Below are 461,373 nucleotides of genomic sequence, written 5' to 3' on the forward strand. Positions count from 1 at the left end.
CGTCGGCTTGCGGGTGCCGGTGTCAGATGCCGAGGGGACGCGGGTCGAGAATCGTCTGGCCGGCGCCGACGCCAATCCCTATCTGGTGATGGCTGCCTCGCTGGCCTGCGGCTATCTGGGCATGATGGCGCAGATCGAGCCGCGTCCGCCGGCCGTGGGCTCTGCCTGGGAGGGGGGTAACAGCCTGCCGGACGATATCGGGCCGGCGCTGAATGCGCTGCACTCCTGCAAGCCGTTAGCGGATATTCTCGGCGAGCGCTTCGTGAAGAGCTATCTGGCCGTCAAGCGCGCCGAGCATCGTGAGTACTTCCAGGTCATCAGCTCGTGGGAGCGGGAGCACCTGCTGCTGCGTGTCTAGCCCTTCGGGACATGTCCTGTGTGTCTAGTACTGTATGTCTCACCCAGCGGGGCAAGCCCATGAGGGAGCCGAGAGGTCGTGACAGTCGTCACGGCCTCTCGGCGTTTCAGGTGGTGCACTCTGTGTTGGCAGGTTGCTGCTTGTGGTGATTATTGCATGTCAAAGTCGGCGTGATTGGCTCGATGATCCGTGATATAGTGCTTTCATGTTGATTAAAATAACCACAAGGAAGTTGTCATGAGTGCCTCTCTGCCCCTGGAACATGCTGCCTCCTGGTATGCCGCCTCAGCCAATGCCGCGCCCGAACGGCCCCCGCTAGCGGGAGATGTCAGCTGTGATGTCTGCGTCGTCGGGGCTGGCTTCACCGGCATCTCGGCGGCGCTGCACCTGGCCGAGCAGGGCCTCAAGGTGATGGTGCTGGAGGCCGCCCGCGTGGGTTACGGCGCATCCGGTCGCAATGGCGGGCAGATCGTCAACAGCTACAGCCGCGACATGGATGTGATCGAGGAGCGTTTCGGCGCCCAGACGGCACGTGCGCTGGGCGACATGGCCTTTGAAGGCAACCGCATCATTCGTGAGCGTATCGCCGGTTATGGCATCGATTGTGACCTGCGCGAAGGCAATCTGTTCGCGGCCTGCAATGCGCGTCAGCTCAAGGGGCTCAAGGAGCACAAGGCGCTGTGGGAGCGCTATGGCAACACCAGCCTCGAATTGCTGGAAGGCGATGCCTACAAGCGTGAAGTGAGTGCCGAAGGCTATACGGGCGCGCTGGTCGATCACTCCGGTGGCCATATTCATCCGCTCAATCTGGTGTTGGGCGAAGCCGCAGCCTTCGAGTCGCTGGGCGGCGTGATCTTCGAGCACAGCCCGCTGCTGAGTCTCGAGCATGGCAGCCCCGTCGTGCTCAAGACCGCGGGCGGTATCCTGCGGGCCGACCGCGTCGTGATGGCGGGCAACGCCTACCTCAATGGCGTGCTGCCGGAGCTTGAAGGCAAGTCGATGCCCTGTGGTACCCAGATCATCACCACCGAACCGCTGGCGGAGGATGTGGCGCGTAGTCTGCTGCCCAACAACATGGCGGTGGAAGACTGCAATTACCTGCTCGATTACTACCGCCTGACCCGTGACAACCGACTCATCTTCGGTGGCGGCGTCAACTATGGCGGCGAAGACCCCAGCAATATCGAAGCCTTGATTCGCCCCAAGATGCTCAAGGCCTTCCCGCAACTGGCCAACGTCAAGATCGACTACGCCTGGAGCGGTACCTTCCTGATGACGCTCAATCGTCTGCCTCAGTTCGGCGTGCTCAATGACAACGTTTACTACGCCCAGGGCTATTCCGGGCATGGCGTGACCTGCAGCCATCTGGCTGGGCGCTTGATCAGTGAGGTGATGACCGGCCGTGATGGCCGCTTTGATGCCTTCGCCGGCCTGCCGCACCTGCCGTTCCCCGGTGGCCGCATGCTGCGGGTGCCGCTGTCTGCCGTGGGTGCCTGGTACTACCAGACCCGCGACAAGCTCGGTATCTGATCAGCCTGTTCTCCAGAATGCCCCAAGCCGCCTTCCTTATCGGGAGGCGGCTTTTTCATGGGCTGGAAAGTACGCCTGACCTGGCCCGAAACGCACTGCGCCCCGCCTGTGAAGGCGGGGCGCAGTGCATGTCTTGCCGATTCATGGCGTGAGCGCTGGGTCAGCCGGCGATCCAGAACCCCATCAGCAGGAAGCCCAGCGTCGTGACCAGCGCACCGATCAAGGTGTAGGGCAGTTGCGTCAGCGCATGCTGCATCGGCTGGACCCCGCAACCCTGTGAGGACAGCACCGAAGAGTCCGAGAAGAAGCAGGCGTGGCTACCGAAGCTGGAGGCTGACAGCAGGGCACCGACGATCAGCGGCAACGAGGCATCCATGTGCAGCGCGATGGGAATCACGATCGGGATCGAGATCACGAACACGCCCCAGGAGGAGCCGGTCGCGAAGACCACGACGGCCATGCTGACGAACACGATGGCCGGCAGGATCGCCGGAGTCAGGTAGGGTGTCAGGCTCTCGATCATGAAGGTGGTCATGCCGAGCTGGTCATTGACCTCGCGCAGCACGAACCCGACCGCCACGATGGCCAGGGGCAGCATCATGGTGCGAAAGCCGTCCATCACCGCGTCCATCAGCGAGGAAAACGACACCAGACGCTGGGCGAGATACAGCAGGATGGTGAACAGCGTAGCGACGATCACGCCCTTGAGCAGGTCGATCTCGAACCAGGCGCTGGCGCCGATCAGCACGGCCATTGGCAGCACAAAGTTCATCAGACCGATCCAGGGGCTGGATTTCGGCGCTTGGGCTTCCGGCAGGGGCTCCGGGGCGCCGTCAGGAATCGGCTGGCCGGCCTTGGCGCGTCGCTCGGCGGCCTTCATCGGTCCGATGTCCGGCATCAGGCCAATGGCGACCAGCATGGCCAGCGCCATCGCGATCCAGCCATACAGCATGTAGGGAATCGCCTGGATATAGAGCGACATGCCGCTTTCGGTGGCACCGCCTTCCTCGAGCAGCTGGGAGAAGTACACCGCCCAGGTCGAGAGGGGCACCAGAATGCAGATGGGCGCGGCAGTCGAGTCGACGATATAGGCCAGCTTCTCACGCGAGACCCCGAAGCGGTCCGTCAGGCGTTTCATCGCCGCTGGCGTCGCCAGGGCATTCAGATAGTCATCGATGAAGATGAGGATGCCGAGGATCACGGTGCCGATCAGCGACTGACGGCGTGTCTTGAGCAGGCGACCGATCATGTTGCTGAAACTCAGCGTGCAGCCGGACTTCTCCATCATGGCGATGAAGCCGCCCATCAGCCCACAGACCAGAATCAGCCAGGCGATGGTCTCGTTCATCATCACGCCCAGCGAGATATCGGCCAGTTCTCCGATGTAGTCGTCAGGCTGCAGTATCAGCAGACCCGCGAGCGCGCCGATGGCCAGGGCTTCCAGGGTGCGATGGGTCGCGATGGCGACCACCAGCACGATCAGCGATGGCACGAGGCTGATCCAGCCGAACGGCGTGCCGGCCTCATGGGTAAAGGTGATGCCCAGCACCAGTGCCAGGATGACGCCGAACATGGCAATGCTGCGCCCCTTGCCACGGACGCTGACGGAGGGAGCGAAGGGGTGTGGGGACGCTGGGGGGACGGGAGAGACCTGATTCATGCCCGGGCCTCCCATGCAGCGAGGAAGTGCTCGGTACTGACTTGGTCGGTACTGACTTGCTCGGTACTGAGTTGGTCAGCGCAGCAGCGCTCTGCGGGGAGCCGGTCTGCAAAGCCGTGGCCATGCAGCGAGTGACCAACGAAGTCGCGGGCAGCGACGGTTTTTATGATTGTCATGTCCTGAGCCCTGGAGTTGGTGGAGAGGTCGGTGTGGATCAGATGTTGCGCAGGTACCAGTCGTATTCCAGACGGCTGATGATCTGCATGGCTGCTTCACGCTCCGCGCGACGGCCAGCAATGAAGACGTTCAGGAAGCGCTCGCTGAAGGCGTGGGCCAATGCTTCACTTTCCTCCAGCAGCGTCAGCGCCTCGGGCCAACTGTTGGTCAGGCTCGGCTCGAACTGGTCATAGGCATTGCCGGTGACCGGCTCGCCCGGCGAGACCTGATGCGTAATGCCGTGGATCACCGAGGCCAGCAAGGTGGCCAGCAGCAGGTAGGGATTGACGTCGGCCCCGGCGACGCGGTGCTCGAGACGACGTGCCTCGTTGGGGCCGGAGGGGATGCGGATGGCGACTGAGCGATTGTCGAAGCCCCAGGTCGGCGCCATCGGCACGTACAGGCCCTGCTGAAAGCGGCGATAGGAATTCAGGTTGGGCGCAAACAGCGCCATCGAGGCGGGCATCAGTTCCAGCAGGCCGCCGATGGCGTGACGCAGGGTCTCGGTGCCCAGCGGATTCTCGTCCTGCGCGGCGAAGACATTGTTGCCGTGCTGGTCCAACAGGCTCATGTGCGCATGCATGCCGTTGCCGGCCTCGTCGCCATACGGCTTGGCCATGAAGGTGGCATCGAAGCCGTGGCGCAGGGCGACGCCCTTGATCAGACGCTTGAGCAGGACAGCGCTGTCACAGGCCTTCATGACATCGTCGAGATGGATCAGGTTGATCTCGAACTGGCCCGGCGCACATTCCTTGAGCGCGGTATCCAGCGGCAGCTGTTGGATGCGCGCGGCAGTCTGGATCTCGTCGAGGAAGTCGGCGTACTCATCCAGCTCGCCGATGGAATAGAGCTGGCTTTCGCTGGCGCGCTCGCCTGTCAGCGGGGAGCACGGCGGCTGCACCATGCCCAGGTCATCGCGCTCGCGATCGACCAGATAGAACTCCAGTTCCAGCGCGACGACCGCCGTCAGGCCCATGTCGGCGAGAATATCGACCTGTTTCTGCAGCTGATTGCGCGGGTCGGCAAAGAAGGGGCCATCCTTGTCATCACGCATGTTCATCAGCAGTTGCCCCTGCTTGCCGTTGCGCAGCCAGGGGGCTGCCATCAGGGTGCCGGGGATGGGGCGGCAGACCTGATCACTGTCACCGCTGCTGAGCCCCAGCCCGGTTTCCTCGATGGTGTTGCCGGCGATATCCAGTGCGAAGACGGAGCCTGGCAGGTTGATGCCATTCTCATAGGCCTTTTCCAGATTCTCGCGCGGGATTCGCTTGCCGCGCTGGATGCCGCTGATGTCACTGATCAGCAGATCGATGTTCTCGATTTCCGGATGACGGTCCAGAAATTCTCTGGCCTCATCGACGGGGAGGCTGTACATGGATATCACCTGTGGGCATGGGATGTTGTGGTTTATATATCGCCATCATGGCCATTGTTGTCAAATATTTTACAACACTTGACGGTTTTCGTGGCTGGATGGCTTTGGTGTTATGGCGATAAATTCTTTTTAAACAGTGTGTTATATGGATTTTTGTGAAATCGTCGTTTCGTCGGGTTGGCAAGGAAAGGCGTTCAGTCTATGTTGATTAAAACATACCAATCATCCAAGGCCTGCTTGTTCGCCTCAAAGGAGATCCCATGCCACCTCGTCCCCTGGTGGGCGTCATTGCCTGCCGTCGCACCGTAGAAGGTCATCCGGCGCATATGGTGACCGACAAGTACGTCAGCGCCCTGCGTGAATTCGGACTGGATCCGGTGGTCATTCCGGTCTGGGAGGATGTCGAGCCCGGCGCCGCCAGCGCCCTGCTGGCACGCCTGGATGGTCTGCTGCTGACTGGCAGCTATTCCAACATGCACCCCTCACGCTACGGCGAGACCAGCGCGCCGGAGAACACCTATGAAGACCCGGCCCGCGACGCTGCGGTGCTCTGCTGGGTGCCGCTGGCGCTTGAGTTGCGACTGCCGCTGCTGGGGATCTGCCGCGGGTTTCAGGAGCTGAACGTTGCCTTCGGCGGCAGCTTGCACCAGGCGGTGCAGAAGGTGGCAGGCCTGATGGATCATCGTGAGCCCAAGGGCGATCTCGAGGCGCAGTTCGCGCCATCGCATGCCATCAGCATCTCGCCCGGCGGAGTGCTGGCAGGGCTTTACGCCGCGCCCGAGGCGCAGGTCAATTCCTTGCATCAGCAGGGGGTCGCCCGTCTTGGTGAGGGCCTGGATATCGAAGCGGTTGCCCCGGATGGGCTAATCGAGGCGGTCTCGGTCAGTGGTGCGGCGTCCTTCACGCTGGCGGTGCAGTGGCATCCGGAATGGAAGCCGCGTGAGCACGCCTTGTATCAGGCGATTCTGGAAGGCTTTGCCGCGGCCTGTCGTGACAAGACCGAGGGCGGCACCTTGCCGACCTGTCACCCGACTCGCGAGGAGGCGTGAAGATGGCAATGAATGACGCTGGCGAACGCCTGAAGGCGCTGGATGCGCGCCACCACCTGCACCCCTTCACCGACTTCAAGCAGCTGGGCGAGCAGGGCAGTCGTATCATCACCGGTGCCAGCGGCGTCTATATCCATGACGCCGATGGCCAGCGGATTCTCGATGGCATGGCGGGGCTGTGGTGCGTGAACCTCGGCTATGACCAGCCGGAACTGGTCGCGGCGGCCAGCCAGCAGATGACGCAGCTGCCGTACTACAACACCTTCTTCAAGACCGCCCACCCGCCGGCGATCGAGCTGGCGGCCGAGCTGTGTCGTCTCGCGCCGGAGCATATCAATCATGTCTTCTTCACCGGCTCCGGCTCTGAAGCCAACGACAGCATGCTGCGCATGGTTCGGCGGTTCTGGGCGCTCAAGGGCAAGCCGGAAAAGCAGTGGATCATCGCGCGCGAGAATGGCTATCACGGCTCGACCGTCGCGGGTATGAGCCTGGGCGGCATGGCACCGATGCATGCCCAGGGCGGCCCCTGTGTGCCCGGCATCACGCATATCCGCCAGCCTTACTGGTTCGCGGAAGGTCGTGGAAAGGGGAGTGAAAGCCCGGAATCTGAACCACACAGTCGAGACGATTTCGGGCGACTGTGTGCCGAGGCGCTGGATGCGCGCATTCAGGAACTGGGCCCGGACAATGTGGCCGCCTTCCTGGCGGAGCCCGTGCAGGGTGCCGGCGGTGCGATCATGCCGCCTGACAGCTACTGGCCTGCCATCAAGGCCGTGCTGGCGAAATATGACATCCTGCTGGTGGTGGATGAGGTCATCTGCGGCTTCGGTCGCCTCGGTGAATGGTTCGGCAGTCAGCATTACGACCTGAAGCCCGATCTGATGCCCATCGCCAAGGGGTTGTCCTCCGGTTACCTGCCGATCGGTGGTGTGCTGGTCGGCGATAGGGTCGCCGATACGCTGATCGAAGAGGGCGGCGAGTTCTTCCATGGCTTCACCTATTCCGGACACCCGGTGTGTGCCGCCGTGGCGCTCAAGACCCTCGAGATCATGCAGCGCGAGGATATCGTCACCCGGGTGCGTGACGACCTGGGGCCGTATCTCGCCAGTCGCTGGGCCACGCTTGCAGACCACCCGCTGGTCGGCGAGGCGCGTTCGCTTGGCCTGATGGGGGCGCTGGAGCTGGTGGCCGACAAGGCCAGTGGCGAGCGTTTCGATTCTTCCCGGGCCGTCGGCAACCTGTGTCGTGATATCTGTTTCGAGACGGGACTGGTGATGCGCTCGGTGGGCGACACCATGATCATCTCGCCGCCGCTGGTGATCACGCATGAGCAGATCGATGCGCTGGTCAGTCTGGCGCGCGCGGCACTGGATGAAACGGCGCGCCAGCTGGCGAGTCACGCCGCCACTTGCTCTTCCGCTGCGCTGAAGGCCACTTCGCCCTCGTCCTCGCTGCCTTCTTCACTCTTCTCTGCTCCATCCTCTGAACCTTCCTCTTCCCTGACCTCGGAATCCTGATCATGAGCCGTCCTCAGACATTGGCCGAATGGCAGGCGCTGGCCGCTCGCCTGACCCCGCAGTTGCAAGGCAATGCCTTCATCAATGACGAATTCGTGCCGGCGGTCAGCGGCGAGACCTTCGAGAGCCTCAACCCGGCCACCGGTGAGCGGCTGGCGATGGTCGCCAGCTGTGACAGCGTCGATGCCGAGATCGCCATTCGCCATGCGCGTGCCGCCTTCAAGAGCGGTGTCTGGTCGCGCATGGCCCCGACCCGGCGCAAACAGGTGTTGCTCAGACTCGCCGAGCTGATGGAAGCCCATCAGGATGAGCTGGCGTTGCTGGATAGCCTCGACATGGGCAAGCCGGTCACCAGCGCGCTGAACGACATGGCCGGGGCGATCGGCTCGATCCGCCACCAGGCCGAGTCCATCGACAAGCTTTACGGTGAGGTCGCCCCGACCGGTCAGCAGGCGCTGGGCATGGTGCTGCGCGAACCGCTGGGCGTGGTGGCCTCCATCGTGCCGTGGAACTTCCCGCTGATGATGACGGCGTGGAAGATCGCCCCGGCGCTGGCGGCGGGCAACAGCGTCATCCTCAAACCGTCGGAGAAGTCACCGCTGTCGGCGCTGCGTCTGGCGCAGCTGGCGCGTGAGGCTGGTATCCCGAGCGGCGTCTTCCAGGTGCTGCCGGGCTTCGGGCATACCGTCGGGCGTGCGCTGGCGCTGTCGATGGACGTCGAGTGCCTGGCCTTCACCGGCTCCACCGCCGTCGGCAAGCAATTGATGCAGTATGCCGGGCAGTCGAATCTGAAGCGGGTGTTCCTGGAGTGTGGCGGCAAGAGTCCCAACATCGTCTTCGCCGATTGCGCCAATCTGGATCGCGTCGCCGAAAGTGCCGCTGCCGCCATCTTCTACAACCAGGGTGAGGTCTGTATCGCGGGTTCCCGTCTGCTGGTGGAGAGCTCGATCCGCGATGCCTTCGTCGCCAAGGTAGTGGCGGCTGCCGAACGCATGCAGCCGGGCGACCCGCTGGACCCGGCAAGCTTCATGGGCGCGATGGTCGACAGCACCCAATATGAGCGCGTGATGGGCTATATCCGTCAGGGTGTCGAGGAGGGCGCGGCACTGCGCGCCGGCGGTGAGGAGGTCGAAGGGCCCGGACTCTTCATTCGTCCGGTGGTCTTCGATGGCGTCACGCCACAGATGGCGATTGGCTGCGAGGAAATCTTCGGCCCGGTGCTGTCCGTGTTCGGCTTCGAGACCGAAGACGAAGCGCTGGCGTTGGCCAATGACAGTGACTTCGGGTTGGCGGCAGGGGTGTGGAGTCAGGACATCGATCGCATCATGCGCGTGACGCATCGCCTCGAATCCGGTCAGGTCTTCGTCAACAACTGGGCGGGGGGCGATCAGACCATGCCCTTCGGTGGGGTGAAGCAGTCCGGCAACGGCCGTGACAAGTCACATCACTCGCTGGCGGAATACACCCAGCTCAAGAGTGTCTGGATCGAGCTGAGCTGAACCGGGATGAGCTGAACTGAAATGAAATGAGCTGTGTAGGTCCCCATGAACTCAGGGGCTTGCGAAGAACGAAGAGGCCACGCGATTGCGTGGCCTCTTTTTCTTGCCTTCGTCGCAAGGGCTAGAACATCCGCGCCGGCGTCGCGCAGCTGACCAGGCGACACTCGACATCACCGATGTTGCGGAAGCGATGCGGCACGTTGGTATCGAAGTAGTAGGCGTCGCCCGCCTTCAATACCCGCGTGTCGCCACCGATGGTGATCTCTATCTCGCCCTCGATGACCACGCCCGCTTCCTCACCCTGATGGGTGATCATCTCGCGGCCGGTGTCAGTGACGGGCGGGTAGGTCTCGATCATGAACGACAGGGCGCGGTCATGCCGCTTGGCGCCCACCAGCTTGAAGATGACATCGCCGCTGCCGACGTTGATCAGCTCCTCCTCGCTGTAGAACACCTTGGCGGTGTTCTCGAGCTCCATGGTGAAGAAGTCGCCGACACTCATGGGAATGGCGGCGAGAATCTTCGACAGTGAACTCACCGACGGGCTGACCTTGCCCTGTTCGATCAGTGACAGGCTCGAGTGTGTCACACCGCAGCGCTTGGCCAGCTCGCGTTGCGAGATGCCACGCAAGGTACGCAATGCCCGCAGGCGGGCACCGACATCATCTGCCATCAGAACATCCTTCATGTCGCGACGAGTTGAGGAGAGGGGCAAGCCCTTCCAGACCGACGACGGCCAGCCACGGAGCTCCGCAACTGGCCGTCGTTCACGTGCTGGTGGTCGAGATCAGGGGCATCGGCATCAGAGCCGGCGCTGTCCTGATCATCGACAACGCGATCAGCTGAGGCTATCCAGCTTGTCCTTCAGCACCTTGTTGACCTGTTGCGGATTGGCGGTGCCGCGCGAGGCCTTCATCACCTGGCCGACGAAGAAGCCGATCATCTTGCCACGCTTGTCCGGCTCGGCTTCCTGATACTGGGTCACCTGGGCCGGGTTGTCGGCGATGACCTGATCGACCACGGCTTCGATGGCACCGGTGTCGGTGACCTGCTTGAGGCCGCGTGACTCGATGATCTCGTCGGCGCTCTTGCCTTCGCCATCCCACAGCGCAGCGAACACCTGCTTGGCGGCCTTGCCGTTGATGGTCTCATCGACGATGCGCTTGATCAGGCCACCCAGCTGGGCCGCGGAGACCGGGCTGACGGTGATGTCGAGGTTTTCCTTGTTGAGACGACCGGCCAGCTCGCCTTGCACCCAGTTGGCGGCCTGCTTGGCGTCGCCGCAGACATCCTTCACTTCCTCGAAGAAGTCGGCCATCTCGCGGCTGGCGGACAGCACGCTAGCGTCATAGGCGGACAGACCCAGTTCGCTTTCGAAACGTGCGCGCTTCTCGGCCGGCAGTTCCGGCAGGGTCTGGCGCAGGTGTTCGATGTAGGCCTCGTCCACTTCCACCGGCAGCAGGTCCGGGCACGGGAAGTAGCGGTAATCGTTGGCTTCTTCCTTGGTGCGCATGCTGCGCGTCTCGTCGGCGTCCGGATCATACAGGCGGGTTTCCTGCACGACCTTGCCGCCGTCCTCGATCAGCTCGATCTGACGCTCCACCTCGAAGTGGATGGCGCGCTCGATGAAGCGGAAGGAGTTGACGTTCTTGATCTCCGCGCGGGTGCCGAAGGCTTCCTGACCCTTGGGACGCACCGAGACGTTGACGTCGCAACGCAGGGAGCCTTCGGCCATGTTGCCGTCGGAGATGCCCAGGTAGGTGACGATGGCGTGGATCGCCTTCACGTAGGCCACCGCTTCCTTGGCGGAACGCATGTCAGGCTCGGAGACGATTTCCAGCAGCGGCGTGCCGGCACGGTTGAGGTCGATGCCGGTCATGCCCTGGAAGTCTTCGTGCAGCGATTTGCCGGCATCTTCCTCGAGGTGGGCGTGGTGGATGCGGATCGACTTGCGCGTGCCATCTTCCAGAAGGATCTCGAGCACGCCAGGGCCGACGATGGGCTGATCCATCTGGCTGGTCTGGTAGCCCTTGGGCAGATCCGGGTAGAAGTAGTTCTTGCGTTCGAACACCGAACGGCCGGCAACGGCGGCATCGACGGCGAGGCCGAAGCGCACGGCCATGGCCACGGCCTGCTCGTTGAGCACCGGCAGGGTGCCCGGCAGACCGAGGTCCACGGCGCTGGCCTGGGTGTTGGGCTCGGCACCGTAGGTGGTGGAAGAGCCGGAGAAGATCTTTGACTGGGTGGCGAGCTGAGCGTGAACCTCAAGCCCGATTACGACTTCCCATTGCATCAGGCTTGCTCCTGTCCGAATTCCGGGCGCTGGCAGTGCCAGTCGGTGATTTGCTGGAACTGGTGCGCGACGCCCAGCAGGGTCTGCTCACCGAAGTGCGGGCCGAGGATCTGCAGTCCCACCGGGCGCTTGCCTGCCAGGCCGGCCGGCACGCTGATGCCCGGAATGCCTGCCAGGTTGATGGCGATGGTGTAGAGATCCTGCAGGTACATGGACAGCGGGTCCTTGTGCGCGCCGAGATCGAACGCCGGGGTCGGCGCCGCCGGGCCCATCAGCACATCGACCTGGTCGAAGGCATCGAGGAAGTCCTGGCGGATCAGGCGACGCACCTTCTGGGCCTTGATGTAGTAGGCATCGAAGAAGCCTTCGGACAGGGTGTGCGTGCCGATGATGATGCGGCGCTTCACCTCGTCGCCGAAGCCTTCCTCGCGGGTGCGCTTGTAGAGGTCTTCCAGGTCCTGCGGGTCCTTGCAGCGATGGCCGAAGCGCACGCCGTCATAACGCGACAGGTTGGAGGAGGCCTCGGCCGGTGCGATCACGTAATAGGTCGGGATGGCCAGGTGGGTATGCGGCAGCGAGATTTCCTGCACGCTGGCACCGGCATCCTCGAAGACCTTGATCGCGGCACGCACGGAAGCTTCGACTTCCTCGGACAGGCCTTCGCCGAAGTATTCCTTCGGCAGGCCGATCTTCAGGCCCTTGAGGTTGTAGTCCAGCCCTTCGACGTAATCCGGCACGCCACGTACCACGCTGGTGGAGTCGCGCGGGTCGGCGCCGGCGATCACGTTCATCAGGCGCGCGCAGTCCTCTGCGGAGCGGGCCATCGGGCCGCCCTGATCGAGGCTGGAGGCGTAGGCGATCATGCCGTAGCGCGAGACGCGACCGTAGGTCGGCTTGAGGCCGGTGATGCCACAGAAGGCGGCCGGCTGGCGGATGGAACCGCCGGTGTCGGTGCCCAGGGCGGCCGGCGCAAGGCCTGCGGCGACGGCGGCGGCACTGCCACCGGAGCTGCCACCCGGCACGGCGGACAGATCCCACGGGTTCTTGACGGCGCCGTAGTGGCTGTTCTCGTTCGAGGAGCCCATCGCGAACTCATCGAGGTTGGTCTTGCCGAGAATCACCACGCCTTCGGCCTTGAGCTTCTCGATCACGGTGGCGTCGTAGGGCGCGACGAAGTTGTCGAGCATCTTCGAGCCGCAGCTGGTGCGCACACCTTCGGTGCAGAAGATGTCCTTGATGGCCATCGGCACGCCGGTCAGCGCGGCGGCATTGCCAGCGGCACGGCGCGCATCGGCGGCATCCGCATCACGCAGCGCGTCTTCGCGGCACAGGGTGATGTAGCTGTTGAGCTCGCCGTCGAGGCGTTCGATACGGGCCAGGAAGGCTTCCGTTAGCTCGCGGCTGGTGTATTCGCCGGCCTCCAGGCCTTGCGCCAGCTCACTGAGCGTCTTGTCATGTAGTGCAATGGACGATGACATGTTCGATTCCATCAGTGCAGACGATGCGCCGGGCATCGTCCGCAGAAATTCCGGGGCGGACGAGGCGTGCCGCGTGACGTGGTATCCGATGGCAGTCGGTCACGATGCGTGAGCGACCTGCCAGGCGAGATCACTCGACGACGCGCGGAACCAGATACAGACCCTGCTCTGTGGCCGGGGCCACCTGCTGAAAACGCTCGCGCTGATTCGATTCGGTGACTTCGTCGGCGCGCAGGCGTTGCGTGGCTTCCAGCGGGTGTGCCAGCGGTGCGACGCCGTCGGTATCGACCTGTTGCAGCTGGTCGACCATGGCGAGAATCCGGTCGAGATCCTCGACGTAGGCTTCGGCATCCTGCGAGGCAAGACCCAGGCGTGCGAGGTGAGCGGCACGCAGCACATCTGAATGTTCAAGGGCCATTGAAGTTTCCCTGTCTTGGCTTCGAGAGGCTTGAGGTGACGGCAGGAGTCGGAGACGACCACGCGGAATTGGCTGGCGCGACGTGCGCGAAAAGCCGAATTCGAAAAATTGTGGTGTCCCGGCAAACCCGATGCCCGTTACCCTGTAAAACAGCGCGCTTTGCAGCGATGGAGCAATCTGTCGCCGAATGCGCCGTTACAGTGTGATTCGGCGTGAAATGTACCACATCTGCGTCGCTCTGGCAGGCGTGTCAGCTTGCCGCCATGGGGTGGCAATGGTACCGTTCGCGTCTGCACAGGGTTCCGGTCTGGACTAGGTGATCAACTTCCATGTTTAAACGTTTACGTGGGCTGTTCTCGAGCGATCTGTCGATCGATCTGGGTACTGCCAACACGCTTATTTATGTGCGCGGTCGCGGTATCGTGCTCGACGAGCCCTCAGTCGTGGCCATTCGCCAGTCCGGGAATGCCCGCAGTGTGGCGGCCGTCGGTGCCGATGCCAAGCGCATGCTGGGGCGTACCCCCGGCAATATCACGGCCATCCGTCCGATGAAGGACGGCGTCATCGCCGACTTCACCGTTACCGAACAGATGCTCCAGCATTTCATCCGCAAGGTGCATCAGAGCACCTTCCTGACACCCAGCCCTCGTGTGCTGGTGTGTGTGCCGTGCATGTCGACCCAGGTCGAGCGTCGCGCCATCAAGGAATCGGCCGAAGGGGCTGGCGCGCGTGAGGTCTACCTGATCGAGGAGCCGATGGCTGCCGCGATCGGTGCGGGCCTGCCGGTGGAAGAGGCGATGGGCTCCATGGTGGTCGATATCGGTGGTGGTACCACTGAAATCGCCATCATCTCGCTCAACGGCGTGGTCTATTCCGAATCCGTGCGTATCGGCGGTGACCGCTTCGACGAAGCCATCACCTCCTATGTGCGTCGCCATTACGGCAGCCTGATCGGTGAGGCGACGGCCGAGCGCATCAAGGAAGAGATCGGTTGTGCCTACCCGGGTGGCGAGCTGCGCGAGATCGACGTGCGCGGTCGCAACCTGGCCGAGGGCATTCCGCGTTCCTTCACGCTCAACTCCCACGAGATCCTCGATGCGCTGCAGGAACCGCTGGCGGCCATCGTCTCGGTGGTCAAGAGCGCGCTCGAGCAGTCTCCGCCGGAGCTGGCCTCCGACATCGCCGAGCGCGGCCTGGTGCTGACCGGTGGTGGTGCGCTGCTGCGTGACATCGACAAGCTGATCGCGGAAGAGACGGGCCTGCCGGTGATCATCGCCGAAGACCCGCTGACCTGCGTGGCGCGTGGCGGTGGCAAGGCGCTGGAAATGATCGATCAGCACACCTTCGAGCTGCTGTCGAGCGATTGACCTCGTCCGGGGCCGGGCATGCTGTGTGCTGTACGGCTGGTCCCGGCCTGTCGGAGGAAGTGCTATCAAACCCCTGTTCACGCGTGGCCCCGTGCCCGGCTACCGCATGCTGTTGTGCGCGGTGCTGTCACTCGCGCTGATGTTTGCCGAAGATCGCTTCAGCTGGATGGTCGATGTGCGCGCCAGCATGGCGACGCTGGTATCGCCCGTGCAGTGGGTCGTCAGCTTGCCGACAGAAGGCATCAGCTGGGGCGCGCTGGTGTTTGCCGACCAGCAGGAGCTGGCCGACGAGAATCGCGCGCTGCGCGAACAGCTGCTCAATCTGTCCAGCCGTGTGCAACGCATGGCGAGCCTGACCTCCGAGAATACGCGCCTGCGCGAATTGCTCAATGCCGGGCAGCGTAGCGATATCCCCTATATCACCTCCCAGTTGCTGACCCTCGATGCTGACCCGTTCTCCCACCGCATGGTGGTGGACCGCGGCGAGCAGGATGGCGTGCGCATCGGCTTGCCGGTACTCGATGCCTATGGCCTCGTCGGGCAGGTCATCTCCACCTCGGCCTACAACAGTCGCGTGCTGATGATCAGTGATGCCAGTCACGCCGTGCCGGTGGAGATCAATCGCAATGGCCTGCGCTTCATCGCCCAGGGCAGCGGCAAGATCGATCAGGTCGATGTGCTGCATGTGCCGGACACCGCCGACATTCGTGTCGGTGATCTGCTGGTGACTTCCGGACTGGCGCTGCGCTTTCCGCGCGGCTTGCCGGTGGCACGTGTTACCGAGGTCTATCATGATCCCGGCAAGCCGTTTGCCCGCGTGAGTGCCGAGCCCATCGCGCAGCTGGAGCGTTCGCGCAACTTCCTGATCCAGATGCCGCCGCCGGTGGATACCGACAACCTGTATGTCGATGACAGCCTCGATGAGTTGCCGCGTGACAACCTGGCGGCGCCCAGACCCGAGGGTGACGACGCCACACCAGGCTCCGCCGAGGATGCGGCAGACGCTCAGGCACCCACCGATGCTGCCGGGGAGAACAACTGATGGCCTTTCGTCCCCAGACCACCTTGCTGTGCTGGTTCTCGCTGCTGCTGGCGCTGTGCTTGCAGGTCATGCCATTGCCGGATGTATGGCTGATCTGGCGGCCCCAGTGGCTGGGTCTGATGCTGGTCTACTGGTGCATCGTCTCGCCGCAGAGTGTCGGAGTCTTCCACGGCTTCCTGTTCGGGCTGGCGCTGGATGTCCTGCAGGGCGCACCGCTGGGACACAACGCCCTAGTGCTGTCGTTGACGGCCTTCATGGGCGTGCTGCTCTATCAGCGCATTCGCGCCTACTCGCTGTTGCAGCAGGCGTTGCTGGTGATCGTGGTGCTGGGCATCGCGCAGTTGCTGGATCAATGGCTGCGCAGTCTGTTCGGTGCCGGCCCCGTCAGCCTGTCGTTCCTGCTCTCGGCGGTCATCGGTGGCGCACTGTGGCCGTGGCTCTATACCCTGCTGCAGATGCTGCGTCGGCGGGTCGCGGCCTGAGTGCCACTGGCACGTCGCTAGCGCTTCTTGTCAGCTTCCAAAAGCCGCCTACGGGCGGCTTTCTGGTACTTGTCAGCCATGTTTCTCTTCACGAGGTCTTCCATGTCATCCCGTTCAAGGTCATCCACTTCCAGGCCATCCACACCTGATACCGAAAGCCCCACTTCCTCACTCTTTGCGAACTCTGACGTCGCGGGGCAGCGCAAAGTGATGTCTCAGGGCATTGCTCAACAGGGCATTGCTCAACAGGGCGCTGCTCAAGCGGGGTTGATCCTGGCCTCGGGATCGCCGCGTCGACGCGATCTGCTGGCCAGTATCGGCATCCAATGTGAGGTGGCGCCGGTGGATATCGATGAGACGCCGCAGGCCAATGAGTCGCCGGAGCATTACGTGCTGCGTCTGGCGCGGGAGAAGGCGCAGGCCGGGTTCGCGGCCCTGGCGCAGCGGACGGCAGGCCAGACGGCGGGGCGGCGAGTGCTCGGCGCGGATACCGCGCTGGCACTGGATGGGCGCATTCTCGGCAAGCCGCGCGATGAGGCCGATGCGCGCGAGATGCTGCTCAGCCTGTCGGGGCGCAGCCATCAGGTGCTCAGTGGCGTGGCGCTGTGTCATGGCGACGCCGGGCGCGACATGCGCTGCGCGAGCGAGCTGGTCGAGAGCCGCGTGACTTTCCGCACCATCACCCCGGAGGAGGCTGCGCGCTACTGGGCGACCGGTGAGCCGGCTGACAAGGCGGGGGGCTACGCCATCCAGGGGCTCGGCGCCGTCTTTGTCAGTCATCTCGAGGGCAGTTACAGCGCCGTGGTCGGGCTGCCGCTGCATGAGACCGCAGAGCTTCTGAGCAAGGCGGGCGTTCAGCCGTGGCAACCGCTCTGACGGGCGATGTTCTGCACTGCGTCAGTCGGGTGTCGAGTCAGCGCTCCAGCGGCATCGTGAAGGACGAGGGCTTGCGTGCGTGGCACAAAATACCCGTTGCAGGAAATCCTTAGTCGATAGATCACAGCCGGGGGCTCCCTTGCTATGTCATAATTGCAAGCAACGACTTTACAAGGACTTGCGCTATGAGCGGCGAGGTATTGATCAACCTGACACCGATGGAGACCCGCGTGGCGGTGGTCGAGAACGGTGTCCTGCAGGAAGCCTTCATCGAACGCAGCGGGCGACGCGGCATCGTCGGCAACATCTACCGTGGCAAGGTGGTGAGAGTGTTGCCCGGCATGCAGGCGGCCTTCATCGACATCGGTCTCGAACGGGCCGCCTTCATCCATGCCCAGGAAGTCATGCCGGCGCACACGCCGCATGATGAGCAGCTCTCGATCCGCGAGCTGCTCAGCGAAGGCCAGCCACTGGTGGTGCAGGTCACCAAGGACCCCATCGGCACCAAGGGTGCCCGGCTGACCACGCATCTGTCGGTGCCGTCACGCTATCTGGTCTACATGCCGGACTCGCCGCATACCGGCGTGTCGCAGCGCATCGAGAGCGATGCCGAGCGTGACCGCCTCAAGGAGCTCACCGAGCAGTGCCTGACGGCGCTGGATCCGGAAGCGCCCGGCGGCTTCATTCTGCGCACGGCGGCCGAAGGTATCAGCGAGGCCGAGCTCAAGCAGGACATGCATTTCCTGCTGCGCCTGTGGCGCAAGGTCAGCGAGCGTCGCCTGACCGCCGCCGTGCCCAGCGTGATCTATGATGATCTGCCGCTGTTCATGCGCACGCTGCGCGACGTGATGCGTGACGAGATCGAGCGCGTGCGCATCGACTCGCGCGAGAACTTCATCCGGCTCAAGGAATTCGCCAGCGAGTTCATGCCGGACATGGAAGGGCGCATCGAGTATTACCCCGGCGAGCGACCGATCTTCGATCTGTTCAGTGTCGAGGATGAGCTGCACAAGGCGATGGGCCGCAAGGTGCAGCTCAAGAGTGGCGGCTATCTGGTGATCGACCAGACCGAGGCGATGACCACCATCGACGTCAACACCGGGGGTTTCGTCGGCCATCGCAACCTCGAAGAGACCATCTTCAAGACCAATCTCGAGGCGGCGACCGCCATCGCGCGCCAGCTGCGCCTGCGCAATCTCGGCGGCATCATCATCATCGACTTCATCGACATGGAAGAGACCGAGCATCAGCGCCAGGTGCTGCGCGTGCTCGAGAAGTCGCTGGAGCGTGATCATGCCAAGAACAAGATGACCGGCGTGACCGAGCTGGGCCTGGTGCAGCTGACGCGCAAGCGCACGCGCGAGAGTCTGGAGCAGGTGCTGTGCGAGGCCTGCCCGACCTGTCAGGGGCGCGGCACCCTCAAGACGCCGGAGACGGTCTGCTACGAGATCTTCCGCGAGATCATGCGCGAAGAGCGCGCCTACAGCCCGGATACCTACATGGTGCTGGCCTCGCAGAACGTGGTCGATCGCCTGCTGGACGAGGAATCCGCAGCTGTGGCGGACCTCGAGAGCTTCATCGGCAAGACCATCCGCTTCCAGGTCGAGGCGCATTACACCCAGGAGCAGTACGATATTGTGCTCATGTGATCTGTCAGCCGCCGCGCCTGCGATGATGCCGGGAGTCGCGTTATCCACATCGTGAGTCTGTCCTGTTCGGAGAACCACCAGTGACCCGTTCTACCTCACCAGAGGCGGCACGTTCTACCTCGCAAGAGGCGGCGCAGGAGGGCGTCGAAGACGCCCCGTCTTCGTCAGCTGCGACGCCAGCGCCACCCTCGCGTGGGCGGCGCTGGGCGCGCGGGCTGCTGATGGCGCTCGCGGTGCTGCTGGCGTTGCTGGCCATCCTGATCGGGGGCCTGCGCTGGTGGTTGACCACGCTGGATTCACGCACTGAGTCCATCAGTGACTTCATTGCCACCCAGACCCATTCCAATGTGGGGATGTCATCGCTTGAGGGCCGCATGGATCACCTCGATCCGGCCATCAAGCTGTCGGGGCTCAACCTCTTTCGACCCAACGAGATGCAGGCGGCGCCGCTGTTGAGTGTGTCCCATCTGGAAACCCGTCTCGATGTGCTCTCCTCCCTGCGCCATCTGGCGCCTGTCTTTGATCGCGCCACCGCCACCGGCGTCATCGTGCACCTGTACCAGCGCGAAGATGGCAGCTGGGGCTGGCCGGGCCCGCCGCGTCCTCCCGAAGCGCTCGAACCCGAAGGACAGATGAGCCTTGCGCAGACGGAGCAGGGACTGGCGCTTTTGGCGCGTCAGCGTGTGCGGCTCCAGGACGTGCGTCTGGTGCTGCATGGTCGCAACGATACCCTCAACCTGAATGCCGCCGAGCTGCTGCTGTCGGGAGAAGGCGATCGCGCGCATCTGGAAGGCCAGTTGCGGGTCGGGGAATCGCCTCAGGCCGGAGTCAGCGCCGTGCTGGAGGTACTGCCGGGAGACGACGGCCTCGCCGACTACTCGGCCCAGCTGCAGGTGGAGCTGGACGCCGGTGCGCTGGCGAGTGTCGGGCGTCTGATGGGCGAGCGCGACAGCCTGATGCTGCGCGACGCCGATGGCAACGCGACGCTGTGGGCGCGCTGGCGTGACGCGCGACTGGAAGATGCTCGCCTGCGTCTCGATCTCAATCGCCTGACGCTGGATCACCATGGCGCCCAGCTGGCGCTCAAGGACATTCATGCGCGTGGCCAGTGGCTGCGCGACCTGGCGGGCAGTGATCGCTGGCAGGCCTGGCTCAATCAGATCTCGGTCGGTGCCACGCAACTCGATGACGCCCCGGCGGCCGGCGCTTCGGCGCCCGGCGATCCGGTGGCAGATAGTGACGACCAGACGCCGCAAGCGGCGTCATCGCCAGAAGTCTCCGCGGCGCTTGCCAGCCTGCCCGAGCGTATTTCGCTGTCGGGGGATCTCGCCGATGGCAGCGTGTCGCTGGTCACCAGCAGTTTCGATCTGGAGAAGGTGGCACGTTGGCGCAATGTGCTGGCGCTCGGCGAGCTGGGCAATGTGCTCGAGTCTCTCGATCCGCGTGGCACGGCCACCGGCCTTTCCCTGTCGCTGGCCGGGATCGGCCTCGATACCCCGCTGACCATGAAGCTGGCGCTGGGTCTCACCGGCGCCGAGGTGGAACCCTGGCAGGGCGCTCCGGGGCTCGGGCCCCTGGCGGCCTGGGTCACCGCGCAGAGTCTTGATGAGGGTGGCATCGCGAGCCGGATCGCGTTTCGTGGCGACCAGGGCATGCGCTTCCACTTCCCCGAGGTCTTCGGCGACGGCTGGCAGCTCGAAGCTGCCGACGGAGTGGTCGAGGTCAAGGTCGATGACAGTGGCAGCAGCGTCTCGGGGCATGACCTGCATATCCAGCGCGCTGGCGCCGATGTGACGGGCGGCTTCGGCCTGCAGATTCCCGCACAGGACCATGACCGCTTCCAGCTGGATCTCGAGATGCGCGACGTGAACGCCCGCAGCATTCCGCTTGCCTCCTGGTTGCCGATGAAGGTGCTGGACCCGGCGCTGAGCGAGTGGTTGACACGCGATGTCGCGGGGCAGGTCCCCGAGGGCAGCCTGCATCTCACCCAGGTGTGGGATGACGACAATGGCGAGGATGGCTATGGCCCCGGCGATTCGATGGACCTTGAGCTTGCCATCGAGGATGGGCGACTTGGTTATGCCGAGGGCTGGCCTGCGCTGGAGGGCGTGAAGGGCAACCTCGCGCTGCACGACAATACGCTGAGTGCCACGGTCGCGGCGGCGCGCTCTCAGCCGGCCACGGCGCTGGGCAGTGCAGCGCCCCTGGCGGTGCGTCAGGCCGACGTCGACATGCAGGACAACACCTTGAAGATTCAGGGTGACGTGACCGGCAGCGTCGAGGCGCTGTTCGATCTGCTCTCGCATGCGCCGCTGGAAGATGCCGCAGCGCTGATCGCCGAATGGCAAGGCAAGGGCTCGGTGGATGCGACGATGGACATCCGCGTGCCGCTGGAGGACGCCGAGCAGACGCGCATCACGGCGGCGGGCAAGGTCGGGGAGCGCCAGGCGGCGACGCTGGCCTTCCCGGGGCCGGGCATCGAGGTTGACGGCATTCGCGGGCCGCTCGAGTTCGTGCATGACCCATCCCGCCCCGAGGGACGCCGTGAGCAGTTGACCGGCAATCTCTCCGGCAAGTTGTTCGGCGGTGCGGTCAAGGCGGCGCTCAACATCGGGCAGGCAGATTCAAACAGCAAGGGCGCGATCACCTTCGACGGCAAGGCGCCATTGGCACCGGTGCTGGGCTGGCTGGGCGCGCCCGAGCACCTGATCGGCGATGCCGCCGAGAACACCCGGGCCGCCTTGCAGGACGGCGAGAGCCCGCGCGCGCTGGGCGGCGAGTTCAACTACCAGGCGCGCCTGATGCTGCCGGATGACGGCGCCAGTCTGGCCCTCTCGAGTGACCTCAAGGGAGTCGCCATCAATCTGCCGGCACCCTTTGGCAAGACGCGAGAGGAGGCGGCACCGCTGGCGGTGGATATCGGGCTCGCGGAGGGTGGCGGCGATGTTCGCCTCGACAATCGCGCCCGTGCACGCTGGAAAGGCGGCAATACGCGTGACGATGGCAGCTCGGTGCCGATGACGGGACAGCTGTGGCTGGAGCGTTGGCCGAGTGACCCGCAGTGGCCCACCCAGACCGGCTGGGACATCGCCTGGCGCACACCGACCCTCGCCCCGGAGCTCTGGAAGCCGTGGGCGGGAGCGCTCTCCAGTGAAGGTGGCGCGAGTGGCGAGGGCAGCGACGCTGAGCAGAGCGACCCCCTGCGTGCCTTGTCACGCCTGCGCGTTGCCACCGATTGCCTGATGATCCAGTCCCGGTGTACGGGGCCGATGACGCTGGAGGCCGCGCCGCGCCAGAGCTCGCAGCAGCAAGGGCTGGGGCTGGCCGCGACGCTGGATGGTCAGCTCGCCAGTGGCGAGCTGGTGTGGCAGTCAGGCGCCGCGCGACCGCTGATTCTGGACCTGGACACCCTGAATCTCGATGCCCTGTGGCCCGCGGATGCCGAGCAGGAGACGCAGGCCGCCAGCGCGCCAGGCAACTTTACCGAGGCTATCGATGTCGGCATCGAGCCGACGCCGTATCCCGCTGAGCTTGCCGACCTGCCCGCGGGCAGTCTGCGTCTGGCACACCTCATCTGGCGCGATCAGCAGCTGGGGCCGATCAGTGCCGACTGGACCGCCGACAGCCAGCAGCTGGTGGTGTTGCCGCTCTCCATCACGCTGGGCAAGATCACCGCGGTGGGCAACATCACCTGGGAAGATGCCGGCGCCAACAGTCTGACGCGCGCTCGCCTGTCCGCTGATGGCAGTGACCTGGGCGGGCTGCTCGAGCGTCTCTCCCAACCGCGCGGCATCGAGGCGGACCGCGCCCGGGCCGAGGTCAAGCTGGCCTGGCCCGGCGCGCCGCAGGACTTTGCCCTGTCGCGCTCCAATGGTCGCGTCGAGATCAAGCTGGATGATGGACGCTTCCTGAATCTGGGCTCGACCTCTGCCCGCCTGCTGGGGCTGGTCAATGTGGATAACCTGCTGCGCCGCCTGTCGCTGGACTTCTCTGACGTCACCGACAAGGGGACGGCCTTCGACAAGGTACGTGGCGCAGCGACGCTCTTCGATGGGCGACTGGAAAGCGATGGCCCCTTGCGTATCGAGGCGCCGTCCACCACCGTGACACTCAACGGGCAGGTCGATCTGCTTCGCGGTACCCTTGATCAACGCATGGCCATCACGGTGCCGGTCAGCCAGAACCTTCCGCTGGCCGCCGTGCTGGCAGGCGCACCCGCCGTGGGCGGGGCGCTGTTCGTGGCCGACAAGATCTTCGGCCGCTTCATCGACAAGGTGACGCAAATTCACTATCGGGTATCAGGCCCCTGGGGCGACCCGAACATTACTCTGGAAAGTGCTGAATGACGCAAAATGCGAGTTCCGGTCGCGTGCTCGACGATGCCGCGGCCCTGTTGCTGACCCCGGGCGGGCTCAGCCTGGATGATCTGGATGCTGGCCTGGCACATGCCATGGGCCCGGGCACCGACTATGCCGACCTCTACTTCCAGCGTATCTGGCAGGAGAGCTGGGTGCTGGAAGACGGCGTCGTCAAGGACGCCAGCTACAACATCGATGGTGGCGTGGGCGTACGCTCATTAGCGGGGGAAAAGACCGGCTTCGCGTACTCCAATCAGATCGATGCCGCCGCGCTTGCCGACACTGGCCGGACTGCGGCGGGTATCTCACGCAGCGGCAGCAGCGGCACGGTCGCAAGCTCGATCATCACCGAGGCACCGTCCTTCTATGCGGGCATCGACCCGCTGAATGGCCTGAGCGCTGAGGACAAGGTCGCGATGCTCAAGGAAGCGGACCGCATCGCGCGCAGCCTCGACCCGTCCATCAGTCAGGTGTCGGCCTCGCTGTCGGCGCTTTACGAGGTGGTGATGGTGCGTGCCAGTGATGGCACCCTCGCCGCGGACCTGCGTCCGCTGGTGCGTTTCAACATCAGCGTGATCGCGGTGCGCAATGGCCGTCGTGAGCGTGGCAGTGCCGGTGGCGGTGGTCGTTTCCCGCTGACCCGTCTGCGCGATGAGAATGTCGCCGAGCGTTACGCGCGTGAAGCCGTGCGTCAGGCGCTGGTCAATCTCGAGGCCATCGATGCACCGGCCGGCCAGATGCCGGTGGTGCTGGGCAATGGCTGGCCGGGCGTGCTGCTGCACGAGGCGGTCGGTCATGGTCTGGAAGGTGACTTCAACCGCAAGGGCAGCTCTGCCTTCTCGGGTCGCATGGGTGAGCAGGTCGCGGCACGCGGCGTCACCGTGGTCGATGACGCGACCCTGGCCGATCGCCGTGGCTCGCTGTCCGTCGATGACGAAGGCATCCCGGGACAGTACACGCCGCTGATCGAGGATGGCATCCTCACCGGCTACATGCAGGACAAGCTCAATGCCCGCCTGATGGGCATGGCGCCGACGGGCAATGCGCGTCGTGAGTCCTTCGCGCACCTGCCGATGCCGCGCATGACCAATACCTACATGCTGGGTGGCGATCGCGATCCGCAGGAGATCATCAAGAGCGTCAAGCGTGGCATATACGCGGTCAGCTTCGGCGGTGGCCAGGTCGACATCACCTCCGGGCGTTTCGTGTTCTCCGCAAGCGAAGCCTATCTGATCGAAGACGGCAAGGTGACCACGCCGGTCAAGGGCGCCACCCTGATCGGCAACGGGCCGGAAGCCATGGGCCGCGTCTCGATGATCGGCAACGACCTGGAGCTGGATACCGGTGTCGGCGTGTGTGGCAAGGACGGCCAGTCCGTGCCCGTCGGCGTCGGTCAGCCGACGCTGAAGCTCGATGAGCTGACGGTCGGCGGCACGCAATCCTGAGCGGGTCGCGTTCACAATGAAGCGATGAATACGACGACACCGCCGTGGCAGGGCCATGGCGGTGTCGAGGAAGCGCTTGAGGATCAGCACGTCATGGGCAGTACGTCAGAGCAGCGCGTGAGCGGCAGACCCCGTGTCAGAGGTCGAGTTCGGCCCGCAGCAGCTTGAAGAGCTTCTTGGCGCTGTTGGGCTGTTTGCCGGCGTCACGTTCGGCACGCGCATTGCGGATCAGCTGACGCAGGGCCTGACGGTCCACGTGAGGATAATCCTCGACGAAGATCACGAAGGCTTCATCGTCGTCCAGCAGGCGATCGCGCCAGCGTTCGAGACGCTGGAAGGAAGCATCGCGACGCACGTTCTGCTGCTCCATGGCTTCGAAGACGGCACGCACGGCGTCCAGGTCTTCCTTGCGCATCAGCTTGCCGACGTACTGCATGTGGCGACGCAGGCCTTCGTGACTACGAATGCGATGGGTCTCCTCGATGGCGGCCAGCATGTCGTCAGAGAGCGGGAATTTGGCGCGCTGGCTTTCCGGCAGATCGATGATCTTCTTGCCCAGCGCCTGCAGCTCGATCATCTCGCGCTTCAACTGGGACTTGCTGGGGCGCTCGACGAGCTCCTCGGGTCTTTCTTTACGCATGCCAATTCCAATGAGTCGGGGAAATTTGCGGCAGTATAGCACTGCCGGGCCCCCGTCTCCTCAGAAGGAGAACAACATGAGCCAGGCCTTTGATGCCGTTGCTCAGCAACAACTGCTCGAGCGTCGCGTCAGCGAAGCTCTCGAGCTTGCCCGCAGCCTGGGTGCCGACGCCTGTGAGGTCGGTGCCAGCGTCGATCAGGGCGTCAGCATCTCGGTGCGTGACGGCGAAGTCGAGACGGTCGAACTGTCGCGTGACCAGGGCATCGGCGTGACCGTCTATCTCGGCAATCGCAAGGGCAGCGCAACATCTTCCGATGCCGGCAGCGACTCGATTCGTGCCGCGGTCGAGAAGGCGGTCTCCATCGCGCACTATACCGGCGAAGACAGTTTTGCCGGTCTGGCGCCGGCCGAGCTGATGGCCACCGACTTCCCTGATCTCAAGGCGCATCACCCTTGGGCGATCAGCGTCGATGAAGCGACTGACCTGGCGCTGGCCTGTGAGCGTGCCGGGCTGGAAGTGGAAGGCATCGCGCAGTCCGAAGGCGCCAGCTTCTCCAGTGGTGAAGGCGTTCAGGTCTATGGCAACAGCCATGGGTTCCTGGCCAGCCAGTGCGGCAGCCGCCACTCGATGTCATGCATGCTGATCGCCAAGGATGCACAGGGCATGCAGCGTGACTATGACTACACCAGCGTGCGCAATCCGGCGGACCTGCGCTCCCCCGAGTCGGTGGGGCGTGAAGCCGCGCGCCGTACGCTGGCGCGTCTGAATGCGCGCAAGGTGGCGACGGGTCGCATGCCGGTGCTGTTCGACCCGCAGATGTCGGCCGGGCTGGTCGGTCACTACCTGTCTGCCATCGCCGGCGGCTCGCTGTATCGTGAGTCCAGCTTCCTGTGCGATAGCCTGGGTCAGCCGCTGTTCCCCGACTGGTTCACGCTGGGCGAGAAGCCGCGGGAAGTCGGTGGCATGTCCAGCGCCGCCTTCGACAACGATGGCGTCGCGACGCGTGACAATGTCTACTTTGCCGACGGCAAGGTGCAGAGCTACATGCTGAGCGCCTACAGCGCCCGTCGCCTGAACATGCAGACCACCGGCAACGCCGGCGGCGCGCGCAACGTGCGCATCACCGCGCCGTTGACCTCGCTCGATGAGATGCTCAAGCAGATGGGCACCGGTGTGCTGGTGACCGAGCTGATGGGCCAGGGCGTCAATGGCGTCACCGGTGACTACTCTCGCGGCGCCTCCGGTTTCTGGGTCGAGAACGGCGAGATCCAGCATGCGGTCGAGGAATTCACCATTGCCGGCAACCTGCGCGACATGGCGGCCAATCTGCTGGCGGTCGGCGATGATGTCGATACGCGTGGCAGCATCCACAGCGGTAGCTGGCTGATCGATGGCATGACCGTCGCCGGCATGTCCGAAGGCGAAGACGAAGAGCTGGAAGGCTGATCGCTGACGCTTCTCTGATCGCGCGACAGGCGAGATGCAACACGGCCGCTCCCAAGGGAGCGGCCGTGTTGTTTCTAAAGCAGTCACTGGAACCCGTCGGGGGGGATTACAGGTAGAGCCAGGTCGCCAGCCCCAGGAAGGCCATGAAGCCGATCACGTCGGTCACGGTGGTCAATATCACGCTGCCGGAGAGGGCAGGGTCGATATTGAGCTTCTTGAGCAGCACCGGCAGCAGCGTGCCCGTCACGGCGGCGATCAACAGGTTGATCATGATCGCGGCGCCGATGATGGCCCCCAGCTGGACATCCCCGAACCACACGATGGCGATGCCTGCCACCACCACGGCCCATAACAGGCCGTTGAGCCCCGCGACGATGACCTCGCGCTTGAGTAGCCAGCGGACATTGCCACTCTTGACGTGGCCCAGCGCGATACCGCGAATCAGGACGGTGAGTGCCTGAGAGCCCGCGATGCCGCCCATGCTGGCGACGATGGGCATCAGTACGGCCAGCGCGGTGATCTTCTGGATGGTGCCTTCGAACATGCCGATCACGGCGGAGGCCATGAAGGCGGTCAGCAGGTTGATGCCGAGCCAGACGGCGCGGCGCCACGAGGTCCGCATCACGGGAGAGAAGGTGTCTTCGTCCTCATCCATCCCCGCCATCGACATCACCTGGTGCTCGGCGTCACCACGGATGACGTCGACCACGTCATCGATGGTGATGCGACCCAGCAGGTTGCCATCGCCGCCGACCACGGGTGCCGAGATCAGGTCGTGCTTCTCGAACAGCGAGGCGACTTCGGTTTCCGGCATCAGGGCCGGAATCACCACGCTGTCGGTGTCCATCACTTCGCGCACCGTGACGCCGGGGTCCGAGACCAGCAGGCGATTGATGGGCAGGGCACCGATGAATTCATCGCGACGCGAGACGACCAGCAGGGTATCGGTGGAGTCGGGCAGGCGCTCGTGGCGGCGAATGTAGCGCAGCACCACGTCCAGGGTGATGTCCGGACGAATGGTGATGGTGTCCGTGTTCATCAGGCCGCCGGCGGTGTCCTCCGGGAAGGACAGTACCGTTTCGACGCGCAGGCGCTCCTGCGCCTCCATGGAGTCGAGGACTTCGAGAATCACCGCATTCGGCAGGCGCTGCAGAATGTCGGCGACATCATCCGGTTCCAGGTTCTCGGTGGCGGCGAGAACGTCGACGGCGTCCATGTCCTTGAGGAAGTCGGTCTGGATGTCTTCGCCAAGGTACTGAAGGACATCGCCCTGCAGCTCGGCATCGACCAGCTCCCAGAGCAGATTACGCTCCTTGGGGGGCGAGGATTCCAGCAGGTGAGCCACATCCACCGGCGCGAGGCCGCGATTGAGCATGCGTCTAGCCTGTTCCAGCTCGCCGCTTTCCAGCGCCTGTGACAGGCGATCAAGTCTTGGCTTGAGTTTACGAGACGTCTTGCTCATCTGTCGGCTTCCCCTGTCGACATGAAGGACAGCGCTGATTCTACCATTGGCGTAGGGGGGCGCGTCGACAAAAGAAAACAGTGTTTCTTATCGAAAGGACAATCCGAGTCCCGCCACTGGCACAAAAGCAGCGTCGCATGGCTGCCAGGCGCAAGGATAGGTGCAGGGATAGAGGCAGGGCTAGGTATAAGGGTAGGCGCAAAGACAGGCGCGAAATCCCGCGCGAGCCGTGATGGAGCTGCCCAAGGGAGCTACCAGAGGGGCTGGCCGAAAAGGGATCTGACCGAAAGGAAGGCTGCGCGCAAAGGGCGAGAGGGGCAGGGAGGCGAGAGCCAGATGAACGGGCCGCGACGCACAGCCCTGATGCACAGCGCTGTCAGTGGCGGTTATTCGTCTTCCTCGAAACGCGCCTCGAACAGCGCCTCGATGGCCAGCATCGCCTCATCGGCCTGTTCGCCCTCGACATCGATCAGCAGCGTGGTGCCGCAGGGCGCGGCCAGCATCAGCAATGCCATCACATTGGCTGCATTGGCGCGTCGCTCGCCATGGCTGACCATCACCGTCGCGCAATAGGGCGCACAGCAATTGACCAGCTTGGTGGCTGCGCGGGCGTGCAGCCCGCGGCGGTTGGTCAGCGTCAGCTCACGAGAGGCCATCGCGATGCTCCTGCTGATGCTCTTGCTGATGCTCTTGCTGATGCTCTTGCTGATCATTCGTCTCACCCGCGTTGCTCAGCGCGGTATGAATGCCCAGCTCGCGGTGACGCAGGCGCACCTCAGGCAGGCGCTCGGCGAAGTAGCTCGCCAGCTGCTCGCACAGGTAGACGCTGCGATGCTGGCCGCCGGTGCAGCCCACGGACACCGTCAGGTAGCTGCGGTTGCTGTCCTGATAGGCGGGCAGCCAGCGTTCCAGCCAGCCGGCGATATCGTCATGCATCGCCTGGACGGTGGGGTAGCGCTGCAGGAATTCGGCCACGCTGTCGTCGCGCCCGGTATCGCCGCGCAGATTGATGTCCCAGTACGGGTTGGGCAGGCAGCGGGCATCGAACACCATGTCGGCGTCGGTCGGCACACCATGCTTGAAGCCGAAGGATTCAAAGGTCAGCGTCAGGTGGCGGGAGCTGTGCTGGGCGACTTGCTCGGTGATCCGCGAGCGCAGGTCGTGCACGCTCAGGTTGGTCGAGTCGATGACCAGATCGGCCTTCTGGCGAATGGGAGCGAGCGTCTTCTGCTCGATCTCGATGGCCTCGGCCAGGGTATGGTCGTTGTCGCGCGTCAGAGGGTGACGACGACGGGTCGCCGAGTAGCGTTCCAGCAGCACTCGCGAATCGGTGGTCAGGTAGACGACCTGCACGTCCATGCCGCTCTGGCGGACGTTGTCGAGCAATTCGGGGAAGCGGGTCAAGGCTTCCGGCAGGTTGCGGGCATCGATGGAGACCGCGATGCGCCGGCGCGCCGGGCTGTCCTTTTCGAGCTGATCGACCAGTGGCGCCAGCAGCATGCCGGGCAGATTGTCGATGGCGTAGTAGCCAATATCTTCCAGCGCCTGGAGAGCGATGGATTTCCCGGAGCCGGAGCGGCCGCTGATGATCACGATCTTCATGAAGTGCTCTCCAAGGGCGAGGTCAACGTCGAAAGAATGCAGGGGTGGGGCAGAAGGCTGCCCGCTATCAGTGCGCTGTACGTCGGCCGATGGAAGGCCAGCAAGACGAAAGCCCGGACAATGTCCGGGCCTGTCATTCAGCGCGCCGGTAATTCGGCGATGGCTTGGGTCAATGCCTCAAAGAGTGCACGCTGGCTGTCTGCCTGGCGCAGGGCCGAGCGATTGGTCGGGGAGTTGAGCAATTCCGCGACCTGCCCGAGCAGCGTCAGATGGGTCTCATCCGCTTCCTCAGGCACCAGCAGCACGAACAGCAGATCGATGGGTTCTCCGTCGATGGCATCGAAGTCGATGGGTTCACCGAGCTTCAGAAACGCAGCGATTGGCGTCTTGCAATGCGGGCTGCGTGCATGGGGCACGGCCACACCGTGGCCAATGCCGGTCGACCCCAGTCTCTCGCGCCCGATCAGGCGCGAGAAGACTTCCTGGCTATCCAGGCTGGGAATGTTCTGTGCGATGAAGGTGCTGAAGAATTCAAGCACCCGCTTCTTGCTCCCCCCGGGGACACCGTAAAGCGTGCGCTCGGGGGGAAGGATCTGATCAAGTGTCATGGCTGAAGGTCAACGGGTCCCGGTGCCCTGAGAGCGAGCCTGGGACTTTTCCTTGTGTTTGACCAGCTGGCGATCCAGCTTGTCGGCGAGCGCGTCGATGGCAGCGTACATGTTGGGGTCTTCTGCCAGGGCGTGGAGGTCAGCGCCTGCCGCGTGCAAGGTGCAGGCAGCCTGCTGGCGCTCCTTCTCGATCGACAGTGTCACCTGAACATTGGTGATGTTGTCGTAATGCCGTTCGAGGCGAGCGAGCTTCTCGTTGACGTAATCGCGGAGAGGATCGGTAAGTTCCACATGATGCCCGGTGATATTCACTTGCATGGACACGCTCCTTTATCCAGCGGGTTGCCATTCAATTGTAACCCTTTTTGACTACGAGCAAACCCTGATCGGACGCTCTGCAACAGGCTTGACGGCCACCGTCTGGCGATGTTTTCGCTCCCTTGCCAGTGGCGTCAGATGTCGTGAGCGTCTGTACCGACAATGCCCAAGCTTTGCGCAAAGATCAACGCTGCGCTGCATCGTGGCTCAGTGCTTGTCTTCAACTCAGTGAGGGGTATCGGAGTGGACTTCAAGGGCACGTCTGGTGGGTGGTGCGTGAAAGACGCGCAAGAAGGCGGGTTTTCGTCGCCAATCCCTGCATGTACGTCGCCTTTCAGGCGCTTCGATTGCGTCGAGCAAGCGGCGTTCCGGGAGGTTCTCCGGGTGTCATCCAGGTGCAATACGCGCAAAAGTGACTTTAAAAACATGCGATTGACGGTGAATGACGCTGCCGGAAAGGCGGTTTTTTACCGTCATCCTGCGCGCCGTCATGGCCCATGACGGGCAATTGATGAGCGGTTGACGGCATGACAGAGCGCACGACAGGCGTACCGCTACCCGCGAAGTCAGAGGCTGATGAGCGGAAAATCCAGCGCTTGAGGTTGGCGGCGGCTGCCATTGTGGAGGTGAAAGCAGGGCATGGCAGCCGCAGGTGACGCGTCAGGCCAGACGCTTGCGCTCGCTGGAGGAGGGGATGCCCATCGCTTCGCGATACTTGGCCACGGTACGGCGTGCGACCTCGATGCCATCGCTGGCGAGCAGATCGACCAGCCGTGAGTCGGAGAGAGGCTTGCGGGCCGGCTCTTCCGCGATCAGCTTGCGGATGCGGGCACGAATGGCGGTGCTTGAGTGGGCGTCGCCACTGCCGCTGCCACCGACCTGGCTCGAGAAGAAGAACTTGAGCTCGAAGACGCCGCGCGGGGTGTGGATGTACTTCTGGGTCGTGACCCGCGAGATGGTCGACTCATGCATCTCGACCACTTCGGCGATGTTGGCCAGAATCAGCGGCTTCATGCCTTCCTCGCCTTGCTCGAGGAAGTCGATCTGGCGCGCCATGATCTCGCGGCCGACCTTGAGCAGGGTGTCATTGCGCGATGACAGGCTCTTCATCAGCCAGCGGGCTTCCTGCAGGTTGTCCTTGAGGAAGGTATTGTCGGCGGACTTGTCGGCACGCTTGATCAGCGCGGCGTATTCCGGCTGGATGCGCAGCTTGGGCAGCGCTTCCGGGTTGAGCTCGACCTGCCAGCCGTGGCGGGTATGGCGTACCAGCAGGTCAGGGATCACGTAATCGCTGGCGGGCTCGCCCCAGGCGGATGCCGGACGCGGGTCGAGCGCGCGCACCAGGCGGATGACGTGATCCAGCTCGTCATCGTCGAGGCTCAGGCGGCGCTTGAGCAGCTTGCGGTCATCGTTGCCCAGTGCCTCGAGGAATTGACGTACCAGGCGGCGCGCCTGCGCCAGCAGCGGCAGATCATCCGGCAGCAGTGCCAGTTGCAGCAGCAGGCATTCGCGCAGATCACGGGCGAAGACGCCGGTCGGGTCGAACTGCTGCAGACGCAGCAATACCTGCTCGAGTTCGGAGGCCTTGAGGCCGGGCAGGCCCTGGCCGCGCAGGCCATCGACCAGTTCGTCGAGTGACAGGCTCAGATAGCCGGCACCGTCGACGGCATCGATCAGGCTCTCTGCCATCTGGCGTTCACGGCCATCGAGGTCGGTCATCGCCAGCTGCCAGCGCAGGTGGTCCTGCAGGCTCTCGACGCTGGTATTGCGATCGAAGTCCGGCCCTTCTTCACTCCCGCTGCCACTGCCGGAGCTGGTCAGGCTACCGGCGTGGTCCTGGTAGAGGTCCGACCAGTCACTGTCGAGGGGGTATTCCTCGGGAATCTCGCTCGAGGAGTCGGCAGTGGAGATCTCGCTCGAATCCTGTGTCTCGATGACATCCAGCGACTCGTAGTCCTCGTCGAGCTCCAACATGGGGTTGGACTCGAGGGCTTGCTGAATCTCCTGACGCAGGTCGAGCGTCGACAGCTGCAGCAGCTGGATCGCTTGCTGGAGCTGCGGCGTCATGGTCAGCGAGGTGCCGAGGCGGAGTTGCAGGGTGGGTTTCATGGAGTCAGTCAATTCACGGCAAAGGAACGTGCCTACTACGCTATACCGTGACTCGGGGCACTGACAAGTGGTTGTCATGAATATTCAAGCAACTTGCATGCCATGTTTCCACCAAGGTGGTATGGACGTCATGCATGCGTCTGATGTCAGACATGAAAAAGCCGCTACGCGATAAAATCACGCAGCGGCTTTTGAAGCTTTCGCCTCCGGTGGGCTCAGCGCATTCGCTGACCCTAGAGCGTGAACTCGTGGCCCAGGTAGACGTCGCGCACCTGCTGGTTGGCCAGGATGGAGTCCGCATCACCGTGGGCGATGATCTGGCCATCGCCGACGATATAGGCGGTGTCACAGATATCGAGCGTCTCGCGCACGTTGTGGTCGGTGATCAGCACGCCGATGCCACGATCGCGCAGTTGGCGCACGATGCTCTTGATCTCGCCCACCGAGATGGGGTCGACGCCGGCGAAGGGCTCATCGAGCAGCACGAAGTCCGGCTCGGTGGCAAGCGCCCGGGCGATCTCGACCCGACGACGCTCACCACCGGACAGGCTCATGCCGGCGCTGGCGCGGATGTGCGTGATGCTGAATTCCTCGAGCAACTCTTCAAGGCGTGCCTTGCGGCCATTGCGATCCAGGTCCTTGCGGGTCTCCAGGATCGCCATGATGTTGTCGGCCACCGACAGCTTGCGGAAGATCGACGCCTCCTGCGGCAGATAGCCGATGCCGGCGCGTGCGCGCTGATGCATGGCGGCAGCGGAGAGGTCCTTGTCATCGATGGAGACGTTGCCGGCATCGGCGCGCACCAGTCCGACGATCATGTAGAACGAGGTCGTCTTGCCGGCGCCATTGGGACCCAGCAGGCCGACGATGTCGCCCTGGCGGATCTCCAGCGAGATGTCCTTGACCACCTTGCGGCCCTTGTAGGCCTTGGCCAGATGGCGAGCGCTCAGCGTACGCGGAGTAGCAGCAGTCATGACTCAGTTTTCCTTGCTGGCATTGGCGCCGCGCGGCGTCAGAGTCATGTGCACGCGACCGCCTTCGGTCTGCTGTGCCGTCTTGTTGTTGTTGGCGTTCACCTGGCGCTTGTCGAGGAAGTACTCCACGTAGCCGCCTTCGAAGGTGTCATCGCCTTTTTCGAGACGCGCGTCGCCGACCAGCTCCACGCGGCGCTCCAGTGCATGGTAGCGGATGGTGTCGGCCCAGCCCTTGACCAGCTTCTCGTCGGGCGCGGGCTGCTGTTCCAGGTAGGCACGCTTGCCGGTGGCCTTGACCAGCGAGATCTCGCCGCTGCCGGCGCGGCTGATATCGACGCGGCTGGCATCGAGTTTCATGCTGCCCTGGCGCATTTCCACCTGGCCGGTGTAGGTGGCGGTACCGGCCTTGTCATCGAGCGACAGGGCGTCCGCGGCGATGTTGATCGGCTGGCTGGCATCGCTGTCCAGCGCCATGGCGGCCGGGGCGAAGCTGGACATGCCCAGTGCCAGGCAGAGCGCCATGACACCGCTGTTGAGGGTCTGGCGACAGGCCGTCAAGGGCTTGCGAGTCGTGGAAGTCATGGTGGCTCCTTGGCATGACGGGGTCGCCGCCCGAGCAATGATGCCATCGAGCGGCAGAGAGGAAGGTGTTGCGGCGCGGGTCATGGCGTGACGGCCAGCCCGGCGGGTTCATTCACCGCTGGCAGGCGCTGCCTCGAAGGTGCTGTTGACGCGCCCATCATCGGAGGTGGTGCTGTCGGCGCCCGAGTCGATGCGCTCGGCTTCCTTGCTGGCCTCGCTCTGGCCTGTACCGGGTTGCAGGACGCTGCGAACACGGCCCTGCAGCACGGCGGAGTCCTGGGAGAGGTCGGCGCTGAAGCTGTCGCTTTCGACATGCTGGCCATTCTGGGTGATCACGACCGGCACGTCACTCCAGGCGCGATTCTGATCACGGCTGTAGTGCAGGACATCGGTATCGAGGGTCCAGCGGTCATCGGGCTGGCGCAGTCTGGCATCACCCTCGAGGGTGAAGGTGTCGCCGCCGGCGCTCAACACGCCACTGTCCCCCGTGGCATACCAGCGGCGGTCTTCACTGTCGTTGGTGCGAATCTTCGGGGTCTGCGCCCGGGTCACGTCATCGCCTGGCGTGTGCTCGATATGCGGCGAGGTCATGGACTGGATCGCCACGCCGCGTGTATCGAAGCGTGTCATGTCTGCCCCGTCGAGATAGTAATCCGGCTCACTGCTGTCGACCTCGACATTGACGGTCGATTCCAGGCTGTTGCGCTGCTCGATCAGCGCCAGCACGCCACCGACGAGCAGCAACAGCAGCATCAGCCAGAGACGCGGAGAAGGGCGGGGCAGACGTAACATCAGGGACGCGACTCCTGCAGGTAGGTATCCAGCACCGAGGCCCAGTGGCCCTGTGCCTTGAGCAGCAGATCACAGAGCTCGCGCACGGCGCCATCGCCGCCCTGGCGTGAGGTGACCCAGTTGGCCTCGCTCATCACGTAGGCCATGGCGTTGGGCACGCTGACGCCGAGACCGACACGACGAATGGCCTCGCGGTCCGGCAGGTCATCGCCGCAATAGGCGACTTCTTCCAGCTCGATCCCGTGCTCGCGGCACAGGTCGGTCAGCGCGACCAGCTTGTCTTCACGGCCCTGGATGACATCCTGAATGCCCAGTTCCTTGGCGCGACGCTCGACCATCGGCGAGCTGCGGCCGGTGATCAGCGCAACGCGAACGCCACTGCGCAGCACCAGCTTGAGGCCATGGCCATCCTGGACGTGGAAGGACTTGGTCTCGACGCCATTGGCATCGTAGTGCAGACGGTTGTCGGTGAGCACGCCGTCGACATCCAGCGCCAGCAGACGCACGCGGCGTGCGCGGTCGATGATGTCCTGCGGATATTCTTCGCTCAGGGAATTCGTGTCGCTCATGGTCTTTCTCCTCGCACTCCGTGCATGCTTGACGCTGTCCTGTGAACGGCGCTGATGGGCGTTGAGCGGTGGCGTCTTGCCGGGACGATCTGCCGTCGAACAGAGACAGCGAACGCCCGCGGGAGTTCAGATCACGCCGCTGGCCAGCAGGCCGTGCATATGGATGGCTCCGATGGGGTGCTCATCCTCGTCACAGACTACCAGAACGCTGATGCGGTTTTCTTCCATGATGCGCACCGCTTCGGCGGCCAGCATGCTGGCGCGCACGGTCTTGCCGCCACGGGTCATGACATCATCGACCTTCAGCGCGCGCAGATCGCCGTGCTGGTCGAGGGTGCGGCGCAGGTCACCATCGGTATAGACGCCGACCAGGTGGTCGTCATCATCGATCACGCAGGTGAAGCCCATGCCCTGACGCGTGATCTCGAGCAGCGCATCGCGCAGCGGGCTGCCGAGTGCCACGCGCGGCAGGGCATCGCCGTGGTGCATCACGTCCTGAACCCGCAGCAGCAGGCGTCGACCCAGGCTGCCGCCCGGATGGGAAAGCGCGAATTCCTCGGCAGTGAAGCCGCGGGCCTCCAGCAGTGCCACCGCCAGGGCGTCGCCCATCACCAGCGCGGCGGTGGTCGAGGCGGTCGGTGCCAGATTCAGCGGGCAGGCTTCCTGGGTGACGCTGGTGTCCAGATGTGCCTCGGCGTCACGCGCCAGGGTCGAGCCGGGTTTGCCGGTCATCGAGACCAGCGGAGTGCCCATGCGCTTCAAGAGCGGCAGCAGCGCCGTGACCTCGGCGGTCTCTCCGGAGTTGGACAGCGCCAGCACCACATCGGCTGGCGTGATCATGCCCAGGTCGCCATGGCTGGCTTCACCGGGGTGGACGAAGAAGGCCGGCGTGCCGGTGCTGGCCAGGGTGGCGGCGATCTTGCTGGCGACATGGCCGGATTTGCCCATGCCGGTCACGATGACGCGGCCCTTGGTCGCCAGCATCAGCTGACAGGCGCGGTCGAAGTCGTCATCGAGATGGCTGTCGAGCGCGGCGATGGCCGCTTCCTCAATGGCGAAGGTGCGGCGGGCGCTGGCGCGAAAATCCGCCTGGCTGGCCGGAGTCTCATCGGCGACGGACTGGCTGGCGGCGGTCTGACTTGAAGCAGAGGTGCCAGGCGCGGTGGCGTGCGGGGTGCTGGAAGGCTCGGTCATGATCGAATTGTTGCCTGTGGTTGGCCAGGGCTCAAACCGCGCGGAAAGGGCGTGTCATCCCGCGCGGCGGCGTGGCAAACGATGATGAAGACGCTGCCGTCAGCGAGTCAGGCTGATGGCAAGCCAGGCCGTGTAGGCCAGATAGCAGGCGAGCAGGATAACACCTGGGCCGCGACCGATGCGCCCACGGCGCTGCCAGATGAGCAGCGCGGCCAGCAGCAGCGTCAGCCCCAGCATCACCGGATAGTCACGGCTGATGGCGCTGCCATCCACCGGACCCGGCGCCAGCAGGCCCGGCACGGGCAGCACGGCGAGGATGTTGAACAGGTTGGAGCCGATGACGTTGCCGATGGCGATGTCGTGATGGCGCTTGAGGGCGCTGGCCACGCTGGCGGCCAGTTCCGGCAGGCTGGTGCCGATGGCGATCACGGTCAGGCCGATGATCAATTCCGGCACGCCGAGTGCCTGGGCGATGTCGGTCGCCCCCCACACCAGCGCACGCGAGCTGGCGATCAGCACCGCCAGCCCGACCAGCAGCCAGAAGATGGCGCGTCCGGTGCTCATCTCGGGCACGTCATCCTGACTTTCCGCCTCGCTCGGCGAATCGACCTTGAACAGCCACACCAGCGTGAAGACCAGCAGGGCCAGCAGCAGGATGCCATCGAGACGCTCGAGCCCGCTGTTGGACAGCGCATAACCGCCCAGTGCCGTAGCCGCCAGCAGCAGCGGCAGCTCGCGACGCACCAGCCCGAAATGCACCGGAATCGGGGCGATCAGCGCCGTGACGCCGAGCACCAGGCCGATATTGGCGATGTTGGAGCCCAGCGCATTGCCGGTCGCGATATCCGGAGTGCCATCAAGAGAGGCCATGATGGAGACGACGATCTCGGGGGCAGAGGTGCCGACGGAGACGATCGTCATCCCGATCAGCAGCTTGCTCATCCCGGCGCGCCACGCAGTGGCCGCGGCTCCTTCGACGAAGCGATCAGCACTCCAGACAAGACCAATCAGGCCGATGACGACTGCAAGGATGGGATATAGCATCAGAACTCTCGGGGCAGGGGGCAGGGCGGTGGCGTATCGCCGGGAACCGCGCCATTAAACGCATCCCCCCAATCCTTTGCAAGACAGCGGCCATGTTCCCATTGTCGAGCGTGTTGCCGAGCGCTTTGTTGAGCGCGTCACCACCCGCGGCACGGCTCTGTTGCCTTGATGAGACTGGCGGCACAGGGGTGGGTTCGGATACGATGTTCGCTAACTAACTTGATCCTTGGATCCCATGACTCGGACATTCGACCTGTTCACGAGCCGACTGCGTGTGGCTCGTCACGGCGAAGGTCCCTCACAGCGGATGCTTCTATGACTGATTTGCCCGGTCAGACCGCAACCCGGACGGGTGCGGACGGCCAGGATGCGCAGGCTTCTTCACGCGGCGCGGCAGGCGAGATCAATCTCGATGACGCTTTGATTCGTGTCGAAGGCCTGCGGTTCACCCGTGGAGAACGCGAGATATTCTCCGGCATCGACCTCAAGATCCCGCGCGGCAAGATAACCGCCATCATGGGGCCTTCCGGTACCGGCAAGACGACACTGCTCAAGTTGATCGGCGGCCAGTTGACGCCCTCGGCGGGGCGCGTCGAGATCGCCGGCTTGCACGTGCATGGCCTGTCGCGGCGCGAGCTGTTTCGCATGCGCCGTCGCATGGGCATGCTGTTTCAGAGCGGTGCCCTGTTCTCCGATCTGAGCGTGTTCGAGAACGTCGCCTTCCCGCTGCGCGTCCACACCGATCTCCCCGATGCGATGATTCGTGACATCGTGCTGATCAAGCTCGAGTCCGTCGGGCTGCGCGGCGCGCGTGAATTGATGCCGGCCGAACTCTCCGGCGGCATGACGCGGCGTGTGGCACTGGCGCGAGCCATCGCACTGGACCCGGACCTCATCATGTACGACGAGCCCTTTGCCGGGCAGGACCCCATCTCGATGGGCGTGCTGGTCAATCTGATCCGTCGCCTCAATGATGCGCTGGGCATGACGGCGCTGGTGGTCTCGCACGACATCAAGGAAACGCTGACCATCGCCGATTACGTCTATGTGATCGCCGATGGCAAGGTGATGGCGCAGGGTACCCCCGAGGCGCTGAACGCCGAGTCGGACCCGCGCGTGGCCCAGTTCATCCACGGCAAGCCGGATGGCCCGGTGCCCTTCCATTATCCCGCCCCGGACTTCGCCGGCGACATTCTCGATGGTCGCGAATCGGCAACCCGCAGGAGAGAGTCATGAGTGGTCTGAATCGTGGCCCGCTCGGGGCCATCACGTCACTGGGCCGCAGCAGCATCGACGTGATCGCGGCCATCGGGCGTGCCGGCATGCTGCTGGTGCAGGCCGGTATCGGCATCCCGTCCCGTGAGGGCATCGGCCTGTGGGTGCGACAGATGCACTTCGTCGGTGTGCTGTCGCTGGCCATCGTGCTGGTCTCGGGGCTGTTCATCGGCATGGTGCTGGCGCTGCAGGGCTACACCATTCTGGTCGGTTTCGGTGCCGAGGAGGCGCTGGGGCAGATGGTGTCGTTGTCACTGCTGCGTGAGCTGGCACCTGTGGTCGCGGCCTTGCTGTTTGCCGGGCGTGCGGGGTCGGCGCTGACGGCGGAGATCGGCCTGATGAAGGCCACCGAGCAGTTGACCAGCATGGAGATGATCGGTGTCGATCCGCTCAAGCGTATCGTCGCGCCGCGTCTGTGGGCCGGGTTCGTCTCGCTGCCGCTGCTGACCATCGGCTTCAGTGTCGTCGGCATCTGGGGCGGCAAGCTGGTGGGGGTCGACTGGCTGGGCATCTACGAGGGCGCCTACTGGAGCAGCATGCAGTCGAACGTCGATTTCATCGGTGATGTCATGAACGGCGTCATCAAGTCACTGGTCTTCGGGCTGGTGGTCAGCTGGATCGCCGTCTTCCAGGGCTATGACCTGATCCCGACCTCGGAAGGCATTTCGCGCGCCACCACACGTACCGTGGTTTATTCATCTTTGGCGGTGCTGGGACTCGACTTTGTCCTCACGGCCGTCATGTTTGGAGAGATTTGATGAAACGTACCCGCATGCTCGAGTTCGGCGTGGGCCTGTTCATACTCGCTGGTTTCCTGGGAATGGTCTTCCTGGGACTGCGTGTCAGCGGCGTCACGTTCCAGCAGGCCGATGACACCTTCGTGCTCAATGCCAACTTCTCAGGGATCGGAAGCCTCAAGGCGCGGTCAAAGGTCACGATGGCAGGTGTTGCCGTCGGCAGCGTCGAGAAGATCGAGCTGGACCCGAAGTGGTTTGACGCCCGTGTCACGATGAAGCTGGACAGCAGCCTGCGTGGCAAGCTGAGCAAGGACACCACCGCCGCCATCCTGACGTCCGGCCTGCTGGGCGAGCAGTACATCGGCCTGAGCACCGGGGGAGACCCGGACGTGCTGGAGGACGGCGATACCATTCGCGATACCCAGTCTGCACTGGTGCTGGAAGAGTTGATCCAGCAGTTCGTGTCCAATTTTTCGAAGAGCTGATTCTCGAAGCGTTGATTCTCGATGCGCTGTTCATCGAAGTGCAGGCACCCGGTGCACGCGTGTGATGCACCGACAGACCTGACTCGGTGCCTGCGGTTTCACGTTCGAGCACGATGCACATTTTCAAGGAGCAACCCTGATGACCTCTAGCCTCAAGAAGCTGATTCGTCCGTTGAGCGTGCTGAGCCTGTCCGCCCTGATGGCGCTGAGCCCGCTGGCCATGGCCGCCCCGCAGGAGCCGGACGTGCTGCTGCGCGACACGGTCGAGGGCCTGACCACCAAGATCGATAGCCGCGAGAGCTACTACAAGGACAACGTCGACGAGCTGGAAACCCTGGTGGATTCCGCGCTGAAGCCGGTGGTGGATTATCGCTACATCGCCGCCAGCGTGATGGGCAAGTACTTCAAGGGCGCCTCTCCTGAGCAGCGCACCGAATTCTCCAAGGTCTTCCATGACACCCTGATCGGCACCTACGCCAAGGGTCTGGTGAGCTTCGATTACGCCAGGCTGGACGTGAAGGACAGCGAAGGCGAGCGTCGCTATGAAGACCAGGACACCGTCTACATGGACGTGGTCGATACCAAGGGCAAGGTCTACCCGGTGGCCTATTCCATGCGTCTGCGCAACGACGAGTGGAAGGTGGTCAACGTGATCGTCAATGGCGTCAACCTGGGCCTGACCTTCCGCAACCAGTTCGATCAGGCCATGCGTGACAACGGCCGCGACATCGATGCCGTCATCAAGGGCTGGCAGCCGGATGTCGACCTCGAGAAGGGTGAGGGGGATCAGGGCAACAGCTGAGCCCTGTCGTCGCCATGACCATGAAAACTCTCTTCGATCGCGAGGGCGTCACGCTGGAAGCCGGTGACGCACGGCTGAGCCTGAGTGGCCAGCCGGATTTCGACAATGCCGCAGAGCTGGCGGATTCCGGCAGGAAATGGCTGGGGCGCCGCGAGGATGGGGTTTCCATCGATCTGTGCGGCGTGGATAGCGCCAGTACCGCCACCCTGAGCGTACTGCTCGAGTGGCAGCGCCATCTGGCGGAGCATGGTGGGCATGTCGCTCACCTCGCGTTGTCTCCCGCATTGAGCCGACTGGCGGCAGTCTCCGGACTGGAAAACCTGCTGCCGGGGCTGAATGTCGCCGAGATCAGCGCAGAGCCCCCGCTGTCACTCGAGACGTCCTGAGCCAGCGGCGGCCTGATCGCCTGTCAGGCCGCACCGCTCTGCTGGAAGCTCGAGGCTTGTCCGTATCGCCATTCATGCGCGCGGCAACGTGGAGGCAGCGATTGACTGCCAATCGCGTTCCCGCGCGCTTTTGATTACCATGTGCGGTCATATCGCATCGATCGTCGCGCAAGGGTTCCCTGCCACGATCCCGACATGTACCGCGAAGGAGTCACCGCCCGTCATGCAACCGAATGATGTCAAGGCCCTGCTCGAGGCTCGTATCGAGAACGTCGATTTTCATATCCAGGGTGAGGGCTGCAATTTCCAGGTCGTCGCCGTGGGAGATGTCTTTGCCGAGCTGAGCCGCGTCAAGGCCCAGCAGCTGGTCTACTCCGCACTCAATGACGAGATCCGCTCTGGCGCGCTGCATGCCATCAGCATTCGTACTTATACCCCGGCGCAGTTCGAAGCTGCCGCCGGCAACGCTCAGGGTTGACCGGAACATTTCATGGATAAGCTGATCATCACTGGCAACGGGCCGGTCAACGGGGAAGTCTGGGCCAGTGGCGCCAAGAATTCGGCACTGCCCATTCTGGCAGCCACGCTGCTGTCGGAAGGTCCCGTGACCATCAGCAACCTGCCGCATCTGCAGGACATCACGACCAGCCTCGAGCTGCTCGGGCGCATGGGCGTCGAGCCGGTGATGGGCGACAACATGACCGTGCAGCTGGATGGCTCCAAGGTCGAGCATTGTCACGCGCCCTATGATCTGGTCAAGAAGATGCGTGCCTCGATTCTGGTGCTGGGCCCGCTGCTGGCGCACTTCGGCAGTGCCGAAGTCTCGCTGCCGGGTGGCTGCGCCATCGGCTCGCGTCCGGTGGATCTGCACATCCGTGGCCTGGAGGCGATGGGGGCCGAGATCACGGTCGAGAATGGCTATATCCGCGCCAAGGCGCCGGGTGGCCGCCTGAAGGGCGCGCGCATCGTCTTTGATGTCGTGACCGTCACCGGCACCGAGAACCTGCTGATGGCTGCGACCCTGGCCGATGGCCGCACCGTGCTGGAAAACGCCGCGCGTGAGCCGGAAGTCGTCGATCTGGCCGAGTGCCTGATCGCCATGGGCGCCAGGATCACGGGCCAGGGCTCCGACACCATCGTCATCGACGGTGTCGAGAAGCTGCACGGCTGTGAATACTCCGTCATGCCGGACCGTATCGAGACCGGCACCTTCCTGGTCGCGGCGGCTGCCTCGCGCGGCAAGGTGCGTGTCACGCGTACGCGTGCCGACACCCTGGACGCCGTACTGGCCAAGCTGGAAGAAGCCGGTGCCACCATCACCACTGGTGATGACTGGATTGAGCTTGACATGCACGGCAAGCGCCCGAAGGCGGTCAATATCCGCACGGCGCCGTACCCGGCATTCCCCACCGACATGCAGGCCCAGTTCGTGGCGATGAATGCGGTCGCGGAAGGCACCAGCACCGTGATCGAGACCATCTTCGAGAACCGCTTCATGCACGTGCAGGAGCTCAACCGCATGGGCGCCCACATCGCGCTCGAGGGCAACACCGCAGTCGTGACCGGCACCGAGCGCCTGTCCGGCGCGCCGGTGATGGCGACGGACCTGCGCGCCTCTGCCTCGCTGGTGATCGCGGCGATCGTCGCCGACGGCGAGACCATGGTCGACCGCATCTATCACATCGACCGCGGTTACGAGTGCATCGAAGAGAAGCTGTCCGGGCTGAACGTGATCATCCGTCGCTCCGCCGGCTGATCAGTGCCCCACCTCGCGCTGTCGGCCTTGATTGACCGGCAGCGCGTGCCGAATTCCTACGTACAAGCACGGGCGAATACCCCATGAGCAAGCAACTGGTCGTCGCCCTCTCCAAGGGGCGTATCCTCAAGGAAACCCTGCCGCTGCTGGCTGACGCTGGCATCGAGCCGCTGGAAGATCTCGACAAGAGCCGCAAGCTGCTCTTCGATACCAATCTGCCGGACGTCAAGCTGGTCATCATCCGTGCCACCGATGTGCCGACCTACGTGCAGCTGGGCGCCGCCGATCTCGGTATCGCCGGCAAGGACGTGCTGCTCGAGCATGGTGCCGAAGGCCTGTACGAGCCGCTGGACCTGGAAATCGCCAAGTGTCGCCTGATGACCGCCGGTGTCGTCGGTCAGCAGCAGCAGGGCGCTCGCCGCCGTGTCGCGACCAAGTTCGTCGATGTCGCGCGTCGCTATTACGCCGAGCAGGGTATCCAGGCCGAAGTCATCAAGCTCTACGGCGCGATGGAACTGGCCCCGCTGATGAATCTGGCCGACGAGATCGTCGATATCGTCGACACCGGCAACACCCTGCGCGCCAACGGCATGGAGCCGCGTGAGCTGATCACCGACATCAGCACGCGTCTGGTGGTCAACAAGGCCGCCATGACCATGAAGCACGATCGCCTCAAACCGCTGATCGATCGTCTGCGTCAGGCCGTGGAAGCCCGCCGCGAGGCGTGATGGCGGCGCGCTGTCGCATCGACCCGCTGGATACCCAAGGTCGCATAGATGACCGTGGCAGAAGATGACTCTCGAAACGCCAGCTGCCGCCCCTGCTCGTCACGATGCTCATCAAGAGTTCATCACGATGCTTATCAAGATGATGCGGGCAGGCGCTGGACAGAGCCCGTCCGGTTCAGCCTTCTCTGCCAAGCAATGAGAAAAGAGGTTCGCATGGATACCTTGATCAACCGGCTTGATAGCCGTGATACCGATTTTACTGCCCGCCTGGACCGTTTGCTGTCATGGGAGGGCGTGTCCGATGCCGAGGTACAGCATCGTGTCACCGACATCCTCGCGCGCGTCAAGCAGGAAGGCGATGCGGCGCTGGTGGAGTTCTCCAACCGCTTCGATCGCCTGAATGTCTCGAGCATGGCCGAGCTGGTCATCGGTGCCGAGCGTCTGGCCAAGGCCTATGCCGACCTGCCGGCGGATCAGCGCGAGGCGCTGGCCGTGGCTGCCGAGCGTGTGCGTGTCTATCACGAGCATCAGAAGCCGGAAAGCTGGTCCTTCAAGGACGAGCACGGCAGCCTGCTGGGCCAGAAGGTCACGCCGCTGGACCGCGCCGGGATCTACGTGCCGGGCGGCAAGGCGGCCTATCCGTCTTCCGTGCTGATGAACGCGATTCCGGCGCATGTCGCGGGCGTGCGCGAGATCATCATGGTCGTGCCGACGCCGGACGGCGTGGTCAATGAGCTGGTGCTGGCCGCGGCGCACCTGGCGGGCATCGATCGTGTCTTCACCATCGGCGGCGCCCAGGCCGTCGCGGCACTGGCCTATGGCACCGAGACCGTGCCGCGCGTCGACAAGATCGTCGGCCCCGGCAACATCTACGTGGCGACTGCCAAGCGTGCGGTGTTCGGTCAGGTCGGCATCGACATGATCGCCGGGCCGTCCGAGATTCTGGTGGTCAGCGATGGCGTGACCGACCCGGACTGGCTGGCGATGGACCTGTTCTCCCAGGCCGAGCACGACGAAGATGCCCAGGCGATCCTGATCGGGTGGGATGACGAGCACCTGGCCGCCGTCGAGGCCGCCATCGAGCGTCTGGCGCCGACCATGGAGCGTGCCGAGATCATCCTGACCTCGCTGCGTGAACGCGGTGCCCTGATTCGCGTCAGCGGGCCGGAGCAGGCGCTGGAGCTGACCAACCGCATCGCGCCGGAGCACCTGGAGCTCTCGGTGGCGAATCCCGAGGAGTGGGTCGAGGGCGTGCGTCACGCCGGCGCCATCTTCATGGGCTCGCACACCTCCGAGGCGTTGGGCGATTACTGCGCCGGGCCGAATCACGTGCTGCCGACCTCCGGCACCGCGCGCTTCTCCTCGCCGCTGGGCGTCTATGACTTCCAGAAGCGCTCCTCGCTGATCCAGTGCTCGCCGGAAGGTGCTTCGGTGCTCGGGCGTACTGCCTCGGTGCTGGCGCGTGGCGAGTCACTGACGGCGCATGCGCGCAGTGCCGAGAATCGCATTCTCGACTGAGCCTGAGACTGAGGCTGAGCCTTGTCTGGTCAGTAAAAAAGCCCCGCGACGGTCTCCGTCGCGGGGCTTTTTGTCATCATGGGGCAGATTTTCTGTTCAAGGCGTCGCGCCGATGCTCCGCCTCAGCCCTAGTCCTGCAGGGACGGATCGACGGCCGCCGGCGTGTTGTCGGGAATCGGGCGTTCGCCGACCTTGACGTCGATGTCCAGCGTCTTGCCGTCACGCAGCAGGCGCAACTCCAGCGCATTGCCGGGTTTGACGGCGGCGATGTCGGCCATGGCCAGGCGAGCATCCAGCAGGCGCTTGCCGCCGATGGCAGTCAGGATATCGCCCGGACGCAGGCCGGCACGCGCGGCAGGGCCGTCACGCAGCACGGCGGCCACCACCACACCTTGCGGGGCGCTCAGGCCGAAGGAGTGCGCCAGCGACGGCGTCAGCTCCTGCACTTCCAGGCCCAGCCAGCCTCGAATCACGCGCCCGTGGTCGACCAGTGACTCGAGGATGTCGCGCGCCAGGTTGGCGGGGATGGCGAAGCCGATGCCCTGCGAACCGCCGGAGCGCGAATAGATGGCGGTATTGATGCCGACCAGTGAGCCGTCGGTGTTGATCAGCGCGCCGCCGGAATTGCCGGGGTTGATCGCGGCATCGGTCTGGATGAAGTCTTCATAGGCGTTCAGACCAAGATGGTTACGTCCGGTGGCCGAGATGATGCCCATGGTGACCGTCTGGCCGACCCCGAAGGGGTTGCCGATCGCCAGCGAGACATCGCCGACGTGGACCTGGGTGGAATCGGCGATCGCCACGGTGGGCAGGTTGTCGAGGTCGATCTTGAGCGCTGCAAGGTCGGATTCCGGGTCCACACCCACGACCTTGGCGAATGTCTCGCGGCCATCGCGCAGGGCGACCTGAATCTGGTCGGCGCCCTGGATGACGTGGTTGTTGGTCAGGATATAGCCGTCACTGGAGAGAATGACGCCGGAGCCGAGGCTCGACAGCATGCGCTGGCTGCGCAGGGCGTCTTCCCCGTAGAACTGGTTGAAGAAGGGGTCGGACATCAGCGGATGCTTGCTGTCGTCCTTGATCTCGCGCGAGGAGTAGATGTTGACCACCGCCGGTGCGGCGGCGTCCACCGCGGCCTGATAGCTGGCCGGGCCGCTGTTGCGTTGCAGCGGCGGTGCTTCACGCAGTACCGGGTCTGCCGACTCCTCGCGCTGCGCCGCTGACAGCGTCAGGCTCGGAGGCGGCAGCACCTGCTGATTGGCGGCAGAGTTCTGAGATGGGCTCGGGTAGGGGGTGTTGCCTGCCTGCTCGTTCTGCTGCGGGGCGGGCTCGCCCAGACCCAGCGTCGGAAAGCGATCCAGCACGACGACGGCCAGCAGGACGCCGGTGACGACGGGCCACAGTAGCGGGAGCAGTGTGCTGCGAAGAGAACGGGGCATCGGATTACCTGATAAAAAGTCCGCGCACCGACGCGATGCTGCGGACATGAAGATGAATAGCCTGAAGATCCACGTGCCACGCGAAGGGATGGCCCCGGTCAAGGCGCGACACGCTTACATGGCGCCGATGCGCCGTTACAATGCTCGCCAGTGTAACACTCGATGACTCTGACTGCTGGAGGCCCAATGGCTGATCGTGACACGCTGATGAAGGCGCTGGATGGCTGTCTGGAGGCGCAGGCCTTCAAGGACTATACCGTCAATGGCTTGCAGGTGGAGGGGCGCCGTGAGGTGCGCCGCGTGATGACCGGCGTGACGGCCAGTCAGGCGCTGCTTGATGAGGCGCTCGCCTGGCAGGCGGACCTGGTGCTGGTGCATCACGGCTACTTCTGGAAGAACGAGCCGGCCCAGATCACCGGCATGAAGCGTCGGCGCCTCAAGACCTTGCTGGCCAATGACATCAATCTGGCGGCCTATCACCTGCCGTTGGATGCGCATCCGACCCTGGGCAACAATGCCCAGCTGGCCGAGCGTCTGGGACTGGTCAGTGAAGGCTGTCTGGATGGCGTGCCCGGGCGTGGCCTGGTGCATGTCGGGCGTTTGGCCGCCGAGGTGGAAGGGCTGGACAGCACCGCGCTGGGGGCCGAGTTCAGCCGCCGTCTCGGGCGTGAGGTGCTGGTCGTGGCCGGTCATGATCGCCCCATCAAGCGCATTGCCTGGTGCACCGGCGGCGCTCAGGACTATATCGGTCTGGCCATCGAGGCCGGTGTCGATGCCTTCCTTTCGGGCGAGATTTCCGAGCGCACCACCCATAGCGCCCGCGAAGAGGGGGTGACCTACTTCGCGGCGGGGCATCATGCGACCGAGCGTGACGGTGTGCGTGCCCTCGGCGAGTGGCTGGCAACCGAACATGGTGTGGAGCACCGCTTCGTGGATATCGACAATCCAGCGTGACATCTGATGCCGGAAACGACAACGGCCACCTCGAGAGGTGGCCGTTGTCGTTGTCGTTGTCGCTGTCGTTTTCAGATGCCGTGAGTGGTTCACGACAGCAGGGCGATCAGATACGCGGCGGGTTGGTGGCCGGTGTCTCGCCTTCACTCGGTTGCGGCTTGAGGCCGAAGTCCTCTGACAGGGTGCCACGGTTGTCGGCGTAATCACGCGGCAGGTCGACCTTGTCGGTCTCGCTGTCGTCCGGCGTGGTGTCAGTGTCCAGCAGGCGGCGCTTGAGCTGGCTGTCATCGCACAGCGCGGTGGCGCCAGTGGCCAGATGCTGGCGCAGCTCATTGCCGGCGCGCTGGATCTGGTCGGTCAGGTCGCTGGCCTTGGAAAAGTGGTCGTTGAGGGCATCGCGGAACTGGGTCAGCTCCAGTTCGCGCTCAGCCAGCTTCTGGCGGGTCTTCTGGTTGCGGGCCACGTTGGCATTCAGCAGGTGGTAGCACAAGGCGCCGATACCGATGCCAGCCAGAAAACAGGCAATGGCCAGGATCCAGTCAATGTTGCTCTCGTTCACGTCGCTCTCCTTGTGTCACGACTGCGGTGATCGTCACCGCTGGGGCATGGTAGCGCTGAGATACGATGCCGGTATTCAATGATGTTCCATCACGCCGATCTCGGGATCGGTCTGGTGTCCAGCAGATCAGCGCCGCTTGCCGCTGTCCTTCTTGCGTCAGTCTTGCGTGTCTCTTTCTTTGCTCTGTCTTTCGTGGCTCTGTCTTTCGTGGCTCTGTCTTTCGTGCCGCTTGCGTTTCAAAAGCGTCCACGCGCCATTATATCGGTGTGGTGCAGCGATGCGTCAATTCACGCGGCGCGCGACCTTGGTCGCCTGTCGGCGCAGCCGGCGGGGTGTGGGCGGATGCCAGCCAACGCCCTGCGAATGATGCGCGCGGCGAAAGCCACGTCGCGCAGCCGATTGCTGGTCGGTGAGTGGGTAAAGTGGCCATCAAGGCGTATAATGCCGCGCAATTTCGTCCTTGCCTGCCCGCCGTGTCGGGTCAGGCGTGATCTTGTTCCTTTCATGTCAGGCGTGCGCCAGTGCGTGACGCCTGACCTGCAGCGGGTTTCTCAATGCCAGCACCGACGCCTCTCGAGAAGTACCAGGCAGACCTCAAGCGTGATGACTTTGCCTACGATGCCGCCCAGGAAGATGCGGTCCGCCATCTGCAGCGTCTCTACGACGACCTCGTGCGCACGCCGCGCCAGATGCCCGACAAGGTGTCTGACGCGACGGGTGGCGGCGGGCTGGGCTCCAAGGTGCGTCGTCTGTTCGGCAAGCCGTCACGCACGGCGCCTGTCGATGAAGCGCCCGAGATCATGGGCCTCTACTTCTGGGGTGGCGTGGGGCGCGGCAAGACCTACCTCGTCGATACCTTCTACGAGAGCCTGCCGTTTGCCGACAAGATGCGCACGCATTTCCACCGCTTCATGCAGCGTGTCCACAATGAACTCGGCCACTACAAGGGCGAGAAGAACCCGCTGACTCTGGTGGCGGCCAAGTTCGCCGTCGAGGCGCGCGTGATCTGCTTTGACGAATTCTTCGTCAAGGACATCACCGATGCGATGATTCTCGCCACCCTGTTCGAAGAGCTGTTCAAGCAGGGCGTGGTGCTGGTCGCGACCTCCAATATCGTGCCGGATGACCTCTACAAGGACGGCCTGCAGCGGGCGCGCTTCCTGCCGGCGATCGACCTGGTCAAGCGTCACTGCACGGTGGTCAACGTCGATTCCGGCATCGATTACCGCCTGCGCGCGCTGGAGCACGCCGAGCTCTTCCATAGCCCGCTGGGCGACGACAGTGCCGCGCGGCTGGCGCGGGAATTCCGCTCCATCGCCGGTGCCGAAGGCCATGCCGATGAAGGTCTGAGCATCAATCATCGCGTGCTGCACGCCCTGCGTCGCCATGAAGACGTGGTGTGGTTCCACTTCGATGAGCTGTGTGATGGCCCGCGTAGCCAGAATGACTACATTGAGCTCGCGCGTGAATTCCACACCGTGCTGGTGTCCGAGGTGCCGCAGATGGGGCGCGACAGCGACGACCAGGTGCGTCGTTTCATCAACATGGTCGATGAGTTCTATGACCGTGGCGTCAAGCTGCTGATGAGCGCCGCGACGCCCGTCGAGGACCTCTATACCGGCGGCAACCTGGATTTCGAATTCCAGCGCACGCTGTCGCGTCTGCAGGAAATGCAATCGCGTGAGTATCTCGCGCTGCCGCACAAGCCGTGAAACCTGCTGCGAGGGCAAAATAGCCTTTGTGGTAGGCGGGCATGGCATGTACAATGTGCGCTCGCTCGAACTGTTGACCGGTTCTCGAGCCATCCTGAGTCATTCACTCCTGATGGGCGAGGGCAGTCTGGAGATGAGAGGTAAGTGACTGCGCAAGCAGCACGCCGCTCGCTGCCAGACGTCGGACAACCAAGAAAAATAGGGATTGGTCGCGCACACAAGTGCAAGACCCGACTATAGGTGATTCATCCATGAAGACGTTTACTGCTAAGCCGCAGTCCGTCCAGCGTGACTGGTTCGTCGTCGACGCAGCCGGCAAGACGCTGGGCCGTATGGCTACCGAAATTGCTCGTCGCCTGCGCGGCAAGCATAAAGCCGAGTACACTCCGCACGTTGATACTGGCGATTACATCGTCGTCATCAATGCCGAGAAAGTCGCTGTGACGGGTCGCAAGGCAGAAGCCAAGACCTATTACCGTCACACCGGTTACCCGGGCGGCCTGCGCTCCATGAACTTCAACCAGATGATCGAGCACAAGCCTGAGCGCGTGATCGAACTGGCTGTCAAGGGCATGCTGCCGAAGGGCCCGCTGGGTCGTGCCATGCAGTCCAAGCTGAAAGTCTATGCTGGCTCCGAGCATCCGCACGCTGCGCAGCAGCCGCAAGAACTGAACATCTGAGGGAAGCATCGCCATGACACAGCAGCACTACGGTACCGGGCGCCGCAAGACTTCTACCGCGCGCGTCTTCCTGAAGCCGGGCACCGGCAAAATCACCGTCAACCAGCGTGACCTGAACGACTACTTCGGTCGTGTGACAGGCCGCATGGTTGTCCGTCAGCCGCTCGAGCTGACCGAAACTACCGAACAGTTCGACGTCTACGTCACTGTTGCTGGTGGTGGTGGTTCTGCTCAAGCCGGCGCTATCCGTCACGGCATCACTCGTGCCCTGATGGCTTACAACGAAGACTTCCGTCCGGCCCTCCGCGCCGCCGGTTACGTCACTCGTGACGCCCGTGAAGTCGAGCGTAAGAAAGTCGGCCTGCGCAAGGCCCGTCGTCGTCCGCAGTTCTCCAAGCGTTAAGAGAACTCGCGTCGACCACAAGAACGTCCAGTGCCCGCAAGGGTGCTGGACGTTTTTTTTGCGGTCTCGCTGCACGATTGACGAAAGCGGCTTTGGTCAAGGTGGCTTTCTTGAGTTGTGAGCGCTCTGTTCTTGCCCTTTAATACAAGCAAGCATCAAGTGCTCGGCAAGTGGATGGCCCAGCATCAAGCGGTAGTGTTTGGGAGATAACAATAAAATGTCAGATCAAGCTGTGAACCGAGGGCGACGCCGCTTCCTCGTCAGCGCAACCACCGTGGTCGGGGCGGTAGGGGTGGTCGGTATCGCAACGCCCTTCCTGGCGTCCTGGCAGCCAAGTGCGCGTGCCCGTGCGGCAGGCGCACCTGTCACGGCGGATATCTCGCGGCTGGCACCCGGCCAGCAGATGACCATCGAATGGCGCGGCAAGCCGGTGTGGGTGGTGCGTCGCACCCCCGAGATGATCGCCGATATCCGTGCCATCCCCCCCGCAGAGCTGCAGGACCCCGAGTCACTGCGTCCCCAGCAGCCCCCTTATGTCGATGCCGTGCTGCGCTCCATCAAGCCGGAATATGTGGTGTTGGTGGGTATCTGCACGCACCTGGGCTGCTCGCCTGGCTATCGTCCCGAGATCGGCGCGGCGGATCTCGGCGCGGACTGGCCGGGCGGCTATCTGTGTGCCTGTCATGGGTCCAAGTTCGATCTCGCCGGGCGAGTCTTCACCGGGGTGCCGGCGCCTTCGAATCTGGAGGTGCCGCCGCATCGCTACGAGAGTGAGCAGGTGCTGGTGGTGGGTGTCGACGAGGAGGCTGCCTGATGGGGAATCCAAACCGTGCCAAGGCGCCACGCGGCATCATGCGCTGGATCGATGATCGCCTGCCGGCCACACAGTTTCTGCAGGACCATCTGACCGGCTACTACGCGCCGAAGAACTTCAATTTCTTCTACTTCTTCGGCTCGCTGGCCTTGCTGGTGCTGGTCAATCAGATATTGACCGGCATCTGGCTGACGATGAGCTATACGCCGAGTGCCGAGGAGGCCTTTGCCTCCATCGAGTACATCATGCGCGATGTGGAGTACGGCTGGCTGATCCGCTACATGCATTCCACCGGCGCCTCGGCCTTCTTTGTTGTCATCTATCTGCACATGTTCCGTGGCCTGCTGTATGGCTCCTACCGTGCGCCTCGCGAGCTGGTCTGGATCTTCGGCATGTGCATCTATCTGGCGCTGATGGCCGAGGCCTTCATGGGCTATCTGCTGCCCTGGGGGCAGATGTCCTACTGGGGTGCGCAGGTGATCATCTCGCTGTTCACGGCGATTCCGGTCATCGGGGCAGACCTGGCGCAGATGATACGTGGCGACTACCTGATCTCGGGGATCACCCTGAACCGCTTCTTTGCGCTGCATGTCATCGCCTTGCCGCTGGTGATCGTCGGGCTGGTGGTGCTGCATCTGGTGGCGCTGCACGAGGTGGGCTCGAACAATCCCGATGGCATCGAGATCAAGGACAGGAAGGATGGGGCGGGGCAGCCGCTGGATGGCATTCCGTTCCATCCCTATTACACGGTGAAGGACCTCGTCGGCGTCGGCGTCTTCCTGTTCGTGTTCTGTGCGGTGATCTTCTACTTCCCCGAAGGCGGCGGCTACTTCCTGGAGACGCCGAACTTCGAGCCGGCCAATTCCCTGAAGACGCCCGAGCACATCGCGCCGGTGTGGTACTTCACGCCGTTCTACGCCATGTTGCGCGCGGTCAATTACCCGCTGTTCGGCGTGGATGCCAAGTTCTGGGGCGTGGTGGTCATGGGGCTGGCGATCGCCATCCTGTTCGTGCTGCCGTGGCTGGATCGCTCGGCGGTGCGCTCGATCCGCTACAAGGGCTGGCTGTCGCGTATCGCCATCGTCATCTTCGTGGTGAGTTTCGTGACGCTGGGCGTGCTGGGGGTGATGCCGCCCACGCAGGAGCGCACGATCATCGCGCAGCTGGCGACCGTGGCATATTTCGCCTTCTTCATACTGATGCCGCTGTATACGCGCTTCGAGACGACGCGAGCGGTGCCTGACAGGGTGACGGGCCGATGAGCGCGCTGATGGGTGGGTCAAGGGAGTGGCTCAAACGCGGGCTGGCAGCAGGGTTGCTGGCCGTAGTGAGCCTGATGGGGTCGGGCATGGTGAGCGCGGCGAGCAGCGCGGTGCCGCTGGAGACGATGCAGCCGGATCTGCACGATCAGCCCTCGCTGCAGCGAGGCATGCAGCTTTACACCAACTACTGCCTCGGCTGTCATAGTCTGCAGTATCAGCGTTACTCGCGTGCCGCAGAGGACCTGGGGATGCCCGAGGACCTGGTCGAGCAATATCTGATTCTCTCGCCAGCGCTCAAGATCAATGACACCATGCGCACGGGCATGCAGAAAGAAGACGCGGCCGGCTGGTTCGGCACGCCGCCACCGGATCTGTCGCTCGAGGCGCGTCTGCGCGGCACTGACTGGATCTACACCTATCTGAAGAGCTTCTATCGCGATGCGTCACGTCCGTGGGGCGTGAACAATGCGGTCTTCCCCCAGGTCGGCATGCCGCATGTGCTGGAGTCGCTGCAGGGCGTGCAGGAAAAGGTCTGTGGGCAGAGTGACCTGGCGGTAGCGGGGGCGGAGATCGATCCCGACACGGGGCGTTATGCGTCCTGTGATATTCTAGAGATCACCCAGCCTGGCAGCATGACGGCAGGGGAGTTTGATCAAGCGATGTGGGATCTGACCAATTTTCTGGCCTATGTCGGCGAGCCTTCGCGACTCAAGGCTGAGAGCATGGCCCCCAAGGTGTTAATATTCATTCTGATCTTTACCTTGCTGGCGTATCTTCTCAAGAAGGAATACTGGCGCGACATTCATTGATGGCCCCCGGGGCGGGGTCTCAGTGATAATGGCGAGCCGGCAGTGACGGGCGCGCGGCTGATCAGTCGCGCGCCCGCTTGCGTCGCCTTGAGGTGGCGCAGGCTGACCCTCTGGCAGGGCCCGTTGTGACAAGGGCAGGCCAGAGGAAACTTATCCCCGTTTGTCAGGCCAAAAGCTGACACGGGCATGTCTCGAACAGATGCGAGGACAGTTTCATGGGTGTTGTGGCCAAGCGTTCATCGATGACCTTCTACTCCGGTGGTGACGACCACTTCAGCCACCGTGTACGGATCGTGCTGGCCGAGAAGGGTGTGGCAGTCGATATCATTGATGTGGATGATGACAGCCGTCCGGCCGAACTGGCCGACCTGAACCCGTACAACAGTGTGCCGACGCTGCTGGATCGCGACCTGGTGCTCTACGAGTCCAAGGTCATGATGGAATATCTGGACGAGCGTTTCCCGCATCCGCCGCTGTTGCCGGTGTATCCGGTGGCGCGCGCCCAGAGCCGTCTGTGGATGCATCGCATCGAGCGCGAATGGGTGCCGATGATGGAAACCATCCAGACAGGCACCAAGAAGGAAGCCGACAAGGCGCGCAAGGAATTGCGTGAAAGCCTGATCGGCATTTCCCCGATCTTCGACGACATGCCGTTCTTCATGAGCGACGAGTTCTCGCTGGTGGACACCTGCATTGCCCCGATCCTGTGGCGCTTGCCGACACTGGGAATCGAGCTGCCGGAGAAGCAGGTCAAGCCGCTGCTGACCTACATGGAGCGGTTGTTCGGGCGTGATGCCTTCAAGGCGTCGCTGTCCGAGGCCGAGCGCGAGATGCGCATCTGATCCGTGCGTGATCCTTCGGTCACTGATCGATCGGTCACGCATTCGGGCTTTCGCCCTCGCTCATCAGTCTGTGGATGATGGATGTGAGCGATGCGCGGGGCGTTGGCCCGTTGGCGGAATGGACTTCGGTCGTCGCTGACACTCATTGCAGTTCAAGAGGTTCTCCCATGCTTTCCAGTCGCCCTTATCTGGCACGCGCACTCTACGAGTGGCTGCTGGATAACGACAATACGCCGTACATCGTGGTGGACGCCGAGCAGGAAGGTGTCCAGGTTCCGCGTCAACACGTCCAGAACGGCCAGATCGTGCTCAATATCGCACCCGGCGCGGTGCGTGATCTGTTGATCGCCAATGAAGGGGTCAGCTTCAATGCCCGCTTCGGTGGTCAGCCGATGCACGTCAGCGTGCCGACGGCGGCCCTGGTCGCGCTGTATTCGCGTGAAAACGGTGTCGGTATGGTCTTCGGTCACGAGCCGGTGATGCCGGGTGCCGATGAGATGACATTCGGTGAAGCCGCGCCAGATGCCGAGCCGGCCGCCGCAGCGCGCCCGACGCTGGCCAGTGTCGGCAGTGCGCCCGTCGAGGAAGAGGTGCCTGCCTCGGGATCAGCGGATGCGTCCGTCGAGACAAGCTCAGGCGCTGATGCCGAAGCCGCCGATGAAGAGCAGGCGTCGGACTCGGCCAGCGACGAGCAGGGTGCTGATGACAATGATCAGCCCAAGCCGCCGCGCAAGGGGCGTCCTTCGCTGCGCGTGATCAAGTAATCACGTCGGCAGGTGGGAGCGATGGATGAGGGTTGGCCATTGTCCGCCTGATGTCGCTCCTGTCATGAAAAATGCCCCGCAGGCTTCGGCCTGCGGGGCATTTTTCATTCTTGATTCTTGGTGCTATTTATTCAGGGTACGTTTCGTTCAGGGCACTTTTCGTTCAGGGCACTTTGCATGTCAGGCATGCAAGGCGCACCACCTCGATCAGTCGAGGTACTCGAAGACCTTGGCGATACGCTGGATGCCGCCGACTTCAGAGACCTTGCTGACGATCTGGTCGGCTTCGGCGCGGGTCACGATACCCATCAGGTAGACGCTGGCATTCTCGGTGAGTACCAGGATGCGACCGGAGTCGATGTTGGCATCCGCCGCCAGCGTGGCCTTGACGCGCGTGGTCAGCCAAGTGTCCTGCACGCGCTGGCTGGCCGGGGCATTGGCGCTGATTTCCAGCGCATTGTGCACCTGACGCACGCGACGCACGTCCTTGGCGATGTCCGTGGCCTTCTGCTTCAGCTCGTCGCTGGCGACCTGGCCGGTCAGCAGCACCATGCCGTTGTAGGAGTTCACGTTGACGTGGGCATCATTGAAGCGGGCATCGGTCTTGCCGAGATTGACCTCGATCTTGGTCTCGATGCTCTCGTCTTCCACCTGGGCGCCCAGGGTGCGATCGCCATAGTCTTCGTCGATCGGGCCGCTGTTGGTCAGGTCGGCGACGGTGGTGCAGCCGGCTAGCGTCAGGAAGCCGGCGGTGGCCATGAGGGAAAGCAGGTTCTTGTGCGTCATGCCGTTTTCTCCTGGTGAATGCCGTGGGGCGCGCGGATTACTCGTTGCTGCCGAACAGCTGATGATCAATCAGGTCGCACAGGCAGTGGATGGCCAGCAGATGGACTTCCTGGATGCGTGCCGTAGAGGTGGCGGGAACACGAATCTCGCAGTCTTCGCTGCCCAGCAGTGACGCCATGTCGCCACCGTCGCGGCCGGTCAAGGCGACGACGCGCATATCACGGTCGTGAGCCGCCTGGATGGCCTGCACCACATTGGCGGAGTTGCCGCTGGTGGAGATGGCCAGCAGGATGTCGCCGGGCTGACCCAGGGCGCGGATCTGCTTGGAGAACACCTCGTTGTAGCTGTAGTCGTTGGCGATGGACGTCAGCGTGGAGGTGTCGGTGGTCAGTGCGATGGCCGGCAGGCTCGGGCGCTCACGCTCGAAGCGGTTGAGCAGCTCGGAGGAGAAATGCTGGCTGTCGCCGGCGCTGCCGCCGTTGCCGCAGGCCAGGATCTTGCCGTCATTGACCAGGCTCTGGACCATCATCTGGCTGGCCGCTTCGATGAAGGGCGGCAGCACTTCGCTGGCGTAGGTCTTGGTGTCAATGCTGGCGTTGAAGTGGCCGAGAATACGCGATTGGAAATCCATGATGGCTCTTGGTCGTTGGCTTCAGAACGCTTCGAAGGCGTGGCGAATCCAGTGAATGGAACGAGGGGAGGTCCCCTCCACGCCTACCACGTCGAAGCGGCAGGAACATGATAGCCCGTGCTGGGCCAGATAAAAACGCGCGGCAGTGATCAGCCGGCGTTGCTTGGTATGGGTCACGCTTTCCAGCGCGCTGCCGAAGCGGGAGTTGGCCCGGTAGCGCACCTCGATGAAGACCAGGGTCTCGGCGTCACGCATGATCAGGTCGATCTCGCCGCCCTTGGCATGCTGGTTGCGCGTGACGGGTGTCAGGCCACGCGCTGCCAGCCATTGTTCTACCTCCGCCTCGATGACGGCGCCGCGCGCTCGGGCGCGACGCTGGGGAGGCGGGTGCGCCTTGCCAGAGGGCGAGTCGGCGCGTGTCATGTCAGGGTGTGTAGGCTTCGACGGTGCGGCTGTTGGCGCCTTTCAGTGGCGGACGCGGTACGCCACCTCTGAATTCAGCCCAGGGCAGCGTGCGCTCGATGCGGCCATCGTGGCGCGGGAAGAGGCTGCCGGTGGCGCCGAAGAGTTCGCCGCCCGCACCGGCCAGCATCAGCGGTACGCGCTGGGCCAGACGATAGGCATCGACCCCCATGGCGTTGAGCTTGAGCATGCGCGGTGAAGCATCGGACAGAGCGCGGTAGGTGTCGACTTCCGGCAGGGACGCCTTGCCGCCGGAGGAGGCCTCCGGCACTTCCCAGGGGATGTCCACGAAGTCGACGCCATTGAGGTCGCCATCCTGATCGGGCTGCGGTGCGCCGTCATAGAGATGGGAGGTGCCGTAGATCGGCAGGTCGCCCGCGTAGTAGAAGTCCAGCATCGGCGGCACCTGACGCGCATAGCTCGGCAGCGCCAGCAGGAAGATCATGTCGATGTTGCCGGAGTGCGCGCGGCCGTATTTGCTGCCGGATTTCTTGGCGGACTTCATGCGCGCCTGATCCTGGCTCGAGACCGACAGCAGGTCCTTGACGGCTGAGCTGACGGCGCCCTTGGGGTTGTAGCGCTCGACGGAGACGATGTCGCCACCTTCCTGCTCGAAGCGGTCGCGGAAGGCGCTGTAGACGCGCTGGCCCCAGGCATTGTTGGGCACCAGCGCGGCGGCGCCACGATGGCCGTCGAGTGCGGCGCGCATGGCGACCTGGCGGGCTTCGTCCTCGGCGGACAGGCCGTACTGGAACAGGTTGTCGGCACGGTTGCTGTCATGGGTGCCGTAGTTGAGGGCCAGTGTCGGCAGCGGCAGGCTGTTCTGGGTCTCGAGTTGACTGACCAGCTTCTTGTCCAGCGGGCCGAGCACGACCTGGGCACCATCCATGGTGGCACGGGCATACAGGGTCTTGAGGTCCGCGCTCGAGGTGTCATAGAAGCTCAGCTGCGGGGTGGCCTCGGCATTGTCGATGGCGCTGCGATGGCGTGCCTCGATGCCTTCACGGATGGCCTGGGCGATCCGCTTGAGCGAGCCGGACTCGGGCAGGAAGACGGCAATCTTGCGCACTTCCTGGCCGGAGAGCTCGCGCAGGTCGAGAATGCCCTGCGGCATCTGGCGTGCGGCGGGATGCTGCGGGTTGGCGTCCGACCAGTCGTTGATGGCGGAGAACATCTGGTCGATGTTGCCACCGAAGCGACGCTGCAGGCGTAGCAGGTCCGTCCAGCCACTGGCGGTGGGGCTGGCACTGGCCAGCTCGTTGAGCTGACTGGGTGAGAGGCGCGTGAGCTGCTCCCACAGGGTGTCGTTGATGCTCAGGTCATCGCTGTCGGCCTGCAGGGCGATCAGGGTCTGGGCGCTGGCCAGGGGCTCGCCGACCATGCCGAGTGCCAGGCCGCGACGCTTGCGCAGTGTGCGCTGGTCATCGCCGGACATCTGGATGCCGTCCTCGAGCACCGAGGTGGCCAGGATCGTGTTCCAGCCGTCCTGCTGCTCAAGCGCGATGCGCGACAGCAGCAGGGCCCATTGCACGCGTTCCTGCGGCTCGAGGCTTGCCGGATCGATGTCGGATGCGATGGTGATCGCCTGCGCGTTGTCGCCGCTGCGTGCTAGGATGTCCGCAGCTTGCAGGCGCGTACTGGCCGCTTGCTGACCCTGTTGCTGCTCGGCCTGAGCAAGCAGGGCATCGGCCCCGGGGCCGCTGGAGAGCGGTGACTGTCCGGCACACCCTGCCAGCAGCAGGGCGGAGGCGGCGAGGCCCGCCAGCGTGCGCAGGCCGGAACGTGAACGGCGCGCGGCCTCCTGCCGGATGGCTGACGAAGTGCCCAGCGTATTGGCTGATGCACGATTCCATGTCTGGCGCATGTACGACGGTCCCTTGGCTGATGGGCGATGTGGTCAGGACTGCATCGCCGCCTACTGTGATGAAGGGTGAAAGGCATCATGGCACTCGGTCGATCAGGGCCACGCATGCAGCGTCCTTCGGATGAAATGTCCCAAGGCAATCTGCCTGTGTCTGACGACCATTTCTACCATTGAGTTCAACGAGTCGAAGCATTGAATGTCCGAGTCTTCTGAAGGCGTATTGTACGTGGTCGCCACGCCGATTGGTAACCTCGATGATCTCAGTCCCCGCGCCGCGCGGGTGCTGGGAGAAGTGGACCTGATCGCAGCCGAGGATACCCGCCACAGCGCGCGGTTGCTGCGTCACCTGGGCCTGGAAGTGCCCATGATGTCCCTGCACGATCACAATGAACGTGGTCGTGTCGACCAGCTGTGTCAGGCGCTGGAGGCAGGCCGACGCGTCGCGCTGGTCTCCGATGCCGGCACGCCGCTGATCTCCGACCCCGGCTTCATCGTCGTGCGCGCCCTGCGCGAGCGTGGCTTCAAGGTAGTGCCGCTGCCGGGGCCGTGCGCGTTGATCACCGCCCTCAGCGCGGCGGGCCTCCCGACGGATCGCTTCACCTTCGAAGGCTTTCTGGCCCACAAGGGCGGCCCGCGTCAGGCGCGCCTTGCCGCGCTGCGCGACGATAGCGCCACCCACGTGCTGTATGAATCTCCGCACCGTATCCAGGCGCTGCTCGGCGATATCCGCGAGGTGCTGGGCGAGCGCCGGGTCGTGCTGGCCCGTGAGCTGACCAAGACCTTCGAGACCTTCCTCGATGGCACGGCGGCCGAGCTGCTGGCGCAGATGGACGCTGACAGTGATCAGACCCGCGGCGAGTTCGTGGTCATGATCGAAGGAGCGCCGGCACGTGACGGCGATGAGGCGGCCAGTGTCGAAGGCGACGCCCTGTTGCAGGTGCTGTTCGAGGAGGGCGTCGGCGTCAAGCAGATGGCCGCCATCGCCACACGTCTGGTGGGCGGGCGCAAGAAAGCCTGGTATGCCAAGGCGCAAGCCATGAAGGACGCGGCAGAGGAATAAGCAAACCTCTGTCACGCCAGACTTTTTTGCCGCTGCCATTGTTCGGCCTGCGCGGGCTTCGTCTTGTGAAAGGCCCATGACACTGGTAGTCTTGCGCGCTTGGGAGACGGCCAGACAGTCGCCGCCAGCGCAAGCTGGGGGAGGAAAGTCCGGGCTCCATAGGGCAAGGTGCCAGATAACGTCTGGGCGGCGCGAGCCGACGGCAAGTGCAGCAGAGAGAAGACCGCCTACGTCAGCTTCGGCTGACCGGTAAGGGTGAAAGGGTGCGGTAAGAGCGCACCGCGCGGCTGGTAACAGTTCGCGGCGAGGTAAACCCCACCTGGAGCAAGACCAAATAGGCCCCCTATGCTGCTGCCCGCAGTGGGGGCGGGTTGGTTGCTTGAGCCCTGAAGTGATTCAGGGCCTAGATGAATGACTGTCCACGACAAGACCCGGCTTATCGGCCATCTCCCGCCTTATAACGTCAGTGTGCTGCCAGCCTTCGCGATGCGAGCGATGGCAGCACACCTTGAATTCGCATGACCGGCGCCGTCCGCTGCGTGTTTCGTGAATGACCATTGCAGTTGGATGGCAACGAACACGCTGCCGTGACAGGCGCCGGTTGTCGGTTATGGCACTTGAATTCGTGTTTCAGCCGCTTGCCTGCTGCACGCAGGCGCTGTTTCCGCTCTTATGCTGTCGGTGTCCTTTGCCACCGGCTTTCACTGCTCGCATCGCGTGCCAAGGTCCAGAGTTTCGTCATGTCCAAGCCCAGCGCTCCTTCCGTTACCGAGTCTGCCGATACCGAGTCCGTCGAAGTGGCTGATCGCTTCGCGCATGTCAGTGTCATGCTCGATGGCGCGGTCGATGGCCTGATTCAGGACACGGCCGGCGTCTACTTCGACGGCACCTTCGGTCGCGGTGGCCATTCGCGTCTGATCCTGTCGCGCCTGGCGCCCGAGGGGCGTCTGATCGCCTGTGATCGTGACCCCCAGGCGCTGGCGGAAGCCGCGACCATCGATGACGAACGTTTCAGTATCCATGCCGGTGAGTTCGCGCGTCTTGGCGAGTATGCCGAGCGTGAGGGCGTGCATGGCCAGCTGGATGGCATCCTGCTCGACATCGGCGTGTCATCCCCGCAGCTGGATGATGCCGAGCGTGGATTCAGCTTCATGAATGATGGCCCGCTGGACATGCGCATGGACCCCACCAGTGGCGAGAGCGCCGCCGAGTGGCTGTCGCGTGCCAGTGCCGAGGACATGGCCTGGGTCTTCAAGACCTATGGTGAGGAGCGTTATGCCAAGCGTCTGGCGCGCGCCGTGGTGGAGCGTCGCGCCGAGCGACCCATCACGCGCACCGGCGATTTCGCCAGCCTGATCAAGGATGCCCACCCCAACTGGGAGAAGCACAAGCACCCGGCGACGCGTGTCTTCCAGGCGATCCGCATTCATATCAATGGTGAGCTGGATGAGCTGACCCGCGCGCTGGATGCCGGTCTCGAGGCGCTCAAGCCCGGCGGTCGTCTGGTCGTGATCAGCTTCCACTCGCTGGAAGACCGCATCGTCAAGCGCTTCATGCGTGACAAGGCGCGGGGGGATCAGGCGCCGCGTGGCATGCCGATCCGTGAAGACCAGCTCAACAAGCGTCTCAAGCTGGTGGGCAAGGCGCAGAAGGCCTCGCAAAGCGAAGTCGATGCCAATGTCCGTTCGCGCAGTGCCGTGATGCGCATTGCCGAAAAGCTCAAATAGCGTCAGTGCTCCCTCTGGGGAATCGTGCCTCTTTCTGCGCCTGCCTACCGGCAGGCGCGCGCGCAAGTGGGCTGTGGTGAAAGGACGACACAAGTGTTGCCGTGCTGCAACTCTTAGCGGCTAACGCCACTTGCTGACATAATGCGCCGGGCGCTTCAAACAAGTGAGCGAACATCGCGCCTGCACGTTGGCAGTCTGCAAGGATATTCGTGATGCGGGGCATCACGTTCAGAGTGATTAGGGAGTCGGCATGGCGGGACGGAGACAGGATGGCTGGACGGGTAACTGGCCGATCAAGGTGCAGATGCGTTGGCGTCACCTGTGTTTCGCGGTGCTGATGCTCAGTCTGCTCGGCTCTGCCGCTGCTGTCGTGATCAGCTCCCACCTCTCGCGCGGCCAATATGCCCAGCTGCAGAAGCTGGAAGCGGCGCGCGATGATGCGCGTGCACGCTGGGGCCGCCTGTTGCTGGAAGAGAGCGCCTGGTCGGCGCCGGCGCGTATCGAAAGCATCAGCATCGAGCGACTCGAGATGCGCGTCCCGGATGTCCACGATGTCGAGGTCATTCGCTGATGGCCACGCGTCGCCCGCCTTCGTCTCGCCCGCGCAACCCGCGCAAAGCCGCCGGAGCTGAGACGCCCGCTCGTCCCAAGGCCGCAAGCGGTGCCCGCAAGAGCGCGCGCGCGGCCATGGGGCCAGCCCGCTATCGCATCATGCTCTTCATCGTGCTGGCCGGGCTTGTCGCTCTGGTCGGCCGCATCGGTTATCTCCAGCTCTTCGATCAGCAGTTCCTGCAGGATCAGGGCGACGCACGCACCCTGCGCGTCGACAGCATCAATGCTCACCGCGGCATGATCACCGACCGCACCGGTGAGCCGCTGGCGATCTCCACGCCGGTCATCACCCTGTGGGCCGACCCGCGCAAGGTGCCCGACGACCCCGTGCGGCTGTCATTGCTGGCGCGCGCGCTGGGTCAGAAGCCGGATGATCTGATCGCACGCGTCCGCCGCTATCGTGATGCCGGCAAGGGCTTCATGTACATCAAGCGCCAGATGACCCCGCCGCAGGCCCAGCCTGCCATTGACCTCGATATTCCGGGCGTCAGCCACAAGCAGGAATACAAGCGCTATTACCCCTCCGGAGAAGTCTCCGCCCAGTTGATCGGCGTAACCAACGTCGATGACAAGGGCCAGGAGGGGCTCGAGCTTGCCTACAATTCCTACCTTTCCGGTACGCCGGGCAAGCGACGTGTGCTCAAGGACCGCAAGGGGCGCCTGGTGCGTGACCTGCATCTGATCAGCGAAGCCAAGCCCGGTGGCGACCTGACACTCTCCATCGACCTGCGTCTGCAATACATGGCCTACCGCGAGCTCAAGGCGGCCGTGGCGGAGCACCGCGCCGATGGCGGCACCCTGGTGATGATGGATGCGCGCACCGGCGAAGTGCTGGCGATGGTCAATCAGAAGTCCTATAACCCGAACAACCGTGCCGGGCTTGATCCCGCCGGGCTGCGCAACCGCGCGATCACCGATGCCTTCGAGCCCGGCTCGGTCATGAAGCCGCTGTCGATGAGCGCCGGCCTTGCCTCCAGCAAGTATCAGCCGGACTCGGTGATTGATACCACGCCGGGTTACATGCGGGTCGATCAGTTCACCATTCGTGACTTCCGCAACTACGGCAAGCTCGACATGGCGGGCATTCTCTACCATTCCTCGAATATCGGCATGAGCCGCATGGCGCTGAGTCTCGAGGATGATGCGGTGTGGAATCGCTACTATGAGCTGGGCCTCGGCCAGGCGCCGGGCACCGGCTTCCCGGGCGAGACGACCGGCGTGCTGCCGCCGCCGACCAACTGGTCGCGCAGCAAGCGGGCCTCCATCTCCTACGGTTACGGTATCAGCGTCTCGGCGCTGCAGCTGGCCAGCGCCTACACCGCGCTCGCCAACGATGGCCGTCGTGTGCCGCCGTCGCTGCTCAAGGTCAAGACGCCGCCGGTGGGTGACCAGGTGATCTCATCGGACAACGCACACGCCTTGCTCGGCATGATGGAGAAGATCGTGCAGCCCAACGGGCCTGCCAAGCGGGCGGTGGTCGAAGGCTATCGCATCGCCGGCAAGACCGGCACCGTGCGCAAGGTGACGGCCGGTGGCTATCAGAAGACCGCGTATCGTTCGTTGTTCGCGGGTGTGGCACCGGTGTCTGATCCGCGTATCGTGACCGTGGTGATGATCGAGAACCCCAAAGGGGAAGAATATTACGGCGGTCTGGTGGCGGCGCCCGTGTTCGGGCGCGTGGTGGGCAAGGCATTGCGCCTGCTGGATGTGCCGCCGGACAGCAAGGTCGGTGAGTAACGCTTTTCATGTGGCACGGTCGCCGGCCTCGGGTGGGCGACTGCGTCTTTTTTCTCATGTAGTGAATACGTTCCGGGACATCGGGAACAAGGAAGGTCTTCCGACATGACTTCACCGCACGATTCCAGACGCCTGGGCGAGTTTCTGGCGCGCCCGCTGGCCACGGCGACAGACATGCTGGCAGCGTTGCTGGCGCTGTGGCCAGGCGGCCTCAATGACGATTGCCGTGCACGGCTTGTCGCGCGCGATGACTGGCACCTGACGATCGACAGTCGCAGTGCCGCGCAGGGCTCCCTCTTCATTGCCATCCCCGGCATCGCCAGCGATGGCCGCGACTATATCGCCGCGGCGCTTGAGGGCGGTGCCGAGCTGGTGCTGGCCGAAAGACCTGCGGGCGGGGATGCACGTCTCGCACTGCATTCAGACGATGCCAGAGTCGTCTGGCTCGAGAATCTGGGCGAGCAGCTCGGTGAGCTGGGCCGCCAGGCCTTCAGTGTGCCCGAGTCGCTGACGCTGGTCGGGGTCACGGGCACCAATGGCAAGTCTTCCGTCACCCATTACATCGCCGAGCTGGCCGAAGCGATGGGCACGCCCGCCGGCATGATCGGCACGCTCGGCATCGGGCGTCCCGGCGCGCTGGTCGCGGGCGAGCGCACCACGCCTGATGCCCTGGCCGTGCAGGCGGCGCTCAAGGGCCTGAGCCTGGTCGGTGCCGAGCTGATCGCGATGGAAGTCTCCTCGCATGCGCTGGATCAAGGGCGCGTCAATGGTTGCCGCTTCACCGTCGCAGGCTATACCAATCTTTCGCGAGACCACCTCGACTACCACGGCAGCATGGCGGCCTATGCGGCGGCCAAGGCGAAGCTGTTCAAGCGCCCCGAACTCAAGCTTGCGGTGCTCAATGCCGACGATGCGCTGGCGCGTCTAATGCTGGCCGGCATGCAGCGCGGCGTGCGCGTGCTGGCGATGGGGCGTGATGATGTCGCGACCCTGCGCGTGCTGGATGTCTTCCCCGAGCCGCTGGGCCAGGTTGCCGTGATCGCGACGCCGGATGGCGAGCGCGAGCTGGGCCTCAATCTGATGGGGCGCTTCAATCTCGACAACGCCTTGCTGGCAATGCTGATCCTGCATGGCCTCGACTATTCGTTCGAGGGGCTGTTTGCCGCCGCGCCGCGTCTGACGCCGGTACCGGGGCGCATGCAGCGCCTGAGTCGTGATGGCGCGCCGGTGGTGGTGGTCGACTACGCCCACACGCCGGAGGCCGTCGAGACGGCACTGACCGCGCTGCGCGCCCACCTGCCGGCGCGGGATGATGCGCGCCTGTGGTGTGTGCTCGGCTGTGGCGGCGATCGCGACAGCGGCAAGCGTCCGCTGATGGCCACGGCCGCCGAACAGGGTGCCGATCGTGTCGTGATCACCGATGACAATCCGCGCACCGAGGATGCCGCTGCCATCCGTCAGCAGATGATGACCGGCATCCATGCCCGCGAGCGCGTGCTGGATATCGCCGAGCGTGGCGAAGCCATTGCCCAGGTCATCCGCGATGCCGGCGAGCATGATGTCATCCTGATCGCCGGCAAGGGGCACGAGGATTATCAGGAAATCGACGGTCAGCGACTGCCGTTTTCGGATGTGGCCCATGCGGTCGCGGCGCTGGAGCGTCGTGAGCTCTCGATGCTGGAAGGTCAGGAGCGTGACGCATGAGTGCGCTTGAACAGCCCGTCGCTCTGGGCACCTTCGAGGAAGTGGCCGCGGTGCTCGGGGCGCAGTTGCCGCAGGCATTGCGCGGTCAGGCACTGGGCGACATCGAGACGGACACCCGCAAGCTTGGCGAGCAGGCCGCACCGCTGTTCGTGGCCCTGAAGGGTGAGCGCTTCGATGCCCATGACTTCCTCGCCCAGGCTCGCGCCAATGGTGCCGTCGCGGCGCTGGTCGAGCGGGCAGTGGATGATCCGCTGCCGCAGATCGTCGTCGCGGATACCCGGCTGGCCTTCGGGCTGCTGGCGGCGGCGCGTCGTCGTGCCTGGGGGAGGCCGCTGATCGCGGTGACCGGCAACAGCGGCAAGACCAGCGTCAAGGGCTTGGTGCATGCCATCCTTGTGCGGGATGCCGCGCGTTTCGAGGCCGAAAGCCTCGCCAATCACGGCAACCTCAACAACGATTTCGGCCTGCCGATGACGTTGCTGCGCTTGAGCAACGCCCACCAGCACGGTGTGGTCGAACTGGGCGCCAATCATCTCGGCGAGATCGCCTGGACGACGGCCCTGGCGCGCCCGCAAGTGGCGGTGATCACCAATGTCACCGGCGCCCATGTCGGCGAATTCGGCGGCATGGGGCAGATCGCCCAGGCCAAGGGCGAGATTCTGGCGGGCTTGAGCCCGTTGGGAGGGCGACGTCCGGTCGCGGTGCTCAACCGTGATGACGCCTACTTCTCGCTATGGCAGGCGCTGGCCGCAACCGGCCAGGCGGTCGATGTCATCGACTTCAGCGTTGCGGATGGCGTTGTGGATGGCAGCGTGGATAGCGTTGATCGCCCGGCACGCCTGCAGGCGCGTGAGCTAGGCGCGGATGAACTCGGGCGTTATGCTTTCGAACTGACGTTTGATGGCCGCTCGCTCGGTCGTGTCCAGCTGGCGTTGCTGGGGCGTCACAACGTGGCCAATGCGCTGGCGGCTGCCGCGGCGTGCCTGGCACTGGGCATCGACAGTGATCTGGTGATCGCCGGGCTCGAGAGCGCCGAGAGCGTGCCCGGCAGGCTGGGCGTCGTGGCAGGCATCAACGGTTCGCGTCTGCTGGATGACAGCTACAACGCCAACCCCGGTGCCATGCTGGCGGCGCTGGATCTGCTGGCGACACTGCCTGCGCCGCGCTGGTGCCTGATGGGCGCCATGGGCGAACTCGGAGCAGACGCCGAACGTCTGCATGCCGAGGTGGGCGATCACGCCCGCAAGCTGGGCATAGATTTCATTGCCACCTGCGGCGAGGGCGCTCAGGCGACTGCCGAGGCCTTCGGGGCCGGTGGCAAGCACTTTATCGAGCGGGCAGAGCTGGAAGCTTACGCCCGTAACCATCTACCCACCGGGGCCAGTGTTCTGGTCAAGGGGTCTCGCAGCGCTGGCATGGAGAATGTCGTTGCCGCGCTCAAGGTCGACGCATCAAGGTGAATGTGAGTCATGCTGCTGCTGCTTGCTGAGTTTCTGGCCCAATTCAATGGCGCCTTTACGGTTTTCAATTATCTGACCCTGCGCGTGGTATTGGCCACGTTGACGGCACTGTTGCTGTGTCTGTGGCTGGGTCCCTGGGTCATCCGCAAGCTCGTCGATGGCCAGATCGGCCAGGCCGTGCGCGACGATGGCCCCAAGTCTCACCTTTCCAAGGCCGGCACTCCGACCATGGGCGGAGTGATGATCCTGCTGTCGATGGCCGTCTCCACTCTGCTGTGGGGCGACCTGACCAACCTGTATGTCTGGGTGGTGCTGGCCGTCACGCTGGGCTTCGGTGCCGTCGGCTGGGTCGATGACTACCGCAAGGTGGTGGAGAAGAATCCGCGTGGCCTGCCGGCGCGCTGGAAGTACTTCTGGCAGTCGGTGGTGGGCATCGGCGCCGCCGTGGTGCTGTATCTGACGGCGAGCACGCCGGCCGAGACGGGCCTGCTGGTGCCGTTCTTCAAGGACGTCGTCATCCCGCTAGGCGTGTTCTACATGGTGCTGACCTACTTCGTGATCGTCGGCAGCTCCAATGCGGTCAATCTGACCGATGGCCTCGATGGTCTGGCGATCATGCCGACCGTGCTGGTCGCCATGGGCCTGGCCATCTTCGCCTACGCTTCGGGCAACCTGAAGTTCGCCGAGTATCTGCACATTCCGTTCATCGCCGGTTCCGGCGAGCTGGCCGTGTTCTGCGCCACCATCGCGGGTGCCGGCCTCGGTTTCCTGTGGTTCAACACCTATCCCGCCCAGGTCTTCATGGGCGATGTGGGCGCGCTGGCACTCGGCGCGGCGCTGGGTGTCGTGGCGGTCATCGTGCGTCAGGAAATCGTGCTGTTCATCATGGGCGGCGTCTTCGTGATGGAAACCGTCTCGGTGATCCTGCAGGTCGGCTCCTACAAGCTGACCGGGCGACGCATCTTCCGCATGGCGCCGCTGCATCACCATTTCGAGCTGAAAGGCTGGCCGGAGCCGCGCGTCATCGTGCGCTTCTGGATCATTACCGTCGTGCTGGTGCTGCTTGGCCTGGCCACACTCAAGGTTCGCTGAGGACGCATTCGCGATGACCCTCTCTGTCACCTCTCAAGCACCGGCCTCGCCGGTGCCTGCCAAAGGACCGACCCTGGTGGTCGGTCTTGGTGTCTCCGGACAGGCGATCGCTCGCCATCTGAGTGATCGCGGCATCGACTTTGCCGTCGCCGATACCCGTAGCGCACCGCCGGGCCTCGAGAGCCTGCGCGAGCATGCACCGCAGGCCGAGGTACATCTCGGCCCACTGGAAGCGCTGGATCTGTCACGCTTCGGCGAGGTGGTGCTCAGTCCAGGCATCGACCCGCGTCAGGCGGTGTTCGATGGGGTTCGCGAGCGACTGGTCGGCGAGATCGCACTTTTCGTGCGCGCGCTGGATGAGCGTCAGGCCCGCGACGCGCAGGGCAAGCGGCCCACGCTGGTCGCGATCACCGGCTCGAACGCCAAGTCCACCGTGACCACGCTGATCGCGCAGATGGCCGAGCGTGCCGGCCGTGACGTGGCGGTTGGCGGCAATCTGGGCACTGCCGCGCTGACATTGTTGCGTGAGCAGCCTGATGCCGAACTCTACGTGCTGGAGCTGTCTTCCTTCCAGCTCGAGACCACACCTGAGCTCAAGGCCGATGTCGCCTGCTTCCTGAATCTCTCCGAAGATCACCTTGATCGCCACGATGGCATGCGCGGCTATCAGGCCGCCAAGCGCGGCATCTTCCGCGGCGCAGGCCTTGCGGTCATCAATGCCGACGACGCCTGGAGCTGGCCGGCCGAGAATGATGCGGTGGTGCGAGTCAGCTTCAGCGTGCAGCTCGGTGAGTCGGCTGATGAGTCGTCCGATGAGGCTGCCAGGCAGGCGCAATGGCGCCTGGCGGAGCAGGGCGGCACGCTGTCGCTGTGTCATGTCGAGTCTGGCCAGTTGCGCGGCGTGATGCCTGCTGCGGAGGTGCGACTGGCCGGCCGCCACAACCAGGCCAATGCGCTGGCGGCACTCGCGATGGGCACCGCGATCGGTCTCGACGAGACGGCGATGGTCGCCGAGCTAGCAAGCTTCGCGGGCTTGCCGCATCGCGGCGAGCTGATCGCCGAGGTGGCGGGCGTGCGCTGGATCAATGATTCCAAGGGCACCAATGTCGGGGCGACGCTCGCGGCGATTGCCGGTCTCGGCCCGACGCTCGAGGGCAAGCTGATATTGCTGGCCGGTGGTCAGGGCAAGGGCGCGGATTTCACGCCGCTGGCGGCGCCACTGGCCCGTTACGCCCGTGAGGCGGTGGTGTTCGGACAGGATGCGCCGCTATTGACGCAAGCCCTGGCCGATGACGTTACCGTGACGCCAGTCATGACGCTGTTGGAGGCCATGCGTCATGCTCGACAGATCGCTCAGGCGGGGGACTGCGTACTGCTGTCACCGGCCTGCGCCAGTCTCGATCAGTTCCCCAATTACATGGCGCGCGGCGACGCGTTCCGTGACTGGATCACGCAGCACATCATGTCCGGTGCTGACTGCAATTCTGGCCCTGGCGGCAGCGACAAGGAAGCCTGCGATGCGTAACAAGGCTCGGCGAGTCCATGACACCTTGACGGCAGAGCGTCAGCCCGTCGACGGCTGGCTGCTGTTCTGCGCTTTGGCGATCCTGTGTATCGGCTGGGTGATGGTGACGTCTGCCTCCAGCGAGATCTCGAGCGAGCGCTTCGATGGCAATGCCTTCTACTACAGCATGCGCCACGGCATCTTCATCGTGATCGGCCTGGTGGCCGCGATCTGTACGCTGCGCGTGCCGATGTCCGCCTGGCAGCAGCGCAGCTTCGCGATGCTGATGCTGGGCTTCGTGCTGCTGGTGGTCGTGTTGGTGGTCGGGCGCGAGATCAACGGCGCCAAGCGCTGGATACCGCTGCCATTGGTCGGCGGGGTGCAGGCCTCCGAGATCGCCAAGCTGTGCCTGATGATCTGGCTGGCCGGCTATCTGGACCGCCGCCTCGACAAGGTGCGCGCCAGCGTCGTCAACGGCCTCATTCTGCCCTGCGTTCCCTTGTTACTGATGATCGTGCTGCTGGCGCTGGAGCCTGACTTTGGCTCCATCGTGGTGATGGGCGGTGCCGTGATGGGCATGCTGCTGATGGCGGGCGTCGCCTGGTGGGGCTTCATCGTCTTGCTGGGCCTGGCCGGCGGCGGTGGTTGGCTGTTGGCGATCGCCGAACCCTATCGCTGGGAGCGTCTGACCACCTATACCGACCCGTGGGCCAACATGTATGACAGTGGCTACCAGCTGACCCAGGCGTTGATCGCCTTCGGTCGTGGTCACCTGAGCGGCATGGGGCTGGGCAACAGCGTGCAGAAGCTGTTCTACCTGCCGGAAGCGCATACCGATTTCGTGTTTGCCGTGCTGGCCGAGGAGCTTGGCTTGATCGGGGCGACGGCCGTGGTGGCGCTGTTCGGACTGCTGATCTACCGCGCCTTCAAGATCGGTCGCCGCGCTGAACTCGCCGGCTTGCCGTTCAGCGCCTACCTCGGCTACGGTATCGCCCTCGTGCTGGGGGCGCAGGCCTTCATCAACATCGGTGTGGCCAGCGGACTGCTGCCCACCAAGGGGCTGACCCTGCCCTTGATGAGTTATGGCGGCTCCAGCCTGATCGTCAGTTGCGTGCAGATCGCGATACTGCTGCGTATCGATGCCGAGACCCGCAAGCTGACCCGCACACCGACAGGAAATGCCGCCGCGCCCCGGCGCAAGGCCAAGAAGCCGACCGAGACACCGCAAGGAGCACAGGCATGACGTCATCTTCTTCTACCATCGCTCCTGAGGGGGCGGTCGACTCGGTAGACACTGTCTCCAAAGGCGTCGTGCTGATGATGGCCGGCGGCACGGGAGGGCATGTGATCCCGGCGCTGTCGCTGGCGCGTGCCCTCGCGGCGGCCGGTCACGAGATCCATTGGCTGGGCAGCCCGCGTGGCATCGAGAATCGTCTGGTGCCTGACGCCGGCTACCCGCTGCATCGGGTCGAGGTCGCAGGCCTGCGTGGCAAGGGACTGGCGGGCTATGCGGCGATCCCGTTTCGTCTCGCGCGTGCCGTCCTGCAGGCGCGGCGCGTGATTCGTGAGCTCAAGCCGGTGCTGGTGGTAGGCCTCGGTGGCTTCGCCAGTGGTCCGGGCGGGCTCGCGGCGCGCCTTGAAGGCATTCCGCTGGTCATTCATGAGCAGAACGCCATCGCGGGCCTGACCAACAAGGTGCTGGCGCGGATGGCGACGCGTGTCTACGCCGCCTTCCCGGGCGCCTTCCCGCCCGCCCTCGGGGCTCAGGTGGTGGGCAATCCGGTGCGCGATGAGATCGCCGACGTTGGTGCCGCCGGGCATGCGTCCGAGTCTGCTGTCGAGACGGCAGGCGAGGCGCGTGCGTTGCATTTGCTGGTGATGGGCGGCTCGCTGGGGGCTCAGGCGCTCAACGAGACGCTCGCACCGGCGCTGGCCTTGCTGCCGGAAGCCTCGCGCCCCGTGGTGCGCCATCAGGCCGGACGTGACAAGCAGGCGGCGACCCTTGCCGCCTATCAGGCAGCCGGCGTCACGGCTGAGGTCAGCGAGTTCATCGGTGACATGGCCGAGGCCTACGCCTGGGCAGACCTCGTGGTCTGTCGCGCCGGCGCGCTGACCGTGGCCGAGCTGGCTGCGGCAGGTCGCCCTGCGGTGCTGGTGCCGTTCCCCCACGCCGTGGATGACCACCAGACCGTCAATGCCGCGGTATTGGTCAAGGCGGATGCCGCGCGCCTGATTCCCCAGAATACGTTGACTGCCGAGCGCCTCGCCGAGACGCTGGCAGAATTGCTTGACCCCAAGATACTCACTGGCATGGCCGCTCGCGCCCGCAATAGTGCGGAACTCGATGCGGTAGCGACCATGCTGGCAGGCTGCATGGAGACTCGCCTTGAACGCTAGCAATTCTGATCGCGGTGCAGGTATGCGCCGCATCCGTCGTATCCACTTCGTCGGCATCGGCGGTGTGGGCATGTGTGGTATCGCCGAAGTACTGGGCAACATGGGCTATGAGGTCAGCGGCAGTGACCTCAAGGAATCCGCCGTCACGGCGCATCTGCGTGAGTGCGGCGTGCGTGTCGCCATCGGTCATGCGGCCATCAATGCCGAAGGCGCGGATGTGGTCGTGGTCTCGACGGCAGTGGACACCACCAACCCGGAAGTGGCCTGGGCGCGGGAGCATCGCATTCCCGTCGTGCGTCGCGCCGAGATGCTCGCCGAGCTGATGCGCTTCCGCCAGGGCATCGCGATTGCCGGCACCCACGGCAAGACCACCACCACCAGCCTGACCGCGACCCTGCTCGCGGAAGGTGGCATGGACCCGACCTTCGTCATCGGCGGCAAGCTGACCAGCGCGGGCACCAACGCCCGTCTGGGCGAGGGCGAGTATCTGGTCGCCGAGGCGGACGAGTCCGATGCCTCCTTCCTGCATCTGCAGCCGTTGATTTCGGTGGTGACCAACGTCGATGCCGATCACATGGCTACCTATGAGGGCGACTTCAATCGCCTCAAGGACACCTTCATCGAATTCCTGCACAACCTGCCGTTCTACGGTCTGGCGGTGCTGTGTATCGATGATGCCAACGTGCGTGAGCTGCTGCCGCGTGTTCAGCGTCAGTTCGTGACCTACGGCTTCAGCGACGATGCCGATTACCGCATCAGCGATTTCCGCCAGGGTGGCGGTCAGCTCAGCTTCACGGCGCTGCGTCCGGAAGGCCATGCACCGCTCGAGATCACCCTGGCGATGCCGGGTGAGCACAATGCGCTCAACGCCCTGGCGGCGATCGCCATCGCCACCGATGTCGGTGTCAGCGACGAGGCCATCGCCCGCGCGCTGGCAAGCTTTGCCGGTGTCGGTCGTCGCTTCCAGGTGCACGGAGAATTCGCGGCACCCAATGGTGAGCAGAGCGTGATGCTGGTGGACGATTATGGCCACCACCCGCGCGAAGTGGAGATGGTGATTCGCGCCGTGCGCGCCGGTTGGCCGCAGCGCCGTCTGGTGATGGCCTACCAGCCGCACCGTTATTCGCGCACCCATGATCTCTATGAAGACTTCGTGCGTGTGCTGTCCGAAGTCGACACCCTGTTGCTGCTGGATGTCTACAGTGCCGGGGAAGCGATGATTCCGGGCGCCGATGGCCGCTCGCTGGCGGGCTCGATCCGTCAGCGCGGTCAGGTGGACCCGCTGTTCGTCGAGCACAAGCGTGCCTTGCCGGACCTGCTCAAGAACGTGCTGCGTCCGGGCGATATCCTGATTACCCAGGGGGCGGGCGATGTCGGTGGCATTGCGCTGGCACTGGCGGGGGTCGACCTCAAGCTTGACGAGGTGACGCTATGACCGTCTCTTCCTCCCCGTCCGGATCGACAGGCGTGAATCCTGAGCTGGCCACGCGCTATGGACGTGTCGTGGTGCTGTTCGGTGGCCTGAGCGCCGAGCGCGAGGTGTCGCTCAAGAGTGGTGCGGCGGTGCTGGCGGCCCTGCAGGGCGCAGGTGTCGATGTGCAGGGCTATGACATGGCGCATGGGCTGGTCGGTCTCGAGGCTTTGCGCCCCGACCGTGTCTTCATCGCCATGCATGGTCGCGGCGGCGAGGATGGCACCTTGCAGGGTGCGCTTGAATTGCTGGGCATCCCCTACACCGGCAGCGGCGTACTGGCCTCTGCACTGGGCATGGACAAGCTGCGTACCAAGAAGCTCTGGGATATCGAAGGCTTGCCGACGCCACGCTCCTGTCGCCTGGCGGCGGACACGGACTGGCAGTCGGTGCTCGAGACGCTCGGGACGCCGGTGGTGGTCAAGCCGGTGCATGAGGGGTCGACACTCGGCATCCATATCGTCGAGGACGCCCAGGCGCTCCAGGATGCCTGGACGGATGCCAGCCGCTTCGATGCGGTGGTGATGGCCGAGCGTTTCATCAAGGGCCCGGAATACACGGTGTCGGTGTTGGACGGCGAAGTCCTGCCGGCCATTCGCATCGAAGCCGATAGTGGTTTCTACGATTATGATGCCAAATACATCGCCAATACCACGCGCTATCTGCTGCCTTGTGGCCTGAGCGCTGCGCGCGAGGCGGAATTGGCCGAGATCTCGCTCAAGGCATTCAACGTGCTGGGCTGCGAGGGTTGGGGCCGTGTCGATGTGATGGAAGATGCGGACGGTGCCTTCTGGCTGCTGGAAGTCAACACCTCGCCGGGCATGACCGATCACAGCCTGGTGCCGCAGTCCGCGGCACATGTCGGGCTCGATTTCGCCACCCTGGTGCTGCGCATTCTCGACACGACTCTCGCCGAGCGGGACGCAAACGATGCGTCAGTCGCTCAGCAGAGTGGTCATTGATCGATGGCGGCGCGTAGCACTACCGGCGCAATCTTCGGCCTCGTTCTCGGTCTTGCGCTGCTGGTCGCGGGCGGACAGGCATTGTGGACCTGGCTTGACCGTCCCATTGAGCGAGTCACCATCAAGGGTGACTTCGATCATGTCAGTGCTGCCTACCTTCAGCGTCATATCGCGCCGTTGATTCGTGGCCAGAGCTGGCTCTCCGTCCCATTGGGCGAGGTTCGGCGTCGCGCGTTGGCGATCGATTGGCTGAGTGAGGTCAGCATCTCGCGTCGCTGGCCGGATACACTCGAATTCGAGCTGTTTGAACAGCAGCCGGTGGCCTATTGGAATGATGGCGAATTGCTCAATGTGCGCGGTGATGCCTTCCAGGCGGGCCCGGTCACGCAGCTGGGCAATCTGCCCAATCTGGCGGGGCCCAAGGGCAGTGGATCCGAAGTGCTGGCCGAGCTTGACACGCTGCAGAGCCAGTTGGGCGGGCTGGGGCTCAATGTCTCCCAGTTGCGATTGGAGCCACGCGGCGCCTGGCGCTTTCAGGTCAATGATTCGGTGTGGGTGATGCTGGGGCGCAATGATCGAGAGGCGCGTCTGGCGCGTTTCATGGCGGCCTGGCAACGGCGCTTGGGCGATGAGGCGTCGCAGATCCGCTACATTGATCTGCGTTACCCCAACGGAGTGGCAGTGGCGTGGCATGGGGAGACGACGGCACCCGAAGAAGGCAAGGACAGTTGAGGCAAATGGCGACACTCACTACATGCTTCATTTGCGTGTGAGTATTAGCAAAATGGCGATATCGCCAGTTTCATTTGTCGTCAATCCCGCCTATTCTAGCGGGGATTTGCGCCCCTCGGTATTTTAGGCTGGTATGCCCCAAGTGGCTGCTCCTATACTGGGAAGTCAAATCCCTCTGTACGGGTTAAACGGAACGTAAACCCGTTTTGGGTGGTGCGGCAGACATGTTGTCTGTCAAAGCGCGCAATTATTTTCATGATGAACCAGAATCAAGGAGCTGGCCCGACCTATGGCAGGACATTCCAAATCACAGGATATGGTGGTCGGGCTGGACATCGGAACCTCCAAGGTAGTCGCGATCGTGGGTCAGCCGACCGATGATGGCGGTATCGAAATTGCGGGAATTGGCTCCCACCCTTCACGTGGCATGAAGAAGGGTGTGGTGATCAACATCGAATCGACCGTACAGTCGATTCAGCGCGCAGTGGAGGAGGCTGAGCTGATGGCCGGCTGCGATATCCACTCGGTATATGTGGGCATCGCCGGCAGTCATATCAGTTCGATGAATTCCGATGGTGTCGTGGCGATCAAGGATCGCGAAGTGACGCCGTCTGATATCGAACGCGTGATCGACTCGGCGCGCGCTCGAGCGATTTCTGAAGGTCAGCGCATTCTTCACGTGCTGCCGCAGGAATATGCCATTGACCGTCAGGAAGGTATTCGCGAGCCGTTGGGCATGTCCGGGGTGCGTCTTGAGGCGCGCGTTCACCTGGTCACTGCCGCACTGAATGCCGTGCAGAATATCGAGAAGTGCGTGCGTCGCTGCGGGCTCGAAGTCGACGACATCATTCTCGAGCAGCTCGCCTCGAGTCATGCGGTTCTGACCGAGGATGAGCGTGAACTGGGTGTGTGCATGGTGGATATCGGCGGTGGTACCACGGATATCGCCGTCTTCACCGAAGGTGCCATTCGTCATACGGCTGTGATCCCCATCGCGGGTGATCAGGTCACGAATGACATCGCCATGGCGCTGCGCACACCGACGCAATATGCAGAAGAAATCAAGGTCAAGTATGCCTGTGCTCTGACCCAACTGGCCTCCAGCGACGAGACGATCAAGGTGCCGAGTGTCGGTGACCGACCGGCACGTGATCTGTCCCGTCAAGCGTTGGCCGAAGTGGTCGAGCCCAGGTATGAGGAACTGTTCACCCTGGTCCGCGATGAATTGCGTCGCAGTGGCTATGAAGATCTCGTGGCTGCGGGCGTGGTTCTGACGGGTGGAACGTCACGCATGGAAGGTGTCGTTGAGCTGGCGGAGGAGATCTTCCACATGCCGGTTCGCATCGCTTGCCCGCAAAATGTGCGTGGACTGGCGGATGTGGTCCGCAATCCGATTTATTCCACGGGTGTGGGTTTGCTACATTATGGGATGAAACAGGAGCGGCACACGCCATCGTCGACGACCGTCGCGGTGCGCAGAGAGGAATCTGCCGCGCGACGCGTTCACGGCCAAGAGCACGACACCTCCACGCTGGAGCGGATCAAGGGCTGGTTCAAGGGAAATTTCTGACAGGGATTACAGAAAGACTGTGATCCAGGAGACAGGGCATATGTTCGAACTGGTAGATAACGCACCCTCCAGCAGCGCGGTCATCAAGGTGATCGGTGTTGGCGGCGGCGGTGGTAACGCCGTCAATCACATGGTCGAGAGCAACATCGAAGGCGTCGAGTTCATCTGCGCCAACACCGATGCTCAGGCGCTCAAGCGCGTGGCCGCCAAGACTGTCCTGCAGCTGGGCAGTGAAATCACCAAGGGGCTTGGCGCTGGCGCCAACCCGGAAGTGGGCCGCCAGGCGGCGATGGAAGACCGCGAGCGTATCGTCGAGCTGCTGCAAGGCGCCGACATGGTCTTCATCACTGCTGGCATGGGGGGTGGTACCGGTACCGGCGGTGCTCCTGTCGTGGCGCAGGTCGCCAAGGAACTGGGTATCCTGACCGTGGCCGTCGTCACGCGTCCGTTCCCGTTCGAAGGGCCGCGTCGTCAGAAGGCGGCAGAGCAGGGCATGAAGGAGCTCTCCGAGCACGTCGACTCCCTGATCACCATCCCCAACGAGAAGCTGCTGTCTGTGCTGGGCAAGAGCGCCAGCCTGCTGAGCGCCTTCAGCGCCGCCAACGACGTGTTGCTGGGTGCCGTGCAGGGGATCGCGGAGCTGATCACCAGCCCGGGCATCATCAACGTCGATTTCGCCGACGTGCGCACTGTCATGTCCGAGATGGGCATGGCGATGATGGGGACCGGTGACGCCATCGGCGAGAACCGTGCTCGTGAAGCCGCCGAGAAGGCCATTCGCAGCCCGCTGCTCGAAGACATCGATCTGCACGGCGCGCGCGGTATCCTGGTCAACATCACGGCAGGCCCGGACCTCTCCATCGGTGAATTCAACGATGTGGGTGCCACCGTGCAGGAGTTCGCTTCTCCGGACGCCACCATCGTGGTCGGGACGTCCATCGACATGGACATGACCGACGAGCTGCGTGTCACTGTCGTAGCGGCGGGTCTCGACGGTCGCGTCGAGAAGCCGGCTGCGCGTGAAACGGCACCGGCCAAGCGTTCCGTCGAGAAGCCGGCGGATTACCGCAGCCTGCAGACGCCGACGGTCACCCGTCAGGCCAAGGAAGAGCAGGAAGCGGCAGCCAAGAAGTCGGAGCCGCGCAAGTCGCGTGATATGGATGACTATCTCGATATCCCGGCCTTCCTGCGTCGCCAGGCTGACTGATGCGCACTGACTGACACGTCATTGACGCTCATGCGCCAGTCGGCATGAGGCTGGGATGACACGGCTCATCATGAGTCTGACTTCACCCATCCGGGGCTTCCCGGGTGGGTGAAGTCGTTTTCGGGGCAGACAAAAGGGGCTTTCGCCGCCGCCGCGGGGCGCTGCCTGTGCGTCACGTGTGCATCCGCCAGTGCCGTGGGCGCGTAAGGAAGGGAGGACTTCAAGCTGTCTTGCACATTGATTATCGTTTTATGGCAGTGCGAGTGAGAACTGTTTGGTGATTGCGTGTTCATACTCAGCACGAGGCCAGCAGGCGCGCGGGTCAGCCTCAATGGTGCTCGAAAGGCAATGTTGAATTTCCCTAACAGCGGCAGGTGACAATTTGTTGAATTCCTGCATTGCTGTTATCATGAACACTGTTTCCAAATTCAGGCTGACTGGCTATCTCCCTATGATTCGACAAAAAACACTCCAGAATACGATCCGCGCCACAGGCGTTGGTCTGCACTCAGGTGACAAGGTTTACCTGACGCTGCGTCCCGCTCCGGTCAACACCGGCATCGTCTTCATCCGTACCGATCTCGAGCCGCAGGCTCATATCCGTGCCGATGCGATGAGCGTCCGTGACACCACCATGTGCACCGCCGTTTCCAACGGTGAAGCCAAGGTGACGACCGTCGAGCACCTGATGTCCGCCTTCGCAGGCCTGGGCATCGACAACTGCTTCGTCGAGCTGTCCGCGCCGGAAGTGCCGATCATGGACGGCAGCGCGGGTCCGTTCGTCTTCCTGATCCAGTCCGCTGGTATCCAGGAGCAGTCGTCGCTCAAGAAGTTCATCCGCATCAAGCGCGAGATCGAAGTGCGTGATGGTGACAAGGTCGCGACCTTCCTGCCGCACAACGGCTTCAAGGTGTCCTTCGCCATCGACTTCGATCACCCGGTGTTCGAACAGCAGAAGCAGACCACCACGGTCGACTTCTCTACCACCTCCTTCGTCAAGGAAGTGTCTCGCGCGCGTACCTTCGGTTTCATGCGTGATCTCGAATTCCTGCGCTCCCAGAACCTCGCGCTGGGTGGAAGCCTCGACAACGCCATCGTCGTCGATGACTATCGCATCCTCAACGATGAAGGCCTGCGTTACGACGATGAGTTCGTCAAGCACAAGGTGCTGGACGCCATCGGTGACCTCTATCAGCTGGGCCACAGCATCATCGGCGAGTTCCGTGGCTACAAGTCCGGCCATGGCCTCAACAACATGCTGTGCCGCGCGCTGCTGGAAAATGCCGACAGCTACGAGATCGTCACCTTCGAGAACTCCGATGCGATGCCGATTTCCTATGCCTCTCCGGCGCTTGCCGTCTGAGTCGAGGCCAATGACATCTGCGAAAGCTGCAAGACGAGGTATTTCAAAAGAAAAGCACTCAGAGAGACAGTACGAGCAGAACACTGTGACCTAGCCCGTCCAGCCTGACAGCACTGCTCCGGCCTTAGCCAGCCGGAGATGGAAACGACAACAGCCGCGCCGCCCTTCTGGGCGGCGCGGCTGTTTGCATGCCAGACAAGAAATGCTTGAGTTGGCTCAGGGCGTCTCGGCGTCGTCGCTCGAATCCGATGCGTGGGCCGCCAGTCGCTCCAGGGCGAGGCGCAGACGCTCGTCCCGGGTATGGGAGGCGCAATCCAGCAGGTGTTCCGCGGCAGCCTCTGGCAGGTGGCGTGGTTGGCGCGCGGGCACGAAGGCCGGACGAATCGGGCGGACCTTGAAGGCCAGGCGGGCGAGGGTGGCGAGTTCTGGCAGCTCGCGCAGCACACTGATCAGGCGACGCTGCTCATAGCGCAGCCAGGTCAGCCAGGAGGCGCGGCTGGTGATCAACGTCAAGGTGTCATCGTGATAGCCGCCGACGAAGACCTGTTCCTGCATGTCCTTGGGCAGTGCAGCACGCAGGTGTAGCTGGGCCTGCTCGAGCATGCGCGCCTGGCGCATGACGCTGCCAAGTTGCCCCTTGCCGTTCAACAGGCGCGCCGCGGGCTGGGCGCGGAAACGCTTAGCCTTTATACTCATGGGCTTGCATGCCGGTTCAGTGATTTCCGGCAATCTATCATGAGCGGGAGTCCGGCAACAGCATGAGCCCTGTCGATGCCACAGCACGCCCTCGTGCGTTACCGGATTCCGGTAGCGGCGCTTCGCGTCGCTGGTCGGTACGCACGGCGCCGCGCTGGCTGCTGGCAGGCCTGCTGCTCAGCTGTCTGTTCCCCGCTGGACTGAGCGCAGCGCAGGTCGAGCGCGTCAATCTGACGCTGGCCAGCATCCAGTTGCTGGCACCCGCGGTGATTCGTGCCGAGAGTCGCCGTCAGGGGCTGCGCTGCCTGCGCAAGCGGGTGCGTCGTGCGCCCCAGGCCAGTCCCAACCTCCCGCGCCAGCGCTCCTTCGTTTCCTGCACCCGCGTTCTGCTGCGTGGCCTCGTCAATGCCATCGCGCCGCGTGCGCCGCCCATTCTGTCCTGACACCCCGTTCATCGTCCGCGCCGCGGATGATGAGGTTCGTTTTCTCTTTCGAGCGTTATGCCTGATGGGCCCCGGGCCACATCGAGCTGCCCTGTCATCGCCTTTGGCGGCAGCGCTTGAGTGTCATGATATGTGAAGGCGTGACCCGACCCCCGGGTCACGTACAAGGACAGAATATGCTGGGTAAATTCCTGACCAAGGTAGTGGGTTCCAAGAATGATCGCGAAGTGAAGCGCCTGCGCAAGCGGGTCAACGCGATCAATGCGCTCGAGAGCGAGCTTGAACCGCTCTCCGATGAGGCGCTGACAGCCAAGACCGCGGAATTCCGCGAGCGTCTCGCGCAAGGGGAACATCTCGACAAGCTGCTGCCGGAAGCCTTCGCGACCGTGCGTGAGGCCAGCAAGCGCATCATGGGCATGCGTCACTTCGATACCCAGATGGTCGGCGGCATGGCGCTGCACGAAGGTCGCATCGCCGAGATGAAGACCGGTGAGGGCAAGACGCTGGTGGGGACGCTTGCGGTCTACCTGAATGCGCTGACCGGCGAAGGCGTCCACGTGGTGACGGTCAACGACTATCTGGCCACCCGTGATGCCAACTGGATGCGTCCGCTGTATGAATTCCTCGGTCTGAGTGTCGGTGTCATCTACTCCGGCCAGCCCAACGAAGACAAGCGCGCCGCCTATCAGGCCGATATCACCTACGGCACCAACAACGAATACGGTTTCGATTACCTGCGCGACAACATGGCCTTCTCGCTGGAAGACAAGGTCCAGCGCAAGCTGCACTTCGCCATCATCGATGAGGTCGACTCCATCCTGATCGATGAGGCGCGCACACCGCTGATCATCTCCGGCCCGGTGGAAGAGAATACCGACCTCTACAAGATCATCGATCGCATGGCGCGCGAGCTCGAGCAGTGCAGCGATGAGGAAGATCCGGAAAGCGGCGACTTCACCCTCGATGAGAAGCAGAAGCAGGTCGAGCTGACCGAGTTCGGCCACCAGAAGGTCGAGGCGCTGCTGCGTGCCCAGGAGCTGCTCGGGGAAGAGGATTCCCTGTATGCGGCCCAGAACCTGAGCCTGCTGCACCACGTGCACTCTGCGCTGCGTGCCCAGAACCTGTTCGTGCGTGACGTGGATTACATCGTCAACAACGGCGAAGTGGTCATCGTCGATGAGCACACCGGGCGTACCATGGTCGGTCGTCGCTGGTCTGAAGGCCTGCACCAGGCGGTCGAGGCCAAGGAAGGCGTTGCCATCCAGAAGGAAAGCCAGACGCTGGCATCCACGACCTTCCAGAATTACTTCCGTCTCTACGACAAGCTGTCCGGCATGACCGGTACGGCCGATACCGAGGCCTTCGAATTCCGTCAGATCTACAACCTCGACGTGATGGTCATCCCGACCAACAAGCCCATCGCGCGCAAGGACATGAATGATCTGGTCTATCTGACCGCGGAAGAGAAGTTCAACGCCATCATCGAGGACGCCCGCGAGAAGGTCGCGGAAGGTCGTCCGGTGCTGGTGGGTACCGCCTCGGTCGAGACCTCCGAGCTGCTGTCGCAGATGATGCACAAGGCGGGCGTCAAGCATCACGTCCTGAACGCCAAGCAGCACGTCAGCGAGGCCGCCATCATCGCCCAGGCGGGTCGTCCGGGCGCCGTGACCATCGCGACCAACATGGCCGGTCGTGGTACCGACATCATGCTGGGCGGCAACTGGGAAGCCGAGCTTGCCGAGCTGGAAGCGCCGACCGAAGAGCAGATCAACGAGATCAAGCATGGCTGGCAGGAGCGTCACGAAGCCGTGCTGGCCGCGGGCGGTCTGCACGTGATCGGCTCCGAGCGCCACGAATCACGTCGTATCGACAACCAGCTGCGCGGTCGTGCCGGTCGCCAGGGTGACCCGGGCTCCACGCGCTTCTTCCTGTCGCTGGAAGACAGTCTGATGCGCCTGTTCGGCTCTGACCGCGTGCAGCGTCTGATGGGCGCGCTGGGGCTCGAGAAGGGCGAAGCCATCGAGCACAAGATGGTCTCCAATGCCGTCGAGCGCGCGCAGAAGAAGGTCGAGGGTCGCAACTTTGACGTGCGCAAGCAGCTGCTCGAGTACGATGATGTCGCCAACGATCAGCGCAGCGTGATCTACGAGCAGCGCAACGACATCCTCGAAGCCGACGAGATCGCTGAGAACATCGCCGGCATCCGTCGCGAGGTGCTCGATGACGCCATCTCCCTGCGTGTGCCGCCGCAGAGCCTGCCGGAACAGTGGGACCTGCCGAGCCTCGAGAACGACCTCAAGACTGACTTCAACCTCGACCTGCCGCTGGTGCAGTGGGCGGAAGAGGACGAGCACTTCCATGAGGAAGCGCTGCGCGAACGTCTGCAGGCCGCCCATGAAGCGCTTTACGCCGACAAGGTCGAGGCCGTTGGCCCTGAGCTGATGCGCCGCTTCGAGAAGCAGGTCATGCTTCAGGTGCTGGACACGCGCTGGAAGGAGCACCTGCAGGCGATGGACAACCTGCGTCGCGGCATCCACTTGCGCGGCTATGCCCAGAAGAACCCGAAGCAGGAATACAAGCGCGAAGCGTTCGAGCAGTTCCAGACGCTGCTGGTCAACATCAAGTCCGACGTGGTGCGCATTCTCAGCCACGTGCAGGTGCGTCGCCAGGAAGAGGTCGACACGCTGGAAGAAGAGCGTCGTGCCAACCTCGAGCGCGAGCAGGCCAGCGCCGAAACGCGCCGTGTCGATGAAGATGCGGTCAGTGAAGACGGTGTCCAGGCGGCCGAAGAGGTCGTCGAGGCACAGTACGGTGCGCAGCCTCAGGCCCAGGGCGATGGCGAGCCGATGCGCCGCGATGTGCCCAAGGTCGGCCGCAACGACCCGTGCCCGTGCGGTTCCGGCAAGAAATACAAGCAGTGCCACGGCAAGCTGAGCTGACACTGCGCCAAACAGCCTCCCTGCGCGTCACGTCGATTCGGCTCGCAGGGGGCAGTTGTCACAGAACACCATGATTGGAGACGTGAACGATGGCGGTAGGGCCTTCCACTTTTCCCGCTGACATGCCGGCGATTGCCGGCTTTCAGATCGGGGTTGCTGAAGCCGGTATCAAGAAGCCGGGTCGTCGTGATCTGGTGATCATGGCCCTCGAGGCAGGGTCGCGTCTTGCAGGCACTTTTACCCGCAACGCCTTCTGTGCGGCACCGGTCCATGTCGCACGTGAGCACCTCACGGCAGGCGTCGAAGGGCCGCGTTATCTGGTGATCAACACCGGCAATGCCAATGCGGGGACTGGCGAGCAGGGCATGACCGATGCTCGCGCGACCTGCCAGGCCTTGGCGGAGATCGCCGGCTGTGATGCAAAGGCAGTATTGCCGTTCTCGACCGGCGTGATCGGTGAACCGCTGCCGATGGATCGCCTGACGGCGGCGTTGCCGACAGCCTTTGCCGACCTGGGCGAGGGCGACTGGTCTGCCGCGGCGCATGGCATCATGACCACCGATACGCGGCCCAAGGGCAGCTGGCGGACACTTGCGCTGAGCAATGGCGAGAGCGTGACGCTGGCGGGTGTCTCCAAGGGCTCCGGCATGATCTGCCCGAACATGGCGACCATGCTGGGCTTCGTGGCCACCGATGCTGATCTCGCCATCGATCAGGCGGCGCTCGATGCCATGCTGCGCCGGGTGGTGGTCAAGAGCTTCAACAGCATCACCGTCGATTCCGATACCTCCACCAATGACGCCTGCATGCTGGCTGTCACGGGGCAGGCCGGGCGCATCGAGGGTGAAGACCTGATCGCGTTTGAGGCCGCCCTGGCGGAGGTCATGCTCGAGCTGGCTCAGGCCATCATTCGTGATGGCGAGGGGGCGACCAAGTTCGTCACCATCGAGGTCAGCGAGGCGCGTTCACAGGAAGAGGCGCGTGCCGTCGGCTTTACCGTCGCGCACTCGCCGCTGGTCAAGACAGCGCTCTATGCCAGCGACGCCAACTGGGGGCGCATTCTGGCGGCCGTCGGACGTGCGCCGCTGGAAGAGCTGGACGTCACGGGTGTCGCGATCACGCTCAATGGCGTCACCATCGTCGAACAGGGCGGCCGTGCCGACAGCTACACCGAAGCCGCCGGCAGTGCCGCCATGGCCGAGGAAGAGCTGGTGATCGGCATCCGCCTGGGACGTGGACAGCAGGAAGCTCGCATCTGGACATCGGATCTGTCCCACGATTACGTCTCGATCAACGCTGATTATCGTAGCTGACGCCCCAGGGCGGAGGCTTGTGCTGAAACGGTAATGCAATATCTCCCGCAGGCTTCGCCTCTCGAGGCGGAGTCGGATGTACAACGCGAGTCAAAGGTACAGGCATCATGCCGAAGCGAAGGGTTCACGTGGCGGCTGCCGCCATCTTAAACGAACAGGGCCAGGTCCTGATTGCACGTCGTCCCTCGACGGTGGATCAGGGCGGCTTGTGGGAGTTTCCGGGTGGCAAGCTGGCGCCTTACGAAACCGGTCTGGAAGCGCTCAAGCGTGAGCTGTGCGAAGAGCTGGGCATCGAGATCATTCGTGCTCAGCCGCTGATCCGTATTCATCACGAATACCCGGACAAGCACATACTGCTGGATGTGTGGGAAACGCGTCAGTTCACTGGCGAGCCCTTTGGGCGTGAAGGGCAGGCAGTGCGCTGGGTCGAGATCGAGGATCTCTACAAGTACGCCTTCCCGGCGGCGAATCTGCCGATTCTGCGGGCGGTCTCGCTGCCGCGCGAGTATCTGATCACGCCGGAAGAGGCCGATGAGGACGTCTTCGAGACGCGTCTGACGCGTGCGCTGGATGAGGATGGCGTGCGTCTGGTCCAGCTGCGCGCCAAGGAGCTGGATGAGGCGGCCTATATCGCGCGTGCCGAGAAGGCGCTGGCGATCTGTCATGCGCGTGGGGCCCGCTTGCTGCTCAACGCCGAACCGTCCATGCTCGGCAAGGTCGATGCGGATGGTATCCACCTGACCAGCGTACGTCTGGCGGAGCTGGCGGAAAAGGGCGAGCGTCCGGTTGCCGCCAACAAGTGGTTGTCTGCCTCCACCCATGATCAGCAGCAGCTGGACCAGGCCGGCCGTGTGGCGTGTGACTTCGTGTCACTGTCGCCGCTGCGTGTGACGCCGTCGCATCCGGAGCGTCCTCCGCTGGGCTGGCATGACTTCCAGGGGCTGGTCGAGCAGGCGTGCATGCCGGTCTATGCGCTGGGCGGCATGTCCCGCTATGACAGCGATCATGCACGCGCCGTCGGTGCCCAGGGTATCGCATCGATCCGTGATTTCTGGAAGTGATGATCGCGTGTTGATGGCAGTTGCCTGAACGACAAAAGACCCTCGAGGCTAGCCTCGAGGGTCTTTTTTGTTGCCGAGCGTCTTGAGTGCCGAGCTTTTTATCGGCCTGAACCAGCAGGTCTCTCTCGAGCGCTACTGCTGATGCATGTCGCGCTCCATGCGCGCCACCATCTCGTCGATGCTGGTCTCATCCATGGCGGGCTCACCGGCGATGCTGTGGGATTCGTCAGCCCAGGCGCCAAGATCCAGCAGTTGGCAGCGCTTGCTGCAGAAGGGGCGAAACTCGCTGGCGGCACTCCATACCACGTCGGTACGGCATTGCGGGCAAGCGACGGTCAATGGTGTCTTGCCATTGTGGGAAGCGGTGGCATCAGACATGAGGGGTGTCCTGAAACGGTGTATGGGGGGCGCTCAGTGATCGATAGTAGGCATCCATGGCCGCTACCTGTTCACGAAGATGCGCCTGGCTTCCGTCATTGTCGATGACATCGTCGGCCTTGGCCAGTCGTGTCTCGCGTGGCAGCTGGGCGGCGAGGATGGCGCGTACCTGTGCTTCGCTGACACCATCGCGGCTCAGCGTGCGCACCAGCTGGATATCCTGGCTGACATCCACCACCAGGGTGCGTGAGACGAGGCTGTCCTGGCCGGATTCGAACAGCAGAGGAGAGACCAGCAGGCGATAGGGACTGGTCATGGCCGCCAGGTGCTGCACGATCCGCTCCCGGATACGCGGATGGGTGCAGCGCTCCAGCCACTGGCGCTCCTCGGGGGCAGCGAAGATCCGCTCGCGTAGCGCGGCGCGATCAAGCTCGCCCTGCGCCGTGACGATCGACTCGCCGAAGTGGGCGATGATCTCGGCCAGTGCGGTTTCGCCGGGACGCACGATTTCGCGCGAGACATCATCGGCATCCACCCATTGGATGCCCAGCTCGCCGAACAGCCGCGCGACGCTCGATTTGCCGCTGCCGATGCCGCCTGTGACACCGATGATGGGGCCTTGGGGTACAGAAGTCGTCGTCATGCGCCGATCACGCTCAGGTAGAGGCTCATCAAGGGCGTGCCAAACAGCAGGGCGATCCAGCCGGCAACCGCCAGGTAAGGTCCGAAGGGCATCGGGGCGCCGCGCAGACGCGGTACCAGCAGTTGCAGCAGGATGCCCAGAACGGCCCCGAGACCAGCGGACAGAATCAGCAGCAGCGGCAACCACTGCCAGCCGAGCCAGGCACCGAGAGCGGCAAGCAGCTTGAAGTCACCGTAGCCCATGCCTTCCTTGCCGGTGACCAGCTTGAATAGCCAGTAGAAGCTCCACAGCACCACATATCCCGCCATCGCGCCGATCACGGCACTGGGCAGCATCAGAGGCTGGAACAGCAACTGATAGGCGAGGCCTGCCCACAGCAGTGGCAGGGTGATGGCATCTGGCAGCAGCTGGGTGCGGAAGTCGATGACTGACAGTACCAGCAGGGTCAGACAGGCACCGAAGATCCACAGGCTCTGTGCCTCCAGGCCGTAGATCAACGCGATGGAAGCGCCGAGCGCGCCACCGGCAAGTTCCACCAGCGGGTACTGCGCGCTGATGCGCGTATTGCAGCTGGCGCAGCGGCCACGGCGTTTCAGCCAACCGAGGATGGGGAGGTTGTCGTGCCACTTGATCGGCGTGTCACAGCCCGGGCAGCGTGATGCAGGGACCAGCAGATTGAAGCGCGGTGTGTCTTCGGCTTCCAGCTCCAATGCCTCGCGGGCCTCGGCGCGCCATTGGCGCATCATCATCACGGGCAGGCGGGTGATGACGACATTCAGAAAGCTGCCGACCAGCAAACCGAATATACCGGCCAGGCAGGCTTGCAGTGTGGGGGAGAGTTGGGCGAGTGATTCCACGAGTCGTCCTTGTCAGTAAATGACACGGCCGCGTCCCTGAGGTGGCGCGGCCGCTTGGCATGAAAGCTTCTTTCGAGACAAAAGGCTGCGTGCTAGATCGCGTTGCCCAGCTCGAAGATGGGAAGATACATCGAGACCACAAGCCCGCCCACCAGGGTGCCTAGCACCACGATGATCAAGGGCTCAAGCAATGAGGTCAGCGCATCTACCTTGTTGTCGACGTCTTCTTCATAGAAGTCGGCGACCTTGTTGAGCATGGCATCCAGTGAGCCGGATTCCTCGCCAATCGCCACCATCTGTACCGCCAGTGTCGGAAACAATTGCGTATTGCGCATGGCGAAGTTCAGCTGCTGGCCGGTAGAGACATCTTCCTTGATCTGGGCAATGGCACGCTCATACACCTTGTTGCCTGAGGCGCCGGCGGCAGTATCAAGTGACTCTACCAATGGAACACCTGCCTGGAAGGTCGTAGCCAATGTGCGTGAGTAGCGAGCGACAGACGATTTATCCAGAATATCGCCGAGCACGGGTACCTTGAGCATGAAGCGGTGGCTGGCGTAGGCAAACTTTTCAGAGCGCTTGATTCCCTGCGCAATAAGTACGACGGTCAGGATTATCGCGCCTAATGCCACGTACCAATAATTCTGTGCATACTCGGATAAGGTGATCGTAAGCTGAGTAAATGCTGGCAGCTCTGCGCCGAAGCCCTGGAAAAGGCTTTCAAATTGCGGAACTACCTTGATCAACAGGATAGCTGTTACCCCGATCCCGACGCCGATCACGGCGATAGGGTAATAAAGGGCTTTCTTGACGCGCGCCTTGAGAGAATCAATCTTTTCTTTATAAGTCGCGACACGGTCAAGCATCTTGTCCAGGGCACCAGCTTGTTCGCCGGCTTCGACAAGATTGGCAAACAGGTTATCAAAATGCTGGGGGTGTTTGCGCAAGGCTTCCGAGAAGCTGGCACCTGCTCCCACCTGATTCATCATGTCTTCGACCAGATGACGCATGCCTGGACTCTTCATGCTTTCAGCCACGATGCCAAATGCCTGGAGTACCGGCACGCCAGCACGGATCATGGTCGCCATCTGACGCGCGAACATGGTGACATCTTTGCCACTGACTCTTTTACTGCCGCCAAACAGGGAGGACTTCTTGCGCAGGCGTTTGAGTACGATCCCTTGACTGACCAGCGTGTTCTTGACCTGATCGACATTGGCCGACATCAGCTCGCCCTTGACGTTTTCACCGCGCGAGTTCTTGCCTGACCATTGCCAAGTTTCAATGCCAGCTTTTTTCTTGTCTTTCTTGGCAGTTCTGGGAGTTGCCATGTCAGTTATCGTTCCCTGATAAATGGGGAGCAGGCATAGTAGGTCGAGCCATGATCATCAATGCCTGGGTCATCTTGTCTTCAATGTGCCTGATGACTGAGCAAAAGTCAGCTATCTGGCGTATTGATCGCTGTTAGCCAGCATGGACGACTATCACATGCTAGGTTTGCCATCAGCGACTCAGTCCTTGGTGATGCGATTGACTTCTTCCAGCGAGGTCATGCCCGACATCACCTTGCGCAAGCCGCTACGCCTCAGGTCTGAAAGCCCTTCCTTGCGCGCCTGGTCTGCCAGCTCGATGGCGGTGCCCTCACGCATGATCAAGCGGCTCATCTCATCCGAGATCGGCATGACTTCATAGATGCCGACGCGCCCCTTGTAACCCAGCGTGCACTGACTGCAACCGACAGGACGGAATATGGTCGCCGCCTCGAGTTCTGCTGCGCTGAAGCCATTGTCTTCACTGAAGCCCATCGAGGCCATCGCCTCAGGTGGAATCTCCGCTGGCTGGCGGCAGTGGGTACACAGGCGGCGAGCAAGGCGCTGAGCGATGATCAACGAGACGGAACTCGCGATGTTGAAGGGAGCGATACCCATGTTGCTCAGGCGTGTCAGCGTCTCGGGGGCAGAATTGGTGTGCAAGGTGGAAAGTACCAGGTGACCGGTCTGTGCCGCCTTGATGGCAATCTCGGCGGTTTCCTTGTCGCGAATTTCCCCCACCATCACCACATCGGGATCCTGGCGCAGGAAGGCGCGCAAGGCCGAGGCGAAGTCCAGGCCGATCTTGGGCAGCACATTGACCTGGTTGACGCCTTCTACCTTGAGCTCGACCGGGTCTTCCGCCGTCGAGATATTGCGCTCCGGTGTATTGAGGATATTCAGGCCTGTATAGAGCGTCACGGTCTTGCCGCTACCGGTCGGGCCTGTGACCAGAATCATGCCCTGTGGCTGATCCAGCGTTTTCTCGAACATGGCGCGCTGTTCAGGTTCGAAGCCCAGCGCCTCGATGCCCATCTTGGCCGAACTGGGGTCGAGGATACGCAGCACCAGCTTCTCGCCATACACGGTGGGCAGTGTATTGACGCGAAAGTCGATGGAGCGGGACTTGGACAGGCGCAGTTTGATCGCGCCATCCTGTGGCAATCGACGCTCGGAAATATCCATGCGCGACATGACTTTCAGGCGCGCCGAGATACGGTTGCGCATATTGAAGGGCGGACGGGTATTCTCGATCAACATGCCATCGATACGAAAACGAATGCGATAGGTGGATTCGTAGGGCTCGAAGTGGATATCCGAGGCGCCACGCTTGATGGCATCCAGCAGCACCTTGTGAACGAAGCGCACCACTGGTGCATCGTCACTGCTGGCCGTGATCGCCATGTCATGGTTGTTATCTTCTTCGCCCTCGAAATCCAGCCCATCGAGTGCTTCGCCATCTTCGCTCAGCATGTCCATGGCACTTTCTTCGCCGGCTTCCAGGTACTGTTCCAGAGCCGGCGTCAGCTGGTCGGCAGCGACCAGAACACTCTCGATCGACAAGCCGGTGGCAAACTGCAGCTCATCAAGATGCGTGAGCGTCGATGGGGAGGGCACGCCAACTGTCAAGCGATGTTCACGGCGATAGAGAGGCAATACCCCCAGCTTGCGCAGGACTTTTTCGGGCAGCTCATCAATGGAAGGCAGTGAGTCGACACGAAGGGCATCGAGATCCACATACGGCAGGCCATATTCCCAGGCGGCTGCCAATGTCGCCTCACGCGCCGGTACCAGGCCATGCGCGATAATGTGCAGCAACAGGCTTTCCCCGGCCTCATTGGCTTCCTGTTCAGCCAGCTGTGCTGCCTGTGGTTCGAGCAGGCCAGAGTCGACCAGTCGGGCGGCAAATCCTTTTAGCGGGTGTTCTGACTGGGGCATGACACTCTTCCTGTTGCAGTTGCCGATGGGGCTACTTTGACTGCTTGAAACGTGAAGCAGGCACTGATGCGCTGCGCGCGAAATCTGGTGCGGTAAGCCATCGTATTACAAGCATCGTCTTGCAGAAGAGTGTAGCTGGATTGCCCTGCGCTAGGAATGGCGCATTCGTGACATGGGAAGGGGATAGAGTGAGTGGAAGGAGCTAGCCAAACACTGATGGCTCGGGCGTAGCGTTGAAGAAAGTCTGAATCTCGATCACAAAGTTTTTGTGTTCGTTGCTTGCAATGTCACTGAGTGTAATCTATTGTAACAACCAAGCAGCCGTCAGCGCCGCCAGGCAAGCGTCTTGCGACATGGCAATGGCACCTGATCTGTGGCTGTGGTATCACTCGTCCCGTCCGGTCGACACCCCGTGATATCAAGATGTTATGCTGATGAAGAAGTTGTTGGGAATATTAGAATCAAACACCCATGCTGACATTCTTCTGTAACATCCTGCTGGTCAGGGAAGGTAACCGGGGTATCAGGACGTACGACCTGATCTCACTACGCAAATGCAAGGGAGTCACACCATGACACGCAAGCAACAAGCTGGTTTTACATTGATCGAGCTGATGATCGTTGTGGCGATTATCGGTATTCTGGCAGCCATCGCGATTCCGCGTTACCAGGATTACACTGCTCGCGCTCAGGCTACCGAGGCTCTTAACCTAGCTAGTGGGCTAAAAACCGAGGTTTCCGAGTATTATGCTAGTGAAGGAGAATTCCCTTCCATTACAGATCTAAATTACTCTGCAGCTACTGCTATTAATGGCACTTATGTTCTGAGCGTTGATGTCGACGGTGGGGATGGTACTACTGCTGGTTCTGGTTTGATCACTGCAACCATGAAAAGTTCTGGCGTTGCCGCGGATTTGCAAGGTAAAAAGATCTACCTTGAACCGACAGTTAATTCTGGTTCTATCAGCTGGGCTTGTGAAACTGATGCATCCAAGCTTGCTGTAGTCCCAACTAACTGCCGCACTACTCATTAGTGATTAAAAAAACCGCCCTTCGGGGCGGTTTTTTGTTGTATCTATAAAATTCTCAATAAAGTGCCTCTTCCTCTTCCACCACATCCTTCAGTAGCTCCAGGAACAGCTTGTCTGCATCGGAGTGCTCTGCTGGATCTTCCGGGATATGGATGCTGGTAGTGTCAGATATCTCGTTGGCGATGATAGCTAGCACTGCTTGCTCATTCTTTCCTTGTTCTGCCCCTTCCTTGAGGCGCGCTCGCGCCACGACCAGTGATTGCTCGAGAATCTTCGGGTCTTGCAGCAGCTTGCGGATGAAGCCTTTCAGCTCACTGATGATGCGTGTCTTGTGCATTTCGCCGGATGCGTTGCTCATGGCGTGCTCCTTGTCTGGTGGATGTCTGTCTTTGAGTTCGAGCGTGAATTCTGGTCTTGATGACGATGCCTGGAGCGCCTTTGAGCGCTTTTGAACGATGAGGGATCAACCCAAGCCTGCCTCTGAAGTTCAGGATGCCATGCCTACCTTTGCCTGCAGTGTAACCCACACGTCAGCGCTGGTGGATATGTGACATCACACCAATCTCCAGCTTGCCAAACCACTCAAGACCCGCTGCGAGGCGTTCCATCTCGTCGATTGATGCGTTGCGTGAGTCAGCGTCGTGGTTACATTGCTGAGCCGTTTCCGAGGCGGCTTGCGTAGCACAACCTGGCAGCTCCAGCAGGATATCCACATGCGGGGCCGACGAGTCGGTGTCAGCAGACGTGGTGGCATGGTTGACGTAATGCAGAGTGAGGCCGCTGCGCGCCTGCCAGAGGGGTGACTGCTGCCAGCATTTCTCGAGTGCGACGATGATGTCGCTGCGCAGGGGCAGGGGCAGGGGCTGCTGCAGCGTGGGCTGCGCCAGGCTAGCCTGGCCGAGATGCGAGTCGTCTTCAGGGTCGATGTGATAGAGCACATCACTGAGCTGGGGGAATTCGGCCTTGAGGCGAGCCACTGCATGATGACCGATGGCATGGCCTTCCGAGACGCTGATGCGTGGCGCGACCAGCAGGTGGACTTCCAGCACGATACGGCCGGCCAGCGTGCGGCTGCGCAAGTCATGGGCACCACGCACCTCCGGCAGTGACAGCAAGCACTCACGCATGGCGTGTTGCTGTTCGCGTGGCAGGGCGGTGTCGATCAGTTCGCGTGAGGCCTCCCAGGCCAAGGAGGCGCCGATCTTGCCCACCATCACGCCAACGACGACCGCCGCGATGCCATCCAGCCAGCTGGCTCCCAGCTGGGTACCGATCAGGCCTATCAGCACCGCCACGGTGGAGAGCGCATCGCTGCGCGAGTGCCAGGCATTGGCCTCCAGCAGCTTGGATTTCTGCTTGCGCGCGATCTTGAGCGTGGCGCGAAAGATACCTTCCTTGCCGAGCAGAGAGATGATCGCGATGCCGATGCCCAGCGCGCCGGGTAACGGAATGGTCAGTGAGCCGAACATCAGCTCCCAGCTGCGCAATATGCCTTCCCAGCCAATGGCGCCCGCCACGGCCAATAGCAGACTGCCGAGTACCAGAGTGCCGAGCGTCTCGATGCGCTCATGCCCCCACGGATGTGAGCGATCCGGCGCCTGGCGGCCGTAGTGAGTCGCCACCAACACGAAGGCGTCTGTCACGAGGTCTGACAGGGAATGGATGCCATCGGCGATCAGCGCCTGCGAGCCGACCAGCTTGCCGATGACGAGCTTCGCGACACCCAGCACGCCATCCAGCGCCGCGCCGATCAAGGTGATGCGCTGTGCTTCACGCTTGGCGCTTGCCGTGCTGGCGGCATCTGCGGGTGATGGTTGAGGCATGGGGAGGCTCGCTCAAAGGGGAGTCGGGGGCGTCATGAAGTCAGCGCCTACTTCTGCGCAGGCCGGGCAGGAGTCAGCGCACGCAGCTGTCTTCAGAGATCTCGCCGCTGGGGCGCAGGCGCCGCGCGAGGCTGTCAACGACGATATTGAGTATGGCGGTGAGCACCAGCAAGGCAAATGCCTGATCAAACATCAGGTATTCGAAGCTCGAGTCGATATGGAAGCCCAGCGTCACCACCCCCAGCATGCCGAGAATGGCCGTCTCGCGAATGATGGTCTCGGCGCGGTAGAGCAGCAATGCGAACATGCCGGGAGCGACACGCGGGTTGAGCTCATAGAGCCAGCATTCGAACTTGCCCTGCGGGCGGCTGGGAGGCAGCTGAATCTGGTTGGCATGACGAGCACACAGGAAGGCGATGATCGCGCCGTTGTGCAGCGCTAGCGCCAGCCAGGCGGGCAGCAGCGAGGGCCCCAGCAGCAACAGCAGGATGAAGGCTAGAATCAGCTCCGGCGTGGTACGCAGGAAGATAAGCAGGCCGTTGGTCGAGTGTTGCGAGAGGCGGTTGCCCACATGGCGGCTGGCCAGCGGCCACAGCAGCATGGCGATCAGCAGACTACCGGCGGTGCCCAGCAGGCCGAGCAGCAAGGTATTGCCGATGGCGGGCAGCAGGTCGGGCAGGTGGCCTGCCCACTGCAGCAGGCCTGTCGCGAGCTCACCCGAGACCAGCGATTCGAATGATGCATTGACCAGCGGCGCCGGCCAGATGTCATGGCTGATGAAGCGCCACAGCAGGGTCGGGCTGACATCGGGCCATGGCCCCAGCCACCAGAGGCTGGCGATGGCCAGTACCGGCAATACCCGACGGTGCCCCCACCATGGGAGCGTGGCGATCAGCAGATAGAAGATCCACAGCAGAGCGCCCGCCTCGGCGTAACGACCCTCGCGAAAGGCGCTTTCCAGATAGAAGCCCAGCGTGGGCAAGCCGACGAAACCGAGCAGGACACTGGCGCGCAGTCCGCATTCGAAGCGATAGCGGGTATAGCTGGCCATGCGCCGCCACGCCATCGGCAGTTCAGCATACACAAAGCGCATCGCGCGTGAGCTGGCCCAGGGCAGTGCCTTGAGCGGCGCCTGCGGCAGTTGTTCGAGAATCTCGGCATAGACCTTGGCGAAGGTCGCGGCATAGGGAATCGTGATCGCCGCCAATGCCGTGGCGGCCGACAGCCCGAATACCTGCAGCAACAGCAGCGCCCAGAACAGCTCATGTACCGCACGCAGCCCGGCACAGATGCCCCGCAGCAAGCGTGAGCGAGAGTAGACCAATGCCATTGGCAGCCCGATCAGCGCACCCAGCAGGGTGCCCCACAGCGCGAAGGCGATGGTCAGGATCAGAGCGTGCAGCGGGGATTCCAGCGCGCCGGGAGTCGGCGATGCCAGGCCCGCCAGCATGCGGCCCAGTTCCTGCCAAGGGTCGCGCGAGGTAATAGAGAGATCGGCGAAGGGCACCAGCACCAGCATCGCGATGACCAGACCACCACCGAGGCGCAACAGGCGCGCGCCGTCACTGCGTGTCTGCCACCAGCGAGGAGGATGGCGCAGCTCTGCCGTCATGGTGGAGGGGTCAGCTGACATCGGATGACTCGCGGGTCGCCGCAGCGGGGTACAGGAAATCCAGGTCGCCAGACGTAAGTCCGTCGGTCGCGACATCCAGCAGCACGCGCCCCTGGCCGTCAGCCTGCTTGCCAAGCCCGATAACGCGCGTGAAGTGAGTGAGTGCCAACTCACGCTGATGAAGCGCTACCACGCTGGTGGCGTGGCGGGCGTGAATCAGCTGGATCAACTGGCTGGCCTGATGCGGGTCTACGCTTGCGACGGGCTCGTCACCGAGGAACAGATCATGGCCCTGATAGAGCGCACGTGCGATGGCGACACGCTGGCGCTGACCGCCGGAAAGCGCCTCGACGGAGCGTTCCATCAGGCCGGCGATACCCAGCGGTTCGCACAGCGTGGCGACCGCCTGCCAATGAAACGGTTTCGGGCGCAGCAGATTGAGCAGGTTGGTCAGCCGTGAGTGCTGGTCCAACCGGCCCATGAAGATGTTGTGGTAGACCGACAATTGCGGCACCAGTCCCTGGCGTTGAGGGCACCAGGCGGCCGCTACGTCGCGCTGTTGCAGCGCGGCGCGCAGGGCTTCCAGCAGCGTGGACTTGCCTGCGCCACTGGCACCGAGCAGGGCGATGCGCTCGCCCGGCAGGAGGCGAATATCCAGGTCACGCAAGACCACCTCGGCGCCATGGCCGAGGTGGTCTTGCGAAAGGTGCAGCAGTGGAGAGGGTGTTTCCTGGGTCATGAGCTCAGCGCAGCAGACCGAGCTGTTCACCGACGGTCTTGATCGGCGCGTAGTCATCGTTGCTGGCCGGAATGAAGCCGGAGCGCGGGAAGCTCTCGAGCAGGTCCGGGTCCTTCATGTCCAGCAGGGCCGTGGTGACATGGGCGGTGAAGTCCGCGCCGAAGTGGCTGTCGGCATCGCCACGAATCGTCCACTGATAATCCGGGTAGGCTGGCGTCTGCCACAGCACCTGCACCTTGCTCGGGTCGACCTTGCCGTCCTTGACTGCCGCTTCCCACACCGCGAAGTTGACCGCGCCCACGTCATAGGTGCCGGCCGCGACCAGTGCGATGGTGCGTGAGTGGTCGCCGGAAAAACCGACGCGGCTGAACAGGGCGTCCGGCGCCTGCTGGAACTGCTCGCGCAGATAGTATTCCGGCATCAGGCGGCCTGAAGTGGAGGTCTTGGCGCCGAAGGTGAAGGAGTGGCCTTCGAGGGAGTCGGGCAAGGCGTCCAGCGGCTCGGCGGCATCGCCGGCCAGCTTGAGGTCGCGACGTGCGATGAAGTAGCTGCGGAAGGCGGCATCTTCCACGCCCTGGGCGATGGCGACGGAGCCCGGCACCATCTGACGTGCCTGAACGCCTGTCAGGCCGCCGAACCAGGCCATCTGGATCTGATCATTGCGGAAGGCGCTGACGGCGGCGCTGTAGGATTTGACCGGCACATACTCGACATCGACGCCCAGCTTCTCTTCCAGATAGTCGGCGACCTTGTCGAAACGCTCCACCAGGCGTGACTCGTCTTCATCCGGAATCGCCGTGAACTTGAAGGTGTCGGCCTGAGCCAGACTCATGGTCACGGGAAGGGCGGAAATCAGGGTCAGAGCAGCAGTGGCCAGCCAGCGCATGGGAAGCATCCTCAGCATTCACGACATGAGACATCATGCGGCGAGCACCGCATGTCAGGGGGTATGGCGCGTATTGTTGTGTCTTGATCACGCGGGTGCAAGCCCCGCGCCATGCCTGAAGGATCGTTCAAGTGGCGCTGAAGCGTCAGTAGCGCGTTGAATGGCTGCGCAGGAAGAGCTCATTTGCCTTGGCTGGGGCTGATGACTTGGTGGCGAGTGCTCAAGACTCCGGTGGGAAACGGGTGTCCTTCAAGCTGTCCTTGATCTTCTTGAGGTGCTGTTGGAAGTCTTCTCCACGGCGCAGCGTCACGCCGGTGGCCAGCACGTCGATCAGGGCCAGGTGGATCATGCGTGAGGTCATCGGCATATAGATATCGGTGTCTTCCGGGGCCATGACTTCCAGCACCTCGGTGCACTCGCGTGCCAGCGGAGAGTCCGGTGCGGTGATGCCCAGTACCGCGGCGCCATTGCTGCGTGCGAGCTTGGCGATATCGACCAGTTCGCGGGTGCGTCCGGTGTAGGAGATGATCACGATCACGTCGCCGGTATGGCAGGCGGCGGCCACCATGCGCTGCATGAGCACATCTTCATAGGCCATGACCGGCAGGTTGAAGCGGAAGAACTTGTGCTGGGCATCCGCCGCGACCGGGCCTGAGGCGCCAAGGCCGAAGAAGCAGATCTGCTTGGCCTGGCTCAGGTAATCGACGGCGCGTTCGATGCGTCTGGGGTCCAGTGCGCGACGGGCATCGTCGAGTGCGGCCACGGTGGCGCCGAGAATCTTGTCGCCATAGGCGGCGGCATCATCGTTCTGATCGACACTGCGTGACACATAGGGCGTGCCACCGGCCAGGCTCTGGGCCAGCTTGATCTTGAAGTCGGGGAAGCCCTTGGCATCGAAGTTGCGACAGAAGCGGTTGACGGTCGGCTCGCTGACCAGCGATGCCTGAGCGAGCGCCGCGATGCTCATGCCGGTGGCCGCAGCCGGATCCGCCAGAATGACGTCGGCGACCTTGCGCTCGGAGCGATTGAGCTCGTCGAGACGTTCACGGATGCGATTGATGAGGTCGTGTACTGCCATTCGCCTGTTACCCTGCCATTGTGTAGTGAAATAACTACGTAATCTGGGCATCCTAGCCTCACTCGTCTGGTAGGCCAAGCATCTCTTTGGGTCACTTGCTGATCCAGGGGCGCGAAGGACGAGGTGAAAGCGAAAGCGCCGCTGACTACCACTTTTAGGTAAGTTTACCTATTTGTGGGGCGAATTGTCTTGAGTGACAGCGGCGTTATCGCTACATTTGTTGTTAATATAACCAGCCATGTATCGCCAACGCCTTCCCGGTGCCGTGTGTCATTCGAGCCTCTCCTCGCCGCGCCAGCCTGCGCAGCCTTCCAGGAAGCGGGTTCGAAGTCGCCCACCTTGTCGGTCATTTCGGCATACAGGGCAGTTTCGACGGGAGAAATCGGCGGCATGAGTTCCGACATCATTCCGGGCGTGGATATTGCCCTGTTCGGCGCCTTGGGCGACCTCGCCAAGCGCAAGCTATATCCAGCCCTCTATCACCTCGACCGTGACGGTCTGCTCGAGAAGGCAACTCGCCTGATCGGTCTGGCACGTCAGGATGTCAGCCTCGAATCCTTCAAGGACACCGTGCAGGCGGCGCTCAAGGAGCGCGTCAAGCCGGAACACCTCGAGAAGGAATGCATCGAGCGCTTCCTCTCTCGCATCAGCTATGCGGCGCTGGACTTCAGCACCGTGGAAGGCTATTCCGCGATCGCCGATTGGCGTGTGGATGCCAAGGGCAAGCCGTCGCCGCGCCCGCTGATGATCTATCTGTCCGTACCGTCGCGTATCTACGGCGACATCAGTAGCAATCTGCAGGCGGCGGGCTGTCTCGACGAGCACTCGCGTGTCGTGGTCGAGAAGCCGATCGGCTCTGATCTGGAGAGCTCGCGCGTCGTCAACGACGCGATCGGCGCCGTCTTCCACGAATCCCAGATCTATCGTATCGATCACTATCTGGGCAAGGAAACCGTCCAGAACCTGATCGCGCTGCGCTTCGCCAACCCGATGTTCGGCAACCAGTGGAATCAGAACCAGATTTCCCACGTCGAGATCACCGTGGCGGAGAAGGTCGGCATCGAAGGGCGCTGGGGCTACTTCGATCAGGCCGGTCAGCTGCGTGACATGGTGCAGAACCACCTGCTGCAGCTGCTGTGTCTGATCGCGATGGACCCGCCGTCCAACCTGGATGCGGACGCCATTCGTGACGAGAAGGTCAAGGTGCTCAAGGCGTTGCGCCCGATCACCGGCGAGCGTCTCAACACGGATCTGGTACGTGGTCAGTACATCGCGGGTGCCGTCGACGGTCAGCACGTGCCGGGCTACCTCGAGGAAGAGGGTGCCAACACCGAATCCCAGACCGAGACCTTCGTGGCCTTCAAGACCGAAGTCTCCAACTGGCGCTGGGCCGGTGTGCCGTTCTACCTGCGGACCGGCAAGCGCATGCCGGAAAAGCTGTCACAGATCGTGATCCACTTCCGTCAGCAGCCGCACTACATCTTCGATCCGGACCAGCGCTCGCTGGCGGCCAACAAGCTGATCATCCGTCTTCAGCCGTCCGAAGGCATCTCCCTGCAGGTGCTGACCAAGGACTCCGGTCTCGACAAGGGCATGCGTCTGCGCCCGGGCCCGCTGGACCTCGACTTCAACAGCGCCTTCCCCAAGCGCCGTATTCCGGAAGCTTACGAACGTCTGCTGCTTGAGGTCATCAAGGGCCAGCAGTATCTGTTCGTGCGTCGTGACGAGATCGAACACGCCTGGCGCTGGGTCGATACCCTCATCGATGGCTGGGAATCCCGCGCTGCCACGCCGCGCCGTTATCCGGCCGGCTCCTGGGGCCCCGTCTCCTCGATCGCGATGATCACGCGCGACGGTCGCAGCTGGTATGAGGAGTATTGAGATGAGCGCCACCGTGACTGAGCAGGACCCGCGCGTACAGACCGCACACTCTCTCGCCGAGTATCTGGCCGCCGCCTTGCGTGCTGATCTCGACGTTGATCCGTCAGCGCGTGCGCTGCTGGTGGTTTCCGGCGGCTCCACGCCCAAGCCGCTGTTTGCCGCGCTGCGCGACAAGCCGCTGGATTGGTCGCGGGTCGATATCACTCTCGCCGATGAGCGTTGGGTGAGCGAAGACGCCGATGACAGCAATGCACGCTTCGTGCGTGAGCACCTGCTGAGCGGTGCGGCCAGTGCCGCCACCTTCCATCCGCTGACCAACGCCGAGGCAGAGCCGGAAGACGGTTGCGCAGAAGTGAGTGCTCGCATCGCGACGCTCCCTTGGCCGGCCTCCGCGCTGATTCTCGGCATGGGTGGCGATGGCCACACGGCCTCGCTGTTCCCGGATGGTGACCGTCTGCAGGAAGCGCTGACCAGTGCGGATTGCTGTGTGCCGATGCGTGCACCCAGCGTGCCGCAGGCGCGTATCACGCTGTCTCTCGAGCGTCTGCGCCAGACGCGTCGTACCGTGCTTCATCTCACGGGGACCGACAAGCAGGCCGTGCTGTCGCGCGCGCTGAGCGACGTCGAGGCGGTCAGTGAACTGCCGATTCGTGCCTTCCTGTCCGCGCCGCTGGCGCTTTACTGGGCCCCCTGATCACATCGGCCGCGGCCAGCCACAAGGGAGGCTGGCCGCGGCACAAGGAGAACGCCATGAGCTTTGAAAAACAGCTTCCGTCGACTCGCACCACCGAGATCGACAGCATCTGCCAGAAAGCCTCCGTGCTGCCGGTGATCGCCGTCGAGCGCATCGAGGACGCCGTACCGCTGGGCAAGGCCCTCTACGAAGGTGGCCTGACCGTACTGGAAGTCACGCTGCGTACCGACTGCGCGCTGGAAGCCATCCGCCTGATGCGTGAAGCGCTGCCCAACGCCAGCATCGGTGCCGGCACCGTGCTGACGCCGGAACAGTATCGCCAGGTGGAAGAGCTGGGTGTCGACTTCATCGTCACGCCGGGCACCACCGAAGCGCTGTACCAGTACGGCGTGACCAGCAGCGTGCCGATGCTGCCGGGTGTCGCGACCGTCTCGGAGCTGATGACGGGCTGGCAGTACGGTTACCGTCGCTTCAAGTTCTTCCCGGCGGAAGCCGCGGGCGGCGTCAATGCGATCAAGTCCTTCGGTGGCCCGATCAGCGAAGCTCGCTTCTGCCCGACCGGCGGCATTTCCCTGAGCAACGCCGCTGACTACCTCGCGCTCAAGAACGTGATGTGTGTCGGTGGTAGCTGGGTTGCGCCGCAGAAATTGATCGATGCGGGTGACTGGGATGGTATCCGCGAGCTGGCGCGTGAAGCCTCAGAGCGTTTCCACCGCTGAAGCCTGATATCTGGATGAGTGCTGACCACTGATCCAGCGGTTGCCTGCCAACGTCATGCACGCCGTCGTGCTTGAGGCTGACAGGCTGCCAGTACTGCTCTCTCTCGACAGCTTGGCTGTTGCTTGTGACCCGTCTCTCGCGAGGCGGGTCTTTTTTATGCGCGTCATCTTGGGAGAGAGGCGAGGCTAACTTGTCTGGCTGGAGTCGCTGGGCTGGTTGTGATGCCGGTCTCAGCGCTGCGGCGTGCTCAGCTGACAGTAGAGATCATTCAGCAAGGGCAGGGCCAGCCCATGTCGGGCAGTGGCAAGGCGCAGCGGGCCAAGGATCGCCTCGACCTCGGTAGGGCGATCGGCGAGCACATCCTGCAGCATCGAGGCGCGATTGTTGGCGGTCGCGCGGATGACCTGCTCGACCAGCGCCTGCCAGCCTTCCCCCGGGGCAGAGATGCCTTCGCTATCCAGCACCGCGCTGATCTCCTCGACCGCCTGACGCACCATCGGCGCAAATGGCCGGTCGCGCAGCTGGCCATTGCGAATGCGATAGCGTGCCACCAGGGGGTTGATCGCCGCATTGATCGCCAGCTTGTGCCACAGGCGAGTCTGGATGTCCGGTGTCTGTTCGCACGCAAACCCTGCAGCCTTGAGCCAGTCACCTTGCATGAGAGCGGCCTGATTGGACTGGCTGTCGGGATCTCCGTCACCGCCACTCTGCCATGCGCCCAGCCAGGTGTGGCCGCGCCCGGCGTGTTGCACGCCAAGGTGCTGGAGTTCATCCGCGGTTGAGTCAGTGTCAGGCGTCGCGATTGCACCAGGCTCGGGGGGCATCCAGGCGCCTTCGGTGGTGCTGGCGCATAGCAGGTTGGCGTGGCGTTCGGCCAGCCACGGCTGAGCGCTCAGTCCGTTCTGCCAGCAGGTCACGGGAGTCCCGGGCGTGATATGTGGGGCCAGTTGCTGCCAGACGGCGGGTACGCCGTGGGCCTTGGTCGTCAGCCAGATGGCGGAAGGCTTTCTAGATGATGAGCTTTGTAGTATGTCGATTGTTGAATAATTTATCTTTGCGCTAACAATAAGTGATTCCGGTGTGGTCATGTCGAGCATGACCGCTTGCCCCGCCATTGCCTGACGCCCCAGCAGCAGGACACGCGGTAGTGCGGATGCCCCCTGCTCACGCAGCTCTCGCTGGCGTGCCGCCATCAGTGATGCCGCCAGCAGACGCCCGATGGCGCCCGGACCGATGATCCACAGCCAGTTATCTTCCGGATCAGTCATTGTGTGCATATTTGTCATCTTGTCATGGAGAGCAGTGCGTGAGCGCGGGAAAGGCCGGTTGTACTTCACCCGACCCGCTGTCAGCTATCGGTCTTGCGCCGTGACGTAGTCGCTCGCTTGCGGGGACTTCTGGAAGAGGCACTTTTACGAGAAGCGCCGTCAGAAGTGCTGCCAGAAGCGGTCTTGCCTGAAGAGCTGCCAGAGGCGCGCTTCTTGTAGGACGTGGCCTTGCGACGCGAGCCGCCCTTGCCACCGCCCTTGCGCGGCGCGGGTGTCGCACCGCCGACGCTGGCCAGTGCCGTGTTCAAGCGGCTGGCGGAGCTATCGGCGAGCAGCGCACGCAGGTCCACGATCAGCTCGCTCAGGAAGGGCGCCGCCGGGTCGCCTTGCTCGTGGATCATGCTCAGGCGTTGCTCCCACTGTGCGGTGCGCTCCGGACGCGATACGGCAGGCGGCAGCGCATGAATCAGCGCGCGGCCGATACGCGTCGAGCGCATCGCCTGGCCTTCGCGCACCAGATAGCCGCGATTGATCAGCGTCTCGAGCATGCCGGCGCGTGTCGCCTCGGTGCCCAGCCCATCCACATCGCGCAGCGTGCGCCGCACCGCTTCATCCTCGACGTAGCGTGCGATGTTCATCATCGCCTGGATCAGGCTGGCGTCATTGAAAGGCTCCGGCGGGCGGGTCTCTTTCTCCTCGATACCGCAGTCGAGCACGCAGGCCGGTTCGCCTTCCGTCAGGGCGGGCAGCGGCGGCGGGGTCTTGTCATCGGCAGCTGCGTTCCTGTCAGAGGCCTTCTTGTCAGAGTCTTGCTTATCAGCTGTCTCCCCGGCCCCCGCAGCGCGCTGGAACAGCACCTTCCAGCCCTCGTCGATGACGCTGCGGCCACTGGCGCGGAAGGGCTCCTTGGCGAAGCGCAGCTCGACCTTGACCTCGCGATAGCGATAGGCCGGATAGAACTGGGCCAGCACGTTGCGTGTGATCATGCGGTAGAGGTTGGCTTCATCGCGCGACAGGCGCGCATAGTCCGGCTCGCGCCCGGTCGGCGCCAAGGCGTGGTGCGCGCTGACCTTGCTGTCATTGAAGGCGCGCGAGCGCAGGCTGAAATCGGCGCCGCCACTGTAGCGTTCAAGCTCGCGGTCACCCACGCAGGCGCTGATCATCAGATTGGCCATGCCGGCGTGATGTTCGCGCGGCAGGTAGCGGCAGTCGGAGCGCGGATAGGTGATCAGCTGATGACGCTCGTAAAGCGCCTGACAGGTGTCGAGGACCTTCTGGGCGGGCAGGCGAAAACGGCGCGCGGCATCGACCTGCAGCGCCGAGAGCGAATAGGGCAGCGGCGCGGGCTGTGACTTGTCGCTGGCCTCGACACTTTCGACATGGCCATCGCCGAGGGTGGTCAAGGTCGCGAGATGGCGGGCCAGGCGCTCGGCGGGACGGCTATCCAGCAGGCGTCCCTTGTCATCGAGTGGCAGCGGGGTGCCCTTGTCCGCCAGACGTTGCAGCCAGGGCGAGCTGGGCGCATGCCACCAGGCCTTGAAGCTGCCCGCCACCACGCCAGCCTCTATCCACAGCGGGAAGAAGGCGCGGGGCTCGAAGGCCTCGATTTCCTCGTCACGGCGCACGACCAGTCCCAGCAGCGGCGTCTGCACGCGTCCCACAGACAATACGCCGTCGTGGCCGGCCTGGCGCCCGGTCAATGTCCAGGCGCGAGTCAGATTCATGCCATACAGCCAGTCGGCGCGCTGGCGCGCCAGCGCGGCTTCATAGAGCGGCTGCCAGCGCTGATTGTCGTCCAGCTTGTTGAGGGCGCGGCTGACGGCGGGGCGGTTCATGTCACTGATCAGCAGGCGTTTGACCGGTCCGCGCCAGCGCATGTGCTCCAGCACTTCCTGCACCAGCAGCTGGCCTTCACGGTCGGGGTCGCCGGCATGCACGACCTCATCGGCCAGCTTGAGCTGCTCGCGGATGGTCTTGAGCTGACCGCGCGCCTGGCTGCGTGGCTTGAGCTTCCATTGCTCGGGGATGATCGGCAGGTGATCCAGCGACCAGCGCTTGAAGCGCTCGTCGTAGTCATCCGGCGGGGCCTGCTCCAGCAGGTGGCCGATGCACCAGGTGACACGGGTGTCACCGGCATCGATATAGCCGTCGCGCTTGCTTGAGCGTCCGGGCAGCGCCTCGGCAATGGCGCGGGCGAGGCTGGGCTTTTCGGCGATGATCAGGCGCATCGGGCATCCTGCGGTCAAAGGCTGTCGATATGATGATCCATACAGTATGCCGTTGGCCCGAGGCGGGGATCAATCGTCGTCGAGCGCGCGACGTGCCTGGACGAGGGCGCGATACCAGTCGCGGTTGGCGGTCTGGATCAGCGGGGGGCGATTGGAGAGATAGCTGACCGGGTGGTGGTCGGCGGGCTGATAGTTGCTGAGCATGTTGAGCGTCGCTTCACGGGCGCCGAAGGTATCGCGCAGGAACTCGATGGCCAGCGGCTCCAGCTCGACGCGATAGTGGCGCACCAGCGCGATGGCCAGTGATTCGGCGGTGCGTGACAGGTCATCGTCGATCTCGCGCACCATGGCGCTGCCCAGCGCCGCCTTGGCCGCTGCGGATTGATTGGGCTCCAGCTGGCCGAAATAGGCGGCATTGGAGCCATTGATGGCGCGCTGCACGGCCGGGCGTGACAGGTGTATGTGGGGCTCCAGCGCGAGAGCGATCTCGACCGCCATCGCCTTGGCCTTGTCGACACCGACCCGCAGCACCGTCTCGCGCGCCTGGTAGGCGATCTCGCTGTCGACGCGCTTGATGCGGCTCTCGTTCAAGTGATCGGCCAGATGCTTGCAGACCTCCGCCTTGGCTTCATCGTCCAGAGCGATGGTCTTTTCCTGGATGCGCAGACCACGACGGCCCGGGCCGACCCGCAGGCGGGTGGCGTCATCGGACATCTGCGAGGCGATGTTCTCCCAGCGCTTGGACATCTTGAGGAAGACGGCGTGGCTGCGCCCGACCTGCTCGTAGGCATTGGTCACCGTCTTGTAGAGGCGGATGGCGTTGGTGAGGATATCGGCCCGCGAGCGCAGCGCGGCGCGGTGTTCACGATCGCCCTCATTGACCGCGATCGCCAGATGCGTCACCTGCTCGGCAAGGGCGTCCATCGCCTGGGTGGAGCGCTCCAGCAGTACCTCGGCGCGCAGGCCGGAGGCGGCATCCTCCACCAGGGTGCCGGACTGCTCGGCCAGATAGACCGTCAGCGCCTTGAGGCGTGACAGGCCGGTGGCCTGACGAATGCGATAGCGCGAGCGGGCATGCTCGAGGTTGTCCAGCGCGCGCGCCAGCTTCCAGCGGCCACGGTATTCGAAGGTCAGCAGCGGAATCTTGCGCCCGCTGATCAGCTCGAAGGCCAGAATCAGCATCTCCTCCACGTCCTGTAGGGTCATCAGCAGGTCGTTGTCCTGCTCGATGGCCGCCAGCACACGCTCGATGAAGTTCTCGTCACGCGGCACGCCGCTGTGCAGGTCGGGCGCGCGCCCTTCGAAGCGCTCACGCAGCAGGCCGATGGCCTCGGGGGCCAGCTCGGCCAGCTCATTGAACTGGGGCTCGAGCCATTCGCGGTTGAGGCTGTTCATGTCGCGGATACGCGCATGCAGGCCCACGCGACGGTAGACGTCGATCTGGCTGATGATGCGCGCGGCATCACGGTCATCGAGCAGCTCCAGCGCCGCCAGCTCGACCCCCTCCGGCGCCAGGTCCTGCTTGCGCAGCAGCATGGCCGCCGCTTCACGCCGGCGGGCATCGCCTTCGAGGCTCTCGACGATCAGATTGCGCGTGGCGAGGATCAGCTCCGGCACGGTGTCGATGACGCGTTCGATCTTGGCTTCGGTGCGATCATAGCGCCGTGAGCTGGTCAGGTTGTGGGCGATATTGGCCACGATGCCCGCGACACCGGTGATGACGGTGTAGGAGATGAAGAAGATGTAGTTCTCGAAGGTCGGTTCCTTGCCGTAACCGAGCAGATAGCCGCCCCAGGCGCCGATCAGCGTCACCGGGCCTGCGGTCCACAGGATCTGCATCAGGCTCACCGACCAGGGCACACGCTCCACGGCCTGGGTAATGCGGCGAATCTCGTCGCGGCCCTCACGCTCCAGACGCACCTGGGGCGCGTCATTGGCAGTGTTGGCTCGGGGACGAAAGGGGCTCGGCAACAGCAAGGCAGGCTTCCTTGATTGAACGGGGTGGGGCTTCTGGCACGACATGGGCTGCCGAGAGGTTCGTGAGCACGAGCCTCGAGCGCAGCGCGGGGCAAAGGGTGTCGTCAACAGTAGCATTGGGCAGCCTTTTGGCTCCAGTGAGCAAGGGCCGCAAGCGGGTCGAGCGTGGTAGAATTTCGCCCGCCACTGACTGGCCAGCGGGTCTCGCCAGGACGTCAGGCTCACGCTAGGACATCAAAAAGCTCTGGAGGTTGTGTGGAACGAGACTTGGAAGCAGGAAAGGGTGCAGGTGATGGGGCTGAAGTCGTGTTGCTGGACGGCGGCATGGGCCAGGAACTGGTGCGTCGTAGCGGTCGTGAGCCGACGCCGCTGTGGTCGTCTCAGGTGATGCTGGACCAGCCTGAGCTGGTGCGTGACCTGCACCTGGATTTCATTCGTGCCGGCGCGCGCGTCATCACGCTCAATACCTACACGGCCACGCCGCAGCGTCTGGGCCTGGCGGGTGTCGGCGAGTCGATCGCGGCCATTCATGCGTCCGCCGGCAAGGCCGCGCGGGATGCCATCGCCCTGAGTGGCGAGGCGGATGTGCGCGTGGCAGGCTGCCTGCCGCCGCTGGTCGCCACCTATCGCCCTGATGTCGCGCCGAGTGCTGACGAATCCCTGGCCAGCTATCGCCGGCTGGTGGAATTGCAGGCACCGCTGGTCGATGTCCTGCTGTGTGAGGCGCTGTCTTCCTGCGTCGAGGCTCGCGCCGCCGCCACCGCCGCACTCGAGAGCGGCTTGCCGGTGTGGGTCTCGCTGACGGTGAAGGATGACCTGACCGCGACCCTGCGCAGTGGTGAGCCGCTGGCCGACGCGATCAGCATGCTGCAAGCGATGGGCGTGGACGCGATCCTGATCAATTGCAGCGCGCCGGAAGCCATTCAGGGTAGTCTGGAAAATCTGCTGGCCAGCCCGCTGCCGACCGGTGCCTATGCCAACGGCTTCACCTCCATCGCGGAGCTCAATCCCGGCGGCACCGTCAAGGACCTCAAGGCACGCGAAGACCTGGGGCCTAAGCAGTACGCGGCGCATGCGCTGGGGTGGGTCAATGCCGGCATTCGTATCGTCGGCGGTTGCTGCGAGGTGGGCCCGGCGCATATCGCCTGCCTGGCCGAACAGCTCAGGTCAGCAGGTTATCGCTGCGTCAGCCGCTTGAGTGAGTGAACGATGAGGGGCGAGGCTTCCTCGTGATAGACTTCGCCCCTTGATTCGCAGGTTCTGTCGGGCATCGCGCCTGAGGAAACGCCGAGGTGAACGCCGAGGCGACGATCGGGATGCGGTGTCTGCAGGACTGTGAAACGCTTTTTTAGGGAGATGCCATGCTTGCCGAGTGGGTCGAACGGCTCTTGAGTTACGCCAGTGGGGCACTTGATGCCATCCGCGCCGATGAATCCTTTCCTGCCTTCATGCAGTGGGCGCATTCGGAGGGCGTGAACTACAGCGGTGGCGACGAAGCGCTGGCGGTAGCGCTGGCGCCGGTGCTGTGGAGCCAGACTCCGCTGGTGCGGCTCGACTTCGCGCGCGAGTCGTTGGCACCGCCCGGACGCAACGAGCCTTGCTGGTGTGACTCGGGTCGCAAGTACAAGCAGTGCTGCGACAAGGTGCAGTTGCCGGCGATTCCGGATCACCTGATGTGGATGCTGTCGCTGCGCGAGTTCAAGGGTGAACAGCTCAAGGCGGCGCTGGCCTCTGGTCTCGCGCCGGCGCAGGCGCTGCTCGAAGCGGGGCTGATCAGCGCCGAGAGCGGCAATCGCGGTCGGGCTCAGCAGATCATGGAGGCGCTGTTCGATACCAGCGACTGGTCGCGTCTGCCCGAGCAGGCCGAGCCTGGCTTCGAGCTGCTGCTGGATCTCTATCAGGAGCGCGGCTTCACCCGCAAGAAGGCGCTGCTGCTCGATGAGGTGCTGGAGCGTGGCCCCGCCTTCCTGCGCGGCGTCGCCCTGGAGCATCAATGTCTGCTGCATCTGGACAGCGATGATCTGGGCTCGGCGCGCGCCGCCTTCATTCGTGCCCAGCAGACGCTGCCCGATTCGCCGACGCTGGCGTATATCGAAGCCATGCTGCTGCTGCACGAAGGCCAGCCGGAAGAGGCGCAGGATCGTGCGCGCTTCTGGTGGCGTCGTCTGTCCAAGCAGAAGGACATCGAGCCCGGTCAGCTGGAATTCCTGGCGGATCTGGCCGAAAACCCGCGTGCCACGCTCGCCGAGCAGATGGTCAATTCCGATGAGTCGCTGTCGGATTCACTGGCCGCCCTGCAGGCGCTGTTCGAGGTGATCGAGCATCCGCCGCGTCTGGCGCTGGAAACGCAGGAAGATGGCAGTCTGCTGTTCCGTCAGAATGCGGAGCAGGCCGTGACACTCGGGCTCTGGGAGGCGGTCTTCCCGGCGCGTATCGAGGAAGAGGCGGCACTGGCGCTGGATATCGATCCCTGGGATGTCCAGGACCCCAACGAGTGGCTGCAGCAGCTGTGCGCCAGCCCCGAATGGCTGGACGTTCCGGCGGTGTGTCAGGGGCTGATCCTGGCGCTGGCCAGTCGCTTCGGTAGCCTGCCGTGGATGTCGGACACCTTCTTCGTGCCGCTGGCACAGCGCTTCGATCGTTGGCTCGATCAGATCGAACAGGCCGGCGGCCTGTTGCGCTGGGAAGATGGCGACAACGCCCAGTTGCTGCGCTGTGGACTGGGGCTGGTGATCGGCATGGAACGCGGTGAGCGCGAGCGTTCACGTCAGCTGGCGGAGCGCCTGCTCAAGCTTGACGAGGAAGACAGCCTCGGCCTGCGTGAGCTGGTGCTGGATCAGCTACTGCGCGAAGGCCGCAACGACGAGGCCGTGACCCTCGCCGAGCATGATATCGAGCGACGTGCCGTCGATGAGGAAATGCCGCTGTTGGGCATCCTGATGGGCCAGGTGCTGGCGCTCTATCGACTGGGGCGCGACAAGGACGCCGAGCAGGCACTCGAGATCGTGCGGGAAGCCAATTCGCATCTGATCAGCCTGCTGCTGGCGGAGCATCCGCGGCCGGTGAGTCTGGCGGTGGAAGCGCCGGAACCCGGCACGCGTGGTGAGGCCTGGCAGTACCGCACCCTGATGCGCGACCAGTGGAAGCGTAGCGAAGGCGCGCTTGCCTGGCTGGCCAAGCATCGCTGAGCCGGTGTCAAAGGCCGCTCATGTTGCCTGACGAGTGATCGCAAGAGCCAGTTTGTAAAAAACCCGCAGTGCCACGGCACTGCGGGTTTTTTTGTGTCTCGCCTTGCGTCGCGAGGCGGACTCAGGGGGAAGCGCGAACAGGTGCGATCACTGCTGCTTGCCTTGCTGGCGCAGTCGCCAGGCTTCTCGAATGGCACCGCGGAGCCCCGGCGTCTGGCCGACCTGGATGGCCTCCAGCGTCGCGGCGAAGGCATCCGGTGTGGCGCGCCAATCCGGGGGCTGGATGGCGCCTGCACTGCTGATGCCGACCCTGTCCAGTGGCGGTGGCGAGCGCTCGGGCAGTGCCCCGAAAAGCCGCATGCGGCTGTCCTGCACCTGGCGCAGACGATGGCGAAGCTCCTTGTAGCGTGAGCCGAAGGGGCGTGTGGCCAGGGTGATCAGGGCCGCCAGAATCCGTTCTTGCCACTCGGGGCGTGCCGGGTTGCGATAGGCGACGCCGCGTTGTGAGGCGGCGCCTGCCTGACGGCGGTCCTTGAGCCAGTGCGGGGCCGTCCTGTCGAGCGCCTCGCCTTCGAACAGGATGCCGGCGTTGACCTGCTGGCTACCGTGCACGCGGGTGAAGGGCAGGATGACGCAGTCCTCGAGCATGGCGCCTTCTTCCACGTAGCTGCCCTGTTCGAGGCAGCAGTGTCCCTTGAGCAGCACGCCGGGCTCCACATGGGTGGTGATGCCGGCGAAGCCGCCGGTGAGGCGCGATTCATCCAGGCGTGTCGCGCCGGCGGCGTAGTAGACGTGGTGCAGGTCCTGCTCGCCGGGCAATACTCCGCGCTCGCCATGTGGCGTCAGGCCTGAGTCATCGGCATCGAGTGCCTGCATCACCAGGGCGTGATAGTGCGACAGCGAGGCCAGCAGGGCCGGCCCCAACTGGGCATTGTCGCGCAGCTCCGGCCAGTGAAGACGAGCGAGCGACGGGTCTGCCACGCTGGCCGGATGGCAGACCGGCGCGCCCGACGCCATGACCTGCTCGCTGATCGTGAGGCTGTCATCCTTGAACCACTCCGGCATCAGCAGCACATCGGCGCGCAGCACCGGGGCGGGCAGGGCGGCCATGGCGCCGAGTCGCTTGATCTGCTCGCGCGGGTCTCGCTCGCCGGGCATCGGTAGAATGTCGAGATCGATGCCCCAGCGTGAGCCATCGGCGATACGCGCCCGGAACCACTCGGGGTCACGGGCGATGATCAGGCTGATATGCGTCACGCCTCGCCCGACCAGCAGGTCGAGATTGCGCTCCAGCACGCTGCGTCCGGCAATCGGCAGCAGGGCCGGCGAGTAACGGCGGTCAATCGGCGCGACTTCCTGGCCGAGGCGGTCCGCCAACAGGATCACATGCATTGCACACCTCCTTGGCATGAGTCGTGATATTGGCGCAGCGCAGCACGAATGAGAGAGGGAGTCTCGCGCATCAGTAGGCTCCACGGCTGGTCAGAACGGCAGGAATCGTGCGCAACAGCAGCTTGATGTCTTCCTTGATGCCCTGACGATGCAGGTAGAAGAGATCCAGATGGATCTGTTGCTCGAAGGACAGGTCCGAGCGCCCCGACACCTGCCACAGCCCGGTCAACCCCGGGGTGGCATCCAGACGCATGCGCGCGCGCGCCTCGTAGAGCGCCACCTCGCGGGCGAGGGCGGGGCGCGGCCCGACCAGCGCCATCTCGCCGCGCAGCACATTCCACAGCTGCGGCAATTCATCGATGGACAGCTTGCGGATGATACTGCCCACGCGCGTGATGCGCGGGTCCTGCTTCATCTTGAACAGCACGCCACCCTCGCTCTCGTTGGCGGCCTGCAGTTCGCGCAGACGCTCTTCGGCGTCGATGTACATCGAGCGGAACTTCCACAGCTTGAACGGCTTGCCGTGGCGCCCGATACGCTCCTGGCCGAACAGCACCGGGCCTGGCGATTCCAGGCGGATGGCCAGCACGGTGCCCAGCAGCAGCGGTGACAGCACCAGCAGCACGCCGCTGGCACCGACGATATCCATGGCGCGGCGCGCGCGCGGGGTCAGCCAGTTGCTCACTCGCCATCGAAAGTGGCGCCAGTTGGAGCGTGACTTCATCCACAGGCCGCGGCCGGGAATCGCCTCTTCCCCATACTTGCGCACGCTCATCAGAAAGCTCGGGTTGCCAAGCACGTAGCGCTTGAACATGCGGCGTGGCTCCATCAGCAGCCGCCAGGCCCATTCCATGCCCAGTCTGCGCACGACGCCCGGCGCACGCGGGATGCGCTGGGAATAGAAGTCGAACAGCCCGCCGACGCCCATGACCACCGGCACCTCGAGTCGCTCACGGTAGGTGGAGATCCACTTCTCCTGGGCCGGCACGCCCATCGCCACCAGCAACAGGTCAGTGCCCTGATTGATCTGCGCCAGCACGTCGTCGATGATTTCCGGGCCGATGAAGCCGTGATGTACGCCACTGATCTCGAGCGTCGGCCATTGCTCGCGGAGCTTGTCGGCCATCCTGTCGGCCACGCCCGGCGCGGCGCCGAGCAGGAACAGGCGCTTGTTCTCCGCCACCAGCATGTCGCACAGGTGGGGTAGCAGGTCGGTGCCATTGAGGTTGGCTTCAAGCTCCTGGCCGAGCATGCGGCAGGCTATCTTGACGCCGCTGCCATCGGGCAGCAGCAGGTCGCTGTCATGCAGTACCTGCATGTAATAGCGATCGACCTGGGCCACGTTCAGGCAGTGTGCATTGACGAAATTGACGGTGCGCGGCTGCGGGTCGCTGATCCAGCTCTTGAGCAGGCTCAGGCAGGTGTCGAGGCTGGTGTTGACGAAGGGCACCCCCAGCACCTTGACGTGAGGCAGCGTCTTGACGCGCTCAGTGGTGAAGAGGGCTTGATCCAATGGCTGGCTCATCATGGCGACTCCACTTCATGAGCGTCCTGCTGTTGATTCGGTCTGGCCGACTGCGAGCGCGGCGCATTGTCGATCTTCTTCTTCTGCGCCTTGCCGATGACCCCCTGGGCGAGCCCTTCACAACGCAGATAGAGACTCTTGGGCATCACGCGCAGCATCAGGGCGGCCCCTGCCGTGGCAGCGGTGCGCCCGAATTCCGCCTTCCAGATGCCCGGCCATGCCTTGACGGCGCGGCGGCAATACTCCCAGGCAGCATCCCCGTCACGCAGGCGAATCGCCTGACGTGACAGGTAGCGCAGTTGGTAGGCCTGGGCGCGGGGATACCACTGCTCGATGAAGTCAGGCGCGTAGGCGCGCGTCAGCTCGACGATTGCAAGCCAGCTCTGGTACTGGCGCTCCAGTTGTGCCGAAAGCCCGCCTTCATTGAGCCGGTAGCGGGTCAGCGGCTCGGGAATGCCTTCCACCGTGGTGCCGGTCTTGAGGGCGATGCGGGTCCAGCACTCGATGTCTTCGCTCTGGCGCAGACTCTCATCGAAATAACAGGGCAGCACGCCACCCCCCTTGACCTCACAGTCGAAGGCGATGGCCTCGAGAATCTCGCGGCGGATGACCGGTGCCGAGCCATTGCCCACCGGGTTGCGACAGAACAGCAGCCCCGGCGTGATGTCGGTCAGGCTCGGCATCTGGTAGTAGTCCAGCGGTTCGCCGTCGGCATCGATGAAGGCCGAGCGCGAGAAGGACAGGCCTACCTCGGGGCGTGCCTCGAGGTGCTCGCGGTGGCGCGCCAGCTTGGCGGGCTCCCAGATGTCATCGGAGTCCAGGAAGGCCAGATAGCGGCCCTGAGCGGCACGCACGCCGGTGTTGCGGGCCCCGGCCAGGCCGCGATTGACCGGATGCGTGATCAGCGTGACACGCGGGTCGTCGTAGGCCTCGCAGATCGCCCGGCTGCCATCGGGGGAGCAGTCATCGATGATGAGCAGTTCAAGATCGCCATCCTCCTGCGCCAGCACGCTGTCGATGGCGGCCGCGACGAAACGTTCGACGTTGTAGATCGGCATGATGACCGAAAAGGTCGGGGTCATGGTCTGGCCTCCTGGACGTCCCTGTCTGGGGAAAGCGGTGCGGTGGATACTGCGTGAGGTGTGTCTGGTGTGTCTGGTGAATCTGGTGGCGGCGCATCTGTCACCCGGCCGTCCTGAGCGAGGATCAGCCGGCGTGTCCACAGGTAGCCGGGTAGGGCGGCCAGGCTGATGCCGACCAGAATGCCGGCCGCGACGCCGTTGATGCCGAAGGGCACGCCGGCGAACATGCCGGCGCCGAGCATCAGCGTCATGAAGATCTGCAGCTTGAGGTCTGCCCCCGGCATGCCCTGGGCGCGCAGCAACTGGCCGCAACTGTCGAGCAGGATGCGCGGCAGGGCGGAGAGGCAGATCAGGATCAGGATCGGCAGGGCGCCACGCTCGACCCAGGCCTCTCCGAACAGGATCGGCACATACCAGGGTGCCAGCAGGCTCTGGGCGATGATGGCGGGCACGGCGACCAGCGCGAACAGGCGCATGCCGTGGTGCATACGTGCCAGTCGCTCGCGAGACGTCATGTCGCCGCACAGCTGCGGGAAGATGGCGGTGGAGTAGGCGCGCAAGAGGCCAAGGCTGATGCCGAGTCCGGCATTGAAGGCAAAGAAGTAGACGCCGAGCACGTCCATGGCGAACAGGGCACCGACCAGCAGGTAATCCATCTGCTGACGCAGCACCGAGACCACCTCGACGCCCATCATCGGGCGCGCGAAGCTCATCAGCGGACGCGACCACAGCGTGGAGGGGCGCTCATCGATGCGCCATGATTCGCACCAGCGGTAGGTCAGGGTCCAGATGGGCGTCACGATCAGCTTGGGCAGGATCAAGGCCCAGAATCCGGCACCCATGGCGGCCAGCAGCATCACGCCGACGGCCTCGCCGATGCTCTGGCCCATCTCGATGCGCGCCGTGATGTGCAGGCGGTTGCTGCGCAGAATTCGCGCCGCGTTGATGGCGGCGGGGGGCAGCATCGGGAAGATCAGCGCCAGCGCCATCAGCGGCAGGGTCAGATCGGGAGCGTCATAGAGGTAGGCCAGCAGCGGGGCCAGTGCCATCTGCAGCACCATCAGGCCAAGACACACCACCCAATTGAACCAGTAGGCATCGCGGCACAGGCGTTCATATCCCTCGCGACCGGCCTGCACCAGAGCGGGTACCACGGCGGCATTGGAGATGGCGTGCATGATCTCGTGCGCGGTGAGCACGATGGCGGCGATACCGAAGGACTCCGGCGCGATCATGCGCGCCGCCACCAGGGTCGCGCCCAATCGCGCGATGCGGTGCACCCCTTGCGACATGCCCATCCAGGCCAGATTGCGGATCAGACGGCCATTGCCACCGTCTCCGCCATCTGTCAGACGTGTCTTGAGTCGCGTGATCACACCCATCGCCTGGCTCCCTGGCTTGTCGTGCCTTTCCAGGCATCTGGTCTTGTCGGTCATGCTTTTGAACGGCTGGTGTAGCCACTCTAGCGCAATGTACTGATGAATTGGCGTGATCTGGCGCAGCCTTGTTCCACTATCCCGTGATCGGACTAGGTTGCCGTGTCGCTGCTGCCGGTATCGGCGGAGGCGGGCGCTGCCCTTGAAAGCGGCTTCTCCACATCCACCGGCCCCATGTTGTGGATATGCCCTTCGCTGGCGGGCAAGCCCGCCAGCTGGTGCGCCTTGCCGATCAGGATCAGGCCCGGCCAGATCAGGTAGGCCAGAATCTCCAGGTTCTCGCCGAAGGAGTAGACGAACAGCAGGCCGACCATGATCAAGCCCAGCTGCACGACAGGGCGGCCGACCACGAAGCGCAGCAGATGCAGCAGGCTGACCAGCATCGGCACCAACAGCGCGAACAGGCCGAAGATGCCCTTGACGAACAGCAGCCCATACCAGCTGTGGTGTGAGCCGATCGGCATGTACTCCACCAGGTGCGGGCCGCGTTCGACGATGCCGTGGCCGAACCACGGCGCCTCGTTGCGCCAGCGGTCCACCGCGATGCGCCCCAGCGCGGCCCTCACGCGGGTCGAGTCCGCCCGCGAGCCCTTGAAGGCGGCGATGAAGTTGTCGATGGCCTCCAGGATCGGCGCGCCGAGAAAGCCACCGATCAGGCTGACGCCGGAAAAGCTGAACCATAGCCACGGCTTGTGCAGACGCTTGAGCAGGAACATCCCGGCGCTGATCAACACCAGCGACACCAGCGCCATGCGCGAGCCGGACATCAGGATCATCAACACGCTGCCGCCGATGCCGATCGCCTTCCACAAGGGGTGTTTCTCGAGCAGGGCGCAGGCGAAATAGATGCTGGCGACGAAGCCCACCGCCGGTGCCCAAGGCGTGAACAGGCGCCAGCGCGGCATGCCGCTGCCGGGGTCGATCTCATAGAGCGAGACGGCGAAGAATTCCGGCCCCGGCCCGCCGATGGCCTGCAGTGGCGAGACGAAGGGCACCTGGGGCAGCCCCGCCAGCCAGGCGCCGACGAATACCGGCAGCAACAGCATGGTGTGCAGGCAGACATGCATGGCCGCGCGGATGATCACCGCCGGGCGGATCGCCAGACAGCCGATGATCGGGAAGACCGCCAGCAGCGCCCAGCCCTTGGCCCAGCCGATGGAGGACTTGATCAGCTTGCCGGTGCCGAGGTTCTCGATCAGGTGGCCGGCCAGCAGCGAGAACTCCATCACGATCATGCCGATGATCCACACCCACAGTGGCCAGGGCAGGCGCGGAAAACGCTGGCGGTCCTTGAGGTGCAGCCAGGCGGCACGCATCACCAATGACCATGCCAGCACCGGTGCCAGCACGTAGAGGCCGCCGACCAGATAGAACAGATAGGTCGCGGTGATCGAGAACCAGATGATGCGCTCTTCCGGGGTCTCGGGGCGGACATCCGCCTCTGGCCCCGCCTTCAGGGAAAACATCGGCGGCTCACACGCTTTGCTGCAGACGCAGCAGGTAGGGTTTTCTGATCCACAGGAGAATCAGGCCGATGATGCTGAAGACACTCGCGGCAAGCGCGCCGACGATGGCCAGCTTGATGCCCAGCGAATCCGCCTTCTCGGGCAATGGCGGCGGATCGAGGATCTGCAGCATCGGGTAGCTGGCGAAGGGGTCGATCTGACCGATGTCGATCTTGGCCAGTGCCGTGGTGTAGACCGCCGTGGCGACCTGTTGCTCGCGCAGCAGGTCCTGCAGCTGGGCGGCCTTGGCGACGCTGTTGTCCAGCCGCTGCTGGCGGGCCGCCAGATTGGCCCGCCCGGTGGCAAGCTCGCTGATCACGCCGCGCCGCTGGGTATCCAGGGTGATCAGCTCGCCGACCAGGGTGTCCTGATTGGCATGGCCGGACGCGGCACGCAGGGCATTCTGATTGCGCGAGGACTGACGGGGCAGCAACTGGCGCATGCGTGAGGCCAGCGAGCGCTCGAGGGAATCGAGCCCCGCGGCTAGATTGATGACCTCCGGATTGCGCTCGCCCCATTTGCCACGCGCTTCATCGAGACTGGCCGCCTGCTCCGCGGCTTGAGTCAGCAGCGCCTGATAGCGGGCGTCGCGCTGCAGGGCGATCACGCCACCGGCTTGGCCGGCATCCAGTCCCAGGCGACTGGACAGGGTGGCGAGCCGGGCGTTGAGGGCCGACAGCTCGCCATCCCGCGTTTCCAGCGTGTCCTTGAGCGCCTCGACACTCAGCGTCAGTTCCTTGAATTGCTCCATGGAGACCAGCCCGGAGGTGGACTGGAACTCGAGCAGCTTGCGCTGGGTTTCCTTGAGCGTGCGGTCGTAGGTCTCTAGCGAGCGGCGTATGACGGCTTCGCGGCGCTCCTGCTCATCATTGCGCAGCTGTTCGATCACCTCATTGAAGGCATCGATGTGCGCATTGGCGCGTGCAAGCGCGGCCTTGGCGCTCGGCGCGCTGGTCTGGAAGGCGATCAGGGCGGTCTGGTCGGTCAGCTTGATCTTGGGCTTGCCGTAATCGTCGGGATGCATGTCGACCGTGCTGGCGGCACGCTCGAGCACGGCAGGGCTCTCGGCGATGGCGCGATAGTTGACCTTGGGGTCCAGCGAGGAGCTTGAGTAGGAAGAGTTGGCGCTGGTGCTGGCCTGGCCGATGCTCTCGAAGTTCACCGACAGGCCGGAGCCGGTGCCGGGCAGGATCATCGTCCAGCTGGTGGTGTAGGTGACAGGTGCCACGGCGATGAAGGCGATGGTCAACCCCCAGATGACACTCAGGATGGCGGTCGCCAGCAACAGGTAGGCCGCGCGGCGGGTGCGCGGGCGCATGCTGGAGCCACGCGCCGCCCAGCCCAGCAGGACGCCCAGGAGTCGGCGCCCCAGTGAGGGCTTGGCTGCATCTTGTGGTGTGTCGGGTGAGCGGGACTCTGTCATGCACATCCTTGTCGCGTGGTAGTGATCGGCCGCATTCCATCAACGGACAGGCGATGGGTTACAGCAGAGTGGCCGGCGTCAGCAGGTCAGTCAGCGTGCGGGCGATATCACGGATGTTGGTGACACCGGAGTCATAGCAGCCGACCACATCTTCGGGCATCAGATAGGGATTGACGCCCACATCCGCCGGATTGGCCAGCAGGGCATCGATACCGCGATCGACCACGACCGGCTGATGCGTCATCGGGTTGGTACTGATCAGCACCGCGCGGCGCGAGCCGGAGGTCGCCTGGATGCCGCCGACGCAGTTGGCATTGATCACGCCCTGCAGCATGCGCACGCCGTAGGGCACCTGCGAGCGCAACACCGTGTAATTGCTGACGTTGTTGTTGTTGGCAGGGGTGGTCAGGTTGGAGGCATAGATGACGATGCCCGGCGCGGTGAGCGGCGAGGGGCGCATCAGCGCGGCCTGGAAGGCGCCGCTGGAGGGCACGTGGATGCGGTCCCCCACACGCAGCCAGGGATTGGCGGCATACTCGCCGTCGATCAGGCCGCGCATGTCGAGAATCTGTGTCTGGCCGTCGCGAATCAGCTCGATATGGCTCAGGTCCGCGTCGGGGCGGATGCCGCCGGCCGTGGTCAAGGCCGCCGACAGACGACGCTGTTGACTGGCATCGCCGCCGGCGAAATCGCGGCGCACCATGCGCTCTTCGGGCAGGCGGGTATTGATGACCGCCTCGCCCGGGAAGAACACCGCGCCGGACACCGCAACGGCCAACGGCGCCCATTCCTCGAGCCGGATGCTGACATGCGCCAGACCCGGGCGAATCAGCTCTTCCTGCACCAGACGCCGGGTGATCTCATCCGCCAGGGCGTCGATGGTCTTGTTGGAGGCCTCGACCGGCGAGAGCCACGGCAGGCGCAGGCGTCCGTCATGATCCACCTCGTAGCTGCCATCGAAGAGTTCGCTGCCGGCGACCCTGACGCTCAGACGATCGCCCGCCGCCAGCCGCTGGTCATCGCCCGCGGGCAGTTGCATGAAGCGATCATCGGCATGAGGGGCAGGCAGCTCCAGCGGCCAGTGGGTCGCCTGTTGCCAGTGATCCTCGGCGGGGGTGTCGTCCAGCATGATCGGCGTACAGCCGCCCATCGGGCCGGCCGTGATCGCGACGCCCAGCAGGCGTCGAAGAGAGCGGAAAAGGGAGCTGGGCCGAGCCAGGTCGCGTTTCATCAGGCTACCTCACGAGAAGGCCCTGTCCGGGTGTCACCGCTCGACTCCAGCAGCGGGTCGCGCTGATAGTAGATATCGAAGAGCTCGAACAGGCGCACGCGCTCCAGCTCTGTCTGCATGACCGGCGAGGGTTCGACCACCACCAGCGCCGCCGGGGACAGGGCATCATGCAGACTGACCAGCACCGAGAGCCCATCGGCATCGATGGCCTCGACATGGCTGAGGTCCACCGCCAGAGTGCCGGTGCGCTCAGGAATCATCGCCAGCATCTCCTGGCGGAAATAGCGTGCGAGCTCGCCTGTCAGCTGGGCAGGCGGCGTGATCATGATGCCTTCGTGAATCCGGGTGGTGATGGGCATGACGGGCTCCCTGTGCTTGATGTCACCGCCTGGCGCCAGCTGGGCCTGCGGTGCAGCTTGTTATCTTTATGCACTATGCCGCATAAGCATCGTTTACCTGCTGTTACAGTGTCAACGGCGCCGACTGACTTGCCTCATTCTTTCTTGCTGGGTTTCGTGGTTCTGTCTGCTGTTTTCGGGCTCTCCTGCTGTTTTCGGGCTCTCCTGCTGTTTTCGGACTGTCCAGGTTGGCTGCGCGGCGTTGTCACTCGCCCGACATGGCGGGTGACTTGTGCGGCGTGGCCAGCATCGCGCCCCAGTGGCGGAAGCGCAGCAACAGCAACAGGCCCGGTATGGCGGCCAGCGTGCAGATCCAGAAGAAGCTGTCCCAGCCGGCCGCATCGGCCAGATAGCCGGAGGGCGCGGCAATCACCACGCGCGGCAGGCCCATGATCGATGAGAGCATCGCGTACTGGCCGGCGGTGAAGCGCTTGTCGGTCAGCGCACCCATGAAGGCGATGAAGGCGGCGCTGCCCATGCCGGCCGCCAGGTTCTCGAAGGCGACCACCGCCGCGAGCCACGCCAGCGAATCACCGACGTGATGCAGCCAGACGAAGCCGGCAGTCGATACCATCTGCAGGATGCCGAACCACCAGAGCGCCCGATAGATGCCGATGCGCATGATCATCAGGCCGCCGAAGAAGGTGCCGGCCAGCAACGGCCACAGGCCGAACAGCTTGACGGTCGCGCCGATCTGGGAGTTGCTGAAGCCGATGTCCTTGTAGAAGGGCGTGGTCAGATTGCCCGCCACGGAATCGCCCAGCTTGTAGAGCAGGATGAACAGCAGCAGCCAGATGGCGCCATCGCGCTTCATGAAGTGGCGGATGGGGTCCCACAGGATCTCATGCAGATGATGGGTGCGCGGCGCGGCCTGTGCCTCGGGTTCCGGTGCCAGCAGGGTCACCAGCATGCAGGCGCCCAGGGTCGCGGCCATGATCAGGTAGGTCACGCGGAAGCCGATCATGTCGGCCAGCACCAGGCCACCGGCCGAGGCCATCAGCATGCCGATGCGGTAGCCATAGACATAGAAGCTGGAGCCCAGCCCCAGCTCGTTGTCCGGCAGATGCTCGCGCCGATAGGCGTCGATCACGATGTCCTGGGTGGCGCTGAAGAAGCTGACCGCCAGCGCGATGGCGCCCATGGTCAGCGGCGACATGTGCGGGTCCTGCAAGGCAAGCAGCGCGATGAGGGCGGTCAGGGCCAGCTGGGCGATCATCAGCCAGCCACGGCGCCGGCCGAGCACCGGCGGCATGATGCGGTCCAGCAATGGCGCCCACAGAAACTTGAGGGTGTAGGGCAGGCCGACGAGCGCGAGCAGGCCCACGGCGTCCAGTGAGACACCGGCATCCGTCATCCAGGCCTGCAGCACGCTACCGGTCAGCAGCAGTGGCAGCCCGGAGGCGAAGCCCATCAGGAACGTGATACCATGACGGCCAACGAGTAAGCGTAAATCCTTTGAAGTCAAAGCCTTGCCTGTCCATGCAGAGGGTGTGGCCGCGCGTGTCACACGCACGGTGAGCGGCTATCTGCCGCTTGCGTCATTCATGGCCGGATTGTCGCACTGCCTGAGGGCAAGAGCCATGCATTGTCCTGCCGGTCAGCCGACAGGCATGATGCAGGTCGAGACACGCATGAGTGGGGCAGGCAGGCAATGAGAGGTCATCATGAGTGAAGCCCGAGAAGCTGCCAAGGCGCATTGGTATCTGATCCAGTGCAAGGGCGGGGAATCCTTCCGTGCGGCGGAGAACCTCACCAATCAGGGATTTCACGTCTTCCACCCCCTGTTGGAGGTGGAAAAGAAGCGCGGCGGCAAGCTGCGTTGGGTCGAAGAGCCGCTCTTCCCCTATTACCTGTTCATACGCCTTGATCAGATGGATGACAACTGGCGGCCGATTCGCTCGACCCGTGGCGTGCTCAAGCTGGTCAGCTTCGGCAACACGCCGACGGCGGTGCCGACGCCTCTGGTGGAAGCCCTGATCGCCAGCGGCGAGCAACGCCAGGAGCAACCGCCGGAGAATGTCTATTTCCGGGCCGGCGAGCAGGTCGAGATCATCGATGGCCCCTTGAGTTCGCTCAGTGGCGTCTTCGAGAGCGCGAAGGGCGATGAGCGCGTCATCGTGCTGCTCAATCTGATCAATCAGCAACAGCGTGTCGAGCTGTCCAGTCGTCAGCTGCGGCGTAGCGAAAGCTGAGCTGCCGACCTGTCTCATCCGACTTGATCCGCGAGACCGCATTGCACCTTTCTTCTGGAGTGGTTCCCATGGCGATTACTTCCCAGCAGGTCGTCAGCCTGCATTACACCCTGCGCACCGCTGATGGCACTGTGCTGGATAGCTCCCGTGAGCGTGAGCCGATGGATTACCTGCATGGCCACGACAATATTCTGGCAGCGCTCGAGAGCGCGCTTGAGGGCTGCGATGTCGGCGACCGCAAGGTCGTCAATCTGACGCCAGCCGAAGGCTTCGGTGAGCGGGATGAAGGCCTGGTGCAGTACTTCGGGCGTGATGCCTTCGGCCCGGGCGAGATCAACGCCGGCATGCGCTTTCAGGCCCGCACCCCGGAAGGCCAGCGGTCGGTCACGGTGCTGGAGGTCGGTGAGCAGCAGGTCAAGGTCGATGCCAATCATCCGCTGGCAGGTCAGGCGCTGAGCTGGGAAGTCGAGGTGCTGGAAGTGCGCGATGCCACGCGTGCCGAACTCTCGGCCGGTCATCCGCTCGGTCTTGATGTCAGCCATACCGAGATCGAAGACAAGAAGGTGCGTCGCTGAAGTAGGCATTGCGGATGGGTGCAACGCTCAAGCGCCGCGTTGCAGCCCCTCTTCAACAACAGACAGCCCCGCTGCCGGAATCCTCGGCAGCGGGGCTGTCTGTTGTTGGGACCTATAGTGATGGAGAAAATTGATATGGATCAGTCGTCTGCGCGCCAGCCGCAAGGATCGAGCCGGGAAGCCTTCAGGACTTGATGCAGATCAGATTCGCGCGGGGCATGGCGGGGTAGAGTGTCCTTGTCGAGGCCGCAGCAGGCCGACACAGGCGGAAGAGCTATCGATGTCGGAGCTATTGATGTCAGAGCTATTGATATCAGAAGCAGAGGTGTCAGCTGCCGACAGAGGCTGGCATTCAGGGAGCCCCTTGGGGAAGGGGCAGGCCAGGATGGCCGCTGTCAGAATCGGGCTATTTGCAGGTGCCGATTCGCCGTCAGGGGAGGGGGAAACCCCGCTAGCCGACCTTCGGGTCGGCTTTTTTGGTTGTGGGGTTCAGTGGGGGAATGGCTAACTGCGTTTGCATGACGCTGGCTTGTCTGCGGGCTGCTTGAAAGCTTTTGCCAGTTCTCTGAGAGGAAGAGAGTCGCTGGACAGGCAACCCCGCAACTGACACGAGGTTGCCTGCCCGGCGAGACGGCTCAACTATTGTTGCTGGCAGTCTTGAGGCTCTCGACTTCCTTGTGGGAGTCGACGGCCTTCCCGGTGGTGGTCTTGTCGATGCTCTGACTTTTCTTGACAGTCTGGCTCTTCTGGATAGCCCCGTCTTGCTTGACCGACGGGCTCTTCGTGTTGATGGCCGAGGTCTTCTTGCTTGGCTTGCCCGGCTCGCCCAGCGTCAATGTCGTGTTCATGCGCTTGAGCGTATTGGGGCCGATTCCCTTGATTTCCGTCAACTGTGCCACGTCGGTGAAGGGGCCGTTCGCCTTGCGCCACTCGATGATGGCCTGGGCCTTCTTGCCACCGATGCCCTTGAGCTCGGTCAGTTGTGCGGCAGTGGCGGTGTTGATGTTCATGTCTGCGGCCTGGCTGGTCGGTGACAGTACCAGCAGGCTGGTCACGAGAAGTGTTCCTAGCAGGGTTTTCATGGTCGCTTCCTATGCTCACATCAGGGCGGTCGATGGGGAGTGCGCGGGGCGACCACCCGAGGCCCTGCGCGAGAAACACTCTGGCTCAGGTATTAGATTTGCAGTCATTTAGGTTTAAACGATTTCTCATCCTTGCGCGGCTTTCTGCGCTCAACGCAAGAAAGCACTACGAGCGTTAGCCTGCTGATTCGATTCGTCTTTCCCTGGGCATACAACGACAGAGCCGAGCGCTATAATGTTGCCCCGAGCCCATGACCTCCTGTCATTGCGCCTGCCACATAGCCTGGAGCCCGGATGCCTGCCACGACTTCCCCCCTGATCATCGCCCTCGACTACCCGGACATGAGTGCTGCGCTTGCCATGGCAGACCAGCTGGATCCTGCGCGCTGTCGCGTCAAGGTAGGCAAGGAGCTGTTCACGCGTGTGGGTCCCGAGATTCTCAAGGCATTGCATCAACGCGGCTTCGAGGTCTTTCTCGATCTCAAATTCCATGACATCCCCAACACCACCGCCCAGGCCGTGCTGGCGGCTGCGGAGCACGGCGTGTGGATGACCAATGTCCACGCCTCTGGCGGTGCACGCATGATGCAGGCCGCCGCCGAGGCGCTCTCGACTCGCGGCCTCGACACCCAGCTGATCGCCGTGACGGTGCTGACCAGCATGGAACAGACCGATCTGGCCGGTATCGGGCTGGATGTCACGCCGCTTGCGCAGGTCGAGCGGCTGGCGGCCCTCGCCCAGCAGAGCGGCATGCACGGTGTGGTGTGCTCCGCTCGTGAGACCCCGAGCCTCAAGGCGCTGTGCGGTCCGGAGTTTCTCAAGGTGACGCCGGGTATTCGCCCGAGCTTCGCGCAGGCCGGTGATCAGCGGCGCACCATGACGCCCGGTGAAGCCATGGCAGCCGGTAGCACCCATCTGGTGATCGGGCGTCCTGTCACCCAGGCGGAGGATCCGCTGGCGGCGCTGGCGCTGATCGAGCAGGAGCTGGGCGCCTGATCGGCTGATTGTCTGCCTCATGGGCAAAAAAAGACGCCAGCCGCAGACTCTGCGGCTGGCGTCTTTTTCATGGCAGTGATCACTACTGCTGCTCACTCGCTCACGTTTTGCGCGACTGCCTCAATCGGCAGACTTGATATGCCAGCTGACCTGAACACTGCTCTCGAGGCTCAGCTCGCCGGGGCGGTATTCGCTGCCGCTGCTCTTGGCCTCTGCCATGTCGGCACGCATTGCCATCATCTGCGGGCGCGGGCTGTGTGAGGACTCATTGATTGACTGCACGCTGCCCAAGGTCGCGCCGAGGGTCTCGGCCATCAGCTGTGCCTTGTGGCGTGCCTTGGTCAAGGCTTCCTTCAATACCTTGTCTTCCAGGGCATCCCGTTCACTGATCTGATACTGCACACCGGCCAGTTGATTGACGCCAGCGCCCAGCAGCAGGTCGATGACTTCCGGTACCTTGTCCAGGTCATCGAGAGCGAGGCTGATCGGGCGTTCGAGGTGTGTACGGCGCCATTGCTGGGGCTGCTGCTGACCATTGTTGCGCTCGTAGTACTGTTCAGGGCGCAGGTTGAGGCTGCCGGCGCTGATCTGACGGCTGTCGATGCCCGCTTTCTCCAGTGCCTGAATCAGTGTCGTCATGCGCGATTCCAGTGACTCGCGTGCCTTGCGGGCCGCCTGGCCCTCGGCCTTGCTGTCGGGAGCCTTGTCATCCACCTTGCGCGCGGGCGTCTTCTCCCACAGGCGCGCCTGGATGGTTGCCTTGTCGGGCGCCGCCTCCAGGCTGGCACTGGCGCTGACATGCACCAGAGCCGGTGCGGGCGTCTGATCGGCGCGGGCCATGTGCGTGGCGCCGGCGGTGCAGAGCGCCAGGCCGCATAGCATGGCGGTACGACGCAGGCGCTGGGCGAGGGGGGCGGGGCCTCTGGTGGCGTGGTTCATCAGCATGGGAATTCCCTTGTATAAAGTGGCAACATTGTTGCCTGGCGCTTGGTGAGGGGCATGAATGCGGGCGCGTTAGGCTTGAAAGTATCAGCAATGAGGGCGATGCGTGAAGGTACACGAGAGACTGCGCTCTATACGTGGCGCTGCACAGGCAGTGTCGGTGCTCGTCATGACATTGCTGATGGCGTCGCCTGTCTTGGCCGCAGGGCGCGAGGTGATCGACGATGCAGGCGACGTCGTGGCACTGTCACAGCCGGCGCAGCGGGTGGTCACGCTGGCCCCGCACGCGGCCGAGCTGGTGGCGGCGGCGGGAGGCTTGCCGGCCTTGATCGGCGTGAGCCAGGGCAGCGATCATCCCCCTGCGGTCAGCGAGCTGCCGCGCCTGGCCAGCTATCACGGCCCCAACCTAGAGGCGCTGCTGAGTGCCCGGCCTGATCTGATCGTGGCATGGGGCAGCGGGCTTTCCGATGAGATGCATGAGCGTCTGACAGCGTTGGGGATGCCCGTCTTCGTCAGCGAGCCCGCCACACTCGACGACGTGCTGTCCAATATCACTCGGCTTGGCACCTTGCTGGGCACCCGTGACATCGCGGATAAGCATGTGACGACGCTCGCAGCGCGCATCGAGCAGCTGGAGCGCGCGCGCGACAGCGACCCCTTGCCGGTCTTCTTCCAGCTGGGGGAGAGCCCGATGACGACGCTGGGTGGCAATCACCTGGTCAATGAGCTGATTCGGCGCTGCGGTGGTGAGCCGCTGCTGACGGACTCACCCGCCGTGGTGCCGCAGATCAATCGGGAAGCCTTGTGGCTGGCCAGACCGCACCTGATTCTGCATCCGGTCGCGAAGGGGCCGGCGCGCAGGGAGTGGATTGCCGCCTGGCGCGCGGATGAAGGGCCACTTTCCGAGGTGGCACTGGCGGGTCTGACTCCTGACTTGATCAGCCGTCCCGGCCCGCGCAGTGTCGAGGCGATGGCAGAGGTCTGCGCTGCCATCGCGAAGATGCAGGCGTCGGACTGAGGGCGGCGGAGTCAGGGCGGCTTCGTGCAGGACGCTCAGAAATCGATTCCGCGCCGCGCCTTGAGGCCATGATTGAAGCCGTGGCGAATCTCGGTCATCTCGGTGACGGTATCGGCACAGGCAACGATTTCACGATTGGCATTGCGCCCGGTGATGATGACGGTCTGCTCCGCAGGGCGATTCTCGAGTGCCGTCATCACCTCCTCCAGCGGCAGATAACCGAACTTGACCATGTAGGTCAGCTCGTCGAGCACCACCAGATAGACGCTGTCATCGCGCATCAGGCGCTGTGCTTGCTGCCACACGGCCTGACAGGCAGCGGTATCGGCCTCACGATTCTGGGTGTCCCAGGTGAAGCCGGTGGTCATGGCATGCACTTCGAGATTGGCATCCTCGGCGAGCCGTTCGCGCTCGCCGCATTCCCAAAGCCCCTTGATGAACTGGATGATACCGACCTTGTAGCCATAGCCCAGCGCACGGGTGATGGTGCCCCAGGCGGCGGTCGTCTTGCCCTTGCCATTGCCGGTGAACACCAGCAGCTGGCCGCGCTCCTCAGTGGCCTGCGCCACCTTGTCATCGACATGCGACTTGAGCTTTTCCATCGCGGCCTTGTGTCGGGTATTGCGATCCGTCATGCGTATGCTCCGTGAGTCAAAGGCACAGCACCGACCCGGGGGACGGTGTTGTGATCGGTGCTGTGGTATGTGTGGCTGCTTGTCGCCCGAGGCTCTTCAAAAGAGGCACCCCGGGAAAGCCTCTCAGAAGAAGAAGGTGACGCCGCCTTCCACATAACGGCCCTGGGTGTTGTAGCCATTGACCAGTTGGTATTCGCGGTCGAAGACGTTATCCAGCTTGGCGCTCAACTTGACGTTCGGCATCACCTGCCAGCTGGTGCGCAGATCGACCACGCCATAGCCGGCAGTGCGCGTGTCGGTGTAGGTATCTGCGTCAGTATCGCTGCGGCTGGCGCTGCCACGCAGCGTGGCACCGAAGCTCCAGTCGTCGAGTGCGTAATCGGCGTCCAGACGCGCAAAGCGCTGGGCGCGGCGCTTCAATTGCTCACCGGTATCGCGGTCCTCCGGGTCCTGCCAGGTCATGGCAAGGTTCACGCTCAGGGCCTCGCCTTGCCAGCCACTGCTCAGCTCGACGCCACGGATGCGTGAGCGATCGATATTGATCGGTGAGAAGTCGACTCCTTCGTAGCTGATCAGATTGTCGATATCGGTCTGGAAGGCATTCAGGCCCAGATGCCAGTGATGTTGCTGCAGGCGCCAGAACAGCTCGGCCGTGGTAGAGGTCTCGGCATCGAGGTCCGGATTGCCGGAGCCGTAGGGGCTGTAGAGGTCGATCAGGTTCGGTGCCTTGAATGCGCTGGAATAGCTGGCCCCGAGCTGTTGCGCGGCCGTCAGATCATAGGCGTAGCTGGAGCCGCCCGTCATCTGGTGGCCATAACGATTGTCGTCGTCATAACGCAGGCTGGTCGTGACGTGGTGACGCTGTTGCTGAAGGTGCCAGCTGCCGTAGACGCCGGTGGCATAGCGGCTATCGACGCTGTAGCCCTCGGCGGTGAAGTAGGGGCCATCGGCATCCAGGCTTTCCTCGCGATGGTCCACCCCCAGACTGAGCGTGCCGAGGTCGGTGTAGAAGTCGTGGCGCAGGCCGACCTCGTTGCGGGTGCTGGCGACACGCCCGGCATCACTGCCGGCTTCGGTGTTCTCGTACTCATCCCGCGTGCGCGCCACGCTGACCGTCATGTCCCAGTTCGGGTTCAGGTGCGTCAGCAGGCTGGCATCCAATACCATCTGGCTGCCTTCGCCGTGGCAGTCTTCCGAGGCACTGAAGCTGCTGTCGTAGCAGTCGTCATAGTCGTAATCGGTCTCGGTGTTGGCGACGCCGAGGCTGAGCGTGGCCTGCTGACCGAAGTCGTGGCCAAGGCGTAGTTCGGCGCCCGTGGCCTCGTAGCCATCATCTTCACTGCCGGTATCGCGGGCCGAGAAGCCATCGCTCTCATCATGATGGAGATTGGCCGAGAGGCGCGTGTCGTCTTCCACCGAGCTGAACTGGGCGTTCTGGCGGAAGGTGCCATCGCTGCCGGCACGCAGGGTAACTTCTGCATGCTGACCGACTTCGCTGCCGCCACGCGTGATCAGGTTGATCACACCGCCGATGGCATCGGCGCCGTAGACGCTGGCACGCGGGCCACGCACGATCTCGACACGCTCGACGGCGGCGAGTGGCAGGAATTCGAAATGCGCCAGGCCATCGGCACTGTTGGCGACACGCTGGCCATTGACCAGAATCAAGGTGTGGTCGGACTCGGTACCGCGCATGAAGAGGCTGGTCTGGCTGCCCATGGGGCCGCTGCGGGCGACCTCGATACCATTGCGTGATTGCAGCAGATCGACCAGCGAATTGGCCTGCAGGCGATCGATCTCGTCACGCGTGATGACGTCGGTGCTGGCCAGCACATCATTCTGCAGCTGCGGAATGCGATTGGCGGTGACCTGGACGGTGTCCAGATCCTCGGATGAATCGGTGGTCAGCGCATCAGCAGCGACGGCGGGCGGGGTCAGCAGCAGGCTACCGACGAGGGTGAAGCTGGCCTGCGCAGATGCGCGACCACGAGTGTTGTTGTGTTTCATGAATGATCCTCAAGCGTCAGACGCAATGAGGAGGACAGCGTGACAGGGTGCGCGAGCACACGTCCCCCGCGCGCGCCCTGATCAAGCAGGCCCGTCGCGGGAGACTTGCCACTGGTGAGGCCCTCCGCATCAACCAGTGTGGAAGCGAGGGCCGGTCTCCGGACTGACGCCTGGTGGACTCCAATGGCAGGAGTCTCACCCCCTCATGCGCCTTCCCACCTCCTTCCCTTGGGGGAGGCCCGAATGACAGGACCTCCCGGAGGCAGTGGCTGGCCGTGTCGATCTTGTCGATCGTGGTCGACCTGCATGAGCGTTGCGATCACCGTTGCGGGGGCAGTACGGGGTTTTCACCCGTTTCCCGAACACCCTGGCTTCAACGTGAACCATTGTCTGGGGCGGGGGTGAGGGAGTCAATCGGCAAACCGGCGTTGCGCTGGCTGCCACCCAAGGCCGCTCAGGTGCGGTCATTCAGGGGGAGAAGTCAGAGGGCAAGTCTTCGGTTGTGCCAGATACGACAACGCCCGCACGGGGCGGGCGTTGTCGAGATGACGGTCTGGCCAGATGGCGGTGTCTGCTCCATGGAAGCTCGTGCTACAGAAGCCAGCTCTCTGGAGACTGGCTCACAAGCGAGCGTCTCTAGAGAGACAGGAACAGACCGGCGAGACTCGCTGACATCAGGTTGGAGAGCGTGCCGGCGAGAATCGCCTTCATGCCCATCTGCGCGATATCACCGCGACGGTTCGGAGCCATCAGTCCCAGACCCCCCATCAGGATGGCGACGGAAGACAGGTTGGCGAAGCCGCAAAGCGCGAAGATGATGATGGCTTCAGAGTGCTCGGACAGCTTGATCTGGTGGCTGGCGAGGTCGGCGAAGGCGACGAACTCGTTGAGCACCAGCTTCTGACCGATGAAGCTACCCGCCTGGATGGCTTCGTGCCACGGCACGCCGATGACCCAGGCCACCGGGGCGAAGGCATAGCCCAGCAGCAGCTGCAGCGTGATGTCTTCATAGCCGAACAGGCCGCTGACCCAGCCGACGATGATGTTGCCCAGCGCGATCAACGCGATGAAGGCCAGCAGCATGCCGCCGACATTGATCGCCAGCTGCACGCCAGAGGCCGCGCCGGAGGCGGCGGCATCGATGACGTTGGTCGGGCGATCGATGTCCTTGCCCAGCGCTTCTTCGACGCTCTGGGTCTTGGTCTCGGTCTCCGGGATCAGCATCTTGGCCATCAGCAGGCCACCCGGCGCCGCCATGAAGGAGGCTGCCAGCAGGTACTTGAGGTCGATGCCCAGCGAGGCATAGCCCACCAGCACGGAACCGGCCACCGAGGCCAGGCCACCGGTCATCACGGCGAACAGCTCCGAGCGGGTCATGCCGGCGATGAACGGGCGCACGACCAGCGGGGCTTCGGTCTGGCCGACGAAGATGTTGGCGGCCGCGGACAGGGACTCCGGACGGCTGGTGCCGAGCACCTTCGACAGGCCGCCGCCGAGCACGCTGATCACGACGTTCATCACGCGCAGGTGATAGAGCACCGCGATCAGTGACGAGAAGAACACGATGATCGGCAGTACGCGCAGCGCGAACACGAAGCCGCCGCCGCCGAAGACTTCGAACATCTTGTCGCTGACCAGGCCGCCGAACAGGAAGTCCATGCCGACGTTGGCACTGGACATTACGGCCTGTACACCTTCGCTGAGCCCAAGCAGCATGCTCTTGCCGGCAGGCACGTAGAGCACGAAGATCCCCAGCATCGCCTGGATGGCAAAGGCACCCAGTACGGTGCGCAGGCTGATGGCGCGTCGGTTTTCAGAGAGAAGGAAGGCAATCCCCAGCAGGGCGAAGACGCCCACCAGGCCCATGACGATCTGCATCAAGCAGCTCCTGAATGCGTAGGTGTTACGTTGAGGACAAGGCAATAGCGCTGGCCACAGGACGGTATGGCCAAAACTGGCGCGTACTCTACCAGTATTTTTGCCCTCTGTCGGAGTCTGCCACTAACGTTTGACGGATTTTTTGTGAATCGCGCGAGGCGTGCCTGCGTCAACACGCACGAGGCCCGCCATGGGCGAGCCTCGTGGTTTCTGTCTTGCCGTACCGTCGTGATGTTCCGACGTGATGCTGAGTCTGCCCGCTGTCAGGTGCCGGCGCCCGGCAGGCGACTGGCCGGCAGGGGGCCTGACCCCGAACCCGGCGGCGTCTGTGATGACTTGCTGCCCGCGCCCTTGTCGGCCTGGGGAGCTTCGGCCTTGTCGGTCCTGGGCTGGGAAGACTTGTTCAGCTCCGGCGAGTCGGCATGGATCAGGCTGATCAGCGTCTCGCCGGCCTTGGGCTCCAGCGCCACGGCCGTGTTGGCGATCCGGATGCGGCCCTGACTGCTGATGCAGAACAGCGGCAGCAGGCGCTCTTCATGAATCCTGCGGTAATCCTCGAGACTGAAGCTCTCGGTGATGCGGGCGTGTCGGAACTGTGCGCCCTGAGAGAGCAGGCTCGCCAGCTTGGCATAGGTGATCTTGCCATCGAACAGCAGCGGCAGATGCCCCAGCGCCTGGTCCTGCTGGCGCTTGGCGTTCTTGCCATTGTCCTCGGCGAGCCGGAAGACACGCCCGTGGCCCAGGATGTGCTCGAAGTGCAGCGCGGCCAGGCTATTGAGTTCGCGATAGGGCGACAGCGGCATCAGGTGGCCGATACCGGTCAGCTCGAGATGCTGGGCGGCATGTTCAGACAGCGGATTGCCGTAGTAGACCGGCAGGCCCGCCATGCGCGCTTCCTGCACGGCGTCCCAGTTGGTGTCGGTCAGGCGTACCGAGAAGCCGGCATCGACCAGCTCGCGGGCGACCTGGCGCGACACCGAGTTGGCGCCCAGGATCAGGAACCCCGAGGGCGGCGGCTCGCCGACGCCCAGCACCTTGACGATGGGGCGCGACAGCAGGCTCTGGACCACCACCGTGCCGATGATGACCAGGAAGGTCATCGGTACCAGCATCTCGGCGCCCTCGATGCCCTGGGATTCGAGCTTGAGGGCGAACAGCGAAGCGACTGCCGCCGCGACGATGCCGCGCGGTGAAAGCCAGGCCAACAGGGCCTTCTCGCGCAGCGTCAGCCCGCTGCCCAGGGTACACAGCCAGACCGTCAGGGGGCGTGCGACCCACATCAACACCGCCAGGAAGATCCACGCCGGCCACGACAGCAGGGATAGCTGCTCGACGGTCAGGCGCCCCGCCAGCAGCAGGAACAGTCCCGAGATCAGCAGAACCGTCAGGGTCTCCTTGAACTCGATGATCTGCTGGGTCGGCACGCCGCGCATGTTGGCCAGCCACACGCCCATCACGGTGACGGTTAGCAGGCCGGATTCATGGAACAGGGTATTGGAGATGGCGAACAGCCCCAGCATCACCATCAGGGTGCCGAAGTTGTGCAGCTTCTGCGGCAGCCAGAAATGACGCAGCACCAGCCCCCAGCACCAGCCACCCAGTGCCCCCATGCCGAGCCCGAGGCCCACCGTCTGGGCGAACAGCAACAGGGTGTGCGAGGCCGCATTGCCGGTCATGCCGAGCGCGACGTACTCATAGACCAGTACCGCCAGCAGCGCGCCGACCGGGTCGATCATGATGCCTTCCCAACGCAGGATCTGGGTCAGGTTGCCGCGCGCGCGCAGCGTCTGCAGCAATGGCATCACCACCGTCGGACCTGTCACCACCAGCAGGGCGCCGAGCACGGCGGCCATCTCCCAGCGCATGTCGAGCAGATAGTGGGCGGCCACGGTGCCGATCACGCCGGTGATCACCACGCCGGTGGTGACCAGCCGTCTGACGATATGGCCATGGCCGCGCAGGTCCTTGAAGTCCAGCGTCAGGCTGCCCTCGAACAGGATGACCGCCACCGCCAGCGAGACCAGCGGGAACAAGAGATCGCCGAGTAGCTCATCCGGCTTCAGCCAACCCGTGACGGGGCCGGCGAGGATGCCGACGATCAACAGCGGCAGGATGGCGGGCAGACGCATGCGCCAGGCCAGCCACTGGCAGCCGAGGGCCATCAGACCGATCAGGGTCAGGGCCAGAGCAGGTTCGGTCATCGGGTGTCTTCCTTGGAGTCAGCGAAAATGAGCGGTGCCACTGTTGCGGTCACCGCTCATCGTTTCGTTGTGTCTCAGCCGTCTGTCAGTGGCCCTTGCCCCTGCTTGTCTGCACAGGCTTGAAGCAGGGGCAAGGGCCACTCAGCTGCCGCGCGGCAGGCCGAAAGGGCGCAGCCTAGCGATTGATTCCGTGGTATGCAACGTCGCGTTGCCTTATCGCGCTCTCCTCATTTCCTTTCTCTGTCGTGCCCGCGTGATGGCGTCGGGCAGACGCGATCACTCATTGGGCGCGACGCAGCAGCGGCAGCAATGCCTGCAGCGGATGCGGCAACTGGCTGCCGGAGAAACGCTTGCTCTGACTGCGGCACGAATAGCCACTGGCGACCAGCTTGCCCTGATTGGCGTCGTCTTCGACCACGGCCTTCCACGACAGGTCATAGATGGCACGCGAGGTCTCGAGATTGCGCGCTTCGTGGCCGTAGGTACCGGACATGCCGCAGCAGCCGGTGGCGATGGTCTCGAGCTTGAGACCGAAGGCGGAGTAGACCTGCTGCCAGGCCTTGGCCGAGCCCGGGGCATTGGTGCTCTCGGTACAGTGGCTCAGAAGCTTCATGCCCGGGTCCATCTTGCCCAGCACCGTCTTGGTGACGCCGACCGGCAGCAGCTTGCGCAGGCTGATCAGCCATTCCTGCAGCAGCAGGACGTCGGGCACCGCGTCCGGGCCGAGGGTCTTCACGTACTCCTGACGATAGGTCAGGGTCATCGCCGGGTCGATGCCGACCAGCGGCACGCCGAAGTCGGCGATCGCCTTGAGACGCTCGGCCTGGGCACGCGCGGTACGCTGGAAGGCGCCGGTGAAGCCCTGCACCTGCAGCGGCTTGCCGTTGGGGGCAAAGGGCGCGACGAAGACATGGATGTCGAGTCGCGACAGCAGCTCGATGATGTCGATCACCAGCTGGGCCTCGAAGTGACTGGTGAAGGCGTCCTGCACCAGGATCACGCTTCTGGCCTTCTGGGATTCGGTCAGGCGGCCCAGCTGGGTCGGCGTCGCCTCGGACACGCCCCAGCTCTTGAGCTGTCTACTCAGGCTGGCGCGTGACAGGCGCGGCGCATCGACCATGCCGATCGGGCCTTCCAGCAGACGACTGACCAGCTTGTTGGTCAGTAGGCCGTTATAGAGCGGCGTTACGCGCTCGGCCCACGGCAGCACGAATTCGAGGCTGCCGATCAGGTAATCGCGCAGCGGACGCTGATAACGATGGTGATAGACCTCAAGGAAGCGGCTGCGGAAATCGGGCACGTTGACCTTGATCGGGCACTGGCCCGCGCAGGACTTGCACGCCAGGCAGCCGGACATGGCGTCGTAGACCTGCTGGTCGAAGTTGGCGTCAGATTGACCCTCAGCCTGTGCGGTACCGGCACGGCGTGCCTTGAGCGAGGCGCTGATGCGCGCCGGCAGACGCGCCAGCCACATGGCGGTGCCCTTGAGGCCCGGGGTACGAGCAGCCTGGGCTTCGGCGATCACGTCGCGTCCGGCGTTGCCTTCCAGGCGCAGCCATTCACGCATCAGACTGGCACGCCCCTTGGGCGAGTGGATGCGCTGGCGAGTCGCCTTCCACGACGGGCACATGGCGTCGTTGGGGTCGTAGTTGTAGCAGGCGCCATTGCCGTTGCAGTAGACGGCGCTGGCATATTCCTGCCACACGCGCTCATCGATCTGACGGTCGAGATCGCCGCGCATGGTCACGTCATCGATACGCATCAAGCGGGGGTCGAAGGCCTCGACGGCGCTGTCAGCGTGATCACGCTTGTTGCTTTCGCTGCCCTCTTCGCTGCCCCCTTCGCTGGCGCCGGCGTCACGCGTGCTTGCGTCCTCGACCAGCGCCACTGACAGGCGCGGGGAGGCGATCTTGCCCGGATTGAGCTGGTTGTGCGGGTCAAAGGCCGCCTTCACGTCCTGCAGCGCGCCGTAGAGGCTGCCGAAGAAGCGTGGCGAGTACTCGGAGCGCACGCCCTTGCCGTGCTCGCCCCACAGCAGGCCACCGTACTTGTGGGTGAGGGCGGCGACCTCATCGGAGATCTCGCGGATCATCGCCTGCTGGGCGGGGTCCTTCATGTCCAGCGCCGGGCGCACGTGCAGCACGCCGGCATCGACATGACCGAACATGCCATAGCGCAGGCCACGGGCATCCAGCGCGGCGCGGAATTCGGCGATGTAGTCGGCCAGATGCTCCGGCGGGACGGCGGTGTCCTCGACGAAGGGCAGCGGGCGGGCTTCGCCGTCGACATTGCCCAGCAGGCCCACCGAGCGCTTGCGCATGCCATAGACACGACCGATCTGCGCGCGACCGCGGGCTTCGGTGAAGCCGAGACGCTCGACGCTGGTATCGCTGGCCAGGTGCTCGCTGAAGGCGCGGACCTTGGCATCCAGCACCTCTTCGCTGTCGGCATTGAATTCGATCAGGTTGATGCCGCCGATGGCCGGAGTGCCTTCGGCGCTGGCCGGGAAGAACTCCTCGACGCTATCCCACACGAAGTCCTGCATGGCGAGGTTGAGCACGGTGTCATCCACCGTCTCGATGGAGGTCGGGCGATTGCCCTCGACCGCCATCAGCGCCTTGGCGTCGCGCAGTGCGTCCATGAAACTTGCGTAGCGCAGGTTGATCAGCGTCGAGCAAGGCGCGATGGGCAGCGCATTCAGCTCGGCCTCGACCACGAAGCCCAGCGTGCCCTCGGCACCACACAGCAGGCTGTTGAGGTTGAAACGACCATCGGCCTCGCGCAGGTGGGCGAGGTCGTAGCCGGTCAGGCAGCGGTTGAGCGGCGGGAAGATGTCGGCGATTTCCTCGGCACGCTCATCGGCGATCGCGCGTGCGGTGCGGTAGACCTCACCGACGCGATCCTCACGTGCGCACAGTGTCTCGAGTTCGGCATCATCGATGGCATGGCTCGACAGTCGTGTCCCGTCGAGCAGAACGCTGTCGAGCGCCAGCACGTGGTCACGCGTCTTGCCGTATTCGCAGCTGCCCTGACCGGAGGCATCGGTATTGATCATGCCGCCAATGGTGGCGCGGTTGGAAGTCGAGAGCTCCGGGGCGAAGAACAGGCCATGCGGCTTGAGCGCGGCATTCAGCTGGTCCTTCACCACGCCGGCCTCGACGCGCACGCGGCGGTTCTCGACATCGATCTCGAGAATGCGGTTCATGTGCCGCGAGACATCCACCAGCACGCCGTCATTGAGCGACTGGCCATTGGTGCCGGTACCGCCGCCGCGTGGCGCCAGGGTGACGCCCGAAAAGCGTGGCTCGTGGGAGAGGCGCGCGATGCGCTGGACATCCTCGGCATGGCGCGGGTAGACCACGGCCTGAGGCAGCACCTGATAGAGCGAGTTGTCGGTCGACAACACGGTGCGGTTGGCGTAGTCCGGACTGATGTCACCGGCAAAGCCTGCATCTCGCAGGGCGGCCAGGAAGTCCAGATAGAGGGAATCGACGGGGGCGGGCATATCCAGCAGGCGTTCGGTCATGATCTCGCTCGGGCAGTGAGTCGCGTCAGGCAGGCATCCAGGGCCAATGGGCCTAAGCTTACCTGAGCTGGGCGTGTGGCCCCAGCCCAGCGCGGCATTGCGTCACTCGCGATACGGGAATTCAGGTGAAAGGAGTGAGGAATGACTACGCTGTGAGGAGTAATCAAAGCAAGGCGTGTGCGCCTGAATGCAAGCAACAAGGGGGATGATGCGCGCTCGCCGAGAGCGATTGTCAGGCGTCAGTCACCGCTTCAGTGGTACCGTCAGCCATCACAAGGCAGGCCGTCATGGCGTATCCCCTCCGTTTCTTCCCTTGAAGCTGTCTTCCCTCTTCCGCTGAGTCATCAGGAGTTAGCTCATGGCATCGTCCACCTATTCCTCGACCTCCACTTGTCATCGCGAGTCTCGCCAGCCGCCCACGCGATTGGGAGTGCTGGGGGTGGGGGAGTTGGCGGAGTCATTGCTGGTCGCGTTGGCGCGCGGTTGTCAGCGCGAAGGCCGCTCGCGGCATGATCTGGAATTTCATCTCTCGCCGCGCAACGACGTGCGCAGTCACCGTCTGGGCTGGCGTTTCGGTGCCATCCGCCACGTAAGCAACGTCGCGGTGTGTGAATCGAGCCTGTGCATGCTGGTCGGGGTGCGGCCAGAGCAGCTCGAGGCACTGGCAAGTGAGCTGCGTGAAAGCCACGCACTGAGCAAGGATCATCACCTGATGGTGCTGGCGGCCGGTGTGCCACTGCAGCAGCTGCAGCGCTGGTTCGCGCCGGCGCGAGTGGTGCGGGTGATGACGGGGCTGGCGGTCTGTGAAGGGCAGAGCGCCCTCACGCTCTATCCGGAAGACCCGCTGACGCGCGACCTGCTCGGGCCGGCGGTCCGGCAGATCATCGCCTTCGATGATGAAGCGGCCTTCGAGGCCAGCATGCTGGCGGTCTGCGTGAATGCCTGGCAGATGGCGCAACAGCAGGCGTTGCTCGACTGGTTCCAGACGGTGCCCGGCATGAGCGGCCCCCAGGCGCGACTGTTGCTGATGGCGCAGTTGCGTGATGCGCTGGCCTTGATGGAAGCCCACCCCGATACCCCGCCCGGCGAGCTTGCCTCGCGTATCGGCACCCCCGGCACCTGGACGGCACGCGGTCTGGAGCAGCTCGGGGGCAAGGAAGGCGCACACCGCCAATGGCAGCATGTGCTGGAGCAACTGCGCGCGGAGATCGAGCAGGGCAGTGCGTCCCCCGGCAGTGAATGAGACGCTCTGCCGCCTGATGTCTTCCGCTCTCAGCCACCCCTCAGACACCCGCGATGCCCATTGGTCAGGAGGCGCATCGCGGGTGTCGTGCTTTGTTCAACCTGCCTTTCGTGAGTCGTGGATTCCCCGTGGCTGGCGATTTTCCTACAATAGAGCGCTAGGCGGCACCCTCGGGTGCCAGAGTGGCTGGCGGCCGATCCATGGCGTTGCCCAGCGCTCACTCGCAATGAATCGAGCACGGGGCATACAAGGCACATGGGAACCTGGTTGGCAGTAGCAGCGGGCGGCGCCATCGGGGCGCTGGGACGGTATCTTGTCAGTGGCTGGATCGGCGCCGCCGCCGGGCGTGGTTTCCCGTGGGGGACCCTCGGCGTCAATCTGATCGGCAGCTGCCTGATGGGGTTCCTGTTCATCTGGGTGACCCAGGAGCTCAAGCTGGCCCCCGTCTGGCAGGCGATCATGGTGGCCGGCTTCACCGGCGCCTTCACCACCTTTTCCACCTTTGCCCTCGAGGCGCTCAATCTGATGATGAGCGGACGCATGCTCGCGGGGCTGGTCTATGTCGCCGTCAGTGTGGTGGCGTGTCTGGGCATGGTCGCGCTGGGCATGAAGATCGCACGCGTTCTGCTGTGATTCCCGCGCCCGGGCGCGCCATCCTGTCGCCTGGGCGGCTGCGAAGCAGGGCATGGCTGAGGTAGACTAGTGCGCATAACCTTTCCGCGCCGCGATGCGGCCTGAGTGATCCGACGAGAGAGCCTTCCCACATGCTGGACCCGAAACTTCTGCGCGCTGATCTTGAAGCGACTGCCGAGCGCCTCGCACGTCGTGGCTATCAGCTGGATACCGAAGCCTTTGCCGCGCTGGAAGCGCGCCGCCGTGACCTGCAGGTCGAGACGGAATCCCTGCAGAACGAGCGCAACACCCGCTCCAAGTCCATCGGTAATGCCAAGGCACGCGGCGAAGACATCGCGCCGCTGCTGGCAGAAGTCAGTGATCTGGGCGAGCGTCTCGACGCCGCCAAGTCCGAGCTCAATGAGCTGCAGGCCAAGGCCGACGCCATGGCGGCCAGCCTGCCGAACCTGCCGGACGCCGAAGTGCCGGAAGGCGCTGACGAAAGCGACAACGTCGAGCTGCACCGCTGGGGCACGCCGCGTGAATTCGACTTCGACGTGCGCGACCACGTGGACCTCGGTGAGCTCAAGGGCCAGCTGGACTTCGAGCTGGCGGTCAAGATCACCGGTTCACGCTTCGCCGTGATGCATGGCTCCATCGCGCGTCTGCATCGTGCGCTGGTGCAGTTCATGCTCGACAAGCAGACGCTGGAGCATGGCTACGAAGAATATTACGTACCCTATATCGTCAACCGCGATTCCCTGATGGGTACCAGCCAGCTGCCCAAGTTCGAGGAAGACCTGTTCAAGCTCAACGACGATCGTGATTTCTTCCTGATCCCGACCGCCGAAGTGCCACTGACCAACATGGTGCGCGACGAGATCATCGACGCCGGCAGTCTGCCGCTCAAGTTCACCGCCCATACCCCGTGCTTCCGCAGTGAAGCCGGTGCCTATGGCCGTGATACCCGCGGCATGATTCGCCAGCACCAGTTCGACAAGGTCGAGATGGTGCAGGTGGTCGCGGCGGAGAAGAGCGACGAAGCCCTCGAAGAGATGCGCGGCCACGCCGAAGCCATCCTGCAGGCGCTGGAACTGCCGTACCGTGCCGTGACCCTGTGCACCGGCGACATGGGCTTTGCCGCCGCCAAGACCTATGACCTGGAAGTCTGGCTGCCGAGCCAGGCGACCTACCGCGAGATTTCCTCCATCTCCAACTGCCGTGACTTCCAGGCACGCCGCATGCAGGCGCGTGTGCGTGTCGAAGGTCAGAAGAAGCCGCAGCTGGTGCATACCCTGAATGGGTCCGGTCTGGCCGTGGGTCGCTGCCTGGTCGCCGTGCTGGAAAACCATCAGAACGCCGATGGCTCCATCACTGTGCCGCAGGCGCTGCGTGGCTACATGGGCGGAGTGGAAACCATCAACGTCTGAGGTGCGTGAATCGCCGTAGTGGATTCTCGTAGTCAAGGCCCCCGCTTTCCCATGGAAGCGGGGGCCTTCGTTTATCGCGGAGACAGAGGCCTCGCCCGATCGCACCACTCGTTATTCCCTCACTCGTTATTTCCTCTGCGTGACTACAACGTAGCGCCAGGGTTGTTATTCTTATTGGTTATTTTAGAGAGTGGTTCTTATGCTCTAAAATGCGACCCATCGAAGGCTGCTCCCCAGCCTCGCCGCGTTTGTGGATGTGCCCCATGGAATTTCTCAATCTCTCCTGTGACCCCTCACGTCTCCAGCTGTGCCTGATCGGTGGCGGCCAGGAGGCTGTCGCGCTGGCCGAGCGTTTCGCCGGCCTCGGTGCAGACCTGTGTGTCTACGGCGATGCCCGCATGCCGATGCTGGAGACCCTGTGTGGTCGTGAAGGTTGGGAGGTTGCCGATACCCTGTTGCCCGTGCCGGCCCCCGGCCAGCTATGGCTGGTCGCCACCGGCAGCGAAGGGCGCGATCGCGGCATCCTGCGTCATGCGCGCGAGCAGCACGTGATGGTGTTCGCGCCGAGCCACCCCCGGGACTCCAGCGTGCGCCTGCCGCCACGCCTGGTGGCCGGCGAGGCGGTGTTGCCCGTGAAGGAGGAGGACCGCTTCACGGGCACGCATGGCCAGGTGGCGTTGGTCAGCGCGGGGCCGGGTGATCCGGAGCTGCTGACGCTCAAGGCGCTGCGCCATCTGCAGCAGGCCGATGTCATCATTCATGATCGCCTGGTCAGTCACGAGATTCTGGCGCTGGCCAATCCGGAGGCGCGTCGCCTGTACGTCGGCAAGGCGCGCAGCGATCACAGCGTGCCGCAGGAAGGCATCAATCAGGCGCTGGTGGATTACGCCCGCGCCGGGCATCGCGTGGTGCGCTTGAAGGGTGGTGACGCCTTCATCTTCGGGCGCGGCGGGGAAGAGCTCGAGACCCTGGCCGGCGCCGGCATCAGCTTCGAGGTGGTGCCGGGCATCACGGCGGCTTCCGGTTGCGCGGCTTACGCGGGTATCCCGCTGACTCATCGCGACCACGCCCAGTCGGTGCGCTTCGTCACCGGCCACTTGAAGGATGGCAGCTGTGACCTGGATTGGGAGGCGCTGGCGCGTCCGGCCCAGACGCTGGTCTTCTATATGGGGCTCGGCAGCCTGGGTCTGATCTGCGAGAAGTTGATCGCCAATGGTCTGGCGGCGTCCACGCCGACCGCGCTGGTCGAGCAGGGCACCACCGCACGTCAGCGTGTGCATGTGGCAACGCTGGCGGACATGCCGGCGCAGATCGCCGGTCAGGGCCTCAAGCCGCCGACGCTGATCATCGTCGGGGATGTGGTCAAGCTGCACGATTCGCTCAAGTGGTTCTCGCCGAATGCCAACAGCAGCCTGGGGTGGGAAGATGGCAAGCACCCGACGCCGCTGGCCAATGTGGTATCGGTCTAGAGCGACCGTAGCGAAAGCGCTAAAAGCAGCGACATGAGCAGTGACAAGACGCCGCCTCGGTAACCCCGGGGCGGCGTCTTGCGTTGTTGGACTGGTTGTCGCGGGCCTGATCATCGTGCTGGTGCATGGCTGGGCGGCTCTTGGGCCAAGGTCGAGATGACGTGGCATCTGATTGCGCCTATTGTTTCAAGCAATCGTTTGAATTCTGCTGAGCGAAGCCCGTCGTTCATCACGGGGTGAGAGGCAAGTCTTTCGCGAAAGCCCTAGGCACATGAGTCAGTGAGGACAGTGATATGGCCAAGTATCAGGCGCCACTCAAGGATGCACGCTTCATTCTCGATGAGGTGTTCGCCGCCGAGCAGGAATGGGCGGGCATGGCAGCCACCGAAGAGGTGAATGTCGAGCTGGCCGAGGCGATTCTCGAGGAAGGTGCGCGCGTGACCCAGGCCGAGCTGCTGCCGCTCAACCTGAGCGGTGACGCCGAGGGCGCACGTTTCGAGAATGGCCACGTCACGACACCCAAGGGCTTCAAGGAGGCCTATCGGGTACTCGCCGAAGGCGGCTGGATGGGGCTGGGCGGCAACCCTGAATACGGTGGCCAGGGCATGCCCAAGATGCTCACCGTGGCCTTTGAAGAGATGCTCTACGCCACCAATACCAGTTTCGCGCTCTATCCGGCACTGAATGCCGGCGCCTGTCTGGCGGTGGATAGCCATGCGCCGGAGTCCGTCAAGCAGGTGTTTCTGCCGCGCATGTATGCCGGCGACTGGCTGGGCACCATGTGTCTGACCGAGCCGCATTGCGGCACGGATCTCGGCCTGATCCGCACCCGTGCCGAACCCCTCGAGGGCGATGACCCGCTGCTGGGGCTGCCGCGCTATCGTCTCACCGGCACCAAGATCTGGATCACCGGCGGCGAGCACGACATGGTCGACAACATCGTGCATCTGGTGCTCGCCAAGCTGCCGGATGCGCCGCCGGGCACGCGTGGCATCTCGCTGTTTCTGGTCTCCAGGCACCTGCTTGATGCCGATGGCCAGCTGACGGCACCGAATGCGGTCAGCTGTGGCTCCATCGAACACAAGATGGGCATCAAGGGCAGCGCGACCTGCGTGATGAACTTCGACGGTGCCGAAGGCGTGCTGATCGGCGAGCCGCATCAGGGGCTGGCGGCGATGTTCACCATGATGAACTACGAGCGTCTCTCCATCGGCCTGCAGGGGCTGGGGCTGGGCGAGGTGGCCTATCAGAGCGCGATGGACTTCGCCGCCGAGCGTCTGCAGAGCCGGGCACCGACAGGCGCCAAGGCGCCTGACAAGCCGGCCGACCCGATTCTGGTGCATCCTGACGTGCGGCGCATGGCGCTTGAGGTGCGCGTCTGGAACGAGACCGGGCGCGCCTTTGCCGTCTTCGTGGGCCAGCAGCTGGACCGCGTCAAATATCACGCCGATGACGCGGTGAAGGCCGACGCGGATGCGCTGGTGCAATTCATGACGCCGATCGCCAAGGCGCTGCTGACCGACCGTGGCTTCGATGCCACCGTCATGGCGCAGCAGCTCTATGGTGGCAATGGCTACTGCGTGGAGTGGGGCGCCGAGCAGTACGTGCGCGATGCACGCATCGCGATGATCTACGAAGGCACCAACGGCATTCAGGCGATGGATCTGGTCGGGCGCAAGCTCTACCGCAACCGTGGCGCCCATGTGGCGAGCTTTGCCGCCCTGGTGCGAGCCGAGCTTGAGCGTCAGGCCGACGACGCCCAGACCCGTCCGTTCGCCGAGGCGTGCAAGACGGAGCTGGCGCGTCTGGAGCGAGTGTCGGAGCAGTTGCTGGCCCGCGCCGATGACAACCCGGAAGAGCTGGGCGCGGCGGCCTGTGACTACCTCAATCTGGCAGGGCTGTGTGTCTACAGCTATCTGTGGCTGCGCATGGCGCGTGCTGCGGCGCATGGACTGGCGCAAGCAGGGACCAGCGGTGAGGCCTTCTATCGCCGCAAGCTGGCGCTCGGGGAGTACTTCGTGGCACGCGTGCTGCCGCGCGCCGTCGCTCTGGAAGCCCAGATCAGTGCTGGCGCAGCTCCATTGATGGCCTTCAGTCTCGAGGATTTCGCGCCGGAGCAATGACGCAAGTCACAAGATACCGTGACCGTCAGTAGCGTCCAATGAAAAGCCCAGCGACCGTGTCAGGTCGCTGGGCTATTTGTGTTGTCGGAATCCCTGTCCATCGGGCCGTGTCGGCAAGCTTGCATGCCCACTGGCCGCTCATGACCGCTCGGTCGGCTCATTCTGCTTCAGCAGCCAGTCACGCATGGCGGGGAACAGCTCGACCAGCACGAACAGCGGGCCGATCAGCAGCTGCCGCAGATCATCGAGGAAGGCCGGTTTGCGGCCCTCGATACGATGGCCGACGACCTGACCGATCCAGGCGACCACGAAGGCTGCCAGCATCATCGGTGTCACCGGCCAGTTGAGCCCGAGCATCACGAACATCAGCGCCAGGCTTGCCAGGGCCCAGACGGCCATCACGCCAAGTACCCTGAGAGAGAAGCGCGCATAGACGGCCAGGACCGCCAGGGTGACCACGCCACCGGGCAGCATCCACACACCCAGCCCCGGTTCACTCGATAGCCCCTGCCCCCCGAGCAGTCTCCACAGCAGGATCAAGCTGGCAGTGAAGATGACCGGCACGCAGACAAGATGCATGCGGATGTTCTCACGATGCTGATGACTGGCCGCGTAGTGCTCGAGTGCTTCATGCAGACGCCGGTGGGCGGCTGTCTTGACATGAGGGTGCGATAATATATCCATGAGGCATTCTCCAGACAGACATTGAAAATGCCCGCATGCGCAGATGCGCAGCGGGATCGATGGCGTGTTATGTCAAGGAGCAATGGCGTGAGCCAGCAGGGTCCGGCAACCCTGCTGGCTCCTGTCAGCGTAGCGTATTGCTGCGCTGCCAGCCTGTGTCAGCACAGGGCTGACTGTCGAACCCGGCACTTTTCAGGCGTGAATCAAGTGGCCCTGGCCCTTCAGAGATGGAACTGACCGCAGGCTTCCGGCTGATGCAGGATGGCTTCCAGACGGATGACGTCACTCTGGCCATCTTCCCGGGGCAGCGTGATCTGCTCGCCAACCGCCATTCCCAGCAGCGCGATGCCCAGTGGTGACATGATGCACAGCGCTAGTGAGGTCTCTTGCTCTTCGGGTTGCGGCAGGTGGCTGCGCAGCGACATGCACTCACCATCCTCCGGGGTAGGGTAGTGCAGTGTCAGCTCGCTATCGCCGGAGCGCGACCCCTTGAGGCGCAGGCGGCTGCGCATGCTGACGCGGTCTTCGGGGAAGTCATCGGGGGGCACGATCTCTGCCTGGATCAGGCGGCTTTCGAGGCGAAGGGACAGCTCATCATCGTGTTGCTGAGCGTCGATCAGGCGCTGGAGGCGGTCAGCATCCAGGCGGTTGATGATCAGTCGTTGCCGAGTCATCGTGGGGTTCCTTGTTATCGAGTCACTGCGCGATATCATGCGCAGCAAGACGGCGCCAATCCTGGCTTGGTCAATACGGGGAGACGGACAGGGAATCCATCGACCGTGCTTGTCCATGGATTGTCCGCTAATTAATCCTAGCGGCTTTTGACGGGGTGTGGGAGTCGTCTGATGCCGACAACTTTCATGGCGCTGTCACCCAGGGCTGCCAATCTCACGCGAGACTCATCGATGTCGATTTTCTGGATATATCCGCTGGCGGCGCTCGCCGAGATCGCCGGCTGCTTCAGTTTCTGGGCCTGGTGGAAACTGGAACGCAGCCCCGGCTGGCTGGTTCCCGGCATGCTCAGCCTGGCGCTGTTCGCCTGGCTGCTTTCACTGGTCGACGTCAGTCACGCCGGGCGCGCCTTTGCCGTCTATGGCGGTGTCTATATCGCCGCGTCAGTGGCCTGGTTGTGGCTGGTCGAGCAGCAGTTGCCCAGTCGCTGGGACCTGCTGGGGACACTGGTCTGCCTGGCGGGCAGCGCCATCATCGTGCTGGGCGCCCGTGCGCAATGAGCGCAGATGTCTTGTTTATTAGTATTTTATTAAATATGTCGGGCGTTGAGCATGAGAGCGCTCATTGTTGGGTATACTGCGCCAAGATGAGGCAATGACCCTCGGGATTCGATCTGACGCAATGAGGCACCAGCATGCAGTGGGAATGGTTATGGGGGCTGGGCGGCCTTGGCATCGGCGGTTTCATCGGCTTCTGGCTCGGTCGCTGTCGGCCGCGCAGAGAGGAATGGAATCAGGCCGTGCAATCACTGCTATCGGCATTGGTGGAGGCGGAGCCAGACGTTGCGCGTGGTGAGCGGCTGGCACTTGATCCCTCGCTGCTCGACGCCTTTCGCCAGGTGGCCTCGCGTCGCGAGTTCTATCGTTTCACCAGCGGAATCGAATACGTGAACCTGCAGCTCGCCGCGGCGCATGCCGCGCATCATGACCGTGAAGAGCGCCAGCTGTTGCTGGATCAGGCGCGTGTCAGCCTGGCCAATCTGCAGGACAGCCTAAGACGACGCTGAGGTTCGTCCAGACGCGCGAATGCCGCACCGCAGATCGGCCGGGATCGCAAAGCAGGTTGTTTGCAAAGCAGAGTAACGCAGAGCGCGGGCGTGAAACGGGTATAGCAACCGACGGGAAGGCACTGACGATGATGATGGGTGCAGAAGGCGTCAGATGACACGACGCATGCACGACAGGCAAAAGCGGGAGGACTTGCTGACTGCGCGAGGCAGTTGGGGAGCATCAGCAGAGTATGCTGATGGTGCGGAAGGGGGGACTCGAACCCCCACACCTTGCGGCACCAGAACCTAAATCTGGCGTGTCTACCAATTCCACCACTTCCGCGAGAAGCAGGGCTGCATTTTACCTGTGATGCCTTTCAAGTCAATCGCTTGTGTCGATTATCCCCTGAAATCCCCCGCCTTGTGCTGCGCCTTCAGCGCCTCACTCCGGCACGACATGCACGCTACGTGATTCCAGTCCGCAGGGCAGTTGCAGATAGCTGGCGGCGCGCTCGGCGGCGTGGCGTGTATTGGAAAGATCTTCATCGCACATCCACGGCACGACGCCCAGGCAGGGGGCCCGCAGCGTGCGTGACAACGTCGCCATGTTGTCTTCGCTGACCTCGATATCCGCTTCCAGATGGTTGATGACGTAGCCGGCGATCTCCAGCCCATCGCGTTCGATGGCCTCGAGCGTCAGGCGCGCATGATTGATGCAGCCCAGGCGTAGCCCGACGACCAGAATCACCGGCAAGCCCAGCTCGATGGCCAGGTCCGAGAAATCCTCATCGTCATTCAGCGGTACCCGCCAGCCGCCAGCGCCTTCCACCAGCAGCAGGTCGCGCGGTGCGCTTGTCTGCTGGCCCCGCACATGCGCCGCGATTTTCGCCACCTCGAGACTGACACCCACCTGACGCGCGGCAATGTGCGGCGCGATGGCCGGCGCGAAGCGCCAGGGGTTGATGCTTTCGTAATCCGCTTCCGGTTCGCACTGCGCCTGCAATGACAGGGCGTCGGCGTTGACCAGACCATCGTGATTCTCGAAGCAGTCAGAGGCCACGGGCTTGAGGCCCAGCGTGGTCAAGCCGCGCAGGCGAGCACGTGCCAGCAGGGCGCTGGCGATGAAGGTCTTGCCGATTTCGGTATCGGTACCGGTCACGAAGGCGGCGATGCCATGTTCGGCTCTCGCAGGCAAAGCAGTGTCCCGTGACGAGCTGTCCGCGGTTTTCATATCAGTTTTCATTGTATCCGAGCGAGGCAGGTAATTGCCTTCAAGCAAAGTATCAGTGTTATTCGTACGCAATTCTGAACGGTTTTTCGAGCACAAGTTCAATGACTTGATAGCTTACAGGTAATCCCTTTGCGGTACGCAACGTTTCATGCCGCGCCTTGGCCTGCTGTACCTCGGCGCGTGTCAGGCGCCGGCCAGTGGCGGTCTGTGCCCCGATGCCCTTGATCGAGGCCATGACCGCGGCGACATCGGGATAGTGAAATATCCGCGGGCGTAACTGCCAGTGGCAGCGCAATCCGGCGGCTTCTGCATGGCGTGCAAGATGGGCGGCGCTGGGGAAGTGGCGCACGGAATCATCCGCACGCTGCCAGGCATGGCGTACTTCCTTGAGGGTGCCGGGCCCCAAGGTATTGATGTGCGCTCGAGCGCCGGGTTTCAAGGTGCGTGACAGTTCCGCGAGCCATTGCCGAGGGCTGTCGCACCATTGCACGGCCAGGCTCGAGAACACCAGGTCCAGACTCGCATCGGCCAGTGGCAGGCGCTCGGCATCGGCGCGCAGCCAGTTCAGGCGCTCAGGGCTGCCACTCGCAAGCTCGCTCGTCTGGCGTGCGGCTTCACGCAGCATCTCAAGTGAGAGATCCAGCCCCATGCAGCAAGCCCCAGAGTAGCGCTGCGCCAGTTCGAGGGTCCAATGTCCGGGCCCACAACCGAGATCGAGCACACGGGCATCGGCCGGCAGCCGCTCAGGGAGCGAGGCGAACAGAGTGGCCGCCATGGCGTGCTGCGCCTGCGCCAGCGTGAGGTAGTCGGCAGCGCCGCGATCAAAGGCGCGGGCAACCTGCTGGCGGCTCGTGGCAGGCGTGAGCGGGGGCGTTGCAAGCTCTGCAGGCGGCACGCTGACGGCAATCGACATCTCAGGCCTCCTCGCTGATGTGCGTGACGTGGGTGGCGAGGCCCATGCGCGTGAGCAGGGCATCGGCAAGCGCCTCGGTCGCGCTCAATGGCAGGCAGTGGCCACCCTCGAATTCCGCGACCATCTGGCCCTGCGCGCGCAGCGCCGCACTCAGGCCCGGCGCCAGTAGCGGGTCCTGCTTGCCGAGCCAGAACTCGAGCGGTAACTCTGATTGAGGCGCCAGTGACATCTGGCGGCTGGCCAGTTCCGCCAGTCCTGTCGCTAGCACCGCTTCGCGACTGACGGGGTGACGACCGATCAGTTCGCGCAATTGTCTGAGGCAGTCACGCGCAGAGGCCTCACCACTGGCCTGCCAGCGCAGAAAATGTTGCCAGCTGGCGGCAGGGTTGCGCGCGAAGGCTGCGCGGAAGTCCTCCAGCACCTCTGGTGCCAGGGCGGGAATCATCTGCTCAGCTGCGGCCTGGTCGATGAAGCTTGGCCCCATGGCCAGCGAGACAAGGACGGCCGGCGCCTGCTTCTTCGCCAGCGCCTCGGCCCGCAGGGCACCCAGCGACCAGCCCAGCCACAGGGTATCGGTGCCGCCCAGTGAATAAGCTTGCGAGGCGGACGGCTCTTGTGAGTCTGTCCGCGACTCGGCTTGCGGGCCTTCTTCTGGCCAATCCGGCGCGATGATCTCCAGCGGGCAACTCTTTGCCTCGTCATCTGCCTCGTCAGCTGCCTGCTTATCTGCCTGCTCATCTGTCTCAGTGACGTGAGCGAGGCGTGCATGCAGGCAGGCGATCAAGGGCTGCCAGATGCGCGCATCGATGCCCCAGCCGCTGAACAGCACCAGACGAGTCAGCGTCATGGCGTGACTCCTTCTGGGCTGATGGTTGGGGAAGAAGAGTGGGGCTGGGCCTTTTCCGCTGCCAGTACCGCTTCGAGAGCGTCGAGCAGTACCGCGATATCCTCGGCCGTGTGCTCGGCGGAGAAGGTGAAGCGCAGGCGCGAGCTGCCGGCGGGCACCGTGGGCGGGCGGATGGCCGAGACCAGTACGCCACGCTCGCGCAGTGCCGCGCTCCAGGCCAAGGCCCGCGCCTCGCTGCCCAGAATCAGTGGCTGAATCGGGGTCAGCGCGGCAGAAGATGCCTCCCTGTCGGTTGACGACAGCCCGAGCGCGAGCCCACTGCCCGCCAGCAGATGCGTACAACCTTCACGGAACTGCTGCACGCGGGCCTGTAATCGCTCACGACGCTGCGGCTCGCGCGCGACGATATCCAGCGCCGCCAGGGTAGCGGCGGCAACATGCGGTGGTTGCGCGGTGGTGTAGATGTAGGGACGCGCCAGCTGGATCAGGCTCTCGATCAGCGCATCGCTGCCGGCGACGAAGGCGCCGCTGCTGCCGAGCGCCTTGCCCAGGGTGCTGACCAATACCGGCACGTCAGCCAGCGGGGTATCGCGCCCGACCAGGCCTTCGCCATGCACGCCCAGCACGCCCAGCCCGTGGGCATCGTCGATCATCAGCCAGGCGTTGTGCCGGGCGCAGGCCTGGCTCAGGCCCGCGATATCGGCGCAGTCGCCATCCATGCTGAACACGCCATCGCTGATCACCAGCTTGTCGTCGGCCGGGGAGCGCGCCAGCTGGCGCTCGAGGTCTTCAAGATCGCGGTGGTGGAAGCGACGCGAGCGCACGGCAGTGGTGCCGGAGGATGCCAGGCGCGCGCCGTCGAGGAGGCTGGCGTGATTGAGGCGATCATGGAATATCTCGAGGCTGCGACCGGCCTCGCGCGAGGCGCTCGCCAGCGCATCGATCACGCCCAGATTGGCCATGAAACCGGTGGAGAACAGCAACGCGCGTGGCCGCCCGGTCAGCTCGGCCAGACGAGCCTCCAGCTGGTGGTGAGCGCGCTGGTGGCCATTGACCAGATGAGCGCTGCCGCTGCCGACACCGAATTCACGCGCCGCGCGACAGCCGGCCTCGACCAGTGCCGGGTGGTTGGCCAGCCCCAGATAGTCGTTGGCGGTGAAGTTGAGCAGCGGGCACGCCTCTGCATCGGCTGCCTGCCCAGCGAGGCTGACGTGGGGGCCCTGGGGGGAATCCAGCGTCAGGCGCCGGCGATAACGGCCGGCCTGCTCACGCTGAGTGAGCAGGTCCTCCAGATGCGTGAAGCTGGCGTTTGACTGGGAGCTGGAGCGCGCGGGCGTATCGGTGGCCACGAGCGATCAGACCACCAGGCCGCAGGGCTTGCGTTCGCGCACCTGGCCTTCGCTGCTGGCGGGCGTCGCCTCGCGCGTGGCGTCATAGAACAGGCTGCCCTCGACATTGGCGCGTGCCTTTTCTTCCATGGCAGCCTTCAGGGCGGCTTCGCGCACTTCGTCTCTGGCGACTTCCTGGCGGGTCTCCGGGTGCAGGCCGAGGCGCTCGAACAGCTCGCGGTCACGGTTGGCCTGCGGGTTGCCGGTGGTCAGCAGGCGCTCGCCATAGAAGATGGAGTTGGCGCCGGCGAGGAAGGCCAGTGCCTGGGTGGAATCGTCCATCTGCTCGCGGCCGGCGGACAGGCGCACGTGGCTCTTCGGCATCATGATGCGCGCCACGGCGATGGCGCGGATGAACTCGATGGGATCGAGATCATCGACATTCTCCAGCGGCGTGCCCGCTACCTTGACCAGCATGTTGATCGGCACCGATTCCGGCTGCGGCTCCAGATTGGCCAGCTGACGCAGCAGGCCGGCACGGTCGGTGGTGGTCTCGCCCATGCCGAGGATGCCGCCGGAGCACACCTTCATGCCGGCTTCGCGCACGCTGGCCAGGGTGTCCAGGCGCTCGCTGTAGCTGCGCGTGGTGATGATCTCGCCGTAGTACTCCGGTGAGGTGTCCAGATTGTGGTTGTAGTAGTCGAGGCCGGCATCCGCGAGCTTTCTGGCCTGATCGGTATCGACCATGCCCAGCGTCATGCAGGTCTCGAGTCCCAGCGACTTCACCTGACGCACCATCTCGGTGACCACTTCGAGGTCGCGCTCACGCGGGCTCTTCCAGGCCGCACCCATGCAGAAGCGGCTGGCGCCGGCGTCCTTGGCGGCACGTGCCTGCTCGACCACCTTCTCGATCTCCATCAGCTTTTCCTTGCCAAGGCCAGTGTTGTAGTGGCCGGACTGCGGGCAGTACTTGCAGTCTTCCGGGCAGGCGCCGGTCTTGATCGACAGCAGGGTGGAGACCTGCACCGCATTCGGGTCGAAGTGCTGGCGGTGCACCTGCTGGGCACGGAACAGCAGGTCATTGAAGGGCAGGGCGAACAGCGCCTCGATTTCTGCGACGCTCCAGTCATGGCGTACCACGCTGTCATCGGCAGGCGCAGGGATATTCGTGGCTTGTGTTGTCACGCGGGAGGCTTCTACGGTCATGAGCTTGAGGTCCTTCATCAGGCGGGCAGAGCGAGAGCGCGCTGAGCCGGTCATCCGTGGGTGAGTCCGGGAGTCGGCAGCCGAGCTGGCAAGTGGCCAGTCAACGCATCGAGTAAGGTCAGGTTAACTGAGATGATAGAGTTTCCGTGGGCGCTGTCAACGATGAGAGCTCTGCTGGTTGACCACTGGCAGCTGTCGCGACCCTGCGCCTTCTGTCAGCGTCAGCTGACGACAGCCATGTCCGGCGCGACCGAACGGCAGAGCGCTTCAGTTTCACCTACCCATTCATTTTCCTCTCTAGCGACTCGCTCGCGTCATGAGCGAGAGCTGTCATCGCGCCGCGAGTGGTGCGACGCCTGCGAGGCGAGAATCGCGCGCAATCAGCATGCCTGTCCGCGTTGTGCTGAGCCTGTCGCCTCATTGGCATTGAGTCAGCAGGCCTGTGCACGGTGCCTGTCGTCACCGCCCGCCTTTGCGCGCTGCTTTGCGCCGCTGCGTTATGAAGGGCTGCTGGCGGGGCTGTTCCAGCGCTACAAGGACCAGCATCAGCGCCGCGCTGGGCGACTGCTGCGCCAACTCATGCAGCGGGAGCTCGCGCACTTCTGTCGCGAGTGGCGCCAGACGCACCCTCACGGCGCAGTGCTGCTGGTACCGGCAGACGCCTATCGTCGTCGCCAGCGCGGCCATGATGCGCTGGCGGAGCTGTGTCGCGGGCTGGGCCCCGTCATTGCTGGCCATCCGCAGGATATGGCGCGGGTGCGCGACAGGCGCATGCCGCACGAGGCGTCAGTCGCGGTGGCCAGGGCAGCGCCGGATCAGCGCCTGCGGGATAGGCGCGGGCGTCTGAAAGCGCAGCGTGGGCGTTATGACATTGACGGCCTATTGCCCGAGCACGTGCTGCTGATCGATGACGTCATGACCAGTGGTGCGACGCTCGACAGTCTTGCTCAGGCCTGCCTGCGAGCCGGTGCCCGTGAGGTCGATGCCTGCGTGCTGGCGCGGACTCCCCTGGCCTTGCGCGGGGCGCTGTGACCCGCAAACGCGACACGAAGTAGAGCTGCCCGACACATGCCGCCGGGGCTGAGCCTCGAAACGGGCGTTGAGCTCAGCGGGCAGGCGGGGTCAATCAGGGAGAAGACTGGCGTGCAGAGGGTCTAATCTCATAGCATGCAAGGTCCGGCAGCCGTTTGCTGGTCCATGCCCGAGGAATTGCCATGCCTATTGATCCTGTTTCCCCCGATGACTCGCAATCTTCCGGCACCTCGCGCGAGTTGGATGCGCGCTCCAATGGCAACACCTGGTCGACGACATCCGCGCCAGAGGGCCATGGAGACACGCGTGTTCATCCCTTCGATGCTCTCGCGCCGGACCGTGTCGTGGCCGCTGTCGAATCGCTGGGCTTCTGGTTGCCCGGCGAGCCGTTCGCGCTGAACAGTTACGAGAATCGTGTCTACCATCTCGCCGATGATGACCGACGCCGCTGGGTGGCCAAGTTCTATCGCCCCGAGCGCTGGAGCCGTGCCCAGATGCTCGAGGAGCACGCCTTCTTGGCCGAGCTGGATGAGGCCGGTGTTCCGGGCGCCCCCGCGTGGGCGAACGAGGCCGGCGAGACGCTGCATCGATTCGAAGGCTTCGACTTCGCTCTCTTCCCGCATGTGGTGGGGCGCGCGCCGGAGCTTGAATCTGCCGAGCACCTCTATCAGCTGGGTGAGCTGATCGGTCGCGTGCACGCGGTGGGGCGCAAGAGCGCGTTTCGCGAGCGGGAGACGCTCTCGCCGCTGCGGATTCTCGAAGAGAGCTGCGCCAGCGTACTGGCCTCCGACTGGCTGAGTGAGCGCCAGCGCGACAGCTACCAGCGCGTCATCGAGGCACTGCGCCCGTTGGTCGCGGAGCAGAGCTGGCCGGAAAGCGCCCTGATTCGTACCCACGGCGACTGCCACATCGGCAACATGCTGGGGCGTGATGACAGCTTCGCGCTGGTCGACTTCGATGACTGCCTGAGCGCCCCGGCGGTGCAGGACCTGTGGATGCTGTTGACCGGTCAGAGCGACCCGGAGCTGCACATGCAGCTGTCCGAAGTGCTGGAGGGCTACGAGCAGCATTGTGAGTTCAATCGCAGCGAGCTCAAGTGGATCGAGACCCTGCGCACACTGCGCATGGTGCGTCACAGCGCCTGGGTGGTGCGGCGCTGGTCGGACCCCGCCTTCCCGCAGGCCTTCTCGCACGTGGCAAGCCTGGGCTACTGGGATGACCACATTCGCAGCCTGGAACAGCAGCGCGTCGCGCTGTCTGCGCCGCGTTGGCTGGCCTAGCGGTCGCGACATGGCCTGGCAGTCGTGAAATGGCCTGGCAGTCGTGACATGACCTGAAGGTCGTCGCGAGGCCTGAGCCCCTTTGGCGAAGTGAGTGACATCGCCCCTTCATGCGCCCCCATCGGTTACCGATGGGGGCGCATGTGTTGCACGGATACGACAATCGCGTGAACAGACCTGCGTTGACGGCATGCCTGAGGTAGAATCTGGCCCTGACATTGAACACGAAGTTATACGATTTCTTGCCATCTGATCGCTTGTGTATGACTTTTGTGCTTTACCCCTGCTATGCGTGCGCTAGTGCGCGCCCCTGACCGATACCATAGGCAGACGGATGACCGAAGAGATTGCCAACCACTACCGCCAGATCATCACCGCGTTGGGTGAGGATCCAGAGCGTGAGGGCCTGCTGGATACGCCCAAGCGCGCGGCCAAGGCCATGCAGTACCTGACTCATGGCTATCAACAGTCGTTGGAGGAGATCGTCAACGGCGCTGTCTTCACCTCCGATACGGACGAGATGGTACTGGTCAAGGACATCGAGCTTTACTCGATGTGCGAGCATCACCTGCTGCCGTTCATCGGCAAGTGCCACATCGCCTATCTGCCGTCTGGCAAGGTGCTCGGTCTGTCCAAGTTCGCGCGTATCGTCGACATGTATTCGCGACGCATGCAGATTCAGGAAAACCTCACCAAACAGATCGCCGAGGCCGTTCAGCAGGTCACCGGTGCACGTGGTGTGGCCGTCGTGGTCGAAGCGCGTCACATGTGCATGATGATGCGTGGGGTGGAAAAGCAGAATTCCAGCATGAAGACGTCCGTGATGCTGGGCGCCTTCCGCGACAATCAGCCGACCCGTCAGGAATTCCTGACGTTGATCAGCTGACAGCAGAGTGAAGACGCCGCCTTTCGAGGCGGCGTTCTTGTCTGGGAGTCATCTCGCGCGTTTCCCTTGATCAGGAGTCCCTGCCGATGCCGATGCATGCCTTGCACGATGAACATCTCGATCACGACCTCGCCACCATTCGCATCAAGAATCTGCGCCTGAGAACCTATATCGGGATCAATGAAGACGAGATCCAGAACCGCCAGGATGTCGTGATCAACGTGGTGATCCGCTATCGCGCGGCACGCGCCGTGCAGTTCAATCACATCAGTGAAGCGCTCAATTACCGTACCATCACCAAGCAGTTGATCCGTCATGTCGAGGAAGGGCGCTTCGCGCTGCTCGAACGCATGACCCGTGAGGTGTTGGATATCGTGATGGCGCACGAACAGGTGCTGACGGCGCAGGTCGAGATCGACAAGCCGCATGCCTTGCGCTTCTCTGACTCGGTGTCCGTCACCCTGTCGGACAGTCGCGAAGCGCATGACTAGTCGCCCCGGGCAGGCGTTGAGAAGCTCAGGTGTCGAGAAGCTCAGGTGTCGAGAAGCTCAGATATCGAGAAAGTCAGATGTCGAGAAGCTCACATATCGAGAAAGTCAGGCGCAGAAGTCTGAAGAGTCGGGAGACATGATGTGATCGGGGAAATCATCCATTTCGATGATGCAGAACAGCAGGGCACCATTCGGGACGAGAAGGGCGGTGAGCACGCCTTCGATCTGGTCGGCTGGCGCGGGCGTGGCTTGCCGGGGCCGGGGCTGGCGGTGGACTTCGAGCTTCGCGACGGGCGTGCAGTGCAGGTCTTCAATGCGCGAATCAAGCAGCAGAAGGCGCGGCGAGTCGTCTCGATGCCGCCCGAGAGCGAGGCCGGCGAGGCGCCCGGGCCCAAGGCCGACGCCGCCAGGCCGGCAACGCGCAAGCGCTGGTGGCTCGCCGGGCTGGCCATCGTGGTACTAGTACTGGCAGGGTTGTGGATCTAGCGCCACGCCCGCATCTAGGCTATATCAGGTTAGTCTTGAGTAGTCTCGGTTAGCCGGGAATCACTGCCTTGACCCACAAGCACGCCTCGGGAGTCTTTATGGAACATCTCAACGATACCAGTCTGTTTCGTCCATTTGCCTATATCGACGGTGGCTGGGTAGCCGCGGATTCCGGCGAGCAGATCGAGGTCGACAATCCTGCCACCGGCGAGATCATCGGCCGCGTGCCTCGGCTGGGTTACGCCGAGACCGAACGCGCCATCGAGGCGGCGCAGCACTCCTTCGCGGACTGGAAGGAGACGCCGGCGCTGGAGCGCGCTGACATCCTGATGAAGTGGTACGCCTTGATGCTGGAGCACAAGGATGATCTGGCGCAGATCATGACGCTGGAGCAGGGCAAGCCCCTCGCCGAAGCCGCCGGTGAAATCCAGTACGCGGCCAGCTTCCTGCGCTGGTTCGCCGAAGAAGGACAGCGCGTGTATGGCGATACCATCCCGGCCGCCAAGCGTGACCAGCGCATCCTGGTGCTCAAGCAGCCGGTCGGGGTAGTGGGGGCGATCACGCCGTGGAACTTCCCGGCCTCGATGATTACCCGCAAGGCGGGCGCCGCGCTGGCCGCGGGCTGTCCGATCGTGGTCAAGCCGGCCAGCCAGACGCCGTTCTCGGCGCTGGCGCTGGCGGTGCTGGCGGAGCGCGCTGGCGTGCCGCGCGGCGTCTTCAATGTCGTGCCGGGCTCGGCCAAGGACATCGCCAAGGCGATGACCGATTCCAGCATCGTGCGCAAGGTGACTTTCACCGGCTCCACGGAAGTCGGGCGTGGCCTGATGGCAAATGCCGCGCAGCATATCCAGAAGATCTCGCTGGAGCTTGGCGGCAACGCGCCCTTCCTGGTGTTCGAAGACGCCGATCTCGATGCGGCGGTGGAAGGCGCGATGGCAGCCAAGTTCCGCAATGCGGGTCAGACCTGCGTCTGCACCAATCGCTTCCTGGTGCAGTCCAGCGTGGTCAATGCCTTCAGCGAGAAGCTGGCTGCTGCCATGAACGCCGAGCTGACCGTGGGCAATGGTTTGGAAGAGGGCGTCAAGGTCGGCCCGTTGATCGATGGCGACGCCGTCGAGAAGGTCGCCGAGCACGTGCAGGATGCCCTCGACAAGGGTGCCGAACTGCTGTTGGGCGGCCATCCGCATCCGCTGGGGGGCAGCTTCTTCACGCCGACCCTGATCTCGCAGGTGACGCCGGAGATGAAGGTCGCCCGTGAGGAAACCTTCGGTCCGCTGGCGGCGATCTTCCCCTTCGAGAGCGAGGAAGAGGCGATCGAGATGGCCAACGACACCGAATTCGGCTTGGCCAGCTATTTCTACAGCAGCGACCTCAAGCGTGTCTGGCGCGTCTCGGAAGGTCTGGACTACGGCATGGTCGGTATCAATACCGGGCTGATCTCCAACGCCGCGGCGCCCTTTGGTGGCACCAAGGCATCGGGGCTGGGCCGTGAAGGCTCCAAGTATGGCCTCGAGGAATACATGGAAACCAAGTATCTGTGTCTCTCACTTGGCTGAACCATCGTCAGTGGGTCTGCGCTGTCGATCTTTGCTTGAGTCTTGCATCCTTGAGCTTTGTCTCCTGTAACTTTGCATCTTCGAACGTTGCATCGCTGATTGATGGCCAGCGCTCGAGGCAATGATCGGACACGCCATCAGCTGGCAAAAAGCCCGCCCGGGAAACCGGGCGGGCTTTTTCGTGCATGCATTTATCCCACCTGTCTGCGCCGAGTGTGCCTGCAATTTGCCTATGGAATTTTCGCTGCTGATGAGAGAGCGGCATGCGCGTCGCGACAAGAGGCGCATGAGTCATTGGTCGTAGAGATGGAGTGGCTCGAGGATCGATGGCGCTGCGCGTGTCAGACCAAAGCGGTATATCGCGGCCTTTTGGCGCAGATCAGGGCCAAAGACAGCTGTGCTTTGTCGGCATTCTCTTACTTGTGGATATGCTTATTTACGCTACAGTCAAAGAGCGGGACCTGTGGTGATAGTCTTCAAGGATTGAAGACAGGGCGAGTGGCGTGGCGGACGCGACTCGCCCTTTTTTATTGCCGGATTTCTGATCTCGGGTTTGGATCTCTGATCTCGGGTTCGGATCTCGGATCTTGGCTCTCGCGCCGCAACCCTCATGCCGCAACGCTCACTTCCCAGCCCCCCATCTCAGTCCTCACTTCTCGGCTCGCATGTCTCACCCCAGTGGCGAAAGCCCCATGCCCGCCACCAGGCCTTCCAGTGCATGCCGCCCGGCAATCGAGTTGCCGTAGCCGTCCAGGCGTGGTGACCAGACGCAGATGCTCATCTGTCCCGGCAGGATGGCGATGATGCCACCGCCGACGCCACTCTTGCCCGGCAGCCCCACTCGCCAGGCGAAGTCGCCTGCCGCGTCGTAAAGCCCGCATGTCAGCAGCAACGCATTGAGCTGGCGTGTCTCTAGCGGCGAGACCACTTCCTTGCCATCCAGCGGATTGACGCCGCGATTGGCGAGGAAGGCGAAGCTGCGCGCCAGTTCCACACAGTTCATCGACACCGAACAGCTGTGGAAGTAGGTATCCAGCAGGTCATCCACATCGGAATGCACATTGCCGTAGGCCTGCATCAGATAGGCCAGCGAGGCGTTGCGCGCCTTGTGGTCCATTTCCGAGCGCGCGACCTTTTCATCGAAGCCGATATCGTCGCTGCCGGACAGACGCCTGAGCTGCTCACGCAGAGTGTTCTGGATCGAGACGATGCGCGATACCAGCAGGTCGGTGATCAGCAGGGCACCGGCATTGATGAAGGGATTGCGCGGGATGCCGTTCTCGACCTCCAGCTGCATGATCGAGTTGAAGGCCTGGCCGGAAGGCTCACGGCCGACACGCGACCAGATCTCGTCGCTCTCCAGGCGCTGCATCGCCAGTACTAGCGCATGCACCTTGGAGATCGACTGGATCGAGAAGCGGGTATGCGCGCTGCCGGCGTACTGGACACGGCCATCCACATGGCAGACGGCGATGCCGAACTGGTCAGGGTCGACCTGCGCCAGGGCCGGGATATAGTCCGCGACCTTGCCCTCGTTGAAGCAGCGGCTGGCATCATCGGACAGGCGTTCGAGCAGTGTCTGGAGAGCATCGGGGTCGAGTGGCGGCGTCATGGCAACCTTGAAGCAGCGGTAGAGGGAAAAGGGCGCGTAGCTGGCCGAGCCATCGTGACGACGGCGCCATCGGGCATCAGGCCGAGAGTGGCGCGAGGGGCCGGCAGGGCATTCTAGCGGATATGACCGCAGCTGGCGCGCTCGATGCCGCTGGCAGGGTGTACCGTCAGGCCGGCTCAATCGCGTGATAGTTGACGCTTATCAGCCAGGTAGTGCAAAGTGATTTCTACATGCAGTTGAGAATCGTTATTATTGCTTCATCAAGGCAGCATGCAGTTGCCTGACCCCATGACATGCGACGCGCTGAGGCTCAGCGTCTCGCTGAGTAGACCGCCCGGAGGGCAGCCAACATGATCAAGACATTGACCTTTGCCAGCATGCACTTCTCCATCGCCTTCGGTGTCACCTACCTGCTGACCGGCGATATCGTGGTCGGCGGCCTGGTCGCCATCGTCGAGCCGGCGGTCAACACCGTCGCCTTCTTCTTCCACGAGAAGGTCTGGAACCGTGTCACCGCGCGCCGCCAGCAGGCTGCTGAGAGCGAGGCGAACTCGCGAAACGCCATGAGCGGGGCGGCGCTGGCGGGCTGAGGCTGCTTGCGCGTGGCAGGGATGCGCCGCAGAATCGAGCGACCTTTTCCCGGAGCTCCCCATGCCGAAGCTTGCCCCTCGCGCCGCCCGTTTCTCTCTTCCTGCCAGGGCCTCTTGTCCTGCCCAGCCCTCTCATCCTGCCCGCGCCCGCCAACGTCCTCTCGTCCAGGGGGCGTTGGCGTTGCTGCTGGGGCTTGCCGGCAGCCTGGCTGGCCTCGAGGCCGTGGCCGCCGACGAGACGCGTGATTATCACTACAGCGACGCCCACCTGCACTTCGTGGACTTCTTCCAGCAGGGTGATGGTCTGGGGGCCTTGCTGGATGCCATGGACGAGGCACAGGTCGATCACGCCCTGGTCACGGGCATTGGCGTCGCCAAGAAATGGCAGCAGGACGCGCCCAAGAAGCCACGTTACTACATGGGCGATGATGCGCCGGTCTACTGGTATTCCGGTACCGACTACATCCTGGCCGAGGCGCTGACTCGCGCGCCCGAGCCGGTACAGGCGCGTTTCTCGCCGTTCATCACCGGCTTCAACCCCACCGATCTGAACGCTGCCGACGAGATTCGCCAGCTGATGGCGATCTATCCCGGCTTCTGGAAAGGCATCGGGGAGGTCTTCACGCGCCATGACGACCTGACGCGCCTGACCGAAGGCGAGACGCCGCGCGCCAATCATCCGGCCTTGATGAAGGTCTATGCGCTGGCGGCGGAGAAGGGGCTGCCGGTGATGGTGCATTCCAACATCACCAGCAAGCGGGAAGGGCATGAGGGCCTGTATCTCGAGGAATTCGAGAGTGCGGTGCGCGACAATCCGGACACGACCTTCATCTGGGCACACGCCGGGACCAGTGCCGAGCTCAATCGCCGTCTGGGGCGCATGACCTGGCTGCACGGCGAGATCGAGCGCATGCTGGAAACCTATCCCAACCTGAATATCGACCTGTCCTGGTCGGTGCTGGAACCCTACCTGCTGGATGATGAAGGGCAGCCGCGCTCGCGTTGGGTGGCGCTGGTCGAGCGCTTCCCGCAGCGCTTCGTGCTCGGCAGTGATGTGGTAGGGCGCTTCGGCTCGGTGGGCGATATCCTCGCCAGCTATACGCCCTTCCTCGATGCGCTGTCGCCACAGGCGGCGCGCAATGTGGCGCGCGACAACTTCCTGCGCTGGGTCAACCTGCCGGTTGAATGACCGCGTTTCTTGTCAGATGCGCATGAAAAAGCCCCCGCCAGCATGTCGCTGGCGGGGGCTTTTTGCGTGGGCGCCAGCTTAGGCGCCCGTGCAGGTCAGCGTTATCTGATCAGTGACGGAAGTGACGCATGCCGGTGAAGACCATGGCGATGCCGGCTTCGTTGGCCGCATCGATGACTTCCTGATCGCGCATGGAGCCACCCGGCTGGATGACGGCAGTGATGCCGGCCGCCGCAGCGGCGTCGATGCCGTCGCGGAACGGGAAGAAGGCATCGGAGGCCATCACGGAGCCCGGCACTTCCAGACCTTCATCGGCGGCCTTGATGCCGGCGATCTTGGCGGAGTACACACGGCTCATCTGGCCGGCGCCCACACCGATGGTCTGGCCATCCTTGATGTAGACGATGGCGTTGGACTTGACGAACTTGGCCACTTTCCAGGCGAAGGTCAGGTCGTTGAGTTCCTGCTCGCTCGGCGCACGCTCGGTGACGACCTTGAGCTCATCGCGACCGACCATGCCCTGGTCGCGGTCCTGGACTAGCAGACCGCCGGTGACACGCTTGAAGTCGTGACCGCCGGTACGTTCGGCCGCCCAGGCATCCGCGACGTCGAGCAGGCGCACATTGGCCTTGGTGGCGACGATGGCCGCCGCCTCTTCACTGATGCCCGGGGCGATGATCACCTCGACGAACTGACGCGAGACGATCGCCTGCGCGGTCTCGGCGTCCAGCGGCACGTTGAAGGCGATGATGCCGCCGAAGGCGCTGGTCGGGTCGGTCTGGAAGGCACGCTCGTAGGCGGCCAGGGCAGACTCGCCGATGGCGACGCCACACGGGTTGGCGTGCTTGACGATGACACAGGCGGTCTCGTCGAAGGCCTTGACGCACTCGAAGGCGGCATCGGTGTCGGCGACGTTGTTGTAGGACAACGCCTTGCCCTGCACCTGCACGGCCGTGGCGACGCTGGCCTCGGTGGCACCGTCCTCGACGTAGAAGGCCGCCTTCTGGTGCGGGTTCTCGCCGTAACGCATGTCCTGCTTCTTGCTCAGGCTGACGTTGTACTGACGCGGCAGGCCTTCGCTGCCGCCTTCGACACGCTGGCCCAGCCAGTTGGCGATGGCGCCATCGTAGGCAGCGGTGTGCTCAAAGGCGGCCACGGCCAGATCGAAGCGCGCGCCATCGCTGACGGCGTTGTCGTTGGCATCCATCTCGGCGATCACGCGGTCATAATCCGAGGCGTTGACGACGATGGTGGTGTGGGCGTGGTTCTTGGCGCAGGAGCGTACCATGGTCGGGCCGCCGATATCGATGTTCTCGATGGCGTCTTCCAGCGAGCAATCCGGGTTGGCCACGGTAGCGGCGAACGGGTACAGATTGACGATGACCATGTCGATGGGGTCGATGCCGTGCTCGGCCATCACCGCATCATCCTGGCCGCGACGGCCGAGAATGCCACCGTGGATCTTCGGGTGCAGGGTCTTGACCCGGCCATCCATCATTTCCGGGAAACCGGTGTGCTCGGACACTTCCGTGACGGCAAGGCCGTTGTCCTTGAGCAGGCGGAAGGTACCGCCAGTGGACAGCAGGGCGACGCCGCGGGCGTCCAGGGCACGAGCGAATTCGACGATTCCGGTCTTGTCGGAAACACTCAGAAGGGCGCGACGGATGGCTTGGGGCTTGGCTTGCATGATGCTCCACTCGTGGATCAACAAAAAGACGCCGGGGCACCTGTAAAGGTGCCCCGGCGGGGTCAGATCAGATCAAACTGCTTGAGCTTCTTGCGCAGTGTGCCTCGGTTGAGGCCCAGCATGTCGGCGGCGCGGGTCTGGTTGCCCTGCGCGTGCGCCATCACTGCCTCCAGCAGCGGCGCCTCGACCTCGGCCATCACCATGGCATGCAGGTCGGTGACCTGCTCGCCATCCAGGTGGGCGAAGTAGCGCGCCATGGAGTGCTCGACGGCCTCGCGCAGGGTCTGATGGTGCCGCACGGGCGTCATCAGGGTGGCCTGGCTTGCGTCGTCGGGTGAAAGAGGGTGCCTGCTGGTCATGCTGCGTGACTTCCTTGCGTCTCGGTGCGGGCGATGCCTTCCGGCTCGCCGAACAGGCGGGTCAGGAACTGGCGCTGTTGTTCCGGCTCCTCGAGGGGATTGAAGTGGCGCTTGAGCTCACTGCCATCCTCCCGCGTCGCCAGATACCAGCCCACATGCTTGCGCGCGATGCGCGTTCCCATGTAGTCACCGTAGAATTCGTACAGGGCCTCGAGGTGGGTGCGCATCACGAGGGCGCGCTCCGCATCGCTCGGGCCACAGGCTACCTGGCCGGTGGCCAGGTAGTGATTGATCTCGCGGAAGATCCAGGGATTGCCCTGGGCCGCACGGCCGATCATCACGGCGTCGGCGCCCGTATAGTCAAGCACATGTCGCGCCTTCTCGCCGCTGTCGATATCGCCATTGGCGAAGACCGGAATCGACACCGCGGCCTTCACGGCGGCGATGGTGTCGTATTCGGCCTCACAGGTATATTTCTGCTGGCGAGTGCGACCATGCACGGACAGCGCCTGGATGCCGGCGTTTTCGGCCATGCGCGCGATGGCGATGGCGTTGCGCGTTTCTTCGCACCAGCCGGTGCGCATCTTGAGCGTGACCGGCACGTCCACGGCGCGTACCACGGCATCGAGAATCTCGCCGACGAGCTTCTCGTCGCGCATCAGGGCAGAACCGGCGGCCTTGTTGCAGACCTTCTTGGCCGGGCAGCCCATGTTGATGTCGATGATCTCGGCGCCCATCTCGGCGTTGAGCGCCGCGGCCTCGGCCAGCATGGCGGCATCACCGCCGGCGATCTGCACGGCACGCGGGCCGGGTTCGCCGGCATGGTTCATGCGTGTACGTGACTTGACGGTATTCCACAGCCGCTTGTCACTGGTCACCATCTCCGATACCACCAACCCGGCGCCCAGCTCACGACATTGCTGTCGGAACGGGCGATCGGTGACACCGGCCATCGGGGCCAGAATCACGCGATTGGGAAGCTGATGTACGCCGATGCGGGGCAGGTCGGCGGGAAGCGGGGTATCGGTCATGGGTCTCGTGTCATGCGAGTGGTGTCAGGCGCGCGAGCCGCTGTCGTTTCAGGGATTTGCGGGGGCGTCATGATACCTAGAGCGCCGCAGGGTTTGAAGGGCTATTTCATCCACAATGCGTCGCGGATGCGTTCTCCCTGCGCGGCTGCGGCGCTCATGGCATGGCTCATGGCGTGGCTCAGCCCATCAGTGGACGCTGACCATTGAGGCGTACCCAGCCATCGCGCTCGGTGGGCTCTTCCATGATCAGGCCGGCTTCACGATAGGCGTCGAGCACCTCTCCCGCCTGGGGCGCGAGAATGCCGGAGAGCGCCAACAGGCCACCCGGGGCGACGCTGCCCGCGATCTGCGGAGCCAGTTCGACCAGCGGGCCGGCCAGGATGTTGGCGACCACGATCTGATAGCCCGCGTCCGGCAGGCGGTCCGGGTAGCACAGGGTCAGCTGATCGCTGACGTCATTGCGCTGGGCGTTCTCACGCGAGGCCTGCAGCGCCTGCGGGTCGATATCGGTGCCCAGCGCATCTACCGCGCCGAGCTTGAGCGCGGCGATGGCGAGAATGCCGGAGCCGCAGCCGAAGTCGAGCAAGCTGTGCTGGGCGAGCTTGCCATCGACGGCCAGCCCATCGAGCCATTCCAGGCACAGGGCGGTGGTCGGATGGGTGCCGGTGCCGAAGGCCAGGCCGGGGTCGAGCATCAGGTTGACGGCGTCCTGCTCCGGCGCATCGTGCCAGCTGGGCACGATCCACAGGCGCTGGCCCATCTTGAGCGGCTCGAAGCCGTCCATCCATTCACGGGCCCAGTCACGGTCCTCGAGAATCTCGACCTCGATCTCTGGGCAGGGCTCATCGGGAATCAGCGCCGCCCAGCCGGCCTTGACCCGCTCGCGCATGGCCTCGATGCCTTCGGTACCATCCCAGAGGCCAGTGAGGACAGTCTCGCTCCACAGCGGCGTGCTGCCGAGGTCCGGTTCGAACAGCGGTTGGTCTTCAGCATCCTGTAGCGTGATGGCGCAGGCGCCTTCTTCCATCAGCAGATGCTCGAGAATCTCGGCGTGGTCGGGGGCGATACGCGCCTTGAGTTGCAGCCAGGACATGGTGACTCCTGTCGATGGGCGATAAGAAAGGGGAGGAGGGCACAGACGACAGAAGGGCAGCCGAGGCCACCCTTCTGTCGTGCGTCTATCGGCAACCAGGTCACCGATCTCAAGCGGGGCGTCTTACAGGCCCAGCTTCTTCTCCAGATAATGGATGTTGACGCCACCTTCCTGGAAGCCGGCATCACGCACCAGATCCTTCTGCAGGTCAGTGTTGGTCTTGATACCTTCCACCAGCAGCTCGTCGAGGGCATTGCGCATGCGCGTCAGTGCGATCTCGCGGCTCTCGCCCCAGGTGATCAGCTTGCCGATCAGGGAGTCGTAGTGCGGCGGAACGGTGTAGCCGGAGTACAGGTGCGAGTCCATGCGCACGCCCAGACCGCCCGGCGCGTGATAGAGCTCGACCTTGCCCGGAGACGGCATGAAGGTGCGCGAATCCTCGGCATTGATGCGGCACTCGAAGGCGTGACCGCGCAGCTCGATATCTTCCTGCTTCACGGACAGCGGCAGGCCGGAGGCGATGCGCAGCTGTTCCTTGACGATATCGATGCCAGTGACCATTTCTGTCACCGGGTGCTCGACCTGAACACGAGTGTTCATCTCGATGAAGTAGAAGCCGCCGTTCTCGTACAGGAACTCGAAGGTGCCGGCGCCACGGTAGCCGATCTCGATGCAGGCATCGGTGCACGACTTGAGTACCTTGGCACGCGCTTCTTCGTCCAGCTGCGGCGCCGGTGCTTCTTCCAGCACCTTCTGGTGACGACGCTGCAGGGAGCAGTCGCGGTCATACAGATGGATGGCGTTGCCCTGGCCATCGGCCAGTACCTGGACTTCGACGTGACGCGGGTTCTGGAGGAATTTCTCCATGTACACCGTGCCGTCGCCGAAGGCCGCGGCCGCTTCACCCTGGGTGATGCTCACCGAGGACAGCAGGCTGGCCTTGGAGTGCACCACGCGCATGCCGCGACCACCACCGCCAGCGGCGGCCTTGATGATCACCGGATAGCCGATGCGCTCGGCGATGGCGTACATCTCGTCTTCGTCTTCCGGCACCGGGCCGTCGGAACCCGGAACGGTCGGAACGCCGGCCAGCTTCATCGCCTCGATGGCCGCGACCTTGTCACCCATCATGCGGATGGTGTCAGCGCGCGGACCGATGAAGGCGAAGCCGGAACGTTCGACCTGTTCGGCGAAGTTGGCATTTTCCGACAGGAAGCCGTAGCCCGGGTGGATGGCGTCGGCGTCCGTCACCTCGGCGGCTGCGATCAGCGCCGGGATGTGGAGATAGGATTTGGCAGAGGAGGCCGGGCCGATGCACACAGCTTCATCCGCCAGGCGGACGTGCATCAGGTCGCGGTCGGCCTTGGAGTGCACCGCTACCGTCTTGATGCCCAGTTCCTTGCAGGCGCGAAGGATGCGAAGGGCGATCTCGCCGCGGTTGGCAATCAGTACCTTGTCGAGCATGGTGACGTGTCCGTTGGGATCAGGAAATGACGATCATGGGCTGGTCGAATTCAACCGGCTCGCCGTCTTCGATCAGAATGGCTTCGACGACGCCATCCTTGTCGGCTTCGATCTGGTTCATCATCTTCATGGCTTCGACGATGCAGACGGTATCACCTTTCTTGACGCTCTGGCCGACTTCGATGAAGGCCTTGGAACCCGGCGCCGGAGAACGGTAGAAGGAGCCGACCATCGGGGAATTGATGGTGTGACCCTGCGGCGCAGCCGGTGCTGCCGGAGCGGCCGGTGCTTCAGCGGCGCCAGCGGCAGCCGGAGCGGCCTGCTGCATCGGCTGCTGCTGCATCATCATCGGGGCCTGCATCATCGGCTGCTGGGCGAAGCCCTGCGGATGGCGGCTGATGCGAACGGACTCTTCGCCTTCCTGGATCTCGATTTCGCTGATGTTGGACTCTTCGAGCAGCTCGATCAGCTTCTTGACCTTGCGGATATCCATGAAATTAATCCCGATGTAAATGTGGCTGGAAATGGGGGTGTGCAGCCGTGATAGCGGCGGCTGCGGGCGACAGCCCCGACGGCTGTCCCGACCATGGCGATGGCCGGTGAATCCTGGTATCAGGCAGTGATGAGGCCTGATGGCGGCGCGTGAACACCGCTCTGGACGTGCCCTTACTGCGCGAGATCGTCCAGGGCGGCGTCAAGCGCCATGTCATAGCTTCGAGCGCCAAAGCCCATGATCACGCCGCGTGCCACATCGGAAAGATACGAATGGTGGCGGAACGGCTCGCGGGCATGGGTGTTGGAAAGGTGCAGCTCGATGAACGGGAGTGCGACGCCGAGTAGCGCATCGCGCAGCGCAACGCTGGTATGGGTAAAGGCCGCCGGATTGATCAGGATGATGGCGGTGCCATCTTCACGGGCAAGGTGAATACGCTCGATCAGCACATGCTCGGCGTTGGACTGCAGCCAGTCCAGCTGATGGCCGGCCGCGCTGGCGCGCTGGACCAGACGCTGGTGGATATCCTCCAGCGTGGTGGTGCCATACACCTCGGGTTCACGGGTCCCCAGAAGATTGAGATTGGGGCCGTTGAGTACCAGGATGCGCGCCATGAAAGTCCCTTGTGTCAGCCGTGCTCGAGCACCAGGCTCATTGAGCTGTTAACCCATGAAGAAAATGCAAAGATACCGTCACTATCCACGACGTTTACCTATTGAGCGTAGGCTGTTGCCGTAGTGACGCGGATTCTGCCGAAATTCTCGAACGCTGTCCAGTTTGGCACTGAACCGAGGATTTTGCCGCATTCTTCGTCCTCGCGTGCGTCTCGGCAGCAACTGCCCTGCGCCGGGCCTGTGCAGACACGCCGCTCAGTTCGCGCGCTGCGAGGTGCCGCGCAGCTGATCCAGCACCGCTGTCAGGTGCTGGCCGAGCTGACTGGCGTTGACCTCCCCCTGAATGCGCGCCGCCTTGAGCTCGCGTTCATCGGCGAAGAACAGCAGGCTGGGGGGGCCAAACAGGCCGAATTGCTTGAGCAGCGCCTGGGTCGCGGCCCCGGTACTGGTGACGTCGGCGCGAATCAGGTGGAACTGGCGCAACTGGCTGGCGACTTTGGGGAAGACCTCGCGCTCCATCACCTTGCAGGAGATGCACCAGTCGGCGTAGTAGTCGACGAACACCGGCTGGCCGCGGCTGGCGGCCAGTGCCAGTTCTCGCTCGAGCTCGCTCATGTCGCTGACGGTGGTGAAGTCCAGTGACGTCTCGGTAGCCTGCCCGGATGATGTGCCGCCAGAGAAGGGGGCCAGCGGGCGCAGCGGGTCGCTTGCGCCGCCTGCCACGCCCAGCAGGCTGATCATGCCCCAGCCCAGCGCGACCAGTCCCAGTGCCTGACGGGCACGCGCCCAGCCTCGGGTCTGTGTGCTGAGCGCCCCCAGCGCCACGCCGGTGCCGATGGCCAGAATGGCCCAGCCCAGCACTGCCAGTGAGGCCGGCAGCAAGCGCTCTACCAGCCACAGCGCCACCCCCAGCAGCAGGATGCCGAAGGCCTGCTTGATGCCCTCCATCCAGCCGCCGGCCCTGGGCAGCAGGCTGGCGCCGAAGGTGCCGACCAGAATCAACGGCACGCCCATGCCCAGCCCCAGCGCGAAGAGTGCCAGTCCGCCGGTCATGGCATCGCCACTGGCGGAGAGATAGACCAGCGCACCGGCCAGAGGTGCCGAGACGCAGGGCGATACCACGAGTACCGATAACGCGCCCGCCAGCGCCAGTCCGCCGGGGCCGGCGTTCATCAGGCGCCCTTGCAGCGCGTCGAGCCGTGAGTGCATGCCGCTGGGCAGTCGTAGATTGAAGGCGCCGAACATGGCCAGCGCGAACAGCACGAACAACGCAGCGAAGGGGATCAACACGGCCGGCGCCTGCAGATGCGCCTGCAGGTTGAGCCCCGCGCCGAACAGGCCCATCAAGGTGCCGGCCGCGGCGTAGGTCAGGGCCATGCCCAGGGCGTAGCTCGTGGACAGCAGCAAGGCGCGCGGGCGGCTGGGGCGCTGGCCGACGATGATCGAACTCAGGATCGGAATCATCGGCAGCACGCAGGGCGTGAAGGTCAGCCCGAGGCCGGCGAGGAAGAACAGCCCCAGAGCCGTCAGCAGGCTGGCATCCGCGAACAGTGCGCTGAAGCCGGAATCGGTGCCGCTGATCGGGGCTGTTGTGGTGCGACTGTCCGTCGACGCCGTCGTACCGCTCGCCTGGCCGGCGGTCGGCATCAGCTGCGCGAAGGGGGCAGGGGCACTCTGCTCACCGGCCTGCAGAGTGACGGTCTCCGGCGGATAGCAGAGCCCGGCATCGGCGCAGCCCTGGAAGGTGATGGAGAGCGGGATCGGGCCGCTGGCCGGTGTGTCTTCATGCACTGCCTTGCCAGTGGAGGCGCTCATAAGCGGGATGCGAATGACCAGCGCATCATGGAAGACATGCACCTCGCCCATATAGGGATCGTTCTTCAGCTCTCCCGGCGGCAGGTCGGCGTCGCCCAGAGCGACCTGGTCGCTGGTGGTCGCGAAGCTGAACTGATGACGATAGAGGTAATAGCCTTCGGCGCTGGTGAAGCCGACATACAGGGTGTCGCCCTCGCGCCAGCTGCGCGGCTTGAAGGCTTCACTGACCGGCAGGAAATCGCCCTGATTGCCGCCGCCGAACAGGCTGGACGCCGCACTGCTGGAGCCGCTGTCAACGCCTGAGCTCGAACTTGAGCCTGAACCTGAGTCTGAGCTGAACAGACCGGCATTGGCGGGCAGCGCCGTCATCGCCTGTGCGACCACCAGCGCGATTGCCAGCAGGGTTGCCAGCAACTCAGGGCCCAGCAGGCGCGAGAACGCGGAGGGGCGTGCGCGGCCCGTTGGCAGCGCCATGCGGACTTTCAAGAACGAACGAAGCACGAAAGCATCCTTATACAGTGCCGAAAGAACATCCTGCAGGCCTCAAGGCACCGCAGTCTCGCGCCGCCTTCATCCTGCTCGGGGGCAAGCGCTGGATCGAGAGCAGGCCCATCATCGCCGCGCACGACTTGCACGCGGATGAATGTGCCACCATGTAGCAGACATCCCGTTCGTGTGAGGGCGTGTGAGGACGTATCGGGCTCGAGTGGTGAAGCCGCCTGCGCGGGTGGCAGTCTGGCCCTCGGCTCGTACCGCGACTCAGCCCGCGACTCACTCCGCAACTCGGTCCACGACCAGGCCCGTGGCCCGGCCCGCAATCCGGAGCGCATCGCACCTTGCCACAGAACCGGCACTTCACCGAGTGCGACTGGCACGTGCAGGGGCGCATGATAGGATAGGACGTACGTCATGAGTACCGGCGCTGGATGCATCGGCGCGGCTCACATCCGTTCAGGCAGGTCTGACTCGTCTCTCACACGGCTTTTTCTACAAGGCTTCATACAAGGAAGAACGCATGGCCCTATTCGGTAAAGGCAGCAAGCGCGGCGCCAATCGCGATGTGCTGGAAACGCCTCAGTATGGCTGGATCTGGAAACCACTGATCGGGCTGTTCGTCATTTACCTGCTGGTCTGCGTTGGCCTTGGTATCTACTGGAGCAGTGAACCGGACGAGTTCAACATCGATCAGGCCACGCGCACCGAACTGGCTCGCGTGCACGGGCTGGCCGCACCGGTGGCCAAGGTCGAGGGCGAAGAGCCGGCACCGGCTTTCGAGACCCTGCCGACAGGCACCGCGACCGTCGCCACCCTGATGAAACTCAATGACACCCTGCTGCACAAGCCGGGCGGCTATCTCAAGAATGATGTGGCGCCGCCAGGGCTGATGCTCGACAACATGCCCAACTGGGAATATGGCGTGCTGGTACAGGTGCGTGACATGACGCGTGAGCTGCGCAAGGAATTCAGCCGCTCGCAGTCCCAGTCCAGCGATGACAAGGCACTGGGCAAGGCCGAATCCCTGCTGTTCATCGATGCCAATGCCTGGATGCTGCCGGAAGCCGAGCACGAATATGCCGACGCCAACCGTGAGCTGGGCGACTACCTCAAGCGTCTGAGCGATGACACCCAGAACAACGGCCAGTTCTACGCGCGTGCCGACAACCTGGTGGCCTGGCTGTCGGATGTCGAGAATCGCCTCGGTTCCCTGTCCCAGCGTCTGTCGGCGAGTGTCGGCAAGTCGCAGCTCAACCTGAGCCTGGCCGGCGACAAGAGCGCCACCTCGGCCAAGAGCACCCAGACGGAAGAAGAGATCAAGACGCCGTGGCTCGAGATCGACGATGTCTTCTATCAGGCACGCGGCACCTCCTGGGCGCTGATCCATCTGCTCAAGGCAGTGCGTCATGACTTCCAGGGCGTGCTGGAAGACAAGAACGCGCTGACCTCCATCGACCAGATCATCCGTGAGCTGGAAGCGACCCAGACCGATATCGGCAGCCCGATCATCCTCAATGGCTCCGGCTTCGGCTTCTTCGCCAACCATTCGCTGGTGATGGCCAACTACGTCGCGCGTGCCAACTCCGCGATCAGTGACCTGCGCAGCCTGCTCGAGAAGGGCTGATCCCGTGACGCCCGATGCCGGCTGAGGGCTGTCCTCATCGGTGTCGGGCGTGAGCCGGAAACGAAAAAGCCCCCGTCAATGACGGGGGCTTTTTTGCATCGTGATGCCTGAATCGCGCATCACTTCAGAAGGACTCAGTCCTTCTGGTAGGCAGCGGCTGCCTTCTCGATCGCGGCACGGGCGGCATCAGCACCGTCCCAGGAATCGATCTTGACCCACTTGCCTTTCTCGAGATCCTTGTAGTTCTCGAAGAAGTGCGCGATCTGCTGACGCAGCAGTTCCGGCAGATCAGTGACTTCCTGGACGTCGTCGTACAGGGAGGTCAGCTTCTGGTGCGGGACGCAGACCAGCTTGGCGTCTTCACCGGCTTCGTCGCTCATGTTGAGCACGCCGACCGGACGCGCACGGATGACGCTGCCCGGTGCGACCGGATACGGGGTCACGACCAGCGCGTCGAGGGCATCGCCATCGTCGGCCAGGGTGTTCGGGATGTAGCCGTAGTTGGCCGGGTAGAACATCGGGGTGGCCATGAAACGATCCACCATGAGCGCATCGATGTCCTTGTCGATCTCGTACTTGATCGGCGCGTGATTGGCCGGAATCTCGATCGCTACGTAGACGTCGTTCGGCAATTCCTTGCCAGCGGGGATCTTGTCGAAACTCATTGTCGAGTCCTTGGGTTTGCGGGTTGAAGGCCTGCGGGTCAAAATTCCGCTGAATTATACGAACTGGCAGACCGTTTTGCCATTATGCCACGCTCGATCGCCTTGCGTTGCACCAACGAGTGGTGGCACTGCAGGCTGACTCGGGTAACACTTGGGGCCGTCCAGCGCGGCGCAACGGCGATTGCGCGTTCAGCGTCGGGCTGGCGCAGCGTCACCACCGCATGCATGAAACGTAACGGCAGGATCGAGACGCAAGGAGACCGCCTTGGCGGATGCAGAGCTTTCACTCAGTTACGGTCAGGCCTTCGTGGCTCCCGACCGCAAGCGTCATCGCAGCTCGATGTCGCTGGAGATACCGCTGGAGCGCGGCCCGCTGGCGGCCAAGGGCGGCTGTGCGCTGATCGCCGACACCACCAGCAAGAACGCGATTGCCAAGCAGGCCGGCGACCTTGCCGTGCGTGGCTTTCTGGCCGATTACTTCGCCACGCCCGACAACTGGAGCGTCAAGTATTCCGCGACCCGCGTGCTGCGGGCGCTGAACAGCTGGTGTTACAGCCAGAGCCGCTTCGTGCGGGGCGGCAGTTACGTGACCTCGATTTCCGCCGTCGTCTTCCGGGGCCAGTCGGCGCATCTGTTCCATGCCGGTGACACGGTGGTCTTCCGGCTGCGTGGCGGCGAGTTCGAGCAGATCTCGCGTGACCATGTCACCGATCTCGGCGGCTATCGTTATCCGTCGCGGGCACTGGGCATGGATGTCAGCCTCGACATCGACTATATCGAGCTGCCGCTCAAGCAGGGCGATATCTTCCTGTTCACGACCCAGGCGGTGCGCGGCACCCTGCTGCCTTCCGATTTCGTGTCACTGATTCGCGATGACGTCTCGGATCTCGATGCCGCCAGTGAGCGCCTGGCCCATGCCGCGGCGGACCGCGCCGATGAGCGCGGCTACACGGCCGACCAGTTCTGCTTCCAGCTGGTGCGCATCGATCGCCTGGCGACTGCCTCTGATGATACGCCGGGGCGCGTCTATGGCGACCTGCCGGTGCCGCGTGAGCTGGAGCCTGGCGACCGCATCGATGGCCTGGAAGTGATGGAGGTCATGTCGCGCAGCGCGCGGGTACGCGTCTACAAGGTGCGTGACCTCAAGAGCCGGCGCGTGATGGTGATGAAGGCGCCCAGCCCGGAGCTGTCGCTCAAGAATGCCTATCTCGAGCACTTCCTGCTCCAGCAGTGGGTGGTGGACCGCGTCAGCTCGCCCTTCGTGGTCAAGGTGGTGGAGCCGTCACGCCCGCGTGATCACCTCTACTACCTGCTCGAACATCTGGAGGCGCAGACGCTGACCGAATGGGCGCGCATGCACCCGCAGGCCAATCTCGAGCAGCGTCTCGACATCGCGCGTCAGCTTGGCAAGGCCGTGCATGCACTCAATCGTCGTGAGGTGCTGCACCAGCTGATTCACCCCGACAACGTGATGATCGATCGTCATGGCAAGGTGGTGCTGGTCGATTTCGGTGCCTGCCATCTGCGTGAGGGGGATGGCCATGAGAGCGCCGGTCCGCTGGCGCGTCAGGTCGGCCTGACTGAGCACAGCGCACCGGAATATGCCCTTGGTGCCGATGTCAGTCGGCGCAGCGATCAATACGGCCTGGCCTCGGTGATCTACTGGCTGCTGACCGGCATGCAGCCCTACGCCCAGTCGATGGAGCAGCTGCGCACCCACACCGACCTCGAACTGCTGGAGTATCAGCCAGCCCGGATGCGCAATCCCCAGGTGCCACAGATCCTGGACGATGCCCTCAGGCGCGCCCTGGACCCGCAACGCACCCTGCGCTATCGCCGCCTGTCTGAGCTGCTCTACGCGCTGCGCCTGCCGCAGCAGGACCCCGGCAAGGCGCTGACGCCCTCGGAGGCGATACGTGAACCGGCCAATTTCTGGCAGGGCGTCGCCGGCATTTTGCTGTTGCTGCTGGTGCTGTCCTGGCTGCTCAAGTGAGCGCAGAGCCTGATGGGGCTCAAGGCCATGGTGGGAGGAAGAGCTGTATGGGACAGACCGCGATCGTGATCGGGGCGACCGGCGTGGTCGGGCGCGAGGTGGTGGCTGAGCTCATCACCTGCGAGGCCATCGCCCGAGTCATCACGCTGACTCGCCGGCCGGTGCCTTGCGACTCTGACAAGGTCGAGAACCATGTGGTCGACTTCGCGCGCCTGGAAGACTGGGCCGATTGTTTCCAGGCGGACCTGCTGTTCTCGTGCCTGGGCACCACGCTCAAGCAGGCGGGGTCGCTCGAGGCCCAGCGGCGTGTTGATATCGATCATCAACTGAGTGCCGCCCGGCTGGCGGCCGCCCAGGGAGTGACGCACTACCTGCTGGTTTCCTCCAGCGGCGCCAATCACGCGAGCCGCAATGGCTATCTCAGGACGAAGGGCGAGCTGGAAGTGGCCATCAAGGCGCTGCCTTTTGCGCGTATCAGTGTCTTCCAGCCGTCATTGCTGGTGGGGGAGCGCAGCGAGTTCCGCCTGGGCGAGTCGCTGGCGCGCTATCTGTTGCCAGCGCTCACCCGCTTGCCGGGCCTGCAGCGCTATCGACCGATCCGTGGCGCTCAGGTGGCGGCGCGTATGGTCGAGGTCAGCAAGCGTCAGCAGCAGGCGCATGCGGTGTACCGGCTGGAGGAGGTGTTTCCCCGTCCCCCCGAATGACAACTGACAGCCATCAAAAAGCCCCGCACAGTTGCCTGTGCGGGGCTTTTTTACACTCGCTTCACTGTCAACGACCGGCTCTGTCAGCGACCGGCTCTGTCAACGACCGGGACAGTCAGCTATCGGTACTGTCAGCAACTGGCCGTGTCAGTGCCGGACCAGTCAGGCGCATCAACGCCAGGCGATCAGATCGTGAACGGTGTCAGCTTCTTCTCGACCTTGGCCAGCGTGAGCCTGGCGACCGCCGGCAGACCATTGACGAACGGCGGGAAGTCTTCGCCCTGGATCAGCGGCGACAGATATTCACGGCAGGCGTCGGTGATGTAGAAGCCATCTTCGGTGATGAACTCCAGCGGCATGAACTTCTCGTGGTTGGCGATCTGCTCCAGCGGCGCCTCGATGATGTCCCAGGCGTAGTCAGCGCCATCGCCGAGGCGACGGATCGCCGGCATCACGGCATTCTTGCCGGCCAGCGCCATCTCGACGGCGGCACGGCCAGTGGCGTAGGCCTGCTCGACGTCGGTCCTGGAGGCGATGTGACGCGCTGCGCGCTGCAGGTAATCGGCCACCGCCCAGTGGTACTTGTAGCCCAGGTCCTGCTTGACCATGCCGGCCAGTGTCGGCGCGACGCCGCCCAGCTGACGATGGCCAAAGGCATCGGTGTTGCCGGCATCGGCCAGGAAGGTGCCATCTTCGTAACGCGCACCTTCGGAGACCACCACCACGCAGTAGCCGTGTTTCTTGACGCAGGCATCGACGCGCGCCATGAATTCCTTACGGTGGAAGGCGACTTCCGGGAAGACGACGATGTGCGGCGGCTGGGTGGCATCTTCACCGGCCAGGGCACCGGCAGCGGCGATCCAGCCCGCGTGGCGACCCATGACTTCCAGGATGAACACCTTGGTGGAGGTGGCGCACATGGAGGCGATGTCGAGACCGGCTTCACGGGTGGAGGTGGCGATGTACTTGGCCACGCTGCCGAAGCCCGGCGAGTTGTCGGTGATCGGCAGGTCGTTGTCCACGGTCTTCGGCACGTGGATGGCCTGGATCGGATAGCCCATGGTCTCGGCCAGCTGAGAGACCTTCAGGCAGGTATCGGCGCTGTCGCCGCCACCGTTGTAGAAGAAGTAACGGATGTCGTGGGCCTTGAACACCTCGATCAGACGCTCGTACTGGGTACGGTGGTCCTCGATGCTCTTGAGCTTGTAGCGGCAGGAGCCGAAGGCACCGCCCGGCGTGTGGCGCAGCGCGGCGATGTTCTCGTCGCTTTCCTGGCTGACGTCGATCAGGTCTTCGGTCAGGGCACCGATGATGCCGTTGTGACCGGCATACAGCTTGCCGATCTGGTCGCCGTTTTCACGAGCGGCTTCGATGACGCCACAGGCACTGGCGTTGATGACGGCGGTAACGCCACCGGACTGGGCGTAGAAGGCATTGTGCTGGGGCATGGGCTTCTCGTCTCTGCTTCCTTGTCATGGTCTTGAACGGGCTGGCGCTTACCCGCCGCATCATATCCGAAAGACATGACCCCTGCACGACGCCCGAATGCCACAGGGGGTGTCGTCCATCCCTGACAGGCCGCGCGCTACTCGCCGCCTGGCGGGCATGCTAGGCTGCTCGGGCTTCCGGATTGGAGAAACAGATGCACCTTCACGTCATCGGTATTTGCGGTACCTTTATGGGCTCTCTGGCGCTTCTGGCGCGCGCACGCGGTCATCGCGTCACGGGGAGCGATGCCAACGTCTATCCGCCCATGAGCACACAGCTGGCCGAGGCCGGTATCACCCTGATGGAAGGCTATGCGGCCGACAATCTCGTCCCCGCGCCTGATCTCACGGTGGTCGGCAATGCCGTCTCGCGCGGCAACCCCGAAGTCGAGGCGCTGCTCGAGCGTGGGCTGGCCTATACCTCCGGCCCGCAATGGCTGTGTGACAAGGTGCTGACCGGCCGTCCGGTGATCGCCATCGCCGGCACCCACGGCAAGACCACCACCGCGACCATGACCGCCTGGATTCTCGAATGTGCGGGTCTCGCGCCGGGCTATCTGATCGGTGGCGTGCCGCCGCAGCTGGGCGATTCCGCGCGTATCGGCGACCCCCGGGCGCCCTTCGTGGTCGAGGCCGATGAATACGACACGGCCTTCTTCGACAAGCGTTCCAAGTTCGTGCATTACCGGCCGCGCATCGCCGTGCTCAATAACCTCGAGTTCGATCACGCCGACATCTTCCCGGATCTCGCCGCCATCGAGCGTCAGTTCCACCACCTGGTGCGTACCGTGCCGGCTGGCGGCAAGCTGGTGGTCGCGGCGGACGCCGTCGCCGGTGCCGAGGCGCTGGAGCGCGTGCTGGATCAAGGCTGCTGGACGCCGGTGACGCGCTTCGGCGATGAGAGTGGCATCGAGAATGCCGGTGGCGACTGGCGCTATCGTCTGATCAGTGCCGACGGCAGCCACTTCGCGCTGGCACCGCCGTTTGGTGACTCAGGCGAGGCGGATCGCTTCGTCGAGTGCCAGTGGGCGATGCGCGGGCGCCACAACGTGGCCAATGCCTGCGCCGCCGTGGCCACGGCCGTCGAATGCGGCGTGAGTCTTGCGGTGGCACTGGAGGCGCTTGCACGCTTCGCGCCGCCCCGACGTCGCCAGGAGCTGCGCGGTGAGGTAGCGGGCGTCAAGGTCATCGATGACTTCGCGCACCACCCGACCGCCATCGCCACCACGCTCGAGGGCCTGGCGCCGGGCGTGGCGGCCGAAGGTCAGGGCGGCCGCCTGTGGGCGGTGATCGAACCGCGCTCCAATACCATGAAGCTCGGCACCATGAAGGCGCGTCTGCCGGCTTCAGTGACCGCGGCCGACCGCGTCAGCTGGTTCGCGGGCCCCAGCCTCGGCTGGTCATTGGAGGAGACGGTCAGCGAGTGCCGCGCGCTCGGCGTGGAGGCGGAGGTCGAGCAGGACCTCGACACCCTGATCGCGAAGATCGCCAATCAATCCCGCGCCGGCGACTGGGTGGTGGTGATGTCCAATGGCGGCTTCGGCGGTATCCACGAGCGCCTTCTGGCGGCGCTGGCAGCACGTGAAGGTGAAGCATGAAGACGCAAGCGACAGCCCCAGAGGGCGAGTTCAAGTCGGCGGTCACCGTCGCGCTGACCGGGGCCTCCGGTGCCCAGTACGGCCTGCGCCTGATCGAGTGTCTGGTCGCGGCCGGTCATGAAGTGATGGTGATGGTCTCCAAGGCGGCGCACATGGTGATCGCCACCGAGACCGACGAGGAGCTGCCGGCGCGCCCGGCGCGTCTCACCGAGGTGCTCACGCAGCGCTACGCCGCCAGACCCGGCCAGATTCGCTGCTTCGGGCGCGAGGACTGGATGGCCCCGGTGGCTTCCGGCTCCGGCGCGCCGAGCGCCATGGTGGTGTGCCCGTGTTCCACCGGCTCACTGTCCGCGATCGCGACCGGGGCCAGCAACAACCTGATCGAGCGCGCCGCCGATGTGGCTCTCAAGGAGCGCCGCACGCTGATTCTGGTGCCGCGCGAGACGCCGTTCTCGGCCATCCATCTCGAACACATGCTGAGTCTGGCGCGCATGGGCGCCGTCATCCTGCCCGCCGCGCCCGGCTTCTATCATCGCCCGCAGACCCTTGATGACATGATCGATTTCATCGTCGCGCGCATTCTCAACCAGCTGGGGGTCTCGCATGCGCTGATGCCGCGCTGGGGCGAGGGGCATGTCAGCGGCGATTGAAGGGCGGTCAGTCGATCCGTTCGGGTGAGAGCTTGTCAGAGGCATCCCTCTGGCACTGCATCAGACTGTGCAAGGAGAGCAGGGAATGCTGAATTGGTCATTGTTGTCGGTGTTCGTGCCGACATTCTTTCTGGTCTCGCTGACGCCGGGCATGTGCATGACGCTGGCGATGACTCTGGGCATGACCCAGGGCGTCAAGCGCACGCTGTGGATGATGGTGGGCGAACTGCTGGGCGTCGGGCTGGTGGCGGTGTCGGCGGTGATCGGCGTCGCGACCATCATGCTGCGCTATCCGATGGTGTTCTCGGCCTTCAAGCTGGCGGGGGGCGCCTACCTGGCCTGGCTGGGGATCCAGATGTGGCGCTCACGTGGCCGCCTGGCTCTGGGGGTAGCAGGGGAGGATGCGGCGGCACCGCGCGCCTCGCGCCGTGCACTGGCCGCACAGGGCTTCGTGACGGCGATTGCCAACCCCAAGGGCTGGGCGTTCTTCATCGCCCTGTTGCCGCCATTTCTGGATGCCAGCCTGCCGCTGGCGCCGCAGCTGATCGCGCTGGTCGGCATCATCCTGACGCTGGAATTCACCTGCCTGCTGCTCTATGCCGGCGGTGGCAGCAGCCTGGCGCGCTGGCTGGGGCGTGGCTCGCGTGTGCGCCTGATGAACCGCGTGGCCGGCACGCTGATGATCGGCGTGGGAATCTGGCTCGCGACCGGTTGATGTCGGCATGACTGAGCCAGGCATTGCAGCTTGTAAATACATCAAGGCCCGCCATAGGCGGGCCTTGATGCGTTCAGGGGCGCGGCTTTGTTTTAGCTGCGGCGCTGATTCAGCTGCGACTTCGGTTCAGTTGTGACTTGGATTCAGCTACGGCGCAGGGTCTCAAGTGCTGCCGCCGCCACGATGAAGCTGCCGCCGACCAGCGTCAGCCAGGTGGGCACCTCGCCGAGAATCAACCACGCCAGCAGCACGCCGTAGACGGGTTGCAGGCAGCCGATCATGCCGACGGTCTTGGCCTTGAGGCCGCCGAGGGCGAAGGTCATCAGTGCATGCGGCGCTGCCGTGAAGACGATGGCCAGCACCAGCATGGCGATCCCCGTCGAGGGGCTGGCATCCATGATCTCGCCGGAGACGAATGGCAGCGTCAACACCACGACGCCCAGCGCCTGCAGGCTCATCGACAGTACCGGATTGAGATGGCTGAGACGGTAGCGCACCAGTAGATTGCGCGCCGCGAACAACAGGCCCGAGAACACGCCCCATAACACTCCCGCCAGGCTGTCGCCCTGCGTACTGCTGTCGCCGCCGGGGACGAGCAGCCAGACGCCGATGCAGACCAGTCCCGCTGCCGCCAGGTCCTTCGCTTTCAGGCGCGTGCCTTCCACCCAGGGCTCCAGCAGCACGATGAAGATGGGATAGGTGAACAGCGCCAGCATGCCGGTGGCCACGGAAGACACCTGCATCGAGTGAAAGTAGCTCACCCAGTGCGCGGCCATCAGCGCGGCGGCGATGCCCAGCAAGGCCCAGTCGCGCCCGCTCAGACGCAGCGAGACATGCCACTTCAGGCGCGCCAGCCACAGCAGGAACAGCCCCGCCAGCAGGCTGCGCCAGGTGGTGATATCTAGCGCCGAGAGGGGCACGCCTTTCGAGAACAGCGCCGTACCGCCGAGCAGCGCGATGCCGAGATGAATCGACATCAGTGCCTGGGGCTGGTTGGCGGGAGGGGCAGCAGGGCCGGGCATGAGGTTCCTCGTCATCAGGGGGTAGTGATAAAGCCGCCATCTCAGGCGGCTCATCGGTTTACAGCGCTATCACGGCAACGTTATCGCGACGGCCTGAGCGGCAGCAGTCTGATCGCGACAGCCTAGAGCGGCAGCAGTCTGATCGCGACAGCCTAGAGCGGCAGCCAGGCGAAGCGTGCCGCCAACAGCAGCAGGCTCGCCATGCTCAACCACAGCAGCGGGGCTGGCGATTCCAGGGGGGCAGAGGGCTGGCGCACGAAGGCGGGATAGCTGATGCGCACCAGCGCACAGACCAGCAGACCCACGCAGGCACCGCCCAGCACATCACTGAGGTAATGGACGCCAAGCGTGATGCGTGACAGGCCGACGAGCGTACAGGCGGCGATGGCTGCCCAGTAGATCCAGCGACGTCGCGAGGAGGGCTGGCGCTCGGCGATGAAGGCGGCGGCCAGCCCGAACACTGCCACGCTGCCGGCGGCATGGGCGCTGGGAAACGACATCGATCCTTCCAGGAAGGCGGGGGTATCCGGACGCGGGCGCTGGATCAGGTGCTTGAGCACGGTATTGGCGCTGGCGATGCCCAGCCAGGCGGCCGTCAGATGCAACCACACCGCGTGGCGACCCTTGAGCAGCAGCCATACCAGCCACGGAGCCACGAGCGCCGCCAGGCCGGTGCCATCGGCGAGGCGAGACAGCACGAGGCTTGCCTCGCGCAGCCAGTCCTGGGGCATCAGTGAGGAGAGGCTTGCGGCCAGCGAGGCGGCCACGCGGTCGATCCACCACGGCTCGGGATGGGCCAGCACCGCCAGGCTTATGGCGGGCACGCTGATCACCGCGAAGATCAGCAGCGCCATCGAGGCGAGCGGGAATTCGCCCTCGGGGTCGGGATGGCGCAGCTGCCACCACAGACGCCGCCCGGAAGGGCTGCGACGCATGCGACGAGCCAGCCAATGATAGAGGCGGCCCTCGCGGCCCAGCTGGCGGCGCAGGAAGGAGAAGGCGAAGGCACAGGCGATCAGGCCGCTGGCCAGGCCGACCAGCAGGCCGTCGGCCCCTTCCGGCAGGGTGAACAGTGACTGCCAGGTCTGGCCCAGCAGATAGCCCGGCAGCAGGTAGGCCGGTGCCCAGGCCAGCGCCGAGAGGCCATTGACCAGGAAGAAGCGCGCCGGCGGCATGTCGAGCATGCCGGCGACCAGCGGGATGATCGGGCGCACCGGGCCGACGAAGCGCCCGAAGGCGATCGACCAGCTGCCGTGGCGATGAAAGAACTGCTGACCGTGCTCGATCCACTCGGGATGGCGCGAGAAGGGCCAGCGGCCGGGCAGTTGATCGCGATAGCGGATGCCCAGCCAGAAGCTCACGCCATCGCCGATGATGGCGCCCAGCGCACCGGCGGCCAGCAGTATCGGCAGCGAGAGTTCGAGATGGCCGGCCAGGGAGGCGCCGGCGGTGAGAATGACCACGCCTGGCACCAGCAGGCCGATGATGGCGAGAGATTCAAGCAGTGAGACCAGGCCGATGACGGCGACAAGGGCTGCCGGGTGATCGCTCAGCGTGGTCATCAGGGTATCGATCATCACACTGGGGTTCAGCCAATGCAGCAGTGACGCAAGGGTGTCGCTCATTCATTGAGATCCATCAGGGCAAGCTGGCTGGCCAGCAGGCGTTGCTCGAGTTTCTGGGTGGTGTCATCGGCCTTGTACGTCACCAGGCGCGCGCGGGCAATGATGGAGCCGGTTTCCGGCTGTGTGGCCGCTGCCAGCGCCGCGGTCAGGCGCTCGCGCATGATCAGCGCTCCCGCCTCACCGGTATTGGGCAGCATCAGCCAGAAGGACGACTTGTCGCTGCGACAGAGCAGGTCGCCCTGGCGCGAGACCTCCTGCATCACGTCGCAGGCCATCGCCAGACATTCGACGCGCCTGTCTTCGCCGAACTGCTCGCCGAGCATGTCCAGTTGCGGCAGATAGACGACCAGAATGCTGAACGGTTGGTCCAGCGCCCGCGCACGCGCCGCCTCACTGATCAGTCGTTGCTGACCGGTGCGGGCGTTGAAGGCGTTGCACTCGGTTTCCTCGCTGGCGGTCAGGCTCATGACACCCGCCTGCAGGCTGTTGATGACGAACGGCTGGCTGGCCACCAGCAGCAGACACAGGTAGCGCAGTATCTCGCCGAAGTTGTCTTCCTGGTGGCCCAATAGCCATAGCCACAGCGGTGCCAGCACCAGATTGAGCAGCATCGCCGGTGCCAGGGGCAACAGCAGCAGTGTCAGCACGCTGGGCAGTCCCAGCCACAGCGACATGCCCGGGTAGGTGCCCGGCGCCTCGAGTGCCAGCATCAGGTAGCTGGCGATCAGCGTCAGATAGGAAGGCAGCGGCTGCTCATCATCGAGGTGATTGAGGCCGGCGGCAATCGCCATCAGCAAGGTGGCCAGCACCGGCGTCAGGATATGCTCGAAATCGCCCACCAGGTAGCGCCACAGGGCGTAGGTGGCGATCACCGCGGCGGCCAGCAGCATGATCAGTGTCTTGCGATTGGCGAGCTCCCGGCGCTCGCGATGGGCCAGGCTGTGCAGAGGAGACATCAGTGATCATTCCCCCGCGACGGTGTCAAGGCGACCTTGTCTGCCGCGCTGGCCGGTTTGAGGATGTCTCGCCCATGGTCTGACGGGGCATCGTCTGTCGAGGCGTGGTCTGACGAGGCGTTGTCTGTCGAAGTTTCGCCTGACGAGGCATCGGCATCGGCAGGCTTGCGAGGCAGTGGCGGCAGCAGGGTGATCGGCTGCGGTTCATCGCTCAGGTGGGCGCTGAGGCGCTTGAGGTCCAGCGCACTGGGGTCACTGTCGTTGAGAGGCTGCACGCGAGCGCGAATCGGCATCGCGAGATGCTCGATCAACTGACGACGGCGCAGGCTGGCCATGCGCTCGCCGCGGGTGACCAGCAGGACGGCCAGTGCCCCGTCATCGAGCTGGTAGCGGGTCTCATGTGGTAGCGCGGCACTGTCGAGGGTATTCATCAGGCGACGATTGGCCAGACGACCGGTCTTGACCGGTGCGAGCAGGATCAATTCGATATGGATGTCCTCGCGATCGGCGCGGGCAATTTCCCGCGGCAGGTCGCGCATCAGCTGGTATTGTGACCAGATCGCGCGGCTGGAATCACGCCGACCACGCCGCTCCAGCTGCATCCAGACCTGCTGCTGGCGTCGCCCACCGATGGCACCGAGCGCCATCAGGGTCGCGGTGATGCCGATGCCCAGGCTCAGCCAGTCGCTGCCCAGCTGAGCGAGCGCCAGCCAGGTGGTGACCAGCCCGATCAGTGCGCAGGCCGGTGCCAGCCAGCGCGGGCGCGGATAGAGCAGCAGGACGGCAAAGCCCCACAGCCACATCAGGTGTTGCTGCGGGGCCAGCAGTACCAGCGCACTCATGATCAGCGCGACGCTGAGCATCACCAGCGTGCGGAACCAGCGCAGGGTGAACAGCTCGTGGGCGAGAGAGACCACCAGCAACATCGTGCCACCCACCGCCAGCAACAGGGCAGTGAGCGTCAGGCCGATACTGATCTGTCGTGCCGCTTCCAGCAGCAGCAATACAGAGCCGAGCAGACAGACGAACTGACTGAGACGGACTTTGAACTTGATCTCCATGGTGACTTATATTGGCACCTTTGCCGTGGATGGCGCGAAATCGGCCGAATTCCCTGGCCGAACGGTCTGTGACGTGGGCATTGGTGGGCATTGCCTGCACGTTTGCAAGATGCGACGGTGCTCCGATCATGCAACGTCGTCTGCAATAATGGCAGCATACCCCAAACGGCGAGTGACAAAAGTGTCTACGCCTCTGAGGCTTTCACATACGACCACCACGTCTGGCCTTCACCTCAGGCCTTCACGTCAGGGCTTTACGTCAGGGCTTCTCTGGGGAATGCCCTCGCGGGGTCCGGCCGATGATGAAATGAGCACGTGGACACTGACAACCAGCGAGATTAGGCACATGAGTGAGCAGGGCAAGCACGACACCACGGACGTCGTGGCGTACATGAATCGTCTGGGGCACGCAGCGCGCGCGGCAAGCGTCGTGATGCGTCGCGTCGACAGCGGCATCAAGAATCGTGCTCTGCAGACCATGGCGCGTCTGATCGATGAGCGTCGCGAGGCACTGGCAGAGGCCAACGCCGAGGACCTGACGCGTGCACGCGCCAATGGGCTCTCGGAGGCGATGGTCGATCGTCTCGCGCTGACGCCGGCGCGTATCGACGGCATGATCGAAGGGCTCGAGCAGGTCGCGGCGCTGCCGGACCCGGTCGGCGAGGTCGATGGTCTGCGCTCGCGTCCGAGCGGCATTCAGGTCGGCCACATGCGCGTGCCGCTGGGCGTGATCGGCATCATCTTCGAGTCACGCCCCAACGTGACCATCGAGGCGGCCAGCCTGTGTCTGAAGTCCGGCAATGCCTGCATCCTGCGCGGTGGCTCCGAGGCCGCGTCCAGCAACCGTGCGCTGAGCGAGATCATCAGCGAGGCATTGGTGCTCTCCGAGCTGCCGGCCACGGCAGTGCAGGTCGTCGCCACCACGGACCGCGCCGCGGTCGGTGAGCTGATCGCGATGCCCGAGTTCGTCGACGTCATCATTCCGCGCGGTGGCAAGAGCCTCATCTCGCGTATCTCGCGTGATGCGCGCGTGCCGGTCATCAAGCACCTCGATGGCATCTGCCACGTCTATATCGATGCCACGGCTGACCTGGCGATGGCGGTCCGGATCGCCGAGAACGCCAAGACCCACCGCTACGGCACCTGCAACACCATGGAGACCCTGCTGGTCGATGCGCCGGTTGCCGCCGAGGTCCTGCCGCGTATCGCCGAGCGTCTGGCGGCACATGAAGTCGAAATTCGCGGTTGCGAGCGCACCTGCGAAGTGCTGCCGCAGGCCGTGGCCGCCATTGCGGAAGACTGGGACACCGAATACCTGGCGCCGATTCTGGCGATTCGCGTCGTGGATGGCGTCGATGAGGCGATGGCGCATATCGAACGTCACAGCTCCGGGCACACCGAGGCCATCATCACCGAGAACTATGCGCTGGCGCGCCGCTTCATGGCGGAAGTCGATTCCAGCTCGGTGATGGTCAACGCCTCCACCCGCTTCGCCGATGGCTTCGAATATGGCCTGGGCGCCGAGATCGGCATCTCCACCGACAAGCTGCATGCGCGTGGCCCGGTCGGGCTTGAGGGCCTGACGACCCGCAAGTACATCGTGTTCGGTGATGGGCAGATTCGCCAGTGAAGGACCAGGTCTCACCCGCCGAGGATCAGGTCGCGCCCGAGCAGACTTTGACGAACGAGAGGACCTTGACGAACGAGAGGACCTTGACGAACGAGCAGGCCCTGTCGCCCGAGGCGCTGGAGGATACCCAGCGTCCCTTGAATGCCGATGGTCTCGCGCAGGAGCGTGAGGCCGTGCATCACGGCACCGAGTCGGCACATGACTCGCGTTCAAGGACTGACACGGCAGCGGAGCCGGGCTTCGAGGGCTGTCTCGGCCCGGTGCCGCGTGTCGCCATGCTCGGCGGTACCTTCGATCCCATCCATCACGGCCATCTGCGCAGTGCCATCGAGCTGCGCGAAGCGCTGGGGCTGGACCATGTGCTGCTGGTGCCTGCGCATCAGCCGCCGCATCGCGCCGCGCCCGGCGTCAGCAGTGACCAGCGTCTGGCGATGCTGGAAGCCGCGATAGACGCAGAGCCGGGCCTCAAGGCCGATGGGCGTGAGCTGCTGCGCGATGGCCCTTCCTACAGTGCCGACACCCTGGCCAGTCTGCGCGCCGAATATGGTCCGCAGGCGCGGCTGGTGATGGCCATCGGCCATGACGCCTTCCTCAAGCTCGGGGAGTGGCATGCCGCCGATCGTCTGTTCGATGATGCCCATGTGGTGGTGATCGAGCGGCCGGACCATGATGCACCGCTGCCCCGGGCGCTCGAAGCGTTGATCCAGGGGCGCGAGGTCGACTCGGTGGCGGCCTTGATGGCGCGCCCGGGTGGCCACCTGTTGCGCCTGTCGCTGCCGACGCGCATGGCCATCAGTGCCACCTTCGTGCGCGAGCGTCTCGCGCTGGGTGACAGCGTGCGCTATCTGCTGCCGGAAGCGGTGATCCGTCATATCGAGGCGCATGGCCTCTATTGTCCGTCATCGAGCTGAGCGTTGTGGCTCTGAACGTCTTGTCGCGTGCGAGCGTGGCATCATGAGAGGGGCGTCACTGCCGCGATCCCGCATCGTCGTGCGTGGCGCCCCTTTGGCGAGTAAATGACGATGCCCATAGGCGCGCGCATCGCCAACGGGTAGAATGCGCCCCCTGCCGAACAAACTCCCGAGGAATCATGCAGACCGAAGCTCTTAAAAACCTGGTTGTCGACGCCCTTGAAGAACTCAAGGCCCAGGAAATCAGCGAGATCAATGTCTCCAAGCTGACCAGCGTCACCGATGTGATGGTGATCGCGACCGGTACGTCCAGCCGCCATATCTCCGCGCTGGCCAACAACGTGCAGGTCACCGTGAAAGAAGCCGGCGTCAAGCCGCTGGGCTGTGAAGGCGACAACGGCTCCGACTGGGTGCTGCTGGATCTGGGCGATGTCGTCGTCCACGTCATGCTGGCCGAAACCCGTGCCCTGTACGACCTCGAGCGCCTGTGGAGCGATCTGCCCCGCGAAACGCGTGAAGAGTACGAGCAGAGCCACTGATCCTGCCAGCCTGACCCGACGGGTTGCTCGTCGGGGCATGCCAACCGCGCGTTACGTCCTTGCCGGTCGCGATGTCGCGGGCAGGGAGTATCCGATGGAAGGACTGCGGGCTTGCCCGTCGTTCTGACACAGCACGGGACAGGACATGAAGATCCGAGTTTTGGCGGTCGGGCAGAAGATGCCGGACTGGGTGGAGAAGGGTAGCCGGGAATATCTCAAGCGCATGCCGCGGGATTTTTCGCTTGAGTTCATCGAGCTGGCGCCCGGCAATCGCGGCAAGAATGCGGACATCGCCCGTGCCATGGCCAGTGAAGGCGATCGGATGCTTGAAAAACTCAAGGGAAATGAACATGTTGTCGCCCTTGATGTCCTAGGTAAGGCTTGGAGTACCGAGCAGCTTGCCCAGCATGCCGATGATTGGCGGCTGGGAGGGCGAGACGTGGCCATCCTCATCGGTGGTCCGGATGGGCTCGACCCACGCCTGCTGGCACGTGCCGATCAGCGCTGGTCGCTCTCGGCACTGACGCTGCCGCACCCCCTGGTGCGCATCGTGCTGGCAGAACAGCTTTACCGCGCCTGGACATTGCTGGTCGGGCACCCCTATCACCGGTAAGCGCCTGCCGCTTGCGACACGACACTGGTTGCGAGACCCGCCATGCGCCAACGCCGGGCGACGATAAAGAATCCTCAACAGGAAGTGCGGATCTTTCGCCTTCGCAGCATCGTGGCTGCCGGCCTTGTGCTGGTGCTGGCCGGGTGTCTGCTGGCGCGGCTGCTCTTCCTGCAGGTCGTGGAACACGACATCTATACGACGCGCTCGGACAAGAACCGGGTGCGTGTCGAGCCCTTGCCGCCCACGCGCGGCTTGATCTATGACCGCAATGGTCAGCTGCTCGCCGAAAACCGCCCCAACTACAATCTCACCATCGTGCGCGAACGCGCCGGTGATCTCGAGACGACGCTTGAGCGCCTGGTCGAGATTCTCGATCTGCCGCCCGATGAAGTCGAAGACTTCAAGGAACGCTCGCGTCAGCGTCAACGCCCCTACCAGCCCGCCCTGTTGATGAGTGAATTGAGTCAGGAGCAGATCGCGCGTCTGGCCGTCAATCGCTATCGCCTGCCCGGCGTCGAGGTCGAGGCGCAGCTGCTGCGCTACTACCCGGAAGCCAAGCCGCTGTCGCATACCCTGGGGTATGTGGGGCGCATCAATCAGGCCGAGCTCAAGACCCTCGACAAGGGCAACTATTCGGGCACCCACTTCATCGGCAAGACCGGTATCGAGCGCTTCTATGAAGAGGAGCTGCACGGTCAGGCGGGCCTGCGCAAGGTGGAAACCAATGCGCGGGGCCGCGTGCTGCGTGAGCTGTCGCGGATCGATCCGGTGCCGGGCAAGGACCTGACGCTGACCATCGACCGCGGCCTGCAGGATCTCGCCTATCGGCTGCTCAAGGGGCGACGTGGTGCCATCGTGGCCATCGAGCCCGAGACGGGCGACATCCTGGCGATGGCCTCCGTGCCGGGCTTCAACTCCAATGAGTTCGTCACCGGCATCAGCGTCAAGAGCTATCGCGCGCTGCAGAATGATATCGACCTGCCGCTGTTCAATCGTGCCATTCGCGGCCAGTACCCGCCGGCCTCGACCGTGAAGCCCTTCATGTCGCTGGCGGGGCTGGAGAACGGTGCCATCACCACCAGCACCACCTTCTACGATCCCGGCTATTTCCAGCTGCCCAATGACAGCCACAAGTATCGCAACTGGCTGCGCTGGGGGCATGGGCGCGTCAACATGCGGCGCGGCATCGCGGTGTCCAATGACACCTTCTTCTACAACGTCGCCTACCGCCTGGGGATCGACCGCATCAGCGAGTACATGCACAAGTTCGGCTTCGGTGAGCAGACGGCGCTGGACGTGCAGGGCGCGCTGCCCGGCCTGATGCCGTCCAAGGAATGGAAGCGCAATCGCTACGATAAGCCCTGGTACCCCGGTGAGACCATCTCCATCGGTATCGGTCAGGGTTACTGGCTTGCCACGCCGTTGCAGCTCGCCTCGGCGGAGGCCGTGCTGGCCAATCGCGGCAGGCACGTGACGCCTCACCTGGCCAAGCGCATCGGCGACGAGACGGTATTGTTGCCCAGAAGCGAGGAAAAGCCGGATGTGGTGCTGGACAATCCGGCGTGGTGGGACGATGTCATCGCCGCGCTCGAGGATGTGGTCAGCGGGCGAGAAGGCACGGCGCGCAAGTATGTCGGGCCCGGCCTCAAGTACCGCATGGCCGGCAAGTCCGGTACCGCCCAGGTCTTCACCCTCGGGCAGGACCAGAAATACAACGGCAAGGAGCTCGCGGAGCGTCTGCGTGACCACGCCCTGTTCGCCGCCTTTGCGCCGGTCGAGCACCCGGAGATTGCCGTTTCCGTGGTGATCGAGAATGGCCAGGGCGGCAGCTCCGTGGCGGGCCCGATGGCGCGCGCTGTCACCGATTACTGGCTGTTGCCGCGCATTGACCCCGAGGCGCGTGAGGCGGCGCTCACGCTGGCTGCCGCTCTGGCACCCCCGGAGGCACCGGTGGGCGAGGGTGAGCAAGGAGAGAACGATGCCGACTGATTATCAGCGCTCGATGCGTGGTGTAGGCGGGGACCTCAGTCATCGCCGCCGCACCAGCCTGTGGGAGCGTATCCACCTCGATCCCTGGCTGTTGCTGTTGCTGCTGGCCGTGCTCGGCTGCGGGCTGATCGTGCTCTACAGCGCCAGCGGCCAGGATATCGACTTCACGCTGCGCCAGGCCTCACGTCAGGCGCTGGCACTGGTGATCATGATCGGGCTCGCCCAGCTGTCACCCGCGACCCTTTACCGCTGGGCGCCGGTCGCCTATGGCGCCGGCTTCCTGATGCTGGTGGCGGTGGAGGTGCTCGGGGATGTCGGCATGGGCGCCCAGCGCTGGCTGGTCATCCCCGGGGTGGTGCGCTTCCAGCCCTCTGAGCTGATGAAGTTGGCGATGCCGATGATGGTCGCCTGCTGGCTTGGTCAGCGCCCGCTGCCCCCTCGCTGGCGAGATCTGGCCATCTGCGCCGTGATCATCGTCGCGCCGGTGCTGCTGATCGCGCGCCAGCCGGACCTCGGCACCTCGTTGCTGGTCGCCGCGGCGGGCGTGTTCGTGATCCTGCTGGCGGGGCTTTCCTGGAAGCTGATCGCCTTCTTCGGCGCCTTGATCGCCTCGGCATTGCCGCTTCTGTGGATGGTGATGCACGACTATCAACGCCGCCGTGTGCTGACATTCCTCAATCCGGAGTCTGACCCGCTCGGCGCGGGCTGGAACATCATCCAGTCCAAGACCGCCATCGGCTCGGGCGGCATCTTCGGCAAGGGCTATACCCTGGGGACCCAGTCCCAGCTCGAGTTTCTGCCGGAGCGCCATACCGACTTCATCGTCGCGGTCATCGGGGAGGAATTTGGCCTGATCGGCATGAGCTTCTTCCTGGGGCTCTACGTGCTGATCGTGCTGCGCGGGCTGGTGATGTCCAACAATGGCCAGGACAGTTTTGCACGGCTGACGGGGGGCGCGATCATCCTGACGTTCTTCGTCTACGTCTTCGTCAACATCGGCATGGTATCGGGTATCTTGCCGGTCGTTGGCGTCCCGTTGCCGCTGGTCAGTTATGGTGGGACCTCCAGCGTGACCTTGCTGGCAGGCTTCGGTATTCTCATGAGCATTCATACCCACCGGCGCCTATTGTCGCGATGACGTGGCGGCCAGTTGCCGAGTGGCAAGGACATTCGCGAGCCCAAGCTCGCAGACAGGCAAGGAGAGAGTCGATGACGGTGATCAATGCGCGTGGGCGACGTCTGAAGCACTGGGGCGCAGCCCTGGTGATGGTGGCACCGCTGCTGGGAATGTCAGGCGTGGCCAAGGCGGCGCCTGATGGCTTCGCCCCGGCGACTCACCCGGAAACGGCCAAGCTGGTCGACGAGCTGGTGGCCAAGGGGCTGGATCGCGATCGCGTGACCGAGCTGATGAACCAGGCCGATTACAGCCAGAAGGTGCTGGATGCCATGTCGCGTCCGGCGGAAGGTCATCTGCGCTGGGACCAGTACCGCGCCATCTTCATGAAGCAATCACGCATCGAAGCCGGTGTGAAGTTCATCGCCGAGCATCGTGAGACCTTCGATCGCGCCCAGGCCGAGTATGGCGTGCCGCCGGAAGTCATCGCCGCCATCATTGGTGTCGAGACCTTCTTCGGCAAGCACACCGGCACTCACCGCGTGATCGATTCACTGTCCACGCTGGCCTTCGATCACCCGCGTCGCGGCAAGTTCTTCCGTGGCGAGCTGGCGGCCTTCCTGCAGCTGACGATTGAGCAGGGTATTGACCCGCTCTCCATCAAGGGCTCCTACGCCGGCGCGATGGGCTATCCGCAGTTCATCCCGACCAGCTATCAGGCCTATGCGGTCGATTTCGATGGCGATGGCGTGCGTGATCTGTGGCACAACCCGGTCGATGCCATCGGCAGCGTCGGCAACTACTTCGCGCGTCATGGCTGGAAGGCCGGTGCGCCGGTGGTCAGCGCCGCGGATGGCCCCGGGACGCCGCCGTCCTCCGTCACCTTCAACAAGACCCAAAAGCCGTATATGAGCGTTTCCGCGCTCGAGGCGGCCGGTGTCCAGGTGGCAGACGACGTGGCCGGCAATACCCAGGTGATTCCGTTGGCGCTGGACCTGAAACAAGGCTATCGCTACGCCGTCGGCTTCGACAACTTCTACGTCATCACGCGCTACAACCACAGTCACATGTATGCGATGGCCGTGGATGAGCTCTCCCGGGCGATCAAGCGTCGTCTCGAGGACGGAGGTGCGGGATGAGCTGGTCACGTGCGCTACCGCTGACCCTCGCGCTTGCCCTGCTGGCCGGCTGTGCCAGCAGTGGGGGTGGCACCCAGGTCAGTGATGGTGCCTCGGCGAGCACCGGCAAGAAGGCGGGCAAGAACAGCCGCTACGAGATGGACAGCGATGCCTATCCCGATGATGCGCCGGATGTCTCGGCGGTGCCCGATGAGGTGCCACGTGTCGAACCCTATACCCGCAGCGGCAATCGCAGCGAGTACGAGGTATGGGGCAAGACCTATCACGTGATGGATGATCCGCGCGGTTACGTGGCCGAGGGCACGGCATCCTGGTACGGCAAGAAGTTTCATGGCTACGCCACCGCCAGTGGCGAGATCTATGACATGTACACCATGACGGCGGCCCACAAGTCGCTGCCATTGCCGACCTATGCGCGTGTCACCAATCTGGACAACGGCAAGCAGGTCATCGTCAAGGTCAACGACCGCGGCCCCTTCCATGAAGACCGCCTGATCGACCTGTCCTACAGCGCGGCGTGGCGACTGGACATGCTGGGCCATGGCACCGGGCATGTGCGTGTCGAGACTCTCGACGCCACGACCTGGAAGCCGGGCCCGAGCCCGACCCAGGGCACGGCAGAGTCCGAGCGTCTGCTGGCGCGCAGCCAGGCGGTACGCCGCGAGCAGGGCATTGCCGGGCTTGACGCGATGGAGGCAACCGGTGGTTCCGTGGCCTCGAGCGCTTCCGGCGCGAGCGTTGCCGCCAAGCCCGTGGTAGCCTCTGCTGCGCCGAGCAGCACGTCCTCCGTGGCGAACGGGGAAGCTGCCTTCCTGCAGGTCGCGGCGGTCAGTGATCTGAGCAAGGCCGACAGCATTCGTGCCAGTGTCAGCTCCCGTCTGGGACGACCGACTCGCGTGCTGGGCAGCGGCGACCTCTACAAGGTTCAGGTCGGCCCGCTGGAAGACAATGTCCGTATTGAATCGCTCAAGTCGGCGCTGGCCGATGCTGGCTATGCCGGGGCCTTCAGCGTCACGGCAGAGCGATAAGGGCCGCAGGCCCGTTTTCATCCATCATGCGCTTCGTGAAGAGGCGCAACCTGGCCGAGGCGCAAGCCTCGGCTTATGCATGAGTGTCAAAGAGATTCCAACATGTCCCTGAAAGCCCGACTTCTTCCTCTTCGGCGTCGATTCTCCGCGCTGATGGCGGCCAGCGGCATTGCGCTGTTCGCAGGCGTTGCCGCCACCCCGGCCCATGCCATCGAGACGGATACCCTGATTCCGGCGGCGCCGCAGCTGGCGGCATCTTCCTGGATCCTGATGGACGCCAATTCCGGGCGCATCCTGGTCGAGCACAATGCCGACAAGCGCCTGCCGCCGGCCAGCCTGACCAAGATGATGACGGCCTACCTGGTCGAGAGCGAGATGGACGACGGCAAGCTGAGCCCGGACGAGAAGGTCCGCATCAGCGTCAATGCCTGGAAGACAGGTGGCTCGCGCATGTTCATCCGCGAAGGCACCAGCGTCACCGTCGATGACCTGCTGCACGGTGTCATCATCCAGTCCGGCAACGACGCCAGCGTCGCGCTGGCCGAGCGTATCGGCGGCAGCGAAGGTTCGTTCGCCGACCTGATGAACCAGCACGCCAAGCGTCTGGGCATGAAGAACACCCACTACATGAACGCCACTGGCCTGCCGCACGCGGAGCATTACTCCACGGCGCACGACCTGGCGATTCTGGCGCGTCGCATCATCAAGGACTACCCGGATCACTACGAGATCTACTCCCAGAAGTACTTCACCTGGAATGGCATCAAGCAGCCGAACCGCAACAAGCTGCTGTGGCGTGACAAGGATGTCGATGGCCTGAAGACCGGCCACACCGAAGAAGCCGGCTACTGCCTGGTGGCATCCGCCAAGAAGGAAGATACCCGCCTGATCAGTGTCGTGATGGGCACCAAGTCCGAAGAGGCGCGTGCGCAGGAATCCCAGAAGCTGTTGACCTACGGCTTCCGCTACTTCGAGAGCAAGAAGCTCTATGACAAGGGCGCAGTGCTCAACCAGGCGCGTGTCTGGGGTGGCGAGAAGGACCAGGTGCGTCTGGGCATGGCCCAGGACGTCTTCCTGACCGTGCCGAGTGGTCAGGCTGACAAGCTGACCGCGCGTCTTGATCTCAAGGACACCATCAAGGCCCCGGTTCAGGCCGGCGAGCAGTACGGTACCCTGCAGATCAAGCTGGACGACAAGGTGCTGGCCGAAGAACCTCTGGTCGCACTGGAGCCGGTGGAGCAGGGCGGCCTGTTCAAGCGTCTGTGGGATGCCCTGATGCTGTTCTTCCACGGCCTGTTCAACTGAGTCAGTCGCCTGGCTGTGCGAAGTGACGCGGCCGATGACATGATTCAGTGATGGCAGTGGGGCGCGCGTGCTGGCGGTGCCAGGCGCGCGCCCCTGAATATCGCGGTCGTGTACTCAACAAAGGGCGATCCGGCTGACGGATCGCCCTTTGTTGAGTAGAATGGTCGGAAATAGAGTTACCTGAAGGGCTATCCCCATGGCCAAGACGCCAGCAGCTGGTGGGCAGACGCCCCCGAAGATTGAATTCCCGTGTGATTTCTCCCTCAAGATCGTCGGCACCGCCGCAGAAGATCTCGTCGAAGTGGTCTGCAATATCCTGGAAGTGCATGCGCCGGGCTTCGATGCGACGGCCATCACCTGGCAGGACAGCAAGAACGGCAACTACCGCAGCATCCGTGTGGTGATCCGTGCCACCGGTACCGATCAGCTGGATGCGCTGCACCGTGACCTCAAGGCCACCGGTCGCATCCACATGGTGCTGTGATCCAGGCATGAAACGCTGGATTTCCTTGTCTTGCGCCTTGATGACAGGAGCGCATGCATGAACACGATTCACGTCTACCACCTCGGCCTCAAGGCCTATGATGAGGTGTGGTCGGCCATGCGCCACTTCACCGATACGCGTGCGGCCGATGCGCCGGACGAGCTGTGGGTGGTAGAGCACCCGCCGGTCTTTACCCAGGGCCAGGCGGGCAAGCCGGAGCATCTGTTGATGCCGGGCGACATTCCGGTGGTGCAGACCGACCGTGGCGGCCAGGTGACCTATCATGGGCCCGGCCAGCTGGTGCTCTACCCGCTGCTCAACGTCAAGCGGGGCGGCATCGGCGTTCGCCAGCTGGTGACGGCGCTGGAAGAGACGGTGGTGGCGGCGATGGCTGAGCATGGCATCGAGGCCTATCCGCGTCCGGACGCGCCTGGCGTCTATGTGAAGAAGTCGGCGCAGCGTGGCGATGACCCGCGTCGTTCGATGGAAGAGGCCAAGATCGCTTCGCTGGGACTGCGCATCCGGCGTGGTTGCAGTTTCCATGGCGTGGCGATCAATCTGGACATGGACCTCGCGCCCTTCGGGCGCATCAATCCCTGCGGCTATGCCGGCATGGCGATGACCCAGCTGCGCGATCTCGTTCGCGCACCGGTGGATCTTGCCAGCGAGCGTGACCGCCTGGTGCGTTGTCTGGGCGCAAGCCTGGGCGATGTGACCCTGACTCCGGTGAGCGGCCTGCCCGCGGCACTGGCTGACATTTCTCGAACAGCAGGACAGAACTGATGACCGAGACCATCGCTACCACGAAGCCCGCTCCCTCCGCTGCTCCTGCCCGCAAGGAGCGTGGCGTGAAGCTGCGCGGCGCCGAGAAGGTTGCCCGCATTCCGGTCAAGGTGATTCCCACCGAGACCTTGCCCAAGAAGCCGGACTGGCTGCGTGTGCGCATGCCGGCCTCGCCGGAAGTCACGCGCATCAAGCAGACGCTGCGCAAGCACGGCCTGCACACGGTCTGTGAAGAAGCCTCCTGCCCGAACCTGGGCGAGTGCTTCAGCGGCGGCACCGCGACCTTCATGATCATGGGTGACATCTGCACCCGTCGTTGCCCGTTCTGCGATGTGGCGCACGGTCGCCCCAACGCGCTGAACGCTGACGAGCCGCGCGAGCTGGCCGAGGCCATCGCCGAGATGCGCCTGAATTACGTCGTCGTGACCTCCGTCGACCGTGATGACCTGCGCGACGGTGGCTCCAACCACATTGCCGAGTGCATCCGCGAGATTCGCGAGAAGTGCGATGGCACCGAGATCGAAGTGCTGGTACCGGACTTCCGTGGCCGCATGCAGGTCGCGCTGGACGTGCTCGAGCAGACGCCGCCGGACGTCTTCAACCACAACCTGGAAACCGTGCCGAGCCTTTATCGTCGCGTGCGTCCGGGCGCCGACTACCAGTGGTCACTTGATCTGCTCAAGGGCTACAAGGAGCGTCGTCCGGAAGTGAAGACCAAGTCCGGCCTGATGCTGGGTGTCGGCGAGACTGACGAGCAGGTGCTCGAAGTCATGCAGGACCTGCGCAACCACGGTGTCGACATGCTGACCCTGGGGCAGTACATGCAGCCGTCGCGCAACCACCTGCCCATCGACCGCTGGGTGCACCCGGACACCTTCGATTGGCTCGGTCAGAAGGCGCGCGAGATGGGCTTCTCGCATGTCGCCTCCGGCCCGCTGGTGCGCTCTTCCTACCACGCCGACAAGCAGGCGCACGGTGTGGAAGTGAAGTAAGCCGCACTGCTGACATGACGTCAGTTGCCTGAACGAAAAAACCGCCATGGAGCTTGTCTCCATGGCGGTTTTTTCATGTGGCTTGCGCCATCAGGTCGCTATGTTCATTGCTCGGTCGCCAGCGGCAGGCAGGCCACGCTGTGCCCGGGGATGGGCTCCATCGGCGCGCTGAAGTGAGCATTGAGCTCCGGCAGCAGCTCGCGCACGAAGCGCAGGAACAGCTCGGTGACCGGCGTGGGGTAGCGGTCCTTGGGGTAGACGGTGCACCAGCTGCGTCTGAGCGGGAAGCCCGGCAGTGAGGGCGAGGCCAGCAGGCCTGAGGCCAGCTCGAGCTGAACCGACAGTCGCGGCAGGATCGCCACCCCCAGGTGCGCCATCACGCCTTGCTTGATGGCCTCATTGGAGCCCAACTCCAGCGTATGGCGCAGCGAGACACGCTCGCGTGCGGCAAACTCCTCGAAGGCGGTACGTGTGCCGGAGCCGGGTTCACGCATCAGCATGTAGTACTGCGCGAGGTCTTCCAGGGTGATGCCCTTGACCTCCAGCAGCGGATGGCCGGGCCAGACGACGGGGATCAGCTCGTTGTCGAGAATCGGCATGAAGGCCAGATTGGCGTCATCCGGCACCATGCCCATGATCACCAGGTCATCGCGCCGCTCGGCGAGACGCTCGAGCGCCTGACCGCGATTGCAGACGCGCAGGCGCACCGACACTTCCGGATACCGCGCCCGAAAGCGCGCCAGAATATGCGGCACCACGTACTGAGCGGTGGACACGGCCGCCAGATTGAGCTCGCCGCGGATGGTACCGGCGATCTCCGACAGCTCCATCTGCAGGCTCGAGACCTCGCCGAAGATCGACTGCACCGAGTTCGCCAGGGCATCAGCCGCCGGCAGGATATGCAGCGTCTTACCGGCATATTTGAACAGCGATTGCTCGAGTGCCTGCTCCAATTGACGAATCTGGGCACTGACGGCGGGTTGCGTCAGGCCAAGTTGCTCGGCCGCACGGGAGTAGGACTGTTGGCGATGAACCGCTTGGAACACCTGTAACTGTCTGAAAGTTAAGCGATTCAACAAGTTTGGACGCGACATGACACACCCAGTCATAAGGTTTTACTTATAGATTGGCAAAAAAATATCAACTTTTCTATTGGTCTCTCGCTGGGTAGCGTGGAACGCATGCTACCTCGTGTCTGTCAGCGCCGTTGTCGCGTCTGGCGGTCAATGACAAGCGCACGACCAGAGCACCACAACAAGATCACGCGTCACGTCCGGGAGAGTCACCATGTTTCGCAAGTTGCTGATTGCCAACCGAGGGGAAATCGCAGTGCGCATTGTACGCGCCTGTGCCGAGATGGACATCCGCTCAGTCGCTGTCTACACCGAACCTGATCGTTTCTCCTTGCACGTCAAACGCGCCGATGAAGCGCATTTCATCGGCGAAGACCCGCTGGCCGGCTATCTGGATGCCCGCCGCCTGGTCGATCTCGCGCGCGAGACCGGCTGTGACGCCATCCATCCGGGCTACGGATTCCTGTCGGAGAACGCCGAATTCGCGGCCATCTGCGAAGCGGCGGGTATCGCCTTCGTGGGGCCGGCCAGCAGTGTCATCGCCCGCATGGGTGACAAGACCCAGGCCCGCGATGCCATGAAGGCGGCCGGCGTGCCGGTGACGCCGGGCTCGGCCGGCAATCTGGCCGATGTCGAGGAAGCGCTGAGTGTCGCCGAGCAGGTCGGGTACCCCGTCATGCTCAAGGCTACCTCAGGCGGTGGGGGGCGCGGTATCCGGCGTTGTGATGATGCTCATCAGCTCGAGCAGGCCTGGGGGCGCGTGATCTCGGAAGCCACCAAGGCCTTCGGCAGTGCCGATGTGTTCCTCGAGCGTTGCGTGGTCGACCCGCTGCATATCGAGGTGCAGATCCTGGCCGACAATCACGACAACGTGATTCATCTGTTCGAGCGTGACTGCTCCATCCAGCGTCGCAACCAGAAGCTGATCGAGATCGCCCCCAGTCCACAGCTGACACCGGAGCAGCGCTCCTACGTCGGTGAGATGGCGGTACGTGCCGCCCGCGCCGTCGGCTATCGCAACGCCGGTACCGTGGAGTTTCTGGTCAAGGGCAACGAGATCTACTTCATGGAGATGAACACTCGCGTGCAGGTGGAGCACACCATCAGCGAGGCCATCACCGGCGTGGACATCGTGCGCGAGCAGATCCGCATCGCCTGGGGCCACAAGCTGGCCTTCCGTCAGGAAGACATTCGCCATCACGGCTATGCGATCCAGTTCCGCATCAACGCCGAGGACCCCAAGAACGACTTCCTGCCAAGCTTCGGACGCATCACGCGCTACTACGCGCCGGGCGGGCCTGGCGTGCGTACCGATACCGCGATCTATACCGGCTACACCATCCCGCCGTATTTCGATTCCATGTGTCTGAAGCTCATCGTGTGGGGGCTGACCTGGGAAGAGGTCATCAATCGTGGTTCACGTGCCCTCAATGACATGCGTCTGCAGGGCGTCAAGACCACGGCGCCTTACTATCAGGAAATCCTCAAGCACCCTGATTTCCGCAACGCACACTTCGATACCGGCTTCGTCGCAGCCCACCCGGAATTGACCCAGTACTCGGTCAAGCGCCTGCCGGAACAGACGGCGCTGGCGATCGCGGCGGCCATCGCGGCCCACGCCGGTCTCTGATGCGCACCTGATGCCCCTGATGTCGTGAATCTTCTCTGAGCTTCCCCCGGTTCACGTAGCCAACAATTAGAAGGACCCCAGACATGACAGCTGCAACCCCCAACACCCCCGCCGTTGATCACGCCGAGCGCGTCAAGGTCACCGAAGTCGTGCTGCGCGATGGCCACCAGTCATTGATCGCGACCCGCATGCGCACCGAGGACATGCTGCCGATTGCCGCGCGCCTCGATCAGGCCGGTTTCTACAGTCTCGAAGTGTGGGGCGGCGCGACCTTCGATGCCTGCGTGCGTTTTTTGAAGGAAGACCCCTGGACGCGTCTGAAGGCGCTCAAGGAAGCCATGCCCAACACCCCGCTGCAGATGCTGCTGCGCGGCCAGAACCTGCTCGGCTATCGTCACTACGCCGATGATGTGGTGGAGGCCTTCGTCGAGCGCGCCGCGGCAGGTGGCATCGATATCTTCCGTGTCTTCGATGCCTTGAATGATCTGCGCAACATGGAAACCGCCATGCGCGCGGTCAAGAAGGCCGGCAAGCACGCCCAGGGCACCATCTGCTACACCGTGAGCCCGGTGCATACGCTGGAGATGTACGTCGAGCAGGCGCGCAAGCTGGTCGAGATGGGGGCCGATTCCATCGCCATCAAGGACATGGCCGGCCTGCTGACGCCGTACGCCACCTATGATCTGGTCAGCGCGCTGGTCGAGGCGGTCGAGGTGCCGGTCCACCTGCACAGCCACGCCACGGCGGGCCTGGCGCCGCAGTGCCAGATCAAGGCCGTCGAGGCGGGCTGTCGCCACATCGATACCTGTATCTCGGCCTTCGCCGGCGGCACCAGCCATCCGGCCACCGAATCCTTCGTGGCCTCGCTGCGCGGCACCCAGTGGGATACCGGCCTTGAGCTGGAGTCGCTGCGCGAGATCGGCGATTACTTCCACGAGGTGCGCAGCAAGTACTCAGCCTTCGAGAGCGAATTCACCCGCGAGGATGTCTCGGTCCAGATCAGTCAGATCCCCGGCGGCATGATGTCCAACCTGGCCAGCCAGCTGAAGGAGCAGAACGCCCTGGAGCGCATCCGCGAGGTGTTCGATGAGATTCCGCGTGTGCGTGCCGATCTCGGCTACCCGCCGCTGGTCACCCCGACCTCGCAGATCGTCGGCACCCAGGCGGTTCTCAACGTGCTGACCGGCGAGCGCTACAAGAGCATCACCAACGAGGTGAAGCGCTATCTGCAGGGCGGCTATGGTCAGGCGCCGGCACCGGTCAACGAAGAGGTCCGCTCGCGTGCCATCGGCAACGCGCCGGTGGAAGTCGGGCGCCCGGCCGACCTGCTCGCGCCGGAGATGACGCGCCTCACCGAGGAGCTGGGCGAGCTGGCCGAATCCCCCGAGGACGTGCTGACCTTCGCCATGTTCCCGGAGCTGGGACGTGACTTCCTCAACGAGCGTCGTGCCGGCACGCTCACACCGGAAATCATCCCCCAGGGCGAGGCGGAGCGCCCGGTGACCTCTGGCGTGCCGACCGAGTTCGTCATCGACGTGCACGGCGAGTCCTACGCGGTGCAGATCACCGGCGTCGGCGGTGCCAAGGGCAGCAAGCGTCACGTCTACCTGACCCTGGACGGCATGCCGGAAGAGGTAGTGTTCGAGGCCAAGGACGATTACGTGGCGGGCGGCCAGAGCGGCGGACGTGCCAGCGCCTCGGCGCCGGGCCATGTCACCACCGCGATGCCGGGCAACATCGTCGAGGTACTGGTCGCGGTCGGTGACAGCGTCACCGCGGGCCAGTCGGTGCTGATCAGTGAGGCGATGAAGATGGAGACCGAGATCGCCGCGCGTGTCGACGGTACCGTCAAGGCCATTCATGTCGCGCGTGGCGATCGTGTCACGCCGGGGGAAGTACTGATCGAGATCGCGTGATGCCAGCGGCGGCGAGGTTGCAAAATCTGGCCGCCGTCACCATCTGACAGCTATACGATCACCAGGGGCGGCCGGGCATCTTCGAGGCTCTGCCGTCCTTTCCTGTGGAAGGACCAACATGGCAACACATTTCGAGCAGGCTCCCGGCCTGAGTGAGCAGATCGACCCGGCCACCCGTGGCTACGTCTTCAACCAGACCATGCTGCGCATCAAGGACCCCGAGCGCAGCCTGGATTTCTACACTCGCGTGCTGGGCATGCGTCTGGTGCGCAAGCTCGACTTCCCGGAAATGCAGTTCAGCCTCTATTTCCTCGCCTATCTGGATGACGACCAGGCCAGTGAAGTGCCCGGTGATGACCTCAAGCGCACCACCTACACCTTCGGGCGTGAGGCGATGCTGGAGCTGACCCATAACTGGGGCACCGAGAATGACCCGGACTTCGCCTACCATGACGGCAACGCCCAGCCGCAGGGCTTCGGCCATATCGGGGTCAGCGTGCCGGATGTCTACGCGGCTGCCGAGCGTTTCGAGTCGCTGGGCGTCGAGTTCGTCAAGCGTCCCGACGATGGCAAGATGAAGGGTCTGGCCTTCGTGAAGGACCCCGATGGCTACTGGATCGAGATCCTGCGCGCCGATACCTTCGAGCGTCAGGCCAACGGCGAAGTCTGAGGCAGGCCGCCGCTGTAAAAGAACCGCCACTACCGGCATGCCCGGGGTGGCGGTTTTTCGTTTATGCGAAACCCCGCGTTGCAGGGGTGTCAGCGGCATTCGCTTGCTGCAATGATGATGTCTGACTGACACTCGCAAGGCGCTCATTATTGATGGCCCTTGAGGTCGATCGCCCATGACGAAAGAGGAGACAGCTATGTCGGAGAATGCACAGCGGTTGAGCGGCAAGGTGGCGGTAGTCAGTGGGGCTTCACGCGGGATCGGCGCCGGGATCGCGCAGCGCCTGGCGGCGGACGGCGCTCACGTCATCGTCAACTATCGCAGCGACAGTGATGGTGCCTTGCAGGTCGTGACGGATATCGAGTCGCGGGGCGGCAAGGCGATCGCCGTTCAGGCCGATGTCGGTGTCAGCAGCGACGCGGCACAATTGTTCACCGAAGCCCGGCGCGTATACGGCGGGGTGGATATCCTGGTCAACAATGCCGGCATGAGCATCTACAAGCCCATCGCCGATTTCACGGATGACGACTTCGCCAACCTGATGCAGGCCAATCTGACCGGCTCCTTCAATCTGATGCGTGAGGCGGCGCGGCATCTGCGCGATGACGGACGTGTGATCAACATGTCCACCTCGGTGACGCGGCAGATGTTCGCGACCTACGGGCCCTATGCGGCTTCCAAGGCCGCGGTGGACCAGTTGACGCGGGTGCTGGCCAAGGAAGTCGGCGAGCGAGGCATCACGGTCAATGCCGTGGCGCCGGGCCCGACGGACACCGGCCTGTTTCGTCACGGCAAGAGTGAAGAGACCATCGAGCGCCTCAAGGGCATGGCGGCGCTGGGGCGCATTGCGGACCCGCAGGATGTCGCAGCCGTGGTGGCCTGGCTTGCCAGCGAAGATGCCGGCTGGGTGAGTGGCCAGGTCATCGGTGCCAATGGCGGCTTTGCCTGAGGTCACCGAGGTGGGTTTTGCCTAACAACGCCCATGTTTGCGGCTATGCTGTTGTCAGGATGAGGTTTGTTCAGACATTGGCATGAGGGGCTGGTATGAAGGTGACAGCTAGCGAAGTCCACGGCGATATCTCGCCGCAGGGCGTGATCCCGGCTCCCGATGGTTTGCGCGTGGGCTATCCCGGGCACCTTGGGGGGTACTCGCGCGAGTGCGCGCTCAAGCTCTATGCCAACGACGCCCAGCTCAAGGCTTACGCAGGCATCGACGAGGTCATCAGGGCGCTGGCGGAAGGCGAGATCGATACCGCCGTGGTGCCCTGGTCGCGTGGGCATCAGCGTCCGGTGCGCACCACGCATCAGGCGCTGGCCTTCTGGACGGGCATCTGCGTCGAGCGGCGCGTCTTCCGTGCCATCAGTCTCAGTCTGCTCGGGCCGCCCGGGGCTTCGCCGTCGGCGGTGAGGCGTATCGTGGCACGCGAGGCCCTGTTCGAAGAGTGCGATGCCTGGCTGCAGCAGAACCTGCCGGAGGTCGAGCGGGTGGAGTGTCTGCACATGGCGGATGCGCTGGACATGGCAGAGAGTCGCAGCGATACGCTGGCCATCGCGCCGCCATCACTGGCGCGCCGCCCGGGGCTCGTGTGCCTCGCCCAGCGCATCGAGGATGACCCCGGCCGTGTGGCGCAATTCGCGGTGCTGAGGCGTGACCACGCGCGGGTGCGCGGCCAGTGCTTTTCCTGTGATGCCACGGTGGATGAAGGGCAGGGCAACGCCGTGCTGTCCGGTACCAGCGAGCCCGCCGGGTGAGGGTCGCCGCTCGGCCCTGAGTTCCGTTATGCTGAAGGCCATTCGTCATCAGAGGCCTTTTGCATGGTGTCTTCCGACCAGCGCTCGTCCGCTCCCTCCGTATCCTCTACACCAGAGACGCAGGACGCCGCGACTTCATCCGATGTCGCGGCGTCCTGCGTGGTGCAACGCATTCCTGCCACTCCCGCCGAGTGGAAGACCCCCAGCGAGCTTGATGCCCGCCTGCCGGTGCGGCCGGCCGTGGTGCCGGTCTCGCTGCCGACGGCCGGGCTGATCATCGTCGATGAGATCAACGGCTTCTGTCAGGTCGCAGGCGGTGCGCTGGCACCTCAGGCGCCCAATGCACAGGTCAGCAGGATGATCGCCCTCAGCGATACGCTGGCGCGAACCTTCAGTGAGCGCAGACGCCCCTTGCTGGCCTTCATTGATTCCCATGCGCCGGGCAAGCCGGAGCCGCCTTATCCCGCCCATTGTGAGCAGGGCAGCGGCGAGGATGAGCTGGTGGCGGAACTTGCCTGGCTGGAGGAGGAGCCGCAGGCCACGCTGGTGCGCAAGGACTGCATCAATGGCTATGTCGGCGCGATTGATCCCCATACCCAGGTCAATGCGCTGCAGGAGTGGGTGAGCGACGAAGGGCTGGAAAGCCTGGTCGTGGTAGGCATCTGCACCGATATCTGCGTGATGGACCTGGTATTGACGTTGCTGTCGGCGCGCAATCACGGCCTGCTGGGCAAGGTGCGTGACATCGTGGTGCTGGAGCCCGGCTGTGCCACCTACGACCTGCCGGCCGAAGTGGTTGAGCAGCTGGGGCTCCCCGATACGGCGACGCATCCCCAGGCAGACAGTCATCACATCGGACTTTACTGCATGGCGGCGCGTGGTGCGGTGATCGCCAGTCAGCTTGAGCTGACTTCTTGAGCAGATGTCGTGAGCTGCTGTCATGGATTGAGCTGCGTCTCTCGCATAGCGTCGCGGGATAGCGGGATAGCGGGATAGCGTGAAAGTGGAGAGAGGAAGAGCTGGGAAGGTGGCAGGAAGGCAGCAATTTCGTCAGAGGCCGTGCAGGCAAGGCCGCCCGTCTGCGCAAAAGGTAGTTTGATTACAACATCTGGCCATGAAAACGCCGCCTCTCTTGCGAGCAGGCGGCGTTTTCATGGGGCGACAGCCAGCGTCATTCAGGCGCGGGTGCTGACCCAGTCGTTGGCGTCCGGCACGGCCACTTCGACTTCCTCGGAGATCAACTTCGAGTGGAAGAGGAAGTCCGCGCTGGCCGCATTGCTGGCGACCGGCACGTTCCACAATGCCGCCAGGCGCAGCAGCGCCTTGACGTCAGGGTCGTGCGGCATCGGCGCGAACGGGTCCCACAGGAAGACCAGCAGGTCCAGATTGCCTTCGGCGATGCGCGCGCCGATCTGCTGATCACCGCCCAGCGGGCCGCTCAGCAGGCCTTCGACCTCGAGGCCCAGCTCCTTGCTGATGCGGCGGGCAGTGGTGCCCGTGCCCAGCAGCTGGTGGCGGGACAGCTCATCGCGCCAGCGATTGGCCCACGCCAGCATTTCATCCTTCTTGCCATCGTGCGCCACCAGCGCAATGCGCTTGCGTGCTGGCAGGGTGCGCCGTGCCTGGCGCTTGGGTCGTTGTTCGCTCATTCCCTGACCTCCTGAGGATGGGGCAATGTCGCTGGCCTCCCGCCTCGAAAGGCCCGGGGCGGAAGGCCAGCGAGGCCGATCAGTCGATGGTGCTGCCGACAGTGACGATCTTCATGGTGTTGGTGCCGCCATGTGCGTTCATCTGGTCGCCACGGGTCAGGATCACCAGGTCACCGCGAGTCGCGATGCCACGGGCTTCCAGCTCCGCGATGGCGCGACGGTTGATTTCCGCCGCCGGCAATTCGCTGGAATCGAAGGGCAGTGACACCACACCACGGTAGAGGGCCATGCGACGCTGGGTCTTCTGGTCCTGCGCCAGGCCGACGATGGGCAGACCGGAGCGGATGCGCGAGGCGATCAGCGGGGTATAGCCGGATTCCGTCATGCACACGATGGCCACGACACCGGTCAGGTGGTTGGCGGCATACATCGCGGACAGCGCGATGGTCTCGTCGGTCTTGCTGAAGCCTTCGTGGATGCGGTGCTGGGATTCCTGCGCGGCACGCTCACGTTCGGCGCCCAGGCAGACGCGATCCATGGTCTCGATGGTCTCGACCGGGAAGTCGCCGGCGGCGGTCTCGGCCGACAACATCACGGCGTCGGTGCCGTCGAGCACGGCATTGGCGACGTCGAAGACTTCGGCGCGGGTCGGCAGCGGCGCGCTGATCATGGATTCCATCATCTGGGTGGCCGTGATGACCACGCGGTTGAGGCTGCGCGCGCGGCGGATCATGCGCTTCTGCACGCCGATCAGCTGAGCATCGCCAATCTCGACGCCCAGATCGCCACGCGCCACCATCACGCCTTCACTGGCGAGGATGATGCCATCCAGCACGGCGTCGTCGGCCACGGCTTCTGCGCGCTCGACCTTGGCGATCAGGCCGATGTCACGACCTTCCTCGCCCAGCAGTTCACGGGCCAGCTGCATGTCGGCGCCGCTGCGCGGGAAGGAAACGGCCAGATAGTCGACGCCGATATCGATGGCGGTCTTCAGGTCAGCCTTGTCCTTGTCGGTCAGGGCTTCGGCAGACAGGCCGCCGCCTTGCTTGTTGATGCCCTTGTTGTTGGACAGCTTGCCGCCGACCTTGACGGTGGTGTGGATCTCATTGCCCTTGAGCTCATTGACCTCAAGCACCACACGGCCATCGTCGAGCAGCAGCACGTCGCCCGCAACCACGTCATCGGCCAGTTCCTGGTAGTCACAGCCGACACGCTCGACGGTACCTTCATCACGGCCCAGGCCGATATCGAGGATGAACGGCTGGCCTTCGCTCAGCTTGACGGCGGTATCCTTGAAGCGCGCGATGCGGATCTTCGGGCCCTGCAGGTCGCCCAGTACGGCGACGCTGCGGCCCTGTGCGGCGGCAGCCTGACGTACGGCCTCGGCGCGCATGCGGTGGTCTTCGGGGCTACCGTGGGAGAAGTTGAGGCGTACCACATCGACTCCGGCACGAATCATCGCGTCGAGCACACCCGGCTTGTCACTGGCAGGGCCGAGAGTGGCGACAATCTTGGTGCGGCGGATCGGGCCGTTGAACGCGTGCGGCATGAAAGCATACTCCTTGAACACTGGCGTGATGGACTGGCTGAAAACGCAAACCAGGTTGTTGTCATTTTACTACATTGAAGGCTGAAAGGGAGCCTGTCGAGTATCGTCGGCTGTCGTTGTCCATTCTCGTGATCACGATCGGGACTGCAAGGGGTGACGTGAAGTATGCCGAGCGATTGTTGCGAATACGTTGTCGCGGGTACGCGGACATGGGCTGGGGCGTCAGGGTATGCCGCGCTGCGCCATGCGGGCGCGGCCCGTCATTTCGAGGCCTGACGGCCAGGCGTCGCATGCTCTCTGCGGCAGTGTCGTGGTGACCGCCCCGTCACGCCAATGTCCGCCGGCTGGCTTTCACTGACAGCCATTCCAGTGCTACCTATATAGTGGCAATACCCTGCTGAGCGAAATTTCCGCGCATCGGCCCAGCGCAGAACCCTGTACCGGCCCCGTGTATCGGGCCCGTTGACCGCTGCCATGCGCTGATGACCTATGCTCAAACCCGGCTCGAATGCCGGATTGCCACGACCACATGCCTGAAGGCTGTCGATGTCATTCGGCGCAAGCCGCATGCTGACATGGCGGGTGGCATGGCATGTCTCGAGGCTGTCGCAGAGGCGCCCTGTCGAGCCGCCCTGACGAAGCGTCAGTCTCAACATTGCTGGTCAGCGCTGAAATGCTGGGGTAGGGTAGGCGCATTTTTCGGCTGGGACAAAACCCAGCGCGACGAGTCATTCGCCGGCGCAATCAGCGCCGGCCAGGAGATGCGAGCAACCATGGGCAAGTCACTGGTGATCGTCGAGTCGCCCGCCAAGGCCAAGACCATCAACAAGTATCTCGGCAACGACTTCGTGGTGAAGTCGAGTGTCGGGCACATCCGCGACCTGCCGACCAGCGGAAGCGGCAAGCAGGCCACCGACCCCAAGGAACGTGCCCGTCAGGCGGCGGAGACTCGCAAGATGTCGCCCGAGGTCAAGGCGGCTCACAAGGCGCAGAAGGCCAAGACCCAGTTGATCCGCCGCATGGGGGTCGACCCGGAGAATGGTTGGGAGGCGCATTACGAGATCCTGCCTGGCAAGGAAAAGGTCGTTTCCGAGCTGACGCGTCTGGCCGAGAAAGCCGACACCATCTATCTCGCGACGGATCTGGACCGCGAAGGTGAGGCGATTGCCTGGCACCTGCGCGAGACCATCGGTGGCGACGATTCGCGTTACAAGCGCGTAGTGTTCAACGAGATCACCAAGAAGGCGATCACGGCGGCCTTCGATGAGCCGGGCGAACTGAAGATGGACCGCGTACATGCCCAGCAGGCACGCCGTTATCTGGATCGCGTCGTCGGCTTCATGGTCTCGCCGCTGCTGTGGGCCAAGGTCGCTCGTGGCCTGTCCGCCGGGCGCGTGCAGTCGGTTGCCGTGCGTCTGATCGTCGAGCGTGAGCGCGAGATCCGCGCCTTCATCCCCGAAGAGTTCTGGGATGTCCACGCTGAGCTGGCCGCCGCCAGTGGTGAAGCGATCCGTTTCGAGCTGGCGCGTCAGGATGGCAAGGCCTTCCGTCCGACCAGCGAGAAGGAGACGATGGATCGCATCGCGGCGCTGCGCACGGCCAAGCTCGCGATCACCAATCGTGAAGACAAGCCGACGCGCTCCAAGCCGAACGCGCCGTTCATCACCTCGACCCTGCAGCAGGCGGCCAGTGGTCGTCTCGGCTTCTCGGTCAAGAAGACCATGATGATGGCCCAGCGTCTCTACGAGGCGGGTTACATCACCTACATGCGTACCGACTCGACCAATCTGTCGGCGGACGCGGTGGCCACGGCGCGCGACTTCATCAGCGAAGAATACGGCAGCAACTACCTGCCGGAAGCGGCCAACGTCTACTCCAGCAAGGAAGGCGCCCAGGAAGCGCACGAAGCGATTCGTCCTTCCGAAGTGTCACGCCGCGCCACCGATCTCGCCGGCATGGAGCGTGACGCCGAGCGTCTGTATGAGCTGATCTGGCGTCAGTTCGTCGCCTGTCAGATGCTGCCGGCCGAATACCTGTCCTCCACGCTGACCATCGAAGTGGATGGCTACGAGCTGCGCGCCAAGGGCCGTGTGCTCAAGTTCGACGGTTACACGCGTGTCATGAAGCCGATGGGCAAGAAGGAAGAGGACCAGTCGCTGCCGGACCTCGCCATCGGCGAGAAGCTGGACCTGGTCGAGCTGCAGCCGCTGCAGCACTTCACCAAGCCCACGGCGCGTTACACCGAGGCCAGCCTGGTCAAGGAGCTGGAGAAGCGCGGTATCGGTCGTCCGTCCACCTATGCCGCCATCATCTCCACCATCCAGGACCGTGGCTACGTGGCGCTGGAAAACCGTCGCTTCTATGCCGAGAAACTGGGCGACATCGTCACCGATCGCCTCAGCGAGTCCTTCAAGGACCTGATGGACTTCGGCTTCACGGCGCGCATGGAAGACTATCTCGATGAGGTGGCCAACGGCGGGCGCAACTGGCGTGAGCTGCTGGACACCTTCTACGCCGAGTTCAAGGCCGAGCTGGACCACGCCCAGTCCGAAGAGGGCATGCGTCCCAACCAGCCGGTGCCGACGGACATCGCCTGCCCGACCTGTGGGCGTGAGATGCAGATTCGTACCGCCTCGACCGGGGTCTTCCTGGGCTGTTCCGGCTACAACCTGCCGCCCAAGGAGCGCTGCAAGACCACCATCGATCTGCTGCCGGGCGATGAAGCCGTGGCGGCCGATGCCGGTGAAGATGCCGAGACGGATGCGCTGCGCGCCAAGCGTCGCTGCCCGATCTGCGCCACCGCGATGGACAGCTACCTGATCGATGAGCAGCGCAAGCTGCATGTCTGCGGCAATAGCCCGGACTGTGTCGGTCACGAGGTCGAGGAAGGTCAGTTCCGCATCAAGGGCTACGATGGCCCGGTGATCGAGTGCGACAAGTGCGGTTCCGACATGCAGCTCAAGACCGGGCGTTTCGGCAAGTACTTCGGCTGCACCAACGAGAATTGCAAGAATACCCGCAAGCTGCTCAAGTCCGGTGAGGTGGCGCCGCCGAAGATGGACCCGATTCCGATGCCGGAACTTGCCTGCGTCAAGGTCGAGGACCACTACGTGCTGCGCGATGGCGCCAGTGGCCTGTTCCTGGCGGCCAGTCAGTTCCCCAAGAATCGCGAGACGCGTCCGCCGCTGGTCAAGGAGCTCAAGGCGCATGCCGACGAGCTGCCGGAGAAGTATCACTTCATTCTCGAAGCCCCGGATCAGGACCCGGACGGACGTCCGGCGCAGATTCGCTTCTCGCGCAAGGTCAAGGCTCAGTACGTCATGACCGATGAGGAAGGCAAGGCGACCGGTTGGAAGGCGACCTACGACAACGGCCGCTGGGTCGTCGAGGACAAGCGCAAGGGAGCCAAGAGCTGATGAGCCAGCGTGCCCGTACCAATCAGCTGCTGTATCAGGCCGAGTTGCTGCTGGCCCAGTCAGCAGCCTCTGGCGACGATGAGCATGCCGTGGCGCGTCGCATGGCCGGTGAAGAGGGCGCGCTCGCCCTGCTGGAGCTGGCGCTGGCGTCATTGCTGGAAGAGTGTGCCGTGACGGCGCGCTGGCCAGAGGGTAGCTGGCGCGAGCGCCTGGCGTCGCCGCCGACGCCCATCGCCGAGGTCGAGCAGCTGCGCAGCCTGCTGGAGCATTCCGACAGCTGGTTGTCTGAGCTGGTCGCGGATGTGACCCGCCTGCATGAAGAGGGCGGCGTCGCTCGCCGCGAGGAATCGCGTTCGCGTGGTGATGGTCTGATCATCGCGGCAGCCTCGAGCGCCTCGCTGGCCGAGCGTCTCAGTGCCGCCATCACGGCATTCAAGGCGCTGCTGCCGCAGCTGCGCGAGTCGAGTGTCGAGTGGTAGGTCAAGGCGTTGATCTGGTGCTGCACGCTGGTGATGACTGGCGCATGGCAATCGGGTGACGTTTCGCCTTCACGGGTGCTAGACTGATCGCATTGTGGCAAGCCCTGCATTCTCCGGTACGACCATGGCTCTGGCTGTGGTCGTACTTTTTTCTGCGTCGCTGATGGCAACGCGGTGCCGGGCTTGCCAGCCGTCGCGCTGACGATTACAACGACGCCGGTATCTCGCGAGATGCCGTGCAGGAGGAATGACGTGTCCGATCCCGCCGTACTTGAAATTGTGCAAATGGAAGATGGTGAAGTGATTCTGCGCGCCGCGGAAAGCGAAGGTGAGCCGCTGCTCAGCATTCGCATTTCGGACGAGGCCGCCGATCTGCTGCGTGACAATCGTTTCGAGGTCGCGCGTGAGATGATCGACCACGCCATCACCCGGACTCGCCTCTGGGATGGCGAAGAAGACGAGGACGAGCAGTCAGAAGGCATCGTGCACTGATTCATCGCTCGCGCTTCGCGCACAAAAAAACCCGCCTCGAGGCGGGTTTTTTTGTGCAATGCGTGCGGCTTTTCTGTTGCTCAGAGCTCTGCGAGAAAGGTGCTGCTGGGCATAGCTCGTTGCTCAAAGCGCTGCTGGTCAAGGCCTCAGTGCAGGCCGCCATCGCGGATGACGCCCACCCCGAGACCTTCGATCTCCAGGCTGTCCGTGCGCAGGTCGACCTTGATCGGCGAGAAGTCCTCGTTCTCGGCTTCCAGCCACACGTAGTGCCCGTCACGGCGGAAGCGCTTGACGGTGACCTCATCCCCCAGACGTGCCACTACGATCTGTCCGTCACGCACGCTGCTGGTGCGGTGCACGGCCAGCAGGTCGCCTTCCAGAATTCCCACGTCCTTCATCGACACGCCGCGCACGCGCAACAGGTAGTCGGCAGCCGGCGAGAAGTAGTCGCTCGGCAGCGGGCAGTGACGGTCGATATGCTCGCTGGCAAGAATCGGACTGCCGGCGGCCACTTCCCCGATCACCGGCAGGCCATCGTTGGCGCTGTCGTCGACGTCAGCCAGCGACGGCACGCGAATGCCGCGAGAGGTGCCCGGCACCATCTCGATGGCGCCCTTGCGCTTGAGGGCACGCAGATGCTCCTCGGCAGCATTCGGTGAGCGGAAGCCCAGCGCCTGGGCGATTTCGGCCCGCGTCGGCGGGTAGCCAGAGGACTTGATGGTCTTGATGATGAAGTCGAAGACATCCTGCTGGCGCGGAGTAAGCGGCTGGGTCATGGCATTGCCTTTGGCCTGGGCGGCATCTTGAGCTGACGGCACGGGGTGTGCATCCATACAACTGTCATTGTATCCAGTCATGGCGGTCATGCAAGGCATCGTGGCTTGCGTGGTGGCCTCAAAGGGCAGGTAGTCGCCGAGATATCGCTGTCTGGCGACTTTTCGTGCCGATATCCGAGGCATTCTTTCTTGATGGGAATGTCTGGAAGTGAATGCCTGGAGGTAAATGTCTGGTGGTGAATGTCTGGAAGTGAACCCGGCCTGGCGCTGGCGGGGTGGTCAGTCACCCAGCTAGGCGAGCCCTTGAATCGGCACGGTCAGCGTTGAGGGAATATCAGGCTTGGCTAAACCTCTGGCGTTTGAAACGCGAGAGAATTGTCAGTCATGGCATGGCGCGCTAGAATCAAAGTGTTTCAAACGAATGTTCGTCGATGGCGGTGCTCACGGGTGCCGTGATCGAACGTGCCTTGCGGTGAACATGCACCACCTCATGAGAGAGTCGCCGCGCGGGGCTTGCGCCGTGACCTACGACTCCAGTTCTTTTCTACCTGACAAGGGTTCCGCCCATGGCCCAGACCGATACCGTTACCCGCATCCTCGATACTGCCGAGGTGCTGTTCGCCGAGCGCGGCTTCGCCGAGACCTCACTGCGTAACATTACCAGCAAGGCCAAGGTCAATCTGGCGGCGGTGAACTACCACTTCGGCTCCAAGAAATCGCTGATCCAGGCGGTCTTCGCACGCTATCTCGACCCGTTCAGTGAGCGCTTCCACGCGGCACTCGACAGCGTCGAGCAGCAATACGCCGGGCGTCAGGTGCCGCTGGAGGTCCTGCTGGAGGTGATGGCGCGTACCGTGCTGGAGGTGCCGGCCGAGCGCAACAGCCTGCGTACCTTCATGCGCCTGCTCGGGCTGGCCTATACCCAGGGGCAGGGCCACATGCGACGCTATATCCGCGAGCATTACGGCACGGTCTTCAGCCGCTTCGCCGAGCTTTTGAAGCTGGCGACGCCTGATCTGCCGGACAACGAGCGCTTCTGGCGCCTGCACTTCATGCTCGGCAGCGTGATTTTCACCTTCTCGGGCCTGGATGCGCTGCGCGATATCGAGGAAGCCGAGTACGGCCATCACACCACGGTGCGTGAGCTGATCCAGCACATGCGTCCGGTGGTGGTCGCGGCGATGGCAGCGCCGTTGCCGGCCTCGCTCGGAGATGGTGAGGCGGTCACCCAGGCGGCCAGCTGATGGCCTGCTGGGTAGCGGTGGACCTCTCGCGCCAAAGCCTTGAGATACGCAATGACGCGCCGAGTGGCAGTCGTGATGCGCCGCCCCCCGCGGCTGACCCTGAGGCGCTGGTGCACGCCTGCGCGATCTCCAGCGGCCTCAACGGTATTGGCGAGCTCGACGGCAGCGGTTGCACGCCAACCGGCTGGCATGTGATTCGAGCCGCCATCGGGGCGGGCAATCCGCGTGGCGCCGTCTATCGCGGACGGCGCTTCACGGGCGAGGTGTTCACGCCCGAGCTTGCCGCGGAGCATCCTGAGCGTGACTGGATCCTGACGCGCATTCTGTGGCTCAGCGGCCGCGAGCCCGGCGTCAATCGTGGTCGCAATGCCCGCAGCGAGCGGGTCGATAGTCTGCGCCGCTACATCTATTTTCATGGCACGCCCAGCACGGAGCCCATGGGGGTAGCGGCGTCCCACGGCTGCATTCGCTTGCGTGATGACGACCTGCTGCGACTCTTTGCCGAGGCTGTGCCCGGCACCCCGGTACTGCTGCATGCCTGAAGGCGCTGGTGCCCGAGTCTGATACCCTCCATGAGCTGTCACCGGAATCTGCGTGACAGCCCCTTGCCGGGGCGCAGCTGGCCGCGACTGTTCGATAGGGGTTCAGTCGGCTAGAATTGCGCCTTTCCTCGCGCTGGCAGCCTGATTCATCACGTTTCTTCCAGGCTGCCGAGCCCCGTAAAAGACATGAAGTCCTGGCGGTCGTGGCTCCTCTCTTCACGGGACATCACTGCCGCAGGCCATGGACAGGAAGGATGACATGACACAGCCACTGGGCTCCGTAATGGTCGATGTTGCGGGGCTGACCCTCGCCCGCGACGAACGTGAACTGCTGGCACGCCCTGCCGTCGGGGGCGTCATCCTGTTTGCGCGCAACTGCGCTTCTCCCGAGCAGGTGTTGGAACTGAGCCGCGAGATTCGCAGCGTCAATCCCCACCTGCTGATCGCCATCGATCAGGAAGGCGGGCGCGTCCAGCGTCTGCGCGAGGGCGTGACACGCCTGCCATCGATGCGCAGCCTGGCGCAGTGCTGTCTCGGGCGTGACTGTGATGGCTGCGGCGAAGACGCCCAGGCCGCAGGCCTGGGTCTGGCACGCGATGCCGGCTGGCTGCTGGGCATGGAAATGGCAGCCATCGGCTGTGATATCACCTTTGCGCCGGTACTGGATATCGATGTGGCGGGCTCGACCATCATTGGCGATCGCAGCTTCGGCGCCACGCCGGAAGACGTCATCGCGGTGGGCGGCGCCTTCATCGACGGGCTGCAGGAGGCGGGCATGTCCGCCGTCGGCAAGCACTACCCGGGGCATGGTGGCATCTCGGCAGATACCCATCTGGAGCGCGTGGTCGACCCGCGGCCGTTCCGCGAGCTGCGCGAACATGACCTCAAGCCCTTCGCGGCCCTCGCCGAGCGCCTGGGTGGCGTGATGCCGGCGCATGTGATCTATCCGGATTTCGATGCACGTCCCGCGGGCTTCTCACCCAGCTGGTTGGGCCTGCTGCGCGAAGAGTTCGGCTTCAAGGGCGCCATCTTCTCCGATGATCTCGGCATGGCGGCGGCCGTCGCGGAAGGTGGCCCGGCAGAGCGTGCACGCCTGGCGCTGGACGCCGGCTGCGACATGGCGCTGGTCTGCAATGACCCGGCCGCCGCGCGCGAAGTGCTCGACAGCCTCGATGACGATGAGCAGCGCCACCGTGGCAAGCGCCAGGCGCGTCTGCGCTATGCGCGAGCTCGCCCGACGCTGGATGGTCTGGTGGGGCTGGCACGCTGGCGGCGCACCCACGCGCGGCTCGAATCGATGGCGGCCAGTCAGGCATCACAGCAGGCTGCCATGCCCTCGGGCACGCTAGGCGCCGCTGACGCGTCTGACGCACGGTCGGTCTCTGAGTCCGGTAGCGCGCAATAATCAGGCACGCGGTGCCTTTTTCGAGTCGAAGACTGGCAAGGAATTCCCATGGCTGAGCAATCCGCCACCGAGGCTGCTGCCGACAAGCTGGCAGCGCCTGCCGAAGAGATGATCAATCAATGGGTCGAGCCGCTGCGCCAATGGGTCGAGCAGACCTTTGGTCTGCCGCTGTGGGGCATCAATCTCGCTCTGCTACTGCTGGCGGTGCTGTTGCTGCACCTCATCGAGCGGGTGGTGCTCAGCCGCCTGGCGACGCATGCCGAGAAGAGCCGCAACCTGTGGGATGACGCCCTGGTGCATGGCCTGCGTCATCCCTTGTCATTCTGGCTCTACAGCATGGGGGTGTTGCTGGCGCTCGGCATCATCGCCGGCCAGTTCAGCCTCGGCGGGGCCGAGAAGTACCTGGGCACGGCGCGCCAGATCGTGACCCTGCTGGCGCTGGCCTGGGCGTTGATTCGCATGGTCAAGCGCTTCGAGGCGCTGCGCACCATGCCGCCGCCCGGCACCAACGTCAACGCGATGGATGCCACCACGGCCTCGGCGATCAGCAAGCTGCTGCGGGCGGTCGTGGTCGTGCTGGTGGGGCTGGCCATCCTGCAGAATCTCGGCGTCTCGTTGTCCGGGGTGCTGGCCTTCGGGGGTGTCGGCGGTATCGCGGTCGGCTTTGCGGCGCGGGATCTGCTGGCCAACTTCTTCGGCGCCCTGATGATCCATCTCGACCGGCCCTTCAAGGTCGGCGACTGGATCCGCTCACCGGACCGCGAGATCGAGGGCACCGTCGAGGATATCGGTTGGCGCCTGACGCGCATCCGCACCTTCGACATGCGGCCCCTCTACGTGCCGAACGCCATCTTCACCAGCATCTCGGTGGAGAATCCGTCGCGCATGTACAATCGCCGCATCTTCGAGACCGTGGGGCTGCGCTATGAGGATGCCGCCCAGGTCGGCCCCATCGTTGCCGCGGTACGCGAGATGCTGGAAGGCCATGACGAGATCGACCAGACGCGCACCCAGATCGTGAACTTCACCACCTATGGTGAGCATTCGCTGAACTTCTTCGTCTATGTCTTCACGCGCACCACCGACTGGGTGAAGTACCACGCGATCAAGCAGGATGTCCTGCTCAAGGTGCACGACATCATCCGTGAGCATGATGCCCAGGTGGCGCTGCCGGGCCAGCGTCTGCATTTTGCCGATGTACTGTCCTTCGAAGGACGCCACCATGAACACGACGCCGAGGCTGAGAATGCCGCGGCGTCATCAGACACGCAGACGCGCGGGTCCCGCCGCCGTTCTGATTCAACCGCCGCTGCTACATCCTCCTCTGCGCCCGTCCGGCGTGGAGATGAGGCCAGTGACACCCAGGAAACTCCCGATGCTGACTCCGACGCCTGAGACCCTCACCGCCCTGCATGACGAAATGCGTGAGGTGATGGACAATGCCGATTGCCTGATCCCGCAAGCTGACCTTGAAGTGGCACTCGACCGCATGGCCGTTGAGCTGACGGAACGCCTCGGCGATCGCATGCCGATCTTCTATTGCGTGATGAACGGCGGCCTGATCACCGCCGGCCAGCTGCTGACCCGCCTCGACTTTCCGCTGGAAGTCGATTATCTGCACGCCACTCGCTACCGTGGCGCGATGCGCGGCGGCGAGCTGTTCTGGCGCGTCAACCCGGAGCTGCCGATGGCCGGTCGCGACGTGGTGATCGTCGATGACATCCTCGATGAGGGTGGCACCCTGGCCGCGATCCTCGAGTACTGCCGTGAAGCCGGCGCGCGCAGCGTGTCCAGCTGTGTGCTGGTCGACAAGAAGCATGACCGCAAGGCCTACCCGGGCTTCAAGGCCGATTTCTGTGGTCTCGACGTCGAAGACCGCTTCCTGTTCGGCTTCGGCATGGACTACAAGGGCTACTGGCGTAACGCGCCGGGCATCTACGCGCCCAAGGGTCTGTAAGATTTGCTGGATGGCAGCCGCCATCCCGCGATATGACACTCGTTCACCACCCGCCCGGGCAACCGCGGCGGGTGGTGTCGTTTTCGGGGCCTTTTCTGTTCTCCTGGCGCAGAGCGTGACGATTGTGCTTGTCGTTGTCGGTCGGCTCGGAGTAGCGTTCGCTGAGGATCGGGGTGTCCGGTCCCGGGAGATTCCTGCACATGGGTGGCAAGGAGGCGGGCGATGCTGGCGGTGATCGGTGGGACGGGGTTCGGCAGTTGGGCAGGCATGGAAGTGCTCAGGCGCGGCGGGCAGGAAACGCCCCTGGGGGCGGCCTCCTGTGGCGTCGTGGAAGGGCGACTGAATGGTCAGTCGCTGCTGTTTCTGGCCCGTCATGGCCAACCGCACAAGGTGCCGCCGCATCGCATCAACTATCGCGCCAATCTATGGGCGCTCAAACAGGCGGGCGCGACCCATGTGGTGGGAGTCAACTGCGTGTCCGGCATCGACCCGACGCTGGTCCCGGGCACGCTGGTGGTGCCGGACCAGCTGATCGATTACACCACCGGTCGCGAGGGTTCGTTCTTCGATGGGCGTTTCAAGCCGTTCCAGCATGTGTCGTTCGCCTGGCCGTATCATCGGGTCTGGCGTGAGGAGCTGCATGCGGCCGCCGCCGAGGCGGGGCTGCCCCTCTCGGCCGGCGGGGTGCTGGGCGTGGTGCAGGGGCCGCGGCTGGAGACTGCCGCCGAGATCCGCCTGATGGCGCGCGATGGCAATACGCTGGTCGGCATGACGGGCATGCCTGAGGCCGTGCTGGCGCGCGAGCTCGAGATGGAATACGCCAGCCTGTGTCTGGTGATCAGCCATGCCGCAGGCGTCGGCGAAGAGGAGCCGACCCGCGCGGGCACGGAATCCGTGATCGAGGCCGGCATGCCCAGAGTGCAGCGCTTGCTGGCGACGCTGTTGGCGCGCCATGCCTGAGCTGCCTGACCTCAGGAGGAGAGTGGGGGGAGGCGGTGGTGTAGGTAGGCGGTGGTGTAGGTAGGGCGTGTAGAGGGTGTAGAGCGTGTAGAGGGTATGCCCGCACGAAAAAACGGCCTGCATCCGCGATGCAGGCCGTTTTCATTTTTCGTTCAAGCTCACGCTCACGCTCAAGTTCATGCCCAAGTTCGAACCCAGGCGCCTGGCAGCGCAGGGCGCGTCAGGCCGCCTTGGTCTTGGCGTTGAGCAGGTCCAGCAAGGTCTCGCAGAAGCTGAAGCGCGCCTCGGCGTCGTCCATGTCGGTGGCGAAACGCAGCGTGTCGGCACCTTCCAGCTTGTAGACATCCGACTGGCGCTGGATCAGGTTGACCAGCGTCAGCGGATCGACCGGCGTCTGGGCGCCGAAGATGATGCGACCACGTCCGGCGCCGGCCTCCAGCTTGATGATGCCCAGCGCCTGGGCGCGCTGGCGCAGCTGGGTCTGGCGGAACAGCGTCTTGACCGGCTCCGGCAGCAGGCCGAAGCGGTCGATCATCTCGACCTGCAGTTCGCGCAGGTCGCTTGCGTTCTCGGCGTTGCTGATGCGCTTGTACATCATCAGGCGCTGCTGAACGTCGTGCAGATAATCGGCCGGAATCAGTGCCGGCAGATTCAGGCTGACCTCGACGCCTTCATCCAGCGGTGACTCGATATTGGGCGTCTTGCCCGCCTTGATGGCCTTCACGGCGCGATCGAGCATCTCCATGTACAGCGAGTAGCCGATGGTTTCCATCTGGCCGGACTGCTCGTCACCCAACAGCTCACCCGCGCCGCGGATCTCCATGTCATGGGAGGCCAGCGTGAAGCCGGCACCGAGGTCCTGGGACTCGCTGATCGCCTCCAGACGCTTGACCGCATCGCGGGTCATCGCCTTGGGATGCGGGGTCAGCAGGTAGGCGTAGGCCTGGTGATGCGAGCGCCCGACGCGGCCACGCAGCTGGTGCAGCTGGGCCAGGCCGAACTTGTCGGCGCGCTCGATGATGATGGTATTGGCGCTCGGGATGTCGATGCCGGTCTCGATGATGGTCGAGCACACCAGCACGTTGAAGCGCTTGTGATAGAAGTCCGACATGCGCCGCTCCAGGCTGCGCTCCGGCAGCTGGCCGTGGGCGACGCCGACATTGGCCTCCGGCACCAGCTCCGCGATGCGCGCGGCGCTCTCCTCGATGGTCTTCACCTCATTGTGCAGCACGTAGACCTGCCCGCCGCGCAGCAGCTCGCGCAGGATGGCTTCCTTGACCACGCCGTCGTTGCGCTGCTGGACGAAGGTCTTCACCGACAGGCGGCGCGCCGGTGGCGTGGCGATGATGGACAGGTCGCGGATGCCGCTCATCGCCATGTTCAGCGTGCGCGGAATCGGCGTGGCAGTCAGGGTCAGGATGTCGACCTCGGCGCGCAGGCTCTTGAGGCGCTCCTTCTGGGAGACGCCGAAGCGGTGCTCCTCATCGATGATCAGCAGCCCCATGTTGGGCAGCTCCAGCGATTTGGAGAGCAGCTTGTGAGTGCCGATCACGATATCGGCCTGGCCGTTCCTGATGCGCTCGAGCGAGGCTTCCTGGCCCTTGCCGCTGGTGAAACGCGACAGCAGGGCGATCTCCACCGCGGTGTCGGCGAAGCGATCGCGGAAGTTGTCGTAGTGCTGCTGAGCGAGCAGGGTGGTGGGCACCAGCACCACCACCTGGCGGCCGGAATTGACGGCGAGGAAGGCGGCGCGCATCGCGACTTCCGTCTTGCCGAAGCCGACATCGCCACATACCACGCGGTCCATCGGCTGGGGCGCGCACATGTCCTGGATCACCGCGCCGATGGTCTGCGCCTGGTCTGGGGTTTCCTCGAAGGGGAAGCTGGCCGCGAAGCGTGCGTAGTCCTCGGCGGGGAAGTCGCAGGCATGGCCGACACGCGCCTCTCTGCGTGCATAGACATCCAGCAGTTCGGCGGCGGTATCACGGATCTTCTCGGCCGCCTTGCGCTTGGCCTTCTCCCATTGCTCGGAGCCCAGCTTGTGCAGCGGCGCCAGCTCGTCACTGGCCCCGGAATAGCGCGAGATCAGGTGCAGGCTGTCCACCGGCACGTAGAGCTTTGCGCCATCGGCGTATTCGAGCGCGAGGAACTCGGCTTCCTGCCCCCCGGCGTTGATGGTCTCCAGCCCCAGATAGCGGCCGACGCCGTGGGTGTGGTGCACCACCGGCGCGCCTTCACGCAACTCCGAGAGGTGGCGCACGGCCAGCTCGTTGTCATCGGTGGCGCGCGCCTGGCGGCGGCTCTGACGTACCACTTCGCCGTAGAGCTCGGTCTCGGTGATGACCACCAGCCCCTTGTGGCTGTCGCTGTCATCGCTGGACAGGGCATCTTCTGCCTGCGCGCTGGCCACCCAGGTACCATGTGTCAGGCCACCGACGGTCAGGCCGACGGCGGCTGGGCTGTCCACGAAGTGCTCGAAGCTTGCGAAGTCATCCAGGCTGCGCAACCCGAAGCCGCGCAGCAGCGGGGTGAGCTGCTCCTCTACGACTTCGCGGCGGCCCTGGGTCTCGGCGACGAACAGCACACGCTGGGCATGTTCGCCGTTCAGGCGCTGCTTGAGGAAGCTGGCCAGGGCCTGGGTCGGGTCGGCGCTGCGCGCATCGATGGCCAGGCTCGGCAGCGTCTGATGGCCGAATTCGATGGCGTGGGCATTGGACTCACGTACCAGCTCGATACGCTCGTGCTGCTTGATCAGGCCCAGCAGCTCATTGACCGGCACGAAGGCGCGGTGCGGTGGCAGCAGCGGGCGTGTCGGGTCGACGCCCAGATTGGCGTAGCGGGTGGTGATGGCGTCCCAGTGGCTCTCGGCTGCCTCGCGCACGCCGGGCAGCATGGCGATGCGCAGCTCGTCGCCCATATGATCAAAGAGCGTCGCGGTCTCGTCGAAGAACAGCGGCAGGTACTGCTCGAGCCCCGGCGAGGGAATGCCCTTGATGGCGTCGTTGTAGAGAATGCACTGGCGCGGGTCGACATCGAACAGCGTCTCGAAGCCCTCGCGGAAGCAGGCGATGGCGCCACGCGTCAGCGGGTATTCATGTGCGGGCAGAATCTCGATCGCCTCGACCTTGTCGCCACTGCGCTGGGTGTCAGGGTCGAAGGCACGCAGGGTGTCGATCTCGTCATCGAACAGGTCGATGCGCAGCGGTTGCTCGCTGCCCATGGGGAACAGGTCGATCAATGCGCCGCGCAGGGCGTATTCGCCCGGCTCGTAGACCGTCTCCACCGCGCGGTAACCGGCTCGCGACAGGCGTGAGCGGAAGTCCTCGCGATTGAGGATGTCGCCCTTGGCGAGACTGAAGACCTGGCCTGCGATGTAATCCACCGGCGCGAGGCGCTGCATCAGGGTGTTGACCGGCACCGGCACGATGGCGCGGCGGCTGGTCTGCAGGGTACGCAGGGTGCGCAGACGCTCCGAGACGATGTCCTGGTGCGGCGAGAAGCTGTCGTAGGGCAGCGTTTCCCAATCGGGGAAGGGCAGCAGGCGCTCGGGATGGCGCGTATAGAAGCGCAGGTCGGCTTCCAGGCGCTGGGCGCTGGCGGTGTCCGGGGTGATGACCATCAGCGGCGCTTCATCGGCATCGGCCAGGCGCGCCAGCGCCAGCGCCGCGGCGCTAGGGTCATTGAGCATCCAGAAGGTGGTTTCGCGGCGCGAGCGCGGCAACGGGGGCGTCAGCGGAGTCTCGAACATGGGCTCTGGTGTCTTGTGTCCTGGGCTTGGGCGCAACGCCTTGCGGCGTTCACGGCACGGGATGACGTCACGGGCAGGGCCCGAGTGAATAAGGTGCTGGGTCAGTCGCTCACGATGAGCGGCCCACGCATGCAGATGACGCTGAGCGACTCATGGGCGCAAGGCAGTCTCTCGGGTGCACGGCACATTGGTGAGCGCGCGGCACATTCAATAGCGCGCAGAATACTCATGAGCGCGACAAGGCAGACGCGATGCCTTGGCTTGCCAGGCGCGCTTCAACGCAAGCTGTCGCAGCGCAAGGGGCTGCAACGTCAGTCGCCGCCATGAAAGGAGTCGCGCTTGATCATAGCAAGTCAGTCGCTATATGGGGGCAAGTGATGTGCTTTTCAGCACCGTGGACACAGATGGCCGAGCGCGGGATGGGGGAAACGCTTTTGTAGTCAAATCGTTGATTCTGTAGCACTACTACCCTGCGTGCGACCATCCTTTCATTGTGGTGCATAGCCGCGTTACGCATACTCAGCTGGCCTTGTCCGGCGTCGCCAAGCGCTCGGTGACGACCATCATTATTTGCCCGCACGTGAGAGGATGCACCCGTGAGCCAAGAGAATCTCGAAGCCTGTTTCAAGCAGTGGCAGGACAATGAAGCCCTCGCGGAGCAGATGATCCCGCTGTTGGGAGATCTCTACCGCCGCTTCAACGTCGTGCCCTCCATCTACGGGCGTTCGCTGATCAATCGCTCGATGGTGCGCATCCTCAAGAACCACCGTTGGGTGCGCAAGGCCGAAGGCGTCGAGCTGTCAGTGGAAGATACCTTCCCGCTGGTGCGCGCGATGATCGAGCTCAACCTGGGCCCGGCCCACGTCGATATCGGCAAGCTGGCGGTCGCCTTCAAGCGCTCTGACGAGACGGACATCACCGCCTTCCTCAAGCGTGAGCTGGCCGACATCGTCGGTGGCTACGTCGAAGGCGGCATGGGCGGCGACCCGAAGGATGTCGTCCTGTATGGCTTCGGGCGTATCGGTCGCCTGTTGGCGCGCATCATGATCGAGAAAGCTGGCGGCGGTAACCTGCTGCGTCTGCGCGCCATCGTGGTGCGTGGCAGCAAGGATGACCTGGAAAAGCGGGCCAGCCTGCTGCGTCGCGACTCGGTGCACGGTCCCTTCGAGGGCAGCATCACCGTCGATGAAGAAAACTCGGCGCTGATCGTCAACGGCAACTACATCAAGATCATCTACGCCAATTCGCCCACCGAGATCGATTACACCGCGCACGGCATCGACAACGCCATCGTGGTCGACAACACCGGCAAGTGGCGTGACGAAGCGGGCCTGGGTCAGCACCTGGAGTGCAAGGGCGTGGCCAAGGTGCTGCTGACGGCACCGGGCAAGGGCGATCTCAAGAATATCGTCTACGGCGTCAACCACACCGACATCAGTGACGATGACCGCATCATCTCCGCGGCCTCCTGTACCACCAATGCCATCGTGCCGGTGCTGAAGGTGCTGCACGACGAGTACGGTGTCAGCCAGGGTCACGTCGAGACAGTGCACTCCTATACCAACGACCAGAACCTGATCGACAACTTCCACAGTGGTGACCGTCGTGGCCGTGCCGCGGCCCTCAACATGGTGTTGACCGAGACCGGTGCCGCCAAGGCCGTCGCCAAGGCACTGCCGGAGCTTTCCGGCAAGCTGACCGGCAACGCGATCCGCGTGCCGACGCCCAATGTCTCGATGGCAATCCTCAACCTGACCCTGAACACCGCAAGCGACGCTGAGCGCATGAACGACTTCCTGCGCACCGCCTCGCTGCATTCCTCGCTGCAGAAGCAGATCGACTACGTCGATTCCTGTGAAGTGGTGTCCTCGGACTTCGTCGGCAACCGCCATTCCGGCATCGTCGATGGCCAGGCGACCATCGTCACCGACAAGCAGGCCGTCGTGTACGTGTGGTACGACAACGAGTTCGGTTACAGCTGTCAGGTGGTGCGTATTCTGCAGCACATGTCCAACGTGCGTTTCAGCTACTTCCCTACGCGCTGAGTCAATGCGCCGCGTCTGTGGCGTGACTTGCGAAAAATTGAAATAAATACCTGCTGTTACAACGCCCCCGCCCTCAATGATGGCGGGGGCGTTGGCGTTTTCGGCGTGTGCACCACTTTAGTGTCGTATGGTCTTTCCGGCCTCGCATCTTTATAATGAGCCGGATTTTTTTGGGCCGGTCCAATCTCTGGGCTACACCTCCAACCGTCTGATAAGAAAAGCATTCACATTGCCTGATACGCGAAAATCGCGAGGTTGCCTGGTCAATTATCGGCCTCGAGGCGTATCTACGATGGGTGATCTTTCCTGAACAACATCAGATCCGACAATTGGGCGAGTCTATGATCGAAGTCAAACGTGGCCTGGATCTCCCCATCGCCGGGGCGCCGGAGCAGCGTATCGAGGATGCGCAGCCCGTTCGTCGCGTAGCGATCCTGGGTGTTGACTACGTCGGCATGAAGCCGACGATGGAAGTCCGCGAAGGGGACAAGGTGAAGCAGGGGCAACTCCTGTTCACCGACAAGAAGACCCCGGGCGTCCGTTACACCGCGCCTGCTGCCGGTACTGTGGTCGAGATCAATCGTGGCGAGAAGCGCAAGCTTCTGTCCGTGGTCATCGAGATCGACGCGCAGGGCGAAGCTGTGGAATTTACTGCACATGGCGATGCCGCCATTGCAGGTCTCGAACGTCAGGTCGTGGTCGACCAGCTGGTCGAGTCCGGCCTGTGGACGGCGCTGCGTACCCGCCCGTTCTCGCGCGTGCCGGCGCTGGATGCCAAGCCGGCAGCCATCTTCGTCACCGCCATCGATACCCACCCACTGTCCGCGGATCCGGCCGTGGTGCTCAAGGGTCAGGAAGCCGCTTTCCGTCAGGGTCTCGTCGCACTGACGCGTCTGACCGAAGGCAAGGTGTTCCTGTGCCAGGCACCGGGTGCTGATATCCCGGGTGGCGACGTCTCCGGTGTGGTCAGCGAGTCCTTCAAGGGCCCGCACCCGGCGGGTCTGCCGGGCACGCACATCCATCACCTCGCACCGGTCAGCCTGCAGCGTCAGGTCTGGCATGTCGGTTATCAGGATGTGGTCGCCATCGGTACGCTGCTGGCGGAAGGTCGCCTGGATACCACGCGCGTCATCGCCGTCGGTGGCCCGCGTGCCACCAAGCCGCGTCTGCTGCGCACCCGTCTGGGCGCCAGCACCGAAGAGCTGCTCAAGGGCGAAGTCGAGCAGCCGGAAGACACGCGTGTCATCTCCGGTTCGGTGTTCTCCGGCCTGACCTGTGAAGGGGCGCTGCGTTTCGTCAGCCGCTACCACAATCAGGTGAGCCTGCTCGAGGAAGGCAACAAGCGTGCCTTCATGGGCTGGCTGTCGATGGGCGCCAAGCGTCACTCGGTGCTGGGTATCTACCTGTCGAAGCTGACCGGTCTGACCGACTACCGCCCGAACACCTCCACCAACGGCTCCGAGCGTGCCATGGTGCCGGTGGGCGCGTACGAGGCGGTCATGCCGCTGGACATTCTGCCGACGCAGCTGCTGCGTTCGCTGATCGTGGGTGATATCGAGACCGGCATGCAGCTTGGCTGCCTGGAGCTTGATGAAGAGGACCTCGCGCTGTGCACCTACGTGTGCCCGGGCAAGTACGAGTACGGTCCCATCCTGCGTGACAACCTCACCACGATCGAGAAAGAGGTCTGATGATGGGCATTCGACAGACTCTGGATAACCTGGAGCCGCACTTCCACAAAGGTGGCAAGTACGAGAAGTTCTACGCGCTCTACGAAGCCGTGGACACCATTTTCTATGCGCCGGCGAGCGTCACGCGCAGCACCACTCACGTGCGTGATGGCATCGACCTGAAGCGCATCATGATCACGGTCTGGATGTGTACCTTCCCGGCCATGTTCTTCGGCATGTACAACGCCGGTCTGCAGGCCAACGAGGCCATCGCTGGCGGTTACAGCGCACTGGGCGGCTGGCGTGAAGCCATCGTCATGCTGCTGGCGGGTAGCCACGATGCCGGCAGCGTGTGGGCCAACTTCATCCTGGGGGCCACCTACTTCCTGCCCATCTATCTGGTGACCTTCGCGGTCGGCGGGTTCTGGGAAGTGCTGTTCGCGATGCGTCGCGGCCACGAGGTCAACGAAGGCTTCTTCGTCACCTCGGTGCTGTTCGCCCTGACACTGCCGGCGACCATTCCGCTGTGGCAGGTCGCGCTCGGTATCACCTTCGGTGTGGTGATCGGCAAGGAAGTCTTCGGCGGTACCGGCAAGAACTTCCTCAACCCGGCACTGTCCGGCCGTGCCTTCCTGTACTTCGCCTACCCGGCCAGCATTTCCGGCGACGCGGTATGGGTACCGGCAGACGGCTTCACCGGTGCGACCGCGCTCTCCACTGCCGCGCAGGATGGCATGGGTGCCCTGATGCAGCAGATGAGCTGGACCGATGCCTTCCTCGGCTTCATTCCGGGCTCGGTGGGTGAGGTCTCCACACTGGCGATCTTCCTCGGTGCCGCAGTGCTGCTGTGGACGCGTATCGCCTCGTGGCGAATCATGCTGGGCGTCCTGCTGGGCATGATCGCGACCTCGGCGCTGTTCAATGCCATCGGCAGCGACACCAATGCCATGTTCGAGATGCCGTGGTACTGGCACATGGTCATCGGCGGCTTCGCCTTCGGCATGGTCTTCATGGCCACCGATCCGGTCTCCGCGTCCATGACCAACAAGGGCAAGCTGGTATTCGGTGCACTGATCGGCGTGATGACCGTGCTGATCCGTGTCGCCAACCCGGCCTTCCCGGAGGGCATCATGCTGGCGATCCTGTTCGCCAACCTGTTCGCTCCGCTGATCGACCACTTCGTCGTGCAGGCCAACATCAAGCGCCGCGTCAAGCGCGAGACTGCCGGCATCGCGAACGAGGAGACCGTCTGACATGGCCAGCAACAACTCCATCAAGAAAACCCTCGGCGTCGCGCTCGGGCTGTGCATCGTCTGCTCGGTGGTCGTTTCCACCGCGGCGGTCGTGCTGCGTCCGATGCAGCTGACCAATGCCGAGCTGGACCGCAAGAGCAACATCCTCGCGGTCGCCGAGCTGCTGCAACCGGGTGAGGACATCGGTCAGCAGTTCCGTGACAAGGTCACCGCCAAGGTGGTGGACCTGGATTCCGGTGAATACGTCGATGACATCGACCCGGAGAAGTACGACCAGGCCAAGATGTCCAAGGACCCGGCCACCTCACGCACCCTGTCTGGCGACGAAGACCTGCCGGGCATCAAGCGTCGTGAGCAGTACTCCGTGGTCTACCTGGTCGGCGATGTCGAGCAGCCGGACGAGATCATCGTCCCGGTGCGCGGCAACGGCCTGTGGTCAATGATGTACGGCTATCTGGCACTGAAGGGTGACGGCAACACCGTGGTCGGTCTCTCCTTCTACCAGCAGGGCGAAACTCCGGGGCTTGGCGGCGAAGTCGACAACCCGAAGTGGAAGGCCCAGTGGGATGGCAAGAAGATCTATCCCGAAGGCAGCATGGACCCGGAAGTGCACCTGAAGAAGGGCGGCGTGAATCCGTCTTCTCCGGATGCCAAGTACCAGGTCGATGCGCTGTCAGGGGCTACCCTGACCAGCAACGGCGTGACCAACCTGTTGCAGTTCTGGATGGGTGAGAATGGCTTCGCCAAGTACCTGACCCAGTTCCGTGACGTCAAAGGAGCGTAATGATGGCAGCCGAAACTCCTAAAGGTGTCCTGACGACGCCGATCTTCAAGAACAACCCCATCGCGCTGCAGATCCTCGGTATCTGCTCCGCGCTGGCGGTGACCAACTCGATGAACACCGCCCTGATCATGGGTATCGCGGTGTGCCTGGTGACAGCGTTCTCCAGCATGTTCATCTCGTTGATCCGCAATCACATCCCGTCGTCCATCCGCATCATCGTGCAGATGACGATCATTGCCTCGCTGGTCATCGTGGTCGACCAGTCGCTGAAGGCCTTCGCCTTCGAGACGTCCAAGCAGCTGTCGGTCTTCGTCGGTCTGATCATCACCAACTGCATCGTGATGGGTCGCGCTGAAGCCTACGCCATGCAGAATGGCCCGACGATGAGCTTCATCGACGGTATCGGCAACGGTCTCGGCTACACCGTGATCCTGCTGGTGGTCGGCTTCGTGCGTGAGCTGTTCGGTTCCGGCTCCCTGTTCGGCGTGACCATCCTGCAGACCGTCAACGACGGTGGCTGGTACATCCCGAACGGCCTGATGCTGCTGCCGCCGTCCGCGTTCTTCGTCATCGGTCTGTTCATCTGGGTGCTGCGCAGCATCTACCCGGAGCAGGTCGAGAAGGCGGAGTACAAGATTACCGCCAACACCAAGATCAAGGAGGCTGTGTAACATGTTCGAACACTATCTGAGCCTGTTCATCAAGGCCGTGTTCGTCGAGAACATGGCACTGGCCTTCTTCCTGGGCATGTGTACCTTCCTGGCGGTGTCCAAGAAGATCCAGTCCGCGATCGGTCTGGGCGTGGCCGTCATCGTCGTGCTGGCGGTGACCGTCCCGGTCAACAACCTGATCCTGAACTACCTGCTGCGTGAAGGCGCGCTGACCTGGACGGGTCTGGAAGGGGCGGAGAGCATCGACCTGTCCTTCCTGGGCTACCTGTCCTACATCGGCGTCATCGCGGCGATCGTCCAGATCCTCGAGATGTTCCTCGACAAGTTCGTGCCGGCGCTCTACAACGCGCTGGGCGTGTTCCTGCCGCTGATCACGGTCAACTGCGCCATCCTCGGTGCGGCCCTGTTCATGGTGCAGCGTGACTACACCTTCGGTGAGTCCGTCATCTATGGCGTGGGTGCCGGTTTCGGTTGGGCACTGGCCATCGCTGCACTGGCCGGTATCCGCGAGAAGCTCAAGTACTCTGACGTGCCGGCTGGCCTGCAGGGTCTGGGCATCACCTTCATCACCGTTGGCCTGATGTCGCTGGGCTTCATGTCCTTCTCCGGCGTCCAGCTGTAACGCAACCGAGCATAAGGAAATCGAAATGGTAGATACCTCCATCATCGTGCTCGGCGTCGTCATGTTCACCGTGGTCGTTATCGGCCTGGTGCTCGTGATTCTCGCGGCACGCAGCAAGCTGGTCTCGAGTGGTGACGTCCAGATCGAGATCAACAACGACCCCGCCAACACCCTGACGACCCAGGCCGGCGGCAAGCTGCTGCAGACCCTGGCCGCCAACGGCATCTTCCTGTCCTCCGCCTGTGGTGGCGGTGGCTCCTGTGCCCAGTGCAAGTGCCGGATCTCGGAAGGCGGCGGTTCCATCCTGCCGACCGAAGAATCCCACTTCACCATGGGTGAGAAGAAAGAAGGCTGGCGCCTGTCGTGCCAGGTCCCGGTCAAGCAGGACATGAAGATCGAAGTGCCGGAAGAGATCTTCGGCGTGAAGAAGTGGGAAACCACCGTCACCGCCAACCCGAACGTCGCGACCTTCATCAAGGAGCTGAACCTGCAGCTGCCGGAAGGCGAGGAAGTCAACTTCCGCGCCGGTGGTTACGTGCAGCTGGAAGCGCCGGCCTACGACATCAAGTTCTCCGATTTCGACATCGAAGAAGAGTATCGTGGTGACTGGGAGAAGTTCGGTCTGTTCAACGTTCAGCACAAGAACGAAGAGCCGGTCATCCGTGCTTACTCCATGGCGAACTATCCAGAAGAGTACGGCATCCTGAAGTTCAACATCCGTATCGCCACTCCGCCGCCGAATTCCCAGCATCCGCCGGGTCTGATGTCCACCTACGTCTTCTCGCTGAAGCCGGGTGACAAGGTGACCGTGATGGGGCCGTTCGGTGAGTTCTTCGCCAAGGACACCGACGCCGAGATGGTCTTCATCGGTGGTGGTGCCGGCATGGCGCCGATGCGCAGCCATATCTTCGATCAGCTCAAGCGTCTGAATTCCAAGCGCAAGATGTCGTTCTGGTACGGTGCGCGCTCCATGCGCGAGTCGTTCTACAACGAGGAATACGACAAGCTGGCCGAAGAGAACGAGAACTTCGAATGGCACCTGGCGCTGTCCGATCCGCAGCCTGAGGACAACTGGGAAGGCCCGACGGGCTTCATCCACAACGTCCTGTACGAAAACTACCTCAAGGACCACCCGGCACCTGAGGATTGCGAGTACTACATGTGCGGGCCGCCCATGATGAACGCCGCCGTCGTCAAGATGCTCACCGACATGGGTGTAGAGCCGGAGAACATCCTGCTCGATGACTTCGGTGGTTGATCGATGATGTCACGCGTCGCAAGACGACTGGCAGGGCCGGCCCTCATGGGGCTGGCCCTGCTGGTTGCAGGCTGTGAAAATTCCAGCAACCCTGAGTTGCATCGCTTCGCCGGCCCCATCTTCGGCACCGGGTTCCATGTCACGGTGGCTGCGGACCTGGACGCCGATGAGGTGACGTCGCTCAAGCAGGCGAGTCTCGAGGCGCTCGACAAGGTCGACTGGCAGATGTCGACCTACAAGGACGCCTCGGAGCTCTCGAAGCTGAATCAGGCGCCGCTGGATACGCCGATCACGCTGTCGGATGGCCTGGCGCAGGTGCTGGCCGAGTCGCAGGATATCGGCAAGCGCTCCGACGGGGCCTTCGATATCACCGTCGGTCCGGCCGTCAATCTGTGGGGCTTCGGCCCGGATGAGCGTCTCGACAAGGCGCCGAGCGATGAACAGATCGCGCAGGCGCTCGAGAAGGTCGATCATCTGGCGCTGGAGCTCGATGGCAATACGGTGATCAAGCGCAAGCCGGTGTATGCCGACCTGTCGGGGATCGCCAAGGGCTATGGGGTGGACAGAGTCGCCGATGTGCTCGAGGCCAATGGCATCGAGAACTATCTGGTCGAAGTCGGTGGCGAGATCCGCGTCAAGGGTGAGAAGCCCGGCCACAAGCCGTGGCGGATCGCCATCGAAGCGCCGAAGTCCTTCGAGCGCTCGGTGCAGCGGATCATCGATCCCGGCAATGCCGCGGTTGCCACCTCCGGTGATTACCGCAACTATTTCGAGCAGGACGGCGTACGTTACTCGCACACGATCGATCCACGTACCGGTCGACCGATCCAGCACAGTCTGGCCTCGGTCACCGTGATCACGCCGGATTGCGCGAGTGCGGACGCCTGGGCCACGGCACTCAACGTGCTGGGCGCCGAGAAGGCAATGACGATCGCAATTCGCGAGAACATTGCCGCCTATTTCATTGTCAAAACGGATGATGGCTTCAAGCAGTCCTGGAGTCCGGCATTTGCGCCCTACCTGAAGGACGCGCCGGCGACAGGCGATACGAAGCCCGCAGATGAAGCCGGCGCCTGAGCTCGGTCTATCGAGAGCCGGTCTGCCGAGAGGCAGCCGGCCGGGCTCTCTCATCTGCCATCTGTCGAGACACACCTCCGACAGGGTCGGGTGCTCAGATTGCATGGCATCTTCTGGATGCTGTCCTGAAGGATCCACAGGATCGACAGGGGGCAAGCTGCGCTGGAGCCGACCCGCGCGAGAGGTTCACAATGGGGCCATGCCCCGGGAGGAATGACATGACGATCTGGTTACTGGTGTTCGCCGCGATGTTGCTGCTGATTGGCGTGATGGCCGTCGGCGTCCTGATGGGCCGCAAGCCGATCGCCGGCTCCTGCGGTGGTCTCAACAACCTTGGGCTCAAGGATGGCTGTGACATCTGTGGCGGCAAGGACGAGGAGTGCGAGAAGGAGCAGGATCGCCAGCGTCTGATGGCAGAGAGTGGCGGCAAGCCGGCCAGCGATCTGGCCTACGACGCCGCACGTCGCTGATTTCTGCTCTGATGGCTCAGAGCCCGCCGGCCGCAAGGCCTGCTACCGGCCCTGACATGGCAGTGTCACCGCGAGGTGAGACCGTACGTGTCAGGGCCGGTCTACGAACAATCAAGGAGCAAAGCGAGTCTCATGGCAGTCTATAACTACGATGTCGTCGTGATCGGTACCGGTCCGGCAGGGGAAAGCGCGGCAGTCAACGCGGCCAAGCATGGCAAGCGTGTCGCCGTGATCGAGGCTCAGTCTTCCGTGGGCGGCAACTGCACCCACAAGGGCACCATCCCTTCCAAGGCGCTGCGCCACGCGGTCAAGCAGATCATCGAGTTCAACACCAATCGCATGTTCCGCGATATCGGCGAGCCGCGCTGGTTCTCCTTCCCCAAGGTGCTGGAGCGTTCACGCCGCACCATCGAGCAGCAGGTCGAGATGCGTACGCGCTTCTACGCCCGCAATCGCATCGATGTGTTCTTCGGTACCGCGCGCTTCAAGGACGAGCACACCGTCGTGGTGCGCGATGCCCATGAAGGGGTCGAGGAGCTGCACGCGGAGAAGGTCGTGATCGCCACCGGCTCGCGTCCCTACCGCCCGGCGGACGTCAACTTCCGCCACCCGCGCATCTACTGCTCCGATACCATCCTGGGGCTGTCACACACGCCGCGCACGCTGATCATCTACGGCGCCGGTGTCATCGGCTCCGAGTACGCCTCGATCTTCTCCGGCCTTGGCGTCAAGGTCGACCTGATCGATACGCGTGATCGTCTGCTGTCCTTCCTGGATAACGAGATTTCCGACGCGCTGTCCTACCACCTGCGCAACAACGGCGTGCTGGTGCGTCACAACGAGGAATACGATCGCATCGAGGGCGACGAGTCCGGCGTGGTCGTGCACCTCAAGTCCGGCAAGAAGCTGCGTGCTGACGCCTTCCTGTGGGCCAACGGTCGTACCGGCAACACCGACAGCCTTGGTCTCGAGAATGTCGGCCTGCAGGCCAACGGCCGCGGTCAGCTGACCGTCGATGATCAGTACCGCACCGAGCTGGACCACGTGTATGCGGTGGGCGATGTGATCGGCTGGCCGAGCCTGGCATCCGCGGCTTACGATCAGGGCCGCTTCGCCTCGGCCAACCTGCTGGGGGAAGAGTTCAAGTTCGTCAATGAGGTGCCGACCGGTATCTACACCATCCCCGAGATCAGCTCGGTGGGGCGTGGCGAGTCCGAACTGACCGAGGCGCGCATCCCCTACGAAGTGGGGCAAGCGTTCTTCAAGGACACCGCCCGCGCCCAGATCACCGGCGATACCGTCGGCATGCTCAAGATCCTGTTCCATCGCGATACGCTGGAAATTCTCGGCATCCACTGCTTCGGTGACCAGGCGTCCGAGATCGTACACATCGGTCAGGCCATCATGCAGCAGAAGGGTGAGGCGAATACGCTCAAGTACTTCGTCAACACCACCTTCAACTACCCGACCATGGCGGAAGCCTACCGGGTCGCGGCCATGAATGGACTCAACCGTCTGTTCTGAGCGGCGTGGGTCTCGCGCCCACTGACTTGCCCGCTGACTTGGAGCCACACCACAAGGCCCCGACATCATTGATGTCGGGGCCTTGTGGTGTGGCTCCCAACTGGGAAACCTTGTTGATGAGCCTTGAGGAAATCACGCATGCAGGATGATTTGCAGCAACACGACACTCGCCAGTCGGGCACGCAGTCACGCGAGCCACTGCAGGATGATCCGACCTCGGACCTCACGCTACGCCTCGGCCATGAGGAACTGATCATCCATCGCCGTTATGAGCTGGCCAGCATCATCAATGAGCTGGTGCTGGGGCTGCTGTTCACGATCGGCAGCGTGTGCTTCTTCTGGGAAGAGTGGATGACACTGGGAATCTGGCTGTTCGTGATCGGCTCGCTGCAGCTGACGCTCAAGCCGGTGATTCGCCTGGCGCGCCGCATGCACCTCAAGCGGATGCCCGAATCGGCGCTGGACCTCTAGCGGGCGTCTTCACGGCCTGACTGGCTCACCGGCTCTCTGGCTCTCTGGCTCTAGGGATCAGCGATAGCGATGCACGCGCAGACTCTTGAGGAAGGGCGTGTCCTCGATGCGCACGTCGCCGCGGCGGGCGCGGGTGCGTTCGGTGGGCGGCGTCGGGCTTGGCTGGTTGAGAGCGGGCAGGCGCAGGTCATCATGCGGCAGGAACAGCGGCAGAGAGACGTTCAGCGCGCGGCGCGTGCGTAGCTCACCGTCTTCGCGCATCACCGGCTCACGGTAGAACAGGTTGGCGCGCATCAGCGGTGCCTGGGGCTGGATGCGGGCCAGAATCTCATCCGATGGCAAGCCAGCGAGCAGCTTGAGCTGCAGGCGTACGTGCTCGGCCTCGGTATCCAGCTTCATCAGCAAGGCTTCACACTCCGCCACGCTGACGCGCTGGATCGAGCGCCCGGAGCTGTACCAGGCGAAGCGCACTCGCGCCACCGGTGCCTCTGCCACCGGTACCCGGCGCCAGCATTGTTTCAGGTGCAAACGGGCAAGGCCATCGCCCCTCAGGTGCTGATTCAGCCCCGGATGGCGGAAGGGCAGAATCGCCTTCAGCTCGGCCAGTTGGTCGGGATACTTCTCGCGCAGCTCGGCGAAGAGCTCCGCCAGCTGCTCCTTGGCGGCGTTGAGCGCCGCGACGCGCTCGATCACCGTCGGGCCTGCGGCGACAACGCCCAGATAGGGGCGGGTGACTCGGCCGTCCTGGCCATCCTGATACCACACGTCCTGCAACGCCTGGCTGAGCCATTCGCTATCGGCACTGACGCCATCCAGTCGCCAGAGTGGCGAATTCTCTTCTCTGACCGCGGTGATGACCTGATCGGCGGCACTGATCTGCGTATCGAAGGCCGCTTCTATTCTGGCCATCAACTGGTATTCGGGCATGCTCTGCGTCCTGATTGCAGCAAGGGAGGCGTGATTTTTTATCGCGTTATCTTGTTTAGCCTAGCGTGACCGGGATGGCAAGTCAGACCATGGCGGCATGCGCGGGCAGAAGAAGGGCTCCGAGAGACTGAATCACCCGGGATGGAGTGACGGGAGAGGCCGGCTGCGCCGGCGCCGACAGACCGAAACAGAAGAGGGCGCCACGCTGGGCGCCCTCCTGTCTCTGCGGGGGTCTGTGTGATCTCGATAGGGTGCTGTTGTCAGGCCGGCACCTGCAAAAGCCCGCTGGGCTCAGCGGTCGCGATAGCGCTCGGTGAGATCACCATAGGCATCGATGCGACGATCGCGCAGGTAAGGCCAGATGCGGCGCACGTCTTCGCCGCGCGCCAGGTCCACCTCGACCAGCAGCTCCTCGGGCTCGGTACCGCCATGCGCCAGCAGCTCGCCCTGAGGGCCGCAGATGAAGCTGCCGCCCCAGAACTGGATGCCTTCGCTGGCAGGCGTCGGGTCCGCTTCATGACCGACCCGGTTGGCGACGATCACCGGCACGCCATTGGCGACGCCGTGGCTGCGCTGGATCAGGGTCCAGGCATCCTTCTGGCGCGTCTGCTCGGCTTCATCGTCACGCGGGTCCCAGCCGATGGCGGTGGGGTAGAGCAGCATCTCGGCACCGGCCAGCGCCATCAGGCGTGCGCCTTCGGGATACCATTGGTCCCAGCAGACCTGCACGCCCAGACGGCCGACCGAGGTGTCGATGGGCTCGAAGCCGCGGCGTGGGGACTGTGCGCTGGGTGCATCGCCTGGCGTGAAGTAGAACTTCTCGTAGAAGCCGGGATCATCCGGAATGTGCATCTTGCGGAAGGTGCCGACCAGGCCAGCGGCCTTGTCGAGCACCACGGCGGTATTGTGATACACCCCAGCGGCGCGACGCTCGAAGATGGAGCCGACGATCACCAGGCCGAGTTCGGCGGCCAGACCGGCCAGACGCTGGGTGGTCGGACCTTCGAGGGGCTCGGCGAGATCGAAGATCTCGGTGTCTTCGGTCTGGCAGAAGTAGTGGCTGGCATGCAGCTCCTGCAGCATCACCAGCTCAGCGCCATCGGCGGCAAGGCGACGAATGGCGGCTTCGCTGGCCGCCAGGCTTGTGTCCTTGTCGGGCCAGCCCTGTTGCTGGACGACACCGACCTTGAGTGTACGGCGGGAAGCAGTCATCACAGTGCTCCTTGAGAGGTGTTCGAGGTGGCCAGCGTGCCCTTGGGCAGTTGCATGGTCATGCAGTGCAGGCTGCCATGCTGGCGAATCACGGCGCGGCAATCGACCGGAAGGATGTCACGCTTGGGGAAGGCGCTGGCGAGGGCCTTGAGGGCGATCATGTCGTGACGATCGGCGTAGGTCGGCACCAGCACGGCCCCGTTGATGATCAGGAAGTTGGCGTAGGTCGCCGGCAGGCGATGGCTGTCGTCCGGATCGAAGCAGGCATCCGGCCACGGCAGCGGCACCAGGAAGTACGGGTCGCCGTTGGCGTCGCGCAGGGCTTCAAGCTCGGCTTCCATCGCCTTGAGCGCCGGGTAATGCGGGTCGTCGCGATCATCGCAGCGGACATAGGCGATGGTGCGCGGGTCGCAGAAGCGCGCCAGGGTGTCGACATGGCTGTCAGTGTCATCGCCTTCCAGATGACCATTGGCGAGCCACAGCACGCGTTTGACTCCGAAATCGGCCTTGAGTTGCGCCTCGACCTGGGCGCGGCTCAGGCCGGCATTGCGGTTGTCGTTGAGCAGGCAGGCCTCGGTGGTCAGCAGGGTGCCCTGGCCGTCGCTCTCGATGCCGCCGCCTTCCAGAATGAAGTCGCGGCTTTCCACCGGGCTTGCGTAAGCCCCCTGCGCGGCGAGGGCGCGGGTCAGGGCGTTGTCGCGGGCGGCCTCGAACTTGCCGCCCCAGCCGGTGAAGGTGTAGTCGAGCAGTACCGGCTGGCCATCACGTTCGATGGTGATGGGGCCATGGTCGCGCGTCCAGGTGTCATCCAGCGGCGCCACGAAAAGATGCAGACGCTCGGCGGGCAAGCCGAAACCGGCGAAGCGTGCGGCAAGGCGCTCGCGGGTGGCGTCATCGCTGACGCTGATCAGCACGTGCTGATAGCGGCTGATGGCGATCACCATGGCCTCGCAGGTGGCTTCGATGCTCTCGAGCATCTCGCTCCAGTCACTGTGCGGGCTGGGCCAGCTGAGCTGGATGGCGTCCTGCGGGTGCCATTCGGCGAGCAGACGGGTGGCCATGGGCATCTCCCTGATGAAGAGGTAACGATAAAGGCGCAAGCCGCAATGCCGCGGACTCGGCGCGCGATGATAGCAGAGCCATGCGCCGACGCTAGCCCTGTGGTGCCTGACGTGCACATGTCTCGCCATGCTGGCGGTTCATGTTGGCCACAGACGAAGGCTGGCAAACTGCGTTCGAATATGGCTCCATGCGCCGAGCCTGCGGAATGCGTATCATGGCCCGCGACCCTGACCCAAGGAATCGACTTCGATGCTGCTGGATCGCCTACCCTTTCTGATCGGCCTGCGCTATACCCGCGCCAAGCGCCGTAACCATTTCATTTCCTTCATTTCCTTGACCTCGATGCTGGGGCTGTCGCTGGGCGTCGCCGTGCTGATTCTGGTGCTGTCGGTGATGAACGGCTTCGACCACGAGCTGCGCACCCGCGTGCTGGGCATGGTGCCGCATGTGCGCGTCGAGGCGCGTGACAGCGTCACCGACTGGGAGACGCTGGCCGGCAAGCTGCGCGAGAAGCCGCATGTCGTCGGTGCGGCGCCCTATATCGAGCAGCAGGGCATGTTCACCACCAACGGCCGCAACAAGGGTGCGTTGGTCACCGGCATCGATCCGTCCGCGGAGGACCAGGTCTCGATCATCAGCGAGCACATGGTGCAGGGCAGCCTGGCGGATCTCACGCCCGGCAGCTGGGGCATCGTGATGGGCGAGCTGCTGGCGCGCAACCTGGGCGTCGGCGTGGGGGATCGCGTCACGCTATTGGTGCCCGAGGCCTCCATCACGCCCGGGGGCATCTTCCCGCGCCTCAAGCGCTTCACGGTGACTGGTATCTTCAAGGTCGGCGCGGACGTCGATGCCAGCCTTGCCTACACTGATATCTCGGACATGGCCAAGCTGGCGCGCTTTAAGGAAGGTGACGTCCAGGGGGTGCGCCTGAAGCTCGATGACCTGTTCAGCGCCGATCAGGTCACCCGCGACATCGTCAGTCAGCTGGGGCCGCAGTATCGCGGCATGGACTGGAAGCGCACCCACGGCAACCTGTTCGCCGCCATCCAGATGGAGAAGAACATGATCGGCCTGCTGCTGATGGTGATCGTCGCCGTCGCGGCCTTCAACATCGTCTCGACGCTGGTGATGATGGTGACGGACAAGCACGCCGACATCGCCATCCTGCGTACCCTCGGGGCCAGGCCCGGTTCCATCATGGGCATCTTCATCGTGCAGGGGCTGACCATCGGCGTGATGGGCATCATCATCGGCGCCATCGCCGGTGTGGCGCTGGCGCTGAGTGTCTCCGACATCATCGCCTGGGTGCAGTCGACCTTCGGTATCCAGTTCCTGGACCCCAACGTCTACTTCATCAGCTATCTGCCGTCGCGCCTCGAGATGAGCGACATGGGCATCATCATCGGTTCCGCGCTGGTGCTGAGCTTCCTGTCGACGCTGTATCCGGCCTGGCGCGCCTCGCGCATCCAGCCGGCGGAGGTGCTGCGCTATGAGTAATCCGTCGACACCGTCTGATGCATCCATCCGTTCTGCTGCTGGAGACACCGCCATGCCGACGCCGGCTTCTGACACTCACGCGCCGGGTCAGCCCCACGGCAAGCCGATGCTGATCTGTGAGCGCCTGAGTCGCAGTTACGATGAGGGCCCGCAAGAGGTGCAGGTGCTCGACGAGCTGGAGCTGCGCGTGCATGCCGGTGAACGAGTCGCCGTCGTCGGCAGCTCCGGCTCCGGCAAGACCACGCTGCTCAACCTGCTCGGCGGGCTGGACCACCCCAGCCAGGGCATCGTGAAGGTGGCCGGCCAGCGCCTGTCCGAACTCAGCGAGTCGGCACTGGGCAGCTTCCGCAATCAGCACATCGGCTTCGTGTATCAGTTCCACCATCTGCTGGCGGAATTCAGTGCCGAAGAGAACGTGGCGATGCCGTTGATCATCCGTGGCCACAAGCGCGCCGAGGCTGCCGTCAAGGCGCGCAAGCTGCTGGAGCGGGTCGGCATGGCGCCGCGCGCCGATCACAAGCCGGGCGAGCTGTCCGGGGGCGAGCGTCAGCGCGTCGCCATCGCGCGTGCGCTGGTGACCGACCCGAGCCTGGTGCTGATGGATGAGCCGACCGGCAACCTGGATCAGACCACGGCGGCGCGCATTCTCGAGCTGATGGATGACATCGCGCGCGAAGCGCAGGCAGCCTTCATCATCGTGACCCACGACAACGGTCTGGCCGCGCACCAGCACCGTGTGCTGCGTCTGGACGGTGGCAAGCTGCACGAGGACTGAGTCGAGCCGCTGACTGATTCACGCCATGCCTGAAAGCCAAACGCCCCGCCATCGAGAGATGGCGGGGCGTTTTTCATGCGTGTCTGTCGGCAGCGTTCAGAGCTTGTCGGTGTCCTGCTCAGCGGTCTGGCGTGACGACTGCTCCTTGCTGCAACGTCTGGCGGCCAGGCGCGCCTTGCGGCGGCTGCGCCAGTTGCGCACCACCTGATAGCGCCACAAGAGGCGGACCAGCATGTTGGCCAGCAGCGCGAGGACGACGGCGCTGACCAGCGAACCCAGCGCCAGAGCGGGCAGGATGTCTTCCAGCTGGTTGGCGAACCAGGCCGCGGAGACCTGGTCCGGCATCACGCGTGCGGGCGTGTCCAGCATCCAGGCACCTACGCGGTAAGTGGCGTAGTAGACCACCGGCATGGTCAGCGGGTTGGTCACCCACACCAGGCCCACCGACAGCGCGAGGTTGCAGCGCAGTGCCCAGGCACCGAAGGCGGCCACCACCATCTGGAAGGGAATCGGCAGCAGCGCACAGAACAGCCCCACCATGCAGGCATTGGCCACAGTGCGTCGCGACAACGCCCACAGTGCGGGATCGGCGATCAGGTGATGCATGAAGCGCAGCGACTTCTTGCGCTTGAGGGCATCCGGTTCCGGCATGAGCCGCTTGAGTAGACGACGAGGCATGACTTGGCCATTTGGCATTCAACGCCGGCCATTATCCATACATGGCTACAGGACTGCCATGCTGACTGCGCAGTTGTCCGGTTCGTGATCTGCAACCCGCGTGTCTCGATTCGGCACTGAGTACAGCAAAGCCCGCGCCATGCCTGACGGGCTGCGCCATGGGTGACCTTGCAAGAGGCCAGCAACATGTCAGGCGCCACCGTGAATAAATCGTCCCATCCCGCTCGATTCTGGCTGTCACCGGCCTCGCTGGCCCAGCTGCTGGCGGGACTGGTGGCGGGAATCTGGCTGTCACGCCAGGGCGAGTGGGGCGCGGATTGGCAGTCACGCTCATCGGCAGGGCTCGGCGCGCAAGAGAGTGGGGCGCATGGCTGGGCCGCCTTCATGACGCTGAGCGACAACCTGCTGCTGGCCGCCTTGCTGCTCTGCTGGCTGATGGTGGCAGGGGTCTTGGCCGCCAATCCCTCTCGTGCTTTCCCGCACTCTGCTCCCGACGCTGAGTCACGCCGCTTTCGGCTCGGGGCCTTGAGTCTGCGGCTCTCGACAGCGCTGGGGGTCGGGCTGGTGATCGGCCTTCATCAGCAGCCGCTCGTGATGGCGGAGGCGTTGACGCGCCAGGAGCTGTGGCTGGAAGGCCGGGTCGAGCAGGTCAACCGCGCACTGCCGACGCCTGATGACTCGGTGCGCCTGGTGCTGCGTGTCTCGCGCTGTGATCTCTTCCAGCCGACGGAGGTCCCCGGCGCGGATGCCGGGCGTCAGGCCGCCTGTCAGCGGCTGCTGGATCAGCGGGTCCAGCTTCGGCGTTACTGGCCGCGCAAGCTGCCCCGCGATGTTGCGACACGCGAGGCGCTGGCGACTCCCTGGCAGGCCGGTGAGCGTTGGCGCATGGTCGTGCGTCTGGTACCGCCTCATGGTGTCAGCAACCCTGCCTTCGGGCGCTCAGCGAGCCCCGCGGAGTTTGACCGTGTCGCCTGGCTATGGCGTGAAGGTATCGTCGCCACGGGTTACGTGCGCCAACTGTCCCTTGCGCAGCGCTTGGCGCCACCCGGCGGGCTGGCAGCACTGCGTCTTCATGCCGAGCAGGCTCTGTGGCAGCGCTGTGGCGAGGGCGAGGGCGAGGATAAAGGTGGAGGCGAGGCACTGGTCGATTGGCCGGGTTCGCCCTGTCGCTGGCTGGCGGCATTGACGCTGGGCAAGGTCTCGGCACTGACCCATGACGACTGGGACACGCTGAACGCCACCGGGCTGACGCATCTGGCGGTGGTGTCGGGGCTGCATGTCGGATTGATGGCAAGCCTGGTGCTGGGGCTGAGTTTCGGCGTGCTGCGTCTCTGGCGACCGGGCGGATGGCGATTCAGCGTCGCGCCCTGGTGGCTTGCCTGTCTGGCGGCCTGGAGTTTCGCCTTGCTGGCAGGCCTGGCGCCGCCGGCATTGCGCGCCGCCTTGATGGTGACGGTCGGGCTTTGGATGGCGAGTGGCCGCAGCGGCCTGGGTGTCTGGCAGGTCTGGATGCTGGCGCTGATTCTGGTGCTGGGGCTGGACCCGCTGGCGCTGTGGCGCCCGGGTACCTGGCTATCATTCATCGCCGTGGCGGTGTTGCTGCTGGCCTGGCAGGGCCGCTCGCGTCCGCGAGGAATGCGCGGCTGGTGTCTGGCCACGTTGCGCAGCCAGTGGTTGCTGACACTGGTCATGGGTGCGGCCCTGCTGCTTTCGCGCGGCCAGCTGTCCTGGCTGTCGCTGCCGATGAATCTGGTGATGGCTCCCTTGGTGACGTTATTGATCGTGCCGCTTGGCATGCTGGGCTGGGGGCTGGCGGGACTCGAGCAGCTGTTGCTGTCCACGGGGCTCGTCCCGTCACGGCTCACGGGCATGCTCGCTGACGGTGTGTTCAGTGGCGGTCTATGGCAGCTGCTGGCACAGGGCATGGCGCAGACGATGGATTCCTTGTCTTCGCTTGCGTCGACGCAGGGGCGCTGGCCGCAGTCGCCAATGGCGGCGGGGCTGTCGGACGCCACTCCCTCGGCCTTGATCCTGACGCTCGCGCTGATGGCCCTGCTGGGTGCCTGGCTGGCGGAGGGGGTGCCGGGCCTCGATGGCCGTCTGAAGCGTCTGTGTGGCAGCGTGGCACTCTGCTGGGGGCTGTCACTGGCGGCGCTGGCCTTGCCGTGGTCACCGGCGGCGCTGGCCACCGTCGGACGGGACGCCGGCACGCGCGCGACGGAGGCCGCCTCGTTCTCGCCCCGGGCGCCCGCGCTCAGTCTGACGGTGCACGATGTCGGGCAGGGGCTGGCGCTGTCGCTGCACAGTCATCTGGCGTCGAGCGCGAGTGACTCGACAGGCGCGTCACGGCAGGTGCCGAGGCACTGGCGTTACGACCTGGGGGCGGCGTCGCGCAATGCCAGCGCCCGCTTGCCGGGAGCAATGCCCGTGGCGGGAGAGCCTATCGGCGTGATCATGAGTCACGGGGATGGCGATCACGCCGGTGGACTGCAGGCGCTGTCTGCCGAGGAGATCGCCGCCCTGTGGGTGCCGGCCGGGCAGCGGGCGCGGCTGGAGCATCAGGTAAGCTGGCTCGATGAGGTGGCGATGCGGGAGTGTGTCGCCGGGCGCAGCATCACCCTCGGTGAGCTGCAGGGCCACCCCGTGCGCCTTGAGATGCTGTGGCCGCCAGCAGGGTTGAAGACCCGACGTGACAACGCGCACTCCTGTGTGGTCTTGATAGCACATGGCGCGCGCCCGCTGGCGTTGCTGGCCGGCGATATCGGCCAGCAGCAGGAGCGCGAGTTGCAGGCGACGCTGCGCCAGCGCCTGGCCGGGCGCGGCTTGCCGTTGCTGGTGGTCGCACATCACGGCAGCCGCTCCAGCAGTGGTGATGCCTGGCTCGAGAGCCTGGCGGCGCGTCACGCGATTGTCAGCGCCGGTCGCTACAATCCGCATGGTCATCCGCATCCGGACGTGGTGGAGCGTCTGGCGCGTCATGTCGAGTGTCTCTGGCATGTCGGGCTGGATGGTGCCTTGCACTGGGAGTGGTCGCCGCAGGGGGAGCGGCTGCAACCAGCGCGCAGGGCTGGCGGTATCGGAGTGAGGTGCCTTGGGGTAAAATCCGCTGAATGATCAGATGCATGGCGGATTCATACGGCCTGCGCGACAGGGATGGCGCGTGACATCTGACACGACAACAATGGTGCCCGCAGAGGCATCGAGACCAAGGGAGAGGTCACATGCTGGAAGCCTTATACGCAGGGGGAGTCTTGATGCTCCCCATCCTCGGATGTTCCGTCGTGGCACTGGCCATCATCCTCGAGCGCCTGTGGACGCTGCGTCGTCGACGCATCGCGCCGAAGGGTCTGGGACAGCAGGTGTGTGAACTGATCAGCCAGGGACAGGTCAATGTCTACTGGCTGGAGAGTCATTCGCCGCTGGGCAACGTGCTGGCGGCGGGGCTGCGCAATGCGCGCCTGGGCAATGAGCAGGTACGCGCGCGCATGCAGGAATCGGCCGTGGCCGTCATCCATGACATGGAGCGCTTCCTGAGTCCGCTGGGCACCATCGCCGCCATCACGCCGCTTTTGGGGCTGCTGGGCACGGTGGTCGGCATGATCGACGTCTTCGCCGTGATCGTCGATGCGGGCAGCGCCGAGCGAGCCCAGGAGCTGGCCGGCGGGATTTCCCAGGCGCTGGTGACGACGGCGTCCGGCTTGACGGTGGCGATTCCGGCACTGATGTTCCATCGCTATTTCCAGCGCTGTGTCGAGGACATCACCGTCAACATGGAGGAGCAGGCAGGGCAGGTGGTGGAATATATCTCGCACCATCAGGGCGAGCTCGGGCTGGCCGAGAGCCATGACGGCATCGACCGTCGCCCGGGCCAGCGCCCCGGCCAGGTGCCGGAGCCCCATGAGCGCCTGCCGGAAGACCTGCCGGCCTACATGCGTCGTGACGCCGATGACCCCTATGGTGGCGATGATGGCAAGGGGGCAGGTGCCGGGAGGCCGTCATGAGGTTTCCGCGTCGCCAGCGTGAGTCGGTGGAGGTCAATCTCACCCCGCTGATCGACGTGGTGTTTCTGCTGCTGATCTTCTTCATGGTCTCGACGACCTTCGATAGCCGTCGAGCGCTGGACCTCATCCTGCCGCAGTCCAGTCAGGCCAGCGCGGTAGAGCAGGCGCCCTTGATCCTGAGCATCGGGGCGGCAGGTGATTTTACGCTCGGCGAGGCAAGCCTCGGCGAGGATGAACTGGGAGCGCAGCTTGCGCAGTACAAGGACCAGGCAGATCGCTTCGGGTTGATCCTCGAAGCCGATGGCCGCACGCCCCACGCCAAGGTGGTCACGGCGCTGGACGCCGCCGCTGAAGTGGGTATCACCCGTGTGCGCATCAGTACGCGTATCGGGACGGAATCATCATCACCGGATGCCCCATGAGGGCGCCGCCCAAGTCTATGGAGACCCCGTGAGTCGCGACTCCACCTGGATTCATTACCGCCGCTTGCTCGGCTATGTTCGCCCGTACTGGAAGATGTTTCTGGCCGCCGTCGTCGGCTACATCATCTACGGTGCCTCGAGTACGGCGCTGGCCGAGATGATGAAGCGCCTGATCGACGGCATTCAGAATCCTGACGCCCAGTTCAGACTGTTCCTGCCGCTGTTCGTGATCGGCATGTTCGCCGTGCGCGGCGTCGGCACCTTCCTGGGCACCTACTGCATGAGTGATGTGGCGCGCAACGTGGTCCACACCCTGCGCACCACGGTGTTCAACCACATGCTGCACTTGCCGGGGCGCTATTTCGACGAGAACTCCACCGGCCATCTCATCACGCGCGTCACCTACCATGTCGAGCAGATCACCGGCGCGGCCACCAAGGCGCTGACCATCATCCTGCGCGAAGGCTTCTTCGTGCTCGGCCTGCTGGGCTATCTGTTCTGGACCAACTGGAAGCTGACGCTGGTGTTCATCGCCGTCACGCCGCTGATCGGCTGGGTGGTCAGCTATGCCAGCAAGCGCTTCCGCAAGCTCTCCAAGCGTATCCAGGGCTCGATGGGCGAGGTGACCCACGTGGCCTCCGAGGCGCTGTCCGGCCATCGTGTCGTGCGTACCCACGGTGCCGAGGATTACGAGAAGGCACGCTTCGCGGCGGTCAGTGAGTACAACCGCGAGCAGAAGATGAAGGAAGCGCTGACCAAGGCCACCGCCACGCCGGTCATCCAGCTGTTGATCGCCGTGGCGCTGGCCACGCTGGTATGGCTGGCGATGGCGCCGGAACTGATGGCCGGCATGAGCGCCGGTGAGTTCGTCGGCTTCATCACCGCCGCCTCGATGATGGCCAAGCCGGTGCGCCAGTTGACCGAAGTCAACGGCGAGATCCAGAAGGGCATGGCGGCCTCGGAAGAACTGTTCGGCCTGCTGGATACGCCGGCAGAGCCGGACAACGGCACCCTGGTGCCTGAGGGTCGCCTCGAGGGCCGTGTGCGCTTCGACAATGTCCACTTCCGCTATGCAGACCATCAGCCGGAGGTGCTCAAGGGCATCGATCTGGAGGTGAAGCCGGGGCAGATGGTCGCCATCGTCGGGCGTTCGGGGTCGGGCAAGTCGACATTGATGAGCCTGCTGCCGCGCTTCTACGCGCCGACCACCGGCCGCATCCTGATCGATGATGTCGCCATCGAGGACTACAAGCTGCGCCCGATGCGTCAGCAGATCGCGCTGGTCTCGCAGAATGTCACCCTGTTCAATGCCGACCTGACCGCCAACATCGCCTACGGCACCGGTGAGGTCGACAAGGCACGGGTGGAAGAGGCGGCGCGCGCGGCCTATGCCCACGAATTCATCGAGCGCATGAGCGAAGGCTACGACACCATCGTCGGCGACAATGGCGTGATGCTCTCCGGTGGTCAGCGCCAGCGTATCGCCATCGCGCGTGCCATCTACAAGGACTCGCCGATCCTGGTGCTGGATGAGGCCACCTCGGCGCTGGATACCGAATCCGAACGCTATATCCAGCGCGCGCTGGAGGAAGTGTGTCAGGGCCGTACGACCTTCGTGATCGCCCACCGTCTGTCCACCATCGAGAAGGCGGACCGCATCCTGGTGATGGATGATGGCGAGATCATCGAAGACGGCACCCACGAATCATTGATTGCTCAGGAAGGTGCTTATGCCGCGCTGCATCGCATCCAGTTCCGGGAGACGGCAGACGCATGAGTGAACGACTGGTAGACGCCTGGTATCGCGGCGCCGGCTGGCTTCATCTGCTGCGCCCGCTGGAACATGTCTACAAGAATGTGGTGGCGCGCAAGCGCAATGCCTATCTCACCGGCAAGCGTGAGGTCTGGAAGGCGCCGGTGCCGGTGATCGTGATCGGCAACATCACCGTCGGTGGTACCGGCAAGTCGCCGCTGGTCGCCTGGCTGGGGCGCTGGTTGAGCGAGCAGGGCTGGCGCCCGGGCATCATCTCGCGCGGCTACGGTGGGCATTCGCCGCGCTATCCCCTCTACGTGCAGGCCGATACCGATCCTCAGCATGCCGGCGATGAGCCGGTGATGCTGGCTCAGCAGACGGGCCTGCCGGTGGCGGTCGATCCGGATCGCCCAAGCGCGGCGCGGCGCCTGATTGCCGCCGGCTGCGACATTCTGCTCTCCGATGACGGTCTGCAGCATCATGCGCTGGGGCGCGATATCGAGCTGGTGGTCGTGGACGGTGAGCGTGCCTTCGGCAATCAGCGTTGCCTGCCCGCCGGGCCGCTGCGCGAGCCGTTGTCGCGCCTCGCCAGTGTCGATGCGGTGATCTCCAACGGTGTCATCGACTGCTCGCGCCTGCCGGTGGAATCGCATTGCATGAAGCTGACGCCGGTCCACTGGCGCCACCTGATCGACGACGTGCGCTATCCTGCCCACCAGCTGCCGTTCAGTGGTCAGGTGCATGCGTTGGCCGGTATCGGCAATCCGCAGCGCTTCTTCCGCACCCTGACCAACCTCGGAGTCGAGCATCTGCCGCGTCCGCTGGCGGACCACCATCGCTTCACGCCGACGGATCTGCGCTTTTCCGACAATCTGCCCGTGGTGATGACCGCCAAGGACGCCGTCAAGTGTCGCAGCTTCGCCAATGAGCGCTGCTGGGCGCTGGATGTCGAGGCGCGTCCGGACCAGGCGCTGGTAGACTGGCTCGCCAAACGCCTTGAGGCGCTCTGAGTGCTTGATCGCTGAATTTTCTTTCTTTTCTGCTGTTATTCCGGAGATGTCTCGATGGACAAGGAACTGCTCGCGCTACTGGTTTGCCCGCTGTGTCAGGCCAAGCTGACCTATGATGCGGCGAATGCCGAGCTCAAGTGCTTCTACGATGGCCTCGCCTATCCGGTACGCGACGGCATTCCCGTCATGCTGGAAGAAGAAGCGCGCCAGATGGATGCCGACGAGAAGCTCAAGGGGAGCCGCGGCTGATGAGTGACCTTCTGCAGCAGGGGCAGGCAGACGACAGCCGTTCAGAGGGCGAGTCCGGCTTCGTGGTCGTGATTCCGGCGCGCTTCAACTCCTCACGCCTGCCGGGCAAGCCCCTGGCGGACATTCATGGCCAGCCGATGATCGAGCACGTCTGGCGCAATGCCTGTGCCAGTCAGGCCAGTCGGGTCGTGATCGCCACCGATGACGAGCGCATCCGTGAGGCCTGTGAAGGCTTCGGGGCCGAGGTGGTGATGACGCGTGCCGATCACCCCAGCGGGACAGACCGCCTTGCCGAGGTGGTCACGCTGCTGGCGCTGGCCCCCGAGACCCTGGTGGTCAACGTCCAGGGCGACGAGCCGCTGCTGCCGGCGGCGCTGATCGATCAGGTGGCGGTGCGTCTCGAGGAAGACGAGGGCGCCTCGATCGCCACCCTGGCGGAGTCGATCGCCAGCGTCGACAGCCTGTTCAATCCCAATGTGGTCAAGGTGGTGCGTGACCTGCGTGGGCGTGCCCTGTACTTCTCGCGCGCGCCTATCCCGTGGGACCGCGAGCACTTCACCACGCCGCCGGACATGCTGGCCACCGATTCCTGGCTGCGCCATATCGGTCTCTACGCCTACCGTGCCAGCTTCCTGACCGATTACGTCGACTGGCTGCCGGCCCCGCTGGAGCAGCTCGAACAGCTCGAACAGCTGCGCGCGCTGCATCATGGTCATGCCATCCAGGTGGCCATTGCCTGCACGGCGCATCCGGCCGGTGTCGATACGCCGGAGGATCTCGAGCGCGTGCGCGACTGGCTGGCGCAAGCAGCGGCAGGCAGCGAGAGCGGAGAGGCCTGATGAGCGAGCTTCTTGAGCAACTGGCCCAGCGTCAGGCGCCATTGGAGCGCATCCTGATGGTGTGCCTGGGCAATATCTGCCGCTCACCGAGTGCCGAAGGTGTGTTGCGTGCGGCTTTGACGCGCCATGGTCTGGATCAGGTCATCACGGTGGACAGTTGCGGCACCAGTGACTGGCATGTCGGCGGTCAGCCTGACTCGCGGGCCATCGCCCATGCGGCCAAGCGCGGACACGACATCAGCACGCTGCGTGCCCGTCAGTTGTGCGAGCAGGACTTTCACGACTTCGATCTGATTCTGGTGATGGACGACGCCAATCTTGCCGATACCCGTGCCTTGGCTGCACGCAGCAACAGTGGCGATCAGGCGCTGATCGGTCGCCTGCTGGACCTGCTGCCGATCCCGCTGCCCGCGCTGGCAGCGGGAAGTCGTGAGGTGCCGGACCCCTACACCGGAGGCCCCGATGCCTTCGAGCGTGTGCTGGATCTGATCGATGTGGCCTGTGAGGCACTCATTGCGGCACTGCCTGCGGCGACCACGGCGCGGGCACGCTCATGACTCCGGTATCCACTGATCAGAACGCTGGCGACACCTCGCAACGTGAGGGGGTGGCGCTGGATGGCTGCAATACGCTGGGCTTCTCGGCGCGCGCCCGCGCCCTGAGCGAGCCACACACCGTCGAGGCGGCCAGGGCACAGGTGCTGGCCTCCCGGCAGGCTGGAGAGCGTCTGGTGGTGATCGGCGGCGGCAGCAATCTGGTATTGCTGCCGTGGCTGGATGCCCATGTCATGCGTCCGGCCTTTGACGAGGTCACCATCACGCCGGCAGAAGACGGCCTGACAGCCACGGTCTGCGTCGAAGCCGGCAAGCGCTGGCATGCCCTGGTGATGGAGCTGGCCGCCGCCGGCTGGTGGGGCTACGAGAACTTGGCCTTGATTCCCGGATGCTGCGGTGCGGCGCCTATCCAGAATATCGGCGCCTATGGCGTCGAGCTGGCAGACCATCTGCTGCGCCTGGAGGTCATGTCGCTGGAAGATGGCAGCTGCCGCTGGATGAATCGCGAGGAATGCGGTTTCGGCTATCGCGACAGCATCTTCAAGGGCGCGCTTGAGCATCGTGTGCTGATCACGCGCCTGGAGTTGCAGGTGTCGCGCCAGGCGTCGCCCCGGCTCGGTTATGGTGATCTCGCCCAGCGCGTCAGTGCGGCGTTGCCGCAAGGGGAGGAGGTGACGCCGTTGCAGGTCGCCCAGGCGGTGATTGCCACGCGCAGTGAGAAGTTGCCCGACCCCGCACAACTGGGCAATGCCGGCAGTTTCTTCAAGAATCCACAGCTTCCCCAGGCTGAGGCCCAGGCGCTGCTGACCCGCTTCCCGAGCTTGCCGCATTACCCGCAGGCCGATGGCAGCATCAAGCTGGCAGCAGGCTGGCTGATCGACCAATGTGGTCTCAAGGGCGCGCGCAGAGGCCATGTCGGCGTGCATGCTCAGCAGGCGCTGGTGCTGGTGCACTTCGGCGAGGGCGCCGTCACGGAGCTGCTGGCACTGGCGCAGGAGGTGCGTGAGGCAGTCCACACCCGCTTCGGGGTCTGGCTCGAGCAGGAGCCGCGGGAGCTGGGGATGATGCCTGAAGGGTGAGGCCCGAGGGCTGAGGCCCAGAGTCGTGCACACGAGACCTGCGCTGAAGTGAAGGCACGCACACCAAGCGCTGAAAATAGCATGCACTGAAAACAAGAACGCCCCGCAGGCTTGCCTGCGGGGCGTTCTTGTTTTCATCTGACTTGCTGCTCAACGGGAGCGGCTGGCAGACCTTGGCATAGACCCTGGCTAGACCCTGTCTTGCTGCCTTTCTGGCGCCCCCTTCAGCGCTTGTGGCTGAAATGGGCGTCAGAGTGACGGCAGGGGCAGGGCGCCAGCCTCAGGACTCAGTGAGACGTGTTGCTGTCATCCTGAGCGGTCGTGTCCTGAGTCTCTGCGCTGGCCTGTTGTGCAGCAGCACGCTCGGCAGCTTCACGCTCACGACGACGCACTTCGCGCGGATCGTTGTAGGCGCGTTCGCCACGGCGACGGCGGGTCTCGGTGGCTGGCTGCGTGCTGTCCTGCTGCACGCCTTCTGCCGCTGTCATCTCGCCTTGCTCGCTCGGTGCCTGCTTGTGCTCGCTGTCAGCGACTTCCCCTGTATGGGAGTCGTCGCTCACGGCTTGCGCCACGGCGACATTGTCGTGACGTTCGGCAGTCGCGAACGCTGCCTCGGCCGGCGCATTCTCGACGCTGGCGCTGACGTTGACGGCGCTTTCGGCACCTTCAGCAGTAGCATCAGAGCCGTCAGCAGAATCAGAGCCTTCAGCTGATTGAGAGCCTTCAGCTGATTGAGAGCCTTCAGCTGATTGAGAGCCTTCCGTAGCTTCAGCGACAGTATCTGCGGTGCGCTCAGTGCTGACGGCAGGCTCAATCTCTGTGCTGGCCACTTCAGTAGCGCTAGCGCTTTGCGTCACCTTCGACTCGCTGGTCTCAGTCTGCTGAGGAGTCTCTTCGTGCGCGGCCTCCTGTACAGGCTGTTCAGCGGCGGCTGCTTCCACGGCAGGTTCTTCCACGGCAGGTTCTTCCGCCACAGGCTGCGCAGGCTGGCTGGCAGTGTCGGCTTCAGCGGCGATCGCTTCCTCTGCTTCAGCGACAGGTGCCTGAGCTTCGGTCTGCTCGGCAGCTTGCGCTTCGGCGGCCGGTGCCTGGACGCCTTGCTCGGCGACGGCTGGCGCTTCAGACACAGCGGCTTCGCTGGTCACGCTTTCCTTCAGCGACTGCTCATCGGCCGCGGCTTCCGGCGCGACTTCTGCCGCGGTGACGGCCGGCGTGTCGACGGCGTCGTCAGCTGCGCTGGCCTGCGGCTGGTGCACGCTTGGCTGCTGGACGGCATGCTGCTCAGTGCGCTGGGCGGCGTGTTGCTCAGTCTTCTGCGCCTGGTGAGCGTCGGTGACAGGCGCTTCGGACGCCTCTTCGACTGGTGCTTCGACAGGTACTTCGACGACCGGCTCGGGCACTTCCGCTGTCGCTGGCTCAGACTCAGACGCTTGCGCATCGGATGCCGCTGACTCAGGCGCTACCGTCTCTTTCAGCGCCTCGTTGCTCGGCTCGCTGACTTCCGGTGCAACGGCAGCCGTGAGGTCTGCGCTGGCAGACTGCTTGGCGCTGGCCGGCGCGTCCTGTGCCGCGGTGCTGTTTTCACCCTGCGGAGCACTGGTTTCAGCCTGCGGAGCGCTGTCGTCGCCTTGCGGGGTAGCGGTGGTGGCGCTGATGGCTTCGGCACCTTCCTCGGCAATGGCCGGCACCGCAGCGGCGGCTGCCGGAGCAGCGGCGGCCTGCGGGCCTGCCAGCGTCATGGCCTTGAGCGACTTCTGCTCTTCGACCGCCTGCGGGTTCAGAGCATGCTGACGGCTGCGCACACGCGGGTTGTTGCGGGTCTGCTGGTCTTCGCTGCTGACCTGCTGTTCCACCTGCTCGGCCTGTTCGGCCGCCTTGATGGACTCGCGTGCCTGCTTGCTGTCGACCTGCTCGGCCTTGTCAGTCTTGGCCGGCTTTTCACCACGGGCCGGCTTGTCGCTGCGCTTGCCGGAATCGCGCTTGCTGGCGTTGTCGGCCTTGGCGTTCTGGCTGTCGCTGCTCCTGGCTTCGGCTTTCGGGCTGTTGTCAGCCTGCGGCGTCTGCTCCGGTTCGGCCTGCGGCTTGCTGTCGTTGGTGACGATTTCCTGCTGGCTGTCCTGACGCGACTCGTTGGACTTGCGACGGTTGCCACGGTCGTTGCGCTGACGGCGCTTGTTGTTGCTGCGGCCATCGTTCTGGCTGCTGCTGTCAGCGTCGTTGCCACGGGAATCGTTGCCGCTGTTGCGTGACTCGCCATCGTTGTTGCGTGACGCGTTGTCATTGCGACGACGGGAGTCCTTGCGGTTGTCATCACGCTCATTGCCACGGCCGTCGTTGCTGCGGTCGTTGTTGCGGTCGTTGCTACGTTCAGCGTTGCGGCCATTGCGGGAGTCGTTGCGAGCCGCTGCCGGAGCGCTGGCTTCACTGACGGTCTCGCGACGCTCGCGGGCCTTTTCCAGTGCCTTGCGGGCTTCGCTGGACTTGGCCGGCACGGCGGTGTCGCTGTCATTGCCCAGCAGGCGGCTGAAGCCTCGGGCCAAGCGCGACAGCAGGCCGCCACCGGCGGCCGGAGCGGCAGTCCTGGCGGGAGTCTGGGCTGAAGGCTGCGCCACGACTTCCTGCTTGCTGGCCTGAGCGCGGGTGTCATTGCCCTGGCTCGAACGGTTGCCCTGACGGTTGTCATTGCGCGAGCTCTGACGGCTGTCGTTGCGGCCTTCGCTGCGAGTGTCATTACGAGACTCGTTGCGCGACTCCTGGCGGTTGCGACCGTTGCTGCTGCCGTTGCCGTTGCGACGACGATTGCCGTTGTTCTTGCCGTTGCCGTTGCGGCTATCGCTGTCATTGCTGCTGTCAGCGGTCTCGGCCACTGCGGCGGGCGCTGCGGCAGGCGCTTCCGGTGCGGCAACCGGGGCAGGCGTGGTGTGGGACACGCTCTTGACGGCTGCTTCAGTGCGCGCCGGCGGCTTGTCGAAGTTCGGATCCGGTTCCTTGCCGACTTCGGTCTCGACGGACAGCTCGAAGCTGGACTTGTCGGCACCGTCTTCATCGACGTGGTCATCACGCAGACGCACGACTTCGTAGTGCGGCGTGTCGAGTTCCGGGTTCGGCAGCAGCACGACATTCACGCCCTGACGACGTTCGATGTCGAACAGCGTGGCGCGTTTCTCGTTGAGCAGGTAGGTCGCGACCGGCACCGGCAGGATGGCGCGGATCTGCGAGCTGCGCTCCTTCATGGCCTCTTCTTCGATCAGACGCATGATGGAGAGCGCCATGGAGCGCACGTCACGGATGGTGCCCTGGCCGTCACAACGCGGGCAGACCACGCCGCTGGTCTCGCCCAGTGAGGGGCGCAGACGCTGACGCGACATTTCCATCAGGCCGAAGCGTGAGATGCGACCGATCTGGACGCGAGCGCGGTCAATCTTGAGCGCGTCGCGCACACGATTCTCGACCTCACGCTGGTTGCGTGCCGGCGTCATGTCGATGAAATCGATCACCACCAGGCCGCCGATGTCGCGCAGACGCAGCTGGCGGGCGATCTCGTCGGAGGCCTCCAGGTTGGTCTGCAGCGCGGTTTCCTCGATATCACTGCCGCGGGTGGCGCGAGCGGAGTTGATATCGATGGAGACGAGGGCTTCGGTGTGGTCGATGACGATGGCGCCACCGGAGGGCAGCTTCACTTCACGCTGGTAGGCGGTCTCGATCTGGGATTCGATCTGGAAGCGCGAGAACAGCGGCACGTCGTCTTCGTAGAGCTTGATCTTCTGCTGGTAGCTCGGCATCACCTGACGTACGAAGGAAAGCGCTTCTTCCTGGACTTCCGGAGAGTCGATCAGCACCTCACCGATGTCATTGCGCAGGTAGTCGCGCATGGCACGGATGATGACGTTGGATTCACGGTAGATCAGGAAGGGGGCAGGGCGGCTGGAAGCGGCCTTGGTCACCGCGTCCCACACCTGGGCGAGATAGTCGAGGTCCCACTGCAGCTCTTCGGCGCTCTTGCCGATGCCAGCGGTGCGCACGATGACGCCCATCTTGTCCGGCAGGGTCAGGCTGTTCATCGCTTCCTTCAGCTGAGCGCGCTCTTCGCCCTCGATACGGCGGGAGATGCCACCGGCACGCGGGTTGTTGGGCATCAGCACGAGGAAGCGGCCGGCCAGACTGATGAAGGTGGTCAGGGCGGCGCCCTTGTTGCCACGTTCTTCCTTGTCGACCTGGACGATGACTTCCTGGCCTTCCTTGAGCACTTCACGAATGTTGGGACGGCCCTGGCCGGGGTCCTTGGAGAAGTACTCGCGGGAGATTTCCTTGAGCGGCAGGAAGCCGTGGCGTTCGGCGCCGAAGTCGACGAAGCAGGCTTCGAGGCTGGGCTCGATGCGGGTGATCTTGCCGCGGTAGATATTGGCTTTCTTCTGTTCGCGGGCGCCGGACTCGATGTCGAGATCGTAAAGGCGTTGTCCGTCGACCAGTGCGACGCGCAGCTCTTCCGGCTGGGTCGCGTTGATGAGCATCCGTTTCATGTCGTCTCGCTAGACTGGGCGTGCCGAAGGGCAGCCGCATTGTGCGTCGGCGACGAGGAACCGTTTTCCGCTTCGTGTTGTGCTCAGCGCATGTCGTGGAATGCGTTTTTCGCATGCAGGCAAGTCCGTGGACGGGCCACATGCGGCATGATCATGTTGAGTACTTGGAAGAGGCAGGACGTGTTGCGGGGATTTGTACTCCTCCGGCCCTGCGGTCTCTTCCCTAACACCTGGCATTTGCCGATTCATCGACGCCGGCCTTCGGCACGGATATCGAATGATTACCCGGGCTTCATGCCCGAGCGGTCTTGTGTCGTTGGCCCATGAATGACTGGGCGTCTTGCTGTCTTGCCTGCGCAGGCGGCTTTCGGGCTCCCGCGACATCATCTCGTGGAGTCTGCAACGAAGGCTCGAAGGGCGATTGCGCTGCGGCGCGCGGCGTCATGCGTTCCGCGCCCGCTGATATCGTCATCAGGTCCTGTGAGACCTGAGCGACATCGATGTTTTGCGTCAGCTGTTGGTCTGGCCACTGGCCGCGAATGACTGTCCTTGGGGCGGCCTTCGCTGCCTGTGATTGACAGGTGCGATGCGCGGGACAGCACGCTACCGACAGGGTAGATGACAACAGGGTGCTTGCGTGACCTGCACGGTGCTGATGTCGGTGCGCGTTGCTTCATTGCGGGCCATCTGACCCTCTCCGCCGGCGTGAAGCACCTTGTTGAAGTGCCGGGTGCGCCGTTTTTCCGGCCGCTGTGACAGGGCTGCGGAGACGATGATTGGGCATATAGAGAAGGCCCATCTCACTGCGCTCGAATATACCAGTAAAGGTATGTACCAGCAATTCAGCTGCCAGATCAAACGCTTCGCTACATCGCCCGAGATACGAGGCCCGGCGAGCCGCGGATGAGAGCGGCATATGGCACGATGATTCCCCATTGGTCGCATGACACCGTAGAATGACCGGTCTGAGTGCGCCCAGGCGCACGGCAACAAGATGAGCAGGCCGCGCGAAGGCGGGGCCGGAAAGGAGTGCGACATGGCCGAAGGCCAATCAGTCCAGTGGATCGAGGTTGCCCCGGAATTGGCCGGGCAGCGCATCGACAACTTTCTGCGTACCCGCCTCAAGGGCGCACCCAAGGCGTTGATCTATCGCATCGTGCGCAAGGGTGAAGTGCGCGTGAACAAGAAGCGCATCAAGGTCGATTACCGCCTGCAGGCGGGTGATCTGGTGCGGGTGCCGCCGCTGCGCCTCTCGCCGGAAGCCGCCGTGCAGGAGGTCAGTGACAATCTGCGCGAGGTGCTGGCGGGCTGCATCGTGCGCGAGACGGATGACTTCATGGTCATCAACAAGCCCTCGGGGCTTGCCGTGCACGGTGGCAGTGGCGTCAAGATCGGTCTGATCGAGGCCATGCGCCAGATCCGCGCCGACCTGCCGTTCCTGGAGCTGGTGCACCGCCTGGACCGTGATACCTCCGGCTGCATTCTGCTGGCCAAGTCGCGGGCTGCGCTGTTGCAGCTCAATGCCGACCTCAAGGCCCACAAGATGACCAAGCTGTATCTGGCGCTGGTCGAGGGGCGCTGGGATTCACGCCGCGATTATGTCAATGCGCCGCTGGAGCGCTATGACGGTGGCAATGGTGAGCGTCGGGTGCGTGTCGATGAGGCCGGCAAGACGGCCAGCACCCGCTACGCGGTGCGTGAGGCCTATCCGAGCATGACGCTGGTCGAGGCCGAGCCGATCACCGGGCGTACCCACCAGATTCGCGTGCATTCGGTGCATGCCGGCCACCCGCTGCTCGGCGATACCAAGTACGGCACCGAGCGCGGCAATGCCCTGGCGAAGAAGGTCGGGCTGGAGCGCCTGTTCCTGCATGCCGCCCAGCTCAGCTTTCCTGATCCGATCGACGGGCGAACCGTCACCGTGCGCGCACCGCTGGACAAGCGGATGAAGCGCGTTCTCGCCACTGCCAGAGAGCTGGGAGCTCGTCATGACTGATCTCACCGCAGGACTGCCGCAGCCGCGCTATCGCCTGGTCATCTTCGACTGGGATGGCACCCTGATGGATTCCGAGGCGCGTATCGTCGACTGCCTGCAGGCGGCCTCACTGGCGACGGGCATGGGCGAGCTGCCTGCCCATGCGGCGCGCGACATCATCGGGCTCGGGCTGCCCGAAGCCATGGAGCGCCTGTTCCCGGGGGCGACGGCCGAGCAGTGCGAGGCGCTGGTCGCGGCCTACAAGGCGCATTTCGTGGCGGTCGATACCACGCCGCTGGACTTCTTCCCCGGTGTCGAGGCCGGCATCCAGCGTCTGCGTCGCCATCCCGAGCAGCTGCTGGCCGTCGCGACGGGCAAGAGCCGCCGCGGGCTGGACCGCATGTTCACGGCCCATGATTGCGGTGACTGGTTCCATGCCTCGCGCACCGCGGACCTGACGCTGTCCAAGCCGCACCCTCGCATGCTCGAGGAGTTGCTGGCCGAGCTGAACGTTGAGGCGCATGAGGCGCTGATGGTCGGCGATACCGAATATGATCTGGAAATGGCGCGTGCCCTGGGCATGCACAGTGTCGGTGTCGACTACGGCGTACACAGTGTGCCGCGCCTTGAGGCCTGTGCGCCGCAGCGTATCGTCTCGCATTTCGATGAATTGATGGATTGGCTGTACGTGGCCAGGTAACGGCCGCGATCGCCCAGCACAGGAGCAGCAATCGATGAGTGACAGGCCGCATGATCCCTGGCGTGAAGGCGCGGGTGGCAAGGACGAGAGCGAAGCGGGCTTGAGCGGGCAGGGCATGAGTGAGCAGGGCATGAGTGGACAGGGCGCGGCTGACGCCTCCGAGCGAGAGGTGGACTGGCAGGCGCGCGAGCGTACCGCGCAGCTCGAGATGATGGACCGCTGGGTGCAGGGCGTGGTCACCGAGCAGCGTCGTTCGCGGCGCTGGAAGCTGTTCTTCCGCTTCCTGTTCGCGTTGCTGTTCATCGCCTCGATCGCGACCTCGGTGACTCTGTTCACGCTCGGCAGCCAGCCAGCGGCGCTGCCCGGCGAGCAGCATCTGGGCGTGGTGCGCGTGAAGGGCGTGATCGAAGCGGATGGCGAAGCCAATGCCGAGCGCATCATCAAGGGGCTGCGCGCGGCCTGGGAGTCACCGGTCTCCGTGGCGGTGGTGCTCGACATCAACTCGCCCGGTGGCAGCCCGGTGCAGTCCCAGCGCGTCTATGACGAGCTGATGCGGCTGCGCGAGCGGGGCGACAAGCCGGTGATCGCGGTGATTGAAGACCTGGGCGCCAGTGGTGCCTATTACATGGCGGCCGGCGCCGGCGAGATCATCGCGGCACCCTCGAGCCTGGTGGGCTCCATCGGCGTGATTTCCTCAAGCTTCGGGCTCAAGGGGCCGATGGAAAAGCTGGATATCGAGCGTCGCGTGTTCACGGCGGGAGACAACAAGGCGTTTCTTGATCCGTTCTCGGAAATCTCGCCGGACCAGCGTGCCTTCTGGCAGAGCGTGCTGGCCACGACGCACCAGCAGTTCATCGCGGCGGTCAAGGCCGGGCGCGGTGAGCGCCTCAAGGACGATCCCGAGCTGTTCTCGGGGCTGATCTGGACCGGCGAGCAGGCGCGGGGGCTGGGGCTGGTCGATCGTACCGGCACGCTGGAAGAGCTGGCAGCGGAGCTGACGCCAGAGGCGGAGCTGCACGATTACACGCCGCGTCAGGACCCCTTCGAGCGCTTCACGCGGCGCTTCGCCGGTGTGATGGTCAGTGCGATGGGGCTCGAGACGACGGTGTCGCCGGTCAGCTACCGCCTGCCCTGGTAGGCGAGCCAGGGCCGCAGCCCTCGTCGCTCAGGGCTGCGGTGTCTCTCGGGGGCGCGGTGCCTCTCAGGGTTAAGGTGTCTCTCAGAATCACGGCGCATCCAGCAGAGGGTCGACGCCTGCCTCGCGCAGCAGTTCGCACAGGCGAATCAGCGGCAGGCCGATCAGGCTGTTGGGATCACGCCCCTCGAGACGCTCGAAGAGCGTGATGCCCAGTCCTTCCATGCGGAAGCTGCCGGCGCTGTCGAGGGGGCGTTCACGCTCGACGTAGCGTTCGATCTCGGCGCTGGTCAGGGAGCGGAAGACGACCTCGTAGTCTTCATGGCAGACCCAGTGACGCGCGGATTGGGTGTCGATCAGCGCCAGGCCGGTCACGAAGCGCACGCGACGCCCGGAGAAGCGCGCCAGCTGGGCGCGTGCGGCTGACAGATCCGCCGGCTTGCCCAGTATCTCGCCCTCGAAGACGGCGACCTGATCGCTGCCGATGATCAGGTGGTGGGAGTAGGCATCCGCCACGACGTTGGCCTTGCCGAGTGCCAGACGATGGACCAGTGTCTCGGCACTTTCTGCGCGCCGCGGCGTCTCATCGATACTGGGGGCTGTCCAGGTGAAGGGCAGCCCGAGGCGTTCAAGCAGTTCACGACGCCAGCGTGAGCTGGACGCCAGGACCAGTGGAGTCATCATGGCTCTCCCGTCGGGGCGCGTTGCGGGCATTGGCTGGGCGGCGCGCGGCAAGTATTTGAAAAACAAGGGCTGCAGGATGCCGTAAATCCTCTCGGCATTGAAGCGTCAGGCGCGTACAATCGCGCGCTGGACGTGTAGCCCAGTGTCAGTTGTCGCATATCGACGTGAAAGCGTGATGGTGAGGGGGCTGGCAAAAGCAACAAGTTGCTCATGCATTTTGACACCGGGAGGGGGAATCCCTATTATGGCGCGCCTATGTTGACCACAAGACTGCCGACCAAGGTCGAGCCCTACCGGCTGGCGTCAGCGGGTAAACGCCTTGAAGGCGTGATTCCACTGGCGAACATGCCCCGTGTTGTTGAGGCCATCGGTGCTCAGGAAGGGGGCGTCAGCGTCTCCATGACCTTTGACATCGACACTCAACGTCGCAGCTTCATCGAAGGCTCCATCGCCTTCGAGGCAAGTCTGCTATGTCAGCGTTGTCTGGGACCCACCGAGCCGGAGCCGCTTTCCAGCGAGTTCCTGTTGGGTCTGGTGACCAGCGATGCGCTGGCGGCGCAGCTGCCCGGTGAGTACGAGCCGGTAGTGGTGGAAAACGAACAGCTGGATCTCCTGACAGTGATCGAGGATGAAGTGCTCCTGGTCCTGCCGCAGGTGGTCTACCACGAGGAGGCCGATTGTGCCGTCTCTCGCGACCAGCTGGCCAGCGGTGTGGAACCCGAGGCCTCGGACGCACCCGCTGTGAATCCATTCAGTGTGCTTCGCACCCTGAAGGACAAGCACTGAACTCAATTTGTCGACAAGATTGGAGTAATTCCCATGGCAGTTCAGCAGAACCGCAAAACTCGTTCCAAGCGTGGCATGCGTCGTAGCCACGATGCCCTGACTGCACCGACCCTGTCCCAGGACAAGGAAACCGGTACAGTTCACCTGCGTCACCACGTCTCTGCCGACGGTTTCTACCGTGGCCGCAAAGTCGTTGATGCATAAGGCATTGATGCAGCGCGCGGCGTAACGCCGTGCGTATCGCCATCGATACGATGGGCGGGGACTTCGGTCCCCGCGCTACGTTACGGGGCACGGCCAGTGCGCTGTTGCGAGACTCGCAACTCAGCGCCATCCTGGTCGGCCCGCAGCATCTACTGGATGCCGAGTTAGACTCCCTCCCTGCTTCACTCTCTCGTGTTCGTGATCGCCTTCAGACACTCGCTGTCGACGGCATTGTCGCGTCTGATGCTCGCCCGTCCCGCGTCCTGCGCAGCCGCGAGCCCAGCAGCATGTCTCAGGCCCTGGGCCTGGTGGCGAAGGGTCAGGCGGATGCCTGTGTCAGTGCCGGCAATACCGGCGCCTTGATGGCGCTGGGCATGCGCGAAGTGGGAAGAGTGAAAGGGGTGGAGCGACCTGCCATCTGTGCCGCGGTGCCCACGCGCGGCGCGCGCGCCTGCAGCCTGCTGGATCTCGGCGCCAACGTCGATGTCGCACCGCACCATCTGCTGGCGTTCGCCCGTATGGGCGCGATGCGCAGTCGCCTCATCGACGCGGTCGAGCGTCCACGAGTGGGGCTGCTCAACGTGGGGGTCGAGTCGGTCAAGGGGACTGCACAGGTGCAGGAAGCGCACGCCCTGTTGGCTGGCAGCGAGTCGGATTTCGACTACCTTGGCTTTGTCGAGGGCGGCGACCTCTTCTCCGGCAAGGTAGATGTGGTGGTCTGTGACGGCTTCGTCGGCAATGTCGTGCTCAAGAGCAGTGAAGGGCTTGCGCAGATGCTGTCGGCGCAGCTGGGGGCGACCCTGGCGGCCAGCTGGCGCACGCGTTTGATGGCCTGGCTGGCGCGCCCGGCGCTGACACGACTCTCGCGTGAACTGGATCCGGTGCGCTACAACGGCGCTAGCCTGCTGGGCCTGGCAAGCGTGGTGGTGAAGAGCCACGGCGGCGCGGCGGCGGAAGGCTTTGCCTTTGCCGTCACGCGCGCGGCCAGCGAGGCTCGCGAGCAGTTGCCCTCGCGCCTGGCGCAGGCCCTGGAAGGCACATACTCACGCTGAATGAGTAAATTGGTCTGATTTGTTCCTGTTGGGGTCGAGCTTCGGCGCACACGGTGCGACAATGCCAGCGCTTCGCGGCCGGGCGGTGAAGGCGGACGGGAATCAGGGGCAGGCAGCTCCTACAGGAAGCCCCCGCAGGACAGCAGCATGACGTAAATGACAGGAAGCAGGCTTTCCCCTGGCAGAAGCGTGAGACACGACAGTGGTCGTCTCGCTTGCGAGCCAGTGGAAATCGGGTTTCTTGACCCGTGTCAGTCCCACCTGAACAGATGGAAATGGTGACAGCAATGACAGATTCCCTGGCCCTCATCTTCCCGGGACAGGGCTCCCAGCAGGTCGGCATGCTGCGGGAGCTGGCGGAGCGCTATAGCGTGGTCCGCACTACCTTCGAGGAAGCCTCTGACGCGCTGGGGCGCGATCTCTGGCACCTGACACAGGAAGGCCCGGCGGAGGAGCTCAATCGTACCGAGCTGACCCAGCCGGCGCTTCTGACCGCCAGTGTCGCCATCTGGCGCGTCTGGCAGGAGCTGGAAGGCCCGCGCCCGGCGCGCATGGCCGGTCACTCCCTGGGTGAATACAGCGCCATGGTCTGCGCTGGCGTGATCGGTTTCGCCGAGGGCGTCAAGCTGGTCAATCTGCGCGGCGAAGCCATGCAGACTGCCGTGCCGCAGGGCCAGGGCGCGATGGCAGCCATTCTCGGTCTCGAGAATGCCCAGGTCGAAGCCGCCTGTGCCAGTGCGGCACAGGGTGAAGTGGTCGCGGCAGTCAACTACAATGCGCCGGGACAGGTCGTCATCGCCGGTGGCACCGCTGCCGTCGAGCGTGCCATCGCGGCATGTCAGGAAGCGGGTGCCAAGCGCGCCATGCCGCTGCCGGTGTCGGTACCGTCGCATTGTGATCTGATGCGCCCGGCGGCCGACAAGCTGGCCGAGGCGATGAATGCCATCGATTTCCGTGCGCCGCGCTATACCGTCATCCAGAATGTCGATGCCAAGGCGCATGACGATGTCGAGACACTGCGTCAGCGTCTGATCGAGCAGCTCTATCAGCCGGTGCGCTGGACCGATTGCGTCAATGCCATGTTCGATAGTGGCGCGCGCAGCTTCATCGAATGCGGCCCGGGCAAGGTGTTGACCGGCCTTGGCAAGCGCATTCAGCGTCAGGCACGTGGCCTGGCCGTGAATGATCCGGATAGCCTGGAAGCGGCGCTGGAACTTGCCCGCGAGACCGCTGCCGAACAGAATCAGTAAGCTCGTGGCTGGCCCATCTGGCCGGCCATGTGACTTGGATCAGCCAACTCAGGACTCAAGATGACGAGCGAACGCAGAATCGCACTGGTGACCGGTGCCAGTCGTGGCATCGGCCAAGCCATCTCCCGTGAACTCGGCCGTCAGGGCCGTATCGTGATCGGTACTGCCACCAGCGAGAAAGGGGCAGCGGCCATCGGCGCTGACCTCGAGGCGCACGGTATCGAAGGCGCGGGCATGCTGCTCAACGTCACCGATCAGGCCAGCGTCGACGCCGTGCTCAAGGAAATCGGCGAGCGCTTCGGCGCCCCGACCATTCTGGTCAACAATGCCGGCATCACGCGTGACAACCTGTTGATGCGTTTGAAGGAAGACGATTGGGACGCGGTGCTCGACACCAATCTCAAGTCGGTCTTCCGTGTCAGCAAGAGCTGCCTGCGCGGCATGACCAAGGCGCGCTTCGGCCGCATCGTCAACATCTCGTCCGTGGTCGCGACCATGGGCAACCTCGGTCAGGTCAACTATGCTGCCGCCAAGGCAGGCATGGAAGGCTTTGCCCGCTCGCTGGCGCGCGAAGTCGCGTCACGCAATATTACCGTCAACTCAGTGGCGCCGGGCTTCATTGCCACTGACATGACTGAAGCATTGCCGGAAGCGCAGCACGAAGCGTTGCTCGGCAACATCCCGCTGGCGCGCCTTGGCCAGCCGGAAGAGATTGCTGCGGCAGTCGGCTTCCTGACCAGTGATGCAGCAGGCTACATTACCGGTGAGACGTTGCAGGTGAACGGTGGCATGAACATGCGCTGAACCCCACGCAGGGACGTGGTTGCGTCCTTTTGGGGTGGCCTATAAACTACGCCCAGCTTTTTCGAGCTGCGGATTCCGTACCACTAGGAGTGATTGTTAAATGAGCACCATTGAAGAACGCGTCAAGAAGGTTGTGGCTGAGCGCCTGAACGCCAAAGAAGAAGAAATCCAGAACTCTTCCTCTTTCACTGAAGACCTGGGCGCCGATTCCCTGGACACCGTCGAGCTGGTGATGGCTCTTGAAGAGGAATTCGATACTGAAATTCCTGACGAAGAAGCAGAGAAGATCACCACCGTGCAGGAAGCTATCGATTACATCGTCAACCACCAGTAAGGTGTGTTGAAGCGATCACGGAGCAACCTGTTGCTCATGGTCGTGATGCAATTGTCTGTACGTTCAAGAGCCGCACTGTTCCTCAGTGCGGCTCTTGTCGTTCAGGGATGTGCTGCGCAATGCCGCGCCGACAGGGCGCGCATTGCCTGGTGGTAGGCGGTGGGCTTCGTGACAAATGTCCCCTTGTGGCAAGTGTCGGAATTCCTTCGTGAAAGTGGCCAGAAAAGCGCTTGAAAACCGACTGCCCACGCATGGCCAGGTTTCTGTATAATGCGCTCAATTACCGTCCGGGCGTCCATGGCCCTGGCGTGCCAATTCGATAGTTTTGGAGGAGACACGATGCCTCGCAGAAGGGTAGTGGTAACAGGTCTTGGCCTGGTAACCCCGGTCGGGAATACCGTCGAGGAAAGCTGGAGCAACATCAAGGCGGGCAAGAGTGGCATCGCGGCCATCGAGCATTTCGATGTCAGCGGTTTCAATACCCGTTTCGGTGGCTCCATCAAGGACTTCGATGTGGGTCAGTACCTGAACCCGAAAGAGGCCCGCAAGATGGACCTCTTCATCCAATACGGTATCGCGGCGGCCCACCAGGCCATCACCGACTCCGGCATTGAATGCACCGAAGACAACGCCGAGCGCATCGGTGTCGCCATCGGTTCCGGTATCGGCGGCCTGCCGATGATCGAGCACAACCACAAGGCGCTGGAGAAGGGCGGTGCACGTCGCATCTCGCCGTTCTTCGTGCCGGGCTCCATCATCAACATGATCTCCGGCAATCTGGCGATCCAGTTCGGTTATCGTGGTCCGAACATCGCGATCACCACCGCCTGTACCACCGGGACGCACAACATCGGTTACAGCGCACGTACCATCGCCTATGGCGATGCCGACGTGATGGTGGCCGGTGGTGCCGAGATGGCGACCACGCCGCTGGGGCTGGGTGGCTTCTCCGCGGCGCGTGCGCTGTCGACCCGCAACGATGATCCGCAGGCGGCCAGCCGTCCGTGGGACCGCGACCGCGATGGCTTCGTGCTGTCCGACGGCGCCGGTGTCGTCGTGCTGGAAGAGTACGAGCACGCCAAGGCGCGTGGCGCGACCATCTACGCCGAGGTGCTCGGGTTCGGCATGTCCGACGACGCTCACCACATGACGGCGCCGCCCGAAGACGGCCGTGGTGCGGCCGCCGCCATGCGCAACGCCATCCGTGACGCCAAGCTCGAGCCGAGCCAGATCGACTACATCAATGCCCACGGCACCTCCACCAATGCCGGCGACAAGGCGGAAAGCCTCGCCGTCGAGTCGGTGCTGGGCGACGCGGCACGTGATGTGGCGGTCAGCTCCACCAAGTCGATGATCGGTCACCTGCTGGGCGCTGCCGGCGCGGTCGAGGCCGTGTTCTGCGTGCTGGCGATGCGTGACCAGATCGCGCCGCCGACCATCAACCTGGACAACCCGGCCGAGGGCTGCAATCTCGATTACGTGCCGAACGTCGCACGTGACATGAAGATCGAGTACACCCTGTCCAACTCGTTCGGCTTCGGTGGCACCAACGGCTCGCTGGTGTTCGGCAAGCTCAAGGACTGATCACACGCTTTCGTGTTCTCTCTCCTCAGACGCGCTCCCATCCGGGGGCGCGTTTGTCTGTGGGGCGTCACCTGCTTTGCGTGTCGTGCCCGCAACCGTTCTCTGGAGGGCTGTATCGATGACGACTGATGCCTTTGGCAGCAAGAGCTCAGATGACCGGGCCTCTGATGAAAGGAGCGCTTACGACAAGCGCTCTCTTGCGACGCTTGCCGCCGATCTGCCCAGTGATGACCGTGGCCTCGCCTATGGCGAGGGCGTGTTCGAGACGATTCTGGTGCGTGAGGGCCAACCGCAGCTGTGGTCCTGGCACGAGGCGCGCCTGACGCGCGGTTGTCAGCGGCTGGGAATTGCAGCGCCTTCGTCAGCTGAGCTGGCGGGCTGTCTGGCGGTCTGCCAGGGCGAGGGGCTTGAAGTGCTCAAGCTGATCGTCACCGGCGGCTCCGGCGGGCGGGGCTACAGGGCACCTGAGTCACCGGAGACGCGCTTGCGGGCACGCGCGACGCCTTTTGCGGTCAATCAGCAGGCGCGGCGTGGCATCACGGCGCGGGTCTGTGAGCTGCGTGTGGCCGAGCAACCGGCACTGGCAGGGCTCAAGCACCTCAACCGGCTCGAGAACGTGCTGGCGCGCCGTGAGTGGAGCGACATGGCCATCAGCGAGGGCCTGTTGCTCAATGCGCAGGGTGAGCTGATCGAGGCCACCAGCATGAATCTGGCCTGGTATCGTGACGGGCGATGGTTCACGCCGTGTCTTGATCGTGCCGGGGTCGAGGGCACGCTGCTGGCGGCGCTTGAGGCCGAGATGACGTTCGAGCGAGTCCGTGAGGGGCTTGAGTCACTCGCGTGGGCCGAGCAGGTCGTCGTCATGAATTCCGTGCAGGGCGTCTGGCCGCTGCGCACCCTGCTCAAGGCCGATGGCGCGATTCTGGCTGAGTGGAAGGATGAGGCGCATCCGGCGCTGGACGAGTTGAATCACACTGTCGCGCGCTTGCTGGGCGAGCCCGCGAACTGACGGAAGACGACGAGCGTCAGCAGGCATGCCTGCGCGGTCGTCGCCTTCGCCATGAAGACTGGAAACCTGATTATGCGAGTGTTCAAGATCCTCCTGATGCTGGTAGTGCTGGCCGTGGCTGCGGGTGTGGTGGGCTTTCGTTATTGGCAGGCGCAGTTGCTGTCACCGTTGGCGATCGAGAAGGAACAGTTGTTCGAGGTGCCCAAGGGCGCCAGCCTGACCAGGGTCGTGAGCGAGCTCGAGTCACATGGCATCATCGAGGCGAGCTGGCCGTACAAGGTGTGGTCGCGCCTCGAGCCTGAGGCCGTCAATGGCCTGCGCGCCGGTGAATTCCGTCTCACGCCGGGCTTGAACGGCCGTGAGCTGGTGGCGCTGCTGTCCAGTGACGATGTGGTCAGCTATACCTTGACCGTGCCGGAGGGCTGGACCTTCGCCCAGATGCGCACTGCCATGGATGCCTCGCCCAAGCTTGAGCACACGACTCGCGACATGAGCGATGAAGAGTTGATGGCGGCCGTCGGTGCCGAGGGCGAGAAGCCGGAAGGGCGCTTCTTCCCGGACACCTACCGCTATCACAAGGGCGTCAGCGACCTCTCGCTCTACAAGCAGGCCTATAGCCGCATGAGCAAGACGCTGGAGGAAGTCTGGGCCGGACGTGACGACGACCTGCCGATCACCAGCGCCTACGAGGCGTTGATCATGGCGTCACTGATCGAGCGCGAGACCGGCGCCCCGGAAGAGCGCGACGAGATCGCCGGCGTCTTCAAGCGTCGCATGGAGCGCGGCATGCGCCTGCAGACCGACCCGACCGTCATCTATGGCCTGGGCAAGGACTATGATGGCTCGCTGTCGCGCGCCGACCTGCGCAAGCCGACGCCCTGGAATACCTACGTGATCACCGGCCTGCCGCCGACGCCGATCGCGATGCCCGGGCGCGCCGCGCTGGAAGCGGCGGTGCATCCCAAGGAAGGCGATACCTACTACTTCGTCGCCAAGGGTGAGGGCAAGCATCACTTCTCGCGCACGCTGCGCGAGCACAACAATGCCGTGCGCCGTTATATTCTCAATCGGTAATGCGTGGCGAATGAGCTGAAACCCGTGTGGCGAACAGGGTCTGCCATGCTGCACGAGGCTTTCGTCGCGAGTCATCTGCTGTCTGAATCAGGAAACATCATGTCTTCACGTCCGAGCGCATCAAGCACGACGTCTTCTCGCCACGCCGCCAGCGCGGCGGCCACCCAGGCTTCGCCCGCTGGTCGCTTCATCACGCTGGAAGGCGGTGAAGGCGTCGGCAAGAGCACCAATGTCGCCTTCGTGGTCGCCGAGCTCGAGGCGCATGGCCTCGAGGTCGTGCGCACGCGTGAGCCGGGTGGCAGCGAGCGAGCGGAAGCCATTCGCCAGTTGCTGCTGGACCCGGCGCCGGCCGAGTCGCTGAGTGATGATGCCGAACTGCTGTTGATGTTCGCCGCGCGTGCCCAGCATCTGGCCGCGACCATTCGCCCGGCGTTGGCGCGTGGTGCCTGGGTGGTGTGCGATCGATTCACCGACGCGACCTTTGCCTACCAGGGCGGTGGCCGCAACCTGCCGCTGGCCGATATCTCGGCGCTGGAATCCCTGGTGCAGAAAGGCTTGCAGCCGGACCTGACCCTGCTACTGGACATGCCGGTCGAGGCGGCACGTGGCCGTCTGGCCGCTCGTCGCGCCGAGACCGGCGAAGGCGCCGACCGCATCGAGCAGGAAGCCGAGCAGTTCTTCGAGGCGGTGCGTGTCGGCTATCACATGCGTCGTGACGCCGACCCCGAGCGCTTTGCCACCATCGATGCCGGTCAGTCGCTCGAGGCGGTGCAGGCCGATATCGCGGCGGTACTGGCGGCGCGCGTGGCGGCCTGGCAGGCGAACACTGCCACGGATGAGCAGCCATGAGTGCATCAGACGTCAGTAGTGGTGTCACGCTTTCGAGCTTCTCACCGCTGCCGTGGCAGCATTCGCTGTGGCAACACTTCACTGCAGTACACGACAACGGTCGCCTGCCGCATGCGGTGATGCTCAGCGGGCCCTCGGGGCTTGGCAAGCATGAGCTGGCCGATGCGATGATCGCCCGCGTGCTGTGTCGCACCGCCCAAGGCAAGCCCGGCGCGGCGGCCTGTGGTGAATGTCATGGCTGTCATATGCTGGCGGCCGGGCATCACCCTGATCTGATGGCGGTCGCGCCGCAGGATGTCGGCAAGATGATCCGCATCGACCCGATCCGTGAGGTCAATCGCTTCGTCTCCCAGACGGCCCAGCAGGGCGGCTACCGCGTCATCCGTCTGCAACCGGCGGAGTCGATGAACATCGCCTCGGCCAATGCCTTGCTCAAGAGCCTCGAGGAACCCGGCGCCAATACGCTGTTCATTCTGCTCAGCGACATGCCGTCACGGGTGCTGCCGACCATTCGCTCGCGCTGTCAGCAATGGCCGCTGGTGATTCCACCGGCCGAAGAGAGCCTGCCGTGGCTCACGCAGCAGCTGGGCGAGGATGTTCAGGCCCTGCTGCGCATGGCGGGCGGACTGCCGCAGCTGGCGGTGCGTCTTGGCGAGGCGGAGCAGCGTCAGCTGCGTCAGGCCTTGCGCGAGCTGTTCGATGCGCTGGTGCGCGGTGGTGAGCCGGTGGCCGAGGCGTGGCGACTGGAGCGCCAACCGCTGGCGCAGGTGCTGTGGTACGGTATTGCCTGGCTGGAAGACCTGATTCGCATGGGCCTGTCCGGCAACGCCAGTGACCTGCGTGACCCCAGTCTCGAGCCGCTGCTGAGACAGGCGGTCAAGAACGGGCGCACCCAGGACTGGTTCAAGCTGCTGGACTTCGCCCGCGAGCAGCGCCGTCTGCTGGCCGCGGGCGGCAACCCCAACCCACAGCTGGTGCTGGAAGCCTGGCTGGTGCGTTGGGCCGCCTTGCTACGCTCCTGAATGCGCAGCTGGCTTTTTCCGGCGTGAAGACCCGAGTGAAGGTCTGAGCGAAGGTCTGAGCGAAGAGCTGAGGAAGGGTCTGAGCAAAGGTCCGCGTGGAAAGCCACGAGGCTGCGCGAGGCAAGGCGGGCAGGCTAGACTGAAGCCAGCCAGGCCGCTTGCTCGCCTTGCGTCAGATGACAGCAGGCAATGGCCGAAGAATACGCATTGATACGCAGCGTGAGCCCTCATGTGAGCGCTGACGCTCGTCACGGGACTGCATGTGCCGGGAGACCGGCCGGAGGTGAAGGATGGATACCGCTCCACAGCAAGGCCAGAAGGCGCTCTCGCTGACCATTCGTGATCAGAAGACCCTGTTGGCCGCCTACATGTCGACCCTCGTGCGCGGCGGCATCTTCGTGCCGACCACCGAGCGCTACACCATGGGCCAGGAAGTCTATCTGCTGCTGACCCTGCCTGAGGAATCCGAGCGTATTCCGGTCACCGGGCGCGTGGTATGGATTTCCCCGCAGGGCGTCAGTGGCCGGCGCACTGCCGGGATCGGCATCCACTTCAGTGAAGAGGACCGCCAGGTGCGCGATCATATCGAGAACCACCTGGCCGGCATGCTCGGCAAGGGTCACGCGACCTATACGCTGTAGCGCGAGCGCAGCGTCGCTTCATCATCTCGACCGGCAGTGCCATGGGCGCCCGCCGGTCGAGCACGTTTTTCGCCGCGCAGCGCGTGGCCATCAGTAGTGAGAGTTTCCGGATGTTTGTCGATTCGCATTGCCACCTTGATCGTCTGAAACTGGAAGAGCACGGCGGCAGCCTCGAGGCCGTGCTGGTCGCCGCGCGCGCCCGTCACGTGCACCAGTTCCTCGCCATTGCCGTCACGCTCGACGATGTGCCCGAGATCTCGGCCATCGCTCAGCAGCATGAGGATGTGGTGATTTCCGCCGGTGTGCATCCGCTGCATCAGGTCGACCCGGAACCCACGGTCGAGGACATCAAGAAGTGCGCCGAGCGCTTCGGCGCGGTGGCCATCGGCGAGACCGGCCTCGACTATCACTACGAGAGCGTCAGCCGCGAGCTGCAGTACGAGCGCTTCACGCGCCACCTGATCGCCGCGCGTGAGCTCGAGCTGCCGGTGATCATCCACACCCGCGAAGCGCGCGAAGACACCCTGGCGCTGATCAAGCAGCATACGGACCCCGCTGTCGGTGGCGTGCTGCACTGCTTCACCGAAGATCTGGATATGGCGCGCATCGCGGTGGGCCACGGCTTCATGGTCTCCATCTCCGGTATCGTCACCTTCCGCAACGCCGAACACGTCCGCGAGCTGGCACGCGCCATCCCGCTGGACCGCCTGCTGATCGAGACCGACAGCCCCTATCTGGCGCCGGTGCCGTACCGTGGCACCTCCAATGTGCCGGGCAATGTGGTCGAGGTCGCCGAATGCATCGCCGCCGAGCGCGGCATCACCGTCGATGAGCTGGCGATGCAGACCACCGCCAACTTCTATCGCCTGTTCCGCGCTGCCGCGCCGGAAGCGCCGGACAACGTTCGCGAAGCGCTGGCCAGCAGCGGTATGCTCATCGATTGAGCGTGGTACCCCGCATGATCTGACCACCAGGGAGGGAACGTCATGAATCCAGCCGCCATCCTCACCCAGCTGGGCGACAAGGCCACCAGCGGCAAGGCATTGCCGCCAGTGGATCAATGGCACCCGGCGCATTGTGGCGAGATGGACCTCGTCATCTGTGCCGACGGGCGCTGGATGCACGAGGGCACGCCCATCGGCCGTGCGCGACTGGTGCACATGCTGTCGCGTGTCCTGCGCCGCGAGCCCGATGGCAGCTACTGCCTGGTCACGCCAGCGGAGAAGGTCACCATCCAGGTCGAGGACCGCCCCTTCCTGGCGGTGGACTGCTCCCGCGTCGAGAGCGATTCTGCGCAGACTGAGCTTGGAGAGGCCGAGCCCGGACAGACAGAGTCCGTACAGACAGAGTCCGGGCTATCCGAGCCCCAGCCGGACGTCTGGCAGCTGGTCACCGATCAGGGCGATGTCGTGCGGCTGGAAGGGGAGACCTGCCTGACGCTGAGCGAGACGCCGGACGGCCTGTGGTTGCCGGAAGTGCCGGTGCGCTTCGGCCTTGCCGCGCGCCTGCACCGCAATCTCTACTATCGACTGCTCGAGAGCGCCGAGACGCATGAGCAGGAAGACGGCAGCCTGACACTTGGCTTCATGAGCGGCGGGCGCTTCCAGATTCTGGGACAGCTGGCGGCTGATGAGGTCGAGGTCTGAACCTGTCTGAGCCTTTTTGAGCCTGCCGCCTTCTGCTCTCTCTTCCGTATGCCCCTCGCGTTCTGCTTCGCTCCTTTTCTCTCGCCGTCAGCCATTGCAGGTCTTCATGTCGTCACCACTTCCTCCCATCGAGCCCGACAGCACCGCAACCTCCGGGCCAGACGTTGCAGCATCGCCACTGGCGCTGGCCGTCGATCAGCTGACGCAACGGCTGACGGATCAGCAGCGCGCCGTGGTGGCGCATCGTGGGAGGCATGCGCGGGTAGCGGCGGTGGCGGGCTCCGGCAAGACCACCACGCTGGTGGCGCGGGTGCTGAGCCTGCTGGCGGAAGGCATTCCGGCGCAGCGGATTCTGGTGCTGATGTTCAACCGCTCGGCGCGCGAGGACTTCGTCGCCAAGCTGGCGCAGTCGGCTCCACCGGGCACTCGGCTGCCCGACATCCGCACCTTCCACTCCATCGGCCATCGCCTGACCACCACCCTGGTGCGCTGGGGCAGTCTCGAACCGCGCGAGCTCATCCAGCAGGACTGGGCGCTGGAGCGTCTGCTCAAGCAGGCCGCCCAGCGTGCGCTGGGCGATGCCGATCGCGCCGATCGTGAGGCAGCGCTGGAAGGCGAGCGCCTCGAAGCGCTCGCCCAGTTCTGTGATCTGGTCAAGGCCGAGATGTGCGAGCCGACGCTGCTGTATGAGCGCATGAATCTCGGCGAGCACACCGGCCACTTCGTCGAGTCCTTCGCTCAGCTGGAGCAGTTGCTCGAGCAGTACGGCCAGATGACCTATGCCGATCTGCTCTATCGCCCGCTGCGTCAGCTGGAGAAGGAGCCCGAGACCCGCGCGCGCATCCAGGGGCATCTGCAGCACGTCATCATCGATGAGTATCAGGACATCAATGAGGCGCAGCAGCGCATGCTGGCGCTGCTGGCGGGTGCACCATCCGGCGAGGCTTCGCTCGGCGAGTCGTCGGTCGGCGAAGCGTCGCTCGGCCAAGCTTCCTCGCCCGGCGAAGCGTCGCCCGCAGCCTCCGGCGCCTTGGCAGAAGTCATGGCCGTGGGGGATGCCAACCAGTGTATCTACGAGTGGCGTGGCGCGCGGCCTGACTACATGCTGACGCGCTTTGCCGAGAGCTTTGCCGCGCCGCTGGATTTCCCGCTCAGCTACACCTTCCGGCACGGGCATCGTCTGGCGCTGGCGGCCAATCACGCCATCGCTGCCAATGCGCGCCGTCCGGACCAGCTGTGTCTGGCCGCGCCCGGCACGCCGGCGACGCGCTTGTTCGAAGGCCAGGGCGCCGCCAGTCTGGTCGCGGCGCTCACGGCCTGGCGAGAGTCGGGTCGCAGTGGCGCCGAGGCCGCCGTGCTGGTGCGCAGCTGGGCGCTGTCGGTACCGGTGCAGTTGCAGCTGCTCAAGGCCGGCATTCCCTTCCGGCTGGGGCAGGGGGATCGCTTCGTGTTCCGTCTGCCGCTGGTGCAGGCGCTGGCGGGCTATCTGGAGCTGGCGCGTGATGCCACGCGTCTGCGCGACCCGACGCACCTGCTGCTGCTGTTCACCCAGCCCACCGCCTTCGTCGCGCGCGAGCGCCTCGAGCGCCTGTGTCAGCAGCTGGCCGACAGCCAGCGCTGGCCACGCAAGGAAGACCCTATCCTCGAGGGGCTCAAGCCGCTGCAACGCCGCAACCTGCACAAGCGCTGGAAGCTGTTGTGCGATCTGCCCTCGCTGGGCGATTGGGCGCCTGCGCGGCTGCTGCGCCATGTGGTCGATGAGCTGGAGGCCGACAAGGTGCTGCGCCGCGCCGCGGCCCGACGTGACAAGGGCGAGGAGGATGTGCGCCTGCTGGATGTGCTGATCGAGCAGGCAGGGGAGCTGGCCAATGATCCCGACGCCTTCATCAATCTGCTGCGCAATCCGGTCGAGGACGCCGCCGACGGCGTTCTGATCACCACGGTGCACGGGGCCAAGGGGCTGGAGTGGCCGCTGGTGGGGCTGTGGGGCATGAACGAGGAAGACTTCCCGGCCTACTCGCGTGACAACCCGCTGTCGCCGGAGCGCCTCGAGGAGGAGCGTCGCCTGTGCTACGTCGGCGTGACGCGTGCCCGCGAGCAGCTGCACCTGTGGCGTGACGGTGGCACGCATACGCCAAGCCGCTTCCTGGCCGAGCTGTGCGTGGAGGACTGCACCCGCCTCGGTGACTGGATTCACGGTGCCGGCAAGCGCGCCAAGCTCGCCCGTCTGCAGGCCGACGACGGCGATGAGGCCGCCCGCGAGTCAGCGGACGGAAGCGACGATCGGCTGCGTGTGGCGGCGCCGGCACTTGGCGAGGCCTATCTGGCGCGGCTGCCTCTGGCACGTCACGGCATCACGCCGCCGACGCTGGAAGCGCTGCCGAAGAAGGCCGCCAAGTCCCCGGGCAAGCCGGCCAGCAAGTCGGCTGCGCAAGGCCAGTCCAGCTCGGGCGGTACCTATGCTCGTGGCGCTCGACAGGGCAATCGCACTCCACGCGGCGAGCCGGCCGTGCTGCGACGCGTCGGTGATTGGGAGGTCGGTCAGCGCTTGCGTCACGAGAGCTTCGGGGAGGGGGTGATCGAAGAGGTCTCCGGCAATGAGGCCAATCCGCTGATCGAGGTGCGCTTCGCCGATGGCAACAAGCGCCGCCTGATCGCCACGCGTGCCCCGCTGACAGCCTTGTGACCCTTGTGACAACGGACTTGAGACTCGGGCGACAAGGCAGCGCGATTGCCAAGCCTTGCGCCGAGCACCATCATGCCTCCAATGCATCTTCGTCTGCCCGAAAAGGAGTTCCCATGGCTCAGTATCCCGATCCTGCCGCATTGGCGGCAGCCTCCGTCTCCGCCTCATCGCTGCTGGTGCCGGACCAGCGCCAGGCGCCTCTGATCGATGCCAGTCAGCTGGTGACCCAGCTGGCGATGGCGGGCCTCAAGTCGCCCGTGGTGCTGGATTGCCGTGCGCGTCTCGACGATGGGGAAGCCGGCGAGCGCCTGTGGCGTGAAGGCCATCTGCCGGGTGCCATCCATGTCGATATGGACCGTGATCTCTCGGCCGCCGTGCGCGAGGACGGCGTGGGCGGGCGGCATCCGCTGCCGTCACATCAGGCGACGGCCGAGCTGTTCCGCCGCCTCGGCATCACGCCCGAGCAGCAGGTGGTGGTCTATGACGACATGGGCGGGCAGATGGCGGCGGCGCGGCTATGGTGGATGCTGACCTGGGCCGGGCACCCGGATGTGCGGGTGCTGGATGGCGGCATCCAGGCCTGGAATCAGGCCATGGGCGAGCTCAAGCGTGCGCCTGCCCAACCGGTGAGCCCTACACCCAGCGACTGGCAGCCGAGCTTTGATGACAGCCTGCTGGTCAGCGCCCAAGAGGTGGCCGCCACGGATGACAGCTTGCTGGATGCCCGCGGCGAGGCGCGTTTTCGCGGTGAGCAGGAGCCGGTCGATCCGGTGGCAGGCCATATCCCCGGGGCATTCTGCCGGCCGACCCCCAGCAATCTGGAAGCCAATGGCCGCTTCAAGGACCGCATGAGTCTGATGCGTGAGCTGCGCAGCCTGCTGCCGGCGCAGGGCGAGGTGATCGCCTATTGCGGTTCCGGCATCAGCGCCTGCCAGAACATCCTGGCCTTCGCGATCGCGGGGCTGCCGTTGCCACGCCTGTATGCCGGCTCCTGGAGTGACTGGATCAGTGATCCCGCGCGTCCGGTCGCCACCGGAGAGGCCAGCGAGAAGTAGCCGCACGCGCCAGCGCGATGACGGCCCCACAAATGACAACGCCCGCCAGAGGTTCTCTGGCGGGCGTTGTCATTTGTGGGGCGCTTTACCTGACTCTTTGCGTGCGTGCTTACGCTTGTGTCTTGGGCTCAGTGGCGGGCTTGCGCGAATCGAAGCGCTCCAGCAGGGCGGCGTTGGCGCAGTTGCCCATCACGTTGAGGGCGGTGCGCAGGCCATCGGTGAAGCGGTCCACCCCGGCGACCACCGCCACGCCTTCCAGCGGCAGACCTGCCGCGCCCAGCACGGTGGTCATCGCGACCAGCCCCGCACCCGGTACGCCAGCCGTCGAGAAGCTGACCAGCAGGCCGGTGGTGAAAACGGTGATCACCAGCGAGGTGGTGACATCGATGCCGAACAGCTGCGCCACGAACAGCGCATTGAAGCCCTGCAGCACGGCGGCGCCGTCACGCTTGAGCGCCGTGCCGAAGGGCAGCGCGAAGCTGGCCAGGGATTCATTCATGCCGTAGTCGCGGGCATTGCCCAGCGCCAGTGGCAGGGTCGCGCCGGAACTTGCGGTACCGAAGGCGAAGCCCAGGCTCTGGCCGAAGTGGCGCACGAAGGCCAGCGGGCGGGCACCGGTGACGGCCAGCAGCACCAGATAGAGCAGTGCCATCAGCGCCAGCGCGATGATCAGGCCGATCACGTACATGCCCAGGCGCATCAGCAGGTCCAGCCCCTGGGTGGCGATCACCGAGGTGATCAGCGCGAAGACCCCCACCGGCGCCAGCTTGAGCACGAAGGACAGCACCTTGAGGCTGACGGTGTAACCGCTCTCGATCACGCGATGCAGCGGTGCGCTTTCCTTTGGCAGGGCGCGCATCGCCAGCCCGATCAGGGCGGCCGCGAAGATGACCTGCAGCAGACCGCCGCCACCCAGCGCAGTGAAGGGGTTGTTGGGCACCAGGCCCACCAGCCACTGGGCGATGCTGTCGGCGTTGCGTCCTTCAGGTGCTGAATCCACCAGGCTCTCGGCGCCGCTGCCCGGCGTCAGCCAATGCGCGACCAGCATGCCCAGTGTCAGTGCCACGGCGCTGGTGACCACGTAACTGCCCAGCAGACGGCCGGCATGGCGACCGACGTCGGCGCCGCCTTCGCGGTTGGTCAGGCTCATGATCAGAGCGCCGAACACCATCGGCACCACCACGAACTGCAGCAGGCGCAGGAAGATCTGTCCCACCGGCGTCAGCAGGTGGCTGTCGAGCCAGGCGACGCTGCCCTCGGGCAGAGCGTCTGCCCCGGCGTTCAGGGCAAGGCCGCTGAGAATGCCCAGCCCCAGGGCGAGCAGTATCTGGCGTGTGACGGACATGGTGGCTCCGAAGCGATGGCGTGAGTCTGAATTCGAGGGAGGCTAATGTGCTACCGGGAGGCTGTTATATCAACAATCGCTTTGAGATTGTTTTGGAATAACACAAGAAGCGCTTAAGGAGCGCAAGGCGTCCGCAGGCGCGGCGCTGAGAGATGAGGAGGGCCAGACATGACAACGCCGCCACGGCAGGGCCGTGGCGGCGTTGTCAGCTGGCGGGCAGCAGAGGCTTACATGTTGGGGTAGTTGGGGCCACCGCCGCCTTCCGGCGCGACCCAGGTGATGTTCTGCGCCGGGTCCTTGATGTCACAGGTCTTGCAGTGCACGCAGTTCTGGAAGTTGATCTGGAACTGCGGCTCACCGGCTTCCTCGACGATCTCGTAGACACCGGCCGGGCAGTAGCGCTGGGCGGGCTCGGCGTAGCGCGGCAGGTTGTCACGCACAGGAAGCTCCGGGTCGGACAGGCGCAGGTGACACGGCTGGTCTTCCTCGTGATTGGTGTTGGAGAGGAACACCGAGGACAGCTTGTCGAAGGACAGCTTGCCGTCCGGCTTGGGGTACTCGATCTTCGTGCATTCAGCCGCCGGGCGCATGCGCGCGTAGTCCGGTGTGGTGTCATGCAGGGTCGGCAGGCGGCCGCCCGTCAGCTGGTCGAGGAAGTTGTAGGCGCCACCGAGGAAGGTGCCGTACTTGTGCATGGCCGGGCCGAAGCTGCGCGAGGCGTCCAGCTCCTCATAGGCCCAGCTGTCCTTGAAGCGCTTGCCGAAGTCGACCAGGTCTTCACCGCCTTCGTCACCGCCCTTGATGGCGTCGAACACGCTTTCCGCCGCCAGCATGCCGGACTTCATCGCGGTGTGCAGACCCTTGATCTTGGCGAAGTTGAGCGTGCCGGCGTCACAGCCGATCAGCAGACCGCCCGGGAAGCTCATCTTCGGCAGGCAGTTGAGGCCGCCCTTGGCGATGGCGCGCGCACCGTAGGAGACCCGCTTGCCGCCCTCGAGATGGCGGGCCAGGGTCGGGTGCTGCTTCATGCGCTGGAATTCATCGAAGGGTGACAGGTACGGGTTGTCGTAGGCGAGATCGACGATCAGTCCCACCACCACCTGCTGGTCATCGGTGTGATAGAGGAAGAAGCCGCCTTCGGCGTTGCCCTTGAGCGGCCAGCCGCTGCCGTGCACCACCAGTCCTGGCTGATGCTGTTCGGCGGGCACATCCCACAGCTCCTTCAAGCCGATGCCGTAGTGCTGGGCATCCGCTTCGCTGTCGAGCGAGAAACGCGAGATCAGCTGCTTGCCCAGGTGGCCACGGCAGCCCTCGGCGAACAGGGTGTACTTGCCGCGCAGCTCCATGCCCGGCATGTGGCCATCCTTCTCGCTGCCATCGGCGGCCACGCCCATGTCACCGACCACGATGCCGCGCACCGTGCCATCTTCACCATGCAGCACTTCCTGGGCGGCGAAGCCCGGGAAGATCTCGACGCCCAGCTCCTCGGCCTGCTCGCCCAGCCAGCGCGTCAGGTTGCCGGCGCTGATGATGTAATTGCCGTCGTTGTGCATGGTCCTGGGGACCAGTGCATTGGGGATGACCTGCGCTTTCTGGTCATCCTTGAGCAGCACGACCTCGTCACGGGTGACGGCCGTCTTGAGTGGTGCGCCGCGTTCGGCCCAGTCGGGGAACAGCTCGGTCAGTGCACGCGGTTCGAGCACGGCGCCGGACAGGATGTGCGCGCCGACTTCAGAACCTTTCTCGACCACGCAGACCGTCAGCTCCTTCTCGGCCGCGTTGGCCTGCTGCATCAGTCGGCAGGCCGCCGCCAGGCCGGAAGGGCCGGCACCGACGATGACCACGTCGAAATCCATGAATTCGCGTTCCATGACCCGTCTCCTCAATCTTTGCGCCGTCAGGGCCCCGCGGATCCGGCGGGGCGGGCGTGTCACGAACGACCATGGCCGTCCGCTGGGCAGTGGACCTCCGGCGTGGCGTGCGTCAGGGCACGACTCGCCGGAGTGAAAATAGGGGTGCGACTCACGCTGGTACGCCATGTCCTGCACGGACGATCGGCCGCTCGACACAAGGCGCTGGCGCGAAGCAGCCGCATAGCATGCCGCAACAGTAGCATTTAAAACGACCGTTTGTTTATTATGCTTGGGTCTGACGTAATAGCCACCGGGGGGCGTTGCAGGAAATCGCCCGATGGGTTTCACGCTCGGGCGTGTTGAGAGTGATTGTCAGGTTTGACCCCGGCAACCAATTCTGCGCAAGATGCCCGCATGAGAATGGCGGCGCCCGGACAATGAAAACCACGCCGGTCTGGCTGACTTCATCCGTCGGGTGCCAGCGGATATCGTGGCGAGACACTTGTCATCACGGTCATCTGTGGAAGATATTCACCTATCAAACGCTTGCATGAATCGAGCGCTGGCGGCCTCACGGTCACTGGTACTCCATGAGAAATCAGCGAGGACACCATGAAAGTACTCGTCGCGGTGAAACGCGTCATCGATTACAACGTCAAGATTCGCGTCAAGGCTGACCAGTCTGACGTCGAGCTGACCAACGTCAAGATGGCCATGAACCCCTTCTGCGAGATCGCCGTGGAAGAAGCGGTGCGCCTGAAGGAAAAAGGCGTGGCGACCGAAGTCGTGGCCGTCACCATCGGCCCCAAGGCCGCCCAGGAACAGCTGCGTACCGCGCTGGCGCTGGGTGCCGATCGCGCCGTGCAGGTGATGACCGATGACGCCGTCGACTCGCTGGCCGTGGCCAAGCTGCTGGCCAAGGTGGTCGAGGAAGAACAGCCCGGCCTGGTGATTCTCGGCAAGCAGTCCATCGATGCCGACAACAACCAGACTGGTCAGATGCTGGCGGCACTTACCGGCATGGGGCAGGGCACCTTCGCTTCCGAAGTGGCGGTCGATGGCGAGAGCGTCAATGTCACCCGCGAGATCGATGGCGGCCTGCAGACCGTCAAGCTGAACCTGCCGGCGGTGGTCACCACTGACCTGCGCCTCAACGAGCCGCGCTACGCCAAGCTGCCGGACATCATGAAGGCCAAGAAGAAGCCGCTGGATGTGAAGACGCCGGAAGAGCTGGGTGTCTCCACGGCCTCCAAGGTGTCGCTGGTCAAGGTCACGCCGCCGGCCGAGCGTCAGGGCGGCATCAAGGTCGGCTCCGTCGATGAGCTGGTGGACAAACTCAAGAACGAAGCAAAGGTGATCTCATGAGCATTCTCGTCATTGCCGATCATCATGATGGCCAGCTGACCAGCAGCACCGCGAGTGTCGTGGCAGCCGCAACCGCCATCGGTGGCGATATCGATGTGCTGGTCGCCGGTGAGGGCGTAGGCGCCGTCGCCGAGCAGGCCGCCAGGCTTGCCGGCATCGCGCGTGTGCGTGTCGCCGACAATGCCGTCTACGCCCATCAGCTGGCCGAGAACCTGTCGGCACTGGTCGTGGCGTTGGCCGATGACTACAGCCACGTGCTGTCCAGTGCCTCCACCACTGCCAAGAACTTCATGCCGCGTGTCGCGGCACTGAAGGACGTGGCGCAGATCTCCGAGATCATCGCCGTCGAGAGCGCCGATACCTTCCAGCGCCCGATCTACGCCGGCAACGCCATCGCCACCGTCAAGAGCGACGATGTGCTCAAGGTCATCACCGTGCGTGCCACCGGCTTCGATCCGGTCGCGCTCGACGGACAGGCGGCCATCGAGGCCGTGGACGTGGTCGAGGATGCAGGTGTCTCGAGCTTCGTCGAGGAAACCCTGGCCGAAAGCGAGCGCCCTGAGCTGGGCTCCGCCAAGGTGGTGATCTCCGGTGGCCGCGGCATGGGCAACGGTGAGAACTTCGCGCTGCTCAACGGTATCGCCGACAAGCTGGGCGCCGCCATCGGTGCCTCACGCGCTGCGGTCGACGCCGGCTTCGTGCCCAACGACATGCAGGTCGGCCAGACCGGCAAGATCGTCGCGCCGGACCTCTACATCGCCGTCGGCATCTCCGGGGCGATCCAGCATCTGGCGGGCATGAAGGACTCCAAGGTCATCGTCGCGATCAACAAGGACGACGAAGCGCCGATCTTCCAGGTCGCGGATTACGGCCTGGTCGGCGATCTGTTCGAGGTACTGCCGGAGCTGGAAGGCAAGCTCTGAGCAAGGCCCTGCAAGGCTGAGGCCGAGACACCGCAAGGTGGCCTGGCCCATCAACGCGACCCGCTTCGGCGGGTCGTGTTTTTTTGTGTCTGCGGGCAAGGGTTGGGGCGAGGGCAGGGGAGAGAGCGTCAGGAGAAAAGTGCAACGCTGCATTGCAGGTTTCAGGGCCTGCTGATGGGGCAGAGCGAGGCAAGATCAATTGATAATTGTTCTTGTTTGTAATACCGTCCATGCCAGTGATTTGCATTTCCACTCGGAAGCCACTAGCGGCCTGGCAGGCGACCGAGGATGCAACCAAGCCTAGTTCTTCAGGAGATGTCCGTGCGGCGTTCGACTTCTTTCCCCTTCCCGTGCGTGCGAGCCCTTGGCGGCCTGCTCCCGGCGCTGGTGCTGCTTGCACCGCTGACAGCCACCGCATTGCCGGCGCATGCCGAGACACTGCGTGACAGTGCCGCCACTCATCAGGAAACCCAGCGTGAGCTGCAGGCGCGCATCGATGCCGCCGATGACGAGACGCGTGCGCTGCTGGTGCGCCTGCGTGAAGCGCGTCAGGAAGCCGCGCGTCTGGAAAGCTATACCGCGGAGCTGACGCCGCTGAATGCTGACCGCGCGGCGCGTATCGAGCGCCAGCGCACGGCGCTGGAGAATCTCGAGGCCACGCGTGAGTCGCTGCCGGGCCTGCTGCGTCAGCAGGTCGAGGAGCTGGCGGACTTCATCGAGCAGGATCTGCCGTTTCTCAAGGACGAGCGCCTCGCGCGCGTCCAGCGTCTGCGTGACAACCTCTCCAATGCCAGCCTGAGCAATGACGAGCGCCTCGATCAGCTGCTCAACGCCTGGCAGCAGGAGCTGAGCTACGGTCAGGGCTTCGATACCTGGCGCGCTGGGCTGGTCGGTGGGGAAGACACCGAGGTGCAGTATCTGCGTGTCGGCCGCGTCGGCCTCTATTACCTGACGCTGGATGGTCAGCATGGCGGCGCCTGGCAGGCCAGAAATGGCAGCTGGCAGGTGCTGGATGACAGCGGCCTGGAAGCGCTGCGCAAGGGCATCAGCATGGCGCGTGACCAGCAGGCACCGTCACTGGTGACCCTGCCGCTGTCGGTGCCGGTCGAGGACGTCGAGCTGGCTCCGAAGGGGCGCCTGTCGCAGTCCGCGCTCGAGAGCGCCGATCAGGCTGCCGCGGCAGTCACCAGCACACGTACCACCACTACCCGTACCGCGCAGGAGTCCAGCTGATGGCGACGAATTCACAAGCGCCACGTGCGTCTCTGTCACGCCTGTTGCTGACGGCCGGCACCTTGGGGCTGCTGACATTGTCATCTCCCGCCGTGCTGGCGGCGACCGGCAGTGCCGAGCAGTCATTGAGCGTCGAGCAGTTCGAACAGGCCGCCAGTCAGGCCGAAGGCCGCGATCAGGCGCGTCTCGACACCCTGTTGTCGGATCGCGAGGCACTGCAAGCGGCGGTCAGCGAGGCCGAGGCGCGGCGTGACAGCCTGCGCGAGACGCGCGCGACCCTCGAGGCCGAGGCGCAGGAACAACAGGCGACCCTCAGCGGTCTGGACGAAGAGCGTCAGGCCCAGCAGGGCGATCTCGGTCAGGTATTCGAGGTGGCACGCAAGCATGCCCGCGAGACGCGTGAAGCCCTGGCGGGCAACTGGCTGCTGGTCGGCGGCCAGGCGCGTCTGCCGGACCTGGGGCCGCGCGATGAGGTGCCGGGCCGCGAGCGACTCGCCGCCCTGACCGCGGACATCCGCAGCATCGCCACCGAAAGCGGTCGCGCGCTGCGCTTCCAGGCACCGCTGGCCGGGCCGGATGGCAGCATCAAGCCGCGTGAGATCGTGCGCGTCGGCGAGCAGATGGCCTTCAGTGGTCGCCACCTGCTGGCGCCGCTGTCGGAAGACAAGGCCGTGGATGGCCCCTCGGCGCTGGACACCCTCGGCCTTGCGGGTACCACGCCGCTGCGCATTCGCAAGCAGCTGGCGGCCTTCGATGCCGGCGACAGTGATCGCCTGAGCTTCGACCCCACCGGTGGCGATGTCACCCAGGCGCTGGCGCGGGCACCGCGTCTCGGTGAGCGCCTCAAGCAGGGCGGCGCCGTCGGTTATGTCATCGTCGGCCTGGGCGTGCTGGGCCTGATCATCGCGCTGATCCAGCTGGTGCGTCTGTCGCTGACCCGCCGGGCGGTCAAGCGTCAGGAAGCCGACCTGAGCCAGCTCAGTGACGACAACCCGCTGGGCCGTGTGCTGCATCGCTTTGAAGGCATGCGCCACGATCACGAGCCGGAAGCGCTCGAAGCCCGTCTCGATGAGGCATTGCTGGCCGAGCAGCCCAGGCTCGAACGTGGCCAGGCGCTGGTCAAGCTGCTGGCTGCCATCGCGCCGCTGCTGGGTCTGCTGGGTACCGTGACCGGCATGATCGGCACCTTCCAGTCGATCACTGTCTTCGGTACCGGCGACCCCAAATTGATGGCCGGCGGTATCTCCCAGGCGCTGGTGACCACCGTGCTGGGTCTGGTGACCGCCGTGCCGCTGCTGTTCGCCCAGACCGGGCTTTCCAGTCTGTCCAAGGGCCTGATGGGCCGCCTCGAGGGCCGCGCCAGTGCACGTCTGGCCGATCACCTCGAGAAGCGCGCCCCGAGCAAGGCTGCCAGCGCGGCGGCGCGTCAGCGGGATACCGAGCATGCCTGATTCGTTGGCCGCCTCTTCCTTGCTGAGCGGTGGCTTCGCGCCAGTGATGCGGCTGGTGGAAAGCGGTGGCCCGCTGATCGTGGTGATCTGCCTGATCGCCATGGTGCTGTTCGGGCTGGCGCTGGAACGCGGCCTCTACTGGCGGCTCGTGCATCGTCCGGCGCGTCAGCGGTTGATCCACGACTGGGTGGCGCGCAGCGAGCACCACAGCTGGTCGGCGCTCACCCATCGCGAAGTGCTGACCCGTGAGCTGCTGTCACGCCTGCGCGCGCCGCTGCCGTGGCTCAAGCTGCTGGTGCTGATCTGTCCGCTGGCAGGCCTGTTGGGCACCGTGACCGGCATGATCCATGTCTTCGATTCGTTGGCGATCGCCGGCACCGGCCAGGCGCGTGCCATGGCCGATGGTGTGGCACGCGCCACGCTGCCGACGCTGGCCGGCATGGCGGTCGCGGTGGTGGGCCTGATGTTCGTCACGCGCTTCGAGCGCGTGGTGCGTCGTGAAGACCAGCGCCTGCACGACCGTCTGGCGCGCGCCGTCGACGATGCACGTTCCGGCATGTCCGCTGCGAACGGTTTTGATTCCTCCTCTGATACAAGCGAGACACCACATGCGTAGACGTCGCATGGAGGCCGCGGAAGACAGCGGCGAGATCAATCTGACGCCGATGCTGGATGTCGTCTTCATCATGCTGATCTTCTTCATCGTCACCACCAGCTTCGTCAAGGAGTCCGGGGTCGAGATCCAGCGTCCGGAAGCCTCCAACGCCACGGCGCGCCCTGACGCGGCGGTCATGGTCGCCATCACCGCCGAGGGCGCGGTGTGGGTCGACGGCAAGCCGGTGGATGCCCATCGCGTCGGCGACGCCGTGGCCGATCTTGCCGATGGTCAGCCGGTGGTGATCCAGGCCGACAGCCGCTCACAGACCGGTCTGCTGGTCGAGACGATGGATGCACTGCGCAACGCGGGTGTGCAGGACATCGCGGTCGCCGCCTCGAAGGGCGAATGACATGACGCGACGCCTGTATGCCAATCGACTCGTCGGGCTTGTCGGCGGCGCCTTGCTGGCGCTGGTGCTGTTCTATGCGCTGGCCTTGCTGGTTGCGCCGCCGGTGAACGACACGCCGCCACCGGAGCCGCTGTCGGTCTCCACCGTTCAGGCGCCTGAAGAGGCGCCGGAGCCCGCACCGGCGGCGAGTGAAAGTCTGCCCACGCCGCCGGCCGAGCCACCGCCGCCACCCAAGGCAGCCCCGATGCCGGCGCCCAAGGCGACAAGCCCGGTGGCGATTCCCGAGGTCAAGACGCCATTGCCGCCGACGCCAGAGCTGACCATGGATGACAGCCTGCCGCCGCTAGAAGTCGAGCGTCCGCCCAAACCGACCCCCAAGCCGAAACCGACGCCGAAACCGGCACCCAAGGCCAAGCCGGAACCCAAGGCGGTCGCCAGGCAGGCCGAGGCCGCTTCATCGGCGCAGTCGGCGTCTGATGCGTCGTCACAGGCCGCGGCGAAGCCGTCAAAGCCCAAGGCGGCCCCGGCGGCGCAGGGTGGTTCACCGCGGCCCACCGTGCGCACCGCTCCCGAATATCCGAGTCGCGCGCGTCGCCGCGGCATTGAGGGCTTCGTCGAGGTGGCCTTCGTGATTCGTCCGGACGGCAATGTCGATGGCGGCTCGCTGCGGGTGGTGCGTGCCGAGCCGTCGGGCGTGTTTGACCGGGCGGCGATGAAGGCGATCGCGCGCTGGGAATTCCCGGCCGCGGGCAATGCGCGCCAGGCGCGCCAGCGGCTCGAGTTCCAGTTGCGTTGAGGCAACCCATGACCCCATGGCGCGGGCTTTCATCGGGTGTCTGATGTGTGTCATATGTCGTCATCTCTGATGCCGTGGACTTATCGGCAATGCGCCGGGTCATGGCAGCGATGAACGCAAGAGGAAAGACTCATGGTAGCGAAATCCACACCGCCGCAGGACGCCGACAGCGCTGAGCGATCGCGAGGCCTGATGGCGCGGGCGCGCCAGCTGCTGACACGCGGCGGGCGCCGACTCACCCGCGTGACGCTGGTCTCGACCTGCCTGATGCTGATGATGGAAGTTGGTGGCATCAGTGCGGCCCATGCGGCGACGCGCGTCTCCGCCGAAGTGGCGGGGCAGTTGCGTACGCTGCAGTCACGGCTGGATGAAGGCGATTATGACGCGGTCGGTGAGCGCGCCGAGCGTGAGGCCAAGCGCCAGCGTGGTGAAGTGCGTGCGCTGTATCTGTCATTGGCGGCCAGTGCGCGTGCGCGCCAGGGCGATCAGGCCCAGGCGGCGCGTCTGTATGCCGAGGCGCGTCGCCTGCCGGGCGTCAATGCCTCCCAGGCTCGCGAGTGGCTGCGTCGTGAAGCGATGCTGCGCCTGCGCGCCGGTGAGCGCGATAGGGGTATCGCTCGTCTTGCGGAATATCTGCACGGCGGCTCGGCGAGTGCCGATGACCTGTGGCTGGCGGTCAGTCTGGAAGCCAACCGTGGTGACTGGGCGCGCGCCGAGGACTGGCTGGAGCGTGCCAGCAAGGCGAGTGCGCCGAGCGGTGATCGCCTGAAGCTGGCCGTCAGTGTCTATCAGCAGACCGGCCGCCATGGCGCGGCGGTGGCGCTGGTCGAGCAGGGGCTGGGCGAGTCACGCGATCCGCAGGACTGGCAGCGTGCCGTGGCGCTCTATCAGCGCCTCAACCAGAACACCCGCGCCGCCAGTACCTGGGAAGCGGCATGGGCAGCGGGGATCGTCAGCGGCAGTGATGCCTATCAGCAGCGAGTCGACCTGCAGCTGGCGGCCGGTGCGCCGGCACGGGCGGCGGAGCTGATCAAGGCGGGGCTCTCGAAATCCGCGACACCCGAGGGGCAGCCGCTGCTTGACGATACCCCGGCGCTGCGTCGCCAGCTGGCGCAGGCCTGGACGGCGGCGCGCGATGTCGAGCATGCGCTCAAGGCGTGGGCAGCCGTCTCGCAGCAGAGCCAGTCACTCGAGGATGCCCAGCAGTATGCCGAGCTTGCCTATGACTGGGGGCGTTGGGAAACGGCGCAGCAGGCGCTGGCCGCGGCCGGTGAGCGTGGCGACGACTCGGCGCGTCATTGGCTGCTCTCCGGCGTGGTCGCCAGTCAGCTGGAGCAGTTCGACCCTGCGCGTGAAGCTTTCAAGAAGGCTCAGGCGCGTGGCGCCGAAGGGGCCGATGCCTGGTTGAAATCCGTCGCGCAGCGCTGATGACGTAAGACGCTTACGACCCAGCGCTGCCTGAGTATCACTGCAACGAAAACGCCGCCTTTCCTGATCGTCCTGAGACGGGAAAGGCGGCGTTTGCGTGTCTGGCGATCGTGTTCGCGCTGGCGTTGCTCAGCGCATCAGCCGATATCGGTCCACACTGGGGCGTGATCCGACGGCTTTTCCATGCCGCGCAGTGCGTAGTCGACACCGGAATCCTTGATCAGCGGAGTCAGGCCGGGGCTGGTCATGATCAGGTCGATGCGCAGGCCGCGCCTGGGCTCACGCTCGAAGCCGCGTGAGCGGTAGTCGAACCAGCTGAACTGGTCATCGACTTCCGGGTGCACATGGCGGAAGCTGTCGGTCAGGCCCCAGGCGTAGAGGCGCTCCATCCACTCGCGCTCGATGGGCTGGAAGCTGGTCTTGCCTTCGCGCAGCCAGCGCTTGCGGTTGGGCTCGCCGATGCCGATGTCGCGATCGGTGGCCGAGATGTTGTAGTCGCCCATCACCACCACATGCTGCTCGGGCTGGTGGTCTTCTTCCAGCAGGCGGAACAGCTGCTGATAGAAGCGCGTCTTGTAGGGGAACTTCACCGGGTGCTCGATATTCTCGCCCTGGGGGAAGTAGCCGTTGTAGACGATCAGCGGCTCGCCATTCGGGCCGTCGATCTCGACGCCGATCATGCGCTTCTGGGCATCCTCGTCGTCATCCGGCATGCCGTAGTGCACCTTCTTCGGCACCTGACGGGTCAGCATCGCGACGCCGTAGTGACCCTTCTGGCCGTGCCACACCACGTGATAGCCCAGCGCCTCGATGTGCGCGTGGGGGAATTCACTGTCCTGCACCTTGGTTTCCTGCAGGCCAATGACTTCCGGCTGATGCGTCTCGATCAGCGCTTCCAGCTGATGCGGACGCGCACGGATGCCGTTGATGTTGAAGGAAATCAGGCGCATCACGCTTCGCCTCCACCATCATCCTTGGAGGAGCTGTCTTCCTTTGCCGGCGCATCAGGGTGCAGCGGCAAAAGCGGCGCCGCGTTCATGCGTTCCAGCTTGGCGGCAGCCTGGGACTTGCGCTGGTCCTTCTTCTTGGCCACGTAACGCGGGCCGGAATGCACCTGGTCCGGGTTCTCGGCGCGCCACTTCTTGAAGTCCTTGCGGCGGCCGGTACGAATCTGCACCTTGTCGGCGATGGAGCGGCTCTTCTTTCTACGTGTCATCTTCGGGCTTTCCTGTTCGGTGTCGGCAGTCGCCAGCCTTGAGTCGCACGGCAAGGCCGCGGCACGCGGGCAACCGCATCAGTTGTCGGGCATTCTACCAGCCTGCATGGGGCGGGTGCCATGAGGGGCGTCGTGGTGAGAGGCATCGCGTGTCGTGCACGCGAGGATGTCTCGCGCCGAGTGCGTCATGATGCAGGGGCGCGAAGACGCCGGCGGGCTGGTACAATATGTCGGCGTTATCGTCGCTGCCCGCAGGTGAGGTGCGTGACTGGCCGCTTGAATCGGCGCCTTGTGTCTCATGCACGATGGCGGGTCGCCTGCCCCTCGGGGCGCGCTTCCCCTCACGCATGTCAGAGACAACGGCTTGCCGGACGCACCAGTCTTGCTGCCATTGCCCGTGCCAGCGACATGCAATATGCAATATATGAGTGTTACCTGAATGACCCTGGCAGGTACGCCGCCCCGGCCCAGACAGATAGACAGACGGGCGGCGGCGAACTGTCCCGTGGCGTGGCCAAGGTTGCCCGGCAGCCTGATGCCCGCTCGATGAAGAAGCCCTTTCGACCGACACGCAGTATCGGCCGTCCTTGTGGCGACCCATGAGCCTGTCCGTTGCGTGAGCCCGGCGATGACATGACCGGTGCCACGTGAGCAGACCCTCATGGCAGACGTCCGCTCCAGTCCCTTGCCGAACATTCGGGCAGGGGAGCGCTGGATGCGTGAATCCGTCAAGAACAGGTGAGAGCATTCGTGTCCTTCTGCACCCGAGGCCTGCGTGGCCCCGGAGACGCACACCCAGGGGGTGTTGCCGCAGAAGGGCGGGGGATGGCTCCCAATCCGGTAAAGGCGCATGCAGCCCGAGACTACCGCGCATCAGGCGCGAGTCAGGCGAACCAGGTGAGACGACTGGGCATGACGAACCAACCGGGTGTGGCCTGTCACGGCGAGATTCCGAGAACGACCCGCGCCTGTCGCATATGAACCCTTGAAAAGAACGGATTACATGAGCGAGACGGATCAGACCCAGCCAGCCGCTGAGCAGACTCAGCAAGAGCCGCAGGACCCGAACCAGAAGCCGAGAAAGCCCAAGCGTCGTCGTCGCAAGCCGCGTCGCTCCCAGTCCAAGTGGAACCTCGATCAGTTCCCGGTCGCGCCGGTCGCTGGCCAGTGGCGCTTCCATGATTTCGATCTGCCGCTGCCGCTGATGCGTGCCATCCAGAAGGCCGGCTTTGAATACTGCACCCCGATCCAGGCCCAGACCTTCGAGAAGGCACTGCTGGGTGGTGACGTGGTCGGTCGTGCCCAGACCGGCAGCGGCAAGACCGCCGCCTTCCTGATCGCTACCCTGGCCTACTTCCTGGAAGAGAAGGCGCCGGAAGGCCAGAAGCCGGGCGCGCCGCGTGCCGTCATCATCGCGCCGACCCGTGAGCTTGCGCTGCAGATCGAGAAGGACGCCAAGGCGTTCTCCGAATTCGCGCGCATCTCGGTGGCCTGCGTGGTGGGTGGCATGGACTACCAGAAGCAGCGTGAACGCCTCGAGCGCAAGGTCGACCTGCTGGTCGCCACGCCAGGCCGCCTGCTCGATTTCCATACCAAGCGCGATGTCGATCTCTCCGAGACCGAGGTGCTGGTGGTCGACGAAGCGGACCGCATGCTGTCGATGGGCTTCATCCCCGACGTCAAGCGCATCATCCGCGCCACGCCGCGTCCGGAAGAGCGCCAGACGCTGCTGTTCTCCGCCGAGCTGTCTTCCGACGTGCTGGGGCTGGCCGAGCAGTGGACGCATGAGGCGACTCAGGTCGCGGTCGAGCACGAAGCGACGGCTGCCATCGCGGCGGACAACGACGCCGTGCAGACCTACACCGTGAGCGATGATGACAAGCTGCGTCTGTTGATCAATCTGGTGAAGCAGGGCGAGATGGAGCGCTCCGTGGTCTTCGGCAATAGCCGTGGGCTGGTGCGCAAGATCAACGCCGCGCTCAAGGAAGCCGGTATCGAGTCGGCGGTGATGTCCGGCGCCGAGACCCAGACCGAGCGCCTGGAAGCCCATGAGGCCTTCCGCAACGGCAAGCTCAAGGTGCTGGTGGTCAGCGATGTCGCCGGGCGTGGCTTCGCACTCGAGGACGCGACCCATGCGATCAACTTCACGCTGCCGGAAGTGCCGGAAGACTACGTCCACCGTGCAAGCTTCAGCGATGTGACCTTGATCAGCTTCGTCGGTGAGGAAGATGTCTTCTCACTGCCGGAAATCGAAGACTACCTGCAGGAAACGCTGCCGCGTCAGCAGCCGCCCCAGGGCCTGCTGTAACGTCTGCTTGCCTCCGACCGGTCACAGAAAGCTGGCCGGCCGCGCAGGGCAGTCGAGGTAGATGGCAGTAGCACGCAAAGACGGCGGACAGCTCAGGCTGTTCGCCGTCTTGCGCTCCATGACCCGCAGGTTCGACGACAAGCAGCCAGTTGCCAGTTGTTGTCGAGCGGATGTCGTGGGTCAGGGGTGGATGGCCAGTTGAGGAGAGAGACACGCAATGCTGGAAGATAGCCTCAAGGGCGAGATTCAGGGCGCCTATCGCAAGTTGCTCGAGGGTCTTGAACTGACGCCGCGCTACGGGCAGCGGCTGATGATCGCCGAGATCGCGCGCACCCTGGGCAACATCGAGCAGAATCCGGAAGGCTATCGCCTCGGCAACGAGCATGTCTGCGTGCTGGAGGCCGGTACCGGCACCGGCAAGACGCTGGCCTATCTGCTCTCCGCACTGCCGGTGGCCAAGGCGCGTGGCAAGCGGCTGGTGGTCTCGACCGCGACCATCGCGCTGCAGGAGCAGGTCATGCATCAGGACCTGCCGGCGCTCAAGAAGCATTCGGGGCTGAGCTTCGACTACGCCCTGGCCAAGGGCCGTCGCCGTTACCTGTGCGTGCAGAAACTGGATCAGGCGCTGGAAGGTGTCGAGGACAACCCGACCATGGCGCTGTTCGAGCGTGACATGATCGCCAGCGACGGCGGCAGCTTCGTGGAGCTGGCCGGCAAGATGGCTGAGGACTATGCCAGCGGCGAGTGGGCAGGGGACCGCGACAGCTGGCCTCTGCAGGTCGAGGACCGCGACTGGGCGCGTCTGACCACGGACCACCGTCAGTGCACCAATCGCCGCTGCAGCCACTTCTCGGCGTGTGCCTTCTTCCGTGCCCGTCGTCAGCTGGAGCAGGCCGACATCATCGTCGCCAACCATGACCTGGTGCTGGCGGACCTCTCGCTGGGCGGCGGGCTGGTGTTGCCATCGCCCAGTGACTGCATCTACGTCTTCGATGAGGCGCACCATCTGCCCGACAAGGCGCTGGATCACTTCCATCACCGCACGCCGATCAATCAGACGCTGCGCTGGCTGGGCAACCTCAAGAAGTCGCTCACCGAGCTGAATGCGGCGCTGGGCAGTCAGCCGACCATCGGCCGTCTGCTGGCGCGCATGCCCGAGTTGCTGGCGGATATCGAGCCGCGTCTGGGCGAGGTGTTCGGGCTGGGGCATCAGCTGGCGGATCTGCCCAATGGGGCCGGCGAGGACGTCACCAATCATCGCTTCGAGCGCGGTCAGGCACCGGAGGCGCTCAAGGAGCTGGGCCACAACCTGCTCAAGGGCTTCGCGGAGCTGTCGCGGGCGCTGGAGCAGATCGCCGACATCCTGCGTGAGAGCCTGGACCCGGAGAAGGCCACCGGCCTGCCCAAGGAGAATGCCGAGGATTGGCTGCCGCTGGTGGCCCTGCTGCACGGGCGTGCGCTGGAGGCCCATGCGCTGTGGGAGGCCATCGGCCTGAGCGACCCTGCCGATGGGCCGCCGCATGCGCGCTGGCTGACCTTCGAGCGCTTCAATGGCGAGCCGGAGATGACCGTCTCGGCAAGTCCGGTGTCGGCCGCGGAAACGCTGGCGCGCCATCTGTGGGGCGCCTGTTTCGGCGCGGTGCTGACGTCGGCGACCCTGACGGCGCTCAATCGCTTCGAGCGCCTGCAGGAGCGCGCAGGCCTGGCCAATCGCTATCGCTATCAGCGCCTGCCCAGCCCGTTCGACTATGGCAAGGCGGTGCTGGCCATCCCGCGCGAGGCGGTGGAGCCGTCGCCACCCGGTCCGCATGAGCAGGCGATCGTCGACTTCGTCAATGCGCTGGATGTGCGCGAGGCGGTGCTGGTGCTGTTCAGCTCGCGCAAGCAGCTGGCGGCGGTCAACAAGGCGCTGGATGGCGAGACCCGCAAGCGGGTGCTGGCGCAGAGTCGTCTGCCCAAGCATGAGCTGCTCAGTCAGCACCGCAAGGCGGTGGATGGCGGGCGCGGCAGCATCATCTTCGGGCTGGCGAGCTTCGCTGAGGGCATCGACTTGCCCGGCAAGTATCTGACCCACGTGGTGATCACGCGGCTGCCGTTCGCGGTGCCGGATGACCCGGTCGGTGCGACGCTGGCGGAGTGGATCGAGTCGCGGGGCGGCAACCCGTTCATGCGTATCGCGGTGCCGGATGTCTCGATCAAGCTGGTGCAGGCCTGTGGGCGCCTGATTCGCAAGGAAGCCGATGAAGGGCGTATCACGATTCTGGATCGACGCATCCTGACCAAGCGTTACGGTCAGCAGTTGATCGAGGCCTTGCCGCCCTTCGTGCGCGAGATCGATGGCGTGCGCCAGAACTGATGGGGCAGGAGTGATGGGTCAGAACTGATGGGTCAGGGCTTAACGGTCAAAGCTGGCCCGTCAGCTGCCGACCCAGCAGCCACAAAAAAGCCCCGCCAATCGGCGGGGCTTTTTCATTCATCCAATGCTGCCGGTCTGAAACCAGTGGCTTCTGGCCCCAGGCTTCTGGCTCAGGCTTCGGCAGGCTGCTCGAGGCGGGCGCGCAGCGCGTCCTTGAGCTTGGCGTCCATGGTCTTGAAGGTGTCTTCGGTGGTGGCCCAGTCGATGCAGGCATCGGTGATGGAGACGCCGTATTCCATCTTGCTGCGGTCGGCATTGATCTTCTGCGCGCCCCAGTTGATGTGCGACTCGACCATCAGACCCATGATGGAGCGATTGCCCTCGAGGATCTGCTGGGTGACGTTCTCCAGCACCAGCGGCTGCAGGCCCGGGTCCTTGTTGGAGTTGGCGTGGGAGCAGTCGACCATCAGGTTGGCGGTGACGCCGGCCTTGGCCAGTTCCTGCTCGGCCAGCGCGACGCTGACGCTGTCGTAGTTCGGCTTGCCGTTGCCGCCACGCAGCACGACGTGGCCGTAGGCGTTGCCACGCGTGCGGATGATCGCGACCTGACCGGCCTGGTTGATGCCCAGGAAGTTGTGGCCGTGAGACACGGACTGCAGGGCATTGACGGCGACATCCAGCGAGCCGTCGGTGCCGTTCTTGAAGCCGACCGGGCACGACAGGCCAGAGGCCATCTCGCGGTGGGTCTGGGATTCGGTGGTACGGGCGCCGATGGCGGACCAGCTGATGCAGTCCTGCAGGTACTGCGGGGAGATCGGGTCGAGGGCTTCGGTGGCCAGCGGCAGGCCCATCTCGGCCAGTTCGACCAGCAGGCCGCGCGCGATGTGCAGGCCTTCCTCGATCTCGAAGGTGTCATTGAGGTGCGGGTCGTTGATCAGGCCTTTCCAGCCGACGGTGGTACGCGGCTTCTCGAAGTAGACGCGCATCACGATGTAGAGGCTGTCCTTCACTTCCTCGGCCAGTACCTTCAGGCGGCGTGCGTAGTCACGGGCGGCGTCCAGGTCATGGATGGAGCAGGGGCCGACCACGACCAGCAGGCGCGGGTCTTCACCGTCCAGAATGCGCTGGATGGTGCGACGGCCTTCGATGACGGTCTCTTCGGCCTTGGCGGTCAGCGGGATGTCCTGCTTGAGCGCTTCGGGGGTGATCAGCACGTCCTGTGACAGGACGTTGAGGTTGTTGACGTGTTGTTCTGACATGACAGTGTCCTGAGCGGTGTGCGGTCTGCATGGCTGTTAGCAGAGTCAGACGGGCGTCTTCGCGCCCGCCATCCGTGTTGTGCGTACTGAATGATGTCCATGGTATCTGCTGCATGCCGGCTTGTCAGCGCCCTTGGGTCAAATTTAATCAACTGTCAAGCTGGCTGGCGCTGACTTGAGGCTCGTGTGACTCAAGATAAGCGTAAATCGTAAAGAAATCGTTACGCTTTGACGTGTCAGCGTCGCCAAACGCTGTCATGACGGGAGTGAACACGCAAAACCTGAGGCTTTGACGGCATGGCGTCTTGCCGTACAAATGATAAACAGGAACACTGTGCGTTGATTTTGGTCGCGTCAGCGGGCCGCCGGGCGCTTTTTCGCCCCGCGCCAGGCATCGCATCCATCACAACGAATATCAAAGGGGCCGGATAACGCATGCGCGAGTCGCAATTCCTGTCAGGTGCTGATGCCCCGGGGATTCCTGATGTGGAGTCCGCAAGCGGTGCCTCCACTCCCGCGGAGGGAGCGAGTGAATGAGTGTCAATGAAACGGACCAGCAGTTGGTCGAGCGCGCCCAGAAAGGGGATAACCGCGCCTTCGATCTGCTGGTCAGGAAATATCAGCACAAGATTCTCGGCCTGATCAGCCGTTACGTACACGATCATTCAGAAGTGCAGGATGTCGCCCAGGAAGCCTTCATCAAGGCCTATCGTGCGTTGCCCAACTTCCGGGCCGAGAGCGCCTTCTATACCTGGATGTACCGGATCGCCATCAATACGGCCAAGAATCATCTGGTCTCGCGGGGCCGTCGTCCGCCGGGCACCGACATGGATATCGGCGATGCCGAGGTGGTCGATCAATCCGGTCGCCTGTCGGACATCGAGACGCCGGAAGCCGCCATGGCGCGCGATGAGCTGGAGAAGGTCGTCTTCGAGGCCATCGAGAAGCTGCCTGAAGACCTGCGCACCGCCATCACGCTGCGCGAATTCGATGGCCTGTCCTATGAGGATATCGCCGAGGTGATGCAGTGCCCGGTGGGCACGGTGCGTTCGCGTATCTTCCGTGCACGTGAAGCGGTCGACAAGGCGATCCAGGGGCTGGTCAGTCCCGCCTCGGCGGTGTCTGCCGTCGAGTGACGTCGCTGTTCTGCGTCGCCCCTGTGAGAGAAGAGCCACAAAAATTTTGTTGGTTAAATTCAATCAACTCAGTGGCTTGGCGAAATCTTGCAGCTAAAGTGAATGTTTTCTGAACGAATGGCGGAACAATCCGTGCGGCGCGTGTTCTTACTGTTCAGTAGTCATGTAGCTCAGCGACTGCGTGCATGAGCGCTGGAAAGTTGAGTGGTGAGGGGTAGGGCACGAAAGCCCCTCTTCCACGGCGCAGTAACGCTGTTTGCCGTTGGCCCGCTCGGGCCATCAGCCGCCATGGTGAATGACGCCATTTGTTGCCAGGAGTGCAGATTGAAGTCGTCGTTCAATCTGACGAGTGTGAGGGTATTTACGCATGAATCTGAAGACCACCGAATCCGTGAAGGAGTCGCTGTCCGCGCTGATGGATGCGGAGGGTGACGAGCTGGATCTGCGTCGTGTCCTCAAGGGGCTCGATGAGTCTCCTGAGGCTGCAGACACCTGGCGCCGCTATCACCTGGCGCGCAGTGCCATGCATCGTGAGCGTGAAAGCACCTTCACTCTGGATATCGCGTCGGCGGTCAGCGCCGAGGTCGAGCTGATCTCCCGCGAGGCTCCCGCGAGTGCACCGCCCGTGGCCGAGCGTCGCAGCCTGTTCTCCTTTGCCGGTTCCGCGGCCATCGCGGCAGGCGTCGCGGTGATGGTGATCACCGGTGTGCAGGTCTTCAATGGCGGCGACAATGCGGTGCCCGGCGGCGTGAACAGCGGTGCAGAGCTTGCCAGCGGTTCTTCCGTCAACCAGGGCGGTTCAGCCATCCAGGGCGGCACCGTGCGTCAGGTCAGCCAGCCGTCAGTGAATGCCGAGGCGTCTCAGTGGGTACAGCCCGGTGCCAACAGCGGCTTGATGCAGGTCGGCGTGACGCCCTCCAGCTCACGCCCGATGTTCATGGCGCCGCAAAGTAGCAGCTACGATTCCGGCATGTCGTCCAGCAATGTCGCCGCGGCGGATCTCGCCCAGCGGCGTCTGCTCGAGGCCTACCTGAGCCAGCATTCCTCGCGCGGCCCGGTGCCGGAGCGCAGTGAGTGGATCAGCCTGCAGGATGTTGCCCAGTAATATTCGCTGGATGACTGGCTTGCGCTGGCGTCGCTGCCAAGGCAGATGAAAGCAGCATGGACAGACAAGAAAAAGGGGCAGCCATTGGCTGCCCCTTTTTCTTGTCTGTATGTCCTGCATGCGCCCACGTGACCTGGTCGCGTCCGGCCAGTGCCGTCACTTGCTGGTGTGACCACGCTCGGCCTCAGTCATGCAGATAGCGATCTGCCGTCTGGATGTAGAGTGTCTCGACCTTGGCGCGTGCCCAGGGCGTGCGGCGCAGAAACTTGAGGCTCGAGTTGATGCTCGGGTCGCTGAGGAAGCAGTTGATGGGAATCAGCTCGCCCAGGGTCTCGAAGCCGTAGTGGTCCACCAGCCAGGTCAGCAGTGCCTTGAGGGTGACGCCGTGCAGCGGGTCCAGGCGGGAAGTGGATGGGGGTGCGTCGCTCATGCGGGCTCCTGTTGATGGTATCGTGGGCGCTTGTCGGGCCTGAGGCGCGTGAAGTGCCGCCGTGAATGACGCTATTCTACGCGTATGTGTCGCCAGTGCGCGGCGAGTTTTTGCAGGAGTCAGCAGGATGATGCAGGAAGAGGGGCAGGTCACGGGGCATGGCAAGGAAGGCGTCTGGGTCGAGACCCAGCGTCGCTCCACCTGTGGTGCCTGCAATGCGCGCAGTAGCTGTGGCAGCGGCCTGTTGAGCCAGTTTTCGCGTCGCAAGCCGCATCGCGTGCTGATCCATGTGCCGGCAGGCGAAGACTTGCCGATGGTGGGTGAGCGGGTGGTGATCGGCATCGATGAGTCGGCGTTTCTGCGCAGTGCGGGCCTGCTGTATGGCCTGCCGCTGGTCAGCGGCATGCTGGGGGGGATCGTGTCCGAGCAGCTGGCGGGCGCTGGCACCCTGGCGGTGCCGTTGGGCTTCGCGCTCTCGTTGGCGGCGGGCCTGATGGCCGTGCGCTGGCATGCCGCGCGTCCTGAGCGGCAGGCACTCTACCGGCCGCGCTTGATGCGTCGTCTCGGCATGGACGCGATGGCGATCAAGGCGCTGTAGTCGTCGTGCTCAAGTGATGACGTGCTCAAGTGATGACGTGCTCAAGTGTTAGCGGTAGTCGACTCTCTCGGCAGATCGGGGAGTGACTTGCGTAGTCGGCAGGTGGCGTCGTCAGTCTGCATCGGGCTGGCATCGGCACCTGTCGAATGTTGGCGACGCATGGTTGCGTCCAGCGCGGCACCAATCGCTGAACTTCAACGACGCTTCGACGTCAATGAGAAGGACGCCGCCAGCGATGTGACGCTGCCATCGTCAGTAGTTGCGTGATTGCACGCCTGATAACAAGTGATGACAGGACGTACCAGGAGCCGCACTGATGAAATCCCTTTCCCGCCTGATGGTACCTGCCTTGGCCATGGCTGCCCTGATGGGCTCCCAGCTGGTTCAGGCTCGTGAATTGCCCGACTTCACCCAGCTGGTCAAGGACTCGGCGCCCGCGGTGGTCAATATCGCGACCACCACCGAGATCCAGCGCAGCTCGGGGCCGGTGTTCCGAGGGCCCAATGGCGAAGAGATGCCCGAATTCTTCAAGCGCTTCTTCGGTGATCAGCTGCCTGGCCCGGGCCGCGGGGGCGTCGAGAAGCGCTCCAGTCTCGGGTCTGGCTTCATCATCTCCGATGATGGCTACATCATGACCAATGCCCATGTCATTGACGGTGCCGATGAGGTGATGGTGCGCCTCAACGACCGTCGCGAACTCAAGGCGCAGGTGGTCGGTGAGGACAAGAAGACCGATATCGCGCTGCTCAAGGTCAAGTCGGAAGACCTGCCGACCTTGCCGATGGGCGACAGTGATGCGCTGGAAGTCGGCGAATGGGTGGCCGCGATCGGCTCGCCGTTCGGCTTCGATCATTCCGTCACCGCCGGTATCGTCAGCGCCATCGATCGCACCCTGCCGTCGGACGCCTATGTGCCGTTCATCCAGACGGATGTGGCGATCAATCCGGGCAACTCCGGTGGGCCGCTGTTCGATCTCGATGGCGATGTGGTGGGCATCAACTCCCAGATCTATACCCGCTCCGGCGGCTTCATGGGCGTGAGCTTCGCGATTCCGATCAATGTGGCGATGGATGTCGCCGACAAGCTCAAGACCGATGGGCGCGTGGATCGCGGCTGGCTGGGCGTCGTCATTCAGCCGGTCTCCAAGGACCTGGCCGAATCCTTCGGGCTGGACCGTGCGCGCGGTGCGCTGATCGCCGATCTTGATCCGGACGGCCCTGCCGCCGCCGCTGGCCTCAAGAGTGGCGACATCATCACCGCCGTCGATGGCAAGGCGGTCGAGAGCTCGGCGTACCTGCCGCGCATGGTCGGCGCCAGCTCGCCGGGCGATTCGCTCAAGCTCTCCATCCTGCGCGATGGCAAGAGCCAGACGTTGACTGCCAAGGTTGGCCATTGGCCGGGCAGTGAGCAGGCGCATGCCACCAAGGCCAGTGACGACAAGCAAGGGCTGGGCGTTGCGGTGGCAGAGCTCGACAAGGCCAGCTTGAACGAGCTCAACCTCGATCACGGGGTGCGCGTGATGGAAGTCGACCCGCAGGGCGTGGCTGCCGAGGCAGGCATCAGCGCCGGCGATGTGCTGGTCGAACTCAATCAGCAGCCGTTGACCAGCGTGCAGGCGCTGCGCGATGTGGTCGCCAAGCTGCCGACCAACCGTCCGGTCTCGCTGCGCCTGGTGCGCAATGGTCGCCCGCTGTACATCGCACTGCGCATGCGTGCCGACAGCGACAAGTGATCCCGCCAGCGCCTGACGCAAGCGTCAAGAACCTGGGCGACGAGCGCGCAGGCAACAGAAGGTGACCGCCACCGGCACGAAGGCGGTCACTCCGGTAGCAGACGGGGCGCACGGGCGACTGTGCGCCCCGTCTGCTACCGGGCGGCCCTGCGGTTCACCCGAGTTCAGGCGGGTTGTGACAGGGCCGGAGGGGCGCAAAAGGCAACGCCTTCTATCATCGCTTGTGGTCGGACTGTACAATGCGTGCAATTCGATTTCCGTCGTCTCCCGTGTTGGCCGTGTGATTTCACGGAGACGGGCACAAATACAGAGCAGTGATCCATGACCGAACGCGTAACGCCGCCGTCCTTGAAGCATATCCGCAACTTCTCAATCATCGCCCACATTGACCACGGCAAGTCCACGCTGGCTGACCGCATCATCCAGCTGTGCGAAGGCTTGAGCGACCGTGAGCTCAAGGAGCAGGTGCTTGACTCGATGGACATCGAGCGTGAGCGCGGCATCACCATCAAGGCGCAGTCGGTGACCCTCGACTACCACGCTGACGATGGCAATACCTATCAGCTGAACTTCATCGATACGCCGGGCCACGTCGACTTCTCCTATGAAGTCTCGCGCTCGCTGTATGCCTGTGAAGGGGCGCTGCTGGTGGTCGATGCCGGCCAGGGTGTCGAAGCCCAGTCGGTGGCCAACTGCTACACCGCCATCGAGCAGGGCCTCGAGGTGCTGCCGGTCCTCAACAAGATGGATCTGCCGCAGGCGGACCCGGAGAAGGTCTCCCAGGAGATCGAGGAGATCATCGGTCTGGACGCGACGGACGCCTGTCAGGTGTCGGCCAAGTCCGGCATGGGCATGGAAGCGCTGCTCGAGCGTCTGGTACGTGACATTCCGCCGCCCAAGGGCGATCCGGAGGCACCGTTGCAGGCGCTGATCATCGATTCCTGGTTCGACAACTACCTCGGCGTCGTCTCGCTGGTGCGTATCTTCGACGGTACCCTGAAGAAGGGCGAGAAGATCCGCCTGAAGTCCACCGGCCGCGACTGGGAAACCGGCGCGATCGGTATCTTCACGCCCAAGCGCAAGGAAACCGGCGTGCTGCGCGCCGGTGAGGTCGGCTTCATCGTCGCCGGGATCAAGGACATCATGGGCGCGCCGGTGGGTGACACCATCGTGCACACCAAGACCGCCGACAAGGTCGAGCGTCTGCCGGGCTTTCAGAAGGTCAAGCCGCAGGTCTATGCCGGCATGTTCCCGATCAGCTCCGATGACTACGAGGACTTCCGTGATGCGCTGCAGAAGCTGGCGCTCAACGATGCCTCGCTGGACTACGAGCCGGAGAACTCCGACGCGCTGGGCTTCGGTTTCCGTGTCGGCTTCCTCGGCACCCTGCACATGGAGATCATCCAGGAGCGTCTGGAGCGCGAGTACAATCTCGATCTGCTGACCACCGCGCCGACGGTGATCTATGAGGTGCTGATGGACAACGGCGATGTGCTGCCGGTGTCCAACCCGTCCAAGCTTCCGGACATGGCCAACGTCGATGAGCTGCGTGAGCCGATCTGCCGCGCTACCATCCTCGTGCCGCAGGAATATGTCGGCAACGTCATCACCGAGTGCGTCAATCGTCGTGGCGTTCAGCTCGACATGCAGTTCCTGGGTAGCCAGATCCAGCTGATCTATGAACTGCCGATGGCGGAAGTGGTGATGGACTTCTTCGATCGCCTCAAGTCCATCTCCAAGGGCTATGCGTCGCTGGATTACAGCTTCGAGCGCTTCGAGGCGGCCAAGCTGGTGCGTCTGGACGTGCTGATCAACGGCGACCGCGTCGATGCACTGGCGGCGATCATCCACCGTGATCATGCACATGGCCGCGGCCGTCTGCTGGTCGAGAAGATGAAAGAGCTGATTCCGCGTCAGATGTTCGATGTGGCGATCCAGGCCGCCGTCGGTGGCCAGGTCGTGGCACGCTCCACCGTCAAGGCGCTGCGCAAGAACGTGACCGCCAAATGTTACGGCGGCGACGTCAGCCGCAAGAAGAAGCTGCTCGAGAAGCAGAAAGCGGGCAAGAAGCGCATGAAGCAGGTCGGCCGGGTGGAAATTCCCCAGGACGCCTTCCTTGCCGTGCTCAAGATGAACGACTGAGGCAGGCCGCCGTCTGGCGGCTTGCCACCAAGACCCAGGGCAGACAGGGACAACGATGGATTTCTCGCTTGTATTGGTGATTGCCGTAGCGGTAGCCGGCGTGGTGTGGTTGATAGACCTGGTTGCCCTGCGCAGTGCGCGCAAGGCGCGTGTGGCCAAGGCCGAGGCCTCCGTCGAAGGAGAACTGGACGCTGGCACGCGTGAGAAGCTGGCGCGCGACCCGTGGCCGGTGGACTATGCCAAGTCCTTCTTCCCGGTACTGCTGCTGGTGCTGGTGGTGCGCTCCTTCGCGTTCGAGCCGTTCCAGATTCCGTCCGGCTCGATGCTGCCGACGCTCAAGATCGGCGACTTCATCCTGGTCAACAAGTATGACTATGGCCTGCGCCTGCCGGTGGTCGACACCAAGGTGCTGGAAGTTGGCGAGCCGGAGCGTGGCGATGTGATGGTGTTCCGTTTCCCGGAGGATCCGTCCACCAACTTCATCAAGCGCGTCGTCGGCCTGCCGGGCGATACCATTCGCTACGAAGGCAAGCAGCTCTACGTGAATGGTGAGGCCATCGACAAGACATTGAATGCGCGCAACTCCAGTGAACAGTCCGGTGAAGACCTGCTGGATGAGACACTGGGGAAACACGCCCATCAAATCTACAATAACCCTCAGGACCCCGGCCCGCAGATGCGCGAGATCCGGGTGCCGGAAGGCATGTACTTCGTGATGGGTGACAACCGTGATCACTCCAACGACAGCCGCTACTGGGGCTTCGTGCCGGAAGAGAACATCGTCGGCAAGGCGGTGGCGGTGTGGATGCACTGGAAAGAAGGGTTCCCGGACTTTTCCTCGGTACGCCTGATTCATTGATCAGTGCATTGACCGGGCCGCCGAGAGGCGGCCCGGTCGTGTCTGGCAGGGCCACATTGGCCCGCCGGCCTTATCAGTGCGGATTTTCGACATGGGACGATGCGTCGTGCCTGCCATGTCAACCTGCTGTTCATCATGTCGGACCCGTGGCCACAAGCTTGCGGGCAGCGCGGCTGACGAATATCGGATTGGGATGGTGGCAATCGGCAACTCCTCAAGCCGCGTAGGCTTCGGGCATCGCGAGACATGTCGAAGACGACAGGCATCAGCCAGCATGACTGATGCACCATTCGACAGGACGCCCGCGGGCGTCAGCGACAAAAAGAGAGTAGGGAGACCTGTGAGTAGCCCGCTGAATGCCTTTGTAAAGCGTATCGGCCACACCTTCGAGGATGCGAGCCTGCTGGAACTGGCTCTGACCCATCGAAGCTATGGTGGCCAGAACAATGAGCGTCTCGAATTCCTTGGCGATTCCATCGTCAACTTCGTGATCGCCGAAGCGCTGTTCCTGCGCTTCCCCCAGGCCCGTGAAGGCCAGCTGTCACGCCTGCGTGCGCGTCTGGTCAAGGGCCAGACCCTCGCGGAGCTGGCGCGTGAATTCAATCTCGGCGAGAACCTGCGTCTGGGCTCCGGTGAGATGAAAAGCGGCGGTCACCGTCGCGAGTCCATTCTGGCCGATGCCGTGGAAGCCGTGATCGGCGCCATCTATCTGGACGCCGGCATGCAGGTGGCACGTGAACACGTGCTGCGCTGGTACGCCACCCGTCTTGAAGCGCTGAATCTTCAGGACACCCAGAAAGACCCCAAGACGCGTCTGCAGGAATTCCTGCAATCGCGTCAGGCGGCACTGCCGCGTTATGAGGTGACCAGCGTCGAAGGCGAAGCGCATTCGCAGACCTTCAGCGTCGATTGCCACGTCGAGATGATCGACACCAAGACCACAGGCGTCGGCTCCAGCCGCCGTCATGCTGAACAGCAGGCGGCCGAGTTCGCGCTGCAACTGCTCGAACCTGCCCGCGGAGGCCGCTCATGAGCCATACCCCAGAAGACAACGTCACCCCGAGCGGCGACGCCCCTGATCACTCCACTGATAACGGCGCCGGCACGCCGGATGCCCTCGAGGGCATGCTGGCCGCCGCCGGTGTCAGCGATCAGCCGCTGCCGGACACCCGCTGTGGCTTCGTCGCCATCGTCGGTCGCCCGAATGTCGGCAAGTCGACGCTGATGAACCACATCCTGGGCCAGAAGGTCTCGATCACCTCGCGTCGTCCGCAGACCACGCGTCACCAGGTGATGGGTATCCACACCGAAGAGGGCACCCAGTGCGTCTTCGTCGATACCCCGGGGATCCACATCATGCAGCGCGATCGCAACAAGGCGATCAACCGCTTCATGAACCAGGCCGCCACCCAGGCGCTGCGTGACGTCGATGCCGTCGTCTTCATCGTCGACCGCACCCGCTGGATGGAAGAAGACCAGATCGTGCTCGAGAAGCTGGCCCACGTGAAGGCGCCGGTGATCCTGGTGGTCAACAAGATCGATTGGCTCAAGGACAAGACCACCCTCGCGCCCTGGCTGCAGAGCCTGCAGGAGCGTCGTGACTTCGCGGCCATCATTCCGATGTCGGCCAAGAACGGCACCAACATCGATCTGCTGCTCGAGAACGTGATGAAGCGTCTGCCACAGGGCGAGCACATGTTCGCGGACGACCAGATCACCAACAAGAGCTCTCGCTTCCTGGCCTCCGAGCTGGTGCGCGAGAAGGTGATGCGTCAGCTGGGCGATGAACTGCCCTACCAGATGACCGTCGAGATCGAGGAATTCAAGACCGATCAGCGCGGCACCCTGCACATCAGCGCGCTGATGATGGTCGAGCGTCAGGGTCAGAAGAAGATCCTGATCGGCGAGAATGGTGAGCGCATCAAGAACATCGGCCGTGAAGCGCGTCTCGAGATGGAGCGCGCCTTCGACGCCAAGGTCATGCTGAACCTGTGGGTCAAGGTCAAGCGTGGCTGGTCGGATGACGAGCGTGCCCTGAAGAGTCTGGGTTACACCCACGACAAGGACTGACGACGTCGCGCGAGCGGTGCAGGGTGGTGGCGATCCCAAAGGGGCGTGACTGCCGTGTGCCGCCCGTCGCCGATTCGATGTTCTCGCGGTCTCTGCCGCGCACCGCCTGGCCCTGTCCAGGCGGTCTCGTTTCTTGCCAGCCCCTCTGCCAGCCCCTCTGCCAGTCCTTCTGCCAGCTTTTTTTGCCAAGCCACCGTCTGACGTGAGCCTGCCTGATGACGCCGCAACCGGCCTTCCTGCTGCATCGCAAGCCTTACCGTGAAACCAGTGCCATCATCGAATTGTTGACCCTCGAACACGGACGGGTGCGCGCGGTGGCGCGTGGCGTTCAGCGCCCGGGCAGCAAGGCGCGTGCCCGACTGCAGCCGTTCACGCCCTTGCATGTCACCTGGCGTGGCGAGAGCGATCTCAAGACTCTCAACCTGATGGAGACCGGCGGCAGCGCCAGTCTGCTGGCGGGCGAGGGGCTGTTGTGCGGGTTCTACGCCAATGAGCTTTTGACCCGCACGCTGCCGGTGGAAATGCCGGTGCCGGAGCTGTTCGCGCTCTACTCGCTGACATTGGATGAAGTGGCACTGCCCGCCAGACGCGCCCCCGCGCTCAGACGACTGGAATACAGTCTGCTGGAAGCGCTGGAACAACTGCCGCAATTTCGCGGCCTGGATGACAGCCCCTTGATGCCGGACGTGCGCTATGACTATGTGGTCAGTGAACGTCGCTTTCAGGCGCAGCCGCCAGGCGCGGCAGGCATCGAAGGCCGCGCCTTGAAGTTGCTGGCCAGTGAAGACTGGGGCCATGCAGGGCTTGCCCGCGAGAGCCTGTGGCTGGCGCGACGTGCGCTGGCGCCGCTGCTGGGGGACCGTCCGCTGCGTTCGCGCGAGTTGATGATGCAGCTGACGGCCAGGCGGCGTCAGAGTCGTCAGTCCGACTGACGTCATCAGGCGTGGCGACACTGTCCGGCTGCGGCGTGACGCATGATAGTATTGCGCGACCTGTCTTCGGCATGGCCCTCGTCGCCATGCCTGTTCTCTTGTTCATCGTTAGGAGCTGATCATGCATCCGCTGCGCATCCTGCTCGGGGTCAACATCGACCACATCGCCACACTGCGTCAGGCGCGTGGTACCCGCTATCCGGACCCGGTCCAGGCCGCGCTGGTCGCGGAAGAGGCGGGTGCCGACGGTATCACCGTGCACCTGCGTGAAGACCGTCGCCACATCCAGGAGCGCGACGTGCGCATTCTGGCCGAGGTGCTCAACACGCGCATGAACCTCGAGATGGCCGTCAGCGAAGAAATGCTGGCGCTGGCCGAGGAAGTCCAGCCGGCCAACGTGTGTCTGGTGCCGGAAAAGCGCGAAGAGCTGACCACTGAAGGCGGACTGGATGTCGCCGGTGATCTGGCGCGCATCACCGCCGCCTGCGAGCGTCTGGCAGCGGCGGGCTGTGAAGTCTCGCTGTTCATCGACCCGGAGCCGGAGCAGATCCGTGCCGCCTTCGAGGCCGGTGCGCCGGTCATCGAGCTGCATACCGGCGCCTATGCCGATGCCACGGGCGAGACGGCGCGTGTCGAGTTCGAGCGTATCGCGGCCGCCGCGGAGCTGGCCAACGAGCTGGGGCTGGTGGTCAATGCCGGTCACGGCCTCAACTATCACAACGTCGAGGCGATCGCGGGTATCTCCGGGCTCAACGAGCTGAACATCGGTCACGCGATCATCGCGCGCGCCATGTTCGTCGGCCTGAAGGAGGCCGTCATCGAGATGAAGCGTCTGTGCATCGCAGGCCAGGAAGCGGGCCTGATGGCCGCGCTGGATGCGCACGATCATGACCATGACCATGACCACGAACACGGTGATGACCATGAGCATGTGCAGGGCTCAGGCTGCTGCGGATGATCGTCGGCATAGGCACGGACATCGCGCGTATCGAGCGCTTCGAGGCAGGCATGGCGCGCCACGGCGAGCGCTTTGCGCGCCGACTGCTGGGGGAAGAGGAGCTGGCGCGCTTTGCCGATCACCCTCAGCCGGCGGCTTTTCTGGCCAAGCGTTTCGCGGCCAAGGAAGCCTTCGTCAAGGCGCTGGGCACCGGCCTGCGTCAGGGCATGCGCTTCACCCAGATTCAGGTGGTCAACGACGCCCTGGGCAAGCCCTCGCTCAAGCTGTCTGATGAGGCGGAAACCCTGACCGCGCGGGCGGGAATCCGCCATCTGCACCTGTCGATCAGTGATGAGCGTGATCAGGCCATCGCCTTCGTGGTGCTGGAGCGTTAGCCTCCTTCGATCTGGCGCTGGATCGCGTCTCTGAACACGGCGCTCGAAACGACAACGCCACCCCTGCCTTGCGGCAGCGGGTGGCGTTGTCGTTTGTGCAGGGCTGGTCTTTCAGGACTGGTTTTTCAGGGCTGGTTTTTGGACTGGGGCTCGCTTGTCTGTGGCCCGCTTGTCTGTGGCTTGCTTACCGATGACGAGCCTGTGTCGGATGGCTCAGCGGGTGCATTCGAGGGCGCGGTGGCGGGCGGGGATGAGGGCGAGGTCTCGACAGGGGACGCTGTCGGCGTCTCAGCCGTCTCAGGCGCCTCACCGTCGGGGCTAGCCGGTTCAAGCGGCGCGGCGAGCAAGGCCTTGGCCTCATCGCTGTGCGACCACTGGATCAGGCTGTCGATGGCCGCGAACAGGGCCTCGACATCCTCTTCCAGCCGCGACAGGCCGCTGACGCGGATGCGGGTCTCCAGCGCTTCCACCAGCAGTGCCAGGCGTGGCACGCCACAGTAGCGGCAGGCGCCGTTGAGATAATGCACGCCATCGAGCATCGCCTCGTTGTCACGCGCCTGCCAGGCGCGGCGGATCCTCGCCTCGCTCTCCGGCAGGCTCTCGATCAACAGCCCCAGCATCTCCAGAGCCAGGGCCTCGCGGCCACCGGCCATCTCCACGCCCAGCGCCATGTCGACCACCGGCAGGTCGGCGTCCTGCTCCAGGCTGAGCTGACTCTTCGCGGCAGAGCGGGGCAGCGGCGCTGCCGGCGGCGAGGACTCGGCCTGGCTGGCAGTGTCTTTCACTCCCGGCGGCAAGGCAGACGTCGCCTGACTGCGAGCAGGGCTGCGCGGTTGGTTGCGTTCTGGACTGCGCGATTGGCTGCGGGCAGGGCTGCGCGATTGGCTGGATGACCGCGCGGCCTGCGGTGGCGGGTTCAGCGAAATGCCCAGATGACGGCTGAGCAGGTTGGCCAGCAGGCCCTCGTCGATGGGCTTGATCAGGTAATCATCCATGCCTTCCGCCAGCAGCTCTCGCCGTTCATGCGCCAATGCATGGGCGGTGAGGGCGATCACCGGCAGGTGGCGGTTGCCCTCGCGATGTTGATGGCGCAGTGCCTTGGTGGCTTCCAGTCCGTTCATGCCCGGCATCTGGATATCCATCAGGACGGCATCCACGACCTGCTCCTGAGCCAGCGCCAGCGCCTCTTCGCCACTCTGGGCGGCCAGGGTGTCCAGCCCCATGTCGGTCAACAGCTCCTCGGCCAACAGGCGGTTGGAGGGATTGTCGTCGACCACCATCACGCACTTGCGAGGCTGTGCGGACGTTTCCTGACTCGCAGGCTGGGCGGTGAGCTCAGGCCGCGGGCCGGCCGGTGGCGTCTTGACAGGCGTGGCGCTCGCATCAGACGTGGCGGTGGGCTTGGCGGCTGGTGCCGTGCTTGCGTCCTGCTCGCGTGTGGCCGGCTCGAACGAGGTGAAGGAGGCGCTGCGCGGCGCCTGAGTCGGGTCGCGGTGAGGTGAATGCAGCAGATTGGCCAGCTTGTGGCGCATCTGCAGGCGTGTGACCGGCTTGCTGACCACCTCGTCGATGCCGTACTGCTGCAGGTTCTCGGCGTCGGCGGGCAGGGGCGCGTTCAGCAGGCCCAGCACGCGACACGGCAGGTGCTTGAGGCGCGCGCCCCATTCATCCAGCCGTTTGAGGTCGCGGCTCTCCAGCGCGACCACCACCAGGTCCGGCTGCTCTTCGATGCCGACCAGCGTCAGTGACCAGCGGGTCAGCAGGTAACTCAGGGCGCGACGGGTGGCCGAGTGCGGCTCGATCAGGCAGATGCGTTGATGATCGAACACGACTTCGCGCGGGCGCTCCTCGATGCTGCTCACCGCCACCGGCACGCTGAACAGGAAGGTGGAGCCGTGGCCGGGCAGGCTGTCGACCTGGATCTCGCCGCCCATCTGCTCGACCAGTCGCTTGGAGATCATCAGCCCCAGGCCGGTGCCGCCGAACTGGCGTGCCCGTGACGGGTCTCCCTGCGAGAAGGCCTGGAACAGACGATTGCGCTGGGCGCTGTCCATGCCGATGCCGGTGTCTGCCACCGCGATCTTGAGGCGGGTGTTGCTGCCGGAGAGGTCATCCACCATCACGCGCACGATGACTTCACCGCGCTCGGTGAACTTGACGGCATTGGCGACCAGATTCGTCACCACCTGCTTGATGCGCAGCGGGTCGCCCTCGAAGCGCTGCGGCACGTCGTCATAGACAAGCCCGAGCAGATGCAGATGCTTGCGATGGGCCTCCGGGGCATGCATGGCGAGCACTTCCTCGATCAGCGGCTCGATGTCCATCTGCACCTTCTCGAGTTCGAGCTTGCCGGCTTCGATCTTGGAGAAGTCGAGAATGTCATTGATCAATGACATCAGGCTCGAGGAGGCATTCTGCATGTGGCCCAGCCAGTCGCGCTGGCGGTTGTCCAGATCACTGCGCCCCAGCAGGTTGCTGAAGCCGATGATGCCGTTGAGCGGGGTGCGGATCTCATGGCTCATGTTGGCCAGGAATTCCGACTTGATGCGGTTGGCTTCCAGCGCCTTGCGGCGCGCCATGTCGAGCTCGATGTTCTTGATCTCGACGGTTTCCATCGACTCGTGCAGGTCCTGGGTGGTCTGTTCGATCTGGTCCTGCATGTCCTCGCGGGCGCGCTTGAGCTGCTCGACGCTGCGGTTGTAGTTCTCGGCCAGCTCGCTGAGGTCGTCATTGCCTGCCACCGGCAGCTGGCGGTGTGTCTCGCCGCGCGCCAGACAGGTCAGGGCCTCGCCCAGTTCATGCAGCGGCTGCAGCATGCGGCGCGAGCCATGGAAGGCCAGCAGCAGCAGCGCCAGCCCGAAGACCAGATTGGCCAGCCCGTAGCCGACCAGCAGCTGGTAGCGATGCAGCACCAGACGGGTGTCGGAGGCCTCAAGTACCAGCCACGACATCTGCTCGCCGCGCTGCGTCTCGCGCCACGGGTCGATGACCGGCATCACCATCACCAGCGAGTCCGGGTCCGATGGGTAGGCCTGGCTCTCGACCAGCGTGCTGGTTTCCGGGCGCTGGCTGGGGCCGAGATGCAACAGGGCGCCGCCGTTGGCGGTGCGCAGCGTCAGGGCGCGCACGTCGCGCTGGTCGATCAGCATCTGGGCCTGCTCGTGCAGGCGCTGGTCGTCAGCGGCGAGGGCGGCGTTGGCCATGCCCGGCATGATGGCCTGCATGCTGGCCTGCAGGCGCTCCATCATGGCCAGGCGCTCACCGCTGATCTCGCGGTCCACCGCATACAGGCTGAACATCAGGCTGGTGGCGAGGGGCAGCAGCAAGAGGGCAAGCTGGAATCGGGTACGAAGCAGCATGGCAATCCATCGTCAAAGGGCGAACGAGCATCAGCGGCAAGCATACCTCGCGCTCTTGAGCGAAGCGATGGCGAGCGCCCTGACAGGGCTGGGCGGGAGCGATATACTGCGCGCATCATCTACACCCCGACGCGGCCCCCCGTTCGTCCTTGGTCGCGATGCCAGCGCCTGACCGCTGTCATTCGGCTGTCCGGGCGCGGCGTCTCTGGAGTCTGCCTCTCATGTCTCATCTCAGCGAAACCCCCGGTGACGCCAACCCTGGCGCGTCCGATTATCCCAGCCTTGCAGATGTCGTCGGCAACACGCCGCTGGTGCGCCTGACGCGCATCACCGCAGGCCGCAACAATGTGCTGCTGGCCAAGCTGGAGGGTCACAACCCCGCCGGTTCGGTCAAGGATCGTCCGGCGCTTTCCATGTTCCAGGAGGCGGAAGCGCGCGGCGAGATCTCTCCCGGCGATACCCTGATCGAGGCGACTTCCGGCAATACCGGCATCGCGCTGGCCATGACGGCGGCCATCAAGGGCTACCGCATGGTGCTGGTGATGCCGGCCAGTGCCTCCAGCGAGCGCAAGCAGGCGATGGGCGCCTACGGGGCCACGCTGATCGAAGCCGATGGCATGGAGCACGCACGGGACCTGGCCGAGGGGATGATCGCGCGTGGCGAGGGCAAGGCGCTGGATCAGTTCGCCAACCAGGACAATCCGCTGTCGCATTACCGCACCACCGGGCCGGAACTCTGGCAGCAGACCCACGGACGCATCACGCACTTCGTGTCCTCGATGGGCACCACCGGCACCATCATGGGCACCTCGCGCTATCTGAAGGAGCAGAATCCGGCCATCGAGATCGTCGGCCTGCAGCCTGCCGAAGGTGCCAGCATCGCGGGTATCCGCCGCTGGCCTGCCGAATATCTGCCGCGGATCTTCGATGCCTCACGCATCGACCGCACGCTGGATATCGGTCAGCACGAAGCCGAAGTCTGCATGCGTCGCCTGGCGCGCGAAGAAGGCATTCTGGCCGGTGTCTCCTCCGGTGGTGCGCTGGCGGGTGCGCTCAAGCTCGCCGAGCAGGTCGAGAATGCGGTCATCGTGTTCATCGTCTGTGACCGGGGAGACCGCTATCTCTCGACAGGCCTCTATACCCAGGACGACGACATGACTCAGCAGGACACGCCCCACAATGAAGCCGTCGCAGGGGAGCGTTCCTGATGGCGCTGCTCGGACAGAAGCGACCGGCGCGCAAGCCGACCCGTCGCGAGAAGGAAGTGGCCAGTCGAGGCACCCGCAATGCCAGCGACGCCGACAGCCAGTGGCTGACGGTCGACCGCCTGGCCCATGATGGGCGCGGCATCGCCCATGACGAGAGCGGCAAGACCCAGTTCATCGATCAGGCCCTGCCCGGCGAGCGCGTGACGCTGGCCATCCACCGCACCCACAAGCGCTTCAATGAGGCGCATGTGCGTGCACGTGACAACGCGGCTGACAGTCGCGTGACGCCGCCCTGTGCCTATTTCGGCAGCTGTGGCGGCTGTGATCTGCAGCATATGGCGCTGGATGCACAACGCACTCATAAGGTGCAGGTGCTGGGCGAACATGCGACACGCAATGGCGTGACGCTGCCCGAGATTCAGCCGCTGGGCGAAGATGAAAGCCGTTATCGCCGCCGCGCGCGTATCGGCGTACGCGTGACCGATGCCGGTGAGTTGCAGTTCGGCTTCCGGGGACGCGGCAGCAACCAGCTGGTCGATATCACCACCTGCAGCGTGCTGGTGCCGGAGCTGGACCGCCTGCTCGCGCCGCTGCGTGAGCTGATCGAAAGCCTCGAGGCGCCCAAGCGTCTGGGCCATCTGGAGCTGGCCGCTGCCGAAGGGCAGGTCATCGTGGTGGTGCGCCAGCTCAAGGCGGTGCCGCGTGATGCGCAGCGCTGGCAGGCCTTCGCCGAGCAGCACGGCCTGGTGGTCGGCTGGCGGGTCGGACGTGATCCGGTGGTGCTGGAGTGGCTGTCGGGCACGCCGAACGCAGCGTATTCGCTGAATATCGGCGCAACGACGCTGCGTCTTGCCTTCTCGCCGGGCGACTTCGTGCAGGTCAATGCGGCGCTCAATCAGCGCCTGATCGACACCGCCTTCGAATGGCTGGGCGACGTCAGTGGCCTCAAGGTGATGGACCTCTACGCCGGTGTCGGCAACCTGACCCTGGCGGCTGCCGCGGCCGGCGCCAGTGAGGTGACGGGCATCGAGGGCAGTCAGGGCATGGTCGATCAGCTGAGGGTCAATGCCGAAGCCAACGGACTGGCGCAGGTGAGTGCACGTCGAGCGGACCTGAGCAAGGCCCTGCCGTCACTCGAGGGTATCGACCTTCTGGTACTAGACCCGCCGCGTGATGGCGCTCAGCCTCTCTGCGAGGAGCTGGCACGTGATCTGCATGCTGGGAGGGTCAGCCGAGTGCCGCAGCGTGTGCTGTACATCGCCTGTGACCCGACCACGTTGATGCGTGATGCACGGCTGTTGCAGGACGCCGGTTATCGCGTCACGCGTGCCCTGATGGCGGACATGTTCGTTCACACGGCACATCTGGAGTCGATGTTGCTGCTGGAGCGGGCGGAAGACTGAGGCGGTGCCCTCGGGCACTGTCATCAAGATGGCAAGATATTCAAGGACATAGGGTCATGGTCAAGGTGCGCGAAGATCAGCCGCTGACCGATAGCGGTGGTGTGGACATCCCGGTGTGGGTCGCGCGACTGCGCGAGGAAGTCCCGTCGGTGAATGCCGAGGTCATGGTGCAGGCCTGTGAAGTGGCGCTCAAGGTGGCGCGCGAGGCGGACGCCCGCGGTGACAAGCCGTGGCGCGAGCCGCTGCGCAGTTTCCGTTTCAGTCTCGAGATGGCCGACATCCTGTCGGAACTCAAGCTCGATCAGCCGGCGCTGGTCGCGGCCGTGCTCTATCGCGCGGTACGTGAAGGGCATCTGGGGCTTGAGGCCATCGAGAAGCATTTCGGCAAGGAAGTGGCCCGCCTGATCGATGGCGTGCTCAACATGGCCGCCATCAGTCAGCTGCAGGCGCCGAGCCATGGCATGGCGCAGCATGACCAGCAGGACAATCTGCGCAAGATGCTGGTGTCGATGATCGATGACGTGCGCATCGCGCTGATCAAGATCGCCGAACGTACCGTCGCCCTGCGTCACGTCAAGGATGCCCCGCGCGAGAAGCGCATGCGCGTGGCCAGCGAAGTCTTCGATATCTACGGGCCGCTGGCGCACCGCCTGGGCATCGGTCAGCTCAAGTGGGAGCTGGAGGACCTGTCCTTCCGCTACCGCGAGGAAGATGAATACAAGACCATCGCCAAGCAGCTGTCCGAGAAGCGCCTGGAGCGTGAGCACTACATCGCCGACCTGCTGGTCGAGATGCGCACTCTGATGAGCGAGCAGGGCATCAAGCACTTCGATGTCGCGGGCCGTGCCAAGCACATCTACTCCATCTGGCGGAAGATGAAGATCAAGCGCATCGCCTTCTCCCAGGTGTATGACGTGCGCGCGGTACGGATTCTGGTCGGCACCGTCAGTGATTGCTACACGGCACTGGGGATCGTCCACTCGCGCTGGCACCACGTGCCGCATGAGTTTGACGACTACATCGCCAACCCCAAGAAGAATGGCTACCAGTCACTGCACACTGCGGTGGTGGGGCCGAGCAACAAGGTCATCGAGATCCAGATCCGTACCTTCGACATGCACGAGGAGGCGGAGCTGGGCGTGTGTGCCCACTGGCGTTACAAGGGCCACGATGTCGGCCACAAGAGCCGCAGCTACGAGGACAAGATCGCCTGGTTGCGTCAGGTGCTCGAATGGCAGGACGAAGTCGGCGAGAACGGCGGCCAAGAGGCGATCCGTCAGGGGCTGAGCTCCGATGTCGCGCCGGACCGCATCTACGTCTTCACGCCGGAGGGGCATGTCATCGACCTGCCCAAGATCGCCACGCCGATCGACTTCGCCTACCGCGTGCACACCGAGGTCGGCCATCGCTGCCGGGGTGCCAAGGTCGACGGGCGCATCGTGCCGCTGACCTACAAGCTCAAGACCGGCCAGCAGGTCGAGATCCTGACCGCCACCAAGGGCGGCCCGAGCCGCGACTGGCTCAACCCGAATCTGGGCTATGTACGCACCTCGCGGGCCCGCGCCAAGATCCAGACCTGGTTCAAGCTGCAGGCACGCGACCAGAACGTCGATGAGGGCAAGGCGCTGCTCGAGAAGGAATTCTCGCGGCTGGCGCTGGAGAATCTCGACCGTGACAAGCTGGCCAACGCCGTCAATTACCCGACGCGTGATGACATGTACGCCGCCATCGGCGCGGGCGATCTGCGCGTCGGCCAGGTGCTGCATCAGGCCCAGCAGCTGTTCGGCGACACCGATGATCAGGAGCAGCTCGAGCGTCTGCTGCGCCAGCGCAAGCCGCAGGGCAAGGAAAAGCCCGACGCCGTCATGGTGCTGGGGGTCGGCAATCTGAAGACCACCATGGCCAACTGCTGTCACCCGGTGCCGGGCGATCAGATCGCCGGTTTCATCACCCAGGGGCGCGGCGTGACCGTGCACCGTCAGGACTGCCCGAACCTGATCCAGCTGCGCTCGGACGAGCCGCGTCGCATCGTCGATGTCGACTGGGGTCAGCGCTCGCGCAATCAGTATCCGGTCGATATCGAGATCCAGGCCTGGGACCGCTCCGGTCTGCTGCGCGATGTCACCAATGTGCTGAGCGGCGACAAGGTCAATGTGCTGTCGGTGAACACGCGCACCGATCAGCTCGACAACATCGCCACGCTCAAGATCACGCTGGAAGTCGAGAATCTCGATGTGCTGGGGCGCGTATTTGCCCGCATCCAGCAGCTGCCCAACATCATCGACGTCAAGCGCCTGCGGGTCGGGGGCGACAAGGCATGAGTCGCCGATTGGATGCCAGTGTCGATGTCGATGCAGGCAGGCAAGCCGATACGCGCTACACCCTCGATGACCTGCTGACCCTGATGGCCGTGCTGCGTGACCCGCAGTACGGCTGCCCGTGGGACAGCCGCCAGGATTACGCGAGCCTGGTGCCGCACACCCTGGAGGAGGCCTATGAGGTCGCCGATGTCATCGAGCGCGCCGCAGCCGATGCCAGCGTGCTCGAGGAGCTGCCGGCGGAACTGGGTGACCTGCTGTTTCAGGGCGTCTTCTACGCCCAGATCGCCAGTGAGCAGCAACGCTTCGATTTCCACGACGTGATCCATGTGCTGACCGAGAAGATGCTGCACCGCCATCCGCATGTCTTCCCGGATGGCACCCTCGCATCGCGCCGGGAGGGCATCGCCACTCATGAGGTCGACGAAGGCTCGCTCAACGCCCAGTGGGAGTCGCTCAAGCAGCAGGAGTTCGCTGACGCGCCTGCCAGCCAGACTGCCGGCGACAGCGTGCTGGATGGCGTGCCAATTGGCCTGCCGGCGCTGACGCGGGCGGCCAAGCTCTCGAAGAAGGCCGCGCGTTCGGGCTTTGACTGGCCTGACACGAGTGGCGTGCTGGCCAAGATTCGTGAGGAGCTCGGCGAAGTCGAGGAAGCTCTGGCCGAGGGTGATACGGCCCATGCGCGCGAGGAGGTCGGGGATCTGCTGTTCGCGGTGGTCAATCTCGCGCGCACCCTCAAGGCGGACCCGGAGCAGATGCTGCGCGCCACCAATGCGCGCTTCGAATCACGCTTCCGCCATGTGGAAGCCGCGATCGCAGGGCAAGGGCGCACGCTGGATGAGGCGTCGCTTGCCGAGATGGATGCGCATTGGGATGAGGCCAAGCGCCGGGAGCGTGTGGCTGAGCAGGCGCGACAGGGCGAGGGTGCGGCGTCAGCAGCGCGTCCGGTGACGCCGCTGGTTCGGTGATAGGGCGTCGTCGCAGGGTATTGGGAAAAGGGCATTTGGAAAAATGTAGTAAGTTTACGCGATAGTCGGATTGTGGAGCCGAGGCCCGCGGTCGTATGCTGAGGGGAAGCGATCAGGACGCGAGTCTTGTCCTGCTTTCCGGTCTGCTGCGCCGCGGGTCTTTCCGTTTCGCGCCAGTGTCTTCACCAGCGCCAGACCGGTGTCTTCCCTCAGCCGGTTGTCATCAGGTGTCTTTGCGCAATGAGGGAATCTGTTGTCAGCTATCTGACTGTGTGCCCCTGGTGACAGGGGAAGATGACCGCGGCAGCACCGTCACTCCCAAGGAGGGTTTCATGAGTCACGACTTGCATGAATCGTTGCGCGATAACGTGCGTATTCTCGGTGACAACCTCGGCCAGACCATCGCGGCCGACCTCGGCGATGACTTCGTCGCACGCATCGAGCGCATCCGCGCCCTGGCCAAACAGGGCCAGCAGGGCGATCAGGCCGCCCGTCATGAGCTGATCGACTATCTGCGTGATCTGCCGGATGGTGATCTGCTGCCGGTCACTCGGGCGTTCAACCAGTTTCTGAATCTTTCCAACATCGCCGAGCAGCACTACCGTGGCCGCTTCAAGCGCGTCGAGGATTATCGTCCCGGCAGCCAGCCGGACCTCGGCGAGCTGATCACGCGCATTCGCGAGCGTGGCTTCAGCGCGCAGAAGATCGTCGAGGAGCTCTCGGCGATGCGTGTCGAGCTGGTGCTGACGGCGCACCCGACGGAAGTCATCCGCCGCACCCTGATCCAGAAATACGATGCCATCGAGGGCTGCCTGACCCAGATGGAAGGCGCCTGTGATCGTCCGGAACAGGCGACCCTCGCGCGTGCACGTCTGACCGAGCTGATCAGTCAGGCCTGGCACACTGACGAGATTCGCCACGAGCGTCCGACGCCGGTGGATGAGGCCAAGTGGGGCTTTGCCACCATCGAGAACTCGCTGTGGCAAGCGGTGCCGGACTTCCACCGTCAGCTTGACGAGATGACGCTGGACGCCGCCGGCGAGCGCCTGCCGCTGGACGCCGCACCGATCTGCTTCGCCTCCTGGATGGGTGGTGACCGCGACGGCAACCCCAATGTCACCGCCAGCGTGACGCGGACCGTGCTGCTGCTGGGACGCTGGATGGCGGCGGACCTTTACCTTCGCGATCTCGAACAGCTCAAGTCGGAGCTGTCGATGTGGAAGTGCACGGCCGCCCTGCGTGCCGAGGCCGGTGATGTGGCTGAACCCTATCGCGAGATCCTGCGTCGCCTGATCCTGCGCATGGAAAGCACGCGTGACTGGGCCAAGGCGGGCCTGGACGGCAAGCGCCACGAAGGCGTCGATATCATCGAGACCCGCGAGCAGCTGTATACGCCGCTGCTGGCCTGCTACCGCTCGTTGTGCGATGTGGGACTGGACACCATCGCCAACGGCGCACTGCTCGACACCCTGCGTCGCGTGGCCTGCTTCGGTGTCACCCTGACCAAGCTCGATATCCGCCAGGAAAGTACGCGCCACGCACAGGTCTTCGATGAACTGAGTCAGACGCTGGGGCTGGGCAGCTATTTCGAGTGGGACGAGCAGCAGCGCTGTGACTTCCTCACCAAGGAGTTGGCTGGCCGTCGCCCGCTGATCCCGCGCCATTGGGAATGCTCCACCGACACGCGCGAGGTGCTGGATACCTTCAAGGTCATCGCGCGCGAGCATCGCGAGGCGCTGGGCACCTACATCATCTCGATGGCCGGTCAGGCCTCCGATGTGCTGGCGGTGGCACTGTTGATGAAGGAGATCGGCGGTGATGTGCGCCTGCCGATCGCGCCGTTGTTCGAGACGCTGGATGATCTGGACCGCTCAGGCCCGGTCATCGACACGCTGCTGGGCATGCCGATCTATCGCGAGCAGGCCGGTGATCGTCAGGAAGTGATGATCGGTTACTCCGACTCCGCCAAGGACGCTGGCCAGCTGGCGGCTGCCTGGGCACAGTACCGCGCTCAGGAAACGCTGGTGGAAGTCACCAAGCGCCACGGCGTCGAACTGACCCTGTTCCACGGCCGTGGTGGTACGGTCGGTCGTGGCGGCGGCCCGGCGCATGCGGCGATCCTGTCCCAGCCACCGGGCTCGGTGACCGGCTCGCTGCGCGTCACCGAGCAGGGCGAGATGATTCGCTTCAAGTTCGGTCTGCCGGACATCGCCAGCCGCTCGATGGAGATCTATGTCTGCGCGGTGCTGGAAGCCAGCATGCTGCCGCCGCCGGCGCCCAAGCAGCAATGGCGAGACGAGATGGATCGCCTGGCCGGTATCGCGCACAAGGCCTATGTCGGCGTGGTGCGTGAAGACCCGAACTTCGTGCCGTACTTCCGCTCGGTAACACCGGAAACCGCACTGGCACGTCTGCCGCTGGGCTCACGCCCCGCCAAGCGGCGTCAGGATGGTGGCGTCGAGACGCTGCGTGCGATCCCGTGGATCTTCGCCTGGACCCAGATTCGTCTGATGCTGCCCGCCTGGCTGGGCAGTGGCGAGGCCTTCGCCACGCGCATGCAGGAAGAGGGCGGCCTGGAAGTGCTGCGCGAGATGATGAACGACTGGCCGTTCTTCTCCACCTACGTCGACATGCTGGAGATGCTGCTCTCCAAGGCCGACCTCTCGACGGCGGCCTACTACGAGCAGCGTCTGGTCGATGAGCCGGCCCTGAAGGCGCTGGGGCAATCGCTGCGAGATCGTCTCGAGCGTCTGGAGAAGGTGGTGCTGGAGATCCGCGATCAACAGGCACTGCTTGAGCATATGCCGCTGATCCGTCAGGCCATCGATGTGCGCAACCCCTACATCGACCCGCTGCATGGTCTGCAGGCCGAGCTGCTGCAGCGTAACCGCGACGCTGATGGCGCCATCTCCGCCGAGCTGTCACGCGCACTGATGGTGACCATGGCCGGTATCTCGGCCGGTCTGCGCAACACCGGTTGATCCAGTTGATCCAGCTGGCCCTGTTGATTTGCGCCTTGGCGTGAAGGATTAGCCAAGGCCTATCAGCGAAACTGGAAAGCCCCCGTCAGGTACGCCTGACGGGGGCTTTCTGTTATCTATCGGTCAACGCTGAAGGCTGGTTTGCGCGCTGATCAGCGACCAGAATTCAGCGCTCAGCGGCTAGAGTTCAGAGGCTAGAGTTCAGAGGCTAGAGCTCAGCGATAAGAGTTCAGCGACACGCGGGGTCGCCAGGACTCACAGCAGGCCGCTGGCGCGCTCACCTACCAAGGGCATCAGGAAGCGTTCCCGCTGCCAGTCCTCATCCTGATCGAGCGCCACCAGATGCAGCAGTTTGGTGAAGGCCGCTTCCAGCGTCATGTCGTCGCCTGACAGCACGCCGACAGTGGCCAGGCCTGCGCCGGCCGCATAGTGGCCGATGGTGACCGGCCCGTGCGGACATTGGCTGATACCGGCCAGCAGCTTGCCTTCGCCACGCGCATCGGCCAATACCCCCAAAAGCTCGCCGTCTTCCGGCAGATTGCCGCTGCCCCACAGCTCCAGCACGGCGCCCTTGACCTCGGGGCGCATCAACTGCACACGCACGCTCTCGGCGCTGATGCCGGGGTAGAGCGGCAGGCGAATGATGCTGTCCTTGCCGAGGCGGGCATAGTCGGGCAGCTCGAAGGCGGGGCCTTGATCATCCATCAGGCGGCCGGGGTAGAGCACGACGCGGTCATCGACCCATTCGCCCAGCAGCGGCGCATTGGGCGTGGTGAAGCCGCGGTGGTCCTGGGTGTACCACTTGCGGGTGCACACGCCACGCAGCAACTGTCCGCCGAAGGCGACCACGACTTCATTGAGGGTCGGCTGGGCGGCGGCGGTGAGTGCCAGTTCGACATTGCCCAGCGCGTCACTGTGCTCGGCTTCCAGCGGCAACTGTGCGCCACTGACGATCACCGGGCGCGCGGTGCCCTTGAGCTGGAAGGCGAGGCTGGAGGCCGTCCAGGCCAGGGTGTCGGTGCCCTGCAGGACGACGAAGCCATCGAAGCTGTCGTAGGCGTCCGCGATCTGGCTGGCGATGGTGTGCCAGTCCGCCGGTGTCGCGGAGGAGGAGTCGATCAGCTGCGGAAACTCGCGCAGGGTGAAGGCGGGCAGACGGCCACGACGGCTGGGGGGCAGTTGCTCCAGTGCTGCGCGCAGACGTGCATCGAAGTCACCGGCAGGTACCAGTCCTTGTTCACTTTCCACCATGCCCAGCGTGCCGCCGGTATACAGTACCAGGATGTGCGTCTCGGGAGTCATCGTGTCCACCTGCCAGAAATGGGAAAGCCGGCATTGTAACGCATGCCGGCTTGCAGGGGAGCTGTCGGCGTCGGGCGTTCAGCCGCGACGCGATGGGGGCGCTCAGCTGATATTGCCACCGCCGATGCGCGCATCCTCCTGATGGGACATGGCGCTGATGCACATCACCCGTACGCCTTCGAGCATGCTTTCAAGACTCATGGTCGGCAGGCGGCCATCGACACTCTGCTCGGGCAGCGCCGGGATATGCACGAAGCCGGAGCGGATGGGGCTATCCGCCAGATGACGCTGCACCCCATAGAACAGGTGGTTGCAGACGAAGGTGCCTGCCGTGTAGGAGACGCTGGCGGGAAGGCCTGCCGCCTGGAGGTCGTTGACCATCGCCTTGATCGGCAAGGTGGTGAAACAGCCATCCGGGCCGTCGGCCTCGATGGGCTCATCCACCGGCTGGTGGCCGCCGTTGTCCTTGATGCGATAGTCATCCAGGTTGATGGCGACACGCTCCGGCGTGATGGCGCTGCGACCGCTGGCCTGACCGAGCATGATCACGGTGTCAGGGGCGTGTTCGCCGATGGCCTCGATGACGCTGTCAATCGCGGCGTAGCGTGTCACCGGCACCCGGCAGGTGATGATCTCGAAGCGCTCATCGGGCTGGTCGTGCATGGCCAGTGTCTGACCGTCCAGTTGTTCGATGATCTTGAGGGCGGGATTGACGCTATCCGTGCCGAAGGGCTCGAAGCCGCAGAGTAGCAGACGACGCATGATGAAATTCCTTGGCTGGCATCGATCACCGCGGGTCACGGCTGGCGGTGATCGATGCGCGGGTAAGAGTGGGAGATCAGAAGGCCAGCAGCAACATCAGGCTGATATTGGCGGCCAGCATGACCAGCGCAGGCAGTATCTGTGCGCGAATGATGTGGTAGCGGTCATCCAGTTCCAGCAGGGCGGCCGGCACGATGTTGAAGTTGGCGGCCATCGGCGTCATCAGAGTGCCGCAGTAGCCGGACAGCATGCCCAGCACGCCGACGATGGCCGGGTTGCCGCCATGCAGCGCGATGACCAGCGGATAGCCGATGCCGGAGGTGATGACCGCAAAGGCCGCGAAGCCGTTGCCCATCAGCATGGTGAATACGGCCATGCCGACGCAGTAGGCAATCACGCAGGCGATCAGGCTGGTATCCGGCACCACGCTCGAGACCAGCCCGGCGATGGTCTGGCCGACGCCGGCCTGATCGAACAGCAGGCCAAGGGCGGCCAGGAATTGCGGCAGGATGGCGGCCCAGCCGATGGCATCGGCCAGACGGCGACCTTCCTGCATGCCGGTCGCCGGGCTCTCGCGCAGCAGCAGCGCCACGGCAAAGGCCAGTACCGTTGCGACGCCCAGGCCGACCAGCGCACTCTGACCTGTCGTGAGGGTGTAAAGGAAGGTGCCGACCGGAATCACCAGCGCGGGGATGAACAGGCGCGACCCCAAGCGCTTGCGGCGCGCCTGACGCGCCTCATCGCTCAACTGGCCGTAGTTGCCGAACCCGAGCTGGCCGGTGGCGGCCAGCAGCGCCAGCGCCAGCATGGCAAGTCCGACCGCGACATCGGGCAGCCATTGTCCAAATGCCAGGCTGATGCCGAAGATCATCCAGAAGGCACTGGTGCCGAGTCTGCGCGGATGATCACGATCGGTGAGCGTCAGGACGGCAAAGGCCATGATGGCGAAGCCGGTAATCAGGTAGAGAGCGTCGATACTGTTCATGAGTGGCTCTCCGTCGCAGAAGTGGTGAAGGTGTCCTTGCCTGGTGTCGCGTTGGTCTGGCCGGAGGGCTGGGGGTATTCCTCGCGCAGCAGCTGATGTTCACGGCGAATGCGTGCGTCCAGCCGGCGGCAGAGCACGAAGACCACCACCAGTGACACCAGCGCGGTGGGAATGGCATACAGCGCCATGTCGGCCAGGCTGACGCTGGCGCCACTCTTGTCGAGCACGCTCTTGATCAGCAACAACCCGCCGGAAGCCACGAAGATCAGCTGGCTGAAGAAGTTGCCGAAGTTCTCGCTGACGGCATTCAGAACGCGGATGCGTTGGCTCAGGGCCTTGAAGCGTGGCGAGCTCAGCGCCTCTTCGGGGAGATCACGTTCGGCGGCGCCGACTGACATCGGGGCGACCAGCGGTCGGATCATCGCCGGGTGACCACCGAGCTGCAGGCCGAAGGCATTGGTCGCCTTGCGCAGCACCAGGTAGCTGAAGGAGATGCGCCCGGCGCTGGCGGCCCGCAGTTTCTGGACCAGATGTTCGGCCTGATCACGCAGTCCATTGCGTTCGAGCAGCCCGATCACCGGCAGGGTGATGATGAACAGCGAGACGGCGCGGTTGTCGGTAAAGGCCTGACCGAGCGCGGCGAGAATTTCAGTGGGTGACATGCCGGCCACCAGGCCGGAGGAGAAACCTGCCACCAGCACCACCAGCAGCGCATTGAGGCGCAGTGCCAGGCCGATGACGATGATGGCTACGCCGATCAATGACAGCATGAGGTGTCTCCCGAGCCGGGGGACGACAATCGAATCCTTTCGAAGGACATGAGCATGTGCCTCTGGGTGTGAGATTGTTGTTATGAGGGTCTCGTTGCGAAGCAGGTCGAACATTGCCTGGCTGGTTGATCATTGCCGAGCAGTTCGAACACTGCCGAGGCGTTCGAACATGGCAGGGCGCAATGTTCGTTGCTTTACAACGAGAACTCAGAGGGTAGAGCGACACCAGAGGAATCCAAATGAGACATTCGGAATATATAAATTTCAACGACAAGTAGTATCGATAAAATCTATCATCCAGACATGACTGACAGATAATATTGATGCCTTGGTGGGGCCTTGCCTCACCTAATGGGGGGAGAAGATGTCAGCCGTCGACCACTTCGGTGCTGCCATCCTCGCGCAGACAGATACGGCGACGCCTGCCGACCTGGAAGCCAAGCATGGCGGCGCTCAGCAGAATCAGCGCGAACAGCGACGCGATCACGCGCAGGTCGGCCGTGATTTCCAGCAGAATACCGACGACGAGTGGCCCGAGGGCGGCCAGCATGTAGCCGGTGCCTTGTGCCATGCCGGAGAGGGCGCCCGCCAGACGTGCATCGGAGGTGCGCAGCACCAGCAGCGTCAATGCCATCGAGAAGCTGCCCCCCTGGCCGAAACCGAGCAGCACGGCGAACAGCCAGCGCAGGGACAGCGGCCCGATCATCAGTCCCAGCAGGCCTATGGCGGTACAGGACAGCAGCAGCAGGATGGCGGGGCGCTGGTCGCGCCCCATGCGGCCGATCACGGGGGCCAACAGGGCGGTGAGCACCTGTGCCATCACCGAGGCGGCCATCAGCCAGCCGGATTCGATATCGCTCAGGCCGCGTTGCTGGAGCAGGAAAGGCAGCCAGCCAAAGACGATATAGGCCAGGGAAGACTGGCAGCCCATGAAGAAGGTGACCTGACGGGCCAGCGGCAGGTGCCACAGACGGGGGGTGGCCTGCTGTTGGCTGGTCATCTTCTCTGGCCACGGGTGGGGCATGCTCAGGCGCCAGGCGGGAAGCGCGATCACTACAAGCAGCGCCCAGCAGGCCAATGAGGCTTGCCAGCTGTCGAGAAGATTGGCCAGTGGCACGCTGAGTCCCGCGGCCAGCGCCGCACCAAGACACAGCGCCATGGTGTAAACGCCGGTGAACAGGTCGGCTCGCTCAGGATGCTCACGCTTGACGATGGCGGGCAGCAGGGTGCCGGCGACGCCGATGCTGCCACCACATAACAGGGTGCCGAGATACAGCAGCAGCGCCATGTCACTGGCCCGCAACCACAGGGCGATGCCGAGAGTGACCAGGGCAAGGCTGAGGGTGCGCTCTACCCCCAGGCGGCGGGCTAGGCGCGGCGCCAGTGGGGCGAACAGTCCCAGGCAGACGACGGGCAGTGTGGTGAGAAGGCCCGCTGCCAGCGTGCTCAGGCCCAGGTCCTGGGTGATGCGATCCAGCAGGGGCGCCAGGGATGACAGCGCCGGACGCAGGTTCAGAGCGACCAGAATCAGGATGAGCAGGAATAGGGATGCTGGCATTCGGCGCATGAGGAAACCTGAACGAGAGGACAGGTCTGTGAGAATACCGGCATATGCTCAAGCTGTCTTGCCGCGAACCGTTCTTCCTCCAACCGGACCCTGGACAGCAGAACGCTCGGCAGTTGCCGAGCGTTCTGTCTCTATGCGCCTTTCTCGATGGGCCTTTCTCAATTCATCTGTCTCAATGCGCCGCTCCTGTGCCCCTCAGTACTTGGGCTCAAGCTCCAGCTCGCGTGTCGGGCTGTCGATCCTGCGTGCTGCCGCGCGTTGACGCGTCGTGGCGCCGTCGGCATGCACATCGTGGCCGCGGGGAGCGACATTGCGCCATGCGGGCGTCTTCTGCAGGCGCTCGGCATTGGCGCGTGCCGTATTGGAGACTGGCTGGCGACTCGCCTTGGCGCGAATCAGGGTCATGTCCTCAGTGCTCAGCAGCATGCCCTGGGGCGTGCGCTCCAGCACGAGGTGGCCGCGGAAGTGCCAGCAGCGCATGGGGGTATGCGCGACACGATAGCGATGGCCAGCCACCTCCAGCGAGATGGCTTCCTTCGGCTGGCAGCCAAGGGGATGCAGAGTCACTTCCTCCAGCAGCACCAGACGATTGAAGTCGTCAGGCTGAAGCACCTGATTGCCATCATGCATGCGCACCGGAAAGGCATGGTTGTCACGCTGCAGCTCACGCCGCTTGTGACTGACGCTGCCGCTGCCTTCCACGATGCCGGCACCACACACATGCACGAGCTCGCCATCAATCTGTTTGATGACGAGCACCTCGACGTGGCGCTGCTTGAAAAGATGATCACGCAGTGAGCGTAATGGCATGGCTGAAATCCTCATCTACACCATCCGTTGGCTGAGTATATCCGTCAGAGCCCGAGTCATCTCTCTGACCGACAGGCGTTTCCATGCTGCCTGCCAAGTGATATCTCGCACTGATAGCCACATCATACGCCGTTCGTGAGCATTTTTCCCGAATCAAGCACCAGTCTGGGGATAAATCATCTTGTTAGGACGCGGCTTAATGACGCCTCTGTCAGCCAGATGACTGAGGACACTGCCTACTCTTGTCGGGTCACTCGTACTTGCCCAGCACGGCCCGGCAGATATCAGCGAAATTGCGTGCTTCCGGCGGGTGCTCCAGATCGAGCCCCAACGCCTTGCCGACGCGGGAGGCGGCGACCAGACCGCGCACGCAGGGCTTGCCATCGTCGCCCTGCTCGGTCACCAGCAGGTGGGATTCGCCGCTCTGACGCAGTGTCTCGACCAGGTCCCCGACGCGGGCGCGCTTGAGCACGGCGAGAGGAATGCCCTGCAGCTCCGCGCGGGGGATCTGCACCATGTCGGTAGTGACTTCATCGCGCTGAACATTGAAGCGGGTCATGGCGCGCATCACGACTCGGCCACCCTGCAGCTCACGCGAGGTCACCACACCGGTGAAGGTGCCATCATGATCGTGGACCAGCAGCAGGCGCACCCCCGCCTGTTTCATGGTCGCCAATGCCTGACCGATGGAGGCGCTGCCCTGAATGCTGCGACCGGCGGTGACGGCAAAGTCCGTCACCAGCTCACTGGCCGGGCTATCCATGGTGATGTCGCCGATCGGCTGCAAAGGCAGACGAGCGGAGGTGACATGAGAGAGCGTTTCGACGTCGAGGGTATGGTAAGCCGACGGTGCAATGGCATTCATGGACTGACTCCTGTAATCAGATGACGAGCATGTTCTGCGTACTATGAGTCAGGCGAGGGCCAGGAGTTTCCTGCACGATGGGTAACCTCAGGTTGCTACTGTCGCAACAGTGAGAGGATTTTCGGTCCATGAGGTCAATATTTGCTGCACTCTGTGCGAGATGGGAAATGGATAGATTCCATACAGGAAACAAAGGCTGCGCCCGGCAGGCCGACACTGGCAGGAGTCAGCAGCCTTCTTGCCCCTGACAGCAATGATGCCCACTGCACGAGGCGAGTGGGCATCATTGAGCCGATTCAGGGAGTCATCCCTTCATCAGGGGCTGGCGTACACGCCCGGGCGCATCACACCCACTGCTTGAGGTCGCCGCGTACGGCATCCAGGAAGGTGATGAAGTCCGTCTGGTCATCGGCGTCGCAACGGTCCACCTTGCAGGCCAGCTTCATCTTGGTGCCGGCGACGATTTCGTCATACACCTCGAGCGTGAGTTTCTCGACGCTGGCATCGGCGGGTTCCTGCTCACCCTCGAGCAGGCTGAACGTTGTCATCAGCGTGCCGCGAAGACGCGTGGTGCCGCCTTCCGCGACCACACGACGCACCTTGAGCCAGCCTTCGCGCACCATGATCTCACCCTGCGCATCGCGTTGCTTGTAGATGGTGCGATAGCATGCATTCTCGGAGACGCCCTTGGCGGCCATGCTTTCATAGGCCTTGATCATGCGCGTCGCCATGGTGCCAGCTTCGGCGATCTTGCGGCGGGCAGCACGATGTTCACGTTCCAGGCGGTCTTGCTTGGAGAAACGCTGCCACAGGTGGAAGTCGCGTGTCAGAGTGGTCGCGTCCATTACAGTCTCTCTTCTCTAAAGCGGCGGGGAAAAGTGGGTGACGGCTACTGCCATGTCCAGGCGCTGATGGTGTCACGAAGGCGGGCGATTGTCTGCCCGGTTCTTGTCTCAGACGTCGAGGAGGGCCCGAGTGTCAGGTGGTCCGGGTCATGCAGGCTGGCGACGAGATGTCAGCATTGCCATGCTCAAGAGTACCATTGACTGGTCACGGACTTTTTCCAGCCCGGTCATCATCACGACTGAATCTAGGGCTTAAATCTTCTCTGAACTACTCTGCAAGTCACCCACAAGGCCCACTTTGTGAGAATCTTCGACTGCTGATCCTCGAGATTGCTGATGCTTCACGCTCAGGCTCCTGCTACGTGAGCCACGCCGCTGTGATGGGATTGCCAGTCTCGCAGGGGAGGGCGCCTGGTACACGTGAGTCACATGCTTGACTGCGCTGCATGCCTTGAAGGATGCGCACTGGTAAGGGCTGTCACGTTTCATACAGCAGCGTGAGATAGAATAGGCAGGTAAAATCATCAGGTAGCGCGCAGCGGAGGCACACGGGAAGTGCCGTAAATGAGGAAGGAATCATGGCGAAAGCAGATCGCCGTCGCAAAGCGGGAAGTCGGCAGGGTGTCTTGCGCACGGTAAACATGAAGTGGCGGTGGCCAGCTCCAGCGGGGCTGGCTGAGCGGCACCTCGTGCTTTATCAGTTGTTCATGTGGATCTATATCAGTGCGCTCGGCTGCCAGCTGGGCTACTTCGCTCTGCTGGGCCTGCAGCCTTATCCGCAGCCGGTGGTGATCAATGTCATCGGCGTCCTGATCAACGTCCTGGCCATCATGTTCCACCGCAAGGGGTACATGAATTCCGCGTTGCTGTTGCTGGTGGTGCCGATGTCGGCCAAGGCGGCATGGTGGGAATATCAGTTCGGCGCCGAGGGTGGCTTCGAGTATTTCCATATCGTCGCCATCTTCTTCATCTGTATCGCGTCCCTGTCACGCATTCAACGGCTATTGTTCAGTGGTGTCCTGCTGCTGTTCTATATCGGCGCCCAATATCTCACCAGCCCGGTCTATATCGTCTCCTACGAGTTCATGTCGCTGGCCAGTGTCGTCAACCTGGTGATTTCCGTCACCTTCATCGCGGTGGTGGCGGTGCAGATCGGGTGGGAGGCTGAGCAGCGCGAGAAGCGCTACCGTCGTGACTTGCGCCATGACCAGTTGACGGGGGCGCTGTCTCGTTTTGCCTTGCTGGAAGAGGGGCCGCGTCTGCTGAGTCGTGGTGGCCTGGGAGTGCTGATGATCGATGTCGATCACTTCAAGGCCATCAATGATACCCAAGGGCATGCGATTGGCGATGAGGTGCTGATAGAGCTGACGCAACGACTGCGTCACCACCTGCGCGGCAGTGATCAGTTGTGCCGCCAGGGGGGAGAAGAGTTCGTGGCCCTGTGCCCGACGGAGGACAGAGAAGGGCTCCAGCACGCAGCCGAACGCTTGCTGCTCTCGATCAACAGTCGTGCATTCACGCTGAGCAACGGCCAGCTGCTGCGGGTCACCATCAGTATCGGGGTGGCCCAGGGCGGACCGGCCGCTTGCGCGGAATCACTGCTGCCGGACCTTCTGCAGCGTGCCGATCAGGCCATGTACCGTGCCAAGCGCGAAGGGCGCAATCGGGTGGTCACCGTCTGGGATACGCCCGATCACGGTGCAGCCAGTCTCGATCAGATCGAGCCGTCTGATCACGGCCACAGCCTCGACCACGGTCACAGCCACGACAGCCTGGCCATGCCAGGCATGCCGCCACTGGATACTCCGGGCGATGGATCAGGCGCAGCGGCCTCGACCCCCAGTCGCTCTGATGTCAGTCACCATGACGATGTGCAGACCGCCGATGAGGTCTATCAGTGGAAGCGCTGACGCAAGGATGATGGCTTTGCCATTTCACCTCATTGGGCGTGATATCCGTGCATGATCCACGCTCTCACCAAGCGGAGAGACAAGTTGATGATGGATTCCTGTGGCAGCGTTTCACGCCAGATGTCGCGCCGGCTCTTGCGGGGACTGCTGGTGGCGACGCTGGTCAGTGGTATGCCGCTTGCGGCGGTTCAGGCGGAGGAGTCGCCGAATGCTGCAGCGTCTTCGAGTGACGGGCAGGCGCCCCGGGCGCAAGTGATTGCCGACCCGGCGACACCTTCTCTGCCGCCTGCCGCCAAGGCCAACAACAGCATCTTTCGCTGTGTGCAGTCGGGGGTGCCCACCTGGCAGCAGCAGCCTTGCCAGCAGGGTGATACCCCCGTCACGCTGGATGATTCGCTGACGGTGGTGCCCGCCGCTGACGTGATAGAAGAGACTTCAGGCGAAGACCCGACCGCACAGCGTCTGGCGCGTGAGAAGGAGCGTGCCCTGGCCGCACGTGAGGAGAGTCAGCGCCAGTACCGAATTCGTTCAGCGCTGGATGATGGCTATCTGGTGCAGGGCATGAGTGAGGCACAGGCCATCTCGTTGCTGGGCAAGCCCAGTGATATCAGTGAGACGATTGCCGATGACACGTCCTGCCGTCTATTGAACTGGTGGGAAGATGTCCGCGTGCAGTTCTGCAACGATGAAGCCGTGTCCATCACGGCCAATCAGCTGGACTGAGTGACTTGCGGTCAGCGCTATCAAGGCAAGGGCCGGTACGAGCTGAGGCGCTCGCACCGGCCCTGTTCGTGCTGTCCGACTCGTACAGCCCGCGTCAGCGCCATGACGATGAGCGGGGTTTTCTGGCCGCAAGCCTGCTTGCCAAGAAATTGCTAATATAAGGCATGATCTAGCGTAGAACCCGTCTTTTTCATGTCCGATGTTGCGAAATGGCGACGACCGGGTGGTGAAGTTGCCACATTACCGAGTTTATCGAACAGTGTTAGATTACTCTCCGAACGCAGCGGCCAGCCTCTCAGGTGTCATCCAGGGGCATGGCTGACTGGCCGACGAGCCAGGCTGCAACACTATTCGGTGAGGAGAACACGCATGAACAAGTCCATCCTGATTGGCGCGATCGTTGCTGCACTGGGCATTGGCGGTGGAGTGGCGATCGGCAGCTATACGGCCAGCAACTCAGGCCCTGAATATGCCGATATCGTGGCGGTGGATGCCGTGACGGAAACCGTGACCACCCCGCGCGAGGTCTGTCACAACGAGACCGTGACGCATCAGGCGCCCAGCAAGGACACCCACAATGTCGTGGGCACGGCCGTCGGCGCGATCGTCGGCGGTGTGGTGGGCAATCAGTTTGGCGGTGGCAATGGCAAGAAGGTGCTGACAGCCGCGGGTGCCGTGGGTGGCGGTTATGCCGGCAACCAGATCCAGGGTCAGATGAAGAAGGGCGACACCTACACCACGACTGAGCAGCGCTGCGAAACGGTGCAGGACGCGTCAGACAAGGTGGTCGGCTACGACGTCAAGGTCGACATGGGTGACGAGACCCGCACCGTGCGTCTCGAGGAGAAGCCGGACGTGAAGCGCTTCGAGATCCGTGACGGTGAGCTGGTGTTGCCCCAGCAAGGCTGAGGCCAGCTAGCCGCCAGACAAGAAGACCCCCGACGGATTCCGTCGGGGGTCTTCTTTTTTGGACATCCCGCATTCTGGGCATCCAGCTTTCTGGGCATCCAGTCGCGCCCTGTTCTGTCAGACCGTCAGGTCATCAGCTGGCATCCGCCGTGGCGGGCAATGCCTTGGCGATCTCACGTGCCAACTGCTCGCCGGTCACACGCCAGCCTTCGCCCAGGCTATTGACCAGCGCCGGATAGCCGTCATCCGTCAGGGGAGTCAGTGTCTGGATGTCGCCTTCCTCCAGCACGCTGCCATCCACGCCGCGCAGGCGCCAGCGACCGGTGATGACGGACTGGCCATCGTGGCGGCCGATGAAGCGATCCAGGCTTACGCTCAGGCGTGCGCCCTTGAGGCCGCTCAGGCTGGTATCCGCGATACGGTACTGGCTCAGAGGCTGGGCGGGGCTGGCCTTGAGCTGCGTCAGCAGCTGGCGGGTCAGCATGTCCTGCAGGTCATCGGCCCACAGGTTCTGACTGGCCTGTACCAGCGTGATGTCGTCCGTCTGATAGACCAGACTGCCGCCTTCCAGGTAGCTGGCCAGTTGCACCGGCATCACTTCCAGCAGAGGGGCATCTGCGGCAACGCTGCGCTGGGCGGCGCCAGCCTGTGTCGTTTGCGGCAGCAGGTAGGCGCCACCGGTGGCGGCAGTCGTGCAGCCCGCCAGTGTGCCGAGCATCAGCAAGCTTGCCAGCAGGCCGCCGAAGCGGCCCTGGCGCGACGTTGAAGTGCGCGGTGAGGCAGGCGTGCTGCACGCTTGCGGCATGGTGGCTGTGCGGGTCGAGAGACTCATGGCTGTCGTCATCATTGGGCCCTTGGGATCGGATCGCGAGTGGTCGGCTTGTCGAAGATCAGGCTGGAGGGGTTCTTCTCCAGCGTGTCGAGCAGCGGTTCCGCCTTCTTGAGCACGCGGTCCAGTCGTTCGAGATCGCCTTCCAGCTTGCGGTAGGCGGAAGAATCCGGTGTCAGACCATCCAGGGTGCGATTGAGGTTGTCGATGCTGGTGCTGATATCGCCCGGCAGCTTCTGTACCGCCTCGGAACCCAACAGGCTATCGACATGACCGGCCGTCTTGTCGAGGCGCTTGACCAGACTCTCGGAGGCCGACAGCGTCTTGTTCAGGTTGCTCAGGACCGGCTCGACATCGAGTGCATTGAGCTTGTCGAGCAGGGCATTGAGCTTGGCTTCCATTTGCGCCAGGCCTCCCGAGACGCTGGGCATGACCTCGATATCATCGAAGGTATCGGCCTTGTAGGGCGGCGGACTGTCATAGAAGTCGAGATCGACGAACAGGGCGCCGGTCAGCAGGTTGCCGGATTTCAGCGTCGCGCGCATGCCACGCTTGAAGAGGCGCTCGAGGCGCTTCTTCCACTGCGCCACGCCTTCATCATCCACTTGCCCTTCGAGGCGTTCGGGCTCGATGCGAATCAGCACCGGAATCTCGAAGCTCGACAGCGTCCGCACGCGCTGGTGGGTCAGGCGATAAGGCACGCTGACCACGGTACCGAGACGGACGCCGCGGAATTCCACCGGCGCGCCGCGCGACAGGCCACGCACGGTATCGTCGACCATGATCACGTAGTCGATGGCCTGGTGGAAGCTGCCTTCACGGGCCTCTTCCTGGTCGGAGTACAGCGTGAAGGAGGTGTTCTCGACCACCGGACGACCACGCGGCAGATCTTCGGGAATGCCGAAGGCCACCCCGCCGCTCAGTACACTTTCCAGTGACCCGACATCGACCTGCAGGCCCTGGGAATCCAGGCGCAGGCTGACCCCGCTGGTGGACCAGAAGCGCGTGGTGGAGGTCACCAGCTCATGGTAGGGCGAGTCGATATACAGGGTGTAGTGCATTTCCTTCTCGCTGGGGCGGAACTCGCTGGATTCCACGCGCCCGACCACGAAGCCCTCGTAGGTGACGGGGTCACCATCCGACAGCACGCTGCCATCGTTGCTGGTGAGGTCGATACGCAGCCCCTTGGCGTCCTGCGTTGTCACCGGCGGTTGCTCCAGCGCCACGAAGTGGTCCTCCTCATCGCGGCTGTCGCCGGGCTGAAGCTGGATATAGGCCCCCGACAGCACGGTGTTGAGGCCACTGATGCCCTCACGACCGATGCGCGGCTTCACGACCCAGAGTCGCGAGTCGGCATTGAGCATGCGCTCGCTGTCCTTGGACATGCGCGCGGTGACGATGGTCTTGTCGAGGTTGTCCGACAGACGCACGGATTCGACCTTGCCGACCTCGACATTTCGGGTCTTGATCAGGGTCTTGCCCGCCTCGATACCTTCCGCCGTCTCCATTTCGATCGTGATCAGCGGGCCACGGCTGGCGTAGTTGTGCCACACCATCCAGGCGCCGATCAGCAGGGCCACGATCGGGACTATCCAGATCGGCGAAAGGCGGCGTCGACTTTCACGACGTGCGCGAGAATCATCACTCATAAGTCATCCTGTGAGGCGGCAGCGGAAGGGGGATTGCGGGAGGCATTCGGGGGCGTGAATGGCGTCGTGAACGGAGGCGTGGCCTGCGAGGACGAAGCAAGAGACGCGGAGCCCGTCAGCGGCGTCAGCGGCAGATCACCGAACAGCGTGTTCGCCATCATCGCCTTCTCCGTCTCGGTGTCCCAGACAAGGCGGGGGTCGAAGCTCAACGCCGACAGCATCGTCAGCACCACCACGCAGGCAAAGGATAGCGCCGCGGGCCCCGGGTGGACTGACATCAGGGCGCCCAGCTGGATCAACGCGGCCAGCAGCGCCACCACGAAGACATCGACCATCGACCAGCGCCCGACATATTCGGTGATGCGGTACAGGGTCACCCGCGCCCGCGCATGCTGCACCTCGGGGCGCTGGGCGCTGATGCACAGCCAGGCGATGGCGATCATCTTCGAGGCCGGCACCAGGATGCTGGCGATGAAGATGACCATCGCGATGGGCCAGTCACCATGTGACCAGAGCACCACGATGCCACCGGCGATCGTCTGCGGGTCATTCTCCCCGAGACTGACCGTGGTCATGATCGGGAAGAGATTGGCGGGGATGTACAGAATCGCCGCCGCGATCAGCCACGCCCAGGTACGCTGCAGGCTCTGCGTCTTGCGCTGATGGACAGGGTCGCCACAGCGGCGGCAGTGAGTGTGCGCCTCCCGTTCGCCGCAGGCGTTGATCAGGCCGCAGCTATGGCAACTGGCCAGTCCCTGCAAGGCGGCGCCGATGCCCGGCAGCGTACCGCTGGGGGCGGCTGGCTCGCCCGCCAGCGCGAACCACATGCGATCCCCATCGATGCTGGCCAGCGTCTTGGTCATCAGCAGGGCGAAGGCGCAGAACGCCCAGAAGGAAGGGCCGAAACTGATATCGGCCATGCCGGCGATCTTGACCAGGCTCACCATCACGCCGACCAGAAACACATCCGCCATCATCCATGGGCGCAGGTGGCTCAGGGTGCGCGCAATGCCGCGAATGCCCGGCAAGGGCAGTTTCAGCCCGATGGCTGCATGGGTGTATATGACGCCCAGCAGGTAGAGCGCCGGCAGCATCACGATGGTCAGGATCAGCAGCACGGCCAGGGAAGGATAGGACTCGGCCGTGAGGGCGGCGGGCGTATCGATCAGGCTGAGGCTCGCCGAGATGCCACTGGTGGCAAAGGCGATGAACTCGAAGGGCAGCGTCAGCACCAGCATCACCAGGCACGCCATCGCCAGTGCCAGGGTGCGTTGCACGGCATGGGCGTGGCGCTGGGCGAACAGATGATCGCAGCGCGGGCAGCGGGCGCGCTCGCCGGCCTTGAGCGCCGGCAGGGCCACGACGAGGTCGCAGCACTCGCAGGCACGCATCCGTCGCCGTGACACGCCTGACGTGACAGGCGCGAACACCTGCGGCGGATCACGGGTTTCAAAGGTACGCCGGGTGTAGCGGCGCAGGGCAGCAAGGGGACGAGGCATGTCGCTCCAGCGGGATCGGGTGGTGTATCGCCGTGCCGCGCGTGTTCGGGGCATGCGCAGAGGCGTTGTCAGTCGCGGCTTGACCACGCCTGCGGCTGCGCTCTTGGGACAGCGCTCTCGAGGATGCGCCGTCAGCGGCCTGGCCCCATGCACACGCGGCCCTGCGAAGGTATAGGAGTTGTGGAAGCACCAGGCCTGCGCAGGCAAACAGTGTTCGATAGTAGCATGATGCCGCAAAAGGCTGATGGCACTCAATGCTTGCCGCGTGAGCGCGCCTGTTTTTGCCAAGCTACAAACAGGCACGCCGCCCGGAGAGGGCGGCGTGCAGGGCCGTCACGCAATGTGACAGCAATGAGGCTTCTGTCGTGATCAGAGATCAGACAAGGTCATCCTCCTGGCGGGCCGCTTCGTGGGCTCGCTTGAGGTCCTTCGGCTCACCGAAGAGGCGGCGCACGACCACATAGCAGACCGGCACCAGGAAGATCGCCAGCACCGTGGCCGAGATCATCCCGCCGATCACGCCGTTGCCGATGGCGTGACGGCTGGCGGCACCTGCACCTGTCGAGATGGCCAGTGGCACGGCACCCAGGGTGAAGGCCAGCGAGGTCATCAGGATCGGGCGCAGACGCATGCGCACGGCTTCCATGGTGGCATCGATCAGCGAGCGACCTTGCACTTCAAGGTCCTTGGCGAACTCGACGATCAGGATCGCGTTCTTGGCCGAGAGCCCGATGGTCGTCACCAGGCCGACCTGGAAGTAGACGTCATTGTCGAGTCCGCGTATCCAGGTGGCGAGCAGGGCACCCAGCACCCCCAGCGGTACCACCAGCATGACGGAGAACGGAATGCTCCAGCTCTCATACAGCGCGGCCAGACACAGGAAGACGAAGACCAGCGAGATGGCATACAGATACGGTGCCATGCCGCCACTCTGGGATTCCTGCAGCGAGATGCCGGTCCATTCCAGCGCGACGCCATTGTTGAGCTGGCTGACCATCTCTTCCATGGCCTGCATGGCCTCACCGGTGGAGTAACCCGGTGCCGCCTGTCCCAGCAGTTCCATCGAGGAGACGCCGTTGTAGCGTTCCAGCTGCGGCGACCCGTAGGTCCACTCGCCGTTGATGAAGGCGCTCAGCGGCACCATCTCGCCGGAGGTGTTGCGGACGTACCACTTCTTGAGGTCTTCCGGCTGCATGCGGGCACTGGCTTCCGCCTGCACATAGACCTTCTTGGTACGACCCTCGTCGAGGAAGTCATTGACGTAGGTCGAGCCCCACGCCGTGGAAAGCGTCGAGTAGACCTCTGACAGCGAGACGCCCATCGCCGTCGCCTTGAGTTCATCGATATTGAGCGTGAACTGCGGGCTGTCTTCCAGACCATTGGGGCGCAGGCCGGTCACGGCCGGGTTCTGGCCCGCCATGCCCAGCAGCTGGTTGCGCGCGTCGGTCAGTGCCTTGTGGCCGATGCCGCCACGGTCGACCAGCATCATGTCGAAGCCGCTGGCGTTGCCCAGCTCCATGATCGGCGGCGGGTTGATGGCGAAGACCAGGGCTTCCTTCAAGGTGCCGAAGTAGCTCTGTGCTTCACTGACCACGCTGAAGGAATCGCGCTCGCGCTCATCCCACGGCTTCAGGTTGATGAAGGCCAGGCCCATGTTCTGACCGCGACCGGCGAAGCTGAAGCCGGCGACGTCGAACATTTCCTGAACCGCATCTTCCTGATCGACCAGGAAGTGATGCTCGACCTTTTCCAGCGTCTCGAGCGTCTGCTCCTGAGTGGAGCCCACCGGCAGGATGACCTGATTGAACAGATAGCCCTGATCCTCATCCGGCAGGAAGCCGGTCGAGATGCGCGTGAACACCACGCCACAGCCGACGACGATCAATGCATAGACCAGCATCGAGCGACCGGTGCGCTTGAGCATGCCGCCAACGCCTTTCTGGTAGCGCGCGTTGGAGCGATCGAAGACCCGGTTGAAGAGGCCGAAGAAGCCGGTGGTCTTCTCCTTGGTCGGCTTGAGCAGGGTGGCGCACAGGGCCGGCGTCAGGATCAACGCCACCAGTACGGACAGCGTCATCGCCGAGACGATGGTCACCGAGAACTGACGGAAGATCGCGCCGGTGGTGCCGGGGAAGAAGGCCATCGGAATGAACACGGATGACAGCACCAGGCCGATACCCACCAGCGCGCCGGTGATCTGGCCCATCGACTTGCGAGTCGCTTCCAGTGGCGAGAGCTTCTCTTCGTGCATGACGCGCTCGACGTTTTCGACCACCACGATCGCATCGTCGACCAATAGCCCGATGGCGAGCACCATGGCGAACATCGTCAGGGTATTGATGGAGAAGCCCAGCACTTCCAGCACCCCGAAGGTGCCCAGCAGCACGACCGGCACCGCGATGGTCGGAATCAGGGTGGCGCGGAAGTTCTGCAGGAACAGCAGCATCACCAGGAAGACCAGTGCCACGGCTTCCAGCAGTGTCATCACCACTTCTTCAATGGAAATCTTGACGAAGGGCGAGGTGTCGTACGGGACCTTGAAGCTCATGCCCGGGGGGAAGTAGGCGGACAGCTCATCGAGGCGGTCCTTGACGGCCTGGACGGTGTCCAGCGCGTTGGCGCCCGAGGCCAGCTTGATCCCCAGGCCTGCAGCAGGCTTGCCGTTGTAGCGGCTGACGGTGCTGTAGGTCTCGGCGCCTTTCTCGGCGCGACCGACGTCACGCAGATAGACCTGAGAGCCATCTTCCTGGGTCTTGAGCAGGATGTTGCCGAACTGCTCCGGCGTTTCAAACAGGGTCTGCGCCACGATGGTGGCGTTGAGCTGCTGGCCTTCTTCCGCCGGCAGATTGCCCAGCTGGCCCGAGGCGATCTGGTTGTTCTGCGTGCTGATGGCCGTGGTGACGTCGCTGGTGGTCAGCTTGAAGTTGTTGAGCTTCTGCGGGTCGAGCCAGACACGCATGGCCCCTGGCGCGCCGAATAGCTGGGTCTCGCCGACGCCCTGGACACGCGCGACCTCATCCTGGATGTCGGAGGCGACATAGTCGGTCAATTGCTGCTTGGTCATGCTGCCATCGTCAGAGACGAAGGCCGCGACCATCAGGAAGCTGCCGGAGGACTTGGTGACCGAGACACCTTGGTTTTGTACGGATTGCGGCAGGCGCGGAGTGGCCAGCTGCAGCTTGTTCTGTACCTGAACCTGGGCGATGTCGGGGTCGGTGCCGGTATCAAAGCTCAGCTCGATGCTGGCGTTGCCCTGGGAGTCCGAGGTCGAGCTCATGTACAGCAGATTGTCGATGCCGTTCATCTGCTGCTCGATGACCTGGGTCACCGTGTCTTCCACCGTCTGGGCGGAGGCACCGGAGTAGGTGGCCTGAATGGTGATGCTGGTAGGGGCCAGCGAGGGATACTGCTCGATCGGTAGCTTGAGGATACTGAAGATACCCCCCAGCATCACGATGATGGCGAGCACCCAGGCAAAGATAGGGCGATCGATGAAGAATCTGGCCATGACGTTTGAGGCTCCTGGAACGTCGTTCGGGACGGTCGCCAGTCACACGAGAAGCGTCTCTCGTCTGACTGGCGACAGTGGCGCGAAAAGCGGGGGCAGGCTTACTGGCTATCGCCGGTCTTGGCCTGTTCACTTTCCGAGGAGTCGCTGCTGGCAGCAGTCCGCGACTGAGATGCGGCGTTCTGGTCAGTGCCTGTCTCGTCCGAGGCGATCTCGACCGTGGCACCCGGCTTGATCTTCTGCAGACCGCTGACGATGACCTTGTCATTGCTGTCGAGGCCGCTGGTCACCAGCCACTGATTGTCGATGGCCTGACCGATCACGACCTGCTTGGCCTCGACCTTGTTCTCGGCATTGACCGTCATCACGCTGGCCTGGCCCGTGCTGTCACGGCTCACGGCCTTCTGCGGAATCAGGATGGCATCCTTGGCGACGGCTTCGGTCAGGCGGGCACGCACGAACATGCCCGGCAACAGCAGCTCATCTTCGTTGGGGAACAGTGCGCGCAGCGTGACCATGCCGGTCCCCTGGTCGACAGTGACATCCGCGAACTGCAGCTTGCCCTTGGCGCCATAGACGCTGCCGTCTTCCATCACCAGCTCGACTTCCGTCTGGACCGGGGCGGTGGCGGCATCGCGATTCTCGCCCAGCTCACGCTTGAGACGCAGCACCTCGGTGGCGGACTGGGTCAGGTCGACATAGATGGGGTCCAGCTGCTGGACGGTGGCCAGGCTGGTTTCCTGACTGGCCGTGACCAGTGCGCCCTTGGTGACGCTGGACTTGCCGATACGACCACTGATCGGTGAGGTGACCTTGGTGTAATCCAGGTTGATCTGCGCGCTGGATACCGCGGCCTTGGCCGAGGCGACATCGGCACGGTCTTCGCCGACGGTGGCCACGGCATCGTCGTAATCCTGCTGGCTGACCATCTTGCGCGCTACGAGGTTCTTGTAGCGCTTGGCCTTGAGACTTGAGGTGTTGAGACTCGCCTCGGCACGCGCCAGGCTCGCCTTGGCGCTCTCGACATCGGCGCGATAGGTGCGCGAATCGATGTGATAGAGCACCTGACCTTCCTCGACGTCACTGCCTTCGGTGAAGTCGCGCGATTCGATGATGCCGCCGACCTGCGGACGCACTTCCGCGATCTGATAGGCACGCGTGCGGCCCGGAAGTTCGCTGGTGAGCGGTACATCCTGGGCAGTGACGGTGACGACATCGACCTGAGCGGCCTGGCTGGCGCCTGCGGCGGAGCTTTGGCCAGCCTCCTCCTTGTCGCCGCTACAGCCGGCCAGCAGGGCACCGACCAGCAGCAGGCTTGCCGGAAGCAGGCCGAGGCGGCGGGCATTGAAAGCCAATGGGTGTCTCTGCAAGCGGGATTGACTGGGGGAAGTCGGGGCCATGGAGCGTCCTTTACGAAATTCAGGGGCTGAAGTGCGTCACTATCGCCACATTGTGACTCACCGCAGGCGCGGGAGGTCAAAGCAACGATGTCATGATGAGGAAGATATTTAGCCCGCTATTCTATCGGAATGGCGAGGCGACTGTATGGTTGTTTTGTGCAGTTATTGCGCACCCTGTTGCAACAGATTGTTGCCATGTGAGCAGCATTCTGAACGTCATCGAGGGGGATGCAAGACAATGCAATTCGCTTGCCATGCCCGCAGGCGTGCACATGCCTCGCCTCACGCAAGGTGCGTGCACAAGTCAGGTGAGGCCAGGGCAGTGATGGTGCATCAATATGCGCAAATTCTGAATAAGTTATCAGATCGAAGTGTCTGAATGATGAACTCCCCGGCCCTGTACGCGAATGCATGTCGTCAGCACATGACGGATCAGCGGATCAGCGTGAGGTCGGGAGAGCGGGAGAGCTGAGGGGATGAAGCGCAGGGCGACCTCTCGAGTCATCTGCCGGGAGCAGCGCAACCGCAAGAGGACGCGGCAGGGGCGGGTGACCAGGGGCGGAACGCCGTGAATTGCGCCACCAGCGGGGCAAGGCTTGCGTGGTCCTCCGGCAGCTGTGGTTGGCGCAGCAGACGCACGCATGGGCGATCAGCGAAGGCCTCCTCCAGTCTGGCGGCCCAGTGTTGCTGCTGTTCTCGCCAGGTCGCGACCCAGTCAGCCTGCGACTCGTGGGGCGTTGAGGAGGGACTGCCAGCCCCTTGCGCGGCGGGTTCCGGCAGGCACTGATTGATGATCAAGCCGCCGACGGCCAGGCCATGAGCTTCCAGTGCCTCTCGTGTTCGAGTTGTCTCCAGACACGGCAGCTTCTCCGGCGTGCTGACCAGAATCACGCGCGCCCTACGGGTATCGCTCAAGCGCTGACGCAATGCTGCGTAGCGCGTACGGCGTTGCTCCAGCGCCTCGCTGATCGGGTCTTCCGGCGCTTCTTCGCCTGGCGTCTCTGATGCCTGCTGACTGTCCAGCCACAGGCTGCGTTCGGCGACGGCGCGCCTGCGCTGACCCAGCATGCCCTCCAGCCAGCCGCCCAGCACTTCAGGCAGGCTGAGCAGGCGAATGGTGTGCCCGCTGGGAGCCGTATCGAACAGAATGTGGCGATAATGTGAATCTTCACTTTCCAGCGGGGCTGGCGGGGCCAGGATGATCTCCACCAGCGCATCGAAGAGTGCTGCTTCACTGGTGCCGGGGGCGTGGCGTGACAGCTCGAGCTGGCGCATCACGGTGGCACTGCGCTCGCCACTTACCAGGGGGACGATCCGCTGGCGGACCGCCTCCAGGTAGCGGTCGCATTCCCGCTCGGGGTCCAGTTCCATCACGTCGAGGCGCGGCGCGATGTTGCAGGGCTTGCCACCGATCGCACCGAACAGGTCGCCGAGATTGTGCGCGGGGTCTGTCGACACCAGTAGGGTCGCTTCGCCTTTCTCCGCCAGTGCCAGCGCCTGGGCCGCCGCGCAGCTGGTCTTGCCGACACCGCCCTTGCCACCGAAGAACCAGATCTCGGGGTGCTTGGATATCTCGGCTTGCCCCGGCGCTTGGCCAGACTGGTGAGTGTGAGCCTTGTGAGTCTCGTAAGTCTCGTGAGCCGCTGACGGCTGGGTGCCTGCCCAGACAGCCGTATCTTTCGCCGTGCGGGATGCCGCGCGTTTCCAGAGCCTGCTCAACAGCACTTGATGCCCTCCAGCGGTGAATGCTCAAGCCCCTGACGCAGGTGCCAGTCATGCATGCGTTCCAGCATCAGCGGCAGCATCTCCAGCGAGACGGCCGGCGCCGGATTGGGGATGCCCATCAGCTCCGCGAAGCTCATCATCATGAAGATGTCCTCCTCTTCACGGGCAAGCTGCGCCAGATCGCGCTGCTGGTTGACGCGCAGCATGGCCTCCCAGCCATCCCGCAGCTGAATGGCGCCTGTCAGCAGGCGCCTTGTCAGACCCGGCTGGCGGGGTGATGACGCCAACCGGGTATCGTCATCAGCTCTCATGAGCGCTCACCCGGGCGGGAGACGTCAGGCTGCGGCTGGCCTCGAGCAGAATCCACAGCGCAAACACCATGATCAGGCTGCCGAAGGTGAACAACAGCCATTGCGGGTCGTTGCTGCCCATGCCCGACCAATCCAGCACCACCTGCTGCACCATCGCCCACAGCGTCATGATCATCAGGAAGACCATCGGGGCCAGGGTATAGATGACAGGGCGGCCCTGACGCTTGAGCCACACCGACACCAGCATCAGCGAGATGCCCGCCAGCAGCTGATTGCTGGTGCCGAACAACGGCCACAGCAGGTAGCCGCCGGAACCGAAGCCCTTGGGCCCCTGCGGCAGGATGACCAGTGCGGCACTGGCGATGACGGCGATGCTGGTGGCGACATGCTTGTGGCTGAGCGCCGGCATGCCGTATTCGCTGCCCAGTTCCGCGATGATGTAGCGCATCAGGCGCACGGCGGAGTCCAGCGTCGTCGCCGCGAAGCTGACCACGATGACCGCGACCAGCGTACTGCCGACATTGGCTGGCAGGCCGAGGTGCGAGATCAGCTGACCGGACCCCTGAACGAAGCTCGAGAGGCCATTGGCACCCGCCGCGGCGAAGCTTGAATAGGTTGCGGTGAAGTCGGCCTGGGTTGTGAACAGGGTCGCCACCGCGATGATGGAAATCAGCGCCAGCATGCCTTCGCCCAGCGCACCGGAGTAACCGATCAGGCGCGCATCCGGTTCATGGGACAGCTGCTTGGAGGTGGTGCCGGAGGCGACCAGACCGTGGAAGCCCGAGATGGCGCCGCAGGCAATGGTGATGAACAGCAATGGGTAGAAGGACATCTCGGCATCGGCGTTGAAGGCCGGCGCCGTCAGCTGCGGGCCACCTACGGCCAGCCCCAGATACAGCAGTACCAGCCCGACCACCAGCTGGTGAGAGTTGATGGTGTCGCGTGGCTGCAGCAGCTTCCAGACCGGCAAGACCGAGGCGATGTAGACATAGCTCATCAGCGCGATGATCCACACCAGGAAGGCGCTGGAGATGGGCGAAAGGCCGAACAGCAGGGTGGCATCCTCGCCACCGGCCATGGCGGTGAAGGCACCGGCCAGATCGATCTGCAGGAACTCGAACTGGCCCGCCAGCAGGGCGGCGGCATACATCACCATCAGTGCGAGCAGTGAGGGAATCAGCATCTTGCCGCCGCGACGATAGACGCGATGGCCGATCCATACCGCCAGCGGAATCTGGATCAGCACCGACAGCACGCTGGCCGGGAAGTTGATGAACAGATTGGCGATCACCCAGGCGAATACCGCGTTCAGCATCAGGACCAGAATCAGGATGATGAACAGAAACAGCAGCTTGGCACGCTTGCCGATCAGCTTGTCCGCCAGGGTGCCCACCGACTGGCCGCGATGGCGCGCCGACAGCGTCAAGGTGCCGAAATCATGCACGCCTGCCGCGAACAGACTGCCCAGCACGACCCACAGCACGGCCGGCAGCCAGCCCCAGTAGACGGCGATCGCCGGACCGACGATGGGGGCTGCGCCCGCCACCGAGGTGAAATGGTGACCCCACAGCACCCAGCGATTGGTCGGCAGGTAGTCGGTGTCATCGCGCAGCGCATGGGCTGGCGTCACGAAATTCGGGTCGAGGCGGAAGATGCGTTCGGCCAGAAAGCGGGAATAGAAGCGATAGCCGATGGCGAAGGCGACGCAGCCGAAAAGGGCAAGCCAGATGGCGTTCATGGCAGATTCCGAGGGGCGTGGTGATGGATTGAGTAGGGCGTATTGGCGTGTGCTGGTTGTCAGGTCGACATGCCGCTGTCGTGCGCACGCCGAGCAAGACCTTCCGGCAGGGCTTTCAAGCAAGACTTTCAACACACTGGTGCCGATCGGCGTGACGCTAACATCGATAAATGCGCATATAACTTCGCCATTGGTCGCCCCGCCGCGCGCCGGCATGTCGCCAGCAAACCTGCAGGACATTCCTGAAACGCCGCCTCTCTGCGTGGACTGAACGCAGAAGCGCGCCGCTGCCTTGTGCTCAGGCGGCATCACGCGCGGGGTAGCCGTTTTTGCCTCGCTCTGCCTTGCGACCAAGGAGTATCAGTGGGTTGATCCACGCGACCTTGTGTTCCGCCAAGCTCTTCTATACTCGAAGCAAGTCGGAGCAGGGGAGCCGCTCAGCGCCGTCATCTGGGTGAGGCTCTCGATAACAATGACAAGGAGGCGCCGATGTCATGGATCGCGGAATGCCTTTCCCGTGTCACCAGGCCAATGCGTCTGCGCTTGCGACGCACAGTGACGATCCTTTCACTGACGACCCTGTCACTGACAGCCCTTTCCCCTTCGGTGCTGGCAGTGGAATACAACATGCCGGTCGGGGTCACCGCGGTCAGCCGCGAGATCCACTCGCTGCACATGATCATCTTCTGGATCTGTGTGGTCATCGGCATCGTGGTGTTCGGTGTGATGGGCTACGCGATGATCAAGCACCGCAAGTCACGCGGTGCGGTATCGGCAAGCTTCCATGAAAATACCCGTATCGAGATTCTGTGGACCGCCATCCCGCTGTTGATCCTGGTGGTGATGGCGGTGCCTGCCACCGCCACGCTCAAGGACATGTACGACGCCTCCGAGTCGGCGCTGGACGTGAAGATCACCGGCCATCAATGGCGCTGGCAGTACGAGTATCTGGGCGAGGATGTCGCATTCACCTCAAGCCTCGCGACCCCGCGCGAGCAGATCAACAACACCGCCGCCAAGGGCGAGCATTACCTGCTGGAAGTCGACAACCCGCTGGTGTTGCCCATCAATCGCAAGGTGCGCTTCCTGACCACCTCCGCCGACGTCATCCACTCCTGGTGGGTGCCGGACTTCGGCGTCAAGAAGGACGCCATTCCCGGCTTCATCAATGAGGCCTGGACGCGTATCGAGACCCCCGGCACCTATCGTGGCCAGTGCACCGAGCTGTGCGGCAAGGACCACGGCTTCATGCCGGTGGTGGTCGAGGCGTTGCCGGAGGCCGAGTTCGATGAGTGGCTGATCGCGCGCAAGGCCGAAGCCGAGGCCGCGCTCAACGATGCCGGTCGTGACTGGAGTCTTGAGGAGCTGATGGAGAAGGGCGAGAAGACCTACGCCACCATCTGTGCCTCCTGTCATCAGCCGGATGGCCAGGGCATGCCGCCGGCGTTCCCCTCGCTGGTAGGCAGCGCCATCGTCACCCAGGACATGCAGGCGCACATCGATATCGTGGTCAACGGCAAGGCGGGCACGCCCATGGCGGCCTTCGCCGATGTGCTGAGCCCGGTCGAGCTGGCGGCTGTCATCACCTATGAGCGCAACGCCTGGGGCAACGATACCGGCGAGCTGGTGCAGCCAGCCGTCATCAAGGAACAGCTGTCTCAATAGCGTGCAAGCGACGCATTCAGGAGGCGTGTCATGGCCAGTGAACAGCCACGCAAGGCAGTACTTCAGGCCAGCGAGAGCGAGGGGGCCACCGCAGGCGGCGCTCATGTGGGCGAGGGCCACGGCAGTGCGCCGCGCGGCATGCTGCGCTGGCTGCTGACCACCAATCACAAGGATATCGGCACTCTCTATCTGATCTTCTCGCTGAGCATGCTGTTCATCGGCGGCATCATGGCGCTGGTGATCCGTACCGAGTTGTTCCAGCCCGGCTTGCAGATGGTGCAGCCGGAGTTCTTCAACCAGATGACCACCATGCACGGGCTGATCATGGTGTTCGGCGCTATCATGCCGGCCTTCACCGGGCTGGCCAACTGGATGATTCCGCTGCAGATCGGCGCGCCCGACATGGCGCTGCCGCGCCTCAACAACTTCAGCTTCTGGCTGTTGCCGGTCGCCTTCCTGTTGCTGCTTTCCACCCTGCTGATGGAGGGCGGTGGCCCCAACTTCGGCTGGACCTTCTACGCGCCGCTGTCCACCACCTATGCGCCGCCCTCGACCAGCTTCTTCATCTTCTCGCTGCACATCGCCGGCATCAGCTCGATTCTCGGCGCCATCAACATCATCGCCACCATCCTCAATCTGCGTGCCCCGGGCATGCGCCTGATGGACATGCCGCTGTTCGTCTGGACCTGGCTGATCACCGCCTTCCTGCTGATCGCGGTGATGCCAGTGCTGGCGGGCGCCATCACCATGATGCTGTTCGACATCAACTTCGGCACCAGCTACTTCAATGCCGCCGGTGGCGGCGACCCGGTGCTGTTCCAGCATCTGTTCTGGTTCTTCGGGCATCCCGAGGTCTACATCATGATCCTGCCGGCCTTCGGCATCGTGTCCGCCATCGTGCCGACCTTCTCGCGAAAGCGACTGTTCGGTTACGCCTCGATGGTCTATGCCACCGGCTCCATCGCGATCATGTCCTTCCTGGTCTGGGCGCATCACATGTTCGCCGTCGGCCTGCCACTGGTGGCGGAACTGTTCTTCATGTACACGACGATGCTGATCGCGGTGCCGACCGGCGTGAAGGTCTTCAACTGGATCGCCACCATGTTCCGCGGCTCCATCAGCTTCGAGCCCCCGATGCTGTTTGCGATCGCCTTCATCGTCCAGTTCACCATCGGCGGCTTCTCGGGGCTGATGCTGGCCATCGCCCCGGCGGATTTCCAGTACCACGACACCTACTTCGTGGTGGCGCATTTCCACTATGTGCTGGTGCCCGGCGCGCTGTTCGCGATTCTCGCCGGAGCCTATTACTGGTTGCCCAAGTGGACCGGCTTCTATCCCCACGAGGGGCTCTCCAAGTGGCATTTCTGGCTGTCGGTCATCGGCGTCAACCTGACCTTCTTCCCGATGCACTTCTCGGGGCTGGCCGGCATGCCGCGCCGCATCCCGGATTACGCGCTGCAATTCGCCGACTTCAACATGCTGTCCAGCATCGGCGCCTTCCTGTTCGGTATCTCGCAGCTGCTGTTCCTGGTCGTGATCGTCAAGTGCGCGCGCGGCGGTGTCAGGGCGCCGGCGTGTGCCTGGGAGGGCGCGGTGGACCTGGAGTGGAGCGTGCCGAGCCCGGCGCCGCTGCATACCTTCGAGATTCCTCCGCAGACCCGCGATGGCCAGATCATCCGCTGAGCGATGGACAGCGGCCAGGAGAGTGACATGCCCTCACGCGATCACGCAGCACAGCAACAGGCAGTGGCACGCACCGTGCGGCGCACGCTGCTTGCGCTGGTCGCGATGCTGGGCTTCGCCTTCGCGCTGGTGCCGCTCTATGACGTCTTCTGCAATCTCACCGGGCTGAATGGCAAGGCCGCCAGTCAGGCCAGGGCCGCGGTGGCGATGGAGATCGACGAGAGCCGCTGGGTCTCGGTGCGCTTCATCACCCAGCAGGGGCAGGGCCTGCCGTGGACACTCGAGGCGCTGGATGAGCAGTTCCGCATCCATCCCGGTGGCCAGTACAGCGCGCGCTTCGTGTTCACCAATCACGCCGATTACCCGGTGCGTGGCCGCGCGGTCCCCAGTGTCAGTCCTGCCGAGGGCTCACTGCATCTGCGCAAGATCATGTGCTTTTGCTTCCAGGAGCAGACGCTGGCAGCAGGCGAGCGGCGCGAGCTGCCGCTGGTCTTTCAGGTCGACCCTGACCTTCCGGAGGGCATTCGTGATCTGACCCTGGCGTACACGCTCTATCCGGTCACGACGCCGTCATCCGCGGGGGACGATGGTGCAGAGCATTCTGCAGGAGGTGAAACATGAGCAGTGGCAGCTATTACGTCCCGGCCCACAGTGCCTGGCCCATCTTCGGCGTGCTGGCGGTGGGCGGCATGATGATCGGCACCGGAATCTGGATGGTGCACGGCAGCGCCGCCTGGTTGTCAGGCATCGGCCTGCTGGCCGTGGTGCTGGTGATGGCGGGCTGGTTTCGGGATGTGGTGCGCGAGTCGATGGGCGGCCTCTACGATGACCAGATGGACCGCTCGTTCCGCTGGGGCATGGCCTGGTTCATCTTCTCGGAATTGATGTTCTTCGCGGCCTTCTTCGGGGCGCTGTTCTATCTGCGAACCTTCGCGCTGCCCTGGCTCGATGGCGAGGGCGCCAAGGGAGTGACGGCGCTGCTGTGGCCTGACTTCACCGCCAGCTGGCCCCTGATGACGCCGCCGGATGCCAGCATCGCCGGACCCAGAGAGCTGCTGTCGCCCTGGCAGCTGCCGCTGGCCAACACGCTGTTGCTGGTCAGTTCCAGTGTCACCCTCACGGTGGCGCATGAAGCACTGAAGATGGAGTTTCGGCGCACGGCGCGCAACTGGCTGGCGGGCACCGTGGTGCTGGGGCTGTGCTTTCTGTCCCTGCAGGGCATCGAATACTACGAGGCCTGGCACCACCTGGGACTGACGCTGCAGGCGGGAGTCTATGGCGGCACCTTCTTCCTGCTGACCGGTTTTCATGGTCTGCACGTCACCATCGGCACCCTGATTCTGATCGTGATGCTGGTGCGCGTGATACGCGGCCACTTCTCGAGTGAACGTCACTTCGCCTTCGAAGCGGCTGCCTGGTACTGGCACTTCGTCGATGCGGTGTGGATCGGTCTGTTCCTGTTCGTCTATGTGTTCTGACAGCACGCGGCGCGATGTCAGTCCAGCATTCCGGTGGAGAAGCCAATGACCAGCAGAATCACCAGACACACTGCCAGGCCAACCCGCCATTTGAGAGAGGTCAGCAGGCGTCGACTGCGGCTGCCATCGCGCAGCAGAAAACCGGCACCGGCGACCAGGCTTGCCAGCATGCCGATAAAGACCAGTGCGATCAGCGATTTGAGCAGCATGTCACCTCCCGGGGCGCAGACAGTGGCGGGTGAGCACAGCGCGGCACTCGCTTGTGACAGTCGAGCTCATCCGGCAGACAAGCGCAAGTCAGTGCCAGCGGCGCAGGCGTCTTCAATGGGGCAGGAGTCTTCAACGGCGGCGACGCAGGAGCGCCAGGTCGGACGCGGCTGGTGGCTGTTCTGGGGATGCCTGATCGTGCTCGGCCTGTGTCTGTGCAGCTGGCAGGTGATGCGTGGCCAGGCGCGTGCCCAGCATCTGGAGGATACCGCCAGCGCGCCGGAGCTGGTGATGCCGACGGCGCCACCCGCCAGTGCCAGCCTGATCGAGCTGCGCGGCGAGTGGCTCGCGGAACACAGCCTGCTGCTGGACAACCGCACGCTGGACAAGCGCCATGGCGTGGCGGTGCTCACGCCCTTTCGAACGCTGGATGGCCGCTGGTGGCTGGTGGAGCGTGGCTTCGTGGCATCGCCGGCCCCGCGCAGCGACCCGGAGTTTACGACCCCGACAGGCTCCGGGGTGATCAGTGGTCGCTGGCAGTGGTTGAACGGTCAGGGCAACAGCGGTGGTCCACTGTTCGGCCCCAACCGTGAGGGGCAGCGTCTGCAGCAGGTCGATCTGAGCGCCTGGCAGGCGCTGGGCACACCGGCCTTTGCGGGTGTCCTGCACCAGACGAGCGGGGAGGGGCGATTCCTGCCCTGGTGGCAGCCGAGCAACATGACGCCGGAGCGCCATTATGCCTATGCGTTGCAGTGGCTGGGACTCAGCCTGGGGGCGGCGGTGGTCATGGTTCTGGGCGCGCGCCGTCAACGCCAGTCCGCGCTACGTCAGCGCCAGGCCTAGCGTCTGGTGCTTGTGTCTTGAGTCTGTTGTCCGCACACCCGGGCAAGCAGGGAAGCCGTCGTCAGGAGGAGAGCGATGACACACGTGATGCGACAGCGTCTGAAACTCGTGGCCTTGCTGGGGCTGTTGTCCGCCCCGCTGCCCTTGGCGTGGGCCATGCTGAGCGCACAGGTCGGGATTCCCGAAGGACGGGTGGCAAACGGTGCCCTGTTGCCAAAGGTCAAGCCGCTCACGGACTGGTCGCTCGACTACCTCGTGACAGAGAACGCCACTGACAACGTCACCGAAAACGCCACAGGAAACGCGACTGACGGCGCTGTTAGCGCGAAGGAGGCCCCCGGCATGCCGCCGCTGGCCGCCCGAGGCGCGGATGAACAGCGTTTCTGGCTCAGCTGGCCGGAGCCGAACCAGCCGCAGCTGGCCGCGGCGCAGGCCGAGCGCTGGTGGCGCCTGCATCGCGCGCTTGGCAAGGAGGCGCCACGCCTGGGCCGCCTGGTGGTGGCTGAAAAGGCCTTTGTGCATCCCCAGGTGCCGGGTGAGCAACGGGCGCTCGGGCGCTGGCCGGCGCCGAACGACACCGCTTCCGCGCCGCACCAGTTGCGCCTGATCGACCCTCATGGGCAGGTCGTGGTCGCCTACGGGCCCGAGATCACGCCGCAGGCCGTGATGAAGGATGTGCGCCGGCTGCTCAAGCGTAATCCGGTTGCGCCTCGATAGGTCGCGCCTCGCCAGGTCGCGCCTCGCCAGGCCGGGCCTCGCCAAGTCGCACGTGATCTTCTTTCGCTTCACCAGGGAGATATGCCATGTCTCGCCTCGCCATACAGAAGCGCTATCCACCGCGGGCCCGCCAACGAGGGGCGGCGTTGCTGCCTCGCCCGCCATTTCTGCGCCACGCCACCACGGATGAAGCCTCAGCTGCGCAGGCCTTCTCGATGGCGACGCCTGAGCTGACGTCTGATCTGGTGCATGGCCCTGCCGCCCGGCAGGCGACGAGCCGACGGGTGACGGCACGCCTGTGGCGCAGCAGTCAGCGACTGGTCGCCAGCATGCTGGGACTGGTCATCTTGGTGATCGGGCTGGGAGCCTGGACGCGGCTGGTGGACGCCGGTCTGGGGTGCCCCGACTGGCCGGGCTGTTATGGCGCTCTGGTCGTGCCGGACGCCCAGACCGCGAGCCTGCATAGCCCGCATCATCCGCTTGAAGGCTACAAGGCGTGGGCGGAGATGATCCATCGCTATGCGGCGAGTCTGCTCGGGCTTGCGGCCATCGCTTTGCTCGCACTGGGCTGGCGGATTCGCCGTCGGGAGGCTCATCAATCGCAGACCTTCGAGGGTGGCAGTGGCGAGGCAAAGGTGACTGATCACTGGGGCGAGGAGGCGCGCACGCGTTTTCCCCTGGCCGGCTGCTGGCTGTTGTTGGGCATGCTGTTGGTCCAGGGCGCGTTCGGGGCCTTTACCGTGACGCTGAAGCTGTGGCCGCAGGTGGTGACGCTGCATCTGCTGGGCGGCCTGAGCGTATTGAGCCTGCTGCTGTTGCTGTGGCTATCACTCAGACGGCGGGCGGCGCACCTCAAGGTGACGGCTGAGCAGCACAAGGCGGGCGCTGATGCAGCGCACATCCGGCGTCAGCCCTGGCTGGCCGCTCTGGCCGCGGCTCTGCTGCTGGGGCAGCTGGCCCTGGGGGGCTGGACCTCGAGCAATTATGCCGGGCTTGCCTGTGAAGGTTTCCCGGCCTGCAATGGTGCCGCATGGCCGGCGATGGACTGGGGAGAGGGCTTCCACCTGACCCAGGATGTCGGCCCCAGTTATCTGCACGGGCAGCTGCATGGTGAGGCGCGCACGGCCATCCACATGGCGCACCGTGGCGGGGCCGTGCTGCTGGGCGCGGTGCTGTTGGCGCTGTATTGGCGCCAGCGCCGCCACTTGCCGGCGCGGACGCCATCGCCTGACAACCCCTGGCGCTGGGCGCTGGGGTGTTGGCTGGTGCAGGCAGGCTTGGGAATCGCCAATGTACTGTGGTGGTTGCCGCTGGATCTGGCGCTGGCGCATACCCTGGGGGCCGTCGCGCTGACGCTGGCGATGGTGTGGGCGATGGATCGGATGCGCCAGGCGGCTCGCCGCAAGCGGGCATCCGTCTCGCAGGCGCTGGCCTGATGAGAGGCAGAAGCTGGGCAAGACGGTGAGCAGAAGAGAGACACCCAAATGCGCGTGCTCGCGCTCACCAGACCGCAAGAGGCCGCTCTCATGAGCGGCCTCTTGCGGTCTGCGTCGTATCAGCCGGTATCCTGTCAGGCGGCGCTGCCGAAGCGCTCCTGCAGGTAGGCATTGATGGTGTCGGATTCGTACATCCACTCTTCGCGCCCATCGTCATGGGTGATCAGCAGGCACGGCACCTTGACGCGACCGCCACCCTGTTCGAGGGCCTGGCGGTGAGTGGCGTTGTGCTGGGTGTCTCGTTGCTCGACGTTCAGGTTCAGCTGATGCATGCGCTTGCGCACCTTGATGCAGAACGGGCAGGTCGAGAACTGATACAGCGCCAGCTTGGCCGTCTCGGCGTCCACCTCGGCCTGCTGGGCGGGGCTGCGCTCGAGCGCGCTGCCGCGGGTCAGCTTCTCGCTGAGCAGCATGAAGGGAGCCAGCACCAGACGCAGGGTGCGGAAGAACAGGCGGATGATGGAGCGCATGGCAGAACCTCATGGGACGTGCGGGTATCGGCGCCAGTGCCGCAGGGCGGGTGGCGAATTCAGAATGGGGCCATTCTAGAGCTCAGCGGCCTCGGCGTCTTCCCCATGCGCGTTGCGGATATGCGTCAGCAGGGACTTTCGCAACCAGCGGTGCCCGGGGTCCTGCTCGTGGCTGGCATGCCAGATCAAGCGGTAGCTGAGCGCGGGCAGGCGCATCGGTAGCTCAAGAATCGCCAGCCCGTGCAGCTCGCTGCTGGCCTGGGCAAAGCTTCTGGGCGCGCAGAACACCAGCTCGCTGTGCGCGACGATGCTCAGGGCGTCGCGGAAATCCGGCACCAGCACGCTGATGCGGCGTGGTGCGCCGTGCTGCTCCAACCGCTCATCCAGCGACCAGCGTGAGCGCCCCTCGCAGGTGGCCTGGACATGACTCAAGGCCGCGAATTCGCTCAGCGTCATCGGTGTCTGGCGCCGTGTGAGCGGATGATCACGCCGCACCAGAATCACATGGTCGTCGCGCCACAGCAGGCGCGACTGGAAGCCAGCGGGGAGGGCAGGCGGCTCGCCCGGGGTCTCGGCGCTGTGATCGTGTCCGGCAAGTCCGATATCCAGCTGGCCCTTTTCCATCAGGCTCAGGCAATCGGCCTGCCAGCGACTGATCTCGAGGCTGCCATGCGGCAGCGCATCGGTCAGTGTGCGCGTGCAGGACGGCATCAGGGTCGCCCAGGCGCTTTCCAGCACTGCCAGTTGAAAGCGCCGCTGGCTGGTGGCGGGGGTGAAGGTGGCAGGGGCGCTCAGGTTCTCGAGACGCGAGAGCAGCTCGGCCAGCTCGCCACGCAATGACAGGGCCCGCGCCGTGGGGCGCAGACCATGGCGTTCGCGAATGAAAAGGGCGTCATCAAACATCACGCGAAGGCGTGCCAGACTCTTGCTGACGGCAGACTGCGAGAGATGCAGGCGGCCTGCCGCGCGCGTCACGCTGCACTCTTCCAGCAGTACCTGCAGCACCTGCAGCAGATTGAGATCGATGCGCGTGTTGAAGGGCGTGGACGCTGGCGCTGAGCCCGAAGACGCAGGCAGTGACGACGCGGCTGGAGACTGGGCACTAACCGGCCTTGCGGGTGTCTGCGGAGCAGTCGCGCTCATGAGTTTCTCCAGTGGAATATCAAGCCTGAAATAATATCATTTTGCTTCATAAGTCGCAGGCGCTAGGCTCTGCGGATTCTTGATGGCCCCTCTGTCGGGCCGCCCTTGGCTTCTGACTCTCGAGATTATCCATGTCCGTGTCTTCCTCTGCTGCCGCAAGGCCCATGCCCAACGCACGACTATTGCTGTTGCTGCTGGTCGGCTGCGTGATGTTCTCGCCGCTGGCGATCGATATCTATCTGCCCTCACTGCCGGCGATGGCGCGCGAATTCGCCCAGCCCACCGATGTGATGCAGATGACGGTGACGCTGTTTCTGGGCGCTGTGGGTGTCGGGCAGATTCTGGTCGGCCCGTTGACGGACCTCTACGGACGGCGTCCGGCGCTGTTGGGTGGCGCGACGGTCTATCTCGTCGGCGCGATGGTCGCCGTGCTGGCACAGGACATCAGCATGCTGTATCTCGGGCGTATCCTGCAGGGGCTGGGAGCGTGCGCCACGGTGACGGTGGCCTTCGCGGCCGTGCGTGACTGCTACACGCCGGAGCAGGGCGCCAGGATGTACAGCTATCTGAATGGTGCGCTGTGCATCATTCCGGCGCTGGCGCCGGTGCTGGGCGGCCTGCTGGCGGTGCAGTTCGGCTGGCGCTCCAACTTCCTGTTCATGGCCGCCTTCGCGCTGTGCGTCGGCCTGATGGCGTGGAAGAGCTTTGGCGAGACGCGTCCTGCCACGACGGTCGTGGAGCGTCCGCTGTACAACTGGGCGCGCTACCGCCCCGTGTTGACCAGCTGGCGCTTCCTGTATCAGGCGCTGGTCGCGATGGCCGCGATGAGCGCCATCCTGCTGTATGTCTCGTCGTCCTCCGAGCTGCTGGTCGAGCGCCTCGGTCACTCCGAGCTGGTCTTCAGTGCCCTGTTCGGCGGCAATGCCGTGATCAATATCATCACCTTCTTCTTCGCACCGCGCGTGATCACGCGCCTCGGCCGTCAGCCCACCGTGCGCCTGGGGCTGGCGATCATCCTGCTCTCCGGCCTGATGCAGGGCGCGGCCTTCGCCTGGCTGCCACTGTCGGCCGCTGCCTTCATGGTGCCGGTGGCAGTGCTGTCGGTCGGCTTCTCGCTGGCACTCGGGGCGGCATCAAGCCTGGCGCTGGAGGCCTTCGCTGAGCGTGCCGGCACCGCGGCGGCGCTACTCGGCAGCATCCAGCTCGGCGGCTCGGCAGTGGTGGCAACGGCGCTGCTCAATACGCCGCTCGCCCCCCAGCAGGGGCTGCTGCTCATTAGTGTGGTGATGGTGCTGCCCTTGCTGCTGCTGGGCGCGCGGCGTCAGCCGGGCGTCTAGCCGGTATGACTGCCCGGTGCGACTGGCCGATGGGACTGGACGGGCATGGAGGATCCTCTGGCTGGCGCCAGAGGCGGGCCGCGGGGCAGAGATGGTTCATTGAAGGCCCCCGACCAGAGTATGCTTGTCGCTCGATCCGCATGTCGCCAAGGAGGCACCATGGAATCAGCGGCGCGTGTGCGCGTGATACTCAACGGGGACAAGGCTCAGCAGCCGGAGCTGCGCGAGGCCATCTTCGCTCAGCGTGAGCGTATGGCAGGGCTTGAAGTGCGGTTGACCTTCGAGGGAGATGATGTCGCGAGGCTGGTGCGCGAGGCGGTCGATGAAGGCGTCACGCGGCTGGTCGTTGGCGGCGGTGACGGCACCCTCAATCTGATCGCCAATGCATTGATGCAGCATCCACTCGCGAAGCGTCCGGAAGTCGCGATCCTGCCGTTGGGCACCGCCAATGACCTGGCGACCTCGCTCGGCATCCCCGAGCCGGTGACGGAGTCGCTGGCGCTGGCCTGTGAAGGGGCGGCGCGGGCCGTCGATGTGGTGCAGCTGGATGATGCCTACTTCCTCAACATGGCCTCGGCGGGCTTCGGTGCCGAGGTGACGCGCTCGACGCCCGGTGGCCTCAAGAAGCTGTTCGGTGGCGGGGCCTATTCGTTGATGGGGGTGCTCAAGGCGTGGGACTTCCGCCCTTATCGTGGCAGCGTGACCCTCAACGGGGTGGAGGAGGAGCTGGCGTTGTTCGTACTGGCGATCGGCAATGGTCGTCAGGCGGGCGGCGGTCAGGAGCTGGCACCTCGGGCGCTGCTCGATGATGGCTGCTTCGATGTGCTGGTGATCCGCGACTTCCCCATCGCGCGGGTGGGTGAGGTGATCGAGGAGCTGGAGTCGCTCCCCGACAACGGCCATTTCGTGCGGTATGTGCGCACTGACTCGCTGCACTATCGGGGTGAGGCGCTGCCGGTGAATCTCGATGGCGAGAGCTATCTGATCGAGAACAGCGAATTCCAGCTGATTCCCGGCGCTCTGCGTCTGGTCGCCCCGCAGGGCGCCGCCCTGCTGACACACTCATGAGCCCGCAGCTGGGCCATTGAGCGCCGGCTGAGCCATGAGAGCTGGCTGGTACACGAGCGCAGTCTGAGGTTTACTCAGGCTGCGCTCGTTGCGTTGGTGGCAGCGTATTCTTCCAATCTCTCGGCCGCGCAGGGCGGGAGTCAGGGCTTCAGGGAGTGATTGCATGGTCGGTTTGGCGGCGTGGCATATCTGGGTCATCCTCGCGTTGATTCTGGCGGGGCTTGAGTTGCTGGGTGCGCAGTTCGTGTTGCTGGCCCTGGGCGTCAGTGCCCTCGGGGGCGCTCTGGCGGCAGGGCTGGGGGCGGGGCTAAACATCCAGTTGATCAGCGTCGCGATCACGGCCCTGGTGCTGGTACCGCTGTTCGTGCGCAAGATCCATCCCTATCTGTTGCCCAAGACGCCCTACGGCACCTTGGGCAGCGGCGCGGAGACCGGGCAGCTGGCCAAGGTGATCATCGGCAACGGCGGCAAACCTGCCGTGCGCGTGTCAGGCAATGAGTATCCGCTACGCTGGGAGGGGGAGACGCCGCCGGCAGCGGGGGACACGGTCAGGATCGTCAGCGTCGAAGGCATCACCGTCTGTGTCGAGCCTGTCTCGAAGGAATCGGTCTTGAAGTAGTCTGTCTCGAAGGAAACTGCACAAAGACGCCATGAGATCGCGGCTCGATGGCGCGGTCGTGGTGGCAGCGGGTCAAGCGTGATCGGATATCTCACAAGGGCTTGCGGATACGGCCCAGTTCAAGGGAGTTGAGCAATATGATTATCAGTCCGGGACTCATCATCATTCTTTTCATACTGGCGCTGGTGGTAATCCTGCTGGCCAAGGGATTGATGATCGTCCAGCAGTCAGAAGCCGTCGTCATCGAACGCCTCGGCAGCTACAGCCGCACACTGGAATCCGGCGTGAATCTGGTGATTCCGTTCATCGACAAGCCGCGCTCGATCACCATTCGTCGCTATCGTGAGGTCAAGGGTGACAACCTGCCCTTGGTGGTGGAGGAGACGCGCATCGATCGCCGCGAGACGGTGATGGACTTCCCCGGCCAGAGCGTGGTGACGACGGATAACGTCACCGTGACCGTCAATGGCGCGCTCTATTTCCAGATCGTCGATCCCAAGCGCGCCGTCTATGAAGTCGAGAACTTCACCCAGGCCGTCGAGGTCCTGGCCAAGACCAGCCTGCGCTCCGAGATCGGTCGCATGGAGCTCGACAAGCTCTTCGAGAGCCGCAAGGAGGTCAACGACGCCTTGCAGATCACCATGGATGAGGTCGGTGACAAGTGGGGCGTCAAGGTAACGCGTGTCGAGATCCAGGACATCAGCATGCCCGAGGAAGTCGAGGACGCCATGCGGCTGCAGATGGCAGCCGAACGCAAGCGTCGCGCCACGGTGACCGAGGCCAATGGCCAGCGCGAAGCCGCCATCGCGACCGCCGAGGGCGAGAAGCAGTCTTCGGTACTGCGCGCCGAGGGTGACAAGCAGGCCGCGATTCTGCGCGCCGAAGGTGAGCGTCAGGCCATCTATCAGCTGCGCGATGCCATCGGTGCGGAAGACCCGCAGCTGGTGGTCGGCTACATGTTGGGCCAGAAATATCTACAGGTGCTGCCGGACATGGCGCGCGAAGGTGATCGCGTCTTCATTCCCTACGAGGCCTCTGCCTTGCTGGGTGCCATGGGCAGTTTCCGCGAGCTTGCCACTGAAGTCGGCGAGCCCACCAATGCCAGCAATGAAGGGCTGAGACGCGCCCGTCAGATGATGACTGGCGAAGCGGGCCTGGGCTGAGTGTATTGTGCCGAGCAGTGAGTGGCAGTAGGCTGCCGCTCCACTGAATATTCACCGCATCTGGAGCAAGACGATGACAGCAATGACTACCGATCATGAGCGCTTCCTGCAGGCCGCCATTGAAGAGGCGGAAAAGGGCTATGCGGCCGGCGGCGTGCCGATCGGCTCGGTACTCGTCCATGATGGCAAGATCATCGGTCGTGGCCACAATCAGCGCCAGCAGAAGGGCAGCACGGTGTTGCATGGTGAAATGGATGCACTGGAAAACGCCGGTCGCCTGCCGGCCAGCGTCTATCGTGAATCCGTGCTCTACACCACGCTGTCACCGTGCCCGATGTGCAGTGGTGCCATCCAGCTCTACGGTATCCCGCATGTCCTGGTCGGTGAGAACCACACCTTCATGGGCGCGGAAGACCACCTGCGTGGCCTGGGCGTCAAGGTCGATGTGGTCGACAACGCGCGTTGCCGCGAGCTGATGGCGACCTTCATTCGCGAGCAGCCGGACGTCTGGAACGAAGATATCGGTGAGTGATCGCGGCGCGGTTGTTGGTGGTAGCTGATGGAAAATGGTGTTCGTTAACACTATTCTGCTGTGAAAAGGGCGAAATACTTGAAAAGCTGTCGGTCTGGCACCATGTCTTGGATATCAGGCGCCAAGCCACGCTTTCGCTTGCATGACTACACGACCTTTGTTGCAATGCCACTTGCAGGAAACAGGGGCTGGCAACTCCCCACCTATCATGGAGAAGACGATGAAACTCAAGCAATGGATGATTCCCGCACTGGCCGCTGGCCTGTCTCTGGCCATCGCTGGTTGCGATAACGGCGATACTGACAAAGCTGCCCAGAACGCCGAGACCTCTGCCGAGCAGAGCGCCGAGCAGGCTGAACAGAGCGCCGATCAAGCGACTGACGCCGCTGCCGAGAAGATGGATCAGGCAGCTGACGAAGCGGCCGCAGAGATGGATGACGCTGCTGACAAGGCCGAGAACATGGCTGACGACGCTGCCGAATCTGCCGATGCCATGGGCGATGAAGCTGCTGCCGAGAGCGAAAGCGCCCTCGACGCGACCAAGAACGCTGCTTCCGAGACCTATGAGTCCGCCAAGGAAGGTGTCAACGACGCTGCTGACGCCACTGCCGATGCTGCCAAGAACGCCTATGACTCCACCAAGGAGCAGGCTGCCGAGCTGACCGACTCCGCTGAGCAGTCTGGCGACAACGCTGCTGCTGAAGCGAACGAGAAGATCAACGCTGCGCAGCAGGATGCCAACGAGTCCATCGACGAAGCGCAGCAGTAATCACTGGCCAGCGAATGCTGGCGTGATGCCTGTCGCAAGCCGTGTCACTGGCTGAGTGCGAGTGACACGGCCGCCGATACAAGAACACCGTGGCCCTTGGGTCGCGGTGTTCTTGTTGATGACGACTCTTCGATAAGCGTGAGTCAGGCCAAGGCCCGGGCACAAAAAAGCCCGCCGGAAGGCGGGCTTTTCCATGACTGTCTTGCTGCCATCATCAGAGCGCCGGTGAAGGCGGCCTGACCAGGCTGATCGAGAAGATCAGACCGGCTTGATGTTTGCGGCCTGAAGGCCTTTCTTGCCCTGGGTGACGTCGAAGGAAACCTTCTGACCGTCTTGCAGGGACTTGAAGCCTTCTGCCTGAATTTCAGAGAAGTGCGCGAACAGGTCGTCGCCGCCGTCGTCCGGAGAAATGAAGCCGAAACCTTTGGTGTCGTTAAACCACTTGACTGTGCCAGTTGCCATGATTCTTTCCTTGCTTACGAGATGATGTTGGTGGTCTGCCCATCAGACCAGAGTGCGTTGGTGCGGCTAGGGGGAATTCCACCAGAGAGACGCGTTGCGTCCAGCGACGACATCCTTTCCTGCTTGACCTACGCATGCAGCCTGGGCTGCACGTGCTCGCTTCCATTCGAACAGAAAGTTGTCGTATTGGCGACTCCTTCCAGCTCAAGTAGGATGCTCACACAGAGCCAACATAGATGGAAATGCCATGAAGGTCCAGAACGTAGATTACCGCTCGGCCGATGCAGCCGAAAAATTTGTCGAATCCCTGCGCACGACGGGCTTCGGTGTCATCCGCAATCACCCGATCTCTCATGAATTGGTCGAGAAGATCTACGCCGAATGGGCCGAATTCTTCTCCAGTGCCAACAAGCTTGACTGGCGCTTCGATCCCAAGACCCAGGATGGACTGTTCCCGGCAGATGTCTCCGAGACCGCCAAGGGCCATACGGCGCGTGATCTCAAGGAGTATTACCACATCTACCCGTGGGGCAAGATTCCGGACAGCCTGCGCGAGAATGCCATGGAGTATTACCGCCAGGCCGAAGCCTTCGCGGCAGAGCTTCTGAGCTGGGTCGAGGCCCATTCACCTGCCGAAGTGGCCGAGCTCTACCGTGAACCGCTCTCCAACATGATCAAGGACAGCGGTCAGACGCTGCTGCGCGTGCTTCACTACCCGCCGATGACCGGCAGTGAAGAGCCGGGCGCCGTCCGTGCCGCGGCGCATGAAGACATCAATCTGCTGACCGTGCTGCCGGCAGCCAACGAGCCGGGCCTGCAGGTGATGGACGTCAATGGCGAATGGATGGACGTGCCCTGTGATCCGGGTCAGCTGGTCATCAATGTCGGCGACATGCTCCAGGAGACCAGCGGCGGCTACTTCCCGTCGACCACGCACCGCGTGATCAACCCGACCGGCGAGGGCTCCAGCCAGTCACGCCTGTCGCTGCCGCTGTTCCTGCATCCGCGTCCCGAAGTGGTACTGTCTGACAAGCACACGGCGGACTCCTACCTCAAGGAACGTCTGCGCGAGCTGGGCGTCATCTAGCGCCGGCTGCGGCCTGGCTTTCGTTCCCGGCCTGGCTTTCGCTCCCGGGACCGATGAAGAGACACCTGCTGATCCGACGCCATCCGCGCCAGTGCGCGGGTGGCGTCGTCGTTTCCGGGCGTGGCCTCTGGCGGTAGAAGGCTTGATTCATCGGCGCCAAGACCGCATTGACAGTATTCGCAATCATGATCTGCCGCATCGCGGCTAAGGCTTCACTGATGACCACATCGCCTGTTGTACAGGACACGCATTCCAAGACCATGGGCTATCTGCTGTGGATCTTCGGTTTCCTCGGCGCGCACCGTTTCTACTATGGCAAGCCGGTCACCGGCACCATCTGGCTGTTCACCTTCGGGTTGCTGGGCATCGGCTGGTTGATCGACCTGTTCCTGATTCCGGCGATGGACCGCGAGGCGGACTTCCGTTTTCGCGAAGGCCCGATCAATTACTCGCTGAGCTGGATTCTGCTCACCTTCCTGGGCGTGTTCGGCATCCATCGCATGTACATGGGCAAGTGGCTGACCGGCTTGCTCTACCTGTGCACCGGTGGGCTGTTCTTCATCGGCGTGCTGTATGACTTCTGGACACTCAATGACCAGATATCGCTGCGCCATGCCGAGCAGGCGCCGGCCACCCAGCGCTAGAGAGCACGCCTGCGCTGCATCCAGCGGGACGGAAGTGACGTAGCAGGAAAGGCAGTGTCGAGCTTTCGCACGTTCTAATGTGCTGGGGCTCGGATGTTTTCATCAACATGACGACAAGGAAGTGAACATGATCTGGTTGAAAGCCTTCATCGCCGCCTTTCTGGCGACTCTGATCTTCCATCAGGGCCTCTTCGGGCTCTTCTATCTGGTCGATATCCTGCCCAAGGCGCCCTACAACATGACGCCTACCGGGCCGCTGGGCGTCCCGTCAGTGCTCTCGCTGGCCTTCTGGGGCGGGCTCTGGGGGCTGCCGCTGTGGGCATTGGTGCGTCGCAGGACGGGCGTCAGCCATTGGCTGATCAGCCTCGTCTTCGGTGCAGTCGGCCCGACGGCCGTGGCCATGCTGGTCGTCTTCCCGCTCAAGGGAATCGAGGTTGCGCCACTGATGGTGGTCGGTGGCCTGATCCTGAATGGCGCCTGGGGCGTCGGTACCAGTCTGTTGATGCGTGTGCTGGGTGCGCGACCGAGTCCTGCAGCCCCGACGACAGCATGATGGCATCGATTCCGTGGACCATGGTGGCGCTCGCCTGGGCTGCCGGATTGTGCATGCCGCTGGGTGGCGTGATCGCCCAGCTGGAGCGCAGTCACGAGAGTCACGTCAAGCGCAGCTGGCTGGCGGGGATCACCGCGCTCGGCGGCGGCATTCTGTTGGCCGCCGTCTCACTGGTGCTGGTACCGCATGCCATGCAGGCGCTGTCCATCGCGACGCTGTTGGGGCTGTTCCTGCTGGGCGCGCTGATCTTCATGCAACTGGACCGCTGGCTGGCGCGCGGTGGCGGCGCCAAGGGCCAGTTGCTGGCGATGCTGATGGACTTCATCCCCGAGGCGATCGCGCTGGGTGCACTGGCCTCTGCCTCTCCGGCCGCGGCGATGCTGCTGGCACTGTTCATCGCGGTGCAGAACCTGCCGGAAGGCTTCAATGCCTATCGTGAGCTGGAAGGGGCCGGGCTGACGGCGCGTCAGGGGCTTGGGGCCTTCGTGCTGCTGTCACTGCTGGGCCCGCTGGCGGCATTGGCCGGCCATCTGTGGCTTGCGGATGCGCCAGGCGTGCTGGGCGGACTGATGGCCTTCGCCGCCGGCGGCATTCTCTATCTCGTCTTCCAGGACATTGCGCCCCAGTCGCGGGTGGCGCATCACTGGTCACCGCCATTGGGCGCCTCGCTGGGGTTCATGATCGGCATGCTGGGCGATCGCCTGGTCGGCTGACGATCAGCTGACGATTCACCGTGGCGGGGCGGCACCAGCTGACTCGCCACGGCTCGAGACCTTCACACCCTCCGTCATCTTCCCGATAGGGAGCTCGCATGAGCAAGCACGCCAATGAAGGCAACCTCACGGGGTTGCTGGAAGAGCTGGACCGCGAGATCGAAGGGGATATCTCGCTGGGCGACATTCTGGAGCACTTCAACTCCCGGGGCTTCGGCCCCTTGCTGGTATTGCCTGCCTTGCTGGTACTGCTGCCGACCGGGGCGATCCCCGGGGTACCGACGACCTGCGCGCTGTTCATCGTGCTGACCGCGGGTCAACTGTTGCTGGGGCGCAGGATGCCGTGGTTGCCACGCCGGCTGGCGCGCTTCAGTTTCGAGCATCAACGCCTGACCCATGGCGTCGAGCGGGCAAGGCCCTGGACGCGACGCCTCGATCGTCTGCTCAAGCCACGCCTGAGCTTCATGACGCGCGGCATTGCCTATCGCGGTATCGCGGCGCTGACCATCCTGCTGGCCACGGCCATGGTGCCGCTGGAGCTGGTACCCTTCGCCGCGGCCTTGCCGGCAGCGACCTTGCTGCTGCTGGGACTGGGGCTGATCGGGGAGGATGGCCTGGTCATCCTGCTGGCCTTGCTGGTGCTGCTGCTGGATATCGCCACGGGGTTCTGGTTGGTAGGTTGAAGGCTGCGTTGGTCGCTCAACAGCGACGCAGCGTATTTTAGGAGTCGAGGCTCATATCCTTGATGACGCGAGATGGCTTCTGGAGGCCATCAGCTGCGGGCTCATGAGAGCGCCTGCGCCGTTGTGTAGCAACGCAGTAAGACAAAAGACTGAAGTGCACCATTCAGAGGCAAACCAGGCTGTCATCTTGGTGTGGATGGCTTTGCAGGCTGGCCGTGCTCGCCTAGACTGGTCGCCTGTTCAGTGCCATGGGGGCACGAATTCGGCTACTGAAGCGGGTCTGTCGCAAGGACGTTCGTCATGTTTGATTTCATCCAGTTCGATGCTGCCTTCTGGTCCTTCGTGGTGGCCATCATCTTGCTGACGGTCACGCCCGGGGTCGACACCCTGCTGGTGATTCGCAATACCTCGCGCGGTGGCCTGCGTGACGGCGTGCTTACCAGTCTCGCTATCTGTGCCGGCCTCTTCGTGCACGCGCTGGTGTCGTCGGCGGGCATCTCGCTGATCCTGTTGCAGTCGGCATGGGCGTTCTCGGCCCTCAAGCTGGTCGGGGCGGGCTATCTGATCTGGTTGGGCATCAAGAGTCTCAAGAGTGCGCGGCGCGCACGCGGGCTGAATGTCGACGTCAGCGTGACACGGCAGCAGGTATCGTGCTGGCTGCCGCTGCGTGAGGGCTTCCTGTCCAATGTGCTCAATCCCAAGACGGTGGTGTTCTACATGGCCTTTCTGCCGCAGTTCATCGCGCCGACCGACCCGGCCGTGCTCAAGTCATTGTGGCTGGCGGGTGTCCACTTCGTGATCGCCAATCTCTGGCAGATCAGCGTGGCGCTGATGGTCGGTGGCGCAGGGCGCTGGCTGGCAAGGCCGCGAGTCGCCTGCTGGATGGAAGGCATCACCGGATCCGTCATGGTGCTGCTGGGGGCACGGCTGGCGCTAGGCCGCTAGGGATGAGCGGCCACTGCCAACATCGCAACGGAGCGCATGGGATGACGGTTCGTATCCTTGATGACACATGGATCCTGTGACATTGACACTGGCGGCCTTTCTCAAGGTCGTCACGCACCTGGAGGCTCGGGATATCAGTGATGTCTACGATTCCCGCGTACAGCAGGTACGGGTGCTTTACTACGGTTACACCATCGACTTCCGCCACCAGCTGTGGCGCATCGATGATGAATCGGTCTGTGCACATCTGGAAAAGACCGGTACCGCCGTCGAGCAGCGCGAGTGCTCGCGCATGGCCAGCCGACTGTTCGTCGAGACCTGTCATGCCTTGCAGCGCCGGGGGCGGGCGGCGCATATCGACACCCGCACCATGTATTGCAAGGCCGCAGCGACCTTCAAGCCCCGGCGCGACCCCTATGCGGGCATGACGCCGGCAGAGCGCAAGGCGCGCAAGGCGCTGGAAGCGGCGCATCGAGAAGCCGAGCAGGCCTGCAACCGCTACGTGCTGGATGCCCTGTCCTCGAATTCTCTGGAGATCCTGCGTCTGCGGCAACGCTACTGCGACAAGAGCAATCGATTGGCAGCACGGCTCGAACAACAATGATGCCCGGGCCGGTGCTGACGCCTGCCCGAGCCAACGACAGCAGCGGTACAGTGCTGCATTCATGACATGAAGACCGGCCCATCAAGGCTGGCATTGGCAGGGAACGCAATCGGATGAGTCTTTCACATACCCTTCGTCGCCGCCTGGGCGGGTTGAGTGCCGTGGTGCTGGTGGTCGCCGGGATAGCGGCCTGGCTGTACGCCATCGATGAGGGGCGCTGGGTCGGGCGCGTGACCACGCGCCCCGAAACGCTGAATCTCGAGTCGGTGGAGCAGGGCAACCTGCCGGTCAATCAGTTCGTCTCGCTGCGCAATCACTGGGCGGTCTATCGCGAGCACACCGAGACCTTCCGCCTCGATGCCAATGCAGACGGGGGGCGCCGCATCGAGACGCTCTATTATCCGGTCATCTCTGACATGAACCCCTATCTGCTGGAGCTGGCCGGTCTGTCCCGCGCCTTCGGGGGCATCGATGGCATCCCCTCGGAAGAATGGCCGCGCATCGAGCGCATGGGCGTGCTGGTGCGAACCGACTCCGTGCAGAGCCTGGAAAACGTGCCGCCGCTGATCGAGTTCCCCGATGGCCTGTTCGGCACCGTTTTGCACGCCGAGACGGACCTGCCGGGCGATGAGCGCTCCCTGCTGGCCGAGCGCTGGCCCGACATCGATCTGTCGCGTGTGATCATCATCAATGCCGGCCACCGCCCCGGCAATGTCTGGGCGATGATCGTCTATGGCGTGCTGGGCACGCTCTGCTGGGCACTGGCGGTCTGGCTGATGGTGCGACTGATGCGTACACCGCGCGTCACGCGCTCCCAGCCCTTGGCCTATTCCGGCCGAGCGGCATCGGAGCCGGTGGTGTCGCAGGCATACCCGGGCAGCGAGTCTGAAGGCGAGGGGGCGTCTCAGCGCCATGCTGCACAGGTCCATGCGTCTCGCTCCCATGCGGAATCTCAGGCCCATGACGACGCACCACAGCCCCAGGGCGCTCCCGGCAAGCGCCAGGGCTGGCGTGGCAAGGGCAAGGGGAGCGATGAAGGGCGACCCCTGAGCTATGCCGAGGCGCTGGGACGGTATACCCCTCAGCAGAAGGCGCCGTTCGGCAATGGCGTGGCTGCCTCGCGACCGGGCGAAGCCAAGGGCGAGAGCCAGTCCGGGTCCTCGCCCGCCATTCGTCCACGTCGCGATGACTGACTGAACGAATGGCTGAAAGAATGGCTGAAGGGCGCAATGAGCTCTGTCGCCATGGACCATGATGCCATGGGCCCTGATGCCATGGGTCCTGATGCCATGGAAACGAAAACGCCAGCCCCTTGGGGCTGGCGTTTTCGTTGCTGGATGCTGCTGCTCGGCTCAGCGGCGATCCACCAGGGCGGTGGTGTAGCGCTGGCTGACTTCGCGGTCGCTGACCACCTTGACGCCCTCGCTGGTGCCCTTGGCCAGGCTTTCGAAGATCACGCGGTAGGCCAGCACGGCCTTGACGTATTCGCGGGTCTCCTTGAAGGGGATACGCTCGACGAAGCGGTCGTATTCGCCCGGGGTGTCGGCGAGCCAACGATCGACGCGTCCCGGCCCGGCGTTGTAGGCCGCGGCGGCGGCCAGGCGGTTGCCGGAGTAGCGGTCCAGCATCTCGCGGATATAGGTGCTGCCAAGACGGATATTGGTGACCGGATCACCCAGCGCCGCGTTGCTGGGCGTGGGCAGGCCCAGGCCGCGACTGACCTGAGCGGCGGTGCCCGGCATCAGCTGCATCAGGCCGCGTGCGCCCACCGGCGAGGTGGCGGTGGGGTTGAAGGCGCTCTCGCGACGCGCGAGTGCCATCAGCATCCACGGGTCGACGCCGGCATCGGCACCGAAGCGCTGGAAGTCCTGCTGCCAGGCCGGCGGGAAGCGCCAGGAAAGGCCATCCCACAGCTGGCCGCGGATGGTGGCGAAGACGGTCAGGTCATACCATTTCTGCTGCAGTGCATAGGCTGCCAGACGGCGAGCATCGGCGTCATCCGCCTGGGTGACGGCGTTGAACCACTCGGAGCGAGCCAGACCGATCTCGTCGATGTTCATCAGCGCCCTGACACGCTTGACGGCCGGCGTCTCGGCGACCTCGGCCAGTTCCGCGTCGGAGAAGTCCTGGTCATCGCGATTGAGCGAATACGCCTGCCCGATACGGTCGGCGGCCAGGAAGCCGTAGAAGTTGCGCTCGGTCGCGGCGCGCGTCCAGGCAGCACGCGCTTCCTGCGGGCGACCCAGGCTGTCATCGGCACGCCCCAGCCAATACTGGTAGCGGGCTTCGTTGCGGAAGCGGTCCGGCATCTTCAACACCCATTCACGCACCTGCGGCCAGTCGCCATCGCGCACCGCGTTGCGCATGCGCAGATCGAACAGCTCCTCGTCATCGAGGATGGTCAGGCGCTGATCGACCCAGCCGCGGTTGTTGGGGATGTCGCGTACCAGTGAATACCAGGCCAGGTCGCGTTCGACGGTGTGGCGCTGTTCATCACTCATCGGCATGTGCGGATTCACCTTGCGCCAGGCTTCCAGCGCGGCCTCGGTGTCGGCACGCACGAAGCCATGCATGGCGGCGACGCTCAAGGCGGCGAAGGCATGGCCGCCGTGACCGAGGTTGGTCGGCAGGCGCGTGATGGCGGCAAAGTTGCCCTCCAGCTGCTCGCGTGCCGCGATGGCCCGCTGCCAGCTGTTGGGCAGCTGGCGCTCGAGATAGCTGACCATGCCACCCTGGCCGGCAGTCCAGGCGAGCATGGCGCGCTCCCAGATGGCTTGATCATCGATCACGCCACGCTTGCGCAACGCCGAGAACAGCGGGTCACAGGCCGAGTCCTGCGAGCCGGAGACATGCCAGAGCTTCAGGCCGCCTTGCGATGCGCTCGCGACATCATTGCTCAGCTGCGCCGTGTAGTAATAGCACTGGCGCTGCGCGCCGGCCGGCACGCCATCGCTGACTTCCAGCAGGGCATCATGACGGCCGGTACGCCCGTAGGCGGAGATCGCCTGGCCTCGCATCCACTCGGCCAACGGCGAGTCCGCATGACGCTCGATGAAGGACAGCACTTCCGCGGCGGTGACGTACGGCAGGCGGGCCTTGAGCTGGTGATATTCGATGTAGCCCTCCAGCACGTGGCCATTGACGGCGACCTGCTGAATCTCGTCAAAACGCTTGGCGCGCGCATCATCGAAGGCGGCGCGGAAGCTCTGGTCACTGGGAGTGGCGGCCTGCAGGGGCAGGCTCAGTCCCAACAGCAGGCCTAGGCCGGTGAGGTGCCGCAGCGCCGCGAAGCGACGGCTGCCACGGGATCGGAGTGTTTGCTTGCCTGGTGTCACCTGGGACTCCTGCGACTGTCGGTAAAGGGGGCGTGGGCTGGCTGCGACCTTGTGGTGGCGGTTCAGTGCCCCGATGTTGAACAAGTGCCCCGATATTGGCTATCAGGGGTTGCCGATTCAGTAACGATAGTGGCTATCGTGGCAGTGGTCGGCGCTGAATAACAGCACCATCTGATACTGATAGTGAATTATCCGAGAGTGATATCGCGGCTGTGCTGCCGCGAAGATGAAAAGCTCAGTGAATGAAATTTGTGCTACCCGTGAGGAGTCCACTATGGGCAAGGCATTATGGTTGACGCGATTGTTTGGCCGCCGACATGTGCTGGGCAAGGCAGGCGCCGCCTTGCGCACCATGGGGCCCTTGCTGCGCGACGTGGTGAGTGGACGTTATCGCCCGGTGCCGTGGAAGGCGCTGGGGTTGGCGGCCGGCGCCTTCATCTATCTGGTCTCGCCGCTGGATCTGATTCCGGATCTGCTGGTGGGGCTGGGGATTCTCGATGATCTGGTGATCGTGACCTGGTTGCTCGGCAAGCTCGATGATGCGCTGGCCGACTATCGCCTGTGGCGTGGCGAGATTCCCGAACCTGATCCCTCCGAGCCGCCGACTCCCTGAAGGCGTGCAGCGTGGAAACTCCATTCCTCTACCAGCCCTGATGCTGGCACTGGCCATTGGCCGCATGGCAGGGACGCCGCGACCCTGCCATGCTCGTGACACGCTATCAAACACCAGTTTGAATTGGCGTGCCGTCAGTGTCTGATCTGCCGTTTATCACAGGGCGGCGCACCGTTTGTTCACAAACGAGACGCGCCGCTGTGGCAACGCCCTGAACAACGCCTTTCAAGGATATTCTGCATGCTGATCTATGCCTGCCTGCTGTTTGCCGCACTGATGCTGGTGCTGACCAAGGTGCCTGTCGCCTGGGCGCAACATCGAACCGGACGTTACGAGAACCACGATCCGCGCGCACAGCAGCGTGAACTGACGGGCTTCGGGGCCCGCGCGCTCGCCGCGCACCAGAACACCATCGAAGCCTTTCCGCTGTTTGCCGCCGGGGTGCTGGTCAGCGTGATCACCGCGCCGGGCGCGCCCATCGCGACCACGCTGGCGGTGATCTTCGTGCTGGTGCGTCTAGGCTATTGGGGCTGCTATCTGGCCAATATCGCCCCGTTGCGCTCCCTGCTGTGGGGCGTCGGCTATCTGGTCTCCCTCGCATTGATGGCGATGCCGCTGTGGATGTGATGCATGTAGTGCCACAGAGCCTGCTGGGACTGGCCGTCAATCCCGCTGACGTGCCGGCTGCGGGTGGCGTATTGGATGACGCCTGCTGGGCGCGGGCGCTGACCGGATTCCTGAGCTTCATTCCGCACACGGCGCGCTTGAACGTCAGGGTCGAGGAGGTCGCCGCGCCGGCCATCCGCATGCAGCTGCCGTGGCAACCGGCCTTGATCGGCGATCCGCACCGCAGGCTGGTGCATGGCGGTGTGCTGACCATGTTCGCCGATACGCTGTGCGGCAGTGCCGTGCTCACGGGGTTATCGGCACCGGAAGTCTGCCCGACGCTGGATCTGCGCCTCGATCACTACCGACCCGGCGTCGAGGGCCTGGCGTTGGTGGGCGAGGCGCGCGTGCTGCGGGTCACGGAATCGATGGTGTTTACCGAGGCGCAGATCTGGCAGCAGCCGGGCAAGATCCTGTGTCGTGCGATCGGCAACTTCGTCAGACTCGGTGAGCGCAATACGCCCAGCGGCTTTGCCGAGGCGCTGCTGGCGGCGGCCAATGCTCAAGCCCCCGCGAATCCTTCCATACACGAGTCGGAACCGCTGGGGCAGTCAGCACAGGCTGCACAGCCAGCAGACGAGAAAACCGAGCCGCAGGCGCCGCGCGATGCCCAGGACCCGCGTGGCCTGTTCAGTGCGCGACGTTTCGTCGAAGGGCAGCGCACTCACGATGACCTGGCGGCGCTGCTGGCGAGTCTGCCCTACGCGCAGGCAATCGGGCTTGGGCTGTGTGCCATTGACGGGCAGCAGGCGGGCGCGGCCAGTGATGTCGAGCTGCATCCTGAGCAGGCGTTGAGCTATTCCATGGCGGCGATGCCCGACAATGTCGGCAACCCGATGCTGCCGGCGGTGCATGGCGGCGTGCTGGCCGCAGCGATGGAAACCGCCGCGACGCTTGAGGTGCTCAGGCGGCATGGGCGCGGTGGTCGTGAAGCGCGCCTGCCCAAGCTGATCGATTTCTCCATCGACTATCTGGCCACGGCGCGCGGCGATCAGGTGACGCGCATCGACTGTGAAGTGATGCGCGAAGGCCGCCGCATGACCAATGTGCGCGTCAGTGCCTGGCAGAAATCCCGCGAGCAACCAGTTGCCAGCGCGCGCATGCACTTCGTGCTGGAATCACTCGCCTCCCCGTGATGGGCAGGCGATGTCTGCTCCGCAAGCGTCACACTAGAAAGCGCCTCCCTGATGGCTACCTCTCCGTTGGCTTCCTTCCTTGGCTCCTTTCGATGGCTCCTTTCGTTGCTACCCCAGGGAGCCGCTTGGGTGTTGCTGTGGCACATGCTTGGCGCGTATGGCGCAATCATCTGTCGCTAGTGCCTTGAAATCCCTCACCCTTGCCCCATATCTGATCCACGAGTGCTTCCTTCGATCTGCCGCCCAAGAAAGGCAGGCGTCGGCGAGCCGGTTCCATTGTTGCGGGGGCGCTCTGGCCACCGCGAATCTTCTTTTCAGGCATCCACGACATAGAGGTCCTTTTCGATGACGACCGCCACTCACACCGAAACGCATGGCTTCCAGACAGAAGTGAAGCAGCTGCTTCACCTCATGATTCACTCGCTGTATTCCAACCGCGAGATCTTCCTGCGCGAGCTGGTCTCCAACGCGGCGGATGCCTGCGATAAGCTGCGCTACCAGGCGCTGGACAACGATGCCCTCTACGGCAACGACAGCGAACTGCGCATCGAGATCGAGCACGACGCCGAGGCGAAGACCATCACCCTGCGTGACAACGGCATCGGCATGAGCCGTGACGATGTGGTCGCCAACCTGGGTACCATCGCGCGCTCCGGTACCGCCGAGTTCATGAAGAACCTGTCGGGTGACCAGCAGAAGGATTCGCGTCTGATCGGTCAGTTCGGGGTTGGCTTCTACTCCGGCTTCATCGTCGCCGACGAGATCACCGTGCGTACCCGTCGCGCCGACCTGGGCGCTGACCAGGGCGTCGAGTGGACCTCGCGTGGCGAAGGCGAGTTCAGCGTCGCCGACATCGAGCGCGCCGAGCGCGGCACCGAGATCGTGCTGCACCTCAAGGACGATGCCATCGAGTTCGCTGACGATCATCGTCTGCGCAACCTGGTCACCAAGTACTCTGACCATATCGAACTGCCGGTGCGCATGAAGCGCGTCGAGAAGGACGAGGAAGGCAACGAACAGGTCCACTGGGAAACCGCCAACTCCGCCACCGCGCTGTGGGTGCGCTCCAAGTCCGAGGTCAGCGACGAGGAGTACAAGAACTTCTACAAGCACGTCTCGCATGACTTCTCCGACCCGCTCAGCTGGAGCCACAACAAGGTCGAGGGCAAGCTCGAGTACACCAGCCTGCTGTTCGTGCCGGGCCGTGCGCCGTTCGACCTCTACCAGCGCGATGCCGCGCGTGGCCTGAAGCTCTACGTGCAGCGCGTCTTCATCATGGACGACGCCGAGCAGTTCCTGCCGCTGTACCTGCGCTTCATCAAGGGCGTGCTGGACACCAACGACCTGTCGCTGAACGTCTCGCGCGAACTGCTGCAGCAGGACCCGCAGGTCGACAAGCTCAAGTCCGCGCTGACCAAGCGTGGCCTGGACATGCTCAAGAAGCTGGCCAAGGACCCCGAGCAGTACCAGACCTTCTGGAACCAGTTCGGCTCCGTGCTCAAGGAAGGCCCGGCGGAAGACTTCGCCAACCGCGAGAAGATCGCCGAGCTGCTGCGCTTCTCCACCACCGAGACCGACAGCGCGACCCAGGACCAGTCACTGGCCCAGTACGTCGAGCGCATGAAGGAAGGCCAGAGCAAGATCTACTACCTGGTCGCCGACAGCTTCAATGCCGCCAAGTCCAGCCCGCACCTCGAGATCTTCCGCAAGAAGGGCATCGAAGTCCTGCTGCTGACCGACCGCATCGACGAGTGGCTGATGAGCCACCTCACCGAGTTCGACGGCAAGTCCTTCGCGGATGTCGCCAAGGGCGATCTCGATCTCGGCGATGTCGAGAACGAAGAAGAGAAGAAGGCCCAGGAAGAGACCGCCAAGGCCAAGGAAGATCTGGTCAAGCGCGTCAAGGAAGCGCTGGCCGAGAACGTTCAGGAAGTGCGCATCACGCACCGTCTGACCGATTCCCCGGCCTGCGTGGTGCTGCCGGAGCACGAGATGGGCTACCAGATGCGCAAGATGATGGAAGCCGCTGGTCAGCCGCTGCCGGAAGTGAAGCCGATTCTCGAGCTGAACCCGGAGCACGCCCTGGTCACGCGTCTGGAAGGCGGTGAAGGCGATTACTTCACCGATCTGGCACACGTGCTGCTCGATCAGGCCATCATCGCCGAAGGCGGTGCGCTGGAAGACCCGGCCGCTTACGTGCGCCGCCTGAACAGCATGCTCAGCGCCTGAGACGGCGGAACGATCGAGCCACTGGCTTGATCAAGCATGTCCGCAACGACGCCCTCGCAGCCTATGCTGCGGGGGCGTTTTGCGTTGAGTGTGTCGTCAGCGATAGCGTCCAATGCGAGGTACAAGGTGTGCAGGTCAGGAAGGCGGCAGGGTAGGAAGGCGGCAGGGTAGGAAGGGAGGAAGGGGGAAAGGGAAAGGGGAAAAGAAAAAGGGGAGGAAGCGTAGAGAGCACAGAGAGCGCGCCGCGTCAGTGGCGCGAAAGGCGGGCATCGCCTGGCGGTCTGTCGGTGACAAACGACAGGGCTTGCCGTGTCTTTCCTCGCTTGGCCGGCCGCGCCATCTTCTCGCCCACGCGTTTTTAGGGTTTCATGCAGCCTCATGAGATACGCTGATGGTATCTCGCGTCTTGCTACTGCATCCCTCTCGATGAGCGCAGCACATGACTTACCTACCTTTCTCTGCGGATTGGCTGACTGGCGGAGTGCGTGGCCTGCCATGCCTGTCTGCGTGGACCTGGCCGCGGCGCCCGTGGCGCCTGAGCCCTGTCCGTCTGATCAGCGCCGCCTTGCTGCTGGCGATGGGTTTGGGCTCGATGGCGCAGGCGGCGCGGCTGGATGATGAGCTGCTGGCTCGTGACAAGACCCATCAGATGCCGGACCTGCGGCCCTATCCCGCGGGCAACCAGCGCAAGGTCGCATTCTTCGAGCTGATGATTCCGCTGGTGGTGGCCGAGAACCAGCGCATCGCCGAGCAACACGACTGGTTGCTGGCGATGCGCAAGCGCGCCGGTGACGGAGGGCGTGACTACAGCGAGCGCGAGCAGGAGCGCCTCAATGGCCTGTGTGATCAGGCCAATCTGCCCTGTGACGTCACGCGCGAGGACATCGGCGTCAGCTGGACGCGTTTGCTGCTGCGCATCGATACTCTGCCGCTGGACATGGTGCTGGTGCAGGCCATCGAGGAGTCGGGCTGGGGGACATCGGGCCATGCCCGTGAGGGCAACAATCTGTTCGGCATGCGCTGCTTCTCGCGCGGCTGCGGTATCGGGCCGCCGGGGCGTGAATATCGGCGCTTCGAGAGCCTGGAGGCCGGCATCGCCGCCTATTTCGACAACCTCAACTCCCAGCGCAGCTACGCCGAGCTACGTGAGCTGCGCGGGCGTCTGCGTAACGCGGGCCAGCCGGTGCGCGCCGAAGACCTCATCCCGACGTTGAGTGCCTACTCGACGCGGGGCAACGCCTACTTCACCACGCTCTATGATCTGTTGCGCTGGAATCGTGGCCTGATGCGTACCGTGCGTGAGCGCCTCGCGGCCAATGGCGCCCTGTCCTAGCCATGATCGCGCAGCGAAGGTCTTGCCCCCCGCGCTGACAGGGGGGATCATGCCGCCATGCATCTGAGCAATGATCAACGGCGAATTCTCGCCCATCCCTTTCCCTCGCGCCTGCGCGATCGCACGCCGGCCAACAGCGCCGAGCACAGCGATTGCGTGGTGGTGCGTGCCTGTGCCGGCAGCGGCAAGACCGTGCTGATGGTCGAGCTGGCGCGTACCTACGCCGACGAGACCCTCATCTACACCTCGCTCAACCCGGCGGTGGCCGGGCGGACCGCCAGTCAGCTGCCCGCCAATGTCCAGTCGCTGTCGCTGCATCAGCTGGCGCGCCAGGCCTTGATGGAGGAGTACGGCGACAAGCTCAAGCGGCAGCCCGACATCACGCGCCGTCTGGCGCCGCAGAGCCTCAGCTGGCTGGGCAGTCTTTCCAGTCAGTCGCGCAGCCTGATCGCCCAGGGCCTGAACACCTTCTTCGCCGAGAGCGACGCGGTGCCGATGCCGGAGCATCTGCCTGAAGGCGTGGCACAACGGCTGAGCGCCAATGAGCTGCGCCAGCTGGTCGAGAGCATGCGGCTGGTGTGGGAGTGTCTGCTGGACCCCGCCGATCATCAGCAGAGCCTCTCGTTCAACGCCTTGCTCAAGCTGTGGTCGCAGCATGGCCAGTCGCTGGAGGCCGACCTGGTGATGCTGGATGAGGCGCAGGACGCCACGCCAGCGTTGCTGGCCATGTTGCGTCGCCAGCGCTGCGACCTGCTGCTGATCGGCGACCCGCATCAGAGCCTGTCGCGTCAGGTGGAAGGCATGAGCTCGCTGGATTCGCCGCTGCTGGCCGATGCCACCGTCTACTCGCTGCCCGGCGCCTGGCGCTTCGGGCCGGCATTGGCGGCGCTGGGCACGCGGCTGGCGGCCTGTTCGCCCACCGCCCGCGAGCAGGCCATGAGCGGCCTCGGCCCGGTGACCCGTCTGGCGCTGCCCGCGGTGCGTGAGGCATTGCTGCACTCCGGCAAGCGCCATGCGGTGATCAGTGCCGGCCCGGTGGCGGCGCTGGGGGAGGCGCTGTCACTGCATCAGCGCGGCATCGCGGTGGCCTGGCTGGACGGCATCGAAGGCTATCCGCTGGCGGGGCTGCTGGATCACTGGCGGCTCTGGCGCGCACATCAGATGGCCGAGCAGGGCGACAGCGCGAGTCAGCGTGAGTGGTGGCGACTGCTGCCCCCCTCCCTGACACGGCTCGGTCAGACCCCGGCGCAGGTGCTGGGAGCTCTGACGCGTCTCGATGATCATCAGGCGCGCAGCCTGCATGAGCTGGCCTCCTGGTATGCCCAGGCGCCACTCGATCAATGGATCGGTGAGCTGCGCAAGCACGATGGCGACCTGCAGGCCGCCATCGTCAGTGCTCACTCGCGGGGGCAGTCGATCGAGCTGCCCACGGTCATGCTGGGGACGGTGTTCCGCGCCAAGGGTCTCGAATTTGATTGCGTGGTGCTGGCCGATGATCTGGCATTGCCAAGCGCGCGCCAGCAATTGCCCAATCAGGTGCTGGTCACCAATCTCAGCTACACCGCCGCCACGCGGGCACGCCAGCTGCTGGTGCTCAATGAGCGCCTGAGTCACTGGTGGCAGGCGCAGGGCGAGAGTGAGCGCTTCCCTCTGCTCGAGGCACTGCCGCAGGCCTGGCTGAGCGAGTCCACGCATGGTGTGCAGGCGCCACATCCGTGGTGGGGCAAGGCACGCCTGTCGGAGTTGGCGCTGACGCCGCGCAAGCGCCTGCTGTTGCGCCGTCATGAGAGCTCGCTTGAGAAGAGCTCGCTTGAGGGCACGTCTGCCGCGGTGTCGCCCGCGGCTGGCGCGCGCGATCAGGCACCAGCCTCGGGCGACCCTACCAGTCATGCTCAGCACCTGGCTCATGATCAGCACCTGGGCCATGCCCGGGACTCCGACGATGCCCTGCAGGCGCTCAAGCGTCAGGCACGCACCGACACGACGGCGCGCAAGCTGTATGAAATGGCCAGCAAGCTGCCGCCCGGGCGACCCTCCGGCGGCCTGCGCAGCCTGTTGACCCCGAGCGACGCCGCCGCGTCCACTTCTTCCCCCAGCGAGTCGCCGACCCCCGGCGGCCCGACGGAGCCTCTTGATGAGTGAGTTTGCCCCTACCCCCACCGCGCACGTGCACGACCTGGCGGCGCTGCGCTTCAACAATCGCTATGCCCGCCTGCCGGAGCACTTCTTCACGCGTGTCGCCCCGCAGCCGCGACAAGGCACGCGCCTTGCCGATGTGAGTCCTGACTGCGCCTGCCTGCTGGGGCTGGAGGCGGCCTTGACCTCTGACGCCTCCAGCGAGGAGGGGCTCGAGCAGCTGCGCCTCTTGATGGCCGGTGAGCAGTTGCTGCCGGGCATGGACGCATTGGCCCAGAAATACACTGGCCATCAGTTCGGTCACTACAACCCGCAGCTCGGCGACGGGCGTGGCATTCTGCTCGGCGAGCTTGAGACCGATCACGGCAAGACCTTCGATCTGCATCTCAAGGGCGCCGGGCGTACGCCTTACTCGCGCTTCGGCGATGGTCAGGCGGTGGTGCGCTCCAGCGTGCGCGAGTATCTGGCCAGCGAGTACATGGCCGCGCTGGGCATTCCCACCAGCCGCGCGCTGGCACTGGCGGTGAATGCCGAGCGGGTCCAGCGCGAGACCGTCGAGCCCGGCGCTACCGTGTTGCGCGTCTGCGAGAGCCACCTGCGCTTCGGGCACTTCGAGTGGCTGGCCCACTCCGGCCGACATGAAGACCTCAAGACGCTGATCGATCACGCCCTGCGGGAGCACTTTTCAGAATGTCTGTCTGAGCGTCTGCCAGCGGCAGACCAGCCCCTTGCAGACCAGCCCCTTGCAGATCAGGTGCGTGTGACCGCTGCGCTGGCCATGTTCGAGACAGTGATCACTCGCACCGCAAAGCTGATCGCGGCCTGGCAGGCCTACGGCTTCGTGCATGCGGTGATGAACACCGACAACATGTCGCTGCTGGGGCTGACCTTCGATTACGGGCCCTACGCCTTCCTCGATGGCTATGAAGAGAATCTGGTGCCGAATCATACCGATCAGGCCGGGCGCTATGGTTTCGCCCAGCAGCCGGGCATCGGGCTATGGAACCTGGAGCGACTGGGGATCGCGCTGTCGCCGCTGATCGATGTCGAAGCGCTCTCCGCCGCGCTGGGCGCCTACGAGGGCGAGTTGCAGCGTGAATATGCCCGCCTGATGCGCGCGCGTCTCGGGTTGCCGGATGCGCGCGATGAGGACATGACGCTGGTGCAGCAGTGGCGCGAGCTGCTGGCGGCCGGCAAGGTCGACCACACCCATGCCTACCGCCTGCTCAGTCATTGGGATGTCACGCAGCCCATGCCGGAAACGCTGGTCGTGCGCCTGGCCGGTGAGCGTGGGCCGCATGGCAACTCGGCCCAGGCGCGCGATGAAGCCTCGGCGTGGCTTGAGCGCTATCAGGCGCGCGTCATGGCCATCGGGCTCTCCGCCGAGGATGAACGCCAGCGTCGTCTGGCCATGCTCGGCTGCAATCCCCTCTATGTGCCGCGCACGCATCTGCTGCTGGAGGTGATCGCACGGGTCGAGCAGGGCGATGACACTTCGCTCAAGGCCTTGCGTCAGCGTCTGACGGCGCCTTTCTTCCGCCCCGAGGAGGGCAGTCTGGAGGCGGCGCTGGAGTTGGGGCAGGCGCAGGGCGTGGATGCCGAGCTCGTCGATGACTGGACACGGCCACCGGCGGCGAATGCAGCGCCGATCTGCATGAGCTGCTCGTCCTGAGCGGTTCTGCCAGAGCGGCTCTCATTGAAGGGGCCTGAATTGCTTCGCTGACAGCGCAAGCCATGGCCGGACATCCGCCTGGCGCAATGCGGGAAACACGCGCTGACACTCAAGTCATCGTCATGAAAATGGGATACTGCTGCGGCGGTATCCCATTTTTCATGGCAGGCACTGTGGCAGCCATAAGCTCGAGATTATGCGATGCATAACACAAAGCTGAGCTATTCTTGGTGGGGTGCCTTTTGTAAACTCATTGCAAATCAGTCACTTGGTAGTGTCGCAAGGCGCCTGTCAGCATAAGGCAGCTGTTATGGCTGCCATAACGATAGCTTTATGCTTGATTTTATTGCTTTTTTTGCAATGCAGCGCTTGACCCTGATGCACCGACAAGAAAAGACTGATGCTGGACACTCATCGTGTCGCGGGTGATGTCAGGCCTTCTGGCCATGCGTGAGTCACGGCTTGCGATTCAGGCAAGTCTCACCTGTGACAGGCAATAACGTCGCTGAAAGCGCCTCCGGCAGGCAGGATGGCGCGAATCAGCGCTCAACAGGAACGACGCCATGAACCTTTCAAGGCTGGCAGCCTCAGGCATGAACACGGACGTGAAACGAGGTGCGCGATGCTGAATATTCTAGTCGTGCGCGAGATGCGTGCACCGGACCTGGTGACACCCGACGATGGCGTGAGCAGCACACTGGCGCGCGGGGAATGCCGCGTCGCGCTGGACCCGGTGACGGCCGGCAAGCTCGCGCGTCACCTCGACAGCAGCGTCAATGACACCAGCGACGCCATCGTGCACGTGGAGAGCGGTGCCGGACGTCATGCACACTTCGACGATGCGGCCTACGCCGCCCAGGCCGGGGTGGCGGTCGTCGCCGAGGCCGATATCGCGGCGGCGCGTGCCGCGGCGGATCTCGTGCTGTGCGTGCGTACGCCCAGCGAGTCACAGATCAGCGAGTTGCGTGAAGGCGCGGTGGTGGTGGCATTGATGACGCCGTACCAGAACCCGCAGCTGATCAGCAAGCTTGCCAGCCAGGGGCTGACCAGCCTGTGCATGGAATTCGTGCCGCGCATCTCGCGCGCCCAGAGCATGGACGCCCTGTCCTCGCAGGCGGGTGTCGCGGGCTATCACGCCGCGCTGCTGGCGGCCAATGAGTCCTCGGTGTTCTTCCCGATGCTGACGACTGCCGCCGGGACCGTGCGTCCGGCGCGTGTCGTGGTGGTCGGTGCCGGCGTCGCGGGCCTGCAGGCCATCGCGACCGCCAAGCGTCTCGGCGCCCAGGTGTGGGCCTATGACATCCGTGCTGCCGCGCGTGAGCAGGTCGAATCGCTGGGCGCCAAGATGATCGATACCGGCGTCGATGCCTCCGGCGAGGGCGGCTACGCCCGCGAGCTGACCGATGACGAGCGTGCCCAGCAGGCCGATGCGCTGGCACGTCACATGGGCGATGCGCATGTGGTGATCTCCACCGCCGCGATTCCGGGACGTCCGTCGCCGCGTATCATCAGCCGCGAGATGGTCGAGGGCATGAAGCCCGGCGCCGTGCTGGTCGATCTCGCCGCCGAAGGCGGTGGCAACTGTGAACTGACCGAGCCCGGCAAGCGTGTCGAGCACGCCGGCGTCACGGTACTCGGCCCGCTGGACATGGCCTCGAGCCTGGCGGTCAATGCCAGCGAGATGTACGCCAAGAACCTCTTCAACCTGCTGACCCCCTTCATGAAGGACGGCGAACTGACGCTGGACTTCGAGGATGCGGTGCTCGGCCCGATGCGTCTGACCGAAGGCGGCCGCATCACCCACGATGACGTACGCGCTCGCGCGGAGGACGCCGCATGATCGAAGGACTTTCTGCCGTATACATCCTGATGCTGGCGGCCTTCGTCGGCTACGAGGTCATCTCGCGCGTGCCGGTGATTCTGCACACGCCCCTGATGTCCGGTTCCAACTTCATCCACGGCATCGTGCTGGTCGGGGCGATGATCGCCCTCGGTCAGGCCGAGACCGGCATGCAGCAGTTCATCGGCTTCATCGCCGTGCTGCTGGGCGCCGGCAACGCGGTCGGCGGTTATGTGGTCACCGAGCGCATGCTGGAAATGTTCAAGACCAGTGATCGCAGCAAGGGCACAGACGCTGCCAATGGCATCAACGACAAGGAGGCTCGCTGATGAACTGGCTGGTCGAAACAGGGTATTTCGCGGCGGCGGTGGTCTTCATCCTCGGCCTAAAGCGCATGTCACATCCTTCCACGGCACGCAGCGGCATCCATTGGGCCGGTATCGCGATGGTCGTGGCTACGCTGCTCACCTTCCTGCATCCGCAGATTGATGGCCGTTATGGCCTGATGCTGCTGGCCATCGTGATCGGTGGTGGTATCGCCTGGTACTCCGGCAACAAGGTCGAGATGACCGACATGCCGCAGATGATCGCCATCTACAACGGCATGGGCGGCGGTGCGGCAGCGGCGATCGCCGCGGTCGAGCTGATGCGCATGAGCGACAACCCGGCACTGATCGAGCAGCACGGCTCGCTGGCGCTGTGGCTGGGCGTGCTCGGGGCGATGATCGGTGCGGTGGCCTTCTCCGGTTCCATCGTGGCCTGGGCCAAGCTGGACGGGCGTCTCAAGAAGGCGTTCAACTTCCCGAGTCAGCAGCTGATCAACATGATCGTGCTGGGTCTGACGGTCTATCTGGGCGTCGTGATCGCGGCGGTGGAACCATCAAGCTCGCTGGTGCTGGTGTTCTTCGCGCTCGCGTTGCTGTTCGGCGCGATGCTGGCACTGCCCATCGGTGGCGCTGACATGCCGGTGATCATCTCGCTGTTCAATGCGCTGACCGGCCTTGCGGTGGCAATGGAAGGCTTCGTGCTCGGCAATGCCGCGATGATCATCGCCGGTACTGTCGTCGGGGCGGCCGGTACGCTGCTGACCCAGCTGATGGCCAAGGCCATGAATCGCCCGATCCGCAACGTGCTGTTCAAGCAGTTCGGGGGCGCATCAGGTGTCGAGCAGGGCGAGATCGAGGGTAGCATGAAGGCTTCCGATCCGATGGACGCCGCCGTGCAGCTGGCCTTCGCCGAGCGCGTCATCATCGTGCCGGGCTACGGCATGGCGGTGGCACAGGCACAGCACAAGGTCTGGGAGATGGTCGAGCTGCTGGGTGAGCGTGGCGTCGAAGTGCGCTTCGCGATCCACCCGGTCGCCGGTCGCATGCCGGGTCACATGAACGTGCTGCTGGCGGAAGCCGGCGTGCCCTACGACATGATCGCGGACCTGGACGAGATCAACAACGACTTCGAGACCACCGACGTCACGCTGGTCATCGGTGCCAATGACGTGGTCAATCCGGTCGCCAAGAACGACGCCTCAAGCCCGCTGTACGGCATGCCGATCCTCAACGCCGACCAGTCACGCAACGTGCTGGTGATCAAGCGCGGTCAGGGTTCCGGCTTCTCCGGTGTCGAGAACCACCTGTTCTATCTTGACCACACACGCATGGTGTATGGCGATGGTCAGAAGGTGGTCGGCGACATGATCACGGCCCTCAAGACGCTGTGATCTGACGCCTCGGCGTGATGGGGCAAGTCTGCCGCCATCACGCCAGTGCTGAACAGACCGGCAATTTCTGCGCCTCAGGGGGCAGGAATTGCCGGTTTTTTATGCATATCGAGAATTCATGCATATCGAGAGTTCATGCGTATCGATGGTGCATGCCGGTCGATTGCTTGCGAGGCGCGCGTGGCAGGCGCGTCACTCAGGCGCGCCCCCCCAGGCGCAGCCCCCTGCGTTGGCCACGAGGTCTGCGCAGACATCTCTTGTTCAGCATTCTCTGACAAACTATGAGTACAATGCCTGCCATTCACTGAGCACATCGTCATCCAAGGAGTCAGCATGTCTGCCACTACCCCTTCACCTCGTCGGGCCATTCGTGATCGCGAGGTAAGCGAAACGACCCCACAGGCGGTGGGACTCAATGTCTGCGTGCTGGGTGGCGGCAGCTTCGGGACCGCGATCGCCTCGATTGCCGCCGACAACGGTGCCAGCGTCACCCAGTGGATGCGTGATGCCAGCCAGGCCGAGGAGGTCAACACCCAGCACCGCAACTCGGGCTATCTGCCGGGCTTCGAGATCAATGCCTCGGTGCGTGCTACCACCGACATGGCCGATGCACTGGCCGAGGCCGATCTGGTGTGCGTGGCGATTCCCTCCAAGGCCTTCCGCACGGTGGTCCGTCAGGCGCGCGCTCACCTGCGTGAAGGGCAGATTCTGGTGGCCACCACCAAGGGCATCGAGAGCGAAGGCTTCACCCTGATGAGCGAGGTGCTGGAGCAGGAAACCGGCTTCGCGCATATCGGCGTGCTGTCTGGCCCCAATCTGGCGGCCGAGATCGCCCAGCGGCAGCTGACGGCCACGGTGATCGCCTCCGATGATGCCTACACCCGCGCTCGCGTGCAGACGGCCTTCGGTTGCGACTATTTCCGTGTCTACGCCAGCAATGACCGCTACGGCGTCGAGCTGGGCGGGGCGCTGAAGAACATCTACGCCATCGCGGCCGGCATGGCCGCGGCCCTGGGCATGGGCGAGAACACCCGCGCCATGCTGATGACCCGTGCGCTGGCCGAGATGAGCCGCTTCGCGGTGGCCAAGGGCGCCAATCCGATGACCTTCCTCGGCCTTGCCGGCGTGGGCGATCTGATCGTGACCTGCTCCTCGCCGTTGTCGCGCAACTATCGGGTCGGCTACGCGCTGGGAGAAGGGCGCACCCTCGACCAGGCGGTCGAGGTGCTGGGGCAGGTCGCCGAGGGTGTCAACACCGTGCGATTGGTGCAGGATGAATCCGAGCGGCTGGGCATCTACATGCCGCTGGTCAGTGGCATGGCCAAGGTGCTGTTCGAGAATGTCGACCCGCATCACATGGCCCGCGCGCTGATGGGCGGTGAGCAATCCAGCGATGTGGAATTCGTGCTGTCGCGTGAGTCGGTGCAGCAGGCGCGGCAGTTGGAACCCGACGGCTCCTGAGGACTCATAGCAGGTAGCGGGTGATGGAGCGTGTTTCGCCATCCCCTTGTCTGACTCGTGCAACGCTCCGGTTGGCGAGTCCCTGGTCATCGGCCGCAGCGACAAAGCGAGTGATGAAGCGCTTGCGCTGCGGCAGTCATCTTTTCAGGAGAATGTCATGAGTGTACTGATCATGCGTCACGGTGAGGCCCAGGCCGGCACGCCGGACCCCAGCCGCGAATTGAGTGAATATGGCCGCGAAGAGGCGCGCCGCATCGGTCGCTGGTTGGCCCATCAGCTGCCCGCCGAGCGTCGTGCGCGGCTGACGCTGGTCGTCAGTCCGTTTACCCGCGCCCAGCAGACCGCCCAGGAGATCTCCTCGGCGCTGGAGCTGAGTGGTGAGCAGCAGACCACGCTCGAGATCATCACCCCGGACGACCCGCTGACGCCGGTGCTCGACTGGCTGCAGACCCATGTACCGCCCACCTCTGAAGGGCGCGAGCCGCGCGACTGGCTGATCATCAGCCACAATCCGCTGGTCTCGAATCTGGCCAGCGCCCTGGTCGATGGCCCCGGCAGTACCCAGCTGGCCTTTGCCACCGCAAGTCTCGCCTGGCTGGACGCCGATGTCTGGGCCGCCGGCCTGGCGGATCTGCACCAGTTCGTGAGCCCGGCGGAGCTGGCGTAAGTCACGCGCGGCTGTCATGAGCCACAACCATTGAGCCACAACGAAACGCCCCCGCCAGTCTGCACTGGCGGGGGCGTTTCGTTGTGGCATGCTGCCAGACTGCTGCTTGATCAGACCGCTGCTGCTAGACCAGTCCGCTCAGCTTGAGCACGAAGATGCCTGCCGTGATGGTGATGCCCGCCATCAGGGTGCTGATGGCGATGATGTTGGCGGCCAGGCGGTCATTGCCGCCCATCGCCCGCACCATCACGAAGCTTGCCGCCGCCGTCGGTGAGGCGAAGAACAGGAACAGCACTCCGAGTTCGGTGCCGCGGAAGCCCAGCAGCACGGCGACGGTGGTCGCCAGCAGCGGCACGCTGATCATCTTCATAAGGCTGGCACTGAGGGCCAGCTTGCGGCCTTCACGCAGCGAGCGCATCGACAGGGTGCCGCCGATGCAGATCAATGCCAGCGGCAGCGTCATGCGCGCGAAGTAGTCGCCGGAGGTCTCCAGCCACTCGGGCAGCTGCCAGCTGAATGCCGCGAAGGGCAGGGCGGCCAGCACGCCGAGAATCAACGGGTTGGTGATGATGCCGCGCGCGATGCCACTCCAGCTGGTGCGGCCATCGCCGAGATAGCTCGACAGCACCACCACCGACAGCATGTTGTAGGACAGGATGACGACGCCCATCAGGATGCCGCCCATCGAGAGGCCGAGATCGCCATAGAGATTGGCGGCCAGTGCCAGCCCGACGATGGCGCAGTTGCCGCGAAACGAGCCCTGGACCACCTCGCCGCGTTCCTTTCTCGGCACGCGCAGGATCGCCCAGCCCCACAGCAGCAGGAAGGTGCCCAGTGTCGCCAGCGCGAAATAGGTCAGCATGCCCGGGCGCAGGGCGTGATCCAGGTCCGCGCGCACGATGGAGAGGAAGACCAGCGCCGGCATGGTGCCCTTGAACACCAGTGATGAGGCGGTGCCGATGAAGGTGTCATCGATCCAGCCGAGGCGTTTGAGGCCCAGGCCCAGAAATACCATCGCGAAGACCGGAACGGTGACGTTCAGGGTCGCGACGAACAGCGCCAGCATGTCGTTCATGAAGTAGTCTCGCTCATTTCCGCCCTTGTCCTGTGAGTGTTGCGGTCTGTCTGGTGAGGCTTTTGGTCAGCGTCTGACGAGCGTTGCGCGACCGCCCATCGTGAACTGCCGCGGCGGCCTGGCTCAGGCCAGCCAGAAGCCCGTGATCAAGGCCGCTGCCAGCAAGGCCCAGAACAGGCCGTTGCGCAGGCGGGTATCGCGACGCGGCCTGGAAGACGGCGAGGAAGTAGCGGACTGCTTGTCATGCTTGGGCATCGAGGGGTCCTGTCCAGCAAGGTGAAATATTGGCTCAGCGAATGAAGGCTCAGCGGGAGAAGGCTCAACGTGTGAAGGCTCTGGCGGGCAGACGGCCGGCCAGCAGGCGCTCTGACAACAGCGCGTGCCTGTCATTCGCCCAGCATATCAGGCTTTCCTTAGACTTAGGGATAGTCGTTCAGCTCGGGTATCAGCGCCGGCGCTAGTTCCGCTATCAGGTCGCGTTGGCCGGATGGCGCCAATCAGGGGCGCGGGCGGATGTAATGATCGAGAAGATCGGCGCCGAGACCTGCCTTGAGGGCCGGCAAAGGGCGGAATAGACGCCATAACCGCGCGAGTGGCGACTGTGCGCGCACTCCTGCTTGGCGAGCGCAGGCTGTCCGCTTACCCTGTGCGCTGCATTGTCATCTGTCACGGTTAACTGCCGGGGCCACGGTTATCTTCCGGCCTCGTGATCACCTGCCGGAACCATCAGCCTCGGCAGCGCATTGCCCCTATCAAGAAAAGTACAAGGAGCGGGTATCTTGCAGGACCCATACACGACCTCTGCGTCATCTTCTGCCGCGACTCCCTCTGGCGCGACGCCCTCTGCTGCGACTCGCCCTGTGGCAGCTCGCTCTGCTGCAGCTCCCGCGCGCGCGTCTGACGATCCGTCCGCTTCCCCGGCGTTGTTGGTCAGTCGCGGGCTCGGGCGTCAATTCGGCCAGCAACAGGCCGTCACCGGGCTGACCTTCACGGCCTCGCGTGGTGAGGTCATCGGTCTGCTGGGGCCCAATGGTGCCGGCAAGACCACCAGTCTGCGCATGCTGGCGGGCACGCTCGCCGCCACCCAGGGCCAGTTGGAGCTGGAAGGCGAAGCCTTCGATGGCCGCGCCAGTCAGCGCCAGCTCAATCGCCTCAAGCGTCGTATCGGCTATCTGCCGGAGGGTGCGCCCCTGTGGCCGCAGCTGACGGTGCGCGAGAGTCTCGAGTGCGTGGCAGGTCTGCATGGGTTGTCGCGCGAGGTGCGCAATGATCGCCTTGCGGCATTGATGGATCGCCTAGATATCACGCCTTTCGCCAATCAATTGTGCGCTGTGTTATCCAAAGGCTATCGGCGTCGTGTGGCACTGGCGATGGCGTTGACTCATGACCCGGACATCCTGCTGCTCGATGAGCCCACCGATGGGCTGGACCCGCTGCAGAAGGACAGCGTGCGCGCCTTCATTCGTGAGCTGGGTCGCGAGCGACTGATCATCGTCTCCACCCACCTGCTGGAGGAAGTGCCTCGTATCTGTGACCGCGTGCTGGTCATGGCCAATGGCCAGCTGGGCTTCGATGACACGCCGGAGGCGCTGGCCGCGACCTCCGTCAGCGAAGGCATCCTGGGTGGCAGCCGTTCGCGCTACGGCGCGGGGTATGGGGCGAGTTCCAGCCTGCCGGTATGGCGAGTGACGCTGAGCAGGGCCCTGAGCGAGCGCGAGCTGGCCAGTGTCTCGCGCCTGCCGGGCGTGGCGGCCATCACGCCCGTCAAGCCCGGCGATGCCATGGCGCGTGACAAGTCGCCGCTGGTGGTCTCGACCGGCGCCGTGCTGCGCCTGGCCGGGCGCCTCCACCAGGACCCGCGCCCCGCGCTGGCACGCTGGTGCAGCTACATGGAAATCCGCCTCGATGAATGCGTCCACGAACGGGGCGATATCGAGGTCGCGTTCCGCCAGCTGGTGACGCGCATGGCGGAGCAGCCCTCGCCGCTGCCGATGCGCAAGCAGACACCGCGCGCAGATCAGGAGGTGTCGTCATGAGGGCCGTTCTCGCGCTGGTCCGCCGTGACCTGCATCAGGCACTGACTCAGGGCGCCAGCTGGTCGCTGCTGGTGGTGATGGCGGTGCTGGCTCCGCTGGGGGCCTTCGAGGTGGGTGATCTGCTGGCACGTGATCGCGCCGATCTTGGCTCGCTGTGGCAGGTGTTGCCCTGGTTGCTGGTGCTGTGGACACCGCTGCTGGCCCTGCGCGGCTGGCCGGAAGAGCGCGCCAACGGCCTGCTCGAATGGCTGTCCGGCCTCGGACTGGGGTCATGGCGACTGGCCAGCGCACGCCTGATCAGTGCCAGCGTGCTGGGCTGGCTGGGGCTTGCGATGACGGCGCCGCTGGTGGTGCTGATCCATTGGCTGGGCACGCCGGATCTCGGCCTGATGCTCAGCGGCTATCTGGGCATGGCGCTGCTGGTGATGGCGCTGGCCAGTCTCGGTCAGGCGCTGGCGGTGCGCGCGCCTTCTGCGCTGTCGGCGTGGCTCGGGGCGCTGGTGCTGGGCCTGGCGCTGATGCTGCCGGGCACACCCGCGGTGACGAGCCAGCTGGCTCAGCATCTGGCGCCGCACTGGGTGCAGCTGCTCGATCTGATCAGCTTGCCGGCGCATCTGACGCCTTTCAGTGAAGGCCGACCGACCTGGCTCGATGCCAGCTATTTCCTGCTGTTGACCCTGGCCGGGTTGGTGCTGCAGGCGCGCGGCCTCAGTCAGGAGCGCCATGCACGCAAGCAGGCGCCACAGTGGCTGGTCACGGCGGCGCTGGCGGCTGCGGTCACCGCGCTATTGCTGGCCGGCGTGCGCCTGCCGCCGCTGCTGACGGCCGACGGCCACAATCCGCTCACCCGCGCGCATGATCTGACCGCCACGCGTCAGCATAGCCTGAGCCCCGCCAGTCGTGCGGTGCTCGATGACCTCGAGGCACCGGTGACGCTGACCTTCGCCTACAGCGAACGCTTCGCCGCCGATCTGCCGCAGCTGCGTGAACTGGCGACTCGGATCGAGACGCGTCTGGCCGCCTTCGCGCGTGAGCCGCAGATACGCCTCAAGCGTGTCGACCCTGCACCGGACAGTGCCGACTTCGCGGATCTCGAAGCGCAGGGCCTGACCGCGCTGTCATTGCCGGGCGGCGAAGAGATGCTGTTCGGGCTGGTGGTGGATAGCCCCTACGCCGAACGCCGCGCCATTCCGCTGCTCAAGGCGGCGGATATCGGCGGGCTGGAAGCGCAGGTGACACGCCAGATCCAGGAAGTCTCGCGCACTGAGCCGCCGCGCCTGGGCGTCGTCTCGCGTTTGCCGGTGATGGGCCAGCCCAGCCTGGAGCAGGGCAGAGCGCTGGGCAGCTGGGGCCTGATGGAGCATCTCAATGCACGCCTGCGCATCGACTGGCTGTCGGCCGGTGATGATGCCGCGCGTCCGATCGCCGATCAGGATGCGTTGCTGGTGATCGCGCCGCGGCTGTTGCCGGTCAAGACGCTGGAGGCCATCACGGCCTATCTCGAGCGTGGCGGACGGGTGTTGATGCTGGTGGACCCGCTGCCCGAAATGCTCGATCAGCCGGCGCCGGCTTCCGAGGCGCTCACGACGTTGCTGGCGCGCGCGGGGCTTGAATCACGCGCGGGCGAGGTGGTGGCGGATGCGCAGCTGGCCTTGCCGATCGGCCTGCTGGACGGCACGCGTGCGCTGAGTCCGACGTTGCTCGGGCTAAGTGCTGCACAGCTGTCGGATGCCGCGCTCAACCTCAATGTCGAGCAACTGGTGATGTCCAGCGCGGGCTGGTTGGCGCCGCTGCCTGATGCAGCAGACGCATCATCGAAAGGCCCAGGGGCGCAAGACGCGCCGTTGCAGTGGCTGATTCGTGGCAGTGATGAGGCGCGCCTGATTCCGGCGGCGCGTGTCCACGCCAGCCGCATGGACCCGCGTCCGCTGTCGGGGCTGGCAGGGGAAACACCGCCGGCCGGCGGGCTGGCCGTGCTGGCGCAGTGGCCGGCGGCGGGCGCCAAGGGTGGCCAGTTGCTGGTGGTCAGCGATGTCGACATGGCCAGTGACCGTCTGTGGCGGCGCACGGCGGCGGATGGCAGCGAACAGGCCCTCAATGCCAATGCGCGCTGGCTGGAAAATGCCGTGGACCTGCTGGCAGGCAGCCCCGAGCTGGTCGCCTTGCGCGCGCGTGCCCATCAGGTGCGCGAGCTGACGCGTCTGCATCAACTGGCCGATCATCAGGCCGCCGAGGAGACCCGGCTGCGCAATGACTGGCAGACGCGTCTGAGTGCGCTCGGCGCGACGCCGGTGTCTGGCAAGGCCGAAGCCGCGCAGCAAAGCGACGCCCTGGCGGCGATGCAGCATGACTTCGAGGACGCGCTGTCACGTCAGCAGCGTGAGGCGAATGCCGAGCGTGATGCCCTGCGTCGCGAGCTGCGTCTGTGGACGCTGCTGGCCTTGCCGGTGGCGTTGAGCCTGCTCGGCGAGCTGATCTGCTGGCGCCGTTATCGTGCCAGCCGTCGCGCGGGCTATCAGTCGACAGGGCGTCTATCGGGCCACGGTCAGCCCAGCGGGCAGCGCAGCGCAGAACGAGATGTACAGCGCAAGGAGCAGCGCAATGCACAGTACAGCGCCCGCTCCGCGAGTGACGCCGCCACAAGCGCTTCGACAGGCTCGGGCAAGTCAGCCGCAGGCAATGCCGTTTCAGGCAAGGCAGCTTCAGGCAAGGCAGCTTCAGGCAAGACGACGCCGAGCGATACTACCCAGTCGGGAGGTGATTGATGGGGCGCTTCAATCGGACGGGATGGGCACTGACGGCGCTGGTCTCCGTGGCCGCGGTGACGGCGCTCACCGCAGGGCCGTCACTGCTGGAATCGCTGCGCTCAGGCGCCGCCACGGGCGAGACAGACTTAGCCCAGTGGCAAAGTGAGTCGTTGATGAGCGAGGCGCTGACGACAGTGGCCGCGGGTCAGTCAGGCATCTTGCAGCCCTTGCCGCTGCTGTCGCAGGTGGCCGCCTCGGCGCAGCGTATCGGCATCCGGCGTGGCACAGAGGCCAGCCAGGACTGGTTGAGTCTGGCGCGTGGGCCCGCAGGCGACTGGCAGATTACCTCATTGGCCGGCTGGCCTGCCCGTCAGGGCAAGGTGGAGGCGCTGGTGAGTCAGCTGGGCGAGGCACAACTGCGCACGCGCAAGCCGGCCACGGACAAGGCACTTGAGGCGCTGGGCTTCAGCGCGCAGTCACCGCTGCTGAGCGTGAAGGGCAATGGCGCTCAGGTGAGTCTGCAACTGGGCGCCAGGCCCGCGGCGGCAACGCAGCTGAGCGGTGCGGGCAGTGCTGAATTGGCGGGTCGCTACGTGCGGTGGGTGCCGTCACCCTCGGATGCGAACGTGAAAGGTTCCCCCGCCATGGCTGGTGCGAATGGCGCGCCGGTCTGGGAGCTGACACGCGATATCGGGTTGCCGGATTGGCGCGGCGGCATGGCGCCCAGCGAGGTGCTGGACGTCACCGAGCTACGCAGTGACGCCGCGGCGTACAAGCCGCTGAGTCGCATGGACATCTCGCTGGCGGCGTCTGCTCAAGACGCCTCAGCACGGCAAGCGCCGCTGGTGCGAGGCCTGGCACCTGACAGCGACGCTGCCCATCAGATTCTCGCTGCGCTGTCGCCGCTGACGCAGAATGACCTGCGCCCCCGTGCCTCCACGCCTGAAAGCGGCGCAGCCCAGCCAGACGCCTGGCAGCCTGCCGTGACGCTGACCCTCAACTGGTCGCGCCCCTCGCTCTATTACCGTCAGCATGAGCAGCTCAATGATCGCACCCAGCTGGTGCTGGCCATCGCCGCGGGCAGCAAGCCCTGGGCGCGGCTGACGCTCTCCGGCAAGGGGTGGCCACCTGAACTGGTCGCGCGCTTGAATGCCGTCGAGATACAGGTCAATGGCGCGCTGCGCGATCATCTGCTGGCACTGGGCGCGAGGGCGTTGCAAGACGAGCCCGTTGAGCTCACGGCTATCGCGGTTCAGGCGGCGCTGGCGGTCAGTCGTGCCTTGGCGCTGCCTGAGGAGGGAGTGGGAGCAGCCGAGCCCAGCACGGAAGCAGCCGCTGCGCTGGTGCCGGCGGGCATGGAAGGGGAGTGAGGTGCTCCATGGGCCAAAGGGAGGAGTAGCGCCCATGGGGCGGGGCTGGCATGCTGTTGACTATATTTAAACAACCGTTTGTCTGGGCGCGTCAGGGACGTCGGCCCGTGGTAAGGAGACCTTGCGATGAATGCCACCTCACGGCAACCCCGGCCCGGGCAGGCCTTGTCCAAGCAGGGCGACGCTAACCCGGCCAGCCTGAATACCGACACCGAGCGCCCGGTGCTGGCCTTCGCGCATGCCAATGGCTTCACCGGTGCCTGCTACAAGAGCCTGCTGGCGCCGCTGGCCGAGCACTTCAATCTGTTGCCGGTAGACAGACTGGCGCACGACCCTGCCTATCCGGTCGGCAACAATCTGATCTCGCTGCGTGATGAGTGGCTGGCGTGTCTGGACGCCGCGCTGGGGCCGTTGCCCGCGGCGGACGGCACCGGGCGCAAGGTGATCGGAGTCGGGCATTCGCTGGGAGGCATCGTCAATTACATGGCGGCGCTCAAGCAGCCGGAACGCTTCCACTGCCTCGTGCTGCTCGACCCGCCGTTGATGCTGGGCCGTGATGCGCTGGGCATGAAGGTCGCCAAACGCTTCGGCTTCATTGATCGTGTCACGCCGGCAGGCCGCACTCGCGGGCGTCGTGCACGCTGGGACTCCCGTCAGGCCATGCAGGATTACCTGCGCCGCCGCTCACTGTTCGCCAACTTCACGCCAGAGGCGCTGGACGACTACGTCGACAACGCCACCCATCGTCACGCGGACGGCAGCCTGTCATTGAGCTTCGATACCCGTCACGAGGTCGAGATCTTCCGTCACCTCAGCGATCACCTGTCAGGCTCGCCGGCGAAGCTGGCGGTGCCGGTCAGGATTCTGGCCGGCGCCCAGTCTGATCTGCTCACGCCGGCGCGCCAGGCACGCCTGCGCCGCGCCGGGCTGACGGTGGAGCATGTCCGGGGAGGACATATGTACCCCTTTGAATACCCACAGGAGACGCGCGCCGCGCTGCTGGCGGCCATCGCCGACCTCGCGCCGCCGGATGTACTGCCGCCAGGCCTGCTGGCCGGGAGGCAATCATGAGTACTGATCAATCCATTCAGGACATCGCAGAGGCTCCCCTGAACGCCAACGTTACGCTGCGTGAGCGTCGCTTCCCACGGCGCACGGGCGGAGAGCTGGCGGCCCTGGAGTGGGCGCCTGCCGAGCACGCCGAGCAGGCACCGACGTGGCTGGCGCTGCATGGCTGGCTCGACAATGCCGCCAGCTTCAGTCGCCTGGCGCCGCTGTTGTGTGAACGGCTCGGCATTCGTCTCATCGCCATCGACATGGTCGGTCACGGACACTCGAGTCCGCTGGGTGAGCACGGTGATTATGCGGTGTGGGATTACTGCCACGATGTGATCGAGGCACTGGAAGGCCTGTATGACGAGGGGCTGCCGCGCGCGCCGGTCACGGTGATGGCGCACTCGCTGGGGGCGGCGGTGTCGGGGCAGGTGGCTGCGGCGCTGCCGGAATATATCGCGCGACTGGTGCTGATCGATGGCATCGGCGCACTTGCCACGCCAGCCTCGGAGGTGGTCGATCAGCTGCGCCGCGGATTGCTGGCACGCCACGCGCAGCCGGTCAGACGCGCCGCCACGCGACGTGCCCATTATCGTCATGTCGAGGACGCCGTGGCGGCGCGGGTCGCGGGAGGTGTCACGCCGATCGATGCCGACACGGCGCGGCCGATCGTCGAGCGCAACCTCGAGGTGCTGGCAGACGGTGGCCTGCGGCTGAGAAGTGACCGTCGCCTGCTGCGGCCTTCATTGATGCGCTACACCCCGGAGCAGGTGCTGGCGTTATTGGCGGCGTTGACCCAACCGGTACTGCTGATCGAGGGCGAGCAGGGTATCCTGACCATAAGGCACGAGGCACAGCAGGCGCGCGATGCCGTGAAGAGGCTCGAGCGTCGCGTCTTGCCGGGTGGCCACCACCTGCATCTGGAGCCGCCCCATGTGGTGGCGGTCGCCGATGCCATCGTCGAGTGGATCAGCTCGCACTGAGCGATGCACCGCGTGCCGCGTCCGTTCATCTTTCATCATCTGCAGCGGGAGACATGCCATGGCCAAGCGCAAGACCATCGCCCTGGCACTGGGGAGTGGCGGGGCCCGAGGCTATGCCCATATCGGCGTCATCGAGGAAGTGCTGGCGCGCGGTTACGACATTCGCGCCATTTCGGGCTGCTCGATGGGCGCACTGGTCGGGGGTATCCATGCCGCCGGCAAGCTGGATGCCTATCGCGACTGGGTCTGTGAGCTGGATTACTTCGACGTGCTGCGGCTGGTGGATGTCACCTGGAGCCCGATGGGCGCCATCCGCGCGCGCCGCATCATGGATGAGCTGGAAGCCCTGATCGGTGATACGCGCATCGAGGACCTGCCGATTGCGGTCACCACCGTCGCCACCGACCTGATCGCCCAGAAGGAGGTCTGGTTCCAGAGCGGCAATCTGCTCGAGGCGATTCGGGCCTCCATCGCGGTGCCCGGGGTGATCACGCCGGTGCAACGCGACCGCAAGGTGCTGGTGGATGGCGGCCTGATGAATCCCTTGCCGATCACGCCGCTGGTCGCCGCCCACGTTGACCTGGTGCTGGCGGTCAACGCCACGGCGCATTCGCCGCGCAACCAGACACTGGAGCAGATGCTGCCGCCGGCCGATGCCGCCGAGGAAGAGGCGCGCGAAGCCGCCCTGGAAGCGCGCGGCGGTGGTTTCAGTGACTGGCTGCGGGGGGTGCGTCGCGGTGCCGAGCGCATCTTTTCTGCCGAGAAGGAGCAGGCGCTGGAGGACCAGCAGGGCATGGCATTTGCCAGTCCGGTCGGCGGCGTCCCGCTGCCGCCGGGCGATGCCTCGCGCCTGAAGTTCGAGGCACTGAAAAGCAGCGATGCCGAGCCAGCGCTGGGAGAAGAAGCGTTGGCAGAGCCGCAGGCAGAGACTGGCGCTGTCACCCAGGGCAAGCAGCCGCCGTCCGCAGCTGAGCCTGAGCGGGTCGATGATAACGCGCCGGAGCTTGCCTGGGGCAAGCTGGACATGATGATGCGCTCCTTCGATATCACCCAGGCAACGCTGGCCAAGTACAAGATCGCCGGCTATCCACCGGATATCCTGGTCGAGATTCCCAAGACGGTGTGTGGCGCCTATGAATTTCACCGCGCCGCAGGCCTGATCAAGCTGGGCCGGCACCTGGCCGCCGAAGCGCTGGATCGCTACGAGAAGGGCAGCGACGGCTAGCCTGTCGTGAGTTGTCCTTTAATGAAAAAGCCCCCGCCAATCGGCGGGGGCTTTTCGTTACGGTGCTCTTCAATACAGTGCTCTTCAATACAGGGCTCTTCAATACAGGGCTCTTCATTGCAGAGCGTGTGACCGGAGCCTGAGCGAAGCGTCGCCTCAGCCGTTGATCCACTTGTCGAAGATGGCGGCCTGCTCACCGGTGCCCTGCATCTGGGTCAGCCACTGATCGACGTAGGCCTTCCAGATGTTGTCACCCAGCGGCAGCAGATAGCCCTTCTGGGAGAAGGTGAACGGCGCATCAGGATGCACACTGCACAGCTCCGAATGGCGGCTGGCCTGCAGCTGGGTCTCGATGGCGTCGGTGACCATCACATCGGCACGGTCTTCGATGATGTTGTTGAAGATGGTGCGGTTGTCATTGTGCGCGACGCGCGTGGCATCGCTCAGGAATTCATTGGCGAAGCGCTCGTTGGTGCCGCCCGGGTTGACGGTGATGCGCACGCTGGGCTGATTGATCTGCGCGACGGTCTGGTACTTGTCGACGTCCTCGCAGCGCACGATGGGCGTCTTGCCGCCGGTCTGGTACGGCTGGCTGAAGTAGGCCTGAGCCTGGCGGTCAAGCTTGACCGAGATACCGGACATGGCGATATCGCACTTGCCGGAGGTGAAGTCTTCCATCAGCGTCGGCCAGCTGGTCGGCACGGTCTGTACCGTGGCGCCCAGGCTCTTGGCCAGTGAGGCGGCCATGTCGATGTCGATGCCTTCGAAGTCGCCATTGTCTTCACGGTGGCTGAAGGGCGCGTAGTCACCGGTGGTGCAGACCTTCAGCACCTGGCCTTGTTGCACGCGTGAAAGGGTGCTGTCGGACAGTGCATCGCTGGCGACGGCCGGCATGGCGAAGGCCAGCGACAGGCCAGCGGCGGTTGCACCGCCGAGAATGGCAGCGGAAAGGGTGCGGCGTGAAGAGGTGCGCATTGGCTGTTCAGCGTTGGGTGTCATCAGGGTGTTCCCTTGTCGTTATGGCGGCAGGCTCGGCGTGAGGCTTGCCTCTGTTACTCGAGTGCTCGGCTATTCAAGCACTCAGTTATTCAAGTACTCGGCTATTCAGGTGCTCGCTATTCAAGTGCTCAGCTATTCAGATGCTCTGATCGTCAATGTCTCGGCGGTGTGGCGAGCGCAGGATTCGCTCAGTCGAGCAGCGGGTCACGGCCCTTGCTGCGCAGCAGGACATAGACCGCGCCGCTGCCGCCATCCAGCTCCAGTGACGAGGTGAAGGCCAGCACGTCAGGCCATTGGCGCAGCCAGGCATTGACGTGGCTCTTGATGATGGGGTGATCGGCCATGCCGGTCCATGCCTTGCCATGCACCACCAGCACGCAGCGTGAGCGACGGGCGATGGCATCGTCGATGAAGGACTCAAGCTCGATGCGGGCCTGCTCCAGCGTATAGCCGTGCAGATCGAGACCCGCCTCCCAGGCGATCTCGCCGCGCTTGAGGCGCTGACGCTGGCGGTAGGGGAGATCGGGCACCGCGAAGTCGAGCAGCTGGCTGGGCGTGACCGGCTCGACCTGACCATCGGTGGTGCGCGATGGCGTGCCGAGCGTGTCGGTCGAGGCTTCGCTGGCGGCAGCGCGCCGTGCCGCCAGACGCGCCTGCTCTTCCTTGTCGACGGGCTTGCGGCCGGGGTCGGCGCGGTTGGTGGTGATCTTGCGTACGCCGGCCTGCTTGAGGGCGGCACGGAAGGCGTTGAAGTCGTCGCCGGTATCCGAGCTGTCGTCGTGGTTGGGTGGCATGGCCGGGCTCCGCGGGCAATAAAATGGCAAGTCGCGCAGTATAGCGCGGCTGTTGTCGCTGTCGAAGACAGGCGGTTGCCACTGTCGAAGACAAACGGTTGTCGCTTGCGAAGACAAAAGCGGCAGGCGCGCCATCAAGGCATGCCAAGGGTCGCCGCCACGCCTCGTGAACGCTACAATGCCTGCGCGAGACGCCACCGGCCCCTCACTACTGGCGGCGCTCGTTGTCCATCTGTCCGCTTACAGGAATCACCGTGTCCACATCTTCCGCGTCCGACCTGCGCCATCCTTCCAGCCTCAGTGAGCCGGACTCCCGTCTCGTCGAGGAGCTGGTGACCCTGCGCGACCTGATCCGCTGGGCGACCAGTGAGTTCCACGCGCATCGCCTGCACTTCGCCCATGGCACCGATTCTGCCTGGGACGAAGCGGTGGCGCTGGTGCTGGGTGCGCTGCATCTGCCGTGGGACACGGACCCCGCCGTGATCGACGCGCGCCTTCTGACCATGGAGCGAGCGCGCATCGTGGCGCTGGTGCGTGAGCGCATCACCACCCGCAAGCCGCTGCCGTATCTGCTCGGCGAGGCCTTCTTCACCGGCGTGCCCTTCGATGTCGATGAGCGTGTGCTGATTCCGCGCTCGCCGATCGCCGAGCTGATCGAGAGCGGCTTCTCGGCCTGGTTCCCGGAACTGCCGCCGACTCGCGTGCTGGACATGTGCACCGGTTCCGGCTGCATCGGTATCGCCACCGCGCTGGTGATGCCGACCGCCGAGGTCGACCTGGTCGATATCAGCAGCGAGGCGCTGGAAGTCGCGCGTCGCAACATCGAACGTCACGACGTGGCAGGGCGTGTCATCGCCGTGCAGTCGGACCTGTTCGCGGGTGTGGCGGGCAAGCGCTATGACCTGATCGTCTCCAATCCGCCCTACGTGGATACCTTCGATCTCTCCAACATGCCGCAGGAATTCGGCCATGAGCCGGCGCTGGCGCTGGGCGCCGGTGACGATGGCCTGGATATCGTGCGTCGAATTCTGCGCGAGGCGCGTGACTACCTGACCGACGACGGCGTCTTGATCGTCGAGGTCGGCAACTCCGAGCGCCACCTGATGGAAGCCTTCCCGGAAGTGCCCTTCATGTGGCTGGAGTTCGAGCGCGGCGGCAACGGCGTCTTCGCCATCGATGCCCAGACGCTGGAAGTCTGCGCGCCTGAATTTGCTTGAGCTGGCGGGCGCAGGCCGCCAGGCTCTGCAACGCTTACGACAACTATTATCAGAACGCCGTCGGCCATGACCGGCGGCATCGCCTGAGGACCCCCTGAATGTCCGGAAATACCTTCGGCAAGCTGTTCACCGTCACCACCTTCGGCGAAAGCCACGGCCCGGCACTGGGCGCCATCATCGATGGTTGCCCGCCGGGTATCGAGATCAGCGAAGCGGATCTTCAGATCGATCTGGACCGCCGCCGTCCCGGCACCTCGCGCCACACCACCCAGCGTCGCGAGCCGGACCAGGTGCGCATTCTCTCGGGCGTGTTCGAGGGCCGCACTACCGGCACGGCCATCGGCCTGATGATCGAGAACACCGATCAGCGCTCCAAGGACTACGGCAAGATCAAGGACCAGTTCCGTCCGGCCCACGCCGACTACACCTATCACCACAAGTACGGTGAGCGTGACTACCGTGGCGGCGGCCGCAGTTCGGCCCGCGAGACCGCGATGCGCGTCGCCGCCGGGGCCATCGCCAAGAAGTATCTGGCGGGTCTGGGCGTGCAGGTGCGTGGCTACCTGTCCCAGCTCGGCCCCATCGAGCTTGAGGTCAAGGACTGGTCGCTGGTCGACACCAACCCGTTCTTCTGTGGCGATGCCGATCGCCTCGAGGAGCTGGAGCAGTACATGGACGCCCTGCGCAAGGAAGGCGATTCCGTGGGGGCCAAGGTCACCGTCGAGGCGACTGGCGTGCCGGTCGGCCTGGGTGAGCCGATCTTCGATCGCATCGATGCCGAACTCGCGCATGGCCTGATGAGCATCAATGCCGTCAAGGGCGTCGAGATCGGTGACGGTTTCGCCGTGGTCAGCCAGAAGGGCACCGAGCACCGTGACGAGATGACGCCGGAAGGTTTCCTCTCCAATCATGCCGGCGGCATTCTGGGCGGCATCACCAGCGGCCAGACCATCCGTGCCAGCATCGCCCTCAAGCCGACCTCCAGCCTGCGACTGCCGGGTCGCAGCATCGACGTCAACGGCGAGGCGGTCGAGGTGATCACCACCGGCCGTCATGATCCGTGTGTCGGCATTCGCGCCACGCCGATCGCCGAGGCGATGGTCGCGCTGACGCTGATGGACCACCTGCTGCGCCATCGCGGCCAGAACGCCGACGTCAAGGTCGATACGCCGGTGCTGCGCGAGGTGTAAGCCGCTTGCGGCGTTGCTGAGCTTGTAGAAAGACACGCCCCAGTCGTGGAGTGATGCCCTGCATCCTTCGTGGCTGGGGCGTCTTGCGTTGTGGGCTGGCTTGCGGAAAGTAAATAAGAAAAGACGTAAGTAGCAGGCTGCCCCCGTATCATTCGCGCTGCTAGACTCGAATGGCATGCATGCCAGCGGACTCGCGCACCACGCCGTGCGCGGGCAGACAACACAAGGAATCTGCCATGAAGATCAATGTCGAATTCGACCTCACGCCGCAGGAATTCCGCCAAGCGATGGGCCTGCCGGACGTGGAAGCCTTCCAGCAGGAATTGATGGAGCGCTTTCGTCGCCAGATGGAGGCCGGTGTTGAAGGCTACGACCCCATGAGTCTGCTCAAGCCATTGATGGCACCGGGCGCGGGCACGCCGTTTGCCAAGTTCATGCCGCCGGGCATGGCCGAGGGGATGATGGGCGGCGCGTCTGGCGCTGGCAATGCCGGGCAGGGCGCAGCGGGCGGCATGCCCGGCGATATGGGCGAGAGCATGGCCCAGGGCATGGCCGCCTTCAATCAGTATCAGAAGATGATGCTGGATACCCTGCAGCAGTTCGGTCAGGGCGGCGCGGAAGGCAAGGAGGCTGACAAGCCGGAGTCTGCCACGCGCAGGAGTTCGGGGCCCAGTAGTGATCACGGCGCGGATCAGAAGGCAGAGCAAAGCGCCAGCCGGGCGGATGATGCGAAACCGGCCTCTGCGGCCAGTGCGCGCTCACGCGCCAAGCGCAGTTGATGACCGGCAGGCGCGAAGAACGCTCTTGGCTGACAGCGGTGTGAGGCATGCCCAGCCAATCCCATGACAGAAAATGTCCTTTGACAGTTTTCTGTCATGGGATTGCAACCACCTGAGGAGCAGACTAGTCTTTGTGCAGTGCAGCATATTGCTGTGCTCCACAGGTGGCGCAGAGACTTCTGCGCGCTGTCCCGGTACGGAATCCATGGGAGGAACCGTCATGCAGCAGGATCAGATGTTCAACGCCTTTGCCGAGCAAGCCCGCAGCTTCTACCAGCCGATGCGCAAGCTCAACACTCTGATGCTCGACCATATGGGCAAGATTGCCGATTATCAGATGGACGCTGCCAAGCGCTATACCGAGACTGGTCTCGAGCGTGCGCGTGCTGCCACTGAAATCAAGGGTATGGAAGAGTTCAGCGAGTTCAGCAACCGCCAGCTGGAAGTGGCGACCGAGCTGTCTCAGCAGATGATGGATGATTCCCTGAAGCTGGCCGAGATGGGCAACGAAATGCGCGCCCAGCTCGAACAGGCCTACTCTGACGCTGGCAAGGAAGCCACCGACAAGGCGTCCGCTGCCACAGAGAAAGCCGCTTCAGCAGCAGAGGACAAGGCATCCTCCGCTGCCAGCAACAAGCCGGCTGCCGCGACAAGCCGCGCCAAGCAGAACTAAGGTATACCCCGAAAAGGCTGGCGCTTGCGCCAGCCTTTTTTTTGCCGTTTTCAGGCATTGCCCCTGCCGTGCTGGAAGGCGCATGCTGGAGATGGGCACGCTGGCGCACAGGTTGTTTTGCTCTCGTATTTGCCGCGCGCGAATCCGACGGAAAGCAGACCTGCAGGAGGCAGACCATTCCAACTGACAGCGCATTTTAGCTGACAGCGCACTTTGCTTGCCTTGGCATGCTCGCCTGCAGCGCCCTGAAATCAGCCATGAAACGGTCTTCAACCCGTCTTGTGAAACGGTCTTCAAAAACAGTCTGAAAAGCAGTGTCCGTCGCCAGTGAAGGCGCCCGTCTCACGAGAGACGGCATGGCATTGCTCAGTGGTCAGGAAGGATTCGATTCGATTCGATGAAACCGTGCCGCCGGCAGACGTTCGGCAGCCAAGCTTCGATAGCCAATGACGTGATGGTCAATGACAAGGAGGAAGGGCGATATGGACTCAGCCCAGCAGCAGGCGTTCTCGCAGACATTCTCTCAGGCCTTTACCAGTCTGTTCCCCGACGGCGCTGAAGGCACGGAGTGGGCCAGCGTGATGCAGCAGGCCAGTGCCCAGTATCAAGCCTTGATGAGTGACATGCTGGAGCGCCTATGGCCCAGCGCTGCCGCTTCCACCATCTATGACGAGATGGGCCGTTGCTTCCAGGCGGGGGCCGAGGCCCTGGCACGTGACCCGCAACTGTTGATGTCGACCCAGACGCGCCTCTTCCAGGACCAGATGGCCCTGTTGCAGGGCACGTTGCGCGAGCTGAATGGCGAGAGCGTCGAGCCGGTGATCACGCCCGCGCGCTCTGATCGCCGCTTCCGTGATGAGGCCTGGCAGAGTGAGCCCTATTACCATTTCCTCGTGCAGCAATACCTGCTGTTCTCGCGCGCCGTGGACGACATGCTGGCTGGCATTCAAGGCCTGCCGGAGAGCCAGAAGCGCAATCTCGAGTTCTACGCGCGCCAGTACGTCAGCGCCTTCTCGCCCTCCAACTTCGCCTCCACCAACCCGGAAGTGCAGCGCGTGACCCGCGAGACCGGCGGCCAGAACCTGCTCGACGGCCTGAAGCGTCTGCGCGATGACCTGGCCAACTCCGCCGAAGGCATCAATGTCGCGATGACCGACACCGAAGCCTTCCGTCTCGGCGACAACATCGCCGTCACTCCGGGTGACGTGGTCTTCGAGAACGAGCTGATCCAGCTGATCCAGTATCGTCCGGCCACCGAGAAGGCCTTCAGCACGCCGTTGCTGGTCGTGCCGCCGTGGATCAACAAGTACTACATTCTCGATCTGCGTCAGGACAATTCGATGATGCGCTGGCTGGTGGAGCAGGGCCACACCGTGTTCCTGATCTCCTGGCGCAATCCGGGGCCCGAGCAGAGTGATCTCACCTGGGCCGATTACATGCAGATGGGGCCGCTGGCCGCGATGGATGCCATCGAGCAGGCCACCGGCGAGAAGCAGGTCAACATCCTGTCCTACTGCATCGGCGGCACGCTGACGGCCAGCACCATGGCCTATCTGGCGGCCGAGAAGCAGTCCGACCGCGTGCGCTCGGTCAGCTACATGGCAACGCTGCAGGATTTCTCCGATCCCGGTGAGATCGGTGTCTTCCTCAACGAGCCGGTGCTGCAGGGCCTCGAGAAGCAGATGGCGCAGGACGGCTATCTGGATGGCCGCGTGATGGCGTTCTCCTTCAACCTGCTGCGCGAGAATGACCTGTTCTGGTCGTTCTACGTCTCCAACTATCTCAAGGGCGAAGCGCCGACCGCGTTCGACCTGCTGTACTGGAACACCGACGGCACCAACCTGCCGGCCGGTACCCATGCCTGGTATCTGCGCCACATGTATCTGGAGAACCGCCTGGTGCAGCCCGGCGGCATCGAGCTGGACGGCGTGCCGATCGATCTCTCCCAGATCGAGACGCCGAGCTACTGGGTCTCCGCGCGCGAGGACCACATCGCCAAGTGGCAGACCACCTACAACGGTACCCAGCTGCCAAAGGCCTCCATCAAGCGCTTCGTGCTCGGTGGCTCTGGTCATATCGCGGGTATCGTCAATCCGCCGCACAAGAACAAGTACGGCTACGCCACCAATGACAGCCTGCCGGCAACGCCGGATGAGTGGCTCGAGGGCACCGAGCAGCACGAAGGCTCCTGGTGGAATGACTGGCAGGCGTGGATGACCGGCAATGGCTTCGTGGAGCCGGAACCGGAGGTCTCTGCGCGCACACCGGGTGAGGGCAAGCTCGACGTGATCGAAGCGGCACCGGGGCGTTATGCGCGCCAGACCATCCCCGAAGTGCTGGGGCAGAGCGTGCCGGAAGAGATCACCAGCGTGGCGGATGCGCAGCTCAAGGCCGTGCGTGATGTCCAACAGACGGTCGAGAAGAGCGTGAATGAAGCGCTCAAGCAGGTGACGCTGCCGCTGGAAGAGGCCATGACCGCGATGACCGAAGCCGTCACCGGCAAGGCCGCCAATGATGCCGGCGACACGGCGGGCAATAGTTCATCCAGTGCCTCCAGGGCGAATGGTGCGAGCACCAGACCTGCCGCCTCCAAGGCCGCATCAGCCGCTGAGTCGGCGACGTCGGCAAGCAAGCCCGCCGCGCGCAAGCATGCTGCACCCAAGAGCACAGCCTCCAGGAGCACTGCTGCCAAGAGCGCTGCTACCAAGAGCGCAACGACCACCAGCAGCACGGCCAGCGACAGCACTACCAAACAGAGCACGGCAAAATCGAGCACTGCGAGCACGGCTGCCAGCAACACCGGTAGCTCAGCGACCAAGACCACCACGGCGAGAAAGACCTCCACGCCGCGCAAGACGGCTGCCAGCAAGACGACCACTGCCAACAAGTCAACGGCGGCCAAGACGACTGCAAGCAAGACGACTGCGAGCACGTCAGCCTCTGACAACAAGCCGTCTGCATCCGGCACCTCGAGCAGCAGCACTTCTTCTACGGCTTCGGGTTCCAGCGCTACGAAGCCCGCGACGACGCGCAAGAGCACTGCCAGCAAGAGCACTGCCAGCAAGACTACAGCGAGCAAGAGCACCGCCAGCTCGACGGGAAGCGCGAGCACTGCCAAGACGGGTAGCAGCACCGGGGCTTCCAATCAGGGGGCTACCCGCTCGGGCACTTCAAGTTCTGGTGCTTCCACGACCACCGCCAAGAGCGACACCGGCAGCGAAGCGCCCAAGCCGCGCCGTGGCCGTCCCTCCAATGCCAGCAAGGCCGCCGCCAAGGCAGCGGAAGAGGCGAAGAAGGACGATGCCAAGCCTGCGGCAAGCAAGGCGGATGGCGCGTCTGGCAATGCCAAGGATAGCGACAAGCGTTGATCCGCGGCGCCATAAGCTGTGAGTCAGAACCGCAACGCCAGCCTTTCGGGGCTGGCGTTGTGCGTTCAGGCTGTATTTCCAAGCGGGGCTTTCGAGTGCGCTAGAGGTTTCTCGACGCCGCATCCCTTGCGCCTTCCAGCAGTTCGATCATCGCGCTGGCGGCGTTCGAGAGGGTGCGGTTGTTGTGATAGAGGTAGCCGAGCTGGCGTTCGATGGGGCGGTGATCGATGGGCAGGATCTCGATTTCGTCGTCGATCATGCTTTCCGGCAGTACGCTCCAGCCCAGGCCGATGGCAACCATCATCTTGAGGGTCTCGAGGTAGTTGGTGGACATCGAGACTTCCACCGAGAGGCCGTCACGCGCAAAGGTGTCGATGACGATGCCACGCGTGAAGGTCAGGTGGCCCGGCAGCACGGCGTCGTGCTGTGAGAGGGCGGCCAGCGGCAACGCTTTGTGACCTGCCAGCGGGTGATCACGCCCGCATACGAAGCGCATCTCATCCAGCCACACCGGCACCACCGTCAAATTGGGATCGCGATGCGGTGCCAGGGTGACGACGGCCAGTTCCAGCTCCCCATCCAGTACGCCCTGATAGGCCTGTTCCGAATCCAGAAAGCGCATGTCCATGCGCACCTCGGGGTGGGCCATGGTGAAGGCCTTGAGCAGCGGTGGTAGCCGGTGCAGGCCCACATGGTGGCTGGTGGCCATCGTCAGGCTGCCTTTTACCTCGCCGGAAAGATTGCGCAGCGCACGCCGTGTGTCATCGTGCATCACCAGAATGGCGCGGGCGCGGGGCAGCAGGATATTGCCGGCCTCCGTCAGCGAGACACGCCGTCCGATGCGATCGAACAGCCGTGCGCCATGCAGTTGCTCCAGCTGGGCGATGCGCTTGGAAACGGCCGGCTGGGTGAGGTGCAGCTGCTCGGCGGCAAGCGAGAAGGAGGCGGTTTCGGCGACGGCGACGAAGGCCTGCAGAGAGGGTGTGTCCATGTGGGGCAGCTATCCTGTCATGAGGGCGTTCATAGGGGCATTCAGGGGAGCGTCAAGCGGGGCGATCGATGCCGCCGCAGGCGGATGCACTCCTGCTCAAGACCTGATGAGCAATGGTATTCCTTTTGGGAATCCAAAGCATGAAAAACATGAATTGCTTTTATTCATTGTCGCCGAGTACTCTTGATGGCACAGGACGCGGCGGCGATGCTGGAGCCTGCAAGCAAGTGGTCACTATCCACGGGCTCGCACGACCGCCCCGCCATCAACACTGGACGACACACCCTCATCAAGGGGCCGTTACGAGCCCCGAGGCAGCAAGCGCGCTCTTACCGTAAGGCGCCACGAGGAGACACGACATGGCTAGCCAGACCCTTTATGACAAGTTGTGGGATCAGCACCTGGTCAAGCAACGCGAAGACGGTACTGCACTCATCTACATCGACCGTCACCTGCTGCACGAAGTCACGTCGCCGCAGGCATTCGAAGGGCTGCGTCTGGCCGGTCGCAAGCCGTGGCGTCTGGATGCCAACCTGGCAACGCCGGACCACAACGTGCCGACGTCTCTCAAGGAGCGTGCTGCCGGTATCGCGGGCATCGAGGACGAGACCTCACGCATCCAGGTGCAGACCCTCGACGACAACTGCAACAGCTTCAACATCGAGCAGTTCACCATCAATGATGCGCGTCAGGGCATCGTGCACGTGGTCGGGCCGGAGCAGGGCGCAACTCTGCCGGGCATGACCGTGGTGTGTGGCGATTCCCACACCGCGACCCACGGTGCCTTCGCGGCACTGGCCCACGGGATCGGCACCTCCGAGGTCGAGCACGTGCTCGCCACCCAGTGCCTGATCCAGCGCAAGATGAAGAACATGCTGGTGCGCGTCGATGGTCGTCTCGGCACTGGCGTCACCGCCAAGGATGTCGTGCTCGCCATCATCGGTGAGATCGGCACCGCCGGCGGTACCGGCTACGCCATCGAATTCGGCGGCTCTGCCATCCAGGACATCTCCATGGAAGGCCGCATGACCATCTGCAACATGGCGATCGAAGCCGGTGCGCGGGTCGGTCTGGTCGGTGTCGATGACATCACCATCGACTATCTCTACGAGCGCCCCTATGCGCCGAACGCCCAGCAGTGGGAAGCGGCCGTCGCCGACTGGCGCAATCTGGTCTCCGATGCGGACGCCGAATTCGACAAGGTCGTGGTGCTCAAGGCCGAAGACATCGCGCCGCAGGTCACCTGGGGCACCAGCCCGGAGCAGGTCACCAGCGTCAATGGCGTGGTGCCGGACCCGGCCGCGGCCAGCGATGACACCGAAGCGCGTGGCATCACCCGTGCGCTCGAGTACATGGGCCTCAGCGCTCAGCAGAAGATCACCGACATCAAGCTGGACCGCGTGTTCATCGGTTCCTGCACCAACTCACGTATCGAGGATTTGCGTGAAGCGGCGCGCGTGGCCGAAGGCCGCACGGTCGCCAAGAGCCTCAAGCAGGCGATGGTGGTGCCGGGGTCTGGCCTGGTGAAGGCGCAGGCGGAAGCGGAAGGGCTGCACGAGATCTTCCTCGCGGCGGGCTTTGAATGGCGTGAGCCGGGCTGCTCCATGTGTCTGGCGATGAACGCCGACAAGCTGGGCGCCGGTGAGCATTGCGCGTCCACCTCCAACCGCAACTTCGAAGGCCGTCAGGGCTTCGGTGGGCGTACGCACCTCGTCAGCCCGGCCATGGCCGCCGCTGCCGCGATTGCGGGTCACTTCGTTGATGTTCGTGACTTTGCCCCCATCCCTACCAACAACACTCAAGTCGCCTGAGGAGGCCCGACATGGAAAAGTTCATTCGCCAGCAGGGCCTCGTGGCACCGCTTGATCGCGCCAACGTCGATACCGACCTGATCATCCCGAAGCAGTTTCTGAAGTCGATCAAGCGTACCGGCTTCGGGCCGAACCTCTTCGATGAGCTGCGTTATCTCGATGAGGGCTATATCGGTCAGGACATCAGCAAGCGTCCGCTGAATCCGGATTTCGTGCTCAACCAGCCGCGTTACGCGGGTGCCAGCGTATTGCTGGCGCGTCGCAACTTCGGTTGTGGTTCCTCGCGGGAACACGCGCCCTGGGCACTGACCGACTTCGGCTTCCGCGTGGTCATCGCGCCGAGCTTCGCCGATATCTTCTACAACAACTCGTTCAAGAACGGTCTGTTGTTGATTACCCTCGACGAGGACACGGTGGACCGTCTGTTCAAGGAAGCCGAGGCGGTGGAAGGATATCGTCTGGATATCGACCTCGAGGCACAGGCGGTCATCACGCCGTCCGGTGAGTCGATTCCCTTCGAGGTCGACAGCTTCCGCAAGCATTGCCTGATGGAAGGCCTGGACGATATCGGTCTGACCCTCAAGGACCAGGACGCCATCGACAGCTTCGAGAAGCGTCATCGCACCGAGCGTCCGTGGCTGTTCCGCGACGGCAAGACGGCCTGATCTGGCCAGCGTCGCGTCAGTCAGCGCCTGACATCGCAACATATTCGTCATGGCTCGCCGTCCAGAATGGCGGCGAGCCCAGTCTCAGCACCGACGGTGAACCGTCGGTCTCGCCGGAAGACTTCCGGCCCAAGGAGAGTTCCAGATGAGCCGCAATATCCTGATTCTGCCCGGTGATGGCATTGGCCCGGAAATCACTGCCGAAGCCGTGAAGATCCTTGAAGCCGCCCGCAGCGAAGGTCTGGACATCACGCTGAGCGAAGGCAAGGTCGGTGGTGCAGGGTATGACGCGGCCGGCCACCCGCTGCCGGCGGAAACGCTGGAGGCGGCCAAGGCGGCGGACGCCATCCTGCTCGGCGCAGTCGGCGGCCCGCAGTGGGACAAGCTCGAGGACATCTCGCTGCGTCCGGAACGCGGCCTGCTGGGGCTGCGCAAGGAGCTTGAGCTGTTCGCCAATCTGCGTCCGGCGATTCTCTACCCGCAGCTGGCCGAGGCCTCCAGCCTCAAGCCGGAAGTGGTGTCCGGTCTGGACATCATGATCGTGCGTGAGCTGACCGGTGGCATCTACTTCGGTCAGCCGCGTGGCATCGAGACGCGTGATGGCCAGCAGGTCGGTTACAACACCTACGTCTACTCCGAGTCCGAGATCGAGCGCATCGGTCGCACCGCCTTCGAGATGGCGCAGAAGCGCAACAAGAAGCTGTGCAGCGTCGACAAGGCCAACGTGCTGGAAGTCACCATGCTGTGGCGTGACGTGATGGAGCGCATCTCCGCCGACTACCCGGATGTCGAGCTGTCGCACATGTACGTCGACAATGCCGCCATGCAGCTGGTGCGTGCTCCGAAGCAGTTCGACGTGGTGGTCACCGGCAACATGTTCGGCGACATCCTGTCGGATGAGGCCGCCATGTTGACCGGCTCCATCGGCATGCTGCCGTCCGCCTCGCTGAATGCGGGTGGTCAGGGCATGTATGAGCCGTGCCACGGCAGCGCGCCGGACATCGCGGGTCAGGGCATCGCCAACCCGCTGGCGACCATCCTGTCGGTGGCCATGATGCTGCGCTACTCGCTCAACGAAGCCGCCTGGGCCGAGCGCATCGAGAAGGCGGTCGGCGTGGTGCTGGATGAAGGGCTGCGCACTGCCGACATCGCCTACGCCGGGACGCGCAAGGTCTCCACCTCCGAGATGGGCGATGCCGTGCTGGCCGCCTTCAAGGCCCAGGCGTAAGGCAAGACCCGCGTGAACGCCGCCAGCCAGCGGCGTTCTCGCGATGATCATGGGGGAGCTCGGCGTGCGTCGCCGGGTTCTCATGTCAGGACCTGCGGCTGGAGCGTTGGGCAAGGCTCGCCTCGTGTGAGTTGCCTGTGCTCGCTGCGGGTCATTCCTGTGTCGGGAGCGGTGGTGTCTTCCATGCTCCCGGCCGTGCATGAACAAGGAGAACAAGCATGTTGAAAGTCGGATTTGTCGGTTGGCGTGGCATGGTCGGTTCCGTGCTGATGCAACGCATGCGTGATGACAACGATTTCGCCGGTATCGAGCCGGTATTCTTCTCCACCTCCCAGGTCGGTCAGGCCGGTCCTGACGTGGGCACGCCGGTGCCGGCGCTCAAGGATGCCAATGACATCAATGAGCTGAAGGCGCTGGATGTCATCGTCACCTGTCAGGGCGGCGACTACACCAAGCAGGTGTTCGGCCCGCTGCGTGAAGCCGGCTGGAAGGGCGACTGGATCGATGCGGCCTCCACCCTGCGCATGGACAAGGACGCCGTGCTGGTGCTGGACCCGGTCAACCGTCATGTGATCGACCAGAAGATCGGCGCCGGTGCCAACACCTTCGTCGGCGGCAACTGCACCGTCAGCCTGATGCTGATGGGCCTGGGTGGCCTGTTCGAGGCCGGCATGGTCGAGTGGATGACCTCCATGAGCTACCAGGCGGCGTCCGGCAGCGGTGCGCGCCACATGCGTGAGCTGCTGACCCAGATGGGCCAGCTCAATGGCAGCGTGGCCTCCGAGCTTGCGGACCCGGCCAGTGCCATCCTCGACATCGACCGCAAGGTGACCGCCACCATGCGCGGCCATGACTTCGCGACCCAGCAGTTCGGTGCGCCGCTGGCCGGCTCGCTGCTGCCGTGGATCGATTCCGCGATGGAATCCGGTCAGACCCGCGAGGAGTGGAAGGCCGGTGTCGAGGCCAACAAGATTCTCGACAGTCAGGGCAACCCGATCATGATCGACGGGCTGTGCGTGCGTATCGGTGCGATGCGTTCCCACTCCCAGGCCTTCACCGTCAAGCTCAAGCAGGACGTGCCGCTGGACGAGATCGAAGACCGCCTGGCCAAGCACAATGACTGGGTCAAGGTCGTCGCCAACACCAAGGAAGACAGCCTCAAGCACCTGACGCCGGCCGCTGCGACCGGCACCCTGACCGTGCCGGTCGGCCGTCTGCGCAAGCTGGCGATGGGTGGCGAATACCTGTCCGCCTTCAGTGTCGGTGACCAGCTGCTGTGGGGGGCCGCGGAGCCGCTCAAGCGCATGCTGACCATCCTGCGTGAACATCGCGCAGCCTGATCGCACTGTGTAGCAGCATGTCGTCGGGTTCATTGCGAGCCTGACCTGAAAGCGCCCTCGGCTCTCTGGAGTCGAGGGCGTTTCTCTTTTGCACGTTACGTCATGGAAGGTCGGTGATTTCAGGTAAGAGATAGGTCACTGATGTCACGGCGAGTACCAGATATCTCAGTCTTTCCTGCGCATTTTTTGCGATTTTGACTGGCGCTTTTGATGCATGATGGCAGGGAGGTGTTTTTTACGGGTATCGTAAAGGGGATATCGTCGAGCTGGTCACTCGCGATATGACGCCTCTGCGGCCTTTATCGATCGTGGGCCGTCACTCTATCGTTGAAACTTTTTCCACTTTGCCAATGGCTTCCCGCACTCTTGGGACGGACTCTCTGGTATCTTGTGTAAGTATACGTAACATAATGCGCAGGCCGGGCAATGATTCGGCCGCATACGAAGGGACACTCAATGGGACGCAAGCTTCCTCTCGCACTGGCGGTGTCGTTCGCCGTCTACAGTGCTCAGGCCTTGGCAGTCGGCATGGAATCGCCGCGGTTGCGCTCGAATCTGAATCAGCCACTGGACGCGCGCATCGGCCTCACGGATACCTCGGGCCTCGATGCCAGCCTCATCAAGGCCGGCGTTGCCGATTCTGCCGCCTTTACGCGAGCGGGCGTCGATCGCAGCTATGTCAGCGATGACATCAAGGTTGCCGTCAAGCAGCAGGGTGGGCGCTACTACCTCCAGCTGTCCACCAATGGCGCGGTACGTGAGCCCTATGTGGACCTGCTGCTGGATGTCGAATGGCCCAATGGCAAGCTGCAGCGTCAGGTGACCCTGTTGTTCGATCCGGCGGGCTATTCGAGTCAGCCGTCATTGGTGACACCTGCCGGCGCGCGCTCGCGCCCGCTGGCCACCAACGATTCCTCGCCGACGCGTTCCGTGGTGTTCCGCGACAATGCCCAGCCCAGCCAGGCTGCCTCGCGCAGTGCGTCATCCAGCACACCGCCGTCCAGCATCAAGGTGCGCAACGGTGATTCGCTGTGGACGATCGCGCGTCGCGTGCGTCCGGATGCCAGTGTCAGCATCCGTCAGGCGATGCTGGCGATTCAGGAAGCCAACCCCAGGGCCTTCCCGGGCGGCAACATCAACAAGCTGCGTGCGGGAGTGGTGCTGAGCGTGCCGGACCGCAGCACCATGTTGGGACGTTCGCGTACCGAGGCCGACAAGGAAGTGCGTCAGCAGTATCAGCAGTGGGTCGCGGGCGCGCAGGGCAAGACCGTGCCGGCTCCCGCCAGCAAGAAAACCGCTGCGGCCAGCACATCGAACGAGCCTTCCGCCAGTGCTGCGCCTGCGGCCACAGCCGCACCGAGCGGGCCCGCCAGCGCGGGTGCCGATGGCAAGCCGCGTCTGACGCTGCTGGATGAAGACGGCAGCAAGCCCAAGGCGGCAGCAGCCAGTGGTCAGATCTCCGCGGGTAGTCAGCAGGCGATCGATGAACTGTCCGATCGCCTCGAGTCGCTGGAAGATCAGCTGCTGACCAATCAGCAGCGCCTCGATCAGCTGGAGCAGGAGCGTGATGACCTGCGCAGTGAAGTGGCCTCCCTGCGCAACGAAGTCGGTGAGCTGCGAGCGTCGCTGGCAGAGCGTACCGAACAGCTCGAGACGGCCAAGGTGCTGCTCGCCAAACAGAATCGTCTGCTCGTCAACAGCGGCATCTCGCCGTTGGCGTTGCCGGAAAGCCTGATCGCCGCCGGGGTGGACCTCGGTCAGCCGCGCGACGGCGAGGGCAATCTGGTGTTGCCCAAGCAGCCGTGGCCCCAGGCGACCTGGCAGTGGGTGCAGGACAACCTGGCCATCGTCGGCGGGGCGGCCGGGGCATTGCTGCTTCTGTTGCTGCTGCTGTTGCGTCGCCGCTCCGGTTCCGGGGGGGATGAGAACATGAGCTTTGCCGATGCGGTCCGCGGCAATGAAGAGCCCGACCAGGACAAGCCACGCGTCTTCCCGGATACCTTTGCGGCCTCGACTGCCGCTGCCGCCGCGGGTCACAAGTCATCCGCGTCTGAAGATGCCAACGTGGCGGCGCGCCGGGGTTCCGGTAGCCTCGAGCCGCTCTCCCAGCCGGAAGCGGCTGCGATCAGCGAGGCGGACATCTTCATCGCCTACGGCCGCTTCGATCAGGCCCAGGCCCTGCTGGAAGCCGGTCTGGTGGAAGATCCCGCACGCCAGGACCTGCGCCTCAAGCTGATGGGAGTCCATGGCGAGCTTGGCAACGCCGAAGCCCTGCATCATGAAGGTGAGCAGGTGCTGGCGGCCGGCAATGAGGAAGAGCGTTTCGAGGCTCAGGCGCTGCTGGATCGCTACAGTGTCTCAAGCAGTGCGCTGCGTGCTGTCGCAGGCGGCGGTGCGAGTCAGGTGGGGCGCAAGGTCTCCTATCTGTCAGGAGTGGCAAGTCAGCAGGCGGCAGCGCCTCGCGCGCCGCTTGAAGGTCGCGACAAGACCGATGATGCGGCTCATGGCCCGGCAGATGCATCCGCCACGGGCTCTGACGCCTCCCTTGATGACCAGGAAGATGCCGGCGCGCTGTCTGACAGCGAACCGCATGCCAGTGACGGCGTGAGCGAACCGCTGGTCGAGCATGCTCCCGATCAAGGCGTCGCGTTCGAACCGGGCCTCAAGGGCGAGGACCTCGAGAAGGCGCCCGTGCGTGAGAGCCACTTCAACAGCGACAACGTGATCGATTACCAGGCGCCGGAATTGACGCTGGGGGATGCTGGTCACGCTGATGGTGAGAAGGGCGCTGATACCGAGGCATCCAAGGCGGCGGATAGCGCGCTCAAGGGCGAGTCCGTCGAGTTTACCTCGCTGCGTGAAGAGCTGGATGACCACTCCGCGATTGAGAACGGCGCCGCAAGTGAAGGCAGCGCTGCGAGCCGGAAGCCGTATCAGGCGTCCAGCAAGCCATCAGCCGCTGTCGATGGCATGGACGAGCTGCCGTCACTGGATAGCATGACGCTGGAAGAGGTGGACGTGCCGCGGCGTGATATCTCGGAATTCGAGGTCGAGGAAGTGGCGTTCGAGTCTGGGGATCAGGATAATGCCTATCCCTCTGTCGAGTCGGCAGGGTTTGGGGCTGGCGCCCAGGATACCGTGGCATTCCAACAGCTCGAGGAAGCCCGTCAGTTGTTGGTGGATGGCGATGATGATCAGGCGGCTGCGCTGCTTGAGCCGCTCTCTACTGCCAGTGATGACATGGTCCGTGAAGAGGCGCTGGCGTTGATGGAGCGCTTTGGTCTGACCTGATGCCCTTTTTTACACCGTTGGATGATAACGAGAAACGCCCGGGGCGCATTGCTCTGGGCGTTGAATATGATGGCACCCGCTATTGTGGCTGGCAGCGTCTGAGCCACGCCCCCTCCGTGCAGGAAGCGCTCGAGAAGGCCTTGTCCAAGGTCGCCTCCACGCCGATTACCGTGCATTGCAGTGGCCGCACCGATTCCGGTGTGCATGCCGTGCGTCAGGTCGTGCATTTCGATACCCCCGTGGGCCGCAGTCGCAAGGCCTGGCGCATGGGCGGTAACGTCAACCTTCCCCCCGATATCGGGATTCATTGGGCCGTGCCGGTGCCCGATGATTTCCACGCGCGTTTCAGCGCCATCGCCCGTCGCTATCGCTACATGATCATCAACCAGCCGTTTCGGCCGGTGATGGAGCGCAACAATGTCACCTGGTGTCGCGAGCCGCTCAATGTCGCCGACATGCAGGCCGCGGCGGCGCATCTGGTAGGTGAGCTGGATTTCTCGGCGTTCCGCGCCGCAGGCTGTCAGTCGCGCTCGCCGCGCCGCCACGTGCACTTCATTGAAGTCAGTCGCCATGGCCATATCGTCATGATCGATATCCAGGCCAATGCCTTCCTGCATCACATGGTGCGCAATATCGCGGGCACCTTGATGGCCATCGGGCGTGGCGAGAAGCCTGTCGAGTGGATCGTCGAGCTGATGCGCGGAGGAGATCGCACGCGCTCGAGCGCGACGGCAGCGGCGACAGGGCTTCACTTCGTCGATGTCATCTATCCGCCGCGCTATGCGCTGCCCAAGGAACCCCTGGGCCCTGGTCTGGTCGCACATCTTGGCGAGTGGACGGGCGAGCGCCCGTTGCCGGACTGCCCGATGGTGCGCTCACGCATGGCGCGTGCCGAGGCCGAGGGTGCCGAAGAGGCGCGCGCGGCAGGCAAGCTCAGTGAGCAGGAGGCCATCCGGCTGGGCAACGTGGCCCGTGAAGCCGAGCGCCTCAGTCGCGAGCATGAACAAGCGATTCCTGCGGCAGGCGATCCTGCGGCAGGCGTTCCTGCGGCAGGCGCCGAGGATGACACGCTGACGACTGCCACCCAGAATGAATCCTCACGTTGAACGGAGTGATCCCATGACCGAGATGAGCGCTCGAGCGAGCCAGCGTACCCGGATCAAGATCTGTGGTTTGACGCGAGAGCAGGATATCCGCGACGCCGTGGCAGCAGGGGCCGATGCGCTGGGCTTCGTGCTGTGGCCGGGCAGCAAGCGTGCGGTGGATGTGGCGCGGCTGGCCGAGCTTGCCGCGTGCGTGCCGGCCTTCGTGACGCGGGTCGGCCTGTTCGTGGATGCCAGCGCCGAAGAGATTGCCGCGGCGGCGCCACATCTCGATCTGCTTCAGTTGCATGGCAATGAGACGCCGGAGCAGTGCCGGGCGGCAGGGCGGCCCTATATCAAGGCGTTGCGCATGCGTGACGGGATCGATCTCGCCGCGCAGGCGGCGCGCTACCATGACGCGCGTGGCCTGTTGCTGGATGCCTATCGTCCCGGCGTGCCCGGTGGCACCGGCGAGACCTTCGACTGGTCGCGCATCCCGGCCGATCTGCCGCTGCCGGTCATCCTGGCCGGTGGTCTCGAGTCAGGCAATGTCGCCGCGGCGGTGGCGCAGGTCGCCCCTTACGCGGTCGATGTCTCCGGCGGTGTGGAAGCCGCGCCCGGCGAGAAGAGTGCCGAGCGCATGCAGGCATTCTGTCAGGCAGTCCGCCAGCAGCGCTGATTTGCCGGCACGCGTTGTGGCCCTTGCACTGCTTTCGTCCCAAGCGGCGAGGGCCGCAACGCTCAATTGGCATCTCGCACTACCCGCAAGGGGGGCGAAGCCGCTACAATGACCCCCAGAATTCGGAAAAGTGGCCGTACGACCAATGGGTTGCACGGTCTTTTCCATTGGCACTGCCCTGTGATGGTAGCTGCCCGCCATATTGCCGGGGGCGTGAACGCCCTGGAATATGTGCCAACTCGCATGGCCGCCGACAGTCGTCGAGCGGTGCCCAGAACAGCAGCAAAACGGAAGCCTCCCCACCATGAGCTGGCTTGACAAGATTGTGCCGTCAATGAGCCGTATCCAACGCAAGGATCGGCGTACCTCCATTCCTGACGGCCTGTGGCGTAAATGCCCCAAGTGCGAAGCAGTCCTGTACCTTCCGGAGCTGACCAAGCACGACAACGTCTGCCCGAAGTGTGACCACCACCTGCGTCTCACTGCGCGTGCGCGTCTGTCCTGGTTCCTCGACAGCGAAGGCCGCGAGGAAATCGCGGCGGATCTCGAGCCGGTCGATCGCCTCAAGTTCCGCGACTCCAAGAAGTACAAGGATCGCCTGAGTGCTGCCCAGAAGCAGACCTCCGAGAAGGATGCGCTGGTCGCCATGCGCGGTGCGCTCTCCGGTCAGCCGGTCGTGGCCGTGGCCTTCGAGTTCAGCTTCATGGGTGGCTCCATGGGTGCCATCGTCGGCGAGAAGTTCGTGCGTGCAGCAGAGCTTGCGCTGGCCGAGAACATCCCGCTGGTCTGCTTCGCCGCCTCCGGTGGTGCTCGCATGCAGGAAGCCTTGTTCTCCCTGATGCAGATGGCCAAGACCTCCGCGGCGCTTGAAAAGCTCAAGCAGGCTGGCGTGCCGTACATCAGCGTGCTGACCGATCCGGTCTTCGGTGGCGTCTCTGCGTCGCTGGCGATGCTGGGTGACCTGAATGTCGCCGAGCCGAACGCCCTGATCGGCTTTGCCGGTCCGCGTGTCATCGAGCAGACCGTGCGTGAGAAGCTGCCGGAAGGCTTCCAGCGCTCCGAGTTCCTGCTCGAGCATGGCGCCGTCGACATGATCATCCACCGCCGCGAGATGCGTGAGCGCCTGTCCAGCATCCTGCTCAAGCTGCAGGGCATGCCGGTCAACGCCGCCAATCTGCCGGTCGCGGATGCGGTCGTCGAAGAAGAATCCGTCGAGGCGGATGCGACTGTCGAAGCACCGGCCGAGCCGCGCTCCGCCGTGGACAGCGTGCTCGACGAGACCTTCACCAGCGAGAAGCCGCAAGGCGAACGTCGCGATGGCTGAGCAGGGCTCCGCCCCGGCAAGCTGCAGCACCGATGAGGTGCTGCAGTCTTCCTCACTCCCTCCGCTGAATGCCGCTTCGTGGCAGCTTTCCCCCCTGCATGATGCCGTGCCGCGTGGCCTCTCGCTGGATGAGTGGCTGACGCGTCTCGAGCATCAGCACCCCGTCAGTATCGATATGGGCCTTGCCCGAGTGCTGTGCGTGGCCAGGCGCCTCGGTCTGGTCGGGGCGGGTGCGCGTCGGCTCGGTGGCCGCATCATTACCGTGGCGGGCACCAACGGCAAGGGCTCGACGGTTGCCATGCTCGAGGCGCTGGGGCGTGCCCACGGGCTGAGCACCGCCACCTATACCTCTCCGCACCTGCTGCATTACAACGAGCGTCTGAGCTTCAATGGTCACGACGTCAGTGATGCGGCATTGGTCACGGCCTTCGAGCAGGTCGATTCCGCGCGCCACTCCGGGCTGTCGGCCAGTGGTGAGCCGGTGGATGACGAGGGCGTGATCAGCCTGACCTACTTCGAGGCCGGCACGTTGGCCGGGCTATGGCTGATCGCTCAGCAGCAGCCGCAGCTCGCGATTCTGGAAGTTGGCCTGGGTGGGCGTCTGGACGCAGTCAACATCATCGATTGTGATGTCGCGATGATCATCACGGTCGCACAGGATCATGCCGCGTTTCTTGGCACCGACCTCGAGAACATCGGCTTCGAGAAGGCCGGGATTCTGCGCGCCGGCAAGCCGGCCGTGTTCGGCTCGGATGTGCTGCCGTCCAGTTGCGCGGAACATGCTCGCTCGCTGGGTGTCACGCCGCAGGTGCTATGGCAGGACTTTCGCTGGCAGGTCGCGGCTGATCTTGTGAATGGCAGTGTGAATGGCAGTGTGAATGGCAGTGTGAATGGCAGTGTGGATGGCAGCACGGACCATTCGGCTACCTCGCAATGGCAATGGCAGCGCCTGTCAGCGCCGGCACTGACGTTCGATGCGCTGCCAGACCCGGGCTTGCCGCGGGACAATGCGGCCAGTGCGCTGAATGCGCTGGTCGAGGCCGGTATCGAGCTCAACGCCGAATGCGTGCAGCAGGCCATGGCGAGAGTCAAGCTCAAGGGGCGCATGCAATGGCTGAGCCGTCACGGGCGTGACTGGTGTCTGGATGTCGGCCATAACCCGCATGCCGCGAGTTATCTGGCCAGTCGTCTTGCCGCTCATGACCTGCGTTGCGCGCGGGATCCTGCCACTCGGCCGCGGCGGGCGTTGCTCGCCATGCTGGGCGACAAGGATGCCGCTGGCGTGATTCAGGCGCTGGCACCGGTGGTGGACGGCTTCGTCGTCGCCACCCTGGATGGCGAGCGTAGCCGCCAGGCCAGTGAGCTTGCCGCCGTGGTCCGCCACTGTGGTGGTGAGGTGCTGGCAGAGTGCGAGACGGTCACCGCTGCAGCCGAATGGTTGGCACGCGAGACGAGCGCTGGAGAAGTATTGGTCTGTGGTTCCTTCTTCACGGTCGGTGAAGCATTGATGTGGCTCGGCGCCCAGGCCTGATGCAGGCCGGCGGCGGGTCCGGGATTTCGGGTGCAAGGGAGATGTCACAATGAAATATGGCAAACGCGAGCGAATCAGCGGTGCGGTCATCCTGCTGGCGTTGGGGGTGATCTTCATCCCGATGCTCTTCGATGAGCCGCCGGCCCGTGATGAGCGCCCGAGTCCGGTGATGACGCTTGGCAAGCCGGTGGATATCGATCGCTCCAACGTCGATGAGCCGCAGCCGCCCAGCGAGCTGAAGATCGGCACGGATGTGCCGATCACCTTCGTCGACAGCAACGGCAAGGTGCGTGACAGTGACCCGGGTGCTGGCAGTGACAACGGTTCCGAGTCCCAAGGCCGTGTCGCCGAGGCCGAGCAATTGTCGCCGACCCGCTCTGTGGCCAGCAGCGAGCCGCAGTCAAAGCCAAAGCCGGAACCGAAACCGAAACCGGAACCGGAACCGGAACCCGCTGCCAAGCCCGCGCCCAAGCCTGAACCGAAGCCTGCGGTTGCCTCGAATGCGCCGTCGTCTTCCGCCGGTGGCTGGGCCGTGCAGGTCGGCAGCTTCGGTGACCCGGCCAATGCCGAGCGTCTCCAGAAGGAGCTGCAGGGCAAGGGTTTCGCGGCATACCGGATCCCGCGTGGCAGCAAGTTGACCGTTGTCTTCGTCGGCCCGTACAAGTCTTCCGAGATCGGTGAGTCCGCACGCTCGCGCTTGCAGCAGCAGGTCAATATCAAGGGCCTGCTGGTACGACGCAAGGAGGGTGAGTGAACGAGCTGGTCTGGATCGATTGGCTATGTCTGGGCCTGATCGGTATCTCGGTACTGCTGGGGCTGATGCGGGGTCTGCTCAGCGAGGCCCTGGGCCTGGCGGGCTGGCTGGTGGCACTGGTCGCGGCACGCCAGTTCGGCGCCGAGGTGGGTGGCCTGCTCGAAGAGATGATCGTCTCGCCGGGCATCCGCACCGCGGTCGGCTTCGTGCTGGTGGTGATCGTGAGCGTACTGATCTGGGGGCTGATGTTGCGCCTGCTGGAACGCTTGATTCATGCGGTCGGCATGGGCGGCTTCAATCGTCTGCTCGGCGGTGTGTTCGGCGCCTTGCGCGCGGCGGTCATACTGGTGCTGATCACCGCCGTGGTGGGGCTGACGCCCCTGCGTGACAGCGCCGACTGGCAGGCCGCCCAGTTGCGGCCGACGCTTGAGCAGCTGCGCGACTGGTCGTTGGCTCGCTATCGTGAATGGGATACGGGCGGTGACTGGGGCCAGAGCGTGTCGCTGCCGGATTCCACCAGCGGCAACCGGCTCAAGCAGCAGGCCAGCGGTCTGATCGAAAGCGCCCAGCGAGAAGGGCGTGCGTTGAGCGACAGCCTCAGCCAGCAGGCGCTGCAGTCGTTCACGCGCCAGGATGCCACGCAGGGCCAGCCCTCGCTGGAGGCGTTGCTCAGGGGCAGCACCGCTGGCGAGGCCGCAAGCCGCAACGCGGGTGGTGAGCAGTGACAGGCAGGATTTTCAGCGCCGGGCATCGTGGCCCGGCGTTGTCGTTTTCGGCATTCGGCACGCGTTGCTGAAGCCTCATGCGGGGCAGTCGAAGGGGTTGACCCATCGGTCAGGTGTTGCCTGCATGGGGGGCAGGCCTGACAATTGCGCCGTGTGAGCACTCATATTGCCATATGGACGGGCGCCGGCAGTCGCCAGCGTGCGCTTCCCTATCCAAGTGTGTATTAGTGAGGTAATGACGGGATGTGCGGGATTGTAGGTTTGATGGCCAACGCCTCGGTCAACCAGGCGCTGTATGACGCGCTGACCGTATTGCAGCACCGCGGGCAGGACGCCGCGGGCATGATGACCTGGCACGAAGGTCGTTTCCTGCTGCGCAAGAGCAATGGTCTGGTGCGTGATGTCTTCCGCACTCGTCACATGCAGCGTCTCAAGGGCAACATGGGGATCGGCCATGTTCGCTACCCGACCGCCGGTTCCTCCAGCGAGGCGGAATCACAGCCGTTCTATGTCAACTCGCCTTACGGCATCACGCTGGCGCACAACGGCAACCTGACCAACTCCGACCAGCTCAAGCAGGAGTTGTTCTCCTCTGATCTGCGTCACATCAACACCAGCTCCGATTCCGAGGTGCTGCTCAACGTCTTCGCTCACGAGCTGGGCAAGCAGGGCATGCGTCTGGGCGCCGGTGATGTGTTCGATGCCGTGCGTCGTGTGCATCGTCGCTGCAAGGGCGGCTACGCGGCCGTCTCGATCATCAACGGCACTGGCCTGGTCGCTTTCCGCGATCCGCACGGCATCCGTCCGGCGTGTTTCGGCAAGCGTGACTCCGCCGAAGGCGTCGAGTACATGATCGCCTCCGAATCCGTGGCGCTCGACGTCGCCGGCTTCGAGCTGATCCGTGACCTGGCCCCGGGCGAAGCGGTATTCATCGACATGGAGCGTGAGCTGCACACCCTGCAGTGCGCGGATGATCCGGTTCTCAAGCCGTGCATCTTCGAACACGTCTACCTGGCGCGTCCGGATTCCCTGCTTGACGGTGCCTACGTCTATGGCACCCGCATGCGCATGGGCGAGAAGCTGGCCGACAAGATCGTGCGGGAATGGCCGGAGCAGGACATCGATGTCGTGATTCCGATCCCCGATACCTCGCGCACCTCTGCCCTCGAGCTGGCCCAGCATCTGGGAGTGACTTACCGCGAAGGCTTCATGAAGAACCGCTATATCGGCCGTACCTTCATCATGCCGGGTCAGACACTGCGCAAGAAGTCCGTGCGTCAGAAGCTCAACGCCATTGATATCGAATTTGCCGGCAAGAACGTGCTGCTGGTGGACGATTCCATCGTGCGCGGTACCACCTGCAACGAGATCATCCAGATGGCGCGCGAAGCGGGCGCCAAGAACGTCTACTTCGCCTCGGCAGCACCGGCGGTTCGCTATCCCAACGTCTACGGCATCGACATGCCGGCGGCGGAAGAGCTGATCGCCCATGACCGTACCGAGAAGGAAATCGCGGACCTGATCGGCGCTGACCGCCTGTTCTATCAGGACCTCGACGACCTGAAGGACGCCTGTCGTGAAGTCAATCCGGCGCTGGATGAGTTCGATTGCTCCGTGTTCGACGGTGTCTACGTGACCGGCGATATCGACGAAGCCTATCTGAACGACCTGCGTGCCTCGCGCAATGATGGCGCCAAGAGCGCTGGCGAGACCCACGCGGTGGTGGATCTGCACAACGATTCGGAAGATCTCGACTGATCCGGCTGCCTGCCATCCTCGGCAGGCAATCACGCGATGAGCGAACCGCAACGGGCTCCGGAGAAATCCGGGGCCCGTTGCGCGTTCAAAACCGGTAACATTGGCGCATCGCTTTTCCTTCTTCTTCTTGCTGTCGACGCGACCCGAAATGCTGAAGACGCGACATGTCACAGCGGCGCGTGACGCTGGATCGTGATTCACAGGGCAGTAGATTCCATCAGTAGAGGTACTGGACACCATGCACGACGACAATCTTTCCCGCGCCGGTCTTTCCCGCGATGAGCTGGGCCTCGAGACGCTCGCCATCCGTGCCGGTCACCTGCGCGGTGCCGAGCAGGAACACGGCGAGCCCATCTACACCACCTCAAGCTTCGTCTATGGCAGCGCCGCTGAGGCCGCAGCCAAGTTCGGGGGCGATGAAGCCGGCAACATCTACTCGCGCTTCACCAATCCGACGGTGCGCTTCTTCGAGGAGCGCCTGGCGGCGATGGAAGGCGGTGAGCGTTGCGTGGCAACCAGTTCCGGCATGGCCGCGATCATGTCCACCGTGCTGGCGTTGCTGGAATCCGGCGATGAAATCGTCGCGTCGCGTTCCATCTTCGGTTCGAGTGTCAGCCTGTTCACCAAGTACTTCGGCAAGCTGGGCATCACCACGCGCTTCGTCGAACTGAAGGATCTGGATGCCTGGCGCGACGCGATCACGCCGGCCACCAAGCTGTTGTTCGCCGAGACGCCGTCCAATCCGCTGTCCGAGCTTGGCGATATCAAGGCATTGGCGGCGCTGGCCCATGAGAACGACGCCTGGCTTGCCATCGACAACTGCTTCTGTACGCCGGCCCTGCAGCGCCCGCTGACGCTGGGCGCCGATATCGTCATCCACTCCGCCACCAAGTATCTCGATGGTCAGGGCCGGACGCTGGGTGGCGCCGTGGTGGGAAGCTCCTCGCTGATGGAGGAGGTCTATGGCGTGGTGCGTACCTGCGGGCCGTGCCTGAGCCCCTTCAACGCCTGGGTCTTCCTCAAGGGCCTGGAGACGCTGAACATTCGCATGGAAGCCCACTGTGCACGCGCGCTGACGCTGGCACATTGGCTGGAATCGCATCCGGCCATCGAGCGGGTGCATTACTCCGGACTTGAGAGCCATCCGCAGCATGAACTGGCCAAGGCCCAGCAGAAGGCCTTCGGTGCGGTGCTGGGGGTGGTGGTCAAGGGCGGCCGCGAGGCGGCCTGGTCGGTGGTCGATGCGACGCGCATCCTGTCGATCACCGGCAACCTGGGCGACGTGAAGACCACCATCACGCACCCAGCCACCACGACTCACGGTCGCCTAAGCGATGAACAGAAAGCGGCCGCCGGCATCGAAGAGGGCCTGCTGCGTATTGCTGTCGGCCTGGAAGACCTCGACGACATCAAGCGTGATCTGGCGCGCGGACTTGATCGCCTCGCGAGCTGAGTCCCGTAACGCCTGCCTTTGCACACCAACGCCCGGTTCTGCCGGGCGTTGGTGTCTCTGGACAATTTCGCTGGTGTTGCCCTCAAGGGTTGGCGTCCGTTCGGGCACTGGTTAAGCTCTTGCTCAAAGAACCTGCCAGCTCGATGGTCAGGTGGAGACTGTCATCAGGAGCACCTCATGTGGCGTAATTCTCGACGGGGCTGGGGCTGGCCTGTCATCGTGATGCATTGGCTGTCGGCGCTGGCCATCGTCGGGCTCTTCGCGCTGGGCTGGTGGATGACGTCGCTTGGCTATTACGATGCCTGGTACCAGCTCGGTCCGTGGTGGCATCGCTCGGTCGGGGTGATATTGCTGGTGCTGACGCTGGTGCGGCTCGCCTGGCGCTGGAGCCAGACGACCCCGCAGGCGCACGGCACGCGCAATGAACAGCGCGCGGCGCTGGTCGGGCATGTGCTGCTCTACGTGCTGATGCTGGTGGTGATGATCTCGGGTTACCTCATTTCCACCGCTGACGGGCGTGGCATCAAGGTATTCGATCTCTTCGAGGTGCCGGCAGTGATCTCGGGGCTGAAGGATCAGGCATCGCTGGCAGGTGAGGTGCATTGGTATGCTGCCTGCGTTCTGATCATCCTGTCGCTGGGGCATGCGGCGGCAGCATTCAAGCATCACCTGCTGGATGGGCAGGACACGTTGCGGCGCATGATTCGGCCGCTGCGCTGACGAAAAGGAAGGCGTTGGGTACGCTCGAACGCCAGATGTGACGAAACCTCTCAAGGAGCACCAACATGAACAAGACATCCTTCCTCGGCAAGTCACTGGTGGCAGGTCTCATGGCGGCGTCGTTGCCGCTGATGGCGGGTCAGGCACAGGCCTCCGATTACACGATCGATACCGATGGCCAGCACGCCTTCATCCAGTTCAAGATCAGCCATCTGGGCTACTCCTACGTGCTGGGGCAGTTCAAGGAGTTCAGTGGTGATTTCTCCTATGACCAGGGCAAGCCGGAAGATGCAAAGGTGTCGGTAGAGGTCGATGTCGATAGCCTGGACAGCGCCCACGCCGAACGCGACAAGCACATCAAGTCGGCCGACTTCCTGGATGTCTCCCAATATCCGACGGCGACCTTCACCTCGACCGGCTTCGAGTCCACTGGCGATGGTTCCGGCAAGCTGAAGGGCGACCTGACGCTGCACGGCCAGACGCAGCCCGTGACCCTGGATGTGGATCATATCGGCGGCGGTGAAGACCCGTGGGGCGGCTACCGTCAGGGCTTTGAAGGCACCACCACGCTGAAGCTCGCCGATTACGGCATCGATACATCCAAGCTTGGCCCGAATGCGGCCACTGTCGATCTGTATCTGGTCATCGAAGGTATCCGCCAGTAACGACGGCAAACGCAGTGCACTGGTGCTGACGTCAGCATCGACAGCGTGCACTGGCGCCGTGGATTGAGCGCAAGCGCTCTGCAATCCCACCCCATGCCTCTCGACACAAACGCCCCTGCCAATCGGCAGGGGCGTTTGTGTTTGTGCAAGGCGCTCGCGTCACGGGGAGCGTCGTTCAGGCGTCAGCCGCGCAATGCCAGATAGCCGCCTGCCCCGATCATCAGGCCGCCGGCGCTGCGATTGAGGCGTTTGACCGCCTTCGCCGAACGCAGATAGCGGCGGACACGCCCGGCGAGATAGCCCACCGGCACCACGCCCAGCAGCAACGCGCTCAGGTTGAGTCCGGCGGCGATCACGATATCGCTGCCGGACAGCCGGGTGATATCCATGAAGGTGGGCAGGAAGGCGATATAGAACAGGATGACCTTGGGGTTGGAGGCCGAGATGAGAAAGCCCTGCAGAAACCCTTTCCACCAGTTGCCACGTAGCCTGGGGACATCAGTCTCATCCAGCGTCGGTGAGCTCGTCCATAACTTGTAGCCGAGATAGAGCAGGTAGGCGGCGCCCAGGATACGGATGACCACGAAGACTTCGCCCCAATGCGTGGCCAGTGCCGACAGGCCGAACACCGCCGCCAGCATGTAGCAGACATCACTGAGACTCATGCCCACGGCCATCGGCACGCAGGCATTGCCACCCTGGCTCATGCCGCGCGCCAGCAGCGCCAGGATGCCAGGCCCGGGGGTGATGCCAAACAGGAAGATGGCAATGAAGAAGGTCAGCCCGCTTTCAAAGGTCATGAGAGGTCCCTGATGCATAGAGGGGAGGGCAGCGCCGCCACAGCGACGATGTAATCAAGCGCGTCTCGACAGGCGAGAGTGCCAAGCGCGAGACACCAGAGTAATGCAAAGCGCGGCGGTGCGGGAGAGCAGAACAAGAGGAGGGGATGAAGGAGGAGAAAGCGAGAACAAGGAAAGAGTGAAGAGAGCAGAATGAAGAGGAGATAAGAAGAGAGAGAAGAGAGAGAAGAGAGAGAAGAAGGAAGAATCGTGTAACAGGGCAGATGCATGATTCAAGACAAGCGCGAAGCGGGCGCTCTGTGGCATATAAAAGCGCCAGCCGGTGGCCCGGCTGGCGCTGGGTGCTGCACATGCACGTTTTCGTCGGCGCGCATCTTGTGACAGTGCGTCACCTGATGGCAGGTTCTCCTTCTTCTTTTCTGTGTCTGACGCCATGAGGCTCAGGTGCTCAGGTACTCAGGTACTCAGGCACTTGGGTACTTAGATACTCAGATACTCAGGTGCTCAGGCGCTTGGGCGCTCAGGGATTCAGGCGCTCAGAACAGGGTTTCACGTATCGAGGGACATCGGCATTGTGGCTTCTGCGCGGCGGGGCTTCAGATGAGACGACGCCGCAAGTTGCGATGCGTCTCGCTGCGATGGCTCGCGAGCAATCCGTTGCTCACTCGCAGTCGTTGAGGACGGCGTCCGGGAAATGACGACGCAGCATGCGGTTCTGGAACTCGTCGATGAACGAGCAGTTGATGATGATGATGAAGCGCTCGAAGTGCTCGCCGGCGTTCTCCTGGGTGATGGAGCTGACACTGTGGAACAGCTGGTCATCGTGGATATGCAGGACCTCGCCCGGGGCCAGCTCCGTGGTGGTCAGCAGCTCTTTGCCTGCCTTGTCCTGATAGAGGGTGTTGATGGCGCCGCTGACATTCTCGCGGTTGAGCACCAGGATGCTCAGGTATTTGCAGCCATCGGCGTGGATGCCCTGACCCTGGAGAGGATCGATGGTGCCATCACCGCGCACGCCGGTGATCTGCATCAGGATCGGTTCACGCGGGCCGATACCCCACATGTCGGCCCAGGCCTTCACGAAGGCGCGCACATCCTCGCGCTCGGTGAAGCTCTCTTCCAGCGGTGCGTAATAGCGCAGACGGTCAGCCATGCTGGCGGCGTCATTGAACTTGCCGCCCTGCGCCATCGGACATTCGCCCAGCGTCTCGACTTCATGCTGGTCGTTCAGGTGCAGCCAGGACATGCGCTTCCAGCGGGTGTTGACGTAGGGGTCACGCGGCAGGTCCTTCAGGAAGCCCTGCCAGGCCTCGAGGTCGATCTGGGAGGTGATGGATGCCTTGCTCCAATGCTGGCGTGCCAGCTCCTCGTGGACTGCCTCCGGCCAGTACTGCGAGGCAAGCGGCAGGCGCAAGGGGGTGGTGTCCGTCTTGGGGGTCGGGTAGTGCTCCACCAGGCCGCCCTGTTCCAGGGTGATCTTGCGGGAAGAGTCGGCCAGTTGACGTACGCCACGATTTGCGATGTTCATATGAAATTCCTCGACGTTTTGTGCGCTTGGGCGCAAATGGAAGGTGTTGCATTGGCAACGTCGAGGAGAATGGGAAGGTGCGCACGAGATAGTCAAACCCGTACCATGGCGGTAACACGCTAATCTCGCGCAAGTATCATCAATATGGGTACATGGCCAATATCGAGGTATGAGTAATCTAATCGACTGGTATTATGTAAGTCATTAGCGCTATTCTTCGCCCTTTGCAGACGAGCAGCGCAACGCATGTTCAGGCCGCCTGGCACTGCATGAAGCGTTGAGGATAGTGATCGAGAGGCGCTGCAAGACGCTGGGTTTACGCGCAGCAGACCCTTAGACTTTTCTCATGACGACAAGAACTCGTTCTGCGTGTGAGAGAACTCGTTCGAAGTGACATTCCGTCACGAGTTGATCTGCCCCGCCGAAGTCCGGCGAACAGGCGAAGGACGGCAGCGGAGGTATCCTTCAACATGGCTAAAGGGTTCCGCCAGGCCAGCAGGGCCGCCGGAATATTGTGCTCTCGTCCCGTCATCATTGCCGTGGTACTGACGTTGATGGTGGTGGTGATGTGGGGCCAGAGCATGCTGGGTCGATGGCCAACCGCGTTACTGATGGTGATTCTTGGCGCAACTGCGGGCATCATGCTATCTCGCAAGCGTCAGGTGTCACATCATCAGCATACGCAGGAGGCGGTCATGCAGACGAGTATGGTTGGCCTCTCGACCAGCAAGGGACTTCCCGTCAGTGATCAGCGCTTTCGAGAGCTGTTGGAAAGTCTGCCGCGCGTCGCCGTTCAGGGCTATGACAGCCAGCGCCGCGTCATCTACTGGAACGAGGCCAGCGAGCGGCTATACGGCTATAGCGAGCAGGAAGCTCGTGGACGATGCCTGGAAACTCTGGTGATCCCGGAGACGATGGCAGATGTCGTGGTGGACGCACACCATGCCTGGGTCTCTCAGGGTATCGAGATCCCCTCCAGTGAACTTGAGCTCAAGCACAAGTCAGGCGCCCCCGTGCCTGTCTTTTCTCACCATGTGATGTTGGGAGAGCGCACTGACAACCCGCTGATGTTCTGTATCGACATCGATCTGGCGGGTGAGCGCAAGGTCCAGCGTGATCTGGATTACATGACGCGTTTCGACCCCCTGACGGAGCTGCCCAATCGCCAGACCTTCGAGAGCGAACTCGGCGAGGCGCTCAGTGAATGTCAGCGTCATGACGACACCCTGATGGTGCTGTTTCTCGATATCGATCATTTCACCGAGATCAATGACACCCTCGGTTACGAGATGGGTGACCGCGTCATCCGTAGCGTGGCCAAGCGTCTGCAGGGCTTCCAGCGCAATCAGGATCTGCTCTCGCGCTTTGGTGGCGATGAATTCGTGCTGGCGATGCCACGACTGGATTACGAGAGTGATGCCCTGTCGGTGGTCGAGCGCATTCGTCAGGACTTCCAGCGACCCTTCGAGATCGAAGGGCGCCAGTTGCTGCTGCGCCTGAGTATCGGCATCAGCCTGTATCCCGAGAATGGGAGCGAGGCGGCCGAGCTGGTGCGCAATGCCGATGTCGCCAAGCATCGTGCCAAGCTGGCCGGGCGCGATGGCTATCAGTTCTTCAATCAGGAAGTCCGCAACGAGATGCTGCATCAGCACCATCTGGCCGGACGCCTGCAGGCGCTGCTGAATCAGGACGGCGGAGGGGAATTGTCGCTGCATTATCAGCCGCAGGTGGCGGCGCGCAGTGAGCGCATCGAATCCTTCGAGGCGCTGCTGCGCTGGCATTCTCCCGAGGGCTATATTCCGCCCTCCGATTTCGTGAAGGTCGCCGAGCGCACCAATCTGATCGAGCGTCTGGGAGACTGGGTCATCCGCCAGGCGTGTCGTCAGCAGGCCGAATGGCGCGCCATGGGGCTGAAGGGCTACCGGATCGACATCAACATCTCCGGACGCCAGGCCATCAGCTCGGACGTCTTCACCCGCCTTGAGGCCTACGTCGAGGAATACGGGCTGACACCGCGGGACATCGGTATCGAGCTGACCGAGAACGTGTTGATCGATGCCGATATCAAGGTGCGCGACAGCCTGCGGGCGCTCTACGACCGTGGCTACAAGATCGCCATCGATGACTTCGGCACCGGCTATTCCTCGATGAGCTATCTCAAGTTGTTGCCCGTGACGGCGCTCAAGATAGATCGCTCCTTCGTGATCGAGTGCGCCCAGGAGCCCAAGGACCGCGCCATCATGGAGGCCACGGTCTTCCTCGGTCATCGCCTCGGGCTGGAGGTAGTCGCGGAAGGAGTCGAGAACGAGCAGCAGCTGGAGTTGCTGCGCGAGATGCGTTGTGACCTGATCCAGGGCTATTACTTCTACAAGCCGATGGCGGCCACGGACATTCAGCGCCTGTTACTCGGCGGCAACAATCCGCCGAATCGCGCCTCGGGGGCCCTCGCCTCGGACAAGGGCGCTGCAGCCCCTGGCTGTCACTGATACCGGTCGGCCATGCGAGCGATTGATGGTGCTTCTCCAGCAAAGGTCTGTTGCTGTTTGGGCCCTTTTTTGTTCGCGGACTAAAAGATATGATGCTGACAGTTGAAACGCGTCAGGCCGTCACCCTTCATTTCGAGTCCTCCATCTCGGATAAGGACTGGCCACCTGACGTGAAGTCTTCGAGTCGAGCCAGTCATGGCTCCTCGATCATTTCTGCCGAGGGTGGCTGCGTCGTTCAATGCGCAGGGTTGTTCGCCCATCCTCGCTTCCAGCCTGCGTTGCAGGTTGCGATGGTTCCTTGAGCGGATTCACGATCTTTCCGGCGCTATCCTCTGGATACATGTCCGGGCAAGCCAGTCCTTGTGACTGGCTTTTTTTATGCCTGTCACAAAGTGTGGCTAGTGGGGCGGTGCCGTCGCCAGCTCCCGGGCAAGCCATTCGCCCAGCGCCTCGGCATGCGGGTGGCGAGCACGAGCGCGGCCGACCTGCGGCAATGTCAGCGTCAGGCATGCCTCGGTCTCGACGAACCCCCAGGGGGCCACGAGACGCTTGCTGCGCAGGTCTTCCTCCACCAGATAGTCCGGCGCGATGCCGACGCCCAGTCCGACCAGTGTCGCCTCGAGCAGGTAGTTGAGGTGCTCGAAACCTTGCGCGTAATCAAGCCCCTCACTGGATAGTCCCTGGCGTGAGCACCAATCTGGCCAGGCTTGCGGGCGTGATCGGGTATGCAGCAGGGGCAGGCCCAGCAGAACCTCGGGGGAAGGGGGACTGGATGCCTCGCTCAGCCACTCGCTGTCGGGCCGCAGGACGGGCCCGATGCGCTCGGTGCCCAGCACGCGCGTCTCCTGATGCTCGGCGTCATCAAAGGGCGGCGTCTGGAAGCGCAGGACACCGTCCACGCCATTGCGCAGCCCTTCGTTGTCATCACTGGCGGTCAGGTGCAGCTCGAGTTCCGGCAGGGCGTCCTTGAGTGCCCCCAGTCGCGGAATGAACCAGCGTGCCAGAAACGACCCCGGGCAGCTCAGCACGAAGGGCGCCCGCGCATCACTGCGTGCCAGTGCCCCGCATACGCGTGCCAGACCGCCAAGGTGATGACGGGTCGCGGTCGCCAGCTCACGGCCGGCCTGTGTCAGCGTCAGGCCCCGCCCGGCGCGATCGAACAGGCGTGTGCCGAGTGCGTCTTCCAGCTGGCGGATCTGACGGCTGACGGCCCCGTGGGTCACATGCAGTTCCTCTGCGGCGCGCGAGGCGCTCTCATGGCGAGCTGCCACATCGAAGGTGCGCAGGGCATTGAGGGGAGGCAGTAGCTCGGTGCGCTCCATGGTGTGTCTCCTGAGCAAGTGCTGGACGTGTCATTGGCATGGAAAGAGTGGCTGCGCGGCAATGACCGTCTCGACCATCTGTGAGATTTTCTCACACATCTTGGCGAATTTATCGTTTTTCTTCCAGTGCCTGCAGCGCTAGGATGATCACCATATCGCTGGCCCCGCAGATGCCTTGCGCAGTATGTGAGACCAGCCACTGACACGATTCGAGGAGTTCAGCATGAGCCAGACGACTGCTACCCCCAGCCTGCGCCAAGGGCCTGATGCCAAGGGTTTCTTCGGTGATTTCGGCGGCCGCTTCGTTGCCGAGACGCTGATGCCGTTGATTCTGCACCTGCAGCGCGAGTATGAAGCCGCCAAGCAGGACCCGGCATTCGCCGAGGAGCTGGCTGGTCTGTCCGCGGACTATGTCGGCCGCCAGAGCCCGCTGTATTTCGCCGAGCGTCTGACCGAGCAGCTGGGCGGCGCCAAGATCTATCTCAAGCGTGAAGACCTGATGCATACCGGGGCTCACAAGATCAACAACGCGCTGGGCCAGGTACTGCTCGCTCGCCGCATGGGCAAGCAGCGCATCATCGCCGAGACCGGTGCCGGCATGCACGGTGTGGCGACTGCCACCGTGGCGGCGCGTTTCGGGCTGGACTGCGTGATCTACATGGGCTCCACCGATATCCATCGTCAGCAGCCCAATGTGCAGCGCATGCAGCTGCTGGGCGCCAAGGTCGTGCCTGTCACCGCCGGTGATGGCACGCTGAAGGACGCCATGAACGAGGCGCTGCGTGACTGGGTCACCAACGTCGATGACACCTTCTACATCATCGGTACCGTGGCCGGGCCGCACCCGTACCCGCAGCTGGTGCGTGACTTCCAGTCCATCATCGGTCAGGAAACCCGCGTGCAGCTGCAGGAGAAGGAAGGGCGTCTGCCGGATTCGCTGGTCGCCTGCATCGGCGGCGGTTCCAACGCGATGGGCCTGTTCCACCCGTTCCTCGATGAGGAAAGCGTCGAGATCATCGGTGTCGAAGCCGCTGGTGAAGGTCTTGAGACTCCGCGTCATGCCGCCAGCCTCAAGGGCGGCCTGCCGGGCGTACTGCATGGCAACCGCACCTTCCTGCTGCAGGATGAAGAAGGTCAGATCGGCGATGCGCACTCCATCTCCGCCGGGCTCGACTATCCGGGTATCGGTCCGGAACACGCATGGTTGCATGACATCAAGCGTGCCGAATATGTCGCCGCGACCGACCAGGAAGCGCTGGACGCCTTCAAGATGCTGTGCCGTCTAGAAGGCATCATTCCGGCGCTGGAGTCCTCCCACGCGCTGGCGGAAGTCATCAAGCGTGCGCCGGGCCTGCCGAAGGACCACCTGATGGTGGTCAACCTGAGCGGCCGTGGTGACAAGGACATGGCCACCGTGACTCATCACCTGGCCGACGAACTGGGCCTGAACCCTGACGGCGAGTAAGCCCGGGTCTGTCACGTGTTGCCCGGCGTCAGAGTCGTCAGTCGCTGATCGAGTCTGAGCGCCCCATGCCTTCTTCGCCTGCAGGTGTCATCGATGCCTGCAGGCCAGCAAATCCGGAGTCTATTGATGAGCATTTCCGCTATCGACACTACTGCCAGCAGCCGTCTTGACCGTCGCTTCGCTGCCGTGCGCGCCGAGAATCGTGCCGCGCTGGTGACCTACATCACTGCGGGCGACCCCGGCTACGATGCCAGCCTCGCGACCTTCCTCGGCATGGCGGACGCAGGCGCCGATGTCATCGAGCTGGGCATGCCGTTCACGGACCCGATGGCCGATGGTCTGGCCATTCAGCATGCCACCCAACGTGCCCTGAAGGCCGGCCAGACCATGGACCGCACCCTGGCGATGGTCAGCGAGTTCCGCAAGCGCGATCAGGACACTCCCATCGTGCTGATGGGCTACTACAACCCGATCTATCGTCGTGGCGTGAGCCGTTTTCTCGAGCAGGCAAGCGAGGCAGGCGTCGACGGCCTGATCGTCGTCGATCTGCCGCCGGAGCACGATGACGAGCTGTGCGTCCCGGCCAGCGAAGCGGGCATCAGCTTCATTCGCCTCGCTACGCCGACCACCGACAGCGAGCGTCTGCCGGGTGTGCTGGCCAACACCTCGGGCTTCCTCTACTACGTCTCCAGCAATGGCGTGACCGGCGGCGCGGCACCTACTGCCGAGAAGGTCGAGGCCGAGGTCGGTCGCATTCGTGAACATACCGATATTCCGGTCGCGGTCGGCTTCGGTATCCGTACCGCTGAACAGGCGGCGCGGATCGGGCGTTTCTCCGACGGTGTGGTGGTCGGTTCTGCCTTGATCGACCTGCAGGCCAATGCCGAGACGCCGGAGCAGGGTACTCAAGCCGTGCACGCCCTGACCCGTGAACTGGCTGATGCCCTGAAGACCGCGCGTCAGTGATTGCTGGTTAGCGGTCAGCATGCCCCTCGCAGGGGCGGTAGTTAGATAGATAGACAGCAACGCCTCGAACCCTGTTCGGGGCGTTGCTGTTTGTGAGGCACGCGCTATCGGCACGACGCGGCGTGTCACGTCCATCGCCTCGTTCTCGCACTTACCCTTGTTCTTACGCTCACGAAGCGGGCGCTGGCAGGATCTGGTCCAACCAGTGTGCTATCCGCCCACGTATCTGGTCACTGTCGTGCCATTGCAGCAGCAGATGGGGCGCCTCGGGCAGGTAATGAATCTCGAGCGTATCGCGTGAGGCGCTCGGCCAGTCGCTGACCAGCCGCTCGATGGCCACACGGGGCACGGTCTCATCGCGATCACCGTGCAACAGCAGGGTGGGCGGCAGTCGTGTGTCAGCAGAAAGTGCTGCGATGTCATCGCTGGCGTGATCCGTGAAGCGAATCAGGCCGTAATAGGCATCAAGGCGCACGGAATGCACGACGCGGGAATCCTTGGCCAACCGCCCGGCAGCTGCGGGCTGAAGTTCTCCTTCGGGGTACCTGCGTGGCACCTCCACGCTGGTCGCTGGGATAAGGTGCGCCGCCGTCCAGAGTCCTGCGTTGTACAGATAGCGCCAGCGGATGCCGCCGCGGACGCCCGGGGCGGCGAGCAGGCTGCCATCGATCGACAGCGCCGGATGTTGGGCGAGGGCATTGAGTATCACCGAGCCGCCCATGCTTTCTCCCGCCACGATCAAGGGGAGGTTCGGGTGGCGCTGGCGCAGTACCGTGATGGCGTCCACCAGATCCTCGACCAGCAACGGGGACTCCGGCCATCGCCCTTGCTGGCTGGACTCCCCGAAACCGCGTTGGTCATAGGCGTAGGTCACGATGCCTTGTCCGGCCAGCCACGGGCCCAGATCGGCATATGCCAGCCGGAAGTCGCCGTAGCTGTGCAGGCCAAGCAGCATGGCGCGTTGAGGGGTTGCCTGCGCAGGTTGCCAGGACTCCCATGCCAGCGACGTGGCGTCGCGGGTCACGAGATGGCGTGAGGCGGAGGATTCATCAAGGCAAGGGGCCTGGTGGATGTCATTGGCCGCAAGGTAGTGCGGCCCGCATCCCGATAGCAGCATGCAGAGTGTGACTGACACAAAGGGCAGCAGAGCGTTCAAGGAGTGGCTCTCCGTGGCGAATGGCGTGATGTGTGTACTACGCCCGACGCTGCCGAGTGGATCATGCTGTCAGGGCATCTGAAATGTGAGCGTTGTCAGTGTTGTGGGAGTGAACGCGCTCGATTCAAAGGCCTGTGCGGCGCTCGAGAGCCGAATGATGATCGACGCCAGTGCCGATCGAATGACGCTGGACTCATATTCAACGCATCGCAGTGGGTTAATATCACTGAGACATAGGCCGCATACTGGTGCCGAGGATCCGGCACGCTGGTGCTGGTAATTCGCCGAGTCCTGAGGCTCGGCATGTCATCCAGCCAGGATCGCAGAGGAGTCTGCTGAGGATACGCCAGTGAGTGACACCACATCGTTTGGCACCATGCCGAGCACTTCCCGGCCCGCCAATGGCCAGGAAGCCGAAGGCTTGTTGAATCAGCTGCTGGATCACACCAGCAACGGCGTCTGTTGCTATGACCTCGAAGGGCGCATTCGCTGGGTCAACCCCGCCTTTGAGCAGCTTCTCGGCTATCGAGAGCAGCAGGTGGTCGGCAAGGTGCCCAGTGAATTTTTGATGGGGCCGGCATCCGATCTGCTGGTCATCACCCGATTGCGTGAACAGCGCCGCCGCGGCGAACCCAGCGATGAGGAGCTGGTGCATTACGACAGCAATGGCCAACCACTGCGATTGCGGCTGCGCTGCATTCCACTCAAGGATTCCAGGGGGCGGGTGGAAGGGTATCTGGGGCTGCAGACGGACATTACCCAGATGCACCGGGCCTTGATGTTGAGCCATTCCCAGCTTGAGCTGCTGGAAGCCGTGGCGGCAGGCCAGTCTCTGGACAAGACGCTGCGCGACCTGTGCCTGACCATCGAAGGCGCCGCGGTTCAGGTGCGCTCCTCGTTGCTGCTGCTGGATGATGTGGGCCGCACCATCGTGGCAGGTCAGGGGCCCAGCCTGCCGGCAAGCTTTATGCTGTTCACCCGTGGTTTGAAGATCGGGGAAGGCGTGGGCACCTGTGGGACGGCGATGTGGCGGCGCAAGCCGGTCATGACGCCTTCCATCGCGCAGGAACCTGCCTGGGAGGGCTTCCGTGAGCATCCGCATGCGTTGGGGCTGGATGCCTGCCTGTCGATGCCGATTCTCGATGGCGAGGATAATCCGCTGGGCAGCTTTGCCTTCTATGCCGAGACAGGCGAGGTCTTCGATGCAACTCACCATGGCTTGCTCGAAGTGGCGGTCAAGGTGGCCAGGCTGGCGATCGAACGCTATCGACGTGACCAGCAGCTGACGCATCAGGCCTTGCACGACTCGTTGACCGGCTTGCCCAACCGGCGCCTCGTGCGTCGTCATCTCTGTGAGCTGGCGGAGCAGGCCCAGCCCGGCGAGATGGGCGCGCTGATGTTCCTGGATCTTGATCACTTCAAGCGTCTCAACGATATCCTCGGTCACGATGCCGGTGACCTGGCGCTCAAGCAGGTCGCCTCGCGTCTGGCAGAGATGCTGGGCCCGCAGGACTTCCTCGCGCGCCATGGGGGAGACGAGTTCATCGTGCTGCTGGCACCGAGAGCCGGTGGGCCGCGCGAAGCGGCTAGCCGAGCGCGCCAGGTGGCGGAGCAGATGCTGGAGCGACTGCAGGAGCCGCTGGAGCTTGAAGGGCGAACGCATCAGTTGACCGGCTCGTTGGGCATCACGCTCTATCCGCGTCATGAGGAAGGCTATGGCGCCTGCTCTCAGCAAGTGTTGCCGGCTGGCAAGGCCGAGCATGACGAAATTGATAGAGAAGAGAGTGATGCCTGGAGTCACCTCCTGCATCAAGCGGATATCGCGCTCTATGAGAGCAAGGGGGCCGGGCGTGCACGGCTGTGTTTCTTCGCGCCCGAGATGCGCCAACGCATCATCGATGCCGCTCGGATGGAACACGCGCTGCGTGAGGCCGTGTCTCGCCAGCAGCTGAGTGTCCACCTCCAGCCGCAATTTTCCCTGCCCGAAAGTGGTGAGCCGCAATTGTGTGGCGCCGAGGCATTGCTGCGTTGGCATGACCCGCAGCTTGGGATGGTCTCGCCAGCGACCTTCATCCCCATCGCGGAGGAGTCCGGCCTGATTCTCGAGCTGGGACATTGGGTGCTGGAGCAGGTCTGTCGCGAGCTTGCCGCCATGACCGCTCGAGGCTATGCGCTACCGATGGCGGTCAATGTCAGTCAGGTGCAGTTCCGTAGCAGCGAGTTCGTGCCGCAGGTCACCAGGCTGTTGGCGCAACATGACTTCGCGCCTGAGCTCTTGCGTATGGAAATCACCGAGAGCCTGGCGACGGATGATGAAGCGGCAATGCTCGAGAAGATTGACCAGCTGGCAGCCTTGGGCCTGAGCTTCTCGATTGATGATTTCGGCATCGGCTACTCGAATCTGTCGCGTTTGCGTCGTATGCCGCTCAAGGAGCTGAAGATAGATCGCAGCTTCATCAATGACCTGTCTCATGAGGAATCGCCAGACACGCATACCACGGGCAACGAGATCGTGCGTGCCATGCTGATGATGGCGAGCGCCCTGTCACTCGATGTCGTGGCGGAAGGCGTGGAAGAGACGGAGCAACTCGAAGTCTTGCGGCGCATGGGTTGCTCGCGAGTTCAGGGTTACCTGCTGGGGCGCCCGCGCCCGATGGCAGAGGTGATTGGCGACGCGGAGGCCCGATTGTCGAAAGGATAGGGAAGGCATGTTCATGAGGCTGTCTCAGCCAGCCTGGGGCATGACACCGAAATCAGGCGTGGAGCATGCCTTCAGGTTATTGCTCCAGCGCCTCCAGCATGTGGATGACGACGAAGGGGCGTGAAGCAGGCGGTGCAGCAATTGTCGGGTTTATCTCGCCACTTCAATGGCTTATACTTCCGCTCGCTACGCCCCCTTAGCTCAGCTGGATAGAGCGGCCCCCTCCTAAGGGGCAGGTCGCAGGTTCGACTCCTGCAGGGGGCGCCAAGCCCCTCTTTTTCCCTGCTTTACCCTCCTCTTATATTCTCGTAACTCCTTGTTTTACCTTTATTGCGTCCGTAATACTGTATATTTATACATGCATCCACTCTAGAGGCTCGTGTATGGTGTGGTGTATGGTGAGGTTCCACCATACATGGGCACCATACATGAAGCGTGATGCTATCAAGCGGCGACCGCTTGCAGACACCGTGTTGTCTACCCTCGAGCCAGAAGCGCGTGAGTATCGCGAGTCCTATGGCCTGGACCGTCTCTACTTCGTCGTATCGCCAACTGGCCGCAAGCGCTGGGAGGTTCGCTACAAACACCCGATCACGCAAAAGTGGTCGTTCATGGGAGTAGGGGGTTACCCGGACACCAAGGCCAAGAAAGCGCGAGCTCAAGCTATCCAGATTGCCGAGCTGGTAGCCGACGGCATTGATCCCCGGGAGCACCTTAGAGGGGGCGGTGGTGTCCGGACCTTTAGGGTTGTCGCGGAGCAGTGGTACGAGCACAAGCAGATGCAGGGGAGATCGGCCAAGACGCTGACCAAGATGAGGCATTGGCTCGATAATGATGCGTTGCCTGCACTGGGAGAGTTGGCAGTTGCTGATGTGTCACGGGCTGACTGCGTGCGCGTTCAGAAAGGCATTGAGGCCCGCAAGGCTTTCAATATTGCCGAGAAGTCCCGGGCTTTTCTGCGCCGGATCTTCGACTTCGCCATTGCTCACGGCTATTGCGAGAACAACCCAGCTTCGAACCTGCTGGACGTTGCGGCGCCGGCACCAGTCTCCAAGCCTCGTCCTCATCTACTGGAAGAAGATCTACCAGACTTTCTGCGTGCGCTGCGTATGACAACCAGCCGCCGGTCTACCCGCTTGGCTGCTTGGATGGTCGTGTGGACGGCATCGCGGCCAGGCATGGTGCGATGGATGGAATGGAGCGAGATCAAGGGCAAGTCGTGGCACATCCCCGCGGAGAAGATGAAGATGCGCCGCGATCATGTCGTGCCACTTTGCCGTCAAGCACTGCAAGCGCTTGAAGAGATGCGTCCTCTTTCTGGACGATCGAGGTATGTATTCACTGGGGAGGGGGCAAAGCTACCTGTCCTGTCGGATGCTGCGATAAATCGCTGCTTCTCGAATGCAGGGTATAAGGAGAGGATGACGGGGCATGGTGCCCGCCACACGGCCAAGACGCTGCTGAGTGAGCATGGGTGGCCGTTACAGTGGACGGAGATGCAGCTTGCGCACAAGCCGATCGGGTTGGAGGGCGTGTACAACCAGGCGTCGTACCTTGAGCAGAGACGGAAGATGATGCAATGGTATGCCGACTACCTTGAGGCATTGGAAGTCGGCATGACCAAGGCCAAGCGGGACAAGTTCAAGCGTCGTCAGCGGGACGTAACTGCATAGCCCATTGGCTCATCCATGCTTCAACCTCATGCTCGTACCAATAGTTGGTCGATGCCCGGCCAATGCCATCCTTGATAGGGCGCGGGAAGTTGGAATCTTTCACAAGCAGCTTCTCGAGTGATGAGCGGCTGCGGCCTATCTTCTCGCAGACTTCACGGGTGCGGAGGAAGCGCAGCGGCTGGTGTGTGGCTGTGTCTGTCATGATCATCTCCTGTCTAGTCACCTTGATAACGGCCCGAGCTGTAGCCCAGGGCCTGCTCTTCTTGCGCGGCGGCATGATTGGCCATCGCGTCTTGCACACCGGGCACCTGCATCACCAAGGTGTACTTGCGGCGCCAGTGATCTCGTCGTTGGCTGATCATCACGATCAGGTCTGCCAGTGGCAGTGCTTCACCATCTTCTGCGGCGTACCCGGTACCGTGACAATGGGCGCATGGGGAGATATGGAAGACGCCTCGAAATGTGCCGCTGCCACCGCATTGCGGGCATGGCCCATGCGCTGGCGGCTCCCACGATGCTTGCGATATCTGGCGCATACGGCCTCCCTGCAGGCACAAAAAAAGCCACTCATGTAGGAGTGGCTCATAAAAAAACCCGCCGTATGTGGCGGGTTTTCTGGGACGCGGTTGTTATCTCGGTCTAGCCGAGTTCACCATTTCTTTCTGTTGTGCTGCAGCCCTCTTTAGCGCAGCTTTGAAGAAATTGCTTTTTTCTTGGGGCGGGGTATCACGGAGGTAGCGAGAGAGACTAGCTCGATCTGCTGTCTTCGTTTCCTTGTTCGGTGTCATCAGGTTTACTCCTTGCTGCTAGGGCTCTAGCAAGATCTTCACGAGTACGAGAGGTTGGGCAAATGCAATCTACACTTGCTACGTCCTCATGAAATTCAGGGTCTGGATCGGTAAAGTCTTTGACTAGGCCCTATCTGCCAGCGTAGTTGTCACCTAAACGGATTGAGAGGTGATCAACGTGCGTTATTCCACAGAACGTAAGGAAGCCATCCTCAAGAAGATGGCGCCGCCTACGAGCATGACCATCCCGGAATTGGCCGAACAGGAAGGCATCACCGCAACAACCCTCTACAATTGGCGGAAACAGGCCAGAGAGCGAGGACAAGTTTTGCCATCACGTTCCACCCAGCCCGACCAGTGGACCAGCCAGGAGAAGTTCCAGATCGTCCTGGAGACGGCCCCGATGAACGCGGCCGAACTCAGTGCCTATTGCCGCGAGCGTGGGCTCTACCCCGAGCAGGTGGAGGCTTGGCGGGATGCCTGCATGAACGCCAACGACGACGTGGCAGCGCAGGCCAAGCAACAACGCCAGGCTCGCAAGGCGGAGCAAAAGCGGCTCCGTAAGTTGGAGCGCGAGCTGCACCGTAAGGACAAGGCCCTCGCCGAGACGGCGGCCCTGTTGGCCCTGTCAAAAAAAGCCGAGGCGATCTGGGGCACGACCCACGACGAGGACGACTGACCAGCCTCCCGGATCGCCAGCACATCGTGACCCTGGTGCAAGACGCCCAGCGTGACGGGGCTCGGCTGGTCAAGGCCTGTCAGGTGATGGGCATCAACGTGCGGACCTATTTCCGCTGGGTCGCAGAAGGCGAAGTGACGGCGGACCGCCGCCCCGGCGCCGATCGCCCGGAACCCGCCAACAAGCTATCTCCCGAGGAGCGAAAAGCGATCGTGGCGTTGTGCAACGCTCCAGAATATCGAAGCCGCCCTCCGGCCTTCATCGTGGCCGATCAGGCTGACAAGGGCCACTATCTGGCCTCTGAGTCGACGATATACCGAGTGCTTCATGAATATGATCAGCAACATCACCGGGGCCGACAGCAGGCCCCTCAGCGTAATCGCCCACCGACCACTCACCAGGCGACGGCGCCGAACCAGCTTTGGTGCTGGGACATTTCGTGGCTGCCCGGTCCCGCGCGCGGCACTTGGTGGTATCTGTACCTGATCATGGACGTCTTCAGTCGCAAGATCGTCGGGCACGAGATCTATGAAACAGAGACTGGCGAGCTGGCTGCTGAGTTGATTCAGAAAGCCTGCTGGCGAGAGCGCCTGACAGATCGTCATAAACCCTTGATTCTGCATTCAGATAACGGCAGCCCGATGAAGGCAGCGACCTTCCTGGAAAAGCTCTATGACCTGGGCATCACACCATCGTACAGCCGGCCGCGAGTCAGCAACGACAATGCCTTCGCCGAGTCGGCCTTCAAGACGCTGAAGTACCGGCCGGGCTTCCCCGTCGACGGGTTCGCCACCCTGGCCGAGGCTCAGGACTGGGTTCAGCAATTTACCGAGTGGTACAACCATGAGCACCGGCACAGCGCCCTTCGCTACGTCACGCCGAGCCAGCGTCATAACGGCGAGGCCAAAGGCATTCTGACGCAGCGCCGAGAGGTCTTCGAGGCCGCGAAGCAGCGTCACCCGGAGCGGTGGTCAGGCGACATCCGGAAACTCGATCTGCCGGAGATAGTGCATCTGAATCCGGAGCGGGATCCGGTACCGCAGGCAGTAGGATTTTAAAAAGCCAGAACCACTTCATGTGCCAACTATGTTGACAGATTCCGTAGGACGTCGATGCTAAGGTCGTCGCCAAACTCCTTTTTCATCTCGTTTACCACAAGACGGGAGCTAAAATACTGATCTATAAAGGATTCTAAGGGGATCCCTCTACCCTCAACTATCTCTCTGGCCTGTACGAATTCCCATGAAGTCAAGGGGTCTTGGTACACATACCAAAGTCTTACAAGGCGACCTTTTTGCAGAGCCCTTTGGATATTGCTTCTAACCTTCTTGAGGTTAGCAGAGGTGCCGTCCAGTAGGAAGCTCTTCCTGCTCCTTACCAGCCTGTCGAAGACGCGCTCAACGATCAAAGATACTCCGCCTTGGAAAAGACGTGAGTTACTGCCATCGTAGCCTGGTAAGTTGCTTCGGAAGTCATCAGGATCTACGCGTAAAATGTTAAATTGAGATGCTATCTCCTTAGATGCTTCCGTTTTTCCTGCACCGGGGGCACCAGCCATGAAGATGGTTAATGGAGGGTCGTCACCATCACCATCAGGGCAGCTCAAGAGCTCGGAGGCGATTGTGTTGCGTATGCTCTTTGCACTGGCCTTGGCTGTTTCCACAATCTCCCGATCATGATCACTCAGTCCATTCATATGGCTATTTCCATAAGGCTATGATGGCTAGTTATACATGGTGATCTTTCAAGCTACTAGTCAAGGTGTTATGCGGCTTGCTGCAGCGCCTTGATGATGTGGCTGACCGGGGTAGGGCATACCGCGTTGCCGAGCAGATGCACGGCGAGACGGTGGTTGTCCGGCAGCTGGTAGGTGTCGGGGAAGCTCATGGCCGACCGGCATTCCCACCGGCTGAGCATGCGCATGCGGTCGCCATCGACGATGGCCCAGCGATCGCGCGTGGTGATGGTGCCGATGGGGCGATCCAGCGATCTTCCCGTCTTGGTGTTGCCGTAGTAGCTGATCAGGAAGCGGTCACCGTGGGCGGCACGGCCCGCGCGCACTCGCTCCAGGGTGGCGGCGGCTCGCCCGGGCTTCTCGATGGGCTGCCAGCGGCCCGCCTCGAAGTCGATGAAGCTGGCAGCCGGCAGGTGATCGAGTGTCGGCAGGTTCAGCTTGAGCGGCTGGGCGGACTGGGTGAGTACCAGGAACATGCGGATGCGGTTCTGTGGGGCGCCGAGGTCAGCGGCATCTACCACATGCGGGCTGACGGCATAGCCCAGCGCCTGCATGGCCAGCACCCAGGGGCGGTAGAGCTGCCAATCGAGGAACTCGGGTACGTTCTCCACGAGGATGGCTGGCGGCCGGCGATACTCGGCAGCTGATACCACTGCCCAGGCAGTCGAGCGTCTGGCATCGTGCTGAGGGTTGCCGCTGGCCTTGCCTCGCGCTTTGCTGTGGCCCTGACAGCAGGGCGACGCCAGCATCAGGTCATGCGCGGGCACCTGGCTCCAATCCGCTTGATGCAGGTCCTGGCAGATGTGCGCTGCGTCCGGATGGTTGCGGCTGTGCCACTCGACAGCATCCGGCCAATGATTGGCGGCCCAGGCCACGTTGCAGCCGGCCATGCTGGCGCCGGTGCTGAATCCACCGGCACCGGCGAAGAGGTCAATGACGTTCATGACTTCACCTTGCGATGGCCTGCGTCGTAGAGCGCTCCCAGCAGGTACTCTTCCGACAGTGCCCCGTGAAGCTCGCGCTTATGAGCGTCAGCCGCGGCCTTGGTGATCTGCTTCATGTCCTCAATGGCCGTCTCGCGCTCGCTGCGGATGGGGCGTAGCTCAGACTGAGCGCACACTTCAACGCCACGTCGCTTGCCTTCGACCACGGCATTGCCGCCGCGCAGTGTATGGCCGATCACCCTGACTTCTGCGTATCCGCCGTGATCTGAATCGAGCGTCACGATGCTCCCCACCGGTGGCAGCCCTTCTCCATTCCAAGCCCTTGGATTGACTGTATCGCTGACAGGTCGCTCGAGATGTTGGACGTGTACCAGCAGCGCCTCTTCCCATTGTTCCCGGGTGATGACGATGCGGCGCTCATGGGCGCCGATCCATGCGTAGTGCCATTCATTGTTGGTTGGGCCTTTGATCCAGCCCTCGAGATCGCCGTGGCCGTTATCGGTCGGGAGGTTGCAGTCCGTCTCGGGACGTGGCCACGGGTGGGGGAGGTGCATCAGGCTTGCCATCAGTTGATCGCGGGTCATATCAGTCATCTTTGGTGAGCAGTGTGTCGAGCCAGCCACCGGCGAGCAGGCAAAAGAAAGCCGCCAGGCAAGTGGCGGCAATAAGTAGTGGGTGAATCATGGTGATTTCTGTGTCAGTGAGGCGTAGTCGCCTAGCCGCTTGGCGGTCGCCAACAAGCCGGCAGGCCTTCGCCTTAGCGTTTTGACAGCCTCTGCCAAGCTTTGGGGCTTCGCCGGCTTGCGGGATTTGGTGACTGGCTCAAGCAGTAGTATCGGATTATGACGGCCCAAGCGCGTCATGCGGGACAATAGTGTCCCTTCCCCGATACCGAGCCGCTCGGCGTGTTCCGCCATCGTCGCGGTGATGCCATCGACAGTGACCCGAGATCGAAGAAAGAGCGTCATGCTGGCCTCCACGAGTGGTTGTGCTCACAGGTCAGCCTCCAGAAGAGGCTGACCTGTGAGCACAAAAAAACCCACCGTATAAGTGGGTTAACAATCAGACGGTTTGCACAGAACTAATCAGCTTTTTCTGTATCCTTGGAATGGCGAGCATCTTTACGTAGTCGGCCCATAGAGCCGAACGTCAACAGCACAAAAAGTAGGGCCAGACCCAGGCCCATCCATACTGCTTCAGTGCCCATAAATTCAGTTCCCCCTTCAGAACCCTGCAATTTCCAGGATTTTCAAGTGTAAAGGAAAATGGGTTTGATTAAACCACTCATGTTTATGGCTGATGCAGATAATGGTTACGGCTAAAAAGGCCCCGTCAGGGACGTGACGGGGAAGCACAGGCACTGCAGGGAAAGGGCATCGGGAAGCGGTCGCGCTTTGCGAAGGCTTGCCATTGCACTCTCGGGTGGGCTCTGCCATTGGCAAAGCCCCATACCATTCCCAGTATTTCGACAGCCCTGGGCGGCGTACTCCCAGCGGCCTCTCGCGTGTCTAGCGCTACGGGCTGGCTGGGCATGCCTGATTGTTAAAGAACAGCCGCATTGCCCGGCGGTTCGGGGCTCATCAGGCGATACCGGCAGTGCCGATGTCCTCTGATAAGCGCTGTCTCTCCAGCTGTCACACCACTTGCCCAGGTGTCGGGGGTAAGGCCGCTAGCGCAAGGGAGGAACCGGCGCCTTACCTGCGGGTGGTTATGCTCGCAATCCCCACTGGCACCACCTGCTGGCCTTGGGGCGAGGTCCGATCAGCGACTGGCGAGCTGCTGACCATGCGTAATCTGAGGGGAGCAAAGGCTGGCGGCATTGCCGTGGAAGTCCGGCCAGCCGCGGCGCTGTGATTCAGCGAAACCGGCCTTGGCATCTTCCTGCCACATGGCGGTCATCTCGCAGTATTCGGCTTCGCTGGCGGTCAGCTGGCGCGGGCCATCGGTCTGCTGGGTGAGGCTGGCGAGCGTGACTAGACCGCCGACGATGACGGCGAGGGCGATGGCTGAACGATGCTTGCGGGCTGTGTCGGTCATGGGCTGCTCCAATCCACTCAGTGACGATGGCGGTGTGCCGTGTCGATGTGGATTATTATGGCAATGCTCATATTGTTGGTCAATGAGATTACGCATATTTTCCCATATTTAGCTTTGGGGCTATGTTCCATGCAATAAAAAACCCGCCTCGATGGGCGGGTCTATCATTCGTTTGAAGGACTTTCAGGGTGAAGCACCGGGAGGGTGACACAGGTGTCAGGGTGACACAGGTGTCAGAGTGACACAGGTGTCAGGGGGAGGGTGACTCTGGTGTCGTACCTAGAACCTACCTACTTGAATCACTCTCTCTGGTTACGCGTGCGCGCGATGATTTCTCAGGCGAAGGTTTCCCACCAGAAGACGCGGCCGATGATCTTCGGGGCATCCGGATCACCCAGGGTGTAGAACTCTTCTGGGTACTCGATGTGGTTGTCACTGACCACCCGCATGCGACCCATCGGCAAGCGGTAGAGGCGCTTCACGCGCAGCATGCCGCCGTGATCTAGCGCGTATACCTTGCCATCGATGATGTGACGGCAGCTTTTGTCGATGCCGATGGGGGAGCCGTCAAAGATAGCTGGCTCCATGGAATCCCCAGATACCGTGGCACAGGCGGCCTGCTTGGGGTCTACCCCGGCACGCGCCAGGCGCGGCAGGCTGAAGCGCATGTACGCCCCGTGATTCTCGATGACCTGAGTGCGGCCATCGCCAGCCGCCATCTCGACTTCGCGGAAGTAAGGGATTTCTACCTCGTCGTCCCTGAGAGGCTCATTCCCCTCAACGATTTCCGTTTCATGGAGCACTAGCTCGCTGGCGTCGCTTTTGGCGGCAGCCCAAGAATCAGTCATCTCGCCTTCGCCAGTAGCCAGCCATCTCGCGCTGACGCCAAGCGCATGCGCAATGGTGATCGTATGTGTCGAACCCCGGTGCTTACCTCGCTCGAGACTAGAGATGACCGATTGGTCGATTCCAACTCGCTCGGCTAGCTGAACCTGGGTGAGTCCGGCTGCCTTTCGGGCAGACCTGATTCTGTCTTTGAGTTCCATGGCCGGATTGTTATGCGCATGCTCATGTTGTTGCAAATGAGTTTTCGCATGCTCTAGAATATGAGAAATCGCATAGAGGTGTGTTGTATGAGCAATATCTACAGGCGTCTTGTCGCCCACTTCGGGAACCAACGAAAGACTGCTGAGACTTTGGGGGTTGATCAAGGGTCTGTCTCCCACTGGGTTTGCGGCACAAATGGAATGTCGCCCGCAGCGGCCTTGAGAGCAGAGCGATTAACCAATGGAGCGTTTCTGGCTGAACATCTTTGTCCACGAGTCTTTGGCCGCGATAAGCACACCGCCTGACACCCACAGCATAGCCCGCCGCCCATATCGGCTTAAACGGAACGAACACGGAGAAATTGACCATGGATGCCCATACAGAGATCGAGCGAGACATGGATGCCTTCCTGGACGCAGTGCACGACGTGGCGTTCGAGTGCCAGCCCAAGCAGCTGGCGAGCGATCTGGGAATGTCAGCCAAGTCCATGTATCGCCGCCTCAGTGAAGACGAGCCGATGCCGCTGCGTTTCATCGATTTCGTGGGGATCTTCTGGAACGTGGACCGCGAGCACCAGATGCGCCTGATGGCTCCGTTTCTGGATTACCTGAGCATGGTAGCGGTGCCGCGTTGTGCGAAGGGCGAGGTGAGCCGTGGTGACGTGTTCGCGTCAGTGCTGGATGCCCAGCAGGGGCAGGGCGCGATGGCGGCGTTGATTCGGGCGGCGATTGCAGATGGCGAGGTAGACGAGGAAGAGGCAGAGCAGCTTGAAGCGCAGCACAAGGCCATTGAGCAGCAGATGAGCACCCTGATGGGACAGCTGCAGGCGATGCGCAAACCGCTGAAGGTGGTGAGCCGGTAACCGGGCACCAGATACAAAAATCCCCCGAAGGCGTCGAAACCAATCCGGGGGAAGCATCTCACTATGCCAAGGGAGTATGGCATGACGATCAAGACGAGTGAAGCCAAGCAGATGTTGACCAGCTATCGGGGTTGGAGCTGTGAGTCCCTCAAGGCCGAGACCTATCGGCTGGCGGTGATGATCGAGAAGCGTGAGCGAGTGGGTGGCGTGATTGATCTGCGTATGAGCATGCAGCACCACCTGGCCGTGGTGGCCCTGCTGGAATGCGGCAAGGGTCAGGGTGAGACGGCGCAGGCAGATGCCCGCCGCACTCTGTCGATCGACCACCACATGAGCGAGGCAGGACGTTTCGAGCGCCTGTCACTGGGCGTGGCAGCCAAGGGCGATGAGGTACCGGCATGAGCATCACGGCACGAATGAGTTCAGCACGCCTTGAGACAGAGATGTCCCGTGCTGGCCGCAAGATCGCCAAGCTGAAGGATCTGCTGCCAGACCAGCCGCGCCTCACCGGCGAATATCACTCGGCCTATGCCGCCTGGCACCAGTGCAATGCGTTGCTGGCGGCCCGTCGCGGCGACAAGGGCGGCGAACTGGGCAGCATGCAGTGGCATCAGGCCCGCGCTGCCAAATATCTGACACTGGCGGGAGGTGAGGCATGAGTCTGCATCGATCACAAACGAGTCGCCAATGCTCGATGCGGGAATATCGATGATGCAGTACCTCGTTGCTATCAACCAAGTCAAGGCCGTCGAGTGGGGGCTCAATGCTCAGCAGGCGATGCTGTTTGCGTTTCTGCATCAGGTGCCGACCTGGGCAAATGCGCGTCAGATCGATGGCCACACCTACTACAACATCGGCAAGGGGAAGATCTGCGAAGAGCTCCCGATGCTGACTGATAAGCACGACACCGCCTACCGACTCATGAAGCAGCTGGCCAAGCTCGATCTGATCGTGATGACCAGTTGCGACAACCGGACGTATATGCGCCTAACCGAGAAGGGGGTGACCTGGAACCGCTCGGTAGGGTCGGAAAAATCTCCGATCTGTCCCTCGGCGCCTGATTCTCAAGGGTCGGAAAAAAATCCGACCTTGGAAAAATCTCCGGGCGGGGTCGGAAAAATATCCGTGCCAGGGTCGGAAAAATCTCCGACGAATCAGGGTACCAATGATCCTAACCCCTCTCTCTCTGGCGCGGGCGAGCCGAGCATCTTCGAACGAGCGGCCCAGCAGGCAGACAACGGCCAGCCGCAAGTGACAGCCGGGGCCCGTCAGGTGCTGATGACATTGGACTGGCAGCCGGATGCCACCCACTGGCAGACGGAGACGGTGCGCCGTGGTGATCCATCGCTGACATGGGATCAGGGCGAGCTGGCGGACTTTACCGCGCACTTCGCGGATCAGCCGGGCCGGAGGCATTCGCATCATGCCTGGTGCGCCAAGTTTGCGGGTTGGGTGAGCGAGAACCGTAAGCGAGAGGCGGCCCGCCAGGCCCGCATGAGTCAGAACGCCAACACATCGAACAACACTGCACGCAACGCTGGAGGCACCCATGGAAGCCGTCGCTCAACTGGTCCAATCCGTAACTCGAAACTCTCAGCCGCTGAGGGGCGTGCACTCATTGAGCAGCGCCGCCGTGAACAAGCCGAAGGCCAGCCGCCGTCCGGCGACATCATCGATGGCGAGTGGCTGTGATGACCTGCCACGGGTGAGCCAGAAGGCGGTGGATGCATTGTTCGATCGCTTGGCCCAGCTGCATGGCGCCCATTGGCACCGCCGCTGCCGTGAGATGGGCTGGGGCACTGAGGAGAATGGCCAGTGGGTGAGCTGTGACGTGGAAGGCGAGTGGCTGGCGGCCCTGAGCCACTTGAGCGCCCAGCACCTGCGCTGTGGCTTGCAGGCCGAGAAGGCCCGCACTGCCAAGTCGCTACAGCAGCGTGGCAACGCCTTCCCGCCGGACAGCGCCATGCAGTTCGCCGAGCTATGCCAGATGACGCCCGAAGGGCTGGGCCTGCCGGACTTCGACACTGCCTGGCAGGCATTGCAGGACCACGCCTTCACCGGCAAGCCGTACCCGCATGAGGCCATCGCCGCCGCGGGCGAGCACATGGACCTTCACGGCATGGCCTCTGCCAGCTATCAGCGCATGGACAAGCACGAGCGCGCCTTCCGCGTGTATTACCAGCAGGTGGTGGAGCGCTTCGCCCGGGGTGATGACCTCAAGCCGCAAGCAGCGATTGGACATGACGGCCAACTGTCACCGGCAGAACGTGCCGCCATGGCGGGGGAGGAGAAGGCCCGCAAGGCGGCGGGTGAACTGGCAGGCATCACACCTGCCCAGGCACTGAAGATGATGCGAGGAGGGTTGGCACATGGCGAATCATGAGGATCAGGCAATCCCCACGGGTATTGGCAGCAGGCCTACTGGTGCGACTCGTCCGCGCCGCGCGTCGCTGGACAATCCGGCTTGTCAGCTAGGTCGGACGTATCTGGCACTCAGTGAATCGCGCTCGTGGCTGATGTTGCATGAGCTGGCAGCCGAGATCCGCAAGCGCTTCGATCGGTTGGATAGTGAGGCAGCCATCAGTGCCCGCCTGCGAGATCTGCGTCGCCAGCATGGGTTGATCGTGGAGAGCCGCCGGCGTGGAGACAGTGCCGCGCATGAATACCGTCTGATCCGCTTGGCGCCAGCAGGACGTCAGACGGATGTGTTGGGGATGTTGCAGTGAGCTATCGCCCCGCCGGCAGCTACAGGCGGCCGAATCATTCAGCCCTGCGTCGCTGCTTTGCCTGCGGTAGTCGCGTGGCCATCCATCAGCTGGCGGGGTGTCTGGGGACGTGCAAGCGCTGCATTGCCCTGGGCGCTCCCCGCTTCAATGCCAATGGTGAGCGACTGAGGGGGCAAGCGTGACTGAGACCACACCCAAGCCCGCTGGCGGCCCACTGGCCCGCAAGGCCGCGATGTTGTGCCAGGCCGAGGGATTCCATCGCTATCTGGATCAGGCGCGCCGGGCTCGACACGGCATCGATACCAATGTGCTGCCGGATGGTACGCACAAGGAGGAAGACGCGGTGGACTTTATTCGCACGGCCTGCGGGGTAAAAAGTCGCGCCGAGATCGATCATGAGCCGAGGGCGGCGCACATGCTGCGCCGGATCATCACCAACTATCGCCGCTGGCAATCCAATCAGGTGAGGGCATCGTCATGAGCTGGGCAACACATCCTTCCGCCAAGGTAGCGGCCCGCAAGTCGCCGAACCGTACCGCCGGCCAAGCCCGCAAGTCGGCGCCACGCATCGACCGTGAAGGGTTGGAGCAGAAGGTTCTGATTCGCTGGCTCAAGGGCGAGAAGCTGCGCGGCAAGCCGGTGGGCGTGCTGCTCGAGGATGTCACCTATCACGTCCCCAATGGTGGCAAGCGCAACAAGAAGACGGCTGCCGACCTCAAGGCCCAGGGCGTGCGGGCTGGGGTGAGTGACCTGGTGGTGGCCACGGCCCGCGGTGGGTATCACGGACTCTACATCGAGTTCAAAGCAGCCCCGCCACATGATGCCGCCCTGGCGAAGTCTCAGCGCGAATGGCTTGAGAAGATGGAGGGAAATGGCTATCTGGCGGTGCTGGCTAAAGGCGTGGATGAGGCCAAGGCGGTGCTGGTGGCCTATGCGAGTTGGCCCGAGACAGTGGTGGCCGGTGAGCTGGAGGTGATGCCGCATGGCAGTGAGTGGCGCAAGGCAACGGCATAGGGCTCACGTAGTAACCCGGAGCAGGAGGGCAGGACATGCAGCGGATCGAGGATATGGGGCTGGCGGAGACCTTCCGCCTGATCGAGAAGCTGCCGGAGGGCGTGAGGCGTCAGCAGGCGTTGGCACATGCTCTGGATGAGCTGCTCGAGGAGGAAATCGAGTATCGCACCGGGCTGCGCCATCAGAATGCCGGGTGGCATCAGGTGTCATCGGTGGGCGGTATGGGGGAAGGGCGTGGCGAGTGCACGGGCCTGGTGGATCACGTCGGCAAGGCGGCAGAGCGTTATCAGCAGGAAAGCCAGTGGCGGACGATGGCGGCAGCGCTGCTGTCACGCCTGAGTGATCGACAGCGTATGGCGGTACTGCTGGCGGCCTATGCCATTCCGCCGGTGCAGAATTGCCAGTCGCCGCGCATGATGACCCAATCGCAGGCCGTGGCGGCGCAGGTGGCGATTCTGGCGCGGCTGGGCTGGGTGCCCGGGGCGGTGAAGGTGGCGGAGCCCTTCAGCACTGTGAAGTCGTTGCAAAGAGCGGCCACGAGAGCGCGTGAATCTCTACTGCATATGGTGCTTTCTCAGGCCGAGATGGCCGCCTGACTACCATATGTTGCACAAGCGGGGGTTTGAGGGTACGATTCAGCTATTGTGTGATTCTTGCGTCTCTGGATCACCACTCATTTCAAGGCCCTGCCATCTGGCGGGGCTTTTTGGTTTATATCTCGTTGATCGATAGCTTAGCTCTTCTCCCCGATATGGCTCATCCTCGCTGATGGGGCACTCTGAGCAGGGGATAACATGAATCACATAGACGCTGGACTCGTTGAAAGAGCTAAGGCTGACCCTTCGGAGCTTCTGGCTCTAGGGGCTTTGCTAAATAAAGAGCGAAACAGGGACGAGCTCACCTTCTCGGAGCTACTCGAACGCTATAGGCACGTGGGGCTGACGAGTGACATAGCAGATTCGGCCTGTCACGAGGAGGAGCTTGCGCGCAGGCTGGAGCAAGCGAGAGGTATCAATCGAACTTTTTCCTTTAAGGACGGCCATGCTCGATGACATCATTTGTGTGACTCATGTGGAGATGGCCAAAGGGGGCGATTTCAGGCCTCTTGGCGAGTCTCTATGCATTGTGTGTGACGACATGGGGATAGACTTGGATGTTGTCATTGAGGAATGTGAATTTACACGGCTCACTCACGAGGTTGCTTTGGCAGCGCTGAAGCACGGTCGTTACCGCAGACAATATTCGTAGTGTGTTCCATGTGTTTTCCGAGCCCTGCCATCCGGCGGGGCTTTTTCGTATCTGCTTACCGGTGATGCCCATGCCTGCACATGCCCCCGCGCACTGGCTCGATGAGGTCGAGCTGGTGGGCTTCGATGCGCCTGTTGATCCAGCAGCTGATGATGCCAGCAATCTGGCGGCCTTTCTGGACACCATTGCCTATGCCGAGGGCACGCCGCGCTTCAGCTCGATTGAGGGCTATGACGTGCTGGTGGGCGGCAAGACCTTCGATGGCTTCGACGATCATCCCCGCCAGTCGGTGTGGCTGAAGTCGTACAACATCCACAGCACGGCGGCGGGCCGGTACCAGTTCCTGGTAGGGACGTGGGATGACCTGGCCAAGCGCTTCCACCTGCCTGACTTCTCGCCGGCCTCTCAGGATGAGGCGGCCAGGCAGTTGATCCGCCAGTGCCGGGCATTGGGGCTGGTGCATGACGGGCGCATCGCTGAGGCCATCCACGCCTGTCGGCGCATCTGGGCGAGTTTGCCGGGGGCAGGGTACGGGCAGCGTGAGCTTGATACCGATGAGCTGCTGGGCGTGTACGTGCGTGCTGGCGGCCACATCGCATAACGATAACGACGAACTACGCAGGGCCTACCGACTCAGGAGGCCATATGCATGACGACGACCACGAGCCCGCCGATATGCCACACCGCGATCCATCGACATGGCAGATGCTGCTGGAGTGGCTACAGCCGTATCAAGCCAACCTCTATGCAGCGGGTCTGTCATTCGTGATCGCACTGCTGCGCGGCCTGCATGCTGGTGGCCGCTTCTACAAGTCATTGCTCGAGGCGACCCTGGTGGGTGGCCTGACATTGGCGCTCAAGCCGCTGCTGGACTGGGGCGGCTTGGATCAGGACATGGCCGTGGCCATCGGGGCTGCGATCGCTTTCCTCGGTGTCGAGTGGCTGCGTGCCAAGTCTGACGCCATCTTCGATAAGGTGCTGGGACGATGGCTGCACTGATCACGACCGCGTGGGCATGGGGCCGCAAGCTGATATCAGGCGTGAAGATCGAGGTCGTCCTGATGGCAGTGGTGCTGGGCTGGGGTGCGATGAAGACCTATGAGGCGACCAAGGCCGAGCAGCATGCCAATGACCTCAAGGCTGAGCTATCCACCGAGAAGGCAGTCAACCGCGGGCTCGAGATGATGGCGCTGCACTATGGCAATCAGATGAAGCGATTGTCCGTCGCATTGGAGGCACGCGAAGCCAGTCGCGCACTGGATGACCGTTCAATCATGGCTGCCCGGGCAGCTGCACGCCGGATGGAGAGAGACGATGCGCCGACTGGGGATTGGGCTGACAGGCCTGTGCCTGATGCTGCTGCTGAGTGGCTGCAGCGCCTTCGAGAGCAAGCCAGTGGTGATGCCCACTGAGTGGCAGTGCACGCCTGATGTGCCGAGCTACCTGCTCAATCCACTGCCTGCCCCTGATCGGCCAGTGACATCCAACCGCGATCTGCTCAGCCTACTGGCTGACTATGAGTCACAGCGTCGCCGATTCAACGCTGACCGCACGGCGACGGCCTCGATCCTCGAGCGCCTGGCCGATGGCCCTGATGGTGCCGAGCAGACGACTGCTGAGTAACACCGCAAGAATTGAAAAGCCCTGCCTTCCGGCGGGGCTTTTTTGTGGGCGCTTCACCCGCGCCCGGCACTTACCAGAGCCTTTCAGGATAGAGCCTGAGGAGCGCCGATGGCTTCATCGGGCCTCTCTGGGTTGGCGACTCCTGGGTGACAGGCTCTATCTCTAAAAGGCTTCTACCGATGACAAACGTTATCCCGTTCGATTACGAAGGACAGTTCATCCGCTTCAACACGGATGGTTGGATCAATGCCACCGACATTGCCAAGCGCTTTGGGAAGGAGCCGAATGATTGGCTGATGCAGCGTGACAGCATCAGGTATCTAGCCGCCCTTTCTAGAGCTCTTGGTAAAGGTGATCTTCTGCAGGAATTCAATATTATCAAGCAGTTAGATGGCATAAGGTCTGCCTCTAAGGCCAAGATGCTGAGGCTGGCAAAGAAGTCAGGTCTAGTGATCACAAAGGCCGGGAGTGAAGGTGGAACGTGGCTGCATCCTAAATTGGCCGTGGTCTTTGCTCGATGGTTGGATGTCGATTTCGCCGTTTGGTGTGACCTACGCATCGATGCGTTGATGCGCGGTGAGCTGAGCGCTATGCAAGAGTTCGAGAAGGCCTGTCGCGCACTGGATGACCAGAATGCCAAGGGCAGCCTTGCCGGTCGCGAGCTGGCCAGCCATCGGTGGGTCAAGCCGGCGCTGGAGTCTCGCGCTGACTACTGGCGGCAAGAGCTCCAGATGGCGCTGCCCATCGACCCCTGAGTTCTGGATTGATTGACAAGGCTGACGAGCGGTCAAGGCACCCCCAGCTTGGGGGTTCCTTGGCGCCCAGAAATACTCATATATCGCCCTGGTCACAGTACGCGGTCTCGCCCAGTGCCTCCGTCGCGGATGACATAGAGCTTGTATCCCTTGATATGGGCGAGAGCCTCTGCGTACTCACGCGCTTCGGCTTCCTGCTTGAATGTCTTGTGCGGCATATCCTCGAGCTCACGACGTACTGCCCAGCCGTCAGTGCAGCGGTAGAGATATAGCTCGAGCATCATGGGTGTCTCCTTTGATCGGTGCCCCTGCATGTTCGTGTATGCGCAACTCTCAACGTAGTAGAGGAGAAGGTCTGTGCCTATCAAACCGCCACGTCCCTGCAAGGCACCCATGTGTGGTGGCAAGACGACGGCCTCTCATGGGTACTGCGAAGCGCATGCCGATCGAGCCATCAACTGGGGCAAGAGCAAGCGAGGTGGGCAAGGCCGAGGTGGTCGGCCATGGCGGCGACTGCGAAACGCGATTCTCAAGCGTGATCGCTACCTCTGCCAGCCATGCGAGCGCATGAACCGCATCACGCCAGCTACTGAAGTTGATCACATCGCGGGCAAGGCTCAGGGCGGCACAGACGCCGCTGACAACCTCGAAGCGATCTGCAAGTCCTGCCATCAGACCAAGACGGCAAGCGAGGCGCAGGCGGCCAGATCAGGCGACTGAGGCAGGCTCTGAGAGGGGGAGGGGGTGCAATCTCTACCACCTTTGGGGGCGGCCACCGTTCCGTTACGTTTCTTTCTCACACCCGCGAAATTGAAAAATCAGCCTAGCGCGAAGGATTCTCAGATGACACGAGGTCGCAAGCCCAAACCAAGCCACTTGAAGGCGGTGCAGGGCAACGCCGGCAAGCGTGCCATCAACCATGACGAGCCCGAGGGCGATGCACTTGATGAAGTCCCGCCGGCACCCGACTGGCTATGCGAGATCGGCCGTGATGCCTGGGACAAGCTCGCGCCCTGGTTGGTTGGCTCCAAGATCCTGACGCGCTCTGACCTGCATCAGCTCGAGGCCTACTGCGATGCCTACGCCACCTGGCGTCAGGCCGTGGTCGAGATCCAGCAATGCGGCCTGGTGCTGGAAAGTCCTGCCACCGGTGCCCCCATCAAGAACCCAGCTCTGACCGCGAAGAATGAGGCAGCCCGCCAGATGACCACATTCGGCAGTGCACTCGGTCTCGATCCGTCCAGCCGAGCACGCCTGGCCGTGCCCGGGTCCAAGGATGCCGCCAACCCCTTCGCCGAGCTGCTGGGTGGCAACAAGCGATGACACTCAATGGCCAGCTATCCCAACGTCAATGCTGCGAACAAGTACGCTCGGGACGTGGTGGCTGGCCGGATACCCGCTTGCAAGTGGGTCCGCCTTGCTTGCCAGCGTCATGTCGATGAACAGAAGGCGGCCAAGACGCGCGCCTTTCCCTACCGCTTCGACCGTGACGCCGCCGAGCGGGCATGCGCCTTCATCCAGCTGCTGCCTCACACCAAGGGCAAGTGGGCGCGCGAGCGCAAGCTGATCACGCTCGAACCCTGGCAGCTCTTCATCTTCAGTGTGCTGTTCGGCTGGATGAGCAAGCGCAGCGGGCAGCGCCGTTACCGCGAGGCCTACATCGAGGTACCGCGCAAGAACGGCAAGTCAGTGATCGCCGCTGGCGTGGCCACCTACATGCTGGCCGCCGATGGGGAATACGGCGCCGAGGTCTACTGTGGTGCCACCACCGAGAAGCAGGCCTGGGAGGTCTTCCGCCCGGCCAAGCTGATGCTGCAGAAGTCACCGGCCCTGATCAGCGCCGCCGGCATCGAGGTGATGGCCAAGAACATTAGCATCCCCGGCGACGGCTCCCGTCTGGAACCGATGATCGGTGACCCGGGCGACGGCTCGAGCCCCAGCTGCGCCATTGTCGATGAGTTCCACGAGCACCAATCGCCCAGCCTCTACGAGACCATGCTGACCGGCATGGGTGCCCGCGATCAGCCGCTGATGTTCATCATCACCACTGCCGGCTTCAACCTCGCTGGCCCTTGCTACGACAAGCGCCGGCAAGCGCAGCAGATGCTCGAGGGTGTGGTTGATAACCCTGAGCTCTTCGCGCTGATCTACACCATCGATGAGGGCGACGACTGGCAGTCACCGGACGTGCTGCGCAAGGCCAACCCCAACTTCGGTGTCAGCGTCAGCGAGGAATTCCTGCTCAAGGCGCAGCGCGATGCTATCCAGTATCCCAGTCGCCAGAACTCCTTTCTGACCAAGCACCTCGATGTCTGGGTCTCGGCACGCAGCGCCTGGCTGAATATGGCCACCTGGCTGGCGGCCGGTGATGACTCGATGTCGCTGGACCAGATGGAGGGCGAGCCCTGCTGGCTGGGTGTTGACCTTGCCAGCAAGACCGACATCGCCGCCATCGGCCTGATCTTCCGCAAGGTGCGAGAGGACGCCAAGGTCGAGTGGCGTGCCTTCGTGCGCAGCTACCTGCCGGAAGGTGCGATCGAGCGCGCCAGCAGCAACCGCGCTGCCTATGAGGGCTGGGTCAACTCCGGCCACCTGATCATCACTGATGGTGAAGAACTCGACTTCGAGGTCATCCGGCAGGACATCCTCGACCTCTCCAGTCGCTTCGATGTGCAGGAAGTTGCCTACGATCCCTGGCGGGCTACCCAGCTCGCCCATCAGTTGATGCAGGAAGGCGCGCCGGTCATCGAGTACCGCAACACGGTCCAGAACATGAGCCCCGCCATGCGCGAGATGGAGGCCGCCGTCACTGGCGGTCGCTTCACGCACCCGGCTGACCCGCTGCTCACCTGGATGGCCAGCAACGTGGTCGCCAAGGCCGACGCCAAAGAGAACATCTACCCGCGCAAGGAAGCCGCCGACAACAAGATCGACGGCATCATCGCGCTGCTCATGGCGTTGGGGCGTGCCATCACCCTCGATGTCGAGCCGCCCAGCCTTCTCGACTCCCTCTCAGACGACGACTTCCTGGTCATGTGACATGCGAAACCTACTGTTCGACACCCTCGGGCTGGCCGGCTTCGCCAGCCTGACGGGCGGCCTGTACCTGCGATTCGGCCTCGCGGACGCGCTGATGGTCAGTGGCAGCCTGCTACTGGTGTTGGCACTGCTCGGCGCACGCGCCATGCGCAAGGGGGCCTCATGATTCTCGATCAACTGTTCTCCACCCGCTCGGTCGAGAACCCGGCAACACCGCTCACCGGTCAGACGCTGGCGGACTATCTGCATGGCGACTCCAGCATCACGGTCAACCAGCAGAGCGCCATGACGCTTGGCGCGGTCTACGCCTGCATCTACGTGCTGTCATCCTCGCTGGCGCAATTGCCGCTGCACGTCATGCGCAAGCAGAACGGCGTCATCACCGCCGCCACGGACCACCCCGCGTATCAGCTGCTGCATGACGAGCCCAACGACTGGCAGACCAGCTACAAGTGGCGCGAGACGGCCCAGTCCCACGTGCTTGGCTGGGGCAATGGCTACACCGAGGTGGTTCGGGATGCGCGGGGCAATGCCGTCTCCCTGCAACGCCATTGTCCGTGGAACTGCAGCCCAGTGAAGCGCGGCAACCGCTGGCTATATGCCGTCACCGATGAGGATGGCTCACGCGCCGTCGCGACCGAGGACATGATCCACGTTCGTGCACTCGGCTCGCACGATCGCACCGGCGTCAGCGTGGTGCGCCAGCACGCCGAGACCATTGGCCTCGGGCTGGCGGCCCAGCGCTACGGCAAGGATTTCTTCGAGGGAGGCGGGCGCCCGACCGGGCTTGTCACCGTCAAGGACAGCTTGAACGCCGACAGCTGGAATCGCCTCAAGGAGACCTGGGCCAAGGCCGTGGCCAGCCTGCGCCAGTCCGAGAACAAGACGCTGATGCTCCCCGCACAGCTGGATTACAAGTCGATCACCATCGCGCCGGAGGACGCCCAGTTCCTCGAGACGCGCAAGCTCAACCGCTCCGAGGTGGCCGGCATCTTCAACGTGCCAGCGCACATGATCAACGACCTGGACAAGGCCACCTTCTCGAATATCTCCGAGCAGGCCATCCAGTTCGTGCGGCACACGATGATGCCCTGGGTCATCAACTGGGAGCAGGAGATCAACCGCGCCATCTTCACGCCCACCGAGCGTCGGGCTGGCTACTACGCCAAGTTCAACCTCGCCGGGCTGCTGCGCGGCACCCCCACGGAGCGTGCCGAGTTCTATCACAAGGCCATCACCGATGGCTGGATGGATCGCAACGAAGTCCGCGCCCTGGAAGACATGAACCCACGCGATGGCCTCAGCGAGATGCTGATCAGCGTCAACGCCACCCCAGCCAGTCAGCTGGGCCAGTCACCCTCGCCCGAGGACTCCACATCATGAGTGAGACAGAAAAGCGCGCCCTGACGTGCGAGGTCCGCGCCGAAGCGGGCGAAGAAGGGCAGCCGTTGCGGATCATTGGTCACGGCGCCGTCTTCAACAAGCGCAGCGAAATGATCATGGGCATGTTCAAGGAGCAGATCGCCCCCGGTGCATTCGACAACGTGCTGGGCGATGACGTGCGCGCCCTGTTCAACCATGACCCCAACTTCGTGCTCGGCCGCACCCTCAGCAACACGCTGTCGCTGTCCGTGGATGAAGAGGGCCTGCGTTATGAGATCGACCCACCCGACACCCAGTCGGTGCGTGATCTGGTCATGGCGCCGCTGGCACGGGGCGACATCACCGGCTCCAGCTTCGCCTTCCGAGTCGCCCCCGATGGTGACGAGTGGGGCGAGGACGAGCACGGCGTGATCGTGCGCACCATCCACCGATTCAGCCGCCTGCTGGATGTGTCCCCCGTGACCTATCCGGCTTACCCCGATGCGGGCGCCGCCAAGCGGTCGCTCCAAGCTCGCTGCGATGAACTCCGAGAGATCACGCAGCGTGCCGTCAATCAGCGCCGCGCCCGCGAGCGCTTCCTTGAACTCATCAATGCCTGAGCCCGTGGAGGCTACATGAAACTCTCTGAACTGAAGCAGAAGTACGCGGCCGTCGCCAAGGACATGCGCAAGATGCATGAAGATGCCGGTGACACCGAATGGAAGGATGAGCAGCGCAGCCAGTGGCAGTCCATGAAGAGCGAGCTGGATGGCCTGCAGGACAAGATCGATCGCGAAGAAGCCCTGCGCGATGCGGACCAGCGTTTCGTGCGTGACAACGAAGAGGAGCTGCGCGGCCAGTCTCAGACGCCGGAAGCTGGGCAGTCCCAGGGCCCGAGCGTGGATGAGCAGCGTGCCGCGGCCTTCGATGCCTTCGTGCGTGAAGGCATGGGCAACATGAGCAAAGAGCAGCGCGCGATCATGCGTGAGATGCGAGCTCAGGCAGCGGGCGAGAATGACAAGGGCGGCTACACCGTCCCGACCACCATGCTCAACCGCATCCATGAGTCCATGCAGGACTATGGCGGGCTGGCCTCGGTCGCCCAGATCCTGAATACCTCCGATGGCGCCACCATCGAATGGCCGGTGTCTGACGGTACCGGGGAAGAGGGCGAGCTGCTGGGCGAGAACACCGCCGCCAGTGAAAAGGATGTCGAGTTCGGCATCCAGAACCTCGGCGCCAAGAAGCTGAGCTCCAAGGTCATCCGTGTCTCCAACGAGCTGCTGCAGGACTCGGCCTTTGACATCGAGGGCTTCCTGGCCTCGCGCATCGGCTCCCGTATCGGTCGCGCCGAAGCCAAGTACCTGGTGAGCGGTACCGGTGCCGGCACGCCCCAGCAGCCCAAGGGCCTCGCCACCTCGGTCACTGGCACCGTGGCGGCAGCCGCCGCGGCCAGCCTGAACTGGAAGGACATCACCAAGCTGATCCACAGCATTGATCCGGCGTACCGTCGCGCGGCGAACTTCCGTCTGGGCTTCAACGACAACACCCTGCAGAAGATCACCGAGATGGAAGATGGCCAGGGTCGCCCGCTGTGGCTGCCGGCCGTCGCGGGCCTGGCGCCATCCACGGTACTCGGTCAGTCCTACTTCATTGATCAGGGCTTCGAGGACATGGCCGCGAGCAAGAAATTCATGTTCGCCGGTGACTTCCAGCAGTTCGTGATTCGCCGCATCAACTACATGACGCTCAAGCGCCTGGTCGAACGCTATGCCGAGTTCGACCAGACGGCCTTCCTCGCCTTCCTCGCCTTCCATCGCTTCGATTGCGTGCTGCAGGACACTGCCGCCATCAAGGCGCTGACCGGCAAGGCGGCCTGATCCTCACCCACCACCTGACACAAGGGCCGCCATCGCGCGGCCCTTGCCTGTTGGGGCCAACCCCATGAGGCATGCCGATGCTCGAGCTGGACATCATCAAGTTGCACGTCCGGCTGGAGCCGGACTTCTCCGAGGACGATCAGCTCCTCGAGACCTATTCCAATGCGGCCCGTCGCGTCATTGAAGGACGCACGGGGCGCACGCTGTATGAAACCCACGACGCCATCCCGGCAGAAGGGGATGAGCACGCGCTGGTCATCGATGACGACATCACCACCGCGATGCTGCTGCTGATCGGCCACTGGTACGAGACCCGTGAAGCCGTGGTCATCGGCACCATCACCTCAGAGGTACCCATGGCCGTGGGCGCCCTGGTCGATCACTACACCCATTACCACTTCGCATGAGGTGACTATGCGCGCCGGACAGCTTCGTCATCGCGTCACCCTGCTGGGTAGCCGCACCGGGCATCCGCCCAGCTGGCCCACCTTGCGTGAGGTCTGGGCCGAATTCGTGGAGCCCAAGAGTGCCGGGCGAGAAGAGCAGGCGGGTATCCGTGCCCCATCTTCCACGCTGGTGCGTATGCGGCCCCGCGATGAGTTGGCAGCAGGCCAGATCATCCGCCGCCGCGACGGAGTGCTGTTCATCATCGAATCCCTCGATCCGGCACGCAGCATGGTGGAGATTGCCGCGCGTCGCCTGCAAGGCGTGGTGGCCGAGTATGAGCCGATGAGGGGGGAGGCCTATCCCATTCAGGCATGGCTGCACCGGCAGAACGTCTTCATCGGCCAGGCCAATGAGGCCCGCAACGTGGTCGAGGTACTGCAACCGGAGCTGCGCTGGCCGTGGCCAGAGCCCGGCGACAGGATTCACATCGCCGGTCTGGCGCTCGAGATCGAAGGCATCGTGGAAGGCAGCGATGACGGCATCACCGTGCAGCTGTTCACCATTCCTCGCTGACAGGAGGCCGCATGCCTCGCAAGCGTGGCAAGAACTCACGGCTGCCCAAGGGCGTGGCCATCGAGGGGTTGACCGATAGCCTGGCGGAGTTCAGGGCGCTACCCGCGGCCACCCGCCGCGCGATGACCTCGGCCATCAATGCGCAGGCATCCGCGACCCGCAAGCAGCTCATCGATGACATCAGCGCCGATGGCAAGGTCAGGCCGACGGCGGTGCGCTCGCGCATCACGGTCGAGAAGGCCAGCAAGGACCAGCCAAGCGCCAGCCTCACGCTCAGCCGCTCACCGGTGCCATTCAAGTCCTGGCAGTACCGCACCGAGGTGGAGGATGGCACTGGCACCCGCGCCAGTATCTGGATTCGCAAGGGCGGCCAGCGCATGCGGGTCTACGGCTTCGTCAATCCCAAGGGCGGCAGCAAGACACCGCTGGTGCGCTACCGCAAGGGCAGTCAGCGCCGCCTCACCCGCGCCAACGGCTGGACCCTCAAGAACCATTGGAATCATCAGGTGAATGGCGAGCTGCGCAACCAGATCGCCTTCGACCTCCAGCAACGCTTCCTCGCTCGCCTTGCCAAGGAGAGAGCCACATGACGCCCATCACCCGCGTGATCGATGCCTTCGTGGCACAACTGGCGGCCATCTCGACGGCCAATGGCCATGCCACCGACATCGCGCATATTGAGACCGAGGCCATCCAGATCAACCTGCGCTCGGAGACCCCGCTGCCACTGCTGCATGTCCGTCGTCTGGCCAGCAACGTGGACGCCCGCGCCGGGCGGGGGACGCGCAAGGAATCGATCAGCCTTCAGATCGAGGCCTATCTCGACCTCAAGACCCATGGGCGTGCCGGTCAGGATGCGCTGCTCAATGATCTTTACAACGCCATCTATCCGGAGAGCCAGGTACTGCTGGATGGGCTGGCGGTCGCCATCACGACTGGTGAAGCCGAACTGGATGATGCGGAGCTGGGCAGCCGCATTCTTCCCATCTATCTGCCCGTGACCATCACCTACACCCGCACGAGGTAACTCATGGCTGACTTCAAAGACACAGGCCTGATCATGTCTGGCGACATCTTCATGGCCGAGGTGGATGCCGACGGCAAGTTCGGCGCCCTGAATGGCCCGATGAACGTGCCGTCCCTGAGCATCACGCCGACCAGCGTGAACCGCATTTCCCGCCCTTCCTTCCAGAAGGACAACTACGGCCAGGCGCTGGATGCCGTCAACCTGCCCAGCGATTCGGCCAGTGTCACCATCCAGTTCGATTCCATGCCGGCCGCCATGCTGGCGGAGACGCTTGGCGGCACGGCAGAGCTGGCGGATGCCGAAGCTGACAGCGTGACCGGCGAGGCGCTGACCCTGACGGAAGGGGCCTGGGCGGCGCTGCCGCATTCCTCGCTGGCCGCGGGAAGTGTCGTGGTCACCAAGGACGCTACCGATGTCACTGCTGACTGCGACATCAACCTGAGTGCCGGCCTGATCAAGGCGCGCACCGCTTCCGCGGCAGGCGATGTCACCGTGGATTACGACACCGAGGCCGTCACCGGCTATCGCGTGATGGGTGACACCGAGATCTCCAAGCCGCGTTACATCCTGGTGGATGGCATCAATCTCGCCACTGGCAAGCGTACCCGGGTCGAGATCTTCCGTGCCGTGCTGTCAGCGGATCAGGCCACCGAGCTGATGGGCACCGAGTTCATCACCGGGCAGCTGTCCGGCTCGCTGGTGGTGCCGCCCGGCAAGGGCGCCGCCTACACCGCCACCATGTACAGCTAACGGGAGCGAGCCATGACCGACAAGACTGCTACGGGCAAGACTGGCACTGAGGCCAAGCCCGGCACTGAGGCAAAGCCCACCGACTCGGTGAGCGTCAAGCTCAGGAAGGCACACCGCCACGGCGGCAAGGAGTATGCCGCCGGTGACTCCCTCACCCTCGAGGTGCGCCAGCTGGATCGACTGAAGAAGGCGGGCAAGGTCTGAGCCTGCCTGCTGTGAGTTGCACCACCTAGTCCGCCATCTGGCGGGCTTTTTCATGTCCGGAGCACGACACGATGGCCAATCAGAGTGACATTCAGCTGCGCATTCAGGCCGCGGTCGATGGGCTGCAAGACATCGGCAAGCTGATGAGCGAGCTGGACAATCTCGGGCAGGATAGCAGCGAGGCCTCAGCCGAGGTCGAGCGCCTCTCTGAAGAAATGTCGGCCATCGGCCAGCAACAGAAGCTGGTCACCCAGATCAACAAGGTCGCGGCGGTCGTGGATGACGCCGGGACTGCCATGCGCGAGGCCGTGGACAAGGCTGACGGCTTGCAGGCCGCGTATGAGAATTCCGCCAATGGTGCGGACTCGCTGCGGCTGGCGACACAGCGGGCCGCGCAAGAGGCGGACGACGCCAAGGCGGC

General features: G+C 63.8%; 405 protein-coding genes, 2 tRNA genes, 1 other RNA gene, 2 pseudogenes and 1 riboswitch (2 of these 411 running past the window's edge). Of the genes and pseudogenes, 274 read left to right on the plus strand and 136 right to left on the minus strand.

Annotation, left to right across the window (positions count from 1 at the left end):
• Together R1T44_RS04920 and R1T44_RS04925 are read left to right on the plus strand one after the other, a co-directional pair.
• On the plus strand, positions 1-358 hold the 3' end of the coding sequence (locus R1T44_RS04920) for a glutamine synthetase family protein (protein WP_317292697.1). Its footprint begins 1,025 nt before the window's first position; the window shows 358 of its 1,383 coding nt (coding positions 1,026-1,383); its start codon lies off the left edge, out of view; its stop codon occupies positions 356-358.
• Positions 359-595: 237 nt separating this feature from the next.
• The gene (locus R1T44_RS04925) at positions 596-1,888 is read left to right on the plus strand and encodes an NAD(P)/FAD-dependent oxidoreductase (RefSeq protein WP_317292698.1); all 1,293 of its coding nucleotides are present in this window, start codon (positions 596-598) and stop codon (positions 1,886-1,888) included.
• 160 nt (positions 1,889-2,048) lie between these two features.
• Here R1T44_RS04925 and R1T44_RS04930 read toward each other — a convergent pair whose 3' ends face one another.
• Positions 2,049-3,548 (minus strand): Na+/H+ antiporter NhaC family protein, encoded by a 1,500-nt coding sequence (locus R1T44_RS04930; protein WP_317292699.1) that lies wholly within the window; start codon positions 3,546-3,548, stop codon positions 2,049-2,051.
• A gap of 214 nt (positions 3,549-3,762) precedes the next feature.
• Positions 3,763-5,139, minus strand: coding sequence for a glutamine synthetase family protein (locus R1T44_RS04935; protein WP_054555114.1), 1,377 nt, complete (start codon positions 5,137-5,139; stop codon positions 3,763-3,765).
• Positions 5,140-5,399: 260 nt separating this feature from the next.
• On the opposite strand from R1T44_RS04935, the gene R1T44_RS04940 reads away from it, so the two are divergent.
• Genes R1T44_RS04940 through R1T44_RS04950 form a run of 3 tightly spaced genes read left to right on the plus strand, consistent with a single transcriptional unit; the run spans position 5,400 to position 9,204 of the window.
• Positions 5,400-6,188 (plus strand): gamma-glutamyl-gamma-aminobutyrate hydrolase family protein, encoded by a 789-nt coding sequence (locus R1T44_RS04940; RefSeq protein WP_317292700.1) that lies wholly within the window; start codon positions 5,400-5,402, stop codon positions 6,186-6,188.
• A 2-nt stretch (positions 6,189-6,190) separates the two neighbouring features.
• The gene (locus R1T44_RS04945) at positions 6,191-7,705 is read left to right on the plus strand and encodes an aspartate aminotransferase family protein (RefSeq protein ID WP_317292701.1); all 1,515 of its coding nucleotides are present in this window, start codon (positions 6,191-6,193) and stop codon (positions 7,703-7,705) included.
• A 2-nt stretch (positions 7,706-7,707) separates the two neighbouring features.
• A complete protein-coding gene (locus tag R1T44_RS04950) occupies positions 7,708-9,204 on the plus strand; it encodes an aldehyde dehydrogenase (RefSeq protein ID WP_317292702.1) in 1,497 nt (498 codons plus the stop codon).
• A gap of 121 nt (positions 9,205-9,325) precedes the next feature.
• On the opposite strand, the gene R1T44_RS04955 is transcribed toward R1T44_RS04950, so the two are convergent.
• The 4 genes from R1T44_RS04955 to gatC form a co-directional block, all read right to left on the minus strand.
• Positions 9,326-9,877: a cupin domain-containing protein gene (locus tag R1T44_RS04955; RefSeq protein WP_286988664.1), complete on the minus strand. Its 552-nt coding sequence runs from the start codon at positions 9,875-9,877 to the stop codon at positions 9,326-9,328.
• Positions 9,878-10,042: 165 nt separating this feature from the next.
• On the minus strand, positions 10,043-11,497 hold the full coding sequence (gene gatB, locus R1T44_RS04960) for an Asp-tRNA(Asn)/Glu-tRNA(Gln) amidotransferase subunit GatB (protein WP_043332582.1): 1,455 nt from the start codon (positions 11,495-11,497) through the stop codon (positions 10,043-10,045).
• Complete coding sequence (gene gatA / locus R1T44_RS04965; protein WP_317292703.1) at positions 11,497-12,975, minus strand: Asp-tRNA(Asn)/Glu-tRNA(Gln) amidotransferase subunit GatA; 1,479 nt, start codon at positions 12,973-12,975, stop codon at positions 11,497-11,499. Before gatA ends, gatB begins: the two co-directional genes overlap by 1 nt.
• Positions 12,976-13,105: 130 nt before the next feature.
• On the minus strand, positions 13,106-13,393 hold the full coding sequence (gatC, locus tag R1T44_RS04970) for an Asp-tRNA(Asn)/Glu-tRNA(Gln) amidotransferase subunit GatC (RefSeq protein ID WP_054555110.1): 288 nt from the start codon (positions 13,391-13,393) through the stop codon (positions 13,106-13,108).
• Positions 13,394-13,722: 329 nt separating this feature from the next.
• On the opposite strand from gatC, the gene R1T44_RS04975 reads away from it, so the two are divergent.
• The 7 genes from R1T44_RS04975 (at position 13,723) to tldD (ending at position 24,612) form a co-directional block, all read left to right on the plus strand.
• On the plus strand, positions 13,723-14,760 hold the full coding sequence (locus R1T44_RS04975) for a rod shape-determining protein (RefSeq protein ID WP_043332576.1): 1,038 nt from the start codon (positions 13,723-13,725) through the stop codon (positions 14,758-14,760).
• 64 nt (positions 14,761-14,824) lie between these two features.
• The gene (gene mreC, locus R1T44_RS04980; protein WP_317292924.1) at positions 14,825-15,802 is read left to right on the plus strand and encodes a rod shape-determining protein MreC; all 978 of its coding nucleotides are present in this window, start codon (positions 14,825-14,827) and stop codon (positions 15,800-15,802) included.
• On the plus strand, positions 15,802-16,284 hold the full coding sequence (mreD, locus tag R1T44_RS04985; RefSeq protein ID WP_043332574.1) for a rod shape-determining protein MreD: 483 nt from the start codon (positions 15,802-15,804) through the stop codon (positions 16,282-16,284). Before mreC ends, mreD begins: the two co-directional genes overlap by 1 nt.
• Before the next feature lie 210 nt (positions 16,285-16,494).
• A complete protein-coding gene (locus R1T44_RS04990) occupies positions 16,495-17,160 on the plus strand; it encodes a Maf family protein (protein WP_317292704.1) in 666 nt (221 codons plus the stop codon).
• A 185-nt stretch (positions 17,161-17,345) separates the two neighbouring features.
• A complete protein-coding gene (gene rng / locus R1T44_RS04995; RefSeq protein ID WP_043332570.1) occupies positions 17,346-18,809 on the plus strand; it encodes a ribonuclease G in 1,464 nt (487 codons plus the stop codon).
• A gap of 80 nt (positions 18,810-18,889) precedes the next feature.
• Complete coding sequence (locus R1T44_RS05000) at positions 18,890-23,155, plus strand: YhdP family phospholipid transporter (protein WP_317292705.1); 4,266 nt, start codon at positions 18,890-18,892, stop codon at positions 23,153-23,155.
• Complete coding sequence (gene tldD / locus R1T44_RS05005) at positions 23,152-24,612, plus strand: metalloprotease TldD (RefSeq protein ID WP_317292706.1); 1,461 nt, start codon at positions 23,152-23,154, stop codon at positions 24,610-24,612. The genes R1T44_RS05000 and tldD overlap by 4 nt, the downstream gene beginning before the upstream one ends.
• A gap of 136 nt (positions 24,613-24,748) precedes the next feature.
• Here the strand turns inward: tldD and yjgA are convergent, their stop codons facing one another.
• A complete protein-coding gene (yjgA, locus tag R1T44_RS05010) occupies positions 24,749-25,252 on the minus strand; it encodes a ribosome biogenesis factor YjgA (RefSeq protein ID WP_317292707.1) in 504 nt (167 codons plus the stop codon).
• Between the two features lie 76 nt (positions 25,253-25,328).
• On the opposite strand from yjgA, the gene pmbA reads away from it, so the two are divergent.
• Positions 25,329-26,699, plus strand: a complete 1,371-nt coding sequence (pmbA, locus tag R1T44_RS05015) for a metalloprotease PmbA (RefSeq protein WP_153635169.1) — start codon at positions 25,329-25,331, stop codon at positions 26,697-26,699.
• A 106-nt stretch (positions 26,700-26,805) separates the two neighbouring features.
• Here pmbA and mgtE read toward each other — a convergent pair whose 3' ends face one another.
• From mgtE to R1T44_RS05075, 12 genes are all read right to left on the minus strand, one after another.
• Positions 26,806-28,161 (minus strand): magnesium transporter, encoded by a 1,356-nt coding sequence (gene mgtE, locus R1T44_RS05020; protein WP_043332561.1) that lies wholly within the window; start codon positions 28,159-28,161, stop codon positions 26,806-26,808.
• Between the two features lie 386 nt (positions 28,162-28,547).
• A complete protein-coding gene (locus R1T44_RS05025; RefSeq protein ID WP_043332560.1) occupies positions 28,548-28,817 on the minus strand; it encodes an HPr family phosphocarrier protein in 270 nt (89 codons plus the stop codon).
• Positions 28,804-29,763 (minus strand): RNase adapter RapZ, encoded by a 960-nt coding sequence (gene rapZ, locus R1T44_RS05030; RefSeq protein WP_317292708.1) that lies wholly within the window; start codon positions 29,761-29,763, stop codon positions 28,804-28,806. Before rapZ ends, R1T44_RS05025 begins: the two co-directional genes overlap by 14 nt.
• A gap of 137 nt (positions 29,764-29,900) precedes the next feature.
• Positions 29,901-30,371 (minus strand): PTS sugar transporter subunit IIA, encoded by a 471-nt coding sequence (locus tag R1T44_RS05035; protein ID WP_043332557.1) that lies wholly within the window; start codon positions 30,369-30,371, stop codon positions 29,901-29,903.
• 9 nt (positions 30,372-30,380) lie between these two features.
• A complete protein-coding gene (hpf, locus tag R1T44_RS05040) occupies positions 30,381-30,689 on the minus strand; it encodes a ribosome hibernation-promoting factor, HPF/YfiA family (protein ID WP_043332555.1) in 309 nt (102 codons plus the stop codon).
• A gap of 660 nt (positions 30,690-31,349) precedes the next feature.
• Positions 31,350-32,798, minus strand: coding sequence for an RNA polymerase factor sigma-54 (locus R1T44_RS05045; RefSeq protein ID WP_043332553.1), 1,449 nt, complete (start codon positions 32,796-32,798; stop codon positions 31,350-31,352).
• A 233-nt stretch (positions 32,799-33,031) separates the two neighbouring features.
• A complete protein-coding gene (gene lptB, locus R1T44_RS05050) occupies positions 33,032-33,772 on the minus strand; it encodes an LPS export ABC transporter ATP-binding protein (protein WP_043332551.1) in 741 nt (246 codons plus the stop codon).
• A gap of 3 nt (positions 33,773-33,775) precedes the next feature.
• On the minus strand, positions 33,776-34,354 hold the full coding sequence (gene lptA, locus R1T44_RS05055) for a lipopolysaccharide transport periplasmic protein LptA (RefSeq protein ID WP_245162913.1): 579 nt from the start codon (positions 34,352-34,354) through the stop codon (positions 33,776-33,778).
• A gap of 108 nt (positions 34,355-34,462) precedes the next feature.
• On the minus strand, positions 34,463-35,146 hold the full coding sequence (lptC, locus tag R1T44_RS05060) for an LPS export ABC transporter periplasmic protein LptC (protein ID WP_317292709.1): 684 nt from the start codon (positions 35,144-35,146) through the stop codon (positions 34,463-34,465).
• Complete coding sequence (locus R1T44_RS05065) at positions 35,146-35,715, minus strand: KdsC family phosphatase (RefSeq protein ID WP_052384400.1); 570 nt, start codon at positions 35,713-35,715, stop codon at positions 35,146-35,148. Before R1T44_RS05065 ends, lptC begins: the two co-directional genes overlap by 1 nt.
• A gap of 126 nt (positions 35,716-35,841) precedes the next feature.
• Complete coding sequence (locus tag R1T44_RS05070; protein WP_084589303.1) at positions 35,842-36,909, minus strand: KpsF/GutQ family sugar-phosphate isomerase; 1,068 nt, start codon at positions 36,907-36,909, stop codon at positions 35,842-35,844.
• 99 nt (positions 36,910-37,008) lie between these two features.
• Entirely contained in the window at positions 37,009-37,953 is a 945-nt protein-coding gene (locus tag R1T44_RS05075; protein WP_043332549.1) for a calcium/sodium antiporter, read from the minus strand.
• A gap of 315 nt (positions 37,954-38,268) precedes the next feature.
• On the opposite strand from R1T44_RS05075, the gene R1T44_RS05080 reads away from it, so the two are divergent.
• The 9 genes from R1T44_RS05080 (at position 38,269) to hisD (ending at position 45,640) form a co-directional block, all read left to right on the plus strand.
• A complete protein-coding gene (locus R1T44_RS05080) occupies positions 38,269-39,189 on the plus strand; it encodes an ABC transporter ATP-binding protein (protein WP_082388135.1) in 921 nt (306 codons plus the stop codon).
• Positions 39,186-39,986 (plus strand): lipid asymmetry maintenance ABC transporter permease subunit MlaE, encoded by an 801-nt coding sequence (gene mlaE / locus R1T44_RS05085; protein WP_043332547.1) that lies wholly within the window; start codon positions 39,186-39,188, stop codon positions 39,984-39,986. Before R1T44_RS05080 ends, mlaE begins: the two co-directional genes overlap by 4 nt.
• The gene (gene mlaD / locus R1T44_RS05090; protein WP_043332545.1) at positions 39,986-40,450 is read left to right on the plus strand and encodes an outer membrane lipid asymmetry maintenance protein MlaD; all 465 of its coding nucleotides are present in this window, start codon (positions 39,986-39,988) and stop codon (positions 40,448-40,450) included. The genes mlaE and mlaD overlap by 1 nt, the downstream gene beginning before the upstream one ends.
• Before the next feature lie 139 nt (positions 40,451-40,589).
• A complete protein-coding gene (locus R1T44_RS05095) occupies positions 40,590-41,252 on the plus strand; it encodes an MlaC/ttg2D family ABC transporter substrate-binding protein (RefSeq protein WP_043332543.1) in 663 nt (220 codons plus the stop codon).
• Positions 41,253-41,266: 14 nt separating this feature from the next.
• Positions 41,267-41,638, plus strand: a complete 372-nt coding sequence (locus R1T44_RS05100) for an STAS domain-containing protein (protein WP_054555102.1) — start codon at positions 41,267-41,269, stop codon at positions 41,636-41,638.
• 223 nt (positions 41,639-41,861) lie between these two features.
• Positions 41,862-42,116, plus strand: coding sequence for a BolA family protein (locus R1T44_RS05105; protein ID WP_043332541.1), 255 nt, complete (start codon positions 41,862-41,864; stop codon positions 42,114-42,116).
• A gap of 12 nt (positions 42,117-42,128) precedes the next feature.
• Positions 42,129-43,394, plus strand: a complete 1,266-nt coding sequence (gene murA / locus R1T44_RS05110) for a UDP-N-acetylglucosamine 1-carboxyvinyltransferase (RefSeq protein ID WP_043332539.1) — start codon at positions 42,129-42,131, stop codon at positions 43,392-43,394.
• Positions 43,395-43,477: 83 nt separating this feature from the next.
• The gene (gene hisG, locus R1T44_RS05115; protein ID WP_043332537.1) at positions 43,478-44,122 is read left to right on the plus strand and encodes an ATP phosphoribosyltransferase; all 645 of its coding nucleotides are present in this window, start codon (positions 43,478-43,480) and stop codon (positions 44,120-44,122) included.
• A 213-nt stretch (positions 44,123-44,335) separates the two neighbouring features.
• Complete coding sequence (gene hisD, locus R1T44_RS05120; protein ID WP_152965305.1) at positions 44,336-45,640, plus strand: histidinol dehydrogenase; 1,305 nt, start codon at positions 44,336-44,338, stop codon at positions 45,638-45,640.
• A gap of 128 nt (positions 45,641-45,768) precedes the next feature.
• Here hisD and R1T44_RS05125 read toward each other — a convergent pair whose 3' ends face one another.
• Complete coding sequence (locus R1T44_RS05125; RefSeq protein ID WP_317292710.1) at positions 45,769-47,079, minus strand: S1C family serine protease; 1,311 nt, start codon at positions 47,077-47,079, stop codon at positions 45,769-45,771.
• A 186-nt stretch (positions 47,080-47,265) separates the two neighbouring features.
• Between R1T44_RS05125 and R1T44_RS05130 the strand changes: the two genes are divergently transcribed.
• Complete coding sequence (locus R1T44_RS05130; RefSeq protein WP_054555098.1) at positions 47,266-48,033, plus strand: Nif3-like dinuclear metal center hexameric protein; 768 nt, start codon at positions 47,266-47,268, stop codon at positions 48,031-48,033.
• A gap of 106 nt (positions 48,034-48,139) precedes the next feature.
• Here the strand turns inward: R1T44_RS05130 and R1T44_RS05135 are convergent, their stop codons facing one another.
• On the minus strand, positions 48,140-48,592 hold the full coding sequence (locus tag R1T44_RS05135; RefSeq protein WP_043332529.1) for a Z-ring associated ZapG family protein: 453 nt from the start codon (positions 48,590-48,592) through the stop codon (positions 48,140-48,142).
• A gap of 554 nt (positions 48,593-49,146) precedes the next feature.
• Here R1T44_RS05135 and zapE point away from each other — a divergent pair.
• The 8 genes from zapE (at position 49,147) to R1T44_RS05175 (ending at position 55,878) form a co-directional block, all read left to right on the plus strand.
• Complete coding sequence (gene zapE, locus R1T44_RS05140) at positions 49,147-50,304, plus strand: cell division protein ZapE (RefSeq protein WP_317292711.1); 1,158 nt, start codon at positions 49,147-49,149, stop codon at positions 50,302-50,304.
• 251 nt (positions 50,305-50,555) lie between these two features.
• Positions 50,556-50,984, plus strand: a complete 429-nt coding sequence (rplM, locus tag R1T44_RS05145; RefSeq protein ID WP_043332524.1) for a 50S ribosomal protein L13 — start codon at positions 50,556-50,558, stop codon at positions 50,982-50,984.
• A gap of 13 nt (positions 50,985-50,997) precedes the next feature.
• The gene (gene rpsI, locus R1T44_RS05150; protein ID WP_043332522.1) at positions 50,998-51,387 is read left to right on the plus strand and encodes a 30S ribosomal protein S9; all 390 of its coding nucleotides are present in this window, start codon (positions 50,998-51,000) and stop codon (positions 51,385-51,387) included.
• A gap of 217 nt (positions 51,388-51,604) precedes the next feature.
• A complete protein-coding gene (petA, locus tag R1T44_RS05155) occupies positions 51,605-52,201 on the plus strand; it encodes a ubiquinol-cytochrome c reductase iron-sulfur subunit (protein WP_043332520.1) in 597 nt (198 codons plus the stop codon).
• The gene (locus R1T44_RS05160; RefSeq protein WP_317292712.1) at positions 52,201-53,463 is read left to right on the plus strand and encodes a cytochrome b; all 1,263 of its coding nucleotides are present in this window, start codon (positions 52,201-52,203) and stop codon (positions 53,461-53,463) included. Before petA ends, R1T44_RS05160 begins: the two co-directional genes overlap by 1 nt.
• The gene (locus R1T44_RS05165; RefSeq protein WP_279831681.1) at positions 53,460-54,272 is read left to right on the plus strand and encodes a cytochrome c1; all 813 of its coding nucleotides are present in this window, start codon (positions 53,460-53,462) and stop codon (positions 54,270-54,272) included. Before R1T44_RS05160 ends, R1T44_RS05165 begins: the two co-directional genes overlap by 4 nt.
• 215 nt (positions 54,273-54,487) lie before the next feature.
• Positions 54,488-55,114, plus strand: coding sequence for a stringent starvation protein SspA (sspA, locus tag R1T44_RS05170; protein ID WP_043332516.1), 627 nt, complete (start codon positions 54,488-54,490; stop codon positions 55,112-55,114).
• Positions 55,115-55,281: 167 nt separating this feature from the next.
• Positions 55,282-55,878 carry a ClpXP protease specificity-enhancing factor gene (locus tag R1T44_RS05175; RefSeq protein WP_317292713.1) on the plus strand — a complete coding sequence of 199 codons (597 nt, stop codon included), beginning with the start codon at positions 55,282-55,284 and terminating at the stop codon, positions 55,876-55,878.
• A 207-nt stretch (positions 55,879-56,085) separates the two neighbouring features.
• Here R1T44_RS05175 and R1T44_RS05180 read toward each other — a convergent pair whose 3' ends face one another.
• The 4 genes from R1T44_RS05180 to R1T44_RS05195 are packed head-to-tail and all read right to left on the minus strand — an operon-like array spanning position 56,086 to position 59,621.
• On the minus strand, positions 56,086-56,664 hold the full coding sequence (locus tag R1T44_RS05180; protein ID WP_317292714.1) for a BON domain-containing protein: 579 nt from the start codon (positions 56,662-56,664) through the stop codon (positions 56,086-56,088).
• A 37-nt stretch (positions 56,665-56,701) separates the two neighbouring features.
• Positions 56,702-57,295 (minus strand): phosphoheptose isomerase, encoded by a 594-nt coding sequence (locus R1T44_RS05185; RefSeq protein WP_043332512.1) that lies wholly within the window; start codon positions 57,293-57,295, stop codon positions 56,702-56,704.
• A 21-nt stretch (positions 57,296-57,316) separates the two neighbouring features.
• A complete protein-coding gene (locus R1T44_RS05190) occupies positions 57,317-57,718 on the minus strand; it encodes a YraN family protein (RefSeq protein ID WP_052384397.1) in 402 nt (133 codons plus the stop codon).
• A 1-nt stretch (position 57,719) separates the two neighbouring features.
• Positions 57,720-59,621, minus strand: a complete 1,902-nt coding sequence (locus tag R1T44_RS05195) for a penicillin-binding protein activator (protein ID WP_317292715.1) — start codon at positions 59,619-59,621, stop codon at positions 57,720-57,722.
• Positions 59,622-59,817: 196 nt separating this feature from the next.
• On the opposite strand from R1T44_RS05195, the gene rsmI reads away from it, so the two are divergent.
• The 17 genes from rsmI (at position 59,818) to lpxC (ending at position 80,219) form a co-directional block, all read left to right on the plus strand.
• Complete coding sequence (rsmI, locus tag R1T44_RS05200) at positions 59,818-60,681, plus strand: 16S rRNA (cytidine(1402)-2'-O)-methyltransferase (RefSeq protein ID WP_043332510.1); 864 nt, start codon at positions 59,818-59,820, stop codon at positions 60,679-60,681.
• Positions 60,682-60,783: 102 nt separating this feature from the next.
• Positions 60,784-61,136: RNase P RNA component class A (gene rnpB, locus R1T44_RS05205), an RNA gene on the plus strand.
• 285 nt (positions 61,137-61,421) lie between these two features.
• Entirely contained in the window at positions 61,422-62,408 is a 987-nt protein-coding gene (gene rsmH, locus R1T44_RS05210) for a 16S rRNA (cytosine(1402)-N(4))-methyltransferase RsmH (RefSeq protein ID WP_054555089.1), read from the plus strand.
• 250 nt (positions 62,409-62,658) lie between these two features.
• A complete protein-coding gene (gene ftsL / locus R1T44_RS05215; protein WP_043332508.1) occupies positions 62,659-62,979 on the plus strand; it encodes a cell division protein FtsL in 321 nt (106 codons plus the stop codon).
• A 116-nt stretch (positions 62,980-63,095) separates the two neighbouring features.
• Positions 63,096-64,757, plus strand: coding sequence for a peptidoglycan D,D-transpeptidase FtsI family protein (locus R1T44_RS05220; protein WP_054555193.1), 1,662 nt, complete (start codon positions 63,096-63,098; stop codon positions 64,755-64,757).
• Positions 64,758-64,862: 105 nt separating this feature from the next.
• On the plus strand, positions 64,863-66,461 hold the full coding sequence (locus R1T44_RS05225; protein ID WP_317292716.1) for a UDP-N-acetylmuramoyl-L-alanyl-D-glutamate--2,6-diaminopimelate ligase: 1,599 nt from the start codon (positions 64,863-64,865) through the stop codon (positions 66,459-66,461).
• A complete protein-coding gene (locus R1T44_RS05230; protein ID WP_317292717.1) occupies positions 66,458-67,921 on the plus strand; it encodes a UDP-N-acetylmuramoyl-tripeptide--D-alanyl-D-alanine ligase in 1,464 nt (487 codons plus the stop codon). Before R1T44_RS05225 ends, R1T44_RS05230 begins: the two co-directional genes overlap by 4 nt.
• A gap of 9 nt (positions 67,922-67,930) precedes the next feature.
• Positions 67,931-69,013 carry a phospho-N-acetylmuramoyl-pentapeptide-transferase gene (mraY, locus tag R1T44_RS05235; protein ID WP_043332504.1) on the plus strand — a complete coding sequence of 361 codons (1,083 nt, stop codon included), beginning with the start codon at positions 67,931-67,933 and terminating at the stop codon, positions 69,011-69,013.
• A 13-nt stretch (positions 69,014-69,026) separates the two neighbouring features.
• On the plus strand, positions 69,027-70,538 hold the full coding sequence (gene murD, locus R1T44_RS05240) for a UDP-N-acetylmuramoyl-L-alanine--D-glutamate ligase (RefSeq protein ID WP_317292718.1): 1,512 nt from the start codon (positions 69,027-69,029) through the stop codon (positions 70,536-70,538).
• Positions 70,531-71,760: a putative lipid II flippase FtsW gene (gene ftsW / locus R1T44_RS05245; RefSeq protein ID WP_054555086.1), complete on the plus strand. Its 1,230-nt coding sequence runs from the start codon at positions 70,531-70,533 to the stop codon at positions 71,758-71,760. Before murD ends, ftsW begins: the two co-directional genes overlap by 8 nt.
• Positions 71,761-71,837: 77 nt before the next feature.
• Positions 71,838-72,914 (plus strand): undecaprenyldiphospho-muramoylpentapeptide beta-N-acetylglucosaminyltransferase, encoded by a 1,077-nt coding sequence (murG, locus tag R1T44_RS05250; protein WP_317292925.1) that lies wholly within the window; start codon positions 71,838-71,840, stop codon positions 72,912-72,914.
• A gap of 22 nt (positions 72,915-72,936) precedes the next feature.
• On the plus strand, positions 72,937-74,349 hold the full coding sequence (murC, locus tag R1T44_RS05255) for a UDP-N-acetylmuramate--L-alanine ligase (protein WP_317292926.1): 1,413 nt from the start codon (positions 72,937-72,939) through the stop codon (positions 74,347-74,349).
• Positions 74,346-75,347: a D-alanine--D-alanine ligase gene (locus R1T44_RS05260; protein ID WP_317292719.1), complete on the plus strand. Its 1,002-nt coding sequence runs from the start codon at positions 74,346-74,348 to the stop codon at positions 75,345-75,347. The genes murC and R1T44_RS05260 overlap by 4 nt, the downstream gene beginning before the upstream one ends.
• A gap of 3 nt (positions 75,348-75,350) precedes the next feature.
• A complete protein-coding gene (locus tag R1T44_RS05265; protein ID WP_317292720.1) occupies positions 75,351-76,079 on the plus strand; it encodes a cell division protein FtsQ/DivIB in 729 nt (242 codons plus the stop codon).
• A 289-nt stretch (positions 76,080-76,368) separates the two neighbouring features.
• A complete protein-coding gene (gene ftsA, locus R1T44_RS05270) occupies positions 76,369-77,649 on the plus strand; it encodes a cell division protein FtsA (RefSeq protein WP_043332496.1) in 1,281 nt (426 codons plus the stop codon).
• A gap of 40 nt (positions 77,650-77,689) precedes the next feature.
• Positions 77,690-78,856: a cell division protein FtsZ gene (ftsZ, locus tag R1T44_RS05275; RefSeq protein WP_317292721.1), complete on the plus strand. Its 1,167-nt coding sequence runs from the start codon at positions 77,690-77,692 to the stop codon at positions 78,854-78,856.
• 451 nt (positions 78,857-79,307) lie between these two features.
• The gene (gene lpxC, locus R1T44_RS05280; protein WP_054555085.1) at positions 79,308-80,219 is read left to right on the plus strand and encodes a UDP-3-O-acyl-N-acetylglucosamine deacetylase; all 912 of its coding nucleotides are present in this window, start codon (positions 79,308-79,310) and stop codon (positions 80,217-80,219) included.
• 216 nt (positions 80,220-80,435) lie between these two features.
• On the opposite strand, the gene R1T44_RS05285 is transcribed toward lpxC, so the two are convergent.
• Complete coding sequence (locus R1T44_RS05285) at positions 80,436-80,915, minus strand: DUF721 domain-containing protein (protein ID WP_175088315.1); 480 nt, start codon at positions 80,913-80,915, stop codon at positions 80,436-80,438.
• Positions 80,916-80,977: 62 nt separating this feature from the next.
• Between R1T44_RS05285 and R1T44_RS05290 the strand changes: the two genes are divergently transcribed.
• From R1T44_RS05290 to R1T44_RS05305, 4 genes are all read left to right on the plus strand, one after another.
• Positions 80,978-81,358 (plus strand): hypothetical protein, encoded by a 381-nt coding sequence (locus tag R1T44_RS05290; RefSeq protein WP_043332488.1) that lies wholly within the window; start codon positions 80,978-80,980, stop codon positions 81,356-81,358.
• Between the two features lie 176 nt (positions 81,359-81,534).
• Positions 81,535-84,297, plus strand: coding sequence for a preprotein translocase subunit SecA (gene secA, locus R1T44_RS05295; protein WP_317292722.1), 2,763 nt, complete (start codon positions 81,535-81,537; stop codon positions 84,295-84,297).
• A gap of 89 nt (positions 84,298-84,386) precedes the next feature.
• Positions 84,387-85,610 carry a bifunctional glutamate N-acetyltransferase/amino-acid acetyltransferase ArgJ gene (gene argJ / locus R1T44_RS05300; protein WP_317292723.1) on the plus strand — a complete coding sequence of 408 codons (1,224 nt, stop codon included), beginning with the start codon at positions 84,387-84,389 and terminating at the stop codon, positions 85,608-85,610.
• Positions 85,611-85,717: 107 nt separating this feature from the next.
• Positions 85,718-86,671: a Nudix family hydrolase gene (locus R1T44_RS05305; protein WP_317292724.1), complete on the plus strand. Its 954-nt coding sequence runs from the start codon at positions 85,718-85,720 to the stop codon at positions 86,669-86,671.
• A 132-nt stretch (positions 86,672-86,803) separates the two neighbouring features.
• On the opposite strand, the gene yacG is transcribed toward R1T44_RS05305, so the two are convergent.
• From yacG to pilB, 5 genes are all read right to left on the minus strand, one after another.
• Entirely contained in the window at positions 86,804-87,049 is a 246-nt protein-coding gene (yacG, locus tag R1T44_RS05310; RefSeq protein WP_043332481.1) for a DNA gyrase inhibitor YacG, read from the minus strand.
• On the minus strand, positions 87,042-87,692 hold the full coding sequence (gene coaE, locus R1T44_RS05315) for a dephospho-CoA kinase (RefSeq protein ID WP_279837053.1): 651 nt from the start codon (positions 87,690-87,692) through the stop codon (positions 87,042-87,044). The genes yacG and coaE overlap by 8 nt, the downstream gene beginning before the upstream one ends.
• Positions 87,689-88,549, minus strand: a complete 861-nt coding sequence (locus tag R1T44_RS05320) for a prepilin peptidase (RefSeq protein ID WP_279837054.1) — start codon at positions 88,547-88,549, stop codon at positions 87,689-87,691. The genes coaE and R1T44_RS05320 overlap by 4 nt, the downstream gene beginning before the upstream one ends.
• A gap of 92 nt (positions 88,550-88,641) precedes the next feature.
• A complete protein-coding gene (locus R1T44_RS05325) occupies positions 88,642-89,880 on the minus strand; it encodes a type II secretion system F family protein (protein WP_317292725.1) in 1,239 nt (412 codons plus the stop codon).
• A 180-nt stretch (positions 89,881-90,060) separates the two neighbouring features.
• A complete protein-coding gene (gene pilB, locus R1T44_RS05330; protein WP_317292726.1) occupies positions 90,061-91,797 on the minus strand; it encodes a type IV-A pilus assembly ATPase PilB in 1,737 nt (578 codons plus the stop codon).
• Between the two features lie 572 nt (positions 91,798-92,369).
• Here pilB and R1T44_RS05335 point away from each other — a divergent pair.
• Positions 92,370-92,831: a pilin gene (locus R1T44_RS05335; RefSeq protein ID WP_317292727.1), complete on the plus strand. Its 462-nt coding sequence runs from the start codon at positions 92,370-92,372 to the stop codon at positions 92,829-92,831.
• Between the two features lie 52 nt (positions 92,832-92,883).
• Here the strand turns inward: R1T44_RS05335 and R1T44_RS05340 are convergent, their stop codons facing one another.
• The 6 genes from R1T44_RS05340 to R1T44_RS05365 form a co-directional block, all read right to left on the minus strand.
• Positions 92,884-93,186 carry a hypothetical protein gene (locus tag R1T44_RS05340; RefSeq protein WP_043332474.1) on the minus strand — a complete coding sequence of 101 codons (303 nt, stop codon included), beginning with the start codon at positions 93,184-93,186 and terminating at the stop codon, positions 92,884-92,886.
• A gap of 172 nt (positions 93,187-93,358) precedes the next feature.
• A complete protein-coding gene (locus R1T44_RS05345) occupies positions 93,359-94,651 on the minus strand; it encodes a cation diffusion facilitator family transporter (RefSeq protein WP_317292728.1) in 1,293 nt (430 codons plus the stop codon).
• Between the two features lie 73 nt (positions 94,652-94,724).
• Positions 94,725-96,284 (minus strand): ABC transporter permease, encoded by a 1,560-nt coding sequence (locus R1T44_RS05350; RefSeq protein WP_317292729.1) that lies wholly within the window; start codon positions 96,282-96,284, stop codon positions 94,725-94,727.
• Entirely contained in the window at positions 96,274-97,002 is a 729-nt protein-coding gene (locus tag R1T44_RS05355; RefSeq protein ID WP_317292730.1) for an ATP-binding cassette domain-containing protein, read from the minus strand. Before R1T44_RS05355 ends, R1T44_RS05350 begins: the two co-directional genes overlap by 11 nt.
• 4 nt (positions 97,003-97,006) lie before the next feature.
• Positions 97,007-97,888: a putative selenate ABC transporter substrate-binding protein gene (locus R1T44_RS05360; RefSeq protein ID WP_199852379.1), complete on the minus strand. Its 882-nt coding sequence runs from the start codon at positions 97,886-97,888 to the stop codon at positions 97,007-97,009.
• A 220-nt stretch (positions 97,889-98,108) separates the two neighbouring features.
• Positions 98,109-98,966, minus strand: coding sequence for a MurR/RpiR family transcriptional regulator (locus R1T44_RS05365; protein WP_043332471.1), 858 nt, complete (start codon positions 98,964-98,966; stop codon positions 98,109-98,111).
• A gap of 390 nt (positions 98,967-99,356) precedes the next feature.
• On the opposite strand from R1T44_RS05365, the gene zwf reads away from it, so the two are divergent.
• The 3 genes from zwf to R1T44_RS05380 are packed head-to-tail and all read left to right on the plus strand — an operon-like array spanning position 99,357 to position 102,260.
• Positions 99,357-100,847, plus strand: coding sequence for a glucose-6-phosphate dehydrogenase (zwf, locus tag R1T44_RS05370; RefSeq protein WP_043332469.1), 1,491 nt, complete (start codon positions 99,357-99,359; stop codon positions 100,845-100,847).
• Between the two features lies 1 nt (position 100,848).
• Positions 100,849-101,541, plus strand: coding sequence for a 6-phosphogluconolactonase (gene pgl, locus R1T44_RS05375; protein WP_317292731.1), 693 nt, complete (start codon positions 100,849-100,851; stop codon positions 101,539-101,541).
• A gap of 56 nt (positions 101,542-101,597) precedes the next feature.
• Positions 101,598-102,260: a bifunctional 4-hydroxy-2-oxoglutarate aldolase/2-dehydro-3-deoxy-phosphogluconate aldolase gene (locus tag R1T44_RS05380; protein WP_043332465.1), complete on the plus strand. Its 663-nt coding sequence runs from the start codon at positions 101,598-101,600 to the stop codon at positions 102,258-102,260.
• A 231-nt stretch (positions 102,261-102,491) separates the two neighbouring features.
• On the opposite strand, the gene R1T44_RS05385 is transcribed toward R1T44_RS05380, so the two are convergent.
• From R1T44_RS05385 to R1T44_RS05395, 3 genes are all read right to left on the minus strand, one after another.
• The gene (locus tag R1T44_RS05385; RefSeq protein WP_317292732.1) at positions 102,492-103,538 is read right to left on the minus strand and encodes a ketopantoate reductase family protein; all 1,047 of its coding nucleotides are present in this window, start codon (positions 103,536-103,538) and stop codon (positions 102,492-102,494) included.
• 71 nt (positions 103,539-103,609) lie between these two features.
• Entirely contained in the window at positions 103,610-105,757 is a 2,148-nt protein-coding gene (locus tag R1T44_RS05390) for a DNA topoisomerase III (RefSeq protein WP_317292733.1), read from the minus strand.
• A 69-nt stretch (positions 105,758-105,826) separates the two neighbouring features.
• Positions 105,827-107,734 (minus strand): coiled-coil domain-containing protein, encoded by a 1,908-nt coding sequence (locus tag R1T44_RS05395; protein WP_043332458.1) that lies wholly within the window; start codon positions 107,732-107,734, stop codon positions 105,827-105,829.
• Between the two features lie 267 nt (positions 107,735-108,001).
• Here R1T44_RS05395 and R1T44_RS05400 point away from each other — a divergent pair, with 267 nt between their 5' ends.
• Together R1T44_RS05400 and R1T44_RS05405 are read left to right on the plus strand one after the other, a co-directional pair.
• Positions 108,002-108,940 (plus strand): homocysteine S-methyltransferase family protein, encoded by a 939-nt coding sequence (locus R1T44_RS05400; RefSeq protein WP_317292734.1) that lies wholly within the window; start codon positions 108,002-108,004, stop codon positions 108,938-108,940.
• A 155-nt stretch (positions 108,941-109,095) separates the two neighbouring features.
• A complete protein-coding gene (locus R1T44_RS05405) occupies positions 109,096-110,922 on the plus strand; it encodes an SEC-C domain-containing protein (protein ID WP_153635197.1) in 1,827 nt (608 codons plus the stop codon).
• Positions 110,923-111,069: 147 nt separating this feature from the next.
• Here R1T44_RS05405 and R1T44_RS05410 read toward each other — a convergent pair whose 3' ends face one another.
• The 9 genes from R1T44_RS05410 to R1T44_RS05450 form a co-directional block, all read right to left on the minus strand.
• A complete protein-coding gene (locus tag R1T44_RS05410) occupies positions 111,070-112,314 on the minus strand; it encodes a glycosyltransferase family protein (RefSeq protein ID WP_317292735.1) in 1,245 nt (414 codons plus the stop codon).
• 70 nt (positions 112,315-112,384) lie between these two features.
• Positions 112,385-113,839 (minus strand): WecB/TagA/CpsF family glycosyltransferase, encoded by a 1,455-nt coding sequence (locus R1T44_RS05415; protein ID WP_317292736.1) that lies wholly within the window; start codon positions 113,837-113,839, stop codon positions 112,385-112,387.
• Positions 113,839-114,921, minus strand: a complete 1,083-nt coding sequence (locus tag R1T44_RS05420; RefSeq protein ID WP_317292737.1) for a glycosyltransferase family 2 protein — start codon at positions 114,919-114,921, stop codon at positions 113,839-113,841. The genes R1T44_RS05415 and R1T44_RS05420 overlap by 1 nt, the downstream gene beginning before the upstream one ends.
• A complete protein-coding gene (locus R1T44_RS05425; RefSeq protein ID WP_317292738.1) occupies positions 114,918-116,303 on the minus strand; it encodes an oligosaccharide flippase family protein in 1,386 nt (461 codons plus the stop codon). The genes R1T44_RS05420 and R1T44_RS05425 overlap by 4 nt, the downstream gene beginning before the upstream one ends.
• Before the next feature lie 146 nt (positions 116,304-116,449).
• Positions 116,450-117,823 carry an O-antigen ligase family protein gene (locus tag R1T44_RS05430; RefSeq protein ID WP_317292739.1) on the minus strand — a complete coding sequence of 458 codons (1,374 nt, stop codon included), beginning with the start codon at positions 117,821-117,823 and terminating at the stop codon, positions 116,450-116,452.
• A gap of 7 nt (positions 117,824-117,830) precedes the next feature.
• On the minus strand, positions 117,831-119,285 hold the full coding sequence (locus tag R1T44_RS05435) for a GumC family protein (protein WP_317292740.1): 1,455 nt from the start codon (positions 119,283-119,285) through the stop codon (positions 117,831-117,833).
• Between the two features lie 58 nt (positions 119,286-119,343).
• Complete coding sequence (locus R1T44_RS05440) at positions 119,344-120,516, minus strand: polysaccharide biosynthesis/export family protein (RefSeq protein WP_317292741.1); 1,173 nt, start codon at positions 120,514-120,516, stop codon at positions 119,344-119,346.
• Positions 120,516-120,875, minus strand: a complete 360-nt coding sequence (locus R1T44_RS05445) for an STAS domain-containing protein (protein WP_317292742.1) — start codon at positions 120,873-120,875, stop codon at positions 120,516-120,518. Before R1T44_RS05445 ends, R1T44_RS05440 begins: the two co-directional genes overlap by 1 nt.
• Before the next feature lie 244 nt (positions 120,876-121,119).
• Complete coding sequence (locus R1T44_RS05450) at positions 121,120-122,325, minus strand: AmpG family muropeptide MFS transporter (protein ID WP_317292743.1); 1,206 nt, start codon at positions 122,323-122,325, stop codon at positions 121,120-121,122.
• A gap of 253 nt (positions 122,326-122,578) precedes the next feature.
• On the opposite strand from R1T44_RS05450, the gene rfaH reads away from it, so the two are divergent.
• Together rfaH and R1T44_RS05460 are read left to right on the plus strand one after the other, a co-directional pair.
• Positions 122,579-123,106, plus strand: a complete 528-nt coding sequence (gene rfaH / locus R1T44_RS05455) for a transcription/translation regulatory transformer protein RfaH (protein ID WP_176676340.1) — start codon at positions 122,579-122,581, stop codon at positions 123,104-123,106.
• A 68-nt stretch (positions 123,107-123,174) separates the two neighbouring features.
• Positions 123,175-123,681, plus strand: a complete 507-nt coding sequence (locus R1T44_RS05460; RefSeq protein ID WP_107335392.1) for an FKBP-type peptidyl-prolyl cis-trans isomerase — start codon at positions 123,175-123,177, stop codon at positions 123,679-123,681.
• 635 nt (positions 123,682-124,316) lie between these two features.
• On the opposite strand, the gene R1T44_RS17485 is transcribed toward R1T44_RS05460, so the two are convergent.
• Entirely contained in the window at positions 124,317-124,763 is a 447-nt protein-coding gene (locus R1T44_RS17485; protein ID WP_347421883.1) for a ComEA family DNA-binding protein, read from the minus strand.
• A 294-nt stretch (positions 124,764-125,057) separates the two neighbouring features.
• Between R1T44_RS17485 and pyrF the strand changes: the two genes are divergently transcribed.
• Complete coding sequence (pyrF, locus tag R1T44_RS05470) at positions 125,058-125,759, plus strand: orotidine-5'-phosphate decarboxylase (RefSeq protein WP_303594100.1); 702 nt, start codon at positions 125,058-125,060, stop codon at positions 125,757-125,759.
• 120 nt (positions 125,760-125,879) lie between these two features.
• Here the strand turns inward: pyrF and R1T44_RS05475 are convergent, their stop codons facing one another.
• On the minus strand, positions 125,880-126,704 hold the full coding sequence (locus tag R1T44_RS05475) for an SIMPL domain-containing protein (RefSeq protein WP_317292744.1): 825 nt from the start codon (positions 126,702-126,704) through the stop codon (positions 125,880-125,882).
• Positions 126,705-126,882: 178 nt separating this feature from the next.
• On the opposite strand from R1T44_RS05475, the gene R1T44_RS05480 reads away from it, so the two are divergent.
• Positions 126,883-127,719 carry a helical backbone metal receptor gene (locus tag R1T44_RS05480; RefSeq protein ID WP_317292745.1) on the plus strand — a complete coding sequence of 279 codons (837 nt, stop codon included), beginning with the start codon at positions 126,883-126,885 and terminating at the stop codon, positions 127,717-127,719.
• Positions 127,720-127,754: 35 nt separating this feature from the next.
• On the opposite strand, the gene cobO is transcribed toward R1T44_RS05480, so the two are convergent.
• The 5 genes from cobO to R1T44_RS05505 form a co-directional block, all read right to left on the minus strand.
• Positions 127,755-128,354: a cob(I)yrinic acid a,c-diamide adenosyltransferase gene (gene cobO, locus R1T44_RS05485; RefSeq protein ID WP_317292746.1), complete on the minus strand. Its 600-nt coding sequence runs from the start codon at positions 128,352-128,354 to the stop codon at positions 127,755-127,757.
• A gap of 123 nt (positions 128,355-128,477) precedes the next feature.
• Positions 128,478-130,361: a TonB-dependent receptor domain-containing protein gene (locus tag R1T44_RS05490; protein WP_317292747.1), complete on the minus strand. Its 1,884-nt coding sequence runs from the start codon at positions 130,359-130,361 to the stop codon at positions 128,478-128,480.
• Positions 130,362-130,493: 132 nt separating this feature from the next.
• Positions 130,494-130,746, minus strand: a riboswitch (cobalamin riboswitch).
• Positions 130,747-130,997: 251 nt separating this feature from the next.
• Positions 130,998-132,239, minus strand: a complete 1,242-nt coding sequence (locus R1T44_RS05495) for a NupC/NupG family nucleoside CNT transporter (RefSeq protein WP_043332439.1) — start codon at positions 132,237-132,239, stop codon at positions 130,998-131,000.
• Between the two features lie 263 nt (positions 132,240-132,502).
• A complete protein-coding gene (locus R1T44_RS05500) occupies positions 132,503-134,440 on the minus strand; it encodes a cation:proton antiporter (RefSeq protein ID WP_317292748.1) in 1,938 nt (645 codons plus the stop codon).
• A gap of 280 nt (positions 134,441-134,720) precedes the next feature.
• Entirely contained in the window at positions 134,721-137,966 is a 3,246-nt protein-coding gene (locus tag R1T44_RS05505) for an FAD-binding and (Fe-S)-binding domain-containing protein (protein WP_317292749.1), read from the minus strand.
• A gap of 358 nt (positions 137,967-138,324) precedes the next feature.
• Between R1T44_RS05505 and R1T44_RS05510 the strand changes: the two genes are divergently transcribed.
• From R1T44_RS05510 to R1T44_RS05530, 5 genes are all read left to right on the plus strand, one after another.
• Positions 138,325-139,209: a hypothetical protein gene (locus R1T44_RS05510; RefSeq protein ID WP_054555055.1), complete on the plus strand. Its 885-nt coding sequence runs from the start codon at positions 138,325-138,327 to the stop codon at positions 139,207-139,209.
• 267 nt (positions 139,210-139,476) lie between these two features.
• Positions 139,477-139,842, plus strand: a complete 366-nt coding sequence (gene crcB / locus R1T44_RS05515) for a fluoride efflux transporter CrcB (RefSeq protein ID WP_317292750.1) — start codon at positions 139,477-139,479, stop codon at positions 139,840-139,842.
• Positions 139,843-139,973: 131 nt separating this feature from the next.
• Positions 139,974-141,251: a serine--tRNA ligase gene (gene serS, locus R1T44_RS05520; protein ID WP_043332430.1), complete on the plus strand. Its 1,278-nt coding sequence runs from the start codon at positions 139,974-139,976 to the stop codon at positions 141,249-141,251.
• A gap of 263 nt (positions 141,252-141,514) precedes the next feature.
• Positions 141,515-142,720 (plus strand): uroporphyrinogen-III C-methyltransferase, encoded by a 1,206-nt coding sequence (gene cobA, locus R1T44_RS05525; protein WP_317292751.1) that lies wholly within the window; start codon positions 141,515-141,517, stop codon positions 142,718-142,720.
• Positions 142,721-143,013: 293 nt separating this feature from the next.
• Positions 143,014-144,843, plus strand: a complete 1,830-nt coding sequence (locus R1T44_RS05530; RefSeq protein WP_317292752.1) for an acyl-CoA dehydrogenase C-terminal domain-containing protein — start codon at positions 143,014-143,016, stop codon at positions 144,841-144,843.
• Positions 144,844-144,981: 138 nt separating this feature from the next.
• Here the strand turns inward: R1T44_RS05530 and R1T44_RS05535 are convergent, their stop codons facing one another.
• Positions 144,982-145,527 carry an Mpo1 family 2-hydroxy fatty acid dioxygenase gene (locus R1T44_RS05535; protein ID WP_317292753.1) on the minus strand — a complete coding sequence of 182 codons (546 nt, stop codon included), beginning with the start codon at positions 145,525-145,527 and terminating at the stop codon, positions 144,982-144,984.
• A gap of 221 nt (positions 145,528-145,748) precedes the next feature.
• On the minus strand, positions 145,749-146,201 hold the full coding sequence (locus R1T44_RS05540) for a nucleoside diphosphate kinase regulator (RefSeq protein WP_153635215.1): 453 nt from the start codon (positions 146,199-146,201) through the stop codon (positions 145,749-145,751).
• A 171-nt stretch (positions 146,202-146,372) separates the two neighbouring features.
• Here R1T44_RS05540 and R1T44_RS05545 point away from each other — a divergent pair, with 171 nt between their 5' ends.
• Positions 146,373-146,759 carry a YnfA family protein gene (locus R1T44_RS05545; protein ID WP_317292754.1) on the plus strand — a complete coding sequence of 129 codons (387 nt, stop codon included), beginning with the start codon at positions 146,373-146,375 and terminating at the stop codon, positions 146,757-146,759.
• A 134-nt stretch (positions 146,760-146,893) separates the two neighbouring features.
• A complete protein-coding gene (locus R1T44_RS05550) occupies positions 146,894-147,265 on the plus strand; it encodes a hypothetical protein (RefSeq protein WP_317292755.1) in 372 nt (123 codons plus the stop codon).
• A gap of 240 nt (positions 147,266-147,505) precedes the next feature.
• On the opposite strand, the gene R1T44_RS05555 is transcribed toward R1T44_RS05550, so the two are convergent.
• The 6 genes from R1T44_RS05555 to bioB all read right to left on the minus strand — a co-directional run bounded on the left by R1T44_RS05555 (position 147,506) and on the right by bioB (position 152,772).
• Positions 147,506-147,590 (minus strand) — tRNA-Leu (locus R1T44_RS05555).
• A gap of 99 nt (positions 147,591-147,689) precedes the next feature.
• Positions 147,690-148,478 carry a dethiobiotin synthase gene (gene bioD, locus R1T44_RS05560; RefSeq protein ID WP_317292756.1) on the minus strand — a complete coding sequence of 263 codons (789 nt, stop codon included), beginning with the start codon at positions 148,476-148,478 and terminating at the stop codon, positions 147,690-147,692.
• Between the two features lie 58 nt (positions 148,479-148,536).
• Entirely contained in the window at positions 148,537-149,391 is an 855-nt protein-coding gene (locus tag R1T44_RS05565) for a methyltransferase domain-containing protein (RefSeq protein WP_317292757.1), read from the minus strand.
• A gap of 1 nt (position 149,392) precedes the next feature.
• Complete coding sequence (locus tag R1T44_RS05570; protein WP_317292758.1) at positions 149,393-150,238, minus strand: alpha/beta fold hydrolase; 846 nt, start codon at positions 150,236-150,238, stop codon at positions 149,393-149,395.
• Entirely contained in the window at positions 150,235-151,587 is a 1,353-nt protein-coding gene (locus R1T44_RS05575) for an aminotransferase class I/II-fold pyridoxal phosphate-dependent enzyme (RefSeq protein ID WP_317292759.1), read from the minus strand. Before R1T44_RS05575 ends, R1T44_RS05570 begins: the two co-directional genes overlap by 4 nt.
• Before the next feature lie 6 nt (positions 151,588-151,593).
• Positions 151,594-152,772, minus strand: coding sequence for a biotin synthase BioB (gene bioB, locus R1T44_RS05580; protein WP_317292760.1), 1,179 nt, complete (start codon positions 152,770-152,772; stop codon positions 151,594-151,596).
• Between the two features lie 420 nt (positions 152,773-153,192).
• Between bioB and R1T44_RS05585 the strand changes: the two genes are divergently transcribed.
• The 6 genes from R1T44_RS05585 to R1T44_RS05610 all read left to right on the plus strand — a co-directional run bounded on the left by R1T44_RS05585 (position 153,193) and on the right by R1T44_RS05610 (position 158,503).
• Entirely contained in the window at positions 153,193-153,804 is a 612-nt protein-coding gene (locus tag R1T44_RS05585) for a ComF family protein (RefSeq protein ID WP_317292761.1), read from the plus strand.
• Between the two features lie 182 nt (positions 153,805-153,986).
• A complete protein-coding gene (locus R1T44_RS05590) occupies positions 153,987-155,084 on the plus strand; it encodes a serine/threonine protein kinase (RefSeq protein WP_317292762.1) in 1,098 nt (365 codons plus the stop codon).
• A gap of 334 nt (positions 155,085-155,418) precedes the next feature.
• Complete coding sequence (folE, locus tag R1T44_RS05595; RefSeq protein ID WP_043332418.1) at positions 155,419-155,970, plus strand: GTP cyclohydrolase I FolE; 552 nt, start codon at positions 155,419-155,421, stop codon at positions 155,968-155,970.
• A gap of 86 nt (positions 155,971-156,056) precedes the next feature.
• Positions 156,057-156,461, plus strand: a complete 405-nt coding sequence (folX, locus tag R1T44_RS05600) for a dihydroneopterin triphosphate 2'-epimerase (RefSeq protein ID WP_175088383.1) — start codon at positions 156,057-156,059, stop codon at positions 156,459-156,461.
• Between the two features lie 141 nt (positions 156,462-156,602).
• The gene (locus R1T44_RS05605) at positions 156,603-156,947 is read left to right on the plus strand and encodes a hypothetical protein (protein ID WP_317292763.1); all 345 of its coding nucleotides are present in this window, start codon (positions 156,603-156,605) and stop codon (positions 156,945-156,947) included.
• A 98-nt stretch (positions 156,948-157,045) separates the two neighbouring features.
• Positions 157,046-158,503: an NAD-dependent succinate-semialdehyde dehydrogenase gene (locus R1T44_RS05610; RefSeq protein WP_317292764.1), complete on the plus strand. Its 1,458-nt coding sequence runs from the start codon at positions 157,046-157,048 to the stop codon at positions 158,501-158,503.
• A 7-nt stretch (positions 158,504-158,510) separates the two neighbouring features.
• Here R1T44_RS05610 and R1T44_RS05615 read toward each other — a convergent pair whose 3' ends face one another.
• Together R1T44_RS05615 and glsB are read right to left on the minus strand one after the other, a co-directional pair.
• Positions 158,511-158,690 carry a hypothetical protein gene (locus R1T44_RS05615; RefSeq protein ID WP_317292765.1) on the minus strand — a complete coding sequence of 60 codons (180 nt, stop codon included), beginning with the start codon at positions 158,688-158,690 and terminating at the stop codon, positions 158,511-158,513.
• A gap of 483 nt (positions 158,691-159,173) precedes the next feature.
• Positions 159,174-160,115 carry a glutaminase B gene (glsB, locus tag R1T44_RS05620; RefSeq protein WP_054555045.1) on the minus strand — a complete coding sequence of 314 codons (942 nt, stop codon included), beginning with the start codon at positions 160,113-160,115 and terminating at the stop codon, positions 159,174-159,176.
• A gap of 350 nt (positions 160,116-160,465) precedes the next feature.
• On the opposite strand from glsB, the gene R1T44_RS05625 reads away from it, so the two are divergent.
• Positions 160,466-160,705, plus strand: coding sequence for a DUF2061 domain-containing protein (locus tag R1T44_RS05625; RefSeq protein WP_043331997.1), 240 nt, complete (start codon positions 160,466-160,468; stop codon positions 160,703-160,705).
• Positions 160,706-160,766: 61 nt separating this feature from the next.
• Positions 160,767-161,894, plus strand: a complete 1,128-nt coding sequence (locus tag R1T44_RS05630) for an amidohydrolase family protein (protein ID WP_317292766.1) — start codon at positions 160,767-160,769, stop codon at positions 161,892-161,894.
• Positions 161,895-162,003: 109 nt separating this feature from the next.
• Here R1T44_RS05630 and purH read toward each other — a convergent pair whose 3' ends face one another.
• The 8 genes from purH to dsbD all read right to left on the minus strand — a co-directional run bounded on the left by purH (position 162,004) and on the right by dsbD (position 170,924).
• Positions 162,004-163,581 (minus strand): bifunctional phosphoribosylaminoimidazolecarboxamide formyltransferase/IMP cyclohydrolase, encoded by a 1,578-nt coding sequence (gene purH, locus R1T44_RS05635; protein WP_107335370.1) that lies wholly within the window; start codon positions 163,579-163,581, stop codon positions 162,004-162,006.
• A gap of 62 nt (positions 163,582-163,643) precedes the next feature.
• Entirely contained in the window at positions 163,644-163,940 is a 297-nt protein-coding gene (gene fis, locus R1T44_RS05640; RefSeq protein WP_043331993.1) for a DNA-binding transcriptional regulator Fis, read from the minus strand.
• The gene (gene dusB, locus R1T44_RS05645) at positions 163,937-164,971 is read right to left on the minus strand and encodes a tRNA dihydrouridine synthase DusB (RefSeq protein WP_317292767.1); all 1,035 of its coding nucleotides are present in this window, start codon (positions 164,969-164,971) and stop codon (positions 163,937-163,939) included. Before dusB ends, fis begins: the two co-directional genes overlap by 4 nt.
• A 178-nt stretch (positions 164,972-165,149) precedes the next feature.
• On the minus strand, positions 165,150-166,064 hold the full coding sequence (prmA, locus tag R1T44_RS05650; RefSeq protein WP_317292768.1) for a 50S ribosomal protein L11 methyltransferase: 915 nt from the start codon (positions 166,062-166,064) through the stop codon (positions 165,150-165,152).
• Positions 166,065-166,187: 123 nt separating this feature from the next.
• The gene (gene accC / locus R1T44_RS05655) at positions 166,188-167,528 is read right to left on the minus strand and encodes an acetyl-CoA carboxylase biotin carboxylase subunit (protein ID WP_043331987.1); all 1,341 of its coding nucleotides are present in this window, start codon (positions 167,526-167,528) and stop codon (positions 166,188-166,190) included.
• A gap of 19 nt (positions 167,529-167,547) precedes the next feature.
• Positions 167,548-168,021 carry an acetyl-CoA carboxylase biotin carboxyl carrier protein gene (gene accB / locus R1T44_RS05660; protein WP_043331985.1) on the minus strand — a complete coding sequence of 158 codons (474 nt, stop codon included), beginning with the start codon at positions 168,019-168,021 and terminating at the stop codon, positions 167,548-167,550.
• Positions 168,022-168,194: 173 nt separating this feature from the next.
• Positions 168,195-168,635, minus strand: coding sequence for a type II 3-dehydroquinate dehydratase (aroQ, locus tag R1T44_RS05665; RefSeq protein ID WP_043331983.1), 441 nt, complete (start codon positions 168,633-168,635; stop codon positions 168,195-168,197).
• Between the two features lie 255 nt (positions 168,636-168,890).
• The gene (dsbD, locus tag R1T44_RS05670) at positions 168,891-170,924 is read right to left on the minus strand and encodes a protein-disulfide reductase DsbD (protein WP_286989093.1); all 2,034 of its coding nucleotides are present in this window, start codon (positions 170,922-170,924) and stop codon (positions 168,891-168,893) included.
• 541 nt (positions 170,925-171,465) lie between these two features.
• On the opposite strand from dsbD, the gene R1T44_RS05675 reads away from it, so the two are divergent.
• Positions 171,466-172,569, plus strand: a complete 1,104-nt coding sequence (locus R1T44_RS05675; protein ID WP_043331981.1) for a DUF2333 family protein — start codon at positions 171,466-171,468, stop codon at positions 172,567-172,569.
• 134 nt (positions 172,570-172,703) lie between these two features.
• Here the strand turns inward: R1T44_RS05675 and ppa are convergent, their stop codons facing one another.
• On the minus strand, positions 172,704-173,234 hold the full coding sequence (gene ppa, locus R1T44_RS05680; protein WP_043331979.1) for an inorganic diphosphatase: 531 nt from the start codon (positions 173,232-173,234) through the stop codon (positions 172,704-172,706).
• A gap of 265 nt (positions 173,235-173,499) precedes the next feature.
• On the opposite strand from ppa, the gene R1T44_RS05685 reads away from it, so the two are divergent.
• Positions 173,500-175,227 carry a bifunctional protein-serine/threonine kinase/phosphatase gene (locus R1T44_RS05685; protein ID WP_043331977.1) on the plus strand — a complete coding sequence of 576 codons (1,728 nt, stop codon included), beginning with the start codon at positions 173,500-173,502 and terminating at the stop codon, positions 175,225-175,227.
• Positions 175,228-175,274: 47 nt separating this feature from the next.
• Entirely contained in the window at positions 175,275-175,931 is a 657-nt protein-coding gene (locus R1T44_RS05690) for an NAD-dependent epimerase/dehydratase family protein (RefSeq protein ID WP_286989096.1), read from the plus strand.
• Positions 175,932-176,116: 185 nt separating this feature from the next.
• On the opposite strand, the gene R1T44_RS05695 is transcribed toward R1T44_RS05690, so the two are convergent.
• Positions 176,117-177,379, minus strand: coding sequence for a 6-phosphofructokinase (locus R1T44_RS05695; protein ID WP_286989098.1), 1,263 nt, complete (start codon positions 177,377-177,379; stop codon positions 176,117-176,119).
• A 194-nt stretch (positions 177,380-177,573) separates the two neighbouring features.
• Here R1T44_RS05695 and mpl point away from each other — a divergent pair, with 194 nt between their 5' ends.
• The 3 genes from mpl to R1T44_RS05710 all read left to right on the plus strand — a co-directional run bounded on the left by mpl (position 177,574) and on the right by R1T44_RS05710 (position 180,381).
• Positions 177,574-179,016, plus strand: coding sequence for a UDP-N-acetylmuramate:L-alanyl-gamma-D-glutamyl-meso-diaminopimelate ligase (gene mpl / locus R1T44_RS05700; protein WP_317292769.1), 1,443 nt, complete (start codon positions 177,574-177,576; stop codon positions 179,014-179,016).
• Positions 179,013-179,666, plus strand: a complete 654-nt coding sequence (locus tag R1T44_RS05705; protein ID WP_286989100.1) for a flavin prenyltransferase UbiX — start codon at positions 179,013-179,015, stop codon at positions 179,664-179,666. The genes mpl and R1T44_RS05705 overlap by 4 nt, the downstream gene beginning before the upstream one ends.
• Before the next feature lie 85 nt (positions 179,667-179,751).
• Entirely contained in the window at positions 179,752-180,381 is a 630-nt protein-coding gene (locus tag R1T44_RS05710) for a LysE family translocator (RefSeq protein ID WP_192838401.1), read from the plus strand.
• Between the two features lie 143 nt (positions 180,382-180,524).
• Here R1T44_RS05710 and R1T44_RS05715 read toward each other — a convergent pair whose 3' ends face one another.
• From R1T44_RS05715 to R1T44_RS05730, 4 genes are all read right to left on the minus strand, one after another.
• A complete protein-coding gene (locus tag R1T44_RS05715; protein WP_279836415.1) occupies positions 180,525-181,403 on the minus strand; it encodes a DMT family transporter in 879 nt (292 codons plus the stop codon).
• Between the two features lie 152 nt (positions 181,404-181,555).
• Positions 181,556-183,028, minus strand: coding sequence for a bifunctional DedA family/phosphatase PAP2 family protein (locus tag R1T44_RS05720; protein WP_279836414.1), 1,473 nt, complete (start codon positions 183,026-183,028; stop codon positions 181,556-181,558).
• Entirely contained in the window at positions 183,025-183,984 is a 960-nt protein-coding gene (locus tag R1T44_RS05725; protein ID WP_153635231.1) for a diguanylate cyclase domain-containing protein, read from the minus strand. Before R1T44_RS05725 ends, R1T44_RS05720 begins: the two co-directional genes overlap by 4 nt.
• Positions 183,984-185,045 (minus strand): hypothetical protein, encoded by a 1,062-nt coding sequence (locus tag R1T44_RS05730; RefSeq protein WP_317292770.1) that lies wholly within the window; start codon positions 185,043-185,045, stop codon positions 183,984-183,986. Before R1T44_RS05730 ends, R1T44_RS05725 begins: the two co-directional genes overlap by 1 nt.
• A gap of 346 nt (positions 185,046-185,391) precedes the next feature.
• Between R1T44_RS05730 and R1T44_RS05735 the strand changes: the two genes are divergently transcribed.
• From R1T44_RS05735 to lipA, 12 genes are all read left to right on the plus strand, one after another.
• A complete protein-coding gene (locus R1T44_RS05735; RefSeq protein ID WP_279836412.1) occupies positions 185,392-186,675 on the plus strand; it encodes a glutamate-5-semialdehyde dehydrogenase in 1,284 nt (427 codons plus the stop codon).
• Positions 186,676-186,950: 275 nt separating this feature from the next.
• Positions 186,951-187,586, plus strand: a complete 636-nt coding sequence (gene nadD / locus R1T44_RS05740; protein ID WP_286989141.1) for a nicotinate-nucleotide adenylyltransferase — start codon at positions 186,951-186,953, stop codon at positions 187,584-187,586.
• 179 nt (positions 187,587-187,765) lie between these two features.
• Entirely contained in the window at positions 187,766-188,125 is a 360-nt protein-coding gene (gene rsfS / locus R1T44_RS05745) for a ribosome silencing factor (protein WP_043331961.1), read from the plus strand.
• A gap of 145 nt (positions 188,126-188,270) precedes the next feature.
• Positions 188,271-188,738, plus strand: coding sequence for a 23S rRNA (pseudouridine(1915)-N(3))-methyltransferase RlmH (gene rlmH, locus R1T44_RS05750; protein ID WP_043331959.1), 468 nt, complete (start codon positions 188,271-188,273; stop codon positions 188,736-188,738).
• Positions 188,739-188,780: 42 nt separating this feature from the next.
• On the plus strand, positions 188,781-190,727 hold the full coding sequence (mrdA, locus tag R1T44_RS05755; RefSeq protein WP_286989105.1) for a penicillin-binding protein 2: 1,947 nt from the start codon (positions 188,781-188,783) through the stop codon (positions 190,725-190,727).
• Complete coding sequence (rodA, locus tag R1T44_RS05760; protein ID WP_043331958.1) at positions 190,717-191,865, plus strand: rod shape-determining protein RodA; 1,149 nt, start codon at positions 190,717-190,719, stop codon at positions 191,863-191,865. The genes mrdA and rodA overlap by 11 nt, the downstream gene beginning before the upstream one ends.
• A gap of 71 nt (positions 191,866-191,936) precedes the next feature.
• On the plus strand, positions 191,937-192,980 hold the full coding sequence (mltB, locus tag R1T44_RS05765) for a lytic murein transglycosylase B (protein ID WP_286989107.1): 1,044 nt from the start codon (positions 191,937-191,939) through the stop codon (positions 192,978-192,980).
• Positions 192,977-194,008, plus strand: a complete 1,032-nt coding sequence (locus R1T44_RS05770; RefSeq protein WP_286989108.1) for a septal ring lytic transglycosylase RlpA family protein — start codon at positions 192,977-192,979, stop codon at positions 194,006-194,008. Before mltB ends, R1T44_RS05770 begins: the two co-directional genes overlap by 4 nt.
• A gap of 102 nt (positions 194,009-194,110) precedes the next feature.
• Positions 194,111-195,313, plus strand: a complete 1,203-nt coding sequence (locus tag R1T44_RS05775) for a D-alanyl-D-alanine carboxypeptidase family protein (protein ID WP_054555032.1) — start codon at positions 194,111-194,113, stop codon at positions 195,311-195,313.
• Positions 195,314-195,509: 196 nt separating this feature from the next.
• The gene (locus R1T44_RS05780) at positions 195,510-195,797 is read left to right on the plus strand and encodes an HP0495 family protein (protein ID WP_043331948.1); all 288 of its coding nucleotides are present in this window, start codon (positions 195,510-195,512) and stop codon (positions 195,795-195,797) included.
• Between the two features lie 57 nt (positions 195,798-195,854).
• Entirely contained in the window at positions 195,855-196,580 is a 726-nt protein-coding gene (gene lipB / locus R1T44_RS05785) for a lipoyl(octanoyl) transferase LipB (RefSeq protein WP_082388119.1), read from the plus strand.
• Positions 196,580-197,572, plus strand: coding sequence for a lipoyl synthase (gene lipA / locus R1T44_RS05790; protein ID WP_052384342.1), 993 nt, complete (start codon positions 196,580-196,582; stop codon positions 197,570-197,572). The genes lipB and lipA overlap by 1 nt, the downstream gene beginning before the upstream one ends.
• A 104-nt stretch (positions 197,573-197,676) precedes the next feature.
• Here lipA and R1T44_RS05795 read toward each other — a convergent pair whose 3' ends face one another.
• A complete protein-coding gene (locus tag R1T44_RS05795; protein WP_043331946.1) occupies positions 197,677-198,666 on the minus strand; it encodes a LysR family transcriptional regulator in 990 nt (329 codons plus the stop codon).
• Between the two features lie 193 nt (positions 198,667-198,859).
• Here R1T44_RS05795 and R1T44_RS05800 point away from each other — a divergent pair, with 193 nt between their 5' ends.
• From R1T44_RS05800 to R1T44_RS05825, 6 genes are all read left to right on the plus strand, one after another.
• Complete coding sequence (locus tag R1T44_RS05800) at positions 198,860-200,275, plus strand: acetyl-CoA carboxylase biotin carboxylase subunit (protein WP_043331944.1); 1,416 nt, start codon at positions 198,860-198,862, stop codon at positions 200,273-200,275.
• A gap of 83 nt (positions 200,276-200,358) precedes the next feature.
• Positions 200,359-202,191, plus strand: coding sequence for a sodium-extruding oxaloacetate decarboxylase subunit alpha (oadA, locus tag R1T44_RS05805; RefSeq protein WP_153635237.1), 1,833 nt, complete (start codon positions 200,359-200,361; stop codon positions 202,189-202,191).
• Between the two features lie 118 nt (positions 202,192-202,309).
• Positions 202,310-202,861 carry a lactoylglutathione lyase gene (gene gloA / locus R1T44_RS05810; protein WP_153635238.1) on the plus strand — a complete coding sequence of 184 codons (552 nt, stop codon included), beginning with the start codon at positions 202,310-202,312 and terminating at the stop codon, positions 202,859-202,861.
• A gap of 196 nt (positions 202,862-203,057) precedes the next feature.
• Positions 203,058-203,810 (plus strand): SDR family oxidoreductase, encoded by a 753-nt coding sequence (locus tag R1T44_RS05815; protein WP_153635239.1) that lies wholly within the window; start codon positions 203,058-203,060, stop codon positions 203,808-203,810.
• A gap of 95 nt (positions 203,811-203,905) precedes the next feature.
• Positions 203,906-204,613 carry a prephenate dehydratase domain-containing protein gene (locus R1T44_RS05820; protein ID WP_153635240.1) on the plus strand — a complete coding sequence of 236 codons (708 nt, stop codon included), beginning with the start codon at positions 203,906-203,908 and terminating at the stop codon, positions 204,611-204,613.
• A 63-nt stretch (positions 204,614-204,676) separates the two neighbouring features.
• Positions 204,677-205,531, plus strand: a complete 855-nt coding sequence (locus R1T44_RS05825) for an isochorismatase family protein (protein WP_153635241.1) — start codon at positions 204,677-204,679, stop codon at positions 205,529-205,531.
• 257 nt (positions 205,532-205,788) lie between these two features.
• On the opposite strand, the gene R1T44_RS05830 is transcribed toward R1T44_RS05825, so the two are convergent.
• Both R1T44_RS05830 and pyk read right to left on the minus strand, forming a co-directional pair.
• On the minus strand, positions 205,789-206,262 hold the full coding sequence (locus R1T44_RS05830; protein WP_054555025.1) for a methylglyoxal synthase: 474 nt from the start codon (positions 206,260-206,262) through the stop codon (positions 205,789-205,791).
• 79 nt (positions 206,263-206,341) lie between these two features.
• Complete coding sequence (pyk, locus tag R1T44_RS05835) at positions 206,342-207,811, minus strand: pyruvate kinase (protein WP_043331933.1); 1,470 nt, start codon at positions 207,809-207,811, stop codon at positions 206,342-206,344.
• Positions 207,812-208,584: 773 nt separating this feature from the next.
• Between pyk and topA the strand changes: the two genes are divergently transcribed.
• From topA to R1T44_RS05850, 3 genes are all read left to right on the plus strand, one after another.
• Positions 208,585-211,227, plus strand: coding sequence for a type I DNA topoisomerase (gene topA, locus R1T44_RS05840; RefSeq protein ID WP_107335351.1), 2,643 nt, complete (start codon positions 208,585-208,587; stop codon positions 211,225-211,227).
• Entirely contained in the window at positions 211,227-211,706 is a 480-nt protein-coding gene (locus tag R1T44_RS05845) for a DUF6586 family protein (RefSeq protein WP_153635242.1), read from the plus strand. Before topA ends, R1T44_RS05845 begins: the two co-directional genes overlap by 1 nt.
• Before the next feature lie 252 nt (positions 211,707-211,958).
• Positions 211,959-212,198, plus strand: a complete 240-nt coding sequence (locus R1T44_RS05850; RefSeq protein ID WP_052384340.1) for a hypothetical protein — start codon at positions 211,959-211,961, stop codon at positions 212,196-212,198.
• Between the two features lie 146 nt (positions 212,199-212,344).
• On the opposite strand, the gene lexA is transcribed toward R1T44_RS05850, so the two are convergent.
• A complete protein-coding gene (lexA, locus tag R1T44_RS05855; protein ID WP_043332079.1) occupies positions 212,345-212,974 on the minus strand; it encodes a transcriptional repressor LexA in 630 nt (209 codons plus the stop codon).
• A 566-nt stretch (positions 212,975-213,540) separates the two neighbouring features.
• Between lexA and R1T44_RS05860 the strand changes: the two genes are divergently transcribed.
• The 6 genes from R1T44_RS05860 to R1T44_RS05885 all read left to right on the plus strand — a co-directional run bounded on the left by R1T44_RS05860 (position 213,541) and on the right by R1T44_RS05885 (position 219,082).
• Positions 213,541-214,218 (plus strand): TetR/AcrR family transcriptional regulator, encoded by a 678-nt coding sequence (locus R1T44_RS05860; RefSeq protein ID WP_043331928.1) that lies wholly within the window; start codon positions 213,541-213,543, stop codon positions 214,216-214,218.
• Positions 214,218-214,760 carry a L,D-transpeptidase gene (locus tag R1T44_RS05865; RefSeq protein WP_153635243.1) on the plus strand — a complete coding sequence of 181 codons (543 nt, stop codon included), beginning with the start codon at positions 214,218-214,220 and terminating at the stop codon, positions 214,758-214,760. The genes R1T44_RS05860 and R1T44_RS05865 overlap by 1 nt, the downstream gene beginning before the upstream one ends.
• Positions 214,761-215,019: 259 nt before the next feature.
• Positions 215,020-216,165: a beta-N-acetylhexosaminidase gene (gene nagZ / locus R1T44_RS05870; RefSeq protein WP_153635244.1), complete on the plus strand. Its 1,146-nt coding sequence runs from the start codon at positions 215,020-215,022 to the stop codon at positions 216,163-216,165.
• Positions 216,166-216,213: 48 nt separating this feature from the next.
• Entirely contained in the window at positions 216,214-217,560 is a 1,347-nt protein-coding gene (locus tag R1T44_RS05875) for a mechanosensitive ion channel family protein (RefSeq protein WP_242007743.1), read from the plus strand.
• Positions 217,541-218,122, plus strand: coding sequence for a hypoxanthine-guanine phosphoribosyltransferase (locus tag R1T44_RS05880; RefSeq protein WP_043331927.1), 582 nt, complete (start codon positions 217,541-217,543; stop codon positions 218,120-218,122). Before R1T44_RS05875 ends, R1T44_RS05880 begins: the two co-directional genes overlap by 20 nt.
• 222 nt (positions 218,123-218,344) lie before the next feature.
• Positions 218,345-219,082: an S-methyl-5'-thioinosine phosphorylase gene (locus R1T44_RS05885; RefSeq protein WP_153635245.1), complete on the plus strand. Its 738-nt coding sequence runs from the start codon at positions 218,345-218,347 to the stop codon at positions 219,080-219,082.
• Between the two features lie 220 nt (positions 219,083-219,302).
• On the opposite strand, the gene mfd is transcribed toward R1T44_RS05885, so the two are convergent.
• Positions 219,303-222,830, minus strand: a complete 3,528-nt coding sequence (gene mfd, locus R1T44_RS05890) for a transcription-repair coupling factor (RefSeq protein ID WP_153635246.1) — start codon at positions 222,828-222,830, stop codon at positions 219,303-219,305.
• A 596-nt stretch (positions 222,831-223,426) separates the two neighbouring features.
• Here mfd and R1T44_RS05895 point away from each other — a divergent pair.
• From R1T44_RS05895 to R1T44_RS05945, 11 genes are all read left to right on the plus strand, one after another.
• Positions 223,427-224,875: a glyceraldehyde-3-phosphate dehydrogenase gene (locus tag R1T44_RS05895; RefSeq protein WP_043331922.1), complete on the plus strand. Its 1,449-nt coding sequence runs from the start codon at positions 223,427-223,429 to the stop codon at positions 224,873-224,875.
• A gap of 341 nt (positions 224,876-225,216) precedes the next feature.
• On the plus strand, positions 225,217-226,566 hold the full coding sequence (locus tag R1T44_RS05900) for a Na(+)-translocating NADH-quinone reductase subunit A (protein ID WP_054555019.1): 1,350 nt from the start codon (positions 225,217-225,219) through the stop codon (positions 226,564-226,566).
• Positions 226,566-227,798 (plus strand): NADH:ubiquinone reductase (Na(+)-transporting) subunit B, encoded by a 1,233-nt coding sequence (locus R1T44_RS05905; protein WP_043331920.1) that lies wholly within the window; start codon positions 226,566-226,568, stop codon positions 227,796-227,798. Before R1T44_RS05900 ends, R1T44_RS05905 begins: the two co-directional genes overlap by 1 nt.
• Position 227,799: 1 nt before the next feature.
• Positions 227,800-228,582, plus strand: a complete 783-nt coding sequence (locus R1T44_RS05910; RefSeq protein WP_153635247.1) for a Na(+)-translocating NADH-quinone reductase subunit C — start codon at positions 227,800-227,802, stop codon at positions 228,580-228,582.
• A gap of 2 nt (positions 228,583-228,584) precedes the next feature.
• Complete coding sequence (locus tag R1T44_RS05915; RefSeq protein WP_043331917.1) at positions 228,585-229,253, plus strand: NADH:ubiquinone reductase (Na(+)-transporting) subunit D; 669 nt, start codon at positions 228,585-228,587, stop codon at positions 229,251-229,253.
• Between the two features lies 1 nt (position 229,254).
• On the plus strand, positions 229,255-229,875 hold the full coding sequence (nqrE, locus tag R1T44_RS05920; RefSeq protein ID WP_043331916.1) for an NADH:ubiquinone reductase (Na(+)-transporting) subunit E: 621 nt from the start codon (positions 229,255-229,257) through the stop codon (positions 229,873-229,875).
• Positions 229,876-229,900: 25 nt separating this feature from the next.
• On the plus strand, positions 229,901-231,133 hold the full coding sequence (nqrF, locus tag R1T44_RS05925) for an NADH:ubiquinone reductase (Na(+)-transporting) subunit F (RefSeq protein WP_043331915.1): 1,233 nt from the start codon (positions 229,901-229,903) through the stop codon (positions 231,131-231,133).
• Between the two features lie 3 nt (positions 231,134-231,136).
• Positions 231,137-232,210: an FAD:protein FMN transferase gene (locus R1T44_RS05930; RefSeq protein ID WP_242007744.1), complete on the plus strand. Its 1,074-nt coding sequence runs from the start codon at positions 231,137-231,139 to the stop codon at positions 232,208-232,210.
• A gap of 218 nt (positions 232,211-232,428) precedes the next feature.
• A complete protein-coding gene (gene nqrM, locus R1T44_RS05935; RefSeq protein WP_043331913.1) occupies positions 232,429-232,680 on the plus strand; it encodes a (Na+)-NQR maturation NqrM in 252 nt (83 codons plus the stop codon).
• 132 nt (positions 232,681-232,812) lie between these two features.
• Positions 232,813-234,204, plus strand: a complete 1,392-nt coding sequence (gene sthA / locus R1T44_RS05940) for a Si-specific NAD(P)(+) transhydrogenase (RefSeq protein WP_043331912.1) — start codon at positions 232,813-232,815, stop codon at positions 234,202-234,204.
• A 138-nt stretch (positions 234,205-234,342) separates the two neighbouring features.
• The gene (locus R1T44_RS05945; protein ID WP_153635248.1) at positions 234,343-234,675 is read left to right on the plus strand and encodes a YrhK family protein; all 333 of its coding nucleotides are present in this window, start codon (positions 234,343-234,345) and stop codon (positions 234,673-234,675) included.
• A 57-nt stretch (positions 234,676-234,732) separates the two neighbouring features.
• Here the strand turns inward: R1T44_RS05945 and R1T44_RS05950 are convergent, their stop codons facing one another.
• From R1T44_RS05950 to R1T44_RS05960, 3 genes are all read right to left on the minus strand, one after another.
• A complete protein-coding gene (locus R1T44_RS05950; protein WP_043331911.1) occupies positions 234,733-235,602 on the minus strand; it encodes a DNA replication terminus site-binding protein in 870 nt (289 codons plus the stop codon).
• Between the two features lie 291 nt (positions 235,603-235,893).
• Positions 235,894-236,814 carry a carbon-nitrogen hydrolase gene (locus R1T44_RS05955; RefSeq protein ID WP_054555016.1) on the minus strand — a complete coding sequence of 307 codons (921 nt, stop codon included), beginning with the start codon at positions 236,812-236,814 and terminating at the stop codon, positions 235,894-235,896.
• A complete protein-coding gene (locus R1T44_RS05960) occupies positions 236,814-237,875 on the minus strand; it encodes an agmatine deiminase family protein (protein WP_153635249.1) in 1,062 nt (353 codons plus the stop codon). The genes R1T44_RS05955 and R1T44_RS05960 overlap by 1 nt, the downstream gene beginning before the upstream one ends.
• A 253-nt stretch (positions 237,876-238,128) precedes the next feature.
• On the opposite strand from R1T44_RS05960, the gene R1T44_RS05965 reads away from it, so the two are divergent.
• Both R1T44_RS05965 and R1T44_RS05970 read left to right on the plus strand, forming a co-directional pair.
• A complete protein-coding gene (locus R1T44_RS05965; RefSeq protein WP_043332064.1) occupies positions 238,129-239,373 on the plus strand; it encodes a lipoprotein-releasing ABC transporter permease subunit in 1,245 nt (414 codons plus the stop codon).
• 52 nt (positions 239,374-239,425) lie between these two features.
• Positions 239,426-240,148, plus strand: coding sequence for an ABC transporter ATP-binding protein (locus R1T44_RS05970; RefSeq protein ID WP_153635250.1), 723 nt, complete (start codon positions 239,426-239,428; stop codon positions 240,146-240,148).
• 96 nt (positions 240,149-240,244) lie between these two features.
• On the opposite strand, the gene R1T44_RS05975 is transcribed toward R1T44_RS05970, so the two are convergent.
• Entirely contained in the window at positions 240,245-240,826 is a 582-nt protein-coding gene (locus R1T44_RS05975) for a DUF2062 domain-containing protein (RefSeq protein ID WP_153635251.1), read from the minus strand.
• Positions 240,827-241,027: 201 nt separating this feature from the next.
• Between R1T44_RS05975 and R1T44_RS05980 the strand changes: the two genes are divergently transcribed.
• The 9 genes from R1T44_RS05980 (at position 241,028) to murB (ending at position 250,733) form a co-directional block, all read left to right on the plus strand.
• Entirely contained in the window at positions 241,028-243,940 is a 2,913-nt protein-coding gene (locus R1T44_RS05980) for a ComEC/Rec2 family competence protein (RefSeq protein ID WP_172978621.1), read from the plus strand.
• Between the two features lie 107 nt (positions 243,941-244,047).
• On the plus strand, positions 244,048-244,827 hold the full coding sequence (locus R1T44_RS05985; RefSeq protein WP_082388116.1) for a MotA/TolQ/ExbB proton channel family protein: 780 nt from the start codon (positions 244,048-244,050) through the stop codon (positions 244,825-244,827).
• Complete coding sequence (locus R1T44_RS05990; protein WP_153635253.1) at positions 244,824-245,249, plus strand: ExbD/TolR family protein; 426 nt, start codon at positions 244,824-244,826, stop codon at positions 245,247-245,249. The genes R1T44_RS05985 and R1T44_RS05990 overlap by 4 nt, the downstream gene beginning before the upstream one ends.
• A 28-nt stretch (positions 245,250-245,277) precedes the next feature.
• Positions 245,278-247,026: a lipid A export permease/ATP-binding protein MsbA gene (gene msbA, locus R1T44_RS05995; protein ID WP_225347686.1), complete on the plus strand. Its 1,749-nt coding sequence runs from the start codon at positions 245,278-245,280 to the stop codon at positions 247,024-247,026.
• Entirely contained in the window at positions 247,023-248,012 is a 990-nt protein-coding gene (lpxK, locus tag R1T44_RS06000) for a tetraacyldisaccharide 4'-kinase (protein WP_054555010.1), read from the plus strand. Before msbA ends, lpxK begins: the two co-directional genes overlap by 4 nt.
• 54 nt (positions 248,013-248,066) lie before the next feature.
• Positions 248,067-248,261 (plus strand): Trm112 family protein, encoded by a 195-nt coding sequence (locus tag R1T44_RS06005; protein WP_043331901.1) that lies wholly within the window; start codon positions 248,067-248,069, stop codon positions 248,259-248,261.
• Positions 248,261-249,100 (plus strand): 3-deoxy-manno-octulosonate cytidylyltransferase, encoded by an 840-nt coding sequence (kdsB, locus tag R1T44_RS06010; RefSeq protein WP_153635254.1) that lies wholly within the window; start codon positions 248,261-248,263, stop codon positions 249,098-249,100. Before R1T44_RS06005 ends, kdsB begins: the two co-directional genes overlap by 1 nt.
• Positions 249,100-249,657 carry a low molecular weight protein-tyrosine-phosphatase gene (locus tag R1T44_RS06015; RefSeq protein WP_153635255.1) on the plus strand — a complete coding sequence of 186 codons (558 nt, stop codon included), beginning with the start codon at positions 249,100-249,102 and terminating at the stop codon, positions 249,655-249,657. Before kdsB ends, R1T44_RS06015 begins: the two co-directional genes overlap by 1 nt.
• Complete coding sequence (gene murB / locus R1T44_RS06020) at positions 249,654-250,733, plus strand: UDP-N-acetylmuramate dehydrogenase (protein ID WP_153635256.1); 1,080 nt, start codon at positions 249,654-249,656, stop codon at positions 250,731-250,733. Before R1T44_RS06015 ends, murB begins: the two co-directional genes overlap by 4 nt.
• Before the next feature lie 2,669 nt (positions 250,734-253,402).
• Here the strand turns inward: murB and rne are convergent.
• Positions 253,403-255,253, minus strand: a pseudogene (gene rne / locus R1T44_RS06025) (ribonuclease E); the annotation flags it as partial.
• A 1,036-nt stretch (positions 255,254-256,289) separates the two neighbouring features.
• On the opposite strand from rne, the gene R1T44_RS06030 reads away from it, so the two are divergent.
• Genes R1T44_RS06030 through R1T44_RS06040 form a run of 3 tightly spaced genes read left to right on the plus strand, consistent with a single transcriptional unit; the run spans position 256,290 to position 259,066 of the window.
• The gene (locus R1T44_RS06030; protein WP_054555007.1) at positions 256,290-257,249 is read left to right on the plus strand and encodes an RluA family pseudouridine synthase; all 960 of its coding nucleotides are present in this window, start codon (positions 256,290-256,292) and stop codon (positions 257,247-257,249) included.
• Positions 257,242-257,928 (plus strand): HAD-IA family hydrolase, encoded by a 687-nt coding sequence (locus tag R1T44_RS06035; RefSeq protein WP_054555006.1) that lies wholly within the window; start codon positions 257,242-257,244, stop codon positions 257,926-257,928. The genes R1T44_RS06030 and R1T44_RS06035 overlap by 8 nt, the downstream gene beginning before the upstream one ends.
• Before the next feature lie 34 nt (positions 257,929-257,962).
• Complete coding sequence (locus R1T44_RS06040) at positions 257,963-259,066, plus strand: S49 family peptidase (RefSeq protein ID WP_153635257.1); 1,104 nt, start codon at positions 257,963-257,965, stop codon at positions 259,064-259,066.
• An 87-nt stretch (positions 259,067-259,153) separates the two neighbouring features.
• Here R1T44_RS06040 and R1T44_RS06045 read toward each other — a convergent pair whose 3' ends face one another.
• The gene (locus R1T44_RS06045; RefSeq protein WP_153635258.1) at positions 259,154-259,744 is read right to left on the minus strand and encodes a Maf family protein; all 591 of its coding nucleotides are present in this window, start codon (positions 259,742-259,744) and stop codon (positions 259,154-259,156) included.
• Between the two features lie 258 nt (positions 259,745-260,002).
• On the opposite strand from R1T44_RS06045, the gene R1T44_RS06050 reads away from it, so the two are divergent.
• The 16 genes from R1T44_RS06050 to R1T44_RS06125 all read left to right on the plus strand — a co-directional run bounded on the left by R1T44_RS06050 (position 260,003) and on the right by R1T44_RS06125 (position 275,743).
• Complete coding sequence (locus R1T44_RS06050) at positions 260,003-260,533, plus strand: YceD family protein (protein ID WP_153635259.1); 531 nt, start codon at positions 260,003-260,005, stop codon at positions 260,531-260,533.
• A gap of 33 nt (positions 260,534-260,566) precedes the next feature.
• The gene (rpmF, locus tag R1T44_RS06055; RefSeq protein ID WP_065392644.1) at positions 260,567-260,737 is read left to right on the plus strand and encodes a 50S ribosomal protein L32; all 171 of its coding nucleotides are present in this window, start codon (positions 260,567-260,569) and stop codon (positions 260,735-260,737) included.
• 29 nt (positions 260,738-260,766) lie between these two features.
• Positions 260,767-261,789: a phosphate acyltransferase PlsX gene (gene plsX / locus R1T44_RS06060; protein ID WP_082388113.1), complete on the plus strand. Its 1,023-nt coding sequence runs from the start codon at positions 260,767-260,769 to the stop codon at positions 261,787-261,789.
• Between the two features lie 287 nt (positions 261,790-262,076).
• On the plus strand, positions 262,077-263,039 hold the full coding sequence (gene fabD, locus R1T44_RS06065; protein WP_043331894.1) for an ACP S-malonyltransferase: 963 nt from the start codon (positions 262,077-262,079) through the stop codon (positions 263,037-263,039).
• A gap of 60 nt (positions 263,040-263,099) precedes the next feature.
• Entirely contained in the window at positions 263,100-263,843 is a 744-nt protein-coding gene (fabG, locus tag R1T44_RS06070) for a 3-oxoacyl-ACP reductase FabG (RefSeq protein WP_043331893.1), read from the plus strand.
• A gap of 100 nt (positions 263,844-263,943) precedes the next feature.
• Positions 263,944-264,177, plus strand: coding sequence for an acyl carrier protein (gene acpP / locus R1T44_RS06075; RefSeq protein WP_024950601.1), 234 nt, complete (start codon positions 263,944-263,946; stop codon positions 264,175-264,177).
• 339 nt (positions 264,178-264,516) lie between these two features.
• On the plus strand, positions 264,517-265,761 hold the full coding sequence (gene fabF, locus R1T44_RS06080) for a beta-ketoacyl-ACP synthase II (protein ID WP_043331892.1): 1,245 nt from the start codon (positions 264,517-264,519) through the stop codon (positions 265,759-265,761).
• A gap of 118 nt (positions 265,762-265,879) precedes the next feature.
• A complete protein-coding gene (gene pabC, locus R1T44_RS06085; protein WP_153635260.1) occupies positions 265,880-266,770 on the plus strand; it encodes an aminodeoxychorismate lyase in 891 nt (296 codons plus the stop codon).
• A gap of 72 nt (positions 266,771-266,842) precedes the next feature.
• Entirely contained in the window at positions 266,843-267,844 is a 1,002-nt protein-coding gene (gene mltG, locus R1T44_RS06090) for an endolytic transglycosylase MltG (protein WP_172978623.1), read from the plus strand.
• A gap of 99 nt (positions 267,845-267,943) precedes the next feature.
• Complete coding sequence (gene tmk, locus R1T44_RS06095; RefSeq protein WP_213113336.1) at positions 267,944-268,693, plus strand: dTMP kinase; 750 nt, start codon at positions 267,944-267,946, stop codon at positions 268,691-268,693.
• Positions 268,690-269,715 (plus strand): DNA polymerase III subunit delta', encoded by a 1,026-nt coding sequence (locus R1T44_RS06100; RefSeq protein ID WP_317292772.1) that lies wholly within the window; start codon positions 268,690-268,692, stop codon positions 269,713-269,715. The genes tmk and R1T44_RS06100 overlap by 4 nt, the downstream gene beginning before the upstream one ends.
• A gap of 290 nt (positions 269,716-270,005) precedes the next feature.
• Positions 270,006-270,356, plus strand: a complete 351-nt coding sequence (locus R1T44_RS06105; RefSeq protein WP_043331891.1) for a PilZ domain-containing protein — start codon at positions 270,006-270,008, stop codon at positions 270,354-270,356.
• Between the two features lie 110 nt (positions 270,357-270,466).
• Positions 270,467-271,300: a TatD family hydrolase gene (locus R1T44_RS06110; protein ID WP_286987229.1), complete on the plus strand. Its 834-nt coding sequence runs from the start codon at positions 270,467-270,469 to the stop codon at positions 271,298-271,300.
• Between the two features lie 42 nt (positions 271,301-271,342).
• On the plus strand, positions 271,343-272,002 hold the full coding sequence (locus tag R1T44_RS06115) for a DUF1285 domain-containing protein (protein ID WP_153635263.1): 660 nt from the start codon (positions 271,343-271,345) through the stop codon (positions 272,000-272,002).
• Positions 272,003-272,108: 106 nt separating this feature from the next.
• Positions 272,109-274,688: an ATP-dependent helicase gene (locus tag R1T44_RS06120; protein WP_317292773.1), complete on the plus strand. Its 2,580-nt coding sequence runs from the start codon at positions 272,109-272,111 to the stop codon at positions 274,686-274,688.
• A 113-nt stretch (positions 274,689-274,801) separates the two neighbouring features.
• Positions 274,802-275,743, plus strand: coding sequence for a sulfurtransferase (locus tag R1T44_RS06125; protein ID WP_225996472.1), 942 nt, complete (start codon positions 274,802-274,804; stop codon positions 275,741-275,743).
• A 109-nt stretch (positions 275,744-275,852) separates the two neighbouring features.
• Here the strand turns inward: R1T44_RS06125 and R1T44_RS06130 are convergent, their stop codons facing one another.
• On the minus strand, positions 275,853-277,088 hold the full coding sequence (locus tag R1T44_RS06130; protein ID WP_153635264.1) for a dicarboxylate/amino acid:cation symporter: 1,236 nt from the start codon (positions 277,086-277,088) through the stop codon (positions 275,853-275,855).
• A 227-nt stretch (positions 277,089-277,315) separates the two neighbouring features.
• On the minus strand, positions 277,316-278,959 hold the full coding sequence (locus R1T44_RS06135; protein ID WP_153635265.1) for an electron transfer flavoprotein-ubiquinone oxidoreductase: 1,644 nt from the start codon (positions 278,957-278,959) through the stop codon (positions 277,316-277,318).
• Between the two features lie 594 nt (positions 278,960-279,553).
• On the opposite strand from R1T44_RS06135, the gene R1T44_RS06140 reads away from it, so the two are divergent.
• The 8 genes from R1T44_RS06140 to R1T44_RS06175 all read left to right on the plus strand — a co-directional run bounded on the left by R1T44_RS06140 (position 279,554) and on the right by R1T44_RS06175 (position 287,144).
• On the plus strand, positions 279,554-280,306 hold the full coding sequence (locus tag R1T44_RS06140) for an electron transfer flavoprotein subunit beta/FixA family protein (protein ID WP_153635266.1): 753 nt from the start codon (positions 279,554-279,556) through the stop codon (positions 280,304-280,306).
• Positions 280,303-281,229, plus strand: coding sequence for an electron transfer flavoprotein subunit alpha/FixB family protein (locus R1T44_RS06145; RefSeq protein WP_043331885.1), 927 nt, complete (start codon positions 280,303-280,305; stop codon positions 281,227-281,229). Before R1T44_RS06140 ends, R1T44_RS06145 begins: the two co-directional genes overlap by 4 nt.
• A 321-nt stretch (positions 281,230-281,550) precedes the next feature.
• Positions 281,551-282,462: a DUF3450 domain-containing protein gene (locus tag R1T44_RS06150; protein WP_235506905.1), complete on the plus strand. Its 912-nt coding sequence runs from the start codon at positions 281,551-281,553 to the stop codon at positions 282,460-282,462.
• Positions 282,462-283,913 (plus strand): MotA/TolQ/ExbB proton channel family protein, encoded by a 1,452-nt coding sequence (locus R1T44_RS06155; protein ID WP_153635267.1) that lies wholly within the window; start codon positions 282,462-282,464, stop codon positions 283,911-283,913. Before R1T44_RS06150 ends, R1T44_RS06155 begins: the two co-directional genes overlap by 1 nt.
• Positions 283,906-284,529: a MotA/TolQ/ExbB proton channel family protein gene (locus tag R1T44_RS06160; protein ID WP_153635268.1), complete on the plus strand. Its 624-nt coding sequence runs from the start codon at positions 283,906-283,908 to the stop codon at positions 284,527-284,529. Before R1T44_RS06155 ends, R1T44_RS06160 begins: the two co-directional genes overlap by 8 nt.
• Complete coding sequence (locus tag R1T44_RS06165; protein WP_043331884.1) at positions 284,522-284,920, plus strand: ExbD/TolR family protein; 399 nt, start codon at positions 284,522-284,524, stop codon at positions 284,918-284,920. The genes R1T44_RS06160 and R1T44_RS06165 overlap by 8 nt, the downstream gene beginning before the upstream one ends.
• 1 nt (position 284,921) lies before the next feature.
• Positions 284,922-285,716 (plus strand): energy transducer TonB, encoded by a 795-nt coding sequence (locus R1T44_RS06170; protein ID WP_153635269.1) that lies wholly within the window; start codon positions 284,922-284,924, stop codon positions 285,714-285,716.
• Positions 285,717-285,848: 132 nt separating this feature from the next.
• Entirely contained in the window at positions 285,849-287,144 is a 1,296-nt protein-coding gene (locus R1T44_RS06175; RefSeq protein ID WP_153635270.1) for a hypothetical protein, read from the plus strand.
• Positions 287,145-287,281: 137 nt separating this feature from the next.
• On the opposite strand, the gene xthA is transcribed toward R1T44_RS06175, so the two are convergent.
• Entirely contained in the window at positions 287,282-288,094 is an 813-nt protein-coding gene (gene xthA, locus R1T44_RS06180; protein WP_054554994.1) for an exodeoxyribonuclease III, read from the minus strand.
• Positions 288,094-288,360: a hypothetical protein gene (locus tag R1T44_RS06185; protein WP_043331879.1), complete on the minus strand. Its 267-nt coding sequence runs from the start codon at positions 288,358-288,360 to the stop codon at positions 288,094-288,096. The genes xthA and R1T44_RS06185 overlap by 1 nt, the downstream gene beginning before the upstream one ends.
• 1,003 nt (positions 288,361-289,363) lie before the next feature.
• Here R1T44_RS06185 and R1T44_RS06190 point away from each other — a divergent pair.
• Positions 289,364-290,668, plus strand: a complete 1,305-nt coding sequence (locus R1T44_RS06190) for a DEAD/DEAH box helicase (RefSeq protein WP_131431459.1) — start codon at positions 289,364-289,366, stop codon at positions 290,666-290,668.
• A 217-nt stretch (positions 290,669-290,885) separates the two neighbouring features.
• Positions 290,886-293,024: an ATP-dependent DNA helicase DinG gene (gene dinG / locus R1T44_RS06195; protein WP_153635272.1), complete on the plus strand. Its 2,139-nt coding sequence runs from the start codon at positions 290,886-290,888 to the stop codon at positions 293,022-293,024.
• Positions 293,025-293,194: 170 nt separating this feature from the next.
• Here the strand turns inward: dinG and R1T44_RS06200 are convergent, their stop codons facing one another.
• Entirely contained in the window at positions 293,195-294,283 is a 1,089-nt protein-coding gene (locus R1T44_RS06200) for a 3-deoxy-7-phosphoheptulonate synthase (protein WP_043331875.1), read from the minus strand.
• Positions 294,284-294,816: 533 nt separating this feature from the next.
• Between R1T44_RS06200 and rpoE the strand changes: the two genes are divergently transcribed.
• Both rpoE and R1T44_RS06210 read left to right on the plus strand, forming a co-directional pair.
• Positions 294,817-295,419: an RNA polymerase sigma factor RpoE gene (gene rpoE / locus R1T44_RS06205; protein ID WP_153635273.1), complete on the plus strand. Its 603-nt coding sequence runs from the start codon at positions 294,817-294,819 to the stop codon at positions 295,417-295,419.
• A 367-nt stretch (positions 295,420-295,786) separates the two neighbouring features.
• Positions 295,787-296,524: a sigma-E factor negative regulatory protein gene (locus R1T44_RS06210; RefSeq protein ID WP_153635274.1), complete on the plus strand. Its 738-nt coding sequence runs from the start codon at positions 295,787-295,789 to the stop codon at positions 296,522-296,524.
• A gap of 184 nt (positions 296,525-296,708) precedes the next feature.
• On the opposite strand, the gene R1T44_RS06215 is transcribed toward R1T44_RS06210, so the two are convergent.
• Positions 296,709-296,954, minus strand: a complete 246-nt coding sequence (locus R1T44_RS06215) for a VF530 family protein (protein WP_153635275.1) — start codon at positions 296,952-296,954, stop codon at positions 296,709-296,711.
• Positions 296,955-297,081: 127 nt separating this feature from the next.
• Here R1T44_RS06215 and R1T44_RS06220 point away from each other — a divergent pair, with 127 nt between their 5' ends.
• The 9 genes from R1T44_RS06220 to acpS all read left to right on the plus strand — a co-directional run bounded on the left by R1T44_RS06220 (position 297,082) and on the right by acpS (position 306,619).
• Entirely contained in the window at positions 297,082-297,552 is a 471-nt protein-coding gene (locus tag R1T44_RS06220) for a SoxR reducing system RseC family protein (protein ID WP_153635276.1), read from the plus strand.
• Positions 297,553-297,868: 316 nt separating this feature from the next.
• Complete coding sequence (locus tag R1T44_RS06225) at positions 297,869-299,284, plus strand: DegQ family serine endoprotease (protein ID WP_153635277.1); 1,416 nt, start codon at positions 297,869-297,871, stop codon at positions 299,282-299,284.
• 321 nt (positions 299,285-299,605) lie between these two features.
• On the plus strand, positions 299,606-301,426 hold the full coding sequence (gene lepA, locus R1T44_RS06230; RefSeq protein ID WP_043331869.1) for a translation elongation factor 4: 1,821 nt from the start codon (positions 299,606-299,608) through the stop codon (positions 301,424-301,426).
• Positions 301,427-301,481: 55 nt separating this feature from the next.
• Positions 301,482-302,285, plus strand: a complete 804-nt coding sequence (lepB, locus tag R1T44_RS06235; protein WP_054554987.1) for a signal peptidase I — start codon at positions 301,482-301,484, stop codon at positions 302,283-302,285.
• A gap of 340 nt (positions 302,286-302,625) precedes the next feature.
• Positions 302,626-303,318 carry a ribonuclease III gene (rnc, locus tag R1T44_RS06240; protein ID WP_043331866.1) on the plus strand — a complete coding sequence of 231 codons (693 nt, stop codon included), beginning with the start codon at positions 302,626-302,628 and terminating at the stop codon, positions 303,316-303,318.
• Between the two features lie 92 nt (positions 303,319-303,410).
• A complete protein-coding gene (era, locus tag R1T44_RS06245; protein WP_052384345.1) occupies positions 303,411-304,355 on the plus strand; it encodes a GTPase Era in 945 nt (314 codons plus the stop codon).
• Between the two features lie 215 nt (positions 304,356-304,570).
• Entirely contained in the window at positions 304,571-305,287 is a 717-nt protein-coding gene (recO, locus tag R1T44_RS06250; protein ID WP_153635278.1) for a DNA repair protein RecO, read from the plus strand.
• 121 nt (positions 305,288-305,408) lie between these two features.
• The gene (gene pdxJ, locus R1T44_RS06255) at positions 305,409-306,245 is read left to right on the plus strand and encodes a pyridoxine 5'-phosphate synthase (RefSeq protein WP_153635279.1); all 837 of its coding nucleotides are present in this window, start codon (positions 305,409-305,411) and stop codon (positions 306,243-306,245) included.
• Positions 306,242-306,619: a holo-ACP synthase gene (gene acpS, locus R1T44_RS06260; protein ID WP_153635280.1), complete on the plus strand. Its 378-nt coding sequence runs from the start codon at positions 306,242-306,244 to the stop codon at positions 306,617-306,619. The genes pdxJ and acpS overlap by 4 nt, the downstream gene beginning before the upstream one ends.
• 125 nt (positions 306,620-306,744) lie before the next feature.
• On the opposite strand, the gene R1T44_RS06265 is transcribed toward acpS, so the two are convergent.
• The gene (locus R1T44_RS06265; RefSeq protein ID WP_153635281.1) at positions 306,745-309,978 is read right to left on the minus strand and encodes a hybrid sensor histidine kinase/response regulator; all 3,234 of its coding nucleotides are present in this window, start codon (positions 309,976-309,978) and stop codon (positions 306,745-306,747) included.
• Between the two features lie 221 nt (positions 309,979-310,199).
• On the opposite strand from R1T44_RS06265, the gene cysM reads away from it, so the two are divergent.
• From cysM to ppc, 5 genes are all read left to right on the plus strand, one after another.
• On the plus strand, positions 310,200-311,186 hold the full coding sequence (cysM, locus tag R1T44_RS06270) for a cysteine synthase CysM (RefSeq protein WP_153635282.1): 987 nt from the start codon (positions 310,200-310,202) through the stop codon (positions 311,184-311,186).
• A complete protein-coding gene (locus R1T44_RS06275) occupies positions 311,186-312,589 on the plus strand; it encodes an RsmD family RNA methyltransferase (protein WP_317292774.1) in 1,404 nt (467 codons plus the stop codon). The genes cysM and R1T44_RS06275 overlap by 1 nt, the downstream gene beginning before the upstream one ends.
• A gap of 56 nt (positions 312,590-312,645) precedes the next feature.
• The gene (gene relA, locus R1T44_RS06280) at positions 312,646-314,910 is read left to right on the plus strand and encodes a GTP diphosphokinase (protein WP_043331860.1); all 2,265 of its coding nucleotides are present in this window, start codon (positions 312,646-312,648) and stop codon (positions 314,908-314,910) included.
• Positions 314,907-315,875 carry a nucleoside triphosphate pyrophosphohydrolase gene (mazG, locus tag R1T44_RS06285; RefSeq protein WP_153635284.1) on the plus strand — a complete coding sequence of 323 codons (969 nt, stop codon included), beginning with the start codon at positions 314,907-314,909 and terminating at the stop codon, positions 315,873-315,875. Before relA ends, mazG begins: the two co-directional genes overlap by 4 nt.
• A gap of 332 nt (positions 315,876-316,207) precedes the next feature.
• Positions 316,208-318,856: a phosphoenolpyruvate carboxylase gene (gene ppc / locus R1T44_RS06290; RefSeq protein WP_043331859.1), complete on the plus strand. Its 2,649-nt coding sequence runs from the start codon at positions 316,208-316,210 to the stop codon at positions 318,854-318,856.
• 255 nt (positions 318,857-319,111) lie between these two features.
• Here the strand turns inward: ppc and R1T44_RS06295 are convergent, their stop codons facing one another.
• The 8 genes from R1T44_RS06295 to R1T44_RS06330 all read right to left on the minus strand — a co-directional run bounded on the left by R1T44_RS06295 (position 319,112) and on the right by R1T44_RS06330 (position 326,762).
• Complete coding sequence (locus R1T44_RS06295) at positions 319,112-320,158, minus strand: asparaginase (protein WP_153635285.1); 1,047 nt, start codon at positions 320,156-320,158, stop codon at positions 319,112-319,114.
• A gap of 102 nt (positions 320,159-320,260) precedes the next feature.
• A complete protein-coding gene (gene pcp, locus R1T44_RS06300) occupies positions 320,261-320,920 on the minus strand; it encodes a pyroglutamyl-peptidase I (RefSeq protein ID WP_153635286.1) in 660 nt (219 codons plus the stop codon).
• Positions 320,921-320,996: 76 nt separating this feature from the next.
• Positions 320,997-321,905: a DUF979 domain-containing protein gene (locus R1T44_RS06305; protein ID WP_317292775.1), complete on the minus strand. Its 909-nt coding sequence runs from the start codon at positions 321,903-321,905 to the stop codon at positions 320,997-320,999.
• Complete coding sequence (locus R1T44_RS06310) at positions 321,902-322,675, minus strand: DUF969 domain-containing protein (RefSeq protein ID WP_153635288.1); 774 nt, start codon at positions 322,673-322,675, stop codon at positions 321,902-321,904. The genes R1T44_RS06305 and R1T44_RS06310 overlap by 4 nt, the downstream gene beginning before the upstream one ends.
• 367 nt (positions 322,676-323,042) lie before the next feature.
• Entirely contained in the window at positions 323,043-324,233 is a 1,191-nt protein-coding gene (locus tag R1T44_RS06315; RefSeq protein ID WP_317292776.1) for an MFS transporter, read from the minus strand.
• 204 nt (positions 324,234-324,437) lie between these two features.
• Positions 324,438-325,052: a hypothetical protein gene (locus R1T44_RS06320; RefSeq protein ID WP_225347719.1), complete on the minus strand. Its 615-nt coding sequence runs from the start codon at positions 325,050-325,052 to the stop codon at positions 324,438-324,440.
• A 250-nt stretch (positions 325,053-325,302) separates the two neighbouring features.
• Positions 325,303-325,917 carry a CBS domain-containing protein gene (locus tag R1T44_RS06325; protein ID WP_153635291.1) on the minus strand — a complete coding sequence of 205 codons (615 nt, stop codon included), beginning with the start codon at positions 325,915-325,917 and terminating at the stop codon, positions 325,303-325,305.
• A 344-nt stretch (positions 325,918-326,261) separates the two neighbouring features.
• On the minus strand, positions 326,262-326,762 hold the full coding sequence (locus tag R1T44_RS06330; protein WP_043331849.1) for a hypothetical protein: 501 nt from the start codon (positions 326,760-326,762) through the stop codon (positions 326,262-326,264).
• Between the two features lie 707 nt (positions 326,763-327,469).
• Between R1T44_RS06330 and R1T44_RS06335 the strand changes: the two genes are divergently transcribed.
• From R1T44_RS06335 to R1T44_RS06345, 3 genes are all read left to right on the plus strand, one after another.
• Positions 327,470-328,672 (plus strand): GGDEF domain-containing protein, encoded by a 1,203-nt coding sequence (locus tag R1T44_RS06335; RefSeq protein ID WP_287024797.1) that lies wholly within the window; start codon positions 327,470-327,472, stop codon positions 328,670-328,672.
• Positions 328,673-328,759: 87 nt separating this feature from the next.
• Positions 328,760-329,395 carry a flagellar basal body L-ring protein FlgH gene (locus tag R1T44_RS06340; protein ID WP_107335301.1) on the plus strand — a complete coding sequence of 212 codons (636 nt, stop codon included), beginning with the start codon at positions 328,760-328,762 and terminating at the stop codon, positions 329,393-329,395.
• 369 nt (positions 329,396-329,764) lie between these two features.
• The gene (locus R1T44_RS06345; RefSeq protein WP_192838454.1) at positions 329,765-330,304 is read left to right on the plus strand and encodes a glycine zipper 2TM domain-containing protein; all 540 of its coding nucleotides are present in this window, start codon (positions 329,765-329,767) and stop codon (positions 330,302-330,304) included.
• A gap of 133 nt (positions 330,305-330,437) precedes the next feature.
• On the opposite strand, the gene R1T44_RS06350 is transcribed toward R1T44_RS06345, so the two are convergent.
• From R1T44_RS06350 to R1T44_RS06385, 8 genes are all read right to left on the minus strand, one after another.
• Positions 330,438-331,136, minus strand: coding sequence for a PqiC family protein (locus tag R1T44_RS06350; RefSeq protein WP_286987283.1), 699 nt, complete (start codon positions 331,134-331,136; stop codon positions 330,438-330,440).
• A gap of 11 nt (positions 331,137-331,147) precedes the next feature.
• A complete protein-coding gene (gene pqiB / locus R1T44_RS06355) occupies positions 331,148-332,782 on the minus strand; it encodes an intermembrane transport protein PqiB (RefSeq protein WP_284892264.1) in 1,635 nt (544 codons plus the stop codon).
• A complete protein-coding gene (locus tag R1T44_RS06360) occupies positions 332,779-334,281 on the minus strand; it encodes a paraquat-inducible protein A (protein WP_286987286.1) in 1,503 nt (500 codons plus the stop codon). The genes pqiB and R1T44_RS06360 overlap by 4 nt, the downstream gene beginning before the upstream one ends.
• A gap of 376 nt (positions 334,282-334,657) precedes the next feature.
• The gene (locus R1T44_RS06365) at positions 334,658-337,789 is read right to left on the minus strand and encodes an efflux RND transporter permease subunit (protein WP_286987288.1); all 3,132 of its coding nucleotides are present in this window, start codon (positions 337,787-337,789) and stop codon (positions 334,658-334,660) included.
• A 101-nt stretch (positions 337,790-337,890) separates the two neighbouring features.
• Entirely contained in the window at positions 337,891-339,189 is a 1,299-nt protein-coding gene (locus tag R1T44_RS06370; protein ID WP_286987290.1) for an efflux RND transporter periplasmic adaptor subunit, read from the minus strand.
• 501 nt (positions 339,190-339,690) lie between these two features.
• Complete coding sequence (locus tag R1T44_RS06375) at positions 339,691-340,914, minus strand: ArsA family ATPase (RefSeq protein WP_286987292.1); 1,224 nt, start codon at positions 340,912-340,914, stop codon at positions 339,691-339,693.
• Positions 340,905-341,225, minus strand: coding sequence for a cory-CC-star protein (locus tag R1T44_RS06380; RefSeq protein ID WP_199852375.1), 321 nt, complete (start codon positions 341,223-341,225; stop codon positions 340,905-340,907). The genes R1T44_RS06375 and R1T44_RS06380 overlap by 10 nt, the downstream gene beginning before the upstream one ends.
• Positions 341,215-342,963 carry a carbon starvation CstA family protein gene (locus R1T44_RS06385; protein ID WP_286987294.1) on the minus strand — a complete coding sequence of 583 codons (1,749 nt, stop codon included), beginning with the start codon at positions 342,961-342,963 and terminating at the stop codon, positions 341,215-341,217. The genes R1T44_RS06380 and R1T44_RS06385 overlap by 11 nt, the downstream gene beginning before the upstream one ends.
• A gap of 531 nt (positions 342,964-343,494) precedes the next feature.
• Between R1T44_RS06385 and coxB the strand changes: the two genes are divergently transcribed.
• Genes coxB through R1T44_RS06405 form a run of 4 tightly spaced genes read left to right on the plus strand, consistent with a single transcriptional unit; the run spans position 343,495 to position 347,789 of the window.
• The gene (coxB, locus tag R1T44_RS06390) at positions 343,495-344,628 is read left to right on the plus strand and encodes a cytochrome c oxidase subunit II (protein ID WP_394805772.1); all 1,134 of its coding nucleotides are present in this window, start codon (positions 343,495-343,497) and stop codon (positions 344,626-344,628) included.
• A gap of 30 nt (positions 344,629-344,658) precedes the next feature.
• Entirely contained in the window at positions 344,659-346,311 is a 1,653-nt protein-coding gene (gene ctaD, locus R1T44_RS06395; protein WP_107335293.1) for a cytochrome c oxidase subunit I, read from the plus strand.
• 27 nt (positions 346,312-346,338) lie between these two features.
• Positions 346,339-346,932: a cytochrome c oxidase assembly protein gene (locus tag R1T44_RS06400; protein WP_107335292.1), complete on the plus strand. Its 594-nt coding sequence runs from the start codon at positions 346,339-346,341 to the stop codon at positions 346,930-346,932.
• A complete protein-coding gene (locus R1T44_RS06405) occupies positions 346,929-347,789 on the plus strand; it encodes a cytochrome c oxidase subunit 3 (RefSeq protein WP_286987297.1) in 861 nt (286 codons plus the stop codon). The genes R1T44_RS06400 and R1T44_RS06405 overlap by 4 nt, the downstream gene beginning before the upstream one ends.
• A 17-nt stretch (positions 347,790-347,806) precedes the next feature.
• Here R1T44_RS06405 and R1T44_RS06410 read toward each other — a convergent pair whose 3' ends face one another.
• Positions 347,807-347,998, minus strand: coding sequence for a DUF2909 domain-containing protein (locus R1T44_RS06410; protein WP_043337068.1), 192 nt, complete (start codon positions 347,996-347,998; stop codon positions 347,807-347,809).
• Between the two features lie 115 nt (positions 347,999-348,113).
• On the opposite strand from R1T44_RS06410, the gene R1T44_RS06415 reads away from it, so the two are divergent.
• From R1T44_RS06415 to R1T44_RS06425, 3 genes are all read left to right on the plus strand, one after another.
• Positions 348,114-348,839, plus strand: coding sequence for an SURF1 family protein (locus tag R1T44_RS06415; protein WP_286987298.1), 726 nt, complete (start codon positions 348,114-348,116; stop codon positions 348,837-348,839).
• Between the two features lie 75 nt (positions 348,840-348,914).
• Entirely contained in the window at positions 348,915-349,556 is a 642-nt protein-coding gene (locus R1T44_RS06420; RefSeq protein ID WP_213115019.1) for a hypothetical protein, read from the plus strand.
• 329 nt (positions 349,557-349,885) lie between these two features.
• Positions 349,886-350,992, plus strand: coding sequence for a COX15/CtaA family protein (locus tag R1T44_RS06425; RefSeq protein ID WP_394805773.1), 1,107 nt, complete (start codon positions 349,886-349,888; stop codon positions 350,990-350,992).
• 134 nt (positions 350,993-351,126) lie between these two features.
• On the opposite strand, the gene R1T44_RS06430 is transcribed toward R1T44_RS06425, so the two are convergent.
• Both R1T44_RS06430 and R1T44_RS06435 read right to left on the minus strand, forming a co-directional pair.
• A complete protein-coding gene (locus tag R1T44_RS06430) occupies positions 351,127-351,522 on the minus strand; it encodes a glutaredoxin family protein (RefSeq protein WP_043337063.1) in 396 nt (131 codons plus the stop codon).
• Between the two features lie 75 nt (positions 351,523-351,597).
• Complete coding sequence (locus R1T44_RS06435; RefSeq protein WP_286987304.1) at positions 351,598-352,665, minus strand: LysR family transcriptional regulator; 1,068 nt, start codon at positions 352,663-352,665, stop codon at positions 351,598-351,600.
• Between the two features lie 131 nt (positions 352,666-352,796).
• On the opposite strand from R1T44_RS06435, the gene R1T44_RS06440 reads away from it, so the two are divergent.
• From R1T44_RS06440 to R1T44_RS06465, 6 genes are all read left to right on the plus strand, one after another.
• Entirely contained in the window at positions 352,797-354,002 is a 1,206-nt protein-coding gene (locus R1T44_RS06440) for a multidrug effflux MFS transporter (RefSeq protein WP_225347735.1), read from the plus strand.
• A gap of 159 nt (positions 354,003-354,161) precedes the next feature.
• A complete protein-coding gene (yegS, locus tag R1T44_RS06445) occupies positions 354,162-355,070 on the plus strand; it encodes a lipid kinase YegS (protein WP_286987308.1) in 909 nt (302 codons plus the stop codon).
• Positions 355,071-355,233: 163 nt separating this feature from the next.
• Positions 355,234-355,689, plus strand: a complete 456-nt coding sequence (locus tag R1T44_RS06450) for an NfeD family protein (protein ID WP_286987310.1) — start codon at positions 355,234-355,236, stop codon at positions 355,687-355,689.
• 137 nt (positions 355,690-355,826) lie between these two features.
• Positions 355,827-356,852, plus strand: a complete 1,026-nt coding sequence (locus R1T44_RS06455) for an SPFH domain-containing protein (protein ID WP_043337056.1) — start codon at positions 355,827-355,829, stop codon at positions 356,850-356,852.
• Between the two features lie 73 nt (positions 356,853-356,925).
• The gene (locus tag R1T44_RS06460; RefSeq protein ID WP_394805765.1) at positions 356,926-357,384 is read left to right on the plus strand and encodes a nucleoside deaminase; all 459 of its coding nucleotides are present in this window, start codon (positions 356,926-356,928) and stop codon (positions 357,382-357,384) included.
• 220 nt (positions 357,385-357,604) lie between these two features.
• Positions 357,605-358,153 carry a hypothetical protein gene (locus R1T44_RS06465; protein ID WP_286987311.1) on the plus strand — a complete coding sequence of 183 codons (549 nt, stop codon included), beginning with the start codon at positions 357,605-357,607 and terminating at the stop codon, positions 358,151-358,153.
• Positions 358,154-358,411: 258 nt separating this feature from the next.
• On the opposite strand, the gene R1T44_RS06470 is transcribed toward R1T44_RS06465, so the two are convergent.
• Positions 358,412-358,615: a cold-shock protein gene (locus R1T44_RS06470; protein WP_043335501.1), complete on the minus strand. Its 204-nt coding sequence runs from the start codon at positions 358,613-358,615 to the stop codon at positions 358,412-358,414.
• Positions 358,616-358,862: 247 nt separating this feature from the next.
• Here R1T44_RS06470 and R1T44_RS06475 point away from each other — a divergent pair, with 247 nt between their 5' ends.
• From R1T44_RS06475 to R1T44_RS06510, 8 genes are all read left to right on the plus strand, one after another.
• Positions 358,863-359,702: an isopenicillin N synthase family dioxygenase gene (locus tag R1T44_RS06475; protein ID WP_286987313.1), complete on the plus strand. Its 840-nt coding sequence runs from the start codon at positions 358,863-358,865 to the stop codon at positions 359,700-359,702.
• 218 nt (positions 359,703-359,920) lie between these two features.
• Complete coding sequence (locus tag R1T44_RS06480) at positions 359,921-360,346, plus strand: NINE protein (RefSeq protein WP_043335505.1); 426 nt, start codon at positions 359,921-359,923, stop codon at positions 360,344-360,346.
• Positions 360,347-360,473: 127 nt separating this feature from the next.
• The gene (locus tag R1T44_RS06485) at positions 360,474-360,899 is read left to right on the plus strand and encodes a hypothetical protein (RefSeq protein ID WP_286987314.1); all 426 of its coding nucleotides are present in this window, start codon (positions 360,474-360,476) and stop codon (positions 360,897-360,899) included.
• Positions 360,896-361,612 (plus strand): ZIP family metal transporter, encoded by a 717-nt coding sequence (locus tag R1T44_RS06490; RefSeq protein WP_175088134.1) that lies wholly within the window; start codon positions 360,896-360,898, stop codon positions 361,610-361,612. Before R1T44_RS06485 ends, R1T44_RS06490 begins: the two co-directional genes overlap by 4 nt.
• A 98-nt stretch (positions 361,613-361,710) precedes the next feature.
• Positions 361,711-362,295 carry an exopolysaccharide biosynthesis protein gene (locus R1T44_RS06495; protein ID WP_286987317.1) on the plus strand — a complete coding sequence of 195 codons (585 nt, stop codon included), beginning with the start codon at positions 361,711-361,713 and terminating at the stop codon, positions 362,293-362,295.
• A gap of 300 nt (positions 362,296-362,595) precedes the next feature.
• Positions 362,596-363,240: a LysE family translocator gene (locus tag R1T44_RS06500; RefSeq protein ID WP_286987319.1), complete on the plus strand. Its 645-nt coding sequence runs from the start codon at positions 362,596-362,598 to the stop codon at positions 363,238-363,240.
• A 67-nt stretch (positions 363,241-363,307) separates the two neighbouring features.
• On the plus strand, positions 363,308-363,844 hold the full coding sequence (locus R1T44_RS06505) for a hypothetical protein (protein ID WP_043335517.1): 537 nt from the start codon (positions 363,308-363,310) through the stop codon (positions 363,842-363,844).
• Between the two features lie 113 nt (positions 363,845-363,957).
• Positions 363,958-365,037 (plus strand): hypothetical protein, encoded by a 1,080-nt coding sequence (locus tag R1T44_RS06510; RefSeq protein WP_286987320.1) that lies wholly within the window; start codon positions 363,958-363,960, stop codon positions 365,035-365,037.
• 159 nt (positions 365,038-365,196) lie between these two features.
• On the opposite strand, the gene R1T44_RS06515 is transcribed toward R1T44_RS06510, so the two are convergent.
• On the minus strand, positions 365,197-367,179 hold the full coding sequence (locus tag R1T44_RS06515) for a transglycosylase SLT domain-containing protein (protein ID WP_286987321.1): 1,983 nt from the start codon (positions 367,177-367,179) through the stop codon (positions 365,197-365,199).
• A 274-nt stretch (positions 367,180-367,453) separates the two neighbouring features.
• Here R1T44_RS06515 and R1T44_RS06520 point away from each other — a divergent pair, with 274 nt between their 5' ends.
• The 12 genes from R1T44_RS06520 (at position 367,454) to sixA (ending at position 382,649) form a co-directional block, all read left to right on the plus strand.
• Positions 367,454-367,792: a YkvA family protein gene (locus tag R1T44_RS06520; protein ID WP_107335278.1), complete on the plus strand. Its 339-nt coding sequence runs from the start codon at positions 367,454-367,456 to the stop codon at positions 367,790-367,792.
• Positions 367,793-368,032: 240 nt separating this feature from the next.
• Complete coding sequence (locus R1T44_RS06525; RefSeq protein WP_286987323.1) at positions 368,033-368,419, plus strand: MAPEG family protein; 387 nt, start codon at positions 368,033-368,035, stop codon at positions 368,417-368,419.
• Positions 368,419-369,594 (plus strand): PaaI family thioesterase, encoded by a 1,176-nt coding sequence (locus R1T44_RS06530; protein WP_286987325.1) that lies wholly within the window; start codon positions 368,419-368,421, stop codon positions 369,592-369,594. The genes R1T44_RS06525 and R1T44_RS06530 overlap by 1 nt, the downstream gene beginning before the upstream one ends.
• 345 nt (positions 369,595-369,939) lie before the next feature.
• Positions 369,940-371,823 carry a molecular chaperone HtpG gene (htpG, locus tag R1T44_RS06535; protein ID WP_107335276.1) on the plus strand — a complete coding sequence of 628 codons (1,884 nt, stop codon included), beginning with the start codon at positions 369,940-369,942 and terminating at the stop codon, positions 371,821-371,823.
• A gap of 439 nt (positions 371,824-372,262) precedes the next feature.
• Complete coding sequence (locus R1T44_RS06540; protein WP_317292778.1) at positions 372,263-373,156, plus strand: glucosaminidase domain-containing protein; 894 nt, start codon at positions 372,263-372,265, stop codon at positions 373,154-373,156.
• 57 nt (positions 373,157-373,213) lie between these two features.
• Positions 373,214-375,298 (plus strand): ATP-dependent helicase, encoded by a 2,085-nt coding sequence (locus tag R1T44_RS06545; RefSeq protein WP_286987329.1) that lies wholly within the window; start codon positions 373,214-373,216, stop codon positions 375,296-375,298.
• On the plus strand, positions 375,291-376,964 hold the full coding sequence (locus R1T44_RS06550) for a protein adenylyltransferase SelO (protein ID WP_317292779.1): 1,674 nt from the start codon (positions 375,291-375,293) through the stop codon (positions 376,962-376,964). Before R1T44_RS06545 ends, R1T44_RS06550 begins: the two co-directional genes overlap by 8 nt.
• 622 nt (positions 376,965-377,586) lie before the next feature.
• Positions 377,587-378,804 (plus strand): NAD(P) transhydrogenase subunit alpha, encoded by a 1,218-nt coding sequence (locus R1T44_RS06555; RefSeq protein WP_287020023.1) that lies wholly within the window; start codon positions 377,587-377,589, stop codon positions 378,802-378,804.
• Entirely contained in the window at positions 378,801-379,133 is a 333-nt protein-coding gene (locus tag R1T44_RS06560; protein WP_043335532.1) for an NAD(P) transhydrogenase subunit alpha part 2, read from the plus strand. The genes R1T44_RS06555 and R1T44_RS06560 overlap by 4 nt, the downstream gene beginning before the upstream one ends.
• Positions 379,133-380,521, plus strand: coding sequence for an NAD(P)(+) transhydrogenase (Re/Si-specific) subunit beta (locus tag R1T44_RS06565; protein ID WP_043335534.1), 1,389 nt, complete (start codon positions 379,133-379,135; stop codon positions 380,519-380,521). Before R1T44_RS06560 ends, R1T44_RS06565 begins: the two co-directional genes overlap by 1 nt.
• Positions 380,522-380,854: 333 nt before the next feature.
• Positions 380,855-381,982, plus strand: a complete 1,128-nt coding sequence (locus R1T44_RS06570) for an NAD(P)H-dependent glycerol-3-phosphate dehydrogenase (protein ID WP_317292780.1) — start codon at positions 380,855-380,857, stop codon at positions 381,980-381,982.
• Positions 381,983-382,139: 157 nt separating this feature from the next.
• On the plus strand, positions 382,140-382,649 hold the full coding sequence (gene sixA, locus R1T44_RS06575; RefSeq protein WP_054554945.1) for a phosphohistidine phosphatase SixA: 510 nt from the start codon (positions 382,140-382,142) through the stop codon (positions 382,647-382,649).
• A 124-nt stretch (positions 382,650-382,773) separates the two neighbouring features.
• Here sixA and R1T44_RS06580 read toward each other — a convergent pair whose 3' ends face one another.
• Together R1T44_RS06580 and R1T44_RS06585 are read right to left on the minus strand one after the other, a co-directional pair.
• Positions 382,774-383,724 carry an AEC family transporter gene (locus tag R1T44_RS06580; RefSeq protein ID WP_043335541.1) on the minus strand — a complete coding sequence of 317 codons (951 nt, stop codon included), beginning with the start codon at positions 383,722-383,724 and terminating at the stop codon, positions 382,774-382,776.
• A 123-nt stretch (positions 383,725-383,847) separates the two neighbouring features.
• On the minus strand, positions 383,848-383,979 hold the full coding sequence (locus R1T44_RS06585; protein ID WP_263643036.1) for a hypothetical protein: 132 nt from the start codon (positions 383,977-383,979) through the stop codon (positions 383,848-383,850).
• Positions 383,980-384,503: 524 nt separating this feature from the next.
• On the opposite strand from R1T44_RS06585, the gene R1T44_RS06590 reads away from it, so the two are divergent.
• The 6 genes from R1T44_RS06590 (at position 384,504) to R1T44_RS06615 (ending at position 393,138) form a co-directional block, all read left to right on the plus strand.
• Entirely contained in the window at positions 384,504-385,760 is a 1,257-nt protein-coding gene (locus tag R1T44_RS06590; RefSeq protein WP_172978626.1) for an ABC transporter ATP-binding protein, read from the plus strand.
• A complete protein-coding gene (locus R1T44_RS06595; RefSeq protein ID WP_286987341.1) occupies positions 385,757-388,525 on the plus strand; it encodes a Gldg family protein in 2,769 nt (922 codons plus the stop codon). The genes R1T44_RS06590 and R1T44_RS06595 overlap by 4 nt, the downstream gene beginning before the upstream one ends.
• Positions 388,525-389,877 (plus strand): hypothetical protein, encoded by a 1,353-nt coding sequence (locus R1T44_RS06600; RefSeq protein WP_153635319.1) that lies wholly within the window; start codon positions 388,525-388,527, stop codon positions 389,875-389,877. Before R1T44_RS06595 ends, R1T44_RS06600 begins: the two co-directional genes overlap by 1 nt.
• 126 nt (positions 389,878-390,003) lie before the next feature.
• A complete protein-coding gene (locus R1T44_RS06605; RefSeq protein ID WP_286987344.1) occupies positions 390,004-390,948 on the plus strand; it encodes an alpha/beta fold hydrolase in 945 nt (314 codons plus the stop codon).
• A complete protein-coding gene (locus R1T44_RS06610) occupies positions 390,945-391,913 on the plus strand; it encodes an alpha/beta fold hydrolase (protein WP_286987346.1) in 969 nt (322 codons plus the stop codon). The genes R1T44_RS06605 and R1T44_RS06610 overlap by 4 nt, the downstream gene beginning before the upstream one ends.
• Positions 391,914-391,971: 58 nt before the next feature.
• Positions 391,972-393,138, plus strand: coding sequence for a patatin-like phospholipase family protein (locus tag R1T44_RS06615; protein WP_153635322.1), 1,167 nt, complete (start codon positions 391,972-391,974; stop codon positions 393,136-393,138).
• 156 nt (positions 393,139-393,294) lie between these two features.
• Here R1T44_RS06615 and R1T44_RS06620 read toward each other — a convergent pair whose 3' ends face one another.
• Entirely contained in the window at positions 393,295-394,137 is an 843-nt protein-coding gene (locus R1T44_RS06620) for a transporter substrate-binding domain-containing protein (protein WP_197738707.1), read from the minus strand.
• A gap of 188 nt (positions 394,138-394,325) precedes the next feature.
• Entirely contained in the window at positions 394,326-394,931 is a 606-nt protein-coding gene (locus R1T44_RS06625; protein ID WP_131431499.1) for a Smr/MutS family protein, read from the minus strand.
• A gap of 254 nt (positions 394,932-395,185) precedes the next feature.
• Here R1T44_RS06625 and prmB point away from each other — a divergent pair, with 254 nt between their 5' ends.
• The 5 genes and pseudogenes from prmB to phaC all read left to right on the plus strand — a co-directional run.
• On the plus strand, positions 395,186-396,148 hold the full coding sequence (prmB, locus tag R1T44_RS06630) for a 50S ribosomal protein L3 N(5)-glutamine methyltransferase (RefSeq protein WP_043335549.1): 963 nt from the start codon (positions 395,186-395,188) through the stop codon (positions 396,146-396,148).
• A gap of 98 nt (positions 396,149-396,246) precedes the next feature.
• Positions 396,247-397,338 (plus strand): chorismate synthase, encoded by a 1,092-nt coding sequence (gene aroC, locus R1T44_RS06635; protein ID WP_043335551.1) that lies wholly within the window; start codon positions 396,247-396,249, stop codon positions 397,336-397,338.
• 236 nt (positions 397,339-397,574) lie between these two features.
• Positions 397,575-398,117: a DUF6489 family protein gene (locus tag R1T44_RS06640; RefSeq protein ID WP_153635323.1), complete on the plus strand. Its 543-nt coding sequence runs from the start codon at positions 397,575-397,577 to the stop codon at positions 398,115-398,117.
• A gap of 220 nt (positions 398,118-398,337) precedes the next feature.
• Entirely contained in the window at positions 398,338-398,790 is a 453-nt protein-coding gene (locus R1T44_RS06645) for a phasin family protein (RefSeq protein WP_043335557.1), read from the plus strand.
• 581 nt (positions 398,791-399,371) lie between these two features.
• Positions 399,372-401,135 (plus strand): annotated as a pseudogene (gene phaC, locus R1T44_RS06650) (class I poly(R)-hydroxyalkanoic acid synthase); the annotation flags it as partial.
• Positions 401,136-402,258: 1,123 nt separating this feature from the next.
• Here the strand turns inward: phaC and R1T44_RS06655 are convergent.
• Positions 402,259-403,149 (minus strand): LysR family transcriptional regulator, encoded by an 891-nt coding sequence (locus tag R1T44_RS06655; RefSeq protein ID WP_054554935.1) that lies wholly within the window; start codon positions 403,147-403,149, stop codon positions 402,259-402,261.
• 359 nt (positions 403,150-403,508) lie between these two features.
• Here R1T44_RS06655 and leuC point away from each other — a divergent pair, with 359 nt between their 5' ends.
• From leuC to R1T44_RS06730, 15 genes are all read left to right on the plus strand, one after another.
• Entirely contained in the window at positions 403,509-404,960 is a 1,452-nt protein-coding gene (gene leuC / locus R1T44_RS06660; protein ID WP_043335560.1) for a 3-isopropylmalate dehydratase large subunit, read from the plus strand.
• A gap of 11 nt (positions 404,961-404,971) precedes the next feature.
• The gene (gene leuD, locus R1T44_RS06665; protein WP_107335256.1) at positions 404,972-405,625 is read left to right on the plus strand and encodes a 3-isopropylmalate dehydratase small subunit; all 654 of its coding nucleotides are present in this window, start codon (positions 404,972-404,974) and stop codon (positions 405,623-405,625) included.
• Positions 405,626-405,770: 145 nt separating this feature from the next.
• Positions 405,771-406,853 carry a 3-isopropylmalate dehydrogenase gene (leuB, locus tag R1T44_RS06670; RefSeq protein WP_043335563.1) on the plus strand — a complete coding sequence of 361 codons (1,083 nt, stop codon included), beginning with the start codon at positions 405,771-405,773 and terminating at the stop codon, positions 406,851-406,853.
• Positions 406,854-407,071: 218 nt separating this feature from the next.
• Entirely contained in the window at positions 407,072-408,193 is a 1,122-nt protein-coding gene (gene asd / locus R1T44_RS06675) for an aspartate-semialdehyde dehydrogenase (RefSeq protein ID WP_153635326.1), read from the plus strand.
• A 456-nt stretch (positions 408,194-408,649) separates the two neighbouring features.
• Positions 408,650-411,484: a type IV pilus assembly protein FimV gene (locus tag R1T44_RS06680; protein WP_317292781.1), complete on the plus strand. Its 2,835-nt coding sequence runs from the start codon at positions 408,650-408,652 to the stop codon at positions 411,482-411,484.
• The gene (gene truA / locus R1T44_RS06685; protein WP_153635328.1) at positions 411,484-412,590 is read left to right on the plus strand and encodes a tRNA pseudouridine(38-40) synthase TruA; all 1,107 of its coding nucleotides are present in this window, start codon (positions 411,484-411,486) and stop codon (positions 412,588-412,590) included. The genes R1T44_RS06680 and truA overlap by 1 nt, the downstream gene beginning before the upstream one ends.
• A gap of 22 nt (positions 412,591-412,612) precedes the next feature.
• Positions 412,613-413,245, plus strand: a complete 633-nt coding sequence (locus R1T44_RS06690; protein ID WP_153636798.1) for a phosphoribosylanthranilate isomerase — start codon at positions 412,613-412,615, stop codon at positions 413,243-413,245.
• 304 nt (positions 413,246-413,549) lie between these two features.
• The gene (gene accD / locus R1T44_RS06695) at positions 413,550-414,569 is read left to right on the plus strand and encodes an acetyl-CoA carboxylase, carboxyltransferase subunit beta (protein WP_043336910.1); all 1,020 of its coding nucleotides are present in this window, start codon (positions 413,550-413,552) and stop codon (positions 414,567-414,569) included.
• Positions 414,562-416,100 carry a bifunctional folylpolyglutamate synthase/dihydrofolate synthase gene (locus R1T44_RS06700; RefSeq protein WP_153635329.1) on the plus strand — a complete coding sequence of 513 codons (1,539 nt, stop codon included), beginning with the start codon at positions 414,562-414,564 and terminating at the stop codon, positions 416,098-416,100. The genes accD and R1T44_RS06700 overlap by 8 nt, the downstream gene beginning before the upstream one ends.
• 49 nt (positions 416,101-416,149) lie before the next feature.
• Complete coding sequence (locus R1T44_RS06705) at positions 416,150-416,854, plus strand: SPOR domain-containing protein (protein WP_286987360.1); 705 nt, start codon at positions 416,150-416,152, stop codon at positions 416,852-416,854.
• Positions 416,851-417,579, plus strand: coding sequence for a CvpA family protein (locus tag R1T44_RS06710; RefSeq protein ID WP_153635331.1), 729 nt, complete (start codon positions 416,851-416,853; stop codon positions 417,577-417,579). Before R1T44_RS06705 ends, R1T44_RS06710 begins: the two co-directional genes overlap by 4 nt.
• A gap of 243 nt (positions 417,580-417,822) precedes the next feature.
• Positions 417,823-419,337, plus strand: a complete 1,515-nt coding sequence (gene purF, locus R1T44_RS06715; protein ID WP_043336916.1) for an amidophosphoribosyltransferase — start codon at positions 417,823-417,825, stop codon at positions 419,335-419,337.
• Between the two features lie 238 nt (positions 419,338-419,575).
• The gene (locus tag R1T44_RS06720; RefSeq protein ID WP_153635332.1) at positions 419,576-420,790 is read left to right on the plus strand and encodes an O-succinylhomoserine sulfhydrylase; all 1,215 of its coding nucleotides are present in this window, start codon (positions 419,576-419,578) and stop codon (positions 420,788-420,790) included.
• A 177-nt stretch (positions 420,791-420,967) separates the two neighbouring features.
• Positions 420,968-421,510, plus strand: a complete 543-nt coding sequence (locus R1T44_RS06725) for a cytochrome b (protein WP_153635333.1) — start codon at positions 420,968-420,970, stop codon at positions 421,508-421,510.
• A 65-nt stretch (positions 421,511-421,575) separates the two neighbouring features.
• A complete protein-coding gene (locus R1T44_RS06730; protein WP_043336921.1) occupies positions 421,576-422,175 on the plus strand; it encodes a YceI family protein in 600 nt (199 codons plus the stop codon).
• Positions 422,176-422,357: 182 nt separating this feature from the next.
• Here the strand turns inward: R1T44_RS06730 and R1T44_RS06735 are convergent, their stop codons facing one another.
• A complete protein-coding gene (locus tag R1T44_RS06735) occupies positions 422,358-422,975 on the minus strand; it encodes a LysE family translocator (RefSeq protein ID WP_054554925.1) in 618 nt (205 codons plus the stop codon).
• 661 nt (positions 422,976-423,636) lie between these two features.
• On the minus strand, positions 423,637-424,503 hold the full coding sequence (locus R1T44_RS06740) for a 2OG-Fe dioxygenase family protein (RefSeq protein WP_084589647.1): 867 nt from the start codon (positions 424,501-424,503) through the stop codon (positions 423,637-423,639).
• Positions 424,504-425,198: 695 nt separating this feature from the next.
• On the opposite strand from R1T44_RS06740, the gene R1T44_RS06745 reads away from it, so the two are divergent.
• The gene (locus R1T44_RS06745; protein WP_225347763.1) at positions 425,199-426,989 is read left to right on the plus strand and encodes a putative bifunctional diguanylate cyclase/phosphodiesterase; all 1,791 of its coding nucleotides are present in this window, start codon (positions 425,199-425,201) and stop codon (positions 426,987-426,989) included.
• A 398-nt stretch (positions 426,990-427,387) separates the two neighbouring features.
• On the opposite strand, the gene R1T44_RS06750 is transcribed toward R1T44_RS06745, so the two are convergent.
• On the minus strand, positions 427,388-428,311 hold the full coding sequence (locus R1T44_RS06750; protein WP_054554924.1) for a LysR family transcriptional regulator: 924 nt from the start codon (positions 428,309-428,311) through the stop codon (positions 427,388-427,390).
• 223 nt (positions 428,312-428,534) lie between these two features.
• On the opposite strand from R1T44_RS06750, the gene trpB reads away from it, so the two are divergent.
• Entirely contained in the window at positions 428,535-429,776 is a 1,242-nt protein-coding gene (gene trpB / locus R1T44_RS06755; RefSeq protein WP_054554923.1) for a tryptophan synthase subunit beta, read from the plus strand.
• A 126-nt stretch (positions 429,777-429,902) separates the two neighbouring features.
• On the plus strand, positions 429,903-430,742 hold the full coding sequence (gene trpA / locus R1T44_RS06760) for a tryptophan synthase subunit alpha (RefSeq protein WP_153635334.1): 840 nt from the start codon (positions 429,903-429,905) through the stop codon (positions 430,740-430,742).
• A gap of 169 nt (positions 430,743-430,911) precedes the next feature.
• Here trpA and R1T44_RS06765 read toward each other — a convergent pair whose 3' ends face one another.
• Positions 430,912-431,859: an alpha/beta fold hydrolase gene (locus R1T44_RS06765; RefSeq protein ID WP_153635335.1), complete on the minus strand. Its 948-nt coding sequence runs from the start codon at positions 431,857-431,859 to the stop codon at positions 430,912-430,914.
• Between the two features lie 388 nt (positions 431,860-432,247).
• Here R1T44_RS06765 and R1T44_RS06770 point away from each other — a divergent pair, with 388 nt between their 5' ends.
• The 3 genes from R1T44_RS06770 (at position 432,248) to R1T44_RS06780 (ending at position 436,272) form a co-directional block, all read left to right on the plus strand.
• Complete coding sequence (locus tag R1T44_RS06770) at positions 432,248-434,599, plus strand: sensor domain-containing protein (RefSeq protein ID WP_153635336.1); 2,352 nt, start codon at positions 432,248-432,250, stop codon at positions 434,597-434,599.
• 190 nt (positions 434,600-434,789) lie between these two features.
• A tRNA-Arg gene (locus R1T44_RS06775) sits at positions 434,790-434,866 on the plus strand.
• A gap of 161 nt (positions 434,867-435,027) precedes the next feature.
• Entirely contained in the window at positions 435,028-436,272 is a 1,245-nt protein-coding gene (locus tag R1T44_RS06780; RefSeq protein WP_317292782.1) for a tyrosine-type recombinase/integrase, read from the plus strand.
• Here R1T44_RS06780 and R1T44_RS06785 read toward each other — a convergent pair.
• Together R1T44_RS06785 and R1T44_RS06790 are read right to left on the minus strand one after the other, a co-directional pair.
• Entirely contained in the window at positions 436,241-436,474 is a 234-nt protein-coding gene (locus R1T44_RS06785) for a helix-turn-helix transcriptional regulator (RefSeq protein WP_317292783.1), read from the minus strand. The genes R1T44_RS06780 and R1T44_RS06785 overlap by 32 nt on opposite strands.
• Before the next feature lie 13 nt (positions 436,475-436,487).
• Entirely contained in the window at positions 436,488-436,808 is a 321-nt protein-coding gene (locus tag R1T44_RS06790) for a hypothetical protein (RefSeq protein ID WP_317292784.1), read from the minus strand.
• Between the two features lie 472 nt (positions 436,809-437,280).
• Here R1T44_RS06790 and R1T44_RS06795 point away from each other — a divergent pair.
• Positions 437,281-438,797, plus strand: a protein-coding gene (locus R1T44_RS06795) for an IS3 family transposase (protein WP_317292928.1) whose coding sequence is annotated in 2 segments (ribosomal slippage) — positions 437,281-437,715 and positions 437,718-438,797 — 1,515 coding nt in all. Because the reading frame shifts where the segments join, the coding sequence is not laid out codon by codon here.
• A 26-nt stretch (positions 438,798-438,823) separates the two neighbouring features.
• Here the strand turns inward: R1T44_RS06795 and R1T44_RS06800 are convergent.
• The 5 genes from R1T44_RS06800 to R1T44_RS06820 all read right to left on the minus strand — a co-directional run bounded on the left by R1T44_RS06800 (position 438,824) and on the right by R1T44_RS06820 (position 443,666).
• Entirely contained in the window at positions 438,824-439,435 is a 612-nt protein-coding gene (locus R1T44_RS06800) for a zeta toxin family protein (RefSeq protein WP_317292785.1), read from the minus strand.
• Between the two features lie 68 nt (positions 439,436-439,503).
• Complete coding sequence (locus R1T44_RS06805; protein ID WP_317292786.1) at positions 439,504-440,418, minus strand: DNA cytosine methyltransferase; 915 nt, start codon at positions 440,416-440,418, stop codon at positions 439,504-439,506.
• The gene (locus R1T44_RS06810; protein WP_317292787.1) at positions 440,415-441,002 is read right to left on the minus strand and encodes a hypothetical protein; all 588 of its coding nucleotides are present in this window, start codon (positions 441,000-441,002) and stop codon (positions 440,415-440,417) included. The genes R1T44_RS06805 and R1T44_RS06810 overlap by 4 nt, the downstream gene beginning before the upstream one ends.
• A gap of 1,177 nt (positions 441,003-442,179) precedes the next feature.
• On the minus strand, positions 442,180-442,455 hold the full coding sequence (locus tag R1T44_RS06815) for a hypothetical protein (RefSeq protein WP_317292788.1): 276 nt from the start codon (positions 442,453-442,455) through the stop codon (positions 442,180-442,182).
• Positions 442,456-442,790: 335 nt separating this feature from the next.
• Positions 442,791-443,666 carry an XRE family transcriptional regulator gene (locus tag R1T44_RS06820; RefSeq protein ID WP_317292789.1) on the minus strand — a complete coding sequence of 292 codons (876 nt, stop codon included), beginning with the start codon at positions 443,664-443,666 and terminating at the stop codon, positions 442,791-442,793.
• On the opposite strand from R1T44_RS06820, the gene R1T44_RS06825 reads away from it, so the two are divergent.
• The 14 genes from R1T44_RS06825 to R1T44_RS06890 all read left to right on the plus strand — a co-directional run bounded on the left by R1T44_RS06825 (position 443,589) and on the right by R1T44_RS06890 (position 451,730).
• Positions 443,589-443,807, plus strand: a complete 219-nt coding sequence (locus R1T44_RS06825; RefSeq protein ID WP_317292790.1) for a Cro/CI family transcriptional regulator — start codon at positions 443,589-443,591, stop codon at positions 443,805-443,807. The genes R1T44_RS06820 and R1T44_RS06825 overlap by 78 nt on opposite strands.
• A gap of 62 nt (positions 443,808-443,869) precedes the next feature.
• Complete coding sequence (locus R1T44_RS06830; protein ID WP_317292791.1) at positions 443,870-444,364, plus strand: phage regulatory CII family protein; 495 nt, start codon at positions 443,870-443,872, stop codon at positions 444,362-444,364.
• A gap of 81 nt (positions 444,365-444,445) precedes the next feature.
• Positions 444,446-444,766, plus strand: coding sequence for a hypothetical protein (locus R1T44_RS06835; protein ID WP_317292792.1), 321 nt, complete (start codon positions 444,446-444,448; stop codon positions 444,764-444,766).
• Positions 444,767-444,807: 41 nt separating this feature from the next.
• Positions 444,808-445,023, plus strand: coding sequence for a hypothetical protein (locus tag R1T44_RS06840; protein ID WP_317292793.1), 216 nt, complete (start codon positions 444,808-444,810; stop codon positions 445,021-445,023).
• A 28-nt stretch (positions 445,024-445,051) separates the two neighbouring features.
• Complete coding sequence (locus tag R1T44_RS06845) at positions 445,052-446,056, plus strand: DnaT-like ssDNA-binding domain-containing protein (protein ID WP_317292794.1); 1,005 nt, start codon at positions 445,052-445,054, stop codon at positions 446,054-446,056.
• Positions 445,998-446,747: a replication protein P gene (locus R1T44_RS06850; protein WP_317292795.1), complete on the plus strand. Its 750-nt coding sequence runs from the start codon at positions 445,998-446,000 to the stop codon at positions 446,745-446,747. Before R1T44_RS06845 ends, R1T44_RS06850 begins: the two co-directional genes overlap by 59 nt.
• Complete coding sequence (locus tag R1T44_RS06855; protein ID WP_317292796.1) at positions 446,734-447,090, plus strand: hypothetical protein; 357 nt, start codon at positions 446,734-446,736, stop codon at positions 447,088-447,090. The genes R1T44_RS06850 and R1T44_RS06855 overlap by 14 nt, the downstream gene beginning before the upstream one ends.
• Before the next feature lie 178 nt (positions 447,091-447,268).
• The gene (locus R1T44_RS06860) at positions 447,269-447,571 is read left to right on the plus strand and encodes a hypothetical protein (RefSeq protein ID WP_225347799.1); all 303 of its coding nucleotides are present in this window, start codon (positions 447,269-447,271) and stop codon (positions 447,569-447,571) included.
• On the plus strand, positions 447,568-448,104 hold the full coding sequence (locus R1T44_RS06865; RefSeq protein ID WP_317292797.1) for a VRR-NUC domain-containing protein: 537 nt from the start codon (positions 447,568-447,570) through the stop codon (positions 448,102-448,104). Before R1T44_RS06860 ends, R1T44_RS06865 begins: the two co-directional genes overlap by 4 nt.
• A gap of 35 nt (positions 448,105-448,139) precedes the next feature.
• On the plus strand, positions 448,140-448,700 hold the full coding sequence (locus R1T44_RS06870; protein ID WP_317292798.1) for a hypothetical protein: 561 nt from the start codon (positions 448,140-448,142) through the stop codon (positions 448,698-448,700).
• Positions 448,701-449,422: 722 nt separating this feature from the next.
• Positions 449,423-449,953 (plus strand): glycoside hydrolase family 24 protein, encoded by a 531-nt coding sequence (locus tag R1T44_RS06875; RefSeq protein ID WP_317292799.1) that lies wholly within the window; start codon positions 449,423-449,425, stop codon positions 449,951-449,953.
• A gap of 44 nt (positions 449,954-449,997) precedes the next feature.
• Positions 449,998-450,351, plus strand: a complete 354-nt coding sequence (locus tag R1T44_RS06880; protein ID WP_131431534.1) for a phage holin, lambda family — start codon at positions 449,998-450,000, stop codon at positions 450,349-450,351.
• A complete protein-coding gene (locus tag R1T44_RS06885) occupies positions 450,339-450,764 on the plus strand; it encodes a hypothetical protein (protein WP_317292800.1) in 426 nt (141 codons plus the stop codon). The genes R1T44_RS06880 and R1T44_RS06885 overlap by 13 nt, the downstream gene beginning before the upstream one ends.
• A gap of 390 nt (positions 450,765-451,154) precedes the next feature.
• The gene (locus tag R1T44_RS06890) at positions 451,155-451,730 is read left to right on the plus strand and encodes a KilA-N domain-containing protein (protein WP_317292801.1); all 576 of its coding nucleotides are present in this window, start codon (positions 451,155-451,157) and stop codon (positions 451,728-451,730) included.
• Positions 451,731-451,822: 92 nt separating this feature from the next.
• On the opposite strand, the gene R1T44_RS06895 is transcribed toward R1T44_RS06890, so the two are convergent.
• Positions 451,823-452,014 (minus strand): DUF2188 domain-containing protein, encoded by a 192-nt coding sequence (locus R1T44_RS06895; RefSeq protein WP_215824087.1) that lies wholly within the window; start codon positions 452,012-452,014, stop codon positions 451,823-451,825.
• A gap of 109 nt (positions 452,015-452,123) precedes the next feature.
• Between R1T44_RS06895 and R1T44_RS06900 the strand changes: the two genes are divergently transcribed.
• The 14 genes from R1T44_RS06900 to R1T44_RS06965 form a co-directional block, all read left to right on the plus strand.
• Positions 452,124-452,450 carry an HNH endonuclease gene (locus tag R1T44_RS06900; protein WP_317292929.1) on the plus strand — a complete coding sequence of 109 codons (327 nt, stop codon included), beginning with the start codon at positions 452,124-452,126 and terminating at the stop codon, positions 452,448-452,450.
• 123 nt (positions 452,451-452,573) lie between these two features.
• The gene (locus R1T44_RS06905; protein WP_215824089.1) at positions 452,574-453,053 is read left to right on the plus strand and encodes a phage terminase small subunit P27 family; all 480 of its coding nucleotides are present in this window, start codon (positions 452,574-452,576) and stop codon (positions 453,051-453,053) included.
• Positions 453,054-453,059: 6 nt separating this feature from the next.
• Positions 453,060-454,769, plus strand: a complete 1,710-nt coding sequence (locus tag R1T44_RS06910) for a terminase large subunit (protein WP_166019414.1) — start codon at positions 453,060-453,062, stop codon at positions 454,767-454,769.
• Between the two features lies 1 nt (position 454,770).
• Positions 454,771-454,935: a hypothetical protein gene (locus R1T44_RS06915; RefSeq protein ID WP_166019415.1), complete on the plus strand. Its 165-nt coding sequence runs from the start codon at positions 454,771-454,773 to the stop codon at positions 454,933-454,935.
• Positions 454,932-456,152 (plus strand): phage portal protein, encoded by a 1,221-nt coding sequence (locus R1T44_RS06920; RefSeq protein WP_054557051.1) that lies wholly within the window; start codon positions 454,932-454,934, stop codon positions 456,150-456,152. The genes R1T44_RS06915 and R1T44_RS06920 overlap by 4 nt, the downstream gene beginning before the upstream one ends.
• On the plus strand, positions 456,149-456,751 hold the full coding sequence (locus tag R1T44_RS06925; protein WP_084208182.1) for an HK97 family phage prohead protease: 603 nt from the start codon (positions 456,149-456,151) through the stop codon (positions 456,749-456,751). The genes R1T44_RS06920 and R1T44_RS06925 overlap by 4 nt, the downstream gene beginning before the upstream one ends.
• A gap of 15 nt (positions 456,752-456,766) precedes the next feature.
• On the plus strand, positions 456,767-458,011 hold the full coding sequence (locus R1T44_RS06930; RefSeq protein ID WP_317292802.1) for a phage major capsid protein: 1,245 nt from the start codon (positions 456,767-456,769) through the stop codon (positions 458,009-458,011).
• A gap of 77 nt (positions 458,012-458,088) precedes the next feature.
• The gene (locus R1T44_RS06935; protein ID WP_054557054.1) at positions 458,089-458,418 is read left to right on the plus strand and encodes a head-tail connector protein; all 330 of its coding nucleotides are present in this window, start codon (positions 458,089-458,091) and stop codon (positions 458,416-458,418) included.
• A 7-nt stretch (positions 458,419-458,425) separates the two neighbouring features.
• The gene (locus R1T44_RS06940; protein WP_317292803.1) at positions 458,426-458,971 is read left to right on the plus strand and encodes a head-tail adaptor protein; all 546 of its coding nucleotides are present in this window, start codon (positions 458,426-458,428) and stop codon (positions 458,969-458,971) included.
• A gap of 11 nt (positions 458,972-458,982) precedes the next feature.
• Positions 458,983-459,561: a hypothetical protein gene (locus R1T44_RS06945; protein ID WP_317292804.1), complete on the plus strand. Its 579-nt coding sequence runs from the start codon at positions 458,983-458,985 to the stop codon at positions 459,559-459,561.
• The gene (locus R1T44_RS06950) at positions 459,558-459,998 is read left to right on the plus strand and encodes a hypothetical protein (protein WP_166019420.1); all 441 of its coding nucleotides are present in this window, start codon (positions 459,558-459,560) and stop codon (positions 459,996-459,998) included. The genes R1T44_RS06945 and R1T44_RS06950 overlap by 4 nt, the downstream gene beginning before the upstream one ends.
• Before the next feature lie 3 nt (positions 459,999-460,001).
• The gene (locus R1T44_RS06955; RefSeq protein WP_317292805.1) at positions 460,002-460,748 is read left to right on the plus strand and encodes a phage tail tube protein; all 747 of its coding nucleotides are present in this window, start codon (positions 460,002-460,004) and stop codon (positions 460,746-460,748) included.
• Between the two features lie 12 nt (positions 460,749-460,760).
• Positions 460,761-460,952, plus strand: coding sequence for a DUF7210 family protein (locus tag R1T44_RS06960; protein ID WP_054557059.1), 192 nt, complete (start codon positions 460,761-460,763; stop codon positions 460,950-460,952).
• A 71-nt stretch (positions 460,953-461,023) separates the two neighbouring features.
• Positions 461,024-461,373: the start of a coiled-coil domain-containing protein gene (locus R1T44_RS06965; protein WP_317292806.1), read on the plus strand. It continues 3,454 nt past the right edge of the window; only the first 350 of its 3,804 coding nucleotides appear in the window; it begins with the start codon at positions 461,024-461,026; the stop codon falls past the right edge of the window.

The sequence above is a fragment of the Cobetia amphilecti genome (assembly GCF_032923285.1).
GTDB classification, from domain to species: domain Bacteria; phylum Pseudomonadota; class Gammaproteobacteria; order Pseudomonadales; family Halomonadaceae; genus Cobetia; species Cobetia amphilecti.

Bases quoted from the DNA above. Each gene is read 5' to 3' on its own strand.
- R1T44_RS06765 (WP_153635335.1), bottom strand. From the start codon at position 431,859: ATGCTGCTATCGGGATGCGGGCCGCACTACCTTGCGGCCAATGACATC.
- R1T44_RS06350 (WP_286987283.1), bottom strand. From the start codon at position 331,136: ATGAGTCTCTCGACCCGCACAGCCACCATGCCGCAAGCGTGCAGCACG.
- yacG (WP_043332481.1), bottom strand. From the start codon at position 87,049: ATGTCTGATGCCACCGCTTCCCACAATGGCAAGACACCATTGACCGTC.
- R1T44_RS05075 (WP_043332549.1), bottom strand. From the start codon at position 37,953: ATGCTATATCCCATCCTTGCAGTCGTCATCGGCCTGATTGGTCTTGTC.
- R1T44_RS06835 (WP_317292792.1), top strand. From the start codon at position 444,446: ATGACGATCAAGACGAGTGAAGCCAAGCAGATGTTGACCAGCTATCGG.
- bioB (WP_317292760.1), bottom strand. From the start codon at position 152,772: ATGACCGTAGAAGCCTCCCGCGTGACAACACAAGCCACGAATATCCCT.
- R1T44_RS05795 (WP_043331946.1), bottom strand. From the start codon at position 198,666: ATGTCGCGTCCAAACTTGTTGAATCGCTTAACTTTCAGACAGTTACAG.
- relA (WP_043331860.1), top strand. From the start codon at position 312,646: ATGGTCAAGGTGCGCGAAGATCAGCCGCTGACCGATAGCGGTGGTGTG.
- R1T44_RS06560 (WP_043335532.1), top strand. From the start codon at position 378,801: ATGATCGAAGGACTTTCTGCCGTATACATCCTGATGCTGGCGGCCTTC.
- R1T44_RS06815 (WP_317292788.1), bottom strand. From the start codon at position 442,455: ATGACCGACACAGCCCGCAAGCATCGTTCAGCCATCGCCCTCGCCGTC.
- R1T44_RS05710 (WP_192838401.1), top strand. From the start codon at position 179,752: ATGCTGAATTGGTCATTGTTGTCGGTGTTCGTGCCGACATTCTTTCTG.
- R1T44_RS06365 (WP_286987288.1), bottom strand. From the start codon at position 337,789: ATGGCCAGATTCTTCATCGATCGCCCTATCTTTGCCTGGGTGCTCGCC.
- sixA (WP_054554945.1), top strand. From the start codon at position 382,140: ATGAGTGTACTGATCATGCGTCACGGTGAGGCCCAGGCCGGCACGCCG.
- R1T44_RS05905 (WP_043331920.1), top strand. From the start codon at position 226,566: ATGATGGGCATTCGACAGACTCTGGATAACCTGGAGCCGCACTTCCAC.
- R1T44_RS05160 (WP_317292712.1), top strand. From the start codon at position 52,201: ATGGGGAATCCAAACCGTGCCAAGGCGCCACGCGGCATCATGCGCTGG.
- R1T44_RS06400 (WP_107335292.1), top strand. From the start codon at position 346,339: ATGCCCTCACGCGATCACGCAGCACAGCAACAGGCAGTGGCACGCACC.
- R1T44_RS06105 (WP_043331891.1), top strand. From the start codon at position 270,006: ATGGATACCGCTCCACAGCAAGGCCAGAAGGCGCTCTCGCTGACCATT.
- R1T44_RS05305 (WP_317292724.1), top strand. From the start codon at position 85,718: ATGCCGAAGCGAAGGGTTCACGTGGCGGCTGCCGCCATCTTAAACGAA.
- R1T44_RS06160 (WP_153635268.1), top strand. From the start codon at position 283,906: ATGCCTGATTCGTTGGCCGCCTCTTCCTTGCTGAGCGGTGGCTTCGCG.
- R1T44_RS05165 (WP_279831681.1), top strand. From the start codon at position 53,460: ATGAGCGCGCTGATGGGTGGGTCAAGGGAGTGGCTCAAACGCGGGCTG.
- cysM (WP_153635282.1), top strand. From the start codon at position 310,200: ATGTCTCATCTCAGCGAAACCCCCGGTGACGCCAACCCTGGCGCGTCC.
- R1T44_RS06885 (WP_317292800.1), top strand. From the start codon at position 450,339: ATGGCTGCACTGATCACGACCGCGTGGGCATGGGGCCGCAAGCTGATA.
- lepA (WP_043331869.1), top strand. From the start codon at position 299,606: ATGACCGAACGCGTAACGCCGCCGTCCTTGAAGCATATCCGCAACTTC.
- R1T44_RS06295 (WP_153635285.1), bottom strand. From the start codon at position 320,158: ATGACTCCCGAGACGCACATCCTGGTACTGTATACCGGCGGCACGCTG.
- R1T44_RS06585 (WP_263643036.1), bottom strand. From the start codon at position 383,979: ATGCCCAAGCATGACAAGCAGTCCGCTACTTCCTCGCCGTCTTCCAGG.
- R1T44_RS06605 (WP_286987344.1), top strand. From the start codon at position 390,004: ATGAATGCCACCTCACGGCAACCCCGGCCCGGGCAGGCCTTGTCCAAG.
- R1T44_RS06475 (WP_286987313.1), top strand. From the start codon at position 358,863: ATGAAGGTCCAGAACGTAGATTACCGCTCGGCCGATGCAGCCGAAAAA.
- lexA (WP_043332079.1), bottom strand. From the start codon at position 212,974: ATGACCCAGCCGCTTACTCCGCGCCAGCAGGATGTCTTCGACTTCATC.
- nadD (WP_286989141.1), top strand. From the start codon at position 186,951: ATGCTCGGCGGTACCTTCGATCCCATCCATCACGGCCATCTGCGCAGT.
- R1T44_RS06620 (WP_197738707.1), bottom strand. From the start codon at position 394,137: ATGACACCCAACGCTGAACAGCCAATGCGCACCTCTTCACGCCGCACC.
- R1T44_RS05460 (WP_107335392.1), top strand. From the start codon at position 123,175: ATGGCGATTACTTCCCAGCAGGTCGTCAGCCTGCATTACACCCTGCGC.
- mlaD (WP_043332545.1), top strand. From the start codon at position 39,986: ATGAAACGTACCCGCATGCTCGAGTTCGGCGTGGGCCTGTTCATACTC.
- lpxK (WP_054555010.1), top strand. From the start codon at position 247,023: ATGAGTGAACGACTGGTAGACGCCTGGTATCGCGGCGCCGGCTGGCTT.
- R1T44_RS05360 (WP_199852379.1), bottom strand. From the start codon at position 97,888: ATGCGCTGGCTGGCCACTGCTGCTCTGACCCTGATTTCCGCCCTTCCC.
- R1T44_RS06920 (WP_054557051.1), top strand. From the start codon at position 454,932: ATGATTCTCGATCAACTGTTCTCCACCCGCTCGGTCGAGAACCCGGCA.
- R1T44_RS05345 (WP_317292728.1), bottom strand. From the start codon at position 94,651: ATGCCTCAACCATCACCCGCAGATGCCGCCAGCACGGCAAGCGCCAAG.
- R1T44_RS06550 (WP_317292779.1), top strand. From the start codon at position 375,291: ATGAGTGAGTTTGCCCCTACCCCCACCGCGCACGTGCACGACCTGGCG.
- argJ (WP_317292723.1), top strand. From the start codon at position 84,387: ATGGCGGTAGGGCCTTCCACTTTTCCCGCTGACATGCCGGCGATTGCC.
- R1T44_RS06275 (WP_317292774.1), top strand. From the start codon at position 311,186: ATGGCGCTGCTCGGACAGAAGCGACCGGCGCGCAAGCCGACCCGTCGC.
- R1T44_RS05260 (WP_317292719.1), top strand. From the start codon at position 74,346: ATGACCGTCTCTTCCTCCCCGTCCGGATCGACAGGCGTGAATCCTGAG.
- R1T44_RS06905 (WP_215824089.1), top strand. From the start codon at position 452,574: ATGACACGAGGTCGCAAGCCCAAACCAAGCCACTTGAAGGCGGTGCAG.
- R1T44_RS06880 (WP_131431534.1), top strand. From the start codon at position 449,998: ATGCATGACGACGACCACGAGCCCGCCGATATGCCACACCGCGATCCA.
- R1T44_RS05675 (WP_043331981.1), top strand. From the start codon at position 171,466: ATGGCCCTATTCGGTAAAGGCAGCAAGCGCGGCGCCAATCGCGATGTG.
- R1T44_RS06520 (WP_107335278.1), top strand. From the start codon at position 367,454: ATGGGCAAGGCATTATGGTTGACGCGATTGTTTGGCCGCCGACATGTG.
- glsB (WP_054555045.1), bottom strand. From the start codon at position 160,115: ATGACGCCGCCACTCGACCCCGATGCTCTCCAGACACTGCTCGAACGC.
- R1T44_RS06325 (WP_153635291.1), bottom strand. From the start codon at position 325,917: ATGAATGCCATTGCACCGTCGGCTTACCATACCCTCGACGTCGAAACG.
- R1T44_RS06385 (WP_286987294.1), bottom strand. From the start codon at position 342,963: ATGAACGCCATCTGGCTTGCCCTTTTCGGCTGCGTCGCCTTCGCCATC.
- lpxC (WP_054555085.1), top strand. From the start codon at position 79,308: ATGATTCGACAAAAAACACTCCAGAATACGATCCGCGCCACAGGCGTT.
- ppc (WP_043331859.1), top strand. From the start codon at position 316,208: ATGAGTCACGACTTGCATGAATCGTTGCGCGATAACGTGCGTATTCTC.
- zwf (WP_043332469.1), top strand. From the start codon at position 99,357: ATGAGTTCCGACATCATTCCGGGCGTGGATATTGCCCTGTTCGGCGCC.
- R1T44_RS05390 (WP_317292733.1), bottom strand. From the start codon at position 105,757: ATGCGCCTGATCATCGCCGAAAAGCCCAGCCTCGCCCGCGCCATTGCC.
- mltG (WP_172978623.1), top strand. From the start codon at position 266,843: ATGCGAGTGTTCAAGATCCTCCTGATGCTGGTAGTGCTGGCCGTGGCT.
- R1T44_RS05435 (WP_317292740.1), bottom strand. From the start codon at position 119,285: ATGACAGAGTCCCGCTCACCCGACACACCACAAGATGCAGCCAAGCCC.
- gatB (WP_043332582.1), bottom strand. From the start codon at position 11,497: ATGCAATGGGAAGTCGTAATCGGGCTTGAGGTTCACGCTCAGCTCGCC.
- pdxJ (WP_153635279.1), top strand. From the start codon at position 305,409: ATGCATCCGCTGCGCATCCTGCTCGGGGTCAACATCGACCACATCGCC.
- R1T44_RS06640 (WP_153635323.1), top strand. From the start codon at position 397,575: ATGAAGATCAATGTCGAATTCGACCTCACGCCGCAGGAATTCCGCCAA.
- pabC (WP_153635260.1), top strand. From the start codon at position 265,880: ATGACGACTGATGCCTTTGGCAGCAAGAGCTCAGATGACCGGGCCTCT.
- R1T44_RS04955 (WP_286988664.1), bottom strand. From the start codon at position 9,877: ATGGCAGATGATGTCGGTGCCCGCCTGCGGGCATTGCGTACCTTGCGT.
- leuB (WP_043335563.1), top strand. From the start codon at position 405,771: ATGAGCCGCAATATCCTGATTCTGCCCGGTGATGGCATTGGCCCGGAA.
- ftsL (WP_043332508.1), top strand. From the start codon at position 62,659: ATGGCGGGACGGAGACAGGATGGCTGGACGGGTAACTGGCCGATCAAG.
- R1T44_RS06220 (WP_153635276.1), top strand. From the start codon at position 297,082: ATGATGCAGGAAGAGGGGCAGGTCACGGGGCATGGCAAGGAAGGCGTC.
- R1T44_RS05285 (WP_175088315.1), bottom strand. From the start codon at position 80,915: ATGAGTATAAAGGCTAAGCGTTTCCGCGCCCAGCCCGCGGCGCGCCTG.
- rsfS (WP_043331961.1), top strand. From the start codon at position 187,766: ATGCAGACCGAAGCTCTTAAAAACCTGGTTGTCGACGCCCTTGAAGAA.
- R1T44_RS05880 (WP_043331927.1), top strand. From the start codon at position 217,541: ATGCTGACTCCGACGCCTGAGACCCTCACCGCCCTGCATGACGAAATG.
- R1T44_RS06495 (WP_286987317.1), top strand. From the start codon at position 361,711: ATGAGCAAGCACGCCAATGAAGGCAACCTCACGGGGTTGCTGGAAGAG.
- purH (WP_107335370.1), bottom strand. From the start codon at position 163,581: ATGCAAGCCAAGCCCCAAGCCATCCGTCGCGCCCTTCTGAGTGTTTCC.
- R1T44_RS06120 (WP_317292773.1), top strand. From the start codon at position 272,109: ATGTCGTCACCACTTCCTCCCATCGAGCCCGACAGCACCGCAACCTCC.
- R1T44_RS06845 (WP_317292794.1), top strand. From the start codon at position 445,052: ATGCTCGATGCGGGAATATCGATGATGCAGTACCTCGTTGCTATCAAC.
- mlaE (WP_043332547.1), top strand. From the start codon at position 39,186: ATGAGTGGTCTGAATCGTGGCCCGCTCGGGGCCATCACGTCACTGGGC.
- R1T44_RS05500 (WP_317292748.1), bottom strand. From the start codon at position 134,440: ATGACCGAACCTGCTCTGGCCCTGACCCTGATCGGTCTGATGGCCCTC.
- lipB (WP_082388119.1), top strand. From the start codon at position 195,855: ATGAACACGATTCACGTCTACCACCTCGGCCTCAAGGCCTATGATGAG.
- R1T44_RS05195 (WP_317292715.1), bottom strand. From the start codon at position 59,621: ATGCGCCAGACATGGAATCGTGCATCAGCCAATACGCTGGGCACTTCG.
- serS (WP_043332430.1), top strand. From the start codon at position 139,974: ATGCTGGACCCGAAACTTCTGCGCGCTGATCTTGAAGCGACTGCCGAG.
- R1T44_RS05900 (WP_054555019.1), top strand. From the start codon at position 225,217: ATGATCGAAGTCAAACGTGGCCTGGATCTCCCCATCGCCGGGGCGCCG.
- mpl (WP_317292769.1), top strand. From the start codon at position 177,574: ATGCACCTTCACGTCATCGGTATTTGCGGTACCTTTATGGGCTCTCTG.
- truA (WP_153635328.1), top strand. From the start codon at position 411,484: ATGCCCTTTTTTACACCGTTGGATGATAACGAGAAACGCCCGGGGCGC.
- R1T44_RS05570 (WP_317292758.1), bottom strand. From the start codon at position 150,238: ATGACGCTGACTCGTCTGGTGCTGTTCAGCGGCTGGGGCATCGATGCG.
- pilB (WP_317292726.1), bottom strand. From the start codon at position 91,797: ATGCCCCAGTCAGAACACCCGCTAAAAGGATTTGCCGCCCGACTGGTC.
- mgtE (WP_043332561.1), bottom strand. From the start codon at position 28,161: ATGAGCAAGACGTCTCGTAAACTCAAGCCAAGACTTGATCGCCTGTCA.
- R1T44_RS05690 (WP_286989096.1), top strand. From the start codon at position 175,275: ATGGGACAGACCGCGATCGTGATCGGGGCGACCGGCGTGGTCGGGCGC.
- R1T44_RS05885 (WP_153635245.1), top strand. From the start codon at position 218,345: ATGCTGGCGGTGATCGGTGGGACGGGGTTCGGCAGTTGGGCAGGCATG.
- R1T44_RS05775 (WP_054555032.1), top strand. From the start codon at position 194,111: ATGTCCCTGAAAGCCCGACTTCTTCCTCTTCGGCGTCGATTCTCCGCG.
- R1T44_RS06855 (WP_317292796.1), top strand. From the start codon at position 446,734: ATGGCGAATCATGAGGATCAGGCAATCCCCACGGGTATTGGCAGCAGG.
- R1T44_RS06570 (WP_317292780.1), top strand. From the start codon at position 380,855: ATGTCTGCCACTACCCCTTCACCTCGTCGGGCCATTCGTGATCGCGAG.
- mraY (WP_043332504.1), top strand. From the start codon at position 67,931: ATGCTGCTGCTGCTTGCTGAGTTTCTGGCCCAATTCAATGGCGCCTTT.
- R1T44_RS06410 (WP_043337068.1), bottom strand. From the start codon at position 347,998: ATGCTGCTCAAATCGCTGATCGCACTGGTCTTTATCGGCATGCTGGCA.
- R1T44_RS06800 (WP_317292785.1), bottom strand. From the start codon at position 439,435: ATGAATGGACTGAGTGATCATGATCGGGAGATTGTGGAAACAGCCAAG.
- R1T44_RS05415 (WP_317292736.1), bottom strand. From the start codon at position 113,839: ATGAGCCAGCCATTGGATCAAGCCCTCTTCACCACTGAGCGCGTCAAG.
- ftsW (WP_054555086.1), top strand. From the start codon at position 70,531: ATGCGTAACAAGGCTCGGCGAGTCCATGACACCTTGACGGCAGAGCGT.
- rng (WP_043332570.1), top strand. From the start codon at position 17,346: ATGAGCGGCGAGGTATTGATCAACCTGACACCGATGGAGACCCGCGTG.
- R1T44_RS05495 (WP_043332439.1), bottom strand. From the start codon at position 132,239: ATGCAGATCGTCATGGGCCTGGTGGGCGTCTTCGCCCTGCTGGGGATT.
- R1T44_RS05265 (WP_317292720.1), top strand. From the start codon at position 75,351: ATGGCGGCGCGTAGCACTACCGGCGCAATCTTCGGCCTCGTTCTCGGT.
- R1T44_RS06935 (WP_054557054.1), top strand. From the start codon at position 458,089: ATGCTCGAGCTGGACATCATCAAGTTGCACGTCCGGCTGGAGCCGGAC.
- R1T44_RS05735 (WP_279836412.1), top strand. From the start codon at position 185,392: ATGAGTGAGCAGGGCAAGCACGACACCACGGACGTCGTGGCGTACATG.
- accC (WP_043331987.1), bottom strand. From the start codon at position 167,528: ATGCTCGACAAGGTACTGATTGCCAACCGCGGCGAGATCGCCCTTCGC.
- R1T44_RS06130 (WP_153635264.1), bottom strand. From the start codon at position 277,088: ATGTCCGTCACACGCCAGATACTGCTCGCCCTGGGGCTGGGCATTCTC.
- R1T44_RS05325 (WP_317292725.1), bottom strand. From the start codon at position 89,880: ATGGCAACTCCCAGAACTGCCAAGAAAGACAAGAAAAAAGCTGGCATT.
- R1T44_RS06165 (WP_043331884.1), top strand. From the start codon at position 284,522: ATGCGTAGACGTCGCATGGAGGCCGCGGAAGACAGCGGCGAGATCAAT.
- R1T44_RS05190 (WP_052384397.1), bottom strand. From the start codon at position 57,718: ATGACACGCGCCGACTCGCCCTCTGGCAAGGCGCACCCGCCTCCCCAG.
- R1T44_RS05725 (WP_153635231.1), bottom strand. From the start codon at position 183,984: ATGTCTCCTCTGCACAGCCTGGCCCATCGCGAGCGCCGGGAGCTCGCC.
- murB (WP_153635256.1), top strand. From the start codon at position 249,654: ATGACTCCGGTATCCACTGATCAGAACGCTGGCGACACCTCGCAACGT.
- R1T44_RS06865 (WP_317292797.1), top strand. From the start codon at position 447,568: ATGAGCTGGGCAACACATCCTTCCGCCAAGGTAGCGGCCCGCAAGTCG.
- R1T44_RS05960 (WP_153635249.1), bottom strand. From the start codon at position 237,875: ATGGCCACCCGTCTGCTCGCCGAATGGCACCCGCAGGACGCCATCCAG.
- R1T44_RS06450 (WP_286987310.1), top strand. From the start codon at position 355,234: ATGGTCGGTTTGGCGGCGTGGCATATCTGGGTCATCCTCGCGTTGATT.
- R1T44_RS06305 (WP_317292775.1), bottom strand. From the start codon at position 321,905: ATGAACAGTATCGACGCTCTCTACCTGATTACCGGCTTCGCCATCATG.
- R1T44_RS06405 (WP_286987297.1), top strand. From the start codon at position 346,929: ATGAGCAGTGGCAGCTATTACGTCCCGGCCCACAGTGCCTGGCCCATC.
- R1T44_RS06135 (WP_153635265.1), bottom strand. From the start codon at position 278,959: ATGGAACGCGAATTCATGGATTTCGACGTGGTCATCGTCGGTGCCGGC.
- R1T44_RS06895 (WP_215824087.1), bottom strand. From the start codon at position 452,014: ATGATGCTCGAGCTATATCTCTACCGCTGCACTGACGGCTGGGCAGTA.
- R1T44_RS06005 (WP_043331901.1), top strand. From the start codon at position 248,067: ATGGACAAGGAACTGCTCGCGCTACTGGTTTGCCCGCTGTGTCAGGCC.
- cobO (WP_317292746.1), bottom strand. From the start codon at position 128,354: ATGACGGATCGCAATACCCGACACAAGGCCGCGATGGAAAAGCTCAAG.
- ctaD (WP_107335293.1), top strand. From the start codon at position 344,659: ATGGCCAGTGAACAGCCACGCAAGGCAGTACTTCAGGCCAGCGAGAGC.
- R1T44_RS04925 (WP_317292698.1), top strand. From the start codon at position 596: ATGAGTGCCTCTCTGCCCCTGGAACATGCTGCCTCCTGGTATGCCGCC.
- nqrF (WP_043331915.1), top strand. From the start codon at position 229,901: ATGGTAGATACCTCCATCATCGTGCTCGGCGTCGTCATGTTCACCGTG.
- R1T44_RS05845 (WP_153635242.1), top strand. From the start codon at position 211,227: ATGAGCCAGCGTGCCCGTACCAATCAGCTGCTGTATCAGGCCGAGTTG.
- R1T44_RS05930 (WP_242007744.1), top strand. From the start codon at position 231,137: ATGATGTCACGCGTCGCAAGACGACTGGCAGGGCCGGCCCTCATGGGG.
- R1T44_RS05950 (WP_043331911.1), bottom strand. From the start codon at position 235,602: ATGCCCGAATACCAGTTGATGGCCAGAATAGAAGCGGCCTTCGATACG.
- R1T44_RS06015 (WP_153635255.1), top strand. From the start codon at position 249,100: ATGAGCGAGCTTCTTGAGCAACTGGCCCAGCGTCAGGCGCCATTGGAG.
- R1T44_RS05475 (WP_317292744.1), bottom strand. From the start codon at position 126,704: ATGCTGATGAACCACGCCACCAGAGGCCCCGCCCCCCTCGCCCAGCGC.
- R1T44_RS06790 (WP_317292784.1), bottom strand. From the start codon at position 436,808: ATGCGCCAGATATCGCAAGCATCGTGGGAGCCGCCAGCGCATGGGCCA.
- R1T44_RS06610 (WP_286987346.1), top strand. From the start codon at position 390,945: ATGAGTACTGATCAATCCATTCAGGACATCGCAGAGGCTCCCCTGAAC.
- R1T44_RS05550 (WP_317292755.1), top strand. From the start codon at position 146,894: ATGCAGTGGGAATGGTTATGGGGGCTGGGCGGCCTTGGCATCGGCGGT.
- R1T44_RS06700 (WP_153635329.1), top strand. From the start codon at position 414,562: ATGGCTGAGCAGGGCTCCGCCCCGGCAAGCTGCAGCACCGATGAGGTG.
- R1T44_RS05705 (WP_286989100.1), top strand. From the start codon at position 179,013: ATGAAGACGCAAGCGACAGCCCCAGAGGGCGAGTTCAAGTCGGCGGTC.
- R1T44_RS06565 (WP_043335534.1), top strand. From the start codon at position 379,133: ATGAACTGGCTGGTCGAAACAGGGTATTTCGCGGCGGCGGTGGTCTTC.
- R1T44_RS06805 (WP_317292786.1), bottom strand. From the start codon at position 440,418: ATGAACGTCATTGACCTCTTCGCCGGTGCCGGTGGATTCAGCACCGGC.
- R1T44_RS05220 (WP_054555193.1), top strand. From the start codon at position 63,096: ATGGGGCCAGCCCGCTATCGCATCATGCTCTTCATCGTGCTGGCCGGG.
- R1T44_RS05830 (WP_054555025.1), bottom strand. From the start codon at position 206,262: ATGAGCGAACAACGACCCAAGCGCCAGGCACGGCGCACCCTGCCAGCA.
- R1T44_RS06460 (WP_394805765.1), top strand. From the start codon at position 356,926: ATGACAGCAATGACTACCGATCATGAGCGCTTCCTGCAGGCCGCCATT.
- rapZ (WP_317292708.1), bottom strand. From the start codon at position 29,763: ATGAAGATCGTGATCATCAGCGGCCGCTCCGGCTCCGGGAAATCCATC.
- R1T44_RS06100 (WP_317292772.1), top strand. From the start codon at position 268,690: ATGAGTGCATCAGACGTCAGTAGTGGTGTCACGCTTTCGAGCTTCTCA.
- R1T44_RS06145 (WP_043331885.1), top strand. From the start codon at position 280,303: ATGAGCATTCTCGTCATTGCCGATCATCATGATGGCCAGCTGACCAGC.
- R1T44_RS06940 (WP_317292803.1), top strand. From the start codon at position 458,426: ATGCGCGCCGGACAGCTTCGTCATCGCGTCACCCTGCTGGGTAGCCGC.
- R1T44_RS06490 (WP_175088134.1), top strand. From the start codon at position 360,896: ATGATGGCATCGATTCCGTGGACCATGGTGGCGCTCGCCTGGGCTGCC.
- R1T44_RS06050 (WP_153635259.1), top strand. From the start codon at position 260,003: ATGTTGACCACAAGACTGCCGACCAAGGTCGAGCCCTACCGGCTGGCG.
- R1T44_RS05625 (WP_043331997.1), top strand. From the start codon at position 160,466: ATGATCAAGACATTGACCTTTGCCAGCATGCACTTCTCCATCGCCTTC.
- R1T44_RS06425 (WP_394805773.1), top strand. From the start codon at position 349,886: ATGCTGGGACTGGTCATCTTGGTGATCGGGCTGGGAGCCTGGACGCGG.
- R1T44_RS06335 (WP_287024797.1), top strand. From the start codon at position 327,470: ATGTGGATCTATATCAGTGCGCTCGGCTGCCAGCTGGGCTACTTCGCT.
- R1T44_RS06030 (WP_054555007.1), top strand. From the start codon at position 256,290: ATGGCCGAAGGCCAATCAGTCCAGTGGATCGAGGTTGCCCCGGAATTG.
- murD (WP_317292718.1), top strand. From the start codon at position 69,027: ATGACCCTCTCTGTCACCTCTCAAGCACCGGCCTCGCCGGTGCCTGCC.
- R1T44_RS05080 (WP_082388135.1), top strand. From the start codon at position 38,269: ATGACTGATTTGCCCGGTCAGACCGCAACCCGGACGGGTGCGGACGGC.
- ppa (WP_043331979.1), bottom strand. From the start codon at position 173,234: ATGAGTTTCGACAAGATCCCCGCTGGCAAGGAATTGCCGAACGACGTC.
- dusB (WP_317292767.1), bottom strand. From the start codon at position 164,971: ATGACCGATACCCCGCTTCCCGCCGACCTGCCCCGCATCGGCGTACAT.
- R1T44_RS05450 (WP_317292743.1), bottom strand. From the start codon at position 122,325: ATGGGCTTCGCCTCCGGGCTGCCACTGCTGCTGACCGGTAGCGTGCTG.
- R1T44_RS05715 (WP_279836415.1), bottom strand. From the start codon at position 181,403: ATGCCCGGCCCTGCTGCCCCTCCCGCCAACCAGCCCCAGGCACTGATG.
- R1T44_RS05545 (WP_317292754.1), top strand. From the start codon at position 146,373: ATGCCGACAACTTTCATGGCGCTGTCACCCAGGGCTGCCAATCTCACG.
- R1T44_RS06785 (WP_317292783.1), bottom strand. From the start codon at position 436,474: ATGACAGACACAGCCACACACCAGCCGCTGCGCTTCCTCCGCACCCGT.
- R1T44_RS06115 (WP_153635263.1), top strand. From the start codon at position 271,343: ATGAATCCAGCCGCCATCCTCACCCAGCTGGGCGACAAGGCCACCAGC.
- R1T44_RS06420 (WP_213115019.1), top strand. From the start codon at position 348,915: ATGACACACGTGATGCGACAGCGTCTGAAACTCGTGGCCTTGCTGGGG.
- sthA (WP_043331912.1), top strand. From the start codon at position 232,813: ATGGCAGTCTATAACTACGATGTCGTCGTGATCGGTACCGGTCCGGCA.
- yjgA (WP_317292707.1), bottom strand. From the start codon at position 25,252: ATGCGTAAAGAAAGACCCGAGGAGCTCGTCGAGCGCCCCAGCAAGTCC.
- htpG (WP_107335276.1), top strand. From the start codon at position 369,940: ATGACGACCGCCACTCACACCGAAACGCATGGCTTCCAGACAGAAGTG.
- R1T44_RS04940 (WP_317292700.1), top strand. From the start codon at position 5,400: ATGCCACCTCGTCCCCTGGTGGGCGTCATTGCCTGCCGTCGCACCGTA.
- lipA (WP_052384342.1), top strand. From the start codon at position 196,580: ATGACCGAGACCATCGCTACCACGAAGCCCGCTCCCTCCGCTGCTCCT.
- coxB (WP_394805772.1), top strand. From the start codon at position 343,495: ATGCGTCTGCGCTTGCGACGCACAGTGACGATCCTTTCACTGACGACC.
- R1T44_RS05860 (WP_043331928.1), top strand. From the start codon at position 213,541: ATGGCCCAGACCGATACCGTTACCCGCATCCTCGATACTGCCGAGGTG.
- R1T44_RS05365 (WP_043332471.1), bottom strand. From the start codon at position 98,966: ATGGCAGTACACGACCTCATCAATCGCATCCGTGAACGTCTCGACGAG.
- R1T44_RS06215 (WP_153635275.1), bottom strand. From the start codon at position 296,954: ATGAGCGACGCACCCCCATCCACTTCCCGCCTGGACCCGCTGCACGGC.
- R1T44_RS04930 (WP_317292699.1), bottom strand. From the start codon at position 3,548: ATGAATCAGGTCTCTCCCGTCCCCCCAGCGTCCCCACACCCCTTCGCT.
- R1T44_RS05065 (WP_052384400.1), bottom strand. From the start codon at position 35,715: ATGAGCGACACGAATTCCCTGAGCGAAGAATATCCGCAGGACATCATC.
- R1T44_RS06210 (WP_153635274.1), top strand. From the start codon at position 295,787: ATGAATCTGAAGACCACCGAATCCGTGAAGGAGTCGCTGTCCGCGCTG.
- R1T44_RS05385 (WP_317292732.1), bottom strand. From the start codon at position 103,538: ATGCACACAATGACTGATCCGGAAGATAACTGGCTGTGGATCATCGGT.
- rsmI (WP_043332510.1), top strand. From the start codon at position 59,818: ATGTCCGAGTCTTCTGAAGGCGTATTGTACGTGGTCGCCACGCCGATT.
- R1T44_RS05350 (WP_317292729.1), bottom strand. From the start codon at position 96,284: ATGTCAGCTGACCCCTCCACCATGACGGCAGAGCTGCGCCATCCTCCT.
- tmk (WP_213113336.1), top strand. From the start codon at position 267,944: ATGTCTTCACGTCCGAGCGCATCAAGCACGACGTCTTCTCGCCACGCC.
- dsbD (WP_286989093.1), bottom strand. From the start codon at position 170,924: ATGGCGCTGCCAACGGGCCGCGCACGCCCCTCCGCGTTCTCGCGCCTG.
- R1T44_RS06945 (WP_317292804.1), top strand. From the start codon at position 458,983: ATGCCTCGCAAGCGTGGCAAGAACTCACGGCTGCCCAAGGGCGTGGCC.
- lptA (WP_245162913.1), bottom strand. From the start codon at position 34,354: ATGACTTCCACGACTCGCAAGCCCTTGACGGCCTGTCGCCAGACCCTC.
- fabG (WP_043331893.1), top strand. From the start codon at position 263,100: ATGACGAGCGAACGCAGAATCGCACTGGTGACCGGTGCCAGTCGTGGC.
- R1T44_RS17485 (WP_347421883.1), bottom strand. From the start codon at position 124,763: ATGAAAACCCTGCTAGGAACACTTCTCGTGACCAGCCTGCTGGTACTG.
- accD (WP_043336910.1), top strand. From the start codon at position 413,550: ATGAGCTGGCTTGACAAGATTGTGCCGTCAATGAGCCGTATCCAACGC.
- cobA (WP_317292751.1), top strand. From the start codon at position 141,515: ATGGAATTTCTCAATCTCTCCTGTGACCCCTCACGTCTCCAGCTGTGC.
- dinG (WP_153635272.1), top strand. From the start codon at position 290,886: ATGCTGGAAGATAGCCTCAAGGGCGAGATTCAGGGCGCCTATCGCAAG.
- R1T44_RS05720 (WP_279836414.1), bottom strand. From the start codon at position 183,028: ATGAGCGACACCCTTGCGTCACTGCTGCATTGGCTGAACCCCAGTGTG.
- R1T44_RS05770 (WP_286989108.1), top strand. From the start codon at position 192,977: ATGAGCTGGTCACGTGCGCTACCGCTGACCCTCGCGCTTGCCCTGCTG.
- gatC (WP_054555110.1), bottom strand. From the start codon at position 13,393: ATGGCCCTTGAACATTCAGATGTGCTGCGTGCCGCTCACCTCGCACGC.
- R1T44_RS06440 (WP_225347735.1), top strand. From the start codon at position 352,797: ATGTCCGTGTCTTCCTCTGCTGCCGCAAGGCCCATGCCCAACGCACGA.
- R1T44_RS05530 (WP_317292752.1), top strand. From the start codon at position 143,014: ATGGCCAAGTATCAGGCGCCACTCAAGGATGCACGCTTCATTCTCGAT.
- R1T44_RS06125 (WP_225996472.1), top strand. From the start codon at position 274,802: ATGGCTCAGTATCCCGATCCTGCCGCATTGGCGGCAGCCTCCGTCTCC.
- R1T44_RS04945 (WP_317292701.1), top strand. From the start codon at position 6,191: ATGGCAATGAATGACGCTGGCGAACGCCTGAAGGCGCTGGATGCGCGC.
- R1T44_RS06810 (WP_317292787.1), bottom strand. From the start codon at position 441,002: ATGACCCGCGATCAACTGATGGCAAGCCTGATGCACCTCCCCCACCCG.
- rpmF (WP_065392644.1), top strand. From the start codon at position 260,567: ATGGCAGTTCAGCAGAACCGCAAAACTCGTTCCAAGCGTGGCATGCGT.
- bioD (WP_317292756.1), bottom strand. From the start codon at position 148,478: ATGAAAACCGCGGACAGCTCGTCACGGGACACTGCTTTGCCTGCGAGA.
- R1T44_RS06370 (WP_286987290.1), bottom strand. From the start codon at position 339,189: ATGGCCCCGACTTCCCCCAGTCAATCCCGCTTGCAGAGACACCCATTG.
- R1T44_RS06140 (WP_153635266.1), top strand. From the start codon at position 279,554: ATGAAAGTACTCGTCGCGGTGAAACGCGTCATCGATTACAACGTCAAG.
- R1T44_RS05915 (WP_043331917.1), top strand. From the start codon at position 228,585: ATGGCAGCCGAAACTCCTAAAGGTGTCCTGACGACGCCGATCTTCAAG.
- R1T44_RS04975 (WP_043332576.1), top strand. From the start codon at position 13,723: ATGTTTAAACGTTTACGTGGGCTGTTCTCGAGCGATCTGTCGATCGAT.
- R1T44_RS06345 (WP_192838454.1), top strand. From the start codon at position 329,765: ATGAACAAGTCCATCCTGATTGGCGCGATCGTTGCTGCACTGGGCATT.
- R1T44_RS06625 (WP_131431499.1), bottom strand. From the start codon at position 394,931: ATGCCACCCAACCACGACGACAGCTCGGATACCGGCGACGACTTCAAC.
- hisG (WP_043332537.1), top strand. From the start codon at position 43,478: ATGAGCAAGCAACTGGTCGTCGCCCTCTCCAAGGGGCGTATCCTCAAG.
- R1T44_RS05820 (WP_153635240.1), top strand. From the start codon at position 203,906: ATGAAGGTGACAGCTAGCGAAGTCCACGGCGATATCTCGCCGCAGGGC.
- R1T44_RS06110 (WP_286987229.1), top strand. From the start codon at position 270,467: ATGTTTGTCGATTCGCATTGCCACCTTGATCGTCTGAAACTGGAAGAG.
- R1T44_RS05130 (WP_054555098.1), top strand. From the start codon at position 47,266: ATGGCTGATCGTGACACGCTGATGAAGGCGCTGGATGGCTGTCTGGAG.
- R1T44_RS04950 (WP_317292702.1), top strand. From the start codon at position 7,708: ATGAGCCGTCCTCAGACATTGGCCGAATGGCAGGCGCTGGCCGCTCGC.
- R1T44_RS06875 (WP_317292799.1), top strand. From the start codon at position 449,423: ATGCCTGCACATGCCCCCGCGCACTGGCTCGATGAGGTCGAGCTGGTG.
- R1T44_RS06175 (WP_153635270.1), top strand. From the start codon at position 285,849: ATGGTAGCGAAATCCACACCGCCGCAGGACGCCGACAGCGCTGAGCGA.
- R1T44_RS05910 (WP_153635247.1), top strand. From the start codon at position 227,800: ATGGCCAGCAACAACTCCATCAAGAAAACCCTCGGCGTCGCGCTCGGG.
- mfd (WP_153635246.1), bottom strand. From the start codon at position 222,830: ATGTTCGAGACTCCGCTGACGCCCCCGTTGCCGCGCTCGCGCCGCGAA.
- folX (WP_175088383.1), top strand. From the start codon at position 156,057: ATGCCGATGCATGCCTTGCACGATGAACATCTCGATCACGACCTCGCC.
- R1T44_RS06730 (WP_043336921.1), top strand. From the start codon at position 421,576: ATGAACAAGACATCCTTCCTCGGCAAGTCACTGGTGGCAGGTCTCATG.
- R1T44_RS06155 (WP_153635267.1), top strand. From the start codon at position 282,462: ATGGCGACGAATTCACAAGCGCCACGTGCGTCTCTGTCACGCCTGTTG.
- R1T44_RS06780 (WP_317292782.1), top strand. From the start codon at position 435,028: ATGAAGCGTGATGCTATCAAGCGGCGACCGCTTGCAGACACCGTGTTG.
- R1T44_RS06315 (WP_317292776.1), bottom strand. From the start codon at position 324,233: ATGCCAGCATCCCTATTCCTGCTCATCCTGATTCTGGTCGCTCTGAAC.
- pqiB (WP_284892264.1), bottom strand. From the start codon at position 332,782: ATGAGTGATGATTCTCGCGCACGTCGTGAAAGTCGACGCCGCCTTTCG.
- hisD (WP_152965305.1), top strand. From the start codon at position 44,336: ATGGATACCTTGATCAACCGGCTTGATAGCCGTGATACCGATTTTACT.
- R1T44_RS06190 (WP_131431459.1), top strand. From the start codon at position 289,364: ATGAGCGAGACGGATCAGACCCAGCCAGCCGCTGAGCAGACTCAGCAA.
- acpP (WP_024950601.1), top strand. From the start codon at position 263,944: ATGAGCACCATTGAAGAACGCGTCAAGAAGGTTGTGGCTGAGCGCCTG.
- nqrE (WP_043331916.1), top strand. From the start codon at position 229,255: ATGTTCGAACACTATCTGAGCCTGTTCATCAAGGCCGTGTTCGTCGAG.
- R1T44_RS05425 (WP_317292738.1), bottom strand. From the start codon at position 116,303: ATGGGTGTGATCACGCGACTCAAGACACGTCTGACAGATGGCGGAGAC.
- R1T44_RS06470 (WP_043335501.1), bottom strand. From the start codon at position 358,615: ATGGCAACTGGCACAGTCAAGTGGTTTAACGACACCAAAGGTTTCGGC.
- R1T44_RS06380 (WP_199852375.1), bottom strand. From the start codon at position 341,225: ATGAGAGCTGATGACGATACCCGGTTGGCGTCATCACCCCGCCAGCCG.
- gloA (WP_153635238.1), top strand. From the start codon at position 202,310: ATGGCAACACATTTCGAGCAGGCTCCCGGCCTGAGTGAGCAGATCGAC.
- nagZ (WP_153635244.1), top strand. From the start codon at position 215,020: ATGACACAGCCACTGGGCTCCGTAATGGTCGATGTTGCGGGGCTGACC.
- R1T44_RS06545 (WP_286987329.1), top strand. From the start codon at position 373,214: ATGCATCTGAGCAATGATCAACGGCGAATTCTCGCCCATCCCTTTCCC.
- R1T44_RS05990 (WP_153635253.1), top strand. From the start codon at position 244,824: ATGAGGTTTCCGCGTCGCCAGCGTGAGTCGGTGGAGGTCAATCTCACC.
- R1T44_RS05505 (WP_317292749.1), bottom strand. From the start codon at position 137,966: ATGACCGAACGCCTGCTGGATATGCCCGCCCCCGTCGATTCCCTCTAT.
- R1T44_RS06200 (WP_043331875.1), bottom strand. From the start codon at position 294,283: ATGTCAGAACAACACGTCAACAACCTCAACGTCCTGTCACAGGACGTG.
- R1T44_RS06870 (WP_317292798.1), top strand. From the start codon at position 448,140: ATGCAGCGGATCGAGGATATGGGGCTGGCGGAGACCTTCCGCCTGATC.
- R1T44_RS05185 (WP_043332512.1), bottom strand. From the start codon at position 57,295: ATGGATTTCCAATCGCGTATTCTCGGCCACTTCAACGCCAGCATTGAC.
- R1T44_RS05430 (WP_317292739.1), bottom strand. From the start codon at position 117,823: ATGTTTTCCCTGAAGGCGGGGCCAGAGGCGGATGTCCGCCCCGAGACC.
- accB (WP_043331985.1), bottom strand. From the start codon at position 168,021: ATGGATATCCGCAAGGTCAAGAAGCTGATCGAGCTGCTCGAAGAGTCC.
- R1T44_RS06705 (WP_286987360.1), top strand. From the start codon at position 416,150: ATGAAATATGGCAAACGCGAGCGAATCAGCGGTGCGGTCATCCTGCTG.
- R1T44_RS06485 (WP_286987314.1), top strand. From the start codon at position 360,474: ATGATCTGGTTGAAAGCCTTCATCGCCGCCTTTCTGGCGACTCTGATC.
- R1T44_RS06340 (WP_107335301.1), top strand. From the start codon at position 328,760: ATGATGGATTCCTGTGGCAGCGTTTCACGCCAGATGTCGCGCCGGCTC.
- zapE (WP_317292711.1), top strand. From the start codon at position 49,147: ATGCCAGCACCGACGCCTCTCGAGAAGTACCAGGCAGACCTCAAGCGT.
- R1T44_RS06040 (WP_153635257.1), top strand. From the start codon at position 257,963: ATGAGTGACAGGCCGCATGATCCCTGGCGTGAAGGCGCGGGTGGCAAG.
- R1T44_RS05875 (WP_242007743.1), top strand. From the start codon at position 216,214: ATGGCTGAGCAATCCGCCACCGAGGCTGCTGCCGACAAGCTGGCAGCG.
- rpoE (WP_153635273.1), top strand. From the start codon at position 294,817: ATGAGTGTCAATGAAACGGACCAGCAGTTGGTCGAGCGCGCCCAGAAA.
- pyk (WP_043331933.1), bottom strand. From the start codon at position 207,811: ATGCCGCACGCGTTCAACGGCCCGATCCGCCGCACCAAGATTGTCGCC.
- R1T44_RS06615 (WP_153635322.1), top strand. From the start codon at position 391,972: ATGGCCAAGCGCAAGACCATCGCCCTGGCACTGGGGAGTGGCGGGGCC.
- R1T44_RS05290 (WP_043332488.1), top strand. From the start codon at position 80,978: ATGAGCCCTGTCGATGCCACAGCACGCCCTCGTGCGTTACCGGATTCC.
- R1T44_RS05490 (WP_317292747.1), bottom strand. From the start codon at position 130,361: ATGAAACACAACAACACTCGTGGTCGCGCATCTGCGCAGGCCAGCTTC.
- sspA (WP_043332516.1), top strand. From the start codon at position 54,488: ATGGGTGTTGTGGCCAAGCGTTCATCGATGACCTTCTACTCCGGTGGT.
- mazG (WP_153635284.1), top strand. From the start codon at position 314,907: ATGAGTCGCCGATTGGATGCCAGTGTCGATGTCGATGCAGGCAGGCAA.
- R1T44_RS05510 (WP_054555055.1), top strand. From the start codon at position 138,325: ATGGCATCGTCCACCTATTCCTCGACCTCCACTTGTCATCGCGAGTCT.
- aroC (WP_043335551.1), top strand. From the start codon at position 396,247: ATGTCCGGAAATACCTTCGGCAAGCTGTTCACCGTCACCACCTTCGGC.
- rpsI (WP_043332522.1), top strand. From the start codon at position 50,998: ATGACACAGCAGCACTACGGTACCGGGCGCCGCAAGACTTCTACCGCG.
- oadA (WP_153635237.1), top strand. From the start codon at position 200,359: ATGACAGCTGCAACCCCCAACACCCCCGCCGTTGATCACGCCGAGCGC.
- R1T44_RS06540 (WP_317292778.1), top strand. From the start codon at position 372,263: ATGACTTACCTACCTTTCTCTGCGGATTGGCTGACTGGCGGAGTGCGT.
- pmbA (WP_153635169.1), top strand. From the start codon at position 25,329: ATGAGCCAGGCCTTTGATGCCGTTGCTCAGCAACAACTGCTCGAGCGT.
- R1T44_RS06225 (WP_153635277.1), top strand. From the start codon at position 297,869: ATGAAATCCCTTTCCCGCCTGATGGTACCTGCCTTGGCCATGGCTGCC.
- R1T44_RS06360 (WP_286987286.1), bottom strand. From the start codon at position 334,281: ATGCCTCGTCCCCTTGCTGCCCTGCGCCGCTACACCCGGCGTACCTTT.
- murA (WP_043332539.1), top strand. From the start codon at position 42,129: ATGGATAAGCTGATCATCACTGGCAACGGGCCGGTCAACGGGGAAGTC.
- R1T44_RS06840 (WP_317292793.1), top strand. From the start codon at position 444,808: ATGTCCCGTGCTGGCCGCAAGATCGCCAAGCTGAAGGATCTGCTGCCA.
- R1T44_RS06555 (WP_287020023.1), top strand. From the start codon at position 377,587: ATGCTGAATATTCTAGTCGTGCGCGAGATGCGTGCACCGGACCTGGTG.
- secA (WP_317292722.1), top strand. From the start codon at position 81,535: ATGCTGGGTAAATTCCTGACCAAGGTAGTGGGTTCCAAGAATGATCGC.
- lptC (WP_317292709.1), bottom strand. From the start codon at position 35,146: ATGTTACGTCTGCCCCGCCCTTCTCCGCGTCTCTGGCTGATGCTGCTG.
- R1T44_RS04935 (WP_054555114.1), bottom strand. From the start codon at position 5,139: ATGTACAGCCTCCCCGTCGATGAGGCCAGAGAATTTCTGGACCGTCAT.
- acpS (WP_153635280.1), top strand. From the start codon at position 306,242: ATGATCGTCGGCATAGGCACGGACATCGCGCGTATCGAGCGCTTCGAG.
- ftsZ (WP_317292721.1), top strand. From the start codon at position 77,690: ATGTTCGAACTGGTAGATAACGCACCCTCCAGCAGCGCGGTCATCAAG.
- R1T44_RS06595 (WP_286987341.1), top strand. From the start codon at position 385,757: ATGAGGGCCGTTCTCGCGCTGGTCCGCCGTGACCTGCATCAGGCACTG.
- R1T44_RS06890 (WP_317292801.1), top strand. From the start codon at position 451,155: ATGACAAACGTTATCCCGTTCGATTACGAAGGACAGTTCATCCGCTTC.
- R1T44_RS05610 (WP_317292764.1), top strand. From the start codon at position 157,046: ATGGAACATCTCAACGATACCAGTCTGTTTCGTCCATTTGCCTATATC.
- R1T44_RS06925 (WP_084208182.1), top strand. From the start codon at position 456,149: ATGAGTGAGACAGAAAAGCGCGCCCTGACGTGCGAGGTCCGCGCCGAA.
- R1T44_RS05035 (WP_043332557.1), bottom strand. From the start codon at position 30,371: ATGACACTTGATCAGATCCTTCCCCCCGAGCGCACGCTTTACGGTGTC.
- R1T44_RS06750 (WP_054554924.1), bottom strand. From the start codon at position 428,311: ATGGAGCGCACCGAGCTACTGCCTCCCCTCAATGCCCTGCGCACCTTC.
- asd (WP_153635326.1), top strand. From the start codon at position 407,072: ATGTTGAAAGTCGGATTTGTCGGTTGGCGTGGCATGGTCGGTTCCGTG.
- R1T44_RS06185 (WP_043331879.1), bottom strand. From the start codon at position 288,360: ATGACACGTAGAAAGAAGAGCCGCTCCATCGCCGACAAGGTGCAGATT.
- gatA (WP_317292703.1), bottom strand. From the start codon at position 12,975: ATGTCATCGTCCATTGCACTACATGACAAGACGCTCAGTGAGCTGGCG.
- aroQ (WP_043331983.1), bottom strand. From the start codon at position 168,635: ATGGCGCGCATCCTGGTACTCAACGGCCCCAATCTCAATCTTCTGGGG.
- R1T44_RS06825 (WP_317292790.1), top strand. From the start codon at position 443,589: ATGAGCAATATCTACAGGCGTCTTGTCGCCCACTTCGGGAACCAACGA.
- hpf (WP_043332555.1), bottom strand. From the start codon at position 30,689: ATGCAAGTGAATATCACCGGGCATCATGTGGAACTTACCGATCCTCTC.
- R1T44_RS05970 (WP_153635250.1), top strand. From the start codon at position 239,426: ATGCCGACGCCGGCTTCTGACACTCACGCGCCGGGTCAGCCCCACGGC.
- R1T44_RS05480 (WP_317292745.1), top strand. From the start codon at position 126,883: ATGGCGTCGCCTGTCTTGGCCGCAGGGCGCGAGGTGATCGACGATGCA.
- R1T44_RS06510 (WP_286987320.1), top strand. From the start codon at position 363,958: ATGAGTCTTTCACATACCCTTCGTCGCCGCCTGGGCGGGTTGAGTGCC.
- R1T44_RS06725 (WP_153635333.1), top strand. From the start codon at position 420,968: ATGTGGCGTAATTCTCGACGGGGCTGGGGCTGGCCTGTCATCGTGATG.
- fabF (WP_043331892.1), top strand. From the start codon at position 264,517: ATGCCTCGCAGAAGGGTAGTGGTAACAGGTCTTGGCCTGGTAACCCCG.
- fis (WP_043331993.1), bottom strand. From the start codon at position 163,940: ATGACCAGCAGGCACCCTCTTTCACCCGACGACGCAAGCCAGGCCACC.
- R1T44_RS06455 (WP_043337056.1), top strand. From the start codon at position 355,827: ATGATTATCAGTCCGGGACTCATCATCATTCTTTTCATACTGGCGCTG.
- R1T44_RS05630 (WP_317292766.1), top strand. From the start codon at position 160,767: ATGCCGAAGCTTGCCCCTCGCGCCGCCCGTTTCTCTCTTCCTGCCAGG.
- murC (WP_317292926.1), top strand. From the start codon at position 72,937: ATGCGCCGCATCCGTCGTATCCACTTCGTCGGCATCGGCGGTGTGGGC.
- R1T44_RS06525 (WP_286987323.1), top strand. From the start codon at position 368,033: ATGCTGATCTATGCCTGCCTGCTGTTTGCCGCACTGATGCTGGTGCTG.
- R1T44_RS06960 (WP_054557059.1), top strand. From the start codon at position 460,761: ATGACCGACAAGACTGCTACGGGCAAGACTGGCACTGAGGCCAAGCCC.
- R1T44_RS06500 (WP_286987319.1), top strand. From the start codon at position 362,596: ATGTTTGATTTCATCCAGTTCGATGCTGCCTTCTGGTCCTTCGTGGTG.
- R1T44_RS06035 (WP_054555006.1), top strand. From the start codon at position 257,242: ATGACTGATCTCACCGCAGGACTGCCGCAGCCGCGCTATCGCCTGGTC.
- rplM (WP_043332524.1), top strand. From the start codon at position 50,556: ATGAAGACGTTTACTGCTAAGCCGCAGTCCGTCCAGCGTGACTGGTTC.
- R1T44_RS06465 (WP_286987311.1), top strand. From the start codon at position 357,605: ATGAAACTCAAGCAATGGATGATTCCCGCACTGGCCGCTGGCCTGTCT.
- folE (WP_043332418.1), top strand. From the start codon at position 155,419: ATGACCGAAGAGATTGCCAACCACTACCGCCAGATCATCACCGCGTTG.
- R1T44_RS06910 (WP_166019414.1), top strand. From the start codon at position 453,060: ATGGCCAGCTATCCCAACGTCAATGCTGCGAACAAGTACGCTCGGGAC.
- petA (WP_043332520.1), top strand. From the start codon at position 51,605: ATGTCAGATCAAGCTGTGAACCGAGGGCGACGCCGCTTCCTCGTCAGC.
- rodA (WP_043331958.1), top strand. From the start codon at position 190,717: ATGCCGACTGATTATCAGCGCTCGATGCGTGGTGTAGGCGGGGACCTC.
- R1T44_RS06170 (WP_153635269.1), top strand. From the start codon at position 284,922: ATGACGCGACGCCTGTATGCCAATCGACTCGTCGGGCTTGTCGGCGGC.
- R1T44_RS05800 (WP_043331944.1), top strand. From the start codon at position 198,860: ATGTTTCGCAAGTTGCTGATTGCCAACCGAGGGGAAATCGCAGTGCGC.
- mreD (WP_043332574.1), top strand. From the start codon at position 15,802: ATGGCCTTTCGTCCCCAGACCACCTTGCTGTGCTGGTTCTCGCTGCTG.
- R1T44_RS06330 (WP_043331849.1), bottom strand. From the start codon at position 326,762: ATGGACGCGACCACTCTGACACGCGACTTCCACCTGTGGCAGCGTTTC.
- pgl (WP_317292731.1), top strand. From the start codon at position 100,849: ATGAGCGCCACCGTGACTGAGCAGGACCCGCGCGTACAGACCGCACAC.
- coaE (WP_279837053.1), bottom strand. From the start codon at position 87,692: ATGACGACGACTTCTGTACCCCAAGGCCCCATCATCGGTGTCACAGGC.
- lptB (WP_043332551.1), bottom strand. From the start codon at position 33,772: ATGACTGCTGCTACTCCGCGTACGCTGAGCGCTCGCCATCTGGCCAAG.
- purF (WP_043336916.1), top strand. From the start codon at position 417,823: ATGTGCGGGATTGTAGGTTTGATGGCCAACGCCTCGGTCAACCAGGCG.
- R1T44_RS05420 (WP_317292737.1), bottom strand. From the start codon at position 114,921: ATGACCCCGACCTTTTCGGTCATCATGCCGATCTACAACGTCGAACGT.
- R1T44_RS05070 (WP_084589303.1), bottom strand. From the start codon at position 36,909: ATGACCGAGCCTTCCAGCACCCCGCACGCCACCGCGCCTGGCACCTCT.
- R1T44_RS05565 (WP_317292757.1), bottom strand. From the start codon at position 149,391: ATGTCGATTGCCGTCAGCGTGCCGCCTGCAGAGCTTGCAACGCCCCCG.
- R1T44_RS05865 (WP_153635243.1), top strand. From the start codon at position 214,218: ATGGCCTGCTGGGTAGCGGTGGACCTCTCGCGCCAAAGCCTTGAGATA.
- R1T44_RS05125 (WP_317292710.1), bottom strand. From the start codon at position 47,079: ATGCCCCGTTCTCTTCGCAGCACACTGCTCCCGCTACTGTGGCCCGTC.
- R1T44_RS06645 (WP_043335557.1), top strand. From the start codon at position 398,338: ATGCAGCAGGATCAGATGTTCAACGCCTTTGCCGAGCAAGCCCGCAGC.
- R1T44_RS06915 (WP_166019415.1), top strand. From the start codon at position 454,771: ATGCGAAACCTACTGTTCGACACCCTCGGGCTGGCCGGCTTCGCCAGC.
- mrdA (WP_286989105.1), top strand. From the start codon at position 188,781: ATGCGCCAACGCCGGGCGACGATAAAGAATCCTCAACAGGAAGTGCGG.
- R1T44_RS06745 (WP_225347763.1), top strand. From the start codon at position 425,199: ATGCAGACGAGTATGGTTGGCCTCTCGACCAGCAAGGGACTTCCCGTC.
- R1T44_RS05945 (WP_153635248.1), top strand. From the start codon at position 234,343: ATGCAGGATGATTTGCAGCAACACGACACTCGCCAGTCGGGCACGCAG.
- R1T44_RS06505 (WP_043335517.1), top strand. From the start codon at position 363,308: ATGGATCCTGTGACATTGACACTGGCGGCCTTTCTCAAGGTCGTCACG.
- recO (WP_153635278.1), top strand. From the start codon at position 304,571: ATGACGCCGCAACCGGCCTTCCTGCTGCATCGCAAGCCTTACCGTGAA.
- rlmH (WP_043331959.1), top strand. From the start codon at position 188,271: ATGAAGATCCGAGTTTTGGCGGTCGGGCAGAAGATGCCGGACTGGGTG.
- R1T44_RS05540 (WP_153635215.1), bottom strand. From the start codon at position 146,201: ATGACTCGGCAACGACTGATCATCAACCGCCTGGATGCTGACCGCCTC.
- R1T44_RS05695 (WP_286989098.1), bottom strand. From the start codon at position 177,379: ATGCCCCAGCACAATGCCTTCTACGCCCAGTCCGGTGGCGTTACCGCC.
- R1T44_RS06415 (WP_286987298.1), top strand. From the start codon at position 348,114: ATGGGGCAGGAGTCTTCAACGGCGGCGACGCAGGAGCGCCAGGTCGGA.
- R1T44_RS05780 (WP_043331948.1), top strand. From the start codon at position 195,510: ATGGCCAAGACGCCAGCAGCTGGTGGGCAGACGCCCCCGAAGATTGAA.
- rfaH (WP_176676340.1), top strand. From the start codon at position 122,579: ATGAGTGAAGCCCGAGAAGCTGCCAAGGCGCATTGGTATCTGATCCAG.
- R1T44_RS05615 (WP_317292765.1), bottom strand. From the start codon at position 158,690: ATGCACGAAAAAGCCCGCCCGGTTTCCCGGGCGGGCTTTTTGCCAGCT.
- R1T44_RS05380 (WP_043332465.1), top strand. From the start codon at position 101,598: ATGAGCTTTGAAAAACAGCTTCCGTCGACTCGCACCACCGAGATCGAC.
- leuC (WP_043335560.1), top strand. From the start codon at position 403,509: ATGGCTAGCCAGACCCTTTATGACAAGTTGTGGGATCAGCACCTGGTC.
- R1T44_RS05535 (WP_317292753.1), bottom strand. From the start codon at position 145,527: ATGGATATATTATCGCACCCTCATGTCAAGACAGCCGCCCACCGGCGT.
- R1T44_RS06740 (WP_084589647.1), bottom strand. From the start codon at position 424,503: ATGAACATCGCAAATCGTGGCGTACGTCAACTGGCCGACTCTTCCCGC.
- R1T44_RS06950 (WP_166019420.1), top strand. From the start codon at position 459,558: ATGACGCCCATCACCCGCGTGATCGATGCCTTCGTGGCACAACTGGCG.
- prmA (WP_317292768.1), bottom strand. From the start codon at position 166,064: ATGTCCTGGCTGCAACTCAAGGCGCGTATCGCCCCCGACCACGCCGAG.
- leuD (WP_107335256.1), top strand. From the start codon at position 404,972: ATGGAAAAGTTCATTCGCCAGCAGGGCCTCGTGGCACCGCTTGATCGC.
- ftsA (WP_043332496.1), top strand. From the start codon at position 76,369: ATGGCAGGACATTCCAAATCACAGGATATGGTGGTCGGGCTGGACATC.
- R1T44_RS06735 (WP_054554925.1), bottom strand. From the start codon at position 422,975: ATGACCTTTGAAAGCGGGCTGACCTTCTTCATTGCCATCTTCCTGTTT.
- R1T44_RS05100 (WP_054555102.1), top strand. From the start codon at position 41,267: ATGACCATGAAAACTCTCTTCGATCGCGAGGGCGTCACGCTGGAAGCC.
- mltB (WP_286989107.1), top strand. From the start codon at position 191,937: ATGACGGTGATCAATGCGCGTGGGCGACGTCTGAAGCACTGGGGCGCA.
- R1T44_RS05975 (WP_153635251.1), bottom strand. From the start codon at position 240,826: ATGCCTCGTCGTCTACTCAAGCGGCTCATGCCGGAACCGGATGCCCTC.
- R1T44_RS05175 (WP_317292713.1), top strand. From the start codon at position 55,282: ATGCTTTCCAGTCGCCCTTATCTGGCACGCGCACTCTACGAGTGGCTG.
- nqrM (WP_043331913.1), top strand. From the start codon at position 232,429: ATGACGATCTGGTTACTGGTGTTCGCCGCGATGTTGCTGCTGATTGGC.
- R1T44_RS05590 (WP_317292762.1), top strand. From the start codon at position 153,987: ATGCCTATTGATCCTGTTTCCCCCGATGACTCGCAATCTTCCGGCACC.
- R1T44_RS05825 (WP_153635241.1), top strand. From the start codon at position 204,677: ATGGTGTCTTCCGACCAGCGCTCGTCCGCTCCCTCCGTATCCTCTACA.
- R1T44_RS06720 (WP_153635332.1), top strand. From the start codon at position 419,576: ATGCACGACGACAATCTTTCCCGCGCCGGTCTTTCCCGCGATGAGCTG.
- R1T44_RS06435 (WP_286987304.1), bottom strand. From the start codon at position 352,665: ATGAGCGCGACTGCTCCGCAGACACCCGCAAGGCCGGTTAGTGCCCAG.
- R1T44_RS05405 (WP_153635197.1), top strand. From the start codon at position 109,096: ATGCTTGCCGAGTGGGTCGAACGGCTCTTGAGTTACGCCAGTGGGGCA.
- R1T44_RS06955 (WP_317292805.1), top strand. From the start codon at position 460,002: ATGGCTGACTTCAAAGACACAGGCCTGATCATGTCTGGCGACATCTTC.
- R1T44_RS06680 (WP_317292781.1), top strand. From the start codon at position 408,650: ATGGGACGCAAGCTTCCTCTCGCACTGGCGGTGTCGTTCGCCGTCTAC.
- R1T44_RS05335 (WP_317292727.1), top strand. From the start codon at position 92,370: ATGACACGCAAGCAACAAGCTGGTTTTACATTGATCGAGCTGATGATC.
- kdsB (WP_153635254.1), top strand. From the start codon at position 248,261: ATGAGTGACCTTCTGCAGCAGGGGCAGGCAGACGACAGCCGTTCAGAG.
- yegS (WP_286987308.1), top strand. From the start codon at position 354,162: ATGGAATCAGCGGCGCGTGTGCGCGTGATACTCAACGGGGACAAGGCT.
- tldD (WP_317292706.1), top strand. From the start codon at position 23,152: ATGACGCAAAATGCGAGTTCCGGTCGCGTGCTCGACGATGCCGCGGCC.
- R1T44_RS05180 (WP_317292714.1), bottom strand. From the start codon at position 56,664: ATGACGCACAAGAACCTGCTTTCCCTCATGGCCACCGCCGGCTTCCTG.
- R1T44_RS05095 (WP_043332543.1), top strand. From the start codon at position 40,590: ATGACCTCTAGCCTCAAGAAGCTGATTCGTCCGTTGAGCGTGCTGAGC.
- R1T44_RS05340 (WP_043332474.1), bottom strand. From the start codon at position 93,186: ATGAGCAACGCATCCGGCGAAATGCACAAGACACGCATCATCAGTGAG.
- R1T44_RS06930 (WP_317292802.1), top strand. From the start codon at position 456,767: ATGAAACTCTCTGAACTGAAGCAGAAGTACGCGGCCGTCGCCAAGGAC.
- murG (WP_317292925.1), top strand. From the start codon at position 71,838: ATGGCCGGCGGCACGGGAGGGCATGTGATCCCGGCGCTGTCGCTGGCG.
- R1T44_RS06430 (WP_043337063.1), bottom strand. From the start codon at position 351,522: ATGCGCTCCATCATCCGCCTGTTCTTCCGCACCCTGCGTCTGGTGCTG.
- R1T44_RS05985 (WP_082388116.1), top strand. From the start codon at position 244,048: ATGCTGGAAGCCTTATACGCAGGGGGAGTCTTGATGCTCCCCATCCTC.
- R1T44_RS06530 (WP_286987325.1), top strand. From the start codon at position 368,419: ATGCATGTAGTGCCACAGAGCCTGCTGGGACTGGCCGTCAATCCCGCT.
- pyrF (WP_303594100.1), top strand. From the start codon at position 125,058: ATGCCTGCCACGACTTCCCCCCTGATCATCGCCCTCGACTACCCGGAC.
- lepB (WP_054554987.1), top strand. From the start codon at position 301,482: ATGGATTTCTCGCTTGTATTGGTGATTGCCGTAGCGGTAGCCGGCGTG.
- rsmH (WP_054555089.1), top strand. From the start codon at position 61,422: ATGTCCAAGCCCAGCGCTCCTTCCGTTACCGAGTCTGCCGATACCGAG.
- R1T44_RS06900 (WP_317292929.1), top strand. From the start codon at position 452,124: ATGTGTGGTGGCAAGACGACGGCCTCTCATGGGTACTGCGAAGCGCAT.
- R1T44_RS06690 (WP_153636798.1), top strand. From the start codon at position 412,613: ATGAGCGCTCGAGCGAGCCAGCGTACCCGGATCAAGATCTGTGGTTTG.
- R1T44_RS05730 (WP_317292770.1), bottom strand. From the start codon at position 185,045: ATGGAGATCAAGTTCAAAGTCCGTCTCAGTCAGTTCGTCTGTCTGCTC.
- xthA (WP_054554994.1), bottom strand. From the start codon at position 288,094: ATGCGCCTGATTTCCTTCAACATCAACGGCATCCGTGCGCGTCCGCAT.
- R1T44_RS05410 (WP_317292735.1), bottom strand. From the start codon at position 112,314: ATGCATGTGATCCTGTTGGCGGACCGCCTCGGCCAGGAAGTCGCGCCG.
- R1T44_RS06320 (WP_225347719.1), bottom strand. From the start codon at position 325,052: ATGCCATTACGCTCACTGCGTGATCATCTTTTCAAGCAGCGCCACGTC.
- R1T44_RS05955 (WP_054555016.1), bottom strand. From the start codon at position 236,814: ATGACTGCTTCCCGCCGTACACTCAAGGTCGGTGTCGTCCAGCAACAG.
- R1T44_RS06480 (WP_043335505.1), top strand. From the start codon at position 359,921: ATGACCACATCGCCTGTTGTACAGGACACGCATTCCAAGACCATGGGC.
- R1T44_RS05105 (WP_043332541.1), top strand. From the start codon at position 41,862: ATGCAACCGAATGATGTCAAGGCCCTGCTCGAGGCTCGTATCGAGAAC.
- R1T44_RS06655 (WP_054554935.1), bottom strand. From the start codon at position 403,149: ATGGACACACCCTCTCTGCAGGCCTTCGTCGCCGTCGCCGAAACCGCC.
- R1T44_RS06310 (WP_153635288.1), bottom strand. From the start codon at position 322,675: ATGCTGTCATTGATCGGCGTAGCCATCATCGTCATCGGCCTGGCACTG.
- R1T44_RS05025 (WP_043332560.1), bottom strand. From the start codon at position 28,817: ATGGCCTCTCGTGAGCTGACGCTGACCAACCGCCGCGGGCTGCACGCC.
- R1T44_RS05815 (WP_153635239.1), top strand. From the start codon at position 203,058: ATGTCGGAGAATGCACAGCGGTTGAGCGGCAAGGTGGCGGTAGTCAGT.
- R1T44_RS05440 (WP_317292741.1), bottom strand. From the start codon at position 120,516: ATGAAACGCGACCTGGCTCGGCCCAGCTCCCTTTTCCGCTCTCTTCGA.
- R1T44_RS06045 (WP_153635258.1), bottom strand. From the start codon at position 259,744: ATGACTCCACTGGTCCTGGCGTCCAGCTCACGCTGGCGTCGTGAACTG.
- R1T44_RS04990 (WP_317292704.1), top strand. From the start codon at position 16,495: ATGTCTCAGGGCATTGCTCAACAGGGCATTGCTCAACAGGGCGCTGCT.
- trpA (WP_153635334.1), top strand. From the start codon at position 429,903: ATGAGCATTTCCGCTATCGACACTACTGCCAGCAGCCGTCTTGACCGT.
- R1T44_RS06580 (WP_043335541.1), bottom strand. From the start codon at position 383,724: ATGAACGACATGCTGGCGCTGTTCGTCGCGACCCTGAACGTCACCGTT.
- R1T44_RS06830 (WP_317292791.1), top strand. From the start codon at position 443,870: ATGGATGCCCATACAGAGATCGAGCGAGACATGGATGCCTTCCTGGAC.
- pcp (WP_153635286.1), bottom strand. From the start codon at position 320,920: ATGCGTCGTCTGCTACTCTGCGGCTTCGAGCCCTTCGGCACGGATAGC.
- fabD (WP_043331894.1), top strand. From the start codon at position 262,077: ATGACAGATTCCCTGGCCCTCATCTTCCCGGGACAGGGCTCCCAGCAG.
- R1T44_RS05445 (WP_317292742.1), bottom strand. From the start codon at position 120,875: ATGCCCATCACCACCCGGATTCACGAAGGCATCATGATCACGCCGCCT.
- trpB (WP_054554923.1), top strand. From the start codon at position 428,535: ATGAGCCAGACGACTGCTACCCCCAGCCTGCGCCAAGGGCCTGATGCC.
- R1T44_RS05045 (WP_043332553.1), bottom strand. From the start codon at position 32,798: ATGAAACCCACCCTGCAACTCCGCCTCGGCACCTCGCTGACCATGACG.
- R1T44_RS05225 (WP_317292716.1), top strand. From the start codon at position 64,863: ATGACTTCACCGCACGATTCCAGACGCCTGGGCGAGTTTCTGGCGCGC.
- R1T44_RS06600 (WP_153635319.1), top strand. From the start codon at position 388,525: ATGGGGCGCTTCAATCGGACGGGATGGGCACTGACGGCGCTGGTCTCC.
- R1T44_RS05230 (WP_317292717.1), top strand. From the start codon at position 66,458: ATGAGTGCGCTTGAACAGCCCGTCGCTCTGGGCACCTTCGAGGAAGTG.
- R1T44_RS06265 (WP_153635281.1), bottom strand. From the start codon at position 309,978: ATGCTGCTTCGTACCCGATTCCAGCTTGCCCTCTTGCTGCTGCCCCTC.
- era (WP_052384345.1), top strand. From the start codon at position 303,411: ATGCTGGCCGCCGCCGGTGTCAGCGATCAGCCGCTGCCGGACACCCGC.
- topA (WP_107335351.1), top strand. From the start codon at position 208,585: ATGGGCAAGTCACTGGTGATCGTCGAGTCGCCCGCCAAGGCCAAGACC.
- R1T44_RS05355 (WP_317292730.1), bottom strand. From the start codon at position 97,002: ATGACCCAGGAAACACCCTCTCCACTGCTGCACCTTTCGCAAGACCAC.